Raw genomic sequence first — 461373 nt, 5'->3', positions numbered from 1 at the left:
CGTCGCGGTCCTCGGTGAGCAGCAGCACGAGCTGGTTGTCGTGGGCCGTCAGCTCCTTGCTGATGCCGCGCAGCTGACGGGCGAAGAAGGGGTCGGCGAAGACGCGGGTCTCCGGTTCGGCCACGATGACGGCGACGGCGTCGTGCCGTTTCGTCACCAGGCTGCGGGCGGCCTGGTTGGGCACGTACCCGAGTTCGTCCACGGCTCGTCTGACCCTCTCGGCCAGGGGTTCCCTGACCCCGTCGGCGCCGTTGACCACGCGGGAGACGGTGGCCCGCGAGACCCCGGCCCGCGCGGCCACGGCCTCCAGGGTGGGGCGCGGCACTGTCTCGGTCACGTCGGGGCTCCTCACCTGCGGCTGCGGGACAGGATAGCCCCGCACCCGCGGGGGCGAGAGCGCTCTCCGATCACTCGGCCCGGTCCGCCGGGCCGTCCGCCGGACCTCGGAATCCGCCCGTGCCGGGCGCGGGCCCCTCCGGGGACCGCCGGACGACCGCGCGAAGCCCCCGGCCGCCGCCCCGCGCCGTACGCACGGCTCCCCGGCGCGTCGTCCGCCGAGAACCACTCCGCCGTGCCCGGAAGGGGCCGCACGCGGAACGACCCGTCCTCGGCGTCGGCGCCGGGTGAGCCCCTCCCCGTTCGCGAGCCGTGCGCAGGCCGTCAGTGCGCGTGTTCCTCCGCTCCCCCGGAGTCCGCGCCGTGGTGGTGCTCGTGCGGGTCGTACCCCGGGATCGTGCCGTCCGGTTTCTTCACCAGGAACAGGCCCACCATGCCCATGTCGGAGTGGCTCTGGACGTGGCAGTGGTACATCCAGGCACCCGCGCCGACGCCCTCCCCCGCGATCACCTGGAAGCCGAAGGAGTCCGCCGGGCCGCAGATCTTGTTGTCGATGACCTGGCTCGGGTCGTCGGGACCGGTGAGCATGCCGGTGCGGTTGTCGGCCCAGCGGTGACCGTGCATGTGGAAGGTGTGGTAGAACTCGCCGTGCGTGATCATGACGAATTCGACGCGGTCGCCCACGGTCGCCTCGAAGTCCGGGCCGGTGTGCGCCGGCCGGTTGTTGATCGTCATGTCGTTGAAGACGATCGTGTGGGTCGCGTCGGGCAGCACGTCGCCCTTGCGGCGCACGACCACCGGGCCGTACAGGCCGTTGCGGATGCCGCCCGTGCCGTGTTCCGTGCCGACCACGTGGTCGTGGTAGTGCCAGTAGCCGGCGCTGCCCGCCCGCCAGGTGCCGTCCTTCCGCCGGCCCGGGGCGTGGGTGCGCCAGGTGTAGGTGCGGGTGCCGCCCGGCTCGACGTCGCTCTTGTTCTGCTTGGTGCCGTCGCTGGAGATCTCGTAGTCCAGGCCGTGGACGTGCAGGCTCACGGGTACGTCCATGGTGTTCTCGAACTCGACGTGCAGCGTGTCGCCCTCGTTGAGCTCGATGAGGGGACCGGGGATCGAGGCCTTGCCCTTCTCCAGGCCGTAGCCCATCCGCCCGCCGTCCAGTCTCTCGGCGTACAGCTTGATCCGCTTCACCTCGCCCCCGGCGGGCGCGGTCTTCGCCGGTCCGCCCGCGCCCACGGCCTCGGGAGCGAGGGACAACGATGTCGCGGCGGCCGCGCCGCCCAGCAGCACCCGCCGGTTGAAGCCGCGTCTGTCCATGCCGGACTCCCCACGTAGCTGTCATGAACCTGTGGAACCGTACCGGCCGCTTTCTTGTTTATCCACACTCAGGACAAAGTTTGTTTCATTGCGGCCATAGGTATTGGCGTGTGGCGCAAAGAGGTCTAGCTTCCTTGACGCTGTTGCCGCGACCGAGGAGGGGTGGGTGACCACATGCGGTTGACATCGCATCAAGGTCCCATGCACTTACGAGGGTTGATCACGAGAGGCCCGAGAACGGCCGGTGCGGGACGGCGGGCCTGGGCGGCCACCGTCACCGCCGGGATCGTCGCCGCCGGACTGATGTCGGGCCCGGCCGCCAGTGCGCGCCCGGCGCCGGATCCGTCCCTGACAACGATGTCCATCAAGTCGCCCCCGGGCGGCGCGAACGTGCGCGTGCTGCTGTTCCACGGCTCGGCGGCGGGCGGCGAGGAGTCGCCGCTGGTGAACGCGGGGATCGAGGCGATCGAGAAGATCGGCCTGTCCGGCCCGGCGGACCAGCGGTTCAAGGTCACCGCCACCGACGACGCCTCGGTCTTCACCGACGACAAGAGGCTGGGGCGCTTCAACACGATCGTGTTCCTGACCGGCGGCGGGGACGTCCTCGACCCGGACCAGGAGGCGGGTCTGGAGGCGTACATGGAGGCCGGCGGCGGTTTCGTCGGCCTCCACGACGCGGCCCGCGCGGAGCCGTACTCGGACTGGTTCACCGGTCTGATCGGCGCACGCCCGGCCGCTTCGAGTCCCGAGGGGGTGCAGCGGGCCACCGTCGAGGTGGGCGACCGGCGGCACCCGGCGACCAGGAGCCTGCCCCTGCAGTGGAAGCGGCCCGACAAGTGGCTGAACTGGGTGAAGAACCCGTCCGGCGAGGTGCACACGGTCGCCAGGGTGCGCGAGTCGACGTACGCGCCCGGTGCGGGCGCCAACGGCTGGGACCACCCGGTGAGCTGGTGCCGCGACTACGACGGCGGCCGGTCCTTCTACACCGGCATGGGCGGCACGGTGTCGTCGTACGACGAGACCGACTTCCGCGACCACCTGCGCGGCGCCCTGCTGTGGACCACCCGGCTCGTGCGGGCCGACTGCAAGGCCACGATCACCGGCAACTACGAGGCGAAGCGCCTCACCCGGCCCAACCAGCCGGGCCGCAACGACCAGATCGGCGAGCCGCACGGCCTGGTCACCGCCCCCGACGGCCGCGTCTTCTACATCGGCCGGGGCGGCGCCGACGCCTCACGGCCGGTGGTCACCGACTGGAACGACCCGGACATCGGCAAGGGCGAGGGCGAGATCCACGTCTACGACCCGAGGACCGGGAAGGTCACCCTCGCCGGGACGCTCACCGTCTTCGGCAACAAGGGCGGCGGCGACGAGCTGCAGAAGGTCGAGGAGGGGCTGCTCGGCATCGAGCTGGACCCGGAGTTCCAGGAGAACGGCTGGGTGTACCTGCACTACACGCCGCACTCCGGGATCGACCGGGACACGCACATGGCCGAGCGGCGGGTCTCCCGCTTCACGTTCGACCACGCCACCGGCAGGCTGGACCCCGGCAGCGAGAAGGTGCTGCTGAAGTGGCCGGTTCAGATCCACAGCTGCTGCCACGCGGGCGGCGGGATGGCCTGGGACTCCGAGGGCAACCTGTACATCGCCACCGGTGACAACAACTCCAGCGGCTTCAGCGGCGGTTACTCGGGCAACAACCCCGAGCCGAACTTCAAGGGCGTCTCCTTCGCGGACGCGCGCCGCACGGCCGGCAACACCAACAACCTCAACGGCAAGATCCTGCGCATCCACCCGGAGCCGGACGGGACGTACACCCTCCCCGAGGGCAATCTGTTCACCGGGAAGGAGACCGCCGAGGGCGGCGGGAAGACGCGCGGCGAGATCTACGTGATGGGCGTGCGCAACCCGGCGCGCATCTTCGTCGACAAGTCGACCGACATCCTCTACGCGGGCTGGGTCGGCCCGGACGCCGGCCAGCCGTCGACGACCTGGGGTCCGGCGAAGTACGACACGTTCGCCGTGATCACCAAGGCGTCCAACCGGGGCTGGCCGTACTGCATGGGCAACAAGCAGCCCTACCGGGACCGCAACCTTCCCGACCCGTCCAAGCCGCTCGGCTGGTACGACTGCGACCACCCGAAGAACGAGTCGCCGAACAACGACGGCCTGGTCAACCTGCCGCCGGTGACAGGCAACAACATCTGGTACTCGCCGCAGGGCGGCGGCCCGGACTTCCCCCGGGACGCGAACGGCGTCCCGTCGTACAAGGCGGAGGAGACCTCCTACCGGCTGCCCTGGCTCAAGGGCGGCGGCCAGGCCGCGATGAACGGGCCGGTCTACCGCTACGACGAGGCGAGCACGAGTGGCACCAAGTGGCCGGCCTACTGGGACGGCAAGTGGTTCGTCGGCGACTTCTACGACGCCGACCAGCCGCGCAACGCGGTGGTGATGGACCCGAAGACGCAGGGAGACGGCGGTCTGCCGGTGCACTCGGAGTCGCTGAAGAAGATCGTGCCGGTCGGCAACGACGGCATCAAGAACCTGATGGACTGGAAGTTCGGTCCGGACGGGGCGCTGTACGTCCTCGACTACGGCCGCGGCTTCTTCACCTCCGACTCCAAGTCCGCGCTCTGGCGGGTCACCTACACGGGCGGCGGCCCGACCCCGGCCGCCGGCCAGCTGGCGAGGGAGGCCGGATGAGACCAGTGACACGACGGCGAAGGGTGTGGGCGGCCCTGCTGGCCGCCCTGCTGACGATGCTCGGCCTGCAGACGGCCTCCACGGCCGGCGCGTCCGGGGCCCCGGACGCCGGGGCGGCCCAGCAGGTGCTGACCTGGACCGCGGGGAACGACATCGACAGGTACCTGTCGGCGCCGGCGACGGCGGTGGCGGGCCCGGCGACGATCGTCTTCGAGAACAGCGCGGCCACCGGCAACACCACCGGCATGCCGCACACGCTGACGTTCGTGACCTCCGACCCGGAGTTCAACGACGACGTCCAGCTGAACATCCTGGCCAACCCGAACGACGCCCAGGGCGGCAAGCACACCGCCGAGGTGACCCTCACCCCGGGCCGCTACCTCTACCACTGCACCATCCCCGGCCACGGCCAGATGCAGGGCATCCTGACGGTGACCGAGGGCACGGGTGAGGACACCACCGCGCCCGAGGCGACGGCGGAGGTGACCGGCACGCGGAACGCCGAGGGCGCGTACGTGGGTTCGGCGAGCGTCGGCATCGAGGCCACCGACGAGGGCTCGGGCGTCGACCGGATCGAGTACGCGATCGGCGCCGACGGCGCCTGGCAGCCCTACACCGCCCCGGTCGTCGTCGACCAGGTCGGCACGCACACGGTGCGCTACCGCGCCCTGGACAAGGCGGGCAACGTCTCGGCGGAGAAGAGCGTCGGGTTCACGGTCGTCGCCCGGCCGTCGGACGACACCACGCCGCCGGAGACCTCGGCGACGGTGGACGGCGAGAAGAACGACGACGGTGCCTACGTCGACATGGCGACGGTCACCGTCACCGCGTCCGACACCGGTTCCGGCGTCAACACCATCGAGTACGCGATCGGCGCCGGCGGTGCCTGGCAGGCGTACACCGGCCCGGTGATGGTGCACCAGGCCGGCACGCACACCGTGCGCTACCGCGCCACCGACAAGGCGGGCAACGCGGCGGCGGAGAAGAGCGTCGGGTTCACGGTCGTCGCCGCTCCCCCGCAGGACACCACCCCGCCGGCGACCGGCGTGACCGTGGAGGGCACCAGGAACTCCGACGGCGCCTACGTCGGTGACGCCACGGTGACCATCAGCGCGGACGACGGACACGCAGGCTCCGGTGTCGCGGCCGTCGAGTACTCGCTCGACGGCGGGCCGTACCTGGCCTACACCCGGCCGGTGGTCGTCGACCGGGCCGGCAGGCACACCGTGGCCTACCGGGCGAGCGACAAGGCCGGCAACACCTCCCAGCCGCTCACGGTGAGCTTCACGGTCGTGGCGGACGGCGGGGTGCCCGCGCCGAACTGCCCGGAGTACGACGAGCGGCTGACGGTGATCGTCGGCACGGTCGACTCGGGCGTGCCGAACCGGGTCACCGGCAACCGGTGCCGGATCGGTGAGCTGATCGAGGACGAGAAGGAGTGGACCTCGCAGGCGCTGTTCCTGAAGCACGTGACGAGCGTCCTGGACGAGCTCCGGGAGGAAGGGGTCGTCGACAAGCGGGAGTACCGGGCCATCAACAGGGCGGCCCGCCAGTCCGGCATCGGCAGGCCCGGCCAGACCGAGGGCTACCGCAAGATCCTCGACGGCAGCGAGGAGTCGTTCGCCGAGTGGGAGCAGGTGGGCGGCGGTTCGTTCGCGCTGAACCCGGACGGCTCGATCACCTCCGGCACCACCCGGGGCGGGCTCGGCATGCTGTGGTTCCCCGAGCGCAAGTACGGCGACTTCTCGCTGAGGCTCCAGTGGCGGGACGACGCCCCGGGCACCGGAAACGCCAACTCCGGTGTGTTCGTGCGGTTCCCGCAGGTCCACGACCACCCGGAGGAGTCGCGGCCGGAGTGGGTCGCCATCAAGTACGGGCACGAGGTGCAGGTGTTCGACTCGCCCGCCGGCGACATGTACAAGACGGGCTCCGTCTACGGCTTCGACCGGGTCGGCCTGGCCGGCGCGGGCGTGACGCAGAAGGGCACCTGGAACGACTACGAGATCCGCGTGGTGGACCAGCACTACTCGGTCTACCGCAACGGCGTGCTGATCAACGAGTTCGACAACACCGGCGGCCAGGACTTCACCCCGCCGCGCTCGGACGACCCGGGCACGGACGGGCGGCGGTTCGCCTCCGGCTACATCGGACTGCAGGTGCACGGCACGACGGACGTGGTCTCGTACCGGGACGTCCGGATCAAGGAGCTGCCCTGACGCGGCTCCGGCACCGCCCCGGCACGGCGGTGACCGGGAAGCCGCCGGCTCCGGCTTCCTGACCCGGCTCGGCCGCACCCGCCCCGGCTCCCCCGGCGTCGCCGGGCGCCCGGGCGGGTGCGGCAGGCCGTCCGCGCCGGACCGGCGGAGGCGTCAGGCGCGGGTCACGGCTGCATGAGCACCTTGACCGCGCCGTCCTGCTTGCGCTGGAACATGTCGTAGGCGTGCGGCGCCTCGGACAGCGGCAGGCGGTGCGTGGCGAAGTCGTCGACGCCGAGGGGATCCTCGTCGGTGAGGTACGGGATGATCTCGTCGCTCCAGCGGCGGACGTTCGCCTGCCCCATGCGCATCTGGATCTGCTTGTCGAACAGGGTGAGCATCGGCATCGGGTCGGCCATGCCGCCGTAGACGCCGACGAGCGAGAGGGTGCCGCCGCGCCGCACCAGGTCGATCGCGGTGTAGAGGGCGGCGAGCCGGTCGACGCTGAAGCGTTCCGCCATCGGGCCGCTCAGTTTGCGGGGCAGCACCGACGAGACGTTCTGCACCATGCGGGCCGCCGCGCTGCCGTGCGCCTCGGTGCCGACGGCGTCGATCACGGCGTCGGGGCCGCGGCCGTCGGTCTGGTCGCGGATCGCGGCGACCAGTTCCTTCTCGTCGTCGAAGGAGCGCAGGTCGAAGGTCTCCACGCCCCGCTCACGGGCCCGGCGCAGCCGCTCGGGGACCAGGTCCACGCCGAAGACCCGCCCGGCGCCCCGTACCTGGGCGACCCGGCAGGCCATGTCGCCGATGGGGCCGAGGCCGAGCACGGCGATGCTGCCGCCCTGCGGGATCCCGGCGTAGGCGACCGCCTGCCAGGCGGTGGGCAGCACGTCGGAGAGGTAGACGAACCGGTCGTCGGGCGGCCCCTGGGGGAGCTTGATGGGGCCGTACTGCGCCTGCGGGACCCGCAGGTACTCGGCCTGGGCGCCCGGCACCGCGCCGTACAGCCGGGTGTAGCCGAACAGGGCCGCGCCCATGCCCTCGGCGCCGACCTGTGTGGTCTCGCACTGTGTCTGCAGTCCGGTCAGGCACATCCAGCAGTTGCCGCAGGCGATCTGGAACGGCACCACGACCCGGTCGCCGGCCTGGAGGTCCGGCACCCCGGCACCGACCTCCTCGACGATGCCCATCGGCTCGTGGCCGAGGATGTCGCCGGGGGTCATGAACGGGGTGAGCACCTCGTACAGGTGCAGGTCGGATCCGCACAGTCCGGTGGAGGTGATGCGGATGATCGCGTCCGTCGGCTCCTCGATCCGTGGGTCGGGCACGTTCTCCACCCGCACGTCCCGCTTGCCCTGCCAGGTCACAGCCCTCATTGCCGCCCGCTCCCTCCGTCGTGGCCGGTGTGTCGCTGATGCGGTGGGGCCCCGGGTACCCGAGCGGCCCGGACCGAACCGCGCCGCTGCGCCGATCGGCGCAATCACCGCGCGGCACCGCCGCTGACCGGGTATGGCCACCGACGATCGGAAAAGCGCACAATCAAGACAGCCGAGGACACGAGGCGGGCACGGTGGCGACGGTGGGCACGGGACGAGGAGCGCGCACGCGGCGCGGCACGGCGGCGAGGGCACTGTCGGCCGTCCTGATGGCGGCCGGTCTGGCGGCCGGCTGCACGGCGTCCGGCGGCTCGACCGACGACGGACGCGGGTCGACGGCGCCGTCCTCGCGGGATCCGCGGCCGAACGGGGCGGACGGCCCCTCCGTGCTCGCGGTGAAGATCGACAACGTTCCCGCCGCCCGGCCCCACACGGGCGTGGACGCCGCGGACGTGGTGTACGTCGAGCAGGTCGAGGGCGGGCTGAGCCGGCTGATGGCAGTGTACGCCACCCGGCTTCCCGAATCCGTCGGGCCGGTGCGCAGCGCCCGGGAGTCCGACCTGGAGCTGCTGCGCCAGTTCGGCCGGCCGGTCCTGGCCTTCTCCGGGGCGCAGAGCAGGCTCCTGCCGCTGATCGACCGGGCGCCGCTGGAGGGGGTGACGCCCGAGTCGTCGTCCGGCGCCTTCCGCCGGGGCACGGACCGCTCCGCCCCGCACGACCTGTACCTGCGGCCGGAGCGGCTCATGGACGACCCGCCCGGCCGGGCCGCCCTGACCACCGGCTTCCGCTTCGGCCCGCCGCCCGCGGGCGGCGAACCGGAGGACGCGCTCACGGTGCGCTACCCGGCGGCCCGCTTCACCTTCACCTGGTCGGACGCCGACGGCCGCTGGCCGGTCTCGTTGGACGGCGTCCCCGCGACCACCACGGAGGGCGACCGGCTGGCACCCGCGACCGTGGTCGTGCAGTACGTGACCGTGCGCCCCTCCGACTACGGGGACTTCCTCGGCAACAACACCCCGTACACCGAGACGGTGGGCTCCGGGGAGGCCACCGTGCTGCGCGACGGCCGCGCGTACGAGGCGAACTGGAGCCGCCCGACCGCCGAGGACGGCACCTCGTTCACCACCGAGGACGGCGAGCGGATGGACTTCGCGCGCGGTCAGGTGTGGGTGGTGTACGCGCAGGCCGCCTGATGGCCGCGGGTCACCGTGACGGCACGGGTCCGGCGTCCGCCGCCAGTTCGGCCAGCGCGCGTCGCGTCAGGCCGTCCGCGCCGCAGGAACGCGCCAGCGCGAGGCCCCGCTCGAGATCGGTCCGGGAGCGGGCGAGGACGCCGTACTCGACGCGGGCCGCGGCGTGTTCGTACTGGCAGGGCGACGACTCCAGGTACCTGACCGCCTGGGCGGCGAGGCGGACCGCGCGCTGGCCGGTCTCCAGGGCGGCGGCGACGCGCAGGGCCTCTCCTATGGCGGTGTCCGTGCCGAAGCGCTCGGCCTGCCGGCGGACGTCGACGGCGAGCCGGGCGGCGCGGGCGGGGTCCTCGCCGGCGAGGGCACGGGCGAGGTCCACGGCCCAGGAGACGTGCACCGGGTTGTGGTGGCCGCGGGCGTCCGCCGCCTTCTGAGCCGCCTCCAGTTCGTTGACGCCCTCCTCGGTGCGGCCGACGGCGAGCAGCAGCCGGCCGCGCACGGAGCGCAGGTCGGGCAGCACGACGGTGGACGGGTAGGGCGGTGCGAAACCGTACCGTTCGGCCGCCGCCCAGGCCTCCTCGACGTGGCCGCGGGCGAGCAGGGTGTCGACGAGGTTGCAGGTCACCGTCCAGTGCAGGGGCAGTCCGCGGCCGACGCGCTCGGCGAGGTCCAGGGACTCGCGCAGCGACTGCTCCGCGGCCTCCAGCCGGCCCCGTCTGCGGTGGCAGAGACCCACGTAGGCCTGGGCCAGGGCGAGGTGGCCGCCGCTCCAGCCGGCGGTCTCGTAGGCGCGCAGGGCCTCGTTGCACAGGCTTTCGGCGCGGTCGAGGCGGTCGGTGTAGGCGTAGGAGCTGGTCAGCATCAGCAGCAGTTCGACGCCCCACTCGGAGTCGGTCCAGCCGAGGCCGGGGGCGAGGCGGCCGTTGACGAGGGCGCGGTCGCAGAGTTCGACGACCACCTCGGCGTTCTCGCCGCGCATCATGGCGTCGAAGGCGCGCAGGATCAGCAGCGCGCGTTCGGAGTTGTCCCGGCCGGTGCAGGTGGCGGCGAGTTCGGCCAGCCGCTCGGAGCGGCCCGGGGAGAGGGCCTCGCCGGCGTGGATGCCCTCCCACATGAACTGCACGGCCCGCAGCCGCAGATGGGCGGGGCCGGTGCCGAGCCGGGCGGCCTCCGCCTCGACGGTGCGGACGGCCTCCTCCATCTGGTCGTTGTGCAGGAGCGCCTGGGACAGCCGGACCACGGCGTCCACCCGCTTCTCGCCGTCGAGGCCGGGCATGCCGAGCGCGGCCCGCAGATGGCCGATGGTCCGGGCGGGCGCGGTGAGGAAGGTGGCGCAGCCCAGTTCGTAGAGCACGTGCGCGTGGACCTCGGGGCGGGGCGGTTCCTCCAGGGCGCGTTCGAGGCAGCGGCGGGCGGCGTCCGGGGCGCCGACGGCGAGGTGTTCCCGGGCGGCCTCGCGCAGTTGCCAGACGAGTTCCTCGTCGTCGTCCGGGTGCACTTCGAGGAGGTGGCGGGCCGCCGCCGCGGCGCAGGGCGTCGGGGATGGAGTTGTAGACGGCGGTGGCGATCAGCGGGTGGACGAACTCGAGGTCGGCGGGCCCGGTGCGGCCCGTGGCGGCCGGGTCGGGGACGGTGAGGATGCGGGCGCTGCGCAGGAGTTCGGCGCAGCGGACGGCGTCGTCGTGGTTCAGGGTGGCGAGCCGGGCCACCAGGTCGACGGTGATGTCGGAGCCGAGGATGGCGGCGGCCCAGGCGAACCGGGTGGCGTCTATGCCGAGTTGTTCCAGGCGGGCGACGAGGCCGCCGCCGCGGGCGGAGCGGTTCAGCTCGCGCAGTTCGCCGGCGTGGGCCTCGACGGGTTCGAGTTCGCTGTCCTGGACCTTGGCGAGCAGTTCGACGGTCTCGTAGGGGTTGCCGCCGGTGACGGCCCACACCTCGCGGCAGAACGCGGCGTCGGCGTGCTCGCCCAGCGTGGCGCGGGTGAGTCCGGCCGTGGCGGCCGGGGTGAGGGCGCTCAGGGTGGTGACGGGGCGGTCGGCCGCGGCGGCGACGGCGTCCAGGTGGCGGGCGCTCGCTCCGGAGACGTCGCCGGGCCGGCGGGCGACCACGACGAGGACGGACAGGTCCGCCAGGCGCTCGGCGAACCCGGCGAGCCAGTGCAGGGTCTCCTGGTCGGCCCAGTGGGCGTCGTCGATCAGCAGCACCAGCGGCCAGTCCCGGCGGGCCAGCCGGCGCACGGCGGCGGTCAGTCCCTCGCACACGCCCTGCGGGTCGGCGTGCCGGGTGCCGGGCTCCGCTATGCCGAGGGCGGGGCCGGCGATGTCGTACCAGTCTCCGAGGTACTCGCGCGCCTCCTCCGGCAGCATCGACACGAGGGCGGGCTGGAGGAGTTGGCGGACGACGTTGAAGGGGACGGAGCGCAGGGTCTCGCCGCCGCGGGCGGACCACACGGTGCAGCCGCGCTGTTCGGCGATGCGCCGGGTCTCGGCCAGCAACGAGGTCTTGCCGAGACCCGCCTCGCCGCGGAGCACCAGCAGGCTGCCGGGCGAGGAGCGGTCCGCACACAGGGTGTCGACCGCCCGTGCGAGGGCGGCGACTTCCTCGTCGCGCTCCCACAGGGAAGCCGAGGCCGCGGCCGTGGGCCGTACCTCCGTCATCCCGCTACCTCCCCAGTCGCCCGAACGACGTACAGACCTCGAGCGTAGTCCTCCGGCCGCCCGGGCGGTGGCCGGTCGGGGCAGCTGTTGCCGTGACGGGTGACACCGGGGGCGGGGGGTCGACGCGCTCCGCCCTCCCACCTGGGGTGCCGACGGTCAACACCCGGCGGGGTTCCGGTGAACGACGAGCGCGGGGCGGGCGCGGGCGCACGGCGGTGGTGCGACCGGCGCGCCGGGGCGAGGGTGTCCCGCCGGACGCTCCGCACGGCCCTCGGGGCACAGGACGGACCTCTCTCATCCGGCTTTCACCGTCGCCTCATACGGTGGGGGCATGACGCAGGTGACTCCTCCCGGGTGGTACCCCGACCCCGGGCAGCAGAATGACGGGCCGCCCACCGAGCGCTGGTGGGACGGCGGGGCCTGGACGGACCAGGTCCGTCCGGCGGGACCGGCCGCCGGCTGGGGTCCCCCGGCGGCGGGCGGCGCGGCCGGGCAGGGGTACCCGGCCCGTCCGGCGTACCCGGTGCATCCCGCGCAGACGCCGTCCGGCCGGGGGCGCGGGGTGCGGATCGGGATAGCCGTGGCCGCGGCCGTCGCCGTGCTGGCGAGCATCGGGGTCGGCGTGTACGCGTTGACCGACGACGGCGGGGGCGGCAGCTCCGCGGCCTCTCGGGGACCGGACACGGAGGACGGCGGGCCGGGCGGTGGCGGTGAGAGCCCGGGGCCGGACTCGTCCGGACCGCCGCGGGTGGAGAGCGGGTCGGTGACCGACGGGCTGAGCGGGATCAGCCTGCCCGTCCCGGACGGCTGGTACGGCCAGGAGCTCCAGGGAGGTGCCGCGGTGACGTCGGAGGACGCGTACGACTGCCCCGGCGACACCTCCAAGACCTGCACCAAGGGCGGGGCGTACTCGGCCCCGGCCCTGGCCCTGGGCACGCGCGGCTCCACCGCCGAGGAGGTCGCCAAGGCGGACATCTCCGCGAACGCCGAGGAGTCCTACGGCGGCGACTCCTACGGGGGGATCACCTCGCACGAGGTGCTCGCGTCCGAGGCGGTGACCGTGGCCGGACAGAAGGGCTACCTGGTGCGCTGGAAGGCGGTCACCGGCAAGGGCGCCGACGGGTACGTCCAGTCGCTGGCCTTCCCCTCCCCCGCGCGGCCGCAGCAGATCGTCGTGGTCCGCTTCGGCGTGGACACCGATCAGACGCAGTCCGTCATCGAGGAGATCACCGAGGGCATCGAGGCGGCGTCGGGCGGCGGCAACGGGCAGGACGTCTGACCCGGGACCCGCGGCGGCCGGGTGGGGCTCCCCTCCGCTCAAGGGGAACCCCACCCGGCCGGGGGGTGCGCGCCGCCCCCGTCCCCACGGTGCGGCGCGGTCGGGCCGCCGTCCGGTCATCCCGGGGACGGCGGACCGGGTCTCATCGCAGGCCGAGTGCCGGCAGCACGGCGGCCTCCACGAACCGGAGCAGGTAGTCCGGGTCGGCGTCGTTCCCCTCCAGGATGGGGCGGACCCGCAGCACGCCGAAGAGCTGGGCCGGGATGTACTCCAGCGCCGGGTTGCCGGCCGCGACCTCCCCGCGCTCGACCCCGCGCCGGACGATCTCCCGCAGCGCGGCGATCTCCGGCTCGACCAGCGCCTCGCGCAGCGCCCGTGCCAGTTCCCGGTCCTGGAGGACCGCGTGCCCGAGCGCCTGGAGCAGCGTGGTGTCCTTCGCCGACCACTCTCCCGCGCACCGCGCGGCCTCGCGCAGGTCCCCGGCGAGCGTGCCGGTGTCGATGCCGGCGAACCGTGCCCGCCGGCTGGCGCGGAGGGCGGCGGCGACGAACTGCGGCTTGGTCCGCCACTGCCGGTAGAGCGTGGACTTGCTGCACCGCGTGCTGGCGGCGATCCCGTCCATGGTGACGGCGTCGTAGCCGCACTCGCGGATCTGGTGCAGCACGGCGTCGAAGAACTCCTGCTCACGCTCGGGCGTGATCTTGGAGCGGCGCGAGGTGCCGACCGGCTCGGGTCGGTCCGCGGCCTGCGACGTCATCGGCTCGGCTCCCTTGCCCTTCGTCCTCTTGCCCGGTGAGCGCGCCCGGGGCGCGCACTCCAGTGTGTCCCATGCCAATCGATACGCCAGTGTACCGGTACGGGAACGTATCGGTACACTGACGTATCGGTACGGACTCGTATCGATGAGAGTCGGTACCCGCACGCGCCGACGGAGCCGGACGGTCCACGAACCGGCGGCTCCGCCGGCACCACGACAGCACCACCGCCAGCGAAAGGGCCGGGGGATGAATGCCCGCGAGGAGCCTGAACCGGCGGGGCCCGACGCATCGGCGCGCCCGCCACTCGTCCGCGAACTCCTGCTCGTGGCGGGATTCTTCCTCGTCTACAAGCTGGGCCGGCGGCTGGCGGCCGGCCACACCGGCGAGGCCTACCGCAACGGCCACGACGTGTGGGACCTGGAGCGCGCGCTCCACCTGCCCGGCGAGGGCTCCGTGCAGTCCCTGCTGCTGCACGGCGACGGGCTCGCGCACCTGGCGAACACCTACTACGCGGCCGTCCACTTCCCGGCCACCGCGGCCTTCCTGATCTGGCTCTATCTGCGCCGCCCGGCCCACTACGTCTGGGCGCGCCGGATCCTGGCGGCGGTCACCGCCGCCGCGCTGGTGCTGCACCTGGTGTTCCCCCTCGCCCCGCCGCGGCTGCTCACCGCCACCGGCCTGGTGGACACCGCGCGGGTGTACGGGCCGTCGGTGTACGGCCCGCCGCGGACCGACGGGCTGTCGAACCAGTTCGCGGCGATGCCCTCGCTGCACTTCGGATGGGCGCTGATGGTGGCGGTCGGCCTGATCGCCGTCGCCCGCGCGCGGTGGCGGTGGCTGTGGCTGCTCCATCCGCTGCTGACGCTGCTGGTGATCGTCGGGACGGCGAACCACTTCTGGCTGGACGCGCTCGTGGCGACGGCGCTGCTGGGCCTCGCGCTCGCGGTGCTGCGCCCGCCGGGGCGCACGACGGCGGCGCCGGCGACCGGAGCGGGACGCGTGCGGGCCCCGCGGACACCGGCGGAGGACCGGGCGCTCACGGGGACGGGCCGATGAGCGCCGTCCTCGTGGCCGTCCTGCTGTCCCTCGTCTCCGCCGTCGCCTACGCCGCCGCCGCGGTGGTCCAGGAACGGCTCGCCTCCCGGGCCTCCGGCACCGGCACGCCGCGGCTGCCGGCCGGCGGCGCCTGGTGGTGGGCGGTCGCGCTGAACGCCTCGGCCGCGCTGCTGCACGTGGTGGCGCTCAAGTACGGCCCGCTCACCGTGGTCCAGCCGCTCGGCGCGCTCACCCTGGTCGCGGCGGTGCCGATGGGGGCGCGGATCGCGGGGCGAGCGGTGAGCGCGGTGGAGTGGCGGGGGACGGCGCTCACCCTCGCCGGTCTGGCGGTGGTGCTGGTCACGGCGTCCGGGCCGGCGCCCGACGACGTGCTGAGCGTGTCCGAGGCGCTGGTCGTCGCGGGCGGCGCGGCTCTTGTGATCGGGATGCTGGCGTGGCCGCCTTCGCGGCCCGGCCTGCGGCACGCGATCGCGTCGGGCATCGCCTCCGGGGTGGCCTCGGCGCTCACCCAGACCGTGACGGTCGCGGTGACGGACCGGTCCGGTCCGCTGCTCGGCGTCCGGGTGGTCGCGGTGGCGCTGCTGGTGGCCGCCTTCGCGGCCGGCGGACTGCTCCTGTCGCAGACCGCCTACCGGGGCGGCCTCGGCGCCCCGCTCGCGGTGGTGACCCTGGCGAACCCGGTGGCGGCCGCGGTGATAGGCCTCTGCCTGCTCGGCGAGCGGCTCCGGGGCGGCCCGGTGGGCGTCCTGCCGGCGCTGGCCGGCGCGGCGCTCGCGTCCTGGGGCGTGCTCCTCCTGACCCGGGCGGCCTCCCACCGCGCGGGAGCACCCGCGGTCCCGAAGGCCCCGCCGGAGCCGTTCGGCCCGGTGAGCCCGGCCGGCCCGGTGGTGCCGGCCGCCCGAGGGCACCGGGCCGCGGAGGTGGCACGTCCGCAGGGACGTGTCACCTCCGCGAGCCCGTGACCCGGGCGCGTGGACCCGCCCACGGCGGCGCCCACGCCGCCGGCACCGTGCCGGAGGGCGGTCAGTCCGTCCTGATCGCCGGGTCGCTGACGCCCGGCCGGCCGTTCTCGACGTGCCCCGCGAAGCGGCGCAGGTACGCCGGGTCGGCCGGGGAGGTGACCGTCAGGTCGTACCAGCGGTGGCTCGTGCGCAGGTCGACGGTGCGGTGCACGGTGGCGCCGGGGCGGACGGCGACGGTCGCGGGGCGGCCGGTGTAGCCGTCGGCCAGCCGCAACCGGGCCGTACCGGACCCCTTATTGACGAACGTCAGCCGGACGTCGTCACCGGTGTGGCGGGCGGTGACCTCGCAGCCGGCGGACCCGTTCGCCCCCCGGAAGACACGGAGGAACCCGTTCGGGCCGTGCACGGTCAGGTCGTACGAGCCGCCGGAGTGGGCCGAGTTCCAGGTGTCCGAGATCTCCTTGCCGGCCTCGGTGGTGTAGGTCCAGGGGCCGTCGGCGCGGTTGCCGGACGTGACCAGGAAGGCGGCGCCCGCCCTGGCTCCGGAGGCGAAGGTCAGCGTGAACTTCCCGGCCGCCGGGTCGACGGAACCGTCCACCGCCGGGGCGTACTTCAGCGGACGGGCCGGGCGCAGCCCCCGCTCCTGCCGGGGCAGGCTGGGGTCGGCCGGGGGCGTGGGCCGGTAGTCGGGGTGACGGTCCCGGTCCTGCGGCTCGTAGGCGTCGGTGTCCGGCAGCCGGGCCGGCCGGCTGTCCTTGCGGGAGAAGTCGAAGGCGGAGGTCAGGTCGCCGCAGATCGCCCGCCGCCACGGCGAGATGTTCGGCTCGCGCACTCCGAACCGGCTCTCCATGAACCGGACGATCGAGGTGTGGTCGAACGTCTCGGAGCAGACGTAACCGCCCTTGCTCCACGGCGAGACGACCAGCATCGGCACGCGCGGGCCCAGCCCGTAGAAGCCCTCCCGGTGGGTGGCGCTGCCCTTGAAGACGTCCAGCGAGACGTCGACGGTGGACCGGCCCCGCGCGGCGGACTTCGGCGGCAGCGGCGGCACCACGTGGTCGAAGAAGCCGTCGTTCTCGTCGTACGTGATGAACAGGGCGGTCCTCGCCCAGACGGCCGGGTTGGAGGTGAGCGCGTCCAGGACCTGGGAGATGTACCAGGCGCCGTAGTTGGACGGCCAGTTGGAGTGCTCGGAGAAGGCCTCGGGGGCGGCGATCCAGGAGATCTGCGGCAGCCGGCCGGCCTTGACGTCGGCGCGGAGCCGGTCGAAGTAGCCGTCGCCGTTCTTGACGTCGGTGCCGGTGCGCGCCTTGTCGTACCAGGGGTCACCGGGCTCGGCGTTGCGGTACTTGTTGAAGTACAGCAGGGAGTTGTCACCGTAGTTGCCGCGGTAGGCGTCCTCGATCCAGCCCCAGTGGCCGGCCGCGTCCAGGCCGTCGCCGATGTCCTGGTAGATCCTCCAGGAGATCCCGGCCTCCTCCAGGCGCTCGGGGTACGTCGTCCAGTCGTAGCCGAGCTCGTCGTTGCCGAGGACCGGGCCGCCGCCCCTGCCGTCGTTGCCCGTGTGACCCGACCACATGTAGTAGCGGTTGGGGTCGGTGGAGCCGATGAAGGAGCAGTGGTAGGCGTCGCAGACGGTGAAGGCGTCGGCGAGCGCGTAGTGGAAGGGGATGTCCTCACGGGTCAGGTACGCCATGGTGGTGGTGCCCTTGGCGGGCAGCCAGCGGTCGTACTTGCCGTTGTGGTAGGCCTCCTGGCCGTCGGGCCAGCCGTGCGGCAGCCCCTCCAGGAACTGCATGCCGAGGTCGTCGGCCTCCGGGCGGAAGGGCAGCACCTCCGTGCCGTCGCCCTTGGTCTGGTGCCAGACCGACCTGCCGCCGTCCAGGGTCACCGGGTGCGGGTCGCCGAAGCCCCGGACGCCGCGCAGCCTGCCGAAGTAGTGGTCGAAAGAACGGTTCTCCTGCATCAGGACGACGATGTGCTCGACGTCCTCGATCGTCCCCGAGCGGTGGTTCGCCGGGAGCGCGGCGGCCCGCTCGATGCTCGCGGACAGCGCGCTGAACGCCGTGGTGGCGCCCGCGAGTTGGAGGAAACGGCGCCGGTTGACTTCGGGCATGGCGTGAGGAGCCTCTCGGAGGTGCCGGATGATGACGGAACGCGCGCGAGAGGAGTGTTCCAGGGGCGGCGAACGTCAGGGAAGGGTGCAGTGGCGCCGGCGTGAAGGTCGTCGGTACGTGAGGTGCGGCCCGCACCCGCCCGGTCACCGGGGCACGGCTCACCCCGACAGGTCCCGTGGCGCAGGGCCGCTTCGAGGGGACCTGTTCGGCGGAGGGACCGGCGGGCAGGGCGGCCGGGGCGGCCCTCGCGCTCGCCCACCGCGGCCTCCCGGTCAGCCGGACTGCCGCACCGGTTCCGGTGCCTCCGTTCGCGCGTGTGCCGCCCAGTCCACGATCCGTACCGCCGCGCCGGCGGCCTCCTCGCCCCGGCAGTGGGCGTGGTGCCTGCGGGCGATGCCGTCCAGGTCGAGGTGGGAGCCGAAGGAGGGGCGCGCCGCCAGCCGTCGTGCGTAGGCCCACAGACGGGGGTGGTCGGTGATCCGGTGCACCGCGGCGGCATCCAGGTGGTGGCGGTGCACGGTGTCCAGCTGCACCAGTGTCACCCACACCTGCACGTCCGCGAGGGTGAGTTCGTCACCCAGTACGTACTCCCGCGAGGCGAGCCGCAGCTCCAGCAGGTCCAGCGCACCCAGCAGGGCGGCCAGCGCGGTGTCACGTGCCGCCGAGTCACCACCGGGCTGCCCGGCGCGCTGGGCGGCTGCGGTGATGCCCTCCTCGCAGAGCCGCCCGACGGCGGCGATCGGTCCCCCGGCGCCGCGCGGGTGGAGGCAGGGACCACGGCCGGCGAACCGCCGGGCGAGGTCCCGCAGGATGTCGGGGGCATGGGTGCTCACGATCCGTCCGCTCCAGCCGTCGCTGAGCACCGGCGCCACGGCCGGTCCGGGGGTCCGGTGCGAACTCGCCTCGTACAGCGGGCGCAGCGCCCGGTACCCACCGCCGGGTGCGTCGGGCACGGCGGGCAGCAGCGTCACCGGCAGGGTGTCGCCGAGGCCGAGCAGGTCGTGCGTCACGGCGATCTGCAGACAGCGCGGACAGGACGGCGCGAGGTGGAGCCGGTAGCGGTGCGGCACGGCGTAGTAGCCGCTGCGCGCGTCACCGCCGATCCTGCTCCGGAAGGACGGCACGGCTGTCGGGGACGGGGCGGACATGCGTCTCCCTGGGGTGCTCGGGCACGGGCGTACGGGCATGCGGAGCCGCCGGCACACGGCGGCTCCGGCGCGGCCGGGATCGGGATGCGGTATCTGCGCGGGAGGGTCAGGCGCGACCGGAGGCCGGGCCGCCGTCGCGCGGGGAACTCGCCGCACTGCACACGCGCACGAGATCGATGTGGCGGCGGGACGTCAGCAGGGGCAGCTGCCGGACGGCGACGCGGACGTCGTCGTCTCCGGGGTCCGGCTCGGCACGGCCCATGATTCCCTACCAGTTCACTAGGATTCCCGTAGTGGAGTGTCAGGCCGTGCCCGAGCTGCGTCAAGAGGGCCGTCCGACCGGCGCCGGGACGTCTCACCACGTGAGAGGATCCCTGCCCCTCCGGTGCGGCCGGGCCATGCGGGCGGCGAGCCGCGCGCGGACCGGGCGCGCCGGCTCGCCGGCCTCCTGCGTCACCGGCTCCCCACCGGGGTCTTGCGGCCCGCGGCACTTTCCACGCGGGCCGCGGCCGTGACCGCCGCGCCCACGGCGGTCCGCCGCGGCCCCGGGTCGAGCACGGGCCGCGGCGCCTCGTGAACGACTGCGTGGCCCCACCGGGTCCGGCGCCCGGCTGTCGCCGGCGCTCGAGGCGTTCGAGCGGATGCGCGTCGCCGTCGCGGAGGCCCCGGCCGCCGCGGGCCCGGACCCGGGCGCGGACGTCAGGGCCCGTGCCGCGCGGGCGCCGTGATCGCGTCCCGCCGTGACGCCGGTCCTACCGCGCGGCCAGGAGACGTCCCGCGTTCCGCAGGACGTACCGGGCGACGTTCTCGCCGAGTGCGATCCCGGCCTCGTCGGCCGAGCGGGTGTGGATGCCGGAGAAGACCCGGGCGTCGACGTTCTCGTCCGAGAGTCGCTTCCACGTGGTGTACGTCCTGGTCACTCCGGGGGCGGTCGGGCTGGTCAGGTCGAACGGGGCGGTAGGCGGCCCCACGAGCGCCGACAACACGGTCTCCGCCGCGCCCGAGTAGGTGTTGTGACCGCTCGGGTAGTCCGGATGCGCGGGGGTGGTGTGCAGTGGTGTCCAGTCCGGGTCGGGGTCGATGGCGCCGGTGCGGATCGCCGTCACGGGGCGCCAGCGCTCGTAGGCGTACTTGGTGTCGGAGGTCGCGATCTGCGTGTCCACCAGCGCCACGTGGAAGAGCGCGACCAGGCGCGCCTGCCCGGCGACTCCCCGGTCGGTGCGCGAGAGCGCCACGCGCAGCGGCTCGGTGTAGAGGGTGAGGGAGGAGCCGAGCCAGAAGGCGGCGGTCTCGGTCTGGTGGGCGCTGCGCACCGTGCTGTCCGCGGCACCGTACGCCCGCACCTCCTCGAGGTCGGCGGCGTAGCGCCTGGAGTCCAGGGCGGGCGGCGGGCCGAGCCGGAACTGGCTCTGCGTCGTGAGCACGAACGGCTCGGCGAGGCGGTTGCCGTACTGCGCCGCGGGGGCGTAGGCGGGTGGTGTCGGCTGCCACACGCCGGGCGCCGCCGGGCGTACCGGAGCGGGCGCGTTGACGGAGGCGGGGTCGAGGCCGTCGCCTTCCCTCGATTCGAGGACGAGGTCCGCCTGTCGCTCCCCTGCCACGACGCCGCGCTCCTCCGCGGGGCCGTCGGGGATCGCGTCGAGGGTCTCCTCGTACGTCGCGTCGAGCTGCTCGGTACGGCTCGGTGCCAGCGCCACCAGTGCGCGGTGCACGGCCGCCGCGAGCGCCGCCTCCTGGTAGGCGCCGCGCTCCACACCCGCCGGCACGCCGCGGGTGGCCCGGGCCGCTGCCAGCCAGCTGACGGCCCAGATACGGTTGTTGGTGATCTGGGTGGGCGCCCCGGCGGCCGCGACGGTCTCGGCCGTCACGTCGTACCAGGTGAGCGCCGTGGTGGTGCGGTCGGCCGCGGTGGCCCGGGGTACGGCGACGGACGCGGTCAGCAGCGCCGTCGCGCCCAGGGCGACCAGGGTGGGGCGGGTTCTGAACGGACTCATACGTTCTCCTTCGGTTCCGGCGGGGTCGGTGAGGGCGGCGCGGAACGGGCCGCGCGCACGCGGGACCGGCACCGCCCGGCCGGTGAAGAGGCCGAAGCCGCCGAGCGGCCAGGGCAGCATGTTGTCGGAGCCGCCGGTGCTCCGTGGGTCACCACACCGGGCGCGGCGGAAAGCGGCGGGGGAAATCGAGGCGGCCGGGACCGGGACGGGGCCGAGGGTGCCCGGGGGGTGTCAGGCACGGGCGGACTCCGGGGTGAGCGGTGGCGCCGGGAGTACGGGTCCCCATGCGAACGGCGGGTCCGGGATCTCGCGGCGCAGCACCGGGGCGACTTCGGACTGGAACAGCTCGAGGGAGTCCCGGTGCCGGGCCTGCGTCAGCCCTCCCGCGTCGGCGTGCACGTGGAGCACGGTGTGCCCGAGCCGTTCGTGGTAGCGGCGCACCTTCTCGATGACCTGCTGCGGGCTGCCGATCAGAGCGGAGCCGCGTTCCACGAAGTCCTCCAGGGTCTCGAAGACCACGGGGAGGCCCGCCTGCCTGGAGAAGGCCAGACCGGCGTCGAAGACCGGCCGGTACGCGGCCAGTGCCTCCTGGGATGTCGGTGCCACGCAGATGCCCGCCGTGCCGGCCCCGACCGCGATGCCGGCCGGGTCGTGGCCGTAGTGCTCCCAGCGTTCGCGGTAGTGGCGGATCAGCTCGGCGTACGGCTCGACGGGATGGGTGACGTTCGCGGAGAACAGCGGGTCGCCGTGGCGGGCGGCCAGGTCGACCGACTCCTTGCTGGTGGCGCTGCCGTGCCACACCCGGACGGGCTGCTGGTACGGCCGCGGCCACACCTCCGCGTCCGTCAGCGGCGGCCGGAAACGGGTCGCCGCGGTCACCTTGTCCTGCCTCCAGAGCCTCCGGAACACCTCGTAGTGCTCGGCGTTGCGCTCCCACTGCTCCTCGGGCGTGACGTGGAACAGTTCGCGCTGGGCGGTGCCGTTGCCCTTGCCGATGATCAGGTCCAGCCGGCCCCCGGAGAGGTGGTCGAGGGTGGCGTAGTCCTCGTAGGCGCGCACCGGGTCGAGCAGGCTCAGGGTCGTCACCGCGGTGAAGAGGCGGATGCGTGTCGTCAGCGCGGCCACGTGGCTCAGCACCACGGTCGGCGCGGAGGAGAGGAACGGCCGTTCGTGCCGCTCCCCCACGCCGAAGCCGTCGAAGCCCAGTTCCTCGGCGAGCAGGGCGCTGTCGACGACCTCGCGGAAGCGCTCACGGGTCGGCTTGCGCACGCCGGTGACCGGGTCCGGGTGGTGCGCGATCAGCGTGACGGCGAGGAACTTCACGACGCCGCCCGCTCGCTGCGCGGGCCGTCCGGACGCGCCAGGCCGAGGTGGTCGCGCAGGGTCGTGCCCTCGTACTCCGTGCGGAAGACGCCCCGCTCCTGCAGCAGCGGGACGACCTTGTCGGCGAACTCGTCCAGGCCGCCCGGGGTGAGGTGCGGGACGAGGATGAAGCCGTCGCAGGCGTCGGCCTGGACCAGGTCGTCGACCGCCTTCGCGACGGTGGCCGGGGAGCCGACGAAGTTCTGCCGGTTGCCGGTGTTGATGACCAGGTCGCGGATGGACCACTTGTTGGCGGCGGCCAGCTCCCGCCACTCGCGGGCGGTCGCCAGTGGGTCCCGGTACATGCGCACCTGGGCGCGGCCCTTGGAGAGGTGGTCGTCGCCGACATGCGGGTCGATGTCGGGCAGCGGCCCGTCGGGGTCGTACGCCGACAGGTCCCGGTTCCAGACGAACTCCAGGTGCCGGAGGGCGGTGGCCCCGCTGACCTGCCGGCGGCGCACCTCGCGGGCGAGTTCCTCGGCCTCGGCGTCGGTGTCGGCGAGGGCGAAGGTCGCGGCGGGCAGGACGAGCAGCTGGTCGGGGCGGCGGCCGTACTTGGCCAGGCGGGACTTCACGTCGGTGCAGAAGGCCCGGCCCGCCTCGAGGGTGCCGTGCCGGCTGAAGACGGCGTCCGCCTCGGCGGCGGCGAACTCGCGGCCCTCGTCGGAGTCGCCGGCCTGGAAGACGACCGGGCGGCCCTGCGGGGAGCGCGGGACGTTGAACCGGCCGTGGATGTCGAAGTGCCGGCCCGTGTGCGCGAAGGCGCCGGCCTGGGCGTCCCGCAGGAAGGTGCCGGTCTCCTGGTCGGCGAGGATCTCGTCGCCGCGCCAGGAGTCGAAGAGTTCGTTCGCCGTCGCGAGGAACTCCTTGGCGCGGGAGTAGCGCTCCTCCTGCGGCAGGAAGCCGCCGCGGCGGAAGTTCTCGCCGGTGAAGGCGTCCCAGGAGGTGACGACGTTCCAGGCGGAGCGGCCGCCGGAGAGGTGGTCGAGGCTGGCGAACTGCCGGGCCACCTCGTAGGGCTCGTTGAAGGTGGAGTTGATGGTGCCGGCCAGGCCCAGGTGCTCGGTGACGGCGGCGAGCGCGGCGAGGACGGTGAAGGTGTCGGGGCGGCCGACGACGTCCAGGTCGTAGATCCTCCCGCCCTGTTCGCGCAGCCGCAGCCCCTCGGCGAGGAACAGGAAGTCGAACCTGGCGCGTTCGGCGGTCCGCGCGAAGTGCACGAAGGAGCTGAACTCGATGTGGCTGCCGGCCCGCGGGTCGCTCCACACGGTGGTGTTGTTGACGCCGGGGAAGTGGGCGGCCAGGTGGACCTGCTTCAGCGGCTTGCTCATGGTCGTGGCGTCCCTCGGCTCAGGCGGTGGCGGCGGCGAAGCGGTTGGCGGGGCGGGGCAGGCCCAGCAGGCCGCGCAGGGAGCCGGCCTCGTAGGCGCGGCGGAAGACGCCCCGGCGCCGGAGTTCGGGGACCAGCCCCCGGGTGATCGCCGGGAGGTCGTGTCCGGCGACGGCGGGACGCAGCCGGAAGCCGGTGAGACCGGCGCCGTGCCACTCCACGAGCAGGTCGGCCAGTCGGGACGGTGTCCCGGTGAAGACCGGGGCGTCACTCGTGTACGGCTGTCCCGCGAGCGCGTCGAGCCGTTCCCTGCGTGCCGTCGCGGTGGCCGGGTCCTCGTCGAGGAAGACCACCAGGTCGCCGAAGACGTGCAGGGGTTCGGCGGCTCGCCCCGCCGCTTCCTGCTCGGCGCGGATCCGGGCCACGACGGCGCGGGCCTCGTCGGCGTCGTGCGGGGTGACGTAACCGATGTCGGCGGCGCGGGCCACGAGCCGGTACGGGAGGGTGTCGTGGGCGAGGGCGGTGACGAGCGGCTGGCCCTGCGGCGGGCGGGGCGTGACGGAGGGGCCCTTGACGCTGAAGTGCCTGCCCTCGAAGTCGATGTGGTGCAGCTTGCCGCGGTCGATGAAGCGGCCGGTGGCGGCGTCGCGGATCTCGGCGTCGTCCTCCCAGCTGTCCCAGAGACGGCGCACGACCTCCACGTAATCGGCGGCTTCGTCGAACAGGTCGGTCACCGCCTGCCGGGCCGCCGGGCTGTCGTGGGCGTCGATGCGCGGGACGGTGCGGCGGCCGAAGTGCGCGGCCTCGTTCGGGCGCGCGGTGATCTGCACGCGCAGGCCCGCGCGGCCGGTGCTGACGTGGTCAAGGGTGGCGATCGCCTTGGAGATGTGGAACGGCTCGGTGTGGGTGGCGACCACCGTCGGCACCAGACCTATGTGCCGGGTCAGCGGCGCGACGCGGGAGGCGACGAGGACGGCGTCGAGACGGCCGCGTACCTGGTCGGTGCGGTCGTCCGGGTCCAGGAAGCGGGAGGACTGCGGGCCGAGTCCGTCCTCGACGGTGACGAAGTCGAGCAGGCCGCGCTCCGCCTCGGTGACGAGGTCGGTCCAGTAGGCGGCGGTGAACAGGTCCCGGGGGCGGGCCACCGGCTCGCGCCAGGAGGCCGGGTGCCAGCCGGTGCCGTCGAGGGCGACGGCGAGGTGCAGGTGACCGGGGGGAGTCGAGAACACGAGGGATGCCTTCCTGGAGGTCCGTCCGTGCGGATCGCCGGCTCGTCCGGGGCGTGGGCGCGGCGGCGGTGAGCCGACGGGTCGGGAACGACGGAGCGCGCCGGCCACGCGCTGCGGATCGGTGTGCGGCCGGGAGCGGGGGCGGACGGGGCGGCGCGGGTTCGGGGTGCGGGGGGCCTCGGCATCGCCTCGAGGGTCGAAGGCGGTCCGGGACGGTCGCACCTCGCGGGTGCGGGTTCGGGTCCGGTGGGGGCGCGGAGCCGTGCTCCTCCGCGCCCCCGGCCGGCTACCGGCCGGTCCTGGGCAGTCCGGGCGGGTTGATCTCGGACTTGGTCACGGCCTCGTCGGACAGGCCCCAGCGCTCCAGCACCTTCGCGTACGTGCCGTTCTCGATCACGTGGTTGAGCGCGTCGGCGAGCGGTTCGACCAGTCCGCTGTCCTTCTTGGTGGTGGCCGCGATGAGGCCCTGGAGGGTGGAGCCGGCGCCGGAGTACGTGCCGACGACCTCCGTCTTCCCGGTGGTGGCCGCGTGGTAGGCGGCGGTGGGGTTGGGGCCGAGGTAGAGGTCGATCCGGCCGGACTGGAGAGCGAGGTAGGTGTCGCTGTCGTTCTGGTAGTACTTGATGTCCACCGGCTTCCGGCCGGCCTTCTCGTTCTCCTTGCTCCATTCGATGAGCAGCTTCTCCTGGTTGGTTCCGCTGCTCACGGCGACGGTCCTGCCCGCCACGTCCTCGGGGCCGGTGACCTTCAGCCCGCTGCCCTTCTTCGCCTCGAAGCCCAGGTTGTCCTCGCGGTAGGTGGCGAAGTCGTACTTCTCCTTGCGTTCCTCGGTGACGGTGATGTTGCTGAAGCCGACGTCGTACTTGGCGCTGTCGAGACCGACGAAGATGTTCTCCCAGGAGACCGTGTTGATGTGCGGCTCGAGGCCGAGCACGTCGGCGACCAGGAAGGCGATGTCGGGCTCGACGCCGATGACGGTCCTGTTGTCGGTGGCGTGGAAGGTCAGCGGCGCCGCGGAGCCGGAGGAGTCGACGATCTCCAGGGTGCCTCTCTCCCGGATCGCCTTCGGGACCTTGGCCGCGATGGAGTCGACCTCGGCGGTGGTGACGCGGTCCTGGTCCGGGCTCAGGTTGATCTTCGTCCTGCCGCCCGACGCGGCCGCGACCTCGGTCGTGCCGCCGTCGGAGGGGTTGCCGCACGCGGCGAGGGCGAGGGCCGCGGTGAGTCCGAGTGCGGCGGTGGCGCGGCGGGTGGTCGAGGTGGACACAGTGGTGCTCCTTGCGTCGGAGGGCGGGGAGGGGGTCCGGCCGGATGCCGGGTTCAGAGGACCTTGGAGAGGAAGGCGCGGGTGCGCTCGTGCCGCGGGGCGTCCAGGACGGCCGCGGGCGGACCCTGCTCCACGACGACGCCGCCGTCCATGAACACCACGGTGTCGGCGACCTCGCGGGCGAAGCCGATCTCGTGGGTGACGACGATCATGGTGGTGCCGGTGCGGGCCAGGTCCTTGATGACGTCGAGGACCTCGCCGACCAGTTCCGGGTCGAGCGCCGAGGTGGGCTCGTCGAAGAGCAGCACCTTCGGTTCGAGGGCGAGCGCGCGGGCGATGGCCACGCGCTGCTGCTGGCCGCCCGAGAGCTGCCGCGGGTAGGCGTCGGCCTTGTCGGCGAGACCGACACGGCCGAGAAGCCGGCGGGCGGTCTCCTGCGCCTGGCCGCGCGGGCGGCGCAGTGCGGAGACGGGCGCCTCGACCAGGTTCTCCAGCACGGTCAGGTGGGGGAAGAGGTTGAAGTTCTGGAAGACGAACCCGATGTGGGTGCGCTGCTTCAGGACGTCCTTCTCCTTCAGCTCGTGCAGCCTGCTTCCGGAGCGGCGGTAGCCGATGAGTTCGCCGTCGATGCTGACCCAGCCGCGGTCGACCTTCTCCAGGTGGTTGATGGTGCGCAGCAGCGTGGACTTGCCGGAGCCGGACGGACCCAGGACGACGGTGACCTCGCCGGCGCGGACCCGGAGGTCGACGCCGCGCAGCACCTCCAGCGGGCCGAAACTCTTGTGGACGCCGTGGACGTCCACCATCACCTCACTCATCGGCTGTCTCCCAAGGGTCCGGGGGTCTTCAGGGCGGCGACGGGGCGGTGGCGCCGGGCCGCCTCCGCGCGCAGGGTGCGCACGAGGCGCCGGGCGCGCTGGAGGGGGGTGGGCGGCGGCGTGCGGTCGGCGCCGCGGGCGTAGCGGCGTTCGACGTAGTACTGGGCGACCGACAGCAGGGAGGTCAGCACCACGTACCAGGCGGTGGCGACCAGCAGCAGCGGGATCACCCGGCCGTTGCGGCCGTAGATCACCTGCACCTGGTAGAACAGCTCGCCGATGGACATCACGTAGACCACCGAGGTGCCCTTGAGCAGGCCGATGATCTCGTTGCCGGCGGTGGGCAGGATGGCGCGCATGGCCTGCGGCAGCACGATCCTGCGGATCTGCCGCAGACGGGGGATGCCCAGCGCCGCGGCGGCCTCCAGCTGTCCGTGGTCGACGGCGATGACGCCCCCTCGGACGATCTCGGCCGCGTACGCGGCCTGGTGGAGCGTCAGCCCGATGATCGCGGCGCCGATGGTGCCGATGAGGCTGTTGCTGTCGACGGACCAGAACACCGGCCCGAAGGGGATGCCGACTCCCAGTTCCTCGTACAGGGCGCTCAGGTTGAACCAGAACACCAGCTGGACGATCATCGGGACGGACCGGAAGATCCAGACGTAGGTCCAGGCGACGGTCTGCAGCACCGGGCTGCGCGACAGCCGCATGAAGGCGAGCACGGTGCCCAGGAGGAAGCCGAGGACGGTGGCGTAGGCGGTGAGCTGGAGGGTCACCCACACCGCCTGGACGATCGTCTCGGACAGGACGTAGGAGCGGAAGACGCCCCACTCCCAGACCGGGTTGGTGGCCAGGCCGTGCACGAACTGGGCGCCCAGCACGATCACGGCTGCGGCGGCCGTCCAGCGGGCGTAGTGGCGGGCGGGGACGACCTCGAGGGAGGCCGGGCCGTCGGGGGCGGGCGGGGCGCCGGGGCGGGTGCCCGCGGAGGCCGCGCCGGGCGGTGCGGCGTCGGTGGTGGATGCCATCGTGATGTTCCTGCTCAGCTCTCGGGTGCTCGGGCGGGTCTCATGTGTGCTCGCGCGGGTTGATGCGCGACGTCTCGATCGCCGAGGCGCTGGTGCCCCACTTCCTGAGGATCCGGGCGTAGGTGCCGTCCTCGATCAGCTCGTTGACGGCGGCCTGGAAGGCCTTGGTGAGCGGGGAGCCCTTCTTGAAGGCGAAGCCGACGTCGAGGCGGTGGTACTCGCCGAGGAAGGTGGTCCGGGACGCGGGCTGGGCCGCCTGGTGGCGCAGCCCGTTGATGGTCGACATGATCACGTCGATACGGCCCTGCTGGAGCGCGGTGAGGGTCGCCGCGTTCTCCGAGTAGACCTTCACGTCGTACGGCTTCCTGCCCGCCTCGGCGCACACGCCCTTCTGCGCGGTGAGGGTCGCCTCGAAGGTGGTGCCGGCGCCGGTGCCGATGGTCAGGCCGCACAGCCGGGTGAGGTCGGTGACCTTCGTGGTGAGGGTGGTGTCGCCCTTCCTCACCGCGAAACCCTGGCCGTCGTTGATGTAGGTGACGAAGTCGATGGTCTTCAGGCGCTCGGTGGTGACGCCGAAGTTGCCGGTGCCGACGTCGTACTTGCCGCTGCCGAGGGCGGGCAGGATCGTCTCGAAGGACGCGTCCTGCCGCTCCAGCCGGACGCCGAGGACCTTGGCCACCGCGTCGGCGAGGTCGATGTCCTGGCCCGCGGGGGCCTTGTCCGCGCCGTTCGGGTAGTACGCCCCGGGCGGGAACCCGATGGAGCTTCCGACGCGCAGCGTGCCCGCCTCGCGGACGTCGGCCGGCAGCAGGGCGGCGACGGAGTCCACCTTCCGTACGGCGGCGACCGGGTCGTCGGTCGGCGCGGGGGAGCCCTGGGCGCCCACCGCCGCCGTGCCGTCGGTGTCACCGGAGCCGCAGGCGGTCAGCGCCAGCGGCAGCAGCGCGAGGAGGGCGGCGCCGCGCAGGCGCCTTCTGATTCCGGGCGGATTCACAGGTCGGTGGCCTTTCCGGTGGACGTCGTGACGGCGAGGTGCTTCTCGAACGGCAGCGGGCCGATGGACTCCGGGTCGGCCTGCGTGTCGAACAGCGGGGTGTACCCGGTGGCCAGGTACAGGCCGCGGGCTTCCGGCTGGCGGGGACCGGTGGTCAGGTGGATCCGCCGGTAGCCGCGGATGCTCGCCTCGCGCTCCAGCTCGGCGACCACGCGTCGCGCGAGGCCGCGCCGCCGGTGCGCGGAGTGCGTCCAGATCCGTTTCAGCTCGGCCGTGGTCGCGTCGTAGCGGCGGAAGGCACCGCCCGCGACGGGTTCGCCGCGCTCCAGCAGCAGCAGGAGCAGGCCGCCGTACCGCGGGGTGAACTCCTCGTCGGGGTAGCGGGAGATCTCGGCGTGTGCGTCCTTGCCGTAGCGCGTGGAGTACTCGTGGCCGAGTTCGCGGAGCAGGGGTCTCACACGCGGGTCGGACACCGGTACGTGAACGACCGTCAGATCCGTTTTCCTGCCCGGCGCTTGAGCCGCGGACGTCATTCGCCCACCGCCGCGAGGCTGCGCGTACCGCGTGCCAGGCGTTCGGCGTCGCGCCTGGCGACCTCCTCGCGGACGATCGGGATCACGTGGCGGCCGAAGTCGACGGCGTCGTCCAGCAGGTCGTAGCCGCGGGCGGAGAGGATGTCGACGCCGAGGTCGTAGTAGTCGAGGAGCGCCCGGGCCACCGTCTCCGGGGTGCCGACCAGGGCGTTGGAGTTGCCCGCGCCGCCGGTGGCGGCGGCGGTCGGGGTCCACAGGGCGCGGTCGTAGCGCTCGCCCGCCTCGGCGATGGCGATCAGCCGCTGGGAACCGGTGTTCTCCGGAGCGCCGCTGCGGTGGTGCCGTACGAGCCCCGCCTCGCGCCGTTCCCGGATGGCGCCGAGGGTGCGGTGGGCCTTCTCCCAGGCCAGTTCCTCGGTCGGGGCGATGATCGGGCGGAAGGCGACCTGGATGCGGGGCACGTCGGTGCGGCCCGCGGCCTTCGCGGCGGCCTTCACGTTCTCGATCTGCTCGGCGGTCCTGGCCAGGGGCTCGCCCCACAGGCAGTAGATGTCGGCCTCGGCGCCGCCGGCCTCGTACGCGGCGGGGGACGAGCCGCCGAACGACACCTGCGGGCGGGGCTGTTGGACCGGGAAGACGTCGCTGACGAAGTCGTGGAAGCGGTAGTGCTCGCCCTCGTGGTCGAAGGGCTCGTGGGTGGTCCAGATCTTCTTGACGATCCGGATGTACTCGCGGGTGCGGGCGTAGCGCTCGTCCTTGGGGAGGGTGTCGCCCTCGCGGGCCTGCTCGTGGTCGTTGCCGCCGGTGATGAAGTGCACGGTCAGCCGGCCCTCGCTGATCCGGTCGAGGGTGGCGAAGGTCTTCGCGGCGAAGGTGGGGTACGAGACGTTGGGCCGGTGGGCGAGCAGGATCTGCAGGCGGTCCAGCCTGCTCGCGACGTACGCGGCGGCCGGCGCGGGGTCCGGCGACCCGGAACCGTAGGCGAACAGCACCCGGTCCCAGCCGTGGTCCTCGTGGGCCCGGGCGAGACGGAGCGTGTACTCCTTGTCGAAGGCGGCGCCGGAGCGGGGCGTGGTTTCGGAGCCGTCGTTGGTGGCGGCGATGCCGAGGAACTCCACGGGCATGGGTGATGGCCTTTCAGGGAATGCGGCGGCACGCGGACACGGATCGACGGCCGTGCTCGCGAACGGTGCGGTGACAGGCGAGGTGTGGTGACGGACCGTCAGATCGACGGTCCGGTACAGGCGTGACGACGCCGGGCGTCGGGGGAAACAGCGGTGCGGCAGCGCGCGCAAGGGGAGGGTTCGGCCCGCGACGGGGTCACCGAAGGAGGGAAGGGCCGGTCAGACGGCCCGCTGCCGAGTCAGGCGCAACACGCCGCGGACCACACCCGACCGAAGTCGATGTGGTCGCGCGAGACCAAGCGCTGCTGGGCATCCATGCGGACCATTGAGCAGGACATCCCGCGTCCCGTCAAGCAGCGCCCGGATGCCGGACCGTCTTCTCCGGGCCTCCTCCGCGTTGTTGACACATCCACGCCGTGGGCACATACGATCGACGACGGAACGGCTCCGCCCGCGCGGCAGCCCCTCCGGCCGCGTTGAGGGACGCGGCGCACGTGACGACGCCCCACCCCGGCCGCACCGCCCCGCGCAGCGCCTGTGCCGCTGCGCTCCCCGCGGGTGCCACCGGATGGTCACCCACGCCTGCGATTCCCTCCCCCGGAGAGCCTCCCGATGGTCATGCCTTCCGACGTCACGTCCGCCCCCGCCGGGAAACTCCCGGAGCGCGCGGACACCACCGACCCCGACCTGCCGCGGATCGTGCCGCGCCGGCACATCGGCCGCTGGGCCACCGCTGCCGCCGCACTGCTGGTGTTCGCGATGGTGCTCAACTCCGTCGTCCACAACCGGGCTTTCCGGTGGGACGTGGTGGGGCGCCACTTCACCACCGCCGCCGTCCTCGACGGGCTGCTGCTCACCCTGTGGCTGACCGGTGCGGTGATGGTGCTCGGTTTCCTGCTCGGCACCGTGCTGGCGGTGATGCGGCTGTCGGGCAATCCGGTGCTGCGCACGCTGAGCTGGGGCTACGTGTGGATCTTCCGGTCCACACCGCTGCTGGTGCAGCTGCTGTTCTGGTTCAACATCGGCGCCCTGTACCCGGCACTCGGGCTCGGCGTCCCGTTCGGACCGGAGTTCGTCACCGTCGAGACGGTCAACCTGCTCGGCCCCACCCTCACCGCCGTCATCGGCCTGACCCTGCACGAGAGTGCCTACGCCGCCGAGGTGGTGCGCGGCGGCATCCTCTCCGTCGACCCCGGTCAGACCGAGGCGGCCCAGGCGCTCGGCCTGAGCGGACGCCGCACCCTGCGCCGCGTCGTCATCCCGCAGGCGATGCGCTCCATCGTGCCGACCGCCGGGAACATGCTGATCGGCACCCTCAAGGGCACCAGCATCGTCAGCGTGCTGGCCGTGCACGACCTGCTGTACTCGGTGCAGCTGATCTACAACCAGACCTACCAGGTCATTCCGTTGCTGATGGTCGCCACGCTCTGGTACGTCGCGGTCACCAGCGTGCTCAGCGCGGGTCAGTACTACGTCGAGCGGTACTACGCCCGCGGCGACTCCCGCACGCTCCCGCCCACCCCGCTGCAGCGGCTGCGCGGCCGGCTCTCCGCCGCACGCACCCGGCTGAGCGCGGCGACGGCCCCCGACGCCCGCCCCGCGACCGGCGGTGACCGGTGAGCGGCACCCCCTCCACGGCCGTCCTGGTCGTCGTCGGTGCGGGCCCGCGGGCCACCGGCCTGCTGGAGCGCATGGCGGCCAACGCCCCCGAACTGTGGGACGACGCCCACCGGTTGCACATCCACCTGGTGGACCCGCACCCGCCCGGCCCGGGCCGGGTCTGGCGGCACGAGCAGTCACCGCTGCTGCGGATGAACTCCATGGCCGAGGACGTCACCATGTTCACCGACGAGTCCGCCACGATCGAGGGCCCGGTGCGGCCGGGTCCTTCCCTGGCCGAGTGGGCCGCCCAGTTCTCCGGCCGGGGCCCGCGCCACGCGCCGTTCGCCGAGCCCGCCGACCCCCGCGTACTCGCCGAACTGCGCACCCTGAGCGGGACCGACTTCCCCACCCGCCGCGCCCAGAGCGCCTACCTGGACTGGGTGTTCCGCCGGGTGCTGGCCGAACTGCCGCCCTCCGTCACCGTCGAGTGGCACCGCGCCACCGCGACCGCCGTCACCGGCCCCCCGGACGGTCCGCAGCGGGTGCACCTGGCCGGCCGCCCCACCCCGCTCACCGCCGACCTGGTGGTCCTCGCCCAGGGGCACATCGGCTCCACCCCCGCCGCCGAGCACCGCGACCACGCCGCGTTCGCCCGCCGCCACGGCCGCTTCCACCTCCCGCCCGAGTTCTCCGCCGACGCCGACCTGTCCGGGCTGCGCCCCGGCGAACAGGTCGTCGTGCGCGGCTTCGGGCTGGCCTTCATCGACCTGATGGTGCTGCTCACCGAGGGTCGCGGCGGCACGTACCGCACCGAGGCCGACGGCACGCTCACCTACCTCCCGTCCGGCCGTGAGCCCGTCCTGCACGTCGGGTCGCGGCGCGGGGTGCCGTACCACTCCAAGACCCGCTACCGGCTCCGGGGTCCCCGGCCCGCCCTGCCGCGCCACTTCGGGCCCGAAGCGGTCGACGCCCTGCTCGCCGGGGCCCGCCCGCTGGACCTGCGCCGCGACGTGTGGCCGCTGATGGCCAAGGAGATCGGATTCGGCCACTACCACGAGCTGTTCCACGCGCACCCCGACCGCACGGCCCTGGCCTGGTCCGACTTCGCCGCCGCCTACGACCGCCTCGACTGGTACTCGGACGACATGGCCGCCCTCGTCACCGAGGCCGTGCCCGACCCGGCGGACCGACTGGACCTCGAGGCCCTCGACCGCCCGCTGGACGGCCTGTCCTTCCCCACACCGGACGCCTTCCGGGACCACCTGCTCGACCACATCGCCCAGGACGTCGCCCGCCGCGAGGACCCGGGGTTCAGCGCCGACCTCGGCGCGTTCCTCGCCCTGCTCTCCGTCTACGGCCAGCTGCCCCGCCTCGTCGCCTCCGGTCGTCTCACCGCCCGCTCCGTCGCCGACGACCTCGACGGCTGGTGGCACGGCTTCTTCAGCTTCCTCGCCTCCGGCCCGCCCGGCTTCCGTCTGCGCCAGCTCCTCGCGCTGTCACGGGCCGGCGTCGTCCGCTTCGTCGGCGCCGGCATCCGGATCGGCACCGACGAAGCCACGGGCACGTTCACCGCGACCAGCCCCACCGTCCCCCGCCGCACCGTCCACGCCACGGCCCTGATCGAGGCGTACCTGCCCGGTCCTTCCCTGGCCCGCACCGAGGACCCGCTCCTGCGCGGCCTGTACCGGGAGGGCGCGCTCGCCGAGGAGGTCATCGCCGACCCCGCCCACACCCACCGCTCCGGTCTCCTGACCGTCTCCCCCGCCGACGGCCACCTCGTCGACCCCGCCCTGGGCGGCCCCCACCCCCGCCGCATCGCCCTCGGCGCCCCCACCAACAGCCGGGCCGTCGCCGCCTTCGCCCGCCCGCGCACCGACGCCCCGGCCTTCCGCCAGAACGACGCGGTGGCCCGCGGGCTCCTGCGCGCCCTGAGCGCCGTCGGGACCGGGACGGCGACGCCTCCCGGGGACGGGCGGCCTCTCAGAGTGTAAGAACTTCCCTACTTTTCCTATCGAATTACTAGGGAAACCTTGACTGTGTACAGCAGAAATGCGCAGCATGATGAACATGTCCCCCGGGAAGCAACGACTCGTTCGCCGCCGGCATGTCGACTTCGGTCACGTCGCCGGCGCCGCCCGCCGTCAGGCGTGAGCCGTGAGGCACACGGCCCGCGCGTTCGCCCGTGTCGCTCCGCCCTCCCTTCCCGGGCGGTCGGGCGGATCCGCCCACCGCGCCTGACGGACCGACACCCTCCCGAGGGACACCCCCCATGACCACGGCACTTGCGGCCCGGGCCGCTCCGAACGACCGGTCACGTCCCGGCGCGCCCCGCCTTCACCCGGCGGGCGGCGCCGCACGCCACGCCGCCGGGGCGGACGGACCCGGACCCGTCCGGCTGGCGCCGGAGGTGCCGGCACGTTTCGTTCCGCCTCCCCGCCACCCGCGTCCACACGAGCGGCCGGCGGCCGCCGTCCGGGGCCACGACCACGTCGGCGACGGCCGCACCGCGGACGTCCCCCTCGCCCGCCCGCACCGCGGACCGGGCGAGGCCCACCGGCACCCGATCGCCACCGTTCGGCGCACGGGCCGCACGGACGCGCCCGACCAGGAGAGCCCCGACGCCGCACTCCGCGGCCGACCTCGAGGAGACCACTTCCATGGGCCTTGCCACCGCGCCGTCCCACCCCACCTCGCCGCCCGACCGCACCGGACCCGGCCGCGCGCACTGGCTGCGCGTGGCCCGCGAGGCGGGGGACGACCTGGCCACGGACGCGGTGGCCAGGGAGCAGGCGGGCAAGGCCCCGGCCGACGAGGTGTCCCGGTTGCGCGAGGCGGGACTGCTGACGCTCCTGGTGCCGGCCGGATCCGGGGGAGGCGGCGCGGACTGGCCCACGGCCTACGCCGTCGTCCGGGAGATCGCCACGGCCGACGGCGCGATCGGGCAACTGCTCGGCTGTCACTACTTCCTGTCGTGGAGCGCCCGGTTCTTCGCCGGGCCCGCCCTCGCCGCACGGACCGAGGAGCGGTCCGCGGCCGAGGAGTGGTGCTGGGGTGGCGGTTTCGCCCTCCGGGAGCCCCCTCTGAGGCTGGCCAGGACCTCCCGCGGCCTGGTGCTCGACGGCCGGCAGAGCTACACCACCGGGGTCCTGGTCGCCGACCGCCTCGCCGTGCGCGCCGTGCGGGAGGACACGGGTGAACCCCTCGCCGTCGTGGTGGACCCCACCCGTCGCGGCGTCCGGATCGACGACGACGCCGACACCTTCGGCCAACGGCTCGCGGGCGGCGGCAGCGTGGAGTTCGACGACGTACCGGTCGCCGACGACGACGTGCTCGGCTCCCTGTCCGCGGACGAGGACTTCCTGTCGCCCCGGGCCGCCCTGGCGTTGCCGTTCGGGCACCTCGTCTCCGTCCAGCTCCTCCTCGGCATGGCCGAGGGAGCGCTCGCCGAAGCCCGTGAGTACAGCAGGGCGGGCCACGCCCCCTGGCACCCCGCCCGGCCGGCCGGCACTCCCCGCGACCCGCAGCTGCTGACCGCCTACGGGGAACTCACCGTCCTCACCCGCTCCGCGTCCGCACTCGCCGATCAGGCGACGGAAGCCGTGCAGGGCGCGCTGGCGCTCGGCGAGGACCTCACCTACGACGAGTACGCGGACGCCTCCGCCCTCGTGGCCATGGCCGAAGCCGCCGCCTCCCGAGCCGCGCAGGAGTCCACCACCCGCGCCCTCGACATCATCGGTCCCCGCTCCACCTCCACACGGCTGGGCCTGGACCGCTTCTGGCGCAACGCCCGGACCCACACCCTGTACGAGCCCGTCGCCCACCGGCTCCGCGACGTCGGGGACTACTTCCTCAACGGCGCCCACCCCCCGTTCGTCCTGCCCGCCTGACCCGGAGGCGGTGACGCCCGGGAACCGATTCCGCGGCATCCCCGCACCCGTGACCTGCGCCGCGGCGGATGCCGGCCGGAGCCGTACGGGATAATGGACGCATGCGGATCTCAGCCAGGGCGGACTACGCGGTACGTGCCGCGCTGCAACTCGCCGCGTCACGGGACGACGGGCCGCTGAAGGCCGAGGCCATCGCCGACGCCCAGGACATCCCGCACAAGTTCCTCGAGAGCATCCTGAACGACATGCGCCGGGGCGGTCTCGTGCTCAGCCAGCGCGGCGGCAACGGCGGCTACCGGCTGGCCAAGCCCGCCGGGTCCATCAGCATCGCCGACGTCATCCGCACCGTGGACGGGCCGCTGGTCTCGGTGCGCGGGGTCCGCCCGCCGGACCTGTCCTACACCGGCCCCGCCGAGTCGCTGCTCCCCCTGTGGATCGCGCTGCGGTCCAACGTGCGCGAGATCCTCGAGGGCGTGTCGCTCGCCGATGTCGCGTCGGCCCGGCTGCCCGCCGACGTGGTCGCGCTGACCGACGCCCCGAAGGCCTGGGTGAACCCCTGACCCACCGGGCCGTCGGCCGACGATCCCGCAGAGCGAGATAGCCGCGTCCGCGATATGAACACCCCCTTGGGGCGGGCGCCGCCTTCTGCCACGATCCCTACCAACCAGCTAGGAAAACTAGGGATCCGTGGGGGGGCCATGGGAACGCTCGACCGCGCAGACCTGTCATTCCCCCTGCTGACCTCGCGCCGCCACATCGACCTCGGCCGCACGTCCAGCGCCATCTGTCGGCCCGCCTGAGACCGTCCGCGGAACATCCTCCGGCCGGCGGCGCCACTCGCCCGCCGCCCCTTCCCGCACACCTCCGCTCCCGGACCCGCGCCGGCGCTCCGGCCGCCGAGGGCCTTCGCGCGGAGTGCCGGCGCGGGTCCGCGGGCTTTCGCCCCGCGCCTTCCCCACCTCCTTGACCTGCTTGACCAGCTCTTCACCTGAGAGGACACCTCCGTGTCTGCCGCAAGACCGCTCACCACCCTGCGCGCCCTCGCCGCCCTGGCGGCGCTCCCCCTCCTGCTCACCGCCTGCGGCTACGGATCCGACGCCGCCGAGGACGACAAGCGGACCGAGGTCGCGGCGGACGCCGAGAAGCTCTCCGCCGAAGAGGTGAGGATCGGCTACTTCCCCAACCTCACGCACGCCACCGCCCTGGTGGGCGTCCAGGAGGGCCTGTTCCAGAAGGAGCTCGGCGGCACCAGGATCAAGACCTCGACGTTCAACGCCGGCCCCTCCGAGATCGAGGCGCTCAACGCCGGGTCCATCGACATCGGCTGGATCGGCCCCTCCCCCGCCATCAACGGCTACGCCAAGTCGAACGGCAGGAACCTGCGCATCATCGGCGGTTCCGCCTCCGGCGGCGTGAAGCTCGTCGTCAACCCGGACAAGATCAAGACCCTGGACGACGTCAAGGGCAAGCGGATCGCCACGCCGCAGCACGGCAACACCCAGGACGTCGCGTTCCTCAACTGGATCGCGGACCGGGGCTGGAAGGTCGACGCCCAGAGCGGCGCGGGCGACGTCTCCGTCGTCCGCACCGACAACAAGGTCACCCCGGACGCCTACGCGTCCGGCTCCATCGACGGCGCCTGGGTGCCCGAGCCGACGGCGTCCAAGCTGGTCACCGAAGGCGCGAAGGTGCTCCTCGACGAGGCCGACCTGTGGCCCGACAAGAAGTTCGTGATCACGAACATCATCGTGTCGCAGAGCTTCCTGAAGGAACACCCCGACGTCGTCGAGGCCGTGCTGCGCGGTTCGGTGAAGACCAACGAGTGGATCAACGCCAACCCGGAGAAGGCGAAGGCGTCCGCCAACGCGGCGCTGGAGGAACTGTCGGGCAAGGCGCTGCCCGCCGACGTCATCGACCCGGCCTGGAAGTCCGTCACCTTCCTCGACGACCCGCTGGCCGCCACCCTCGACACCGAGGCCGAGCACGCGGTGAAGGCCGGCCTGCTGGAGCGGCCCGACCTGACGGGCATCTACGACCTCACCCTGCTCAACAAGGTCCTCAAGGCCGAGGGCAAGGAAGAGGTCGACGACGCCGGTCTCGGAGCCGAGTGACGGCACCCGGATCCGAAGCCCCCGGAGGGTGACGGCCGTGGCCGCCGCGATCGCCGGGACGGCCGGGGACGCCACGGCGGTGACGCACGCCGCCCGTGCCGAGCACGCCCCGGAGTCCTTCCTCGCGCCGGGCACGCCCGGTGTCGCACCCGGCGAGTCCGTCACCCCTCCGGGGCCCCCGGCCGCGGTGGTCCCGCCCTGCTCGACCCGGCCGCCGGGCGGGACCGGCCGGGCACCCGCGCGGCACCGCGCTCCGCCGAGCCGCGGACCCCTGTGTACGAGCGGGTCCGGACGGCGGAGCGCGGGACGGCCGCGGCCGGCCGGTCAGCCGTCTTCGTCACCGGTCAGCCCCGCGCCAGGAGGCCGTCGGTCCTGCCGGAGGCGTCCTCCAGGAGCCGGTCGATGTCCGCGTCCCCCTCGGTGGGGGCGACGGAGCCGACCGTCCCCCGGTCGAAGGCGCCGTCCCGCAGCCGCTCCGGCGCGGCGTGCGCCGTTCAGTCGGCGGCCGGGACCACCCTGAGGTGGGAGGCGGCGCGGCGGACCCCGCGGTTCCGCGCGGGGGCCCGGCGCGCTTCGCGCAGGACCAGGGTCAGCCGGGTGCAGTCCATGCCCTGGAGGGTCCTGGTGGTCTCCGCGACGATGCGGCAGTCGGTGGCGCCCCAGCGCGGGTCGGGGTGCAGCAGCGGCCGTACGGCGCCGTCGTGTTCGGCGGCCTGCTCCCCGACGGCCCTCAGCCAGTGCGGCAGACCGTGCCGGTAGGCGACCTCCATGATCGGGTCCTGGGCGATGTCACGGCGGATGGCCTGCAGCCCGTGGTCGTGCCCGTGGCGTTCGACGGACTTGGCGAAGTGGGCCAGCATCGGCAGGCACCAGCTGGACTCGTGGTCGCCGAGGACCGCGGCGGCGTCCGGGTGGAAGAGGACGAACCGGAGGAAGTTGTCGGCGGGCTGGGCCGTCGGATGCGGTCCGACCTCTCGAAAAAGTGTCCGGAAAGCACTGTTGGTCAGCAGCACGTCCCAGCGGTGGTCGACCACCAGGGAGGGAAAGGGGACGGCTTCGAGGAGCGCGGCGTAGTCCGCCAGGTAGGCCTGGGCCTCGGGAGTCTCGGGGACGGGCCGCGGTGCCGGCCGCTGCCCTCCTGCCTGATAAGTCATCGGGAGGTCACCCCTCTTGCCTGTGCGGCCCTGACGCGGCGCCCCGATCCTGCTGCCCCGACGCGAGGCGTGTCAACTATCGTGGCATTTCATGCCGGTTGACGGCTGAAATTGGCCACAGTTGTGGCGAGACCTGGATGTGAGTTCGAAGCACCGGCTAGTCTCCGTGAAGTTCACGGCAACCGCTTGTGAGAAGCCTGTGAGAGACGTAGGAGATCTGTCGGTGACGGGTGGCTTCGAGGGTCCGGGCACCGCGCCGACGACCGCGCTGCCGGCCGTCGTCGCCCGCGTCACCGCACTCGCCGACCGGCTCGGCGTGCCGCACGCCGAGGTCTTCGACGTCGGCCGGCTGTCCGCCGCCTCCGGTGTCCCGGAACCCGTGGTCAGGGCGCTGCTGAGCGGCCGGCCCGCGGGCGAGCCCGATGTGCAGGCCCGGTTCGTGCAGCGGCTGGACCTGCTGCGCCGCACCCGTCTGAAGCCGAACGGCCGCAGGTACACGCAGCAGGAGATCGCCGACGGCGCGGGCATGTCCCGGCAGCAGGCCGGCGCCCTGATCAACGGCGACCGGCGCCCCACCATGGAGCACTGCGACGCCATCCAGCGGTTCTTCCGGGTGCACGCCGGTTTCCTCACCGCCGAGGACCCCGAAGCGCTCGCGAGCGTGCTCCAGCACACCGAGCAGGAACTGCTGCAGAAGCTCGCGGACCGCGAGCGGAGGGCGGCCGCGGCGGCCGACGACCCGCTGGAGCGGCTGCTGCAGGACCACGGGGTGCGCGGGATCGCGTGGCGGGCCGCGCAGCTGCCCACCGACCAGCACCGCGACAAGGTCGCGGAGTGGCTGGACATGCTCCTGGAGAACGTCCAGCGGCCCGAGTCGTGACCGGGGGAGAACTGTGGGCATCGGTAGGGAAATGCGCCGCCTGTGCGGTGAGTTGGTGGCGGAGCTGACGCTTCCCGTCCCGGCGCGGCCCGCCGATCTGTACGCCGCCCTGTGCGACGCGATGAGCAGGCGCCGCGGCCGGCCCGTGCAGTTCCGTACGGCCGCGTTCCCACCGGGGACCGCGAGCGGGTTGTGGCTCGACATGGCGGACCGGGACCTCGTCGTGGTCGAGGAACGTACGGCACCCGACCACCAGCTGGTGATCCTGGGCCACGAGCTGTGGCACATGAAGGCCGGGCACTGCGGCCGTCACGTCCGGGGCGCCGAGGTCGCGACGCGCTTACTCGGCGAGGACACCGACGAGGAGGCGCTGCGGGCGACCGTCCTGAGGGTCGCCGCGCGCACCCGCTTCGACCTCGCCGACGAGAAGGAGGCCGAGGCCTTCGGCCTGCTGCTCGCCAGCAAGTGCCGGACGTGGCTCGCCGGTTCGTCGCTGCGGGGACCGGTGCAGCGCGACCACCTGGCGGGCCGGATCGAGGCGTCGCTGGGCTACCTGGGGCCCCAGGGCTGAGGAGGCGGCGCCCGCGGTCAGGGCAGGCGGGCGCGCGGTGATCCCGTGCTCCGGCGCGCGAGCCCCCTCTCCCCCGCTCCCTTTCGCCGTCCGTCTCCGCCGGCCGGGCGAACCGGCGTGCGGCGGAACCCGACTGTCAGTGGTGGACGGCAAGCTGGGGGGTGCGTCCCCTCGGTGCGGGGCGCGGACCCACGACCACGAGACGGGGAGAAGCGAGCGATGCCCACCGCCGTACTGACCGACCGCGAGCGCACCGCCGTCCAGGCCTATCTGCGGCTGCTGCACACGGTGCGCGCCGCCTTCGACGCGCGGTCCGGCCCGCCGGAGGCCCCGAGGCCCCCGCTCGTGCCGCCCTCCGTCCTCGCCGAGGCGGAGACCGCCCTGGCCCGGGCGGGGCTGACCGGCAACGAGGAGGAGTTCTTCCGCATGGTGCGGGACTGGTGCCCCGAGCCGTGACCGCACCGGGCCGCGCCCCGGCGCGCCCGCCGTCGGCGCGACCCGGTGCGGGGCGCGGGGTGCGGTCAGCCGTGCGGTACCGCGACCGCCGTCGTGACCAGTCCCCCCGCGGTGGTCCAGCGGCCGTCGAAGTGGCCGAGGCGGCGGTCGCCCACCCGGGGGCCGGGGACGAGGAGCGTGGCCCGGAAGCCGCCGCGCGTCCGCTCGCCGGGGTCGCCGAAGAACTCGATGTCGGCCTCCAGGAAGTCCAGCCACTTCCCGGTGAGCGGGAACCACGCCTTGTAGACGGACTCCTTGGCGCTGAACAGCAGCCGGTCCCAGTGCACCGCGGGCCGCTCCGCGGACAGCCGCCCGATCCGCGCCGCCTCCCCCGGCAGGGACACGGCGTCCAGGACGCCCTCGGGCAGCGGACCGTGCACCTCGGCGTCGATGCCGAGGGAGGCCAGGTCGGCGGCGCGGACGAGGGCGGCGGCGCAGTAGCCCTCGCAGTGGGTCATGCTGCCGGTCAGCCCGTCCGGCCAGATCGGAGCCCCCCGCTCGCCGTTGAGCACGGGCCGCGCGGACACGCCCAGCTTCTCCATGGCCCGGCGGGCGCAGGAGCGTACGGCGGTGAACTCCCGGCGGCGCTTGGCCACCGCCCGCTCCACCAGCGCCTCCTCCTCCGGGTAGAGCGGGGCGTCGGTGCCCTCGTCGCCGTAGGCCTCCACCGCGACCACCGTCTGCGGCAGCAGTTCCTCGATCATCGGTCGCCGTCCTCCCTGGGCACGATCCGGCGCAGCCTGCCCGGCGGTCGGTCCCGCTTGCGCCACTCGCGGGGGTAGCCCACCGAGACCTCCTCGAAGCGGACGTCGTCCTGCCATGTGGTCCGCGGGATGTGGAGGTGGCCGTAGACCATGGTGTGGACGTTGAACCTGCGGTGCCAGTCGTCGGTCAGCGTGGTGCCGCACCACATGGCGAACTCGGGGTACCACAGGACGTCCGTGGGGTGCCGGTGCAGCGGATAGTGGTTGACGAGGACGAGGGGGAGGTCGTCCGGCAGTTCGGCGAGCCGGCGTTCGGTCTCGGCGACCCGGGCCCGGCACCAGGCCTCCCGGCTCGGGTACGGATCGGGGTGCAGCAGGTGCTCGTCGGTGCAGACGACGCCGGTGCCGTGCGCGTACTCCAGTCCCTCGTCCTTGGTGGCGCACCCGGCCGGCAGGAACGAGTAGTCGTACAGCAGGAACAGCGGCACGACGGCCACCGGGCCGCCGGGGCCGTCCCAGACCGGGTAGGGGTCCTCGGGCGTGGTCACCCCCAGCTCGCGGCACTGCTCGACGAGGTGCTCGTAGCGGGCGACGCCGCGCAGGGTGACGGTGTCGCTCGGGTGGGTCCACAGCTCGTGGTTGCCGGGCACCCAGACGACCCGGGCGAACCGGCCGGAGAGGGTCTTGAGGGCCCAGCGGACGTCCTCCACGGTCTCCGCCACGTCACCGGCCACGAGCAGCCAGTCCCCGTCCGACTCGGGCCGCATCCGTTCCACCAGGGCACGGTTCTCGTCGTAGCCGATGTGCAGGTCGCTGATGGCCCACAGTTGTCCGCCGCCACCGGTCCCAGCCGTCATCCGTCGCCCCCTCAGCGATCACGATCGGCACCACGAGACCACATCCGTGCCGCCGGAACAAGGGCGAACCGCCGTCGCGCGCGCCGCCGGCCGGGGCCGTCCGGGGGATGCGTGCCGCCGCGGCGGCGCCCGCGCCCCGTGGCGGGCGCGTGGCGCGGGACCGCCCGCCGAAGCCGTATGATCTGCCCGACACCACCGCCATGACATGCCCTTCGCACAGGGCGGTTCGGTGACCCTCCATACGTCCTGCCCGGGCAACGGGCCGCCGAGCCCTGCCCGCGAACCCCGAAAGGCGGCCTGCATGGTCTCTTGCGTACGCGTCTGGCTCAACCGCACGTACGCGGAGAACGTGTTCTTCATGGATCAGCTGAGGAGAAATCCCAGCGACCGGGCCGTAGAGATCCACGCCACCCACGGCGACCCCGACTCGCCCGTGCTGGCCGCCGCCGACACCGCCGAACTGGAGCCCGAGGGCCTGTCCCCGGCGGCGTACGTCGAGTACGCGCTCGCCCAGTGCGAGCGGCGCGGCATCGACGTGTTCGTGCCCCGGCTGCACCAGTCGGCGATCGTCGCGCACCGCGCCGAGTTCGAGGCGGCCGGTACGGCGCTGCTGGCACCGCCGCCCGAGGCGGTGGCGGTCTTCCGGGACAAGGTGATCGCCTACGAGGCGGTCCAGGCGATCGGGGTGCCCGTGCCGCCGTGGTGGCGGGTCCGGTCCGCCGAGGAACTCCTCGCGGCCGTCGAGGAGTTGGAGGAGCAAGGACACCGGGCCTGTCTCAAGCCGGCGTCCGGCGCGGGAGGAGTGGGCTTCCGCGTGATCACGCGGGAGCCCTTCTCGCTCACCCAGCTGAGCGGCTTCCCGAGCCCGTACGTGCCGCTCGACCTGGTGCTGGAGGCGGTGCGGCGGGCCGACCAGCCGGTGGACTGGCTGGTGATGCCGCGTCTGGAGCAGCCCGAGGTGTCGGTGGACTGCCTCACCGGGCCCGACAACCGGATCCGGCTGGCGGTCGGCCGCACCAAGGACGGCCGCCGCAGGGGCTTCACGCTGCACGAGCGGTGGCTGGAGCCGGCCCGGCGGATCGCGGAGGGCTTCGGCCTGCACCACCTGTCCAACATCCAGTTCCGGATGCTCGGCGAGCGGCCCGTGCTCATGGACGTCAACACCCGGCCGGCGGGCGGTCTGCACCAGCTGTCGCTGTGCGGGGTGAACGCCCCGTGGGCCGCGGTGCGGCTGGCGCTCGGGGACGACCCGGGCGAGATGACGCCGCCGTTCCTGGGCCAGGACTACACGGTGGTGTCCGGACCGCGTCCGCTGCGCCCCGCGTCGTTGTCGCAGCGGCGCGCCGGCGCGGACGCCCCGGGGGCCGGCGCGGACGCCCTGGACGCCGTACCGGCTCCGGCGGCGCCCGTGGAGCCGAGGACGGCGGCCGCTCCGGGCCGGCTGAGCGCCTCCGCCGCGGACACGGCGGCCGGGGCACCCGCCTGAGGCCGTCGTCCCGCGGGCGGGGACCGGTCCCGCGCGGCGGCGCGACGGGCCACCGCTCCGGTACGGGCCCCGGCACGCTCACCGTGCCGGGGCCGGATTTTTTTCCGGGGAATTTCTCCGTGGGGTGTATCAGGCGCCGGGTCGCGTGCTCTTAACGGTGTAGGGCGACGGGGGAATCCGCCCGGGGGGACGGGGGAAGCACGGGGGAACGGGGGGCTCGGGTCGGTCGGCCGCTGTCACGGGGGGCGACCGGCCGGCCCGAAGCGGGTGCGTTCTCCCGCCGGATCCTTCCGTCCGGGTCAGGTGAGGTACGCGAGGCCGGGGTGGACGGCGGTGTAGCCGTCGAGGAGCCGGCGGGCCACGTTCACGGAGTCGACGAGCGGGTGCAGCGCGAACGCCTTGAGCGCCGTCGCGCGGGAACCGGACTCGGCGGCGGCGAGCACCTCGCGTTCGACCGCCTTGACGGCGCACACCAGGCCGGCGGCGTGGCCGGGCAGCGGGCCGGCGGGGACGGGGTGCGCGCCGCCGGCGTCCACACGGCAGGGGACCTCGACGACGGCCTCCTCGTCCAGCGGCGCGAGGGCGCCGCGGTTGCGGACGTTGAGGATCAGGGTGGTGCGTTCGTCACGGGCGATGGCCCGCATCAGGGCGAGGGCCACCTTCTCGTAGCCGCCGGACAGGTCGTCCTCCTCGCGGTCCCCGGCGCCGGCGGTTTCGCGGTTCTCGGCCATGTAGGTGGCCTCGCGTTCGGCGCGGGCGCGGTTCCAGAGTTCCAGGGCGGAGACGTCGGGGTCGCGCGTCCCGGCGTAGAACCGGGCCTGCTGGTCGAGCAGGAAGGCGCCCCGGGTCCGCCCGGCCCGCCGGGCGGAGCGGACGGCCTCGCGGTGGAAGTAGTAGTAGTGCAGGTACTCGTTGGGGATCGCGCCGAGGGACCGCAGCCAGTCGGCGCCGAAGAGCCTGCCCTCCTCGAAGGAACCGAGCAGTCCGGGGTCGGCGAGCAGGCGCGGGAGTTCGTCGCGGCCGGCGACCCGCACCGCGCGCACCCAGCCGAGGTGGTTGAGGCCGGCGTAGTCGATCCACGCCTCGTCGGGGTCCACGCCGAGCACCCGGACGATGCGGCGGCCGAGGCCCACCGGTGAGTCGCAGATGCCGATGACGCGGTCGCCGAGGTGGCGGGACATGGCCTCGGTGACCAGGCCGGCGGGGTTGGTGAAGTTGATGACCCAGGCGTCGGGGGCGAGGCGGGCCACCCGCCGGGCGACGTCGACGGCGACGGGCACGGTGCGCAGACCGTAGGCGATGCCGCCCGCGCCGACGGTCTCCTGGCCGAGGACCCCCTCGGCGAGCGCGACCCGTTCGTCGTGCGCCCGGCCCTCCAGGCCGCCGACGCGGATGGCGGAGAAGACGAAGTCGGCACCGCGCAGCGCCTCGTCGAGGTCCGTGGTGACGGTGACCTCGGGGGCACCGGGCACTGCGGCGGCCTGCTCGGCCAGGACACGGGCGATCGCACGCAGCCGGCCGTCGTCCGGGTCGTGCAGCACGACCCGGGTCACCCGCCCCTCGGCACGGTCCCCGAGCAGCGCCCCGTACACCAGCGGCACGCGGAATCCCCCGCCGCCCAGAATCGTCAGCCTCACCTCTGCACCCTTCCGTGGCACCGCCCGGTCACCGGCCCGGACCGGGGTGCTGTCGACCGGCACCCCGACGACCTTACTCGCGGCACCCGGCGCACCGGCTCGTCCCCGGCGCCCGGCGCGGGCCCGCTCGCCTCCTCCACCCCGTACACGGTCACCGGGCCGGCCACGCCGCGGCCGCCGACCGAAGCGCGGCGCCCGGTGTCACGGTGAGTGACCGACGGGTCACGCCGGACGCACCGGCCCGGAGTGCGGACCGGGCGGGCCGCTCATCCCCGCAAGGCCCGTACGCCCCCGGCGCGGCGCCCGCCTCCGTGGCCGAACGGGACGCCGTGCGCGGCGCCGGGCCCCCGACGGGTGCCGCGCACGTCGTCCGCCGCGGCGCGCTTGCACCCATTCGTGTCATTCATGAGGTGAACCCTCCCCGCCCGTAAGGACTTTCTCGGCTACACCTCTTGACGGCGCAGGGGCCTCAGAGCACATTGGCGTCACTCTGAGAGCGCTCTCACGAAGCGCGTCCGCGCTCTCGACGTACTCCCCGCACCGACCATCCGTACCCGAGAGGCATCCCCACATGAGCGACACCTCCGGCATGCCCCGCACCTCCCGCAGACCCCGCCCCGTGAGGCGGGCGCTGCTCGCCGTCGTGACCACGCTCGGTCTCGCGGCGGCCGCCGCGACCGCCGCCGTCCCGTCCGCGAGCGCTTCCGCGCCGCCTCCCCCGTCGGGCTGGACCCAGGTCTTCGCCGACGATTTCAACGGCCCGGCGGGCAGCGGCGTCAACACCTCCAACTGGCAGTACGCGACGGGCAAGGGATACCCGGGCGGCCCCGCCAACTGGGGCACCGGCGAGATCGAGACCATGACGTCCAGCACGGACAACGTCTCGCTCGACGGCAACGGCAACCTCCGCATCACCCCGCGCCGCGACGCCTCCGGCAACTGGACCTCCGGCCGCATCGAGACCAACCGCACCGACTTCCAGCCCCCGGCGGGCGGCAAGCTGCGCGTCGAGGGCCGTATCCAGGTGCCGAACGTCACCGGTGCCGCCGCCAAGGGCTACTGGCCGGCGTTCTGGATGCTGGGCTCGCCCTACCGGGGCAACTACTGGAACTGGCCCGCCGTCGGTGAGCTGGACATCATGGAGAACACGCAGGGCAACAACACCGTGTTCGCCACGATGCACTGCGGCACCTCGCCGGGCGGCCCGTGCAACGAGACCAGCGGCATCGGCGGTTCGACCACCTGCCAGGGCACGACGTGCCAGGCCGGCTTCCACACCTACCGCATGGAGTGGGACCGCTCGACGAGCGTGGAGGAGATCCGCTTCTACCTGGACGGCAACAACTTCCACACCGTGCGGGAGAACCAGGTCGACGCCACCACCTGGTCGAACGCCACGGACCACGGCTACTTCATCATCCTCAACGTGGCGATGGGCGGCGGCTTCCCCGACGCGTTCGGCGGCGGCCCGGACGCCGGCACCCAGCCCGGCCACTCGATGCTGGTCGACTACGTGCAGGTGCTGACCTCCGGTGGCGGCGGCACCACTCCCCCGCCGACCGGCAACCGCGACGCCTACGGCACCATCCAGGCCGAGTCCTACGACGCCCAGTCCGGCACGATGACGGAGACCACGTCGGACTCGGGCGGCGGGCAGAACGTGGGCGCGCTGGCCAACGGTGACTGGCTGCAGTTCAAGGGCGTCAACTTCGGCTCGACCGCGGCCCGGCAGTTCTCCGCGCGGGTGGCGAGCGGCGCGGCCTCCGGCGTCAGCGGCCTGGTCGAGGTGCGCCTGGACAGCCGGAGCAACGCGCCGATCGGCAGCTTCGCGGTGGGCAACACGGGCGGCTGGCAGTCGTGGCGGACCGTCCCGGCGAACATCAGCTCCGTCACGGGCACCCACGACGTCTACCTGACCTTCACCAGCGGCCAGCCGGCGGACTTCGTGAACGTCAACTGGTTCACCTTCGGCCACTGAGCACCTCCCGCACCGGCCCTCCCCGGCCGGGCAAGGGGCTCCACGCACGCGTGGAGCCCCTTTCGCGTGCCCGGGGGCGGCGGCGGACACCGCGCGGGCGAGGTGAGGGGCATGATCAGCACGGTTCCGCGGTACTCGCCGCTGCGCGAGGAGCGGTGGCGACCGGAGCCCGTCGGGGCGGCCCGCACTCCGGCCGGCACCGGGGACGCTCCGTGCGCCCGTCCGGCCCCGCGCGGCCGGCGCTCACCCGTCCGGGTGTACCGGCGCACGGGGTGCCGCCGCCGGCCGTGCGGGCCCGCGTTGCGGTCGGAGCCGGAGGGGGACCGACGTGGTACCGGTTCACAGGTGACGCGGGAAAGCGTCGTCTCCGCCGAACGGATCACGAAGGAATTCCTCACCTCCGCGCACGGTTGACGTGACCGCGAGAAAGAAGATGATCATAGTGACCGAAGCAACCGCGAGCGCGGGAGCAGGGCAGCGGCCGCCCGGCGAGGCCGTGCGGACGACGACCACCTCGGGCGTCCGTGCCGCCGACGGCGTCCCGCGGCCCCCGCACGAGGTGACCGGCGGCCGGGACGGCCGGGTCCTCCCGCAGGCCGGTCCGAGGCTCGCCCGCGCCACCGCGGCCCCCTCCCCCGCCGATGGCGGGACCGGCGAACGGCTGAATCCGGCGTACGAGGAAACCCGGTCCGTGACGGAGCCGGCCGTGCCCGGCGCCGTGGCCACGGTGCCCGAGGCCGCGCCGTACGCCACCGCCGCCCGCGGGACGCTCCGGAGCGCCGCCGTCACCGGCGGTGACGTCCGGTCCCGCACCGCCCCGGCCGCCGTGCGGCGGCTCGGGCCCCCGTACGACGAGGCGGTGCGGCCACAGGCGGACGAGGGCGCCGCGCGGTCCGGGGACGCCCGGCGGGACCCGCTCGGAGCGGTGACGAAGTCCCTCGACGACATGGGAGTTGACGCGGAATGACCGACGAGACGACCGGACCGCGGACGGACGCCGCGGTGACCGGGGAACAGCGGGCGCCCCGGGCCGACGCGGCCCTGCGCGCCCCCGCGGCCGGCTGGGCCAACCCCCTGCGCGACCCCCGTGACCGCCGTCTGCCCCGGATCGCGGGCCCCTCCGGGCTCGTCATCTTCGGGGTGACCGGCGACCTGTCCCGCAGGAAGCTGATGCCGGCCGTGTACGACCTCGCCAACCGGGGACTGCTGCCGCCCGGCTTCTCGCTGGTCGGTTTCGCCCGGCGGGACTGGGAGAACCAGGACTTCGCCCAGGTGGTCCACGACGCGGTCGAGGAGCACGCCCGCACCCCCTTCCGCGAGGAGGTCTGGCAGCAGCTCGCCGAGGGGATGCGGTTCATCCCGGGCGACTTCGACGACGACTCGGCCTTCAAGCAACTGCGCTCCGCCATCGACGAGTTGGATGCGTCCCGGGGCACCAGCGGCAACTACGCCTTCTACCTCTCCGTACCGCCGAGGTTCTTCCCGAAGGTCGTGCAGCAGTTGAAGCGGCACGGGCTGGCCGACGCTCCCGGGGGATCGTGGCGCCGCGCCGTGATCGAGAAGCCGTTCGGGCACGACCTGCGGTCGGCCGAGGAGCTGAACGCGATCGTCCACGAGGTGTTCGCCCCGGACCAGGTGTTCCGGATCGACCACTACCTGGGCAAGGAGACCGTCCAGAACATCCTGGCGCTGCGCTTCGCCAACCAGATGTTCGAGCCGGTCTGGAACCGGTCCTTCGTCGACCACGTGCAGATCACCATGGCCGAGGACATCGGCATCGGCGGCCGCGCGGGCTACTACGACGGCATCGGCGCCGCCCGCGACGTCATCCAGAACCACCTGCTCCAGCTGCTCGCGCTCACCGCGATGGAGGAACCCTCCTCCTTCGACGCGTCCTCGCTGCTCACCGAGAAGCTGAAGGTGCTCCGGGCGGTGAGGCTGCCGAAGGACCTGGGCCGGGACACCGTGCGCGCGCAGTACACGGGCGCCTGGCAGGGCGGCGCGAAGGTGCGCGGCTACCTGGAGGAGGACGGCATCGACCCGGCCTCCACCACCGACACCTACGCGGCGATCAAGCTGGGCATCGACAACCGCCGCTGGGCGGGCGTCCCCTTCTACCTGCGCACCGGCAAGCGGCTGGGCCGCCGGGTCACCGAGATCGCGGTGGTCTTCCAGCGCGCCCCGCACTCGCCCTTCGACACCACGGCCACCGAGGAGCTGGGCTCCAACGCCGTCGTGATCCGCGTCCAGCCGGACGAGGGCGTCACGGTGCGCTTCGGTTCCAAGGTGCCGGGCACGTCGATGGAGATCCGGGACGTGTCGATGGACTTCGCCTACGGCGAGTCGTTCACCGAGTCCAGCCCGGAGGCGTACGAGCGGCTGATCCTGGACGTCCTGCTGGGGGACGCCAACCTGTTCCCCCGTCATCAGGAAGTGGAGGAGTCCTGGAGGATTCTCGACCCGATCGAGGAGTACTGGGCGTCGCACGGCAGGCCGGCGCAGTACGCCTCGGGCAGCTGGGGACCCGCGGAGGCCGACGAGATGCTCGAGCGAGACGGACGGAGCTGGCGCAGGCCATGAAGATCGATCTGACCGACACCACGGCAAGCAAGATCAACAAGGCGCTGGTGCAGGGCCGCCGTGCCATCGGCACCCCGGCCGTCGGCATGGTCCTGACGATGGTGATCGTCACGGACGAGGAGAACGCCTACGACTCGATCAAGGCGGCCGAGGAGGCCTCGCACGAGCACCCCTCACGCACCCTGGTCGTCATCAAGCGGCACGCCCGCACCCCGCGCGAGCGCACCCACCCCCGGCTGGACGCGGAGGTCCGCGTCGGTTCGGAGGCGGGCACCGGCGAGACGGTGGTGCTGCGGACCTACGGCGAGGTGTCCGAGCACGCCGACTCGGTGGTGCTGCCGCTGCTGCTGCCGGACGCCCCGGTGGTGGTGTGGTGGCCGGCGGACGCGCCCGAGAACCCGGCGAAGGACCCGCTGGGCGCGCTGGCCCAGCGCCGGATCACCGACCTGTACGCGGTCGAGAACCCCCTGGACGTCCTGGAGGCGCGGGTGCGCTCCTACGCGCCGGGCGACACCGACCTCGCCTGGACCCGGCTGACGCCCTGGCGCTCCCTGCTGGCGGCCGCCCTGGACCAGGCCCCGCCGGCGGTGACCTCGGCGGCCGTGGAGGCCGAGGCCGGCAATCCGGCCGCGGAGCTGCTGGCGCGCTGGCTGGAGGCACGGCTGCGGATCACCGTGGACCGGGTGGTGACCGACGGGCCGCTGGTCACGGCGGTCCGTCTCGGCACCGCGGACGGCGAGCTCGTCATCGACCGTCCCGAGGGTCCGCTGGCCACGCTGTCCCTGCCGGGCCAGCCGCCGCGCCGGATGGCGCTGAAGGTCCGTGCCACCTCCGAACTCATCGCCGAGGAGCTCCGGCGCCTCGACGCGGACGAAATGTACGCCGTCGCCCTGCGCGGCGAGGCCACCGAGGAGGTCCCCGCCCATGTCTGACGCCCCCGAGCCGACCCGGCTCCCCCAGTGGGCCGCCCTGGAGAACCACCGCGCGGACACACTGCCGCGGCCCGACCTGCGCGAGCTGTTCGCCGCCGACCCCTCCCGCGCGGAGCGGTACGTGGTGCGCGTGGGCGATCTGCGCATCGACTACTCCAAGCACCTGGTCACCGACGAGACGCTCGCCCTGCTGCGGGAGCTGGCCGAGGCCACCGGCGTGTTCGGGCTGCGCGACGCCATGTTCCGCGGGGAGAGGATCAACACCACCGAGGACCGGGCCGTGCTGCACACCGCGCTGCGCGCCCCGCGGGACGCGGTGATCGAGGTCGACGGCGAGAACGTCGTCCCGGCCGTGCACGCGGTGCTCGACAGGATGGCCGACTTCGCCGGGCGGGTCCGCTCCGGTGAGTGGACCGGGCACACCGGCAGGCCGATCCGCAACGTCGTCAACATCGGCATCGGCGGCTCCGACCTGGGCCCGGCGATGGCCTACGAGGCGCTGCGGGCGTACACCGACCGCTCGCTGACGTTCCGGTTCGTGTCCAACGTGGACGGCGCCGACCTGCACGAGGCGGTGCGCGACCTGGACCCGGCCGAGACGCTGTTCGTCGTCGCGTCCAAGACCTTCACCACCATCGAGACGGTCACCAACGCCACCTCGGCGCGCTCGTGGCTGCTGGCCGGCCTGGGGGGCGACGAGAAGGCGGTCGCCCGGCACTTCGTGGCCCTGTCGACCAACGCGGACAAGGTCGCCGAGTTCGGCATCGACACGGCGAACATGTTCGAGTTCTGGGACTGGGTCGGCGGGCGCTACTCCTACGACTCGGCGATCGGCCTGTCGCTGATGATCGCCATCGGCCCGGACCGCTTCCGGGAGATGCTCGACGGGTTCCGCCTGGTCGACGAGCACTTCCGCACCGCGCCCGCCGAGGCCAACGCGCCGCTGCTGCTGGGCCTGCTGGGCGTCTGGTACAACAACTTCCTCGGCGCCCAGTCGCACGCGGTGCTGCCGTACTCGCACTACCTGTCGAAGTTCACCGCCTACCTCCAGCAGCTCGACATGGAGTCCAACGGCAAGTCGGTGGACCGCCGGGGCCGCCCCGTCACCTGGCAGACGGGACCCGTGGTGTGGGGCACCCCGGGCACCAACGGGCAGCACGCCTACTACCAGTTGATCCACCAGGGCACGAAGCTGATCCCGGCGGACTTCATCGGCTTCGCCCGGCCGGTCGCCGAGCTGAGCGGTGAACTCCAGGCCCAGCACGACCTGTTGATGGCCAACTTCTTCGCCCAGACCCAGGCCCTCGCCTTCGGCAAGACCGCCGAGGAGGTACGGGCGGAGGGCGTGCCCGAGGAGCAGGTGCCGCACCGCACCTTCGAGGGAAACCACCCCACCACGACGATCCTGGCCACCGAACTGACCCCGTCGGTCCTCGGCCAGCTGATCGCGCTGTACGAGCACAAGGTGTTCGTGCAGGGCGCCGTCTGGGACATCGACTCCTTCGACCAGTGGGGCGTGGAACTGGGCAAGGTGCTCGCCAAGCGCGTCGAGCCCGCCCTCACCGAGGGCGCCGACGTGCCCGGCCTCGACCCCTCCACGGCCGCGCTGGTGGCCGCCTACCGCGAACTGAAGGAAGTGAACTGACATGCAGATCGGTCTCGTCGGCCTGGGCAAGATGGGCGGCAACATGCGCGAGCGCATCCGCAACGCCGGCCACACCGTCGTCGGGTACGACACCGACCCCGAACGCTCCGACGTCAGCCACCTGTCCGACCTCGTCGACCGGCTCGACAGGCCCCGGGCGATCTGGGTGATGGTCCCCGCCGGCAGCGTCACCCAGCAGGTCATCGACCAGCTGGCGAGCCTGCTCAAGCCCGGCGACCTCGTCGTCGACGGCGGCAACTCCCGCTGGACGGACGACGAGAAGCACGCCAGGGAGCTGGGCGCCCGGGGCATCGGCTTCGTCGACGCGGGCGTCTCGGGCGGCGTGTGGGGCCTGAAGAACGGCTACGCCCTCATGGTCGGCGGCGACGAGGAGCACGTGGACCGGCTGAAGCCGGTCTTCGACGCGCTCAAGCCGGAGGGCCCCTACGGCTTCGTCCACGCGGGCAGGGTCGGCGCCGGGCACTTCGCCAAGATGGTCCACAACGGCATCGAGTACGCCATGATGCAGGCCTACGCCGAGGGCTGGGAGCTGCTGGAGAAGGTCGACTCGGTGGACAACGTCCGCGAGGTGTTCCGCTCCTGGCAGGAGGGCACCGTCATCCGCTCCTGGCTGCTCGACCTCGCGGTGAACGCCCTCGACGAGGACGAGCACCTGGACCGGCTGCGCGGCTACGCCGAGGACTCGGGCGAGGGCCGCTGGACCGTGGAGGCCGCCATCGACAACGCCGTGCCGCTGCCGGCGATCACCGCCTCCCTCTTCGCGCGGTTCGCCTCCCGTCAGGAGGACTCGCCGCAGATGAAGATGATCGCGGCGCTGCGCAACCAGTTCGGCGGCCACGCCGTCGAGTCGGCGAAGAAGGCGTGAGGGACGTGGGGGACCTGCTGCTCGCCCGCCACGGCGAGACGGAGTGGAGCAGGTCGGGCCGGCACACCGGCCGGACCGATCTGCCGCTCACCCCGCACGGCGAGGAACAGGCCAAGTCCCTGGCCCCGCTGCTGGCGGGCAGGACCTTCGCGCTGGTCCTCACCAGCCCGCTGGTGCGCGCCCGGCGCACCGCCGAACTCGCGGGCCTGTCCGGGGCGGTGACGGACGCGGACCTGCAGGAGTGGGACTACGGCGCCTACGAGGGCGTCACCACCGCCGACATCCGCCGCAGCCGGCCCGGCTGGGACCTGTGGACCGACGGCGTACCGCCCGGTCCGGACCTCCCCGGCGAGTCGCCGGAGCGGGTGGGCGAGCGCGCCGACCGGGTGCTGGCCCGGGTGGCCGGGGCGCTCGAGGAGGGCGACGTGATGCTGGTGGCCCACGGCCACCTGCTCCGCGTGCTGACGGCCCGCCGCCTGGGGCTGCCGCCTGCCGAGGGACGCCTGTTCCGTCTGGAGACGGGCACGCTGAACCGGCTGTCGCTGGAACACGGCAGGCCCGTGATCGCGGAGTGGAACACCCGGCCGTGAGCGGCGGGCGGCGCCGGCCCCCCGTACGGCCGGCCGCCTCCGCGCGGCCGGAGCCGTCAGCCGCCGGCCGGCATCCGTACCCCGTGCTGCGCGGCCAGCCGCACCGGCGCGTTGCGGGCGCCGTAGCCGCGGTGGCCGCCGTCGCGCTGGAGGAGTTCGAAGAAGACGCGGCCGACGGTGCGGGTGTAGCAGTGCCGCAGGACGCCGTGCTCGTCGCGGTCGTAGAGGATGCCCAGCTCGCGGTAGGTCTCCAGCTCGCCGTCGGCGAACTCGTACCGGGCGGCGAGGTCGTCGTAGTAGTTCGCCGGGATCGGCAGCAGGTGGCCGCCGGCGTCGCGGAAGCCGCGGGCCGCGGCGACCACGTCGTCGGTGGCGAGCGCGATGTGCTGGGCGTGCACGGTGTCGTCCGTGGGTGCGGCCCCGACGGTGAGGGCGATGCGGACGCTGCCGTCGGCGTTGCTCACCGCGCGGCTGCGGAGCAGTCCGTAGGGGTCGGCGAGGTCCACGCTGTCCTCGGCGCGCAGCCCGAGCACGCTGCGGTGGAAGAGCGCCGCCTCGTCGAAGTGGTGCCAGGGCTGGGTCAGCGCGACGTGGTCGATGCGGCGGACGGACGGGGCGGCCGGCGCGTGCGCGACGTCCTCGAAGTCGGACCGCCAGCCGCCCGGCCGGGTGGAGCAGAAGAACAGCTCCGTGCCGTCGGGTGCGGCGACCGCGTCGAGCGGGGCGTCCCCGGGGGCACGGCGGCGCGGCAGCACGGGCGCCAGCAGGGCCTCGGCCCGGCGGGCGGCGCCGGCCGGATCGGGTGACTCCAGCCCGACGGCGGCGAGGCGGGTGCCGTCACGGCGTACGGCCGCCCCGGTGTTGACGAGGATCCGGGCCTCGCCCTGCTGCCACAGGTCGACGGGTTTGCCGCGGTGCCGGGCGGTGCGGGCGAAGCCGAGCGCGTCGAGCAGTCCCGCGAGGGGCGCCGCGTCCGGCGCGACGAGTTCGGCGAACGCGAACCCCGTGGGGACGACGGCGGGGGGCGGTTCGGCCGCTCCCACCGCCTCCTGGAGCACCAGCAGGGAACGGCGGGCGTCCACGGCGGTCGGGCCGGCCTCGGCCTGCCGGAAGACGTCGTTGAAGACCTCGAGGGAGAGCGGTCCGTCGTAGCCGGTGCGCAGCACGTGCCGGACCAGCCCGGCGACGTCGAAACCGCCCTGGCCGGGGAAGCAGCGGTGATGGCGGCTCCACTGCAGCACGTCCATCGCGAGCAGCGGGGCGTCGGCGAGCTGGAGGAAGAAGATCTTCTCGCCGGGGATGCCCTCGATGCCCCGCGGGTCGGAACCGCGGGACAGGATGTGGAAGCTGTCCAGGCAGGTGCCGAGCGCGGGATGGCCGGCCGCCTCGACGATGCGCCAGGCGTGGTCGTACGTGCTGACGTGCCGGCCCCAGGCGAGCGCCTCGTAGGCCACCCGGACGCCGCAGTCGCGGGCGAGGTCGGCGAGGTCCGCCAGCTGCTCGGCGGCGAGGGCGTCGTCGTCGACGGCGAGCGGGTCGACGCTGGAGCAGACGAGGACGGTGTCGGCGCCGAGCCTGCGCATCAGCTCGAACTTGTGCCGGGCGCGGCGCAGGTTGCGGGCGAACACGTCCGCGGGCACGGCCTCGACGTCCCGCAGCGGCTGGTAGAGGTCGACGGTCAGGCCGAGATCGGCGCAGCGGGCGCGGATCTCCTCCGGGGTGAGGGGGGAGGCCAGCAGGTCGTTCTCGAAGATCTCCACCCCGTCGAAGCCGGCGCGGGCGGCGGCCGTGAGCTTCTCGGTGAGGGAGCCGCTGAGCGAGACGGTGGCGATGGACGTGCGCACGTCGGTACCTCTGCTTCCGTGACGTTGCGGGTTCTGGGACTACCGGGGTGCTCCGACGGCACCGCCGGTCAGCTCGGTGAGGTCCGCGAGCATCCGGGCGGCGTCGGGGTCCCGCCCGGTGAACAGCCGGAACGCGTCCGCCGCCTGGAACGCGGCCATCCCGCCGCCGTCGAGGACGGGGCAGCCGGCCGCGCGGGCGGTGCGCAGCAGGTCGGTCTCCAGGGGGCGGTAGACCACCTCGGCGACCCACAGCCCCGGGTGCAGCAGCTCCGCCGGCAGGGGCAGCCCGGGGTGGGCGGCCATGCCGGTGGGGGTGGCGTGCACGAGTCCGCCGCCGCCGACGGCGGCGGCGAGGAGCTCCGGCAGCCGGTCCGGGGGTGCGGCGGCGGCGCGGTCCGGTCCGAAGGTCCGGTTCAGGCCCTCGGCGAGTTCGGCGGCCCGTTCGGGCAGCGCGTCCACGACGGTGACCCGTTCGGCGCCCAGGGTGAGCACGGCGTGCGCGACGGCCGCGCCGGCGCCTCCCGCGCCGAGCTGCACCACCCGCTCCAGCGGCGCGTCGGGCAGACCGCGGGCGAAGGAGGCGGCGAAACCGGTGACGTCCGTGTTGTGGCCGACGGCGCGGCCGTCCTCGAAGACCACCGTGTTGACCGCGCCCAGCGCCTCCGCCCGCGGATCGAGGGCGTCCAGGTGCTCGACGACGAGCCGCTTGCACGGGTGGGTGATGTTGAGCCCGTCGAAGCCGAGGAGCCGGGCCGCGTCCAGCAGTTCGCCCACCGCCTCGGGCGGTACGCCGATCGTGTCGAGGTCGAGGAGCCGGTACAGACAGCGCAGGCCCTGGCGGTCGGCCTCCCGCTCGTGCAGCGCGGGGCTGAGCGACGGGCCGATGCCGGAGCCGATCAGCCCGACGAGATACGAGTCCTTGGGCACCGCTGACCTCCAGAGACGACCAGTAATGTACGAACCAGTACGTTAGCTATATCAGCGGCGGAGAGCTCAGGGGAAGACCCGGCGGCCGCGCGGCGGCCTGCTTCTACAATCACCGGCACCGGCCCCTCGCCCGAAGGAAGTCCATGACCAGCGTCGAAGAACCGGCACGGCCCGGCGAGCGCATCCGTGACGCCGCCCGCACCAGGGCCGAGATCCTCGACGTGGCGACCCAGGAGTTCGCCCGGGCCGGCTTCGACGGGGCCCGCGTCGACGAGATCGCCGCCCGCACCCGCACCACGAAGCGGATGATCTACTACTACTTCGGCAGCAAGGAGCAGTTGTTCACGGCCGTCCTCGAGCGTGCGTACGGCGTGATCCGCGAGGCCGAGCAGCAGCTGGACGTCGACCACCTGGACCCGGTGGCCGCCATCCGGCGGCTGGCCGAGCTGACCTTCGACCACCACGAGCGGCACCCCGACTTCATCCGCCTGGTGAGCATCGAGAACATCCACGGCGCCGAGCACATCGCGGCCTCGGAGGAACTGGCCCGCATGGGGTCGCCCGCGCTGGCCGTGATCCGCCGGATCCTGACCGCCGGGCAGGAGTCGGGCCTGTTCACGGCGGACGTCGACGCCGTCGACCTGCACGCGATGATCAGCGCTTTCTGCTTCTTCCGGGTGTCCAACCGGCACACCTTCGGCGCGCTGTTCGGCCGCGACCTCGTGGCCCCGGCCCAGCGCGAGCACTACCGGGCGATGCTGGGCGACATGGTGATCGCCTACCTGACGGCCGAGCGGTCGGCGGACTGACTTCGCACGACGCGACCCCTTGACACCGCGAACGGTCGGGCGCAGCATCCCTACCCAGCCGCGACTAACTACCCAGTGGGTTAATTAGCGCACCGGCACTTCTCCCCTCCGCTCGCCCTCCACGTACCGTGGAGCCCCCTCGAAGGAGCACGCCGTGTCCGTCCCCGCCCCGCCCCGCGACGCCTCCCCGCCCGGACAGCCGAAGAAGGCCGCGACGGCCGCCTGGATCGGCAGCGCACTGGAGTACTACGACTTCTTCATCTACGGCAGCGCGGCCGCGCTGATCTTCCCCGAGGTCTTCTTCGACGAGTCCGACCCGGCGACGGCGACCCTGCTGTCGCTGGCCACCTTCGGGGTGGCGTACGCGGCCCGGCCGCTCGGCGCGCTCTTCCTCGGCCACATCGGCGACCGGCTCGGCCGCAAGAAGATCATGGTCTTCACGCTGATGCTGATGGGCCTGTCGACGTTCCTCATCGGCTGTCTGCCCACCCGCGACCAGGTCGGCACGCTCGCCCCGGTCCTGCTGGTGCTGTGCCGCGTGCTGCAGGGCGTCTCGGCGGCCGGCGAACAGGCCAGCGCGAACTCGATGACCCTGGAACACGCGCCGCCCCACCGGCGCGGCTTCTTCACCAGCTTCACCCTCAGCGGCACCCAGGGCGGGCAGCTGCTGGCCACCCTGGTCTTCATCCCGGTGGCCGCGCTGCCCGAGGAGCACCTGCTGTCCTGGGGCTGGCGGGTGCCGTTCTGGCTGAGCGTCGCGGTCGCCGTGGTGGGCTACGTCATCCGCCGCAAGCTCGACGAGACGCCGGCCTTCGCACAGCAGACCGCGACCGAGGGGGTCGTGAAGCTGCCGCTGGTGGTCCTGGTGCGCGAGCACTGGGCGGACGTCCTGCGGGTGGTCGCCGGTGCGCTGATCGCGTCCGTCAGCACGATCTTCACCGTGTGGGCGCTGGCCTACGCGACCAGTGACACCGTCGGCATGTCGCGCTCGTCGATGCTGTGGGTGGGCGCGCTGGCCAACGTCGTCGCGCTGGCCGCGATCCCGCTGTGGGCCGCGCTCTCCGACCGTGTCGGGCGGCGCCCGGTCTTCCTGATCGGCGCGGTCGGCAGCGCGGTGACGATGTTCCTCTACCTGTGGGCGATCTCCACCGGCAACTACGCGCTGACCCTGCTCCTCGGCGTCCTCGCCTTCGGTGTCGTCTACAGCGCGGCGAACGGTGTGTGGCCGTCCTTCTACGGCGAGATGTTCCCGACCCGGGTCCGGCTCTCGGGAGTGGCGATCGGCACCCAGATCGGCTTCGCGGTGGCCGGCTTCGCCGTCACCTTCGCCGCACGGATCGCCGGCCCGGACGGCGACGACTGGTCCGCGGTGGCCCTGTTCACGGCGGCCCTGTGCGTCCCGCCGGTGATCGCCGCGCTCTCGGCCCGCGAGACCCACCGGGTCCCGGCCGAGCGGCTCGGCACGCGCGCGGTGCGGGAGGACGCCGCGCAGCCGGAGAAGGTGACGGCCTGACCCGTGTGCGCCCCGCCCCGGAGGCCGTGCCGCCTCCGGGGCCCCGGCCCGCCGCCCCGCCCGTCCGCCGCGCCGGACCTACGACCCGCCGCGCCGCGGGATCCCGTACACCCGCTCCACCCGCAGCCGCAGCACCAGCCGCCGGTCGCGGACCATCGCGGCGCGGTAGTCGTCCCAGTCGGGGTGCTCGCCGTTGACGTCGCGGTACAGCCGGACGAGTTCCTCCACCGTCTGGTCGTACGGCTCCTCGGCGACCGCCGTAAGCTCGGCAGTGCCCTCGGCGACCGCGTAGGCCCACCGGTCGGAGGTGGTGACGTGATAGGACACCCGCGGGTCCCGCCGGGCGTTGCGGGTCTTGGCCCGGCCGTCCGTGACCGAGACCCGGACGACCCGCTCGTCCGGGTCGTACGCGTGGTTGACGTTCGACAGCTGGGGCCGCCCGTCGCGCTTCAGCGTGACGAGCACTCCGCTGTTCCCCTCGGAGAGCAGCGAGAGCAGTGCGTTCTGCTCGGCGTCCTGAGTCATACCCCGGTCAACGGCCCGCGCGGCCCCGGCGTTCCCGCCGGCGCCCGGCGGGGTATGCCGGACTCACCTCGATGATCGGGAGCGGAGGAGAAGGATGGCACTGCTGCGGCAAGAGGTCGGCCCGGAGGAGGCCGGGCTGGACGCCGGCGCGCTGGAGCGCCTGGACCGGCATTTCGCGCGCCGGGTCGACGAGGGGCGGCTGCCCGGCTTCCTCGTGGCCGTCGCGCGGGGCGGACGCGTCGCGCACCTGACGGCGTACGGGGCGCGGGACGTCGCGGCCGGGCTGCCGGTGGAGAGCGACACGCTGTGGCGGATCTACTCCATGACCAAGCCGGTGACGTCCGTGGGCGCGCTGACGCTGGTGGAGGAGGACCGGCTGTCACTGGACGACCCGGTCGGGCGCCATCTGCCGGCCTTCGCCGAGCCCCGGGTGTACGAGGGCGGTTCCGGTGACGACGTGCTGACCCGGCCGGCCGACGGGCCCCTGCTCGTGCGGCACCTGATGACCCACACCGCCGGGCTGACGTTCGGCTTCTACCACGCCCACCCCGTCGACGCGCTGTACCGGGCGGCCGGGCTGGAGTCGTCGGTGGTGCCGGGGGCCTCCCTCGCCGAGACCGTCGACCTGTACGCGCGTCTTCCGCTGCAGTTCGACCCGGGGACGCAGTGGAACTACTCGGTGGCCTCCAACGTGCTGGGGCGGATCATCGAGGTGGTGTCCGGGCAGCCGCTGGACGCCTTCCTCGCCGAGCGGGTCTTCCGGCCGCTGGGGATGACGGACGCCGGGTTCGAGGTCGCCGACGAGCAGGCGGGGCGGCTCGCGGAGATGTACGGGGAGGCGGAGGGCGGGGGCATCGAGCCCATCGCCGGGCTGCCGCTGCGGGGCCGGCCGCGGTTCCTGTCCGGCAGCGGGGGGATGGTGGCCTCCGCCCACGACATGCACCGGTTCACGGAGATGCTGCGCCGGCGCGGCGAGCTCGACGGGGTGCGGCTGCTCACCCCCGGGACCGTGGACCTGATGACCCGCAACCACCTCCCCGGCGGCGCCGATCTGCGCGCCTTCGGCAGCCGCCCCGCGCACGACGATCCCGGCAACGACGGCGTCGGCTTCGGGCTCGGCGTCTCCGTCGTCGTCGACCCGTCCCGCACCCAGACCCCGTCCGGCCCCGGCACGTACGGCTGGAGCGGAGTGGCCACCACCACCTTCTGGGTCGACCCGGGCCGCGACCTGACCGTGCAGTTCTACACGCAGGTGCGGCCCAGGTCCTCCAACCCGGTGTTCCGGGAACTGAGGCGGCTGGTGCACGACGCCGTGGCCGGCTGAACGCGGACGCGGCTCACGGCGCCGGTCACGACCAGTGCGCCACCGCGTCGAGGTGGGGCAGGTGGTGGTCGAGGCGTTCCCGCTTGGTGCGCAGGTAGGTGATGTTGTTCTCGCACGGCGGTATCAGCAGCGGCACCTGCTCGGCGACCTGGACGCCGTGCCGGACCAGCGCCTCCCGTTTGCGCGGGTTGTTGGACATCAGCCGCACCGACCGCACGCCCAGGTCCTGGAGCATCCCGGCGGCGACGGCGTAGTCGCGGGCGTCCACCGGCAGGCCGAGGGCGAGGTTCGCCTCGACGGTGTCCAGGCCCTCCGCCTGGAGGGCCATCGCCCGCAGCTTGGCGAGCAGGCCGATGCCGCGGCCCTCGTGCCCCCTCAAGTAGACGACCACGCCCGCCCCTTCGGCGACGACCGCGCGCAGCGCCGACGCCAGCTGGTCGCCGCACTCGCAGTGCCGGGAACCGAAGGCGTCGCCCGTCAGGCACTCCGAGTGCAGCCGGGTGAGGACACCGTCCGTGCCGATGTCGCCGTACACCAGGGCCACTTGCTCGTCACCGCGGTCGTGGTCCAGGTAGCCGACCGCCTGGAATTTCCCGTACACGGTGGGCAGCGGCGCATTCACGACGCGTTCCACACCGGTCCGCTGCGGGGACTTCTTGCCGAGTACGCCTACTTTTTCTGTCATGATTCTCGAGTTCCTCAGCTCTGAGCAGAGACGAAAGGCCGTGACGATATGGGTGGTTCGCAAAAACGGTCGGCGGCGCACGGCCCGGGGTACGGTCTGTTGCCGGCGGACACCACGGAGGATGTACGGACGCGGGGCGCCGGAGTCTCACGGCAGGTCGCGGTTCTTCCCGTCGGGAGTTTCGAGCAGCACGGTCCCTTCCTGCCGCTGGCGACCGACACGCTGGTCGCCTGTGCCGTCGCGCGGGAGATCGCCGACGCGTACCCGGTGCACCTCCTCCCTCCGGTGACGGTCTCCTGCTCGCACGAGCACGCGGCCTGGCCGGGGACCGTCTCCCTCTCCTCCGTGACCCTCCACGCGGTGATACGGGACATCGCCGACTCGCTGCGCCGGTCGGGCGTGGACGCCCTGGTGCTGGTCAACGGGCACGGCGGGAACTACGTACTCGGCAACGTCGTCCAGGAGTCCTCCGCGCGCGGCGAGCGGATGGCGCTCTTCCCGGCCCCGGAGGACTGGGAGACGGCGCGGCGACGGGCCGGTGTCGCCACCTCGTTGCTCACCGACATGCACGCGGGGGAAATCGAGACCTCCATCCTTCTGCACACTCATCCCGAATTGCTCCGGCCCGGTTATGAGACCTCCGATTCCGTCGCGGACGACCGGCGTCATCTGCTCACCCTGGGCATGTCCGCCTATACCGATTCCGGTGTCATCGGCCGTCCCTCACTGGGTTCGGCGGAAAAGGGCGAGGAACTGCTGGCGAGCCTGACGGATTCCTTCGGCGCGTATTTCTCCCTGCTGACCTCGGAGGGCGCTGCGGCGGGTACGTCCGGCGCGACGGGCGCGGCGGACCGCGGGTAGGCGCCCTCCCGCGCGCCGGGTGACGCGGTGGTCCGGGACCCGGCGCGCAGCCCCGCGTACCAGCGGGCGACGAGCACGGCGACCCCGGGCAGGCTCGCCACGAGGCTGAGCACCCCGTAGACCACCGCGACGGCCAGGCCCCGGCCGGCGCCGAGCCCGGCGGCGCCGAACGCCCAGGCGGTGACGCCCTCCCGGGGGCCCCAGCCGCCGACGTTCAGCGGCAGCCCCATGGCGAGCAGCGCCAGCACGGCGAGCGGCAGCAGCTCGGTCACGGAGGCCCCGGCCCCGACGACACGGGCGGCGAGCACGAACATCGCGACGTAGCCGGCCAGCACGACGAGGGAGGAGACGAGGACCCCGGGCGCGTTGCGCCGGGACAGCAGTCCCTCGCGCGCCTCGGCGAGCGCCCCGCGCAACGCCCGCCGCCGGCGCGACGGCGTCCGGTTCATGCGCAGGGCGAGCGCGACGGCGCAGGCGCCCAGCGCGGCGAGACCGGCGAGCGGGGCGGCGTGCCGGACCTCGTCCCGTACCGGGGACGGCGCGGTCAGCAGCACCACGGTCCCGGCCGCGCACAGCGCGAGCTGCCCGGCGGTCCGCTCCAGGACCACCGCCCGCACCCCGCGCCCCAGGTCACCGGTGCTCCGCCCGTGCCGCACCGCCCGGTGGACGTCGCCGAGGACGCCTCCGGGCAGGGCCGCGTTGAGGAACAGGGCCCGGTAGTAGTCGGCGACGGCCGGTCCGAGCGGCAGCCGGATCCTCAGGCCCCGGGCCACCAGCGCCCAGCGCCAGGCGCTGAAGACCGTGGTCACCAGTCCGATCCCGAGCGCCGCGAGCAGCGTCGGCCCGTCGATGCGGCGCAGTCCGTCCAGGAAGGCGCCGGTGCCCAGACGCCACAGCAGGACCACGAGGACGGCGGCACCGGCGAGGGTGCACAGGCGGGTGCGCACGGTGCGGGTGGTGAGACGGGCGAGGAACCCGCGGGACGCGGCCGCGCCCCGTGCGGCCGGTACGGGCGCCCCCACCACGGGGACCCGGGCCGTCCGCGCGCTCACGCGGCCCCGTCCACCGGCCGGCACAGGGCGAGCAGGTCGCCGTGGTGGACGACGACCCGCAACTCCCCCGCCGCACACGCCGACAGACGCTCGGTCAGGTAGCGCTCGGCGCGCTCCGCCAGTTCGGGCCGTTCCTCGACCGCCGCGCCGACCCAGCCCCGCAGCCACTGCTCGGTCAGCGCGGCCTGCCCGGGACCGAGCCGCCAGGGACTGGGGCTCAGCCGCACCGTCGCGCCGTGCTCGCCGAACACCTCCGCCGCCACCGTGACCGCGTCCGGTCCGAGCAGGCCGCCCCGGCGCTGGTGGGCGTTGAACGCCTCGGTGATCTCCCGGTCCATCGGGTGCGGCGCGGTCAGTTCGACGCGCCCGGTGACGGACAGCGTGAGCAGGGCCGGGCAGCCGGCTCCGGCGCAGGCGGCGGCGAGGGCCTCGACCTCCTCGCGGGTGAGGACGTCGAGCAGCGCGGACGCCGTCACCAGGGAGGCGCCGGCCAGCGCGTCCGGGGTGAGCCGGGCGACGTCGCCGCGCCGGGTCTCGACGGTGACGCGGCTGCCGTCGGCGGCGGAGCGCGGGGAGGCGGCGGCGGCGAAGTGCAGCAGGTAGGGGTCGCGGTCGTGCAGGATCCAGTGCTGGGCGCCGTCCAGGTGGGGCGCGAGCCAGCGGCCCATCGAGCCGGTGCCGCAGCCGATGTCGTGGACGACGAGTCCGCCGCCCCGCCGCGGCAGGTCGGCGAGCCGGACGCGCAGCGGGTCGAGCAGGTCGTGCGCGCGGGCGTCGGCATCGGCGGGCTCGCGCAGCTGGAGCCACTCGGGCGCGTACCGGGGCGGTTCCCCGGCCCCGTCGCCGTCACCTTCGCCGTCACTGGTCCCGTCACCGGTCCCGCGCAGGCGCAGGGTGGCCCGCTCCCCGGGGCGGGGCGCGGGGCCGGCGCCGGGGATGACGGAGGGCCGGGCGGTGCTCGTGGACTCCCCGGTGTTCCCTCGCCGGCCGGCCGCGGCCTCCGCGACGTCCCGGGGGCCGGGCGGGGCCGGGATCGCGCCGCCGTGCCGAGTGGTGGTCGCCGGTTCGGTCATGCCGCCCTCCGGGGTTCGGTCGGGAGCCGGCGCAGTACCGCCGCCAGGCTCTGCGCGGTGCTCGCCCAGCCGCCGAGCGCGGCACGCCGGCCGCGGGCGGCGGCCTTCAGCCGGCGCCGCACGTCGGCCTCGCCGAACCAGCCGCGCAGTTCGGCGGCGATGGCCGCGGGGTCCTCCGGCGGGACGAGGATGCCGGGCACCGAGCCGTCGGGCGCCCGGCCGACCGCCTCGGGCAGCCCGCCGACGTCGGTGGCCAGCACCGGGATGCCGCGCGCCAGCGCCTCGGTGACCGCCATGCCGTACGTCTCCGCGTACGACGTGAGGACCATCAGGTCGGCGGCGGCGTAGGCGGCGTCGAGTGCGGCGCCGGACCGCGGTCCGGTCAGTTCGAGCCGGTCCTCGAGGCCGTGCTCACGGATCAGGGACCGCAGACGGGCGACGTAGTCGGGGTCCTGGGTGATCCCGCCGACGAGCGCGCAGCTCCACGGCAGGTCGGCCACCGCCGCCAGCGCCTCCACCAGCCGGTGCTGTCCCTTGCGCGGCGTCACGGCGGCCACGCACAGAAGACGTGAGACGCCGTCGGTGCCGGGCGCCAGGGGCGCGATGTCGGCGCCGGGGGCGGCGACGTGGACGCGGTCGGGGGCGAGGCCGTGGTGGGAGACGAGGCGGCGCACCGCCCAGTCGCTGGTGGCGATCACGGCGGGCACCGCGCGCAGCACCGCGCGCTCGCGGGCGTCCAGGTCGGCGGCGACGGCCGGGTCGAGCCCGGTCTCGTCGCCGAGCGGGAGGTGGACGAGGACGGCCGTCCGCAGCCGCTGCGCCTCGGGGACGACGATCTCGGGAACCCCGCAGGCGACCAGCCCGTCGAGCAGGACGACGGCGCCGTCCGGCAGTTCGCGCAGGGTGCGGGCGAGCGCCGTGCGGGCGGCGGCGCCGGGCCGGGGCCAGTCACCGGCCACGGCGTGCCGGTCGACCTGCCAGCCGAAGCCGGGCAGGTCCAGGCACGCCCGCCGGTCGTAGGCGTTGCCGCCGCTCGGCGCGGCCGGGTCGTCGACACCGCCCGGCATCACGAAGTGCACCGTGCGCAGGGACATGGGGATGATCCCGTCGTTCCTCGGGAAGGACGCCTGCCGGGGGACGTAGTCCAGGCGTGCGGCCCCGGCCCGGTCGATGGTCGTGTCGGTCACAGCGCACGCTCGTAACTCGCCCAGGCGATGTGCGACTCGTGCAGCGTGACGGCGATGTGGGCGATGCCCTTGGCGCCCTCGCCCAGCGCCCCCTTGTGGACGCGTTCGGCGAGGCGGTCGGCGATGACCTTGGCCAGGTACTCCGTGGAGGTGTTGACCCCCGAGAAGTCGGGTTCGTTGTCGAGGTTGCGGTAGTTCAGCTCGCCGACGACGGCCCCGAGTTCCCGTGTGGCCAGCCCTATGTCGACGACGATGTTGTCCTCGTCCAGCTGTTCGCGCCGGAACGTGGCGTCCACGAGGAACGTGGCCCCGTGCAGGCGCTGGGCCGGTCCGAAGACCTCGCCGCGGAAGCTGTGGGCGATCATGATGTGATCGCGGACGGTGATGCTGAACAACGGACGACCCTCCAGGTGCGGCGCGTCTGCTCCCCGGCCGATCTCCGCCGGGGATGCCGTGTAGTACGGCCGGCCGCCTTCCCGCGTTCAGTCCTCGCTCCGCCTTTTCTCAGGTCAGGCGCGCCTGTTTTCCCGCGGCACCGTCATGCGGTGTCGTAGCGCACGCGGTGGCACAGCGCCGGGATCTCGCCGGAGGCGAGCCGGGGCATGACGTCGGGCAGTTCGTCGAAGGCGGACTCACCGGTGACGAGGGCGTCGAACGCGGGGTCGGCGAGCAGGTCGAGGGCGAGGGCGAGCCGGTCGGCGTAGCTGCGGTTCGCGCGGGCCGGGGAGACGGTGCCGACCTGGCTGCCGCGGACGGTCAGCCGCCGGGAGTGGAAGGCCTCACCCAGCGGGAGGCTCACCTTGCGGTCGCCGTACCAGCTCAGTTCGACGACCGTGCCCTCGGCACGGAGCAGTTCGAGCGCCCGGCCCAGCCCCTGCTCGGTGGCGCTGGCGTGGACGACCAGGTCGCAGTCGCCGAGGGCGTCCCCGGGGAGGGCGAAGCCGGCGCCGAGCGCCTCGGCGGTCCTCGCCCGCGCCGGGTCGGCGTCGACGAGCTGGACGCGTACGCCGGGGAAGCGCGCCAGCAGCGCGGCCACCGAGCAGCCGACCATGCCGCCGCCGACCACGGCGATCCGGTCGCCGACCAGCGGTGCCGCGTCCCACAGGGCGTTGACGGCGGTCTCCACGGTGCCGGCCAGCACGGCCCGTCCGGCGGGCACCCCGTCGGGCACGGGCGTGACGGCGCCCGCCGGGACGACGTAGCGGGTCTGATGCGGGTAGAGGCAGAAGACCGTCCGGCCGGTGAGCTCCTCGGGTCCCTCCTCCACCACCCCCACGTTGAGGTAGCCGTACTTCACGGGCCCCGGGAAGTCGCCCTCCTGGAACGGCGCCCGCATGGCCGCGTACTGGCTCTCCGGCACCCCGCCGCGGAAGACGAGCGTCTCCGTGCCGCGGCTCACCCCGGAGCACAGCGAGCGCACCAGCACCTCCCCCTCGCCGGCAGCCGGCAGGGCGACCTCGCGGATCTCCCCCCGCCCGGGCGAGTCGAGCCAGAACGCACGGGCGGTGCGATTCATCGAAGTCCTCCTGAACGGTCGGGAAGCGGCCCGCGTACCGAGTGGTGCACAGGCCGCGCACAAGGTAGCGGCGCTGATCGACTCTGTCACACGGCCGGAGGATGCTCGGTGGCCCTGAACAACAGTCACGACGCGAGGCTCGTACAGCAGGAGACCGCCGTGGGGGCGGGCGTGCAGATCCTGTTGCTGGCCCTGATCGGTACGGCGGTCGGCATGGGCCCGGCGGGCTGGCTGACCGGCCTCGCGTTCGCCGCCGCCACCTGGGCGGTGCTCTCCCGGGCCCTGCACCGGTCCCGGCCGCGCTCCTTCGGCGCGGCCAACCGGGTCACCCTCGGCCGGGCCACCCTGGTCGGCGGGGTGACCGCGCTGGTCGCCGACTCCTTCCAGGACTCGCCGCCCGTCTCCCTCCTCGTCGGCCTGACCGCCGTGGCACTGGTCCTCGACGGCGTGGACGGGAAGGTGGCGCGCAGGACCGGTACGTCGACCCCGCTGGGCGCCCGCTTCGACATGGAGGTGGACGCCTTCCTGATCCTGGTGCTGAGCGTGTACGTGTCGACGGCGCTGGGGCCGTGGGTGCTGCTGATCGGCTCGATGCGGTACGTCTTCGTCGCGGCGGCGCGCGTGTGGCCCTGGCTGACGGCGCCGCTCCCGCCGAGCACGGCCCGCAAGACGGTGGCCGCGCTGCAGGGGGTGCTGTTGCTGCTGGCGGGCGCGGACCTGCTGCCGCACGGGGCCAACGTCGGTGTGGTGGCGCTGGCGCTGGGGCTGCTGGTGTGGTCGTTCGGACGCGACGTGCTGTGGCTGTGGCGGACGTCGCGGGTGCGGGTGCCGGCTCCCGCCGCCGAGGTGCGGGAACTGGTCGCCGGGTGACACGGGGCGAGGCGCGGGGCGGGTGGGAGGCGATGCGCGGGGCGGGGTGAGCGGGGCGCGAGGTGCTCACGGGCGCCTCCCCGGGAGCAGCACCGCCGCCACCGCGGCCGGCACCAGCCACGGCACCGCCGGCGGCAGCCCCGCGTGCAGCAGCGCCCCGGTCGCCGAGCTGCCGAGCTGCCGAGCAGGACGATCAGGCCGGGGACCGAGGACAGCGCCCCGGTGCAGAGGCCGGGCCGGCCCTCCTGGGCGAGGTCGGGCACCCAGGCGCGGGCCACGGGCACGACGAGCATCTGGCCGGGGGTGAGCAGGACGACGCATCCGGCCGCGGGCACCACTCCGGCGGCCCCCGACCACCCGGCGGGACGCGCCGCCGCCACGACGGCGGAACCGGCCGCGGCCAGCAGCAGCCCGGCCGCCACTGCAGCTACGCACTTGCAATCCATACGCATCAACCCTTCCGAGTCGATCGGGCGGATGAAGATCAGCCGACACGGGCGGAGGAGTTTGACACCTCCCTATGCCGCACCCTAGAACCTACTCACATGACATTCATTTTCAAAAAGGAGGGGTGCCGGTGAGAATCGCCTTCGTCGGCAAGGGCGGCAGCGGCAAGACGACCCTGTCCGCCCTGTTCGCCCGCCACCTGGCGCGCGACGGCGCTCCGGTCCTCGCCGTCGACGGGGACATCAACCAGCACCTGGCGCAGGCGCTCGCCCCCGGTGAGGACACCCCCGCGACGCCCCCTCCCCTGGGCCCCCGTCTGCACGACATCAAGTCCTTTCTGCGCGGCACCAACCCCCGCATCGCCTCTCCCGAGTCCATGATCAAGACCACTCCGCCCGGCCGCGGTTCACGCCTGCTGCGCCTCCTCGGCGACGACGAACTGCACACGCGGCACGTCTCCCGGGCCGGCGGGGTCCCGCTGATGGTCACCGGCGAGTTCGAGGAGAGCGACCTGGGAGTGGCCTGCTACCACTCCAAGCTGGGCGCGGTGGAGCTGTACCTGGGCCATCTGGTCGACGGCCCCGGCGAATACGTGGTGGTCGACATGACCGCGGGCGCCGACGCCTTCGCCTCCGGCCTGTTCACCCGCTTCGACATGACCTTCCTGGTGGCCGAACCCACCCGCAAGGGCGTGTCGGTCTACCGCCAGTACCGTGACCACGCACGCGAGTTCGGCATCCGCATCGCGGTCGTCGGCAACAAGGTGACGGGCGAGGACGACCTGCTCTTCCTCAAGGAACAGGTGGGGGACGACCTGCTGACCCACCTGGTGCACTCGGACTGGGTGCGCGCGGCGGAGCAGGGCCGGTCCGAACCGGACGGCCTGGACTCCCTGGAGCCGCAGAACCGGCACGCGCTGAACCTCCTGCGCGAGGCCGTCGACGCCCACCCCAGGGACTGGGACCGCCTGCACCGCCACGCCGTCGAGTTCCACCTGCGCAACGCCCGCGCGTGGGCGGACGAGCGCACGGGCGAGGACCTGGCGGCCCAGGTGGACCCGGACTTCGTGCCGGGCCCGGCGGCACTGTCCTGACGCATCACCTCCTCATCGACCCCCACCCCCCCCAAAAAGAACGGACCCCTTCATGTCCCTCGACGTCTCCCCGAAGCTCCTCACCGAGGCCGAGCACGGCGACATCCGCGAGGAGGACTTCGTGGACACCGTCCGCACGTCCCTGCCGTACGCCTACGACCTGATCGCCTCCCTCGCCGCCGAACTGCGGGACGGCGACGCCGACTTCACCGACAACCGGACTCCTCCGCCCTCGGAGGGGGAACGGGGGCAGCTGCTGCGCGCCCTCGCCAGCGACGCGATCCGCGGCAGTCTGGAGCGCCACTTCGGCGTGGCCCTGGCCTTCCAGAACTGCCACCGGGTGGCGGCGTTCCGTCCGGAGGCGAGGGGTGGAAAGACGCACGGGCGGTTCACCTCGGTGCGGGCACAGGTGCTGAACCAGTCACCGGAGTTCAGGGACTGCTGACCCCCCGGCGACCACCGGCGGCCCCGCCACCCCGCCGCGTCGCCCCCGCCTCGTCACCCCACCGGCTACTCGACGCCCGCCGCGTCGAGCAGCCGGGCCACGTCCTTGCGCCCGTAACCGAGCAGGCGGGCCCGGTGGGCCGCCGTCAGCACCAGGTGCGCGACGGTCTGCGCCGCGTACCCGTTCTTGTCGTCGGCGTCGAACCACTCCCCCGGCTTCTCGACACCCAGGCCGTTCATCACCAGCCCGTGCTCGCGGCGGACCTCCGCGACGGTGCCGGCGACCGCGTCCAGGAGGGTCCTCCCCGGGCGCTCGCACTCCAGGGCGAAGCACCCCCGGTCGACCGGCACGCACCCCTCCGGCGGACGCGCCCGCAGCCCCGCGTACCGCTCGTCCCCGAACCCGGCGGCCCGGAACTCGTCGTGCACCAGCGAGAACCGGTGGAAGCCGGGCGGCACCGGAGGCGGTGGCGGCGTGTACTCCCACCCCGCGTCCTCGTACAGCAGCCTCTTCACCTCCTCTTCGTCGGTGTGCGTCACCGTGAACCCGGTGACGTCGTTGCGGCCGGTCGTCGTGCCGTCGGGGTTGCGGTGGAAAAGCAGGCTCATGACGCGCTCCGTCGTCCGTGTTCGCAGTGAAACGGGATGCCCCCGTCACCGGATCGAACGGACCGCCGTCCCCGCACGTGCCCGCATCGCACAGCATCACCCGATCGCGTGACACCACGCGCCGGCGGCACCGTCCGCCGGCCCGGCATCACCACCGCGACGGACCCCCGTTCCACCGGGGGCGGTTGTCAGGGGTGGGCGTTATTCTCACAAAGCGCTTGTGACACATGTGTCTTACGACCACGGGGGGTGTCCATGCACGACCGCGACCAGAGCTTTCCTCAGAACTGCCCGGGCGGTCACCCGGGCATGTCGACCGAGGCGGGGATCGACGTCCAGCGACAACTGGAGTCCCTGATCCAGGACTTTCGGACCAGCGATCCCCCGATGCCGGTCATCGTGCTGCACGCCGAGGACCCCGCCGACGACGACCGCGTCACCGAACTCGTCGACGAGCTGCGCGAAGGACAGCAGCGTCACGGCACGCGCCTGGCCGTCGCCCCGACCGAGCCGCAGCCGGGGGACTCGGATCCCACGGCCCGGGCCGCGCGGCTCCTGCGCGATCTCGGCGACTCCAGGAAGTGGGGCGACCGGTCCGCCGCCTACCGGCCCTACACCTTCCCCCGCCTGGGCCTCGTGCGCGCCCTCCAGGAGGCCACCGACGATCCGGAGATGCGCGAGCACTGGCCGACCGCCCCCGCCGGCACCCCGGACGGGAACGCCCAGCGGGAGCAGGCCCAGACGCACCTGCTGCGCATCCTGGCCCGGCAGCGCTGGCGTCCCCGCAGACCCTCGCGCCGGCACCGGCGGATGCTGCTCACCGACGTGCAGCAGTTCCTCCCCATGGGCGTCCTGGGCGCCTTCACCGCGCTGCTCACCCGCCCCGAGTGGTACATCGCCGTTCTGGCGGGCATAGGGCTGATGATCCTGCTCGCCGTCCTGAACCACGTCCCCGGACGCGCTCCCCTCTTCCTGTGGCTGCGCAGGGAGAGCCGGTGGTTCCTGACCACGACGTTCCTCCAGTCCGCCGCCCGTCGCCAGTCGACCAGCGTGCGGCTGCTGCGGCCCGTCCGCTCCTGGAGGGCCATAGCGGCCCGCGCCTACGACGTGGCCGAGGCCATGCGGGAGGGCGGCCCGTTCCCCCTCCAGCTGTACGTGCTGGCGCTCTTCGAGGACCTGCGGGACAACCACCGGCGCGGCAGCTGGGACCTGCGGGGGTTCAAGCGGACGCGTCCGCCGGTGCTGTTCCTGCGCCGGATAGGCCGGGAGAACGGCGGCATCGAACTGATCAGGGCGGTCAGCGACGTCCGCAGCCGGCGCAGCGAACTCGACCCGCTGCTGATCGTGGCGGGCGTGGCGGCGGACGACGCGGCCCTGCTCGACCGGGACGCGGACGGCAATCCGCCGGCCGGCCGGCCGCAGCCCCGGCCCCAGCCCTCGCGCCTCCAGCAGCGGCTGCGGCACTGGTACGACGAATGGGCCGGGAACCTCCGGGCCGACCAGTCGCCGAGCAGGACGAACGCCCTGCCCTGGGTGCTCAGGGTCCCGCTGCCCCGCGGGGAGCTGGTGCAGCTGCGGCAGACGGACTGGCGGTGCGTCAGGGCCAGGCACCGGCCGCCCCTGGCCCGCGTGGTGTGGTCGGCGTACAGCCTGCTCCTCGTCCTCGCCCTCGCCGTCACCGCGGGCGTCGTCCACTCCCGCGAGCTGCACCGGACGTACTGTTCGGCGGGCCTGCTCACCGCCGATCGCGACACCGAACGGCGCCCCGCGCCCGGCGGGGGCACGGAGTGCGTCGGGATAGCCACCGGAGACGTCCGGTTCGGCGCGCACCTCCGGGACGGGGCCGACGGGGAGAGCAGGAGGCTGCGCGAGCTGGAGAAGCTGGTGCGCGCCGAGAACGCCGAGGTGCTGCGCGACCATCCCGACGCCCACGTCACGGTGGTGTACGCGGGCCCGCTGAGCTCCTCCACGGTGGACCCCTCGCTGGTCAAGGGGGCCGAGGAACTGGCCGGCGTGTACCTCGCCCAGCGCGTCGTCAACGAGAACTACACGGTGAAACTGCGCGTGCTGCTCGCCAACGGCGGCGCGGACATGGGGCACCAGCGCGTCACGGCCGACGCGATCGCCGAGTACGCCGACCGCGACCCGACCGTCGTCGGCGTCGTCGGCTTCGGCCGTGACCTGCAGAGCAGCCCCGACGTCACACGCCGGCTCCACGCGGTGGGACTGCCCATCGTCTCCGGCACCAACTCGGCGACCTACCTGCCGAAGGAGTTCTCCAACTGGTTCAGCCTCGCGGCTCCCGACGAACACCAGGCGAACGCGCTCGGTCTCGTCGCCCGGCAGCTGCGCACCCGGGACAGGGCCCCGCGCGCCCTGGTGCTGGCCCGCGACACCGAGGAGTCGCAGGACCGTTACACCAGCGAACAGGCCCTCTACGGCGGGGAGATGCTGCAGCGGGAGGGCTTCCGGCTGCTGCCCCCGCAGCGCTACCGGGTGGCGAACGGCAAGCCCGAACTGCGGCTGCACGCGGAGAGCATCTGCCGGGGGGAGAGCGTCCCCTCGGTGATCTACTTCGCCGGACGGGTCGAGGACATCGGCCCGCTGATGACCCAGCTGAGCACCGAGCCGGGATGCGCGAACCGGGAGATCTCCATCCTCACGGGCGACGACCTGAGCAAGGCCAGGTTCTCCGGCACGGGCGGCCGCGACGGCGTTGCCCCGCGGATCACGCTGTACCACGCGGCCCTGGCGGAGCTGAGACGGGCCGCGTCCGGGACCGCCTTCTACGAGGACGCCGCCAAGCACCTCCCCTGGCTGGAGGACGGGAAGGCCACGTACGACGCCGCCGACTTCGCCAGCGGGCAGACGGCCCTCTCCCACGACGCCACGCGTGCGCTGTACTGGGCGGCCAGCCTCGGGGACGTGCGCCAGAGCCGCGCGGCCACCTGGGTCAACCTCAGAAGCGTCAAGCTCGACGGCATGGCCACCGGGACGATCGACTTCACCGACGCGCCCCTGTACGGCGAACGGCACGGCCACAGCATCGTCCTCAAGCGGGTCCGGAGAACCCCGGAAGGCGTCTCGGAGGCGGAGGTGCTGTGCAGCAGAACGGCCGGCAGCACCGAGCCGCTCGACGTGAAGGAGTGCTCGATCGGGTGAGCGGCGACCGGGACGGGGCCTCCGGTCGCCCGTCCCGGAGAAGCACGAGGACGGCCGCGGGGCACAGGACCGCCCGCGCCCGGCGAGGGCGGGTCCGGGACGAGGGCGTGCGAGGGTCGCCCGCATGACCGAGAAGCAGTGCGCCGGTCTCCTGGCCGGTCTGGACGAGGCGGACCGGGCCCGGCTGGAGCACGCCTACGGCAGCGCCGCGGACGTCCCCGGACGGCTGAGGGACCTGTGCGGCGACGACGAGACCGTCCGCGGCAAGGCCCTGAGCGGGCTGTTCACGAGCATCTTCCACCAGGGCAGCCGCTACGAGGCCTCGCCCCACGCCGTGCCCTTCCTGGCCCGCATCGCGGTGGCGGGTCCGCGGCCGGTCCGGGTGGACGTGCTGTGGCTGCTGACCCGCCTGGCGGTGGACTGGCACGACGAGTACGACCTGCCCCGCGGGATCGACACCGCGGCCTGGCGCGCGGTCGCCGCCGAGCACACCCCGGAGAACCTCCTGCCCTGGTACGACGAGCAGCTGGCCGTCGAGCGGGACGAGGAGCGGTGCCGCCGGCTGGAGGAGATGCGGGAGTACTGCGCGGCCGGGAAGCCCGTCGACGCGCGGGAGGGCGCCCTGCGCTCCTACGACGCGGTCCGGGCCGCCGGCACGGCGGTTGTTACGCTCCCCGGGTGAGGATTCCGGGACCCGAAGAGATCCGTGCGCTGCACGAGAAGTACGCGCCCACCGCCGAGGCGTTCGCGCTCGTCCACACGCACTGCGAGATCGTCTGGAGCATCGCCGAGCAGCTCATGTCGGCCGCGCGCCTCGACGTCGACGCCGAACTGGTCCGGGCCGGCTGCCTCCTCCACGACATCGGCGTCTACCGCCTCTACGGGGACGACGGACGGCTGGACCACGGGAACTACATCCGGCACGGGCTGCTCGGCCAGCAGATCCTCGAAGAGGAGGGCTTCCCCGAGGTCCTGTGCCGGTTCTGCTCCCACCACACCGGAGTGGGGGTCACGAAGGACGACGTCCTGCGCCAGGGCCTCCCGCTGCCTCCCGCCGACTACCTGGCGGTGACGGAGGAGGAGAGGCTGGTGATGTACGCGGACAAGTTCCACAGCAAGTCCCGGCCGTCGGCGTTCCTCTCCCCCGACGAGTACGCCGCCCACGTCCGCCGCTTCGGGGAGGAGAAGGTGACGGCCTTCCAGGCGCTGCGCGCGGAGTTCGGCGACCCCGACCTCACCCGGCCGGTGCCGGAGGGCGGTGTGTCCGTCCGCCCGTGACCGTCGCCGGGCACCGACCGCGGCGGGGACGGAACTTCCGCCGCTGCGGCCGGAGAGGACCGGTGCCGACCGGGGAGGCCGGTGCCGACCGGAGTCAGGTCAGGTCAGGTTCTTCCGCAGGACGTCCCATTCGGTGGAGCACAGCCCGCAGTCCGGCCCGACGAACTCGGCCCGGGCCGCGGGGTCGTCCTTGAGCTGCCACTTCAGCCAGTTCACGCCGACCCGCCCGAACTCGCCGCCGTTCGGCTCCGCGTAGGTGCCGTAGTGCCCGACGTCCAGGTTGCCCATGAAGGCGGGCAGCCCGGCGGGGAGCCGGTCCCAGTCGTCCATGGCGTTCCCGTACGCGATGTCCTCCGGCCCGCCGGCGAAGTAGGCGATCGGCGCGTGCAGGTCGGGCAGTTGCGTCCACTTGTCGAGCAGGCTCATCAGGCCGCTGTTCCACATGACGGTCGTGTCGATGCGCGGGTCGCCGGCCACCTCCATGGTCTCCGGTCCGCCGCACGACTGGCCCATCACCGCGACTTCGGACGTGTCGGTCTTCCCCTTGAACTTGCTGTACGGATCGCTGTTCTCCGCGACGGCCCAGTCGACCGCGTCGGTCAGCATGTCCGAGGAGGTCCGGCCCGAACCACCGGGTTCCCCGTTGGCGACGACCAGGAAGCCGTGGGAGGCGAACTCGGTGAGGATGTTCTCGAACCACGTGCCGTCCGCGCGGCACGCCCCGCTGCCCCAGGCCACGACCGGCAGTTCCTCGTCCGTGGGCAGGGTGTCGGGCCGGTAGACGGTGTGGTCGGGCAGGTCGGACACGGTCTCGTGGCCGGCCGGGTGGGGCCCGTCCCGCCCGCTGCCGCGGCGACCGTGCCCGTGCGGTCCGCGGTGTCCGTCGGGGCCGCTGCCGCCGGTGGGACCGGGGCGAGGAGCACGCCGGCGAGCAGCCCCGCCGCCGCGCCGACGACACGGCGCATCGATCGTCTCGTTCCCATGACACCTCCTGGGTGGGGGTTCCCGTCGCTCCAGCAAGCCAGGGACGGGATCCGGGCGGTGTCACCGGCGGGGCCGGAAGACCGGCGAAAGTACCGATGGCGACGCGTCGGGCTGCGGTCGGTTCCGGTCACGGCACGCGGCGCGCGGGTTCGTGACGGGGCCGCGGTTCACGCGTAGTGGCCGGGGATCACCTCGGTCGCCGACTCGAGGACCTTCTCCACCCGCAGGACCGCACTGCGCACGGCTCCCGACTCCGCGACCAGCACGTCGGGGACGTGGGACTCGTGGAAGCGGAGGTACCCGACGGTGCCCTCGGTCGTCGTGCGCGCGCCGAGCCACAGCACCATCCGGCGCAGGTCGTCGAACTCGTCGGGATGAGCCTCCTGCCGCACGGTCAGCGCCCACTCCGGACCGTCGGAGCACAGTTCCCCGACCAGCGCGCCCCCGATCCGCAGCGCCGGCCCCCGGTCCCTCCAGAGGGGGTACTCGTACCCGTCGTCCTGCCGGCCGCCCTCCTCCCCCAGGTGCCAGCGGAGCAGGGCGAGGTCCCGGGGCGGGAGCGAGCCCGGCAGGTCGAGCGTGAGCTGGAGTTCGTAGATGTCGGCCATGATCAGAAGGCTACGAGTCCCCGTGCAGGTGTTCTTCACGGCGGTCCGGGGAGGACACCGAACACGGCGAGGACCCCGCCCCGTCACGCCCGTCGGTCTACTGTGACGGCATGACGACGAAGTCTCTTCCCCACCTCACTCCGACCGGCACCCGCTGGTGCGGCCGCGCCAAGAAGGTCGGAACCGGATCGTTCTTCGCCCCCGGCCACGACAAGGTGGCGGAGGCGGCACTGCTCGCGGTCGAATACGGTTCCTCCGTCGCCCAGTTGCCGCACGGGCACGGGTACGGCCCCGGGCACTCGGTGAGCACGCGTGCCGTGTCCGAGGGCGTGCGGCGGAAGTGCTCCGCGTGCGACTACGTCGGCGCACCGGCGAGCATCGCCCACCACACGAAGAAGGCGCACGCCGTCCCCGTCGGCGAGCAGGCGCGGGGAGCGGAGCGTTGACCGAACCCGCCTCCGGCCGGCGCGCCGGCCTCGAGAAGGCCGTGCGCACGTACGGCGGCTGCCGGGACACCTCACGCGGCCTGCGCGCCCTGCGCGACGCCGGGCACGATCCGCAGGAGAAGCACACCCGCCGGATCCTGCGCGACCTCGCGGACGAGGGCCTGCTGGTGAAGGTGGAGGACCGGCCCGTCAGCTACCGCCGTGCAGGGGCGGACCAATAGGAGAAACGCCCTCTGCGCATCGCGTCGGATCCGGCAGGTGGACACCAGGCGGGCAGTGGTTGTGCGGTAGGGGCGGTGGTGTGTAATGAAGCTGGTGGGATGCACATGGTGTGTCAGGGGGGAGCCTGATGGAAGGGCTTGAGCCGACCGATCCGCAGCAGGTGAGCCGGTACCGGATCTCCGCGCTGTTGGGCACCGGCGGGATGGGACGGGTCTTCCTGGGGCGTTCGCCCAGCGGGCGTCTGGTCGCGGTGAAGGTCGTACGGCCGGAGTTGGCCGAGGACCCCGGCTTCCGCCGCAGGTTCGCCCGGGAGGTGGCGGCGGCCCGGAAGGTCACCGGCTTCTTCACGGCCGCCGTGGTCGACGCCGACCCCGACGGATCACCCCCGTGGCTGGCCACCGCGTACGTGCCCGGCATGGCCCTGGACCAAGCCGTCGCGGCGCACGGCCCGTGGCCGACCGAGTCGGTGCGCGCGCTGGGTGCGGGCCTGGCAGAAGCCCTTGAGGCCATTCACGCGGCCGGTCTGGTCCACCGGGACCTGAAGCCCTCCAACGTGCTCATCGCTCCCGACGGACCCCGGGTCGTCGACTTCGGAATCTCCGTGGCGACCGAGTCCACCTCGCTCACCCGTGCCGGAACGATCCTGGGCACCCCCGGCTTCATGGCTCCCGAACAGCTCACCGGCGGCTCCGTCACACCGGCCACCGATGTGTTCGCGTTCGGCGCGGTGCTGACGTACGTGGCCACCGGTACCGGCCCCTTCGGCACCGGCTCGGCACAGTCGCTCAACTTCCGTATCGCGTACGAGGAGCCGCGTCTCGACCAGCTCCCCGGACCGGGCCTGGAGATCATCGCCCACTGTCTGGCCAAGGAGCCCGCCGACCGCCCTTCGGTGAACGAACTCATCGGGGAACTCGCCCAGCTGGCAGACCCGAGCGGTTACACACCCACCGAGGTCGTCACCGAGGCCGCCGTCTGGCTGCCCGACCAGGTAGCCCGCGCCCTGCCCGCCACCGTCGGCGCACCCGCCGCACCGGCGCCCCGCACGCCGAAGCCCGATGTCGCGCCCCCAGCCTCCCCGCCGGCCCCGCCGGCCCGATCCAGACGCGGGGCTGCCCCGTCGATCTCCGACCGTCCCACGACGGTCGGCCCCGCCACCACCCCTGCCCAAGCCACCCGCTCCACGCCGGGCGCGGCGGCACGGCCCGAGCCGTCCACCCGACCGGCAACAGCCACGAAGGCCGCAGGCACACGCCCCCGCCCCGCACGGGCCGCGCAGGCACCCGTCGTGACCGCACCGCCCTCGGCGCTCCGGCGCGCTCTGCCCTTCTGGGTAGCCGGAGCGGCCCTGGTGCTCTCCCTGTTCCTGCCCTTCTACTGGGGTACGACCGTCCTGACGAGCCTGTTCGTCCCCTATTGGATGTTCTCGGAGGCGTGGGTGCTCGGCGGCGCATGGCCGTTCGCCCTGGTCGCCGTGTTCGCCGGGGGCACCTGTGCCGCGGTGTTGCTCGCACTGCGCCGCTCGCCCTGGGGACCCGTACCGCGGCGGATCCGGCTCCTGCACCTTCTGAGCACCACGCTCACCACCGCGCTGTTCGCCTTCTGGGTGGGCATCCAGCTCGCCGACTCCAGCGGCCTCTCCTACTTCGGCTCGGGCGCGTGGTTCCTCGCCCTGGGATGCGCGGCGCTGATCCGCAGCGCATTCCGGCTGCGGGTCCCGAAGCGCGTTCCCACGTCCTGACGCCGTCGTCGCGGAACACCGCCCGGTCGCGTGTCCTGCACACCGGGTGGACGTGGCAGTTTCTTCGAGGGTTCCCGCGGTTTACCCGGTCCGGGAAGGGGTCGGTCGAAGCAGCACGACATGCCCCGGGCGAGCGGTGGCCGAGCGGGTGGAAACCGCCCGGCCGCCTTGCGGACTGGTTCCTCAGCCCTTTCCCCGTGGTGCTACGCAGGTCCGTGGAGTGAAGACCCACCTGTTCTTGGTGTGGGTGGCCCCGAGAACTCGTCCGTTCTCCCGCAACCACGGGTAGCGGCTCTGCAGTTCGACGTAGTTGTCGTTGGTGACGACGACCGCACCTGACTCATCGGCGATGGCCACGACCAAGGCGTCGCCCTTCCCCTCCGTACCGGCCGGCGGCTGGAGGATGTCTCCCTTGCTGAGCGCGGCGGTCACGGCAGCTCTCTCCTCCTCGGCGACTTTGTGCCTGAAGGTGGCATCCACGACGACATGGATGTCCGCTCGGGGATATTTGGCTGCCAACGCTTCTCGGGCACCGAGGAGTTGGGTGAAACTCGGTCGGTCCTCCTCCTCGTAGACGCCGGGACGGACGGGCGAGTGCCCGATCCACGCCAGGTTGGAACCGTCGACCACAAGGGTGTGCACTTCTTCGCCCCGGCCGGAGTCACCCGCACCGGAATGGGACGGAACGGGCCGATCCTGCGGGTCGGAGCGGTTGGCGGGCAGGATGTGCGACGACGCGGGGTTCACCGTGAGCAGGTCGTCGAGCTCCTTGCGCACCTCCGGGGTCGGCCCACCGGAACCGAAGCTTTTCACCTCCTCGTCGACGACGACTTCACCCGTGTGCTCCAAGGTGGCCTTCACGTGCAGCAGGCCGTCGGAGTCGTACGTGTACTCCAGGTCGAACCTGGATTCCTCGCGCACGCGCGGTGTCGGGTACTCGAGGGTCAGTTCGGTGAGCTGAACGTTGTCGGAGTCGGCCAGTTCCTTGTCCGGGTCGCCCTCCCAGATCTCCACCGTGAGCTTGCGCTCGTAGTCGCGGGTGGGCGTGTAGCTCTTCCGCTCGCTCCAGGGCAACGGCGAGTTCCTGGGGATGATCTCGCTGAACTGCCGACGCCCGTCGGGCTTCTTGGTCACGGTCCCCAGTGCGTGGCTGTTGGCCACCTGGATGACGCCGGGCGCCTCCTTCGCCAGGACGGCCGCGGCGATGGCCGCGCCCCGTGCCACGGCGGTCATCGGATCGCACAGGTGGGTCGGGACGGGTTCCGTCTGCAGGGCCTCCGCGACCGCCGCACGGACGCTCGGGATCTGGCTGGTGCCGCCGATCATGAGGACGTCGTCGACGTCGAGCGGGGCCATGTGCAGATCCCGGAGGCACTCCTCCACCGGGGCGAGGGCACGGTCGACGAGGTCCGTGATCGCCTCCTCCAGTTCCCCCTGGAAGATCTCCACCTCCCTGTCGTCCGGCGTACGGATCTTCACGGAGGGCTGGGAGGACAGCAGGATCTTGCTGCGCTCGACGTCGAGCCGGAACTGACGCTCCTGCGCCGGCGTCCATGCGCGCCGTGCCGGCGCCCTCTCCAGAACCAGTCCGCGCAACCGCCGGTCGATCTCGAGACCGCCGAGCTCCGTGACGCCCCGCGAGGCGCGCTCCTCGAAGAACCCGTCCACGTAGTCGAGGACGGTGACGTCGATGGTCCCTCCGCCCCAGTCGAACACGAGGATCTGCATGTCCTCGCGCATGTCGTGCGCGTACGACATGGCGGCGGCCGTCGGCTCGTTGAGGAGCGCCTGGACGTCGATACCGGCGAAACGGGCCGCGGCGCGCGTCCGGTACCGGGCAGCACCGGTGGCGTTCGCGGGCACCGTGATCACGGCCCGGTCGATCTCGGTGAGGTTGTGCCGCGCACCGTCCTTCATGGCGGTGAAGACACCGGCCGCCACGGTGGTGGCCGCGAAGCGGCGGTCCTGCACGTTGACGTACTCGTCGCTCTTGAGGAGACGCTTGCACGCCTCGGCGGCCTCCTCGGAGCGCAGTTTCGCCTCCCATCCGAAGAGGGGACCGCTGCGCAGCGAACTCATCCCGACCACCGAGGGGAAGAGCAGGTCGAAACCGGGACGGCGCCAGTCGGCGTCGAGGTGGTGCGCGTCGAGCGGCAGCACCTCCACGTCGTCGCCCTGCCACTGGGCCACCACGGAGTTGGTGGTGCCGAAGTCGATTCCGGTGGCGGTCACGGCTTCTCCTCCGTCGTCGTGGCGTCCTGGACACCGGTTTCACCGTCAGCCCGCTGACCCGGGACGAACACGCGGCGCAGCTGGCCGGAGAGGATCAGCTTTCCGGTGGCCTGGTCCACGTAGGCCGGACGAACGACCTCGAAGCCGTCGCCCTCGCCCTCGACCACCACGAAGTGCTCCCGCTCGTCGCTCGACTCGACGACGCGAACCCCGGAGTCGACCAGCGATGTCCGGATGGCGCGGCGCAGACTCATCGCGGACGTTCCGGCCTCCCAACCGGTGACGTCCGTTTCGACCAGCCGTGCCACGTACTGTTCCCGTGTCCTGAACGCCTCGAGAACGGCCTGGCGCAGTGCCGAAGTCACTTCGGCGCTGCTGGGGCGGTGTGCGTCCGGTACCTGTTCCAGCAGTTCCCGGGCCCTCTCGGTGAACTGCGCCAGCAGTTCCGCCGGGTTGAGCAGTTGTTCGGGCCGGTACGTACGGAGTTCCATCTCCGCTTTCCAGGCCCGGGCCTCCCTCCTTGCTTTGAGGCCGGTGGGCTTCTTGGGCGCCATGCTGCTCATGTCGTCGTCCTGTGCTGGTGATCCGGGCGCCGGGGCGCGTTGAGGAGGGTGGGGAGGAGGTCGGCGACCGCTCGGCGGCGAATGGCTTCCGCGTCGCCGGGGTCGTGAGAGGCCGTCTGCCGGGGCATCGGCTCGACCGGTGGTACCAGGGTGGCGGGCGGGTCGTCGGGAAACGCGAACACCGATGCGTCCAGCGGCAGGACGAAGAAGTCCGACCAGTCTTCACGCTGTTCGGCCTGTTGGATGCGGCGCATGGCCCGGTTGAGCCGGGCCGCTTCCTCGCGGTCGTCGGCGAATTCGCGCCGAAGGTCCCGGTACCGCTGTTTCCAGACGGCCGACTGGTTGGGCAGGCCGAGTTCCAGGTACGGGTTGGAGGGATGCGGCCGGTCGTTGCGCGGCATGGCCTGCCGTCGTGTGACGAGGGCCAGGTTGGACTCCGCTGCCGGCTGGAGGGGGAGGACACGGGTCAGGGCGGTGAGCGCACTGTCCAGGTCCTCGTCCAGGAGCGCCAGGTAGGCGGACATGTTGCGCGCCTCGGCGTTCTGCAGTGGGTCCCCGCCTGCGTGTTCCAGGAACTTGTTCACCTGGGCCCTGGCCCTCTTGAAGTCGCCTGCGCAGATGGAGTCGTAGGCATGGCGCAGCGCCGCCAGGGCGTGGAAGGCACTGCGCCGGGGCTGGACGGCGGCCTTCGGCTCCCACAGAGCCGACATGAGCCGCCACAGCCCGCGGTCGGCCAGCACATCCGGCTCCCAGTTTCCGGTGAGGGCCCCGTCCTTGACATGGCGCAGCTTCAGCACGAGGGTGCGCGGGAGGGCGTACTCGAGTTCCTTGAGGACGGTCGTATCGCCCTCCGCGGCCCGCTGGAGCAGGTCGTAGAGGTCTCCTTCCTCACCCTCCTCGTACTCTCCGTCGAGGAACCGCTGCCGTTGCAGGAACTGCTGCCACCCGAGCGCCTCGGCGGTGTCCCGGTCCGCCAGTTCGGGCGCGAGCCGGGCCTTCAGGTAGTCCCGTTCTCGCCGGTCCGAGCGCAGCCTCCAGGGCTCGTCGTCCCGGGTGATCAGCTCGGCGTCGATCAGGTCGTCGACGACCCCGAGGGGCGCCCAGGGCAGGGCCCGGGTGCGCAGGTTGCGCGGCAGTGCGGTGAGTTCGTCGTAGCGGAGGGCGTACTGCAGGGCGAAGGCCCCCGAGACGTCCTCGGACACCGAGGGGCGGGTCTCCCGCGGCAGCACGGTGGGCGCGGAGCCCATGAGGTGCTCGAGCCGCACCTGACCGTGCGGTGTCAGCCAGGGCAGCCCGCACTCGTGGATCAGGGTCATGGCCGCCACCGTGTCACCGGCCGCACGGTTCTCCAGGACGGCGCGGACGGCGGAGGGCAACTGCGCGACCGGGTCGCCCTCAAGGCACTGGCGCAGTGTGCCCAGTGCCCATTCGGGCTCTTCTCCCGCACCGGAGGGAGTCCGGGCGAGGTCGGTCAGAAACCGTTCCACGCGTTGCACCGCGTCCGCGCCGAACACACCGGCCCTGCGCCATCTGCGCAGGGCGAACCCGTCCGGGCCGGTCGTCCCCGGGGCGGCGGTGTCCGGCCGGGTGCGCCGTGCGCGGCGCCGCTCACGCCATGCCTCGACCATCTCCGACCGGGACATCGAGGCGTCCAGCTCAGGGCCGGTGTCCGGCCGTTCCTCATGTGTCATCTGTTCTCACATCACTTGCCCGGGACGTTTCGCCCCTCGACGGACACGAGTCCGCCGTCCGGTACTTCCCCGCTTCTCGACCGGCGTCGCCACCGGCGTCACGACACGGCGTACTCGTCCGGCGACGTGTGCCGGATGTGCCGTGCGCCGGGTCCGGCCCACGCGTCACCGTCCCGCCAGGCCAGGTCCACGCTGAATGCACGGTCGCAGGCGCCGACGGCCCACGGCTCGGCCGGTGGCTCCCGGAGCACGACGACCAGGTACTCGGCGGGCTCCTGGGGGTGCAGGCTGGAGGCCTCCAGCAGGTGCAGGGCCGCCTCGCGGATCCGCCCGTACGTCGGCGCGCCGTCGGCCAGCACCTCGAAGAGGGCGGTGCCGTCTGGCCCGTGGATCCACGCGTCGACGTGCGCGGTGTCCCCCACGTCCTCGAAGCCCTCGTAGAGGTCGGCCAGCAGCCTGTGCCGCAGGCTCTCGTGCACACGGTCGGCCCGAGCCGATCGTTCGCGCTCCGCGACCATGTCGGCCAGGCCGGGATCACCGCTCGGCGCCGTGACGCCGCTCGCGGCCTCTTCCCTGATGCCGGTCGTCGGCATGTCCTCCCCTTCACGTGCGGGATCGTCGGCTTCCCGTGCCTCGAATCCCCGGTAGATCTCGCTCCCGGCTCTGCGGACCGTCGTCAGTACCCGGCCGTCAGACCGCAGCCACCACTGGTGGCGCTCGCCCTCGACGACCAGGCGGTTCCCCACCCGCTCGATCCGGCCCGTCGAGAGGTCTGCCGCGAGTTCTTCCCGGAGCCTTCGCATGAACGCGTCATCCGGCAAGTGTCCGGACGGGGAGAGCCGCTCGAAGGTGATGCAGGCGCCCTGAGTGGCGTGGAGTTCGTCCGGGTTCACCGCGCGCACGGCGGCGTCGTCGGCCAGGGCCGCGCCCGGCTCGGCCTCCGGAGGTGTGAGAGCCGATCGCCGCTCCCCCCGCGCCTGCTGTCCCACTCGCGAGGGGACTCCTGCGGCCACCTGCGCGTAGCTGCGTTCCGGGTGACCCGTGACGTACGCCTTCACGGCTCGCGCGTCGGCGTCGAGTACGAGGCGGTAGCCCTCCAGGTCCAGGAGCCACCCGTCCGGGGAACGGAAGTGGCGGCCTCCGGCCAGGAACGGGGCGAGCATCGCGTGGAGTTCCACGGCCGCCTCACCGAGACTGCCCCGGTGCCGGACCACGAAGGCGCCGCACGCGGCCGAGGTGATGCGGATGTCGGCGATCTGTTCGGGTGTGAGTTCGAGCCGTGTCTCCGTCACCTCGTCCCTGGGCACGCCGAGGTAGTCGCTCCGGCCGAGGGGCGCGGGCTCCGCCGTGCGGAACCCTCCGCATCCCGGCTGCCGGCACCATCCGTCCGCCTGCCGTGTCTCGTTGGCGCACCGTGTGCCGTCCGACCGGTACCGGGTGCACAGGCCGGACGTCCCCTGCGGGCTCTTCCTCCTGCTGACCTGCGCCAGGAACTGCTTGGGGGTGGGCACGGGGTTCACCGGCCCGCCGATCCACCGGGGCAGGGGCCGCCGGTGCACCACCGTCAGGGACTGGGTGCACCGGGTGAGGGCCACGTACAGGCGACGGGGTCCGGCCGGGTCGTCCGCGACGATCGCCGCCGGTTCGGCCACGACGACGTGGTCGAACTCGAGTCCCTTGGCTTCCTCGGCGGTGAGCACCGAGACCGACTCCTGCTCGGAGACGGCGGCGGCCACGGTCTCCTTCCACGAAGCCGTGTCGGGGACGATCACCACGGTGGTCCGGTCCCGGTCCGCGCCGTTCGGGCCCGTCGCGAGGGTCAGCGCGCGCTCGACGGCACGCTGTGCCGGGTCGTCGCCCCGCACGACGTCCACCTCGGTGCCCGTCCGCCGTACGGAGTCGGGGACCCCGACCCCTGGTGCGCAGTGCGCGCCGAGGGGCCGCACGTAGTCCATGACCTCACCGGGCACGCGGAATCCGGTCAGCAGTTCCGTCACGCGCCAGCCGTCCCTGCCGGTGAGCGTCGTGCCGAGCTCCTCCCAGTCCTGGTAGGGGAAGGGGCCGGTCGCCTGGGCGAGGTCTCCCAGGATGGTCATGGATCCGCCGGGGCAGCGGCGCGACAGCGAGCGCGCCTGCATCGGCGTGAGGTCCTGCGCCTCGTCCACGACGACATGGCCGTAGGTCCGCTCGGGGCGCCCGGACAGCAGGTACTCCAGCTCGTCCAGGCAGACCAGGTCCTCGAGGCTGTGCTCCCCGGTCGTCCGGGCACGGGGGTGGCCGTCCTCCTGGGCCACGAGGGCCGCCTGCTCCGCGGGAGTCAGGATCCCCTCGGCCGCCGCGGCCAGGGCCGCGCCGCCGGAGAGGAGCCGGCGCAGCACGTCGCGGGCCGAGAGCTCGGGGGCGACGCGGCGCAGCAGCCGGGTGACGGGACGCAGCTGCCGTATCTCCGCGAAGTAGTCGGTGTCGGCCGGTCCCGGGAGCAAGCCGACGTAGGCCTGGGTGAGGTGGTGCACGAGCCGCTGGACACAGCGTTCCCGGCGCACGCGGTAGGGACTGTCGCCGGCGAGGGCGTCCGCCGCGACGGCCGCGATCTCCGCGACGGGCACGACGACTTCCCGGCGGCGGAGTTCGAAGACGAACTCCGGACCGCCGACGAGTGCTTCGAGGCGTTCGGCCGCCGTGGTGGTGTGGTGGTCGACGGCGCGCTGCAGGACGCGGGCCATCCGCGCGTCGGACTTCACGACGGCGACCTCGTGCCGGTCACGGCGGGCCCTCCCGCCCGACCACAGCGCGGGCAGTTCGAGCATGGTCACGCCCCTGCTGCCCAGCTCGACCAGGGCCCTGCCCGCGTAGTCCAGGAACCCGCGGCTCGGTCCGACCACCAGGATGTCGTCCGGTGTCACGTGCCGGTTGTCGAGCAGCCAGCTCACGCGGTGCATGCCCACGGCGGTCTTTCCGGTGCCCGGGCCGCCCTGGACGACCAGCACGCCCCGGGGCTGCTCCGAGACGAGTCGGAGCTGGTCCCGCTGGATCGTCTCGACGATGTCGTGCATGGCGCCGTCGCGCGCCCGGTCCAGCTCGTCGAGCAGCGGGTCGTTCCACTCCGGCCCCTCGGCCTCTTCGGCCTCCCCGGGACCGTGGACCTGCCCGCCGTGTTCGGTGGTCCCGCCCTCGGCGCCCGACTCCGCGGTCCGCTCCCGCTCCCCCCGCGCGGTCGGGGACGACGGGCTCGCACCGTCCGTCCCGTGCAGGTCGAAGTACCGCTGGACGACCCGTTCGTCGCAGACGATCCGGCGCAGCAGGCGCACGTCTCCCGGTTCCTGCTCGCTGGTGAGCCTCCACTTGATCGCGGCGGGGGCGTTCCAGGAGATGACGGCGGGGTTGTGCTCCTCGTCGAACACGGCTCGCCGTCCGATGTACACCGTCTCGCGGCCGGTCCCCTCGTCGACGTCGGCCCGCATGAACACGAGGGCGTTGCGACCGAGGTCGAGGCGGTCCAGTTCGCGCTGCCACGTCCGGTTGACGTCGATCGCGTCCTTGCCGCTGGCGGCGGCGGCCACTCCTTTGAGCCGCTCGGCCTCACGCCGTGTGCGTTCCAGGCAGCGGTAGGCGTGGTCGACCGCCCGCTGTTCCACAGCAAGCACATCGACCCGTCGTGCGCGCTTCGGCATGCCGTCCGTTCTGCCTTTCTCCCACCGCTGTGCTCCGCCGGTTCCGGAACAGACATCGGACGTCGGCTCATACTTCGACTTCGCCGAACCCCGTCTGGTTGTTGTGATGCTCGTCACCTCGTGGAACGCCGGGGCTCAGTCGGCCCTCTTCCACTCTTCGCACCGATCGACCCTGAAGCGCTCGCCGCCGTTGACCGCCACCCACCCCTCCCCGTCGGGGTTGCCGCGGGCGATGGTCGATCCGAGCTCACCGCCGCCGCTCCTGCTCCTCTCCCAGCAGCGGCCTCACTCGTCTCGGGCCCGACCGTCGGCCCGGCGACATGTAGGCACCGGCGGGCGGACGGCGATGGACGCGACGGCCTCCTCACGGAAGCCAGCGACTCCCTTCCGGAAGCATCAACAGAGAAGCATGACCATGGAAGCATCGTCAACGGATTGACAACCCCGATGGGCACGGTAGGTTGTTGACCGTTCGCCCCAAGAGACCCAGGACCCCCGCCGTGCTCTATGGGGCGATGCCCCTTTCGCCCTTCGCGTCCCCGTCCCTGATCCCATCCACTACCGTGTCTCCGGGCGCGCATCGCGGCCGGTCGGGCGCCCGCCATGATCGAATGTCGAGGACACACGTGCAGATCACGCCCCTGAACCCCGAGGACCCGCCCTCGATGGGCGACTTCGAACTGCTCGGCCGGATCGGCCAGGGCGGCATGGGCCAGGTCTACCTGGGGGAGTCGCCCGGCGGTGAGCCGGCCGCGGTGAAGGTGATCAAGCCGTCGGTGGTGGACTCCGAGTCCCGTCGCCGGTTCGCGCAGGAGATCGAGGTGCTCAAGACCATCTGGGGTCCGCGCCTCGCGGCGTTCCTCGGGGCCGACGCGGAGGCGGAGCAGCCGTGGCTGGCCACCGAGTACGTGGACGGCCCGGACCTCGCCCGCCACGTGGAGACGCACGGGCCGCTGCCGTCCGTCCTCGTCGCCGCTCTCGGTGCGGTCCTCGCCGAGGCGCTGTCGGCCGTGCACACGCAGGGTCTGCTGCACCGCGACCTCAAGCCGGCCAACGTCCTGCTCGGCCCGAACGGTCCGAAGATCATCGACTTCGGTCTGGCCGCCTTCACCGAGGCGAGCGTCTCCCTCACCGCTCCCCACCAGGTCGTCGGCACCCCGGTCTGCATGGCTCCCGAGCAGGCGGCCGGGGTGCGGCCGCTGACGGCGGCCGTGGACGTGTACGCGCTGGGCGCGCTGCTGCTCTTCGCCGCGACGGGTCACTACCCGCACGAGGCGGCCACCCCGTACATGGTGTTCCACCTGGTCACCAGTTCCGACACGGCGCCGGACCTGTCGGGTGCGCCCGGCGAGCTGGTGCCGCTGCTGACCGCCATGCTCGCCCACGACGCCGGGGACCGGCCCCCGCTGACCGACGTGGTGCGCCGGTGCCGCTCGGTGATCGAGGCCCAGGGCATGAGGATCGCCCAGGCGCGCCGCAGGCTCACCGCGCACACCGCGGGCCAGCGGAACGGGGCGGCGTCCGCCGTCGCTCCCCCCACCCTCCCCTGGCCCGCCCCCGTGAGCGACACCCCGGGCACCGAGATCACCCCGGCCGACCTGGACGCGCCGGCCCCGTCCGATCCCCCGGCGCCGGCCCCCACCGTGGCCGAGACCGTCCCCGGTCCCGCCGACCCGGCGGTGCGGGACTCCCCCGCCCCCGCGCCTCCCGCCCGGCCGGACCCCGCCGAGCCCTCCGACGCTGCCCGACGCGAGCAGCCGGGGCCGGGCCGGCCGCCCACGGCGTCCCGGCGGCCCGGGGAGGGAACGCGCACGCCGCGCCACTCCGTGCAGGCCCGCAGGACGGCGGAGCGCCTGCGCGCCGCGTACGCGGCGAAGGCCCCCTTCTGAGACCCGGACCCGGCCCGGCCCCACCGGGCCGCACGGCCCCTCCCCCCGCCCCGCGTCCCGGCGGCGCCCCGTCGGCCGCCCGGAACGGGACACACCCAGCAGCCCACCGACACGAGAGCCCAGGAGGCACCCGCGTGACCGCCGACTTGAGCACCGCCCCCGCGACGAGCGGCGAGGACGCCCTCTTCCCGCCGGGCGCCCAGGTCCTCGTACGGGACGAGGTGTGGCTGGTGCGCAACGCGACGCGGACCGAGCACGACGGGGTCCGGGTCGAGGCGGTGGGCGCGTCGGACTTCGTGCGCGACCAGGAGGCGGTGTTCTTCACCGCCCTGGACCGGGTCGAGCTGCTCGACCCCCGGCGGACCCGGCTGGTGCGGGACGACTCGCCGAACTTCCGCCGCTCGCGCCTGTTCCTGGAGGCGGTGCTGCGCAAGACGCCGCTGCCGCAGGCCGAGCGGGGCCTGGCGCTCGCGGACTCCTTCCTCCTGGACCCCCTCCCCTACCAGCAGCGTCCCGCGCAGCTCGCCCTGTCGGGCCGCAACCTGCGCCCCCGGATGCTCATCGCGGACGTCGTCGGCCTCGGCAAGACCCTGGAGATCGGCCTCACCCTCGCCGAGCTGATCCGCCGCGGCCGGGGCGAGCGCATCCTGGTCGTCACCCCGCAGCACGTGCTGGAGCAGTTCCAGCACGAGCTGTGGACGCGGTTCGCGATCCCGCTGGTGCGCCTGGACTCGGTGGGCATCGAGCGGATCCAGCGGGAGATCCCCGCGGGCCGCAACCCGTTCACCTACTTCAAGCGGGTCATCGTCTCCATCGACACCCTGAAGAACACCGACCAGTACAAGCACCACCTGGAGCGGATCACCTGGGACGCGGTCGTCATCGACGAGTCGCACAACCTCATCAACAAGGGGTCCCTGCGCAACCAGCTCGCCCGCACCCTGGCCCCGCACACGGACGCCCTGCTGCTGGCCTCCGCGACCCCGCACAACGGTGACGCCCGCTCCTTCGCCGAGCTGATCTCCCTGCTCGACCCGGCCGCGATCCGCGACCCGGAGCACTACCGCGCCGACGACATCAAGCACCTGTTCATCCGGCGCACCAAGGTCAGCCCCGAGGTGCGGGAGCAGATGAAGGGCCAGTGGGCGGACCGCGGCCCCTCCCGCTCGATCCGGGTGGCGGCCACGCCCGCCGAGGAGAGGATCTTCGAGGAGCTGGCCGCGGTCTGGCTGCCGTCCGACGGCTCGAAGTCGGTCAGCGACGTCCCCCTGTTCCCGTACACGCTGCTGAAGTCCTTCCTCTCCTCCCACGCGGCGCTGAAGGCCACGGTCAGCACGCGCATCAAGACGTTGGAGAAGAAGGACGACCCGGAGGCGACGGCCGCCGAGCGCGCGGCCCTGCACCGGCTGCTCGAGCTGGCGTCGGACATGACGGAGGCGGACTCCGGCAAGTTCGGGGCGCTGGTGGAGCAGTTGCGGGAGATCGGGGTCGGGCCGAAGTCCGACACCCGGGTGGTGGTGTTCTCCGAGCGGGTGCAGACCCTGGAGTGGCTGGCGCGGACCGTGCCGGCCGCCCTCGGCTTCAAGGGGAAGGCCGCCGAGCAGGCGGCCCGGGTCATGCACGGCGGCCTGTCCGACGAGCAGCAGATGCAGTGCGTGGAGGACTTCGGCCTCGCGGACACGCCCGTGCGGATCCTGTTCACCGGCGACGTCGCCTCCGAGGGCGTCAACCTGCACCGCCAGTGCCACCAGCTCGTCCACTACGACGTGCCCTGGTCGCTGATCCGCATCGAGCAGCGCAACGGCCGCATCGACCGCTACGGGCAGCCCCACCGGCCGCAGTTCCGGGCGCTGATCCTCACCAGCTCCGTCGACGGCGCCAAGGACGACACGCTCGTCTCGGAACGCCTGCTGGAGCGGGAGGCCCAGGCGCACCGGGCGCTGGGCACGGCGGAGGCGGTGTCCGGCCTGTACCGGGCGGAGGCCGAGGAGAAGTCCCTCATCCAGGACCTGCTGCGGGGCCGCACCGTGGACGAGTCCCTGGACACCGACCGCACCTCCGGCACCGGCGACGGCGTCGGCGTGGACGACTTCCTCGCCGACTTCTTCGGCGCCGTGAACGACGAACCGGAGGAGGACGCCGCCGACGGCGACGCGAGTGGCGGCGGGGCGGTGCCCCGGGCGGACGTGCCCCGGCTGTTCGGCTCCGCCCGCGAGTTCCTCGACGAGGCGCTGCGCGAGGTCTACCCGGACGCCCACGCCCGCCTGGACCTGTCCGTCGACCCCGAGCAGGGCCTGCTCTCCTTCGTCCCGCCCTCCGACCTGGTCCACCGCCTCAAGGCGCTGCCCCCGGACTACGTCCGCGAGCAGGGCCTGCGCGACCGTCTGAAGGTCACCTTCAACCGGCGGCTCGCCGACAGCAGCCTGGCGCGCGCCCGCGCCTCGGCGACGTCGAGCTGGCCCGACATCTCCCTGCTGACCGACCTGCACCCGGTCATGGAGTGGCTCACCGACAAGGTCCTGGTCCGCCTGGACCGCCAGGAGGCGCCGGTGCTGACCGCCGACGTGCAGCGGCCCACGTACCTGGTGCAGGGCATCTACTCCAACGCGCTCGGCCGCCCGACCGTCGTCAAGTGGATGGCGGTCACCGAGGACGGCGAGGTCGACGACGACATGGTGGCGGTGCTGCGCCGCGCCCAGGTCGGTCCGACGATGGCGAACCCGGGCCTCGCCCACGACACGGCCGGCCTCGCCGAGGCGATCCCCGCCGTCCTGGACACCGCGGAGGCGTTCCTGGAGCTCCGCCGCGAGGCGTGGGACGAACCGCTGCGGACGCCCATCGAGGAGTACAAGGCCCGTCTGGGCGCGTGGGAGCAGCCGACGCTGACCGGCGGCGCCTCACCCACCCACACCCGCGAACGCCTCGCCTCCCTCGCGGACTCCCTCCTCACCACCGGCCGCCCGATGCTGCGCCTGCTCGCCGTGCTGGCGCCCACCACGACCCACGCCGCCTGACCGCACCCCCGCAGAGGTTCTCGAAGATGACGTACGACAGCCTGGTCAACCGTGGCGACTACTTCTCCGCGCACTACCTCGCCGAGGTCCTCCCCAAGGACCTCAAGTCCGGCCTGCTCGCCGAGTGGAAACAGCGCGAGGAGGACGCCGCCGGCACCGAGCGGCCCGAGGGCGCCCTGCCGGTCACCCCGCGCGCGGGCCTGCGGGCGCTGCGCCGCCCCTACTTCGCGGCCCGCTCCTACTTCACGATGGACGAGGAACGGGCGGCGACCGGCGACGACGCCGTGACGTACGACGCGCCCGGGTGGCGCGACCGCGTCCGCGCGCTCAACGCGCAGGTGCTGCACGCCCTCGGCTTCGACGCCAAGCCGGGCACGCTCACCGTCGTGCGCGCCGACCAGTCCCACGAGGTGACCGTCGCGCACGCGGAGAAGGACCTCGTCGCCCTGGACTGCGGCTGGTCCGCCGAGCCGGACGACGCCCTGGACCCCGACGGCGCCGGACGCCTCCTGGACGAGCTGCGCCTGGACGGCCAGCACACCGTCACCACCGGTTCCAAGCTGGCCTCCTTCCTGTTCGCCTGCGAGGACGCCCCGCGCTACGTGCTGCTGCTGGTCGGCGGCGTCGTCGTGCTCGCCGACCGGGCCGCCTGGGGCGAGGGCCGCTACCTGGCGGTGTCGCTGGACCGGGTGCTGGAGCGCAACGACACCAAGGCGGGCGGCGAGATCGACACGGTGGCCGCCCTGTTCGGCGCCGACTCGCTGCGCACCCCGGAGGAGGGCGGCGAGAACCCCCTCGCCACGCTCCTCGACAAGTCGACCAAGCACGCGGTGGGCGTCTCCGGCGAGCTGCGCGACGGCCTGCGGCTGAGCGTGGAGCTGATCGCCAACGAGGTCCTGGACCGCATCCGCGAGGCCGGCGTCCGCCCGGAGCAGGTCAAGGAACTCCCCGAGCTGGGCCGCCAGCTGACCCGCGAGTCGCTGCGCTACCTGTACCGGATCCTGTTCCTCCTGTACGCCGAGGCCCGCCCCGAACTGGGCATCCTGCCCTCGGACTACCCCGAGTACCAGCAGGGCTACGGCCTCGGCCGCCTCGGCGAACTGATCGCCGAACGCGACCTGGTCGACGAGAAGTCCCGCAAGGGCTTCTACCTCTACGAGTCCCTGGACCTGCTGTTCCGCAAGGTGCAGGAGGGCCACCGCCCGCGCCGCACCCACGGCGCGGACGCGGAGGCCGCCGACGCCGTGGGCGCGAAGACGTCGGAGGACGTCGGCCTGCGCTTCGAGCCGCTGCACTCCAAGCTGTTCGAGCCGGACGCGATCGAGCTGATCGGCCGGGGCGTCGTCCCCGACCCGCGCGTCGACACCGACGCCGAGGCCGCCGGCGGCGACTGCGAGGGCGGGGAGCGGTTCCTGGACACCCGGCTGCGCAACGAGACGCTGTACCGGGTGCTGCGCCTGCTGATGCTCACCCGCGGCAAGAAGCGCGAGCGCGGCGGCTTCATCTCCTACGCCCAGCTCGGCATCAACCAGCTCGGCGCGGTGTACGAGGGCCTGATGTCGTACTCGGGCTTCGTCGCGGGCGAGGAGCTGTACGAGGTCGCCAAAAACGGCGACCCCAAGGACGGCTCCTGGCTCGTCCCGGCGACCAAGGCCGATGAGTACCCCGACAGCGTGTTCGTCCGGCACAGGGACGAGGACACCGGCGAGGAGCGGCGCGTGCGGTACGCGCCGGGCGCGTTCGTGTACCGCCTGTCGGGGCGTGACCGACAGACGTCGGCCTCCTACTACACCCCGGAGTCGCTGACCCGGGTGACGGTCCAGCTCGCCCTGCAGCACCGCCTGGACCAGGACGACACCGTCACCGAGGCGCGCGAACTCCTGGAGTGGAAGATCTGCGAGCCGGCGCTCGGCTCGGGCGCGTTCCTCAACGAGGCGATCAACCAGGTCGCCGCCGAGTACCTGCGACGGCGCCAGGACGAACTCGGCACCGCCATCGACACCGAGAAGTACGCGGTCGAGCTCCAGAAGGCCAAGGCGTACATCGCCCTGCACAACTCCTACGGCGTCGACCTCAACGACACCGCCGTGGAACTGGCGGAGGTGTCGCTGTGGCTCAACACGATGCATCCGGGGATGGAAGCACCGTGGTTCGGACTGCACCTGCGGCGCGGCAACTCCCTCATCGGCGGCCGGCGTGAGGTCTACCCGGCGGAGAAGCTGAAGAAGGGCGGCTGGCTGGGCACCACCCCGGAACGCTTCCCGCTGTCGGAGGCGCTGGCGGGCACCCCGCTGCCGGAGGGCGCGGTGCACCACTTCCTGCTCCCGGCGAAGGAGTGGGGCGCGGTCGCGGCCGAGAAGGAGGCCAAGGCGCTGGCCCCAGCGGAGGCGAAGGCGCTGGCCGCCTGGCGGAAGGCGATCACCAAGTCGCCCAACGCCACGCAGACCAAGCGGTTGCAGGGTCTCGCGCGGCGGGCGGAGTACCTGTGGGGGCTGGTCGTGCGCCGGCTGGAGATCTCCGAGCGGGAGATCTCGCGGCGGATCGACGTGTGGGGCGCGGAGGACGGCTGGCTGCGCTCGCCCGAGGTCGCGGTGCCGAGGGAGAAGGTCAAGGCCGACCTGGAGGCGGTCGACACCCCGTACTGGCGCCTGAAGACGCTGATGGACGCGTGGTGCGCGCTGTGGTTCTGGCCGGTGCAGAGCGCTGCGCTGCTGGACGGCACGCACGCGTCGTACGCGCGGGCGGCGGAGGTCGCCTCGCAGTCGGCGGGGTGGACCGTGACGGCGGCTCCGGTCCCGGCCCAGTCGGGTGCGCCCGCGCGGGAGACGTACGAGTCGGAGGACCTGTTCGGTGACGTCCAGGTCGTCGAGGTCAAGTCCAAGGCCGCGCGGGGCGGCAGCCGCAAGGAGCAGATCCGGGGCGAGCGCCGCCCGGTGATCCCGCTGGCCTCGCTGGACGACTGGCTGGACTTCGCCGAGTCGCTGCTCGGCACGCAGGACGTGGCCGCGGACTCGCTGGTGGCCCAGTTCGACACGCTGGACGCACTGGAGCGGTACGAGGACGAGCTGCCCGAGTGGATGGGCATGGAGCGGTTCACCTCGCTGGAGTCGCGGTATCCGTGGGCGGCGGTCGCAAGGGACGTGGCTGAGCGGCAGGGGTTCTTCCACTGGGAGTTGGAGTTCGGGCAGGTCTTCGGTGTGCGGGGCGGCTTTGATCTACAGGTTGGGAATCCGCCTTGGGTGCGGCCGCGGTGGCAGGAAGACCAGATTTTGGCGGAACTGGACCCGTGGTTCATGTTGGCGCATAAACCTAGTGCGGAGGAATGGCGCCTCCGCAAAGAAGAAGCACTGGGGAGGCGTACGCAAGCCTTCTTCATCGGCGAGTTGGCCACTCATGCTGGAGCCGTTGCCGTGCTAGGTAGCCCAGCCACATATCCACTCCTACTCGGCACACAAGGCGATTTGTACCGGGCGTTCATGGCGCAGGTATGGCAGCACATCGCACCGCGCGGCAGCGCGGGCATGATCCATCCGGACACGCACTTTGGTGGCGTACGCGAAGGTGTTATTCGAGCTGCCGCGTACCGACACCTCCGGGTTCATGCTCACTTTGTAAATTCATCTAACTGGGCTTTTGACGACCTGAACCGGTCAGCAGAATTCGGCATGCACATCTACGGGACACCACAGGATCCTAACTTCCTTCATGTTAGCGAGCTACGCGGGGCCGAAGTCCTGACCAATTCATTGACGCACGACGGACGAGGCGCGGCGCCTGGTATCAAGCACAATGGATCGTGGGACATAAGGCCGCACCGGGAGCGCGTGGTCCATGTGAACACTGCTCTTCTCACCAGTTGGCAAGCCCTAAGGGCTTCAGCAGGTGAAGTGACGCAGACTCCTTTGCTATACCCAGTCCTCGTTGGCGAACAAGGAGCAATCGAGGCGCTGGCTAGCTACGGAAGCACTCTGGCCGACTACAGACCGATGATTACGAGAGGGTATGACGAAGCAAACGCAAAGAAGGAAGGGCTGATCCGCTGGGGTAACCAGACCGTCCCAGAACTAGCAGACGTCATCATCCAAGGGCCCCATTTCGCGTCGGCCCTTCCATTCTCCAAAGAGCCGCGAATTCCATGTCGGAGCAACAGGGACTGGGATTTGCTTGCACCTACACAACTTCCCGAGAAGTATGCCCCTGTAACCAATTATGTACGGGCTACCGACGAGGATAGATTCTTCGCAGCCCAAGACTCCTGGCTTGGAAAGCCATTCACCAGTTTCTTCAGGCTAGCTTGGCGGGCTATGATCCCCTTCGATAGTAGCCGTTGCTTGCACGCCGCTCTTATTCCTCCTGGCCCTGCACACGTCCATACCGTGCACTCGACGGCCCTGACAGACCAGCGTCTCACCGCTCTTAACGCAGGATTTTGGGCCTCGCTGCCCCTCGACTACGTACTACGCATCATTGGCCGCCCGATTCTCCAGGTCGCCGAGGCTCTAAAAATGCCAGCCCCCACGCCAAATCACCCTCTCGCCCCCTCTCTACTCCTACGTACCCTCCGCTTGAATGCCCTCACCGCTCATTACGCTCCTATCTGGGAAGACCTATTCGACCCTCAATGGGCGGGCTATGAGGATTGGGCCAACCCCCAATGGCCCCGCATCAAGCCCTTGGCCGCCAATCTCAACTCGACTTGGGAGTACTCAACCCCGCTTCGCACGGAGTACGAGCGCCGCGCCGCGCTTGTCGAACTGGACGCCCTCGTTGCCGTCTGGCTCGGCATCACCGCCGACCAGCTCGCCGCAATTTTCAAGTCGCGCTACCCGCAGCTGTACGACTACGAGTCTGCGACCTACTTCGACGCCAACGGACGCAAGATTGCCGCAGACTTCAACACCTACGGCCACGGCCAGACCAAGCAGGACTACATCGACCTCATGGCCCACTTGGAAAACCCGGAGACCACTCCGCCTCCGGCTGGCTATACCGCTCCCTTCTATAAGGCTGACCGTGAGGCCGAGATGCGCGCTGCGCACGCCCACTTCCAAGCTCGCTTGGACCAGGAGATCGCCGCTGGCCGCTGGACTCCGCCTGGGAGCCGCAAGGCGTGAGTGCCGCTTCTCATAGCGAAGGTGGGCGCTTCCCCTGGGGAAGCGCCCACCTCGCGAGCCGTCGTATGTTTCCGTTCAACCGGCTATGGATGGTCGACTCATGACGGCAACAAGCTCACATCGCCGCAAGCAACGCTGACCACGCCGTCAAGCCGACCTGCAGCACAGGCCCACCCTGCGCTACCTGCTTCGAGTCACGCACGTGAACAGCGGTAACCTCCACAGCAACCTCAACGCACTCGCCGCCCGCGCCGCTGCTGTAGCTACTCGTAAGCCAGCACAGTTCCGAGCGGGGCTGGAGGCTCGCGTCTTCCGTGTTCATAGGTCTCCCAACAGCTTCTGAACGAAGGCCAGTGACTCCGAGGGCGTAAGGCCCTGGGCTCGCAGGATGCCGTACCGCTCTTCGAACCCCCGGACCACCGGCCGCTCACTGTAGAGGTGGCTGTGCTCGTTCACCTCCACATAGGCGATCCTCTGCGCCTTGCTCGTCTCCATCAAGGTGAACGGTCCACCCATCCCGGCATGTTGACGCCGGTCAGTCGGCATGACCTGAATCTCGACGTTGCGCTGCTGGCCGTAGAGGAGGATCTGCTCCAACTGGGCTCGCATCACCGCGCTCCCTCCCAGCGGCCGACGCAGCGTGCTCTCCTCGATGACGAAGCTGATCGTCGGCATGGGCCTGCGTGAGAACAACTCCTGGCGGGCCAACCGGGCGGCTACGCGCTGATTCACGGTCTCCTCGTCCAGCAGGGGGCGCCACATCTCGAACACGACCCGCGCATACTCCTCGACCTGCAACAACCCCGGCACGGCCTGGTTGGCATACACATGCAGCTCAACCGCCTCCGCCTCCATCTTCGCCGCATCCCGGAAGAACGCCGGGTACCGCGCCCGCGCCACCTCCTCCTTCATCACCGTCAGCAGGCCGCCGGCCTCCAGCACCGCGTCCGCCCGCTCGATGAACTCCGACCTGGGAATGCGCCGCCCCAGCTCCACCGACGTCACCATGTCCTCGCCGTACCCGAGCTTCGCGCCCAACTCCGCCCGCGTCAGCCCCCTGCTCGTCCGCAGCAACCGCACCTGCTGCCCGAAGCACCGCAGGATGCCCGTCTCACCCTCACTACCCTGAGCCGTCACCGGTGACCACCTCACCCACCCGCACAGTGGCGCCCACCCCTCGACCCACCGCAGGCACCACACCCATCCGTCACTAACGGATCACCCTAGAGACACGCACCGTAGCTTTCGCGCCGCTTCGGCCTGCTTCCCCCGTACCGGGGACGAGCCCTCACCCTCCCCTGAGACGTCGTTCCCGTCGCTGCTGATGGTCCCCGCCAAGGGCCGCCCGGCATCCGTCGGTCGCAGGTGGGACGAGCCTGCACGGCTCGGCTGACGCGGAGGCCCGCACGCGTCCTCAGCCGACCTCCCGCACGCGTGCGGCGGTCCGCTCGGCGAGCTCGCGGACGCCCTTGGCGGCGTTGTCCGAGAGCTCGCCGAGTACGGCGTCGGCGGCGGTGAGGAGGGCGCGGGCCTCCTCGGGGCGGCCCGCGTCGGCCAGGGCGAGGGTGAGCCGGTAGTGCTCCTCGGCGATGAAGCAGCCGAGGTTGATCCGCCGCCAGTGGCGCAGCGAGTCGTCGCCCGGGGTGGCCAGGGCCTCGCGCACGGCGGCCAGGCTGTCCACCGCCTGCGGCAGCCGGCCCGCCTTCCGCTCCAGGCGGGCGAGGGTGCGTCGGGCCGAGGCCCGGTCCCATGCCGTCTCCTGGAGGGCGGCGTACAGGCGTTGGGCCCGCAGCGCCTGGGGGAGGTCGCCGAGTTCCTCGAAGTCCCGGGCGAGCCCGCTCAGCGGAGCCGTGGCCAGGGTGTGGGGCGCCCCGGGGCGGCGGAGTCTGCTCTGGTCCATGACGATGCCGTCGAGTTCGCGGATCAGCGTCACCCGCGCGAGCTCCGTCATCCCCTGGTCCCGCGCCAGGTCGGTCCAGGTGGAGACCGGCTCGTCCGACGGGTCCGTCCCGAACACCGACGCGTCGAGCTCCCGCGCCCACCGTCGCAGCTCGTCCGCGCTCGCCCCCGGTTCCGGCACACCGCCCAGGCCGCACGCCGTGTCGAAGTCCGTCTCCCGGACCTCGAGCAGCAGCGGCAGATCCCCGGTGTCCCCGTGCAGCCCCACCAGCACGGCCGCGAGCCGCAGTTCGTCCGTCATCGAGGACCGTGTCTCGTGCCGCAGCAGGTGCCGCAGCAGGTGCCGCAGCAGCTCCAGGTCGCCCTCGGCACGGTCGAACTGCGCGGCCCGCAGGGTGATCCGGCGCCGGACCGGGTCCTCGGCGACTTCGCGCCATGCCGTGCGGTCGCCCTCCCGTAGGCGGGCGAGATCGGCGCGGCCCGCCGCGAGCACCGTCTCCCACAGCGGGGGACCGTCCGGGCCCAGCCGGTCGTAGGCGCACCCCTCGTCCGCGTTGAGCAGGACGAAGTCCGGCTCGGTGCGCAGCAGCGCGGCACGCAGTCTGCCCACCAGCTCGACCGGGGAGCGTTCCGGGAAGCCCAGCGCCGCACGGAGTTCGGCCCGCTCCTCGTCGATCCCGTAGTACTCGCTGATCTCGTCCTCGGTCTCCGCGACGCACGCCAGGATCTTCTCCTCGCCGTCCTCCGGCGACAGGTGTGTGTAGTCGCGCCAGCCGGGCAGGCCGATCACGAGCTCCAGGGCCTCGTCGACACTGGAGCCGATGATCCCCGCGGTGCCCTCCGAGTCGGCGTAGAGCACCGAGCCGTCCGCGCACACGAAGTACGTGCCGCCGGTGTCGTCCCCGGCCACCGTCTCCAGCGGCCCGCCCGAGGCGAGGCGGACCTCCTCGACATGGCCGTGGGCGGCGCGGTCGAGGTCGAAGCCGAAGGGGAAGGCGGCCAGGTCGGTCAGGCGGCGGTCCTGCCGCAGCAGCCGTAGCGCGTGATCGGTCATGTCGCGGAAAGTAACACTGTCCGGGGCCGGTACCGCCTTCACGGCCAGGGCGGCCGGCGCGCGCAGGGCGCGGCCTCGGACGCCGGCCCATGGGCCGGCCTGGACGATTCCGGCGTAGGCCTGCGGGTCGGGGTGTTCGGTCGGCGCCTTCCACCGACGCAGGGCGTCCATGGCGCCGTACGGCCAGGAAGCCTCGTCCTGGTCGGCGAGAGGGTCGTCATCCGTCGCAGCAGGAGATCCTGGCGCACCAGGATTCCGGTTCCGTCCTGCGGTTCATGTCCGGTCAGGCGAGGGGCATGCGCTCGCCCGCGCCCCGGGAGCGGGGATGACCCTGCTCGCAAGCCGGCCAGGCGGCGTACTCGGACGCGACCGCACCCTCGGTACAGGACCCGAGCCGGACAGTCGAGCGCTCCTGACGCCTCACCAACTCGGTGCGGACCCAGGCACCTTGCCCGATGACGGGAGTGGTTGACTTGCTGCCGGTTCCCGTGCCGGGATCGCCCGCCCGTAGACCGAAGGAAGCCGTTTCGATGACCGCGTCCGCTCCCCTGCCGCCCCCTCCCTCCCACCCGCCGACCCCCGCCACCGGTCGTCGCGCTCCCTCCCGGTGGATCGTGCCGTGCGTGGCGGCCGTCGTCGCCGCCGGTGCGGGCATGGGCATCGGCTGGCTCCTGTGGTCCGGCCCGGACAGCGCGGCGTCCGGGACCGGCGTCAACAACGCTGCAGCCGATGCGGTGGGTGCCTGCCAAGCGTGGAAGCGTGTTCCGTCGCTCGGTTCGATATACGACAACGACGACAAGGACGACAGGATGGCCCACTACGAGCGCGCCGTCGGTGCTGCCACTCTGGCCCAGTCCGCTGCCCGGCTGGACAACCGCTACGACGCTCTCGGCAAGGCCTTCCAGAACGTCAGCGTGCGCCTGCAGACCTACGACATGAGGGGCGCCGAAGCGGAGGCGGCCCACGAGAAGGTGACCACCCTCTGCGCCGAGCTGGACGACTGAGAACCGAACGTCACCCGCCCACCCCGCCGGTGGCGAACCGGCTGCGCTTCCGGGTTCCTCGACGTCGACGGCGTCCTCGTCGTAGCCGACCGCACCGGTGGTCGGGGCAGCCCTTCCCGGGCGGCCGCGGACCGGGGCCGGCGCAACCTCGGAATCCGTCCGCCCGGGGATTCCGGAACGCCGGTGGGCGGACGGCGTCGCGGGGGAGGATGGCCGGCATGACGGCTGAAGGCTCCTCCATCGACTCCACCAGGCCCAGCATCGCCCGCGTCTACGACTACCTGCTCGGCGGCAAGGACAACTACGCCGTGGACCGGGAGGTCGGCGACGTGTTCTTGCGGGACCTCCCCGGTTCGGTGGCCATCGCCTTCGCCAACCGCGCGGCCCTGACGCGGGCGATCGCGCAGATCGTGACGACCACCGGCGTGCGGCAGTTCGTCGACCTGGGCAGCGGTCTGCCGACCGCCGACAACGTCCACCAGGTCGCGCAGCGGCACGCCCCGGAGTCCCGGATCGTGTACGTCGACCACGACCCCCAGGTGCTGGTCCACGGTTGCGCGCTGCTGGAGCAGAACGACCGGACCCGGGTCGTCCGGGCCGACGTCCGCGATCCCGAGGGCGTCCGCACCCACCCGGACACCCTGGAACTGATCGACTTCGACCGCCCCGTCGCCGTCATCTTCAGCGCCGTCCTCCACCACGTCAACGACGAGGAGGATCCGGCCGGGATCGTCCGCCACTGGCGCGACCACGTGCCCTCCGGGAGCCACTTCTTCGTCAGCCACTTCCGTTCCGGCGACAACCCGGAGACCGCGGAGGCCGAGCGGGTCCTCCAGCAGACCTTCGGCCGCGGCCGGTGGCGCACCGACGAGGAGATCGCCTCCCTGCTGGACGGCCTGGAGATCCTCGACCCCGGGATCGTCCCCGCGCCCCTGTGGCGTCCCGACACGGGCGCCAACCCGTGGAGCGCCGGCGGCGCGGAACGGGAGCTCAGCGTCTGGGAGCGTCTCATCGTCGCCGGGCTGGCCCGGAAGGCGTAGTGGCCCCCGGCGAGCGACGGTCCATGAGGGCTGGACCCGGGTGGGGCCGACAGGGGCGGGACAAGGGAGCCGGGCTCTCGACGGCACCAAAAGGGTTAATATCGCCTGAGTCTCGGCGGGGGGAGCGTTGTGGCAGGCACATCCGATGATCATTCCGCTGCCAAGGTGTGGGCACTGATCGGCGGAATCGCATCCGTGCTGTCGATCCTGGCCTGGCTGGGGGTGAGCAACGCGGCGGAGCTGAAGGACCTGTTGGCCGGCTCTCCCCCGCCCAGTTCCAGCCCGACCCCGTACACGCCCTCGCCGACCGTCCGCACCCCCGATGACCCTGGCACCAGTAAGGGGAGCACTGCCGAGTCCGCCACCGGGCCGTCGACACCCTCTCCGGACCCCACCGAAGAGGCGTTCGAAGCCATCTCGGCCGGCGACTGCCTGGCGGTCTACGACACGGGCCGCGGGGGCACCGCCGGCATCGACTGGAGCGTCGATGTTCCGCCGGACCCCGTGTCCTGCGCCGGCGAGCAGGCGCAGGTCCAGGTGACCGCCACCGACACGGACTGCCCCACCGGCTATGGGAAGTCGTACTGGAGTTACCACTCCTCCACCACCGGCGACACCACGAAGCTCTGCCTCAGCCGTATCTACCACACCAACTATTGCCTGCTCGGGCAGCAGTCCGGCGACTCGATCTCCCTCGGCCTGATGACGGCCGTGGCCTGCCGGCGCGAGCCGGTACCCGTCCCGTACAACCAGATCATGCACATCACCGGCGTCTACCGCGCCCCGGCGGGCGCCGACGCGAACAACTGCCGTCGGGTGACAGGCGACCAGACGCGCTACTGGGCCGCCCTGGTGGACGACGGCGCCACGCTGCTGTGCACCACGATCTACCAGGGCGGCTGATTGACAGCTCAGCGCCCCCCAGCCACCCGAGTACGCTCGTGAGAGGGCTGGTTCGGACCCGCCCGCGTCGTCGTGACGGCCGTCGGGCCCGGCCCGCCGAAACGGGCGGCGTTGTCACCCGAAAGCCCTCACCCCGGCATCCGGTGGGCAGCACGTGCTGGATCGACGGTGTCCGGCGCCCCAACCGTCCCGAAGTACCGTTCGGCCTGGCGAGCCGACTTGCCTGCGACCGAGTGCTGACCACCCTCTGCGCCGAGTGGGACGACCCAAAGCCGGACGCCGCGTCCCGCCGCGGGCGCCCGGCCGTCGCCCCCGGCTCGCTCCGGGGGCACGCACCCCGGCCCTCCCGTCAGTCCGGGCTCTTCCCCCGTACCGCGCACGGACGTCCCGCCCTTCCGCGTACAGCACTCCCCCGTACACGTCCCCACGCCACGGACCCCTCCCCGTCCGCCCGTTCAGGGGATGTCCCCGACCGTGCACCGGCCCTCCCGCGACGACAGCGGCGGCACGATCCGGCCGGGCGGCGCTGGCCTCGGTGCTCGGCAACGCGCTCGGCGGCTACGCCCTCGTCGTCGCCATGGCGTTCGGGGTGGGGAACGTGGTGGCGAGGTCGGCCCTCGCCTCCAGCGTGATCAAGATCGCCGGGGCCGCTTACCCGGGTCTTCCTCGGTGTCCAGGCGATCCGGCACAGCCGCACGCCTCCCCGGAGCCCGGCGCCGCGCGGGCCGTCGCCCGCGGAACGCTCCGGCAGACGTGGGAGGGGTTCACCGTCGGGGTGACGAATCCCAAGAGCATCGTCTTCCTGACGGCCGTGCTCCCGCAGTTCGTCGACCGGGACGCGGGTCACGTCGTCGGGCAGATCCTGCTCCTGGGGCTGGCCGGGGCACTGCTCCAGCTGGCGTCCGACAGCGTCCGGGGGCTGACGGCCTCCGCCGCGCGGTCCTGGTTCGGCCGTTCCCCACGCCGGATGTCGCTCGCGGGCGGCGCCGGCGGCATGACCATGATCGGACTCGGAGTCACGGTCGCCGCCACCGGCCGGGCGGACTAGGTGTGTCGACCACGAGCGTTGTCGACAGGGGGCGGGAACGCCCTCCGCCGCGATCATGGTCGGGGTGGTTCCGTGCTGGTGCGAGCCGAACCGCGCGCATCACCTCACCCACCGCGAGAGGCCGCGACCACCGGTCGGCGGCCTCTCGCCCGTACTCACCCGTTCCCTGTCGAGTACAGCGTGGTAACCGCCGGAGGACGCGGGCGTGTGCAGGGGCACCGGGGAGTCGCAGCAGCCGCCTTCCGGCGCTTCCGGTCCCGGACGGGGCGGCTCGACTTCAGCGGCTCACCGATCCCCGGTGAGCGGTCGGCGAACGCGGTGTTCGCGGAGCGGTCCGCTCACTGTGGCCCGGCTGGTGTGCGGTCAGCCGGTGGAGACGGCCTCGGCGGGGTCCGTCTCGTCCGCGACCGCGGAGGGTGTGTCCTCGGGACCGCAGAGGACGGTGTGCGAGGCGGGCCGTCATCCGCTCGGAGATGACCGTCTCGTCCAACAGAGGGCGCCGCGCGTCGAACACCGCCCGCGCGTACTCCTCCGTCTGCAACAACCCCGGCACAGCCTGATCGGCATACACATGCAGCTCAACCGCCTCCTCCTCCAACTTCGCCGCGTCCCGGAAGAAGGCGGGGTACCGCGCCCTGGCCACCTCCCCCTTCATCACCGTCAGCAGACCGCCGACCTCCAGCACCGCGTCCGCCCACGCGCGTACAGCCCCCGCCTGTACACCTGCGCCCCGTGTCCCAACACGGCGCCGGTCGCGTGACGAAACGTTAGAGTTGCGCCTCTAGGGGAGGACGTCGAGTGGCCGTTGTGCCGCTCGCCGAAGCAACGCGCGGAGACGGCAGCCGGGGCCCGCGCCCCGCGGCTCGGCCGACCGCGGAACAGTCTGGGGGGAACGCGCCGTGACAGAAGCGCCGACGCACGCTGCCGACACCGACACGGACGGAGCCGACGACACCGCCGACCGGAAGGTCGTCGAGCAGGAGCAGGCCGAGATCAAGGACTTCGTCAAGGGTCTGAGCGCGGACGACATCAAGTCGGGCAACTGGTTCACCAAGCTCGCCGCTCATGCCATGAACGCATACACCGAGAAGGTCGACTGGCAATACTTCCAGGACCGGTACGCGGGTGTGCCCGCGGACGCCATCGTCGATCAGCGGATCAAAATGGCGGCCCGGTATGCCGCGCTCGAAGGCGGTCTCTCCGCCGGGGCATACACGGCGACCGTCGCCGCCACCATCGGCAGCCTCGGGGGTGCCTCACCGGCGACCGTCCCCGCGGCCGCGGCGACCATGATGGTCGACGTCGCGTTCATCACCCAGCTCCAGCTCCGCCTGGCCTACGACATCTCCGTGCTCTACCGGGTCCCGCTCGACGTGCACGACCCCGAGGACCTGTGGAAGCTCATCCGCGTGGCCTTCACCATCAAGAGCGGGGAAGCGGCCAACAAGACCGTGGTCAAAGCGGTCCCAGCCCTGGTGCGACCGTTGGTCAAGCGGTTCTACTCGAATTCGGTGCTCACCGCAGGAAAGGCGCTCCCCGTCGTCGGGAAGCACCTCCTGCAGCGCAACGTCATCAAGATCGGCATTCCCCTGGTCGGCGTCCCCCTCGCCGTCCTGCTGAACCGCTACACGACCCTGCTCGCCGGCCGGCACGCGCGGGCCGTCTTCCGGAACGAGGCGCGGGTGATCGAACTCGCCGAGGGACTGAGCGAGCGCAGCCGGCACCCGCAGTTGATGCTGTGGGTCGCATGGCTCGTCATCAGGGCGAACCCCAAGATCGCGGACGACGAGGCGCTGCTGATGCGGCACCTGGTGAGGCTGGTCCGGGAGCGGCACGAGGTGGTCGACGAGCAGCTCGCGCACGTCGTCGACATCGACCCTGCCGAGGTGTGGAGGCGCGTGGACGCCGAGCCGGGCGATCTCGGCGACGTGCTCGACGCGGCGGAGCGCGTGGCCACCGTGGACGGTGACGTCGACTCCCGTGAGAAGGCAGTCCTCACGGAGCTTCGAGAGCGGTGCCGCCGGGGCTGACGCCGTCGTGCGGCGCGGCTCGCACGCCACTCCCCCGCCGTGGCTCGGCGGCTGTGTACAGCGCACGGCCGTACAGGCGTCGTCGCTGGTGACACGCCCGACGCAGCCGCAACGCTGGCCCCATGCACACGACGCTTTTCCCTCTCCCCGGCCCCACGGGAACCAGTGAGTTCGCGATGTCGTTCACCTCGACCCCACGGGGCGCCCGGCTGGCGCGGCTGTTCGTCGCGCGCTGCCTGGACGCCTGGGGCCACCCCTACGCCAGCGAGGTCAACGAGACACTGACGCTGATCACCGCCGAGCTGAGCGCGAACGCCGTGCGGCACGGGCGTGTCCCCGGCCGGGACTTCCACGTGCGGTTGGCCGCCCAGGAGAGCGGCGAATTGCGGCTGGAGGTCTCCGACGCCCGCGGCGAGCGCCGGCCCGCCGTCGTCCCTCCCGCGGACCCCGACACCGAATCCGGCCGCGGGCTGCTCCTCGTCGCCGCCCTGGCCGACGACTGGGGCGTCACGGACCGCCGTGGCGGCCCGGGCAAGACCGTCTGGGCGTCGCTCAAGGCGGGCCGGCGCCCGGCGGAGGCGACCGTGGCGGATCGATGAACCGATGTCAGCCGTGGCGGATACGCTGAGCCACGATCGTCCACGGATGGTAGATCACCGTCCGTCCATGGACGCACGACATGACGGAGGAGGCGCGATGCCCGTTCACCGGGACGTCCGCGAGCAGCGCTCGCGCAGGAGCGCGTACCTCGCATCGCCACCGTCCACGCCGGCGTTTCCGCCGTACCGTGCATCGACTCGATAGGTTGCCCATGCCCGGCCGTCTGCTAGAACTCCACGTCGAGAACTTCCGCAGCCTGCGCGACGTGACCGTGCCGCTCGGTCCGCTCACGGTGTTAGTGGGCCCGAACGGCGCGGGCAAGTCGAACGTGCTGAAGGTGTTCGACTTCCTCGCCGACATCATCCGCACCGACCTCCAGCCGGCGCTGGACTCGCGCCGCGGATTCGACGAGGTGGCCTTCTGGGGCGGGAGCAGGCCGCCGACCTCGATGCGCATCCATCTGAAAGCCACCTGGACCAGCAACGCCTCGCTCAACGCACCGGACGAGTACAACCTCGTCATCCGGCGCCGCTCCCTGCCGTCGAACCGGGACGGCAGGGGGACGCGGTACACCCTGTCCCGTGAGGAGAGCTTCGCGTTCAAACGCAAGCAGGGACGCGGTCGGCGCATCACCATCGCCGGCGAGGAAGCTCGCGTCGTCGACGAACGGGCGGGACAGACGAAGGACAGCGGCAGCTTCGGTATCCGCAGGCTCAGCAGCGGTCTGTCCACGCTGCCCCGCCTCGGTCCCGCCGACGGCGGCGACGAGGTGACGCGGGTCGCGGACCGGCTGTCGTCGTTCCGGGTCTTCGACGTCGACGTGGCGGCCGCCCGCCAACCGACCCGGCTGCGCGGGGCGGACTTCGACACGCTCTCGCCCCACGCCGAGAACCTGGCCGGGTTCTTGATCCATCTCAGCGGCCGTGAGGAGATCTGGGACGATTTAGTCACCGACGCCCGGACCGTTCTGCCGCAGTTGGAGAACATCGAGTTCGAGGAGGTCGGCGGCTCCACGGACCAGTTGACCGTCGTCCTGCGTGAACGCGGCCTGCGCCGGCTCACGCCGCTCGCCGACGCCTCGTACGGAACGGTACGGCTGCTCGGACTGCTCGCCCTGCTGTACGACCCGAACCCCCCGGCGTTCACCTGTATCGAGGAGATCGACCACGGGCTGCACCCGCAGGCGCTCGAACTCGTCGTGCAGCGGCTGCGCGAAGCCGCAGAGCGGACGCAGTTCATCGTGGCCACCCACTCCCCCGCGCTCGTCAACCGGCTGCGGCCGGAAGAGTTCGTGGTGTGCGACCGCGACGACGACGGTGCGTCGATCATTCCCGCGCTGACCGTGGACGAGGTGAAGGCCATCGTCGAGGAATCCGGCGAACAGCCCCTCGGGGAGCTGTGGTTCTCGGGTGTCCTCGGTGGCGACCTCACCGGAGGTGAACTGTGACCCCGGGCGGGCGACACGGCAGCGGGCGGACGTCCAAGGGTCAGGGGCGGGGCGTCATCGTGCTGGCCGGTGAGGACCAGAACGACTGCCAGATCCTCGCCGAGCTGATACGGGCGCACCGGCCCGATCTGAGCGAGACCGCCAAGCTTGTCCGCATCAACGACCCGGTGCGGCTGCGCAGGAAATCCGGCGCGGAGCTGGCCGCCGCCGTGAAGACCCTGGCCGGGAAGGCGCGTGCGAAGGCCCTCCGGGAGCGCGCGGAGTTGCTCGGCTTCGTCGTCCACGAGGACCTGGACGGGTACGCGGATGCCGGCTACAACCGGATCCGCAAGGCGCTCGCCGACGAACTGACCCGCCAGTGTCCGGAGTTCCGCACGGCTCTCGCGCTCGCCGCCTGGGAGAGCGAGAGCTGGTTGCTGCTGTTCCCGGACGCCTTCCCTCATGTGCGTCCGCGCTGGAAGGTGCCCGCGCGACTCCTGGACAAGGACACCGGGCGCATCAGGGACGCCAAGCAGGAACTCAAGCACGGGCTCGGCCTGCCGGTGTTCCGGGAGAGCGACGGCCCGGCCGTGGCACGCGAGGCGCACGCCCGGCGGCTGATCCCCTCCCCACGCGGCAGCAACCGCTCGTACGCGGACTTCGTCGAGGACCTCACGGGCTGGGCCTGACCGCCGGTCGTGGAAGTCCGGGCGTGCGGTGCCGCGCGCCTCGCGTCAGTCGTCCTCAACCTGGACCAGCACGACGAAGCAGTGACCGTGACTGTCGGTGAGGAAGGTGTCCGTGGTGACCTAGGTGACACCACTCACGCCGACGTCGTCCCGCTCGGACCACCAGCACGCCCGGGATCCGAGTGCGGTCCCCACGCGCCGGGTCACGGCGTCGGCCCCGTCGCGGCCCCCGTACGCGCACGACGGCCACAGCAGACCCACCGGGCACGTTCCCCATCGGCACGGTGGCGTCCGGGGCGGCCGACGACACGAGCGACGCCTCGGCCCGCCCGACGGGCACCGGGTCCGAGCCGTACCGGTGCCCGTGCTCCTCGTGCGGCCTCCTCCGCCGGGCTCGAGTGAGACTCAAAGGCATGACGGATCCCAGGCTCGGCAACGGCTCGTTGCGTTCAATGCATTGACACGTGCATTACATGGGCTTTACGTTCCGGCCATCTGAGAGCGCTCTCAGAACCTCCCCCTGTCACGACTTGAGGTGACACATGCCATCCCCACGCACCAGACCGGCAACCGTTCTGCTGCTGGCCTCAGCTCTCGCCGCCGTCGGCCTGGGCCCGGCCGCCGCACCGGCGGCCGCCGCCACCGTTCCCGTAGGCTCCGGCAGTTACTCCGACGCCCGGCCCCCCGGCACGTCGGGTCCCACCACCCACACGGGAACGCCGGTCACGCCCAAGGTGACCGCCGCCGCCAGGAACCGGCCCGTGCCCACCAACGACTGGTGGTCCTCCCTCGCCTTCCAGCGCTACGGCGACAACCCGTACTCGACCCCCATGTACGGACACCCCCTCACCTACCAGGCCACAGCCGGCGGGCTCGACGTCGGCTACCCGACGACCCCCACGATCACCGGTGACGGCCGCCAGTACGAGTACGCCCACAAGCGCGACCTCACCATCGGCCTGACGGGCCTCAACTCCCCCGACACCAGGGCCGACGACTGGTCCGACTGGACGGTCACCCCCTACTGGTCCGACGGCGCCCGCACCCTGCGCACGACCATCGGTCACGGCTCCCCCTTCGTGTACGCCAAGGGCTCCGGCGGCAACGCCCAGATCACCACCGCCGGCGCGCCCACGGTCTTCGCCGACCAGGGCAACGTCCTCGGCATCACCGTCGCCGGGCACCACTACGCCCTCTTCGCGCCGACCGGCAGCGACTGGAACGTCGCCGGATCCACCGTCACCGCGGGTCTCGGCTCCAAGGACTACTTCTCCGTCGCCGTGCTGCCCTCCACCGGCGCGCTGGCGACGTTCAAGAAGTACGCCTACAGCTTCGTCACCGGCTCCAAGGTCACCTGGAGCTACACCGGGGGCACCGTCAGGGCCACCTACACGCTCACCACCGAGGCGAAGGAAGGCACCGAGCGCGGCACGCTCCAGGCCCTCTACCGCCACCAGTGGCTGAACACCACGGACCCCCTGACCTCCTACACCTACGTCTCACCGCGCGGCACCATGAAGGTCCGCGAGTCGGCCTCCTTCACCACGAGCCAGAAGGCAGCGGCGGTGCTGCCCGCGCTGCCCAAGTCGAACGGCGTGGACGCCGCCCGGCTGCGCGGATACCTGAACGACGTCGTGAACGCCGCCGACCCCTTCTCCGGAGCCACCGACACCTACTGGACCGGCAAGGCCCTCGGCCGTCTCGCCCAGCTCGTCCCGGTGGCCGACCAGACCGGTGAGACCGCCGTCCGCGACCGGATGCTCGGCCTGATGAAGGCCAAGCTTCAGGACTGGTTCACGGCGGGAGGCGCCAACGAGTTCAGCTACGACAAGGACTGGAAGACGCTCACCGGCTACCCCGCCTCCTACGGCAGCGACACCGAACTGAACGACCACCACTTCCACTACGGCTACTACGTCTACGCGGCGGCGATCATCGCGCAGTACGACCCGGCATGGGCCGCCGACTCCGCCTGGGGCGGCATGGTCGAGACCCTCGTACGGGACACCGCCAACCCCAGCCGCACCGACACCGCCTTCCCCTTCCTGCGCGGCTTCGACGTCTACGCGGGTCACGGCTGGGCCTCCGGTCACCAGGGCTTCGCCGCCGGCAACAACCAGGAGTCCTCCTCCGAGTCCACCAACCTCAGCGCGGCCCTCGTCCTGTGGGGCTCCGCGACCGGCGACACCTCGCTGCGCGACCTCGGCACCTTCCTGCTGACCACCGAGTCGGAGTCGATCGCCCAGTACTGGTTCGACGCCGACGAGCAGGTCTTCCCCTCCTCGTTCGGCCACGACGCGGTCGGCATGGTGTGGGGCAGCGGCGCCGCCCACTCCACCTGGTGGACCGCCAACCCCGAGGAGATCCACGGCATCAACGTCCTGCCCGTCACCGGCGGATCGCTCCACCTCGGCGGTGAGAAGGCCGCGATCCGGCGCAACCTCGCCGAGATGGAGCGGGAGAACGGCGGTCCGGCCGTCGAATGGCGCGACATCCTCTGGGAGTTCCAGTCCTTCGCCGACCCGGGTGCGGCCAAGGCGAAGTGGGACGCGGGACACGCCGGCTACACCCCGGAGGAGGGGGAGTCGAAGGCGCACACCTACCACTGGATCGACACCCTCGACACCCTCGGCGCGCCCGACGCCACCGTGACCGGTGACATCCCCACCTCCGCCGTCTTCACCAAGGGGACGACCCGGACCTACGCGGCCCACAACCATGGAGCCACGGCCCGTACCGTGACCTTCTCCGACGGCAAGACCCTCTCCGTGCCGGCCCGTTCCACCGCGACCGGCACCGGGACCGGATCCACGGACCCCGCTCCCGACCCGGAGCCGCCGACCGGCAACACCTTCCAACTGCGCAGCGGCGGCGCCCTGACCACGGCGACCGGCGGAACGGCGGGCAGCGACACCATCGCCTCCGCCGGCGGCACCAACCGCGACGGCACCCCGTACCAGCCCCTCGTCTACGAGGTGCGCGGCGTGAACGGCACGCTCACCCCGGGCGCGCAGACCGCCTTCCGGCTCCAGGTGGACGCGGGCGGCACGGTCGGGCTGGGCCAGCAGACCCGGATCAGCTACGACTTCACCGGTGACGGCAGCTTCGACCGGACCGAGACGTACCACTACTTCGCGACCGACCCGGTCACCGGATGGGAGGAGTACACGCAGGCACGCGGTCTCAAGGCGTCCACGGGCACACCGGGCGATCTGCACGGCGGCACCGTACGCCTCGAGGTGTGGAGCGCCATCGGCAACGGCACCTCGAAACTCCAGACGGGCACGGACAAGTCCGTCCTGGTGATCCCCTACAGCTGAACCGGCGGCGGGCATCGGCGTCCGGCCGATGCCCGCCGCACCGGCACGGCCGGCACCCGCGTCCCGCGCGACCGGATCGGTCCGGGATTCGACCGAGCGGGTACCGTTGTCCGAGGTGGGCGTTATTTTTGACGCTGATCGTCACGGTGCCTTCGCCGGCTGTCACGGCGCGGCGCACCCGGCGGTCACGGTAACCGTCCTGCCCGAAAGGTCCTCGTGAAGCCCACCCTGGCCGCCGCGCAGCTCCGCGGCAGTCTGACGCAGTACCTCACGACGACGTACGCGCTGGCCGACGAGGACACGCGGCTCGCGCTGGAGCGGTTCCTCGGGGACCCGGACACGGGCATCTTCCGGGGGCCGTACCTGCGGATCAGGACGCCGTTCCACCCCGCCGACGACGGGTGGCGATCCGCGCTGGAGTGGCAGCCGGCGTTCACGCCGTGGCGGCACCAGGCGAAGGCGTGGCAGCGGCTGAGCACGTACGACGGGCCCGCCGAGCCGACGCTCGTGACGACCGGCACCGGGTCCGGCAAGACCGAGTCGTTCCTGATCCCCGTGCTCGACCACTGCCGGCGGCAGAAGGCGCTGGGCCGGCGCGGGGTGAAGGCCGTGCTGCTGTACCCGATGAACGCGCTCGCCACCGACCAGGCCGGCCGCATCGGGGACTACCTGGCGCAGCCGGAACTGGCACAGGTGACGGCGGGCCTCTACATCGGCGACAAGCCGGACACGGACTTCCGGCGGGTGATGACGCGGCGCGAGGAGATGCGCCAGTCGCCCCCGGACGTGCTGATCACCAACTACAAGATGCTGGACCTGCTGCTGCAGCGGGCCGAGGACCGGCCGCTGTGGGAGGGCGCGGACCCGGCGTACGTGGTGCTGGACGAGTTCCACACCTACGACGGCGCGCAGGGCACGGACGTGGCGATGCTGCTGCGGCGGCTGGCGTCCGCCGTGGGCGCCCCGAAGCCGGAGCGGCCGCTCGGTTCGATCTGCCCGGTGGCGACCTCGGCGACCCTCGGCGAGGGCGGGGGCGACACCGACGGCATCCTCACCGTCGCCGAGCAGGTGTTCGGCGTGCCGTTCGGTCCGGACGCGGTGATCGGCGAGGAGCGGCTGAGCGCCGACGACTTCGTCGGCGACATCGACTACGAGCTGCCCGAGCCGCCCGGCCCCAAGGAGGTCATCGAGGTCTCCGGCGGACCGGGCGTGGAGTCCGACCCGGACCGGCTCGACCTGGACGGGCTCGCCGAGCGGCTGCTGGGACGGCGTGGCCTGGACGCCTTCCAGATCGGGCGGCTGCTGAAGAAGCACGACTTCACCCACGGGGTGCTCGCGCTGCTGAACGGCGAGCCGCTCGACGAGTGGGGGCTGCGGGACCGCATGGCCCGCTTCGGGTACGCGTGGGCGCGCACCGCGCGGGAGAACCCGCGGCTCGCGCTGGAGGCGCTGTCGCGGTTCGTGGCGCTGCTGTCGTCCGCGCGGGACCCCCAGTCCGACGAGCGCCGGCCGCGCCCGCTGCTGCACATCGAGGCGCACCTGTGGGTGCGGCCGGTGGGGCGGGTGCTGAGCGGGGTGAGCGGCCGGCCGGAGTTCCGCTGGTACGAGGACGAGCGGACCCTCGCGCGGCGCTCCGCGCTCACCGCGGCGTCCGCGTCCGAGGAGTCGTCCGACGACGACGCCTGGCCGGCGGACTCGCGGCGGCCCGAGGCGCTGCCCGGTTCGGACACCGTGCAGCGGCCGGCCCAGGCCCACCTGCCCGCGGTCTACTGCCGCGTCTGCGGCCGCTCGGGGTGGGCGGCGCTGTCCCCGGAGGCCGATCCGCGGAAGCTGGAGACCGGCCCGCCGAAGATCTGGCAGGCCGCCGTGGGCCGGGACAAGAGGCGGCTGCGGTACTTCATCGCGGCGACGCCGGCCGAGGCGCGGGACGCCCTCGCGGCGCTCACCGGCGCCGCGCCCAAGCAGGCCGGCGGCGTCGACCCGCAGTCCGTGGTGGTGCTGGACGGGGCGCAGGGCACCTACCGCATGCCCGTCGCCGAGGACGCCGAAGGGCTGCAGGACGCCTGGTTCGCGCGGGCCGTCCTGGACAAGAAGACCGCCGACCAGGCCGCCAAGGACGACACCTGCCCGGCGTGCGGCACCGACAACGGCATCCGGTTCCTCGGCACCGCGCTCGCCGCGCTGGCCTCCGCCGCGGTCACCCAGCTGTTCACCGGCGGCCAGGAGATCGCGCTGGCGCCGGAGGAGCGCAAGACGCTGCTGTTCAACGACTCCACCCAGGACGCGGCGCACCGCGCCGGGTACGTCGCCAACGCCTCGTACAAGTTCTCGCTGCGCTCGCTGCTCGCGCACCGGCTGGACGACTCCGGGACGCCGCTCCCGCTCAACGACCTCATCGGCGACGTCCTGGACTCCGTGGACGACCCGCAGACGCTGGCCGCGGTCGTCCCGCCGGACCTGCACGACGAACCGGGCGTGGACCGGCTGCTGTCGGGACGCGGCACCGGGGACGCGCGGACCTGGAAGCTCATCGGGGAACGCCTCGCGTTCGCGGCCGTCATGGAGTTCGGGCTGCGCTCCCGGCTCGGTCGCACCCTGGAGCTGACCCGGACCACGGCCGCGGAGGTGGTGGTCGCCGACCCGGACCGGATCGTCGCGCTCGCCCGCGACCTGCACCTCGCCCTGCCCGGGCAGCTGGGCCTCGAGGGCGGGCTGCCCACGCCCGAGCGGTACCTGGCGTACGTGCGGGGGCTGCTGGAGCGGCTGCGGCTGCGCGGCGGCGTGCGGCACCGGTGGCTGGACACCTGGATCAGGGAAGCGGGCGTCAACCAGTACCTGATCTCCGGCCGGCGGCCGGAGGGGATGCCCGCCTTCCCCGAGGGGCGGGTGGCGCCGCCGAGGTTCCTGCTCGACCGGCCCAAGGAGAAGACGAAGTTCGACACGGTCACCGGCAAGAACAACTGGTACCAGGACTGGACCCGGCGCTGCCTCGGCCTGGACGCGGCGCAGGCGACCGAGTACCTGCGCCGGCTGCTGCCGGTCCTCGCGGACGAGGGCGTGCTGTCGGTGCGCACCGCCAAGGACCGCGCCACCCGCGTGTACGGGCTGCAGCCGGGCCACGTCCACGTGCGGCTGCTGACCGACGACCTGGTCAACAAGGCGTTCGTGTCCTGCGAGGAGTGCGGCTGGCAGCAGGTGGTGCCGCCCGAGCGGCGCACCCGCTGGTACGGGCACCCCTGCCCGCGCTGGCGCTGCACCGGCATCCTCACCCCGCCGCAGCACGGCACGTCCCCGACCGGGGCGGGCAGCGGCGGCTTCGGCGGAAAGCTGGAGCGGGACTACCGGGCCGACTACTACCGCCGCCTGTACCTGACCGGCGGCACCTACCGGGTCGTCACGGCCGAGCACACCGGCATGCTGACCCGGCCCGAACGCGAGCGCGTGGAGCGGACGTTCCGGCAGGGCGCCCACTACACCGACCCCAACGTGCTGTCCTGCACGCCCACCCTGGAACTGGGCATCGACATCGGCGACCTGTCCGCGGTGCTGCTCGGCTCGCTGCCGGGCGGCCCGGCGAACTACGTGCAGCGCGCCGGCCGCGCCGGCCGCCGGACCGGCAACGCGCTGGTGGTCGCCTTCGGCGGGCGCCGGGCCCGCGACCGGTACTACCTGGACGACCCGACCGAGATGATCGCCGGCGACATCGTGCCGCCGGGCTGCTACCTGTCGGCCGTCGAGATCCTGCGCCGCCAGTACACGGCGCATCTGCTGGACCGGGCGGCACGCGGCGAGCTGACCACGGCGGACGGCGAGCCGCTCATGCCGGTGCCGCGCCTGTCGTCGGCGCTGTTCGGCACCACCGGCTGGTGCCAGGACCTGTCGGACGCGGCGCTCACCCACGGGGCGCGGCTGGTGGAGGAGTTCCTGGCGCTGTTCCCACAGGCGTCCGGCGGCCCGGACGACGACCGGGGGGTGTCCGCGCACGCCGCGGACGAGCTGCGCGCCTACGCCACCGGCGGCATCGCGCGCACCCTGCAGGAGGCCGAGGAGGAATGGACGGCGCGCCGCGAGGAGCTGCGCCGCCGCATCGCGGCCATCGACACCGCCGTGGACGGGCTGCTCGCCGAGGACCGGGAGCAGGGCGCCGAGCGGCGCGAGCTGCTCGCGGAACGGCGCGCCACGGGCGAACTGCTGCGCCAGCTGAGCCAGACCAGCGCGCACGGCGCCCTCGTCGAGCTCGGTCTGCTGCCCAACTACAGCCTCACCGACACCACGACCTCGCTGGAGGCCACGCTCTACTGGAAGGAGGCCGCCGGGGACGACGAGGGAGCGGACGCCCCGGAGGGCGACGACGACCGCCGCGAGTGGGCGTACCGCAGCGAGACCCGCGATTACGAGCGGTCCCGCAAACTGGCCCTGACCGAACTCGCGCCCGGCAACAGCTTCTACGTCAACGGCTACCGGCACGTCGTGCGCGCCCTGGACATCGGCAGCCCCGAGCGGCGCGCCTGGGCGGTGTGGCGGCTGTGCCCGGCCTGCGGGTACGCGCGCACCCACGGCGACCCGAAGAACGACACCTCACCGTGCCCGCGGTGCGGCTCGCGGGAGATAGCCGACGCGGGCTGCGTGCACCACGTGCTCGAGCCCCGGCGCGTGATGTCCCGGGACAAGCGGGACGACGCCCGGGTGCGGGACGACCGCGACGAGCGGGACCGCAAGCGGTACGCGGTCCTCACCACCGTCGACATCGATCCGGAGCACCTGGCGTCCGGCTCGTGGCGGCACGACACCGCGGTCTTCGGTGCCGACTTCACCCGCCGGGCCGTCGTGCGCACCCTGAACCTGGGGGTCGACCGCCAGGACGGCAGCAGCACGGTCCCGCTGGCCGGGGACGACGTGCGCCTGAACCCCTTCTACGTGTGCACCGGTTGCGGCGGGGCGACGGCCGACGGGCGGCCGGTCGTCGACCAGTCGCAACACGCGCTCACCGCGTCCCTCGCCCAGTCCACGCGGGCCAGCGCCCACCACCAGCTGTGGTGCCCGCGCCGGCGGCTGCGCGGCAGCGGGGAGGAGCAGGGCGCCGGCCTGGACGTGCCGCTGCTGCTGGCGCACGAGTTGACGACGGAGGCCGTCCGCATCCTGCTGCCGGCGTCCGTGGCGCGGGCCAAGGAGCGGCTCGCCTCGTTCACCGCCGCGCTGTTCGCGGGCATAGCCGCCCGCTACGGTGGCGACCCCGACCACATCGACATCACCTCCGCGTCCATGCCCGACGGCGAGGACCGCGACTGGCCGCGCCGGTTCCTCGTGGTGTACGACCGGCTGCCCGGCGGCACCGGCTACCTGCACCGCCTGGCGACCTCGGACGGCTTCCGCGAGGTCCTGCTGAAGGCCCGCGAGGTCATCGAGAACTGCGACTGCCTGCGGAAGGGGTTCGACGGCTGCCACCGCTGCCTGCTGCGCCGCGTGCCGCCGGCCGACTACGACAAGGTCAGCCGCAACGAGGTCCGGCAGATGCTGGACGAGCTGCTCGGCGCGGACGGCGAGCGCTGGCGCACCTCGCCCGTCGCCACCACCCGGCACATCCCGATGCACCGGCAGGCCGAGAGCGACCTCGAGGTCCTGTTCGTCGACACGCTGCGCGAGTGGGCCGCCCTGCCGGAGAGCCGTGCCAGCGGCGACGCCTACATCACGCCCGCCGGCACCCACGCGCTCGACCTGCGGCTGACCGCCGCCGACGGGACCACGCTGAGCTGGCGGGTGTCGCAGCAGCGCGTCCTCGACGGCACCCGCCCCGACGTCCTCTTCGAGCGCGTCGACGCGCCCGGCCCGCGCGTGGCGGTCTACCTGGACGGTTACGAGTTCCACGCCGGCCGGGAGCACAACCGGGTCGGCGACGACGCCGACAAGCGCACGCGGCTGCGCGCGGAGGGACTCAGGGTCTTCCAGCTCACCTACGCCGACGTGAGGGAGTGGCAGCGCCGCGTCCGGGACACCGGCCACGCGGGCGCGGGACCGGCCGACCCGGTGTGGGAGCCCTACGGGGACAAGGCCTGCGGCAAGGCCCGCGACTACTACGCCCAGGTACGGGGCGGTCTGCCCGGTGAGCTCGCGGAGACGGTGTGGGTGAACCCGGCCGTGCAGCTCGTGGAGTACCTGCGCCGGCCGGACGCCACGCTCTGGCAGTGGCGGGCGGAGGCCGCCCTGGCGGGCTTCATGGGCGCCCGGGCCCGCCCCGTCGCGCTGGCGCCGAACGTGCTCGGCGAGCAGATCACGGCGGCGCTGCGCGGTGGAACGCCCGCGGGGCCGCGCGGCCCGGTGCAGCTGTTCGTGGTCACCGACGGCTCGGGGCTGCCGCTGGTGTGCGCCGCGGACGGCCGGGCGAGGCCCCCCGCGTGGACCGGCATCGCCCTCCTCGACGACGCGCCCGGCGTCCACGCCCGGGAGGGGGAGCACAAGCGCCGCTGGCGGGCCTGGCTGTACTGGTCCAACCTGCTGCAGTTCCTGGACGCCGGTGGCGGTGATGCCGTCCAGCTCACGACCGGCCGCCTCGACGCCTTCCCCGTCGAGACCCTGGCGGTCACGGGCGGCGGCGGTGTCCTGGAGAGCCTCCGCACCCCGCTCGCCACCACTGCGACGACCGCCACGACGACCTCCGCCGGCACGCCCGCGCCGGCCGGGACCTCCGCCGCGCCTTCGCCGCAGGCCCCGCCCGCCGCGGTCGCCGTTCCGCCCGCCCGGGACGCGGCGTGGGACCGGGTCATCGAGTACCTCGACCCGGACGAGCCCGGTCTGCTCGCGCTCGCCGAGGTCCTCGCCGCGCGCGGCGTCCCGGCCGCCGAGGACGGCTACGAACTCGACGAGAACGGCTGGCTGGCCGAGCTGGCCTGGCCCGCCGCACGCGTCGGCGTCGTCCTCGCCCCGCGCCCGCCGGAGGGCGAGGACGAGGATCCGGAGGCCGCCGACCGCGACCGCGCGTTCGCCGCGGCCGGCTGGGAGGTGCGGCCCGCCGCCGACTGGACCCCGGACGACCTCGCGGACCGCCTCGGCGGCGCACAACCATCCGGCGACCGGAAGGGTCGTAACCAGCCAGACGGCACCACCACGGAGAACGGGGAGAACGCACAACCGTGACAGGCAAGAACGCGACTCTGCGCCTGCTCGACAAGGCGGACAAGGAGATCCTCAAGCTCCCCCGTCCGGTCAAGGGCGCGATCTACGACTTCCAGCACAAGTTCAAGACCAACCCCGACTCCGCCGGCCTGCGCCTCAAGCAGCTCCAGGGACACGACAAGCTGTACTCGGCACGCGTCAACGACGAGTACCGCGCACTGCTGCTGCGCCTGGCCGACGACGACTGGCTGATCGTCTCGGTCAAGCACCGCAAGGACGTGTACGCACACCTGGACCGGCTCGCGTACTCGGTCAACCGCGTCACCGGCGGCATCGAGTACGTGGACCTGCAGGTCGTGCAGGAAGAGGTGCTCAGTCCCGCGGCCCCGCGGAGCGTCGCACCCACCGGGCCCGTCATGCCCACCGAACCCGTCGAGCCCGCCCCTCCCGTGGAGTCGACCGCTCCGGAGCCGCTGTTCGCACGGTGGTCGGAACAGCAGCTCACCGACCTGGGCGTGGCGTCGTCCCTGGTCCCGGTCGTCGCCGCGCTGACCACCGAGGACCAGCTCCTCGGACTGGTCGAGCACGCGCCCCAGCTCACCGGCGAGGTGCTGCTGGCGCTGTACGACGGCAAGGCGTACGACGACGTCCTGGAGCAGGTCACCGCTCCCGTCGCGGCGCCGGAACCCGTCGACACCGAGGACTTCCGGGCCGCCGCCGAGCGTCCCGCCACCATCGTCACCACGACCGACGACGCGCTGCGCGAGGCGTTGGAGGGCGAGGACTTCGGGCGCTGGAAGGTGTTCCTGCACCCCACCCAGGCCAAGCTGGTCGCCCGGGACTACAGCGGTCCGGCGCGCGTGGGCGGCGGGCCCGGCACCGGCAAGACGATCGTGGCGCTGCACCGGGTCAAGCACCTGGTCGAGCGGCTCCCGGCCGGCCGGACCAAGCCGGTCCTGCTGACCACGTACAACAAGAACCTCGCGGCGGACCTGCGGTCCCGGCTGCTCGCGCTCGGCGGCGAGGCACTGCTGTCGCGCGTCGAGATCAGCCACGTCGACCAGCTCGCGCTGCGCACCGTCCGGGAAGCGGAGCCCGGCAACCGCAAGCGGATCGTCGACGAGGCGCAGGCGGTCCGCGAATGGCGCTCGCTCCTGGACGAACTCGGCGAGGACGGCTGGGACGCGGAGTTCCTGAACGACGAGTGGACGCAGGTGATCCTCGGCCAGGCCGTCACCTCCCGCACGGACTACTTCCGGGCGCGCCGCGCCGGACGCGGGGGCACGGTCACCCGTGCCCAGCGCGCCGAGATCTGGCAGCTCACCGAGCGGTTCACCCAGCGTCTGGACCGGCTCGGGATCCAGACCTGGGACCAGATCGCGGAACGCGCGGCGCAGTTGGAGGCGGAACGCGCCCGGCGCATCCAGGCCATCGACCGACAGCGGGAGGAGGCGGGCGGTCTGGACAACATCCACGTGGCCGACGGCTCGGGGGGCTGGCTGCGCTACCGGTACCGGCACATCGTCGTCGACGAAGCCCAGGACCTGCGGCCCGCGCACTGGAAGATGCTGCGCGCCATGACCGCCCCGGACCGCAACGACCTCTTCCTGGTCGGCGACACCCACCAGCGCATCTACAAGAACCAGGTGACCCTCGGCAGCCTCGGCATCAACATCCGGGGCCGGTCGTCGAAGCTGTCGCTGAGCTACCGCACCACCCGGCAGATCCTGCGCTCCGCGCTGAACGTGCTCGGCGAGGAGACGTACGACGACCTCGACGGCAGCACCGAGACGCTGGCCGGGTACCGGTCCGTGCTCAGCGGCGCCGTCCCTGACCTGCACCGGCTGGACGACTGGGAGGGCGAGCGTGAGGCGATCGCCGCGCTGATCGAGTCCTGGGGCCAGGTGCCGCACGAGCAGATCGCCATCGCCGTGCCGACCAACCACATGGCGCGCGAGGTCGGGGACACGTTGGCCCGGCGCGGTATCCGGGCGCTGGAGATCGGCCCGGACGGGCCCCTCGGTGACAGCGGCGTCCACATCGGCACGATGTTCCGGTTCAAGGGGCTCGAGTACCAGCACATGATCATCGCGGGGGTGTCCGACGGGCTGGTGCCGCGCGCGGACGTCCAGCGGCGGCGGACCACGGACCCGGCGCGCCACCGGGCAGAGATGCAGCGCGCCCGGTCCCTGCTCTTCGTGGCGGCCACGCGGGCCCGGGACAGCCTGGACATCTTCTGGCACGGGGAACCCAGCCCGTTCCTCAGGGAACTGATCGAGGTCCGGCCGCCGGTCGCGGCCTGACCGGCCCCGATCGTGCCGCGGTCCGCTTCGGCTAGCGCGGCACGACCGGCCCCTGGGGCACGAGGAACGGCCGCCGGGGATCCTCCGGCGGCGTCCTGCGGGTCGCGAGTGCCGGATCGGGGGCCGGCAGGTGCGGGGCGAGGGCCGCGTACACCTCCGCCGCACCGCCGGGACGGTCCTCGGGACGTTTGGCCAGCAGCGCGTGCAGCAGGTCTTGGAGCGCGGTCGGGGCGTCGACGCCGTGGTCGGCCAGTCGCGGCGGGGGCGCGGTGAGGTGCCGGGTCACCAGCTCGGCGATGCCCTCGCCGGGGAAGGGAGGGTGGCCGGTGAGCATGTGGTACAGCAGGCACCCCACCGCGTACAGGTCGCTGCGGCCGTCCAACGGCTTGTCACCGGCCAGGAGTTCGGGTGAGGCGTAGGACACGTTGCCGAGCGTCTCCCCCGTCATGGTGAGCTGGGGGTCGGTGTTCGAGAGGACCTTCACGAGGCCGAAGTCGAGGATCTTCACCAGACCGCTGGTGCGGACCATGACGTTCTGGGGTTTGAGGTCGCGGTGCACGAGGCCGGCCGCGTGCGCGGCGGACAGCCCCGAGCACAGCTGCGCGGCCACGGAGACCGCGGCGGGCAGGGGCAGGCGCCCGTCGTCGGCGCCGTCGACCACGTTGTCGAGGGTCGTCCCGTCGACGAGCTGCATCACCAGGCAGCAGACGTCCTCGGTGACGGCCGCGTCGTAGACGGTGGTGATGTTGGCGTGGTCCAGGCGAGCGGCGGCCTTGGCCTCCCTCTCGAAGCGTGCCAGGGCGGTGGGACGCCATTCGGGCAGGGCCAGGAGGTCCGCGGCGATGGTCTTGACCGCGACGGGACGCTCCAGATACACGTCCGTCCCCTGCCAGACGTGCCCCATCGCCCCTCTGCCCAGGATCCGGTCCAGCCGGTACCTGTTGCGCAGGACCTTGCCCGCGGCGAACTGCTCCACGTTCTCTTCCCTCGGTGAGCCCCAGTGACCTGTCGGTGCGGGGACCACCCGGCCGGAGGTCCGGCGCCGACGGCCCGCGCAGGAGAAGTCAACCAGCCTCCCTCCCGGACACGCCGGGGAGATCACCCCCGGGCCGCGGAACCACACGGGACGCACAGAGGCGGCGTCGGGCATTCCACACCGAGGCGGTGGGCCGTCCGCTACCGGATGCTCTGCAGGAGTTGGCCCGTGGCGCTGACGGTCCAGAACGTCCATCCGTTGCGGTTCGGGTTGACGTGCGGATTGAGGGCCCGCACCACGGCTACTGCCGCCCCGCTGGGAGTCTCGTACTCGCCGCGGCCAGGACCGGAGGGGATCGTCACGGTGCGGGACGAAGGGTCGTAGTAGGCAGGGGTACGTCGGCCTTCGTAGATCGCGTGGATTTCGACGCCCTGCTCCGTGCGAAGTTTTTGGACTTCCGCTCCGACGAGCGTAGGCGCGGCCGGATCCTCCACGATCAGCTCCTCGTCGGCGGGCAGCTCGTCGGTGTCCCGGTGGGCGGCCTGCGCGTCGTAGCGGGGAAGACCCAACAGCTCGTTGAGGACGTTGGCCAGCAAACCCCTGCGCGCGGCGAGGAAGTCGGGGAACCGGTCCAGGGACCGCAGCTCCGGATCGTCGGGAATCCACTGTTCGGCCAGGCGCTCCGGCGCGATCCCCGCCATGTACTCGACGGGCAGCCTGGAGGAGATCATCCTGTTCGTCTGGCCGGTGACGAAGGCCAGGTTGGCGAGGCTGTTCCACTCCTCCTTCGCGTACGTCCCCTGAACCCGGGCGCGCGGGAACACGTGGTGGAACTCGATCTTGGCACCGCTGTTCATCGGCTGGTCGCTGATGGCGATGTTGGTCGCCCAGTCCCGCGCCGTGCCCCGCAGCGCGGCAACGTAGAGCAGCTTGAAGAAGGGATGCGTGGAGTACTTCTGCTCCAGGTCCCTCGGGTGGAGGGCACTGTCCCGGGACCGGGTGCCGGAGGCCCGGCGGATGAGCTCGGCGAACAGGCCCTCCCTCTCACGCGTTCTGATCAGCCTGGCCTCCGCATCGAGCTTGCCCTCGACCTGCAGCGAATAGTGGCTGAACGCCATCGCCGTGTACACCCAGCGGCGCAGCAGCTGGGCCTCTCCCGGACGCAGCTTGCCGTCCCGGTGGTGCAGCAGCAGGGCGGGCACGATGGTGACGTTCGGCGACGAGAGGACCTCGGACCGGGTGATCGAGCACTCTCCCTTCAGGAAGTCGATGGCGAAGCGCAAGGCCCTTTCCGTGGCATGCCAGGCCTCCTTCAGCGCGGCCTCGTCCACGTTCGCCCCGATGAGCTTGATGTGATGGGCGCCGGTTCCCGCGAGGAGGCTCATGAGGCGCAGGACAGCTTCCCTGTTCAGGGCGAAGTTGCTGTCCTGCAGTTCCTGGTGGAAGGCGTCCATGGTGTCCAGGCCCTCGGCCCAGCGGGCCGCGATGGCGCTGTAGACGAGGTCGCCCTTGGACAGCCTGCGGCCGCCCTTGTTCAACCGGGCGAAGAGTTCGGCGACCTCCTCGTAGTCGTCGGACTCGTAGGTGATGACGGCGATCTCCTGCCTGCGGATCTCGTGCACCTTCTGCAGACGCTGCATCCACGCGCCGAAGTGCGGGTCGGAGTACTCGACTCCCGCCGCGTTGAGCACCTCGTGGTACTGCACGTTCTCCTGCAACAAGGTGGAGACGCGGAACAGGAGCGGGTCCTTGCCCTGGATCGCGCTCGGGTTGACGAACTGCTCGGTGCGCACGTCGAAGCGCAGGTCGATGAGCCGGCCGTCGGCCTTCGACTCCGGCCGGTACACCCAGGCGAGGGAGGTCAAGCGCTGCTGCCCGTCCAACAGGTAGAGGGGCTGGTGCGCCGACTTGTCGGCCTGGACGACGGCGGCCGTCTTGAAGGGGACGGTCAGATTGGTCTTCCACAGCAGCAGGGCACCGACGGGGTAGCCCCGGTAGAGGGAATCGAAGAGATCGCGTACGTCGGGTCTCATCCAGACGAAGTCGCGCTGGATGGAGGGAATGACAACCCTGCCCTGCAACAGGTCCTCGATCTGAGAAACGATCTTTTCGTTTGCCAGCCCCATGCTGCCCCCACCTTGCGGGTGATCCGCTGCACACACGATATCCACCGCCGAACCAAACGACGGCTTGATCGACCAGATACGGTCCGGTCCTCACGAGGACGGACTCCGGCTTCCGGATGCGCGCGCACTCCTCATACGCTCAGGAGACGATCCGCACCGGCTCATGTTCCTCACCGGCGCACAACCATGCGCATCGGGTCCCGGTTACACAAAGACTCCTTCTGAAAGGCACCTTCCACTTACAGCGTGTTGTGACTTCCGGTCGGCGGTCGACGTCGACTGCGTCGCAACGGTCCGGCAATGCGCCGGAGCCGGGGAACCTGGGATTACACTCCCGGTCCCCCTGCCGTTGACGCAGATCGGCGGCCGGCCGGACGGTTCGGGAACCGAGACCCGCTTCCACGCGCTCGTCACGGACCTGTCGAGCGCACCGGTCGAGTTGGTCGCCGAGAACGGCGAACTGGTGTGGCAGCGACGCACCACCTTGTGGAGGCTGAGGCTGCCCGCCGAGACCACGTCGGCCGCCCGGTCCGGTGCCGAAGCGGACTGCCCGCTGCGCTTCCCGGGCCAGTACGCCGACGCGCAGACTGGTCGGTACCACAACCACCACCGCTACTGCGCCCCCGGGACCGGCCACTACACGCCCCCTCCGGCCCGCTCGGTCTCGGCCCCGCACCCAACGACACGGCCCACCTCCCCAACCCCTACCGCTGGGTCTGTACCGCGACTCCGGGAACGGCAGCTACGCGGGGGATCCGGACGCCCCCGAGACGAAGCACAACCGCAAGAGCGAACACCCTGCGAGCTACCGGGGTCGACCCGTGACGAGATGGCCAAGAACCGGGCCCCTCAGGGAGCGCAGCAAGGACAGCGACCGGGCGGTTTGCAACGGCTTCCACAACGACCCCGACAACACGGAGGCCACGGGCAAGGGCCGGGACTCGAGCGGAGACGCCATTCTGGAGGCCCGCTACGACCAGGAGACAGGTCCGGACTGCTCCTGCGTCTGACCCCGCCCGGCTCGCACCGGGACTTTCCCGATCACTCCGGAAGGACCCATGGATCTGCAGATCACCCTCGCGGGTTTTCCCGATGCGGCGCTCGGTGAGGTCGCCGAAGCGATGCTGAAGCTCGGATAGAGGGACATGGCGGATGCCGCGCGGGTCCGGCCTCGGGGCACAGGGATGCGGCCCTGGTATCCGGGGAACTTCGGGGCCCGGACACCGGGTGCCGCCCATCGGGTGCCGCCGTGGCAGGTGACGTCAGCACGCCCGCGGACCAAGGCGAGGCGTATCGACGGGTGGTGTCGGTGACTCCACGCGCTCCCGCGGTGGCGAAGGGCGCCCACGGTGAGCTGCGGGGCTGCGGATAGCGTCGCGGGCATGGTGACGACGGGGAAGCGACGGGTCCTGTACCGGCAGGGCAGCGGATTCCGGCGGATGACGGCGAAGGGGGCTGGTCTTCGGGGCTCTGTCTCTGCTGGATGGCGGGCTGATCCGTTCGTGGGGCGACGCTCTGGCCTGGCCGATGTTCGGGATCCTGCTGTGGGTGCCGGTCGGGATCGGTGTCGTCTGGTACCCGAAGAGGGACCAACGCGTCGCGCTGACGGCGCGTGAACCGCGGGTGCGGCGGAAGCGGTTCCCGATGGAGAAGGTGGACCTGCTGCACGTGGCGCGGCTGTGACTGGAAGGGCGGTCGACCGCAGACGACCAGCCGGTGCTGGAATGGACACGGCACGACCGGGTGGTGCGGGTGCCGCTGCGGGACGGCCGAGCGTTCGGCGTGGAGTTCCGCGACCCGGCCGCGTTCGCCGAGGTCTTCGGCGCCTTCGCGGTCGCGGCGTGCGGCGGGTCCGACATCGTCCGCGCGAGGGCCGCAGCGGAGACCCACCCGGATCCGGTTCCGATGCGGCCCCGCCCCGCCGGCGACGTGGGCTCCCGGCTGGACGTCCTGGACCTCTTCGGCTGACAGGCGGAAACGCCGGCAAGGGGCAGCGCTCCGTCAGGGACGCGGGGAACTGTCACAGGGCCGGCGTTCTCGACCGGCTCCCTCAGGGGGCGTTTCACACAGGCGCCTCCTGCTGCCTGCCGGACTTGCCTGCACCCCCGGAACTCCCAACGAAATGATTTTCGAGGTGGTTGGGGCACTCCGGAACCGCTGATCCGGGGGTGCGGTGCGGCTCGGCCGGAGCCGTGGGAAGCCGACGACGGGCTGTGGCGGTGCGCGGTGCGCCGAGAAGAACGGCCGCACCACCGCCGCGGCCCTGCGCCCCGGGCCGGACGGTGCCCTGAGAGGCCCGTACCGGCGTGCCCCGAACTGCGTCACCGGAACCGGTGGAAGATAAATACGTCGACAGCGCCCCTCGGTACTCGGCAGAGTGGCCGCCCGTGACGAGCAGTGAACTGTGGACCCGCGCGACCGCTGACCGCTACGACGCCGAGGAGACCGAGATGTCCTCGGCTGCCGTTCTCGGGCCGACTCTCGACTTCCTCGCCGAGCTCGCCGGAGACGGCCGGGCACTGGAGTTCGCCATCGGAACCGGACGGGTGGGCGTCCCGCTCCGGGAACGCGGCGTTCCGGTGGTGGGCATCGAACTGTCCGAGCACATGGCAGCGGTCCTGCGGCGCAAGGTCGACGAGAGCACGCTTCCGGTGGCCATCGGGGACATGGCCACCACCGTGGTCCCCGGCGAGTTCACCCTGGTCTATCTCGTCTACAACACCATCACGAACCTGCTCACGCAGGACGAGCAGGTCGAGTGCTTCCGCAACGCCGCACGCCATCTGGAGCCCGGCGGCCGATTCGTCATCGAGCTGGGCGTGCCGCCGCTGCGGTTCCTGCCGCCCGGCCAGGTCGCGGTGCCGTTCGACGTCTCCGAGCGGCATCTCGGCTTCGACACCTTCGACCTGGTGGAGCAGATCCTCGTCTCGCACCACTTCACCCGCGACGGCGACGACGGCCGCTACCGTCGCGGCAACTCCCGGCACCGGTACGCCTGGCCGGCAGAGCTCGACCTGATGGCCCGGATCGCCGGGCTCGAGCTGGAACGTCGCGTCGCGGACTGGGACGGGGCGCCGTTCACCCAGGACTCCGCGAAGCACATCTCCGTGTGGCGCAAGCCGGCCTGAGGGCCGCCCCCGGGCTGCCGATGTGAGCCGTGCTCGTGCGGAAGGGCACGGAACCGGCGAAGCCCCTCGTCGTCGGCGTGCCGAGTGAGATCACCACACCGACGACGAGAGGCGAGGGACGCAGAGGCGTGCCTCCGTGCGTCACCAGATGCGGAAGGAGACCGCCCGGTCGTTCATGTCGTCTCCCACGTACTGGACGCCCCCCACGTACTCCCTCGAGGTGCCGTAGCAGTTACCAGCCGTGTACAGGCGGACAGTGGCGGAACCGAATATCGAGGAGACGCGTTTCTGCCACTCCGGGGGCAGGTTGTAGCACGTCCCGCCCGACCCCGACCGCTCCAGGCCGGCACCCCTGTGACCGGAGTGCTCGTAGAACGTGGTGATGCTGCTCGCGCCGGACTCACCGGCCTGCGCGGGCACGATTCCCCCGAGCCCCGTGAACGTGAGGGCGGCGGCTCCGGACAGGATGGTCGAACGCACTCTCATAAAAGGGAATCCTTTCGTTCCACGCGACATGGCGCGCGCCTGGGCGTGCAGACCCGCAGCAGAGAACTCACGCGTTCCTGCCGGTGCTCAACCGGCACGACCGCTGTCGCTTGCACCGCCGCGGCGGGTGGTCGATCGCAATCGATCCTGCTGGACCGCGTCGCGTCGGGCAATCTTTTCGATGTGTCCCGAAAAGGGTTGCCTGTCCGGAGCCCGCGGGGTAAAGGGAACCGCACCACGACCTCCGGCCGGCAGGCGGTGCGGGCACCGGCCCCGGTCAACCGCGCCTTCGTCGGGCGACGCTCCGGCAACGCCGTCGCACCGGAAACCCCGTCCGGCCCGGCGAGCCGGTGCACCACCCGGACGACGGAAGTCGGCCCGGACGCGACCGGTCGTCGCGGCACCGGCTTCCCGGGTCGACGGCGGACGTTCGTTCAGGGCTTCAGGGGGCGCCCTCGACAAACCGGGGAAACCGCTGACACTCTCCCGCCATGCCTCTCGCACCTCGTGTTCCGCGCCGCGTCCTCGCCGGCGCCACCGTCGCCCTCCTCGCGGCCGCGGTCGGCTGCGCCCCGCAGCCCGAGGCCGACGCGCCCGCCGGGTCCTCCGGTCCGACCAGCTCCTCGTGCGCCGAGGGCGAACTCCCCACGAAGACCTCCGGCGAGCTGACGATCGCCACCGACCAGCCCGCCTACGAACCCTGGTTCAAGGACGACGACCCGTCCAGCGGCGAGGGCTTCGAGTCGGCCGTCGCGTACGCCGTGGCGGAGAGGCTCGGGTACGGCGAGGACGCCGTGGTCTGGCAGAGCGTGCCGTTCAACAAGGCCTTCGCCCCGGGTGAGAAGACCTTCGACTTCGACATCAACCAGGTCTCCGTCAGCGACGAGCGCAGGAAGGCCGTGGACTTCTCGTCCGGCTACTACGACGTGCGCCAGGCCGTCGTCGCGCTGAAGGACTCCGAGGCCGCGAAGGCGACCGGCGTCGCGGACCTCAAGGGCCTCAAGCTGGGCGCCCAGGTGGGCACGACGAGCCTCGCCGCCATCGAGGACGTCGTGCGGCCGACCCGGGACGCCGCCGTCTACGGCAAGAACGACCAGGCCAAGTCCGCGCTGCGGAACGGCCAGGTCGACGCGATCGTGGTCGACCTGCCGACCGCGTTCTACATCACCTCCGCCGAGGTGACCGACGCCGAGATCGTCGGCCAGCTCGAGAACCGGGGCGGCGCCCCGGAGCAGTTCGGCCTGGTGCTGGACAAGGGCAGCGCGCTCACCCCCTGCGTGACGGACGCCGTGGACGCGCTCCGCGAGGACGGCACCCTGGCGAGGCTCGAGCAGCGGTGGCTGGCCGACGCGGTCGACGTCCCGGTGCTCAAGTGACCGTCGTCGAGGGCGGGTCCGGCCGCGACGGCGCGGACGACGGGAAGGACGAGGACGGCGGGGGCGGCGCGGCCGGCTCGCCCGGCACGGCGGACCCGTACGTCCCGTCGCCGCGCCGGCTGGAGCGCGAGCGGTACCGGCGGGCCCGGGCCCGTCGCGCCACGGCGGTCGCCGCGCTGTCGACCCTGGTCACCGGGGCCGCCCTCTACCTGCTCGTCGTCAGCGCGCCCGGCTGGCCGCGCACCAGGGAGACGTTCTTCGACCCGGAGTACGCGCGCGAGGCGTTCCCCAAGGTCCTGGAGGGCCTCTGGCTGAACCTGCGGCTGCTGCTGGTGTGCGGCGCCGCCGTGCTGGTCCTCGGCATGCTCATCGCCGTGGCCCGCACCCTGCGCGGCCCGGTGTTCTTCCCGCTGCGGGTGCTGGCCGCGGCGTACACGGACTTCTTCCGCGGGCTGCCGCTGATCATCAACCTGATGATCGTGGTGCTGGGCGTCCCGGCGCTGCGGCTCCAGGGCGTCACGGTCGATCCGGTGCTCCTCGGCGGCACGGCGCTGACGCTGACGTACTCGGCGTACGTCGCCGAGGTGTTCCGCGCCGGCATCGAGTCGGTGCACCCCTCGCAGCGCGCCGCGGCCCGCTCCCTGGGCCTGACCAACCGCCAGGCGCTGCGGTTCGTGGTGCTGCCGCAGGCGGTGCGCCGCCAGGTGCCGCCGCTGCTGAACGACCTGGTGTCCCTGCAGAAGGACACCGGTCTGGTGTCGATCGGCGGCGCGGTCGACGCCGTGCGCGCGGCGGACATCGTCGCGGGCCGCAGCCTCAACTACACGCCGTACATCGTGGCCGGGCTGGTGTTCGTCGTCCTGACCATCCCGATGACCCGCCTCACGGACTGGGTGACGGCCCGGACGGAGCGCCGGCGGGCGCAAGGAGGAACGACGTGAGCGACGACGTGCCGGTGCTGCGGATGGAGTCCGTCCGCAAGACCTTCGGCGGTTCGGTCGTCCTGCGGGACGTCGACCTGGAGGTCGCCCCGCACACGGTGACCGCGCTGATCGGCGCCTCCGGCTCCGGCAAGTCGACGCTGCTGCGGTGCGCCGGACTCCTGGAGGACGTCGACGACGGAGTGATCCGGCTGGACGGCGAGGAGATCACCGACCCGCGCGCCGACCAGGACGCGGTGCGGCGCCGGATCGGCGTGGTCTTCCAGGCGTACAACCTGTTCCCGCACATGACGGTGCTGGAGAACATCACCCTCGCCCCGCGCCGGGTGCACCGCGTCCCCCGCGCCCGGGCCGAGCAGCGGGCCCGGGAACTGCTGGAACGGCTCGGGCTGGGCGCGAGGGCGGGCGAGTACCCGGACCGGCTCAGCGGCGGCCAGCAGCAGCGGGTGGCGATCGCGCGCGCCCTCGCGGTGCGGCCCCGGCTGCTGCTGCTCGACGAGATCACCGCGGCCCTCGACCCGGAGCTGGTCGGCGAGGTGCTGGACGTCGTGCGCGGCCTCAAGGGCGACGGCATGACCATGGTGCTGGCCACGCACGAGATGGGCTTCGCCCGCGAGGTCGCCGACCAGGTCTGCTTCCTGGACGGGGGCGTGGTGCTGGAGCGCGGCACCGCCGAGCAGGTCTTCGGCGACCCGCGGCAGGACCGCACACGGCGCTTCCTGCGGCGGATCGTGGAGGCGGGCCGCCTGTGAGGGGCCGAGGCGGGCCTGAGCTAGGCAGTTTCGTTTGGATCACCGGGCGGACCAGAGGAAGATTCCGGCGATGTGGAGTCCGGCGAGGTAGACGATGGCGGTCTTTTCGTAGCGGGTGGCGATGCCGCGCCACTGCTTGAGGCGGTTGATGCACCGCTCCACGGTGTTGCGCTGCTTGTAGGTCTCGCGGTCGAAGGCCGGTGGCCTGCCGCCGCGGCTGCCCCGACGTAGCCGGTGTCTGCGCTGGTCGGCGGGGACGGGGATTACTGCCCGGATGTCGCGCCTGCGCAAGTGCTCGCGGATCGCGCGGGAGGAGTACGCCTTGTCGGCCAGGACCACGTCCGGCCTGGTGCGGGGCCGTCCTCGCCGACGGGGAACGCGCAGGCGGGCCATGACGTCGGTGAATGCGGGTGCGTCACCGGCCTGGCCTGCGGTGAGGACGAACGTCAGCGGCCGGCAGCGGTCGTCGGCCGCGAGGTGGATCTTCGTGGTCAGTCCGCCACGGGACCGGCCGATGGCATGGTCGGCCGGCTCGCCGGCCGGGACCCCTTTTTGCGGGCCCCGGCAGCGTGCTGGTGGGCTCGCACGATCGTGGAGTCGACGGAGACGGCCCAGTTGAGGTCCTCGTCCGCGTCGGCCTGGGCCACCAGGGCGGTGAACACCCGCTCCCAGGTGCCGTCGACAGCCCACATCCGCAGCCGGTTGTAGACCCCTCGCCAGTTGCCGTACTTCTCCGGCAGGTGAACCCACTGCGTGCCGGTCTGGAACTTGCAGGCGATCGCGTCGATCACCTCACGACGGTCCCGCCAGCGTCCACCCCGCTTCGGCGTCCGGTCCGGGAGCAACGGCTCGATCCGCGCCCACTGCGCATCAGTCAACGGCACACCCGGACCAACGACCAACTGATCCAAACGAAACTGCCTAGGTGCTGGACCCCCGGATCGTCGCCGGTCCGGTCAGAGCCCCGCCCGCGCCAGCAGCACCACAAGCGCCTCCGGCTTCACCGTCTGCACCGACCGCACCTGCCCGAGCCCCAGTTCGTCGCGGCCCACGGGATCCCGGTACAGCGCCTTCGTCGCCTCGGGGAGCAGAGTCGCGCCGACCAGGTACGGGACACCGGGGTCGTCCAGGTTCTCCCAGGGCTCCTCGTCGACCTCGGCCACCGCGGCGACCGCCGACTCCGGGTGGGTGAAGAAGAACCAGAGACGGTCACCCTGTTTCATGCGGTTGCGGCGACCGAGCCAGAGTTCGAGACCGGGATCCTCCTCCGCCAGCCGATGCATCGTCTCCTTGTCGGACGGTTCCCCGTCCAGTGTGTCCTTGTTCGGGTTGAGGATGTAGATCCAGTCCACCACGGTTCCCCCTCGGTCGGCACACGCAACCCGTCACCGGACCACACATGCACGTCATGCACCGCTCACACAGCGATCGCCACGCCATATGGTGCCAAGTCACTCCGGTATCCGCAGCCTCCGGTTCCCGACAACTCGCACTTCGTGTCCGGCATGATGGCCACCATGCACGGTGGGATGGATGTGTGGGCGGCGGTCGCCGCCTTCGACCGGGGCACGGTGACCGAGGACGAGGCGCGGGCCGACGCGGAGCGCGAGCAGGTTCTCGCCCAGTTCCCTCTGGAGGACTGGCCGGCACTCCCCTGGAACGCTACGCCCTCGGAGTGGACGTGCCCGCTGCACAAGCACCGGGAACGGGGTACTGCCGCCTGATGGAGTTCGCAACACCGTGCCTCGGGAGCATCAGGGGCGGCAGCGCCGCCAAGCACATCATGTACCGCCACAACTCCGGCGAATGGCGGATGGCGGCTCCCCTGCGGGGCAGGGAACCGCAGGAGGCGTGGGCACGCCTGCGAACGCAGTTCCTCCAGGCCTTCGAGGCGGTGGACCGCCAGGACTTCGACGCGCTGGACGGACTCGACCTGCTGCGCTTCGGCCCGGCCCTCGTGACGAAGTCCCTGGCCGTCTACTTCCCCGGTCACTTCCTGCCCGTCTACTCGGCCGAGCACCTGCGACACTTCCTCCTCCTGCTGGGCGGCACGGCCGAGGCGGACTCCCCCGCCTGGCGCAGCAACCGCCGACTGCTCGAACTGATCCACTCACGGCCGGAGTTCGACGGCTGGAGCGGACAGCAGGTGATGCGCTTCCTCTACCGGCACCACGACCCCCGGTCCAAACGACGCACCATCTGGAAGATCGCCCCCGGCGAGCGGGGAAGCCGCTGGGACGAGTGCCGTGAGGGCCGGTTCATCTGCGTGGGCTGGGACGCGTTGGGAGACCTGGGCCAGTACCAGAACGACACCGAGCTCAGGGCAGCGCTCGACCGGCACTGGCCCGGGAGGAACGGCGGCAGTCTGACGCTCGCCCGGCGGCTGCTGGCCTTCCGGGACCTGGAGGCGGGCGACCGGATCGTCGCGAACCGGGGAACAAACGAGGTCCTCGCCACGGGCACGGTCACCGACAGCTACCGGTTCGTCCCCGATCGCGCCGAGTTCCAGCATGTCGTGCCGGTGGAGTGGGACACCTCTCACGCGCGGAGGCTGGACAGGCCCCATCACGGCTGGCGGTCCACCTTCGCCAAGGTCGACCCTGCTCTGTTCGCCAAGTTCACCGCGCCCCGGGCCGACGCGCTCGCCGGCCCGGGCGAGGAACGACGGGGTGATACCGCGACCGCCTTGCCCGACGACGTGCAGGCCGTCCTGGACGCGTTGGAGCGCAAGGGGCAAGTGATCCTGCACGGGCCGCCCGGAACGGGCAAGACACGGCTCGCGCTCGGCGCGGCCCTCGCCCTGACCGGCCGCACTGACGCCCTCGGTACCGAGCCGCGCGAGCGCGCCGAGGCCCAGGCCGAGATGCTGCGCGGCGGCAGTGTCCGCTTCGTCACCTTCCATCCGTCGTACGGCTACGAGGACTTCGTCGAGGGCTTCAAACCGGACCTGGACGCCACCGGCCCCGGGCTCACCCTCGCTCTCAAGGACGGCCTGTTCCATGACCTGTGCCGCCGGGCCGTCGACTGCCCCGACCAGCCGTTCCTGCTGGTCATCGACGAGATCAACCGCGGCGACCTGCCCCGCGTCCTCGGCGAGCTGATCACCCTCCTCGAGCTCGACAAACGAGGTCTGCCGGTCACCCTGCCCGTCAGCGGACGCAGCTTCCACGTGCCGTCCAACGTCAGGATCATCGGCACGATGAACACCGCCGACCGCAGCGTCAGCCACCTCGACGCGGCGGTCCGTCGCCGCTTCGCCTTCCTGCCGGTCGACCCCGATCCGGACGCCGTTTCGGGAACGATCGGCCCTCTCGACCTGGCGGCCTTCTTCGAGGCCCTCAACACCCGGATCGCCCGCCACCTCGACGCCGACCACCAGATCGGGCACGCCTACCTGTTGCGCGACGACGAGCCGATCGCCACGGAGGACGACCTGGCGGCCGCCTTCCACCACGAGGTCGTCCCCCTCCTGGAGGACTACTGTCTCGGTCGGACCGATCTGCTGCGGCGCGTCCTGGGCGATCTGGTCGACGCCGACACCGGACGCCCCCTGCAGATGTCCCCGCAGGACCTCGCCGACGCGCTGACGACCGAGTTCACCGGCGGCGGCTCCGGCACCGATGTCTGACCGCCCGGTCATCCGGCTCGCCGAGTACCAGAGCGTCCCGCTGGCCAAGGACCGGCTCACTCCACGGGACGTGGACCGGTTGCACGCCCTGCAGGCCCACGGCTGCGTGACCCTGATCGCGGATCACTCCGGTTGGCGGCTCAGGGCCGAGTCGACCGTCGGAGTCCTGGTGCTCGACCGCCTGCGGCTGGTCATCGAGCCGAAGTTCGCCGTTCCGGGTGAGCGGCTGATGAGCTGGCTCGGCTACGCCCTGCACGCGCCCCGCCCGCTGCGGTCCCCCACCCGGCGCTGGACCACCGAGCCGGACGGCTACGCGGAGCTCGTCGCGGCCGCGCTGCTGGAGCAGTGCGAGCACCTCGTGCACGACGGCCTGCGACGCGACTACATCCGCCGTGAGACCCTCGAACCGGTACTTCGGGGGCGTCTCGACGTGGCAGCCCAGGCCCTGCGCCGTTACGGGCAGCTGGACCGGTTGCACGTGCGCACGTTCGACCGGGAGACCGACATCTGGGACAACCTCGTCCTGGGAACCGCGCTGCGAACCGCGCTGCGGCTGGTGACCCATCCTGAGCTCGCCCGCAACCTGCACGATGCCGCCGCGGCCTTTCCCGCGGCCGCCTCCCCCACTGCTGCGCTCGACGCTCTGGACCGCATCCACTACACCAGACTCAACGCGCGCTACCGCGCCGCCCACATCTGGGCCCGCCTCGTCCTGCGCGGCGGTGGCGTGAGCGATCTCCTCACCGACCGGGGCACGGCGGCCGACGGACTGCTCCTGCGCATGCCCGCCCTCTGGGAAGCCGTCGTCCGGCGCCTCATGGCCGAGGTCGCCGCCCGGCACGGCGGCCGGATCCTTCCCGGAAACGGCGGTACCGGAATCACCGTCCGCGGGGATCTGGGCAACGCCTCCGCCTTCCGGCCCGACGTCCTGTTCGAACTCCCGGGCCGGAACGGCTCCACCCGCTCGCCGCTGCCCGTGGACGCCAAGTACAAGCGCTACGACCGCCACGGCGTCAGCGCCGAGGATGTCCACCAACTGTTCACCTACGGTGTCGGCTACAGCTCTTGCACCACGGCGAGAGCCGTCATCGTGCATCCGCAGCCCGGTGTCCGCGCCCACCGCCTGCTGGAAGTCAACGGCCCGCAGGGCACGCTCGCCATGCTCCACGTCATCGGCATCGACACCGACGCGCATCCCGAGCAGGCGGTCGCGTGGATCGGGGACACGCTCCTCTGAGCCGACCGCCGACCGACAGGCGCATCTCGGCGGTTCTCCGTCGTCCTCCTTTCAACGTGCGTAACCGGTCAGCACATCGAACACCTCTCCACGCGTACACATTTTCGAATCAATCGATCCTTCCTAATGTGTTGACGATGCTCACAAGTAAAAGTAATCCTCATTACGCAAACAAGGTGCCCGCCGTTCTCAGGCACACCTCATCTCGCACCACCGTGGAAGGGACAGTTGTGACCGACCCGTCGCAGGCCTCCGCCGACTCGCCCGCCGACCCCTCGACCTCCGTGCGTGGGCTTCTCCTCGACCGACTCGACGGTTCGAACCTCACTCCAGAGGCACGGTCCCTGCTGCGTGAACTGCTGCCGGACGAGCGGGTCCGGAGCGGTGAAGGGCGAGCGAGTCCGGTGCAGCTGCGGTCCATCACCGCGGCCGGCTGGCGGGGCATCGGTCCACGGACCACCCTCGAACTGCCGCCCGGCCCCGGCCTGGTCGTCGTCGCGGGACCCAACGGCTCGGGCAAGTCGAGCTTCGCCGAGGCTGCCGAGACCGCGCTCACCGGGCGCAATTCCCGCTGGGAGGGACGGCGGGCCGGTGACTGGCAGAAGGGCTGGCGCAACCTGCACAGCCCCGACGTCACGCCCGAGGTCGGAGTCGAACTGGCCGTCGGCGAGCGCGGCGAGGCCGTCACCGTACGGCGGACCTGGTTCGGGGCCAAGGTCGACGAGGCCCGGACCGAGGTCGAAGCGGCGGACAGCTCGGAACGGAGCCTGGACGAGGTCGTCGATTCCGAGGCGTTGGAGCTCGCCCGGCCCTTCCTGCCGTACAGCGAACTCGGATCGATGATCAACGGTACGCTCGGCGGGCTGCACGACGCCTTCTTCAAGCTCCTCGGGCTCGAACTGCTCGCCGAGTTCGACGGCCGGGTCAAGGACGCGGTGAGCGAGTGCGAGCAGACGATCAAGCGGGCGGACGCGCTCACCTCGCAGCTCCGTGACACGTTGGCCGCACTCGACGACCCCAGGGCCGGCGAAGCCGTGCAGGCCCTGTCGGGCACCCGGCCCGACCTCGGCCGGGTGCGGGCCCTGCTGGGCAGCCGTACCCCGGCCGCCGAGGCCGAACTGGCCCGGCTCCGGCAGCGGGCGAGCCTGGCCGGTCCGGATCTCACCGAGGTCGGCGGAGCCGTGGCCCGGTTGCGGAAGGCCGCCGAGGAGGCCGAGGAGGCCCGGTTCAGCAGTGCCGAGGAGGCTCGACGTCTGGCCCGGCTGCTGGAAGCGGCCATCGAGCACCAGCGGCGCTCCGGAAGCACGGACTGCCCGGTCTGCGGCGCGGGGAACCGGCTCGACCGGGTGTGGGCGGAGCAGGCTCGGACCGAAGTGGAACGGCTCCGGGCCGAGGCCGCCGACGCGCAGGCCACCCGGCACGACGTGGCAGTGGCGGTACGGGCCGTCCACGACCTCGTACAGCCGGTCCCGGTGTGGCTGCGCGGTGAGACGTCCCCTCTCGCCGCGGTGTGGCAGGAGTGGGCGCAGTGCCGGGACGTCGCACACCCCCGCGAGCTGGCGGACCGCGTCGAGCGTGCCGCGGCCGCCCTGGACGATACCTGCCGACAGGTACGGGAGGAGGCCTCCCGGCACCTCACCGAGCACGACGGTGCCTGGCAGCCGGTGGCCACGCGGCTCGCCGAGTGGTTGGGCGCGGCGGAGTCCGCGGAAGGGGCGCGGGAGCGGCGCAAGCACGCACGGAAGGCCCGCAGCTGGCTGCGGCCGATCATCGACGAGCTGCGCGACGAGCGACTGCGCCCCTTCGCGCAGCGGTCGCAAGAGGTGTGGCAGAAGCTGTGCGAGCACAGCAGCGTCACGCTCGGTTCCGTCACCCTCGCCGGCACCCCCGGTCGCGGCAAGGTCGAACTGGGCGTCTGTGTGGACGACATGGACGCCCCCGCCTACAGCGTGATGAGTCAGGGCGAGCTGCACTCGCTGGCCCTGTCACTCTTCCTCCCGCGTGCCACACACGCGGCCAGCCCGTTCGGGTTCCTCGTCATCGACGACCCCGTGCAGTCGATGGACCCGGAGAAGGTCGAAGGGCTGGCGCGGGTTCTCGACGCCTGCGCCCGTGACCGGCAGGTGATCGTCTTCACCCACGACACCCGGCTCCAGCAGGCCGTCGTCCACCTCGGCATCAAGGCGACCGTGCTGCGGGTCACCCGTCAGCCCGACTCGGTGGTGGGCCTGGAGGTTCTGACCGACCCTGTGGAGCAGGCGCTCAAGGAGGCGCGGGACATCTCCCTGGACCCGAACCTTCCGCGTGACGTGGCCGATCACGTGCTGCCCGCCATGTGCCGGGTGGCGGTGGAGGCGGCCTGTCTGGAGACCGCGCGGCGCCGACTGCGTGACGAGCGGGAACTCGGTCTGCGGGACGTCGAGGAGCGCGTCGCCTCCCTGGACCGCACCAAGACGTACGTGTCCCTCGCGCTGCTCGGGGACGAGCGGCAGCACGCCCGCGAGGCCGTCGAACGGATCTGTGCGGGTGGTTGGGCCCTGGTCGAAGCCTTCAACTCCGGTGCGCACGAGTCCCTTCCGACGGTGGAGGACCGCAAGGGACTGGTACGCCGGACCGAGGCGCTGGCGGCCGCCATCCGGCGCAGCGGCGAATCCGGCAGCGTCGGGGGTGTCCGGTGAACGTGTCCCCGCAGGCCCTCGTGACCGCTGCCCACCGCCTCCTGCTGCCCGGACCAGGCACCGTACACACCCTGGCACCCGGTCTGCGCGCCCGCGCCGCCGCCGTGTTGCTCTGGATGGCACTCGACGAAGCACTGGACGCGTACTGGCGGCGGATCACCCCGTCGATGACACGGGTCGGCAAGCACCGCCTGCTGTGCCTGGGCTGGTACGCGGGCCACGAGACGGCCCGCCGCTGCCACACCACCTGGTCCGCCCTCAGTGCGGCCTGCCACTACCGCCCCTGCGAACTGACTCCGGCCCCGGCGCAGATCCGCACCCGTCTGCGGGAGGTCGCCGACCTGCTGACGGCGCTCGGCGCCGCGGAGGACTGAGCGGTCGCGCCGTACACCCCGCACATCTCCGGACACGAGGATTCACCTTGGACACCCGCCGATACCGCATGGTCGTCACCAGCGGACTGGACTACGTCGCGACCGGCGCACAGGTCGACGACCGGCTGCGCCAATGGCTCAAGGACCCCCCGAAGAGCTATGACGCCGACGCCTTCACCGAGGGCCGCAATGAGATAGCCCGCGGCGTCACCCTCGACCACGACTCCGCCACCGGCACTTCGGGGGCGTACGGCCGCTGGCGGTTGCGCGAGGCGCTGCCCGGCGGAACCTGGCAGACCACGCTGGTGATCCGCCAGGCCGGAGACGGCCCGACCAGGGTCCAGCTGGACGTGGAACACCTGCCGGACGACCCCGAGGCCGTGCCCGTACCGGCCAAGACGCCCCGGCTCGCGCGCGGTCTCCTCGAGGTCCTCGACGCACGCGACGGCCTCGCCGACGTCACGGCCGAGCCCCAGGTGGTCGAGGCGGAGGACGTCGACGCCGTCATAGACGAGCTGTGCGACGAGACGCGGCGCCTGCCGGTCGTCGTGGCCAGCACACCGTACGGGGCCGACTTCGACGCCTGGCTGGAGGGCACCGTGGACCCGCTGGTCCGGCCCCTGGCGGGTCTGGCGATCCTCTACGTGCTCACCCCGGAGGCGGAGGCCCGCTTCAACCACGCGCTGGAGTACCACCGGGTCTACGGCGGCGGGGTGCGCACCTACCTCCCGGGAGTCGACCCGGCCTGGCCCGCCGACGGGCAGCGACACCGGGTGATGTCCCGCAGGCTGATCACCGACCGCCCGTCCCAGGCCCGCAGGATCATCGCCCAGCTGCCCCAGCGGCTGGCCGCCCGTGCTCCCCTGCCCGCCGAGCTCGACTCCGTGCCGGTCATGCGGACCCGCGCACTGGGTGACTCCGCCGCGCCCGAACTGGAACGGCTGCGCGTCGAGAACGAGACCCTCCACGAGATCCTGGAGGAGGCGGGGCGGGAGCAGCGTGTACGGGCCGACGAGATCCGCGACCTCAAGTACGAGCTGCGGAAGGCCGAGGACAACGAGACCCTGCTGATCGCCGAGTACGACGAGCAGTACCGGGAACTGCACGCGGTCCGGGCGCAGTTGCAGACGCTGCGCAAGCAGATGGTGGAACTGGGTGCCGCCGCGGCCGCGTACGCCCCGCTCACCGCGCCAGAGGGCGAACCGGACTCCTTCGAGGAGCTCCTGCAGCGCCTCGACGCCCTGCCCCGCCTGCACTTCACCGGCTCCCGCAAGGTGACGCTCGACCTCGACGCGCAGGCGTACGGCTCGTCCTGGGTGCGCATGACCTGGGACGCGCTGCTGGCGCTCGGAGACTTCGCCCAGGCGGCAGCCGCCGGGCGGGTCGGCCGGGACTTCAAGCAGTGGTGTGCCGACGCGCCGGGCGGGGTCCGCACGATCTCACCCCGGAAGATCGTGCGGGACGAGTCCAAGTCGGTGAAGGGCAACTCGAGCTGGCGCCGGCAGCGTACGTTTCCCGTGCCGGAACACGTCGACCCGGCACGAAAGGTGTTCATGGGCGCGCACGTACGCGTCGGCGGCGGCAACACGATCGCACCGCGGCTGCACTACTTCGACGGGGCGTGCAGCGAGTACGGCATCTACATCGGATACATCGGACCCCATCTGTCCAACACGTTGACGTGACAAGCCACTGACGGCCGGGAGGCGTTCAGAGAGTCAGCTGCGGGTCGGCCCTCCCCTCGGCGAAGGCCCGCCCACCGATGTCGGCGAGGCGTCCGTCGGCGACTCCCTGCCAGTAGCCGGTGCCCTTGAACTTCGTGGGACGCGCCTTTCCCAACCTCGGGTAACGCTCGTTGAGCCGTGCCTCGACAACGGCCGACCGGTCGGCGAGGACGAGTTCGACGCTCCGTCCGGCCTTGCCCTCTCCACCGATCACGGGCTCCTGGTCCGCAGCCTCGCTCGCCGCCCGCTGAGCGGCGCCGATGCGCGCGGTCACCTCCCGGATGAAACCGAGCATCCAGGAACGCTTGTAGGCGCGGGCGTCCTCTCCCACCGGTCGGTGCCGCCTGTCGGCCTGCTCCGCACCGGCGAGCATCTGCAACCGCAGGCTGGCGAACAGCACTTCGCTCGCCTGGATGTCCGACTCGTATCCGAAGATGTGCAGGCGGCGCCGGTTGTCCCTGGTGTCGATGAGCACGCTCTGGCAGCGCATCTCCTGTGCGATGCGGACGAGCAGCCGCCGCACCTCCCTGGCGTACGGAGGATGCACGTCGATCATTCTGTCGACGGGTCGGGCCGGTTCACCGATGTCGTCGAGCTTGGCCCGTTCGATCCCGTACTTGGCCATGAGTTCCATGGCCTTGTCCAGGAAGGCACGGCTCTCCTCCTCCGTCGCTCCCGGGTCCTCCGCCTTGCGCAACAACGCCTTGACCTTGGTGAGCAGTTCCGGAGACATGGCACCGCGGGTGGCCCCGCCACCAGAGGCGGTGGCACCGGCACCGGAGGAACCGGAGTCGGAAGCGCCCGGACGAGGGGTGTCCGCCTCCGGCTCTCCCCACTCTTCCCCGTCCTCGCCCGATCCGGTGATCAGGTCGGCCAGGTCCTCGGGGTCGGGAGCGAGTTCGGCCAGCGAAGCGAGAGCCCACCGCCGCCAGGCGTCCGCGTCGTCCTTGCGGACTTGTGCGCGGACCGTGCGAAGACGACCGATGCCGCCGTCGGCCCTGGGGACCAGGAACTCCAGGCGTGCGTGGCCGAGCTGTGCCACGGCGAGCAGTGCGCACAGGCCGGCGGCGTCGTCCGGCTCGCAGCGGACGACGACACCGGGATCCGGGTACCAGTCGGTCTCTTCCTCGGTCTGGCCCCACGTCTCGTCGTCCCACAGGTCGAAGCCTGTGCTCGGCTCCTCCTCGCCGGTCCGTACGCGGACGACAGATGTCGAAGGTCGCCCTGAATAGGCCAGGGCAGCCGCTCTCTCCTGCCGGGAGGCGACGATGTGGTACCAGACGGGCGTGGTGCCGACCATGCCCTGCCACGTCGTCTCGTTCCGCTCGTGGCGTTCCCGTGCTTTCCGGGCGATGTCACGGCCCAGGTCGTCGTCCTGCCAGGCGTCCTCGTCCGGCTGCTCCTGCCAGTCGAGGAACGCCTCCAGGTAGTCGGTCGCCGTGCGTCGGGCGCCGGGCCTGCTGTCGTTCAGCAGGGCTCGCTCGCAGACCGAAAGGGCGTCGATCGCGGGTTGGAGGACGAGCGACATGTAACGCTTGACCGTCTCGGAGAATTCGGTGAGAAACGCCCGCGTGGCCTCGGAGCCGGTCTTCTGGTGCTCGCGCCGCCATGCCTCCGCCTGCTCGACGCGGGCCTGCTGCTCGGCCAGCCATCTGAGATGCCCTGCGCCTTGGAGATGCTCCTCGCGCAGAAGCACGGCGTCTTCGACCGCGGCAACCGTACGGGGCTCTCGAAGGACCGCCTGTGCCAGGAGCCTGAGCGGCTCCGGTTCGCGGGCGAAGAAATCCGCGGGGGCGACGAGGGTGCGGCCGTGGCGGCGAGGAGCCCACTCCGGCCGGTCGATGTCGCCGTTCCAGGGAACGTCCGCGGACCAGCGCGCCCGCCACTCGGCGAAGTCCCGCTCGGGGTCACCCGTTCGCTGCTGGTGGCGTCGCCACCACCACAGGAGCATCTCCTCCCAGCCTTCGGCGTTCCAGGCCCACAGGGCGGACTCGCCACCGCACGCGGTCAGCGATCGGACTGCGCGGACGTCCGCCACCAGGTCGTGCCGGTACCCACCGGGTATCAGCCGCTCCAACCAGCCGACGGTCTCGGCCACCGGCTGTGCCCGCGCCTCGTCCGCTGCCATCCTCACGACGGTCACGGCCGCTGCCGTGCACCGGTCGCCGAGGTCGGTGGGCAGCAGCTCGTACAGGTCCGGGGCGGTGTCCCTCATGACGATGGCGAGATCTTGAACCCTGTCCTGGAGCCATTGGAAGCGTGCTCGCCGGAACTCCTCGGCCACCGGGCCGTCCCGTCTGTCGTCCGTCACGTGTCCCCCTCCGGCGTGCTCCGCCACTGGCGGATCATCCTAGGCAGCAAGGCAGGGACGACCGAAGCAAGGGTGTCCGTGCCTGCCAGTACGCTGCAGACGGAATCGAGCAGCAGGCGCGAGGGGGTCCCATGGCCGACGAGTATCCGGAGTTCCGGCTCCGGCTGCCCAACGGTGACGGCATCGACCGGGCACGCGGGGTGCTCCTGGACGAGACGGGAACCAACGGCAGCCGGAAGTTCCTCGTTCGGGCCGGCTCTCCGGCGCGGGATCATGTGATGCCCTCGCTGGGCAAGCATTTCAAGGCGCCGACCAAACGCCGTGAGGAGCTCCGGGCGCAAGGCGTGCTGGTGCCGTCGGCGCGCTGGCCGGGCTGGCTGGAGCTGACCGAGGACGTGGTGTTCGGTTCCCCCTCCTTCGCCGCCGTCGTGCTGGTCGGGGCGCCGCGCAACGGGTGGGAGGAGTGGCGGACCGAGGACGACAGGCCCCTGTCCGACTTCATGTCCGGAGTGTGGGCGGGCCCCAACCGGTCCTGGCTCGTGCGTGGTTCCAACGTCACCGGTCTGGACCTGGTCCAGCGCCTTTGGCTGCCCGAGGGGCGCGTCACCCTCGCCGCCTCCCGGCTGCGGCAGGGCGTTCGGCGGGGCGTCAGCAAGGACGAGCTGCGCACGCTGGTCCAGGAGGACTACGAGTCGACCGCCACGTACAGCCAGCGGCAGCAGCTCGTCGAGGACCTTCACGCCTTCCTGTCGCGCATGAAGCCCGGCGACACCGTGTGCACCATCTCCGGCGGCCGACTGTACGTGGGCGAGATCACCGGTGAGGCCGAGCAGACGGAGTCCGAGGACCGCCGGTCCAACCTGCGCCGCCCCGTGGAGTGGCAGCCGACCGGTTTCCCCTACGACGACCTGCCCGAGGAGCTCCAGCAGAAGCTGTCCGTCCAGCACGACGTCGTCGACCTCTCCGCCGTCCAGGCCCACGTCGAGGGGCTTGGTCTCACCGACCAGGAACTGGCCGAGGAGGCGGGGGTGACGGAGCGGGACCCGAGCGTGGAGATCCCCGCGCTCGCCGCCCGCCGCGAACTGGAGCTTCCCGAGCCCACGGACGATCTGGCCGACGAGTTGCTCGTGCACGACACCGAGTGGCTGCGTGAGGTGCGTGATCTGCTCTGGGACGAACGGCAGCTCGTGCTCTACGGTCCGCCGGGCACCGGCAAGACCTACCTCGCCCTCAGGCTTGCCGAATTCCTGGGCGGCGGTCCCGAGCAGGTGAAGCTCGTGCAGTTCCACCCGTCCTACTCCTACGAGGACTTCTTCGAGGGCTTCCGGCCGCAGGAGGACGTCGAGACGCGGCAGGTCGCCTTCCGGCTCACCGCCGGTCCCCTGCGCGAACTCGCCGATCTCGCCTCCCGCGAGGGCAACCGGCACATCCCGCACTTCCTGATCATCGACGAGATCAACCGGGCCAACCTCGCGAAGGTCTTCGGTGAGCTGTACTTCCTGCTGGAGTACCGCAACAAGTCGGTGCGGCTGACGTACTCCGGCGACGACTTCGCGCTGCCGCCGAACCTGTTCGTGATCGGGACGATGAACACCGCCGACCGGTCCATCGCCCTCGTGGACGCGGCGATGCGCCGGCGCTTCGCCTTCGTCGAGCTGTCACCGCGCACCGAGCCGACGAGCGGTCTGCTGCGCCGGTGGCTGGAGCGGGAGGGCAGGGACTCGGAGCCGGCGGATCTGCTCGACGCGCTCAACGCGCGGATCGGTGATCCGGACTTCCGCATCGGGCCCTCGTACCTGATGAAGAAGGGCGTGTACCGGGAGGGCGGTCTGGAACGGACCTGGCGGACGAAGATCCTGCCGCTGCTGGAGGAGCACCACTACGGCGAGGGCGTGGACGTCGAGGAGCGGTACGGGCTGGCGGCACTGCGGGAGTCGCTGGGGTGACGTCGGTCGTCGAGCTCGTCGAGCATGCGCCGGCGGTCGGCGTCGCGCTGCCCGATGCCGTGGGTCGGGCGCTCGCCGCGCTGCGGATCGTGGACGCGGTGCCGGACCCGTACTCCCCCGGCCGTTGGTCTCTGCGGGCGGGGAGCAGGGTCGGGGCCGTCACGCTCACGGCGCCGGGACACGATGATCCGCTCACGCTCCGTATCGTGCCCAAGGTGCCGATCGCCCGTCTCTTCTTCCTGCTCGGCTACAGCCTCGATCCCGCCGGTGCCTGGCGGGACGGCGAGGTCGACGTGTCCGAGCACCGGGACGTGCTTCCCGCGCTCGCCCATGCCGTGGAGCGGCAGGTGGACCGGGCCCTGCGGCAGGGACTGTTGCAGGGCTACCGGGTGACGGACGAGACCTCGCTGGTCGTACGGGGCCGGATCCGGGAGGCCGATCAGATACGGCGCCGGTTCGGGGCGACGCTGCCGGTGGAGGTGACGTACGACGCTTTCACGACGGACATCGCGGAGAACCGGATCCTGCGGGCGGCCGTCGAGCGGGTGCTGCGGCTGCCCGGCGTGCCGCGAGAGGTGCGCCGACGGCTGTTGCACCAGCGGGCGCGGCTGGCGGACGTCCCGGTGCTCGTGCGCGGCCGGCCCCTGCCCGAGTGGCGGCCGAGCCGCCTCAACGCCCGGTACCACCACGCCCTGCACCTGGCACGGGCCGTGCTGGAGGACGCCTCCCCGGAGCACGGGCCCGGTGGGCTGCGCATCGAGGGGTTCCTGTTCGACATGAACAAGCTCTTCGAGGACTTCGTGACCGTCGCCCTGGGGGAGTCGTTGCGCGGTTCCGGGTACGTCGCGCGGTTCCAGGATCCGCTGCACCTGGACGAGGCGCGGATGATCCGCATGAAGCCGGACCTCGTCCTCCACGGGCCGGACCGCGTGCCGTGCGCGGTGGCCGACGCCAAGTACAAGGTGGAGAGACCGGGCGGCTACCCGGACGCCGACCTGTACCAGATGCTCGCCTACTGCACCGCCCTCGGGCTGGGCGAGGGGCACCTGGTGTACGCGAAGGGCAACGCCGACCACGCCGCTCACCGGGTGCGGCACGCGGGCATCGTCCTCCATCAGCACGCCCTGGATCTCGATCAGGATCCGGTGGAGCTGCTCGCCGACGTCGCGGAGGTGGCCGCCCGACTGGTGAAGACGCCGCGCGTATGATCAGCCTGCAGTGACCGTCCGGGGCGGGGAGAGCACGTCGTGCCGCAGCTGGCGTTCGCCAACAGTTTCTGGGAGAGCTACGGCCTCCTGGAAAAGCCCGTGCGAGCCGGCGTGCGCAAGGCGATGCAGAAGTTCCAGCAGCTCACCGTTCCCGAGCTGCAGGCGGACAAGGGCCTGCACCTGGAGTCCGTCGAGAAGGCCCGCGACCCACGGATGCGGACCATCCGCATCAACGACTTCCGGCGCGGTGTGGTTCTCGCGCCCGACGACGGCAGTGACGTGTTCCTGCTGGTGAACGTCGTCCGGCACGACGACGCCTACACCTGGGCCGCCAAGCGGCTGTACACGACGAACTCCGCGACCAGGGCGCTCGAGGTACGCAACGTGGTCGCACTCGAGCAGCTGACACCGCAGTGGGAGAAGGCCGCTGCCGGCTCCCTGCTGTGCGTGGCGTGCACGAGGGCGCGGGAGGCGCTCGCGGTGTCGTGGAGCGGGACGGCCAGTCCGTTCCTGCCCCGGTGAGTCGGAGCACCGTCGGTCCCGATGACCCCGGGGCGCCGCGCGTCGCGTCCGGTCAGTCGGTGGGCTTCAGGGCGCCGTTGCTGAGTCCGTCCCGCGCCAGTGCGGCGATCTGCCTGCTGAGCTCGGCCACCCTCCGCGTCCGCTCCTCGAACTCCCTCAGCGCGTGGAACGCGGCCCCGTAGCGGCGCTGTGCGGTGATGTCCATCTGGGGGATGCGGGCGCCCTTGCCGTCGAAGCGGAAGGTGCCGCTGGCGCTGGTGGAACGGCGGCTGTTGGCGGCGCTGTGCAGGAAGCCCCGGAGGAAGTCCGTGTCGAGCTGATCGCTGACCGAGACCGGCTCCGGGTCCGCCTGCCGGACCAGTCCGGCCCGGATCAGGTCGGCGACGCTGACGCTGGCCCCGTCCAGGACACCGGATCCCTCGCCGGCGACCAGGTGCGGCAGCAGTTCGCCCAGACGCCGCACCTGCTCGGCCAGCTCCCGGCGCAGTGCGTCGTACTCGGTGACGTAGTCGCGGTGGGACTCCTCGACGTGGCGGCCCGGGGTGAGGTCCACCAGATCGTCCAGCAGATCGATCTGGGCGACCTCGGTGACCTGCTCGGGCCTCGGCTCCAGCGGGTCGTCCGGGTCGTTGGCCGTCAGGTCGATCATGCGCACCGTGGTGGCGGCGTCGTCCGGTGTCCGCGGCCGCCGCAGCTGCCACACGTGCACGGGGAGGGCGTGCGCGGCGGCCGTGCCCGGGGGCAGGGCGGTGACCTGGGTCAGGATGCCGCGGCGGACGAGTTCGGCGCGGATGCGGCGGCCGGCCTTGCGGTAGGCCACCGAGGCGGGCATGACCATGATGACCCGGCCGCCGGGCGCGGTGTGCGCGTAGGCGTGCTGCAGCCAGGCGAGCTCTCCTTCGGCGCGGGAGGGTGTGCCCAGTTCCCAGCGCGGGTCGAGGAGCAGGTCCTCCCGCCCCCAGTCGGTGTCGCTGACCGGCGGGTCGCAGACGACGAGGTCGGCCTTGAGGTCCGGCCACTGGTCGGCGCGCAGGGAGTCGCCCTGCCTGACCTCGATGTGGGCCGGTTCCGCGAGCGCGGCCCGCCACCGCGCGAACCGTGCGCTGCGGGCGTCCGCTTCCTGGCCGTGCCGCCTGGTGCCCCGTTCGGGGCCGACGGCGAGGAGGAGGGTGCCGATCCCGCAGGCCGGGTCGAACAGCACCGCGTCGGCCGCCACGTCACCGGCTTGGTGCCGGACGGCGCGGACCACGCGGGGCGAGGTCACCTGATCGGATCCGGCTCGCCGCACGGACTCCGTGAACCTCTCGGCGAGGCCGTTCACCGCCTCGGCGGGGGAACGTTCCTCCGCCATGCGGCGGGCCAGGCGGACCGCCTGGTCGGGCAGCGCGGACGGCTTCTCGTCCTCCGGGGCGGCGAGGGTCTGCGCGATGTCCGCGAGCCCGCCGAGGATGTCGTCGCCGTAGACCCCGCGCAGCACCTGCCACAGGTGGACCTCGTCGGTGACGTCCTGTCCCTTGTGCTGCTTGTCCAGCCATGCCTGTACCTCGGCCAGATCGAACAGGGGGCTGTTGGCCCCGCCCCCGACCGGCGCCGGGAAGTCGTCGTACCGCCGCCTCCAGTTCGACACGGCGGCACGGGTGACGCCCGCGATACGGGCGATCTCGGAACCGGTTACCAACGGGTTCGTCGGAGTGGCCGGAGTCTGTGGCATACCGCCCACCGTACACAGCGCGGCGTCGGGCATCAATAAGGGGTGGCCGTTGACGTCGTCAACGAAGAACGGAGGTTCCGGGCGTCCGGGCTCCCTCGGCGCCGCACGGCACGCACCGCAGCGGCACCCCCGCCCGGCCCGGCGCGGAGGATGCGACCGGTGGGAGAGCCCGGCGATCCGCCGCCGTACGGGACCAGCCCGTCAGGCACCCGCTCCCGGCCGCCGCACGGTGCGTTCGGCCTTGTCCAGCCAGTCGGTGTACCAGCGGGCGAAGGTGACCGGCCTGCCCTCGGGGTCGAGGAGGGGCTCGAGGTCGGCGTCGTCCGCCCGGGGGTCGGACCAGACCGTGCCGCGGTGAGGGCCGCTGATGACCAGCCACTCCCGCAGGGCACAGCCCAAGTGGCAGATCACGACGGCGCCGGCGGTGCGGGCGGGGGCGAACAGGACGGCGTCCCATCGCTCGTCCCACGCCTCGACGGCGTCGTCGAAGTCCTCGATCTCGTCGAAGTCCTCCTCCTCGGGGCGCTCGGCCAGCAGCGCGTCGAGGAGTCCGGGGTCGGGCCCCTTCTCGGGGAACGGCTCGGCCAGCGCCGAGAGGTCCGCCAGGTCGGCGCCGTCACCCTCCCAGCGCCAGCGGCCCCGCACGCGCCGCACCGGGAAGACACCGTGGGCGGGTCCCGCGCCGCCCGCGCCGACCTGTGTGAGGAACGTCCGGTACTCCTCGGGCAGCCTCACACCCAACTGGGTCTCCAGTTCGGCGAGTTCCTCCTCGACGAGCGGATCCTCCAAGGTCCAGCGGTGCCCGGGCGCCCCGAACACCTCACTGCTCGCCGGCAGCGCGGCCAGCGACGTGACGCGCTCCCGCACCCCTGTCCACTTCCGGTCAACCATGCGCAGACCCTATGCGCCCCCACTGACACGACGGGCCGCGCCCGTCCGAGGGCCCTCCGGAGCACGTCGAGGTGCCGGGCGGCGAACTCGTCGCCGACGGGAGCGACCTCGCGTCCTTGGGGCCGCCCCCGTCGGGCGCACACCCCCGGCCGGCCAGTCCGGCGCCGCCCGTGAGGACGCGCGCGGTCGGCCGGGACGACGCCTCACTGTTCCGTCAGACCGGCAGAGCCCCGGGCGGGTGGCCGTGCTCCCGGCCGCACGCGGTCAGGGCGAGCACTCCGTGGCCGGTGACCGCCGTCCGGGGTCCGGGGGAACCGGGATCGACCGACAGCCGGGCGGCGATGTCGACGGCGTAGCAGGTGTCGGGGATGTCGAGTTCTTCCTTCACCTCGCGGTACCTGGCCTGGAACGCTTCGCCGTCCGACAGCTCCACCCCGTCGAAGGCGTCGTCGGGGAAGCCGTCCTGGTGCGGCAGCAGGTAACCGGACTCGGCCGGGTGCCCCGGCCGGCCCTCGTCCCCTTCGCCGCCGTCCTCCTCGGCGTCGAACGCGTCGTAGAAGCGCACCACTTCACCGCCCTCGGCGATGCACCAGGCGGTCCAGTCGTCCCCGCAGCTCATCCCGTACCACTGGGCCGCCCCGAACCGGTCGCCGAGCGCGGCGCAGCGCTCCCGCACCACATCCGCCGTGATCTCGTCGCGGGAGTCGTCGTCCTCGGCGTCCTCGATGCGGTGGGTGTCCTGGGAGGACTGGCCGAAGACCAGCGTCCAGCCGTCGAGCACCGGGCTGACGAACACCCGGGCGCAGGTCTCGTGTTCGCGACGCGTCCGCCAGTTGTGGTGGTCGTGGTTCCAGGCGGCCGCACCGGTCCGCAGGGTGACCGGCTCGGGGGCGCCCAGGTCGAAGGCGTCCAGCACCTGCTGCGTGTCGGCGCACGGCACCGCGTACCAGGACCCGCACAGGTGCATGCCCTCCGGCACCTCCGTGCGCTGCTTGATCCGGGTCAGCCGGCGCACCGCGTCCAGGTCCGTGGAGTCCAGTGCGGCCGGGCCGCCGACGGCGGCGAGCGCCTCCAGCGCGCCGGCCCGCAACCGCCGCCCGCGCGCCGGCGTCCGGCGCACCCGGCGCAGGACGGGAACCGCTGCGGAACCGATGGCCTCGAAGGCCCACACGGCCCGCTGCCGCACCCCCCGGTCGGGGTCGCCCAACGACGGCAGCAGCCGGTCGGCGAACCGCAGCGCCGCCTCCTTCCGGCACCGGAAGGCGAAGAGGGCGTCCTCGCGGACCTTGGGGTGCGGATGGGCCAGGAGCGGCACGAAGACCGCCGGGTCCTCGACGCGCAGGCGCCCCAGTGCCCACCCGGCCCTGCGGGCCACCTCGGGCGAGGAGGCCGAGGCGACGGCCGCGGCCAGCGGGGCGAGCGCGGGCTCGCCGATCCGGCACAGCACGTCCGCGGGAACGGCCCAGTCGACGGGCGACCGCTCGTCGCAGAGCACCTCCACGACCGGCGCCACCGCCTCGGCGCCCCGTGCCACGAGGGCGTCGCGGGCCGTCCTGGTCTCCTCCCAGGAGCCGGTGAGCTCTTCCAGCAACAGTTCTCTGTCCACGGCGGCACCGTAACCACGGCCGCTGACATCGGCGGGGGCGGTTCGCCGCCCCCGCGTGGGAGGCCGTCGCCGGCCGCCGACGGAACCGGGTTCGGCCGTCGGCACCCCGGGCATCGAGCAGCATGGCGGGGAGGCGTGCGGTCCGCGTTCCCGGTGCGCCCGGCCACGGGTCCCCGATCGCGGCTCAGGTGTAGGGGAACTCCTCGGACGCCACCTCGACGACCTCGTCCACCCGCAGGAAGGCGCAGCTCACGGTTCCCGACCGGGCGATCAGCATGTCGGGCACGTGCGACTCGTAGAAGCGGAGGTACCCGATGGGGCCCGAGGTCGTCGTCCTCGCGCCGAGCCACTGCACGATCCTGCGCAGATCGTGGAACCCGTCGGGATGCGCCTCCTGACGAACGGTCAGCGACCACCCTCCGTGGACCGGGCTCAGCTCCGCCACCTGAAGGCCCCCGATGCGCGGCGCCGGCCCCCGGCCGTCCCACAGGGGGTACTCGTAGCCCTCGTCCTGCCGACCGCCTTCCTCCGCCAAGTGCCACCGCAGCAGGTCGAGTTCGCGGGGCGAGAGGGAGTCCGGCAGGTCGAGCGTGAGCTGGAGTTCGTAGGTGTCGGCCATGATCGAAGGCTACGCGCTCAGTCCGGTGCCGTCCGGTGCGGGTACTCGTGCCAGGTCCGCCTGTGACGGCCCTGCCCGGCGCCGGACCCGCTCCTGGCGGAGCCCTGCCACCGCAGGGGGCGCGGGCCGCGAGGTGCCGGGCTCGGACGCGGAACAAACCGATCGCTCCCACGTCGACGTTCCCGTAAGGTGCGCGGGTCGTCGTGGCGGAGAACGGTTCGGAAGGCGGTTCGGAACGTGGCACCCGGGGCAGTGACGCGGGAGCGGTTGGCGGGTGCGGCGCGGGCCGCGCTGGGCGGCGGGCGGCGGCTGGAGGCGGTCGAGCGGGTCGCGGGCGGCAGCAGGAAGGGCGTGTACCGCCTGGTGATGGACGACGCGACGACGGTGATCGCCTACCTGTGGGAGGAGTCGGAGAACCACTGGCCGGCGGCCGAGGGCGACGACGACCTCACCGACCCGCTCTCGCCCGGCCACGGGCTCGACCTGTTCGAGGCCGCCCACGCACGGCTGGACGCGCTCGGCGTCCGTGTCCCGGCGATCCGTCTCGTCGACCGCGAAGGCGCCCACGGCCCGGCCGGTCTCGCGGTCGTCGAGGACCTCCCGGGCGAGAACCTGGAACGGCTGCTCGCCCGCGACCCGGAGGCGGCCGCCCCGGTCGTGGCCCGGCTCGGGGAGGCGCTCGAGGCGATGCGGGGCCATCGGACGTCCGCGTACGGCAAGGTGGCCCTGGTCGACGGAGGAGGCGTGTCGCGCGGGACGTCGTGCGAGGGGGTCGTCCTGGACCGTGCGCTGCGGGACCTCGCCGAGGCGGCGTCGCGCGACGCGCGGATCGCGCGAGTCCGCGACCGGCTGGAGGAGCGGCTGCTGGGTCTGGCGGCGACGGTACGACCGCGCGCGCAGTATGCGGTCGTGCACGGCGAACTGGGGCCCGACCACGTGCTGGTGGACGCGGCCGGGAACCCGGTGGTGATCGACGTCGAGGGCTCGATGTACTTCGACGTCGAGTGGGAGCACGTCTTCCTGCGGATCCGCCTGCACGACGCCTACCGGTCGCTGGGGGTGGACGGACTGGACGAGGACCGGCTCGCGCTCTACACGCTCGCGCAGCGTCTCTCGCTGACGGCAGGCCCGCTGCGGCTGCTCGACGGGGGCTTCCCCGACCGGGCGTCCATGGCGGGCATCGCCGAGCACAACCTGAGGAAGGCGCTGGAGCTGCTCCGCGCGTGAACGCCCTCGGTACGACCGGGACGGACTCCGACGGCGACGGACCCCGACGGCGCTGCCGCGGGCCGCGGCGGACGACGGGTGACCGGTGGCGGCGGACGACGGGCGGTTGGTGCCGGCGGACGGCGGACGATCGGTGCCGGCACCGGCGTCGGCGTGCCGGTCCACCGCCGGGGCGCTGACCAGTCCCCCTTTGCCCCGGCGGCGTTGTCAGTGGGCGCCGATAGGTTCGATCACGTTCCGCCGGGGTGGCGTGAACGCCCCCTTTCGCATGCATGGGAGATGGTGCGTTGTCGGTCTGGGAGAAGTCGAGCACGGCGCGGGTGGTGCCGTCCGCGCGGCCGCGGAAGCTCGCCAAGGTGCCGTTCGTGGAGCTGGCCGACGGGCGCCTGCAGGGTGTGGTGTCCAGTGGGTCGGACATCGGGCGCGTGTACGTGTCGTCGGTCGAGGCGGGGTCGTACGCGTTCGCGTGCAGCACCAACAACAACCGTCCGTGCGGCGGGGCGCGCGGGATGTTCTGCAACCACATACGCGCCCTCGTCGGTGAGGCCGTGCTGCAGTACGGCGCCGGGCGGGTGGCCCGGTACCTGAAGGTCGAGGTCGACGCCGAGGAGCCCGACGCGCACTCCGTCACCGCGGCCATGACCGCCACGCACCCCGCGCAGGCCGGCAGTTCGGCCGCGGCGCAGGTGTTCAGCCGGTTCCTGCGGCACCTGGCCTATCTCGAACTGGCTCCGGCCACCGCTCCGTTGCCCGAGATGCAGTGGTTCCCCACGACGAGGGCGGTGGCCTGATGCGTGCCGATCTGCTGACCGACGCCGTCGACGGGCTCGACGAGGCCCTCGCCGCCGTGGACGGCTTCGACGAGGCGCTCGTCGGCGGGCTGCTCCGCCCGCAGCCCGGTCAGGCCGGCGCCCTGGCCGGGCTCGCCGACGCCGTCGCCGGGTCGCCGCTGGCCTCGCGGGTCGCCGAGGCGGCCGAGAAGGCGGCCGCCGGGGCCGCCGGTGAGGACCACTTCGTCGCGCTCGCCGCCGCCCGCACCGCGCTGCTCGGTTCCGTGCACGACGCGCTCGTCGTCCGTGTCGAGGAGGCCGTCGGCCGGCCCCGGGCCGAGGAGAGCGGCGCCGCACCGGCCGGCGGCGGGGGGCACGCGGCGAATCTGCTCGCCGCCGCCCGCAGCTGGCTGTGCGACCTCGCGCGGGCCGGCTGGCGGGGCATCGACCACGAACTCGTGAGCGGGGCCGCGCCCGTCGTCTCCGCGATGCTGCCCGATCCGGCGCTGCGCCGCCCGGCCACGCTGCTCGACGGCTTCGCCGCCGAACTCGCCGCGTCCTGCCCGGGGGCGACCCTGGAGCGGGTTCCGGTGCGCCGGTGGGCCGACCTGTGGTCGCGCGCCCTGCTGCTGACGCTGCCCGGTGCGGCCGCCGCCCCCGCCGTGGCCGAGGCGAGCGGCCGGCTGCTGCCGCTCGGTGTCGACGTCCAGGAGCACGCCACCGCCGTACAGGCGCAGGTGCACGCGGTGTTCGAGCCCGCGGACGGCGGCACGCCCCGGCTGGTGCGGGCCTCGGTGTCCGCGCCGAAGCCCGACACGGTCGTCGGGGCGGGGCTGTGGCAGCTGCTGCGGCCGCACATGTCGCTGCTGGCCGCCGTGAGCGAGGGCCGCGCCGTGGAGCTGGACGCCATGCCCCTCACCGCCGAGGGCGACCTGGTGTGGGACGACGCCCGTGCCCGTGCGGGCGAGCCCGCCGAGGTGTTCACCACCGCCCGGGTGGCGCTGCCGGCCGCGGCCGCCTTCCCGACCTCGCCCCTGGACCGGCACCCGGCCCGGATCGCGGTGCCCGTCCTGCTCGAGGGGTACGCCGTGGAGACCGGGGACGAGGAGGACGGCGGCACGGTCGCCCTCCAGGTCGCCGGGCGGCGTCTCGCCGTCGACACCGACCGGGTGCCGGCCGCCGGTCCGCTCACCCCGGAGGCCGTCGCCTCGTCGGGGGCGTGCGTGGGGCTGCTGCGGTGGGACGCCGGGGAGTTCCTGCTCCAGCCGCTCGCCGTGGAGCGCACCGTGCGCAAGAAGGCCGTCGCCGTCCACGCCGGGGCCTGGGCCGGGGGCACGACCGACAAGGCCGGGGTGCGGGCCGAGAAGGCCGCCACCGACGCCGTCACCGTGCTGCGCGAGCGTGCGGGAAGGCTGCTGCGGAAATGACCGAGCCCACCACGGGACAGGACGTCGCGCCCGATCCGTACGACAACCGGCGGCAGGTCCTCTACTGGCGCCTGCTGGCCCGCCTCTTCGACCCCGAGGAGCAGGCCACCCTGGAATCGGCCAGTCTCGCCGTGGTCGAGGACATCGGCCTGCCGCCGGCGCTGCTGGACCCGGGGGCGTCCGTCGACTCCGTCGTGCAGCGGCACCCGGAGCTGGCCGCCGAGTTCGAGGGGCTGATGACGCCCGGGCCGGACGAGGACGGTGTGCGCGACCGGGCCGCCGAGGTGCGGCGCGCGGCGCTCGCGTCGAAGGTGCTGCTGAACGTCTTCGCCTCCCGCCCCGGCACCGTCACCGCCGAGCAGCTGGCCCGCTGGCAGTCCGACGCGGGCTGGCTGGAGCGGGCGCTGGGCTGCCGGCCCGGTGAGCTGCGCGGCGGTCGCGGCGGGGCTCACCGGGCGGGGGCCGGAGGGGGCGTCAGCCCGACCGGCACCGGCGTCGGCGGGCCCACGCCCGACCTCAGCCGGCTCATCCCCGGGATCGGCCCGGAACTCGGCTCCATCGAGGCCGGTCTCGTCAAGCGCATGCACCTGCGCGAGGTGCTGGCCGATCCGCAGCTGGCGTCCCGGCTGACCCCGAGCATGTCCCTGATCGAGCAGCTGCTGCGCGACAAGAACAACCTCTCCGGTGTGGCCCTGGCCAACGCCAAGGCGCTGATCCGCCGTTACGTCGACGAGGTCACCGAAGTGCTGCGCACCCAGGTGGAGAAGGCCACGGTCGGCGAACTCGACCGGTCCGTCCCGCCCAAGCGCGTCTTCCGCAACCTCGACCTCGACCGCACCATCTGGAAGAACCTCACCAACTGGGACCCGGAGGAGGAGCGGCTCTACGTCGACCGCCTCTACTACCGGCACACCAGCCGCAAGACGACGCCCCAGCGGCTGATCGTGGTCGTGGACCAGTCGGGTTCCATGGTCGACTCGATGGTCAACTGCACCATCCTGGCGTCGATCTTCGCCGGGCTGCCGAAGGTGGACGTCCACCTGATCGCCTACGACACGCAGGCGCTGGACCTCACGCCCTGGGCGCACGACCCGTTCGAGACGCTGCTGCGCACCAAGCTCGGCGGCGGCACCGACGGCACCGTCGCCATGGCGCTCGCCCAGCCGAAGATCGCCGAGCCGCGCAACACCGTCGTGGTGTGGATCTCCGACTTCTACGAATGGCGGACCCACGAGCTGTTCGAGAGCATGGCCGCCGTCCACCGCTCGGGGGCGAAGTTCATCCCGGTGGGGTCGGTGACCAGCTCCGGCCGCGGCAGCGTCAACCCGTGGTTCCGGGAGAAGTTCAAGGACCTCGGCACGCCGGTGATCTCCGGCCACATCAAGAAGCTCGTGCACGAGCTCAAGACGTTTCTCACCTGATCACCGGACGCGCGTCCCGGCACCCGTCCCCCCTCCCCGCACGTCCCCTTCGTGATCACCGTACGGAAAGGCTTTCCCCTCATGTCCGACCTGCTGCGCGCCCCCGCCGAGATCAAGTACGCCGAGGAGCTCGACTGGCTGGAGTCGATCGACGACAACCCCAAGCCGTTCTCGTGGCGCCTGTCGCCGAAGATGGTCCGCCTGTTCATCTGCGGCTCCGAGCGCTCCGACGGCCTGGACCGGGAGGTCTCGCAGAAGTGGTTCGGCGACCGCAGCTTCGTGGAGCGCTCGATCGTCACGCTCGCCTCCGACCGCGGTCTGCTGCTCATCGGTGACCCCGGCACGGGCAAGAGCTGGCTGGCCGAGCTGCTGTCCGCCGCGATCTGCCGCAACTCCACGCTGGTGGTGCAGGGCACGGCCGGCACCACCGAGGACCACATCAAGTACTCCTGGAACGTGTCCATGGTCATCGCCAAGGGCCAGTCGCGGGAGTCGATGATCCCCTCGCCGATCATGACCGCGATGGAGGCCGGCTCCATCGGCCGCTTCGAGGAGCTGACCCGCTCCACGAGCGACGTCCAGGACGCGTTGATCTCCATCCTCTCCGAGAAGTACATCTCCGTCCCCGAGCTGGAGAGCGACAACATCGTCTTCGCCAAGCCCGGCTTCTCGGTCATCGCCACGGCCAACAGCCGCGACCGGGGCGTCAACGACCTGTCCTCCGCGCTCAAGCGCCGCTTCAACTTCGTCCGCATCCCGGTGGTGACGAACAAGAGGAGCGAGGCGGAGATCGTCCGCTTCCGCACCGAGGAACTGCTGCGCCGGCACTCGATCGACCTGGACGTGCCGCCGACGCTGCTGGACGTGCTGCTGCAGAGCTTCGCGGACCTGCGCGCGTCCGCCGCGGCGGCCGGCAGCGACGACGAGAAGCTGGAGTCCGCGCTGTCGACGGCCGAGCAGATCGGCGTGCTGGAGGACGCCGTCCTGCACAGCAACTTCTTCGGCGAGCGCACCCTCACCGCCCGCACCCTCGCCTCCTCGCTCGTCGGCTCCCTCACCCGCCGCGAGCCCGAGGACCTGGCCATCCTCAACAAGTACCTGCACGGCGTCGTCGAGCCGCGCAGCAAGGAGGAGGGCGGCTCCTGGCCCGAGTTCCTCGAGGGCGGCCGTGACGCGATCGCCACCCTGTCGTGAGCGTCATGGACGAGACGAACGGGACGGACACGACGAGCGCGTCCGCGCAGAGCACGTTCGCCGCGCTGCGCGGGCAACTGCAGGAGGCCGCGGCCACGTTCGCGGGCGGGCCCGACGCCCTGGAGGGCATCCTCCTCGGCATGGTCGACGACGTCGACCGGGCGGTGCGCGAGCCGCTGGAGATCTTCCCCGTCTGCCACCACTCCCCCGCCTCGGCGCTCGCCATGGCCCGCCGGCTGCGCGAGAAGCAGCCCAAGGTCGTCTACCTGGAGCTGTGCGAGGACATGGCGCCGCTCCTGACCGAGCTGCGCAACTGCCGGCTGCCGGTGGCGGTGCAGGCGTTCGCCGGGAACGTCGACGGCTTCCCGGCCGAGTGGGCGCCGCTGTCGGTCGTCGCGCCGATCACCGAGGCGTCCGCCGAGTACCAGGCCATCGCGTACGCGCTCGACACCCCGGGCGTCGAACTGGTCCTGGTCGACCGGTCGTCGGACCACGTCTTCCAGTGGGACGCCCGGGGCGGGCGGACGGCGGAGGGCGCCGGCGGCGGCCCCGGCACGCCTCCGGCCGAAGCGCCCGAGGCGGAGGCCGCGCTGCACGGTGAGGCCGTCGGCGTCGAGATCGGCGACCTGCGGCCGCGCTTCGCCGAGCTGGAGGAGCACCTGCTGCGCCACGGCAGGGTGCGGCACTGGTCGGAGTGGTGGCACCAGTACGTCGAGGTGCCGCTCGGCGACAGCGACCACGCCACCTACCGCCAGGTCATGTTCCTGATCGGCAGCCTGTTCCGGCGGCTCGCCCCCGGCGACGGCGCCCGGCTCCGGGTGGACGAGGACCGCGAGCGGTACATGTGGACCCGGATGCGCGAGCACCTGGCGGCGACCGGCACGGACCCGGAGGACTGCCTGTACGTCTGCGGCGCGTTCCACGCCGCCAGCCGCGTCGAGGAGTTCGGGGTGCACGGCGGCACCGGCACCTTCACGATCTCCCCGCGCACCGCCACCAACTGGCAGTACGGGCTGATCCCGTCCAGCCACGCGGCGATCGAGGCGCAGTTCGGCCTCGCCTCGGGCTCGGTGTCGATCGCCTCGACCGAGTGGGCGAAGTCGCTCAGGCGCACGGGTGTGCAGCCGTACCGGCTGGAGGGACAGGCGGGAGCGAAGAAGTCCACGGCGAAGGGGCCCCGGGGCCGGCAGGTGGCGGTCCCCGCGCAGGAGCCGCCGGCCGCCGACCGGCTCTCCGGCTTCCTGCGCCGGCCGCCCGTCCTCGACGGCCTGGACGAGGCCGAACTGCTCGGCTGGTCGGTGGACATCGTGCGCGCCGCCCGGCGCAACGGCTACCTGGCCTCCACCGCCGACGCCATCGCGGTCTTCGAGACGTCGATCCTGCTCGCGGGGATGCGGGACCGGGCCAAGCCGACGCCGTACGACTTCCAGGACGCTGCGGTCACCTGCATCGAGAAGGACAGGGTGCCCGGGCGGCGGGACGTGGGGCGCCTCGTCGAGATCATGATGGGCGGGGACCGGATCGGCCAGGTGGGCTACGAGGCGCTGCCGCCGCTCGCCCGCGACGTGTACGACCGGCTCGCACCGCTGGGGCTGAAGCTCCAGCAGCGCGGCGTGCAGCGTGCCCTGCTGGACATGGCCTCCCGGCCGGAACTGCGGGCGTGCTCCGACGTCCTGTGGATGCTGCGGCGTCTGATGCCGCACGGCGTGGCACGGCCGATCATGGGTGAGCGGCGGCTCGGCGAGCGGTCGATCCAGGAGTCGTGGGACCTGGCGATCGGCACCCACCAGCGGGCCCTGATCGAGCTGGGCTACGAGGGCGTCAGCCTCGAGCAGGTCCTGGAGCAGCGGCTGCGGCGTGAGGCGTACGGTCCGCAGGCGACCGCGGCGACCGTGCTGGCGGCGGTCGAGGACGCGACCCTCTACCTGGGCAGCCGCCGCCTCGCCGACGAGCTCGGCACGCACGCGCTGAAGGTGCTCGCCGCCGAGCGCAGTGTCGACGGCGCGCCGGAGGTGCTGCGCCGGGTGCGGAGGCTGCTGGCGTACTACCGCACCAGCGAGCCGGTGCTGCCGCAGTGGATCGAGTCCTTCGCCAAGACCGGTTACGCCCACTACTGCACCCTGCTGCCGACGGCGTTCCGGGACGAGGACGCCACGGTGGGGCAGGTCGCGGCGATGCTCGGCTTCCTGTTCTCCATGGAGAGCCTCGCGCTGTCGCTGGGCTGCGACCGGACCCAGCTGGAGCTCGCGGTCGCCCAGTCGCACCCCGAGGACCCGCCGAAGACGGCGCTGCTGTGGGCGGCGCAGGTGCAGCTCGGCACCCTGTCCCGGACCGAGCTGCGGGCCCGGTGCGGCGCACTGCTGGACAACCCGCTGGTGGTGCCCGCCTATCCGCACTACCTCAGCGGCTTCGTGCACGCGCTGGAGCCGGTGCCGGGGCTGGCGGACGTGGTGGTGGAGGCGGTGTCGAACGCGTTCGGCCGGCTGCCGGACGCGGTGCTGCTGCCGTGGCTCCCGCTCCTGATCACCACCCTGCGCTCCGGCGCGGCGGACCTCGCCCCGCTGCTGATCCGCGAGGCCGCACGCATCTTCCCGGGCCGGCTGGAGGCCCTGGACGCGTGGGTGCCGCCGTGGCGGGCACCGCGGCAGGATCCGTTCACCGCCCGCCGGGCGAAGCCCGCCGCCCCCGCTCGCCGGGGCGCCGCGGTCCTCGCGGCCCATCCGGCGGCGTGCGACGCGGTGGCGGGGCTGCTGGGCTGCACCGGGGGATGGACACGGTCCGAGTCCGACGCCCCGGCCCGGTCGGGCGTGGGGCTGCTGGCCGCGCACCCCGCGACGTGCGACGCGGTCGCGGACGTGCTGGGCTGCGAAGAGGAGTGGACGACGGCCGGTCCCTCCCCGTCGGGCGCCGCGCTCACGACGCGCCATCCGGCGACGTCGGAGGCCCTGAAGTCACTGCTCGCGCGCGCATGACGGCGTCGGCCGGGGCCCGGATCCCCGGGTCCCGGCCTCGCCTCCTCGTCCGCTGCTCGCAGGTCACGGCGGTTGTTCCCGGTTCGCCGGACGGCCCCTCAGCCGTAGCAGGCCGGCAGGGGCTCCAGACCCTCCGGCAGCCCGTACCTGAGGACCGCCGTGTACGCCTCCGCGATGTCGCAGCCCTGCTCGGACCACGGAAAGGCGAACAGGCTCCAGCACGCGAAGACGGCAACGAGCGTCCGGCTCGTCTTCTTTGACGTGTGCAGATTGTTCCGTCACGCGCAGCGGAACATGCCGTGCCGCTGATCACGGACCAGATCCACGCCCACGACCCGCTGCGGACGTTCAGCCTCGGCGGCCGTCCTTCCACCCCCGCTCGGCGTCGCCCTCCACCACGCGATCCCACCGACGAGATCCGCACCCGGCCCGCACACCCGGAACCGGGTACCCCGGATCATGCGGGCCGGCGGCGGCACAGGGAAATCAGCCCTCGACGCACCGGGGAGATCACCCGTGCGGAAGGAGGGACGGCGAACCGGGGACCGTCCTGCTGCTCGGCGTCACGTACGCGCACGACTCCGGGAGCGTGCGCGGCCCCCGCGCAGTCGTCGCCCCCGGACCCGCCGTGGCCGCTCTTGAACCGGTCCAGCTCGCCGGCGGTGCCCACAGCGCTCCTCGCGTCCTCTGCGACAACTCCACCGAGTCCGCCGGGGACAGGGCCCGCGAGCGCATCACGGCACAGCGCGTCCGCATCACCCTCACAGCTTCCCGGCCGGAGGCCGGCTGCCCGGTCCTCTGCCCGTCCGAGTACCGAGCCATTGGCGCCCCGGGGTCTCCAGAAGCCGCACGGGGCCGTCCGTGCCCGCCTGGTGCGGCTGCCGCAGCGGCCCGGTCTGCAGCTCCACGTTCCACGGCTCCGCGCGGGCGAGGAGGGCGACGCCGGGGAGCAGCCGGAACCGGACAGCGGGGAAAGCGCCATGACGCCGATCATCCGAGGTCACGCGAGAGGGCGGACATGGTGGGTGTCTTGCAGCAACCCGGCTCCTGGGCAGTCGAGTTCCCGGCCGGACGCGCGTGCGTCCGGGCGCACCGTGCGGGCTCGTCCTCCACACCGCCCCCGTGGCCCCGTCGGTACGGCTGCGGCCGGTGGACCACGGCCGGCGCCCTGCTCGCCGTGTGCGGTCCGGACCAGGCCGTCGCGGCCGCCGTCCAGGGCTGCGGCCGTGGCCGGGCCCCTCGCCGACGTCCGGGACGCCCTCCCTGAGACCTGACCCTCCATCCGGGATCATCCGGTCGACAGGGGGCACAAGTCATGCCGGACCCGGAGGCACTCCCGCCGGACCGTGAAGGACACGGCGGGAAAAGCGGAACCCGACGCGGCAGGTAATCACATCCGCGGCGTTTGAAAGCGGCCCGACGGTAAACACGGTGAACTAACAGAAACTTTATACGACGAGGTAGGAGACCTGTTATGGGCATCATCGCTTGGATCCTCATCGGCCTGCTCGCGGGCTTCATCGCCAAGGCCCTGATGCCGGGCAAGGACCCCGGCGGCGTCATCATCACCATGCTCATCGGCATCGCGGGCGGCCTCCTCGGCGGCTGGCTCGGCAAGGTGATCTTCGGCGTCGACTCCATCGACGGCTTCTTCGACCTGTCCACCTGGATCGCCGCCATCGTCGGCTCCGTCATCCTCCTCATGCTCTACCGCCTGATCACCGGCAACCGCCACACCCACCGCCACGCCTGATCCGGCACCCGCACCGCACGGAGCGGCTCCTCGTCCCCCGCGACGAGGAGCCGCTCCTCTTTTCTGGCCCCGGAGTCCGGCCGGCCGGCGGAGGCCGCGGCGGGCGTGTCCGTCATGCCGCCCCCGGTGCCCATGACGGCGGGGGAGGCGACCGGGCGCCAGTACGGGGCGTCGGAGCCGGCCTGGACGGCGAAGGCGAGGAAGCCCGCGACGGCGACCAGGACGCCGGGCACGACGACCGCGCGCGGCGCCACGCGGTCCGGGATCCGGCCGGAGGTCCGCGTCACCGTCGGGGCGGAGGAATTGATGAGCCGTCAGCAGGCCGGCCCGTGTGGCGGACGGACCGGAACGGGCGGGAGGACACGGCCGCCCGCAACACGGGAACGCACCCCCGTCACGGGTCAACACCCGTCCGGACCGGTTCCGCTGTCCAGTCCGTGGAACCGGCGTCTCGACCGTCACCTGCGATGTGTATAGTCCCGCCCCATGGAATCCGGCGTCGAGCTCGTCAAGCGCGCGCACATCGACCTGCTCAGGGTCGCCGCAGCGCTCTGTAGCTGATCCCGCACGCCCCTCAGGGCCTTTCCTCCCTCGTTCTCCCGGTTTCGCGCACTCCCGGCACGCCCGGTGTGGTTCAACGTTGCATCCGCACCGCGGCCGTCGACCACCCGTGACCGCCGGAGCCTCCCCCGCTCCGCCCCCTCCGCTCCGAATCCCGTAATCCGGGAACCCTCTTGGAGACCTCATGACCGTGCGCCTGCACTGGTTCCTGCCCACCACCGGCGACGACCGCGACGTGGTCGGCGTGACCGCCCGCGACTCCCTCCAGTCCCGCGCCACCACCCGCCCGCCCACCCTCGACTACCTCACCCAGGTCGCCCGCGCCGCCGAGTCCGCCGGGTTCGAGGCGGTGCTGACCCCGACCGGCAGCGACTGCGAGGACTCCTGGCTGACCACGGCCGCGCTGATCCCGCAGACCGGCCGGCTGAAGTTCCTGGTCGCCTTCCGCCCCGGCGTCATCGCGCCCCCGCTCGCCGCCCAGATGACCGCCACCTATCAACGGCTGTCCGGTGGGCGCCTGTTGCTCAACGTCGTCACCGGATCGGACGCCGACGAGCAGCGCTCCTACGGTGACTTCCTCGCCCACGACGAGCGCTACGCCCGCACCGGCGAGTTCCTCCACCTGCTGCACACCGCCTGGAGCGGGGAGGCGTACGACTTCGAGGGTGACCACTACAAGGTCGCGGGCGGACGCCTGCGCAGGCCGCCGCTGGCCCGGCCCCCGGTCTTCTTCGGCGGCTCCTCCGAGGCCGCCCTGCCGGTCGCCGCCCGGTACGCCGACACCTACCTCACCTGGGGCGAGCCCCCGGCCGCCGTCGCGCGGAAGATCGCCCGAGTGCGCGATCTCGCCGCCGCGGAAGGCCGCGAACTGTCCTACGGCATCCGGCTGCACGTCATCAGCCGGGACACCGCGGCCGGGGCGTGGGCGGAGGCCGACCGCATCCTGGACGCCCTCGACCCGGCCGCGATCCGGGCCGCCCACGAGCGCTTCAGTCGCTCGGAGTCGGCGGGGCAGCGGGCGATGGCCGCGCTGAGCGGCGGACGCACCGACCGCCTGGAGATCCATCCCAACCTGTGGGCCGGCTTCGGCCTGGTCCGCCCCGGCGCGGGCACCGCGCTCGTCGGCAGCCACGAGCAGGTCGCCGAGCGGATCGAGGAGTACGCCGCCCTCGGCATCGAGCACTTCGTCCTCTCCGGGCAGCCGCACCTGGAGGAGGCCATCAGGTTCGGCGAGTGCGTCCGGCCCCTGCTGACCCGCGAACCCGCCCTCGTCTGACGCACGTCGGCACCCCCTCCCCGAGACAAGGACTCCCCCATGACCAGTTCCCTCGACAGAAGGTCCGCCCTCCGCCTGTTCGGCGCCGCGGGCCTCGGCCTGGGCCTCGCCGCCTGCGCCGGACCCGGCGGCGGCTCCGCCTCCACCGCGGGCAGCGCCTCCCCCTCCGGCCTCGCCACCTCCGGGGCCGTGAGGGGCACCGTCTCCTTCGCGCACTGGCGGGCCGAGGACAAGGCCGTGCTCGCCGACCTGATCAAGGCGTTCGTGAAGGAGCACCCCGGCGCGGGCGTCGAACAGGACATCGCCCCGTCCGCCGACTACCAGTCCACCGCCCTGCGGCGCATCCGGGGCTCGAGGACCGGTGACGTGTTCACCGCCTTCCGGGGCGCGCAGTTCGAGCAGATCGTCAAGGCGGGGGTGTACGCGCCGCTGACCGGCACCGGCGTCGTCGACAGGTACCAGCGGAACCTCATAGGCCCCGGAGCCCAGGACGGCACCCAGTACGGCCTGCCCTACCAGCTCGTCTTCAACATGCCGCTCGCCAACACCGACGCCCTCGACAAGGCCGGTCACACCCGCGCGCCCGGGGACTGGGACGGCTTCCTCCAGCTCCTGGACGACCTGAAGGCCAAGGGCTACACCCCGCTCGCCTGGCCGGGCGGTGACGCGGCCAACTCGGGCCAGCTGCTCAACGTGATGGTGATGAACAACGCGCCGGGCGACGACGCCTTCAGCCGGATCGAGTCCGGTGACGCCAAGGTCACCGACGACTGGTTCCTCACCACGCTGGAGCAGTACGCCGCCCTGCGGCCCTACGTCCAGGAGCGCGCCACCGGTTCCTCCACCGACGCCGTCACCCGGCTGTTCGCCGAGGGCAGGGCGGGCCTGCTGGCCACCGGCTCCTTCCAGATGGCGGGCGTGCGCGCGCTCGGCGCGAAGTTCCCCTTCGACCTGGTCGCCCCCATCACCACCACCGCCGCGGCGGCGAGGTACGAGGGCGTCTTCAACACCACCTTCGTCCTCGGCGTCAACAGCGCCTCGAAGGTGCAGCCCGCCGCCTACGCCTTCCTGGAGTTCCTCAGCGACCCGGAGAACGCCGGCGCCTACGCCGACGGCACCGGGCAGCACGTCACCGTCGAGGGCGTGGAGTACGCCAACGCCGACCTCAAGGCCCTCGCCCCCTGGCTGACCAGGAGGACGCTGCTCGCCCCGCGCTTCCAGTTCCTCGACCTCGACATCCGCACGGCCGTGGAGAACGCGACCGTGGCGGTCGTCGGGGGGAAGAAGCCCGAGCAGGCGGCCGAGGAGGCCCAGCGTGTCATCGACCAGAAGCGGTCGTAGGCGGCGCACGGCGCGGGCGCTGTGGCTCTTCCCGGTGCCCGCCCTCGCCCTCCACCTGTTCCTCTTCGCCTACCCGGTCGTCCAGGCGGTGCAGTACGCGCTGACCGACTGGGACGGCTACAGCGCCGCCTACGACAACGTCGGCCTGCGCAACTTCGCCGAACTCGCCACCGACGACGACACGTTCGCGAACGCCGCCGGGAACAACCTGAAGCTGACCCTCACCGTCGTCCTCGCCCAGACCGCCCTGGCCCTGCTGCTGGCTCTCTGGCTGGTCCGCACCACGCGGGCGTCGACGCTGCTGCGGGCCGTCTTCTTCCTGCCGACGGTCCTGTCGTCGGTCTCGGTCGCCTTCGTGTGGCGGTTCGTCTACGACCCCGACGGCGGCCTGCTCAACTCCGCGCTGCGCGCGGTCGGGCTGGACTCCCTGCAGTCGGTCTACCTGGGCGACCCGGACACGGCCGTCTTCTGGCTGGCGCTGACCCAGGTGTGGTTCCACGCCGGGCAGATGATGGTGGTCTTCATCGCCGGGCTCCAGGCGATACCGAAGGAGCTGTACGAGGCGGCCGAACTGGACGGCGCCGGTCGCCTCACCCGGTTCCGGTACGTGACGTGGCCGCTCGTCGCCCCGGCCACCGGCATCGTCGTCGCGTACACCACCGTGCAGTCGTTCAAGGCGTTCGACCTCGTCCTCGGTCTGGCGGGCAATCCGCCGGGTCCCGCCCTCGACATCCTGTCCACCCGCGTCTACACGACGTTCTCCAACAACCAGTTCGGCTACGCCGCCGCCCAGTCGCTGGTGTTCATGGTGCTCATCGCGCTGCTCACCTGGGTGCAGCGGCGGGCGATCGGAAGGGCCACCCGATGACCAGGACCGCCAGGACCCTCCGCCCGGTCGCGCTGCTGGCGGGCGCCGCCGTCGTCCTGCCGCTGCTGGTGGTGGTGTTCGGCGCCTTCAAGACGCTGCCGCAGCTGTTCGACGCGCCGCTGGCCCCGCCGTCGTCGCCGACCCTGGACAACTACCGGCGGGCGGTGCAGGAGGGCGGCCTCGGTTCCGCGTTCGCCAACAGCGCCGTCGTCACGGCGGGCGCGGTGACGCTGACCCTGGTGGTGGCGAGCCTGGCCGCGTTCTTCTGCGCCCGTGTGCCCGGTCGGGCGGGCTGGGCCGTCTTCGGCGTCCTGGTCGCCGGGCTCGCGGTCCCCGCGCAGGCGGCGATCGTCCCGCAGTACGTCCTCTTCGACCGCCTCGGGCTGACCGACAGCCTGCTCGGCCTGGTCCTCGTCGACACGGTGACGACCCTGCCGACGGCCGTGTTCGTCCTGGGCGGTTTCCTGCGCACCGTCCCGGAGGAGCTGTACGAGGCGGCCGAGCTGGACGGCGCCTCGCCGTTGCGGGCGTTCCGCTCGATCGCCCTGCCGCTGATCCGCCCCGCCCTCGCCACCACCGGCATCTTCCTGTTCGTGATGGACTGGAACGACCTGCTCCACCCCCTGCTGTTCATCCGCTCCCAGGAGCACCGCACCCTGCCGCTGGCGCTGCTCGACTTCCAGGGGGAGTTCCTCACCCAGTACCCCCTGCTGTTCGCCGGCGTCGTCATCGCCTCGGCCCCCGTGGTCGTCGTCTACGTCCTGCTGCAGCGCCACTTCGTGGCGGGCCTGACGACGGGGGCGGTACGGGGATAGGGGGCGGAGGGCCGGCCGCCCCGGGGGCGCGTACCGCGGCCGGGCGGTGTCAGCCGCTCTCCCGCACCACCAGCCGGTGCCCCGCGCGCAGCACCCGCGGCCGGGGCTCGCGGGCACCGTCGACGCCCTCCAGCAGGGCGGTGACCGCGAGCCGGGCCAGCTCCTGCTTGTCCGGGGCCACGGTGGTCAGCGGCGGCGCCGTGTAGCGGGCCGCCTCGATGTCGTCGAAGCCGACGACCGCGAGGTCGCCGGGCACCGAAAGACCGCGCCCGCGTACCGCGTGCAGCACTCCCTCCGCCAGCGTGTCGGCGAAGCAGAACACCGCGTCGGGCGGCTCGGACCGGTCGAGCAGCGCGTGCGCGGCGGCGGCGCCGTCGGCCCGGTGGTAGGCGGCGACGGGCGGGGCGAGCGTCTCGTCGTAGGCGAGGCCCGCCGCCGCGAGGGCCTGGCGGTGCCCGGTCAGCCGGGTGGCCGAGGTGGCGGCGTGCGGTGCGGTCTGCCGCCCGACCACCGCGATCCGGCGCCGCCCCCGGGCCAGCAGGTGGGCGGTCGCCTCCCGGGCCGCACCGGTGTTGTCGACGGTTATGTGGGGGCAGGGCAGGTCGTGGACGCGTTCGCCGAGCAGCACCAGCGGCGTGGGGTCCGGGGCGCGGGCGGCGGCCCGGTCGTCGAGCGCGAGCGGACTGAGGATGACCCCGTCGACGAGCGGGTCCGTGCGGCCCAGCGCGATCTCCAGCTCCGCCTCCGGACGGCCGCCGGTCACCTCCACGAGCAGCGTGCAGCCGTGGGCCGCCGCCTCCCGCAGCAGGTGCCCGGTCAGTTCCGCCCAGTACGGCATGGTCAGTTCGGGCACGGCCAGCAGCAGCACCCCGCTGCGGCCGGTGCGCAGCCGCCGGGCGGCCGTGTTGGGCCGGTAGCCCAGTTCCTCCACCGCGCGCAGCACCCGCTCCCGCGTCGCCTCCGAGAAGCGGCCGGTGCCCCGGACCACGTTGGAGACGGTCCGCATGGACACCCCGGCCCGCTCCGCCACCTCCCTGAGCCCTGTCACCGCGCGCATCGCGTCAGGTTAGAGCCGGGGAGGGCGGGCGGGAACCCGGGGGTGGGCCGGCGGGGGGGCACTGTCACGAGCCGTTCACGCGCCGGGCGCGGTCCACGGGTGCCGCGCCGCCGGAGCGGTCTCGCCCCTCATGACGACCGAGTGTCGACTTCCATTGGCTTGTGATCGTTTCATTTCGTTCTTGTGGCAGAACGGTCCGAAGCGGCGGGGGGTGAGGCAGGGTGAGCGCGGGTGATCCCCCCATCCCCTCGCACCTTCCCTCCCCCCGGAGTCGACCTCCGCCCGCACGAAGGAGCACCGACCGTGCACTCCACGCACCGCCGAAGAACCGGGGCGACCGTCGCGGCCGCCCTGCTGGCGGGCCTGCTCGCCTCACCCGCCGCCGACACCGCCACCGCGGCCGCGACCCCCCGCCGGGTGGTGGAGGACCTCGACCGGGGCCTGGTCGCCGTCCCCTCCGGCGGAGGAACCTTCCTCAGCTGGCGCCTGCTCGGCACCGAGTACGCGCGCAGGGGCGACCGCATCGCCTTCAACGTGTACAAGAACGGGCGCCGGCTGAACCACACGCCGATCACCCGCTCGACGACCTACCGGGACGACACCCGGGGCGAGGGCGCCTACACCGTCCGGGCCGTCGTCGACGGCCGGGAGCGCCGGGCGAGCCGCGCCGCGTTCGAACTCCCCGTCGGCCACGCCGAGATCCCGCTCGCCGCCGCCGACGGCTACACCGTCCGGCACGCCTGGCCGGGCGACCTCGACGGTGACGGGCGGTACGAACTCGTCGTCAGCCGGCTGTCCGCCGACCGCTCCGGCACCGACCTGCTGGAGGCGTACGCGCTCACCGGCGAACGACTGTGGCGCGTCGACCTCGGGCCGGGCTCGCTCGCCCAGGTGCCCGGCAACGGCGCCAACGATCCGGCCCCCGCCGCCATCAGCGGCTCGACGGCCGTCGGCGGTTACCGCAACGACGACAACGTCACCGTGTACGACCTCGACGGCGACGGCCGCGCCGAGGTGCTGCTGCACACCGCCGACGGCACCACCTTCGCCGACGGCTCCCGGGTCCACGCCGCTTCGCCCGCCGACCAGTTCGTCTCCGTCGTCGACGGGGCGACCGGCGCCGAACGCACCCGGCAGCCGGTGCCCGACGACTTCACCGCCGACGGCCCCTCCGGCGGCCACTTCGGCATCGCGTACCTCGACGGCGAACGCCCCAGCCTGGTCACCAAGCTGGTCACCCGTGTCGGCGCCCGGCGCGGCACGTTCCGCACGCTGTTCCAGACCTGGGACTTCGACGGCACCGACCTCACCCGCCGCTGGAAGTACGTGGTGCCCACCGACCGCGGCGCGAGCAGCTTCCACCAGATCCGCACCGTCGACCTCGACGGGGACGGCCGGGACGAGATCGCCGACGGCAACTACGTCGTCGACGACGACGGCAGCCTCCGCTACGTCGTCGACGGCGCCGGACACGGCGACCGCTTCGACATCGCCGACCTCGACCCCGCCCGGCCCGGCCTGGAGGGCTTCGCCGTCCAGCAGTCCGAACTGGGCGTCGTGTCGAACTTCCCCTGGTACTACTACGACGCCGCCACCGGCGAGCGCCTCACGACCGGCGCGCACCCGGCGGACCCGGCGAGCGAAACCGACCTGGACGTCGGCCGCGGCAACGCCGCCGACATCGACCCGGGGCACCCCGGCTACGAGTACTGGACCTCCACCGCCGACGTCACCCGGCCCGGCGCGGGCGTCTTCAACGTCCGCGACGGCAGGATCGCCACGACCGCCCCCAGCGTCAACTTTCGCATCTGGTGGGACGGCGACAAGGCCGCCGAGCTCCTCGACTTCACGCACGTCGAGAAGTGGACTCCCGCGACCGGGACCAGCGCCACGCTCTTCGACCCACCCGGTGTCGTCTCCGGCGCCCGCAACGCGACCCCGTTCCACGGCGACCTGATCGGCGACTGGCGCGAGGAAATCCTCGCCGAGACGGCCGATCACACGGCCCTGCGGCTGTACACCACCACCGAGCCGACCTCGACCCGCCTCTACACCCTCGCGCACAACCCGGCCCACCGCCTCGGCTGGACCGTGCGCGGCTACCTCCAGTCCACCTACACCGACTACTACCTCGGCACGGAGACCCGCCGCGTCCCGAGGCCCGCTGTCACCACACCCCGAGGAGCCGTGTCCCGTGACCACCACCCGTAGAGCCTTCGCCGCCCTCGCGGCGGGAGCCGCCCTGACCGCCGTCGCCCCGGCCGGCGCACAGGCGTCCCCCGCCCGCCGCGGCCGCGGACGTCTCCTCGCCCGCGACGACTTCCGCCACGGACTGCGCCGGTGGGCCGTCGAACTCCAGGACGGCGGCACCGTCACCGCCTCCCGCGGCATCCTGGAGATCGACGTGCCGAGCGGTGCGACCGTCTGGTTCAGGCAGCGCCTGGAGGGGCCGTACGTCCTGGAGTACACCGCCACGCCGGTCGCCGAGGGCGGTGCCAACGACCGCGTCTCGGACCTCAACAACTTCTGGAACGCCACCGACGTCCGCTCCCCGCACGACCTCTTCGCCACCCGCCGCGGCGGCGCCCTGGCCGAGTACGACCACCTGCGGACGTACTACGTCGGCTACGGCGCCAACACCAACACCACGACCCGGCTGCGCCGTTACGTCGGCGAGGCGGGCGTGCGCCCGCTGATCCACGACTACACCGAGCCGCTGCTCGTCCCCAACGAGCCGCACCACGTCCGGATCGTCTCCGACGGCTCCACCGTCCGATGGTGGAACAACGGCCGTCTCGTCTTCGACCACCGGGACCCGGAGCCGTACACGGCCGGGCACTTCGCCTTCCGGACCACCTGGAGCCGCTTCCGGATCAGCGACTTCCGGGTGTGGCGCGCGCAGTCCCCCGGGCGCTGACCGGGAGGAGGCCGCCGGCACGGGCCGGGTGGGACCTGCCGCCCGGTGAGGCCGGCCCCACCGGGCGGCAGGTCCGCTACCCCTTCTGCTCCACCCGCACCCAGTCCACCTCCGCCCGCACTCCCCCGGCCGCGATCCGGTCCACGCTGGACTGCGGCAGACCCCAGTAGGGGGCCGTGACCTTGTTCCAGCCGGCCGGGTAGGCGCCGCCCAGCGCCAGGTTGAGGATCACGTACTGGCGGTGGTCGTAGACCCACTGGCCGCGCGTCGACTCCAGCTTGTTGCGGGTGGTCTCCTGGACCAGGCGGTCGTCGACGTGGAAGCGCATGCCCGTCGGGGTCCACTCGACCGCGTACGTGTGCCACTGGTCGGCGCGGCCGCCGTTCGGGTAGGTCTGGCGGGCGCCGATGTTGCCGTCGGCCGAGTAGCCGGGGCCGTGCAGGGCGGTGCTGGTCCAGTCCGCGTAGCCGACGTTCTCCATGATGTCGGTCTCGCCGGAGGACGGCCACCCGACCGACGGGTCGTCCACGTCGCTGCCGAGCAGCCAGAACGCGGGCCAGAAGCCGTCGCCCACCGGGAGCCTCATGCGTGCGCTGACCCGGCCGTACGTGAAGTCGAACCTGGTGTGGGTGTCGATGCGGCCGGAGGTGAAGTCGTACGTGCCGCCGCCTGCCCGGGTGCAGCCCTTGCAGTGCTTGGCCTCCAGGACCAGGTTGCCGTTCTCCTGGCGGATGTTGTCGGTGGAGTCCACGTAGGCCTGGGACTCGCCGTTGACCGGGCCCATCTCCGTGCCGGTGCGGACCACGCGCCACTTGGAGCGGTCGAGGGACGGGGTCGTGAAGTCGTCGAAGAACGTGGTGCGGTAGGTGCCCGGCTGGTCGCCCGGCAGTGCCGGGTAGGCCGCCGCCGCGCTGCCGCCGGTGCCCCAGACCTGGAACTCGTAGAGCGAGTAGCCGAACTGGGCGGTGGACGGGGCCGGGTTGTGGAAGGAGCGGCGTTCCTTGCCGAGCATGCGGACGTAGCGGCCGGTGACGGGCTGGGGCAGGCGGATCGAGTCGTGCAGGCCGACGGCCTCCCCGGGGGACTTGACGTCGGCGCGGCGGGCGGCGACCTCGGAGGCCGAGGGGCGGTACACCGTGCGCCAGGTGCGGTTGTCGTCCGACACCTGGAGTTCGTAGTCGACCGCGTACGCCGCCTCCCAGTAGAGGTCGACCGTGTCGACCGTCGAGCGGGCGCCGAGGTCGACCGAGATCCAGCGGTCGGCGTTCCAGTCGCTGGACCAGCGGGTCCGGTCGGCCTTGAGGTCGGCCGGCCGGCCGCCGTCGGTGACGAACGCCGGTGAGTTGCCCGCGTGCTGGTGGTAGTTCGCGTAGGCGGGGTGGTTCAGGGCCAGGTTGGTGCGGGTCGTGGAGGCCGGGGCCGGTTCGCCGCCGTAGACCTTGAAGGAGTAGAGGGAGTAGCCCCAGGGTGTGGCGCGTTCCACGCCGCGCATGCGGACGTAGCGGGCCGTGACCTCCTGGGGGTACGTGTGTGCCGTGACCGATCCCCCGGTGCCCGCGGTCTCCGTGTAGAACGGGGTCCAGTCCGTGCCGTTCCTCGAGGCCTCGAGGACGTAGCGCTTGCCGTAGGCCGCCTCCCAGTCGAGGACGACCCGGTCGACGCGGATGGTGGAGCCGAGGTCCACGCGGATCCAGGCGTCGTCCGCGAAGTCGCTGGACCAGCGGGTGGCGCCGTTGCCGTCGAAGGCGCGGGCGGGTGCCGTGTCCGCGTTCTCGCTGCCGGAGGCGGCGACGCCGGCGGGGTCGGCGGCGTACGCGGCCGCCGCGCGGTCGGTGTCCCAGGCGGCCGCCACCGCGGCCGTCCTTGGAGCCGGTGCGGCGAAGGCCGGGCCCGCGGACAGTACCGCGGCCGTGGTGAGGGCGGTCAGGAGGATGCGGGGGGTACGGGATGGCATACGGCTCTCCTCGGGGAGGTGGGGGCGCCGATCCCCGTCATGGATGATGAATGTCGCGCTCATGACATACAGGTGGGGGTGGCCCCGGTGGGCGCGGGTCGTCCTCCCGCGCCCACCGGGGACGGCGGGGGTCAGGCCGCGCGGCGGATCCGCTCCCCGTGCCCGCGGATGATGTCCGCGTACCGGTGACCGGTCCCCTTGATGGTGCGGACCTGGGTGGCGTAGTCGACGTGGACGAGGCCGAAGCGCTTGTCGTAGCCGTACGCCCACTCGAAGTTGTCCAGCAGCGACCAGGCGAAGTAGCCGGCCAGCGGGGCGCCCCTGCGGGCGGCGGAGGCGCAGGCGGCCAGGTGCCGCTCCAGGTAGTCCTGGCGCTCGGGGTCGTCGATCGTGCCGTCGGGGCGGACCACGTCCGGGAAGGCGGAGCCGTTCTCGGTGACGTAGAGCTCGCGCGCGCCGTACTCGTTCGTCAGGCGCAGCAGCAGGGTCTCGATGCCGCTCGCGTCGATCTCCCAGTCCATGCCGGTGCGCGGCACGCCCTCGCGGCGGACGAACGCGGCGAACGGCGCGGGTCCGTCCGGGTCTGCGGCGACGACCTGCGGGAAGTAGTAGTTCAGGCCCAGCCAGTCGAGCGGGGCGGCGATGGTCGACAGGTCGCCCGGCTTCTCCGGGAGTTCGACGCCGTAGACCTCGCGCATGTCGGCCGGGAAGCCGCGGCCGTGGACGGGGTCCAGCCACCAGCGGTTGGTGTGGCCGTCCATGCGGACGGCGGCCGCCCGGTCCTCGGGGCTGTCGCTCGCGGCGTGGATCGTGGAGAGGTTGTTGACGATGCCCACCCGGGCGTCCGGGGCCGCCGCACGGATGGCGCGCGCCGCGAGGCCGTGGCCCAGCAGCAGGTGGTAGGACGCCCGGACGGCTGCCGTCAGGTCCGTCCAGCCCGGGGCCATCTTGCCTTCCAGGTGGCCGATCCAGGCCGAGCACAGGGGTTCGTTGAGCGTGGCCCAGTGGTGCACGCGGTCACCCAGGCGCTCCGCGACCACCGAGGCGTACGCCGCGAAGTGCTCGGCGGTGTCGCGTTCCGGCCAGCCGCCGCGGTCCTGGAGAACCTGGGGCAGGTCCCAGTGGTAGAGGGTGACCGACGGGGTGATGCCGGCCTGGAGCAGGCCGTCGGTCAGCCGGTCGTAGAAGTCCAGGCCCTTCGCGTTCACCGGGCCGTCGCCGCCCGGCACGACGCGCGGCCAGGCGATGGACAGGCGGTAGGCGTTCGTGCCCAGGCGGCGCATCAGGTCGATGTCCTCGCGCCAGCGGTGGTAGTGGTCGCAGGCGACGTCGCCGTGGTCCCCGTTGTCGGTCTTGCCGGGGGTGTGCGAGAAGGTGTCCCAGATCGACGGCGAACGGCCGTCCTCCGCCACGGCTCCCTCGATCTGGTACGCCGAGGTGGCCGTGCCCCACAGGAAGTCGTCGGGGAGGGCGGCGTAGTCGATGGTCACGGAAGTCCCTTCGGGTTCGGGGGAACCGGTCACTTGACGGCTCCTGCCGTCAGGCCGGCGACGAGGTAGCGCTGCAGGAGCAGGAAACCGGCGACCACGGGGACGCTCACCACGAGCGAGGCGGCCATGATCTGGTTCCAGTACACGTCGTTGAGGGTGGAGTAGCCCTGGAGGCCCACGGCCAGGGTGCGGGTGGTGTCGTTGGTCATCACCGAGGCGAACAGGACCTCGCCCCAGGCGGTCATGAAGGCGTAGACGGCCACCGCCACGATGCCGGGGACCGCGGCCGGCACCACGACCCGGAACAGCGCGCCGAGCGGGCCGCAGCCGTCCACCATCGCCGCTTCGTCCAGGTCCCGCGGGACCGAGTCGAAGTAGCCGATCAGCATCCAGATGGAGAACGGGAGCGAGAAGGTCAGGTACGTCAGGATCAGGCCGCCGCGCGAGCCGAACAGGGCGATGCCCGTGGCGTTGCCGATGTTGACGTAGATCAGGAAGAGGGGGAGCAGGAAGAGGATGCCGGGGAACATCTGCGTGGAGAGCACGGTCACCGTGAAGACGCGCTTGCCGCGGAAGGTGTAGCGGCTGACGGCGTAGGCCGAGAAGACCGCGATCACCACCGAGCAGACGGTCGCCGCGCCCGCCACGATCAGCGAGTTCACGAAGTAGCGCCCCAGCGGGACCGTGGACCAGATGTCGATGTACGGGCGGACCGTCAGCTCGGTCGGCAGCCAGCGGAACTTGCCCGTGACGTCCGCGAGCGGCTTCAGCGAGCTGGAGACCATGACGTAGACCGGGACCAGCACGAAACCGGTGAGCAGGGTCAGGAAGATCCGCCGGGACCACAGGAACGAGCGGGGCGGGGCCATCGGGGAGGCCGCCGGCTTCCTCGCCGCGGGGGCCGTTGTCGTCGGGGAGCTAGGCATGCGGGGCCCTCCGTCCGCGCGAGGTGAGCACGAGGTACGCGCCCGTCACGACGAGCAGGAAGAGCAGCAGCAGGACCGACATCGCGGAACCGGTGCCGAAGTTCCAGGTGACGAAGGACGCCTGGTAGATGTGGACCGAGATGAGGTCCGCGGCCTCGGGGGCGGTCTTGCCGAAGAGGACGTACGGGGTGTTGAAGTCGTTGAACGTCCACAGGAACAGGACGAGGACCAGCACCTGGTTGACGGGGCGGAGCGAGGGCAGGGTGATGCGGCGGATCTGCTGGAGCATTCCGGCGCCGTCGAGGGCGGCGGCCTCGTACAGCTCGCGGGGGATGTTCTGCAGGCCGGCCATCACGATGAGGAAGGCGAACGGCCAGCCCTTCCACACCGACACCGTCAGCAGGGCGACGAAGCTGTTGTCGCCGATCAGCCAGAAGGACGGCTTGTCGGTGAGGCCGAGCTGGTCGTGCAGGACGTGGTTCACCAGGCCGTTGTCGTGCTGGAACATGAACACCCAGGTGATGACGGCCGTGTAGACCGGCAGGGCGTACGGGACCAGGAACAGGGCGCGCAGCAGGCCGCGGCCGCGGAAGGTGTCCTGCAGGCAGATCGCGGCGGCCGTGCCGATGAGCCAGCACAGGCCGACCGACAGCAGGGTGAAGGCGATCGTGACGAGGAAGGAGTGGAGCAGGGCCTCGCCGACGGGGGCGTCGAAGTCCACCGACACCTTGTAGTTGTCCAGGGCGGCCCAGGGGGCGGTGCCCCAGTCGCGGATGTAGAACTGGGTGAGCTCCTTGAAGCTCATCACGATGCCGATCACCATCGGCACCAGGTGGACCAGGAGTTCGAGGAGCAGGGCGGGCAGGAGGAGCAGGTAGGGCAGTCCGATGCGGCGGATCCGCCCGGGGCGGCGGCGGGGGCCGCGCGCCGCACCGGGGGAGCTCTTCCGCACGGCGGCCTCTGCTGCGGGTGCGGTGGCGGTCATGGCGGTGTCGGGACTCACTTCTTGGGCATCTGCTGCTGCGCCTTGGTGAGCGCGGCCTTCACCGAGGCGGTGGTCACCGCGCGTCCGGCGGCGGCGTCGGCGAACAGTTCCTTGACGGCCGTGCCCACTGCGGTCTCGAACTGGGACTCGTCGGGCACCTGCGGCAGGGCGACGGCGCTCTTGGCGAGGGTGTCCTTCAGGACGGCGTCGGCCGGTGAGTCGAAGGCCGCGTCCTGCTGGGCGGCCTTGACCGGCGGGATGGAGCTGTAGGCGGTGTTGAGGATCTTCTGCTCGGCGTCGCTGGTCATGAACTTCACGAACTTCGTGGCGCCGTCGAGGTTGTCGCTGTTCTTGAAGACGGCGAGGTTGATGCCCGCGACCATCGAGTTGACCTGCTTGCCGGCGCCGGGGGTGCCGGACTGCACGGGCACCGGGGCGATGCCGTAGGCGTCCTCGCTCATGCCCTGGGACTCGAGGTTGGCGGAGGCGGACTGCCACAGCAGCATGCCGGTCCTGCCCTTGGCGAAGTCGCTCACCGACTGGTTCTGGGCGTACTCGGCGTTGCCCGGGGCGATGATCTTGTCCTTGGCCATGAGGTCGACGTACTGCTTGACCGCGGCGACCACGCCGTCGTTGGTGAAGTCGGCCTCGCCGTCGGCGGTGAAGAAGTCGGCGCCGTGCTGCTTGGCGAAGACGAAGGCGTGGTGGATGTTCTCGGAGGGGTTGGAGCCCTCCACACCGATCCCCCACTTGCCGTCCTTGGAGAGCTTCTTGCCGGCGGCGACCAGCTCGTCCCAGGTGGCCGGCGGTCCGTCGATGCCGGCGTCGGCGAACATCTGCTTGTTGTAGTAGAGGGCGTACGCCATCGAGTACAGCGGGACGGCGGCCGGGTCCTGGCCCTCGACGCCGGTGGAGCCGAGCGCGGATTCGACGAAGCGGTCCTTGCCGCCGATCCTGTCGAAGTTCTTCGCGTCCCAGGGCAGCAGCGCGCCGGTCGCCTGGAGCGAGGCGGACCAGGTGTTGCCGATGTTCAGCACGTCCGGTCCCTGGCCGGAGGTGGTCGCGGTGAGGATCCGGTTGAGCAGGTCGGACCAGGGGACGACCTCCAGCTTGACCTTGATGCCGGTCTGCTTCTCGAACTTGTCCAGCTCGGGCTGGAGCACCTTCTTGTCGATCTCGATGCTCGCGCCCTGGTTGGACGCCCAGTAGGTGAGCTCCTCGGGCGAGTCGTTGGACCCGCCGCCGGTGCTCGATCCGCCTCCGCAGGCCGAGGCGGCGAGTGCGAGAGACAGGATGACGGCGCCTGTGGCCGCGGCTCGGATGCTGCGCATGGCTCCTGGTGTCCCTTTCCGGGAATGCCGACTGCCTCCGGGAAGACCCGAGGACAGTTCCTCATGGCTTAATTTAGGACGTGAGTTAAACCTTCGGACGGGACCACGTCAAGGGTTTGGACGGGCTCACCCAACTCTCGCCGCACCTCTTGACTCATCTGTTCCAGGGATGAACCATTCAGCGGCGAGAGAGCGCTCCCAACTCCCCCACACCGTTCACTTCCTGAACCAGGAGAGCCGCCCCATGACGTCCGACTCCCCGTCGACTCCGCAGTCCGCCCCCGGTCGCCGTACCGTGCTCGGTGCCGCCGCGGCCGTTCCCGTGCTGGCCGGCCTGCCCGGCACGGCGTCCGCCGCGCCGGCCGCGCGCAAGAAGCCCCGGCGGCTGAAGGGCGGTGGCGACCTCGGCCCCAACGTGATCGTCTTCGACCCGTCCACGCCGGGCATCCAGGCCAAGCTGGACGAGGTGTTCGCCCGGCAGGAGTCGGCGCAGTTCGGCACCGGCCGCCACCAGTTCCTCTTCAAGCCGGGCGCCTACCACGGGCTCAACGCGCGGATCGGCTTCTACACGTCCGTCTCCGGCCTCGGCCTCTCCCCCGACGACACCACCCTCCACGGCGACGTGACGGTCGACGCCGGCTGGTTCGACGGCAACGCCACGCAGAACTTCTGGCGTTCGGCGGAGAACCTGGCCCTCGTCCCGGTCTCCGGCACCAACCGCTGGGCGGTCGCCCAGGCGGCCCCCTTCCGCCGGATGCACGTGCGCGGCGGCCTCGATCTCGCTCCCTCCGGCTACGGCTGGGCGAGCGGCGGCTACATCGCCGACAGCCGGATCGACGGCACGGTCGGCCCGTACTCGCAGCAGCAGTGGTACACCCGGGACAGCTCGGTCGGCGGCTGGACCAACGCGGTGTGGAACATGGTCTTCTCCGGCGTCGAGGGCGCCCCCGCGCAGAGCTTCCCGAACCCGCCGTACACCACGCTGGACACGACGCCCCTGTCCCGCGAGAAGCCCTTCCTCCACCTCGACGGCGACCGGTACCGCGTCTTCCTGCCCGCGCTGCGGACCGGCGCGCGCGGCGTCACCTGGGGCAACGGCACCCCGCGCGGCACCTCACTGCCGCTGGACCGCTTCTACGTCGCCAGGCCCGGCGACTCGGCGGCCACCCTCAACCAGGCGCTCGACCAGGGCCTGAACCTGCTGCTCACGCCCGGCATCTACCACGTCGACCAGCCGGTCCGGGTGAACCGGCCGAACACGGTCGTCCTGGGTCTCGGCTACGCCACCCTCATCCCCGACAACGGCGTCACCGCCCTGAAGGTCGCCGACGTCGACGGCGTACGGCTGGCCGGCTTCCTGGTCGACGCCGGGCCGGTCAACTCCCCGGTGCTGCTGGAGGTCGGGCCGGCCGGCGCCTCCCGGGACCACTCCGCCAACCCCGTCACCGTCCAGGACGTCTTCATCCGGATCGGCGGGGCCGGGCCCGGCAGGGCGACCACCAGCATGGTGATCAACGCCCGGCACACCATCGTCGACCACACCTGGGTCTGGCGCGCCGACCACGGCGAGGGGGTGGGCTGGGAGACCAACCGCTGCGACTACGGTGTCGTGGTCAACGGCCACGACGTCCTCGCGACCGGCCTGTTCGTCGAGCACTTCAACAAGTACGACGTGCAGTGGAACGGCGAGCGCGGGCGCACCGTCTTCTTCCAGAACGAGAAGGCGTACGACGCCCCGAACCAGGCCGCCGTCCAGAACGGTCCGCTGAAGGGCTACGCCGCGTACAAGGTCGGCGACCACGTCACCGCCCACGAGGGCTGGGGCATGGGCAGTTACTGCTACTACAACGTCGACCCGACGATCGTCCAGCACCACGGCTTCGCCGCCCCGAACCGGCCCGGTGTGCGCTTCCACCACCTGCTGGTCGTCTCGCTGAGCGGACACGGGCAGTACGAGTGCGTCATCAACGACACCGGAGCGCCGACCTCGGGCACGAACACCGTGCCGTCGACGGTGGTGTCCTACCCCTGATCCCGGCCCGCCGGGGCACGTCCCGACCGACGCCGACGGTCGGGCGCGCCCCGTGCGGCGCCGGTGGCGGCCCCTCCCACTGAGTCGGGAGGGGCCGTCGTGCCGGTCACCGCACTACCGCACTACCGCGCGGGCGCCGCGGCCGGTGCCGGCGCGTGGCCGGCCGGCCGGGTGGTGAAGGTGCCGCGGCCCTGGGTGCGGCTGCGCAGCCGGGTCGCGTAGCCGAACAGCTCGGCCAGCGGCACGGTGGCGGTGACGACCGTCGCGCCCGCCCGGGTGACCGATCCGGTCACCCGGCCGCGGCGCGCGGCCAGATCGCCGAGCACCCCGCCCACCGCGTCCTCGGGCACGGTGACCGTGACCTCCACGACCGGTTCCAGCAGGACCATCGCGCAGGCGCGCAGCGCGTCCCGCAGACCGGACCGGCCGGCGGTGCGGAAGGCGGTGTCCGAGGAGTCCTTCACATGGGTCGAGCCGTCGGTGAGGGTGACCCGCAGACCCGTCACCGGATGCCCGCCCAGCGGCCCCTCGGCCAGGGCGTCCCGGCAGCCGGCCTCGACCGCGCGGACGTACTCCTGCGGCACCCGCCCGCCGGTGACCACCGAGCGGAACGCGAAACCGGCCTCCGGCGTGTCCAGCGGCTCGACGTCGAGCACGACATGGGCGAACTGCCCTGCCCCGCCGTCCTGTTTGACGTGCCGGAACACGAACCCGGACACCCCGCGTCCGACGGTCTCCCGGTGGCTGACCCGGGGGCGGCCGACGTTGACGCCGAGCCCGTGCTCACGCCGGATCTTCTCCACCGCGACCTCCAGGTGCAGCTCCCCCATGCCGGACAGCACCGTCTGGCCGGTCTCCGGGTCGGTGCGCACGACCAGTGACGGGTCCTCCTCGGCGAGCCGCCCGAGCACCGACGCCAGACGCCCGGTGTCGGTGCCCCGGAGCGCCTCGACCGCCACGGAGACGACGGGCTCGGCGACGCCCGGAGGCTCCAGGACCAGCGGGGCGTCCGGCGCGCACAGGGTGGAACCGGCGCGGGCGGACTTCAGTCCGACCACGGCGACGATGTCCCCGGCGACCGCCCGGTCCACGGGTGCGTGCCGGTCGGCCTGCACCCGCAGGATCCGTCCGATCCGCTCGGTGCGGCGCGCGGTCGCGTCCCACACGGTGTCTCCCTTCTCCATCGTCCCCGCGTACAGGCGCAGGTAGGTCAGCCGCCCGGTGGCGGTGGCGTTCACCTTGAACGCGAGGGCGGCCAGCGGTGCCGCCGGGTCGGCGGCCCGCTCCCGTTCCCGGCCGTCGCCGTCCGTCGCGCGCACCGGCGGCACGTCGAGCGGTGACGGCAGGTAGGCGAGGACCGCGTCCAGCAGCGGTTCGACGCCGCGGTTGCGGTAGGCGGAGCCGCACAGCACGACCACGGCGTCACCGCCGAGGGTCAGGTCCCGCAGGGCGGACACGAGCGTCCCGGTGCCGAGCGAGCCGGTGTCGCAGAACTCCTCCAGCGCGCCCGGGTGCAGCTCGGCGACGGCCTCCTCCAGCAGCCGGCGCCGCCGGTGGGCCTCGGCGCGCAGTTCCTCCGGCACCGGGGCCTCGCCGGCGGCCTCGCCGTCGCCGTTCCAGGTCAGCGCCCGCATCCGCAGCAGGTCGACGACGCCGGTGAAGGCGTCCTCCGCGCCGATCGGCAACTGGACCGCGAGGGGCGCGGGGTGCAGCCGCTCCCGGATCGACGCGACGGCCGCGTCCAGGTCGGCGCCCGCGCGGTCCATCTTGTTGACGAACGCGATCCGCGGCACGCCGTGCCGGTCCGCCTGCCGCCACACCGACTCGCTCTGCGGTTCCACGCCGGCGACCGCGTCGAACACGGCGACCGCGCCGTCGAGGACGCGCAGCGAGCGCTCCACCTCGTCGGCGAAGTCGACGTGGCCCGGGGTGTCGATGAGGTTGACGCGGTGTCCCTCCCAGACGCAGCTGACGGCGGCGGCGAAGATGGTGATGCCCCGGTCGCGCTCCTGCGGGTCGAAGTCGGTGACGGTGGTGCCGTCGTGGACCTCCCCGCGCTTGTGCGTGGTGCCGGTCGCGTACAGGATCCGCTCGGTGACGGTGGTCTTGCCGGCGTCGACGTGGGCGAGGATGCCGAGGTTGCGGACGGTGGCGAGGGGGTCGGCGTTCATCGGGGTGCGCATGGCACACGGCCTTTCGGATGTTCCGGAAAAGGGCGGCGCGATTTCCCCGGCGCACGACGGCGCACGCCCTCGACGAACGGGGGGTGCGGGGGTCAGACGTGCGTCACGGGCCTCCGGTGCCGGCCGCGCAGCGGGCACCGGACGGCCGGGGACACCAGGATCACCACGGACCGACGGGACCGGGAACGGGGAGCGGCGGCAACGGTGCGGTCACGCACGGCCGGTCTCCCCTCACTGGTCACGAACGCACCACCCGACGAAGGGCGGCGCCTGCCCGGTGAGTGTAGGGACGGAGGGAAGGGCCGGGCCACGCAATATGCGCGTCTCAGATCTTGGTACAACGTTCCTGATTGATGAGATGTCTGAGATCGTTGTACGGCCCACACTGTTCGCGCGGCCCTCCCCGAGGACGCGTGGCGCCGTGCGGGCCGTCGGCGCACGCCACCGGCGACCGTTCCCCCCTGGAAAGACCGTGAAATGCCCGCACCAACCAGCAGTCCGGCCCCGGCCCCCGTCAACTCGCGGTCCCGCGTCCTCATCGCGAGCCTCATCGGCACGACGATCGAGTTCTACGACTTCTACATCTACGCGACCGCCGCCGTCCTGGTCTTCCCCACGCTCTTCTTCCCGAGCAGCGACCCGACCACGGCGCTGCTGTCGTCCTTCGCGGTGTTCGGTGCCGCGATGGTCGCCCGCCCGATCGGCGCCGTCGTCTTCGGACACCTCGGCGACCGGCTCGGCCGCAAGGGCACGCTGGTGGCCTCGCTCCTCACCATGGGCATCGCCACCTTCCTCATCGGCGTGCTGCCCACCTACGAGCAGGCCGGCTGGATCGCCACCGCTCTGCTGGTGCTGATGCGGCTCGCGCAGGGCTTCGCGCTCGGCGGCGAGTGGAGCGGCGCCGCCCTGGTCGCCACCGAGAACGCCCCGAGCGACAAGCGCGCGCTGTACGGCACCTTCCCGCAGCTGGGCGCCCCGCTCGGCTTCATCATCGGCAACGGCCTCTTCCTGATCATCGGCGCACTGCTGCCGTCCACGGCGGGTGCCGACCCGTCGCAGCCCTCGGAGGCCTTCCTGAGCTGGGGCTGGCGCGTGCCGTTCCTGTTCTCCGCCGTGATGGTGGCGATCGGCCTGTGGGTGCGCATGCGCCTGGTCGAGTCGACGGTCTTCTCCAGGACCCGCGAGGCCGGGCTGGTGCGGAAGCTGCCGCTGGCCACCGTCTTCCGCAGCCACTGGAAGCAGCTGGTCCTCGGCACCTTCTTCATGCTGGCGACGTACGTGCTCTTCTACCTGATGACCACGTTCTCGCTGAGCTACGGCCGTACGCCCGAGGACGCCGCCGTGCCGGGCCTCGGGTACAGCTACACCACCTTCGTGCTGATGATGATCTTCGGCGTGCTGTTCTTCGCCGTGTTCACCCTGGTCTCCGGCCCGCTCGCCGACAAGTACGGCCGGCGCAGCACGCTGATCCTGGTCACCGCCGGGATCCTGGTCTTCGGGCTGGCGTGGGCGCCGCTGACCGGCATGGGCACGCTCGGCGTGGTGCTGTGGCTGGTGCTCGGCTTCACCCTGATGGGCATGACCTTCGGCCCGATGGGCGCGCTGCTGCCGGAGCTCTTCCCGACGAGCGTGCGCTACACGGGCTCCGGCATCTCGTACAACGTCAGCTCCATCCTCGGCGCGGCCGTCGCCCCGTTCATAGCGGTGGCCCTGTGGGAGGCCGGTGACGGTTCCCCGTGGCTGGTCGGGGTCTACCTCTCCGCGATGGCACTGCTGACCCTGGTCGCGCTGCTGATCGGCAAGGAGACCAAGGACGTCGCGCTCGACGCGGGCGAGGTCCCCACCGCCCCCGCCCGGGACGAGGACCGCGCCGCCACCACGGCCTCCTGAACCGTCCGGGCGCCCCGCCGCGGCCCCCTGCGCCCCGTACACGGGCACGGGGGGCCGCGGTGTCTCGGCCCGCACACGGCGGTGCCTCATGTGCAGAACCGCGGCCCGGCACGCGTTGTCAGTGCCCCTCCATAAAGTGATGCCATCATCTGGACGGGCCGGACGGCGACCGGTGAGTCGCCGTCAGAAAGCCGTGTCTCCGCAGAGCGCTGCTGTGGTCCGGGGGAACGATCAGAGGGGGTTGGCACGTTGGGCGCCACGGTGAAGGACCGGCTCAAGAAGCACTTCGTGAACCACGTCGCTCTCGTCATCGACAAGTCCGGCTCGATGCGGGGGCACTCGGAGCAGCTCATCCGGGTGGTGGACGAGTTCGTGAAGGGGCTGAAGGAGGAGTCCGACCGGCTCGGCCACGAGACCCGGATCAGCCTCTACGCCTTCGACCACCTGGTCGAGAACCTGGTGTGGGACATGGACGTCAAGCACCTGCCGTCCATGCGGGGCCTGTACACCGTGGAGAACGGCGCGACGGCGCTGATCCAGGCGTCGGTGAAGGCGCTCGACGACCTCGGCCACATATGGGAGGAGTACGGCGAGCACAGCTTCCTCCAGGTCGTCGTCACCGACGGCGAGGAGAACGCCTCCGGTGCCGACCGGACGGGCGCGCGCCACGACCGCCTTCCCGACGGCCGCGCCGTCCTGGACGAGTGGCTGAGCAGGATCGCGGACAAGATGAACAACCTGCCGGACCACTGGACCTCGGCCATCATGGTGCCGAACTCCCTGGCCAAGCGCACCGCCCAGCAGTACGGCTTCCCGACGGGCAACATCTCGATCTGGGACGCGGACTCGGCCCAGGGCGTCGAGGAGGCGATCGGCGCCGTCAAGACGGCCGCCACGAAGTTCCTGCGGGACCGCGAGCAGGGCGTGCGCGGCACCAGGAACCTCTTCGCGATGGGGCAGGACCTGAGCACGGCCGACGTGAAGTCCAGCCTCCAGGCCCTGGACGCCGGCAAGTACGTGCTGATCCCCGTGGACCAGCAGACGTCGATCCGCGATTTCGTCACCAGCGCCGGGCACCCGTACAAGACCGGCTGCGCCTTCTACGAGCTGTCCAAGCGCGAGAAGATCCAGGCCGGCAAGAAGATCGCCGTGGCGGAGAAGGACCCCGCCACCGGCCGGATGACCGGGAAGGTGTTCACCGGCCCCGCCGCCCGGCAGCTCCTGGGCCTGCCGGCGACGGAGGTCACGGTGACACCGGGGAGCAATGCGGCCTACACCGTGTTCGTCCAGTCGACCTCGGTCAACAGGAAGCTGGTTCCGGGGACGAAGCTGCTCGTCCTGCTGTAGCGGGGGTGCCGGCGCCCCGCCCATGATCCGGAATCGGCGAGCACACCCTCAGGAGGTCTTCCCGTGCCCTCGCTCCATGACGCCGCCACCTGGCGGCCCCTGCTGCGCCTCCTGTGCGCCGCCCACGCGGAGACGCTCTCCGCGCCCGGCGGGCACGTGGCGGGACAGATCGGTCCCGGGGCGTGGAGTGTTCCGCTGCCGCACCGGCCGCCGCGGCCGGGGCGTGCCTCACCGGTCTCCGACCACCAGGAGGAGCTCGACGCGGTGGGCCTGGTCGCCGAGGCGCTCAAGGAGGACGGGAGCGACGGTGTCTCCTTCGTCGTCGAGGCCTCCTCCGCCCCCGGTGGTGTCCGGCTGCACCTGATCGAACCGGGCTCCTCCGTGGAGCCGGGTATCGCGACCGCGCACCCCGGCACGCTCCTCCTCGCGGACGGGGCGCTGCCCGAGCCGGTGCGCCGCCTGCCCGATCCGGTGCCGGACGCGGTGCCGGCTCCGTCCGCGGACGTGGAACTGCTGCAGCGCACTCTTCGCGAACGGCTCCCGGACGCGGTGGGCGCCTCCGAGGAGGAGATCGCAGCGGCCGAGGCGCGCCTGGGCGTGCCGTTGCCGCCCGAGCTGAGGGCCCTGTACCAGGTCGTCCGGGGCCGGTACGAGGACTGGGACGACTTCCGGGACCCGTACGACACCATCGGCTGTGAACTGTTCCCCCTCGGCAAGGTGTACGTCGCCGACGCGGCGTCCCGGAAGGTGCTGTGGCGGTTCGGCGCCATGGAGGCGGTCGAGACGGGACCCGAGGACGCCGTGCAGCAGCTTGTCGGCTCGCCGGGCTGGATCGTCTTCGGTGACGACGGCGGCGGGGACCGCATGGCCGTCGATCTCCTGCCGGGTCCGGACGGGCACGTCGGACAGGTGATCGTCATCGGTCACGAGGGGAACATCGGTGCCGGGCTGGTCGCCGACTCCCTCACCGACATGGTCGTCCACCGTCACTTCGACGGCCGGCCGGTCCCGAGGGCCGAACGGCCCCCGCTCGTCGCCCACGTCAACCGCGCCTCCCTCCCCGGCATCGAGGCAGCCGCCCACCCCGCCCTGGAGGTCCTCAGCATCGGGGCGTGGGAGAAGGAGCCCCTCAGCCTCGCCCCCGTCTTCGGCCTGCCGCGCCTGCGGACCCTCTGTGCGCATGCCGGTACCCTCGCCGATCCGTGTGAGATCTCCCGGCTCCCCCACCTCGAGTACCTGGAGCTCCCGCCCGCGGAGTGGCGTGTCCTGCTCGACTCGGGGGCCGTGCCCACCGGGCTCCTCGCCGCGGGCATCGAGGCCCACCGGCAGCGGGACAACCCGTTGCGGACCATCGCCCTCGCCAACGAGATCCTCGCCCTGTACGGCCGGCCGCCGATCGCCTGCATCACGGTGCCTGAGGGAGCGGCCCGCACCGGGAGCCGGAGCCCGTCCCCGGACTCCTGAGGGGAACGGGGCGGCAGGTACGGCCCGGGACCTACAGGATCTCGACGGCGCCCGGCGGGACCGGGCCCTCACCCGCGTAGGAGCCGCCGCGTGGTGCGGACGGGGCGTCGTCCTCCGCGACGGTCAGTGTGGGCCAGGGGGCTGCCAGGGTCGCGTCGTCCAGGGTGAGGCCGAGGTGGTCGAGGACGAGGGCGACCACGGGAGCCATTCCGGAGCCCTCGCCCTCGGCCAGGGCTTCCTGAACCCTGTCCCACCAAGGACCGGGATGCTCGGACGGGGGTTGTTCCAGGTCGGGTTCGAAGTTCTCCAGGCACCGGCCGTCGCGCCAGTGCTGGAAGACGGCAAGGCCCTCGGTGGACAGGACGCCGTAGGTCTCGGTGCCGCGGGACAGCGCGGAGAGGAGTTCGGGCCACGAGCCGATGACGCCGTCCTCCTCGACGCAGAACGTCCAGTCGCCGAGCCTCCCGGACCGCAGGAGCGACACCGCTCCGGCGGCGAACTGCCCCGTGGGCAGGTCGGACGCGGCGTCCGCGTCGAGCAGGCGGGAACGGGCCGGGTCGGCGCCGTAGCGGGTGAACACCTCGGCGGGGTCCAGCCCCCGGGTGAAGGTGACGCACATCTGGTCGCCCGCCCAGTCGAGCGCGTCCGCTGCCATGTTCTGCTCCCGTCCCGTCCATCGGCTCCGCCTGCCGGATCGTGCCTGCCGGGCCCCGGTCCGTCAAACGAACGGTGCGACCGGGGTGGTGGGGTCACCGTCGGGCGGCCGGGAGCCGGCCGAAGAAGGACGAGAAGACGGGTGAGCCGCTCACGGAGAAGGAGAGCGTCACGTTCGTGGGGAACCCCGGGAACGTCGCGCAGCGACCGCGGAACGCGGAACCCGGCGCCGAGACGGCGCTCCGCGCATCCCTGGGGACCACCATCGGCCGCCGAAACGCCGCGAGGACCGCGACCGTCAGGTCGAGGTCCTCGAAAGCGTGTCGTCCAGCTGTGTGTCCGAGGGGGGACTTGAACCCCCACGCCCGATAAAGGGCACTAGCACCTCAAGCTAGCGCGTCTGCCATTCCGCCACCCGGACCAGGTGTCTGCCGCCTTGCCGGGGTGTTCCCCGCGGCGACAGGGACAACCATACCAAGGTTTCGCAGCGCCTTTCACCTGCGTTTCCGTCCCTCGGGCGACGGTCCGGCGCCCGGGTTCTCAGGGAACCCGGAGCCGCACCGCGTGCGACCGCGCGGTCACTCGCGGTGCGCGAGCGGTGGTCCGTCCGGCTCCTCACGGAGTGAGCCGGCGCTCCGGGGAGGCGGGCGGCCGCTCCCCCGCCGGTCCCCGGGCCCGCGGGCCGGGCGGCCCCTCCCGCGGGGTGCGGGAGGAGCCGCCCGGTCCGTGTTCCCGGTCAGCGGCGCCGCTTGCGCAGGGCCGCCATGTTGTCGTAGCCGATCTTGGCCTCCCGCAGCGACTGCCCGGGGTCGGTGGCGCTCGGGGCGTTGTCGTCCTCGATCATCGGGTTGTGGTAGTTCCGCTGCCCGACCCGTGAGAAGAACGCCGTGTAGTCGATGACGCCGGTTCCGAAGGGCACCATCTCGTAGCCCATGCCGTTGGTCGTGCTGACGACGCCGTCCTTGGCGTGGAACAGCGGGTAGCGCTCGTTGTTGCGGGCGACCAGGCCGGCCGGGTCGAAGACGTCCCTGCGGGTGGAGCCGTCGTGGGCGGTGTACGTGTGGAACTTGTACTGGGCGACGTGGGCCCAGAAGACGTCCATCTCCAGCCAGACGAGCCGGGGGTCGGTGACCTTCAGGAAGTACTCCAGCTTCCGGATGCCGGAGCTGCGGGTCGGCCGGCCCTGGTCGTCCAGCGGGCCGCCGTCGAGCAGGAAGCCGTAGGCGCCGTCGTGGTTGTGGGTGTAGAGCTTGATGCCCTCGCGGCGGGCGATCTCGCCGAGGGCGTTCCACTTGTCGGCGGCCACGTCCCAGTCGGCGCGGTGGGAGCTGCCGGTGGGGTCGCCGCCGGTGCCCATGTGGTCCATGCCGATGATGTTGGCGATCTCGAGGTGCTTCTTGAAGGTGTCCAGGTCCGCGGTGGTCAGCGGCCAGGACGGCGGGATGAAGCCGTGGTTGCCCTGGGCGCGCAGGCCGTACTCGTCGAGCCAGGAGCGCAGCAGCCTGGCGCCCTCGACGGTTTCCAGGTCGGCGCCGCCGGGGGCGTTGGCGTGCTGGCGGTAGCCGGCGAACTCCACCTGGCGGTAGCCGTGGCGGGCCAGCTGCCTGAACACCTCGCGGAAGCCGGAGGGCAGGTCGGTGGAGAGGGGGTCGCGGCCGACCGCGTCCCGGACGGTGTAGAGGATGATGCCGCGCTTGTGCGGCGGGACGAGGACCTGCCCGCCGTGCCCGTGACCGTGGTCTCTGCCGCGGTCCCGGGCCAGGGCGGGGGAAGCGCCGAAGACGGGGGCCGCGACGGCCCCGGCCGCCACGGCGGTGCAGGTGCTGAGGAAGCGGCGGCGGTCCACGCCGAGGGTGCGGCGCAGCCCTTCGTCCGGGGCGGCGGAGGCGGTGGCGGCCTCGGTGCGGGAGGGGTCGGAGTACAGGGTCACGGGTGCCTGCCTTCTCGGTCGTGGCCGGTTCCGGTGCCGCCGGGACCGGCCGTTGCCAGTGCCGTGTGGTTCACTCCCGGTAGTCGGATCTCGGGAGCCGTGCCCGCTGGTGCGTCAGCCGAGTCCGGCGAGCCGGAGCAGGAGCTGTTTGACGTCGGTGGCCGCGACGCGGTCACCGACGGCGCGGGGGGTGGAGCAGATGAGGAGCGGACCGTCGTCGTCGCTCGCGGGGAGCCGGCCGTGGCTGCCGCGAACAGGTGACGGGTCGAGGGGGACGACCGCCATGCGGTAGCGCATGCCGAGCTTCTTGCGGGCCAGCGCGGTGGCCGCCTTGACCTTGACGTACGGGTCGAGGGGATCCATGAAGAGTTCGACCGGGTCGTAGCCGGGTTTGCGGTGGATCTCCACGAGCTGGGCGAAGTCGGGGGCGCGGGCGTCGTCGAGCCAGTAGTAGTACGTGAACCAGGCGTCGGGTTCGGCGACGGCGACCAGTTCGCCGGCGCGCGGGTGGTCGAGCCCGTTCGCCTTCTTGCCCTCGTCGTCGAGGATCTCGTCGATGCCCGGCAGGCCCTCCAGCGCCTCGCGGGTGGCGTCCAGGTCCTCGGGGCGGCGGACGTAGACGTGGGCGACCTGGTGGTCGGCGACCGCGAAGGCGCGGGAGGCCATCGGGTCGAGGTACTCCATGCCGTCCTGGGTGTGGACCTCGAGCAGGCCGGCGCGGCGCAGGGCGCGGTTGATGTCGACGGGGCGGCTGACGCGGGTGATGCCGTACTCGGACAGGGCGACGACGGTGCGGCCCTCGGCGCGGGCGTCGTCCAGGAGCGGGGCCAGGGCGGCGTCGAGGTCGGCGGCCGCCCTCAGGGAGCGGGGGTCGTCGGGGCCGTAGCGCTGCAGGTCGTAGTCGAGGTGCGGGAGGTAGCACAGGGTCAGGTCGGGGTGGCGGGTGCGCATGATGTGGCGGGTGGCGTCGATGATCCACTTGCTGGAGACGAGGTCCGCGCCGGGGCCCCAGAAGTGGAAGAGGGGGAAGGTGCCGAACTTCTCGGTGAGTTCGTCGTGCAGGGCGGGCGGGCGGGTGTAGCAGTCGGGTTCCTTGCGGCCGTCGGCGTAGTAGACCGGGCGGGGGGTGACGGTGTAGTCGGTGTCGGCGCCCATGGCGTACCACCAGCAGATGTTGGCGACGGTGTAGCCGGGGTGGGCGCGGCGGGCGGCGTCCCAGAGCTTGTCGCCGGCGACGAGCCCGTTGTGCTGGCGCCACAGCAGGACGTCGCCGAGTTCGCGGAAGTACCAGCCGTTGCCGACGATGCCGTGCTCCGAGGGCGTGGTGCCGGTCAGGAAGGTGGACTGCGCGGCGCAGGTGACGGCCGGCAGCACGGTGCCCAGCGGCGCGCGGGAGCCGGACCGGCCGAGGGCCCTGAGGCGGGGCATGTGGTCGAGCAGGCGGGGGGTGAGGCCCACGACGTCCAGGACCAGAAGGGGGACGGGGCGCTTGTCGCTCATGGCAGTTCCTTCAGACCGAGGTCGGTGAGCAGGTCGCGGGCGAGGGCGAGTTCGGCGGCGATGCCGTCGGCGAGCTGGGCGCGGCTGCGGGGGCGCAGCTCGGGCGGGAGGGCCTGCCAGGTGTAGGTCTCGACCTCCAGGTGGCGGGTGAGCGGGTGCGGGCCGCCGACGAGCCGGGTCAGGGCCGCCTTGAGGACGGACAGGGTGGAGGTGAGGGGCGCGGCGGGGGCCGCGTGCAGGGGGACGTGGAAGTGGGCGCGCCAGGGCGCCGTGCCGGGCAGCGCGTCGCCGGCCAGGGCCTCGCCGAGGTCGTCGGTGCCGCGCAGGCCGGCGGCGGTGAGGGTGCGGGTCTGGTGCAGGAAGCGGGGTTCCGCGAAGGCGGCCAGGGCCTCGCGGACCTCGGGAAGGTGGGGCTGCTCGGCGTGCAGGGCGGCGGAGAGCTGGGACTTGACCACGGGGACGCCGGCCCGGGTCAGGTCGTCCAGGGCGGTGTGCGGGTCTTCGAAGGAGGTGGCGAGGTGGCAGGTGTCGACACAGATGCCGATGCGGTCGTGGGCGATCTCGGTGAGCGGGGCGATGGCGTCGCGGGTGGTCTCGACGACGCAGCCGGGCTCCGGTTCCAGGGCGACGCGGACGGAGCGTCCGGTCAGCTCCTGGAGCGCGTCGAGGCGTTCGGCGAGGGTGCGCAGGGCCGCGCGGGCCGTCCCGGCGCGCTGCTCGTCGTGGGCGGTGCGCCAGGCGAGCGGGAGGGTGGAGATGCTGCCCTCGGTGACGTCGTCGGGGAGCAGTCCGGCGAGGACGCGTGCGAGGTCGGTGGTGTGCGCGAGGCGTTCGGTGTCGGCCCAGTCGGGCTTGTAGACGCGGTACTTGACCTCCTCGGCGCCGAACCCCTCGTAGGGGAAGCCGTTGAGGGTGACGACCTCCAGGCCGCGCCGGTCCAGCTCGGTCCGAAGTCCCCGCAGCGCCGCCGGGTCGGTGACCAGGGCACGGGCGGCGTCCCTGGCGAGCCACAGGCCGATGCCGAGCCGGTCGCGGCCGAGGCGGCGGCGGACGGGCTCGCAGTGGTCACGGAGCTGGCCGAGGACGCCGTCGAGGCTCTCGGCGGGGTGGACGTTGGTGCAGTAGGCGAGGTGGACGGTGGAGCCGTCGGGGTGCCGGAAACGCATCCGCTGCTCCCCTCATTCCCCGCCGCGCAGGATGGAGTTGCCCTCGTGCAGGTCCTGCGGTTGCGGGACGTCGAGGTCGAGGCGGCCGCTGAGGGAGTAGAAGGCGACCGGGTTGCGCCACAGCACGAGGTCCACCGTGTCCTCGCCGAGGCCGGCGGCGAGCATGGCGTCGGCGACCTTGCGGGTCTTCAGCGGGTCGCTCCTGCCCCAGTCGGCGGCCGAGTTGACCAGCACCCGCTGCGGGCCGAACTCCTGGAGCACCGCCACCATGCGCGCCTCGTCCATCTTGGTGTCGGGGTAGACGGAGAAGCCCAGCCAGCAGCCGCTGTCCCGGGCCGCGGCGACGGTCGTCTCGTTGAGGTGGTCCAGCAGCACGTGCTCCACCGGCAGGTCCGACTCGCGCACCACGTCCAGGGTGCGGCGCAGCCCGGCCAGCTTGTCGCGGTGCGGGGTGTGCACCAGCGCGGGCAGGCCGTGGTCGGCGGCGAGCTGCAGCTGGGCGGCCAGCGCGGCGTCCTCGGCCGGGGTCATGGAGTCGTAGCCGATCTCCCCGACCGCCACCACGCCGTCCTTGACCAGGTAGCGGGGCAGCTCCTCCAGGACCGGCGTGCAGCGCGGGTCGTTGGCCTCCTTGGGGTTGAGGGCGAGCGTGCAGTGGTGGGCGATGCCGTACTGGGCGGCGCGGAAGGGCTCCCAGCCCAGCAGGGCGTCGAAGTAGTCCAGGAAGGAGGCCACCGAGGTGCGGGGCTGGCCGAGCCAGAAGGAGGGCTCCACCACCGCCCGCACCCCCGCGGCGTGCATCGCCTCGTAGTCGTCGGTGGTCCGCGACGTCATGTGGATGTGCGGGTCGAAGATGCGCATCAGGACTCCTTGCCGTGGGGGTGGTCCGTGCCGTGCGGCGGGTTCGCGGTGGCGGACCCGGTCAGGGCCAGGACGCGGTACAGGTCCTCCGGGACGGCGCGGCCGGCGGCGGTGCGCTCCTCGGCGTAGTCGCCGAGCATGCGGGCGAGCTCGCCGTCGCCCCGGGCCCGCCGGTCCAGGTCCGCCACGTGGTCGAGGCCGACGCCGGTGAACAGGCACTTGAGCACCGCGTGCCGCCAGGCGTGGGCGTCCAGGTGCCGGGCGGCGTACGGGCCGACGGCGGCGGCGAGCAGACGGGTGTCGTTGGTGCGCAGGGCGTCCTCGACGAGCGGGAGGGCGTCGGGGCCGGGCACGAGGTGCGGCAGGGCGTGCAGGACCGCGCGGCGTTCGTCGGCGGTGCCCTGGTGGTAGACCCGGGTCAGGGCGTCGGCGTCGGCGTGGGCCGCGTGCAGGATGAGGACGCGGGCGGCGTCGGCGTGGGCGGGACCGCAGCGGCGGCCGGCCTCGGCGAGGCGCAGCTCCCAGACGGAGATGGGCCCGTGGGCGCCGGGGTGGGCGGCGGCCTCGTCGAGGGCCTGGTCGAGCCAGGCACGGGCGGCTCCGCCCAGGCGTTCGGCGAGGTGGCGGTGCAGCTGGGCGGGCGGGGCGAGGGCGGGGGCGGTGTCTTCACCGGGGGTCGCCCGGCTGCCGGTGGTGCCTGTCTCCGGGGTGGCCGGGGCGGCATGGGGGCGGTTCACGGGGTGCTGCTCCCTTCGGGGGTGGCGGAGGGATCGCCGTGCGGGGGGACGGAGGGGGTGGCGGTCGCCGCGGACCGGGCGGCTCGGCGGAGGAACGGGAGGGAGTGGGCGGCGAAGTGGGGGCCGGCGTGGGAGTGGCGGGGCAGTTCGACCACGGTCAGGCCCCGGTAGCCGGTGGCGGCCAGGGCCGCGAGGACGGGCGGGAAGTCGATCTCGCCGTCGCCGAAGGGGAGGTGTTCGTGGACGCCGCGGCGCATGTCCTCGATCTGCACGTGGCGCAGCCAGGGGGCGGCCTGGCGCACGCAGTCGGCGGGCGGGTCCGGTTCGAGGCACTGGCAGTGGCCGATGTCCAGGGTGAGGCCGAGGGGCTCGGGGTCGCCGAGCGTGCGGCGCAGGTGGTGGAAGTCGGCGAGGGTGGCGAGCAGGTGGCCGGGTTCGGGTTCGACCGCGAGCGGGACGCCGGCGGTGGCGGCGGCGTCCAGGACGGGGGTGAGGGTCTCGGCGAGGCGCTTCCAGGCGGTGTCCGCGTCGGTGCCGGCCGGCGGGACGCCGCTGAAGCAGTGCACGGCGTGCGCGCCGAGGTCGGCGGCGACGCGGACGGCCCGGACGAGCAGGTCGACGCGGCGGGCGCGGTCGTCGGGGTCGGGGTCCAGCAGGGACGGGCCGTGCTTGCGGCGCGGGTCGAGCACGTAGCGGGCCCCGGTCTCCACGGTGACGCCCAGGCCGAGCGCCTCCAGCCGGCGCGCGACCCGGGCGCTGCGGGCGGCCAGGCCGGGGGCGAGCGGGTCGAGGTGCATGTGGTCGAGGGTCAGGCCGACGCCGTCGTAGCCGAGGTCGGCGAGCAGGGCGAGCGCGTCGTCCAGGCGCAGGTCGGTCAGCCCGTTGGTGCCGTAACCGAAGCGGAAAGGGGGCGGGAAGGCGCCGTCCGGGTCCGGCTGCGGGCCCGCGTCCGCGGCCGTGGCCCCGTCGGGCTCTCGATTCGGGTTCCGGTTCACGTGATGCTCACCTTCCTCATGCCGGCCCTCCTCGCGACCATCCGGCCGACCGGGGCCAGGGCGGCGACCAGCAGGGACGTGGCGGCCGCCCCGGAACGGGCGGCGAGCGCGGCCTGGAGCGGGATCGTGGCCCGGATGCCGCCGCCGACGGCCCGCTGGGTGAGCGGGGGCGAGGGGTTGAGCGCGGCGTGGAAGTAGGGGCGGGCGGCCGTGGCGGCGTAGGCGGCGCCCAGGGCGGTGGCGAGGGCGCCGGTGGCCCGGTGCGGGGGTTCCGCCGGGCCGGGACCCGGCAGGCCGGGGGCGGCTGCTGCCCGCCGGCCTGCCGGGAGTCGGGTGCGGCGGTGGGTGACCAGCCGGGTGAGTGCCCCCGTCGTCACCAGGGCCGCCAGCGGGACCAGGGCCGAACCGCCGCCGGTCTCCCGGCGGGACACGGCCGTGACCGCGAGGGTGTGGGTGCCCAGCAGCGCGGCGGAGGGCAGCGCGGCGCGGGTGCCGCCGCCGGTGGCCGCCGCGCCCAGGAGCAGGTCGAGGCCGCGGGCGGCCGCCATGGCCGCGGGACCGGCGAACGTGTGCTTCAGCCTCAGGTCGTAGGCCCAGACGGTCGCCGCCAGGGGGGCGGCCACCGCCAGGGCGGGTCGTCCCGCGCCGGCGGCGAGCACCAGACCGGCGCCGGTGAGGCCGCAGGCCGCGGTGAGGGCGGCGGCCGGTCGGATGCGGCCGGACGGAAGCGGGCGGTGCGGGCGCTCCACGGCGTCCTCGGCGCGGTCCGCCCAGTCGTTCAGGGCCATGCCGGCCTCGTACAGGCACAGCGAGGACCCGATGGCGAGCAGGGTGCGGGGCCCGGGGCGCGCGCCGGCCGCCGCCGCGCCGGCCAGGGCGTCACCGGGGACGGTGAACAGTGCGGGCAGGCGCAGCAGCTCGGCCCAGGCGCCCGCGCGACCGGGGCGGGGACGGGGTGCGACGCCGCCGGGGGCCGGGGCGGCGTCCTCGGGGGCCGGGCCGGCCGGCGCCGTCGCCCCGGCCGGCGCCGTCGTGTCCTGCGCCGTGGCGGCCGGGCGGCTCACCGCTGCGCCCCGTGACCGTCGGCGTCGTCCCGCAGCCGCTCGGCGAAGCGTTTCAGCTCCGCGTACTGCTCGGCCAGTGACGACGGGCCGTCCCCGACCGGGTCCTTGAAGTAGAAGCCCAGCTCGCCCAGCGGACCGGACAGGCCCCGCTCCTGGGCGCGGGCGACCAGCCGGGCCAGGTCGAGGACGAGCGGCGCGGCCAGCGCCGAGTCGCAGCCCTGCCAGATGGTCTGCAGGATCATGCGGGAGCCGAGGAAGCCCTCGAAGGCGATGTGGTCCCAGGCGGTCTTCCAGTCGCCGAGCGCGGGCACGTCGTCGATGTGGACCTCGCCCTGGGGTACGGCACCGAGGGTGTCGGCGAGGACGCGTTCCTTCCCGGCGTTCTTGGCGGCGGCGGCCGCGGGGTCGGCGAGGGCGGCGCCGTCGCCTCCGCCCAGGAGGTTGGTGCCGGACCAGGCGCGCACGGCGAGGGCGCGCTGCAGGAACATCGGGCCGAGCACGGAGCGCAGCAGGGTCTGTCCGGTCTTGCCGTCGCGGCCCGCGTGGGGGACGGAGGCCGTCGCGGCCTCGCCGGCCAGCGCCGGGTGGTGCAGGCCGGTGGAGGGGGTGAAGTTGACGTAGGGGCAGCCGGCGCGCAGGGCGGCCGCCGCGTAGAGGGAGCTGGGCGGCAGTGCGCCGTCGGTGGGAGCGGGTTCGGTGGAGGCGACGTTCACCACGACGGCGCCCGCGAGTCCCCGGCGGCGCACGAAGTCGCGGATGTCGGTGGCGAACACGTCGATCCAGTCCTCGTCGGTGCGGGCGGGGCCGCCGTCCGCGTCACCGGGCAGCGGGCCGCCGGGCCGGATCTCCCGGTCGGCGGCGACGAGTTCGGCGTGCACGGCGGACGGCAGGCCGTGCGGCAGGACGCCGTCGGCGGCGAGGTGCTCGGCGCGTTTGGGCAGCGGGCAGTCGACGGTGTCGTGGCCCCGAAGACGAGGGACGACAGCGCCGGCAGGCCGCACGAGGTGAAGGGCGGGGTCTCGGTGACCATGCCGGTCGGCGGACGGAGCCCGGCGGTGACGGCGGCGCAGCCCGCGATCGCGGTCGTGGCCACGGATCCGCGCGCCCCGATGAGCCAGACGCCGAAGCGCGGGGCCGAGGAGGGGGTGGGGAGGGACGGTTCGGCGGACATGGGCAGCCTCCTTGTCGTACGCGAACCGGGTGCGAGCGCCGGAAGCGGGGTGCCGGGCGCGGGGCCCGGGGAGACGGCGGGCGGAGGTCCGGCGTCCTCCGCCCGCCGCCGTTCTGGTCGCCCCTAGGAGGGCAGTTCCTTCAGCTGGATGTTGCGGAAGGAGACCTGGTCGTCGGCGCCGTGGTTCTGCAGGCCGATGTAGCCGTCGGTCAGGCTCCGCTCGGGGTCCTGGTTGGTGAAGTCGTTGATCTTGACTCCGTTGAGGAACACCTGGAGGCGTTCGCCCTGGACCTTGATCTCGTAGGAGTTCCACTGGCCGGGCGGCCGCAGGACCTGGTCACGGGCCTTGGTGTTCGCCGACTGGAACGAGTAGACGGAGCCCGTGGTGCGGTCGGGCGCGTCCGTGGCGTCGATCTGGATCTCGTAGCCCTTGTTCACCGCGGACCAGGGGTCGTCGGAGGCGGGGAAGCCCACGAAGACACCGGAGTTGTCGTCGCCCTGCATCTTCCAGTCGAGCTTGAGCGAGTACGACGTCAGTTCCTTGGCCTGGTACCACAGCAGGCCCATGCCGCCCTCGGACTCCATCACGCCGTCCCTGACGACGAACTTGCCGGGGCCGGCCTGCTTCCAGCCATCCAGGGTCCGGCCGTTGAAGATGTCCCGGTGGCCCTTGGCCGGCTTGCAGTCCGCCTTGACCTGGCCGGTGGCGTACTGCAGACCGCCGAGCAGGTGGGCGCGGAAGGCCTCCTCCGCGTAGGACTCCTTGGTGTGACCGCCGCCGGTGTAGAAGGAGCGGCCGCCGCCGTAGCTCTGGCACCAGGCGATCGGGTGGTCGCCCTTCATGGTGCCGCCCTGGTAGGTGGTCTCGTCGAGGGTGGCGAGGACCTTGGCCTGCTCACGCGGGTTGGTGCGGTAGTTGTACCACTCGTCGGTGCGCTCCCAGGCGTCGTCCAGGTGCGCGGTGGACGGGTGGTCGTGGTCGTGGACGCGCACGGTGGCCTTCTGGATGGCCGGGTGCGAGTCGAAGTAGGCGCCGACGAGGCCGCCGTAGAACTCCCAGTCGTACTCGGTGTCGGCGGCGGCGTGGATGCCCATGTAGCCGCCGCCGTTCTCGACGTAGTCCTCGAACGCCTTCTGCTGGTCGGCGTCGAGGACGTCACCGGTGGTGGACAGGAAGACCACCGCGTCGTACTTGGCGAGGTTGGCCGTGGTGAACTGCCTCGCCTCCTCGGTCGCCGTGACCGAGATGCCGGCCGGGGCGCCCAGCTCCTTCAGCGCGGCGACGCCCTCCGGGATGGAGTCGTGCCGGAAGCCCGCCGTCCTGGAGAAGACCAGGACCTTCTTGCCGGCCTTGAACGGCTCGGTGGAGAACTCGAAGTCGTCCACGTCGTAGAGCGCGCCGTCGCCGCCCCGGAAGACCAGGTAGATCTCCGTGGTGCGCTTCGGCAGCGACCGCAGCGGCACGTCGACGTCCTGGAACGTCTCCCAGCCGCCGGTCGGCGGGATGTACGCCGAGCCGTGCAGCGGACCGTCGGGCGAGCCGGTGCGCAGCTCGACGAAGCCGCCCGCGCCGCCGGAGGAGGCCCGCACGGTCATCTTCTTCTGCCCGGCGAACCGGTAGGGGCCGAAGGAGATCCAGTCGCCGTCGTCGATGTCGCCGACGGTCTTGCCGCCGTGGGCGGCGGACTTGTCGTAGGTCCGCACGCCCGACTGGGCGGTGAAGTGCTCGGCCTGGCGGTGCAGCGGCTGGAGCACGGTGCGGGCGGTGCCGGTCAGGGCCTCCTGGCCGTTCGCCCCGCCGTCGGTGTAGCTCGCTCCGACGACGCCGTAGATGTTGGCGTTGGGGTCGTGGCCGCCGTCCCCGGCGGGCGGCTCGAGGGTGCCCTCACAGCCCGTCTCGCTGGTCAGCTCGTGGGCGTGGGAGTCGTGGCCGAGGCTGTAGACGACCTTGACCTTGGAGCAGTCGACGGTCTCCTCGGGGTCGGTGACGGTCACCTTGAACGGGACGGGCTCGCCGAAGGCGGCCAGGCTGCCGTTGCCCGGGACCTCGATCTTCACCCTGGGCTCGGTGTTGCCGACCACGATCCGGGTGCTGGCGTTGCCGGTGTTGCCCTCGGGGTCCTTCGCGGTGAAGGTCGCGGTGTAGGTGCCGGCCTTCTTGTACCGGTGGGTGGGGGTGAGTCCCTCGCCCTTGGTGCCGTCGCCGAAGTCCCAGCTGTAGGTGAGGTCCGGGGAGTCGGCGTCCTTGGCCGTGGCCGTGAACCTGACCTTCAGGCCGGCCGCGCCGGAGGTCCTGTCGGCGCTCACCTCGGCGATCGGGGAGAAGCCGTCCTCCGCGTTCTCGATCCGGTACAGCGCGGAGTTCTCGTCGCCCTGGAACCAGGAGACGCCGTAGTCCAGGACGTAGAGCGCGCCGTCGGGCCCGAACTCCATGTCCATGATCTGGGTGCCGGTCCACGGGAAGTCGTTGATCTTCGCGACCGTGCCGTCCTCGGCCTGCTCGATCCGCTTGATCCAGCGGCGGCCGAACTCGCCCGCGAAGAAGTCGCCGTCGTACGCCTCGGGGAACTTCACCGAGGACTCGAGCTCGGGGTCGTAGCGGTAGACCGGGCCGGCCATCGGGGACTCGGAGCCGCTGCCGAACTCGGGCACGGAACCGCCGTCGTACGGGATCCAGGCGGGCTGGGCGGGCGGCAGGTCGACGAGGCCGGTGTTGTGCGGCGAGGTGTTCTTCGGGGCGTCGCAGTCGAACTTCCCGCCGGAGGCACCGGAGGCGAAGTCGTAGTCGACGTAGGCGTCGTTGTCGCCGGTGCAGAACGGCCAGCCGAAGTTGGCGGCCTCGGTGACCTTGGCGAACTCGACCTGTCCCGCCGGGCCCCGGTCCGGGTCGGCGGCGCCGGCGTCGGGGCCGTAGTCGCCGACGTAGACGACGCCGGTCTTGTCGTCGACGCTCATCCGGAAGGGGTTGCGGAAGCCCATGGCGTAGATCTCGGGGCGGGTCTTCTCGGTGCCCGGGGCGAAGAGGTTGCCCTCCGGGATCGTGTACGAGCCGTCCTCGGCGACCTTGATGCGCAGGATCTTGCCGCGCAGGTCGTTGGTGTTGCCGGAGCTGCGGCGGGCGTCGAAGGCCGGGTTGCGGTTCGGCCGCTCGTCGATCGGCGTGAAGCCGTCGGAGGCGAAGGGGTTGGTGTCGTCGCCGGTGGAGAGGTAGAGGTTGCCCTCGGCGTCGAAGTCGATGTCGCCGCCGACGTGGCAGCAGGTGCCGCGGGAGGCCGCGACGTCCAGGACCTTCTTCTCGCTGGCCAGGTCCAGCGTGCCGTTGGGGTTGAGGACGAAGCGGGAGAGGCGGTTGACGCCGTCGAACTTCGCGAAGTCCTCGGCGGTGCCGGTCTCCGGGGCGTCGCCCGCGGGGGTGTCGAGCGGCGGGGCGTAGTAGAGGTAGATCGCCCGGTTGTTCTCGAAGTCCGGGTCGACGCCGACGCCCTGCAGGCCCTCCTCGTCATGGCTGTAGACGTCGAGCTTGCCGGCGACCTTGGTGACGCCGCCCTGGTCGGTGAGGCGCAGCGTGCCGTCGCGCGAGGTGTGCAGGACGCTGCGGTCCGGGAGCACGGCGAGCGACATCGGCTCGCCCGTCTCCGGTTCGCCCTTGGCGAGCGGCACCTGCTGGAACTGCCCCTCGGCGGCCGCCGGTCCGTCGTGTTCCGGGTGGCCGGGGTGGGCGCCGGCGACGGTCGCCGGGGTGCCCACGGCCAGCATCAGGCCGGTGAACAGGGCGAGGGTGGTGCGGAGTCCGGGACGCCTCGCGGTGGTGGTGCTTCTGAGTCTGCTTCTGTGCACGAAGTCCCTCCGGGAACGGGATGGCCGTACGGAACGGGTGCGTGGAGGTGCGGTGCGGGCGCCGGGGTGCGCCGTCACCCCGGAGACGTGTGTGTCCTGAACACTTCAAGGACGGTAACCGCGTTCCCTCGAGGCGGACACCCCTTGACCCAGGACTGGTCGAACTTTTTCCCATCTCAGGACAAAGTGGCGTCCGGGCAGGTCGGACCGGGGACCGGCGGATGTTCCGGTCCCCGTTCCGGCCCGCCGCCGGGCGCGCGGATCAGCTGTTGAACGCGGCGTCGAAGGACGCGCTGGGCGGGTCGAAGTCGAAGGCCTTCAGGCGGGTCAGCGCCTCGGGAGCGCCCTGGAGCCGGTCCATGCCGGCGTCCTCCCACTCCACGGAGACCGGACCGTCGTACCCGATCGACCGCAGCATCCGGAACACGTCCTCCCAGGGAACGTCACCGTGCCCGGCGGAGACGAAGTCCCAGCCGCGCCGCGGATCGCCCCAGGGCAGATGCGAGCCGAGACGGCCGTTGCGCCCGTCCAGCCGCCGCCGGGCCTCCTTGCAGTCCACGTGGTAGATCCGGTCCCGGAAGTCGTAGAGGAACCCCACCGGGTCCAGGTCCTGCCACACGAAGTGCGAGGGATCGAAGTTGAGCCCGAAGGCCGGCCGGCGGCCGACCGCCTCCAGGGCCCGCACGGTCGTCCAGTAGTCGTAGGCGATCTCACTGGGATGCACCTCGTGCGCGAACCGCACGCCCTGCGCGTCGAACACGTCCAGGATCGGGTTCCACCGCTCGGCGAAGTCCTCGTAACCCCGCTCGATCATCGACTCGGGCGCCGGCGGGAACATCGCCACCAGGTGCCAGATCGACGAACCGGTGAAACCGACGACCGTGTCCACACCGAAGGCGGCCGCGGCACGCGCGGTGTCCCCGATCTCGGCCGCGGCGCGCCGCCGTACGCCCTCGGGCTCGCCGTCGCCCCAGATCCGGGCGGGCAGGATGGCCCGGTGGCGCTCGTCGATGATGGCGTCGCACACGGCCTGGCCGACCAGGTGGTTGGAGACCGCCCAGCACTTCAGGCCGTACTTGTCGAGGAGCCGGTGGCGGGACGCGAGGTAGGAGGGGTCGGCCAGGGCCTTGTCGACCTCGAAGTGGTCCCCCCAGCAGGCGAGTTCCAGCCCGTCGTAGCCGAAGTCGCGGGCCAGGTGGCAGACCTCCTCCAGCGGCAGGTCGGCCCACTGACCGGTGAACAGCGTGAAGTTGCGCGGCATCCGTTCTCAGCCCTCCTTCAGGCGGCGATCGGCGTGTAGACGGAGTTCTTCCCGGCACTCTCCTCCACCGCGGCCAGCACCCGCTGCACCTGCAGCCCGTCGGCGAAGGAAGGCTCGGGCGTGCGCCCCTCGGCGACCGCGTGCACCAGATCACGGGCCTGGTGCACGAAGGTGTGCTCGTAACCGAGACCGTGGCCCGGCGGCCACCAGGCGTCCAGGTAGGGGTGCTCGGGTTCGGTGACGAGGATGCGGCGGAAGCCGGCGTGCGCCCCGGGCTCCGTGCCGTCGTGGTACGACAGCTCGTTGAGCCGCTCCAGGTCGAAGGCCAGCGAACCGCGCTCGCCGTTGAGTTCGATGCGCAGGGCGTTCTTGCGTCCGGTGGCGTAGCGGGTGGCCTCGAAGGAGGCGAGGGCGCCGGAGGCGAAGCGGCCGGTGAACAGGGCGGCGTCGTCCACGGTGACCTGCCCGGTGCCGGCGGCCGAGACGGCGGCCAGGCCGCTGCTGGGCGCGGTGGGCAGCGGCCGCTCCCGTACGAAGGTCTCGGTGAGCGCGGAGACGCCCGCCAGCCGCTCGCCGGCCAGGTACTGCGCGAGGTCGACGATGTGCGCCCCGAGGTCGCCGAGCGAGCCGGAGCCGGCGTGCTCGCGGCGCAGCCGCCAGGTCAGCGGGAACTCCGGGTCCACCAGCCAGTCCTGCAGGTACGCCACGCGCACGTGCCGCAGCCTGCCGATCCTGCCCTCGGCCACCATCCGCCGGGCCAGCGCGGTCGCGGGGACCCGGCGGTAGTTGAAGCCGACCATCGCCAGCCGGCCGCGCCCGTGTGCCTCTTCGGCGGCACGGGCCATCGCCTCGGCCTCGGCGACGTTGTTGGCCAGCGGCTTCTCGCACAGCACGTGCTTGCCCGCGGCGAGGGCGGCCAGCGCTATCTCGGCGTGGCTGTCACCGGGGGTGCAGATGTCGACGAGGTCGACGTCGTCCCGTTCGACCAGGGCGCGCCAGTCGGTCTCGGTGGCCGCCCAGCCGTGCCGGTCGGCCGCCGCGCGCACGGCGTCGGCGTTCCGGCCGCAGATCACGGCCAGTTCGGGGCTCAGCGGCAGGTCGAAGACGCGGCCCGCGGTGCGCCAGCCCTGGGAGTGGGCGGCGCCCATGAAGGCGTAGCCGACCATGCCGACGCGCAACGGCGGCTTCCCCGTGTCTGCCCCTTCTGGCTGCTGCGGCTGTGCCATACGGATGTCCTCCTCGTCGTCGTGGCGGGTGGGGGGTGGGCCCCGCCCGGTGGGCTGGTCAGGCCCGTGGGGCGGGGCTCCTCACTTGAAGCCGGTGGACATGTACTGGTCCACGTTCTCCTTGTCGACGACGGCCGAGTACAGCGTGATCGACGCCGGGATCTCGAACTCGGCGAGACCGCCGACGCCCTTGCCCTGGCCCAGCGCCCGGGCGAGGTCGATCGCGGAGGCGGCCATCGTCGGCGGGTACAGGACGGTCGCCTTCAGGACGCCGTTGTCGGCCTTGATGGCGTCCATCGCGGACTTGGCGCCCGCGCCGCCGACCATCAGGAAGTCGTCGCGCCCGGCCTGCTCGATGGCGCGCAGCGCGCCCACGCCCTGGTCGTCGTCGTGGTTCCACAGCGCGTCGAACTTCGACTGCGCCTGGAGCAGCTGGGCCATCTTGGCCTGACCGGACTCGACCGTGAAGTCGGCCGCCTGACGGGCCACCTTCCTGATGTTGGGATAGTTCTTCAGCGCGTCGTCGAAGCCCTGGGTGCGCTGCTTGGTGAGCTCCAGGTTGTCCAGCCCGGCCAGTTCCACGACCCGGGCGTCCGGCCTGTCCTTGAGCTTCTCCCCGATGTAGTGGCCGGCGTTCAGCCCCATGCCGTAGTTGTCGCCGCCGATCCAGCAGCGGTACGCCTGCGGGGTGTTGAAGATCCGGTCCAGGTTGACCACCGGGATGCCGGCGCGCATCGCCTTCAGCCCGACCTGGGTGAGCGCCTTGCCGTCGGCCGGCAGCACCACCAGCACGTCGACCTTCTTGTTGATCAGGGTCTCGATCTGGCCGATCTGCTGGGCGGTGTCGTTGGAACCCTCGGTGATCTCCAGCGTGACGTCGGAGTACTTCTCCGCGCGCTGCTTGGCGTTCTGGTTGATGGCGTTGAGCCAGCCGTGGTCGGCCTGCGGCCCGGCGAAACCGATCGTGACCGGCTTGCCCGGCTTGTCGTCGGCGGCGGGCTGGTCGTTCGCGGCCGGCTCGTCGTCGGACTCGTTGCTCGTGCAGCCGGTGAGGAAGGCACCGGCGGACACGGCGGCGGCTCCGAAGAGGAGCCCTCTGCGGCTCGCGAAAGGCGTGGGCTGTGGCATGGCGGTGAACCCTTTCCTCAGGTCGTGCTCGCGGTACGGCGCTGGACCAGCACGGCGGCGACGATGATCGCGCCCTTGGCGATCTGCTGGACGTCGCTCTGCAGGTTGTTCAGGGCGAAGATGTTGGTGATCGTGGTGAAGACCAGGACACCGAGGACGGAGCCGACGATGGTGCCCCGGCCGCCGGTGAGCAGGGTGCCGCCGATGATCGCGGCGGCGATGGCGTCGAGTTCGTAGAGGTTGCCGTTGGTGTTCTGGCCGGAGCCGGACAGCACGATCAGCAGGAACGCGGCGATGCCGCAGCACAGCCCGGACAGCAGGTAGAGGTAGAGCCGCTGGCGGCGGACGTCGATGCCGGCGAGCCGGGCGGCCTCCGCGTTGCCGCCGACCGCGACGGTGCGGCGGCCGAAGGTGGTCCGGTTGAGCACCAGCCAGCCGATGACGGTGACCGCGGCGAACACCAGCACCAGCGGCGGGACGCCGAGCACGTAGGCGTCGCGTTCGCCGAGGTCGAGGACGCCGTCGACGGTCACGATCTGCGTCCGCCCGTCGGTGATCTGCAGGGCCAGGCCCCGGGCCGAGGCGAGCATGGCGAGCGTGGCGATGAACGGCACCATCCCGCCGTAGGCGATCAGCACCCCGTTGACCAGGCCGCACCCCACTCCGACGAGGACGGCGGTGAACAGGATGCCGCCGAAGCCGTACTCCTGGGTGGCGACCGTGGTCGCCCACACCGAGGCGAGGGCGACGATCGCGCCGACCGACAGGTCGATGCCGCCGGAGATGATGACGAACGTCATGCCGACGGTGACGACACCGATCACGGAGGCCTGGGTGAGGACGAGCTGCAGGTTGCGGGTGTCGAGGAACTCGTCCGGTTTGGTGACGCCGCCGATGAGGATCAGTACGGCGAGTACGCCGAGCAGCGACCACGTGCGGACGTCGGCGCGGAACAGCACGGCGCGCCAGGCGGGTGTTTCGCCGGCCGACGGCACCTTGGGGGTGCTGTCCCGCGGCGGGGAGACGGGCTGCGTCATGACGCCGGGCTTCCTTCCATGACCAGGTCGAGTACACGGTGTTCGTCGAGTTCGCGGGCGGGCGCCGTGTGGACGACCCGGCCCTCGCGCAGCACCAGGACGCGGTCGGCGAGGCCGAGCACCTCGGGCACCTCGCTGGAGACCAGCAGCACGGCGAGGCCTTCGTCCGCCAGCCGGCGGACGACCGCGTACAGTTCGGCGCGGGCGCCCACGTCGACGCCGCGCGTGGGTTCGTCGAGGAGCAGGACCCGGCAGCCGCGCAGCAGCCAGCGCGCGAGCACGGCCTTCTGCTGGTTGCCGCCGGACAGCGTGCGCACGGGCACGTCCGGGTTGTCGGGCCGCAGGGACAGTTCGCGGGTCGCCGCGCGCGCCGCCCCCAGTTCGGCACCGCGGTCGATCCAGCCGCCCCGCGAGAAGCGGGACAGGGAGGAGACCGACACGTTGCGGGTGACGGACTCCAGCATCAGCAGCGCCTGCGCCTTGCGCTCCTCGGGGGCGAGGCCGATCCCGGCGCTGACGGCCGCCCGCACGCTGCCCGGCTTGAGGGGCCGCCCGTCGACGAGGACGCGACCGGTGTCGGGCCTGCGGGCGCCGTAGACCGTCTCCAGGATCTCGGAGCGTCCGGAGCCGACGAGCCCCGCGAGCCCGACGATCTCGCCGGGGCGCACCTGGAGGTCGAGGGGGGCGAACTCGCCGTGCCGGGACAGCCCTTCGACGGTGAGCACCGGTTCGGCCCCGGGCGCGGAGGCGGGCCGCTCCGGGAAGACGTACTCCACGTTGCGTCCCGTCATCAGCGCGACGACCTCGCGGGTGGGCGTCGACTTCGCGGGCAGCCCGCCGGCCACGGCCCGGCCGTCCTTCAGCACCGTCACCCGGTCGCCGATGCGCCGGATCTCCTCCAGCCGGTGCGAGATGTAGACGACGGCCACTCCGTCGGCGGTGAGGTCGGCGACGATGCGGAAGAGGTTGTCGACCTCGTCCGGGTCGAGGGCGGCGGACGGCTCGTCCATCACGATGAGCCGTACGTCGTGGGACAGCGCCCGCGCCATCGACACGATCTGCTGCTGCGCCGCCGACAGCTCCCCGACCAGGCGGGCCGGGTCGATCTCCGGGTGCCCGAGCCGCTCGAGCAGCTCCGCGGTCGCGGTACGGGCGGCCTTCCCCCGTACGACGAAGCCGGCGGCCGTGGGTTCGTGGCCGAGGTGGACGTTCTCGGCGACCGACAGGTGCTCCACCAGGTCGAGTTCCTGGTAGATGGTGGCGATGCCCAGGCGCATGGCGGCGATCGGCGAGCGGAGCGTGACGGCCTCCCCGCGCCAGCGGATGGTGCCCGTGTCGGGCTGGTGGGCGCCGGCCAGCACCTTGATCAGGGTGGACTTCCCGGCACCGTTCTGGCCGAGCAGGCAGTGCACCTCACCGGCCTGGACGTCGAGGTCGACGCCGTCCAGGGCCCGGACTCCGGGGAACGACTTGGTGATGCCGGACATGCTGAGCAGCGGTGGTTCTGGTGCCATGCGGATTCCCCTCGGCGGGCGTGCGGCCGGTTCAGGGCACGGTCGGGCCAACGTTGTCAGGGCAGGGCGGAGCAGCGGGGTGGTGCCGGTGGGACGTGCGGTGGTGGTGCGGTGCGGTGGGTCCTACGCGGGTGAGAACAGGTGGTCGCTGATGAGCCGGGCCGCGCCGATGACGCCGGCGGTGGGGCCCAGTTCGCCCAGGACGATGGGCAGGTTGCCGGTCGCCAGGGGCAGTGACTGGCGGTAGACCTGGGTGCGGATCGCGGCGAGCAGGGTGTGGCCGAGGCCGGTCACCCCGCCGCCGATCACCACCAGGCCGGGGTTGAAGAAGCTGACCAGGCCGGCGATGACCTGGCCGGTGCGGTTGCCGCCCTCGCGGATCAGGTCGAGGGCGCTCGCGTCCCCCGCGGCGGCCGCCGCGGCGACGTCGACGGCGCTGAGCGTGCCGTTGGTCTCCAGGCGGCTCGCGAGTTCGGCGGAGAGCCCCTGCTGGGCGGCCTCCATGGCGTCCCGGGCGAGGGCCGCGCCGGAGAAGTGCGCCTCCAGGCAGCCCCGGTTGCCGCAGGCGCACGGGCGGCCGTCGGGCACGGCCTGGATGTGCCCGATGTCGCCCGCGCTGCCCGTCGTCCCGCGGTAGACCTCACCGCCGACGACGATGCCGCAGCCGATGCCGGTGCCGATCTTGACGCAGAGGAAGTCGGCGACGGTGCGGGCGACGCCCGCGTGCTGCTCCCCCATCGCCATCAGGTTCACGTCGTTGTCGACCATGACCGGGCAGCCGAGGTCCTGGCTGAGCGCCTCCCGCACGGGGAAGCCGTCCCAGCCCGGCATGATCGGCGGGGCCACCGGGACGCCCTCGGGGAAGCGGACCGGACCGGGGACGCCGATGCCGGCGCCGTCGAACCCCTCCGCGAGCCCCGAGGCCCTCAGCTTGGCGGCCATGGCCAGTACCTGTTCGAAGACCGCGACCGGCCCCTCGCGGACGTACATGGGCTGGTTGATGTGTCCGAGGATCTCCAGCTCGGCGTTGGTGACGGCGACGTCGACCGAGGTCGCGCCGATGTCGACGCCGAGGAGACGCAGGCGCGGGTTGAGCCGGATGTTGTGGGACCGCCGGCCGCCGCGCGAGGCGGCGAGTCCGTCGGCCACGACGAGTTCCGTCTCCAGCAGCCGGTCCACCTCCACGGCCAGCTTCGACCGCGAGAGGTCGACCTGGTCGCCCAGCTGGGCACGGGAGTTGGGACCGCCGTCGCGCAGCAGCCGGAGCAGGCGGGCCTGGTGGGCGTTCGCGGGTCGCGCCGTCATACGTCTCACGAGCCCCTCCCCGCCTCAATCGGCCTGTGCGTGCCGGATCCCGGCCACGTCGTGGCGTGCTTTCGGAGGGAAAGTAGCAGCGGCTGCCCGGGGTGGGAAGAAGTCGCGCAGGAATTGCCCCCGACTTTTTCCACTCGCAGGACAAAGAAGTCCCGGAGCGTCCGGATCCTCCGGCGCGGCGACCGGCCGTGCGCACGGCCGGGCCCCCCGGCGCCGCGGGGCTAGGACTTCGTCCGCGCGTGGTACGAACGCCGGGTGTGCTCGGTGTGTTCGCGCATGAGCCGGGTGGCCAGCTGCTCGTCGTGGTCCGCGATGGCGGCGATCAGGTCACGGTGCTCGACCCAGGACTGTCCGCCGCGCTGCCGGGCGATCGGCGTGTAGTACCAGCGCACGCGCCGGTCGACCCGGGCGGCGAGCTCGGCGAGCACCGCGTTGCCGGCCAGCTCCATGACCGTGGCGTGGAAGCGGGCGTTGAGGGCGACGGCGGCGTCCACGTCGTCGGAGGCGACGGCTTCGAGACCCTGCGCCAGGATCTCCTCCAGGGCCTCGACGCCCGCGCCGTCCGCGTTGAGCGCGGCGAGCCGGGCGGCCTCGGCCTCCAGCAGCGTGCGGACGGTGAGCAGCTGGTCGGCCTCCTCCTCCGTCGGCTCGTGCACGAACGCGCCCTGCGCCGGGCGCAGGTCCACCCAGCCCTCGGTGTTGAGCCGCTGCAGCGCCTCGCGCACCGGCTGGCGGGAGACCCCGAGGTGGCCGGCGAGTTCGCTCTCGACCAGGTGTTGGCCGGGCTGGAGGGCGCGGGTGGTGATGAGTTCGAGCAGCGCCTCGTAGACGCGGTCGCGCAGCGGGCCGGGCCGTTCGAGCCTGGGCACCGCCCCCTGGGGCAGTCCTGTCGACAACATCGCGGTCCCTCCTCGGCAGAACCGTGCACCGCCGCAGCGCCGGTAGTGATTGTCTTTCGTCTACAGTCTACGGCGCGCACGTGCCAGGGGGCGGGGAGTCGGCCTCGTCACACCCGCGCGGGGAGCGCTCAGGGACAGCGGACGACCTGTCCCGCGTACGACAGGTTCCCGCCGAAGCCGAACAGCAGCACGGGATCGCCGGTCGACACCGAACCCCGCTCGACCAGCTTGGAGAAGGCGAGCGGGATGCTCGCGGCCGAGGTGTTGCCGGACTCGGTGACGTCACGGGCGACGACGGCGTGGACCGCGCCGATCCTGAGCGCGAGGGGCTCGATGATCCGCAGGTTGGCCTGGTGCAGCACGACCGCGGCGAGTTCCTCGGGGGCCACTCCCGCCTTCTCGCAGGCCCGGCGGGCGATGGACGGCAGCCGGGTGGTCGCCCAGCGGTAGACGCTCTGCCCCTCCTGCGCGAACCGCGGCGGCGTCCCCTCGATCCGCACCGCGTTCCCCATCTCGGGCACCGATCCCCACAGCACGGGCCCGATCCCGGGTTCCCCGGCGGCCTCCACCACCGCGGCCCCCGCGCCGTCACCGACGAGGACGCAGGTGGAGCGGTCGGTCCAGTCGGCCACGTCGGACATCTTGTCGGCGCCGATCACCAGGGCGCGGCCCGCGGCGCCGGCCCGCACGGCGTGGTCGGCGGTGGCCAGCGCGTGGGTGAACCCGGCGCAGACCACGTTGAGGTCCATCACCGCCGGCCCGGGCATGCCGAGGCGCGCGGCGACCCGGGCGGCCATGTTGGGCGAGCGGTCGATCGCGGTGGAGGTGGCGACCACCACCAGGTCGATGTCGGCGGGGGCGCGGCCGGCCGCCGCCAGGGCCTTGGCGGCGGCGTGCGCGGCCAGTTCGTCGACCGGCTCGTCGGGGCCGGCGATGTGACGGGTGCGGATGCCCACCCGGCTCGTGATCCACTCGTCGCTGGTGTCGACCATGCCCGCCAGGTCCTCGTTGGTGAGCACCCTGGCGGGCTGGTAGTGGCCGACGGCGGCGATGCGCGAGCCGATCATGAATGGGCCCCCTCTGGTCCGGTTGCGGGATGCACCAGTCTGATCAGTGACTCACGGGTACGAGGGCAGGTGAAGCGACAGGAAACGGGTGCCGGGCTTGTCGGCTTCGGTCAGGCCCCGCACCCGGCCGCCCGGCGCGCCGCGGTCACCCGGTGAACAACTGCGTCGCCTTCCGCACGAGCTCGTAGAGGCCGTAGGCGAGCGGCACCCCCACCCACAGCCAGGCGAGGGCGATCAGCCCGCGGCGGCCGGGGCTAGGCGGACTCTGGCTGCTGTCGCCGGTCATCGGCGGCCTCCTTCACCGTGTCGGGTTCCGGGACGTGGTGGCGGGGATGGACGGGGCGGACGAGCTCGTTGGCGACGAAGCCGACGACCAGCAGTCCGATCATGATCAGCAGCGACAGCCCGTACAGCGACGAGCCGTGCCGGCCCGCCTCCTCCTGCCGGTCGGCCACCCAGTTCACGATCAGCGGTCCGAGCACGCCGGCCGTGGACCAGGCGGTGAGCAGCCGCCCGTGGATCGCGCCGACCTGGTAGGCGCCGAACAGGTCCTTCAGATACGCCGGGACCGTCGCGAAGCCGCCGCCGTAGAAGGAGAGGATCACCAGCGCGCACAGCACGAACAGCGGTTTGGAGGAGTCGCCGAACAGGGCGATGAGCGCGTACATCAGTGCGCCGGCGCCCAGGTAGAGGCGGTAGACGTTCTTCCGGCCGATCAGGTCGGAGGTGGACGACCAGCCGATGCGGCCCGCCATGTTCGCCGCCGACAGCAGCGCGACGAAGCCGGCCGCGGCCGTCGCCGACACCGGGGCGGAGGTGTCCGCGAAGAAGTCGGTGATCATCGGCGCGGCCTTCTCCAGGATGCCGATGCCGGCGGTGACGTTCATGCAGAGCACGATCCACAGCAGCCAGAACTGCGGGGTGCGCACGGCGCCGCGGGCCGAGACCTGCGGTCCGGTGAGGACGGCGGGGCCGCCGGCCACCGGCCGCTCGGTGCGCGGCACCCGTACGAGCACCACGCCGAGCAGCATGAACACCGCGTAGGTCAGCCCGTGCACGAGGAAGGCGAGCGCGATGCCGTCGCCGTCGGTGCCGAAGGACTCGAGCATCCGCGCCGACCAGGGCGAGGCGATCAGCGCGCCGCCGCCGAAGCCCATGATGGCGATGCCGGTGGCCATGCCGGGCCGGTCCGGGAACCACTTGATGAGCGTCGACACCGGCGAGATGTACCCGATGCCGAGGCCGATGCCGCCGACGAAGCCGTAGCCGAGGACGATCAGCCAGTACTGCCCGGTGGCCGCGCCGAGGGCGGAGAGCAGGAAGCCGGAGGAGAAGCAGACCAGGGCGACGGTCATCGCCCAGCGCGGGCCGTTGCGTTCGACGAGGGTGCCGCCGAAGGCGGCGGACAGGCCGAGCATGACGATGCCGAGCTGGAAGGGCAGCGCGCTCTGGGTGCCGCTGAGGCCGAGCGCGGACTCCAGCGGCGGCTTGAACACGCTCCACGCGTAGGCCTGGCCGATGGAGAGGTGAACGGAGAGGGCGGCGGGCGGAACCAGCCAGCGGCTCCACCCGGGGGGTGCGACGGGGGGACTCATGATCCCGGACGGTAGGAAACGCGGCCGGAGTTGAGAAGGCGTCAGGTCGACCGTATGCGGTGAACGGTACGCGGAGGGCGACGAACGGTCGCGCGCACCCTTGTCGCACCCATCTCCATACTGTAGACAATATTTCGTCGACATCGTCCGGCGCCCCGCGCTCCGGCGCCGACAGCCACCTCCGCGGTATCCCTCGAACCGAACGGAGCGTTCCCGTGAAAGTCGCAGTCCTCGGCGCCGGGGCCATCGGCGCCTACGTCGGCGCCGCGCTCCACCGCGCGGGTGCCGACGTGCACCTCATCGCCCGTGGACCGCACCTGGCGGCCATGAGGCGGCACGGCGTGCGGGTGCACAGCCCACGCGGCGACTTCACCGCACACCCCCGCGCGACCGACGACCCGGCCGAGGTCGGCCCGGTCGACCACGTCTTCCTGGGCCTGAAGGCCCACGCGTACGCGGCGTGCGGGCCGCTGATCGCCCCCCTGCTGCACGACACCACGGCGGTCGTCGCCGCCCAGAACGGCATTCCCTGGTGGTACTTCCACCGGCACGGCGGTCCCTGGGACGGCCACCGCATCGAGAGCGTGGACCCGGGCGGCGCGGTCAGTGCGGTGCTCGCGCCCGAACGGGCCGTCGGCTGCGTCGTCTACGCGGCCACCGAGCTGGAGGGCCCGGGCGTCGTCCGGCATCTGGAGGGCACCCGGTTCTCCGTCGGCGAGCCCGACCGCAGCGTCTCGGCGCGCTGCCTGGAGTTCGGCGCGGCCATGCGGGCCGGCGGCCTGAAGTGCCCGGTCGAGCCGGACCTGCGCAACGACATCTGGCTGAAGCTGCTCGGCAACATCTCCTTCAACCCGATCAGCGCCCTGGCCCGCGCCACCATGCGGCAGATGTGCGCGCACGGCGGCACCCGCCGGGTGATCGAGACGATGATGGCCGAGACCCTGGCGGTCGCCGAGGCCCTCGGCTGCGAGGTCGGCGTCTCCATCGAGCGCCGGCTCGCGGGCGCCGAGAAGGTCGGCGACCACCGCACCTCCACGCTCCAGGACCTGGAGCGCGGCAAACCGCTGGAACTCGACGTGCTGCTCGCCGCGGTCGTCGAGCTCGCGGAGACCACCGGCGTGGAGGTGCCCACCCTGCGCACCGTGCACGCCATCTCGGACCTGCTCGCGCTGAGGAGCGCCGCATGAGGAAGCGTCGGCCGAAGACCTACACCCGGCTCACCCACCCCCTGGTCAGGGACTCCCGCGACGAGCCGCTGAGGCGGGCGACCTGGGAGGAGGCCCTGGACCGGGCCGCCCGCGGACTCGGCGCCGCGCGCGGCGCGTTCGGGATGTTCTCCTGCGCCCGCGCGACCAACGAGATGAACTACGTGGCGCAGAAGTTCGCCCGGGTCGTCATGGGCACCAACAACGTCGACTCCTGCAACCGCACCTGCCACGCCCCGTCCGTGGCCGGTCTGTCGGCCGCGTTCGGCTCCGGCGGCGGGACGTCGTCGTACGAGGAGATCGAGCACACGGACGTCATCGTGATGTGGGGCTCCAACGCCCGCTTCGCGCACCCGATCTTCTTCCAGCACGTGCTGAGGGGCATCCGGGGCGGCGCCCGGATGTACGCGGTCGACCCGCGCCGGACGTCCACCGCCGAGTGGGCGGAGAGCTGGCTCGGGCTGAACGTCGGCACCGACATCCCGATGGCGCACGCGATCGGCCGCGAGATCATCCACGCGGGCCTGGTCAACGAGGCGTTCGTCCGGCGGGCGACCACCGGGTTCGAGGAGTACGCGGCGCTCGTCGAGCCGTGGACGCTGTCCCTCGCCGAGAAGGTGACCGGCGTACCGGCCGCCGCCATCAGGGAGCTGGCGCACGCCTACGCCCGCGCCGAGCGCGCCCAGCTGTGCTGGACCCTCGGCATCACCGAGCACCACAACGGCACCGACAACGTCCGCGCCCTGATCAACCTCTCCCTGCTCACCGGGCACGTCGGCCGCTACGGCTCCGGCCTGCAGCCCCTGCGCGGCCAGAACAACGTGCAGGGCGGCGGCGACATGGGCGCGATCCCCAACCGCCTGCCCGGCTTCCAGGACATCCTCGACGCGGAGGTCCGGCTGAAGTTCGAGTCCGCCTGGAACACCGTCATCCAGCCCCGCTACGGGCTGAACCTGACGGAGATGTTCGAGGCCATGGAGGACGGTTCGCTGCGGGCCGTCTACTGCATCGGCGAGAACCCGGCCCAGTCGGAGGCGGACAGCGAACAGGCCGTACGGCGGCTGCGGCGACTGGACTTCCTCGTCGTGCAGGACATCTTCCTCACGAGGACCGCCGAGCTCGCGGACGTGGTCCTGCCCGCGACCGCCGGCTGGGCGGAGACCGAGGGCACCACCACCAACAGCGAGCGGCGGGTGCAGCGCGTCCGCAGGGCGGTCGCCCCGCCCGGCGAGGCGCGCGAGGACATCGACATCATCTGCGACCTCGCCGCCCGTCTGGGCCACGGCTGGAAGTACGCCGACGCCGAGACCGTCTGGAACGAGCTGCGCTCGGTCTCGCCGGACCACTACGGGATGACGTACGAGCGCCTGGAGGAGCACCAGGGCATCCAGTGGCCGTGCCCGAGCACCGGCGCGCTCGAACCGACCTATCTGCACGGCCGGCTGTGGGAGAGGGACCCGGTGCGGCGGGGCAGGCCCGCGCCGTTCGGGATCGTGCGGCACGATCCGCCGGTCGACCTCACCGACGAGCAGTACCCGATCCGGCTCACCACCGGGCGGCGGCTCGACTCCTACAACACCGGCGTGCAGAGCGGTGGTTACTCCTCCCCGCTGCGCCGCGGCGAGCACGTCGAGCTGTGTCCGGAGGACGCCGAGCGGTACGGGGTCGTGGTGGGCGAGGAGGTGCGGGTGACCTCCCGCCGCGGGTCCGTGCTGGCGCCGGTGTGGATCGACACCGCGCTGCGGCCGGGGCTCGCGTTCATGACGTTCCACTTTCCCGACGAGGTGGACACCAACCGGCTGACGATCGAGGCGAACTGCCCGATCGCGGGGACGGCGGAGTTCAAGGCGTCGGCGATCCGGATCGAGAAGCTCCCGGCTGCGAGCCCTGCGACCCCTGTGAGGTGACGTCAAGTGGACCTGCGCTTCGGTGACGGCGAACCGACGGACGAGGAGCGGGCGGCGATCGACGCGCTGCTCGGCCCTCCCCGGTCCTCCTGGGAGGGCGCCGCCCGCGACGGGACGGAGGCCGCCGACCTGAGGTGGGCCCGTGGCGGACGGGAGGCCCGGGACCGCCGCGACCTGCTGCTGCCGGGGCTGCACGCCGTCAACGACCGGATCGGCTGGATCAGCGAGGGCGCCCTCGGCTACCTGTGCCGCCGGCTCACGGTGCCGCCGGCGGAGGCCTACGGGGTGGCCACGTTCTACGCGATGTTCTCGGTCCGGCCGCGTCCGGCGACCGTGCTCCACGTCTGCACGGACCTGGCGTGCGCGGCGGCCGGGGCGGACGGGCTGTGCGCCGGCGTCGAGTCGCGGCTCGGTCCCGGCAGCGGGGTGTCCGTCGAGCGCAGCCCCTGCCTGGGCCTGTGCGAACGCGCTCCCGCGACGCTGGCGATCAGGGCCGGGGACCCCGTGCGGACGGCCGTGTCGGCCCCGGCGACCGTGGAGGCGGCCGTGCGCGCGGCGGGCGCGCCGGACGCCGCGCCCGAGGAGCCGCCGGCGGTGACGGCGGTGCCGCAGGCGGGTGACCCGTCGCTGACCCTGCTGGGCCGGGTCGGCGTGGTCGATCCCGCGTCGCTGGACGACTACCGCGCCCACGGGGGTTACACGGCGCTGCGCCGGGCCTTCGAGCTGGGGCCCGCCGGAGTGATCCGCGAGGTCACCGACTCGGGCCTGGTCGGGCGGGGCGGCGCCGCCTTCCCCACCGGCCGCAAGTGGCAGGCCACCGCGTCCCGGCCGGACCACCCGCACTACCTGGTGTGCAACGCCGACGAGTCCGAGCCCGGCACCTTCAAGGACCGGGTGATCATGGAGGGTGACCCGTACGCGCTGGTGGAGGCGATGACGATCGCGGCGTACGCGATCGGCGCGCACACCGGGTACGTCTATCTGCGCGGTGAGTACCCGAGGGCGACGCACCGCCTGCGGCACGCCGTCGACCAGGCACGCGCCCGCGGTCTGCTGGGCGACGACGTCCTCGGTCAGGGCTACGCCTTCGACATCGAGATCCGGCGCGGCGCCGGCGCCTACATCTGCGGCGAGGAGACCGCGCTGTTCAACTCCATCGAGGGCTACCGGGGCGAGCCCCGCTCCAAGCCCCCCTTCCCGGTGGAGAAGGGCCTGTTCGGCAGGCCGACGGTGGAGAACAACGTCGAGACGCTGGTCAACGTGCTGCCGATCCTGACCGGGGGCGCCCCGGCGTACGCGGCCGTCGGCACCGGGCGGTCCACCGGGCCGAAACTGTTCTGCGTCTCGGGCGCTGTGGAGCGGCCCGGGGTCTACGAGCTGCCGTTCGGCGCGACGCTCGGCGAGCTGCTGGAGCCGGCCGGGGTGCGGGAGGGGCTGCGGGCGGTCCTGCTCGGCGGGGCGGCCGGCGGGTTCGTGCGCGCCGACGAGCTGGACATCCCGCTCACCTTCGAGGGCACGCGCGAGGCGGGCACGACGCTCGGCTCGGGGGTCGTGATGGCCTTCGACGACACGGTGCCGCTGCCCCGCCTGCTGCTGCGCATCGCCCGGTTCTTCCGGGACGAGTCGTGCGGGCAGTGCGTGCCCTGCCGGGTGGGGACCGTGCGCCAGGAGGAGGCGCTGCACCGGATCGTCGAGCGCACCGGCGCCGACGCCGCCGGTGACGTCGCCCTGCTGCGCGAGGTCGGCCGCGCGATGCGGGACGCCTCGATCTGCGGTCTGGGACAGACCGCGTGGAACGCCGTGGAATCCGCCATCGACCGTCTGGGGGCGTACGAATGACCGTGACACCGCTGGGGATCCCCCGCCGTCTGCTGGAGTTCACCCTCGACGGCGAGCCGGCCCGGGTTCCCGAGGGGGCGACGGTCCTGGACGCCTGCCGGGCCGCCGGGAGGGACGTCCCGACGCTGTGCGAGGGCGACACGCTGACGCCGAAGAGCGCCTGCCGGGTCTGCGTGGTGGAGGTGGAGGGCTCGCGCACCCTGGTCCCCGCCTGCTCGCGCCGGGCCGAACCGGGCATGGAGGTGCGCACCGGCACCGAGCGGGTCCGGCACAGCCGGAAGGTCGTCCTCGAGCTGCTCGCGTCCTGCGTCGACCTGTCGACCACCCCCCGGGTCTCCGGCTGGGTCAAGGAGTACGGGGCGAAGCCGGACCGGTTCGGCCCGGACGCGGCCCGCCTCGACGAGGAACCGAGGGTCGACAACGACCTGTACGTCCGCGACTACGGCAAGTGCATCCTCTGCTACAAGTGCGTGGACGCCTGCGGCGAGCAGTGGCAGAACACCTTCGCGATCTCGGTCGCGGGGCGCGGCTTCGACGCCCGCATCGCCGTGGAGCACGACGCGCCGCTGACCGACTCGGCGTGCGTGTACTGCGGGAACTGCATCGAGGTGTGCCCGACGGGCGCGCTGTCGTTCAAGTCGGAGTTCGACATGCGGGCGGCGGGTACGTGGGACGAGTCGAGGCAGACGGAGACGACGACCGTGTGCGCGTACTGCGGCGTGGGATGCAACCTCACCCTGCACATGCAGGACAATGAGATCGTGAAGGTCACCTCGCCGCACGACAACCCGGTGACCCACGGCAACCTGTGCATCAAGGGGCGCTTCGGCTACCAGCACGTACAGAACCGGGACTGATCGGGACTGGGGACATGGGACGAGTCACGGAACGACGCAAGGTGATCCGCATCCGGGACGGAGTGGTGTCCGGCCGTCCGGACACGCTCGTCGCCGAGGAGCCCCTGGAGATCCGGCTGAACGGCAGACCGCTGGCGATCACCATGCGCACGCCGGGCGACGACTTCGCGCTGGCGGCCGGGTTCCTGGTGAGCGAGGGGGTCCTGGCCACCGCGTCCGACCTGCAGAACATCGTCTACTGCGCCGGGGCGACGGCCGACGGGTCCAACACCTACAACGTGGTGGACGTGAAGACCGCGCCCGGCGTGGTGGTCCCGGACATCACGCTCGAACGCAACGTCTACACCACCTCGTCCTGCGGCCTGTGCGGCAAGGCGAGCCTGGACGCGGTGCGCACCACGGCCCGCCACCCCCTCGCCGACACTCCCCCGCTGCGCCTGACCCCGGAGCTGCTGGCGGGCCTGCCCGACCGGCTGCGCGCGGCCCAGCGGGTCTTCGACCGCACCGGCGGCCTGCACGCGGCGGCGCTGTTCGACGAGGAGGGCGGGCTGCTGGACGTGCGGGAGGACGTGGGCCGGCACAACGCGGTGGACAAGGTCGTCGGCCGTGCCCTGCAGGGCGGCGGGCTCCCGCTGTCCCGGACGGTCCTGCTGGTCTCCGGCCGGGCCTCCTTCGAGCTGGCGCAGAAGGCGGTGATGGCCGGCATCCCGGTCCTGGCGGCGGTCTCCGCCCCGTCCTCGCTGGCCGTGGACCTGGCCGCGGAGACGGGCCTGACGCTGGTGGGCTTCCTGCGGGGCAGTTCCATGAACGTGTACGCGGGTGAGGACCGCATCGCCCTGCGGACCGCGGCCGCCCGGGGCTGACCGGTCTCCCGCGACACGGCGGCGGGGCCCCGGCCGGCGGGGAGCGCCCCCTGCGCCGCGGGGCCCCGCCTCGGGGCCGGCGGACCGGTGGCCGCACCGGCGCCTCCGGCCCGCACCGGCGCCCCGATCCGCACCGGTCCCCTCCGGGCCGTGGCAGGGCCCCCGGCCGTACCGGGCCGCGAGCCGCCGACGCCCCATGGACCGGAGCCACTTCGGCCACTAACGTCGCGGAGCGTGCCCGACGACGCAGCACGAGCACGACAGCGCACGGGGACCGGGATCGCCCTGGTGCTGACCCTGGTCCTCGGGGCCCTGCTGGTCACCGGTCTGCCGCGGGACGGCGACCGGCGGCCGGACGGCGGCGCCTGCGCACCGCGCACCGTCGCCTCCTGGTCCGCCGACTCCGCCCTCACCTCCGAGTTCGCCCGCTACGGCGACGACGACGCCCGCGGCGACGACTGGACCGGCGGCGACGGCACCCACTCGGTTCGGCTGCCCGACGGCCGGCTGCTGTGGCTGTTCTCCGACACCTACCTGGGCCGTGTGCACCGTCCGCCCAACCCGGCCGGCGAGTCCCACGCGTGGCGGGACGCCACCGCCCCGCTGGTGCGCAACTCGGCGGTGCTGATGCGCGGCGGCCGCCTGGAGCGCACCCTGCCCGCCCCGCTCTTCCCCGACCCCGCCCCGAACCGGTGGCGCTGGCCGGTGGCCGCCCGGGTCGAGCCGCGCTCCCCCGGCTCCGCCGAGCAGGTCGTGAGGGTCCTGCTGTGGGTGCGCACCGCCGGGCGGTCCCCGTGGATCTACGGCGTGCCCACCGCCACCGAGGTCGCCACGCTCTCGCTGCCCGACCTGCGCCCGGAGTCGGTGGTGACGGTGCTCGACCAGCAGCGCGTCGCCGACCCGTCGCGGCGGGTGCTGTTCGGCACGACCCTCGTCGAGGAGGACGGCTGGACGTACGTCTTCGGCGGCGACGACGGCCGCCCCGCCTCCCGCCCGGCCTCGCACGCCCACGTGGCGCGCGTCCCGGAGGGCGGGCTGGCGGACCCGGCGGCCTGGGAGTACTGGAACGGTTCGGCGTGGCAGACCCGGACCCGCCCGCGCCCGGTGCTCGGCGACGGGCGGCGCACGGGCGTGGGCAGCGCGTTCTCCGTGGTGCGGACGGACGGGACGTACGTGCTGTTCACTATGGCCGCGGGCGCCGAGGGGCTGACCACGGTGGCGGCGTACTGGGCCTGCTCCCCGACCGGACCGTGGCACGGGCCGACGGAGGAGTTCCGCCCCGCGCTGCCGCAGGGCGGGACCGCCGCCTACAACCCGCAGGCGCACCCGGAGCTGAGCGACGGCGGGCGGCTGGTGCTCAGCTACGACGTGAACTGGCTGGAGACGGCCGGGGCCGCGGTGATGCTCAGCCGGAACGTGTCCCTGTACCGACCTCGGTTCGTGACGGTCCGGCTCGGTCCGCCGCGCTGACCTCGACGGGGTCGTGGGAGCGGCGCCTGGCGATCACCGCGCACACCATCAGCTGCATCTGGTGGAAGAGCATCAGCGGCAGCACGGCCAGCGAGGCCTGCGTCCCGAACAGCACGCTCGCCATGGGCAGCCCGGCGGCCAGCGACTTCTTCGAGCCGGCGAACTGGATCGCGATCCGGTCCTCCCTGCCGAACCTCAGCGCCTTGGCGCCGTACCAGGTCAGCAGCAGCATCACGGCGAGCAGCACGGCCTCGACGACGAGCAGCCCGCCGAGCCGGGCCGGACTCACCCGGCCCCAGATGCCCTGGACCATGCCCTGGCTGAACGCGGTGTAGACGACGAGCAGGATCGAACCCCGGTCGACCAGCCCCAGCACCCTGCGACGGCGGGCGACGAAGGACCCGATCCAGCGGCGCAGCAGCTGCCCGGCGACGAACGGCACCAGCAGCTGGAGCACGATCCTGAGCACCGAGTCGGCGGAGAACCCGCCCGCGGCGCCGCCGAGCAGGGTCGCCGCGAGCAGCGGGGTGACGACGATGCCGGCCAGCGAGGAGAAGGAGCCGGCGCAGATCGCGGCGGGCACGTTGCCGCGGGCGATCGAGGTGAAGGCGATCGACGACTGGATGGTGGAGGGGACCAGGGTGAGGAAGAGCAGGCCCTGGTACAGCGGGTCGGCCAGGAGCACCGGGACGAGTCCGCGGGCGGCCAGGCCCAGCACCGGGAAGACGACGAACGTGCAGGCCAGGACGGTGACGTGGAGGCGCCAGTGCTTCAGGCCGTCCAGGGCCTCACGGGTGGACAGCCGGGCGCCGTAGAGGAAGAACAGCAGGGCGATCGCGGCCGTGGAGGCGCCCGAGGCGACGTCCGCGCCCGTACCGCGGGCCGGGAGCAGCGCGGCGAGGCCCACCGTCCCGAGCAGGAGCAGGATGTACGGGTCGATCGGCATCCAGGCCGGCCATCGCAGGCGTGTCACGGTGCTCCACTTGCTCGGTCGTGCGGGCGGTGCGCCCACGGACGCGCACCGGGACGCGCTCGGCGTCCCCGGGCCGCGCGGGGACGAGGCGTCCCCTCTCCATCCTGCTCCCTCCCGTCGTGATCGGGAATCCGGTACACCGCTCTGACTGTCATCACGGTCCGCGATGACCGCGGTAGCCTGCCGGGATGTACGACCCGACGCAGCTGCGGACGTTCCTGTCCGTGGCGCAGACGCTGAGCTTCACCCAGGCGGCGCGGCGGCTCGGGCTGCGGCAGTCGACCGTCAGCCAGCACGTGCGGCGGCTGGAGGACGCGACCGGGCGGCAGCTGTTCACCCGGGACACGCACTCGGTGGAGCTGACCGAGGACGGCGAGGCGATGCTCGGCTTCGCGCGGCGGATCCTGGCCGCGCACGAGCAGGCGACGCAGTTCTTCACCGGCACCCGGCTGCGCGGGCGGCTGCGGTTCGGCGCGTCGGAGGACTTCGTGCTGACCCGGCTGCCGGAGATCCTCGAGCGGTTCCGGCACGAGCACCCGGAGGTCGACCTGGAGCTGACGGTCGAGCTGTCGGGCACGCTGCACGAGCAGCTCGCCGCGGGAAGGCTGGACCTGGTGCTGGCCAAGCGGCGACCGGAGGACCCGCGCGCCGATCCGCACCGGCTGGTCTGGCACGACGAGCTGGTGTGGATCGGCGCGCCGGGGCTGCGCCCGGACCCGGACCGCCCGGTGCCGCTGATCGTCTACCCGCCGCCGGGCATCACCCGGGCCCTGGCGCTGCGGGCGCTGGAGCGGCAGGGCAGGCAGTGGCGCGTCGTGTGCACCAGCGGCAGCCTCAACGGCCTGCTCGCGGCGGCCCGCGCCGGGCTGGGGGTGATGGTGCACGCGCGCGGGCTGATCCCCCCGGGGCTGGTGCGGGTGCCGGAGCGGGCGGGCCTGCCGGAGCCGGGCGAGGTGGACTTCGTGGTGGCGCACGGCCGGCACCGCCCCTCCGCGCGGGGGGCGGCCGACGCCCTGACGGCGGCGATCCTGGCGGGCGGCGACCGGCTGCACCGCAGCGGGCGGTGACGTTTTCGTCCGCGCGCACGCTGGGGTGGGTGGGACCCGGTGGCGCGCCCCAAGGGACGGTCATGGGGCCGTACAGATTCCGTGGAGATTACGGCGCCGAAACTTACTCCACCGTCAGCTTTCTGTCCGGCCCTTCCCCATGTGCGCGCATTTTCCCCCGCTGACCAGCGCGGACGAGAGCCCTGCCCGGTTTTCGGACCCCCTCCCGCACCCCGGCCCGGTGGGGTAGCTTTCACGGCGCTGTGCGGGACGTCACTCTCCCGGACCGGCCCGGGCCGGTCCGGCCGGTCCCGCCGGTCCGAGCCAGTCCGAGCGCCGAGGAGCGGGAACGGGGAGCGGGATTGCGCGAGATCACCAGCCCTCCGCTCGCGTCGGCGCCCGCGGCCGGCGGTCTGGCCGACGTGGTCTTCCGGTACGCCGAGGAGGACCCCTCGTACGTCGCGCTGGGCCGCAAGGACGCCACCGGCCGGTGGCGGGACGTGACCAGCGCGGAGTTCCGCGACGAGGTGCTCGCCCTCGCCAAGGGCCTGCTCGCGGGCGGGGTCCGCTTCGGCGACCGGGTCGCGATCATGTCCCGTACCCGCTACGAGTGGACGCTCTTCGACTTCGCGCTGTGGGCGATCGGCGCGCAGGTCGTGCCCGTGTACCCCACGTCCTCCGCCGAGCAGTGCTCCTGGATGCTGCACGACGCCGGGGTGACGGCCGCCGTCGTGGAGCACGAGGACCACGCGATGACGATCGCCACCGTCATCGACCGGCTGCCCCGGATGCGCCGGCTGTGGCAGCTCGACGCGGGCGCGGTGCAGGAGCTGTACGACGCGGGCGCGCACCTCGACGACGAGGTGGTGCACCGGCACCGGCGGGCGGTCACCCCCGAATCGGTGGCGACGGTCATCTACACCTCGGGCACCACGGGCCGCCCCAAGGGCTGCGTCCTGACGCACGGCAACTTCATGCACGAGGCGGACACCGTCGTCGCGCGCTGGGAGCCGGTGTTCCGCTCCGGGAAGAGCGACCGGGCGGCGACGTTGCTGTTCCTGCCGCTCGCGCACGTCTTCGGGCGGATGGTGCAGGTCGCCGGGATCCGCGGCAGGGTGAAGTTCGGCCACCAGCCGCAGCTGAACGCGGCGGCCCTGATGCCCGATCTGGCCGCGTTCCGGCCGACGTTCATCCTGGCCGTGCCGTACATCTTCGAGAAGGTGTTCGACGCGGCGCGGCGCAAGGCGGAGCGGGAGGGCCGTTCGGGGCCGTTCGAGAAGGCCGTCGAGGTGGCCGTCGCGTACGCGGACGCCGTCGAGACGAAGGCCTGGGGCACCGGCCCCGGCCCGTCCGCGGCCCTGCGGATGCAGCACCAGTTCTTCGACAAGCTCGTCTACTCCAAGATCCGCGCCGCGATGGGCGGCCGGATCCGGCACGCCATGTCGGGCGGCTCGGCGATGGACCGCCGGCTCGGGCTGTTCTTCGCGGGCGCCGGCGTCCACGTCTACGAGGGGTACGGCCTCACGGAGTCGACGGCGGCCGCCACCGTCAACCCGCCCGAGCGCACCCGTTACGGCACGGTCGGCCGGCCGATCCCCGGGGTCACCGTGCGCATCGCGCAGGACGGGGAGATCTGGCTGCGGGGCGACACCGTCTTCCAGGGCTACCTCAACGACCCCGGGGCGACCGGGGAGACCCTGCACGACGGCTGGCTGGCCACCGGCGACCTCGGCTCCCTGGACGAGGACGGTTACCTGACCATCACCGGCCGCAAGAAGGAGATCCTGGTCACCTCGAGCGGCAAGAGCGTCTCGCCGGGGCCGCTGGAGGAGCGGGTGCGGGACCATCCGCTGGTCAGCCAGTGCATCGTCGTCGGCAACGACCGCCCGTACGTCGCCGCCCTGGTCACGCTGGACCCGGAGGCGGTCGAGCACTGGCTGACCGTGCGCCGCAAGCCGGGGCTGTCACCGGCCGAGCTGGTGCGGGACCCGGACCTGGAGGCGGAGGTGCGGCGTGCGGTGGTCGCGGCCAACACCCTCGTCTCGCAGGCCGAGTCGATCCGCACCTTCCGGATCCTGGCGCAGCCGTTCACCGAGGAGCACGGGCTGCTCACGCCGTCGCTGAAGCTGAAGCGGAAGGCGATCGAGAAGGCGTACGAGGAAGAGGTCGAGGCGCTCTACCGCGTGTGAATTCTCCCGTCAGGAATGCATCACGGGCCGTGATCGTTGACGATGGGAGTACCACCTGACCACAACCGAAGGATCGAGAGCTCGTGAGCAAGGTCCCCCCGATCATCCTGAACAACGGTGTCGAGATGCCCCAGCTGGGCTTCGGCGTCTGGCAGGTGCCGGACGACGAGGCCGAGACGGCCGTCGCGACGGCGCTGGAGGTCGGCTACCGCAGCATCGACACCGCGGCGATCTACGGCAACGAGGAGGGCACCGGCAGGGCCGTCGCGCGGTCGGGCGTCCCCCGCGAGGAGCTCTTCGTCACCACCAAGCTCTGGAACAGCGACCAGGGGTACGACGCGACGCTGCGCGCCTTCGACGCCTCCGTGTCGAAGCTGGGCCTGGACTACGTGGACCTGTACCTCATCCACTGGCCGACGCCGGAGCGCGGCCTGTACGTCGACACGTACAAGGCGTTCGAGAAGCTGCACGCCGACGGCCGGATCCGCGCGATCGGCGTGTCCAACTTCCTCCCCGAGCACCTGGAGCGGCTGATCGGCGAGACGTCGGTGATCCCGGCCGTGAACCAGATCGAGCTGCACCCGCACCTGCAGCAGCAGGCCGCGCGCGAGTACCACGCGCAGCAGGGCATCGCCACCGAGGCCTGGTCGCCGCTGGGCCAGGGCAAGGGCCTGCTGGAGGTCCCGGCGATCGTGGCCATCGCGCGCAAGCACGGCCGCACCCCGGCCCAGATCGTCCTGCGCTGGCACATCCAGCTGGGCAACGTCGTCATCCCGAAGTCGGTGACGCCGTCCCGGATCAAGGAGAACATCGACGTCTTCGGCTTCAGCCTGGACGACGAGGACCTCGCGGCGATCAGCGCCCTGAACGAGGACCGGCGGCTGGGTCCGGACCCGGCGGCGTTCAACGGGGCCTGACACCCCGCCGCCGGCGGCCTCCCCGAGCCCTCCGGGGACGGGGAGGCCGCCGGACGTCCGCGGGGAGCCGATCAGTTGGGCTGGCCGACGGGCCGCACCACCACGGTGTTGACGTCCACGCCGGCCGGCTGCCCCAGGGCCCACACGACCGAGTCGGCGATCTGGTCCGCGGTGAGCAGGTGACCGGGCGGGAGGCTGCCGTAGGAGTCCCAGAACGGCGTCCTTGTCCGGCCGGGCGCGATCAGCGTCACGCCCACGCCCCACTCGGTGACCTGCCGCCGGGTGTTCTCGGCGAGCCCGGTCACCGCCCACTTGGTCGCCCCGTAGATGTTGCCGGGGCCCGGTACGAACCCGGCGACGCTCCCCACCAGCACGATCCGCCCCCGGGTCTCCTTCAGGGCGTCGATCGAGGCCCTGATCAGCAGGGCGGGACCGAGGACGTTGGTCAGCACCATCTCGGTCCACCCGGCGGGGTCGCCCTCGGCGACCGAATCGTGGGTGGCGAAACCGGCGTTGGCGACGACGGTGTCCAGCCGGCCGAACTCCGCCAGCACGGTGTCGACCGCCGACCGTACGTCGTCGTACACAGCCGCGTTCCCGGTGAGCGTCAGCAGCCCTGCGGGTTCGCCGAGTTCCTTCGCGAAGCCGCGCAGCCGCCCGGTGCCGCGCCCGGTGACGGCCACCCGCTGCCCCGCGCCCAGCAACCGCCGCGCGACGGCGGCGCCGATACCGCTGCCTCCACCGGTGACGAGCGCGACCGGAGAGTCGGTCATGGTTACCCCCTGGTGTCGTTGTCCGCCGGGGAGTCCATCACCTGGAGGGCTCTCGAAGTCAAGGGCGTGGTCACACGGGCCGCACCGCCGCGTGGACCGTGTGGGCCGCCAGGACGAACACGTCCGGGCGGTGGTGCAGGCCCGCCTCGTCGTCGGGGTCGAGGAGGCGGTCGAGGGTGGCGCGGTCCTCGGCGTCCAGGCGCTCGGCCATGGCCTCGCGGATGCGTCCCAGGGTGGCGGCCACGTAGGCGCGGGCGCGGTCCGTGGCCGGTGCGGGGAGGTCGAGGAGGAAGGTGCGCGAGCGGGTGTGGTGCAGACCGGCCGAGGCCAGCAGGGCCGGCCAGTCCTCGGTGTGCGCGACGGAGCCCGGCAGGTCGGCGCGCATCCGGGCGAACCACTCCTCCTCCACCGCGTCGATGCGCGCCTGGAGTCCGGGCCGGCCGAAACCGATGTCGCGGGGCAGGAACCGGGCGGGCAGACCGCCCTCCATCACGGCGAGCGTGCCGCCGGGCGCGAGCCGCCGGGCGAGGGCGGCGAGCGCCGCCTTCTGGTCGCCGAGGTGGTGCACGCTGCGGCTGGCCCACAGCAGGTCGGCCGGGTAGTCCAACGCGTCGAGCACCTCGGGCAGTTCACCGGCGAGGGTGCCGAAGCGGTCGGCGACGCCCTGGCGGGCGGCCCGGGCCGCGGCCCGCTCCAGCAGCGGTCCGGAGCCGTCGACGGCCACGATCCGCGCGCCCGGGAAGGTCTCGGCGAACAGGCAGGAGATGACGCCGGGCCCGCTGCCCGCGTCGACGACGAGTCCGGGTCCGGTCACCTCCTTCGCCAGCCAGCTCAGGGCCCGCTCGTACAGGGGGGTGAAGAGCTCCGCCTGGGATTCGAGGAGGGGGCCATCTCGGCCCAGTCGATGTCGGCGTGGTCGTGGTGGCCGTGGTCGTGGTGGCCGTGGTCGTGACCGTGGTCGTGGTGGTGGTGCGCCATGGTGGACAGCCTCTCCGCTCGGGTGCCGCCAGGGTGCTCCGGCGCACCGGACGGGAGCAAGCGGTGTTGCCGCTCCCGCAAAACGTGCCTCGCGGGAGCGGCGGAACCGCCGGAGGGGCGTGTGCGGCCCCGCCGGGGACGGGCCCGGCGGGACCGTCCCCGGCGGTTCACAGCGGCCGGCCGGTCAGGACAGCGGCGGGTACGCGTTCTTCATCAGCTCCTGGAACTGGGCGGAGAACCAGTGCCCGGAGATCGGGGCGTCGGGCAGGGCGCCCGACATGTTGTTGTCGTTGCGCGGGTTGCCCGTGTACGTCGGGTCGCACATCCGGTCGAAGCCCTTGCCCTCGTCGTTGTCGATGGCCTTGCTCGCCCCGTCGGACTCGCCCGGGGGCTTCATCCACACGTAGGCGTCGATCCCGGGCTCCGGCGAGGCCTTCGGCCGCTCGCCGAGTCCCGCGCCCTTCTGGTTGCACCAGTTGCCCGTGTTGAACCGGCGGTCGTAGCGGCCGCCGTCGACGTAGGTGTCCACGCTGGTCGTGGCGCCGGGCCCGGTGGGCCGGGCGGTGCCGCCCCAGCCGTTGCGGGAGGTGTCGATCAGCATGCCGATCTTCGAGTCGAAGCCGAGCGAGACCAGCTTCTGGCGCAGGGCCTGGGCGTACGACAGCTCGTCGACGTAACGGTTCCAGCTGACCCACTTGGACTCGCGCACCGACTTGCCGGCCACGGTCTGGTCGACCGAGAAGTGGTCCTCCTTCAGCGCGCTGTAGTTGGCGGTGTTGGCGATGAAGCCGTGCACGTCGGCGACGGTGGCGCCCTCGGCGGTGGCGGCCTGCTTGAACATCTCCGCGGAGGCGCCGAAGTTGTCGTCCCAGCCGAGCCAGCCGTGGTGTCCGGCGTCCACGTAGTTGTAGACGTTGGGCACGTCACCGAGCTTGTTCAGGGCGTAGCCGACGCCCTTGACGTAGTTGCCGTTGGCCTTCATCACGTCGCAGTTCGGCGTGGCGGTGGGCCGCGGGGAGACGTTGGTGACCAGGTTCGGCAGGGAGTCGATCTCGACCGTGGTGACGATCCGCAGCGAGGCGTACTTGGGGTCGGCGAGGATGGCCTTGATCGGGTCGATGTACTGCGTCTTGTACTTGTCGATCTCCGTCGGGCCGAGTTCGCCGTTGGAGGCGAGCGCGGCGCAGTCGCGGCCGGGCAGGTTGTAGATGACCAGCTGGACGACGAGCTCGCCGGAGCCCTTCTGCCGCAGGGCCTCGTCGAGGTGGTCGCGCAGGCCCATGCCGCCGTTGACGCCGTTGATGGCGGCGGTGCGGTCCAGCCAGACGCCGGTGGGCTGGTTGGCGATGCGGCTGCCGCCCGGCTCGGCGGCGGCCTTGGCGGACCACTCGGGGTTCACGTACACCTTGGCGCCGCTGTAGGGGTTGTCGACCCGGTTGCCCGTGGGCGGCGGGTCGGTCGGGTCCGGCGGGTCGGTCGGTCCGCCGGAGTCGACGTTGCAGGTCACGCCGTCGAGGGTGAAGGTGGCCGGGATCGCGTTGGTGCCGCTGTAGGAGCCCTGGAAGCCGAAGGTGGCCGAACCTCCGGTGGCCAGCGTGCCGTTGTAGGACTCGTTGGCGGCGGTGACGTCGGCGCCGGACTGGGTGACCTTGGCGTTCCAGCCGCTGGTGACCTTCTGGTTGCCGGCGTACGACCACTTCACCGCCCACGACGACTTGGCGGCGCCGTTGTTGGTGACCGTCACGGACGCGGTGAAGCCGGTGGACCACTGGTTCTGCACCTTGTAGTCGACGGTGCAGGGGACGGCGGCCGCGCCGACGTCGCCGGGGATGGCGGCGAACGCCGTCCCGGTGGCGCCGGCGACCAGCGCCATGGCGGCGAGGAGCGCGGTTCTGGTGCGACTCATGAGTGCGGGTGTCCTATCCGTAGGGGGCTGTCCTTCGAGGGCGTGCGCGGGGGCCGCGCGGCCCGGTGCCGTACGGGGTGGGAGTGCCGTCGTGACCCGGTCCAGGACGGGCCCGTGGTGCCGCCGGGGGTGTTCTCGGGCAGCACGGACGACGAGGGGTCCCACGAAGGTGCGCCGGCCCCGCGCCCGGGGTGCGGGTGGTGCCGTCGAGCCGGATCGCCGCCGTCCCGGTGCCGCCGCCCGCGGAGGGGGGCGTGGCGGAGCGCTCCGCCGTGCACGGGAATGGCTAAAAGTACTGAACGCGGGGGGTGGCGCATGAGCGACTCCTTGCAGTGCGAAGCGCGCCGTGACGGACGCGCCGACTGGTGGAACCGCTCCCACTGGTGTTCATGAAGCTAGCGCCAAGTGACGGCGAAGAACAGAGGGTTGTCAACTTTCCCCGCGTCTCGCCGCGTCGAATCTTTTCGACTCTCCACAAACCTTGACCGCCCCCGACCCCGTCCCCACTATGGGAGCGCTCCCACTGGTTCAAGCCTTGACATCTCCGAGTCGCAGGAGGAACCAGCACCATGCATCCCCCACCCAGGAGACGCAGAGGCGTCCGGCGGTTGTGGACGGCCGCCGCGGCGGCTCTCGCGCTCCCGCTGACGATGCTCTCCTCAGGTTCAACTCCCGCTCAGGCGGCGGCCGTCCAGTGCAGCGTCGACTACCGGACCAACGACTGGGGCTCCGGCTTCACCGCGGAACTGACGCTCACCAACCGCGGCACGGACGTCATCGACGGCTGGACGCTGACGTACGACTACGCGGGCAGCCAGAAGCTCGTGAACGGCTGGAACGGCAGCTGGTCGCAGTCCGGGAAGACCGTGACCGTGAAGAACGCCGGGTACAACGCCCGGATCGCCGCCGGCGGCGCCGTCACGACCGGCGCCCAGTTCTCCTACAGCGGATCCAACGCCGCGCCCACGTCCTTCGCGATCAACGGCACCACCTGCGTCGGCGCCCACCAGCCGCCGATCACCGTGCTGACCAGCCCCGAGGCCGGCGCCGTCTACACCCAGGGGGAGACCGTCCCGCTCGCGGCGACCGCGGCGGCGGCCGACAACGCCACGATCACCAAGGTCGAGTTCTACGACGACACCGAACTGCTGGGCACGGACAGCAGCGCCCCGTTCACCCTGTCGGTCGCCGGTTTGACCGTGGGCAGTCATTCGCTGGTGGCGAAGGCCCACGACAGCATGGGCGCCTCCGCGAGTTCGACCCCGGTCGGCATCACGGTCGCCTCGGGCCCCACCGTGGTGGCCACACCGTCCCAACTGGGCGTCCGGCAGGGCGAGTCGGGCACGTACGAGGTGAAGCTGTCGAAGCAGCCGAGCGCGAACGTGACCGTCACGACGGCCCGCGCGAGCGGCAACTCGGGGCTGTCGGTCACCGGTGGCGCCTCGCTCACCTTCACCCCGTCGAACTGGAACACCGCGCAGAAGGTGACCATCGGCGCCGACTCCTCCGGCACCGGCTCGGCGGTCTTCGAGTCGACGGCGCCGGGGCACGGCAAGGCCGCGGTCACGGTGACGCAGCTGGGTGCGCAGAAGGCGTACGACGCGCGCTTCCTGGAGCTGTACGGGAAGATCACCGACCCGGCGAACGGCTACTTCTCGCCCGAGGGCATCCCGTACCACTCGGTCGAGACGCTGATCGTCGAGGCGCCGGACCACGGCCACGAGACCACCTCGGAGGCGTACAGCTACCTGCTGTGGCTCCAGGCCATGTACGGCAAGGTGACCGGTGACTGGTCCAAGTTCAACGGGGCCTGGGAGATCATGGAGAAGTACATGATCCCGAACCGCGCCGACCAGCCGACCAACTCCTTCTACAACGCCTCGAAGCCGGCGACGTACGCGCCCGAGTACGACACCCCGAACGAGTACCCGTCCGCGCTCGACACGGGCGTCCCGGTCGGCCCCGACCCGATCGCGGCCGAGCTGAGGTCCGCCTACGGCACGGACGACGTCTACGGCATGCACTGGATCCAGGACGTCGACAACGTCTACGGCTACGGCAACTCGCCCGGCAAGTGCGAGGCGGGTCCGGCGGACACCGGACCGTCGTACATCAACACCTTCCAGCGCGGCCCGCAGGAGTCGGTGTGGGAGACCGTCCCGCAGCCCACCTGCGACGCCTTCAAGTACGGCGGGAAGAACGGCTACCTGGACCTGTTCACCAAGGACGCGTCCTACGCCAGGCAGTGGAAGTTCACCAACGCCCCGGACGCCGACGCGCGCGCCGTGCAGGCCGCGTACTGGGCGGACAAGTGGGCCAAGGAGCAGGGCAAGGGCTCCGAGGTCTCCGCGACCGTCACCAAGGCCGCGAAGATGGGTGACTACCTGCGCTACGCCATGTTCGACAAGTACTTCAAGAAGATCGGCAACTGCACCAGCCCGTCCTGCCCGGCCGGCACCGGCAAGGACGCCTCGCACTACCTGCTGTCCTGGTACTACGCCTGGGGCGGCGCCACCGACTCCTCGGCGGGCTGGGCCTGGCGCATCGGTTCCAGCCACGCGCACGGCGGCTACCAGAACCCTCTCGCCGCGTACGCGCTGAGCAACTACGCGCCGCTGAAGCCGAAGTCGGCGACGGGCGCGGACGACTGGGCCAAGTCGATGCAGCGGCAGCTGGAGTTCTACCGCTGGCTGCAGTCCGACGAGGGCGCCATCGCGGGCGGCGCGACCAACAGCTGGGCGGGCCGGTACACGACCCCGCCGGCCGGCACGCCGACCTTCTACGGCATGCACTACGACGAGAAGCCGGTCTACCACGACCCGCCGTCCAACCAGTGGTTCGGCTTCCAGGCGTGGTCGATGGAGCGGGTCGCCGAGCTGTACCAGCAGACCGGCAACGCGCTCGCCAAGTCGGTCCTCGACAAGTGGGTGGACTGGGCCCTGTCCGAGACCACGGTCAACCCGGACGGCACCTTCCGGATCCCGTCGACGCTGCGCTGGTCGGGCAAGCCCGACACGTGGAACGCCACGGCCCCCGGTGCCAACAGCGGCCTGCACGTCACCGTCGTCGACTACACCAACGACGTCGGCGTGGCGGCCGCGTACGCCAAGACCCTGACGTACTACGCCGACCGCTCCGGTGACACCGAGGCCGCGGCCACCGCGAAGAAGCTCCTCGACGGCATGTGGAACAACCACCAGGACGACCTGGGCATCGCCGTCCCGGAGACCCGCGCCGACTACAACCGCTTCGACGACCCGGTGTACGTCCCGAACGGCTGGACCGGCACCATGCCCAACGGCGACGTGATCAACTCCTCGTCGACGTTCGACTCGATCCGCTCCTTCTACCAGGACGACCCGGCCTGGTCGAAGATCGAGTCCTACCTGGCGGGCGGCGCCGCGCCCACCTTCACGTACCACCGGTTCTGGGCCCAGGCGGACATCGCCACGGCCATGGGCTCGTACGCGGAGCTTCTCGAATAGTCCCCGCCGGCGCTCCGCGTACCGGCCCCGGCACCTGACGCCGGGGCCACCCGGCCGGGCGGCCCCCCGGGCCCTGCCGCCGGACTCCCGTCCGCCGCACGACACCATGCACGCACTCTCGCCGCACCGGGCCCCGACCCGAGTACCTCCAAGTACGGGTTCGGGGCCCGGCACACCGAGAGGACGCTCCCCCGAGCTCTCGACTTCGCTCGAGCAGGGGGACCCCCATGGCGCCGCGCGGCCCGCCCTCCGGGCGGACGACGGGAGTCCGACGGCAGGACCCACGCACGGGGGGCCGCCCGGCCCTCGCACGCTTTCCGCCCCTCCCCCCACCCCGAGGAAGGAACGCACCGTGCGAAGAACCCGCATCCTCACGGCCGTGCTCGCCCTGGCGGCCGGCCGCGAGGGCGGCCCGCCCGCCCTCGCGGCCGGCGACGGCCCGGAACCGGCCGCGGCCACCCCCCTCGCCGCCGACACCTTCACCTGGAAGAACGCCCGCGTCGACGGCGGCGGGTTCGTCCCCGGCATCGTCTTCAACCGCAGCGAGAAGAACCTGGCCTACGCCCGCACCGACATCGGCGGCGCCTACCGCTGGCAGGAGGCGACGAAGACCTGGACCCCGCTGCTGGACTCGGTGGGCTGGGACGACTGGGGGCACACCGGCGTGGTGAGCCTCGCCTCCGACCCGGTCGACCCGGACCGGGTGTACGCGGCGGTCGGCACGTACACCAACGACTGGGACCCGGGCAACGGCGCGGTGCTGCGCTCCGCCGACCGGGGCGCGACCTGGCGGAAGGCCGGCCTGCCGTTCAAGCTGGGCGGCAACATGCCGGGCCGGGGCATGGGGGAACGCCTGGCGGTCGACCCGAACCGCAACAGCGTGCTGTACCTGGGCGCGCCCAGCGGGAAGGGGCTGTGGCGGTCGACGGACTCGGGGGCGAGCTGGTCGCGGGTCGCGAACTTCCCCAACCCCGGGAACTACGCCCAGGATCCGAGCGACACGTCCGGGTACGCCAGTGACAACCAGGGGATCGTCTGGGTCACCTTCGACGAGTCGACGGGCAGCGCCGGCACGGCGACGAGGACGGTCTACGCCGGTGTCGCCGACAAGGACAACGCCGTGTACCGGTCGACGGACGCGGGCGCCACCTGGCAGCGGCTGCCCGGCCAGCCGACGGGGTACCTCGCCCACAAGGGCGTCCTCGACGCCGGGAACGGCCACCTCTACCTCGCCTACAGCGACACCGGCGGCCCCTACGACGGCGGCAGGGGCCGGCTGTACCGGTACGCGACGGCGACCGGCACCTGGACCGACATCAGCCCCGTCGCCGGGGCCGACACGTACTACGGCTTCAGCGGACTGACGGTGGACCGGCAGGACCCGGGCACGGTGATGGCCACCGCCTACAGCTCCTGGTGGCCGGACACCCAGATCTTCCGCTCCACGGACAGCGGCGCGACCTGGACGAAGGCGTGGGACTACACGTCGTACCCGAACCGCGAGAACCGCTACACGATGGACGTCTCGTCCGTGCCGTGGCTCACCTGGGGCGCCAGCCCCTCCCCGCCCGAACAGACCCCGAAGCTCGGCTGGATGACCGAGGCGCTGGAGATCGACCCCTTCGACTCGGACCGCATGATGTACGGCACCGGCGCGACGGTCCACGGCACCGAGGACCTCACGAACTGGGACACCGGCTCGCGGTTCACCATCACGCCGATGGTGCGCGGTCTGGAGGAGACGGCCGTCAACGACCTCGCCTCTCCCCCGTCGGGCGCGCCGCTGCTCAGCGCGCTCGGCGACGTCGGCGGCTTCCGGCACACGGATCTCACCGAGGTGCCGTCGATGATGTTCACCCAGCCCGGCTTCACGTCGACGACGAGCCTGGACTTCGCCGAGTCGAACCCGGACACGGTGGTCCGGTCCGGCGCCCTGGACTCCGGCCCGCACATCGCGTTCTCCACCGACAACGGCGCCCACTGGTTCGCGGGCACCGACCCCTCGGGAGTCAGCGGGGGCGGGACGGTCGCGGCGGCGGCCGACGGCAGCCGGTTCGTGTGGAGCCCGCAGGGCACCGGCGTGCACCACACGACCGGGTTCGGCACGTCCTGGTCGAAGTCGGCCGGCATCCCGGACGGGGCGGTCGTGGAGTCCGACCGGGTGGACCCGAAGACCTTCTACGGCTTCAAGTCCGGCAGGTTCTACGTCAGCACGGACGGCGGGGCGACGTTCAGGGAGTCGGCCGCGACCGGACTGCCCGGCGGTGACAGCGTGCGGTTCAAGGCGCTGCCGGGCGCGAAGGGCGACGTCTGGCTGGCGGGCGGATCGAGCGACGGGGCGTACGGCCTGTGGCACTCCACGGACGCCGGGGCGACCTTCACCAGGCTGCCGAACGTCGAGGAGGCCGACACCGTCGGCTTCGGCAAGGCGGCGCCCGGATCCTCGTACCAGACCCTCTACACCAGCGCGCAGATCGACGGTGTGCGCGGCATCTTCCGCTCCACGGACCGGGGCGAGAGCTGGACCCGCGTCAACGACGACGCCCACCAGTGGGGCTGGACCGGCGCGGCGATCACCGGTGACCCGCGGGTGTACGGCCGGGTCTACGTGGCGACCAACGGCCGCGGCGTCGTCTACGGCGACACCTCGGACACCGGCGGCGGCACGGACCCGGATCCGGACCCGCAGCCCTCGGGCGCCTGCGCGGTGACGTACACGGTCGCCAACCAGTGGTCCGGCGGCTTCCAGGCCGAGGTACGGGTGACCAACACGGGGTCGAGCGCCTGGAACGGCTGGACGCTGAACTGGTCCTTCGCGGACGGGCAGAGGATCTCCCAGCTCTGGAACGCCGCCCACACGCAGTCGGGTCCGGCGGTCACGGTGCGCAACACCGACTGGAACGGCACCGTGGCGGCGGGCGCGTCGGTCGGCTTCGGCTTCACCGCGGCCGGATCGGCGGCGAACACCGAACCGGCCGCCTTCAGGCTGGGCGAGCGGACCTGCACGGTGCGCTGAGGGGACCGCCGGCGGGGGGACGACGACCGGCCCCCCGCCGGCGACAGCGGGGGAGCCACGGTGCACGGGCGGATCGTCTTCCTGAACGGCACGTCCAGTCCGGGGGGATCGAGCATCGCGAAGGAACTGCCGAACGTCCTGGACGAGCCCTGCTTCCCCCTGCCCGTGGATTCCTTCCACGCGATGCGGTCGCGCCGGGGGATCGACGCGGACCTGCTTCCCGACGTGCTGCACCGCACGTGGAGGGGGTTCCACCGGGCGGTCGCCGGCGTGGCCGCGGCGGGGAACAACGCGGTGGTGGACCACGTGCCGAGCGAGGAGTGGCGCCTGCTGGACGACGGTGCGGGCGCCCTCATCACGGACGGCCGGCTCACCGGGGCCGTGGCGCGCGTCCCCCTCGCCCGCCCGTACCGGGTACGGGCGGGCGAGGGGGACGAGGCCGCCGGACAGGCGCTGACGTGCCGTCCGCTCAGGGGGTGAACACCGCCGGTCGCGGTGGCGTGGGCATGCCGTCGCCGAGGAAGAAGCCGGTGTGCGGGGGCTGGTTGTAGCCGGTGTTCTGCCAGGCCAGGGACGTGCGGTAGAGGGTGTCGTGGAGGAGGGTGGTGATCCTGCGGTCCGTGGCGTGCGGGGTGGAGTAGATGCGCAGCGCCTTGTTGTCACCGGTGCGCCAGACGACCTCCTCGCGCCAGTCGCCGAGGATGTCGCCGGACAGGACGGGCGTGGACTTGGTGCCGTTGTTGGACGCGACGCCGGAGCCGGTCAGCAGGCGGGTGTCGGAGGACGTGCCGTACTTGTCGACGCGGGTGCCGTCGAGGAGTTCGCGCACGGGGTCGCCGTCCCACCAGGCGAGGAAGTTGGCGGAGGACGGCTCGCGGCCCTTGGTGGCGCCGCCCTCGTCGCGGACGGAGCTGTCGGACGAGGACCACATCTCCGGGCCGGAGTTGCCCGGCCAGATGTCCGCGGCGACGCCCCGGCCGTTGTCGCAGCAGGCGGCGAGCTTCCAGCGGACCGTGCCGTTCGCGGGATCGATGTAGAGGGCGGCGGGCCGGCTCGTGGACTCGGAGACCTTGTAGTACTCCAGGCCGGGGGTCGCCGGGTCGAGGTCGCCGAGGTGCTGGGCGTCGCCGTGGCCGGTCCTCGTGGTCCACAGGGCGTTGCCGTTGTCGTCGACGGCCATCGAGCCGTAGACGATCTCGTCCCGGCCGTCCTTGTCGACGTCCCCGACGGAGAGGCTGTGGGAGCCCTGGCCGTCGTAGCCCCTGCCGCTGTTGGCGGAGGAGTTGGTGTCGAAGGTCCAGCGGCGGGTGAAGGAGCCGTTCCGCCAGTCCCAGGCCGCGATCACCGTGCGGGTGTAGTAGCCGCGGGCCGTGATCAGGGAGGGGCGGGCGCCGTCCAGGTAGGCGGTGCCGGCCAGGAAGCGGTCGACGCGGTTGCCGTAGGAGTCGCCCCAGGAGGAGACGGAGCCGCGGGCCGGGACGTAGTCGACGGTGCCCATCGCCTTGCCGGTCCGCCCGTCGAACATGGTCAGGTACTCGGGGCCGGACAGGACGTAGCCGCCGGAGTTGCGGTGGTCGGCGGAGGAGCTGCCGATGACGGCGCCGGTGCCGTCCCGGGTGCCGTCGGCGGTCTTCATGGCGACCTCGGCCCTGCCGTCGCCGTCGTAGTCGTACGCCTGGAACTGGGTGTAGTGGGCGCCGGAGCGGATGTTGCGGCCGAGGTCGATGCGCCACAGCCGGGTGCCGTCGAGTCTGAGGCCGTCGACGACGGTGTTGCCGGTGTGTCCGGACTGGGAGTTGTCCTTGGCGTTGGTCGGCTGCCACTTCAGCACGAAGTCCAGGGCGCCGTCGCCGTCCAGGTCGGCGACCGAGGCGTCGTCGGCCTCGTAGGTGTAGGCGACGCCGTCGGGGGTGGTGCCGCCGGCGGGCGGGGACAGGGGCACGTCCCTGTAGCCGGCGCGGAACTGGACGGCGTGCACGGAGTCGGCCTGCTCGACGCCGTTCACGACCGCGCGGACCGTGTAGTCGGCCGAGTCGGGCGCACCGGAGTGGAAGTAGTTGGTGGAGCCGGTGACGGGCGAGGAGTTGACCTTGGTGCCGGCCCGGTAGACGTTGAAGGAGACGTCGTCCGGGTCGGTGCCCAGCCAGCGCCAGCCGACCAGGTTGCCGCTGCCGGTGTGGACGCTGACGACGCCCCGGTCGAGCTTCTCGACCTGCCGCGCGGTGGCGGCCTCGGCGGGCTCGCCGGACAGTGCCGTCGGACCGGCGCCGGCCAGCGTCGCCGCGGCGAGCGCCGCGGGGAGGAGGACACGGCGTCTGCGGTGCCTGCGGGGGTGCTTCACGGGGCGGACCTCCTGGGAGGACGAATGGGTTCCGCCTCTCGGTCGCCGCCGGCGCGCTCCGGGTTGCCGCTACAGCGGCTTCCGGAAGGCCCTGAGGGTGAACACCGGGTCGGGGCGCGGCCGGTCCTGGTCGGGGAGCCCGGCCAGCCGGGTGGCGAAGCGCTCGGCGATCGGTTCGCCGGGGGGCAGGGTGACGAACCAGCCGCGGCGCAGGTCGGCGATGGTGCGGCGGGGGCTGCGGCCCTGCCCGTGCCCCCGGAAGCGGGCCCGCCCGGCCGGGAGCAGGCCGTGCTCGGCGGCACGGGCCTCGACGTCGGCGGCGGCGTCGGGCACCGGGCTGTGCGGGCGGGCGGCGAGGACGGCGTCGATGTCGCTGCCGACGTTGTGGGAGGCGCCCTTGTCGACGGTGGTGACGTAGACCCCGCCGGGCCGCAGGACGCGGGCGCACTCGCCGACGGCGGCCCGCACGTCCTCGGGGCCGGGCAGGAGGTGCAGCAGCCACACGCTGACCACGGCGTCGAACCGGGCGTCGGCGAACGGCAGCCGGCGGATGTCGGCGCGGACCACGGCGCCGGGCAGGCGGGCGGCGGCCCTGCGGGTCATCGACGGGGCGAGGTCGGCGCCGGTCACCCGCAGGCCGTCGCGGGCGGCGGCGAACCGCCGGGTCACGATGCCGGTGCCGCAGGCCACGTCCAGCAGGTCCCGCGCCTGCTCCGGTATCAGGCCCAGCACGGCCGCCGCGGCCGCGGCGGCGCGTGGCTCACCGCCGCGCAGGGCGTCGTAGTCCGCCGCTTCCTTGTCGTAGTCCAGCACGCGCCTCAGTGTGCCCCGTGTCCGGGGGCGAGGTCCTCCACCCTGCGGGCGAGTTCGACGTCCTTCTCGGTGACGGCGCCGCCCGCGCTGTGGGTGTTCACGGACAGCGACACGGTGTCGTAGCCGAGGGTGAGGTCGGAGTGGTGGTCGAGCTCCTCCTGCACCTGGGCGATGTGGACGACCATCGCCGTCGCCGCGGAGTGCGACCCCAGCCGGTAGGAGCGGGTGAGGCGGTCCCCGTCGAGCGACCAGCCCGGCAGTTCGGCCAGCCGGTCCTCGATCTCCTTCTGCGACAGCGGTTCGACGGGCATGGGGCGCACTCCTTCACCGGTCCGGTCCCCTCGTCGCTCCCGCACGGGGGCTCGCCTCCCAGGCTGCCACAGAAGGGCGCCGGACACCTGGTCAGGAGCGTGCGGCTCCCCGGGACGGCCGTTTCTCGACTACGGTCCCGGTATGACCACTGCACCGTCCGGTACCGCCCCCGTCACCGAAGGGGTGGGCCCGCTGCTGCGGGCCTGGCGGGAGCAACGGCGGATCAGCCAGCTGGAGCTGGCCCTGCGCGCCGACTCCTCCGCCCGGCACATCAGCTTCATCGAGACCGGCCGTTCCCGGCCCAGCGAGGAGATGGTGCTGCGGCTGGCCGAGCACCTGGAGGTCCCGGTGCGGGAGCGCAACGCGCTGCTGCTGGCGGCGGGTTACGCGCCCCGGTTCCCGCAGACCCCGCTGGACGACCCGGCGCTGGAGGTGCTGCGGGACGGCATCGAGCGGCTGATCGGGGGGTTCGAGCCGTATCCGGCGCTGGTGGTCGACGCGATGTACGACGTCGTGGCGGCCAACCGGGGCGTCATGATGCTGTTCGACGGGGTGCCCGAGTCGCTGCTGGAGCCGCCGCTGAACGCGGTGCGGCTCACGCTGCACCCGCAGGGGCTGGCGCCGCGCATCCTGAACCTGCGGGAGTGGCGCGGGCATCTGCTGGAGCAGATGCGGCGGCAGATCGCGCTGCACCGCTCCGAGCCGCTGCGGGCGCTGTACGAGGAGGTGGCGGCGTTCCCGGTGCCGGACACCGGCGAGGGGGCCGGGGAGGAACCGGCGGAGCCGGTGGCGTACTTCGCGCTGCCGATGCTGATCGAGCACGGGGGGCGGACGCTGTCGTTCGTGTCGTCGATCTCCACGTTCAACACGCCCATGGACGTGACCGTCGCCGAGCTGGCCGTGGAGACGCTCCTCCCGGCGGACCCGGCGACGGCCAAGTACCTTCAGTCCTGGCTGAGCTGACGTGCCCTCAGCGCCATGTGCTGGAGCAGGGCGAAGCCGGCCACGGTCAGGGCCTGCAGGACCGTCCAGACCGCGCCCGCCGTGGTCGGGGTGAGCCAGAGCGCGAGGGCGGCCAGACTCACCGCCGTCCAGGCGAGGTTGGCCTCGACGACGATCCGCACGCCGAGGGCCGGCGGGTGCGGCCGGGCGGCCACCAGGCCCACGGCGGCCGCGTAGACCGCGAGGAACGCGCCGAGCCCGAGGAGCAGGCCGGAGCCGGCGCCCAGGAAGCGTCCGAGCGGGCCGGAGAGGGCGAGGTAGGCGAGCGCGTTGGCGCCGGTCACCGCGGCGTCGAGGGCCAGGAAGCGGCGCAGCGCGGCTTGCGGCTCCGTGGTCCGGGCGAGCGCGGTGAGCTGGGTCGCGGACATGACGCATCATCCTCCGGCGGATCGGGTGCGGTGGCTGGGTGCGGGTTCCGGGCCGGAGTGCGCCGGCCCGGAACCCGGTGCCCCCACGATCGCCCGGGGGACGGGGCCCGGTCGATTACCCACGGGGTAATGCCGCAGGGACCGGGCGGGCGGGGACGGGAGGAGGAAGTGATTGTTCCGCAACACGTGAGAGTGTGGGAGGAACATGACAGACTGATCGCAGGCTTGGGCGCGTTGGGGAGGCGTGGCGTGAGTGAGCGGCGGGCCGCACCCACGGTGGGCCAGGTGGTGCTGGGAAGGCGGTTGCAGGAGCTGCGGGAGGCGGCGGGCCTCGGGCGTGAGGAGGCCGCCCGGATCCTGCGGGTGGCGCCCGCGACCGTCCGGCGGATGGAGACCGCCGAGGTCGCGCTGAAGATCCCGTACGTCCAGATCCTGCTGACCGCGTACGGGGTGCCCGGAAGCGAGGCGGCGGCGTTCGTGGAGCTCGTGGAGGAGGCGAACCGGCCGGGCTGGTGGCAGCGGTACCACGACGTGCTGCCGGAGTGGTTCAGCCTGTACGTGAGTCTGGAGGGGGCCGCCCGGATCATCCGGTCCTACGAGCCGCACTTCGTGCCGGGGCTGCTGCAGACCGAGGAGTACGCGCGGGCCGTCCTGGAGGCCGGGACGATCGGGACCGCCGGGCCCGCGGCGGTCGAGCGGCACGTGTCGCTGCGCATGGAGCGCCAGCGGCTCCTGGAGCGCCGGGACCCGCCCCACCTCTGGGTGATCATGGAGGAGACGGTGCTGCGGCGCCCGGTGAGCGTCGACGGCCGGGTGATGCGCGACCAGCTCGACAAGCTCCTGGAGTGGTCCGCCCGGGACCGGATCACGCTCCAGGTCGCCGAGTTCGCCGACGGTCCGCATCCGGGGACGTACGCGCCGTTCTCGCTGTTCCGGTTCGCCGAGCCGGAGCTGCCGGACATGGTGTTCACCGAGTACCTGACGGGCGCGCTGTACCTGGACTCCCGCAAGGAGGTCTCGGTGCACCTGGAGGTCCTGGACCACATGACGGCGCGGGCCGCCTCGACCCAGCGCACGGAGAAGCTGCTGCGGGAGTGGCGGGAGAGGTACTGAGCGAGCGGGTCCCGCGGCGGCCGCACGGAGCAACCCGTGCGCCGGGTGCGGCGTCTTCGGTACGGCACCGCACGTCCCGCGCCGGGTACGGCGGGCCTTCGCACCACGCGAGTACAGCGAGCCCGAGTACAGCGAGCCTTCGCACCCACGAGGAGAAGACAGCGCATGACCGGATCCGACGCCGCGCACGCCCCCGTCGACACCAGCCGCCCGCACCCGGCCCGCGTCTACGACTGGTGGCTCGGCGGCAAGGACAACTACCCGGTGGACGAGGAGCTGGCGCGGAAGATCCTCGCGGCGGACGACACGGCGGTGCGCGGGGCGCGCGCCAACCGCCGGTTCATGCACCGGGCCGTGCGCACCGTCGCCGAGGCCGGGATCCGCCAGTTCCTGGACATCGGCACGGGCATCCCCACGGAGCCCAATCTGCACCAGGTGGCGCAGGGCGTCGCGCCCGAGGCGCGCGTGGTGTACGCGGACAACGACCCGATCGTGCTGCGGCACGCCGAGGCGCTGCTGCACGGCACCGTCGAGGGCTCCACGGAGTACGTGCACGCCGACGTGCGGGACGTGGACACGCTGCTGCGCCGGGCCGGCGAGTCGCTGGACCTGGACCGGCCGGTGGCGCTGTCGCTGGTCGCGCTGACCCACTACCTGGACGACGACCCCGACGGCGACAACGTGTACGGCCTGCTGGAGCGGTACGTCGCCGCCCTCGCGCCGGGCAGCCACCTGATCCTGTCCCAGGTCACCCCGGACCTGAACCCGGCGGCCGTCGGGCAGGCGGCGAACCTCTTCCGGCGCGGCGGCACGCCCTTCCACCCGCGCCCGCTGGCCGCGTTCTCCCGTTTCTTCGACGGGCTGGAGCTGCTGGGACCGGGGGTGATCCCGGTGCACGGGTGGCGTCCGGGGGCGGAGGACGTGGCGGCCCAGGCGGAGGGCATCGTGCCGGTCTACGCGGGCGTCGCCCGCAAGCCGTGACCCGGCGCCCCTCCCCGGGCCGCCCCGGGGGGACGGACCGCTCCCCCGGCCGCCGTCCCGCGGGGGCCGGGGAGCGACCTCCCGGCCGCACCGCCCGGGCGCCGGGGGGCGCCGCCCCGCGCCCGGGCCCCGGTGCGGGGCGGTCAGGCCGCGCCGTCGCGGCGCTCCCCGGAGTCCTTGTCGTCGTCGACGATCTCCGCGTCGACGACCCCTTCCTCCTCCTGCGGTGAGGTGTGCTGCGCGGTGCTCCCCGTCGGGTTCTGCCCGGCCCGCTCGTACATCGCCTGGCCCATCCGCTGGCTGACCGTGGCGAGTTTCTCGACGCCTGTGCGCAGGTCGGCCGTGTCGGGGGACTGCTGCTCCAGCAGCCGCTTCAGCTCGGTGACCGCCGAGTCGACCTCGGACCTGGTGTCGCCGGGGACCCGGTCGCCGTTCTCCCGCAGGAACTTCTCGGTCTGGTAGACGAGCTGCTCGGCCTGGTTGCGGGTCTCGGCCGCCTCGCGGCGCCTGCGGTCCTCCTCGGCGTACTGCTCGGCCTCGCGCATCATGCGGTCGATGTCGTCCTTGGGCAGCGCCGAGCCGCCGGTGACGGTCATCTTCTGCTCGCGGCCGGTGGCGAGGTCCTTGGCGGAGACGTGCATGATCCCGTTGGCGTCGATGTCGAAGGCCACCTCGATCTGCGGGACGCCGCGCGGGGCGGGCGGCAGACCGGTGAGGTCGAAGACGCCGAGCTTCTTGTTGTAGGCGGCGATCTCGCGTTCGCCCTGGTAGACCTGGATGCCGACCGAGGGCTGGTTGTCGGCGGCGGTGGTGAAGATCTCCGAACGCCGGGTCGGAATGGTCGTGTTGCGTTCGATCAGCTTGGTCATGATGCCGCCCTTGGTCTCGATGCCGAGGGACAGCGGGGTGACGTCGAGCAGCAGGACGTCCTTCACGTCACCACGGATGACGCCCGCCTGCAGCGCCGCGCCGACGGCGACGACCTCGTCGGGGTTGACGCCCTTGTGCGGGTCCTTGCCGGTGAGTTCGCGGACCAGTTCGGTGACGGCGGGCATCCGGGTGGAGCCGCCGACGAGGATGACGTGGTCGACGGCGGAGAGCTTCACGCCGGCGTCCTTGACGGCCTGGTGGAAGGGCTTCTTGCAGCGCTCCAGCAGGTCCTCGGTGAGCTCCTGGAACTGGGCGCGGGTGAGCTTCTCGTCGAGGTGCAGGGGGCCCTCGGCGGAAGCGGTGATGTAGGGCAGGTTGACGGTGGTCTCGGAGGACGAGGACAGCTCGATCTTGGCCTTCTCTGCGGCCTCCCGCAGCCGCTGCACCGCCATCCTGTCCTGCGCCAGGTCGATGCCGTACTGCCCCTTGAAGCGCTTGGTGAGGTACTCGACGACGCGCTGGTCCCAGTCGTCGCCGCCGAGGTGGGTGTCGCCGTTGGTCGCCTTCACCTCGATGACGCCCTCACCCATCTCCAGGAGCGACACGTCGAAGGTGCCGCCGCCCAGGTCGAAGACGAGGACGGTCTGGTCGTTCTCCTTGTCCAGGCCGTAGGCGAGGGCGGCGGCCGTGGGCTCGTTGATGATCCTCAGGACGTTCAGTCCGGCGATCTCCCCGGCCTCCTTGGTCGCCTGCCGCTGGGTGTCGTCGAAGTACGCCGGCACGGTGATCACCGCGTCGGTGACGTCCTCGCCGAGGTAGGACTCCGCGTCCCGCTTCAGCTTCTGCAGCACCCGCGCGGACAGTTCCTGCGCCCGGTAGCGGGTGCCGTCCACCGACCCCTGATCCGGGAAGCGCCACTGCGCGTCGCCCATGTGGCGCTTGACCGAGCGGGCGGTGCGGTCGACGTTCGTCACCGCCTGCCGCTTGGCCACCTCGCCGACCAGCACCTCGCCGTTCTTGGCGAAGGCCACGACCGAGGGGGTGGTCCGCGCGCCCTCCGCGTTGGCGACGACGGTGGGCTCACCGCCCTCCAGCACGGCCACCACCGAGTTCGTGGTCCCCAGGTCGATTCCGACCGCACGTCCCATCGCCGTCCCCTTCCGCCGTTCCGCCGGGGCACCTCTCCGGACTTCCAGCACAAAACTTGAGCGGCCCGTTGTCAATAGCTTGAGTGGGTCCTTGTCAACCGGCCGGCCGGCGGAAGCGGCGGGTGCGGACGGGCGCGGTGGAAGAGGCGGCGCGCAGTTCCACGGCGCGCCGCGGGCGGTCGGTGACCAGCACGTCCACCCGCGGGTCGGTGAGGAACGCGCGCAGCGCCGTGTCCTCGTTGACCGTCCACACCATGGTGAACAGCCCGTTGCGGGCCGCCTCGCGCAGCACCGTGGCACGGGCCAGGCGCTGGTGCACGGCGACCCCGTGGGCCCCGCAGGCGCGGACGCGGCGCATCGGCAGCAGCTCGCTCAGCCGGGTGGACACCAGCCGGCCGCGGCCGACGTCCTTGCCGTCCCGGCCGAGGGACAGCGCGGTGCGCACCCGGGGGAAGGCGCGGGTGACGGCCGCGAGGGACCGGTCCTCCAGCGTGGTGACCACGAAGCCGTCCTCGCCGAGCAGGGCGGTCGCGCGGTCGACCAGCTCCTTCTCGTGGCCCGTCTCCTTCAGGTCCAGGTGCCCGACGAGCTTCCCGGCGACCAGCGCCATGACGTCGTCCACGACGGGCACGGGATAGCCGGCGCGCTCGTCCAGTTCGGCGTGGGTGAGCGTGGACAGCAGGGGCCCGGTGCGGCGCACCCGGGCGTCGTGGTGGACGACGAAGACGCCGTCCGCGGTGCGCCGGACGTCGAACTCGGCGTACTCGGCGCCGGACGCGAGCGCGTCCTCGTACGCCTCACGGGTGGCCGGGGCGGCGCGTTCGGAGCCCCCCTGGTGGGCGGAGACGGCGGGGCGTGGCGTCATGGTGGTCGGCTCCCGGAGGGGGACGTGCCGCGGGCCGCCCCGGCCGGGGCGGCCCGCGGTGGTTCGACGCGGCGAGCGGGTCAGGCGAGCTTCGCCGTCAGGGTGATGTTCGTGCCCTTCAGCGCCTGGCTGACCGGGCAGTTGACCTTGGCGTCCTCGGCGGCGGCGACGAAGCCGGCCTCGTCCAGGCCGGGCACGGCGCCCTCGACGGTGAGGTGGATGCCGGTGATGCCCTCACCGGGCACGAAGGTGACGTCGGCGGAGGTCGTCAGACGGGTCGGCGGGGTGCCGGCCTTGTCGAGGCCGTTGGAGAGGGCCATCGAGAAGCAGCTGGAGTGCGCGGCGGCGATCAGCTCCTCCGGGCTGGTCTTCCCGTTGGCCTCCTCGGCGCGCGACGCCCAGGTGACCGGCTGCTCGCCGATGCTGCCGGAGGAGTCGAAGGTGACGACCCCGCTGCCCTTGAACAGGTTGCCTTCCCAAACGGTGTGTGCGGAGCGCGTGGCTGCCATGACGCATCCTTTCGAAAATGTCCGGCCCTGTGTCCGGCTGTGCTCGGTCCGGGAGCCCGGGCCACCGGGCTCCCGGCTCCATCCGATCACACTACGGCTCAACTCACCCGGAAGACGGGCCCCCTCGCGGTGAACGGCAGCCGCGCGCCCCGCGGGAGGAGGTAGGCGTGCTCGCGCCGGACCCGCAGCACGTCGCACCGGCCGTCGGTGATGACGAGGACCGGCGCGGTGGGCGGGAAGTCGTCCGCGCGCTGCAGCAGGTCGACGCCGGGCTGCAGGACGGTGCCGCCCCGGCCGTGCACCCGCACGCTCCCCCAGAGCCCAAAAGGCCTGGGAGGTGCCCCCACGGCGATCCCGGTGACCGGCAGGTAGCCGGCGTCGTGCGGCGCCGCGTCGCAGAACACCACGCGGGCGGCCGGCACGTCGCGGGCCTCGGCGTAGGAGGCGATGGCGCCGAGGGCCTTGCCGAGCAGGACCCGGTCCATGGAACCGGAGGTGTCCAGGACGACGCCGAAGGTGCAGCGCGCCGTCTCCTCGGGCGGGAAGTACCGCCCGGCGCGGGGGATGTCCGGGGTGGACGCCTGGCGGCGCGAGGGGCGGGCGTAGGAGCGCACCGGCTCGGGGCGGGGCACGAACTCGTCGAACCAGCGGGCGAGCCGCGCGTCCCAGGGCAGCGGCGGGTGGCTGAGCGCGCGGATCTCCTCGACCAGTCCGCCGGGCAGGAAGCCGCGCTCCTGCCGCTCGTGCAGGTCCAGGCCCTGGGCGAGGCCGCGGCGGTAGAAACCGTCGAGGTCGACGTGGTCGCGGGGCGGGCCGAGCGGACCGCCGAGGACGTCGCCGACGCCCTTGCCGCGCGGGGTGGCCAGGCGCCGCATGCGCCTGAGGTCGCCGGCGATCCGGTCGTGGACCTCCTCGGCGGACAGCCCGGCGAGCTCCCTGTCGTACAGCAGGCCCTCGGGCATGGTGCCGACCTGCATCTCGACGAGCCAGCCGTTGACGACGTAGTCGCAGGCGACGTTGAACAGGTAGGGGTCGCGGGCGCCGCAGCGGTCGCCGTGGCGCAGGGCGGCGTGCAGCATCTCGTGGGCGAGGACGAACCGCCATTCCTCGTCGTCGAACTGCCGCAGCGGGTTGACGTAGATCTCGCCCGCCCCGGCGTCGACGGCGGCGACGGAGATGCCGTGGGCGCGGGCGAGTTCGGCGTCGGCGACGAGGGTGATGCCGGCCGCGATGCCGCCGAGCAGGGGGTAGGAGGAGACGAACCAGCCGAGCGCCCGCTCCCAGGGACGCCGTGGGACCCTCTTGCCGTCCAGGCTGTCGAGGCGGCCGCCCGCCATGTCCATCGCGGCGGACACGGTGCGGGTGAGCGCGGTGGCGAACGCCAGCTGGTGGTCCGGCGGCTGCCCGTACCAGCCGTACCACTCCTGGAGGAACAGGTCCGCCTCGCCGCCCGCCGTGCCGCAGCGCTCGTACACGGCCGGGACCCCGTCCCGTCGCCAGCGCGCGGCGAGCTGCTCCTCGTCCCCGTCGGGGTAGGCGGCGGGCAGGTGGTCGGGCGTCCTGCCGACGGGGAAGCCGAGCAGGAAGCGGTTGACGACCACGCAGCGGGCGGCGAGCTCGCAGCGGTCCGGCTGCTCGCGCGTGCCCTTGGCGGCCGGGACATGGCCGAAGCCGAGGTGGAGGACGGCGTGGGCGAGGGCCCACGCCCAGGTGTCCGGGTCGGCCGTGCGGTCCGGGTGGGCGTGCAGGACGGCCTCGGAGTCCACGCGGACCAGCCCCTCCCGGGGGGCGAGCTCGCAGTTCTCCCGGCGGCAGACGTCGAAGTCGACGGCGGCCAGCGCGGGGTTGGCCCGCACCAGGCGGAGCCCGGCGTCGAACGCCTCCCCCGCGAGGTCCCGCTTCTTCCGCCCCTTCGTCCGGGGCCGGGTCATCGCCGCGCCTCCACCAGCCGGGGCATGTCGCGGGCCGCCTCGACCAGGAACCAGGACGGCAGGACCGGGTTGCCGTCGGCGTCGGAGGCGATGACGCTCTGGGCCACCTCGACGGAGATCTCGGCGAGCTGCACCAGCAGCGACTTGGCGCGGTACGCGGTCTGGCGGCCGTTCGCCGACATGTGCTCCCTGCTCGCCGGCAGTTCCTTGACCAGCCGGCCACGGAAGGACTCGGCGAGGTAGTACAGCAGGTCGCGGTCCTCCGGCCGGTGCGGCCAGCGGGCTTCGCCCTTGATGACGGCGTCGATCCCGAAGCGGCTGCGCACGATCTTGACGTAGCCGCAGAAGGCGGTGGCGTGCGCGGGGGTGAGCGTGCCGTGGGCGAGGACCCTCAGGGTGTCCTCGTCGAGGTCGCGGCCGAAGGAGTGCAGCGCGTCGGAGAGCATGTGCCAGGAGCGGGGGGTGGAGAACGGCTCCTCGGTCTTCGGCGGCTTGGACCACAGGTGGTCGGGCCGGTCGGTGAGGTGGTCGGTGATCCAGGGGTGGATGCCGTTGTCCGCCGCCCAGACCAGCCAGTCCTTCGGCGAGGCCTCCAGGTGGACGTGGGTGAGGCGGTTGACCAGCGCGGAGGCGAGGGGGCGGGCGAGCGCGTTGTCGGTGGCGCGGTTGCCGGCGCCGATGACGACGGAGCCCTCGGGCAGCTCGTAGTCGCCGATGCGGCGGTCCAGGATCAGCGAGTAGAACGCCTTCTGCACGTCCGGGGTGGCCGCGTTGAGCTCGTCCAGGAACAGGCAGTACGGCTCGTCGCGGGCGATCGCCTCCGGCGGGCAGAACACCGAGCGGCCGTCACGGATCTGCGGCACGCCGATGAGGTCCTCGGGGGCGAGCTGGGTGCCCAGCAGACTCACGCACTCCAGCCCCAGGGACTGGGCGAACTCCCTCACCAGGGAGGACTTCCCGATGCCGGGTGCGCCCCAGAGGAAGACCGGCCGCACGGTCGCGAGACCGAGCAGCAGCTCCGGGACGCGGGCGGGGGTGACGGTGACGGCTGCCTGCACGCAGCGGCTCCTGGGGGTCCGGGAAGGGGGGCGGGACGCGCGGCGGTGCGGCGTCCGGTACGGACAGTCTGGGCCGCGGCGATCACGCGCGCAGCCGAATTTCCGGCACCCCGGGGGCGAACGGCGCCCGCCGGGGCACCGGGGAGGGCTCAGGCCGCGCGTTCCCGGCGCGGTTCCTCGGGCCGGCGCGCGTCCCCCGACTCCTTCAGCCAGCGCCGCAGTACGTGGTGGACCTGCTCGGCGCCGGCGAGTTCCGCTCCGTCGGGGACCGGTGGGGACAGCGCGAGCGGGGACAGCAGGAACGGGCGGGACTGGGCGCCGCCGAGACCGCCGTGGGAACCGATCTGCTCCTCGAAGGCGAGGACCTCGCCGTCGGCCGGGTCGTGGAAGGAGTTGACCATGATGTCGGCGGTGTGCGGGAAGGTGTGGGTGCGGCGCACGACGTCCGCGGCGCCGGGGCCGAAGGCCGCGAGCGGCCCCGGGTCGTCGTCCAGCTCCGCCAGCGGGATCTGCGCTCCGTACGCGCCGAGCACGACCCCGCCGTGGACCTCGCTGCGCACCAGCAGGAAGCCGATGCCGGGGTGGTTGGCGAGGGTCGGCAGCAGCGCGGGGTGGCGGGCGTCGATCTCCTCCTTGGTCATCCGGTGCGGCACGTCCGGGAAGGAGACCAGGCCGAGGTTGCCGGAGGCGAGCACGACGGGCTCCGAGCCGCGGGTGGGCCGGTAGTGCTCGGCCCCCTCCTCGACCGGCCGGCGCAGCGCCGCCCGGACGGCCGCGCGGGCCTCCGCGCCGCTGTGGGTGCGGCGCGCCCTGCGCGGCACGGGCAGTCCGCAGCCGGCCCGCACCAGGTCGCCGAGGGTGAGGCCGTAGCGGGCGCGGAAGGTCTCACCGGGGCTCTGCCCGTGGTCGGACAGGACGACGATCCGGTACGGGCGCGGGGCGTGCTCGGCGACCTTCTCGATCAGGGCGAGGGCGCGGTCGAGGCGCTGGAGGACCTTCTCGGCGTCCCTGCTCGACGGTCCGGAGTGGTGGGCCACCTCGTCGTAGGCGACCAGGTCGGCGTAGACGGCGGTGCGGCCGGCGAGCAGGTCGCCCATGACGGCGGCGACGACGACGTCCCGCTCGACGACCGTGGCGAACGCCCGGACGAACGGGTACAGCCCGCCGCGGGAGACGCGCGGGCGCTGCTTCGCGAGCCGGGCCCGGGTGGACTGGCCTATCTCGCGGCCGACCTCGGCGACGAAGGACAGGGCGGTGCGCACGGCGTTGGCGGGGTCGGAGAAGTACGCGAAGTAGCCCGCGCGGGAGCGGGCCCCCGGGCCGCGGCGGCGGGTGGCGATGGACAGCACCAGGGCCTGCTCGTCGGCGCCGCCGCCGAAGAGGTTGCCGCGGCTGGCGCCGTCCTCGGCGAGCAGGCCGGCGTGCCCGGAGTGCTCGATGGCGCGGGCCTGGAGTTCGGCGGCGCTGGTGGGGCGGTTGCAGACCATCACCTCGCGGCGGGCCTTCTCGTACCAGCGGAAGGCGGGCACGTCGTGGTTGCTGCCGTGCAGGATGCCGAGCTGGCTGGCGCCGGTCTGGCTGGACCAGTCGGTGCGCCAGGGGATGAGCCGGTGGGTGGGCCGGTCGCCGGTGCCGGTGCCGAGCCAGCGGGCGACGGTGGGCATCAGGTCCTTGCCGACGGCGTCCAGCAGGACGTCGTGGCCGACGCCGTCGAGTTGCAGGAAGACGGTGCCGGGCGTGTCCGGGCAGGGCGGGTCGGTGCGGCGCCGGCGGTCGGCCAGGCGGTAGAGGCGGCGGCGGTAGGCGTCGTCGTCGCGTACGGCGAGGGCGGCGCCGGTGGCGGAGGCGACGGCGGACATCACGGCGGCCACCACCACCGCCGTCTCCGGGGCGGCGTCGCCGCGTTCGACGGGGTTCAGGCGCAGGGCCAGCCACAGCAGCGCGCCGTTGAGGAAGAACACCAGCAGGCCGAGGACGAGCGCCGGTACGAGCAGCAGCAGCCGCACCAGCAGCGGCCAGACGAGGGCGGACAGCAGGCCGAAGGCGCCGGCGCCGAGCACGGCGGTGACCGCGATGTCGGTGGCGCTGTCGCCGTCGGCCGAGCGCAGCCGGAAGTCCGGCAGGATCCCGGCGAGCAGCAGCATGGTGAGCGTGGAGACCACCCACACGGCGATGCTCCGCCCGATCTGACTGGCGATCCGCCGCCACCGCCCGCCACCCACCACGCCCAGCACACCTCACGTTCCGGCCCTAGCCCTCGTCCACCCTGTCACAACGGCCGGAAGGGGTGCTTCGTCCCCGGTCGCCCGGGCCGCCGGCGGCTCAGCGGCCGTCGTAGCCGGCGGTCGGCAGGGACAGCCGGCGGTGCACACGGGCCTTCATCGCCGCGTCGTACGACGGTTCGGCGCGGCCCACCGTCTCCACGCGCACCCCGCGCCGCGCGCACTCCGCGGTGAACTCCTCGACGGAGGACAGGGCGCGCTCCAGGACCCGCCGGCTGGGCGCCACGAACACGTCGGCGCCGGGCCGTACGCCCTCCCACAGGGCGCCGTGGTCGGGGCGCAGTCCCCGCACGAGCAGTTCCCGGGCCACCACGTAGCCGCGTTCGGCGGCCCAGCGGGCGCACATGGCGTGCTGGCTGCGGGAGTCCACCAGGAAGGGATCGGCGTCCAGTTCCTCCAGCGGCGTCAGACTCGCGATCGCCGTCACCCGGACCGGCCCCATGACGCCCCCTCATCTCCGGTCTTCGCCGCCGACCCTACTCCTGCACGTAGGCTTCGGGGAGTCGCGCGAAGGAGGCGGAGGAGTGCCGGTGGAGGTCACCTGGTGGGGTCACGCCACGTGCACGGTCGAGGACTCGCACACCCGCGTGCTCACCGACCCCCTGTTCGCCCGCCGGCTCGCGCACCTGCGGCGCCGGCGCGGCGCGGTGCCGCCGGCCGAGGCCCGGCACGCGGACGTGGCCCTGGTCTCCCACCTGCACGCCGACCATCTGCACGTGCCCTCGCTCGCGCGGCTCGCCCCGGGCACGCGCCTGCTCGTGCCCCGGGGCGCACGACGTGCCGTACCGGGGCTGCGCCGGCTCACTCATCTCGACGTGAGCGAGGTGGCGCCGGGCGACGTGACGACGGTCGGCTCCCTGGTCGTACGCGCCGTCCCCGCGCGGCACGACGGGCGGCGGCTGCCGGTCGGGCCGCACCGCTCCCCCGCCCTCGGCTACGTCCTGGAGGGCGAGGCGCGCACCTACTTCGCCGGGGACACCGGACTGTTCGACGCGATGGCCAAGGAGGTCGGGCCGGTCGACGTGGCGCTGCTCCCGGTGGGCGGCTGGGGACCCCACCTCGGCGAGGGGCACCTGGACGCGGGGCGCGCGGCCGAGGCGCTGGCCCGGCTGGGGGCGCGCAGCGCGGTGCCGGTGCACTACGGCACGTACTGGCCGATCGGGATGGACGCCGTGCGTCCGCACGAGTTCCACGCGCCGGGCGACGAGTTCGTGCGGCTGGCCGCCGTGCGGGCGCCCGGGGTGGCGGTGCACCGGCTCGGGCACGGGGAGAGCGTGCGTCCGGAGGTCGCGCGGTGATCCTGTCCACCGCCCCGGTCGGGGCGGCCGGGGCGCACCTGTCCGCGGCGGCCGTACCGGCGACCGTCCCGGTGACCGTGGTGTCGGACTCCACCCAGCAGGCGGTCGGGTATCCGTCGCTGTTCCTGCTGGTGCTGATCGGGGCGCTGGTGCCGGTGGTGCCGACGGGGGCGCTGGTCAGCTCGGCGGCCGTGGTGGCCCTCCACCGGGCGGCGCCGATCTCGCTGGCGCTGGTGTTCGTGACGGCGTCGCTGGCCGCGTTCCTCGGGGACGTGGCGCTGTACTGGCTGGGGCGGCGCGGGATGAAGTCGAGGAACGGCTCCCGCTGGCTGGAGGCGATCCGGGCGCGCGCGCCGGAGGACCGGCTGGCGCAGGCGCAGCAGAAGCTCGCCGACCACGGGGTGGCGGTGCTGGTGCTGTCCCGGCTGATGCCGGCCGGGCGGCTGCCGGTGATGCTGGCCTGCCTGGTCGCGAAGTGGCCGATGCGCCGCTTCGTCCGCGGCAATCTGCCGGCCTGCCTGGCCTGGGCGGTGACGTACCAGCTGATCGGCGTCCTGGGCGGCTCGCTGTTCGACGAGCCGTGGGAGGGCGTGGTCGCGGCGATCGTGCTGACCGTGCTGATCAGCGCGGTGCCGGGGGTGTGGCGGCGGCTGCGGGGGGCGGCGGGGCGGTAGCGCGCCGCCGCGGTCGCCGAGGGGTCGCGTCCCCGTCACCGAAGGATCCGGGACCCGCCCACCGGGAGGTCCCACAGGCGCTCGCGGGGCAGTCCCGCCTTCTCCCAGGCGGCGCGGACGCGGGTGAGGGGCTCCAGGACCGGTTCCGCGGAGAGGACGAAGGTCGCCCAGTGCATGGGGGCCATGTGGCGCGCGCCCAGGTCCTGTGCGGCGTACACCGCCTCCTCGGGGTCGCAGTGGACGTCCCTGAGCCACCAGCGGGGGTCGTAGGCGCCGATGGGCAGCAGGGCGAGGTCGATGCCGGGGTAGCGGCGGCCGATCCGGGAGAACCAGTGGCCGTAGCCGGTGTCGCCGGCGAAGTACACGCGCCGCCCGTCGCGGTCGGTGAGCACCCAGCCGCCCCACAGGGAGCGGCAGGTGTCGGTGAGGGTGCGCTTGGACCAGTGGTGGGCCGGCACGAAGTCGAAGCGGACTCCGTCCAGTTCGGCCGCCTCCCACCAGTCCAGCTCGGTGACGCGGGTGAACCTGCGGCGGTGGAACCAGCGGGCGAGCCCGGCCGGTACGAACACCGGGGTGTCGCGCGGGAGCCGGCGCAGGGTGGGGGCGTCGAGGTGGTCGTAGTGGTTGTGGCTGATGACGACCGCGTCGACGCGCGGCAGTTCCTCCCAGGCGACGCCGACGGGGGTGAGGCGGGCCGGGGTGCCGAGGATCCGGCGGGACCAGACCGGGTCGGTGAGCACGGTCAGGCCGCCGATCCGCACGACCCAGCTGGCGTGTCCCGCCCAGGTGACGGCGACCGTGCGGGCGTCGACGCGGGGCAGCGGACCGGGGGCGTACGGCAGCCCGGGGGCGTCGGCGAGGCCCTCGGGGCCCGGCCGTACGGCGCCCTCGCGGGCGAAGCGGGCCAGGGCCTTCAGCCCGGGCAGCGGGGCGGTCAGCCGGTCGTGGAAGGTGCGCGGCCACACCCGGCGTTCGGCGAGCGGACGGGGTTCGGCCAGCGGGGGGCAGGGGGGCGCGGGAGGGGAGAGGACGGCCGGGTCGCGGTCGTCGGCTTCCGGAGCGGTCGTGCCGGCGGCCGCGCCCGCCGCCGGTCTGCCGGCCGCGCCGGTGGCCGGTCCCCCGGTCGTGTTCGCGGTCGGTCTCCCGGTGGTGCTCGCGGTCGACTCGGACTGCTGCGTCATCGAGGAGGCTCCCATCGCTGAACGTCGTCGCGGAGATCGTCGAAGACCGACTTCAGGTGGATCAACGCACGGTGCACGTGCGGCAGTTCCAGCGGCTCGGGGGCGAGGAGGCATTCCGCGCGCCGTTCGGCGGTGTCACCGAGCAGGGGCGCGGTGGACAGCCGCACGCGGGGGGCCTCGAGGTCGTCGCCGAACCGGTGGCCGCCCGGCGCGGGCATGCCGAGCCGGTCGGTGAGGAAGTCCTCGAGCTCCTGGGCGTCGTCGACGCCGTGCGCGGCGAGCGCGGGGGCCAGGGGGGTGAGGTCGACGTACAGGTGCCGTCCGCACTGCGGGGGCCGGGCCACGGCCCCGGCGGCGACGACGGCGTGGTGGGCGGCGGCGGCCGCGCGCGCGTGCAGGCGCACGGCGGCGGCGACGCGCGTGGCGACCGGTTCCGGCTCGGACAGCGCGTACCCCGCCGCGGCGGCCACGGGGGCGGCCACGCGCGCGTCGAGGGCGGTGAGCACGTCCAGCACGCGCGCGTGGAGGGCGTTCCCCTCCTCGCCCGCCGGGAAGCGGGCGACGGCGGCCGGCCAGCCCGGCGGGAGCAGGGCGCCCGCCAGGTCGGTGACGACGGTGACCCGCTCGGGCAGCATCTCGGCGGGACTGAGCAGCACCGTGTCGTGCGGGTCGTGCAGGGTGTCCCGCCAGGTCTCGTCACTGACCAGGTGCAGCCCCTGGCCGACGGCGGCCTCGAGGGTCTCGTGCAGCAGCTCGGGCGGGGCGACGGTGGCGGTGGGGTCGTCGGCGACGGAGAGCACCAGCAGGCGCGGGTCGCCGCCCTCGGCGCGGACCCGGCGCACGGTCTCCAGCAGGGCGTACGGGTCGGGTACGCCGCCGCTCTCGGCCGGGGTCGGCACGTGGAAGGCGGGTCTGCCGAGCAGACGGGCGTAGGGGGCCCACCAGGCGGCACAGGGCCTGGGCACCAGCACGTCACCGCCGACGGCGGCGGTCAGGGCCACCAGCAGGGCGGGCGCCCCTGGGGCGACGGCCACCCGGTCGGGGGCGGCGGGCAGGCCGCGCCGGTCGCCGTAGCCGCAGGCGGCGTCCAGCAGGGCGGGGCCGCCGCCCACCGGTTCGGCGCCGGCCCGGGACGCCGCCGCGGCGAGGACGGCGGACAGCTCGGGCAGGACGGGAAGCCCGTCCTCGGGGACCGGCGGCCCGAAGCGGACGGGGCCGTGGCCTTCCGGGTCCGTCCGCCGCATCCGTACCTCCGCGCAGTCCGTGGTGCCCTGATGCCGTGTGCCGGTGCCCGCTCGTGCCCTCGGCGTGTGAGTACCCAGCGCACCGCCGGACATGGCCGCCGGGCCGGGTCGTGCAGCTCACAGCATGGGCGGCGGCGCCCGGGGGAAGGGGCGGTACGGACGTCAGCCGCCCGTGCGGGCGCTCCGGCCGCGGTACAGCCGGTGCGCGGCGGCGGCGAACGCCCCCGCGATCAGCAGCCCGCCGGCGGCCAGGGCGGGCACGGAGTCGGTGAAGGCCCCTCCCCCGCCGGCGTGGACGCCCCGCTGCACGGCCGCACCCGCGCAGCGGGCGTCCTCCTCCCGCGGTCCGGTGTCCCCCGGCGCGTCGTCCCCGGCCCCGGCCTCGTCCGGCTCGGTCTCCTCGAACGCGGTGCCTCCGGGTTCGGTCCCTTCGAACCCGGTCCCCCCGGGTTCGGTCACCCCAAGCCCGGTCTCCTCGAATCCGGTCACCCCGGGCCCGGTCCCCTCGAACCCGTTCCCTCCGGGCCCGGTCTCCTCGAACCCGGTCACCCCGGGCTCGGCCTCCTCGAACCCGGGCCCCCCGGGCTCGCTTTCCCCGGGTTCGGTCCCCTCGGGTTCGGTCTCCTCGGACCCGGTCCCCCCGGGCCGGCTGCCCGCGGTCCCGAAGGTGTCCGGTCCGGTTCCCTCCGAAGCGAAGGCGTCCCCCTCCGCGCCCTGGGGTGCGAAGGCGTCCGGCTCGGTGCCGCCCGGCACCGTGTCCTCCGGTAGCGAGGCGTGCGGCACGGAGCCGTCCGGGCCGGAGGCGTCCGGGCCGGAGGCGTCCGGGCCGGAGGCGTCCGGGCCGGAGGCGTCCGGGCCGGAGGCGTCCGGGCCGGAGGCGTCCGGGCCGGAGGCGTCCGGGCCGGAGGTGTCCGGCACGAAGCCCTGTGACTCACGCTCCTCCCACCGGTACCCCTCCGGTTCCGGGCACGGCGAGGAGGAGGAGGCGGCGGCGCCCGGGCCGGACCGGGAGAAGGTCCCCGGGGCGACGGTCCCCCCGGCGGCTCCGCCGCCCGGGCCGGCCTCCGCGGACGCGACCGGCGCGAGCACGCCGAGGACGGTGCCGGTGACGGCGGCGAGGGACAGGGCACGGGCGGTGCGGCGCATGGTGCGGGCTCCTTCGGGCGACGGCGGGGGCACGGCGATCGCGCCCGACGGCCGCGCGGGTGTGACCCACGTCGGCGGGGCACGGGGGTGGCGCCCCACAGCCATCACAGCCCGCCGGCCGCCGCACCGCTCGCGGCCGGGCACCATTCGCGGGACGGGCACGCCCGAGCGGGTGAAGGACCCCGCCGGACCGCGCCCCGCGTCCCGCTCGGCCGCTCCCTACCCGCCGTCGTCCTGCATGACCTGCTCCCGGACCCGGCCGCAGCAGCGGCTGATCAGGCGGGAGACGTGCATCTGGGAGATGCCCAGCTCCTCGGCGATGCTGCTCTGCGTCATGTCGCCGAAGAACCGCATGTAGAGGATGGTCCGCTCCCGTTCGGGCAGCGCGGCCAGGCGCTCCTTGACGGCCTCGCGGTCGACCACCGTGTCCAGCGCCGGATCGGGCCCGCCGAGGGCGTCGCCGAGCGAGTAGCCGTCGTCGCTGCCGGGCAGTTCGGCGTCCAGGGACAGCGCGGTGAAGCTCTCCAGCGCCTCCTGTCCCGTGCGGACGTCCTCCTCGCTCAGGTCGGTGTGCTCGGCGATCTCGGCGACGGTCGGCCGGCGGCCGGAGATGGTCTGGGACAGGTCCTGCGAGGCGAACCGGACACGGTTGCGCAGGTCCTGCACCCGGCGCGGCACGTGCAGGGTCCACATGTGGTCGCGGAAGTGCCGCTTGATCTCCCCGGTGATGGTGGGCACGGCGTAGCTCTCGAAGGCGTTGCCGAGCCCGGGGTCGTACCGGTCGACGGCCTTGACCAGGCCGAGTGCGGCGACCTGGCGCAGGTCCTCGAAGCTCTCGCCGCGGCTGCGGAACCGTCCGGCGAGACGGTCGGCCATGGGCAGCCACGCCTCGACGATCTCGTCGCGGAGCGTGTCGCGCTCCGCGCCCGGGGGCAGTGCGGCCAGCCTGCGGAAGGCGTCCGCGGTGTCGGGGGCGTCGTCGTGCGGGTGGTGCTTCGCGCTCGCTCGGGTCGGCATGGTGCGTCGCAACTCCCTCGGAGTGCTCGGGGACGGACGGTCACCGTGGAGAGCGCACCTGCGTTCGGGACAGGGGTCCCGGAGTGGTGCCACTACCCACGGGCGTGCCTGCTGTCCGAAGCACTGAGGGTGCGCCTGCCCGCACTCTCCGCCCGCAAACCCCCCGGCGCGGGCTTTCCGCCGGCGCCCCTGGCCGGCCCGTCCGGCCGCCGCGTCCCCTGCCCGCCTCGACCGCCCGGCGCGTCCCCGCACCCGGTCGGGCCGGTGTTCGCCACGGGGGCCGGGTGAAGCGCCGCAGGTCGCGGACGAGGTGAAGCGCCGCAGGTCGCAGGCGGGGGAAGCGCCGCAAGTCGCAGGCGGGGCGAGGAAGGCCCTAGGACCGCGCGGCGCGGTCTGCTTCTCCGTTCCTGACCGGGCGCGTGTGGATCTTGGCCATGCATGCCGGGAGGGCGGCGCCGTCGTCGTGGTTGCGGGCCCGGTAGGCGCTCGGGCTCTCCCCGACGAGCTCGGTGAAGCGCGAGCTGAACGACCCCAGGGACGTGCAGCCGACCGCGACGCAGACCTCGGTCACCGTGAGGTCGCCGCACCGCAGCAGCGCCTTGGCCCGCTCGATGCGGCGGGTCATCAGGTAGCTGTAGGGCGTCTCGCCGAAGGCGGCGCGGAAGCTCCGGGAGAAGTGGCCCGGCGACATCAGGGCGTCGCGCGCCAGTGCCGGGACGTCCAGCGGCTCGGCGTAGTCGCGGTCCATCCGGTCGCGGGCCCGCCGCAGGCGTACCAGGTCGTCGAGGTCCGGCCGTCTCATCCCGTCAGTCTCCCACGGGGCCCGCGCCCGGGGGACGCCCGCGCCCGGACGGATCAGGAATCGAGAAGCGCGGATCACCGGGCGGCGGCTAGCGTGACCGCGACGGAACGCCCGGCGAAGACGGTTCCACTCGGGACGGATGGGGAGACGATGAGCAAGGCCACGAGGACGGACGCGCAGTCACCCGCGCCGCACGCTGCCGACAGTCACGATCTGATCCGCGTGGTCGGCGCGCGCGAGAACAATCTCAAGGACGTCAGCATCGAGATACCGAAGCGCAGGCTGACCGTGTTCACCGGCGTGTCCGGCTCGGGCAAGAGCTCGCTGGTGTTCGACACGATCGCCGCGGAGTCGCAGCGGCTGATCAACGAGACCTACAGCGCCTTCCTGCAGGGCTTCATGCCGACACTGGCGCGCCCCGAGGTCGACGTGCTCGACGGGCTGACCACCGCGATCACCGTGGACCAGCAGCGGATGGGCTCCGACCCCCGCTCCACGGTCGGCACCGCCACCGACGTCAACGCGATGCTGCGCATCCTCTTCAGCCGGCTCGGGAAGCCGCACATCGGTCCGCCCGCCGCGTACTCCTTCAACGTGGCCTCGGTGAGCGCGAGCGGCGGGTTCACGGTCGACCGCGGTGCCGACAGGACCAGGACCGAGAAGGTGTCCTTCAGCCGCACCGGCGGCATGTGCACGCGCTGCGAAGGCCGGGGCACGGTCTCCGACATCGACCTCACCCAGCTCTACGACGCCTCCAAGTCGCTCTCCGAGGACCCGTTCACCATCCCCACCTACACCGGGGGCGGCTGGGTGGTGCGGATCATCGCCGAGTCGGGCTTCTTCGATCCGGACAAGCCGATCCGCGAGTACACCGAGAAGGAGCGGTACGACTTCCTGTACCGCGAGCCGACCAAGGTGAAGGTCAACGGCGTCAACCTCACCTACGAGGGGCTGATCCCGAAGATCCAGAAGTCGTTCCTCTCCAAGGACCGGGAGTCGATGCAGCCGCACATCCGGGCGTTCGTGGACCGGGCGGTGACCTTCACCGAGTGCCCCGACTGCGACGGGACCCGGCTCAGCGAGCTGGCCCGCTCGTCGCGGATCGGCGAGCTCAGTATCGCCGACGCCTGTGCGATGGAGATCCGCGACCTGGCCGAGTGGGTCCGCGGCCTCGACGAGCCCTCGGTCGCCCCGCTGCTCACCGCGCTGCAGCACTCCCTCGGCTCGTTCGTGGAGATCGGCCTCGGCTACCTCTCGCTCGACCGGGCCTCGGGGACGCTCTCCGGCGGCGAGGCGCAGCGCATCAAGATGATCCGCCACCTCGGTTCCCCGCTCACCGACGTCACCTACGTCTTCGACGAGCCCACGGTCGGTCTGCACCCGCACGACATCCAGCGGATGAACGGCCTGCTGCTGCGGCTGCGGGACAAGGGCAACACCGTGCTCGTGGTGGAGCACAAGCCGGAGACGATCGCCATCGCCGACCACGTCGTCGACCTCGGCCCGGGCGCCGGCACGGCGGGCGGCACCGTCTGCTTCGAGGGCACCGTCGAGGGGCTGCGGGCCAGTGACACCGTCACCGGCCGCCACCTCGACGACCGGGCGGTGCTCAAGGAGACGGTGCGCACACCCACCGGGGCGCTCCGGATCCGCGGTGCGACGGCGAACAACCTGCGCGACGTGGACGTCGACATCCCGCTCGGCGTGCTCTGCGTCGTCACCGGCGTCGCCGGCTCCGGCAAGAGCTCGCTCGTCCACGGCTCCATCCCCGCCTCGGAGGGGGTGGTGTCGGTGGACCAGACGCCGATCCGCGGCTCGCGCCGGAGCAACCCGGCGACGTACACCGGGCTGCTCGACGCCGTCCGCAAGGCGTTCGCCAAGGCCAACGGCGTGAAGCCGGCGCTGTTCAGCGCCAACTCCGAGGGCGCCTGCCCCACCTGCAACGGCGCCGGTGTCGTCTACACCGACCTGGGGATGATGGCCGGCACCGCCACCACCTGCGAGGAGTGCGAGGGGAAGCGGTTCCAGGCGTCCGTGCTGGAGTACACCCTCGGCGGCAAGGACATCAGCGAGGTGCTGGCGATGCCGGTGACCGAGGCCGAGGAGTTCTTCGGCTCCGGCGAGGCACGCACCCCGGCCGCCCACAGGATCCTCGGCCGGCTCGCCGACGTCGGGCTCGGCTACCTCACCCTCGGCCAGCCGCTCACCACCCTGTCCGGCGGCGAGCGGCAGCGGCTCAAGCTGGCCACCCACATGGGCGACAAGGGCGGCGTGTACGTCCTCGACGAGCCGACCACCGGCCTCCACCTCGCCGACGTCGAGCAGCTCCTCGGCCTGCTCGACCGGCTCGTCGACTCCGGCAGGACGGTCATCGTGATCGAGCACCACCAGGCGGTCATGGCGCACGCCGACTGGATCATCGACCTCGGTCCCGGCGCCGGCCACGACGGCGGCCGGATCGTCTTCGAGGGCACCCCCGCCGACCTCGTCGCCGCCCGCTCCACCCTCACCGGCGAGCACCTCGCCCAGTACGTCGGCGCCTGAGGCGGGGCGCTCCACGTCCCGCGGACGGACCGGTCCACAGGAGCCCGGGGATCCGGGGATCCGGGGATCCGGGGATCCGGGGATCCGGGGATCCGGGGATCCGGGGATCCGGGGATCCGGGGATCCGGGGATCCGGGGATCCGGGGATCCGGGTGCGGTGGCCGCGGATCACTCCGCGGCCACCGGCTCGGGCATGATGACCGGATAGATGCCGTGTACATCATCCTGCTCGGCATCCCGTGACCCACGTGCCCGAGGAGAGACGTCCGTTGAACCCCCGCACCCCGGCCCCCGGCAGCTACTACGAGCGCATCGACGAGCACCGTTTCAAGCCGACGGCCCACGCGGGCGGTGCCTGGCACCAGGACGAGCAGCACTTCAGCCCGCTCGGCGGGCTCGTCGTCCACGCCCTCGACCGCCACCTGGCCGAACGCGCCGACGAGGGTCTCCTGCTGTCCCGGATCAGCTATGACATCCTGGGGCGGCTCGCGCTCGACGAGTGCGAGATCCTGGTGGAGACCGTCCGCCCCGGCCGCACCATCGAGCTGCTGGAGGCCGTCGTGCGGACGGCCGGCCGCCCGGTGGTCCGCGCCCGGGCGTGGCTGCTCGCCGCCCTCGACACGTCCGCCGTCGCGGGCGGCGCCGGGGAGCGGCTGCCCCGTCCCGAGACCCTCGCGCCGTGGGCGATGTCCGAGCAGTGGCCCGGCGGCTACATCGCCTCGCTGGACGTCCGCCCGGTCGGGCCGCCCGCGCCCGGCCGCACGACCGCGTGGGTCTCCACCCGTCTCGCTCTGGTCGCCGGCGAGGCGAGCAGCCCGCTCGCCTCGTACCTGGCCCTCGTGGACACGGCCAACGGCATCGCGGTGCGCCGGCCGCCCACCGAGTGGATGTTCCCGAACGTGGACCTCACCGTCCACCTGCACCGCCGGCCCGGGGGCGGCTGGACGGGCCTGGACACCACCGTCGCCTTCGGCCCCACCGGCCAGGGCCTCACCAGCACCGTCCTGCACGACCTCGACGGCCCGGTGGGAACCGCCCAGCAGATCCTCACGGTCCGTCCGCAGCCGGGACGCCGCTGAGCCGGCCCCGATCAGACCGTCGGCGTGCGGCCGGCGGGATCGCCGGCGTCGGGCCGCCGGGACGGCAGCACCACTTCCTCGTAGCGGCCCAGCACCAGGACCACACCGAGCATGAGCAGGGGGAGGAGCACAGCGAACACCACCATGGCCTGACCTTTCAGGAGCCATGTGGGGGGCGGACGACCCGGGTCACCCGCCGGCGGGCGGTCAAACCGGGGCGGCGCCGATCCGCCGCCCGAACCCCGTGTCGGTGTCCGCTGGCCGGGTACGCGGTGCGGACCCCGAAGGTCTGGAGGGAGACATGCAGCGAGGCAGTGACCGGCTGAGCGTCCACCGTGACGACGAGATGAAGCACGAACTGCAGGGCCTGCTCAGGTCCGGGCACCCCACCCGCACCGAGGAGTGGCACGACCCGGAGCCGTTCGCCGACGACGACCCGGCGGTCGTGTACGGTCCGGTGACGCCGGGCCGCGGACCGACGTCGCTGGAGTCGTTGCGACTGGAACTGGCCCGGATCCTGGGCCGCGGGGCGTTCCCCGCGGGTCCGCGCGAACTGATGCGCACACTGAACCGGCGGTACGCGCCCGACGCGCTCGTCGAGGCGCTGGAGCGGCTGCCTCAGCAGGCCCGCTACAACAACGTGCAGGAGCTGGCCGAGGCGCTGACCCGGTCCCCGGAGACGGAGAACGCCTAGTCGGCCCGTCCGGGGCGCCGCGGCCGGCCCGCCCCGGGCCGGCCGCGGCGCCCCTGCGGCCGGGGAGCGGAGGGAAGGCCTCAGTCATGGCCGAGTTCGTCAAGGACGTGATGACTCCGGGCGTGGTCGCCGTGCGTCCGGACGCCTCGCTCGTCGAGGCGGCGCAGCTGATGCGCACCCAGAACATCGGCGACGTGGTGGTGGCCGACGGGCAGCGGGTGGTCGGTGTGCTCACCGACCGCGACATCGTGATCCGGTCGGTCGCGGAGGGCGCGGACCCGCTCGGCGTGAGCGCCGGGTCGGTGTGCAGCCCGGATCCGTTGACGCTCGCCCCGGACGATCCGGTGTCCTCGGCCGTCGCGCTGATGCGTGAGCACGCCGTACGCCGGATCCCGGTCGTCGAGAACGGTCTGCCCGTCGGGCTGGTGAGCCTCGGCGATCTGGCCCGGGCACGGGATCCGGAGTCGGCGCTGGCCGACATCAGCCGCGCGGAGCCGGACGAGAACAACTGAACGAAAGGACGTGGGACCCTCATGCGAATCGCGTTTCTGACCGCGCCCGAGGGCGTCGAGCAGGTCGAGCTGACCGAGCCGTGGCAGGCGGCCGTGGACGCCGGTCACGAACCCGTGCTCGTCTCGACGCGGTCGGGCGAGATCCAGGCGTTCGACCACCTCGACAAGGCGGACACCTTCCCCGTGCAGGAGGTCGTCGGCGAGACGTCGGCCGACACCTTCGGCGGGCTGGTGCTGCCGGGCGGGGTGGCCAACCCGGACTTCCTGCGCATGGACGAGAAGGCCGTGGCGTTCGTGCGGGACTTCTTCGAGCAGGGCCGTCCGGTCGCCGCGATCTGTCACGCCCCCTGGACCCTCGTCGAGGCGGACGTGGTCCGGGGCCGGGTGCTGACCAGCTGGCCGAGCCTGCGGACCGACCTGCGCAACGCCGGCGCGACGTGGGTCGACGAGCAGGTGAAGATCTGCGACCACGGGCCCAACAAGCTGGTCACCAGCCGCAAGCCGGACGACCTCAAGGCGTTCTGCGAGGCGTACCTGGAGGTGTTCGGGTCGGAAGGGGACTGAGGAGGTCCGGGCGGGCGGATCCGCCCGCCCGCTTCCGGGGCCCGCCTTCGCGCGGGCCCCTCTCGCGCGTCCGGACGGGTCCGGTCACGCGTCCCGTCCGGGCGGGCGCATGACCGGGCGAGGGTGCGGGCGCGTCCGGTCGTGCCCCGCGGGGGCGCCTGCGCACATCGGCGGGCGGGAGGGCACGCCGGCCGTCCGGGTGCGTCCGGGCAGTCGGAGCCGGGCGCGTTCAGGTGCCCGGGGTCGTGGGGGTCGCCGTGTCCGCGCCACCGCGTTCCCGGGCCCCTTCACGGGTGCGGCCGGCGGCCACCGGGCGGCGCGGGTTGCGGCGCAGGTACTCGCCCTCCAGCTGCGCCATCCGCTCGTTGTGGGCCCGCAGCGCGTCGTTGGAGCCGTACAGCAGCGTGTCGTGACGCGTGCGGTGGATGGTCTCCAGCTCCTTCATGAGCTGCTGGTCGTCCAGGCGGTTCGGCTCGACTCCGGTCATCGTGGTGCCCCGCTCGTCGTGTGCGTTCATGCGGTACGGGTACCCGCCCGGTCCGCACAAGCACTACCGAACGGCAACCGGGAGGGAGCCATGGAACTCGCTTTCCTGCATCCACTCTACGAACGTCCCGGCCCCTGGGCCTCCGTCTACGTCGACACCTCCCGGCACACGGAGAACACCCCCCACGAGCGGCATCTGACGGCCCGGGCGATGGCCCAGGAGCTGGCCGACCAGGGCGCGGACGAGGCCACCTGCGACGCGGTGCGCCGCGCGCTCGAGGAGCTGCGGCACTCCTCCGAACCGCACGGCCGCGCCCTGTTCGCCCAGGGCGGCGAGGTGGTCCTCGACCCGCCGCTGGCCCGGCCCCCGCAGACCGACTGGGCGCAGTGGGCGCCGCTGCCCAGGGTCGCGCCGCTGCTGGAGCTGGCCGGTGAGGACCCCGTGTGCGTGGTGGCCTACGTCGACCGCAAGGGTGCGGACTTCGAGCTGCGCAGCGCGCTCGGCCGGGACGACGCCGGCGGTGTCACCGGGCGTCAGTGGCCGGTGCACCGGACCAGTTCCGTCGACTGGTCGGAGCGCCACTTCCAGCTGCGGGTGGAGAACACCTGGGAGCACAACGCCGCGGAGATCGCCGACGCGCTCGCCGTGTGCCAGGAGGAGACCGGGGCCGACCTGCTGATCCTCGTCGGTGACAACCGCGAGCAGCGGGCCGTGCACGAGCGGCTCCCGCAGCGGTTGCACGACCTGGTGGTCGAGGCCTCGCGCGGCGCCGGCAGCAGGCTGCTCGACGAGGACGTGGAGCGGGCCAGGGCGGAGCACGTCCGCGCCCGGGCCGCGGCGGAGCTGGAGCGGTTCCTGGCCGCCCGCACCCCCGACGACGAGGGCCGCGCGGGCGCGGTGGAGGGTGTGCCGGCGCTGGTGGAGGCGGCGCGCGAGCACCGGATCGACGAGCTGCTGATCCGGCCGGACGGGCCGGACGCGCACCGCGAGGTGTGGATCGGGGAGGACCCGGACCAGCTGGCGGTGCGGCGCACCGATCTGAAGATCCTCGGTGAGCAGCAGTCGTGGTCGGCCCGCGCGGACGACGCGCTGATCCGTTCGGCGGTCGCTACGGACGCGGCCGCGCTGTCGGTGACGGCGGCGGCGCCCGAGGCGCCGGAGGACGCACCGGTGGGCGGGCTGGGGGCGCTGCTGCGCTGGAAGTGAGCCGCGTCGGCCCGCGGGGAAGCCTCCCGGTGCGGGGCACCGGGGGCTTTCGCCCGTCGGGACCGCCCGGCCGGCCGCGGCGGTCTACCGCGCCCGTTCCACCCGGCGTTCGTCCCACACCGGTTCCGGGGTCTCCCTGACCCTGCCGTCGGCGCCGAAGACCAGGAAGCGGTCGAAGGAGCGGGCGAACCAGCGGTCGTGCGTCACCGCGAGGACCGTGCCCTCGAACGCCTCCAGGCCCTCCTGCAGCGCCTCCGCGGACTCCAGGTCGAGGTTGTCCGTCGGCTCGTCGAGCAGCAGGGCCGTGACGCCCCGGAGTTCCAGCAGCAGGATCTGGAAGCGGGCCTGCTGGCCGCCGGACAGCCGCTCGAAGGTCTGCTCGGCCTGACCGGTCAGCTCGTAGCGGCGCAGCCGGGACATGGCGGCGCCCCGGTCCTGGGCGTGCTCCTTCCACAGGATGTCCAGGAGCGTGCGGCCCTCCAGCTCGGGGTGCGCGTGCGTCTGCGCGAAGTGTCCGGGGACGACGCGCGCGCCGAGGCGCCACTCGCCCGCGTGGGCCACGTCCTCGCCGGCGAGCAGGCGCAGGAAGTGCGACTTGCCGGAGCCGTTGGAGCCGAGCACGGCGACCCGCTCGCCGTAGAACACCTCCAGGTCGAAGGGTCTCATCAGGCCGGTGAGTTCGAGCCGCTCGCAGGTGAGCGCGCGCACCCCGGTGCGGCCGCCCTTCAGCCGCATCGTGATGTTCTGCTCGCGCGGCGGCTCCGGCGGGGGCCCCGCCTCCTCGAACCTGCGCAGCCGGGTCTGGGCGGCCCGGTAGCGGGAGGCCATGTCGTCGCTGTTCGACGCGGCCTGCCGCAGGTCCAGGACCAGCTTCTTCAGCTGGGCGTGCCTCTCGTCCCAGCGTCTGCGCAGTTCCTCGAAGCGGGCGAAGCGTTCGCGGCGGGCGTCGTGGTAGGTGGCGAAGCCGCCGCCGTGCACCCAGGCGTCGGCGCCCGCGGGACCGGGCTCGAGGGAGACGATGCGCCGGGCGGCACGGGCGAGGAGTTCGCGGTCGTGGGAGACGAACAGCACGGTCTTGCGGGTCTGGGCGAGCCGCTCCTCCAGCCAGCGCTTGCCGGGCACGTCGAGGTAGTTGTCGGGCTCGTCGAGGAGGAGGACCTGGTCGGTGCCGCGCAGCAGTGCCTCGAGGACCAGGCGCTTCTGCTCGCCGCCGGAGAGGGTGCGCACCTGGCGCCACTGCGCCTTCTCGTACGGGACGCCCAGCGCGGCCGTGGTGCACATGTCCCACAGCGTCTCCGCCTCGTAGCCGCGGGCCTCGGCCCAGTCGGCGAGGGCCTGCGCGTAGCGGAGCTGGGCGGCCTCGTCGTCGACCGTCATGAGGGCGTGCTCGGCCTCGTCGACGGCGCGGGCCGCCTCCCGGACACGGGGCGTGGCCACGGAGACGAGGAGGTCGCGCACGGTCGTCCCGTCCCGTACGGAGCCGACGAACTGGCGCATGACGCCGAGGCCGCCGGTGACGGTGACGGACCCGCCGTGCGGCTTCAGTTCGCCGGCGAGGAGGCGGAGCAGGGTGGTCTTGCCCGCGCCGTTCGGGCCGACCAGGGCCATGACGGCCCCTTCCCCCACCCGGAAGGACACATCGCCCAGGAGCGTCCTCCCGTCGGGGAGGTGGTACTCCAGGTGTGCGGCTTCCAAGTGACCCATGGCAGCCGATTGTGCGGACCGTCGATGCAGGTCGCAAACGGTTTTCCGGCCCCCTCCCGGCCGCCGCCGCCCTCCTCCCGCACGGTCGTTGACCAACATGTGGAACGCGGGTCTCATCATTCGGCCGCATTGCGTACGGTGAAGGTCATCTCTACGAGGAGAGAAGGGGTGGGTTCACCATGCCGGAAGCGCGGGAGACCGCCGTCTACACGCACGGGCACCACGAGTCGGTGCTGCGGTCGCACACCTGGCGGACCGCCGCCAACTCGGCGGCGTACCTTCTGGGGGCGCTGAAGCCCCGCATGCGGATCCTGGACATCGGGTGCGGGCCCGGCACCATCACCGCCGACCTGGCCGGACTCGTCCCCGACGGGCACGTCACCGGTCTCGACCGGGAGCCGGAGGTCCTGGAGCGGGCCCGGGCGGTGGCCGGCGAGCGGGGGCTGACGAACGTCGACTTCGCGGTGGGCGACGTGCACGCGCTGGACTTCCCGGACGACACGTTCTGCGTGGTCCACGCCCACCAGGTGCTGCAGCACGTGGGCGATCCGGTGCGGGCGCTGCGGGAGATGAGGCGGGTGACGAGACCGGGCGGGTTCGTCGCCGTCCGGGACTCCGACTACGCGGCGATGACCTGGTACCCCCTGTCATCCGGCCTGGACGACTGGCTGGAGCTGTACCGGCGGGTGGCCCGGGCCAACGGCGGCGAGCCGGACGCCGGGCGGCGGCTGAAGTCCTGGGCGCTCGCGGCGGGGCTCACGGACGTCACCGCGTCCTCGGCGACCTGGACCTTCTCGACCCCCGGGGAGCGGGCCTGGTGGAGCGGCCTGTGGGCGGACCGCACCGTGGCGTCGGCCTACGCCGGACGGGCCGTCGAGGGGGGCCACGCCACCCGGGAGGAACTGCGGGCGGTGGCCGGGGCCTGGCGGGAGTGGGGCGCGCGGGACGACGGCTGGTTCAGCGTGCTGCACGGGGAGATCCTCTGCCGCAAGGAATCCTGAACCACGTTTTCCGGGCCGTCGGAAGGCCGGGAGGCCGGCCCCGTGGTTCCCGTTCTGCCCGTTCCGCTCCTGGCCCTGGTCCTTTCCGGTGCCGGATGCGCGGTGGAGGCGCTCCGGTGGTGGGGTGAGGGGAGTTCCCCGGGACTCAGTCCCGGGGAAGCAGCGGTCCGAGCGGCCCGAGGTCCAGATTGAGGTCCTCGGGGCGCAGTCCGTAGCGGTCACGCAGCTCCGCCATCCGGTCCTCGAGCAGCATCAGCGTGAGGCCGACCCGTTCCTCCTGCTCCTCGGTCAGGTCCCCCTCGTCGAACCGGCGCAGCGCCTGGCGCTCCATGAGCTGGCGCAGCAGTTCGACGACCGTGAGCACCAGCTTGACCAGGTCCCGCTCGACCGTGTCCGGCTCCAGGTCGAGCCGCCGGCGCCGACTGCCGTGCGGCTCGACCTGCGACTCGACCCGGGGCTCGGCCTGCGGGGCGACCCGGGGTTCGGCCTGCGGCTCGGCCTGCGACGGGGCCTGCGGGGCGACCTGCGACGCGGCGTGCCGGTCGTCCTGGTGGGCCGTCAACGCAACTCCTCGAAGGGGGAGGGAACCTGCGCGTTCACCGAGCTGATGAGCGCGTTGAGATCGATGCGGACCAGATCGACGTCCGCGATGCGCAGCGTGATGTCACCCGTGATGACGACCCCGCCGGCCAGGAGCCGGTCGAGCAGGTCCACCAGGGCTATCTCACGGCGTTCGACGACGGTCACGGCTCCTCCCCCGAGGGTGCCGTTTCCTCCCCGGCGAAGGAATAGGCGGCCCAGGGGCCGGTGAGTTCGACGCGTATTCCGGGGACTCCGTCCTTGGTCCGGTCCACTTTTTCCACGAATTCCTCGGATTCGGCACGCGGCACGAGATAGGCCGCATTGAGCACGTTCCGCCCGGAGGCGCCGGAGAGCGCGGGATTCTGCGGCGCGTGCAGCCGGGAGTCCTCGGCGCACTCGGAGAGCGTCTCGTGCAGCCGGGTCGCGAAACTCTCGGCCTTCTGCCACATCTCCTCGTGCGATTTCGTCCGCGTGCTCCGCTGCCGCAGGTAGTCCCGGCCGGACGCCGGCTTCCGCTTCGGCTCGGCGGTCTCCGACTCCGGTTCCGGCTCGAGGTAGACCTTGACGCCCCACTCCACCCGCCCCGCCAGCCGGTCCAGGGTCCGCAGGAAGCTCTCCTCGCGCGCCTCCATCATCGTCCGTACGCCGCTGTCGTCCCGGAACACGGTGCCGAGCCGCAGCGGCAGCGGGGTGGTGACGGTGGTGAGCGCGTCGATCACGCCCTGGTGGGCACGGGCGACCGCGGTCAGCCAGTCGAGGTCCTCCAGATGCGCGCGGAGCGGTTCCTCGGCGAAGTCCGCCTCCGGCACGTGGCTGACCACGGCCACCAGGCCGTGGTGGGGCAGCAGCCGGGGCGGATCGCCGCCCACCCCCGTCAGCTGCGCCTGGAGCGGCGTGCCGAAGGGACGGCAGACGGCGTAGACGTACCGCAGTCCGGTCACGGTGCCTCCTCCTGCACGCGGCGGGTCTCCAGTTCCTCCAGCCGGGCCAGCCGCTCACGCAGTTCGGCGTTCTCCTTGGCCAGTTCGTCCCGACGGGCGCGCGAGGACAGCGCGGGGTCGGACTCCCACCAGTCGATCCCCATCTCCTTCGCCTTGTCGACGGAGGCGACGATGAGCCGCAGCTTGATCGTGAGCAGTTCGATGTCGAGCAGGTTGATGCGGATGTCGCCCGCGATGACGACGCCCTTGTCGAGCACCCGTTCCAGGATGTCGGCGAGGTTGGCGCCGCCGCCCTGGCCGTAGGGCTCGGGCAACCGGCTGGGCGTCGTCATCGGCGGCTCCCGCTCTCCGGGGACTCGTCGTCGTACGCGTCGTCGGCCTCGTCACCCTCGTCGTACGCGTCGGCCTCCTCGCCCTCGTCGTACGCGTCCTCGTCCTCGTCCTCGGCCTCCGCGCCGGGCTCGGACTCGTCCTCGTACTCCTCCTCGTCCTCCTCCGCGCCCTCGTCCTCGTAGGAGTCCTCGGCCGGCTCCTCGCCGGTGCCCTCCTCCGCTTCCTCGGATTCCTCGGATTCCTCGGCTTCTTCGGGCTCTTCGGCTTCCTCGGACGCCTCGGGCTCCGTGTCCTCCTCGCTCGCCTCCTCGGGCTCCGTGCCCTCGTCCTCCTCCTCGGCGAGGGCGTCCTCGTGGCTGCGGACCACCTCGCCGTCGCGGATCTCGCCGCGCCAGCTGTCCTCGGCCTCGCCCTTCAGGGTGATGAAGCGGGCGAAGTTCTTCAGGTCGAGCCGGGCCCGGCGGCCCTGGGCGCGCCAGATGTTGCCGGTCTTCTCGAAGAAACCCGTGGGGTAGTACTCGATGACCAGCAGGACCCGGGTCAGGTTGTCGGCGAGACGGTGGAAGGAGACGACGCCCTTGGTCGTGCCCTTGGCGCCCTCGGAGGACCAGGCGATCCGGTCGTCGGGGACCTGCTCGGTGGTCTTCGCCTTCCAGCTGCGGTTGGACCAGAAGACCTTCAGCTGCCAGTCCGAGGTGGTGTCGTCGGACTTGCCGGCGCTCTTGACGCCCTTGGCGAAGGTGCTGAAGTCCTGGTACTGGGTCCACTGGTCGTAGGCCGTGCGCAGCGGGACCCCGACGTCGATGTGCTCGATGATGACGGTGGGCTTCTTGCCCGCGGAGCGCTTGCGCTTGGCCTTGCCCCCGCCCACCCCCTTCAGCGCGCCCACCACGCTGTCCTTGGCACGGGAGGCGCCGAGCTCGACGGCGGTGCGCAGGGGGCTCTTGCCCTCGGCGAGCTTCCGGCCGCCCTCGAGGGCGAGCTTGGCGAAGCCCGGGCTGTTGCCCTCGGCGATGTCGTTGAGCTTGTTCGTGGTCTCGCCGAGCTTGCGGCCGACGCCGGTCAGCAGGCGGGTGGCCTGGGCCGCGAGGTAGTCCTGCAGCTCGGCCTTGAGCCGGTCGGCGGCCTCGCTGTGGGCCACGTCGGCGAGCGGACTCCCCTTCCCGCGCGCGCCGTCACGCGCGGCGGAGGTGGCCGATCCGAGTGTCTCGGTCATCCCTCACCGCCTCCCTTCCGAGTGCGGGAGCGGGCGCCCCGGGACGCGGCGGCGGTCTTCCCGGCGGCCGTCTTCCCGGCGGCCGTCTTCCTGGCCGCGGCCTTCTTCGCCGGGGCGGCCTTCTTCCCGGGCACCTTCCCCGCGGCCTTCTTGGCGGCCTCCGCCGGGGCCTTCCCGGCCGGGGCCTTCTTCGCCGGCGGTTCCTCGTCGTCCCGCGGTTCGCGCTCCTCCTCCTCGGCGTCCTCGTCGGCGCGCTCCGGCCGGGCCGCACCCGTCAGCCGGTCGCGCACGTCGGCGGTGCGGCCGTGCAGACGGTCGGCGAAGGCGTCGAGCTGCCGCTCGACCAGGGCGCCGGAGGCCGCCTTGCCGACGCCGCGCAGGTCACCGCGCAGCTGGTCGCCGAGCTCCTTGAACTGCGGGTTGTCCCGCAGCTGCTGGGAGACCAGGTCGGCGACCATCCGCGGGCTGAGGTTGAGCTTCTTCCCGGCCACCAGGCCGCCGACGGCGAGCGCCGCCTTCAGCTTCTTGGTGCGACCGAGAAGGTATCCGGCCCCGATCGCGAGGCCCAGTCCCGTTCGATTCACTGTCGTGCCGTCCCATCCCCTGTACCCGCGCCCGTGCGCGTTGCCGTCTCCAGCCGGTCGAGGAGTTCGTCCTCCTGCCGGTCGAACTCCTCCTCGGTGATCTCTCCGGCCTCCAGTTGCTCCTCGAGCCGTGCCAGTTCGGCACGGATGGTGGCGGGGTCGTAGTAGATGCGCTCCGCCTCCTGGATCACCTGCCTGATGGCCCAGGCGCTGCCGCGCGCCGGGGCGAACGGCAGCAGCAGCACCTCCGAGATCAGGCCCATGTCGTCACCCCGCTCCGGTGTCCGCCCCACCGGCCGTGGCGCCCGCCGGCTCGGCCGGACCGGGCTCGACGAAGCTGTACGGGGGCAGCGGACCGTTCAGGCGCACCTCCAGGTGGGGCATGTCCTTGCGGACCTGCTCCACGGCCGCCAGGAAGTCCTCCGCCGCGTCGCGCTTGACCAGGTAGGACACATTGGCGAGCCAGCCCGTGGACTCGGGTCCCACGCTCACGGCATCGGCGGCCGGTGCCAGCGCGCGCTCCAGCGCGGCGCCGTCCTCGGCCTCCCTGTCCTTGACCGCGGCGGCCACCATCTCACCGAGCCGGATCTTGTCGTCGTAGCTGCCGCCGCCCGACTGCCGGTTGGCCTCCGCGAGGGCCCGGATCTCCGGGTTGCCGGCCATGACGTGGTGCAGGACGGCCTCCTCGACGTGGTTGGCCTTGACGTTGTACTCGACCCGGCCGTCCAGCGCCCGCAGCCGCTCCTGGTAGTGCTCGGCGCGCTCGGCGAGGACGCCGGTGACGGTCTCGTCGTCCGGGGCGACGCTGCCGAAGCGCATGGGCAGCACACAGCCGGCCGCACCGGCCTCGCTGAGCACGTTCTGGTGGGCGAGCAGTTCCCTGCGCTTGGGCCGCAGATCCTCGGGGGCGTCGCTGACGACGGCCGCCAGCTCTCCCTCCCGCAGGATGCGCACCGGGCGCGGCGGGTCGCCGACACCTCCCATCCCCTCGGGGAGCGACGGGTGGGAAACCGCCGTGATGCCGTAGACGTACGTGCTCACTCCTCCTCCTTCCGGCGGACGGACGTGCTCTTGCGAGCACGCGGACGGGACTCGGTCTCGCGCTCGGAACCGCCCTCACGCGCCTGCCTGAACGCGTCGGAGATGGTTTCGGCGGCACCCGAGAGGGCTCCCTTGGACTTGCCGCGGGCGCCGGACTCGGTCACCTCGCCGACGATCTCGGGCAGACCCGGGCTCTTGCGGGGCCCGGCCTCGAGGTCGAGGCGGTTGCACGCCTCGGCGAAGCGCAGATAGGTGTCGACGCTGGCGACGACGACCCGGACATCGATCTTGAGGATCTCGATGCCGACCAGGGACACGCGCACGAATGCGTCGATGACGAGCCCCCTGTCCAGAACAAGCTCAAGGACGTCGTAGAGGCCGCTGCTGCCGCCTCCGCCTCCGGTCTGCTGTGCCGGTACGACTGTCATGCCGGCGATTCCTCCTTGTCTGTGGGTGTGGGTCCGGCCGGGCGGCCTAGCGGCCGCCGGGCCTGCGCGCGTCGGCCCGCCCCCGCTCATAGCGGCGGACACGCCGGTAACCGGTGAGCTCGCCGTCGAGATCCAGCTCCACCTGGTAACTCGCCATCAGGCTCATCGTGTCCGGGACGCGCTCGAGTTCGAGCACCTCGACCTCCAGCGCCCAGCCCTCCTCCGTCTGCTCGAAGGACGACACGGACTCGGCCTCCATGCCGGTGAGCTCCGCGAGCTGTGCGCGCGCCTGGCGCAGCACCTGCATCGGGCCCGGTCGTTTGGTGCTCGTGGTCTTCTCCTCGGCCTCCTCGGCCTTCGGATTTCGGCGGGACTCGGGAGATTCCTGGGTTTTCTGTGAACCGTGTGACTCTTCAGAGTTTTTTGTGTTCGACATGGCCACCTCCCCCTCCGTGTGGCCGCAAGTCTGTTCGTCAAACCTCCACAGGCTCACCCGATCGGCGGACTCCGCTCATCGCCCGGCCGGTTGCGGTGCCGCCCGGTCGCGCAGCGCCCGCAGCCGGCGGCGCGCGGGCCCCAGGGAGCGGCCCCGGTGCGGCGGTCCGGCCCACGGGTCGGTGCGCGCCTGCTCGACGGCGTCGGCGACGGTCCAGCGGCGGGCGTGCAGGTCCGGGTCGTCCAGCTGGTCCCAGGAGACGGGGACGGCGACGGGGGCGCCGGGCAGGGCGCGGACGGTGTAGGGGACGACCGCGGTCTGCGCGTAGGCGTTGCGCTGCACGTCGAGGTAGAGCCGGTCGCCGCGGTCCTTCTTGCGGGCGGCGGTGGTGAGCCGGTCGGGGTGGGCGGCGGCGAGGGTGTCGGCGACCTCGCGGGCGAAGGCGCGCACGTCGTCGAAGTCGTGGTCGCCGTTCAGCGGCACGATCACGTGCAGGCCGCGGGAGCCGGTGGTCATCAGCGCCGAGGGCAGGTTCAGCTCGTCGAGCAGCTCCCCCAGCAGCCGCGCCGCCTCCCGCACCGCCGCGAAGTCGTCACCCGGGGGGTCGAGGTCGAACACCAGCCGGTCGGGCCGGCCGACGTCGTCGGCGCGGGACAGCCAGCGGTGCAGGGTGATGCTCGCCTGGTCGACGAGGTACAGGAGGGTGGCGGTGTCGTCGCACACCGCGTGCCGGACGGTGCCGCCCTCCTTGGCGACCTCGACGCGGGTGATCCACTCCGGATAGCTGTCCGGCGTGTTCTTCTGCATGAAGGTGGGACCGTCGATGCCGTCCGGGCGCCGGTCCAGCATCAGCGGGCGGCCCCTCAGGTGCGGCAGCATGAACGGGGCGACGGCCCGGTGGTAGTCGACCAGGTCGCCCTTGGTGTACTCCCCGGCGTCCCCGCCGCCGGGGAAGAGCACCTTGTCCGGCCGGTGGATCTCCACCGTGCGACGGCCGGCCCGGACCGTCCGCGCACCGTCGCCGGTCACGGCACGATCGCCTCCTCCACCAGCAGCCGGCCGGCCGCCGCGATCGACTCGGCGTCGATGCCGGCGGCGTGCAGCTGCTCGTCCGGGGAGGCCGAACCCGGCATGTTCCGCACGGCGAGCCGCACCAGCCGCGGTACGGGGCGCCCGTCGGCGAAGGCGTCGAGGACCGCGTCGCCGAGGCCGCCCTCGGGGTGGTGGTCCTCCACGGTCACCAGGCACCCGGTCTCCTCGGCGGCCGTGCGCAGGGTCTCCCGGTCGACGGGCTTGACCGAGTACAGGTCGATGACCCGTGCGGCGATGCCCTGCTCCGCCAGGGCGTCCGCGGCGGCCAGCGCCTCGGGCACGGTGACGCCCGCCGCGACGAGGGTGAGCCGGTCGCGGTCGGAGGAGCGCAGCACCTTGCTGCCGCCGACGGGGAACTCCTCGTCGGGCCCGTAGATCACCGCGCTCTCGCCGCGCGAGGTGCGCAGGTAGCGGATGCCGTCGAGGTCGGCCATCCGGGCGACCAGCCGCGCGGTCTGGTTGGCGTCGCACGGGTACAGCACGGTCGAGCCGTGCACCGCCCGCATCATCGCCAGGTCCTCCAGGCCCATCTGGCTGGGCCCGTCCTGGCCGATCGCGACACCCGCGTGCGAGCCGACGAGGCTGAGGCGGGAGCCGCTGATCGACGCCATGCGGATGAAGTCGTGGGCGCGGGTCAGGAAGGCCGCGAAGGTGGAGGCGTAGGGCACCCAGCCGCGCGCGGCCATGCCGACCGCCGCGGCGACCATCTGCTGCTCGGCGATGTAGCACTCGAAGTAGCGCTCCGGGTGCTCCTTGGCGAAGAACTCCGCGCGCGTGGAGTCGCCGACCTCCCCGTCGAGGGCGACGACGTCGCCGCGCGCGGTGCCGAGGGCGGCGAGCGCCTCGCCGAAGGCGTTCCGGGTGGCCACCTCCTCGCCCTTGTCCCAGCGGGGGAGTTCGAGGGAGGCGGTGCTCCCGGCGGACGGCGCCCCCGCCGCGGGCGTGCCGGAGCCGGACGGGACCCGCACCCGGATCCGCAGGTCCCGCGGCCCGCCGAGTTCGGCGATCGCGTCCTCGGCCTCCGGCAGCGGCTTGCCGTGCAGGCCCTCGCGGTCCTGGACGGCCTCGACGCCCTTGCCCTTGAGCGTGCGGGCGAGGATCGCGGTGGGCTGGCCCCTGGTGGACAGGGCCTCCCCGTAGGCGCGGTCGACGGCGTCCACGTCGTGGCCGTCCACCTCCACGGTGTGCCAGCCGAAGGCCTGGAAGCGGCGGGCGTAGGCGTCGAGGTCGTGGCCGTGCCGGGTGGGGCCGCGCTGGCCGAGCCGGTTGACGTCCACGATCGCCGTGAGGTTGTCCAGGTGCTCGTACGCGGCCTGCTCGGCCGCCTCCCAGACCGACCCCTCGGCCAGCTCGCTGTCGCCGCACAGCACCCACACCCGGTAGTCGGCGCGCTCCAGCCGCATCCCGGCCAGCGCGATGCCGACGCCGACCGGGAGCCCCTGGCCGAGCGAACCGGTGGCCGTCTCGATCCACGGCAGCCGCCGGGGCGTGGGGTGCCCCTCGAGGCGGCTGCCGTGCTCACGGAAGGTGAGCAGCTCCTCGTCGTCGATGGCGCCGACCGCCTTGTAGACCGCGTACATCAGGGGCGAGGCGTGCCCCTTGGAGAGGACGAAGCGGTCGTTGCCCGGGTGGTCGGGCCGGTCGAAGTCGTAGCGGAAGTGGCGGGCGAACAGCACGGCCGTCAGGTCCGCCGCCGACATCGAGGACGTGGGGTGCCCGGAGCCCGCGGCGGCCGCGGCGCGGACGCTGTCCACGCGCAGCTGCTGTGCGAGCTCGACGAGTTCACCGGTGTTCATGAGTCTCCTTCGACAGGGTCGGCAGGGGTGTCGGTGCGCTTGACGGGGCCCGGAGCGGCGCCGGAGCCCGGGGGCGGCTGATCGGCGGGCGGCGCGGGAACGGGCTGGTTCCGCGCGGGCCGGTCCTTCGCCGGTTCACCGCCGGGCCGGCTCCCCGCGGGCTCGCCGCCGGGCCGGTCCCGGTTCTTCGCGGGCCCGGCGCCGGACGCCTCCGCGCCCCCCTGTTCCCGCCCCGGTCCGCCCGGTACCCGCGCCAGTTCCGGGGACGCCGTGTCCAGGGGCACCGACCACGACCGTACGAGCCCCAACTGCACCGCCTGGCGCGGCAGTACGGCGTCCAGGAGCCAGTCGGCGGCGACCCGCACCCGGTTGCCCGGCATCGCCGCGAGGTGGTAGCCGCGGGTGACCGCCCCCGCGGCCGGCCCGGTCAGGTGCACGCCGAGCGGGTTGGCGGCGGCCTTGACGCCGCCCAGGTCCACCACGAACCCCATGTCCTTGTGGCGGTAGGCGCGCCGCTCGCCGTCGCCGAACGACGCGGCGACGTTGTGCGCGCAGACCTTGCCCTGCCGCCAGGCGTGCTGCGCCGTCATCGGGGTGTACGCCCCGGGCTTCTCCAGGTCGGGCACCGCGGCCGCGTCGCCGCAGGCGAACACCTCCGGCCGGCCCGGCACCCGCAGGTGCGGGTCGACGAGCAGCCGGCCGCGTTCCATGGGCAGTCCCAGGGACTCGACGAGCGGGTCGGGCCGCACGCCGACGCACCACACCAGCGTGCGGGTCTCGACGAACTCGCCGTCGGTCAGCAGCACTCCGTCGTGCGTGGCCTCCTTCACGGAGGTGCCCATGCGCACGTCCACGCCCCGTTCGCGCAGCACCTTGTCGGCGGTGCGCGAGAGCCGTTCGTCCAGTTCGGGCAGGACCCGGTCGGCGACGTCCAGCAGCAGCCAGCGCGGCCGCATGCCCGTGCGCATGGGGTGCCTGCTCACCTGCGCGTCGGTGAACAGCTGCCCGTGCGCGGCGACTTCGGTGCCGGTGTAGCCGGCGCCGACCACCACGAAGGTGCAGCGGGCGGCACAGCTCTTCGGGTCGTCGGAGGAGGCCGCGAGCTCCACCTGCCGGGTCACGTGGTCGCGCAGGTACAGCGCCTCGGGCAGGCCGCGGAAGCCGTGCGCGTGCTCGGCGACGCCGGGGATGGGCAGCAGCTTGTTGACGCTGCCGGCCGCGAGCACCAGCCGGTCGTAGGCGAGGGTGCCGCCCCCGCCCTCGGGGCTCGTGTAGTGCACGGTCCGCCCGTCGAGGTCGATGCGGTCGGCCTCTCCCAGCACCAGCCGCACGTGCGGCAGCGTGCCGGACAGGGAGATCGTGACGCGGCGCGGCTCCAGGATGCCGGCGGCGACCTGGGGCAGCAGGGGCAGGTACAGGAAGTAGTCGGTCGGGTTCAGCAGGACGATCTCGGCCCGGCCCCGGGCCAGCCGGGACAGGGCCCGGGCCGTGCGGTACCCGGCGAAGCCGGCACCGACGATCACTATGCGGGGTCGACTCACGGTTCGCCTCCGGCGCTGTCGCGTACCTCGGGAGACTTCCGCGTCCCCCCGGCCGGGGGCGCCAAACGTCCGCCGGTTGCCGCCCGGCCCCCCGGGTACCCGGGTCCGGACCCGGACCTCCCACGTCCCGGAGGCGCCCCCCATGCCCGAGTACGGCTGCTTCCTCCCGTGCGAGCAGTACGGCCCCGCCGAGCTGGTCGAGCAGGCGCGGACGGCCGAGCAGGCCGGGTTCCGGAGTCCGTGGATCTCGGACCACTCCCACCCGTGGAGCGACGGACAGGGGCAGAGTCCCTTCGTGCGGTCGGTGATCGGCGCGCTGTCCGAGGCGGTGTCCCTGCCGGTGGAGACGGCGGTGACCTGCCCGACCGCGCACGTACGGCTGGAGGTGCTGGAGGAGGCCATCCAGGTGATGCGCCGGCTGTTCACGGGCGAGGAGGCCGACCACCACGGCACGCACTGCACGGTGGAGAACGCCCGGCTCCGCACCCTGCCGGACGAGCCCGTGCCGATCGGCATCCCCGGTTCCGGCCCGGCGGCGACCAAGCTCGCGGCCCGGGTCGGCGACGGCTACGTCACGACGATGCCGGACGCCTCGGTGGCGGAGCAGTACCTCCCCCACGGCCCGAGGGGCGTGGGGGCACCCCCCACGGGCGGGGGCGGCGGCAATCCGGTGAGCGGCGGCACCGAGGTCTGCCACGGCACCGACCGGGAGGAGTGCGTGCGCACCGTGCACCGCCAGGAGGAAGGGCCGACGACGAGGCGGAGGAGCGGCTGACGATGGAACTGCACCGACCCGGCGTCTCCGTGTACACGGTGCCGACCGACGCCCCGGAGGCGGACTCCACGCTGGCCTGGGAGGCCACGACGGTGGTGATCGCCGAGGTGTCGGCGGGCGGCGCGACCGGCACCGGCTGGACGTACGGCCCGCCCGCGGTCGGCGACTTCCTCGAGGGGCACCTCGCCCCGCTGGTGGAGGGCCGGAGCGCGCTGGACATCCCGGCCGCGCACGACGCGATGTGCCGCTCGGTCCGCGACATCGGACGCCCGGGCATCGCGTCCTGCGCGATCTCGGCGCTGGACATCGCCCTGTGGGACCTCAAGGCGCGCCTGCTGGAGCTTCCCCTGGTGCGGCTGCTGGGGGCGCGCAGGGAGCGGGTGCCGGTGTACGGCAGCGGCGGGTTCACGACGTACCACGACACGCACATGGCCGCGCAGCTCAACGGCTGGGTGCACGGGCAGCACATCCCGCGCGTGAAGATCAAGGTCGGTGAGGGCTGGGGCCGGGAGGTGGTGCGCGATCTGCACCGGGTGCGGACCGCCCGGCACGTCATCGGCGAACACGCCGAGCTCTACGTCGACGCCGACGGGGCCTACACCCGCAAGCAGGCGGTGCGGGTCGGCCGCGTCCTGGCCGAGCACGGGGTGGGCTGGTTCGAGGAGCCGGTGTCCTCGGACGACCTGACCGGGCTGCGGCTGGTCCGCGACGCGGTGGTGAGCGATGTGACCGCCGGGGAGTACGGGTTCGACCTGCCGTACTTCGCGCGCATGATCACGGCCGGGGCGGTGGACTGCCTCCTGGTGGACGCGACGCGCTGCGGCGGTGTGACCGGGTTCCTGCGCGCGGCGGCCCTGGCCGAGGCCCACGGTCTGGAGGTCTCCGCGCACTGCGCCCCGCACGCCCACGCGGCGGTCGCGGCGGCCGTCCCGAACCTGCGGCACATCGAGTGGTTCCACGACCACGTCCGCGTCGAGGACATGCTCTTCGACGGCGCACTGGACCCCGCGGGCGGCACGGTCACGCCCGCCCGGGGCCTCGGTCACGGTCTGACGCTGCGCGCGCAGGACGTGACGGAGTACCGGGTGGGCTAGGCCCCGTCCGGTGCACCGGACGGGCGGGGCGGGTCAGCCGGCGGGCGGCCGACGACGGGCGCGGCGGCCGCTCCGCCCCGGTCACGGGGCGTCACGCCCGCGGCGCTCCGGGGCCCTCACCGCCGTCACCGGCGCCGGCGTCCGGCCGTCGCGGCGGTGCGGCGCCCGTGGCGGGCGGGAAGGACGGCATCGGCGGAACCGGGGCCGCGGTGGCACCGGGGGCCGCGTGCCGCTGTCCGGGGACGGCGGCCGGCCCCGGGGCGGGCCGGGGGGCCGAGGGCCGGGCGGCGCCGCGCAGGGCGTGGGCGAGGGCGCCCAGGAGGACTGCCGTGATCAGCGCGGCGGCCCAGTCCGGCAGGACCAGGGCGAGCGCGAGCCCCACGGCCAGGGCGACGGCCGCGCCCGCGTACAGGGCCACGGCGCCGGACGCGGCGTACAGCGCGGCCTTGCGCCGCTGCTTGCGGGTCTGTTCGCGCAGTTCGTCGCGGACGGTCTCGCGCGCCACCTGGGCCAACTCGTCGACCAGGTGCTTGTCCAGATGCTCCAAGTGCTCCAAGCGCTGCATGGCCGCCGGGTACCCGGGGGCCGGGACGCGTAACGCCGCCGGGGGCGGGGTGTGGAGACCGTCCGGGAGCGGTCCCCGGCCCGGTCCGCCCCAACTAGGCTCGTGTCCATGGAGATTCTGGGTGCCACACTGCGCGTCTGCGTCGACGACATCGAGACCGCCATCCCCTTCTACGAGCGTCTGGCGGGCGGCCGGGCCCTGCGGTTCGAGCGGGGCGGCGTCCAGGTGGCCGCGGTGGGCTGCTTCCTGCTGATGAGCGGCCCCGCGGCCGAACTGGAGGTGCTGCGCCGGGTCGCGGCGACCATCGCGGTGCAGGACGTGGAGGAGACCCGCCGGGTGCTCGCGGAGATGGGCGCCGACATCATCGCGGGCCCGGTCCCCACGCCGGTGGGCCGCAACCTCATCGCGCGCCACCCCGACGGGGCGGTCTACGAGTACGCGGACCGCCGCGCCTGACGGCCGCTCAGGGCGCGGGCCGCATGCGGAAGTCGTAGCGCCGCGGCAGCGGTTCGCCGGTGAGCCCGTTCCACAGCCGCCCGACGGCCTCGTCCCCCTCCCGCAGGTCGGCGACCTCGAAGCCCGCGTCGAACACGGCGCGGGCCTCCTCGCGCCGTCCCTCGGCGAGCAGCAGCCCCGCCTCGACCAGCCGGAACCGTCCGCGCGCCCGGGTCCCGGGGTCCAGCCGCGTCCACACGGACCGCGCGTCCGCCGTGCGTCCCGCGGCGAGCAGCGCCTCGATCGCCTCCCGCCCGAGCGCGGCGGTGGCGGCGGTCCAGGAGCCGTCCTCGTCGCCGGCCTCGCGGCGCTCCCGGCACAGCTCGTCGAAGGCCCGCGCGTAGCGCTCCGCGGCCCGCTCGGGGTGGCGGGCCTCCTGGTCGGCGACCGCGAGGCAGCGCAGCACCGGCCACGCCGACGGGGCGTGCCGCAGCCCCCGCTCCCAGCTGCGCACCGCCTGCGCGAGGTCACCGGCGTGCCACTGGGCGACGCCGAGGTGGTACTCGGTGAGCGCGGCGAGACGGGAGTCCCCCCGCCCGGAGGGCGGGGTCGCGGGCGCCGTCTCGAGCATGTCCCGCCAGTGCGGGGCGACCAGCGTCCCGCCCGGCGGCCGGCCGTCCGCCGGTTCGGGGAGGGATCCGGCGCGCAGCAGGTGCAGCCAGGGCTCCTGCTCCTCGCCCAGGGTGGCCTCGTCGAAGGGCGTGCCGGGCAGTTTCCAGCCGGCCCGCAGCACCTCCAGCGCGCCCCAGCCGGAACCGGTGGCGAGCCTCTCGCCTGGTTCGGTGTCGGCGTACGGCCGCCAGGCGGCGTGCGCGGCGTCGACGCCGGCGCGGGGCAGGACCGCCTCGAGCCGGTCCTCCGCCTCGCGCAGCACGCCGGTCCACTCCCCGTCCGGCCGTGCGTCGAGGGGGCCGTACGCCTCCAGCCAGGACACCTCGCTCCCGGCCTCGAGGCGGACGTGTTCCAGCTGGGTGCGGGCGAGCCCGGCCTGGATCTCGCAGTAGCCGCCGGTGCCGGGCTCGGTGAGCCACTCCTGCCAGCGCCGCCCTCCGGGTCCCCTCCCCCACACGAACAGCTTCCGGCCGCGCAGCGCGTCGGTCGAGGTCTGCACGAGACCGTGGCCGTCGGCGTCCAGGGCGGCGATCCACCGCCTGCGCCGCTCGGGCAGCTCGTAGAAGTAGTCGGCCGCGTAGGTGCTGTGGGGTGGGTAGGTGCGGTCGACGCCGTCGTGCACCGGGACGGGCACCCGGCGCAGCCGGCGCCCGTAGCCGAAGTGCCAGGCCTCCTCGGCGGGGGCGAGGACGCGGCGGTCCTCGGGGACGGCGGTGTTGGACCACCAGTACGTCGGCACCGGCTTCTCGTGCGGATTGCGGATCCGGACCCCGGCGTACAGGAAGTCCGAGCCCTCCGGGAGCCACAGGTCGACCTGGAAGGGCAGGTCGCGCAGCCGCTCCCACTCCCACAGGCGGAGCATCTCCCCGCCGTCGGGGGCGGGGACGCGGGCGGCGTGCACGGGTGAGCAGGACAGGGTGGTGTGGCCGGTGGCGCCGATGTTCCACTCGATGCCGCCGGAGAACCAGGCGCCGTTGAGGGCGAAGTTGGCGGGCTGGAACACCGGGTTGCGGTAGAGGAGTTCACGGCCGGTGGGCTTGTGGACGAGGGAGCCGACGCGGCCGCCGAGGGCGGGCAGCACGGTGGCGCGCAGCCGGTCGTTCTCGATCACGAGGGCGTCGACCGGGCGCGGCTCGCGCCGGCGGTCGTAGCCGTCGCGGACGCGGACGGGCAGCAGGCTGCGCAGGGGTGCGCAGCCGATCTGCCGGGCCATGTCGCGCGGCAGGTCCTGCCTGTCGCGGTCCTCGATGCGGTGCACCTCGTCGAGGGGCCGCAGCGGGGGCAGCGGGTTGTCGGGGCCCAGGTGTGCGGCGGGCAGCGTCAGTACCTCACGTCGGATCGTCGTCACGATCTCCATGGAAGCCGCCGCGGGCCCGCCTGAACAGGGGCGCCACGGGCCGGGTTTGCGCAGGGGCGGACACCGCGGTGCCGGCGGGGGCCCGGGGGGCGGTCAGCCGGAGGCCGTCATCTCGCTGGTGATCGCCCAGCGTTCGTGGTCGCGCCAGGCCCCGTCGATGAAGAGCATGTCCGGCGAGAAGCCCTCCAGGCGGAAGCCGCAGGCACGGGCCAGGGCGATGGACGCCGCGTTGCCGGGCTGCACGTTGATCTCCAGCCGGTGCAGCCGCATCGGACCGAAGGCGTGGCGCACGACGAGGTCCAGCCCCTCGCGCATCAGACCGCGCCCCGCCGCGTGCGCGAAGGCCCCGTAGCCCAGCGCCCCGCACCGGAAGCCGCCCCCGACGATGTTGTTGATGTTGATGAACCCGGCGAGGGCGCCGTCCGCCGCCTTCTCGCAGACCAGGAACCCCGCCTTGGTGGGATCCTCGATCAGCCGCCCCGCGTACGCGGCGTACGTCTCGGCGCTGTCCGGCGGGAAGAGCCAGGGGTGGTGCAGGGCCTTGCTCTCCCGCACGCGGGCGGTGAACTCGGCGCCGTCCGCCTGGGTGAAGTGGCGTATGCCCACGCGGGGACCTTCGGCGAGGTAACGGGAAGCGGTGTGCGACACCCTGCCACCCTACGACGGACCCCCGGGGCCCCGCGCGGGCCGCTCAGACCAGCGCCGGCTCGTCCAGCGTCAGGGTCCCCGCGTCCGCGTCGAGTTCCGCCGCGACGCCGAAGGGCACGGTGAGCGCGTCGTCGCAGTGCCCGAACCCGAACTGCTCGGCCACCGGTACGCCGAGACCGCCGAGCCGGTCGGCTAGCAGCGCCCGCACCCCGTCGTACGGCTCGCACCGCGCCCAGGAGCCGAGCAGCAGCCCCGCGACCCCGTCCAGCCAGCCGGCCCGCAGCAGCTGGGTGAGGCAGCGGTCCAGCCGGTACGTCTCCTCCCCCACGTCCTCCAGGCACAGCAGCCCGCCGCGCGCGGAGCCCCTGGCGTGCGGGGTCCCGAGGTCGGCGGCGAGCAGGGAGAGGCAGCCCCCGAGCGTGACGCCGCGCGCCCGCCCGGGGACGAGCGCGGTCCCGTCGGAGCGGACGGTGCGGACGGTCTCGGGGGCGAGGAGGGTGGCCCTGAGGTGGTCCTGCGCCCGCGCGTTCTTGGTGAAGTCGACGCCCGCGGCCATCGGGCCGTGCAGCGTGACCAGGCCGAGCCGGACCGCGAACGCCTCGTGCAGCGCGGTGATGTCGCTGAAGCCGACGAACACCTTCGGCCCGGCCGCCCGCATCGCGCTCCAGTCGAGCAGGTCCACCATGCGCTGCACGCCGTAGCCGCCGCGGGCGCAGATCACCGCGTCGACGGCCGGGTCGCACCAGGCGGACTGCAGGTCGGCGGCCCGGTCGGCGTCGGCGCCCGCCAGGTAGCCGAACGCGCCGTGCCGGTCCAGGACATGGGGCGCCACCACCGGGTCGAGGCCCCAGCCGCGCAGCACGTCGAGCCCGGCCCGGAGCCGCTCCTCGGGCACCGGGCCGCTGGGCGCGACGACGGCCACCCGGGCGCCGGGGGCCAGCCGGGCCGGCCGTCGCAGCGGTTCCACCCGGCTCACCCCGCGAGCTCCAGGGTCGGGATGCCGGCCACCTTCAGCCCGAACACCTGGGCGTACAGGGAGAGTTCCGCCTCGAGGGCGCGCACCATGGTCTCCGCGCGGCGGAATCCGTGCCCCTCCCCCTCGAAGGTGAGGTAGGCGTGCGGTACCCGCCGGCCCGCCAGCCGGGCCAGGAACCGCTCGCACTGCACGGGCGGGCAGATCACGTCGTCCAGGCCCTGGAGCAGCACGAACGGCACGGTGAGCCGGTCGGCGTGGGCGCCGGGCGAGCGCTCCTCGTACCGCGCGGGGACCTCCGCGCGCGGGCCGATCAGGCTCTCCAGGTACTGGGACTCGAAGTCGTGGGTCTCCCCGGTGCCCCAGCCGGTGAGGTCGAGCACCGGGTAGATGACGGTGCCGCAGGCGTAGACGTCGGTCGTGGCGAGGGAGGCGGCCGTGGTCCAGCCGCCGGCGCTGCCGCCCCGGATGGCGAGCCGCTCGCGGTCGGCGGTGCCCTCGTCGGCGAGGGCCAGCGCGACGGCGGCGCAGTCCTCGACGTCGACCACGCCCCACTGCTCGCGCAGCCGGTTGCGGTACGCGCGCCCGTACCCGGTCGAGCCGCCGTAGTTGACCTCGACCACGCCGATGCCGCGCGAGGTGAAGTAGGCGATCTCCAGGTCGAGCACGAGCGGCACCCGGCTGGTGGGACCGCCGTGCGCCCAGACCACGTACGGAGGCCGTTCGTCCGCGGGACCGGCGCATCCGGGGTGGTGCGGCGGGTACACGTGGGCGTGGATCTCGCGGCCGTCCGGCCCGGTGAACGTGCGGCTGTGCGGCTCGGGGTAGTACGCGGGGTCCACGGCGTCCTCGTGCGCGGAGCCGATCACCCGGGCCCGGCCCGTCCTGGTGTCCAGCTCCACCACCTCGTGGGCGCTGCGCGGGCCGGCCCCGACGGCGACGACCCGCTCGCCGTGCGCCGCGAGGGTGGGCGCGAACTCGGTCCAGGGTCCGGCGGCGTCGACGACCTCGCCGGTCTCGGGGTCGAGCACGCCGAGGGCGGCGGCGCCCCGGCCGTGCACGACGGCGATCAGGCCGCCGTCCAGCGGGGCGAACCAGCGCGATCCCAGCTTCCACAGCGGCCCGCCGAACTCCTCCTCGCGCGGGCAGACCGCCTCCCCGTCCCGGTAGAGGTTCCACCAGCCGGTGCGGTCGCTCGCGTACAGCAGCCGGCCGTCGTGGGTCCAGTCGGCCTGGGCGACGGACTCCTCCGGTCCGCCGGCGACCGTCCGGGCGCCCCGGAGGGTGCCGTCGGGGGCGACGTCGGCGACGAGCAGTTCGGTGCCGTCCCACGGCATGCGCGGGTGGTCCCAGGCGATCCAGGCGGCGCGCCGTCCGTCCGGCGACGGGCGCGGCCCGGTGACGAACCGGTGCCGGCCGTCGCTCAGTTCGCGCACGGCGCCACGGTCCTCGGCGGCGGAGCCGTCCAGCGGCACGGCGGCCAGGACGCGGCGCACGTCACTGGGGCCGTCCCCGGTGAACTCCTCCAGCACGCACCACACCTCGCCGCGCTCCGGCAGCAGCACCGGCTCGGCCCAGCGCAGCCCCTGCCCGACCGGGGAGACCGGGGTGAGCGGGCGCGGCTCGCCGCCCGGCTCGTACCGGTACAGGCGCTGGTCGGCGAAGTTCGCGAACACCACGAGCGGGCCGTCGTCCCGCACGGTCCCGGCCCAGGGGCGGCCGCCGTACTCGATGACCCGGCTGCGCACGTTCCACGGCGCGGGCAGCACCGTCTCCTCGGTGCCGTCGGCGTGCCGGCGCACCAGTGTGCGCCGGCCGCCCTCGGCGGGCCGGGGCTCGGTCCACCACACCTCGTCCCCGACGAAGCCCGCGTACTCCGGGGCGCCGTCGTGCGCCGCGGCCGTGGCCGCGTCGATGGGCGAGGGCCACTCGCCGTACGCCAGGATCCGCACCGTCTCCCCCACCGCTCAGGCCGTCCGCAGGAACCGGTCGAGGACGCGGACACCGAAGTGGAGCGCCTCGACCGGGACGCGCTCGTCCACCCCGTGGAACAGGGCCTGGTAGTCGAGGCCCTCCGGCAGCTTCAGCGGCGCGAACCCGTAGCCGGTGATGCCGAGCCGCGAGAACTGCTTGGCGTCGGTGCCGCCGGACATGCAGTACGGCACCACGTGCCCCTCGGGCGCGAACTCCTCGACCGCGGCCCGCATCCGGGCGAACGTGGGCGAGTCCACCGGCGCCTGGAGGGCCACCTCGCGGTGCTTGAACTCCCAGTCGACGTCCGGCCCGGTGAGCCGGTCCATGGTGGCGCGGAACTCGTCCTCGACGCCGGACAGGTACCGGCCGTCGACGTACGCCACGGCCTCCCCGGGAATCACGTTGATCTTGTAGCCGGCGTCCAGCATGGTCGGGTTGGCGCTGTTGCGGACGGTGGCCTCGACGAGCTTCCCGGCCGTGCCGAGCTTGTCGAGCAGCGCGTCCACGTCGGTCAGGTCCGTCTCGATGCCGTACACGGCGGCGAGTTCGGTGAGGGCGGCCCGCACCGTCGGGGTGAGCCGCAGCGGCCACTCGTGCTCGCCGATGCGGGTGATCGCCGCGGCGAGGCGGGTCACCGCGTTCTCCCGGTTGACCTTGGACCCGTGCCCGGCCCGGCCGCGCGCGGTGAGCTTCAGCCAGGCCGTGCCGCGCTCGCCGGCCGCGATCGGGTACAGCTGCCGCCCGTCGCCGTCGTGGAAGGTGAACGCGCCCGACTCGCTGACGCCCTCGGTGCAGCCCTCGAAGAGGTGGGCGTGCCGGTCGGCGAGGAAGCCGGAGCCGTCCTCGGCGCTGTCCTCCTCGTCGGCGGTGAAGGCGATCACCAGGTCGCGCCGGGGCCGCACGCCGTTGCGCGCCCAGTCCCGCACCACGGCCAGGATCATCGCGTCCATGTTCTTCATGTCGACCGCTCCGCGGCCCCAGACGACCCCGTCGCGCACCTCGCCGGAGAACGGGTGCACGCTCCAGTCGGCGGCCTCGGCCGGCACCACGTCCAGATGGCCGTGGACGAGCAGCGCGTCGGCCGACGGGTCGGTGCCCTCCAGACGCGCCACGACGTTGGTCCGGCCGGGGGTGCGTTCGAGGAGCACCGGTTCCAGTCCCGCCCCGGCGAGCCGCTCTGCGGCGTACTCGGCGGCGGGCCGCTCCCGGCAGTCGCCCCCGCCCCGGTTGGTGGTGTCGATCCGGATCAGGTCGGACGTGAACGCCACGACCTCGTCCAGGGCCCGCCCGTCAGCCATACTGCTCCTCCACCGCGGCCGAGGCGATCGTGGTGACCGCTTTGAAGGTGCGGATCCCCTCGTACATGGTCGCGCTGGTGTACGCGACCTTCCGCTCACCGGTCCGGGCCACGCCCGGCACGACGGTCGCGGCCATCGCCAGGTGCTCGGCGTCGAACTCCACCGCGACGGTGAACGGTCCGCCCTCGACCGGTTCCCGGCGCACCGCCAGCGCGGCCGCCTCCTTGGCCGCCGCGCGGATGTCGGCGGCCGTCCGGGCGGGGGTGCGGCACACGGCCGCGTACCGCGACACGTGGTCCTTGACGGCGACCTTCAGCGCCTCGGGCGCGTAACCGAGCGCGTCCTCGCACGCCACGTCGTCGCCGGTGACCAGCACCACCGGCACCCCGTACTCGGCGACCACGTGCGCGTTGAGCAGCCCCTCGCTGGCCCGTACGTCGTTGACCCACACCCCGGTGATGGAGTTGGCGAGGAAGGTGTGCGCGAGGACGCCCTCCATGCCGGCGCCCGCGTGGTAGCCGACGAACGCGATGCCGTCGACGTCGCCGTGCTGCACGCCCTCGACCATGGACAGCGACTTGTGCCGCCCGGTGAGCATCCGGGCCCGCTCGTCCAGCCGCTCCAGCAGCAGGTTGCGCATGGTCCAGTGGGCCTCGTTGATCAGCACCTCGTCGGCGCCGCCGTCGAAGAAGCCCTGCACGGCCGCGTTGACGTCCGAGGTGAACATCGACCGGCACCGCTCCCACTGGGGAGTCCCCGGCAGCACGTCGGCCGGCCAGGTGACGCCGGTGGCGCCCTCCATGTCGGCGCTGATGAGGATCTTCATGCGGCACACGCTACGTGGTCCGGCCGAATCCCTGCCAGCCCGGGGACGACTCCCACTGGTCCAGACCAGTAGCGGCCCGGCCCCGCGACGCACCGGACGGGCGGCGGCCCGGCCCCGGCCGCGCCCGGACGGCCCCTCAGTCCTCGTGCCCCAGTTGGAGGTCACGTTCCGTGCGGCCCCCGCCGGCGACCTGGAGCACGGTGGCGACCGGGGGGTAACCGGCGGCGATGACGGTGTACTCGCCGGAGGCGAGGTCGACGAACCGGAAGGTCCCGTCGGGTCCGGTGGTGAGGGTGTCGACCACGTTGCCCGCCGCGTCCAGCAGGGTCACGCGCGCCTCCTCGACGGGGCGTCCGCCGCCGGCCCGCACCGTGCCGCGCAGCACCGCGCCGCCGGCGAGTTCGACGTCCTGGCGGGTCTCGCGGGCCGCCTGGACGGTGACGGGGAGGGCGGCCGGGCGGAAGGCGGGCGCGCTCGCGGCGAGGGTGTACTCGCCGGCCACCAGCTCGGTGATGACGTAGCCGCCCTCCCGGCCGCTGCGGGTGCTGGCGACGACCTCCCCGTGGACGTTGGTGAGCGTGACGGCGGCGTCCCGCACCGGGGTGCCGTCGGCGGTGAGGACGCTGCCGGCGAGGCGGCCCGCGCCGCCGAGGACGACGTCGAGCTCGACGGGCCGCTCGCCGACGGTCACGGAGACCGCCTGCGGCTGGTGGCCGCCCGCCGCGGCGATCAGGACGTACGCCCCGGGGCCGGGCGTGGCCAGCGCGTACCGCCCGTCCTCGCCGCTGGCGCCCCGCCCGGTCTGCTGCCCGGCGACGTCGATGAGGGTGAGTGCCGCGCGCGGTACGGCGGTCCCGTCGGGGTGCTGCACGGTGCCGCAGACGGGCACGCCGCCCGCGTACGGCGCGCGGGGCGAGGCGGGGGTCCCCCCGCCCGGGGAGTGGGGGCGGGCCTGTGGCACGTGCGCGGTGAGGCGGGGGGCTTCCTGTGCCGGGTCGGCGGTGGGGGCGTGGTGGGACACCAGTGGTTTCTCCTTGAGGAAGAAGGCGATGAGCAGGCCGAGGACGAGCACCGGCACCAGGTGGAGGAAGAGGCGCGGCATGGCGTCGGCGTACGCCCGGATGTAGGCGTCGCGCAGCTCGGGCGGCAGCGCGTGCACGAGTTGCGGGGTGATCGATGCGACGTCCGGCGCGGCGCCCGCGTGTGCGGGCAGGTGTTCGTCGAGCGCGTCGGTGAGCCGGCCGGCGAAGAGGGCGCCGAAGACGGCGGCGCCGACGCTGCCGCCGATCTGCCGGAAGTAGTTGTGGGCGCTGGTGGCGGTGCCGAGGTCGGAAGGGCGCACGGAGTTCTGCACGGCGAGGATCAGCACCGGCATCACCATGCCGATGCCGGTGCCGAGCACCGCCGTCCAGATGCCGTAGTGCAGCCGCGGCGTGCCGGTCTCGAGGCGGGACAGCAGCCACATGCCGACGACGGAGAGGGCGGAGCCGATGACGGGGTGGAGGCGGTAGCGGCCGGTGCGGCTGATGAGCTGCCCGGAGACGATCGAGGCGCCGACGATGCCGGCCGTCATGGGCAGCATCAGCAGCCCCGACTCGGTGGCGGTGGCCCCGTCGACCATCTGCAGGTACGTCGGCAGGTAGCCGGCCACGCCGAACAGTGCGACGCCGGTCACCAGGCCCACCAGACCGGTGACGTTGAAGACGGAGTCCCTGAACAGCCTGAGCGGGATGAGGGGTTCGGCGGCGAAACGCTCGACGACCAGGAAGAGGAGGCCGGCCGCCGCGGCGCCCGCGCCGAGGCCGAGGACGACGCGGGAGTCCCACGCGTACTCGGTGCCGCCCCAACTGGTCAGCAGCACCAGGCAGGTGGAGGCGGCGGCCAGCAGCAGGCAGCCGAGGACGTCGAGACGGGGCCGCGCGGCCGGCTTCGGGAGCTCGAGCGCCACGGCGACGACGGCCAGCGTGACGATCCCGAAGGGCACGTTGACGTAGAAGCACCAGCGCCAGGAGAGGTGGTCGGTGAAGTAGCCGCCGAGCAGCGGTCCGGTGACCGACGCGAGGCCGAAGGCGGCGCCGATCAGTCCCATGAAGCGGCCGCGCTCCCGTGCCGGCACGATGTCCGCGATGATCGCCTGGACGCCGATCATCAGGCCGCCCGCGCCGACGCCCTGCACCGCGCGGTAGGCGATCAGCTGGTCCATGGTCGACGCGCGGCCGGCCAGCGCGGAGCCGACGACGAAGACGACGATCGCGAACTGGAAGACGCCCTTGCGGCCGAACAGGTCGCCGAGCTTGCCGTAGACCGGCAGGCCGATCGTGGCGGTGAGCAGGTAGGCGGTGATCGCCCAGGACATCCTGTCCAGCCCGTGCAGCTCACCGACGATCTCCGGGAGCGCGGTGGCGACGATCATCTGCTCCAGGGCGGCGAGCAGCAGCGCCAGCATCAGCGCGAAGAAGACCCACCGCACGCGGCGCGGACTCGGCCCCGGTCCCGTGACCGGTTCCGGGGCCGGTGGCGGCCCCCCGGCCGACGGCGCCGTGTCCGCCGCGGCCGGTTCGTCCTGCGCCAGAGTGATCCCGCCCACGTGCCGCTCCCCTCGTCGCACTGCGCACAGTTCCCGCGCGAAAGCGACAACTACGAGCAAGTGCGACGAGTTACGGGACCCGGAAAGGTCAAGAAGAGATCACTCGAACCGGTGAGAGGCCAACTCCCGCCTGTTCCTTGGCGTTTCGCACGCCCTACTTCTCGACCTCGGCGGCCAGACTGGCCAGCACCGCGTCGTGGATGCGGGCGAGGCCCTTGGGTGCGAAGGTCCTCTCGAAGAAGCCGCCGATGCCGCCGGCGCCCTGCCAGGTGGTGGTCACGACGACCCGGGACCGGCCCTCGCCGGCCGGGGTGACCCGCCAGGTGGTGACCATGGAGGAGTTGCGGTCCTTCTCGACCAGTTCGCCGTCGCTCGGCTCGGTGACCTCCAGGAGGCAGTCGCGGACGCGCTTGCTGGTGGCCTGGAGCTTCCAGTGGACGAGGGTGCCCTCGCCGTCGCCGCCCTCGCGGACCTCGTACTCGCTGTACTGCTCGGGCAGCAGCCTCCCGCGCGTGCCGCTGTAGTCGGCGAGGGCGTCGAACACCGTTTCCGCGTCCGCCGCGACGATCCGCTCCGTAGTGGCCTCGACCTGCGCCATCGCTTTCCTCCAGGGCATGGGTTCTCGGGGTCGGGGCAAGCCAACCACCCCCCGCCCGGCCGCCCAAATCGGGGGTCCGTTTGTGATCGGAAGGGTGACCGAACATGTCGCTCGCACGATCAGAGGAACACTTGTTCTATTCTGTGGCCCAGTGCTACCGAGGAGGCGTCATGCGCTGGGAGAACCTCGCCACGGGCTCCGAACACAGCCGGGCCGACGCCGCGCTGTTCGGCGCGGAGGCGGTGACCACCCGCACCTTCGACACGCCGGAGTTCCGCGGAATCACCTTCCACGAGATCCGGGCCCGCTCGGTCCTCAACCGGGTGCCCGGGGCCTCCCGCATGCCGTTCGAGTGGACGGTCAACCCCTACCGGGGCTGCACGCACGCGTGCGTCTACTGCTTCGCCAGGAAGACGCACAGCTATCTGGACCTCGACACCGGCCTCGGCTTCGACAGCCAGATCGTGGTCAAGGTGAACGCCCCCGAGCTGCTGCGCCGTCAGCTCGCCTCCCGCAACTGGCGGGGCGAGCACATAGCGATGGGCACGAACGTCGACTGCTACCAGCGCGCGGAGGGCCGCTACCGGCTGATGCCGGGCATCCTGGCCGCCCTGCGCGACCGGGCGAACCCCTTCTCGCTCCTCACCAAGGGCACGCTGGTCCTGCGCGACCTGGAGCTGCTGAAACAGGCCGCCGAGGTCACCGACGTCGGCGTCTCGGTCTCCGTGGGCTTCACCGACGAGCGGCTGTGGCGCACGGTCGAACCGGGCACGCCCGCGCCGGAGCGCCGGCTGGAGGTGGTCCGGACGCTCGCCGCGCACGGCATCGGCTGCGGGGTCCTGATGGCCCCGGTGATCCCGTTCCTGAGCGACGGGCCGGACCAACTGCGGGCCACCGTACGGGCGATCGCCGCCGCCGGCGCCACCTCCGTCACCCCTCTGGTGCTGCACCTGCGGCCCGGCGCCCGCGAGTGGTTCCTGTCCTGGCTCGGGCGGCACCACCCGCACCTGGTGAACCGCTATGCGCGGCTGTACGCGGACGGCGCCTACGCCCCGAAGTGGTACCAGCGCCGGATCACCCGCCAGGTGCACGACCTGGCCCGGGAGTACGGCATCGGCCCCGCGCACGCGGGGATGCCGCGACGGACCGGGACGCCCGGCCCGGTCGAGGCCCCGGTGTCCGGGCCGGTCCAACTCACGCTCACCTAGGAGCGTTCGAGCGCATCCGGCGGCGCAATCGGGTCAAGAACCGCTCGAACGCGTTCGTCCGGTGCCCTCTCCCGGGACGATGCGGCGTGGACCGTGCGTCACGCGGTCCGCAGCCCCTCGGTCCCGGGAGGACTCCATGAGAAGACGCGCAGCCGTGCTGTGCGGTGCCGCCGTCGTCATGGCCGCGGGTCTCACGGCCGTGCCCGCCGAGGCCGGCGCACCGCGGGCCGCGGACACCGCGCACACGGCGGACACCCCGCGCGCCGCGGAACCCGCGTGGCGGAAGTGCCCCACCAAGGGCTACCCGACCCTGCAGTGCGCGTCCGTCGAGGTGCCGCTCGACCACGCCGACCCCGGCGGGCGGAAGATCACGCTCGCGCTGTCCCGCGTTCCGCACACCGCGAAGAAGTACCAGGGCCCCCTGCTGGTGAACCCGGGCGGCCCCGGCGGCAGCGGCCTGACGCTCGCCGGGTTCGTCGCCGCCTCGCTCCCCGCGGAGGTGGCCGCCCAGTACGACGTCATCGGCTTCGACCCGCGCGGGGCGGGGGCGAGCAGGCCCGCGCTGGACTGCCGGCCGGCCCACTTCGCCCCGGTGCGCCCCGACCCGGTGCCGGCCACGCCCGCGGTGGAGCGGGCCAACCTCGCGCGTGCGAAGTCCTTCGCCGAGTCCTGCGGCAGGAAGCACCCGGACCTGCTGCCGTACATCGACACCGTCAGCGCGGCGCGCGACCTGGACGTGGTCCGGCGGGCCCTGGGCGCGAAGAGGATCAACTACTTCGGTTACTCCTACGGCACCTATCTGGGCGCCGTCTACGCCAAGCTGTTCCCGGAGCGGGTGCGGCGCCTGGTGCTGGACTCGGTGGTCGACCCCACCGAGGTGTGGTACGACGCCAACCTGAACCAGGACCGCGCCTTCAACGACCGCCACCGTGCGTTCATGGCCTGGGTCGCGCGGCACGACGCGCGGTACCGGCTCGGCACCGACCCGGAGAAGGTCGAGGCCGAGTGGTACGCGATGCGCGCGGCCCTGAAGGAGAAGCCGGCCGGCGGCACGGTGGGCGCCGCCGAACTGGAGGACACCTACCTTCCCGGCGGCTACTACAACGGCTACTGGCCCTATCTCGCGGAGGCGTTCGCGGCGTACGCGAACGACGGGGACACCGAGCCGCTGATCGAGGCGTACGAGAACTTCGGCGCCACCGACGCCTCCGGCGACAACGGCTACAGCATCTACACCGCCGTGGAGTGCCGGGACGCCCTCTGGCCGCGCGACTGGGAGCAGTGGCGCAAGGACAACTGGGAGGCGTACGAGCGGGCGCCGTTCATGACCTGGAACAACGCCTGGTACAACGCGCCGTGCGCGTTCTGGCCGACCGGGTCCCTGCGGCCGGTGCGCGTCGTCAACGGCGGACTGCCGCCGGCGCTGCTGTTCCAGGCGACGCACGACGCGGCGACCCCGTACCGGGGCGCCGTCGCGGTCCACCACCTGCTGGCGCGCTCGCGCCTGGTGGTCGAGCAGGGCGGCGGCAACCACGGCGTCACGCTGAGCGGGAACGACTGCCTGGACAGGCATCTGGCGGCCTATCTGAGGGACGGGACCGTGCCGCGCGGCGGTCGCGGCGAGGCCGACGCGTCGTGCGCGGCGCTGCCCGACCCGAAGCCGCTGACGTCGAGGGCGGTACCGGCGACCGCACGCGGCGCGACGCTGCACGGCCTGCTCGGCTTCCGCGGCTGAGCGACCGGGCGGTCACCGGGGGCGGCCCCGTCGGACCCGTGGTCCACCATGGGGTCATGAGCGAACCGATCAGGATCCCCGCCCCCGCCGGGGTGTTCCCCGCGTCCCAGTACACCCACGTCGTCACGGGCGCGGGCCGCGTGGTCGCCGTCTCCGGCCAGCTCCCGCTGGACGAGGAGGGCAGGCTGGTCGGCGAGGGCGATCCCGAAGCCCAGGCCCGCCAGGTCTTCGAGAATCTGAGGCGCTGTCTGGCCGCCGCCGGGGCGGCCTTCGACGACGTCGTGAAACTCACTTTCTTCGTCACGGACATGGCGCACATGCCCGCCATCCGCGCGGCCCGCGCCGCGCACATCCCCGACGACCGGCTGCCCGCCGCGTCCGCCGTCCAGGTCGCGGCCCTGGTCCGCCCCGAGTTCCTGATGGAGATCGAGGCGTTCGCGGTCGTCCCCGGATAATCCCGGGCCGCCGCGGCCGCGGTCGCCTAGGGTCCCGCCATGGACAGCGACCGTCCCGACATCCGGGCCATGACCGCGGACGACTGCGACCGCGTGGCCGAGATCCGCGTGCGCGGCTGGCAGCACGCCTACCGCGGGCTCGTCCCGCAGCCGTACCTCGACGGCCTCGACGTGGCGGCGGACGCCGAACGCCACCGCGCACGCCTCCTGCACGGCGACGGCAGCGTGGTGAACCTGGTCGCCGGCACCGCCGGCGGCGGGCTCGCCGGCTGGGCGGCCTTCGGCCCGTACCGGGACGGCGACACCCGCACCGGGGACGCCGAGCTGTACGCCCTGTACCTGCGGCCCGAGTCCATCGGGCGCGGCGTGGGCAGGGCGCTGCTCACGGAGGCGGTCCGCCGCTGCTGCGCCGACGGCCGCGCCCGCATGTACCTGTGGGTCCTGAAGGGCAACACCCGCGCCCGCCGCTTCTACGAGCGGGCCGGCTTCGCCGCGGACGGCGGCGAGGAGCCCTTCGAGGTGGGCGGGGTGGCCGTGCCCGAGGTGCGGTACGCGAAGGACCTCCCCGCCCCGCCGGACTGACGGCGCTACCGCTGTCCCGGGATCCGCCCCCCGGAGGATCTGCGGCGGGGGATCCGCGCCAGCGCGCGCACCGCCGCCTCGGCCAGCGCCGGGTGGGCCAGGGCCCGGTCCAGCACCGGTCCGGCGCGGGCGTCGCCGAGTTCGCCCAGGCCCTCCACGCAGGCGAGCGCCACCCGCCGGTACGGGTCGTGCGGGTGCAGGCGCCGCTCCAGCGTGGTGATCAGGGCGGGCACGGCCTCGGGGGCGCGGAGCCGGACCAGGAGGCGCACCGGGTGCAGCGCGTAGGCGACGCGCAGTTCGTTGGTGGCGAGGGCGGCGGCCGCCCGGGCGGTGCGCGGGTCGCCGAGGTGGGCGAGGGCGTGCGCGGCGGAGGCGCAGCGCGGCGGGTCACGGTGGTTGAGGAGGAGCACCAGGGTCTCGAAGGCCCGCCGGTCACCCGCGAGTCCCAGCCGGAACGCGGCCAGTTCCCGGGCCCACAGCGGCTGTCCGGGTTCGGTGAGGACGGCGGCCAGGGTGTCGAGGTCGTCCGTGGCCACGAGACGGTCGTACGCCGCCGATCCGCCCGCCTCGGCCCGTAAGCGCTCCGTGATCGATCGCGACTCTTCGTCCATGTCCCAGAGATTAGGGGTGCGGTGGGCCGCTCGGGACCTACATCACAAAGCCGGGGGCTGGCGCGCTCGTTACCCGCGAGTTAAGCTCAGACGAGCGAGTCACCCACTCGCGACCCTCCTCACGGCGGTCTGGTGACGCGGCCGCCGTCGGGGGCACCTCCCACGCCTTCGAGGCAGTGGGGGGAGGCAGTCGGTTCGGTACCCCGTGTACCGCAGTACGGCTCGGCCTCGGGACAGGGCCGGTCGGATCCGCCGTCGTACCAGGGCGTGTGCACGCCCTCCCCCGCTCCCGGTCGTCCGGGCGGGGGCCCGGCCGACGGCACCGGGCGTGTGCGCTCGCTGCCCGGCAACACCCGCACTCCCTCCGCACGCACCCGGTGCGCCCTTCGGCGCACCCGGGCGTGTTTCCCGTCGTCACCCTCATTCCTGGAGTCCCGCGATGGCCACTCCCCTGTCCCCCACCCCTCCGTCCCCGCTGCGGACCGTCGCCGTCGTCGGCCTCGGCACGATGGGCACCGGCATCGCCGAGGTCCTGGCCAAGGCCGGCCGCGAGGTCCTCGGCATCGACGTCAGCGAGGCCCAGGCCGCGAAGTGCGTCGCCGCGCTGGAGGCCTCGACCGCCCGTGCCGTGGAGCGCGGGCGCCTGACCGAGCAGGAGCGCGCGGACGCCCTCGCCCGCGTGAGCACCTCCACCGACCTCACCGCGGCGGCCGGCGCCGACCTGGTGATCGAGGTGGCGCCGGAGTCGTACGAGACCAAGCAGCAGATCCTCCGCGAACTCGACCGCATCGTGCGGCCGGAGACCATCCTGGCGACCGGCACCAACGCCCTGTCCGTCACCCGGCTCGCCGCCGACTCGGCCCACCCCGAGCGGGTGCTGGGCATGCACTTCTTCAACCCCGCCCCGGCGATGAGGCTGGTGGAGATCGTCTCCTCCGTGCTGACCGCCCCGGCGGCCGTCACCGCGGTCACCGACCTCGCCCTGGAACTCGGCAAGGAGCCGGTCGCGGTCGGCGACCGGCCCGGATTCGTCGCGGACGGGCTGCTGTTCGGCTACCTCAACCAGGCCGCCGCGATGTACGAGGCGCACTACGCCTCCCGCGAGGACATCGACGCCGCGATGCGGCTCGGCTGCGGGCTCCCCATGGGCCCGCTGGCACTGCTCGACCTGATCGGCGTCGACACCGCGCGCACGGTGCTGGAGGCCATGTACGCCGAGTCCCGGGACCGGCTGCACGCCCCCGCCCCGATCCTCAAGCAGCTCAGCGAGGCGGGCCTGACGGGCCGCAAGGCCGGGCGCGGCTTCTACACGTACGAGGCGCCGGGCAGCGCCGTCGTCGTGCGGGACGCGCTGACCCCGCCGGAGGGCGGTTCCCCCGTCGCCGGCCGTCCGGTGCGCTCGGTGGGCGTCGCGGGCTCCGGCACGATGGCCTCCGGCATCGCCGAGGTCTTCGCCAAGGCCGGTTACGAGGTGGTCCTGGCCGCCCGCAGCGAGGAGAAGGCACAGGCGGCCAGGGCGCGCGTCGGCAAGTCCCTGGCGCGCTCCGTCGACAAGGGCCGGATGACCGCCGAGGCCGCCGCGAGGACCCTGGAGCTGATCCGGCCGACGGGCACCTACGACGACTTCGCCGACGTCGACCTCGCCCTCGAGGCGATCGCCGAGGACCTGGAGGTCAAGCGGCAGCTGTTCGCGACGCTGGACAAGGTCTGCAAGCCGGGTGCGGTGCTCGCCACCACCACCTCCTCCCTCCCGGTCGTCGCCTGTGCCCGCGCCACCTCGCGCCCGCAGGACGTGATCGGCATGCACTTCTTCAACCCGGCGCCGGCCATGAAGCTGGTCGAGGTCGTGCGCACGGTGCTGACCGCCGACGACGTGCACGCGACGGTGCGCGAGGTCTGCGGGAAGATCCGCAAGCACGCCGTGGACTGCGGCGACCGGGCCGGCTTCATCGTGAACGCGCTGCTGTTCCCGTACCTCAACAACGCGATCAAGATGGTGCAGGAGCACTACGCGTCCCTGGACGACATCGACGCCGCGATGAAGCTGGGCGGCGGCTACCCGATGGGTCCCTTCGAGCTGCTGGACGTCGTCGGGCTGGACGTCTCGCTCGCCATCGAGAAGGTCCTGCACCGCGAGTTCCGCGACCCGGGTCTCGCCCCGGCGCCGCTGCTGGAGCACCTGGTGGCCGCGGGCTGCCTCGGCCGCAAGACCGGCCGCGGCTTCCGCGAATATGCCAAGCGCTGAGCGGCGCTCCGGCGACCGGTTCCAGGACGGCGCCCAGTGGGGCGGGCTGCTCGACCCCGACCGGCTCCCGCCGTCCGCCCGCACCGGGCCTCCCCCGTCCCCCGGGGACGGGGGAACCCCCGGTCATGCGCACCGAGCTGCGCACATGCAGTACGTTCGGGGCATGTCCCAGCCCGCCAAGTCCGTACGTACACCCGCCACGACCGAGCCGCCGGAGAGCTCCGCAGGCTCCCGCGCCGCCGCCCAGCGGCTGAAGATGCGCCGGGAACTGGCGGCCGCCGCGATGGAGCTGTTCGCGACCAAGGGGTACGAGGCGACCACCGTCGACGAGATCGCGGCCGCCGCCGGGGTCGCCCGCCGCACCTTCTTCCGCCACTTCCGGTCCAAGGAAGAGGCGATCTTCCCCGACCACGACGACACCCTGGTCCGCGCGGAGGCGGTGCTCAACGCCGCGCCCGCCCACGAGCATCCGCTCGACACGGTGTGCCGCGGCATCAAGGAGGTCATGAAGATGTACGCGGCGCGGCCGGAGATCTCGGTCGCCCGCTACAAGCTGACGCGCGAGGTGCCCACCCTGCGCGAGGCGGAGATCGCGTCGGTGGCGCGCTACGAGCGCCTCTTCACCCGCTACCTGCTCGGCCACTTCGACGAGCACGCGCACGACGACGACGCCAACGACGACCCGCTGCTGGCGGAGGTCGCCGCGTCCGCCGTGGTCACCGCCCACAACCACGTGCTGCGGCGCTGGCTGAGGGCCGGCGGCCAGGGGGACGTGGAGACCCAGCTCGACCACGCCTTCGCGATCGTCCGCAAGACCTTCGGGAGCGGCATCATGGCGGGCCGCCGCACCGCCGCCCCGCAGCCGCCCGCGGCCTCGGTGCCGGCGTACGGCGAGGTGCTGGTCACCGTGGCCCGCACCGACGCCCCGCTGGACGAGGTGATGCGGACCATCGAGCAGGCGCTGAAGGAGCGCTGAGCGCGCCACCGGCACCGTGCCCCCGGGCACCCCACCGCTGTGACGACGGCCACCCCACCGGGTGGCCGTTTTGGCATGTCGGAGGCCCTTTTCGACCTCCTTGCGGACCCGGTTCGATCGATCATCGCTCATCTGTTACGTAAAGATTTCATCTGAGAGCAATTTCTGGCACCGAGTGCCTTGCCGGATGACACGGGGTGCCATACGTTGAAGGAGTCCGGGCGGCTGTCCCGGCGGGCTCACTGGCCCGTACGTCCGGACGCCTGCGTCACAGGCAACCTCCCGCGCCACAAAGCGCCGCCGAAGCACCACCACCGCCGAACCGACGGCACCCCCTCACCCACCCTCAGCAGCACCGACGCAACCCTCAGCGCCCCTCCCTCAGGGCGCTCACCGCCGGAGGCAATACCGTGACCGTGAAGGACATCCTGGCCGCGATCCAGTCGCCCGACTCCACGTCGGAGGACTTCGCCGCCCTGCCGCTGCCCGAGTCGTACCGCGCGATCACCGTGCACAAGGACGAGACGGAGATGTTCGCCGGGCTCGCCACGCGCGACAAGGACCCCCGCAAGTCGATCCACCTCGACGACGTGCCGCTGCCCGAACTCGGCCCGGGCGAGGCCCTGGTGGCCGTCATGGCCTCCTCGGTCAACTACAACTCGGTGTGGACCTCGATCTTCGAGCCGCTGTCCACCTTCGGGTTCCTCGAGCGCTACGGCCGCACCAGCGAGCTGGCCAAGCGCCACGACCTGCCGTACCACATCATCGGCTCCGACCTCGCGGGCGTCGTGCTGCGCACCGGCCCCGGCGTCAACTCCTGGCGGCCCGGGGACGAGGTCGTCGCCCACTGCCTCTCCGTCGAGCTGGAGTCCAGCGACGGCCACAACGACACGATGCTCGACCCCGAGCAGCGCATCTGGGGCTTCGAGACCAACTTCGGCGGCCTCGCCGAGATCGCCCTGGTGAAGTCCAACCAGCTGATGCCGAAGCCGGACCACCTCAGCTGGGAGGAGGCCGCCGCACCGGGCCTGGTCAACTCCACCGCGTACCGGCAGCTGGTCTCCCGCAACGGCGCCGGCATGAAGCAGGGCGACAACGTGCTCATCTGGGGCGCGAGCGGCGGACTCGGCTCCTACGCCACCCAGTTCGCGCTGGCCGGCGGCGCCAACCCGATCTGCGTCGTCTCCAGCGAGCAGAAGGCGGACATCTGCCGGTCGATGGGCGCCGAGGCGATCATCGACCGCAGCGCCGAGGGCTACAGGTTCTGGAAGGACGAGAACACCCAGGACCCGAAGGAGTGGAAGCGCTTCGGCAAGCGCATCCGCGAACTCACCGGCGGCGAGGACATCGACATCGTCTTCGAGCACCCCGGCCGGGAGACCTTCGGCGCCTCCGTCTACGTCACCCGCAAGGGCGGCACCATCACCACCTGCGCCTCGACCTCGGGCTACATGCACCAGTACGACAACCGCTACCTGTGGATGTCGCTGAAGCGCATCATCGGCTCGCACTTCGCCAACTACCGCGAGGCCTGGGAGGCCAACCGGCTGATCGCGAAGGGCAAGATCCACCCGACCCTGTCGAAGGTGTACTCCCTGGAGGACACCGGCCAGGCCGCCTACGACGTGCACCGCAACCTGCACCAGGGCAAGGTCGGCGTGCTGTGCATGGCGCCCGAGGAGGGCCTGGGCGTGCGCGACCACGAGAAGCGCGCCAAGCACATCGACGCCATCAACCGCTTCCGGAACGTCTGAGGGCCGGCAGATGACAGAGCGCCAGAAGGACCGTCCGTGGCTCATGCGGACCTACGCCGGTCACTCGACCGCCGAGGCGTCCAACGAGCTGTACCGGCGCAACCTCGCCAAGGGCCAGACCGGGCTGTCGGTCGCGTTCGACCTGCCGACCCAGACCGGGTACGACTCCGACCACGTCCTCGCCCGCGGCGAGGTCGGCCGGGTCGGGGTGCCGGTGGCCCACCTCGGTGACATGCGCCGGCTGTTCCAGGACATCCCCCTGGAGCAGATGAACACCTCGATGACGATCAACGCCACCGCCATGTGGCTGCTGGCGCTCTACCAGGTCGTCGCCGAGGAGCAGGGCGCGGACATCACCAAGCTCCAGGGGACGACCCAGAACGACATCGTGAAGGAGTACCTGTCCCGGGGGACCCATGTCTTCCCGCCGGGGCCGTCGCTCCGCCTCACGACGGACATGATCGCGTACACGGTCTCCCACCTCCCGAAGTGGAACCCGATCAACATCTGCAGCTACCACCTGCAGGAGGCCGGGGCCACACCGGTGCAGGAGATCGCGTACGCGATGTCCACCGCCGTCGCCGTCCTCGACGCCGTCCGCGACTCGGGCCAGGTGCCGCAGGAGCGCATGGGCGACGTGGTCGGCCGGATCTCCTTCTTCGTGAACGCGGGCGTGCGCTTCATCGAGGAGATGTGCAAGATGCGGGCGTTCGGCCGCATCTGGGACCACGTCACCCGCGAGCGGTACGGCATCGAGAACCCCAAGCACCGCCGCTTCCGCTACGGCGTCCAGGTCAACTCCCTCGGCCTGACCGAGGCGCAGCCGGAGAACAACGTCCAGCGGATCGTCCTCGAGATGCTGGCCGTGACCCTCTCCAAGGACGCCCGCGCGCGTGCCGTGCAGCTGCCGGCCTGGAACGAGGCCCTGGGCCTGCCCCGCCCGTGGGACCAGCAGTGGTCGCTGCGCATCCAGCAGGTGCTCGCCTACGAGAGCGACCTGCTGGAGTACGACGACATCTTCGAGGGCTCGAAGGTGATCGAGGCGAAGGTGGAGCAGCTGGTCCGGGACTCGCTCGCGGAGATGGAGCGGATCCAGGAGATGGGCGGCGCGATGGCCGCCGTCGAGTCCGGCTACCTCAAGTCGCAGCTGGTCTCCTCGCACGCCGAGCGCCGGGCGCGGATCGAGTCCGGCCAGGAGAAGATCGTCGGCGTCAACATCTTCGAGGGCACCGAGCCCAACCCCCTCACCGCCGACCTGGACACCGCGATCCAGACGGTCGACCCGGCGGTCGAGGCCCGCGTCGTCGAGGCGCTCCGGAACTGGCGCGACACCCGCTACCAGCCGCCCTTCAACCACCCGCGCCCCTGCAAGGCGCTGGAGAGGCTGAAGGAGGCCGCGCGCGGCACCGACAACCTCATGGAGGCCACCCTGGAGTGCGCCCGCGCCGGCGTCACCACCGGCGAGTGGGCCGGGGCGCTGCGCGAGGTGTTCGGCGAGTTCCGGGCACCGACCGGTGTCTCCTCCGCCCCGGTGGCGGTGGCCGCCGAGGAGGGCTCGGCCCTGTCCGAGGTGCGCCGCAAGGTGGACCTGACGGCCAGGGACCTGGGCGTGGGCAAGCTGCGCTTCCTGGTCGGCAAGCCGGGCCTGGACGGCCACTCCAACGGCGCCGAGCAGATCGCCGTACGGGCCCGCGACGCCGGGTTCGAGGTGGTCTACCAGGGCATCCGGCTCACCCCGGAGCAGATCGTGGACGCCGCGCTGGCGGAGGACGTGCACGCGGTGGGCCTGTCCATCCTCTCCGGCTCGCACGCCCAGCTGGTGCCGGACGTACTCGAACGGCTCCGTGTGGCCGGTGCCACAGATATACCGGTGATCGCCGGTGGCATCATCCCGAACGGTGACGCCGAGGAGCTGCGGGCCGCCGGAGTGGCCGCGGTCTTCACCCCGAAGGACTTCGACATCACCGGGATCATCGGCCGCATCGTCGACGAGATCCGCAACGCGAACAAGCTCGACCCCCTGGAGGTCCCCGCATGACGGTCAACCGCCTTCGCCCCCGGCGTTCCTGCCTGGCGGTACCGGGCTCGAACCCGCGCTTCCTGGAGAAGGCCCAGGGCCTCCCGGCGGACCAGGTCTTCCTGGACCTGGAGGACGCCTGCGCCCCGCTCGCCAAGCCCGAGGCGCGGCACACCATCGTGAAGTTCCTCAACGAGGGCGACTGGACCGGCAAGACCCGCGTCGTGCGCGTCAACGACTGGACGACGGAGTGGACGTACCGCGATGTCGTCACCGTCGTCGAGGGCGCCGGCCAGAACCTCGACTGCATCATGCTGCCGAAGGTCCAGGACGCCCGGCAGGTCGTCGCCCTGGACCTGCTGCTGACGCAGATCGAGAAGACCATGGGCTTCGAGGTCGGCAGGATCGGCATCGAGGCGCAGATCGAGAACGCGCAGGGTCTGAACAACGTCAACGAGATCGCCCAGGCCTCCCAGCGCCTGGAGACGATCATCTTCGGCCCGGCCGACTTCATGGCGTCCATCAACATGAAGTCGCTGGTGGTCGGCGAGCAGCCGCCCGGCTACCCGGCGGACGCCTACCACTACATCCTGATGAAGATCCTGATGGCCGCCCGCGCCAACGACCTCCAGGCCATCGACGGCCCCTACCTGCAGATCCGCAACGTCGACGGCTACCGCGAGGTCGCCCGGCGCGCCGCGGCGCTCGGCTTCGACGGCAAGTGGGTGCTGCACCCGGGCCAGGTCGAGGCGTCCAACGAGATCTTCTCGCCGTCGCAGGAGGACTACGACCACGCCGAGCTGATCCTGGACGCGTACGCGTACTACACGTCCGAGGCGGGCGGCAAGAAGGGCTCCGCGATGCTCGGCGACGAGATGATCGACGAGGCCAGCCGCAAGATGGCCCTGGTCGTCGCGGGCAAGGGACGCGCCGCCGGCATGCGGCGCACCAGCACGTTCGAGATCCCGGAGGCGTGACGGCCATGCAGTTCGGACGCACCTACGAGGAGTTCGAGGTCGGGGCGACGTACAAGCACTGGCCGGGCAAGACGGTCACCGAGTACGACGACCACCTCTTCTGTCTCCTCACCATGAACCACCACCCGCTCCACATGGACACCAACTACGCCGAGAAGACGACGGACTTCGGCAAGAACGTGGTGGTCGGGAACTACGTCTACTCCCTGCTGCTCGGCATGAGCGTGCCGGACATCTCCGGCAAGGCGATCGCCAACCTGGAGATCGAGTCGCTGAGGCACGTGGCCCCGACCTTCCACGGCGACACCATCTACGGCCAGACGACCGTCCTCGACAAGTGGCCGTCGAAGTCGAAGAGCGACCGCGGCATCGTCCACGTCGAGACCAAGGGCTACAAGCAGGACGGCACCCTGGTCTGCGTCTTCCGCCGCAAGGTGATGGTGCCGACCGAGACCTACATCAAGGAGCGCGGCGGCGAGCAGCCCGGCCGCCCGGAGCTGAAGCAGCAGGAGAAGTAGAGATGAGCCGCCTCGCCCAGACCCACGGCCTCACGGACGTCCAGCAGGAGATCCTGTCCACCGTCCGGGACTTCGTGGACAAGGAGATCATCCCGGTCGCGACCGAGCTGGAGCACCGCGACGAGTACCCGCAAGCGATCGTCGACGGCCTGAAGGAACTCGGCCTGTTCGGCCTGATGATCCCCGAGGAGTACGGGGGTCTGGGCGAGTCGCTCCTCACCTACGCGCTCTGCGTGGAGGAGATCGCCCGCGGGTGGATGTCGGTGTCCGGCATCATCAACACCCACTTCATTGTGGCGTACATGCTCAAGCAGCACGGCACCCAGGAGCAGAAGGACCACTTCCTGCCGAGGATGGCGGCCGGCGACATCCGCGGCGCGTTCTCGATGTCGGAGCCGGGCCTGGGCTCCGATGTGTCGGCCATCACGTCGAAGGCGGTGAAGGACGGCGACGAGTACGTCCTGACCGGCCAGAAGATGTGGCTCACGAACGGCGGAACGTCGTCGCTGGTGGCCGTTCTGGTGCGAAGTGACGAGGGTCACTCCCCTTCGGAAACGGCCACGGCGCCGCACAGGTCGATGACCACCTTCCTGGTGGAGAAGGAGCCCGGCTTCGGCGAGGTGCGCCCCGGCCTCACCATCCCGGGCAAGATCGACAAGATGGGCTACAAGGGCGTCGACACCACCGAGCTCATCATGGACGGCCTGCGCGTTTCCGCTGATCGGGTGCTCGGCGGGGTCACCGGACGAGGTTTTTACCAAATGATGGACGGTGTCGAGGTCGGCCGCGTCAACGTGGCGGCGCGTGGCTGCGGCGTCGCTCAGCGTGCCTTCGAGCTCGGCGTCCGGTACGCCCAGCAGCGTCACACTTTCGGCAAGCCGATCGCCCAGCACCAGGCCATCCAGTTCAAGCTGGCGGAGATGGCTACCAAGGTGGAGGCCGCGCATGCGATGATGGTGAACGCAGCGCGCAAAAAGGACTCCGGCGAACGAAACGACCTTGAAGCAGGGATGGCGAAGTACCTCGCCTCCGAATACTGCAAGGAGGTCGTGGAGGACGCCTTCCGGATCCACGGCGGCTACGGCTTCTCCAAGGAGTACGAGATCGAGCGCCTCTACCGTGAGGCCCCGATGCTGCTGATCGGTGAAGGCACCGCCGAGATCCAGAAAATGATCATCGGCCGGCGGCTGCTCGAAGAGTATCGATTCCAGGGCTGATTGCCCGGATACGGGGTGTTTTCTTGGAGAAGAGGATCACACCCCGTATGCACTCTTCGGCCGTCGACTCGGTTGCCTGGCTTACCCAGTTGCGGCCGGAAGCCGCTACGATCGCCGGAAAGCCGCCGTCCCCCGTCACTGCGCGGCATCATCCGCTACGAAGGTCATCCATGCCCCACAGCCAAACCTCTGCACCTCGCGACAGCCTCGCCGGCGTACGCCTCGCGCGCGGAGCATCGCCGTGGCTTCTGCCGACCGTCGCCACCGCAGCCGTCAGCCTTCTGCGCGCCCGCCGCTCGGGTGCCGCCAAGGCCGTCGCCGTCCCCGCCACCGCCCTGGCGGCGGGGATGCTGTGGTTCTTCCGCGACCCCGAGCGCGAGATCGCCCAGGGCCGGGTCATCTCGCCCGCCGACGGTGTGGTGCAGAGCATCATGCCGTGGAAGGACGGCCGTACCCGCGTCGCGATCTTCATGAGCCCGCTCAACGTCCACGTGAACCGGGCCCCGCTGTCCGGCACGGTGACGTCGGTCGAGCACATCCCCGGTGGTTTCGTTCCCGCCTTCAACAAGGAGAGCGAGAACAACGAGCGCGTCGTCTGGCACTTCGACACCGAGCTCGGCGACATCGAGATGATCCAGATCGCCGGTGCGGTGGCCCGCCGCATCGTCCCCTACGTGCCGCAGGGCACCAAGGTCGAGCAGGGCGAGCGCATCGGTCTCATCCGGTTCGGCTCCCGCGTCGACCTCTACCTGCCCGAGGGCGTGGAGGTGGCCGTCGAGGTCGGCCAGAAGACCGTGGCTGGGGTGACTCGCATTGACCGTGATTGATCCCGACACACAGGCGGGCTGGGTGCCCGAGGCCGACGAGGCGGACGACGAGGAGGAGATGCCCCTCTCGCTCCGCCTGTCGATAGCGGACACCCTCACCCTCGGCAACGCCACCTGCGGCTTCATGGCGGTGTACTTCACCACCACCGGCATCCTGATCCCGCACCTCACGGGCAGCCAGGAGACCGGCATGGCCCGCCACAGCGCGGCCACCGCGGTCATCCTGATGCTGTGCGCGGCGGTCTTCGACCTGTTCGACGGCCTGGTGGCGCGCAAGCTGCGCTCCTCCCCCATGGGCGCCGAGCTGGACAACCTCTCGGACCTGATCAGCTTCGGCCTGGCACCGGCGTACTTCGTCCTCGTCTACGGCATGGTCGCGGACGACGCGCACCAGAGAGTGGCCGCGGTCGGGGCGATCGTGGTGCTGCTGGCGGTGGTGCTGAGGCTGGCGAGGTTCTCCTGCGTCACGGTGAAGGACGGCACCTTCCAGGGCATGCCGTCGCCGTTCGGCGCGCTGACCGTCGTCTCGATCGTGCTGCTGGAGCTGCCGTTCGTGGCGACGCTGCTGGCGATCCTGGGCACCGCCTGGCTGATGGTGAGCCGGGTGGAGTACCCCAAGCCGCGGGGCCGCCTCGCGGTGGCGATGCTCACCTGGATCGTGCTCAGCATGGGCATGCTGGCGGCCTGGGCGTTCGACGCCCCCAGCGGGCAGCTGCTGCTGCAGACCGGTTGCGCGCTGCAGCTGGTGATGGGCGCGGTCATCCCGCTGTTCGCGACGGCGCGGCGGGTGAACAACTTCCGCGACAACCGGCGGGAGGCGCGGGCGGCGCAGCTGCCGTAGCGGTGCTCGAGCGGGTGGAAGGGTCCCGGACCTCGTCGGTCCGGGACCCTTCGCCTTTTCCGTGCCCGGCGCGGGCACGGGCCCGGCCGGCCCGTGCCGGCGCCGGGCCCGTTCCGGGCCGTCCCCGGAGGGTCCGGAAGGGCAGGGGCGGCGGGGCGGGAACCGCCCGGGCCTCAGCTCAGGAAGTCGCGGGCGATCCGCTCCGCCGTGCGCTCCAGGACCGGCCCCGCGTCCGCGATGCACTTCGCCACGTCCGGCTCGATGTCCGTCAGCGCGTAGGCCCGCCGGATCCCCGCCCGGCCCAGTTCCTCCGGCGGCAGGGCGAGCCGCCCGCACACCGCGACGACCTCCTTGCCCGCCGCCCGGGCGGCGGCGGCCACGCCCGCCGGCGCCTTGCCGTGCAGGGTCTGCCGGTCCAGGGACCCCTCGCCGGTGATGACGAGATCGGCCCGCTCGAGCGCGGGCGCGAAGCCGAGCACGTCCAGCATGACCTCGATCCCGGGCCGGAAACCGGCCCCGAGCAGCAGCGCGCCGTAACCGATGCCGCCCGCCGCGCCCGCGCCCGGCGAGGCGGCGTACTCGGCGGCCCTCGGCCCCACCGCCCCCTCCAGCACCTCCGCGAAGTGCGCGAGGGCCGCGTCCAGCCGCTCCACGTCCTCGGGGGAGGCGCCCTTCTGCGGGCCGTAGACCGCCGGAGCGCCCTTCGGGCCGGTCAGCGGGTTGTCGACGTCGCTCGCGAGGACCAGCTCGACCTCGCCGAGGCGCGGGTCGAGACCGGACAGGTCGGCCGAGGCCAGCTCGGCGAGCCCACCGCCGCCCGGCGCCACCGGCTCGCCGTCGGCCCGCAGGAAGCGGGCGCCCAGCGCCGACAGCATGCCCGCGCCGCCGTCGGTGGTGGCGCTGCCGCCGACCCCGAAGACCAGGGTGCGCGCCCCCGCGTCCAGCGCGGCCCGCAGCAGTTCGCCGGAGCCGTACGTGGACGCCGTGAGCGGCGCGAGGACGCCCTCCGGCAGCCGCTGCAACCCGCTGGCCTCCGCCATCTCCACGACGGCGGTGTCACCGCGCAGCGCGTACGCCGCCGTCACCTCGTCGCCGAGCGGACCCGCGACCCGTGCCTCCCGCCGTTCGAACCCGGCCGCGACCGCCGCGGCCACGGTGCCGTCACCGCCGTCGGCCACGGGCAGCGCCTCGACCACCAGGTCCGGCACGATCCGGCGCAGCCCGGCCGTCACCCGGTCGGCGACCTCCACCGCCGTCAGCGATCCCTTGAACTTGTCCGCGGCGACGAGCACCCGCCGTGCCGGCTGCGCCGTACGAGTGCCGTTTCCTGCAGCGTCCGCCACTTGCATTCCCCTCGTTCTCCGGGCCTCGCGCGTGTCAAGGCCAGTCGCGCCGCTGTGACCCTAACCGGCGGGCGCCGCCGCCGTCATGCCCCGCCCAGCCCGTGGAACGGCCGTGCGCCCGGCGCGGGGACGCGCGGCCGCGCCGGGATTCGGGTAGACCGGATCCATGACCGCTGTGGGCACGGAGTCGCGACTGGCCGACCGCATCCTCGGGGGCTGGATCGGCCGGATCGCGGGCAACATGCTCGGCAAGCCGGTGGAGCAGGGCGAGGTGTGGACGCGCGAGCGCATCGACCGCTATCTGCGGCGGGCGGACGCCCTGCCCCTCACCGACTACCTCCCCGAGCCGCTGAGCGAGAGCGAGGGCCTCGAGCTGCGCCCCGAGTGGCGCGCCTGCGTCCGGGGCCGCATCCGCGGCAGCTGCCGCGACGACGACATCGACTACGCGATCCTCGGCCTGGACCTGCTGGAGACCCACGGCTTCGGCTTCAGCACCGAGCAGGTGGGCGACCTGTGGCTGCTGCGGCTGCCGTACCTGCAGACCTTCACGGCGGAGCGGGCGGCGTACCGGAACCTCGCGAACGGTCTCAGGCCGCCGCTCACGGCCACCTACGACAACCCCTACCAGGAGTGGATCGGCGCCCTGATCCGGGCCGACATCCACGGCTGGACCTCGCCGGGCGCCCCGGGCCGCGCCGCCTCGCTGGCCCGCAGGGACGCGGTGCTGTCGCACACGGGGAACGGCGTGTACGGCGCGATGTGGGCGGCCGCGCTGGTCTCGGCGGCGTTCACGGCGCCCACGGTGCGGCACGCGGTGGACGAGGCGCTGACGGTGATCCCGGCGAGCAGCCGCCTGGCCCGCACCGTACGCCGGGTCGCCTCCCTGCACGACAGCGGGCTGGCCTGGGAGGACACGCTCACGACCCTCACGGAGGAGACCGCGGGCCTCGGCTGGATCCACACGGTCCCGAACGCCGCCGTGCTCACCGCCGGGCTGCTGTACGGCGACGGCGACTTCACCCGAACCATCGCCCTGACCGTGCGCGGCGGCCTGGACACCGACTCCAACGGGGCGACGGCGGGCTCGGTGGCGGGCGTGCTGTGCGGCGCCCCGGCCGTCCCGGGACAGTGGAAGGACCCCCTGGAGGACACGGTGCGCAGCGCGGTCTTCGGCTTCGACGGGATACGGATCAGCGAGCTGGCGGAGCGCACCCTGAGGCTGGCGCGGACGCGGACCTGACCCGGCCCGGCCCCGCGGCCGGGCGCCGGGGAGGCGGGTCCTGCGCCGCTGACGCGTCCGGCGTGCCACCGGCGCGTGCGCCCTCGGTGCCGGTCACGGGACGGCGCGTGCCGCCGTGCGCCCCGCGGGCCGGCCGCCGTCCCCCGCGGCGGTGCCCGGCGCCGCCGTTACCCTCCCCTCATGACCACCACCCAGGACAACCAGGACTTCGCCGCCTACCTCGCCTCTCTCCCCCGGGTCCTCGCCGGGGCCGCCGTGCTCTTCCGGGACGCCCAGGGGCGGGTGCTGCTCGTCGAGCCGAACTACCGGGAGGGGTGGGCGCTGCCCGGCGGCACGGTCGAGTCGGACGACGGGGAGAGCCCGCGCGAGGGGGCGCGGCGCGAGACGGCCGAGGAGATCGGGCTGGACCGGGAGCCGGGCCGGCTGCTGGCCGTGGACTGGGTGCGGGGCCCGGGGCGGCCGCCGCTGGTGGCGTACCTGTACGACGGCGGGGTGCTCGGCGAGGACGACCTCGGGGCGATCCGGCTGCAGGAGTCGGAGCTGCTGTCCTGGCGGCTGGTGCCGCGCGAGGAGCTGACCGGGTACCTCCGGGGCTCCCTGGGCCGCCGGGTGTCGGCCGCGCTGGACGTCCTCGCCGACGGCTCGGGCACCGCGGAGCTGGAGGACGGGCACCGGGTGCACTGACCCGGCGCCCCGGGTCCGGGCCGGTCCCGGCCGATATCCGCTCGCCGGACCGGTGTCCGGCGGCCTACCCTCGGCCGCATGAGCAAGCCCCTCGTCGCCCTCCTCAGCGGCGCCGGTGTCAGCACGGACTCCGGCATCCCGGACTACCGCGGGCCGAACGGACTGTGGCGCCGCGATCCCGGGGCCGAGAAGCTCGTGACGTACGAGTACTACATGGGCGACCCGGAGATCCGCCGCCGCTCCTGGCGGATGAGGCGGGGGAACCAGGCCCTGCGGGCGGAGCCGAACGCCGCGCACCGGGCCGTGGCCGAGCTGGAGCGGTCCGGGGTGCCGGTGCGGGTGATCACGCAGAACGTGGACGGGCTGCACCAGCTCGCCGGGATGCCGGCCCGCAAGGTGCTCGAACTGCACGGCACGGCACGCGAGGTGGTGTGCACGAGGTGCCACGCCCGCAGTCCGATGGAGGACGCCCTCGCCCGCGTCGAGGCCGGCGAGGAGGACCCGCCGTGCCGGGACTGCGGCGGCGTCCTCAAGGCGGCGACGGTGATGTTCGGCGAGCGGCTGGACCCCGTGGTGCTCGGCGAGGCGCTGGCCGTCAGCAAGGCCTGCACCGTCTTCGTCGCCGTCGGCACCAGCCTCCAGGTCCACCCCGCCGCCGGGCTCGCGGGCGTCGCCGCCGACCACGGCGCCCGGCTGATCATCGTCAACGCCGAGCCGACACCGTACGACGACCGCGCCGACGAGGTCGTCCGCGAGCCGATCGGCACGGCCCTGCCCGGACTGCTGCGCCGGATCGCCGGCTCGGGCCGCTAGAACAGGGCCGTCCCCCGTTCGAAGTCCAGCAGGCGCCGCTTGCGGTCCAGGCCGCCGCCGTAGCCGGTGAGGCCGCCGGTCGCGCCGACGACGCGGTGGCAGGGGACGATGATGCCGATCGGGTTGCGGCCGTTGGCGAGGCCGACCGCGCGGGAGGCCCTGGGATTGCCGAGGGCGTCGGCGAGCCGGCCGTAGGAGCGGGTCTCGCCGTAGGGGATGCGGGTCAGCGCGTCCCAGACGCGGCGCTGGAACGGGGTGCCGTGCAGGCGCAGCTCGAGGGTGAACTCCTTCAGCTCGCCCGCGAAGTACGCCGCCAGCTGTTCCTCCGCCTCCGCGAAGGGCGTGCCGTCCCGGTCGCCGAAGGTCTCCTGCGGGGGGCGGTGGCGCTGGTCGGTCATGTAGAGGCCGCACAGGACGCCGTCGTCGGCGACGAGCGTCAGCGGGCCGTAGGGGCTGTCGGTCACGGTGTGCTGTCTCATCGGCTGCGGCTCTCCGTCTCTCCCACGGGTGTCCTCACACCGGCAGGAAGTTGATCGGGTGGCTGTCCGTCGCCCACAGGTACTGGACCGCGTACGCCCGCCAGGGCCGCCAGGCCGCGGCGCGGGCGGTGAGCGCGGCCGGGGTGGACGGCAGGCCCAGTTCCCGGGCGGCGCGGCGGATGCCGAGGTCGGTGGGGAGGAAGGCGTCGGGATCGCCCAGGGCGCGCATGGCGATGACGTCGGCCGTCCAGGGGCCGAAGCCGGGCAGGGCGAGGAGCCGCTCGCGGGTCTGCGGCCAGTCGCTCTCCATGCCCAGGTGGAGCTCTCCCTCGGCCAGCCGGCGGACCAGGGTGGTGAAGGTCGTGCGGCGGGTGCGGGGCATGGCCAGGGTCTCGGGGTCCACGGCGGCCAGTGCCCCGGGGGACGGGAAGAGGTGGGTGAGTCCGCCCTCGGGGTCGTCCACGGACTCGCCGTGCGCGGTGACCAGGCGGGCCGCGTGGGTGCGGGCGGCGGCCGTGGAGACCTGCTGGCCCAGGACGGCCCGTACGGCGAACTCCTCCTCGTCGACCGTGCGCGGGACGCGGCGGCCGGGTGCCTTGTCGACCAGGGGCGCGAGCACCGGGTCCGCGCGCAGCTGGTCGTCGACCGCGACCGGGTCCGCGTCCAGGTCGAGCAGGCGGCGGCAGCGGCTGATGGCGACGGGCAGGTCGCGCAGGTCGCTGAGGGTGAGGCGGCAGGCGATGTGGTCGGGCCGCGGGGCGAGGGCCACGATGCCGTGGCCGTAGGGCAGCCGCAGGGTGCGCCGGTAGGCGCCGTCCCGCCACTCCTCCACCCCGGGCACGGCGGTCGCGGCGAGGTGGCCGAAGAGGTTGTCGGGGTTGAGCGGTGCGCGGAACGGCAGGCGGAGCGACAGCGCGCCGGGGGTGCGGTGGGGGTTCTTCGGTGCCCGGGCGCGCAGGTCGCTCGGGGAGAGGGCGAAGACCTCGCGCACCGTGTCGTTGAAGGTGCGGATGGAGGAGAAGCCGGCCGCGAAGGCGATCTGGGCCATGGGGAGCGCCGTCGTCTCGATGAGCAGCCGCGCGGTCTGGGCGCGCTGGGCGCGGGCGAGCGCGAGGGGGCCCGCGCCCAGCTCGGCGAGCAGCTGGCGTTCGATCTGCCGGGTGCTGTAGCCGAGCCGGGCGGCGAGGCCGGGTACGCCCTCGCGGTCCACCACCCCGTCGGCGATCAGCCGCATGGCGCGGGCCACGAGGTCGGCGCGGTGGTTCCACTCCGGTGAGCCGGGGCTGGTGTCGGGCCTGCACCGCTTGCAGGCCCGGAACCCGGCCTGCTGGCAGGCCGCCGCGCTCGGGTGGAAGACCATGTTCTCCGGCTTCGGCGGCACCACCGGGCAGCTGGGCCGGCAGTAGACGCCGGTGGTCAGGACGGCGGTGAAGAACCAGCCGTCGAACCGCGCGTCCTTGGACTGCACGGCGCGCACGCAGCGCTCCGTGTCGGTGTGCATCCCCTTCTGCATGCCTCAAGGATCGGGGACGGGACGCCGCCGGTCTGGCAGTAATCCGACATCGACCTCATGTGTCCTGCGGTTGTCCGGATCGCCATGCCGACTCGCGCAGCAGCCGCAGTCCGTTCAGGCCGACCAGCACCGTCGAGCCCTCGTGGCCGGCGACGCCGAGCGGGAGCGGGAGGTGGCCGAGGAGGTCCCACAGGACGAGGCCGGTGATGGCCGTGCCCGCGATGACGAGGTTCTGCAGCACCAGCCGGCGGGCGGTGCGGGACAGCCGCACCACCGCGGGGACGGCCGTGAGCTCGTCGCGCACGACGACCGCGTCCGCCGTCTCCAGGGCCAGGTCGGAGCCCGCGCGGCCCATGGCGACGCCGGTGTGGGCGGCGGCGAGGGCGGGCGCGTCGTTGACGCCGTCGCCGACGAACAGCACCTTGCGGCCGGTCGCCTGGAGGTCCCGTACGGCGTTCACCTTGTCCTCGGGCAGGAGGCCGGCGCGGACGTCGGTGAGGCCGGTCGCGCCGGCCACGCGGGCGGCGGCGTGCGCGTTGTCGCCGGTGAGGAGGACGGGCGCGGTGCCGGTGAGGGACGTCAGGGCAGCGGCGGCGGCCGGGGCGTCGTGACGGAGCCGGTCGGTCAGGGCGAGGGTGCCCACGGGGGCGCCGTCGCGGGTGACGCGGACGACCGTCTCGCCGTCCGCCGCCTCCGCCGTCTGCGCGCGTCCGACGGTCACCGTCCGTTCCGCGACCGTGGCGGTGATGCCCCGGCCGGGCGCGGCGGTGAAGTCCGTGACCGGGGCGAGGGACAGGCCGCGGGCGTGGGCCGCGGCCACCACGGCCCGGGCCAGCGGGTGCTCGCTGGGGTGCTCGGCCGCGGCGGCCAGGGCGAGGAGGGCGTCCTCGTCGAGGCCGGAGCCGGGCAGCGGGCGCACGGCCGTCACCTCGGGGGTGCCTTCGGTGAGGGTGCCGGTCTTGTCGAGGGCCGCCGTGTCGATCTCCCCGAGGCGTTCCATCGCGACGGCCGACTTGACCAGGACGCCGTGCCGGCCGGCGTTGGCGATGGCGGAGAGCAGGGGCGGCATGGTGGCGAGGACGACGGCGCACGGCGAGGCGACGATCATGAAGGTCATCGCCCGCAGCAGGGCGTCGGTGAGGTTCTCGCCGAAGGCGAGCGGCACGCCGAACACCGCGAGGGTGGCGGCGACCACGCCGACCGCGTACCGCTGTTCGATCTTCTCGATGAAGAGCTGGGTCGGCGCCTTGGTGCGGGAGGCCTCCTCGACCAGGGCCACGATGCGGGCGATCACCGAGTCGGCCGGGTCGCGCTCGACCCGCACGCGCAGGGCGCCGGTGCCGTTGAGGGTGCCGGCGAAGACCTCGTCGCCGGGACGCTTGACGACCGGCAGCGACTCGCCGGTGATGGTGGCCTGGTCGGCCTCGCTGACGCCGTCCCGGACCGTGCCGTCGGCGCCGATGCGCTCGCCCGGACGGACCAGCAGGACGTCGCCGACGGCGAGTTCGGCGGTGGGCACGGTCTCCTCGCCGCCGTCGGTCAGCCGGGTCGCGGTGGTGGGCGCGAGGTCGAGCAGGCCGCGCACGGAGTCCGCGGTGCGGGCGGTGGCCAGGGCCTCCAGCGCGCCGGAGGTCGCGAAGATGACGATGAGCAGGGCTCCGTCGAGCACCTGGCCGATCGCGGCGGCGCCCAGCGCGGCGACGATCATCAGCAGGTCGACGTCGAGGGTCCTCGCGCGCAGTGCGCGCAGTCCCTCGAGGGCCGGTTCCCAGCCGCCGGACACGTAGGCGACGGCGTACAGGACGCCGCCGGCCCAGGGCGGCGCGCCGCCGAGATCCGCGGCGAGCCCGGCCAGGAAGGCCACGAGCGCGGTGAGCGCCCACCGCGCTTCGGGCAGGGCGAGGACACGGGTGCGGCGGCGCGCCGGGGGAACGCCGGCGGACGCCGTGGACGAGGGGGTGAGAGTCACGGACACCCGGCCACCATACAGGAACACATGAAGAGTCATTCATTCGTTCATGTGTGATGAGTAGGATGTCCGCATGGGTCATGGAGCCGTCACCGCCGCACAGGACGACGCCGAGCGCGTGCGCCTGGACGCGGACAACGTCGCGAAGGTCGCCACCACGCTCCAGGCCCTGTCCACGCCCTCACGCCTGCTGATCCTCGCCCGGCTGCGCGAGGGCCCGCTGCCCGCGACGGAGCTGGCGGCCGAGGTGGGCATGGAGCAGTCGGCCTGCTCGCACCAGCTGCGCCTGCTGCGCAACCTGGGCCTGGTGGTGGGCGAACGACGCGGCCGCTCGGTCGTGTACGCGCTCCACGACCACCACGTCGCCGAACTGCTCGACCAGGCCGTGTACCACGTGGAGCACCTGCGGCTGGGGATCAGTGACGCCGCCGGGTGAGGCCCGGCGGCGCCGCCGGCGGACCGCTTTCGTTCACTCCCCCGCGGTGGGCCGGCGGGAGAGCGCCGTCGCCTCGGCCACGTCGGTGAGCGGGCGCAGCCGGTAGGTGTAGGCGTAGTCGCGGTCGGCGAAGAGCTTGAACTCGTCGTGGGTGTGCGCGCCCCAGCTGTTGTCGCCGCCGACGCCCATCTGCCGGTGGCTGACCCGCAGGACGACCGCGTCCCGCGGGGTCAGCTGGTAGTCGTGCCGGGCCCCGGCCGACAGGTCCTCCGGGGTGAAGTGCGAGGCGTTGATCTCCAGGAGGGGTTCGCCCGACACCAGCAGGCCGCGCCCGCCGCCGTCGGTCAGGGCGGCCCAGCGGACGTCGGTCCTGTTGCCGTTCTCCTGCGGCCGGATGTAGGGCGTCCGCTGGCCGGCCACGGTCGAGGCGTAACGGCCCACGTCGGTGCCGGTGTTGCGGTCCCAGTGGTTCTCCTCGGGGCCGCGGCCGTAGTAGTGCAGGCGGTCCAGGCGGCGCGGCAGGAACAGCAGCGTGCCGACCTCCGGGATGTACGGCAGGTTCGCGGCGCCCGGGTGCAGGGTGTTGTCGACCTTGATCTCGCCGTTGCCGAACACCGTGTAGGTGGTGGTGTACGCCGACTCCACCGTGGTGGGCAGGGTGCCGCCGACCTCGATCTCGACGGCCCGGTCCCCGAGGGCCCGCACGGTGACGTCCGTGACCTCCCGCCGGGCGCCCGCGTCGCGCCAGGTCTGGTTGCGGACGTGCTGGCCGTTGCCCCTGTCGTTGTCGGTGGGCGCCCGCCAGAAGTTGGGCACGGGACCGGAGGTGATCAGGCGGGTGCCGCCCGCCTCGTAGGAGGTGAGGGTGCCGCTGCGTCTGTCGACGGTGACCGAGAAGCCCTCGCCGGTGATCCTGACGTCCTCCTCGCGGTCCTCGTGGCGCAGGGCCGGGACGCTCCGCAGGGGTACGGGGGTCACGGCGGGGCTCCCGGCGTCGAGCGGGAGCTGCTGCCGGGCCACCTCGAAGCCGGCCTCGGCCCACTGCGTGGACTCCTTGGTGGTGAAGGAGAGCTGCAGGAAGTACTCCGTGCCCGGGGCCGGGTCCCCCGGCAGGCGTACGGGCAGGGTGATGTCCTTCCCGGACAGCGGCGCCACGTCGAGCTGGTCCCGGGTCAGCCTTCCGCGCCGTACGACCTCGCCGTCGGCGACGAGTTCCCACCGGCCGTCGAACTCGTGGAGGTGGGTGAACAGGTACTCGTTGGTGAGGGTGACGGCACCGGGGCCGCCGCCGGGGGTGCGGGCCGCGCCGATCGCCTGGTGGACGCGCTTGACCTCGGCGGCCTTGCCGGTGTGCCCGCGGTCGGCGGTGACGACGCCGTCCGCGACGAAGGCGCCGTCGTTGGGGTTGTCGCCCCAGTCGCCGCCGTAGGCGGGGAACCTCCTGTCCGCGGACCGCTTCCTCTCCACCCCGGCGGTGGCGGCGTCGAACCAGAACCGCACGCCGTCGTCACCGGGCCCCCGGTCGTCCGAGGCCAGTTCGGCGGCGGTGAGGGCGCGGGCGTGGACGCGGGCCCGGCGGACGGTGCCGCTGAACTCCCGGGTCTGCGCGTCGGCGTCGGTGGCGAGCGCGAGGGGCGCGGTGTTGCTGCTCGGCCGCCGGGTGGTGGTCCGGGTGGCCCTCACCGCACCGTCGACGTACAGGGTCAGGGTGCCGGCGTCCGCGTCGAAGACGCCCGCGACGTGGTGCTCGCGGCCGGTCCAGTCGTCCGGCAGCGCCCAGCTCGCGGTGATCCACTGACCGCCGGAGTGGATGAAGAACTCCAGGTTCCCGCCGGTCTGCTTGAGCGCGTACTGGGTGTCGCCCTTGGTGAGGATCGGCTGGTGGTAGCCCGTCACGTCCGGGGTGACCCAGGCCTCCAGGGTCAGGGAACCGGTGAGGTCGAGGCTGTCGTGGCGGGCGAAGACCGTGCCGCCGGTGAGGCCCCTGCCGGGGTCGAAGCCGCCGCCGGGGGCGAGGATCTCGCCGCGCAGCCCGGCCGGCCCGGACTCGGTCAGCAGGATGCGGGCCGGCACGGGCCAGTACAGGGACTGGTCGGCGAAGTCCCAGATCCAGCCGCCCTGGAGGACGTCGTGGCGGCGGACGACGTCCCAGTACTTCTTGAAGTTGCCGTTGGAGTTCCCCATGGCGTGGGAGTACTCGATCATGACGTACGGCCGGGTGTCGGCGGTGTCCCTCGCCCGCTGCTCGACGCGGGCCGGACTCTCGTACATCTCCGAGCGGATGTCGCTGGTCCCCGGCCGGTCGTCGCCCTCGTACTGGATGACGCGGGTGGGGTCGCAGGAGCGGATCCAGTCGTGCATGGCGCGGAAGGCGGTGCCGCCGCCGGCCTCGTTGCCGAGCGACCAGATGACCACCGAGGCGTGGTTCTTGTCGCGGTGGACCATGTTCTGGGCCCGGGCGACGCAGGCCTCGGTCCACTCCGGGTGGTCGCCCGGGTACTCGGAACGGATGCCGTGCGTCTCGAGGTTGGTCTCGTCGACGAGGTAGAGGCCGTACTCGTCGGCGAGTTCGTACCACAGCGGGTTGTTCGGGTAGTGCGAGGTGCGGACGCTGTTCATGTTCAGCCGCTTGATGAGGGTGATGTCCTCGACCAGGTCCTCGCGGGTGAGGGCGGTGCCGCGGGCCGGGTGCATCTCGTGGCGGTTGGTGCCGCGGAACGAGACGGGCTTGCCGTTGATGCGCATCAGCCCGTCCTTCAGCGCGAACTCGCGGAAGCCGACGCGGTGGGACAGGGTCTCGATCACCTCGCCCGCCGGGTCGCGGAGCCTGAGGACGGCCGTGTAGAGGTTCGGGTGCTCGGCCGACCACAGCCCGGGCCCCGGTACGGCCTTCGAGGCCCGCACGGTGACGTCCGCACCGGCGTCGGCCGTGCCGAGGTCGGCGGTCTGCCGGAGCGGGCGGGACCAGACGGCGTGGCCGCGGGCGTCGTAGAGCTGGGTCTCGACGGTGTACCGCCCGGTGCCGGCGCCGCCGTACGCCCGCACGCTCGCGGTGACCGCCAGCTCGGCGTCCGTGTACGTGTCGTCCAGCGGGGTGTCCAGCTTGAAGTCGCGCAGGTGCACGTCGGGGGTGGAGTAGAGGTAAACCGAGCGGAAGATGCCGCTCAGCCGGATCATGTCCTGGTCCTCCAGCCAGTCGCCGTCGGAGTAGCGGTACACCTCCACGGCGATCTGGTTGGTGCCGGGCTTCAGGTGCTCGGTGATGTCGTACTCGGAGGGCGTGAAGGAGTCCTCGTCGTAGCCGACCAGTTCGCCGTTGATCCACACGTAGTGGGCGGACTTGACGCCCTCGAAGTGCAGGAAGGTGCGGCGGCCCCGCCAGTGGCGCGGGACCGTGAAGGTGCGCCGGTACTGGCCGACCGGGTTGTACCGGGTCGGGGCGGCGGGCGGCTGCGGCTCCTCGCCGCGGCCGTTGGGACCCCAGTACGGGTAGGTGATGTTCAGGTAGATCGGGAAGTCGTGGCCGTGCAGCTGCCACACGGACGGGACCGGGATCGTGTCCCAGCCGCTGTCGTCCAGGTCGGTGCGGTGGAAGTCGGCGTCCCGGTCGTCGGGGCGGTCGGCGTGGGCGAACTTCCAGGTGCCGTCGAGGCTCCGCCGGTAGGGCGAGCGGGTGCGGTCGCCGGCGAGGGCCTGTCTCACGTCCGCGTACGGCATGAGCGTGGTGTGCGGCGGCTGGGTGCCGAGCCGGAAGACTCCGAAGTCGTTCCACTCCGGGGCCCCGCCGGCCGCCGGCCGCCGGCCGCCCGCGTGCGCCGCGGCGGGCGGTGCGGACAGGGCGAGGGCGCCGAGCACGGCGGCGCCGGACTCCAGGAGGCGGCGGCGGCTGACGACCGGCCGCCCCGGCTGGGGGGACCGGCCGGCGGGAGACACGTGCGGGTGCGGCATGACCGTGGCCTTCCTCGGTACGACAGGGCACTGCACGGACTGAGGGCACGTCGGACTCCCCTCGACGCGCCGCCGGGCGGAAGGCGTTGCGGCAGGGAGAGATCACAACTGTTGGTGACGGAGCAACTACCGAGCCAGCCACACCCTAGGACTCGAACACAATCGAAGCAATGATGCCGTCGGGGTTTGTGCGGTCCTGGTGGTCCGGCCGGGACCCCGGCGCATCCGCCGTCCGGAGTGATCGGGACACGTCACGAAGGCGTCCCCGGCCCCCTCCGCCCTGCCGGCCCGGGGCACGTGTCCGCCGGGCGAGGGCGGGCACCGCTCCCCCGGGGCACGCGCGCGCGGCGCCGCGGGGAGGTCAGTGGACGTGCTCGGCGAACGCCGTGTACGCACGCTCGTCGAAGAGGACGAAGGTGACCTCCTCGACCGCCGTCCCGGTGGCCCGGACGGTCTCGACGGCGATGCGGGCCGCGTCCTCCACCGGCCAGCGGTAGACACCCGTGGAGATGGCGGGGAACGCGACGGTGCGGGCGCCGAGCTCGTCGGCGACGCGCAGGGACTCGCGGTAGCAGGAGGCGAGGAGGTGGGAGCGGTCCTCGCTGTCGCTGAACACCGGGCCCACGGTGTGGATGACCCAGCGGGCGTCGAGGTCACCGGCCGTGGTGGCGACGGCCTGCCCCGTGGGCAGCCCTCGGCCGTAGCGCGAGGCGCGCAGCCTGCGGCAGTCCTCGAGGATGGCCGGGCCGCCGCGGCGGTGGATCGCGCCGTCGACACCGCCTCCGCCGAGCAGGGACGAGTTCGCCGCGTTGACGATCGCGTCGGCGCTCCGGCGGGTGATGTCGCCCTGGACGAGGGTGACGGTGGTGGTCATGTCTGTCGCAGCCTCCTCCAGACGGCCTTCGCCGCGTTGTGTCCCGACATGCCGTGCACTCCGGGGCCCGGCGGGGTGGCCGACGAGCAGATGAAGACCGCCGGGTGCGGGGTGGCGTACGGGAACAGGGACGGTCTGGGGCGCAGCAGGAGCTGGAGGCCGGAGGCCGCGCCGGTGGCGATGTCGCCGCCGACGTAGTTGGCGTTGCGGGCGGCGAGTTCCGGCGGTCCCGCGGTGGCGCGGGCCAGGACGCGGTCGCGGAACCCGGGGGCGTAGCGCTCCAGCTGGCGCTCGACGGCGTCGGTGAGGTCGCCGGTCCAGCCGTGGGGGACGTGGCCGTAGGCCCAGAAGACGTGCTTGCCCGCCGGTGCCCGGGTGGGGTCGGCGACACCGGGCTGCACGGTGATGAGGAACGGCGGGTCGGGGGCCCGGCCCTCCCGGGACGCGGCGCGCAGGGCGGCGCCGATCTCGCCGCTGTCCGCGCCGATCTGCACGGTCCCGGCGACGCGGGCCTCGGGCGCGGTCCACGGCACCGGGCCGTCCAGCGCGTAGTCGATCTTGAAGACGCCGGGGCCGTACCGGTAACGCGCGTAGTGGCCGCCGAAGCCGGCGATGCGGGCCAGCGCGGTGGGCGAGGTGTCGAAGACGTAGGAGCGGGCGGGCGGCAGGTCGTCGAGGCGCTTGACCTCGTAGTCGGTGTGGACGCTGCCGCCGAGGTCCTTCAGGTACGCGGCGAGGGCGTCGGAGAGGGCCTGGGAGCCGCCGCGGACGACGGGCCAGCCGCGGGCGTGCGCGGCGAGGGCGAAGACGAGGCCGACGGCGCCGGTGGCGAGGCCGCCGAGAGGGGCCATCACGTGGCCGACGAGACCCGCGAACAGGGTCCTGGCCCTCTCGTCGCGGAAGCGGCGCATGAGCCAGGTCGACGGCGGCAGGCCGACCAGGCCGAAGCGGGCGAGGGTGACCGGGTCGCGGGGCAGCGCGGTCAGCGGCAGGGACATGAAGTCGCGGACCAGGGTGTCCCACTTGGGCAGGAAGGGCTCGACGAGGCGGCGGTACGGGCCCGCGTCGCGCGGGCCGAAGGAGGCGGCCGTCTCGCCGACCGACCGGGACAGCACGGCCGCCGTGCCGTCCGGGAAGGGGTGCGCCATGGGGAGCTGCGCGTGCAGCCACTCCAGGCCGTAGCGCTCCAGCGGGAGGGCCCGGAACGCGGGCGAGTTGATGCCGAGGGGGTGCGCGGCGGAGCACGGGTCGTGCCGGAAGCCGGGCAGGGTGAGCTCCTCGGTGCGGGCGCCGCCGCCCACGGTGCCCCTGGCCTCGAACAGGGCCACCGAGAAGCCGCGCCGGGCCAGCTCCACGGCAGCGGTCAGTCCGTTCGGCCCCGCACCCACCACGACCGCATCGAGCATCGACGGCACCTTCGGACTCCTTCGTCAGCCGACGGCCACTGGGGATCAGGATATGCCGGGGCGCCGACGGCCCCCGGCCTCGGGTAGCGTCCGGGGCGTGACGCGGTGGCTGCGGTTCCCGGTGCTCGAGGAGGGCGCCCGGTACTGGTACGAGCCCGACGACGAGGGGCGGGCGCGGCGCCAGGTCGTGTTCGAGCGCTCCCTGCCGGTACCGCGGGCCGGACATCCGCCCGCCGAGGTGGCCGGTTCCCCGGACGGCGGGGCCTCGGTCGCCGCCTCCCGTGCCGGCCTCGCGCTCGTGCGGGAGAGGTTCGGCGCGCGGGGAGTGCGGTTCCGCGAGACCGTGTACGGCGTGCTCACGGACGGCCGGGTCCGCGTGCCCGGGGACGCCGAGGACGTCGGCGAGGCCGCGCTCGCGCGGGCGTGGGACTCGGCGAGACGGCAGCGCCGCTTCACGCGTCACCGCACCGGCCCGCTGCCGGAGGGCACGGTCGTCACCGGCACGGTCACCGCCCTGCCGTGGGGTCCCGGACGCACCGGTCCGGTGGTGGACGCCGGCAGGCCCGGCCGGGGGTTCGTGGACCTCGGCGGGCTGCCCCCGCGGACGGAGGACTGGCCGCCGGTCGGTACGGTGACCGAGTTCGAGGTCGTCGCCCTCCGCATCGACACCTCCGGCGGCCGTGCCGATCTGGAGGTCAGGCTCCGTCCGACAGCAACCCCGCCACCCGGTGGGCCGTGGCCGCGTCGCGGGCCGCGGTGAAGGGGAGGGTGTTGCCTCCCGTGATGCGGAAGGGTTCGCCCGCGCGGGTCAGGTGGGTGCCGCCCGCCTCCTCGACGAGGAGCAGGCCGGCCGCGTGGTCCCAGGCGGCCTCCCAGGAGAAGGCCGTCGCGTCGGACTCGCCGCGGGCCACGGCCAGGTACTCCAGTCCGGCCGAGCCGCAGGAGCGGGGTGCCACGCCCTCGGTCCACAGGCCGAGCAGGGCGCGCTTCTGCTCGTCCGTGGTGTAGTCCGGGTGGGAGGTGGCCACGCGCAGGTCGCGGCCGGGTTCCGGGGAGCCCGCGTGGAGCCGTTCGCCGTCGAGGTACGCGCCCTTGCCCCGGACGGCCGTGGCGAGTTGGTCGCGGGCGGGGGCGAAGGTCCAGGAGGCGTACAGGACTCCGCGCCGGACGAGGGCGACCAGGGTGCAGAAGCCGGAGTCGCCGTGCACGAACTGCCGGGTGCCGTCGACGGGGTCGACGATCCACACCGGCGCCTCGCCCCGGATCGCCTCGTACGACGCCGGGTTGGCGTGCACGGCCTCCTCGCCCACCACGACCGAGCCGGGCAGCAGGGCGGCGAGCGCCTCCGTGAGGTACAGCTCCGCCTTGCGGTCGGCGTCGGTCACCAGGTCGTGCGGGCCTGCCTTCAGTTCCACCTCGTGTTCGGCGAGCCGGCGCCAGCGCGGCATGATCTCCTGCGCGGCGGCCTTGCGGACGGACTCCTCCACGTCGTGGGCGTGCCGGGCGAGAAACTCGTCGATGGTTTCGCTGTCCTTGATCATGCCCCCATGACACCACGCTCCGCTGACGTTCCCCACCGGCCCGGTGTACTCCGGGTGGAACCGGCGTGAAGACGGGGCGCCGGACCGGAGGTGTGCGGGGTCAGCGGCCCACCGCGTAGCCCTGCATGCCGCGCGGGTTCGCCGCCGCCGAGAGGACGCCCGTCCGCGGGTCCCGGGCGACCGCGCACAGCCGGCCCTCCGACCAGGCGTCGCCGACCGTCACGTCGTGGCCGCGGCGCCGCAGCCCCTCCACCACCGCGGGGTCCGTGCGGGCCTCGACGGTGACGCTGCCGGGGCGCATGCCGCGCGGGTAGAAGGAGCCGGGGAAGCTGTCGTTGTGCCAGTTCGGTGCGTCGATCGCGCCCTGGAGGTCGAGGCCGCCGCGCACCCGCCCGCGCAGCGCGACCGCGAGGAAGAAGTGCAGTTGCCACTGGTCCTGCTGGTCGCCGCCCGGCGTGCCGAACGCCATCACCGGCACCCCGTCGCGCAGCGCGAGGGACGGCGTGAGGGTCGTCCGGGGGCGGCGGCCCGGGGTGAGCGTGTTCGGCAGGCCGTCCTCCAGCCAGGTCATCTGGAGCCGGGTGCCCAGCGGAAAGCCCAGCTCGGGGACGACGGGGTTGGACTGGAGCCAGCCGCCGCTGGGCGTGGCCGCGATCATGTTGCCCCAGCGGTCCACGACGTCCAGGTGGCAGGTGTCGCCGCGGGTGGAGCCGTCCCCGGCGACCTCGGGTTCGCCCGGCACGGGGGACGTCGGCAGCTTGGCGACCGTCGGCTCGCCGGCGCCCACCGGACTGGGGCCGGGCGCGCCGGTGGCCGCCCGGCGCGCGTGGGCGCTCAGCCGCGGGACGCGGCCGCCGGGGCTGCCGGGCCGCAGGTCGTGGGAGGCGCGGGGGCCGATCCTGGTCCGCCGTTCGGCGTTGTACTCCGCCGACAGCAGGTCGTCGAGCGGCACTTCGGCCGCGTCGCCGTACCAGGCCTCGCGGTCGGCCATGGCGAGCTTGCAGCCCTCGACCAGCAGGTGGACGTAGTCGGCGGAGCCGTAGGGAGGCAACTCCGGTGGGAGCAGGGCGAGTTGCTGGAGCAGGACCGGGCCCTGGCTCCAGGGGCCCGCCTTGCACACGGTCCAGTCGCCGAAGTCGTACGTCACCGGGGCCTCGTAGGCCGCGGACCAGCCGGCCAGGTCGGCGGCGGTCAGCGTGCCGGTGTGGTGCTCGCCGCTGGTGTCCAGGGTGGGGCGGGCGGCCTGCCGGACCAGGGCCTCGGCGATGAACCCGGTGCGCCACACCTCCCGCGCGGCGTCGATCTGCGCCTCCCTGTCCCCCGCCCCGGCGGTCTCGGCCAGCAGCCGCTTCCAGGTGGCGGCGAGGGCGGGGTTGCGGAAGAGCTCGCCGGGGCGCGGCGCCCGGCCGCCGGGCAGGTACACCTCGGCCGAGGAGGTCCACTCCGTCTCGAACAGCTCCCGCACCGTCTCCACGGTCGCGCTGACGTTCTCCACGGGCGCGTGCCCGTGCTCGGCGTAGCCGACGGCGTACTTCAGGACGTCGGCGAGGGACCTGGTGCCGTGGTCGCGCAGCAGGAGCATCCAGGCGTCGAAGGCGCCGGGGACGGCTGCGGCGAGCGGTCCGGTGCCGGGGACCAGGCCGAGGCCGAGTCCCCGGTAGTGGGCGGCGCTCGCCCCGGCGGGCGCGACGCCCTGCCCGCACAGCACCCGTACCCCGCCGCCGGCCGGGGCCAGGAGGATCGGCACCTCTCCGGCCGGGCCGTTGAGGTGCGGCTCGACGACGTGCAGCACGAAGGCGCCGGCCACGGCCGCGTCATAGGCGTTGCCGCCGTCCTCCAGCACGGCCATCGCCGACTGCGAGGCCAGCCAGTGGGTGGAGGACACCATGCCGAAGGTGCCGCTCAGGGTGGGGCGCGTCGTGAACTGCATGTCTGCCCTCGGTGTTCGTGTACGCCGGTCGGCCGGTCCGACAACGGCACCGACGCTACCCCGTCCGGCCGAGCCCGGTGGACACCCGGTCGGGTGCCGGAACCCCCTGACGCACGGGCGCCCTGCACGGAGCCTGCCGGGAAGTCCCCCTGCGGGGTGCCGGTGCCGTCGGAATCGACGTGGGTGCCGGGGTCCTGCCGCCGGAAGGCGGTGACGACGCCGCTCACGGAGGCCTCGTGACGGTGGCTTCCGTACGCGGCGGGACCGGGCCGGGGCCGGCGGAGTGCCGGCGAGGCCGGACCCGGAGTGCCCGGCGACATCACCGTGGCCGGGTACGACGGCATCGAGTTCGCCGCCCCCGCCGTCGTGCCCCTCACTTCGGTGCGCCGGCCGGCCACCGCGACGGGCGGACGGGCCGGCCGCCACCTCGTCGAGGACACGGCCGGCGGCTCCCCCCGCGGACACGCGGGTGCGCACGACCCGGGACGATGACGCCCTCCCGCCGCCCCGCTGCCCACCGGTGGCACGATCCATGTACCGGATGCCTTCGATCCAGCCGGTGGATGGTTCCGCGCTCCTGCGGCCGTGCGCGGTTCACGCCTCCGTCACGCCGGCCATGCGGCTGCCGACCCGGGCGGCGGTCTCCCGCAGCCAGATGTGGGCCGCGTCGTGGGTGTGCACCGGGTGCCACCACAGCGCCTCCCGCAGGGGTACCGCCTCGTAGGGGGGCTCGACCACCCGTACGGCGGCGAGCGGCGCGAGGAGCCGGGCGAGGCGGGCCTGGATCAGGGCGATGCGCCGGGTGCCGGCGACCAGCAGCGGCATGAGCTGGAAGCTGTCGACGGAGACCTCGACGCGGGGCTCGACGCCCAGCATGCCGAGCTGCCGGACGGCCGGGGCGTCGTAGGTGCGCTGGTAGGTGACCCAGGGCAGCCGGGCCAGGTCCTCCCGGGTCAGCCGGTCGTCGACGCTCGGGTGGTCCTCGGCGACGAGGAAGACCCACCGGTCCTGGTAGAGGTCGGTGGCGGGGAAGTCGCTGACCACGCCGTGCGGCATGAGCAGGCCGTCGGTGGTGCTCAGCAGGGTGTCCGTGGCGTCCACCACGGTGGTCGGCGTCTGGGCGAACCGCAGCCGGATGCCGGGGGCCTCCTGGTGCACGACCCGGGCGAGTTCGGCGCCGAAGACGGCGACCGCGTAGTCGGACGCCACGAGCCTGAACTCACGGCTCTCCTTGGCCGGGTCGAAGCTCGCCTGGCTGGCGAAGAGGCGTTCCAGCAGGTCGTACGCGGTGGACACGCGGTCGAGGAGGACCTGTCCGAGGGCGGTGAGTTCGTAGTGGCCGCCGACACGGGCCAGCAGGTCGTCGTCGAAGTGCCTGCGCAGGCGCGAGAGCGCCGCGCTCATCGCCGGCTGGCTCAGACCGACGCGCTGCCCGGCGCGGGTCACGTTGCGCTCCTCCAGCAGGGCGCGCAGGGCGACGACGAGGTTGAGGTCGAGGCGACTGAGATTCACGGCGGTTTCCCTGGCTGTCGGGCGACGACCTGCGGAAATTCACCCGACGGATGATCACCATCCATGGAATTGATTTCCGTGATCGCTGGCGGCGGGTCCAGATTAGTGCCACCGCAGTCAGGAGGACATGTCCGTGAAACCTGAAGCCGCGTCCGCCCTCTTCGCCGGACCCTTCGCCCTCGCCACCCTCTCCGCCCCCGAGGGGGCCGCCTTCCCCGCTCTCGTCACCCCCGACGCCCAGGTGATCGACCTTCGACCGGCCCTGGGCGACGCCGACTTGACCATGCGGGGAGTCCTGGACGACTGGGACGCGGTGCTGCCGCGGCTGGCGGCGCTGGCCGGTGACGGCGCTCCGCGGCGCGGGCCGCTGGCGGAGTTCCGGGTGCACGCGCCGGTCGAGCCGCGCCAGGTGTTCCAGTCCGGCGCCAACTACCGCCGGCACGTCATCGATCTGCACGTCGCGCACCGGGCCCCGGGCGATGACCGGCCGGAGGAGGAGCGGCGCGCGGAGGCGGCGGAGATCATGGACCGGCGGGCGGCGGAGGACCTGCCGTACGTGTTCGTCGGCCTGCCGAGCGCGATCACCGGACCGTACGACGACGTCGTGCTGCCCGCCTGGGCCGAGAAGCCCGACTGGGAACTGGAGCTGGCGGCGGTGATCGGCCGCCCGGCCCACCGGGTGTCCGTCGAGCAGGCCCCGGACCACATCGCCGGCTACACCATCGCCAACGACCTGACCGACCGCGCCACCGTCTTCCGCCGGGACATGCCGCAGATCGGCACCGACTGGCTGCGCAGCAAGAACGCCCCCGGGTTCACGCCGCTCGGCCCGTGGATCGTGCCCGCCGCCTCGGTCCCGGACACCGGCGACCTGCGGCTGACGCTGAGGCTGAACGGCGAGACCATGCAGGACGAGTCCACCGAGGACATGGTCTTCGACGTGGCGCGGATGGTGTCCTACGCCTCGCAGACCGCCCGTCTCCTGCCCGGCGACCTGGTGCTGACCGGTTCCCCGGCCGGCAACGGCATGCACTGGGGCCGGCTGCTGCGCGACGGCGACGTCATGGACGCCTCCATCACCGGGCTCGGCGCCCAGCGCACCCGTTGCGTGGCGGAGGCGGCCCGGTGATCCCGGACCGCACCGACCCCGAGGGCTCGATCGCCCGCGCCGCGAAGGCGTGCTCCAACTGGGGCCGTTGGGGCGAGGACGACGTGCTCGGCACCCTCAACTTCCTCGACGAGGCCAAGCGCCGCGAGGGCGCCGCGCTCGTCCGGCGGGGCGTCAGCTTCTCCCTGTCCCAGCGCTTCGACATCAACGGCCCGCAGAAGGGCTGGCGACGGCGCACCAACCCGGTGCACACCATGCTCGACACCGGTACCGACGCCGCGCTGGGCAACCAGGGGCTGCCGCACGGCATCGGCGGCGCCGACGACGTGATCGCGATGCCGTTGCAGTGCTCCACGCAGTGGGACGGGCTCGGACACATCTTCGACCACGGCAGGGCGTGGAACGGCCGCCGGGCCGAGAAGGTCGTCACCTCCGACGGCGACCTGGTCACCGGCGTCGAGCACATGGCCCCGCACGTCGCCGGACGCGGTGTGCTCCTGGACGTCGGACGGGTCCTCGGCGAGGGCGGGGGCACCTCCCGCTCGGGCGAAGCCGGGAGCGGGGGAGAACTGCCGGACGGTTTCGCGATCACGGAGGAGCACCTCACGGCGACCGCCGAGGCGCACGGCGTGCGGGTGGGGCGCGGTGACATCCTGCTCGTCCGCACCGGCCGGCTCACCCGGGCGCGCCGCGACGGCTGGGGCGAGTACGCCGGAGGACCCGCCCCCGGACTGTCGTTCACCACGGCCGGCTGGCTGCACCGCACCGAGATCGCCGCGATCGCCACCGACACCTGGGGCTTCGAGGTCCGGCCCAACGAGTTCGAGCACGCCTTCCAGCCCCTGCACCAGGTCGCCATCCCCCACATCGGCCTGCTGATCGGCGAGATGTGGGACCTGGACGCGCTCGCCGAGGACTGCGCGAACGACGGCCGGTACGCGTTCTGGCTCACCGCCGCGCCCCTGCCGATCACCGGCGCGGTCGGCTCCCCCGTCAACCCGATCGCCGTCAAGTAACCACCGGAACAAGGGAGTTCCTCCATGAGCACAGCCCGTACGGTCCTGGTGATCGGCGGTGGCGCGGCCGGCAACGCCGCGACGGTCCTGCTGCGCCGCGCCGGACTCGCGGTGGACCTGGCCGAAGCCAAGGACGACTGGAACGCCACCGCGGGCTCCGGCATCACCCTCCAGGGCAACGCCCTGCGCGTCCTGCGCGAACTGGGCGTCTGGGAGCAGGTGGAGGCATCCGGTTTCGGCTTCGGCTCGGTCGGCATCACCGCTCCCGACGGCACCGTCCTGCACGTCCAGGACGACCTGCGCACCGGCGGCGACGACCTGCCCGCCGCCGTCGGCATGCAGCGCCCCCGGCTCCAGCGGATCCTGATCGACGCCGTGCGCGCCAGCGGTGCCACCGTCCGTCTCGGCACCACCGCCGAGATCCTGGACCAGGACGCCGACGGGGTCCGCGTCCGGCTCTCCGACGGCACCGAGCACCGCTACGACCTGGTGGTCGCCGCCGACGGCCTCGGCTCCGCCACCCGCGCCGCGATCGGCATCACCGACAGGCCCGAGCCGACCGGCATGGCCATCTGGCGCGTCGCGGCCCCGCGCCCGGCGGGCGTGACCCGCACCGACCTCGCCTACGGCGGCCCGGCGTACATCGCCGGCTACTGCCCCACCAGCGCGACCACGCTGTACGCGTACGTCGTCGAGGCCAACCGCGACCGCGCCGGGATACCGCCCGCGTCCCACGCCGACGAGATGCGCCGCCTCACCCGGCACTACGGCGGCTTCTGGCCGGAGATCACCGCGCACATCACCGACCCGGCGAAGGTCAACTACACCTGGTTCGACCGGATGCTGGTCGAGGGGTCCTGGCACCGCGGCCGGGTCGTGCTGATCGGCGACGCCGCGCACTGCTGCCCGCCCACCCTCGCCCAGGGCGCGGCCCTGTCCCTGGAGGACGCGTGGGTGCTCACGCAGATGCTGACCGCCGCGGACACCTGGGACGACGCGCTCCTCCGGGCCTATCACGAGCGGCGGATCTCCCGCGTGCGGCCGGTCGTGGAGGCGTCCGTCCGGATCGGGCAGTGGCAGCTCGACGGGGTGCGCGACGCCGACGTGCCCGGGCTGATGGCCCGCACCATGACCATGCTCCGGGAGCTGCCGTGACCGCGCCGGAGCCCCGGACGGCCACTCCCACCGTCGACGTCCACGCGCACGTCCTGCTTCCCGAGATCGAGGCGCTGGTCGAGGAGCGGCCCGAACGGGCCGAGGCGCGCGCGCTGGACGCCCGCCGCAACGGCCCCGCCGCCCTCGCGGTCAGCGGCCCCATGGTGCGCGAGCGCGCCCCCCGGATGACCGACCCGGCCGTGCGGCTGGCCGCGATGGACGCCCAGGGCGTGGACGTCCAGCTGGTCAGCCCCTCACCCTCGCACTACCACTACTGGGCCGGCGAGGAGACGGCCGAGAAGGTGTACCGGCTGGCCAACGAGGCGACCGCCGCGCACTGTTCGGCCGCACCCGGCCGACTGCGCGGACTGGGCCTGGTCCCGCTCCAGCACCCGGCGCTCGCGGTCGACGCGCTCGACCACGCCCTCGCGCGGGGGCTGCTCGGCGTGGAGATCTCCAGCCACGCCCCCGGCCGCGAACTCTCCGACCCGGCCTACGAACCCTTCTGGGCGCGGGCCGAGGAGACCGGCGCACTGCTCTTCCTGCATCCCTTCGGCTGCACGCTCGACGAGCGGCTGGACCGCTGGTACCTGTCCAACACGGTCGGGCAGCCCACCGAGAACGCCGTCGCCCTCTCCCACCTGATCTTCTCCGGGGTCCTGGACCGGCACCCCGGGCTCAAGCTGATCGCCGCGCACGGCGGCGGCTACCTGCCCACCCACATCGGCCGCTCCGACCACGCCTGGTCCGCCCGCTCCGACGCGGGCGCCGGCTGCGCCCACCCGCCCAGCAGCTACCTGAAGCGCCTGTACTTCGACTCCCTCGTCCACGACCCGCACGTCCTGCGGGAGCTGGTCCGGGTCGCCGGCCCCGGCCGGGTCCTGCTCGGCTCCGACTTCCCCTTCGACATGGGCACCGAGGACCCCGTCGGCGCACTGCGCGCCGCCCGCCTGCCCGACGCCGACTTCCACGCCGTACGGGGCGGCAACGCCGCCGCCCTCCTGAGGAAGGACTGACACCATGCGCCTGCTCACCCACCTGCGGCACGTCGACCTCGCCGTGCCCGACTACGACAAGCAACTCGACTTCTACGCCGGCGTCTGGGGCCTGACCAAGGTCGCCGAGGACTCCGGCATCTCCTTCCTCGCCGCCGAGGGCTCCCCGAGCAGTACGTCGTGCGGCTGCGCAAGGCCGACGAGAAGCGCCTCGACCTGGTCTCCTACGGCGCCGCCTCGCGCGAGGACGTCGACACCCTCGCCGAGCGACTGCTCGCGGGCGGCGTGCGGCTGATATCCCGGCCGGGCAGGGTCGACACCCCCGGCGGCGGCTACGGCTTCCGCTTCTTCGACGTGGACGGCCGCACCATCGAGGTCTCCGCCGACGTCGAGGTGAGGCAGCACCGCAGGATCGAGGAGAAGGAGGCCATCCCGGTCAAGCTGAGCCACGTCGTCCTCAACTCGCCCGACCTGAACCGCACCCGCGAGTGGTACGAGCGCCACCTCGGCTTCCGCCTCTCCGACACCCTCAGCTCGCCCCACATGGGCGAGGTCATGCACTTCATGCGGATCTCCACCCAGCACCACTCGATGGCGCTGGCCAAGGGCCCGCACACCTCCCTGCACCACGTCTCCTTCGAGATGCGCGGCCTCGACGAGTACATGCGCGGCTCCGGTCGCGTCATCCGGGCGGGCTTCCGGAAGATCTGGGGCCCGGGACGGCACATGGCCGGCGACAACACCTTCACCTACTTCCTCGACCCGCACGGCAACACCGTCGAGTACACCACCGAGCTGGAGTGCCTGGACGAGGACACCTGGCACCCCCACGTCTACGACTTCTCCCGGCCCGAGGTCACCGACCAGTGGGGCACCGCCAACCCCATGAACGAACTCGTCGCCAAGGAGTCCTTCAACGACCCCGACCGCGGCGTCTTCGTCGCCCCTCCGGTCTGAACCGCCCCGCCGGCTCCGGGACGCGGCAGTACGGCCCCGTCCGGGCGGCCGGCCGCCGGGACCGCGCCGCCGTGGGCCACGGCCTCGTCCGCGTCCCCTCTGTCCTGATCGCACTCCGCTGGAGCCGCACCATGCGTTTCGCCGCTTACGAACACCGAGGCCGCCGCCGGGTGGCGGTCGTGGAGGGGGACGGCGTCCTCCTCCCCCTGCCCGGTGTCACCTCGCTCACCGCGCTGATCCAGGAGACCGGCGGGCTCCCGGGACTGCTCGCCGCCGGCTCGGCGGCCCTCGGCGTGCCCCCCGGCCCGCACGTCTCCCGGGTCCGGCTGCTGCCCCCGCTCCGGCCCGCCTCGGTGCGGGACTTCGTGACCTTCGAGGAGCACGTGGAGGGGGTGCGCCGGTCCGTGGAGGGCACCGGCGGCGTCCCCGAGCAGTGGTACGCGGCCCCGACGTTCTACTTCACCAACCCGCACGCGGTCCACGGCCACCGCGACGGCATACCGGTCCCGCCCGGGTCGGCCGTGCTGGACTTCGAGCTGGAGGTGGGTGCCGTGATCGGCCGGGAGGGCCGGGACCTCACCCCCGGGCAGGCCCGCGACCACATCGTCGGCTACACCGTCTTCAACGACTGGTCCGCGCGCGACCTGCAGTCCGCCGAGATGAAGGTGGGCCTCGGCCCCTGCAAGGGCAAGGACACCGCCACCACCCTCGGCCCGTACCTGGTCACCGCCGACGAGCTGGAGCCGCACCGGGACGCCGACGGCTTCCTGCGCCTCGCCATGACCGCCGAGGTCAACGGGCAGGTCGTCGGCGAGGACCTGCTGTCCCACATGAGCTGGACCTTCGAGGAGATGACCGCCTACGCCTCCCGCGGCACCCGCGTCGTGCCCGGTGACGTCCTCGGCTCGGGCACCTGCGGCAACGGCGGCTGCCTCGCCGAGCTGTGGGGCCGGCGCGGCGAGCGGACCCCGCCGCCGCTGAAGCCCGGCGACACCGTCACCCTCACCGTCGAGGGCCTCGGCACCCTCACCAACACCGTCGTCCCCGGTGTCGAGCCCGTCCCGCTGCCGGCCGGCCGGCGCCGGTCCCGGGAGCGGCCGTGAGCGACCCGCGTCCCGGGAGGCTGCTCGGCAAGGTCGTCGTGGTCACCGGCGCGGCGCGCGGCCAGGGCGCCGCCGAGGCCGGTGCGCTCGCTCGCGAGGGCGCGCACGTCATCGCCACCGACGTGACCGGGGCGCCCGGCTGCCGGCGCCTCGACGTGACCAGCGGGCAGGACTGGGCCAAACTGGCGGCCGAGCTGCGGGAGTCGTACGGGCGGGTGCACGGCCTGGTCAACAACGCCGGCATCACCTGGCGGGCCCGCCTGGACGAGGTACGCCCCGAGGACATGGCCCGCGTCCACGCCGTCAACGTCACCGGTCCGCTCCTCGGCATCCAGCACCTCGCGCCGCTCATGCCGCCCGGCTCCTCCGTCGTCAACGTCGGCTCCTCGGCGGCCCTGACCGCCCACTACCCGGTCGCCTACACCGCCAGCAAGTGGGCGCTGCGCGGCCTGTCGAGGACCGCCGCCCTGGAGCTGGGCCCGCGCGGCATCCGCGTCAACACGATCCACCCCGGCTACATCGAGACCGGGATGACCGCCTCCGCCGCGCCCGCCTTCCGCGAGGCCACCATCCGCGAGACGCCGCTCGGGCGCACCGGAACCGTCGGCGAGGTGGCGCCGCTGGTGGTGTTCCTGCTGTCCGACGACGCGTCGTTCGTCACCGGCGCCGACATCCCGGTCGACGGCGGGCTGACCGCGCACGGCGGCGTCAAGTCCGTCTCCGACGCGCTGCGCGAGGGGACGCCGTGAAACGGCCGGCGGGCAAGGGGGCGCCGGCCTCGGGGACGGCGCGCGGCCGGGGCCGGACCGCCGCGCTGCGGTTCGCCGCCGGGGACGCACTCGTGGCCGGCGGCGGCCTCCTGCCCGAGGAGCCCGAGGAGGCCGCCGGCCGTTCGGCCGTGAGGGGAGGGCGGGCTACCGGTCGGCGCCGGCACCCTCACGGCCCGGTGCGGTTCCGGTGCCCTCGGCGGCGCGCCGGCGGGCGTCCTCGTCGGTGCGGGCGTCGTAGCTGATGAGCTTCGGCAGCGCGGCGGCGAGCAGGGCCACCGCCGCGACGCACGCGAGTCCGCCCGTCCAGATCGCGGGGCGGACGCCGGTCCAGCCGGCCATCGCCCCGGCGCGGACCTGACCCAGCTGCGGGCCGACGCTGTAGGAGAGGACCTCGATGCCGGCGAGCCGGCCGCGCAGCCGGTCCGGGACGGTCTGGTTCCAGATGGTGGAGCGGCCCAGTCCGCTCACCATGTCCCCCGCTCCCGCCAGCCCGAGGCACAGCAGCACCAGCCAGACGTTCGACGTCCAGCCGGCCGCCGCCATCGCCAGGCCCCAGCCGGCCGCGCCGAACACCACCAGCAGGCCGTGCCGCCGCGTCCGGGACACCCAGCCGCTGGTCAGGCTGACCAGCAGCGACCCGACGGAGCCCGCCGCGTACATCAGGCCCAGCGACCAGTCGGCGTCGAGCTCGTCGGCGAGGAAGGGGAAGACGGTGTTGGGGAAGGCGAAGAACATCGCCGCCAGGTCGACCGCGTAGGTGCCCAGCAGCACCGGCCGGGACCAGGCGTACCGGGCCCCCTCCGCGATGCCGCGCAGCGACGGCCTGGCCGCCTGCTCGACCGGCGGCACCGGCGCCAGCCGGCGGCACATCAGGACCGACACCGTGAAGCTCGCCACCGTGACGGCGTACGCGGTGCCGTTGCCCGCGTACGCGACGACGAGGCCCGCCAGCGCGGGTCCGGCGATCGCGCCGGTCTGCCAGCGCAGCGAGTTCAGCGCGGCCGCGGCGGCGAGCTGGTCGTGCGGGACGATCCGGGCCAGCAGCGAGTCCAGGGCGGGGCGCTGGAGTCCGGCGAGTGCCGCGACACCGGCCGCGACCACGTACAGCGGCCACAGCATGGGGCTGGGCAGCAGCGCGTTCAGCAGCAGGACGGCGGCCAGCAGTCCCAGTCCCGCCTCGGTCAGCACGATGACCTTGCGCCGGTCCACGGCGTCGGCGAGCGCCCCGCCGTACAGGCCGAAGACCATCAGCGGCACCAGTTCGACGGCGCCCATCGCGCCCACCGCGAGCGGTGAGCCGGTCAGTTCCTTGATCTGCAGCGGCAGCGCGATCAGCGCCATCACGCTGCCGACGTGGGTGACGACGCCCTGCGTCCAGAGCAGGCGGAAGTCGCGGGAGGAGCGCCAGGGCGAGAGGTCGGGGAGCACGGCGGCGAGTCTGGCGTGCATGGTCAGCGGCTCCCGGCCGACTCCGCCGCGGGGGCGGCTTCCGTGTCCCCGGTCGTCGCGTGGTGGCGTCCGATCGGCAGGACGAGGGGCTTGCCCGAGACCGGGTCCTCGATGACGCGGCTGTCCATGCCGTAGACGGCCCGGACCGTGTCCTCGGTCATCACCTCCTGGGGCGTTCCGGCGGCGTGCAGCCGTCCGCCGGCCAGGGCGACGAGCCGGTCCGCGTAGCGGGCGGCCAGGTTGAGGTCGTGCAGGACCATGACGATCGTGGTGCCGCGGGTCCGGTTCAGGTCGGTCAGCAGGTCGAGGACCTCGATCTGGTGGCTGATGTCGAGGAACGTGGTGGGCTCGTCGAGCAGCAGCAGGTCGGTCTGCTGGGCCAGCGCCATCGCGATCCACACGCGCTGGCGCTGGCCGCCGGAGAGTTCGTCGACCGCCCGGTCCGCCAGTTCCGTCGTGCGGGTGGCCTCCAGCGCGGCGGCGACCGCGGCGTCGTCCTGGGCCGTCCAGCGGGAGAAGGCCCGCTGGTGGGGGTGGCGGCCCCGGCCGACCAGGTCGAGGACGGTGATGCCCTCGGGGGTGACCGGTGACTGCGGCAACAGGCCGAGGGTGCGGGCGAGTTCCTTGGCCGGGGTGCGGTGGACCTCCTTGCCGTCCAGGACGACCCGGCCGGTGCGCGGGACGAGCAGCCGGGACATCGAGCGCAGCAGCGTCGACTTGCCGCAGGCGTTGGCGCCGACGATGACCGTGATGCGCCCGGCCGCGAGGGTCAGGTCCAGGCCCTGGATGACGGCGCGGTCGCCGTAGCCGAGCGCGAGGTCCTCGGTGGCGAGGGTGTGGGACGCGGTCACAGTGAGCCTCCGGCCCGGTTGGTGCGGACGATCAGGTAGACGAGGTAGGGGGCGCCGAGGACGCCGGTGACGACGCCCACGGGGTAGCGGGTGCCGAAGGCGTACTGGCCGGTGAAGTCGGCGACCAGGACGAGCAGGGAGCCGACCAGGCCGGCCGGCACCAGCAGGGAGCCGCCGGTTCCGGTGAGCCGGGCGGCGATCGGCCCGGAGAGGAACGCGACGAAGGCGATCGGTCCGGCCGCCGCCGTGGCGAACGCGATCAGCCCGACGGCGGCGACGATCACGGTGACGCGGGTGCGTTCGACGCGGACGCCGAGCGCGGAGGCCGTGTCGTCGCCCAGGCTCAGCGCGCTCAGGTTGCGGCCCTGGAACAGCAGCACCGGGCCGAGCGCCAGCACGGCCAGGACGGTGGGCACGGTCTCCTCCCAGGTGGTGCCGTTGAGGCTGCCGGTGAGCCAGCGCATCGCCGCCTGGAGGTCCCACTCGCCGGCCCGGGACAGGACGTAGGAGGTGACGCTGTCGAGCAGGGCGGCGATGCCGATGCCGATCAGGACGAGCCGGGTGCCGGCGACCCCGTCGCGGAACGCGAGGACGTACACCAGCAGCGCCACCCCGAGCGCGGCGGCGATCGCCAGCGCGGACACCTGGGTCTCGCTCAGCGAGAAGGTGACGATGGCGATGGCCGCAGCCGCGCTCGCCCCCGCGCTGATGCCGATGACGTCGGGGCTGGCGAGCGGGTTGCGGAGCATCGTCTGGAAGGCGACGCCGGCCATGCCGAAGCTGAACCCGGCGGTCAGGGCCAGCACCGCGCGCGGCAGCCGCAGCGTGCCGACGGTGAAGGAGGCGCCCGGCACCTGCTCGCCCGTGATCACGCGCAGCACGTCGGAGGCCGGGTAGAAGGTGTGCCCGGCCATGAGCGTGGTGGCGAACGCGGCGACGACGAGGACCAGCAGGGCGCAGACGATCAGCCGTCGCCGGTACGCGCGGCGGACCCGCGTGCGGGTGACCGTGCGCAGTGCGGTCGGGGCGGTGACGACGGGGGCGCTCACAGTGACCTGACCTTCTGCCGGCGGACGATGTGGATGAAGAAGGGGGCGCCGACGAACGCGGTCACGATGCCCACCTCGATCTCGGACGGCCGGGCCACGACCCGCCCCAGCACGTCGGCGACCGTCAGCAGGACGGCGCCGCTCAGCGCGGAGAACGGCAGCAGCCAGCGGTGGTCCACGCCCACCAACAGCCGGCAGGCGTGCGGTACGACGAGCCCGACGAAGGCGATCGGGCCGGCGACGGCGGTGGACGCGCCGCACAGCACGACCGCGCCGAGCGCGGCGACGGCCCGCACGAGGGCCACCCGCTCGCCGAGTCCGGCGGCCAGCTCGTCTCCCAGGGCGAGGGAGTTGAGGGCGCGGGCGGAGGCCAGGCAGACGACGAAGCCGACGGCGAGGAACGGCAGGACGCTGCCGAGCTGCGCGTGGGTGGCGCCGCCGACTCCGCCGATCTGCCACAGCCGGAAGGTGTCGGAGACGTCGTTGCGCGGCAGGACGACGGCGCTGACCAGTGAGGCGAGCGCGGCCGAGATGGCGGCACCGGCGAGGGCCAGCTTCAGCGGGGTGGCGCCGCCCCGGCCCAGCGAGCCGACGGCGTACACGAACCCCGCGGTCACGGCCGCTCCGGTCATCGCCGCCCAGATGTATCCGGACACCGACGCCAGGCCGAAGTGGGCGATGCCGGTGACCACGGCGAGCGAGGCGCCCATGTTGACGCCGAGGATGCCGGGGTCGGCCAGCGGGTTGCGGGTGACGCCCTGCATGACCGCGCCGGACAGGCCCAGGGCGGCGCCCACGGTGACGGCGAGGAGGGTGCGCGGTACGCGGTTGGCGACCGCCGCCTCCTCCAGGGTGGCCTCCGCTCCGCCGAGCGCCGCCCAGACGTCGGCCCAGGCGACGTCGCGGGAGCCGAAGGCGAGGGAGGCCGTCATGGCGGCGAGCAGGACCGCGGCGACGACGAGGAGCCAGGTGACGCGCACGCGCGCCGGACGCCGCAGCGGGGCGGTGTCCGGCGCGGGCGGGGTCTCGGTGACGGTCACGCTGCCTTGTCCGCGGCCTCGGCGAGCGCCTTCACGTAGTCCTCCAGGACGTACGGGATGGACAGCGGGGTCGGGTTGGCGGCGGTGGCCAGCGGGGTGCTGCCGGGCAGCAGGTAGACGGAGTCCCGCTTCACGGCGGCCAGCTTGGAGGTGAGCGGGTCCTTCTGGAGGGCCTTCAGCAGCTCGCCCTTGTCGTCCCCGTAGCCGGTGATGATGTCGACGTCGTCGAAGTCGTCGATGTGCTCGGCGCTCTTGGTGAGGACGAACTTCTTCGTCGACCCGGACGGTCCGGAGACGCTGGCGGGGATCTTCAGGCCGAGGTCGGTGAAGAACTGCGTGCGGGTGTCGTGGGTGGTGTAGAAGCCGACCTGGCTGACGTTCTTGGACGACACGTGCGTCATGAACATCGCTGTCTTCCCCTTGAGCTGGGGGTACTTCGCGGCGGTCTTCTCGATCCGCCCCTCGAGGTCGGCGATCAGTTCGTCGCCCTCGTCGGCCAGTCCGATGGCCTTGCTGTTGAGGCGGATGATGTCGCGCCACGGGGTCGCCCAGGCGGCCTCGGGGTAGGCGACCACGGGGGCGATCCGGCTGAGGGTCTCGTAGTCCTGCTCCGTCAGTCCGGAGTACGAGGCGAGGATGACGTCGGGCCTGGTGTCGGCGACGGCCTCGAAGTCGATGCCGTCGGTCTCGTCGAACAGCACCGGGGTCTTGGCGTTCAGTTCCTCGAGCCGCTTCTCGACCCAGGGCAGCACGCCGTCGCCGTCGTCGTCGCCGAAGTCGGCCCTGGCCATGCCGACGGGGACGACGCCGAGGGCGAGCGGCACCTCGTCGTTGGCCCAGTTCACGGTGGCGACGCGCCGGGGCTTGGAGGGGATCTCGGTGGTCCCGAGCGCGTGCTTGATCGTCACGGGGAACCGGCCGGCGCCGTCGGCGCCGGCGGGACCGCTGTCGTCCGTGTCTCCGGATCCGCCGCCGCAGGCGGTGAGTCCGGACAGGAGGGCCGCCGCGAGGGCGAGCGCACGGAGGCGTGGGGTTCTCATCGACCCGGTTTCACTTTCGGTCGGGGGTGCCGGGACTCGCACGTCCGGACCGCGGACTGTGGGTCGTGGAGCAGGGCACCGGACTTGCTACGGCAAGTTAGGTAAGGCTTGCCTGCACAGAGTATGGAGCGAAGGCGCGCTGATCAATCGAGCCTTTTCGACAGCCCTTGTAGCGATCGGGACACGCGGGCGGGTGGCTCCGCCGCAGGGGAGGCGTCCGCCCCGGCGTTCTCAGCGCGCCCGGAACCTGCCGGGCGTCATGCCGGTCGTCCGCCGGAAGGCCGCGCCGAAGGCGCTCGCCGAGCGGTAGCCGACCGCGTCGGCCACCACGTCGACCTCGTGTCCGAGGGAGAGGAGCTGCACGGCGTGCTGGGCCCGGACCGAGGCGACCCAGCGGGCGAAACTCGTGCCCGTCTCGGCGCGGAAGGCGCGGGTCAGCGTGCGCGCGCTGCAACCGAGGGCGGCGGCCCAGCCGGCCAGCGTCCGCTGGTCGGCGGGGTCGGCCCGCACCCCGTCCACGATCGGCCGCAGCAACGGGGACGTGGGCAGCTGCACCAGCAGCGCCCGGGGCGACGGCCGCAGGACGTCGAACACCATCGCCTCGGTCACGGCCCGGGAGCGCGGCGGCAGCTCCGCCTCCTCGAGCCGCTCCAGGAGCAGCCGGAGCAGCGGGGTGATCTCCACGGCCACCGGCACGTCGGGCAGCGCCGACTCCGTGCCGTGCCGGAAGAAGTGGGCGCGGTAGGAGGTGCCCGCGACCGCGGAGGCGGAGTGCAGCTGCCCGGCCGGCATCCACAGTCCCAGCGTCGGTGTGATGCACCACACCTGGGAGCCGACCACGGCGGTGGACGTGCCGTGCTCGTTCCAGAGGAGTTCGTGCCACGGGTGCGAGTGCTCGTTCCACGCGGTGTCGGCGTCGACGACCTCCTCGTACCCCTGGATCACGAAGGGCACGTCCACCTCGCCGGCGGCGAGCGCCGGCAGGTCCCTGGTGACACGCATGCGCCCAGGCTAACCGGAGCCGGATCTTCACAGTCGCGCGTCCCGCCCCGGGGCGGCGCCGGAGGACCGGACCGGCGCCGGAGGGAGGCGGATCCTCCCGGCCGCCGGGTCGAGCGGTCCGCTGCCGACCGCGGCGTCCGGCGCCGGCGGAGCACCGATCCCCCGGCGGCCTCCACCGCCCTCCGGACGTGGACCCTCACCCGCCGGCCCCGACGACCGGGCCGCCTGTCCGGGCGGGCCCCGACGGGCTCAGGGCGCCAGCCAGGCGAGCGCGGCCGCGGTGACGCCGGTGTCCAGGGTGGGCTGGAGCACGGGGGCGAAGCGAGGGCTGTGGTTGACCGGGACGTCCTGGGCGACGGTGCCCCTCCTCAGGGCGTCCTCGTACAGGACGGGGTCGGTGCCGCCGATGCACCAGTAGGTGTACGGGACGCCGAACGCCGCGGGGATCTCGCTCATGTCCTCGCTCGCCGTCTGCAGGTCGGCCGTGTGCACGCCCCGGCCGAAGCAGGCGGCGAAGGCACGGGTCACCGTGTCGGTGGCGTCCTGGTCGTTGACGGTGGGCGGGAAGGAAGACAGGTGCTCGAACTCCGGTTCGCGGGGCGCGCCGGCGGCCCGCGCCTCCGCCCGCACCATCCGCTCGATCGCCGCGAGCACCTGCTCGCGGACGGCCGGGTCGTAGGTGCGCACGTTCAGCTCGAGCACCGCGCGGTCGGGGATGACGTTCGGCCCCGTTCCGGACCGGATGCTGCCGACGGTGAGCACCGCCGGAGTGGTGGCCGACAGCTCGCGGGAGACCACCGTCTGCAGGCGGACGACGCACAGGGCCGCCATGACCACCGGGTCGACGGCCGCCTGCGGCGCCGAACCGTGGGCGCCGCGTCCGTGCAGGGTGACGCGCAGGCTGTCGGCGGCCGACAGGAAGGAACCGGCCCGGGTGCCGACGTAGCCGGCCGGACAGGGCAGGACGTGCTGCGCCAGGACGACGTCGGGGCGGGGCACCCTGTCGGTCAGACCGTCCTCGATCATGGCCCGGGCGCCGTTCCCGTTCTCCTCCGAGGGCTGGAGGAGAACCACGACGGTGCCCCGCCAGACCTCGGGCGCCCGGGCCATGAGCCGGGCGGAGCCGACCAGCGCGGCCACGTGGACGTCGTGGCCGCAGGCGTGCGCGACCGGCTGCTCGACGCCGTCGGCGCCGACGGCGGTGGCCGTGGAGGCGTACGGCAGCCCGGTCTCCTCCTTCACGGGGAGCGCGTCCATGTCCGCGCGGAGCATCACGGTCGGGCCGCTCCCCCGCGTGAGCACACCGACGACGCCGGTGCCGCCGATGCCCTCGGTCACGGCGTAGCCGGCCGCGCGCAGGGCCTCCGCCGCCTTCCCCGCCGTGCGGTGCTCCCGCAGTCCGAGCTCGGGGTGGGCGTGGAGGTCCCGGTAGAGGGCCTCCACGCCGGGCCGGACGCCGTCCAGACCGGCGAGGACGGTCGTGACACTGTTCATGGCGCTCAGCCACCCTCCGGCACGTGCTGCGGGGACACACCACCATCATGGTGTCCGCCCCCGGCGCACCGCGCCCGGGCCACCGCGCCGTGACGACGGGCCCGGCGTCCGTCGGTCAGGACGTGAGGCCGGCCGCGAACGCCCGGGTCAGTGCCGTCGGTGCCGTGATGGCGGTGCCCACGACGACGCTGTGCGCGCCCACCGCCAGCGCCTCGGCGGCCTGCTCCGGGGTCGCGATCCGGCCCTCGGCGATCACCGGGACGGAGACCGCCGCGGCGAGGTCGGCGACCAGGGCCAGGTCCGGGGCGCTCCGGCGGGGGGATCCCGGCACGTACCCGGAGAGGGTCGTCCCCACGAAGTCGGCTCCCCGCGCGGCGGCCTCACGGCCCTCGTCGAAGGTCGACACGTCGGCCATGACCAGGGCGCCCGCCGCGTGGACGGCCTCGACGAGCTGTGCGAAGGTGCTGCCGTCGGGGCGCGGACGCGCGGTGGCGTCGGCCGCGACGACCGCGGCCCCCGCCTCCACCAGGGCGAGCGCGTGGCGCACGGTCGGGGTGATGAGGACGCCGCCGCCGCCGTCCTTCCACAGGCCGATCACCGGGAGGTCGACGGCCGCGACGGTGGCCGCGACGACCTCCGGGTCGTTGACCCGCACGGCCGCCGCGCCGCCGGCCCGCGCCGCGAGGGTCATGCGGACCAGGGTGCCGGTGTGGCGCATCGGGTCGCCGGGCGGGGCCTGGCAGGACACGATCAGCCGGCCCTTGAGGGTGTCGGCCAGGGGCAGGGTCATCGGGGGGCTCCGGTGGTGTGGGGGTGGTGCAGGGGCAGTGTGCGGGGCAGGGCGGCGGCGCCCAGGACCGCGGCGTCGGGGCCGCCGCGGGGCGGGACGGGACGCAGCTCCCGCAGCGGGGGCATGAGTTCGGCGGTGAAGGCCGCCTCCAGGGCGTCCGTGTACAGCGCGCCGATGCGCGGCACCCCGCCGCCGACGACGACCCGGTCGGCCCCCAGCGTGTTGGCGAGGCCGCCCAGGGCGCGGCCGACGGCCCCGGCTCCGAGGACGACGGCCGCGGTGGCGTGCGGGTCGCCTTCGGCCGCGCGGGCGGCCACGGTCTCCAGGCGGTCGGCCGGGACCCCGCTCGTCCGCGTGTAGTGGGCGGTGATGGCGGGGCCCGCCGCGATCGCCTCCAGGTGGCCGGTGGCGCCGCAGGTGCAGGGCAGTCCGTCGGCCTCGGGGCTCGGCAGGTGGCCGAGGTGCCCGGCGACGCCGGCCGCGCCGTGCAGCATGCGCCCGGCCGCGGCGACGGCGCCGCCCACGCCGGTGCCGACGGCCGCGTAGATCAGCGTCGTCCCGCCGTCGTGCGCGGCGCCCCTCCCGTCCGCGGCTCCGCCGGCGCGGCCGGCCTCTCGCCCGCGCGGGCCGGACAGTTCCGTGGTGGCGGCGGCGCGTACGTCGTTGTCGCAGGCCACCGGGAGTCCGGTGCGGGCGGCGAGACCGGCGGCCAGGGCGGTGCCGGCCCAGCCGCGGAGGGTGCCGGTGGCGCTGGTGACGGTTCCGGTGACGGGGTCGATCACTCCGGCGGCGGCGACGCCGAGCGCCGTGGCCTGCGGCGTCCGGACCGCCCGGGCGGCCTCGGCCAGCGAGTCGAGCACCGCCTCGGCGCCCTCGGTCGCCGGGGTGGGCAGGGAGTGCCGGGCCAGGACGGTGCCGTCGCCCGCGACCAGGGCGGCGGCGATCTTCGTGCCGCCCAGGTCGAGGCCGATCACCGGCGCGTGCGGGTGCGGTGCCGTCATCGGACCGGGAGCAGTCCGGCGCCGCGCAGCCGCTCCTCGACGAGGGCGATCGACGCGTCGTTCAGCTGGATCTGCGGGGCGGCGGTGGTGCCCCCGGCGAACACCCCGAGCAGGCGCAGCGCGTGCTTGAAGGCGCCCATGGCGGAGGAGTTGCGGCCCATGTCGGCCTCGGGGCCGGCGTCGACCATGCCGAACAGCTCGACGAGCCGCTCCTGCTCCTCGACGGCACGGCCGAGGTCGCCGCCGCGCACGGCGTCGTAGAGGCGCACGTACCCGGCGGGGTCCACGTTGCCCAGGCCCGGCACGACACCGTCGGCGCCGGCCAGCAGGGCCGCGTCCACGGTGAGCTCGGAGCCGGTGAGGATGCTGAAGGAGGGGGCCGGGCCGGCGGCGCGGCCGTGGCGTCCGCCGAGCCCGACGATGAGCTTGCGCAGGGAGCCCTCGTCGCCGCTGCTGTCCTTGAGGCCGGCCAGCGTGCCGTCCACCGCGAGTTCGCGCAGCAGGGCGACGGAGAGCTTGCTGTGCACGCAGACCGGCAGGTCGTAGGCGTACAGCGGCAGGTCGACGCGGGAGCGCAGGGTGCGGAAGTGGTGGGCGATCTCGACGGGGTGGGTCCGGGCGTAGAAGGGCGCGGTCGCCACCAGGGCGTCGGCGCCGGCCGCGCGGGCGGCCTGGGCGTGGGTGATCACACGGGGCGTGGTCATGTCGATGACGCCGGCGAGCACGGGCACGCGGCCCGCGACGGCCTCGACGACCGTCTCCAGGGCGACCGCCCGCTGCCGGTCGGTGAGGAAGGCGACCTCGCTGCTGGAGCCGAGGGCGAACAGACCGTGCACGCCCCCGCTCACGAGGTGCTCGACGTGCCGGGTGAGCGAGGCGGTGTCGACCTCGCCCGAGGCGTCCAGGGGGGTGCAGACGGGCGGCACGACGCCGCGCAGGGGCTGGGACGAGGACATGGGAGGGGCTCCTGGGTCGTGCGGTGAGGCGCGGGTGGTACGGGAGGGAGGGGGCCGCCCGCGCAAGGCGTCGCGCGGGCGGCCCGGGTCGGACTAGGGAGCGGTGACGGTCAGCGTGCCGTCGCCGTAGGACCGCTGCCGGCCGCGCACCAGGTAGGTGGCGGTCGTCTGCACGGCGCCCGCGGTGGCGTCCGCCGGGACGGTGACGGGGATCTTCATGTTCGCGCCCTGGCCGGGCTTGAGCACGGGCACGGTGACGGCCGGGGCGCTCCAGCCGGACGGCAGCTTCAGGGAGACCGGACTGGCGGGCAGGTCCTTGTCGTTCTGGTTGACGACGCGGACGGTGACGTCGGTGGTCCTTCCGGCGGGCAGGGAGGCGGGCGGGGTGACGGTGACGGGCGCGCACACCCCGCCGAGCCACTGCAGGTCGAAGGAGGAGTAGGTGATGTGCCGGTAGTCGGCACGCTCCCACAGCACGCCCACCCGGGGGTTGGAGCCGGTGCCGTCGGTGAGCGGGGTGAGCGTGGAGTAGGCGGCCGGACCGGTCTCGGCGGTCTTGCGGATCGGCCAGTTCTGCCCGTTGTCGCAGGAGAGCCGGATGGTGAGGTTGCTGCGGCTGTTGGTGGTCGCCGTGTTGCTGAACATCAGCCAGGAGGCGCGCGGGTGCGAGGCGTCCACACCCGGCGCGAAGCGGATGACGGAGCCGTTGTTGGCGGGGTCGGGCAGTTCCTTGTCCTGCTGGAGCGGGGTGTAGGTGACGCCGCCGTCGGAGGAGTGGGCGACCGTGCGGTAGGGCGCGGAGCGGTTGTTGAGCATGACGCGGCCGTCCGACAGCTCGACGGTCTTGTTCTCGTCGCCGCCGGGGCCGACCGGGGTGCCCGTCTTCCAGGTGGCGCCGTGGTCGTCGCTGTAGGCGCTGACGGCGTAGTTGGCGCCGTTGTCGCGGATGGCGTACTGCTGGATGAGGCGGCCCTTGTAGGTGCCGTGGCGCAGCTGGATGCCCTCGCCGGAGGCCGCGAACATGCCGGCCCAGGCCGGGTTCTTGATCTCGGCGGTGATCCGCTCGTGCTTCCAGGTGAGGCCGTCGTCGTCGGAGTAGCTGTAGTCGGCCTGCAGGACGTTCGGGTCGCTCTCGTCGTTGCCGGTCGCGGAGCCGAAGAAGCCCTGGTTCACGGAGGCGGCGTAGAAGACGAAGATGCGGCCGGTCTCGCGGTCGACCAGGAGGCTGGGGTCGCCGAAGCCCTTGGGCGCGGCCTCCTTGCGCACGACCTGCTGGGCCTGCCAGGTGACGCCGCCGTCGGTGCTGCGCCGCAGGACGACGCCGAGGTTGCCGGGCAGGTCGGCGAGGGTGGGGCGGGCGTCGTAGGCGGCGAGCAGGGTGCCCTTGGTGGTCCGGGTCAGCGCCGGGATCCGGTAGTAGGGGGACCCGGTGCCGGCGGTGGCGATGTCCTGCGAGGTGAGGGTGCCGGGAGCGGGGGCCTGCTGCTCGGCGGTGTGCGCGGCGGGCGTGCCGGCGGCCAGCAGGGCCAGGGCGGCGACCGCGGTGGTGGTGGCCGGGGTGACTCTGCGCTGCATGGACGGGCCTCTTCTCGGGTGAGGGGTCAGGCGAGCCGGGGGTCGTGCAGGGTGGAGGGATCGGGTGCGTCCAGGAACGGGGATGAGGCGAACAGCTCCCGGACCCGGGCGAGTTGCTCGCGGCGGTGGTGGCCGCCGCCGCCCTCGTGGCCGTTGAACTCGTAGACGCGCAGGTCCTTGGGGCCGCCGTAGCGGTGGTAGGCGGCGAAGCAGGTGGAGGGCGGGCAGACCTCGTCCATCATGGCGATGGAGAAGAGCGAGGGGGCCGTGGCGCGGGAGGCCAGCAGGGCGGCGTCGACGTAGGAGAGCGTGGTGAGGACGGTCTCGGCGCGGTCGCGGTGCAGGCTCAGGTACTCCGCGATCTCGGTGTAGGGCGGCGCGCCGGCGATCAGTGCCCCGCGCCGGATGTCGCACAGGAACGGGGTGTCGGGCATGACGCCCGCCAGGCCCGGGACGAGTCCGGCCACCGCGAGCGAGATGCCGCCGCCCTGGCTGTGCCCGGTCACGACGATCCGGTCCGGGTCGACGGCCGGGTGCTCGCGGGCGGCCTCGACGAAGCGCACGGCGTCGGTGAACACGCGCCGGTAGTAGTGGTCGTGGGGGCTGTCCACGCCGCGGGTCAGGAAGCCGGGGACGTCGCCGTTCAGGCGGACCGTGTCGGGGGTGTCGCCGCCGGCCGTGGACCAGCCCTGGCCCCGCGTGTCCATGATGAAGTGGGCGTGGCCGGCGTTCGCCCAGAGCACCTGCTCGTGCGGCAGGCCGCGTCCGCGTCCGTAGCCGAGGAACTCCACCACGCAGCCGAGCGGGCCGCCGGCCCCGGCGGGCAGGTGCAGCCAGCCCCGGACGGGCTCACCGGCGAAACCGGGCACGGTCACGTCGTAGGTCCTCACCTGGGTCAGGCCGGTGTCCACGGGGGTGAAGCGGGGGGTCCCGCCGGCCGCTCGGGCCGTCCGCAGGGTCTGGTCCCAGAACGCGTCGAGGTCGGCGGGTTCGTCGAGGTCGGGCCGGAGCGCGAGGCACTCGGCGAGGGTGAGGTCCGTCAGTGGCATGGAGAGGGCCCCGGTGGGTGAGGCGTGCGCGCGGCGCAGCGCGGGGGAACGGGAGGGGATCTCCCCCGGAGAGCGGACGGGGGTGTCCCTTGTCAGCAGACGTCTGATGTCTGTTGTCCTGGGACCTTAAGGACCCCGAAGACGGCCGTCAAGTACCCGCCCCGCCGGCCCGCCCGGTTCCCACGGAGGCGGGACGCCCCCGTACGGCACGGTGGGGGCGGCCCCGGCACGGGGCCGCCCCCACCACCGCGGGGAGCGGGTCAGCGGCGGGCGCGGGCCTCCGCGATGCGCCGGCGCACCGGTGCGTAGTGGTCGGTCAGCGCGGCCGCGAACTCCACGGGGTCCCGGTCCCGCACGGCGTCCACGATGCGCTGGTGGCTGGCGATGGTGGCCGCCTCGTGTTCGCGGGTGAAGACGTCGAGGTGCGGCGCGACGATGACGTAGACGTCCCAGAACGCCGTGGACAGCTGCCCGATGAGGTCGTTGCCGAGGGGGGCGAGGAGCAGGGTGTGGAACGCGCGGTCGGTCTCGACGAAGCCGTGCCCCTCCCCGGCGCCGGCCTTGCGCATCTCGTCGACGAGCGCCGCCAGGCGGTCGATCTGCTCGTCACCGAGGGACCGCACGAGCCGTTCCGCCATGCCGCGCTCGAACAGCTCGCGCACCTCGATGAGGTCGGACATCACCTGGAAGTCGTCGTCGGGGCTGAGCAGGCCGCGGAAGGCCAGGCTCTCCACCAGGGCGGACAGGCTCAGCCGGCCGACATAGGTGCCGTGCCCGTGCCGCACCTCGACGATGTCGAGCGCGGTGAGGATCCTGATCGCCTCGCGCACGCTGGAGCGGCTCGCGCCGAGCGCCTCGCACAGGGCGGGCTCGGTGGGCAGCGGGTCCCCCGGGCGCAGCTGGTTGTGCAGGATGTAGGACTTGATGCCGTCCACGACCTCCTGTCGCAACGGTTGTCGTGCCGCTTTGGGCTCCGGCGCCGCACGCCGGATCGCCCCTTGTCCCACCGCCACCTCTTGACCCCTCTCCTTCGCCGGGCTACGTTCCCACGCTATCAAGCATCAGACATCAGACGTCTGATGCATTCCCGATGACATGCGTTCGCGCCCGCCCCTTCCCCGATTCACCCACCATGTCTCCCCGCCAGGAGGAACCCTTGTCCGCGCGCAGTGCAGCCGGCGTCGACCGCCGCACCTTCATGAGATACACCAGTGCCGTCGGTGCGGCGACCGCGATCACCGCGGGCCTGTCCGCCTGCGGCGGCCCCGGCAGCACCGGGAACGAGTCCGGCGGTTCCGGCAGCGGCACCGACACCATCGAAGCCGGCCTCTCCTACCCCCTCTCCACGGGCTTCGACCCGATGATCACCTCCGGCGCCACCCCGTACGCCGCCAACATGCACATCTTCGAGGGCCTGGTGGACCTCGACCCGGCCACCCTCGTCGCCCGGCCGGCGCTGGCCACCCGGATGCCCGAGAAGATCAACGCGACCACCTACCGGGCCACCCTGCGCAAGGGTGCCACCTTCCACGACGGCTCGGCGGTCACCGCGGACGACGTGGTGTTCAGCTTCGAGCGCGTCCTCGACCCGGAGAACGCCTCGCTGATGGCGCAGTTCGTGCCCTTCATCGACCGGGTGAAGGCGATCGACGGGGCGACGGTCGAGTTCAAGCTGAAGCACCCCTTCGCGCTCTTCCCCTCGCGCATGTCCGTGGTGCGCATCGTGCCGGAGAAGATCGCCGGCGCCGACGCCAAGGCCTTCGACGCCGAGCCCGTGGGCTCCGGACCGTACCGCTTCGTCTCGGCGGTCCGCGAGGACAAGATCGTGATGGAGGCCTACGACAAGTACAACGGGCCGCACCCGGCCAGGGCCGGGAAGATGGTCTGGCACCTGATGTCCGACCCGTCGGCCCGGGTCAGCGCGCTCAAGTCCGGCCGCGTCCAGGCCATCGAGGACGTGCCCTACATCGACGTCGACGGCATCACCGGCAAGGACAGGGTGGAGTCCGTCCAGTCCTTCGGCCTGCTCTTCCTGATGTTCAACACCAAGGACAAGCGCTTCGCGGACAAGCGGGTGCGCCAGGCCCTGCACTACGCGCTGGACACCGAGAAGATCATCTCCACCGCGCTGCTGGGCAACGCCGAGCCGGCCACCGGATACGTGCCGGCCACCCACCCGGACTACCACGAGGCCGCCACCGTCTACGGCCACGACCCGGCCAGGGCCAGGAAGCTGCTGGCCGAGGCGGGCGCGGGCAAGCTCTCCTTCACCCTGCTGCTCACGGACACCGGCTGGGTCAAGGACATCGCGCCGCTGATCAAGGAGAGCTGGGCGGCGATCGGCGTCGAGGCCGACCTGAGCATCGCCCAGTCCCCCGCCCAGTACGCCAAGGTCGACAAGGGCGACTTCGCGGCGCTGGCCGCGCCGGGCGACCCGTCCGTCTTCGGCAACGACGCCGACCTGCTGCTGCGCTGGTTCTACTACGGCTTCTGGCCGGAGAAGCGGTACGGCTGGACCGGCTCCGCCGCCTACCGGAGGACCAGGTCCCTGCTGGACAAGGCCGCTTCGGAGGCCGACGCCGAGCGCCGCAAGGAGCTGTGGGCCGAGGTCACCGACCTGGTCGCCGACGAGGCGGCCCTGTACCCGATCCTCCACCGCAAGCTGCCCACCGCCTGGCGCGAGGGAGCGCTGAAGGGCTTCAAGCCGCTGCCCACCACCGGTCTGTCCTTCGTGGACGTCGGCCCCGCCTGAGCCCGAACGCCCGTCGACGGGCCGCCGCGGCTGCCGGCCTGGGCAGCAGCGGCGGCCGGCCCCAATCCCTAGGAACCTCACGATGGTTGCATTCCTCCGGCTCGCGCTGCGCCGCGTCGCGATGATGCCGGTGATGGTGCTCGGCATCGCCCTGCTGGTCTTCGTGGTGCTGCAGTTCTCACCGGCCGACCCCGCGTACAACGCGCTCGGCGACAGCGCGAGTCCCGAGGCCCGTGCCGCGTTCGCCGAGGCGCACGGTCTCAACGACCCGCTGCCGGTGCGGTACTTCGCCTTCCTGACCGATCTGGTGCAGGGGGACCTCGGCGTCACCGTGCCGCCCAGCCAGCCCGTCGCCGACCGGATCGCCACCGCGTTCCCGCTGACCCTGCAGCTGACGCTGCTCGGCCTCACGCTGGCCATCGTGCTGGCCCTGGTCTTCGGCGTCACCAGCGCCGTCCACCGCGACCGCTGGCCCGACCAGGCCTTCCGAGTGCTGTCGATGATCGGCATCGCCCTGCCCTCGTTCTGGATCGGTGTCCTGCTCATCCAGCAGTTCGCGCTGAACACGCCGCTCTTCCCGACCGGCGGCTACGTCAACCCGGCCGACTCCTTCAGCGGCTGGCTCAGGAGCCTCACGCTGCCCGCCGTCGCCCTCGCCCTGCCGGTCGCCTCCTCGCTGGCCCGCCTGATCCGCACCTCGATGGTCGCCGAGCTCGACCGCGACTACGTGCGCACCGCCCGCGGCAGCGGCCTGCCGCCGTTCCTGATCATCCGGTCGGTGCTGCGCAACTCCCTGATCACCCCGCTGACCGTGCTCGGCGTCAAGGTCGGCTACATGCTCAGCGGCGCCGTCGTCATCGAGGCGATCTTCGACCTGCCCGGCATGGGCAAGCTGATCCTCGAGGGTGTCACCGGCGGTGACGTCGGGCTGGTCCAGGGCACCGTGCTCACCATCGCGGTCGCCTTCCTCGTGGTCAACGTCGTCGTCGACCTGCTCTACCTGCTCGTCAACCCGCGCATCAGGACGGTGTGATGTTCGCCCCGCGCTCCCTCGCCGAACGGCTCCGGCCGGGCACCCGCCTGCGCCGCCTGCCCGTGCCCTCCCGCATCGCCCTCGGGATCCTCCTCGTCGTCGTCCTCGGCGCGGTCTTCGCCCCGCTGCTCACCCAGGACCCGCTCGCCACCGGCACCCCCGCCCGGCCCCCGGGCGCCGACCACTGGTTCGGCACCGACCGGGCCGGCCGCGACGTGTTCGCCCGGGTCGTGCACGGTGCGCGCTACTCCCTCGTCATCGGCCTCGGCGCGACCCTGCTCGCGCTGGCCGTCGGCTCGGCCCTGGGCGCCCTGGCGGCCACCTCGCGCAAGCTCGCCGACGAGTCGGTGATGCGCACGCTCGACGTCGTGATGTCGTTCCCGCCGATCGCCCTGGCCGCCGTGCTGGTCGCCGTGTTCGGGCCCAGCGTCCCGGTCATCATCTTCACCATCGCCTTCGTCTACTCGCCCTCGCTCGCCCGTGTCGTGCGGGCCAACGTGCTGGAGCAGTACGGCGAGGACTACGTCGCCGCCGAACAGGTCATCGGCGCCCGCCGCGGCCACATCGTCGCCCGGCACGTCGCCGTCAACTGCGCCGCGCCGGTCCTGGTGTTCGCGACCGTCATGGTGGCCGACTCGATCATCTTCGAGGCGAGCCTGTCCTTCATCGGCGCCGGTGTGCAGGACCCCGACCCCAGCTGGGGCAGCGTCCTGGCCTACGGCCGGCAGCTCCTGCTCTCGGGCGGCTGGTGGGCGACCCTCTTCCCCGGCCTGTGCCTGCTGATCACGGTGCTCGCGCTGAACGTCCTGTCCGAGGGCATGACGGACGCCGCCGCGGCTCCGGACAAGGCCCGCACCGGTGGCGGCGACTCCGACGAGAGGACCGCCGCCGCCGAGCCGGCCGCCGGCCGGGCCGAGGCGGACGCCGCGCTCGCCGAGCTCGCCGCCCGGATCGAGGCGACGGAGCCCGCCGTCAGGCCGCTGCCCGACGGCGCCCCCGACCTGCTCGTCGTACGCGACCTGTCGATCCGCTTCCCCGACCGCTACGGCGACATCCGCGTCGTCGACGGCATCTCCTTCACCGTCCGCGAGGGCGAGACCCTCGGACTGGTCGGCGAGTCCGGCTGCGGCAAGTCGATCACCAGCCTCGCGATCATGGGCCTGCTGGCCCGCAACGCCGAGGCCGAGGGCGAGATCCTCTACCGGGGCCGCGACCTGCTGAAGCTGTCGCCGAAGGAACGCCGGGCGCTCATGGGCCCCCAGATCGCGATGGTCTACCAGGACGCCATGTCGTCCCTGAACCCGTCGGTGCTGATCGGCACCCAGCTCAAGCGGCTCACCTCGCGCGGCGGCACCCGCACGCCGGCCGAACTGCTCGAACTGGTCGGCCTGGCCCCCGAGCGCACCCTGCGCAGCTACCCCCACGAGCTGTCCGGCGGGCAGCGCCAGCGCGTCCTGATCGCCATGGCGCTCTCCCGCAGCCCGCGGCTGCTGATCGCCGACGAGCCGACGACCGCGCTCGACGTCACCGTGCAGGCCCAGGTCGTCGAACTGCTGGTCAGGCTGCGCGACGAGCTCGGCTTCGCGATGGTCCTGGTCTCGCACGACCTCGCCCTGGTCGGCGACCTCGCCCACCGGGTCGCGGTGATGTACGCGGGCCAGGTCGCCGAGGCCGGCGACACCCGCTCCCTGCTGACGGACCCGGCGCACCACTACAGCCGCGGGCTGCTCGGCTCCGTCGTCTCCCTGGAGGCGGGCGCGGACCGGCTGCACCAGATCCGCGGCGTGGTGCCCGCGCCCAAGTCGTTCGGCCCCGGCTGCCGGTTCGCCTCCCGCTGCGCCGCCGCCACCGAGCTGTGCGCCACCACCCCACCGCCCGCCACCGACCGCGACGGCGCGCGGGACCACCTGTTCGCCTGCCACCACCCGGCGCCCGCGCACCCGGCGGCCAGGTCGCTGGAGGATGCCCGATGACCGCCCCGGAGGACACCACGATGGACCCGCTCGTCCGCCTCGACCGCATCCACGTACGGCACAAGGCGCGCAGCGGCGGCCTCCTGCGCCGGGACGCCGTGCACGCCCTCACCGACGCCTCCCTGGACGTCCGGCGCGGCGAGATCCTCGGCCTGGTCGGCGAGTCGGGCTGCGGCAAGTCCACCCTGGCCCGCGTGGTCACCGGACTGCAGCGGCCGACGGAGGGCGACGTCCGCTTCAAGGGCCAGGACCTGTGGCGGATGTCCGCCGCGGAACGCCGTACCCGCTTCGGCGCCTCCGTCGGCGTGGTCTTCCAGGACCCCTCCACCGCGCTCAACCCGCGGCTGCCGGTCCGCCGGATCCTGCGCGACCCGCTGGACGTGCACGACCGCGGCACGAAGGCCGAGCGCGAGCAGCGCGTCGAGGAGCTGCTGGACCTGGTCGGCCTGCCCGGCCACACCCTGCGGGCGCTGCCCGGCCAACTCTCCGGCGGCCAGCGCCAGCGCGTGGCCATCGCCCGCGCGCTGGCACTGGAGCCGGAGCTGATCGTCGCCGACGAGCCCACCAGCGCCCTGGACGTGTCGGTGCGCGCCCAGATCCTCAACCTCCTGGTGGATCTGCGCACCCGTCTCGGCCTCGCCATGGTGTTCATCTCGCACGACGTGCAGACCGTGCGCCACCTGGCCGACCGCGTCGCCGTGCTGTACCTCGGCCGCATCCTCGAGGAGGGCCCGGCCGCACGGGTCACCGGCGACTCCCGGCACCCGTACACCGAGGCGCTGCTCTCGGCCACGCCCAGCCTGCTGGAACGGCCCGAGCGCATCGTGCTGCACGGCCCGGTGCCCTCGGCGACGAACCCGCCCTCCGGCTGCCCGTTCCGCACCCGCTGCTGGAAGGCGGACGACGCGTGCGCCACCGCGTTCCCGGCCGCCTCCGACGGCCCGGACGGCCACCGCTGGCACTGCGTGCACCCGCAGGGCGGGACCGCCGCGGCGTCCCTGCCCGAAGGCGCCGCGCACGGCGCGTGACGGCCACCGGGCGGTGCGCCGCTCCGGCGCACCGCCCGGTGAGCGGGTCGTCGCCCTCCCCCGGTCTCCGGGCGGCCGCCCGGATCGCGGGCGCCCGGCGGCGTTCGACCGGGGCGGAAGGGGAACCCGGGGCGGGAGAAGTACGGAGGGAGCCTGAGATGGCGGACGACGACTTCTACACACGTGACCGCCCGGACGACCCGGCACTCCCGGAGGACCGCCCCCGGGGCGGAGGCCCGGAGGACACGTCGGCCCGGGGCGGGATCCTGCGGGGAAAGCCCATATGGGTCATCATCGCGCTCGTCGCCCTTGTGGTGATCTTCCTGGCGCTCTTCATGCCCTGAGCCGCCGGGACGGGCCGTGACGGCCGGTGCGGACCGCGACCGGCCGGGGTCCCGCACGTCCCGGCACGGCCGGGAACACCGCGGCCGCCTCCGCTGTTGACGCACAGCGGTACAGCGAAAGGCGGAGCCGTGCACGGTGAGTACAAGGTTCCCGGCGGCAAGCTGGTCGTCGTGGACGTGGACGTGGAGGACGGCGTGCTGCGCCGCGCGCGCGTGGCGGGCGACTTCTTCCTCGAACCGGACGAGGCGCTGGACGCCGTGAACCACGCCCTGGACGGCGCCCCCGCCGACACCGACGCGGCCGGGCTCGCCGCGCGGATCGACGCGGCCCTCCCCGAGGGGACCGTGATGTACGGGCTGACCTCGGAGGGCGTCGGCATCGCGGTGCGCCGGGCGCTCGCGCACGCCACCGACTGGACCGACTACGACTGGCAGCTGGTCCACGAGGGTCCGCAGGCCCCGGCGCTGCACATGGCGCTGGACGAGGTGCTCACCGCCGAGGTCGCCGCGGGGCGCCGCCCGCCGACGCTCAGGGTGTGGGAGTGGGGCGCCCCCGCGGTGATCATCGGCAGCTTCCAGTCCCTGCGCAACGAGGTCGACCCCGAGGGCGCGAGGCGGCACGGCATCGAGGTCGTGCGCCGGATCTCCGGCGGCGGGGCGATGTTCGTGGAGCCCGGCAACACGATCACGTACTCGCTGTCGGTGCCGGAGGCGCTGGTGCAGGGGCTGTCCTTCCAGGACAGCTACGCCTACCTCGACGACTGGGTCCTCGGCGCGCTCGGCGACATGGGCATCGGTGCCTGGTACCAGCCGCTGAACGACATCGCCACCGACCAGGGCAAGATCGCGGGCGCCGCCCAGAAGCGGATCGTGGGCCCGGACGGCGGCCCCGGCGCCGTGCTGCACCACGTGACCATGGCCTACGACATCGACGCCGGCAAGATGACCGAGGTGCTGCGCATCGGGCGGGAGAAGCTGTCCGACAAGGGCACGAAGAGCGCGAAGAAGCGGGTGGACCCGCTGCGCCGGCAGACCGGTCTGCCGCGCGAGGCCGTCATCGAGCGGATGATCGACTCGTTCCGCCTCCGGTACGGGCTCGCCGACGGCAAGGTGACGGACGAGGAGCTGGCCCGCGCGCAGGAGCTGGCCCGGACGAAGTTCTCCTCGCCGCGGTGGACGGCCCGCGTGCCCTGACCGACGCGCCTTTCCCTCCCCGCGCATCGCCGCGCCGCACCCGCCCGGCGACCGACCGCACGGCAGAACGGCGGCACGGACCGGGTCCAGGCGGTGCGGCCGGACCCGCGCCGCAGCCTTTCGGTGAGGGCCGGGCCCTTCGCCCCGGTCCGGGCGGACTACGTTCCCGGGTCCGGCCCGGCCCCACGTCGACGCGGCACGAGGGAGGGCCGGACGGCCGCGCGCGGGTGTCCGCCGGAGCTGACAGACCGTCGGAGCTGACGAGCCGCCGGAGCTGACAGGCCGTCGGCGTCGCCGCGACGGGGCAGGAGAGGCGTGCCGTATCGTCTCCGTGGCACATCGAATGAGTGTTTGATGAGGAAGACGTGAATACAGAGAGCAACATACGCCTGCTGGTCGACACGTTGACGACGCAGCGCGACGAGTTCCTCGTCCAGTGGACCCGGACCGTGGGCGAGGAACTGCGCGGCAGACTGAGCGTGGCCGAGCTCGGGCGGGAGCTGGGCGAGCTGTACGACGCCGTCCTCGACGCCATGGCCGCCGGATCGCTGGACAGCCGCCGGGAGGAGTTCGGCGAGGTGCGCAGCCTGCTGATCGAGCTGTCCCGCAACCGCGCCCGGCAGGGCTTCAGCCCCACCGAGACCGCCCGCAGCGTCTTCGCCCTCAAGGAGGTGCTGGAGCCCTCCCTCACGGGCGACACGGACAGCGCCCGGGCCTACCTCCAGTTCGCCCATCTGCTGGACGGCCTCGGCCTGCTGACCTCCGAAGCCTATCTGCGCACCCGTGAGGAGATCATCTCCTCCCAGGCCGAGCAGCTCCTCGAACTGTCGACGCCCGTGGTCAAGCTGTGGGACGGCGTCGTGGGCGTCCCCCTGGTGGGCACCCTCGACTCGGCCCGCACCCAGGTCGTCATGGAGAAGCTGCTGCAGACCCTCGTCGACACCGACTCCACGCACGCCATCATCGACATCACCGGCGTCCCGACCGTGGACACCCAGGTCGCGCAGCACCTGCTGAAGACGGTGGTCGCCGCGCGCATGATGGGTGCCCAGTGCATCGTCTCGGGCATCCGGCCGCAGATCGCCCAGACCATCGTGGCGCTCGGCATCGAGTTCGGTGACATTCCCACCAACTCCTCGCTGTCGGACGCGCTGCGCCAGGCACTGAAGGAGATCGCGCTGGACGCCGAGGACGACGTGCGGGGTCTCCTGTGACCGACCGCGTTCCCGTCCTCAAGATCGGCGAGGTCCTCCTGGTCTCCATCCAGACCGACCTGGACGACCAGATGGTCCTCGACCTCCAGGAGGACCTGTCCCAACGCATCGTCACCACCGGCGCCAAGGGCGTCGTGATCGACATCTCCGCCCTGGAGATCGTCGACTCCTTCGTCGGGCGGATGCTGGCCAACAACGCCGCCGTCTCGCGCCTCCTCGGCGCCGAGACCATCGTCGTGGGCATGCGGCCCGCGGTCGCGATGACCCTGGTCGAGCTCGGGCTGTCCATGAACGGCGTGCGCACGGCCCTCAACCTGGAGCGCGGGCTCAAGCTGCTACGGCGCATCGCCGCGGGCCGCGCATGAAGGACTACGCGGCCGCGAGCACCTCGACCGAGACCGCGTCGGTCGCCACCAGCGGCGACGTGGTCAGCATGCGGCAGATGGTGCGCACCCTCGCGCAACGGTGCGGCCTGTCGCTGGTGCACCAGACGAAGCTCGTCACGGCCGCCAGCGAGCTCGGGCGGAACATGCTGGTGTACGGCGGAGGAGGCGTCGTTCGCGTGGCCCCGGTCGTCGACGTGGGCCGCTGCGGCGTCTTCGTGGAGTTCCGGGACAAGGGTCCTGGCATAGCGGACATCGAGCTGGCGCTGACCGACGGCTGGACGTCGGGCAACGGCATGGGACTCGGCCTCAGCGGCGCCAAGCGGCTCGTGGACGATTTCGACCTCGAGTCCGGGCCGTCCGGTACGACCGTGCGCATTGTGAAGTGGGGCAGGTGAACGACGACCTCGTCGTCGAGGCCGGCGACGTGCACTGGCTGCGCGCGGACGTGGCGCTGGCCGCCGCCGCCCGCCGCCAGGCCGCGCAGCTCGCCCGCGGCCTCTGCTTCTCCGAGGACCGGGTGGCACGTGTCGAGCTGTGCGTGACGGAGATGGCGACCAACCTCCTCAAACACGCGCACGACGGCTCGCTGGCCCTGCGGGTGGTGCGCACCGACGGCCGTGCCGCCGTGGAGTGCCTGTCCCTGGACAACGGGCCCGGCATCGACGACCTGCACCGGGCCCTGCTCGACGGCACGTCGACCGCCGGCAGCCTGGGCATCGGCATGGGCGCCATCGGCCGGCTCGCCGACGTCAGCGGCGTCCACTCCCTGCACGGCCGGGGCACGGTGGTCCAGGCGCGCTTCTGGACCGACGGGCAGGTGCCGGCTCCGCGTCCGGTGGAGGCCGGCGGTCTGACCCGCCCGATCAGCGGCGAGCGGATGTGCGGCGACACCTGGAGCGTGCGCACCGCGAACGGTCACGGCCCCGACGCCCTGCTGCTGATGATGTGCGACGGGCTCGGACACGGCCCCCTGGCGGCCAGGGCCGCCGAGCGGGCCGGCAGCGCCTTCCGCGAAAGCACCCGGACGAGTCCGGCCGACGTCCTGCAGGACGTCCACCAGAACCTGCGCGGCACCCGCGGCGCGGCCGTCGCGATCGCCCTGGTCGACGTCGCCGCCCGGCGCGTCCGCCTGAGCGGGGTCGGCAACGTCACGGCGCTGGTCGCCACCGCGGACACCCGGCACGGTCTGCTGTCCATGCCCGGCATCGTCGGGGTGCAGATGCCCAGGCCGCGCACCTTCGAGGCGGCCTTCCCGCCGGGAGCGGCCCTGGTCATGCACACCGACGGCCTCAGCGGCCGGTGGAAGCCCGCGGACTTCCCGGGACTGTTCGCCCAGGCCCCGGTCGTGGCCGCCGCGCAGATCCTCAACCAGGCCGCGGTCCGCAGGGACGACGCCGGGGTCGTCGTCGCCGCGTACAGGCAGCGATGACCGCCGGGGCACCCGTCCACGAATTGGCCACCCTCCTCCTCATGGAGGAGGGGGACGTGGTCACGCTGCGCCGGTGCACCCAGACCGCCTGCCGCGCGGTGGGCCTGACGGGCAGTTCCCTGGTCCGGCTGACCACCGTGGTGAGCGAGGCCGGTGAGCACCTGAAGGGCGCCTCGGACCTGACCGCGCAGCTGTGCCTCGAGGAACGGGACGGGCTGCGCCTGGCCGTGCGCTTCGACTGGCGGGAGGCCCACCGGCCGCCGTCGACCCTGCTGACCGCCGCCTCCCGCCTGCTCGACGGCAGCTCCCTGGAGCTCTCGGACGGGGACGGCCGCCACCGGCTCGTGCTCGCCCAGCGCATCCCCGCGCCGACGGCGTCCGCCGCCGAGCTGGCCGGCGAGGTGCGCGGTTCGCTGGTCGGCGCCGACACCGCGGCCGACCTGATCGAGGCCCTGCGCACGCAGAACCGTCACCTGCTGGCCGCGCTGGAGGAGTCCCAGCGCCAGCAGGAGGAGCTCCAACGGCTCAACGCGGAGCTGGAGGAGACCAACGCCGGCGTCCTCGCGCTCTACTCCGAGCTGGCGAGCGAGCTGGAGGAGACCAACAGCGGGGTCGTCGCCCTCTACGCGGAGCTGGAGGACAAGACCCGCCAGCTCGAACTGGCCGACGAGTACAAGACCCGCTTCTGGGCCAACGTCAGCCACGAGCTGCGGTCGCCGGTGAACTCCGTCATCGCCCTCGCCCGGCTGCTGCTGGACACGGCGGCGGACCCGCTCTCCGACGAGCAGCGCCAGCAGGTGGCCATGGTGCACGCGTCCGGCAGCACGCTGCTGACCCTCGTCGACGAACTCCTCGACGTCGCCAAGGCCGAGTCCGGCCGTCTGGAGCCGCACCTCGCCGAGGTGGACCTGCGCTCGCTGCTGCACCAGTTGCGCGGCATGCTGCAGAGCACGGCGCAGCCCGGGGTCGACCTGCGCATCCCGGACCCGGCGTCGCACGGCACGCTCGTCACCGACGAGGTCATGCTGACCAGGGTCCTGCGGAACGTGCTGTCGAACGCGCTGAAGTTCACGGCCGACGGCTCGGTGGTACTGGACGTCGCCGAGGAGGAGCGCGAGGACGGCGTCCACGCCGTCTTCCGGGTCGAGGACACCGGCGTCGGCATCCCGACCCATGAAATCGAGCGTGTGTTCGAGGAGTTCTACCAGGTGCGCGGGCCGCATCAGCGGGGGCGGCCCGGCACCGGCCTCGGGCTGCCGTACGCCCGCAAGCTGACGGAACTCCTGGGCGGCACCCTGAGGCTGGACAGCGAGGTGGGGCTCGGCACCCGGGTGGTCATCGAGATCCCCGCCCGTCCCAGCCGGCCGGCGGCCCGGGGGAAGCAGGCCACGGCCGTCCGCGGCCCGGTGCGCTCCGTCCTGGTGGTCGACGACGACGAGGCCTTCCTGACCGGTTTCCGGGCCGTGCTGAAGGGCCTGGTGGAGACGGTCACCACGGTCACGGACAGCGCCGAGGCCGTCGCGGCCGTCGAGCGCGGGCGGCCCGACGTGGTCTTCCTGGACCTCAACATGCCCGGCCCGGACGGCTACGAGGTCCGGCGGCTGCTGGCCCGCGAACCGGCGACGGCCGACGTGCCCGTGATCGTCCTGACCGCGCTCGAACCCGCCCTCGTCGACCGGACGCGCCTCGCGGGCACCCACGCCGTGCTGAACAAGTCACGCCTGACCGCCGCGGCCCTCGCAGACGCCCTGGAGCGGCTGCCGGCCGGGCCGCCCGCGGCGCAGGAACCCCTTCCCGCCCAGCCGAAGTCGTCCACGGCCAAGGAACACCCATGACCCTTCCCCTCGACGCGGAGAACCGTCCGGCACACATCCTGGTGGTGGACGACATCCCCACCAATCGCTACGTCCTCGCCACCGCCCTGCGCCGGGCCGGGCACGAGGTCACCGAGGCCGAGGACGGCACCCGCGCGCTCGAACTGCTCGACGGGCCGGGCCCGCTGCCGGAGCTCGCCGTCGTCGACGTCCGGCTGCCCGACATGACCGGCTTCGAGGTCTGCGAGCGCATCAAGGGCAACCCCGCCACGGCCGCGGTCCCGGTGATCAACATCTCCGCCTCCGCCATCACCGTCGACGACCGGGCGCAGGGGCTCTACCGCGGGGCCGACGCGTATCTGGTCGAACCCATCGCCCCCGACGAACTGCTCGCGACGGTCACCGCCAACCTGCGCTACGCCCGGGCCCGCCGCCGCGCGGAACTCCTCGCGGACCGCCTGAGCCTGCTCAACCGCACCACGCTGGCGCTGTACAGCGCCGCCGACGCGCAGGAGCTGGTCAGGGTGGCGGCCGAGGGGGCGGCGGCCGTCTTCCGCTGCGAGGCGGCGGCCTTCCTCACCGCGCCGGAGGGCGGCGCGCTGGTCGCCCACACCTGGCACGACCGGGACACCTCCACGCCGTGCGACGGGCCGCGGGTGCACACCGTCCCCGGCTGGTCGCACCGCGGTGACACCCCCGCCCGGGCGCGGCCGGGGCAGGCGGCCGCAGGCGACCTGCCCTGCCTGCCGCCGGACCTGAAGGACCCGGAGGGACGGCGCACCGCGCTCGGCCGCGCCAAGCCCGACCGCCCGCCCGTCGCCGTCCTCACCCCGGCGGACGCGGTCGTCACGCCGGACGACGAGCAACTGCTCGACCAGCTCGTCCAGGCCAGCGCGCTGGCCCTGGAGGCGCTGCGCAGCTACAGCGAGGAGCACGCGCTCGCGCTCACCCTGCAGCGCAGCTTCCTGCCCGAGAGCCTCCCGGAGACCGGGCACGCGGAGCTGGCGGTGCGCTACCTGCCCGCCGGCGAACACACCGAGATCGGCGGTGACTTCTACGAGGCGATCGACACGCCGGACGGCCTGGTCGTGGCGGTGGGCGACGTCGCCGGCCACTCCCTGGACGCGGCCGTGGTGATGGGCCAGGTCCGGCACGCGCTGCGCGCCTACGCGGTGGAGGGGCACCCGCCCGAGGCGATCCTCGAACGGCTCGACCGCCTGCTGACCTCCGTCGAACCCGGCGTCACGGTGACGTTGTGCATCATCCTGATCGAGTCCGGCTCCGACGCCATCCGCGTCGCGAACGCCGGGCATCTGCCGCCGCTGCTGCGCAGCCCGGACGGCACGACCGCCTACCTCTACGAGCACGGACCGCTGCTCGGCCTCGGCCTGCCCCACCCGGCGGCCCACAGAGTCGCCGTGACGCCCGGTTCGCTGCTCCTGCTGGTCACGGACGGGCTGATCGAGCGCCGCCACGTCCACCTCCAGGACTCACTGGACGTCCTCGCCTCCGTGGTCGGCAAGACGTCCAGTGACCCCGAGGAGGCCTGCGCCCAGCTGCTGGAGTGGCTGCCGCCGGACGGCAGCGACGACGTGGCCCTCCTGGCGGTACGGCTGAACGGCACGCGGGCCGACCGGCCGGCTCCCGGACCGGGCGGCCGGCGAGCCGCCCCTGGGGGCGGCCGGGCGTGAAGTGCCCCGCGCACGGGCGGTCGACGACGATGCCGGGACGGCCGATGGACAGGCCCGGGGCCGGGGAGACCGGGACGGTGCGCGGCAGTGTCGTCCCGTGTCCGTCGCGCGGCAGGACCGCTGCCGACAGGGCGATCCGCCCGCCCGCCGGACGCACACGGCCGCACCGCTCGCGGACGGCGAGGACCGGCTCGGCCAGGTGCCGGTGCTGACGGACGATTTCGTTCACCCGCGCTCCCCCGTGCGCGTACGCCGTGCCGCCGCTCGACGGAGACCGGGACGTCCGCGCGCGGTCGCCGCGGCGGACCGTGCGCGGGGGGCCGCGGCGCGCGCCGCCGCAGGTGCCGCTCCCGCTCCCCCGGCGGTGACGTACCGCTGGCCGGTGCGGGCCGGGCGCAGGTGCAACCGCAGGACCGGACCGGGCACGCAACGCCTTTCGTCGTCCTCCGGCACCTGACCGCGCGTCACGTACGCCCGCCCTGCCGCATCACCGTCCCGCCCGGAACCCTCCCGCCCGGCGCGGGCCGTGGGCCGTCCCGCGGGCAAGTCGCCCTTGTCCCGCCGAAACGCGCCAAACGAAACCGCCCGGCGGTACGCCGCCGTCACCGCCCGCCTACGGAGCGAGTTGACCCTTCCGCACCACACCGATGCGTGTGACACTGGCGTCCCGTCCGCAGTGCGGACTCCCTCCGCACCGTCCCCCACGAGAAGTGCGCCGTGCGTTCCTTGCCTCTGCCGCTCGCCCTGACCGCACGCCTGTCCCCGGTGGTCGTCCTCGCCGCGGCGGGCTGGGCGTTGTCCTCCGGCCCGTCGGCCGCACCGCAGGCCGCCGGGAACGAGTCCGCGGACAGGACGGAGAACCGGTCCGCCTCCGCCCCGTCGGCGACGCAGGCGGCGAAGACGTACACCGCCGCGCCCGCACCGTGCACCGCGCTGGCGGAGAAGACCGTCAAGACCCTCGTGCCGGGCGCCAAGACGGCCGGCAAGGAGATACCGTCCACGGACGCCGAGCTGCGCCGCACCTGCTCCTGGAACGCGCTCGAGGGCTACGAGTACCGCTGGCTCGACGTGTCCTTCGAGGTGCTGGAGTCGGACGAGGCGGCGGAGCGGTCGTACGGGGGACGCCTGGCGGAGAAGAGCGGCGGGGGCCCGGTGCCCGGGCTCGGCGACGCCGCGTACTCCGTCGTGAACCTCGCCACCGAGGACAAGCAGCAGACCCGGGAGGGCGTGGTGGTGGCCCGCTCCTCCAACGCGCTGGTGGTCGTGACGTACAACGGCAGCGACTTCGAGTCGAAGAAGGCGCCCGGCACGGACGAGATCAACAAGGGGGCCATCAAGGCCGCCAAGGAGGCGGTGGCGGCCCTGGAGGACGGGCAGGGCTGACCCCCTCGCTCCCGGGGCGCGTCGGGCGGACCGCCCGCCCCGGCCCCGGCCCGCGGTCCCGATCGCCCCGGCGTCCCCCGGCGCGCTCCTGGGCCTCCGGCACCGGTCCCGGTCTCCCACACCGGTCCGGAATTCACGATCCGGTGACATCTGTCACACGTGTCCGCGATCTACGCAGACCGCTTAGTAGAACCCGCTCCGACGACATAAGGGATTTGTCCGTCTTGCCGCGAACGTGGAGCGGGCCGCGGCGGGCGGGGCCGGGCGGGGAGCCGGGGGACGCGCTTCTTTCGCCGTGCGAAGGCTTCTGACGGGACGGCAGACACCCCGGGAGGATCTTCGAGAGCAGGTCGGCACGCTCTTGCGCTCATCGCAAGACCCCCGCAGACCTACGAAGCAAAGTAGTGCAAAGGCCCTTTGCGCCCGCTGTCGGACCGTCCGAAGAATGACCAGCCTCCGGACAGCAGGGGTGAGGTCACGCATGGGAAAGCATCGCCATCAGCACCAGTACCGGCGGACGGTCGTCGCGACAGTCGCCATGGGGGTCATAGGGATACCCTCCGTCGCCATGGCCTGCGCCGACTGGCCCGGTGACGGGCAGCCGCAGGACCGGGCCGCCACCGCCTCGGCCGCGGCCGAGGACAAGTGGGACGGTGCCGACTGGTACAGCCAGTGGAGCAGCCGGCAGCACGACGAGCCCCCGGCGGCACCGTCGGGCACGCCGACCGCCACCGCGAGCGCTTCGCAGAGCGGAGCGCCGAAGCACGGCGGCACCGATCCGTCGCACGAGCCGAAGCCGCACCAGCCGAAGAAGACGGCCTCCGGGGCACCCGCCTCCAAGCCCACCACCGCGGCCCCGAAGCCCACCGCCACCGCTCCGAAGCCCACCGCCACCGCTCCGAAGCCCACGGCCACCGCTCCGAAGCCCACGACGGCGGCCCCCAAGCCCACCACCGCCGCCCCGAAGCCCACCACCGCGGCCCCGAAGCCCGCCGCGACGGGCGGGGCCACGTCCTCCGGGGCCGTCGCCAAGGTCGTGGAACTCGTCAACGCCGAGCGCGGGAAGGCCGGTTGCTCGCCGGTGAAGGTGAACACCGCCCTGACCGAGGCCGCGCAGAACCACAGCGAGGACATGGCGGCGAGCGGCACCATGTCGCACACCGGCTCGGACGGGTCCTCGCCCGCCGACCGCATCACACGCGCCGGCTACAGCTGGAGCACCTACGGCGAGAACGTCGCCCACGGCTACTCCACTCCCGAGCAGGTGATGGCCGGCTGGATGGCCAGCCCCGGGCACAAGAAGAACATCCTCAACTGCTCGTTCAAGGAGATCGGTGTCGGTCTGGCGCAGCCCGGCTCCTACTGGACCCAGGACTTCGGCACGGCCCGGTAGCCCCCGGTACGCTCACGCGCGCCGGTGGCCCGCCATCAGCGCGCCGTACACGACCAGCGACGCCGCCAGACCCACCGCCCAGCCGTAGTCCGCGAGGGGCTTCAGGAAGGGGATCAGCCCGTCCTCGGGGAAGGGACCCTTCCCCGGGGCCGAGTGGGAGCCGCCCACCGCGAGCACCCCGCCGGCCAGGAAGGCGGCGACGGCGCGCAGGTTCCAGCCGGACGTGTACCAGTACCGTCCGGCCGGCGTGTACAGGGCGGGCAGGTCCAGGACGGTGCGGCGCACGAGCCAGTAGTCGGCGATGAGGATCCCGGCGACGGTGCCCAGCAGCCCTCCGACCAGGCCGAGCCAGGTGAAGATGTACAGCTCGGGCGTCTCGGTGAGCTTCCACGGCATGATCAGCACGCCGACGACACCGGTGATCAGCGCGCCGGTGCGGAAGCTGATCAGCCGCGGCGCCAGGTTCGCCAGGTCGTACGCCGGTGAGACCACGTTCGCCGCGATGTTCACCGAGATGGTGGCGACCAGCACCGTCACCAGGGCGAAGAGCAGTCCGAAGACGTTGTCGGTCCTGGCGGCCAGTGCGACGGGGTCCCACACCGGGGCCCCGTACACCGCCTGGCTGCCGGAGGTGACGAACACGGACAGCAGCGCGAACAGCGTCATGGTGGTGGGCAGTCCGAGCGTCTGGCCCCGGACCTGGGCGCGCTGGCCCGCGCCGAAGCGGGTGAAGTCGGGGATGTTCAGGCTCAGGGTCGACCAGAACGCGATCATGCCCATGAGGGCCGGGAAGAACACCGGCCAGAAGTCGGCGCCCCAGCCGAGCCGCGAGGGCTGGTCGAGCAGCGGCCCGAGACCGCCGGCCTCGTTCGCGATCCAGGCCAGCAGCACCAGCGCGCCGACGATGACGAACGGCGCGGCCCAGTTCTCGAACCGGCGCAGTGTCTCCATGCCCCGGTGGATGATGGCGAGTTCGAGGGCCCAGAACAGCACGAAGCAGACCCACAGCGTCCAGGGCTGCCCCCCGATCTCCGACGCCTCCGCCCAGCCGCCGAACACCTTGCCGAGCAGGACGAAGATCCCCTGGCCGCCGATCCAGGTCTGGATGCCGAACCAGGCGCAGGCCACCCCGGCCCGGATCATCGCCGGCAGGTTGGCGCCGCGCAGCCCGAACGAGGCACGGGCCAGCACCGGGAACGGGATGCCGTACTTGGGGCCGGCGTGACCGGTCAGCAGCATCGGCGCGAGCACGATGACGTTGGCGAGCGCGATGGTGAACACGGCCTGCCTCCAGTCCATGCCCAGGGCGACGAGACCGGAGGCGAGCAGCCAGGAGGGGATGTTGTGCGCCATCCCCACCCACAGGGCCGCGAAGCTGTACGTCGTCCAGCGGCGGCGGGCCAGCGGCACGGGCAGCAGGTCGTCGTTGACGAAGCGGTGGTCGGTGAGGGTGACGCCCGGCGGGAGCTCGACGCGTCCCGCCGGGTCGGGTATGGGGCTGCCGGGTGGCACGGGCGGGGTGGGCGGGACGGTCGCGGTCATGGGCGTGCCCTTCGGCGGAGGTACCGGTCAGCGGCTGAGTGCCGGGATGATCTCCGCGCCGTACGCGTCGATCGTCGTCTCCTGCGCGTCGTGCATGTCGTACACGGCGAACTGGTCCACGCCCAGCTCGCGCAGCGTCTTCAGCTTCTCGATGTGCGCCTCGGCCGGGCCGAGCAGGCAGAACCGGTCGACGATCCCGTCGGGGACGAAGTCCGCGGACGGGTTGCCGGCCCGCCCGTGGTGGCTGTAGTCGTAGCCGTGCCGTTCCTTGATGTACGACGTCAGCGCCTCGGGGACCAGGTCCGAGTGCTCGCCGTAGCGGGCGACCAGGTCCGCGACGTGGTTGCCGACCATGCCGCCGAACCAGCGGCACTGCTCGCGGGCGTGCGCCAGGTCGTCGCCGACGTACGCCGGGGCGGCGACGCAGACGGTGACGGAGGCGGGGTCGCGCCCCGCCTCGGCGGCCGCGTCGCGCACGGCCTTCACCATCCACTCGGTCAGGTACGGGTCGGCGAGCTGGAGGATGAAGCCGTCGGCCTTCCGCCCGGCGAGGGCGAGCGCCTTCGGCCCGTACGCCGCCATCCAGACGGGCAGCTTCCCGTCCCGCACCCACGGGATCCGCAGCGGCTGCCCGTCGACCTCGGCCTCGCGCCCCTCGGCGAGGTCGCGGATCACGTCGATCGCCTCGCCCAGGCGGGCCAGCGTGTTGGGCCTGCGGCCGGCGACGCGCATCGCGGAGTCGCCCCGGCCGATGCCGCAGACGGTGCGGTTGCCGAACATGTCGTTGAGGGTGGCGAAGGTGGAGGCGGTGACCTCCCAGGTGCGGGTGCCCGGGTTGGTGACCATCGGGCCGACCCTCAGTTTCGTGGTGTTGGCCAGGATCTGGCTGTAGATCACGAACGGTTCCTGCCACAGCACGGCGGAGTCGAAGGTCCAGCCGTGGGTGAAGCCGCTCCGCTCGGCGCGCTTCATCAGGCTGACGACCCGCGAGGCCGGCGGGTCGGTCTGCAGAACGAGTCCGAAGTCCATGCGCACCGCTCCTAGGTGAGGTACTGGCAGGTGGAACGCGGGAGGTAGGCGCCGTGCCCGGCGCGCCCGGTGTACTCCCGCTCGGTGATGACGGGTTCGCCGCGCGAGAGGACGGTCTCGACCCGGCCGGTGACCCGCTTGCCCTCGTAGGCCGAGTAGTCGACGTTCATGTGGTGGGTCCCGGCGGACATGACCTGCTCGGCGTGCGGGTCGTAGATCACGACGTCGGCGTCGGCGCCCGGCGCGATCGTGCCCTTCTTCGGGTAGAGGCCGAACATGCGGGCCGGGGTCGCGCAGGCGATCTCGATCCAGCGGCGGCGGGAGATGTGCCCGTCGAGGACGGCCTGGTGCAGCAGGTCCATGCGGTTCTCGACGCCCGGCAGACCGTTGGGGATCTTCGAGAAGTCGCCCCGGCCCAGCTCCTTCTGTCCGGTGAAGCAGAAGGGGCAGTGGTCGGTGGAGACCACCTGGAGGTCGTTGGTGCGCAGCCCCTTCCACAGGTGCGCCTGGTGTTCGCGCGGCCTCAGCGGGGTGCTGCACACGTACTTGGCGCCCTCGAAGTCCGGCTCGGCGAGGTTGTCGGTGGACAGGAACAGGTACTGCGGGCAGGTCTCGCCGAAGACGTTCAGGCCCTCGTCCCGGGCCCGGATCAGCTCGGCGACGGCTTCCGTGGCGGAGACGTGCACGACGTACAGCGGGGCGCCCGCGACCTGGGCGAGCCGGATGGCGCGGTGGGTGGCCTCGGCCTCCAGCAGGGCCTTGCGGACCTCGCCGTGGTACCGGGGGCCGGTCTCGCCCCGGGCCAGCGCCTGTTCGACGAGCACGTCGATGGCGATGCCGTTCTCGGCGTGCATCATGATCAGCCCGCCGTTCCCGGCGGAGCGCTGCATGGCGCGCAGGATCTGGCCGTCGTCGGAGTAGAAGACCCCCGGGTAGGCCATGAACTGCTTGAAGCTGGTCACCCCCTCCTCGATCAGGAGGTCCATCTCCTTCAGCGTCTCCGGGTTCACGTCGGAGACGATCATGTGGAAGCCGTAGTCGACGGCGCAGGTGCCCTCGGCCTTGGCGTGCCAGGCGTCCAGGCCCTCGCGCAGGGAGCGGCCGACGCTCTGCACGGCGAAGTCGACGATGGTGGTGGTGCCTCCCCAGGCGGCGGCCCGGGTGCCCGTCTCGAAGGTGTCCGAGGCGAAGGTGCCGCCGAAGGGCAGCTCCATGTGGGTGTGGGCGTCGACCCCGCCCGGGATGACGTACTTCCCGGTGGCGTCGAGGGTCCGCTCGGCGGTGAGGGCCCCGGCGGCCGGGGTGCCGGAGGCGGCGAGGGCGGCGATGCGGCCGTCCTCGATCAGGACGTCGGCGTGGATCTCGTCGGAGGCGGTGATGACGAGGCCGCCACGGATGACGGTACGGCTGCTCATGGTGCTCCCTCTCCTCGCGTGCTCGGTGCTGTCAGGGGGCGGTCAGCGGTCCGTAGGCTCCCGGGGCGCGGTCGCGGTAGAACTGCCAGCGGTCGCGGACCTCGCGCAGCTTGGCCAGGTCCAGGTCGCGGACGACGAGTTCGCTCTCCTTGTCGCTCGCCGGCTCGCCGACGAACCGGGCCTCGGGGTCGACGAAGTAGCTGGTGCCGTAGAAGTCGTTGTCGCCGAGCTCCTCGACGCCGACCCGGTTGATCGCGCCGACGAAGTACTCGTTGGCGACGGCCGCCGCCGGCTGCTCCAGCTGCCAGAGGTAGCCGGAGAGGCCGCGGGAGGTGGCCGACGGGTTGAAGACGATCTCGGCGCCGGCGAGTCCCAGCGCCCGCCAGCCCTCCGGGAAGTGGCGGTCGTAGCAGATGTAGACGCCGATCCGGCCGGCCCTGGTGTCGAAGACGGGCCAGCCGCCGTTGCCGGGCCGGAAGTAGAACTTCTCCCAGAACCCCTTCACCTGGGGGATGTGCGTCTTGCGGTACTTGCCGAGGTAGGAGCCGTCGGCGTCGATCACCGCGGCCGTGTTGTAGAGGACCCCGGGCTGCTCCTCCTCGTACACCGGCAGCACCAGGACGATGCCCAGCTCCTCGGCGAGCGCCTGGAAGCGCCGCACGACCGGACCGTCCGGGACGCGTTCGGCGTAGGCGTAGAACGCCGGGTCCTGCACCTGGCAGAAGTACGGTCCGTAGAACAGCTCCTGGAAGCACAGCACCTGGGCGCCCTGGGCGGCCGCGTCGCGGGCGGCCCGCTCGTGGACCTGGATCATCGACTCCTTGTCGCCGGTCCAGGCGGTCTGGAAGACGGCGGCACGGATCACTGGGCTCATCGGGACCTCCGGTCGCTCGGTGTCCGGCGAGCCTAGGAAGCGGACGCGCCCGCTTTGAGTGGCACCGTGTCACGTCTGCGGGGGCGCCGCGTGCCACCGTGTCACCTTGGAACGAGCCCATGTTTAACCGCCATTGTCACAGGTGGTCCGTCGTTTCACTGCTGTTGCGCGTCGTGCGCGAGGAGCGCGATGTGCACCGAGGCGGCCTGTTCGAAGTCGTCGAGGTCCACGCCGAGTCGGGCCTGTATCGCCTCCAGGCGGCGGTACAGCGCGGGCCGGGAGACGTGGTGCAGCTGCGCGGTGCGGGACTTGTTGCGGCCGGTGGCGAGGTAGGTCCGCAGCACGGACAGCAGGTCGTCGTCCGGCCCGCGCAGCAGCCCGTCCAGCTCCCGCTCCGCGAAGGACTGCACCCGGGGGTCGTCCCGCAGCAGCCGGATCAGTCCGCGCAGATGGACGTCCCGGAGGCGGACCACGGCCGGCAGGTCCAGCGCGGCGGCGGAGCCGGCGACGGCGTCCACCACGTGCCGGGCCTCGCGCAGCCCGGCGGGCACGTCGTCGAACGCGGTGCGCGCGTCGGCCGCCGCCACCACGACCGGGTCCGCCCCCGGCTCGGCGCGCAGCCGGGCCGCGAAGTGCGCGGTGAGCGCCTCGGCGTCCTGGTCCCGGGCGAGGCTGAGCAGCACGGCGGTCACCGCGTCGGCCAGCTCGGCGACGACGCCGGGCAGCCCCAGCAGGCGCAGCACGCGATCGAGCCGGTGCGCCTCCCGGCCGTGCACGACGAGGGGGACGAAGGTGCGCCGGTTGACCGGCAGCCCGGCCGCGCGGGCCCGGGGCAGCAGCCGCCGGGCCGGTACGGTCCCGCCGACCAGGTCGGTCAGCAGGCCCTGCGCGGACTGCTCCTCCCAGGAGCGGGCGGCGTCGCCGCCGAGCATGCGGTGCAGGACGAGGGCCTCGGCGGCGCGGTCGGCGAGCAGCCGTCCGGTGGCCCTGTCGCCGCGGTAGCCGCACAGCACGATCCGGCCCCAGTGCTCCCCGCGCCCGCCCAGTTCGGCGCGGATCCAGCCGTCGCCCCCGGTGCCGCCGGCCTGGCGGGCGATGCGCTCCCAGTCGCGCAGCACGTCGTCCACGGCCGGCCGCTCCCCCGCCGTGCCGAGGACGCGGTGGGCGAGGTTGGTGACGACGACGGGGCAGCCGCTGTGCCGGGTGACCTCGTCGAGCAGGCGCTGCAGCGGGGCGCCCGCGGTGATCAGCGCGGTGAGTTCGCCGCGCACGGCCTCGGAGAGGCTGACGGCGGCGAACTTCCGCCGCACCAGGAGGGACTGGACCTCCTCGGTCAACTGGGCGAAGGGGGAGGGCCGGTGGAGCACCACCAGGGGCAGTCCGCAGCGCTCGGCCATGCGCCGCATCGCCTCCGGCGGGGACGGGAAGGCGCGGCCCAGTCCGAGGACCACGGCGGCGGCCTCCGCGCGGTGCAGGGAGCGGACGTACTCGGCCTGCTTGTCCTCGTCGCCGGCGAGCAGCACCCCGGTGGTCAGCACCATCTCGCCGCCGCTGAGCATCACCCCGACGTCGGCCGCCTCCGCGACGTGCACCCAGCGCACCGGCCGGTCCAGCCGGTCGGCGCCGGCCACCACCTCGGGCTCACCGGCGAGCACCCGCTCCAGCGCGAGGACCTGCCGGACCGACAGCGCCGGTGTCGACGGCTCCCAGGTGGTCATGGCGGTGTCCCTCCGGTCGGTGTGCCGCTACCGGATGCTCCTCAGAGCCCGCTCGAGGATCGCGGCGCCCTCCTCGGCCTCCGCGACGTTCAGGGTGAGCGGCGGGGCGATGCGCAGGGCGCTGGTGTCGTGTCCGCCGCCCTTGCCGACGAGCAGCCCGCCCGCGCGGGCCTCCTCCAGCACGGCGGACACGGCCGCGTGATCCGCCTCGTCGGTGCCGGGCCTCGTCAGCTCGATGCCGATCATCAGCCCGCGTCCGCGCACCTCGCGCACGGCCGGGACGTGGGCGGCGACGGCGCGCAGCCGCTCGATGAGCAGGCCGCCGACCCGGCGGGCGTTGCCCTGGAGGTCGTGTTCCAGGAGGTAGTTGAGGTTGGCCAGGCCCGCCGCCATGGTGATCTGGGTGCCGCCGAAGGTGGAGATGCTGTTGGCGTCCAGGCAGTTCATGATCTCGGCGCGGGCGACGACGCCGCCGATGGACATGCCGTTGCCGATGCCCTTGGCGAAGGTCAGCATGTCGGGCGGGCCGCCGCGGCCGTGCGCCTGCCAGCCCCAGAAGTGCTCGCCGGTGCGGCCCCAGCCGGTCTGCACCTCGTCGGAGATCCACAGCACGCCGTGCTCGTGCAGCACCTCGCGGAAGGCCGCGTACAGGCCGTCGGGAGGCGAGGTGAAGCCGCCGACGCCCTGGATCGGCTCGGCGATCAGCGCGGCGGGCGGGCGGGTGTGGCCGAGGAGGTCCTTCAGGTCGTCCACGCAGGCCGCGACGAAGTCGTAGTCGTCGAGGGCGGCGAACGGCCCCCGGGTGCGCACTCCGCCGTGGACGTACAGCGTCTGGAGCGGGGAGAGCGCGGTCGGGGACCAGCCGCGGTTGCCGGTGACGCCGACGGCGCTGAAGGAGCGGCCGTGGTAGCTGTTGCGCATGGCCAGGACGGTGTTGCTGCGCCGGTGGGTGGTGGCGAGCAGCAGGGCGGTGTCGTTGGCCTCGGTGCCGGAGGTGGTGAAGAAGACCCGGGCGTCCGGGATGCCGCTCAACTGGGCGATGCGTTCGGCGAGTTCAACCATCGGCCGGTTGAGGTAGAGGGTGGAGGAGTGGATGATCCGCCCGGCCTGTTCGCTCACCGCTTTGGTGACCTCGGGCAGGGCGTGGGCGGTCGCCGTGGTGAGGATGCCGCCGAAGAAGTCGAGGTAGCGGTTGCCCTCGGAGTCCCAGACGTGGCGGCCCTCGCCGTGGGTGATCTCGATGGGCTCCTCGTAGTAGAGGGCGAGCCAGTCGGGGAGCACCGAGCGGTGGCGGCCCAGCAGGTCGTCGGTCACGGCCGTACCAGCCCTTCGTAGGCGTCGGGGCGGCGGTCGCGGTAGAAGGCCCACGTCTGCCGCACCTCTTCGATGAGGTCGAAGTCCAGGTCGCGGACCAGGAGTTCCTCCTTGGTGTCGCTGGCGACGTCACCGACGAACTGTCCGCGCGGGTCGACGAAGTACGAGGTCCCGTAGAAGTCGTTGTCCCCGTACTCCTCCACGCCCACGCGGTTGATCGCGGCGACGAAGTACTCGTTGGCGACGGCCGCCGCCGGCTGCTCCAGCCGCCACAGGTGGGACGACAGGCCGCGGTGCGTGGCGGACGGGTTGTACACCAGCTGGGCCCCGTTGATCCCGAGCTGCCGCCAGCCCTCCGGGAAGTGGCGGTCGTAGCAGATGTAGACGCCGACCTTGCCGACGGCGGTGTCGAAGACCGGCCAGCCCAGGTTGCCGGGCCGGAAGTAGAACTTCTCCCAGAATCCCTTGACCTGCGGGATGTGGTGCTTGCGGTACTTGCCGAGGACGGTGCCGTCGGCGTCGATCACGGCGGCGGTGTTGTAGTAGTAGCCCGACTGCTCGATCTCGAACACCGGCACCACGATCACCATGCCGGTCTCGCGGGCCAGCTCCCGCATCCGGCGGGTGGTCGGGCCGTCGGGGACGGGCTCGGCCCAGCGGTAGTGCTCGGCGTCCTGGACCTGGCAGAAGTAGGGGGAGTTGAAGACTTCCTGGAACCCGATGATCCGCGCGCCCCGCCGGGCCGCCTCGCGGGCGTGCTCCTCGTGCTTCGCCAGCATGGACTCGGTGTCGCCGGTCCAGGTGGCCTGGACCAGAGCGGCACGTACGACGTTGGCCATGAGCTGCTCCTTCGACGCGACGTCAGCGCCTCTACGCCCGTAGAAACGGTCGTAGAGGGACGAACGTAAGCCTCTCGGGCGGGCTTGCCAAGACCATCGTCGTCGAGGCCGTGGAGTCGATCACGTTTCACACTCCGGTGGGTGAGCTCCGGGGCGGGCGGGAGGGCGCCCGGCCCGGCCCGTTCAGACGGCGGACCCCGCGACGCGCAGGGCGTGCAGCACGTCCCGGTGCCGCTCCTCCGAGACGTCCCGGGCGGCGGCGAGGAGCAGGGGGACGAGCCGCCGCGGGTCGGCGGCGGCCGTGCGGGCCGCCTCCTGCGGGGTGCGCACGCGGACACAGGCGCCGAGCAGCGCGCGCACCTCGCGGTGCCGCTCCTCGAGGGCCAGCGCGAGCACCGCCCGCCCGATCTCGTCGGCCGGCCGGACCACGCCCTGCCGCAGGATCTGCTCCCCGTCCGCCGCCCGGCCCGCCGCGGTGAGCGCGTCGGCCGCGGCGACCAGCCGCCCGGCGGGCAGCGAGGCGGCCTCCCACAGCAGGGTCGCCCAGTCGGCGCCGAGACCGGCCCGCTCCAGCCCGGCCGCGAGCAGCGGGAGGCGGGCGGCGGGCCAGTGCGCGGCGTCGATCAGCAGGGCGTGCGCCTCCCCGCCGCGCCCCTCGCCGCGCAGCCGCGCGAGCGCCTCCACGACACGGTCGACCTCGCGCCGGTCGCCCGCGTCCACGGGTGGTCCGCCGCGCGCCTCCGCCCGCCGGCCCACCTCTTCGGCGGCCCCGGCGAACCGGGCTCCGCGCGGGGTGCGGCGCGGGCCGGGGGCGGGCGCGGGAAGGGTCGGGGCGTCCGCCGGGGAGGCGACGACGGGGGCGGCGGCCTGCTCGTCGGCCATCCCGGCGAAGCGGGCACCGCCGCGGCGGCGCCTGCGCGAAGCGGGAGCAGGAGTGGGAGTGGGAGCGGGAGCCGTGGCGGGCCGTTCGGCGGCACCGTCCGGGAGCGCCGGCACGACGCGCTGCCGCGGCGTTCCCGCACCGTCCCCGTCGCCGCCGGGCCCGGCCGGACCCGCGCCGTCGCGCGACGGCCCGCCGGGGGCGCCGCCCGGCGCCGTGCCCTCCCGCGGACGCGTGTGCGGCGCCCCGCCGGACGGGCGGTGGGCGGGGTCCGTGTCCCCCGTCCGCCCGTCCAGGGCGGCCAGTCGCGCCCGGAGTTCCGCGCAGCGCGCGGTGGCGCGTTCGTGGTCGTCCCGGGCCCAGGCGAGGTCGGCGCGCAGGGCGTCGGCCTGCTCGCGGGTGGCGGCCGAGGCGAGCGCCCGGCCCAGTTCCGTCCACCGCTGCGCCGCGTGCCTCTGCTCGCGGAGCATGACGTCCAGGCGGGCGCCGACGGCGTCCCGGGCGCCGGGACGGGCGTCGTGTGCGGCGAGGGCCGCGGCCCGCAGGACACGGGCCCGCCGGGCCTCGGCCTCGGCGGCCGGGGGGCCGTGCGCGACGGCCAGGTCCTGGAGCAGGGACTCCACCACGTCCCAGGGCGGCGGCTCACGCCCGTCGAGGCAGGCCCGCATGCCCTCGGGATCCCGGTGCCAGAACACCGCGCACCAGCCGCCGGACTGATCCAGGCGTGCCAGCAGACCCCGCAGGTAGTTCGTGAACTCCCGTATCCCGTCCGGGAGTCGCTCCGCCGCCATAGCCAACTCCCGCCAGAACTGGAGCACTCCGCCCCGTAGGTAACACCAGTCGTGTTACGGCGGCGCTACGGAGAGTTTTCCGGCAGGAAGTGGGGGACGCGCCGGCGCCCCGGCGTCCGGGCGGGCATCGCGGAGGTGACGCCGGGGCCGGTCGCGCGGGCGGGCCCGGCCGGGCCCGCACGACTGCGCGGGGCGAAGCGGAAGGCGCGTGGTGCGCGTCGGCGGGTCATGGATGCGCCCCGGCGGCTCCCTCCCGCCGGCCGTGGAGCACCCGGTGCCGCCGGCCGGGGGTTACGGGCCGGGGCGCACGTGGGAACGTTTCTCCGCGCGGAGGTGCGAGCGGACGCCGTTCGCCCGGTCGACGGCGCGGGACGGAACCGGACCCGCGGTCGGCCGAAATCGTCCGCCATTAACTCATGATCATATTTTTCTGCATCCTCTTGCCAGACCGCGCGGTTCTGCCGCTAGCTGGGTGCCGCACCGCTCCTCGCCCCGGCTCCCGATGGGCAGGGGCACGCCCGACGGCCCGCCGGAGACGGCGACGCCGCCGGCGAGGGGAGCGGACCGCGCACCAGCACGCGAGGAGAGTCATGAAGAAGGCCTACGAAGCGCCGACGCTCGTCCGTCTCGGTACGTTCCGGAAGGAGACCGGACTCCTGGGCAAGAGCGGCAACGACCGGCTCATCCTGAGCAAGAACTGACGGGCGACGGCACCGACCCGACGTCATGACACCACTGCACGCATGTGCGGGGACGGGCCCCGGCGACGCGCACTTCGCGGTCTTCACCGACAGCGAGGACGCGGCCGCCGTGGCCCGCTCCTTCGCCCGGCCCGGCTGCCGGATCGTGAACCATCCGTCGGGCCGGCCCTGGCTGGTCGGCCACTGGCACGACGACGAGGCCGTCACGGCACGGGCCGGCGACACCGCCCTGGCCGTCATCGGCTGCTGCCCCGTGGAGGCGGACGAACTGCGGCGCAGGGCGGCGCGGTTGCGCGACCTCGCCGGGACCGACGCGCTGGCCCGCTCCCTCACCGGCAGCTTCCACCTGGTGGCCGCCCTCGACGGGCGGATCCGGGTGCAGGGCACCGCCTCCGGCCTGCGGCTCGTCTTCCACGCCGAGATCGCCGGCACCAGGGTGGCCGCCACCCGGGCCGACGTGCTCGCCGACGCCCTCGGGCTCGACCCCGATCCCGGGGAGCTGGCCGTCCGGCTGCTGTGGCCGGCCCCCCATCCGCTGTACGAGACGTCCCTGTGGCCGGCGGTCACCGCCGTACCCCCGCAGGACGCCGTGGTCGTCGCCTCGGACGGGCGCACCGCCCGGCACACCCGCTGGTGGACGCCGCCGGAGCCCGTCGTGCCGCTGGCCGTGGCGGCCGGCCCGGTCCGCGAGGCGCTCCAGGAGGCCGTCGACGCACGGACCCGGCGGGGCGGCGTGGTCAGCTGCGACCTGTCCGGCGGGCTGGACTCCACGTCCGTCTGCTTCCTCGCCGACCGCTCCCCCGCGCGCGTGGTGGCGGGCACCTGGCCCGGCCGCGACCCCGCGGACACCGACCTGTACTGGGCCGAGCAGGCGGCGCGGCACCTGCCGGACGTCGAGCACGTCGTCTGGGACGCCGACGCCTCGCCGCTGGTCTACGACGGCCTGCTCGACATCGACGACGTCCTGGACGAACCCACCATCGGCGTGATGGACCGCGCCCGGGCCCTGCACCACCTGCCGGGGCTCGCCGCGCGCGGCAGCCGCGTGCATCTGACCGGCATCGGCGGCGACCACGTGGCCTGGTGCTCCGAGGCGTACTACCACCGGCTGCTGCGCACCCGTCCGCTGCACGCCCTGCGGCAGCTGCGCGGGTTCCGGGCCCTGTGGCGGTGGCCGCTCGGCGGCACGGTCCGCGCCCTGGCCGACACGCGTCCGTACGGGACGTGGCTCGCCGACGCGGCCGGCCGGCTGCGGGAGCCGGCGGCCCCGTCCTCCGTCTCCACGGGACTCGGCTGGGGCACGGCCCCCCGCCTGTTCGGCTGGGTGAGCGCGGACGCCGAACGGCTGGCGCGGCGGGCGCTGCTCGACGCCGCCGCGACGGCCACGCCCCTGCATCCCGACCGGGGGATGCACGCGGACCTGGAGCAGATCCGCTCGACCACGCGCGTCATCCGGCAGTGGGACCACATGGCGGCCCGCACCGGCCTGCCGATGGCCTCCCCTTTCTTCGACGACCGGGTCGTCGAGGCGTTCCTCGCGGTGCGCCCGGCCGAGCGCGTCACGCCGTTCCGGTACAAGCCGGTGCTGACCGCGGCGATGAGCGGGGTGGTTCCCGAGCCGTGCCTGCGCAGGACGACCAAGGCCACCGCCTCCATGGACGCCTCCAACGGACTGCGCGAGAACCGCGCCGACCTGCTGGCGCTGTGGGAGGACTCCCGGCTGGAACGGCTGGGCCTGGTGGACGGGGCCGAGCTGCGCCGCCTCGCCCGGCGGCCGGCCTCCCCCGGGCTGTCCGACGCCGTCCTCTACTCGACGATCGCCGCCGAGGTGTGGCTGCGCGGGCTGTCCCGCAGCCGCGGCGGCGCCCGTGTCCCGTAGCCCTCCGCGGCCGCGGGGTCCCGCCCCGCGGCACAGAAAGGCGATGCCATGCCCCTGCGTTTCGACGCACACGTCTCCACGGCCGAGACCGACTACGGCACCGTGCTCCTGGACGAACGGGCCGGGACCTACTGGGAGCTGAACCCCACCGCCACCCTGGTGGTGCGGACCCTGCTGGACGGCGGCGAGGCCGCCGACGCGGCCGCCGCCCTGGTCCGCGAGTTCGACATCGAGCGGGCGCAGGCGCTGCGGGACGTCGAGGCACTCGTCGGCGACCTGCGCGAGGCGGGGCTGGCCTCATGACGACGCCCAGCGCGCTGGAACGCCCCGCCGGGGTGCCGCCGGGGCGGCGCCTGGCGGCCCGCCTGGTCCTGCTGCCCGCCGTCGCGCTCGCCCTGCTGCCGCCCCGGCGCATCCGCGCCGTGCTCCGTGTGCTGCGGCGCGGCGCGGCGCCCGCCACCGCCGCCCAGGCGCAGGCCGCGCGCGACGCCCTGTGCGCCGTCAGCCTGCACTGCACCGGGCCGAAGGGGTGCCTGCCGCGCTCCCTGGGGGCCGCGCTGCTGTGCCGGCTGCGGGGGACGTGGCCGACCTGGTGCGCCGGGGTCCGCGTCGTCCCGCCCTTCACCGCGCACGCCTGGATCGAGGCGGAGGGCCACCCCGTCGGCGAAGGGGTGCCGGACGGCTACTTCGCCCGGCTGGTCCGCGTCGAGCCGCCGGCCCGGTGACCGCCGGCCCTCCGGCCGGGGCCGGGGACGGGCCACCCGGGCGGCGGTGGTCGCCCACCGCCTGTCCACGGTGCGGCCCGCCGGCCCCGTCGTCGTCCCGGGCCGGCGGCGCACCGCCGGCCCGGGGCGGCACGGGGAACCGCCGGCCACCGGCCCCCTCCACCGCGAGCCGGCCCGGAGCCGGACGCCGTGGCCGTGCCCGGTCGCCTTCCTGGACATGCCCGCCGAAACGGAACGTGTCATCGTGGCATGAGCGGGCCCGGACCGGGTTACCCGGCCCCGGCACGTCCACCAGCGAAGGAACGGATGACGATGACGAGTGGCTTCATCGGCCCGGAGGGTGACCCTTTCGCAGAATTCCTCGCGCGCTTCTTCGGCGGACCGCGCCCCCGTCAGATCGACATCGGCAGGCTGCTCAGCCAGCCCGCCCGGGAGCTGGTACGCGGCGCCGCCCAGTACGCCGCCGAGCACGGCAGCCGGGACCTGGACACCCAGCACCTGCTGCGCGCCGCCCTCTCCGCCGAGCCGACCCGGAGTCTGCTCAGCCGGGCGGGCGCGGACCCCGACTCCCTGGCGTCGCAGATCGACGACCGTTCGGGGCCGGTCCAGTACGGGCCCGGTGACGCCCCGCCGCCGACCTCGCTGTCCCTGACCCCCGCCGTCAAGCGGGCCCTGCTGGACGCGCACGAACTGGCCCGGGCGAGCGGTGCCGGCTACATCGGCCCGGAGCACGTGCTCAGCGCCCTGGCCAACAACCCCGACTCGGCCGCCGGGCACATCCTGGGCGCGGCCCGGTTCGCCCCCTCCGGCCCGCAGGAGGCGCCGGAGGCCCCGCCGGCCCGCGCCGAACGGCCGCGCCCCGCGACGGGCACGCCGACCCTGGACAAGTACGGCCGCGACCTCACCGAGCTGGCCCGCGAGGGCCGCATCGACCCGGTGATCGGCCGGGACCAGGAGATCGAGCAGACCGTCGAGGTGCTCTCCCGGCGCGGCAAGAACAACCCGGTGCTGATCGGTGACGCGGGCGTCGGCAAGACCGCCGTCGTGGAGGGCCTGGCCCAGCGGATCGCCGAGGGGGACGTGCCCGACGTGCTCCTGGGACGGCGCGTGGTCTCCCTGGACCTCACGGGCGTCGTCGCCGGAACCCGCTACCGGGGCGACTTCGAGGAGCGGATGAACAACATCGTCGAGGAGATCCGCTCCCACTCCGACCGGCTGATCATCTTCATCGACGAGCTGCACACCGTCGTCGGCGCCGGGGGCGGCGGCGAGGGCGGTTCGCTGGACGCCGGCAACATCCTCAAGCCGGCCCTGGCGCGCGGCGAACTGCACGTGGTGGGCGCGACCACGCTGGGCGAGTACCGCCGGATCGAGAAGGACGCGGCGCTGGCCCGCCGCTTCCAGCCGATCATGGTGCCGGAGCCGACCCCCGCGGACGCGATCGAGATCCTGCGCGGCCTGCAGGACCGGTACGAGGCCCACCACCAGGTCCGCTACACCGACGAGGCGCTGGTGGCGGCCGTGGAGCTGTCCGACCGCTACCTGAGCGACCGCCGTCTGCCGGACAAGGCCATCGACCTCATCGACCAGGCCGGGGCCCGGGTACGGCTGCGGGCCCGCACCAAGGGCACCGACGTACGGGCCATGGAGCGCGAGGTCGAGCAGCTGACCTGCGACAAGGACCAGGCGGTCGCCGACGAGCAGTACGAGCGGGCCACCCAGCTGCGGGACCGCATCGGCGAGCTGAAGCTGCGGATCGCGGACGCCGGCGGCGACGGCGAGGTCGACGAGGGACAGAGCCTGTGGGTGGACGCCGAGGCGATCGCCGAGGTGGTGTCCCGGCAGACCGGCATCCCGGTCAGCCGCCTCACCGAGGAGGAGAAGGACCGGCTGCTGAACCTGGAGCGGCACCTGCACCAGCGGGTCGTCGGCCAGGACGAGGCGGTGCGCGTCGTCTCGGACGCGGTGATGCGCTCCCGCGCGGGTCTCGCCAGCCCCGACCGGCCGATCGGCAGCTTCCTGTTCCTCGGGCCGACGGGCGTCGGCAAGACGGAGCTGGCGCGGGCGCTCGCCGAGGCGCTGTTCGGCAGCGAGGACCGCATGGTGCGCCTCGACATGAGCGAGTACCAGGAGCGGCACACCGTCAGCCGGCTGGTCGGCGCCCCGCCCGGCTACGTGGGGCACGAGGAGGCCGGTCAGCTGACCGAGGTGGTGCGCCGGCACCCGTACTCGCTGCTCCTCCTCGACGAGGTGGAGAAGGCGCACCCGGACGTCTTCAACATCCTGCTCCAGGTCCTCGACGACGGCCGGCTGACCGACTCCCAGGGCCGGACGGTGGACTTCACCAACACCGTCATCGTGATGACCAGCAACCTCGGCTCCGAGGTGATCACCCGGCGCGGAGCGACCCTGGGCTTCGCGGCGGGCGGCACGGGCGCGGACGAGGAGGCGCGGCGCGAACAGGTCCTGCGGCCGCTGCGGGAGCACTTCCGGCCCGAGTTCCTCAACCGGATCGACGAGGTCGTGGTCTTCCGCCAGCTGACCGCCCAGGAGCTGCGGCAGATCACCGACCTGCTGCTGGAGGGCACCCGGCGCGGGCTCAAGGGCCAGGGGATCGCGGTGGAGTTCACCGACGCGGCCGTGGACTGGCTGGCCGAGCGCGGCCACCAGCCCGAGTACGGCGCCCGGCCGTTGCGCCGCACCATCCAGCGGGAGGTCGACAACGAGCTCTCCCGGCTGCTCCTGGACGGCCGCGTCAAGGAGGGCGGCCGGGTGACGGTGGACGCGCAGGACGGCAGGCTCCTCTTCCGCACCCAGGAGACACCGTCCGCCGAGCTGTGAGCGGGTGAGCGAGGACGGGCGCCCCCGGCGTGTTCGCCGGGGGCGCCCGTGTGTCTGTCCGCCGGGACGCCTACCGCGCCGGGCGCACGACCATCGCCGAGCCGCCGCCCCTGCGCACCTTCTCCGCCGCCGCGAGCCACTTGCCGCCCGGCAGGCGCTGGACGCCCGTGGTCGCGCCGATCTCCGGGTTCTCCCGGAAGGAGTGCCCGACGGCTTCCAGCTCCTGCCGCACCTCGCTGTCGTACAGGCCGGGTTCGAGGTCCGTCAGCGCCGTGTTGCGCTGGCTGGCGCGGGGCGCGGCGATCGCGTCGACCAGGGGCAGTCCGCGGTCGAGGAAGCCGGTGAGGGTCTGCAGCACGGTGGTGATGATGGTGGACCCGCCCGGTGAGCCGAGGGCCACCACCGGCCGGTCGTGCCGGTCGAGCACGATCGTCGGGGACATCGAGGACCGGGGCCGCTTGCCGGGGCCCGGCAGGTTCGGGTCGTGCACGGCGGGGTCGGCCGGGGCGAAGGAGAAGTCGGTCAGCTCGTTGTTGAGCAGGAACCCGCGGCCGGGCACGGTGATCCCGCTGCCGCCGGTCTGCTCGATGGTGAGGGTGTAGGCGACGACGTTGCCCCACCGGTCGGCGGTGGTGAGGTGCGTGGTGCTCTCGCCCTCGTACGTCGTCGGGGCGGCCCTGCCGCCGCTCGCGCAGGGCCGCGGGTCGCGCGGGTCGCCGGGGGCGAGCGGGCTGGTGAGGACGGCGTCGTCCCCGATGAGGCACTCGCGGGAGTCGGCGAACCGCTGGGAGAGCAGTTCCTTCGTCGGTACGTCCTCGAAGGCGGGGTCGCCGACCCAGCGGCCGCGGTCCGCGAACGCGATGCGGCTCGCCTCGATGAAGCGGTGCAGGTACCGGACGTCGCTCACCTTCGACAGGTCGGTCCGCTCCAGGATGTTGAGGGCCTCGCCGACCGTGGTGCCGCCGGAGGAGGAGGGCGCCATGGAGTAGACGTCCAGGCCGCGGTACGAGGTCCTGGTGGGCGCCTGCGACCTGGTGCGGTAGGCGGCGAGGTCCCGGGCGGACAGGTCGCCGGGGCGGGCGTTCCAGTCCGAACCGGGGTCCACCGGCGGCTTGTTGACCGTGTCGACGACGTCCCGGCCGATGTCGCCCCGGTACAGCGCGCCGACGCCCTTACGGCGCAGCTCGGCGTAGGTGCGGGCGAGGTCGGGGTTCTTGAAGGTGGAGCCGACGGCCGGGAGTTCGCCGCCCGGCAGGAACAGCTCGGCGGTGTCGGGGAAGTGGCGGAAGCGGGTCTCGTTGGCGGCGGTCTGCGCGCGGAAGGTCTCGTCGACGGTGAAGCCGTCGCGGGCGAGCCGCTCGGCGGGTTCCAGGACCGTCCCGAGTTTCCTGCTGCCCCACGCGTCGAGCGCCCGCTGCCAGGTCGCGGGGGTGCCCGGGGTGCCGACGGCGAGACCGCTGCTGACGGCTTCGGCGAAGGGGATCGGCGCGCCGTCCTCCAGGAACAGGCCGGAGTCGGCGGTCAGCGGGGCGGTCTCGCGGCCGTCGATGGTGTGCACGGTGCGGGAGCGGGCGTCGTAGTGGACGAAGTAGCCGCCTCCGCCGATGCCGGCCGAGTAGGGCTCGGTGACACCGAGCGCGGCGGCGGTGGCGACGGCCGCGTCGACGGCGTTGCCTCCCTTGCGCAGGACCTCGATCCCGGCGGCGGAGGCGTCGGCGTCGACGCTGGAGACCGCGCCGCCGTGTCCGACGGCGACCGGGACCTTGGGGGCGCGGTCACCGGGCGTGCCGTGCTGGGTGGGGGGTGCCGCCGCCCCCACCGAGACCAGGGCGGCACAGACCGCCGGGACCACCAGTTTCCGAGCGACGGGACGACGCATCCGCACCTCCGGTGACAGGCCGTCCGCGCAGCCTAGTTCAGCCGGCGCGGTCCCGTCAGGAACCTTGCGGGGCGTGCCGCCGCGGATCCTCGGGCGTGCGTGCGGACCTCGTGTCGAACACGGGTTTGTGTGAGCCCGCTACCATGCGCGCCCATGACTGACGACGTGCGCAACATCGTTCTGGGTGTGGTGGCCGCCGGCATCAGCGCCGCGCTGGGCTGGATCGCCCGTACCTACCTCTGGAAGCGGAAGCTCCGGCGCAAGCAGGCGTTCTTCGGCCTGCCGGAGAACGCCGAGTCGCTGCTCGTCGTCAACCGCGATCCCGCCGCGACGGAGCCCGCGGTGCACCGCTTCGACGTGTTCGCGCTGCTGGAGCTGTCCGCGCTGATCAAGGACTGCGGGGCGCACGTCCAGGTGGTGACGCAGGACGCGGCGCACCAGGGGTTCGGCGAGCGGACCGAGTTCTGCGTGGGCGGCCCGGGGTCGAACCGGCGGATGGCGGCCCACATGGCGGCGATGCTGCCGGGCGTGCGGGTCAACGTCGACCCGGAACCGGGCCCGGACCGGGGCGCCTTCCAGATCGGCACCGAGCGCTACCGCATGGACCCCGGCGTCACCGAGTACGTCCTGCTGGCCCGGCTGACCGCCGGTGACCGGCGCGACACCCGGCCGGTGTTCCTGTTCTGCGGTCAGCGCGCGATCACCAACCAGGCCGCCACCCGCTACCTCGCCCGCAACCACGAGCGGCTGGCCCGCAAGCACGGCTCCGGCTCCTTCGTCCTGCTGCTGAAGGTGGTCAACTCCCAGGCGTACGGCCCCGATGTGGTCGAACTGGTCGCGGACGTGACCCGGGCCGCGCAGACCCCGCTGCCGGCCGCCGCTCCCCGCACGTCGCACCGGGCGTCCTGAGGGACGCCGTGCGCTCCGCCTCGACACAACCCGTCCGGCGCGCAGCTGACCTTCTCCTCGCCGGCGGACGACTCGTCGTACGTGTCGGTTCCGCCGCCCGAGCAGTGATCTCCGGCTGCCGCCGGACGGGACTGGCCGATGTGAACCGCCGCTCCCCGCGGGCCGGGGGCGGTGGGTCCCTCCCGGCGGCGGCGTCCCCGCCCCTGTGGCGAAGCCCCCTCCCCCACCGGGACGGAGGGAACATCCTAGTCGAGGTCCGGGCGGACGGACCCGCGGACCTCGAACCGCTCCGGCGGGACGTGCTGCGGCACGGTCCCGTGCGCGCGGAGGTCGCTGTCCCGCAGGACGCGCGGGTTCCCGAAGTACTGGTTGACGTCACGCGGTTCGATCAGCGGATCGACGGCCATACCCACCCTCTGCCTGCCTCGGGACGTGCGGTGGCTGCCGCACCGTATCCGGGCAAGATCGCCGGGACGGCGCGACACGCATTCCCCGGCCATTAGCCTTATTTACGCCTCCGCGCCTTCCCGCCCCCACGCCCCCACGCCCTTGTGCCTTCGGCACGGCGTGCCTTCGCGTCTTCGCCCCGGACCGCCGGCCGGGGTCCGGGTGTCTCACACCTCCGCGACCTCGGCGTACAGCTGCGACAGCTCGGGCACGCCGTGGGCGGCCCACGCGTGTCCGGAGTCCACGACGTCGAACTCCCGGCCGGAGGCGAGCCGTACGACGGGCTGTCCGTCGGACCGGATCTCCCAGGCGGCCCCCGGCACGGTGCGCACGATGACGGTGCCCAGGTACAGCCCGGCGTCGTTGCCCAGCCAGGTCAGGGTCTCCTCGTCGTCCCGCCAGCCCGGCACCAGTTGGTCCAGCGCCTCCAACGAGGCCGGGGAGTCGTCCAGTCGGACACCCGCCCGGAAGGCCTGGGAGCGCAGCAGTTCACACTCCGCGAGGAGGTCCGCGATGCCCTCGGGGCCGGGAAACCCGATCTTCCGGCGCCGGTTGCCCAGGAAAGGGATGTTCATACCTCCAGCCTGTCATTCGTGCCGTTCTCCGCACCACAGGCGCGCGGGACCGGACGGGCCGGCGGGGAGGCGCGGCCGGCCGCCGCGGGCCGGAGGTCACACGTCCAGGTCCACCACGACCGGCGCGTGGTCCGAGGCGCCCTTGCCCTTGCGCTCCTCGCGGTCGACGTAGGAGTCCGTGACCGCCTTGGCGAACGAGGCGTTGCCGTACACCAGGTCGATGCGCATGCCGCGGTTCTTCGGGAAGGCGAGCTGGCGGTAGTCCCAGTACGTGAACGGGTGGTCGTACTTGAGCGGGCGCGGGACGACGTCGGACAGGCCGGTCTCGCGCAGCGAGGCGAGGGCGGCGCGCTCGGCGGGGGTGACGTGGGTGGAGCCCTCGAAGACGGCCCGGTCGAAGACGTCGTCGTCGGTCGGGGCCACGTTGTAGTCGCCCATGACCGCGAACGGGCGGCTGCCCGCCGCGTCACCGGCCACGGCCGCCTTCAGGGCCTCGAACCACTGGAGCTTGTACGCGTAGTGGGGGTGGTCCACCTCACGGCCGTTGGGCACGTAGACCGACCAGACGCGGACCGGGCCGCAGGTCGCGGAGACGGCGCGCGGCTCGACGGCGCCGTCGTAGCCGGGGTCGCCGGGCAGGCCCTTGACGACGTCCTCCAGGCCGACGCGGGAGAGCACCGCCACGCCGTTCCACCGGCCGGTGGCGTTCACCGCCGACTCGTAACCCAGCTCGCGCAGCTCCTCCACCGGGAACTTCTCCTCGGCGACCTTGGCCTCCTGGAGGCACAGCACGTCCGTGCCGCTGCTCTCCAGCCAGGCCAGGAGCCTCGGCAGGCGGGCGGTGATCGAGTTCACGTTCCAGGTCGCGATGCGCATGTCCCACAACCTACCCGGCCCCTGTGACAACCCGCGGCAGCCGCCCGCCGGCTCACACGTCGGCCGACGCCCCCGGTGCGAGCCGCAGGTGCTCGGAGCCGCCGAGCGCGCCGATCTGGCGGTCGTAGATCGGGCGGGCGAGGTCGGTGAGCAGGGCGTCGTGGATGTCGTAGGCGCGCCGCGGCGCGACTTCGCGGACGTAGTCGATGACCTCCGAGATCTTGTTCCAGGGGGCCATGACGGGCAGCATCAGCGTCTCGACCGGGTGGTCGGGGACGGTGAGCGCGTCCCCGGGGTGGAAGAGCTTCCCGCCGTCGACCAGGTAGCCGACGTTGGTGACGCGCGGGATGTCCGGGTGGATCACCGCGTGCAGTTCGCCGTGCACCTGGACGTCGAAGCCCGCGGCGGTGAAGGTGTCGCCGTGGCCGACGGTGTGCACCCGGCCCGGGAACGCCGCCGAGATCCGCTCCGCGACCGATCTCAGGGTCCAGACCTCGGCGGCCGGGTCGGCCTCCAGGGCGGCGCGCAGCCGGCCCTCGTCGAAGTGGTCGGGGTGCTCGTGCGTGACCAGGACGGCCTCCGCGCCGAGGGCTGCGTCCTCCTCGCTGAACCCGCCGGGGTCGAGGACGAGGGTGCGGCCGTCCTTCTCCAGGCGGACGCAGGAGTGCGACTTCTTCGTGAGCTTCATGGATCCATCCTGTGCTTCGTGGGGCCGTCCCGCCCCGGTGCCCGTCGCCGTGCGGCGCGCCGGGGCGCCCGGGGTCACTCCTGGGGCGTGGTCTCCTCGCGGACGACCTGCTGGGCCACCCGGAACGCCCTGTTCGCCGCCGGGACGCCGCAGTACACGGCCGCCTGGAGCAGCACCTCCTTGATCTCGTCCGGGGTGAGGCCGTTGCGCAGGGCGGCCCGGGTGTGGGAGGCGAGGTCCTCCAGGTGCCCGCCGGCGACCAGGGCGGTGAGGGTGACGCAGCTGCGGGTGCGCCGGTCGAGTCCGGGCCGGTCCCAGACCTCGCCCCAGGCGTAGCGGGTGACGAACTCCTGGAAGTCGCCCGAGAACGCGTCGGCCTGCGCCAGCACCCCGTCCACGTGCGCGTCCCCCAGCACCTCCCGGCGGACCTTGATCCCGGCGTCGTACGGGTCGGGCCTGCCCTGCGCCTGCGGCCCCGCGACGGGCGGGGCGATCTCGGCGACGGGAACGGGCTGCGGCGGGGCGGCGGCCAGGACCGGTCCGGCCGCCGTCGCGGGCAGCGCGGTCTGGCCGGTGGCGGTCTCGAACGCCGGCTGCCAGGCGGTGGAGAAGTGCCTCACCAGCAGGTCGGTGACGGCCGCGGGCTGCTCCACCGGCACCAGGTGGGAGGCGCCCGGCACGACGGCGAGCCGGGCGTCCGGGATCCCGGCGACCAGGGTGCGCGCCTCGGCGGGGCCGGTGACCTGGTCCTCGGAGCCGACCAGCACCAGGGTCGGCACGCCGACGCTGCCGATCTCCGCGCGCACGTCGAAGGAGGCGAGCGCCTCGCAGGCGGCGATGTAGCAGCCGGGGTCGGTGGTGCGCACCATCTGCACGGCCCACTCGGTGATCGCGGGCTGGGCGGCGGCGAACCCTCCGGTGAACCACCGGTCCGGCGCGGAGCGGGCGATGGGGTCGAGTCCGTTGGTGCGCACGACGACCCCGCGCTGGCGGAACTCGTCCGCCGTGCCGAACCGGGGCGAGGCGGCGATCAGCGCGAGGGAGGCGAGGCGCTCGGGATGGCGCAGGGCCAGCTCGATGCCGACGGCGCCGCCGAGCGCGCAGCCCGCGTAGCCGAAACGCTGCACGCCGAGGCCCTCGAGGGTGGCGAGCAGCCGCGCGGTGAGGTCGGCGACCGAACCCGCGGGGTACGCGGGGGCGCCTCCGTGTCCCGGCAGATCGAACCGGAACACGCGCCACTGCTGGGTCAGCTCGGGGACCTGCCGGTCCCACATGTGCCAGGTCGTGCCGAGCGACGGCCCGAGGATGAGGACGGGTGCGTCTTCCGGGCCGTCGAAGCGGTACTGGAGGGCAGGGGTGTTCGTCTCGCTCACCGCTCCACGCTAACGGGCGGAACGGTGCGTTCCGCCACGGGGCCCGGATCCTCACACCCGACACACCGTCAGGAACCGGCCACCGGCCGCCCGGTGCGGCCCGCCGCCGGGATTCACCGGACGGGTGAGCGGGGAACCCTCACACCGCCTTCACCCGGGCCCCACACCGCTCGGCCGGCTCCGCGGGGTGCGCGTGCCGCCCGTCGGCGGCGAGGCCGGGGCCCCGGTGTCACCCGGACGCGGTGCCCCGCCCCGCCCGTGTCCCCGCCGGCCCCGCGCGCCGAGGGGCCGGCGGGGACCGTCACCGGGGAGGGCGGGGGTCACCGGCCCTCGCGCGGCCCGCCCGGCGGGGTGCCGCGCCGGTGCCGGTCACGTGGACCACCCGACGGCCTCCCGGGTGCTCGGCCGGGACGCGCCCATGCCCTCGATGTCGCGCTCGGCGGCGTCCAGCAGTTCCTTGGCGAGCGCGGTCATGGCCCGGCCGGCCGCCAGTTCGTCGCCGATCCCGGGCACGTTCATGTCCGCGGGATGACAGTGTGCGGTCCCCTGGCCGGTGAGCTCCGTGGTGCCGGTGTCCAGCACCACGCGCGCCTTGGTCGTCCCCTCGTCGTCCTCGAAGAGGTGGAGTCGAACCTTCCATTCCACCGTGTGCATCATCGCTGCCCTCCTCGTCCCGGGCCGGGCGGCGGCCCGCCCTCGCCGGGTCCCGTCCGTCGGCGCGGGATCCCTCACCGGCCGGCCGTCGCACTCCACCATTCTGTCCGCGCGGCCCGGGCACGGCGCGTCGGCCGGGCTCACGGACGCGCGGGGGCGGCCGCGCCCCGCCCCCGGAGCCGGCGGGAGGCGGCTCCCTCCCCTGTCGTGGGGGTACGGGAGGGGGAAGCCCGGCCCGGCGGGTGCGGCGGAGCCGGGTCCGTGCGTCCTCCGCGGTTCGCCGGGAGGAGGGGGGCCGCGGTGCACGGCCGGGGGCCGCTCGACCCGGCGCGGCGAGGCGCGGCGTCACGTCGCGCTTCCTCGCCGGCCTCGCGCTGCCCGCGCGGCGCCGCGTGCACCTGCCGGGGGAACGGGCGCCGTCCCGTGGCGCTCCGGCCGAAGCCTTTCGAACCGATTCCGGTCGGACAGTCGTTCCCCGGCGCAAGCATCCGATCATTAAGGGACACCCGGGAAACACGCCCCTCTCGCACCGATGCCGCCTGCCTACGGTGCCACCACCGGGCCGGGCGGGAACCGCCGCCCCATCGAGGCCGGTGCGTTCGACGAGACGACTGGAGAGGGAAACATTCATGGCGAGTGTGGAAGTGTCGCTGAAGGAGATCATGACCGCCGTCGAGGGGGCCCTCGGAGCGGCCGTCGTCGACTACTCCAGCGGCATGGCCCTGGGGACGCTCGGCGGGGGCAAGGACCTGGACCTCACCATCGCGGCGGCCGGCAACACGGACGTGATCCGGAACAAGGTGCGCACCATGGAGATGCTGGGCCTGTCGGGCCGGATCGAGGACATCCTCATCACGCTCGGGACCCAGTACCACCTCATGCGGCTGGTCACCGGCCGGAGCGGCAGCGGCCTGTTCCTGTACCTGGTGCTCGACAAGTCCCGTTCGAACCTGGCGATGGCCCGGCACCAACTCAAGCGGATCGAAGACCAGTTGGAAGTGTGAACGCCCCGGGATCCAGGTCGACGCACGCCCGTGATGTGAAGATTTCTTCAAGTCACCACATCAACATGATCCCAATCCGTGGGTGCGCGCCACACCGAGCGAGAAGGATCGGACCCGAAGGACACACCGTGCGGCGGCGCCCGGGCCGGGGAGCCGCCGCACCCCGGAGAACATCCCCGATGCGGCAGGGAGCGCACACCCATGCAAGTTCCCCTCTACCAGGCCAAGGCGGAGTTCTTCCGCATGCTGGGGCACCCCGTGCGCATCAGGGTCCTGGAACTGCTGCAGCACGGGCCCGTGCCGGTGCGGGACCTGCTCGCCGACATCGACATCGAACCGTCCAGCCTCTCGCAGCAGCTGGCCGTGCTCAGGAGGGCCGGCATCGTCGTCTCGGTCCGGGAGGGCTCCACCGTCCGGTACGCCCTCGCCGGTGGCGACGTCGCCGAACTGCTCCGCGCGGCCCGCCGGATCCTCACCGAGCTGCTGGCCGGGCAGAGTGAGCTCCTGGCCGAACTCCGGCAGTCGGACGCACCCGTGGCGTCGGTCCCCAGGAGCGGGCGCGGCTGAGCGAGCGCGGGGAGACCGGCGGGACCGCGCCGGGGAGGGCCCTCGCGCGGCCGGCGCGGACCCACCGGCGGATCCGCGTGCCCGCCGCCCGGCGCCCCGCGGGGGCCGCCGGGCGGCGCGTCGGCCGGACCCTCACGGATCGCCCGGTGCGTCGAGACCGGTCAGCGCGCCGACGGGGTCCGGGTCGGGGGTGCCGCGGGGCCACCAGTCCTCCTGGCCCGGCTCGGACTCGTAGGCGTACCACAGGTGGTCGCGGCCGAGGCGGAGCTGGACGTGGCCCCGGGGGTGGGTGAGGCGGTTGCGCCGGGGACGGAAGGCCGGGAGGTCGGCGGCGAGGAGGAGCGGGCGGGCACGGTCGAAGCGGCCGGCCGGCGGGTCCCACGGCTCCTCCAGGACGGCGAGGCCCGTCGGGCCGCCCTGGCGCCAGGCGGCGACCGCGCGCGCCAGCTCGGCGGGGGTGCGTCCGGCGGCGGTGGCGAGGGCGGAGTACAGCGCGCGCGTGGCCGCGGTCAGGCCGGAGCCGGGGCGGGCGGCGGCGAGCCGCACCGCGTCCTGCCACAGGGTGAGCCCGCCGACCGGGTCACGGCCGGTGGTGAGCAGGGCGTGGGCGCGGGCGGCCGCGTCGGTGGCCAGCTGGTCCAGCGCGAACGGGTCCGGGCCGCCGGGGGACGCGGGGTACACCGGGGGCTGCTCGGGGTGCGCGGGCGCGGGCAGCGGGGCCGGGAGCGGCGGGAGGGCGCGCGGGGCGAGGGCGTCGACGGCCCGTACGCCGGGCAGGGGCTCCGGCTCCTTCTCCCGGGCGGCGCGGGCCGCGCGGGCGGCGCTCAGCCGGGACAGGGCGTCGATCACCTCGCGCTCGCCGCGTCCGCGCAGCAGGAGCAGCACGAACGGGTCGGCGTCGAGCAGCCGGGCGGTCTGGTAGCAGAGCGCGGCGGCGTGCTTGCAGGGGTGGCCGGAGTCCGGGCAGCTGCAGTGCGGGTCGAGGTCGCCGGGGACGGGCAGCAGGGGGACCCCGCAGTCGGCGAGGGACTGGGGCATCTCCTTGTCCAGCAGTGCCGCGATGTGGCCGGGCCGGTCGGCGGCGGCGTCCAGGAACCGCTCCCAGTCGGCGTCCCGGAACGTCCGCAGCCGCACCTGCACGCGGTACGGCCGCGGCCGGCTGCCCCGCACGTACGCGAGGACGAGCCCCGGGGTGACGGTGATCGCGTCGACGTGGCCCTGCTCGGCGTACCCGCGCCCGCGCGCCAGCCGTGCGGCGTCCAGCGCGCCCTCCTCGAGCGCGGTGACCCACGCGTTGCCCCACCAGGTCTCGGCGAAGCCCCCGCCGTCCGAGGCGCGGGGCGGGAAGGCGGGGAAGGTGCGGCGCAGGTCGCCGTCGCGCGCGGGGACGGCCATGGAGCGGGGGACGGCGTGCGGCGCGGCGTGGGGGACGGGGGACGTCGGCGGTGCGGTGCCGGGTCCGGTGTCCCGCCGGGTCCCGGGCGGGCCGGGGACGCCGGGGGGCGGAGTGCTCCGGTGGGCGCGGGGGCCGGCGTCGGGTGCCCGCTCCGGCTCGTCCGGCGGGGCGGGCATGCGGAAGGCGTCGGTGAGCGCCTCGCGCACCTCGCGCGCCCGGACGTCGGCGGCACGGTCGCCGCGGGTGGTGCGCGGCACCCGGGGGGCGGGGTGCGGGGTGCGCCGTGGGCGGGGCTCGACCCGCCCCTCCCGGTCGCCGGCCTCCGTGCGGACGCGCAGGGCCTCCTCGCGGGCGGAGCGCAGTGCCTCCCGGGCGATGTCCCCGGGGCGCTGTGCGGGGCGGTCCGCGGCCCTCTCGGCTCCGGGTCCGGCAGCGGCCGGCGCGCCGTCGGGCAGCTCGCCGGGCGGTGCGTCGTCGGCTGCCGGGGAGGCGGTCGTCGGGGAGACGGCTGCCGGGGAGGCGCCGGTGTCCTGCTCCGCGGGCGTGTCGGCGTTCTCCCCGCCCGGGTCGCCGAGGTCACCGGCCGCGGGGGCCGCGGCGCGCCGGGCCCGCACCGCGCGGCGCAGCGCCTCGCGGGCCGCGTCGCCCGGGCGCTGCTCCCGCTGCGCCGGCCGCTCGGGCCGCCGGGCGGCCGGGTCGGGGGCGGTCCGCCGGTCGGGGGTGCCGGGGGACGCGGGTTCGCGGCCCGCCCGCTCCCGCGCCGCGCGCAGGGCCTCGCGGGCCTCGTCGGACGGGCGGGGCGTCATGCCGGCCTCCGCAGGGACACCAGGTCGGACAGCTCGCGGTCGGACAGCTCCGTGAGGGCCGACTCGCCGGAGCCGAGGATCGCGTCGGCGAGGGCGCGCTTGGACTGGAGCATCTCGGCGATGCGGTCCTCGACGGTGCCCTCGGTGATGAGGCGGTGGACCTGGACGGGCTGGGTCTGGCCGATGCGGTAGGCGCGGTCGGTGGCCTGCTCCTCGACCGCCGGGTTCCACCAGCGGTCGAAGTGGACGACGTGGCCCGCGCGGGTGAGGTTCAGCCCGGTGCCGGCGGCCTTGAGCGACAGCACCAGGACGGGGGTCGCCCCGCTCTGGAAGCGGTCCACCATGCGCTCCCGCTCCGGCACCGGCGTACCGCCGTGGAGGAGGTCGACCGGGACCGCGCGCTCGGTCAGGTGCGCGGTGATCAGGCGGGCCATCCCGACGTACTGCGTGAACACGAGGGCCGAGCCGTCCTCGGCGAGCAGGGTGTCCAGCAGCTCGTCCAGCAGGGCGAGTTTGCCCGAGCGGGCGGCGAGCCGGCCGTCCCCGGCCCGCGCGTGCTCCTCCTTCAGGTACAGCGCCGGGTGGTCGCAGATCTGCTTGAGCGAGGTCAGCAGTTTCAGCACCAGGCCGCGGCGGCCCATGCCCCGCGCGGTCTCGATGGCGTGCATCGACTCGCGCACCACCGCCTCGTACAGCGCGGCCTGTTCACGGGTGAGCGGCACGGGGTGGTCCGTCTCGGTCTTGGGCGGAAGTTCGGGGACGATGCCGGGGTCGGACTTCCTGCGCCGCAGGAGGAAGTGGCGCACCAGGCGGGCGAGGCGTTCGACCGCCTCCTCGTCCTCGCCGGTCTCCACCGCGCGCGCGTGCCGGGCGCGGAAGGACTTCAGGGGGCCGAGGAGTCCCGGGGTCGTCCAGTCGAGCAGGGCCCACAGTTCGGAGAGGTTGTTCTCGACGGGGGTGCCGGTCAGCGCCACGCGCGCGGGCGTCCCGATGGTGCGCAGCGCCTTCGCCGTGGCCGAGTGGGGGTTCTTGACGTGCTGGGCCTCGTCGGCGACGACCATGCCCCAGGTCCGCGCGGCCAGCGTCGGCGCGGCGGAGCGCATGGTGCCGTAGGTGGTGAGGACGAAGCCGCCGTCCAGGTCGTCCAGGGTGCGGTCGGGGCCGTGGAAGCGGCGGACGGGGACGCCGGGGGCGAACCGGGTGATCTCCCGCTGCCAGTTGCCGAGCAGCGAGGCCGGGCAGACCACCAGGGTCGGTTCGGTACGGGCCCGTTTCAGGTGCAGGGCGATGACGGTGACGGTCTTGCCGAGGCCCATGTCGTCCGCGAGGCAGCCGCCGAGGCCGAGGGAGGTCATGAGGTCGAGCCAGGCCAGGCCCCGCAGCTGGTAGTCGCGCAGGGTGGCGGCCAGGCCGGGCGGCTGTTCGGCGGGGCCCACGCCGGCGGTCAGGCGGTCGCGGAGGACGGCCAGGGCACCGGTCGGCACCGCCTCGACCGTCTCGCCGTCGACCTCCGCACGGCCGGTGAGGGCGACGGACAGCGCGTCGACCGGGTCGAGCAGCCCCAGGTCGCGCTTGCGGGCCTTGCGGACGAGGGCGGGGTCGACCAGCACCCACCGGTCGCGCAGCCGGACGACCGGGCGGTGCGCCTCGGCCAGGGCGTCCATCTCGGCCTCGGTGAGCGGGTCGCCGCCGAGGGCGAGCCGCCAGCCGAACCGCAGCAGGTCCCCGCTCTCGAAGAAGCCGGTGCCGTCGGTCGCCGAGCCGGGGGCCGGGCGGACCACCGCCGTGGCGGTCAGGTCCTGGGCGAGGTCCCGGGGCCAGTGCACCGCGACGCCGGCCGCGGCGAGCCGGCCGGCCGCCACCCCGAGCAGGTCGTTCAGCTCGTCCTCGGACAGCGCCAGCACGTCGGGCACGTCCTGGTCGCGGAGCCGGTCCAGCGGCGGCCAGACGCGGGCCGCGCGGCGGACGGCGAGGGCGGCGTCCACCCGCGCGCGGGGACCGAAGGCGCCGTCCGCCTCGCCCGCCCACAGGGCGGCCGCGTCGGTCACCAGCGTGGGGTCGGCGAGGCTGTGCACCTGGACGATCGCCGCGCCCGCGCCGCGCGCGCCCGCCCCGTCGCCGTCCGCGCCGGCTCCCGGGCCGCCGCCGTCGAAGAGGTCGTGGGCGGACAGGTCGAGGCGGAGGGAGATCCGCACCCCGGCGTCCATCCCGGCGGCGACCTCGGCGGCCCAGTCCCGGGCGCCGGGCAGCCGCTGGGCCCCCCGGGCGGCGAACGGCGCTCCGGAGGCGTACGGCGCGGCCGGGGTGCGGGGCAGGGTGTCGGCGACCGCGTCCAGGAAGGCGCGCACCAGCGCTTCGGGCTGCGGCAGCCGGAGCGGGCCGGGCCCGGGCAGCGGGACGGCGTGGCCCTCGTACGGCAGGGCGGCGGCCACGGCGCGCAGGTGCGCCACGTCGTCCGGTTCGAGCGGGCCGGCGCGCCAGGCGTCGTGGCCGGCGGCGGTCAGGCCGGGCAGCAGCCGGCCGCGCGCCGTGAGCCGCAGTGCGTGCAGGGCGGCGGCGCCCCAGCAGGCGGTGGCGGGGTGGGCCGCGGGGTCGTGGCGGGCGCGGACCAGCAGGGGCAGTGCCTCGTCGAGGGGGAGCGAGAGGGCCGGGGTCGTCCGCCGGCGCACCCCGGCGCCGTGCGGGCGGACGACGGTGAGCTCGGTGCGCCGCGCGGGGGCCGCCGCGGTGTCCCCCGTCCCTGCGTGCCCCGCGTCGACGGCTCCGCCCTCGGGGTCCCAGAAGGCGATCCGGCCGTCGCGCGGGAGGGGGGCGGGCAGGAAGACGGCGGCGAGGCGGACGGGAACCTCCGGCCCGTCCGCGCGTGCCCCGGCCGTCCGCCGCCCGGCCACCGCGGTCCCCTCGCCCATGCGCCCCGTCACCTCCCGCCCGCGTGTCCGATCAGTCGTCCTCGACTCTACGGGCGGGGTCCGACAATCGGGCCCGGCGGCCTCCTGCGCGCCCGCCGGGGCCGGGGCGGCGCGGGATCAGGGCACCGTCCGGGAGACGACGTACACCCGGGGGTAGCCCGGCTTGTGGTGGTTGACGACGACGTCGTGGGTGGGTGCCGGGTTCTTCTGCTCGTGGACGAGGCCCGACCAGGTGCCGGGGCCGTCGAAGGTCCAGCCGGTGACGTGCCGGTCGCGCGCGCCGATGGTGAGGTCGTCCCGCTTCAGGTCGTCCGGCCGCACGCCCATGCTGGTGAGGAAGGCGTTCAGGCCCGCGTCGGTGGTCTCGAACTCGACGTAGAGGCGGCTGGTCTTCCAGTTGTTGGTCTCGTAGTACGCGACCCACCAGGCGGGGTGCGGGACGGGCACCTGGTAGATGCGGCGCTGCAGCTTCGACGGCCAGCCCTCGGTCAGGCCGGTCGCGGAGTACTTGGCCTCCTTGTCCTTGCCGCTGGCCCGGCTCTGGTTCGCGGAGATCACCAGATAGCCGGCCGGGATGCCGATGAGCAGCACGATGATCAGCAGGGTGAGGGCCCTGCGGCGGATCACGTGCCGGCGGTCCTCGGCCGGGCGGGACCCCTCCGTGCCCCCCGTCCGCTGGGGGAACTCACCCGTCACAGCGACTCCCGGATGGTGCGGCGGACCTCCGCGTACCGCTCGTAGCGCTCGTGGCGCTCGACCCGGCGGCGCTTGGCCCGGCGGAAGCGGCGGGCGACCAGGCGGGCGAGGTCGGCGGCGCCGACCATGCCGGCCTCGGGGCCGAGCTGGGCGCGGACGATGCGGGCCTCGGGGCGGTAGCCGCGGCCGGTGAGGTGGCGCTTGAAGGCGTCCCGCGCGGGGCCGATCAGCAGGTCGTCGGCGGCCGAGACGCCGCCGCCGATGACGAAGCAGGACGGGTCGAGGGCGGCGGCCAGGTTGGCGATGCCGACGCCGAGCCACTGCCCGATGTCCTGGAGCAGCTCGATGCACATGGCGTCGCCCTCGCGGGCCAGCTCGGTGATCATCGGGCCGCTGATGTCGGCGATGTTGCCCTTGACGTGCTCGATGATCCCGAAGGCGACCGGCGAGTCGGCGGCGGCCAGCTCGCGCGCCTCGCGGACCAGGGCGTTGCCGGAGCTGTACTGCTCCCAGCAGCCGCGGTTGCCGCAGGGGCAGCGGTGGCCGCCGGGGACGACCTGCATGTGGCCGAACTCGCCGGCGACGCCGTACCTGCCGCGCTTGACCTGCCCGTCCTCCAGGATCGCGCCGCCGATGCCGGTGCCCAGGGTGATCATGACGAGGTGGTCCTCGCCGCGTCCGGCGCCGAAGCGCCACTCGGCCCAGGCGGCGGTGTTGGCGTCGTTGTCGACCAGCACGGGCACGGACAGCCGCCCGGAGAGGCGGTCGCGCAGCGGCTCGTTGCGCCAGGACAGGTGGGGGGCGAACAGCACGCGGTTGCGGTCGGCGTCGACCCAGCCGGCCGCGCCGATGCCGACCGCGTGCACGTCGTGCCGGTCGGACAGGTCCAGCACCAGCTCGACGATGGTGTCCTCGACGACCTTGGGGCTCTTGGACTTGTCCGGGGTCTCCGCGCGGAGTTTCTCCAGGATGTTGCCGTCGGCGTCCACGACGCCCGCCATGACCTTGGTGCCGCCGATGTCGATGCCCACCGTCGGGACGCGGGGCGCCGTCAGGTGGGAGCGGCGCTCCCGCGTGCCGACGGTTCTGAGGACCGGGGCCCGGCGGGAGCCGATGGGGGCGGTGAAGTCGCGGTAGGTGCTCATCGTGTGCGATTGTGCCGCACGGCTCCGCCGGGTGCCGAACAGGCCGGGCTCGGGGCGGCACCGTCCGGTGCCGGGCGTGCCGGGCCGGTCGCGCCCGGGCGGCGGGGCGGCGCATCGGCACGGCCCCGCGCCCCGGGGCCTGTCGTTCGAATCGTGCCGCGGACGCGGGGCCCGGCACGGCGAGGTCACGTCACCGCCGATGCCCCGCGGCCTGATCCGGACGACGGCCCTGGCGGGCACGTCGCAGTTCGTGGCGCAGGCCGTCGAGCTCGTCGCCGCCGGCCATCTGCCTCGTCAGCTCGTCCAGGGTGATCTCGTCCCGCTCGTGGTTCCCCACCGCCGTGCCCCGCTTCAGCAGGACGAACCTGTCGCCCACCAGGTACGCGTGGTGCGGGTTGTGGGTGATGAGGACGACGCCCAGGCCCCTGTCCCGTGCCGCCGCCACGTACTTCAGGACCACACCGGACTGCTTCACGCCCAGGGCCGCCGTCGGCTCGTCCAGCACCAGCACCTTGGCGCCGAAGTACACCGCGCGCGCGATCGCCACGCACTGCCGTTCGCCGCCGGAGAGGGTGCCGATCGGCTGGTCGACGTCGCGCAGGTCGATGCCCATCCGGAGGAGTTCGGCGCGGGCGGTGCGGCGCATGAGGTCGACGTCCATCCGCTTGAAGGGGCCGACGCCCCTGCGCGGCTCGGAGCCGAGGAAGAAGTTCCGCCAGACCGGCATGAGCGGGACGACGGCCAGGTCCTGGTGGACGGTGGCGATGCCGCGGTCCAGGGCCTCGCGCGGGGAGGACAGGCGCGTGGTCTCGCCGTCCAGGGCCAGTGTGCCGCCGTCGTGCCGGTGCAGCCCCGCGATGATCTTGATCAGGGTGGACTTGCCGGCGCCGTTGTCGCCCAGCACGCAGGTGACCTCACCGGCGTGCACCCGCAGGGAGACCCCTTCGAGGGCGCGCACGTTGCCGTAGTGCTTGCTGACGCCGGACAGCTCCACCAGCGGCGTGCGGTGTGCGGTCCCGGTCATTTCACGGCCTCCGCGCGGCGGCGCACCCAGGTGTTGAGCAGGGTCGCGAGGAGCAGCATCCCGCCGAGGAAGAACTTGAACCAGTCCGGGTTCCACTCGGCGAAGACGATGCCCTTGCTGGTCATGCCGAACAGCAGCGCGCCGACCGCCGAGCCGACGGCGCTGCCGTGGCCGCCGGTGATCAGGCAGCCGCCGATGACGGCCGCGATGATGTAGACCAGCTCGTTGCCGACGCCCTCGCCGGACTGGACGACGTCGTAGCTGAAGAGCAGGTGCTGGCCGCAGATCCAGGCGCCGAGGGCCACGCCCATGTAGAGGCCGGTCCTGGTCCGGGCCACGGGGACGCCCACGGCGCGGGCCGCCCGCTCGTTGCCGCCGACCGCGAGGATCCAGTTGCCCGCGCGGGTGCGCAGCAGGATCCAGCTGCCGAGGGCGACCAGCGCGAGCCACCACACGACGGTGATCTTGACGGGGACGCCGCCGACGGTGAGGGTCGACGCGAACAGGGCCCGTGCGCTGTCGAAGCCCTCCATGTCGGCGATCGTCCTGGTGGAGACGGTGCCGCTGACGAGCTTGGTGAAGCCGAGGTTGATGCCGGTCAGCATCAGGAAGGTGCCGAGCGTGATGATGAAGCTCGGCAGCCGGGTGCGGGCCAGCATGATGCCGTTGAAGGCGCCGACGGCGAGCGTGACCAGCAGGGACACCCCGACGCCGACCCAGACGTTGGCGGTCATCTGGTAGCTGAACATCGACGAGAGCAGCGCCGACGAGGTGACCAGGACGCCGGCCGACAGGTCGAACTCGCCGCCGATCATCAGCAGCGCCACCGGGACGGCCATGATGCCGATCGTGGAGGACGCGTACAGCACGGTGCCGAGGCTGGAGGCGCGCAGGAAGCCGTCGGCGGCGAGGGCGAAGCAGCAGAAGACGGCGATCGCGCCGACGATCGAGCCGAGCTCGGGGCGGCTCAGCAGCCGCCGGAGCGGGGGCGAGGCGCGCAGAAACCTTTCATCAGAAACGTCGGGAGTCGTCGTGCTCATCGGGTGCCCCGCTTCGTGTACGCCTCGAGCGCGGCCGCGTCGGCCCCGGTGATGATCTGCGGACCGGTGAGCACCGGGCGGCCGCCGCCCAGGACGTCGGCGTTGTAGCGGTACAGCCACAGCAGGTCGACCGCCTCGTAGCCCTGCAGGTAGGGCTGCTGGTCGACGGCGAAGCCGAGGCTGCCGTCCTTGAGGCCGGCGGCGACCTTGGCGTTGAGGTCGAAGGTGTCGATCTCGGCGTCGCTGCCCGCGCCCTCCCGGGCCTTCACCGCGGTGTCGGCGTAGGGCGCGCCCAGCGTGACGACGGCGTCCACGTCGGGGTCGGACTGGAGCCGGGCCTCGATCGCCGACTGGACGTCGGGCATGCTCGTGCCGTTGACGTGGAGCCGGACCAGCGTGCCGTCGAAGGTCTTCGCCACGCCGTCGCAGCGCTGCTCGTGGCCGACGTTGCCCTGCTCGTGCAGGACGCACAGGGCCTTCTTCCGGCCCCGTTCGTCCAGCTCCTCGCCGACGGCCTCACCGGCGATCGTCTCGTCCTGGCCGATGTGGGCGAGCGCGCCGAACTCCCGGGACTCGGCCGAACCGGAGTTCACGGTGACCACCGGGATGCCGGCCTCGCGGGCCCGGGCGAGGACCGCCCTCATCGCGTCCGGCTTGGCGAGGGTGACGATGATCCCGTCCACCTTCTTGTCGATCGCCGCGTCCACGAGCTGTGCCTGCTGCTGGGCCTCGTCGTCGTGGGAGTACAGGAAGCGGACGTTGTCCTTCACCGCGGCCTGCTCCGCCCCGTTCTGGACGATGTCCCAGAAGGTGTCGCCGTCCCCCGCGTGCGTGATCATCGCGAAGGTCCAGCGGGGGGTGTCCACCGCCGCCCTGCCCTGGGCGGCCGCGGCCGCCCGGGCGTCCTCCGCCCGTTTGCCGCCGGTACTGCTGCATCCGGCGAGCGAGAGGCTCAGCGCCCCCGCCACCGCGACGCCCACCCAGGTCCAAAACCGTGCCACGAGGCCGTGCCCTTCTTGCTGTGTTCCGCCGTGCGTGGGACCGATGACCGCACCGGCCCCAAACGCCCCATTCTGGAACACGGACCTCAGAGGCCACCGCCCGGGGAGCGGGAACCGGTCACATTGTCCGGACATTGCGACGAAGGGCGGCGTCCGCCGCTTCCCGTCACCCCGCGCCGCGCCGCGGCCGTCAGGAGCGGACGAGCAGCTGGAACTCGAAGGAGTAGCGGGAGGGCCGGTAGGTGTGGGTGCCGAACTCCACCGCACGGCCGGTGTCGTCGAAGGTCACGCGCTGCATGGTGAGCAGCGGGGCGCCGGTCTGCTCGCCGAGGCGCTCGGCCTCGTCGGCGGTGGCGGCCCGGGCCCCGATGGTCTGGCGGGCGCTGTGCAGGGTGATCCCGGCGGCCCGCATCAGCCGGTACAGGCCGGTGGCCTCCAGCTGTCCGGTCTCCAGGTCGAGCAGGCCGGGCGGCAGGTAGTTGCACAGGTACGCCATCGGCTCCCCGTGCGCGAGCCGCAGCCGCTCGATCCGGTGCACCTCGCCGCCCTCGGCCACCCCGAGGGCGGCCGCGACCTCGCCGGGCGCGGCGACGACGGTGTTGACCAGGACCTTCGTGGCCGGACGCTGGCCCGCCGCCTCCAGGTCGTCGTAGAGGCTGCTGAGCTCCAGGGGGCGCTTGACCTGGCTGTGCACCACCTGGGTACCGACTCCGCGGCGGCGCACGAGGAGGCCCTTGTCGACGAGGGACTGGATGGCCTGGCGGACGGTCGGCCGGGACAGACCGAGCCGCGCGGCGAGCTCGATCTCGTTGCCCAGCAGGCTGCCGGGGGTCAGCGTGCCGTGCTCGATAGCGGCCTCCAGCTGCTGGGACAGCTGGAAGTACAACGGCACGGGGGAGCTGCGGTCCACGCTCAGCTCCAGCTGCACGGTCGGGTCCACTTCTGGTTTCGGCACGGCCCGAGCGTAGCTCCGTGCGCTGTTGACGGGAAGTTGTGTAGTCCGGTTGTCCGGACATGCGCATTGACAGGAGAGGGCGCGGACCGCACTTTGTTTCCATGCGCATCGGGGTCATCGGTACGGGCCGCATCGGCACCCTTCACGCCCGCACGCTCAGCAGGCACCGCGACGTCGGCTCGCTGATCCTCACGGACGCGGAGCCGGCTCGGGCCCGGGCGCTCGCGCACCGGCTCGGCGAGACGGCGGCACCCGGGATGGACGAGATCTTCGCCTGGGGAGTGGACGCCGTGGTGATCACGACGTCCACGTCCGCGCACGCCGAACTGATCGGCCGGGCGGCACGCGCGGGGCTGCCCGTGTTCTGCGAGAAGCCCGTCGCCCTGGACCTCGCGGGCACGTTGCAGGCGATCAGGGAGGTCGAGGCCGCCGGAACCGTCCTGCAGATGGGGTTCCAGCGCCGCTTCGACGCCGGTTACACGGGCGCGCGCGAGGCGGTGCGCTCGGGCCGGCTCGGTCGGCTGCACACCGTACGGGCGACGACCGGCGAGACGGAGCCGCCGCCGGCCGGGTACCTGGCGCAGTCCGGCGGGCTGTACCGGGACACCCTGATCCACGACTTCGACATCCTGCGCTGGGTGACCGGCCGGGAGGTCGTGGACGTCTACGCCGCCGGGTCCGACGCGGGGCCCGCGGTGTTCCGGGAGGCGGGCGACGTCGACACCGGCGCGGTGCTCCTCACCCTCGACGACGGCACGCTCGCCACGGTCACCGCGACCCGCCTGAGCGGCGCGGGCTACGACGTGCGCATGGAGCTCGCCGGGGAGCGGGACCAGATCGCCGTCGGCCTGGACGACCGCACGCCGATCGCGTCCACCGAGCCGACCGGGCCGCCGCCCGCGGACAAGCCGTGGACCGGGTTCCCGGAGCGGTTCGGGCCCGCGTACGAGGCGGAGCTGATCGCGTTCGTCGAGGTGGTGCGGGGCGAGCGGGCCAACCCCTGCGACGGGCGCGAGGCCCTGCGGGCGCTGCGGATCGCGGAGGCGTGCGAGCTGTCCCGGCGGGAGCGCAGACCGGTCCGGCCGGCGGAGCTCGCGGGCGGGGCGGACGCGGCGTTCGACTGACGGGCCCGCCGGGCCGGGGCCGCGTCGTCGGGGCGCCCGGCCGTGACGAGGCCGGGCCCGGGGGACGCGGTCGTGGAGAGCGGGGCGCCTTCGGTGGGCGAACGGCGGCGGACGGGGGCGGGCCGGGCACGCCCGCGCGGCGCTATCGCCCCCCGGCGTCCTCCAGGAGCCCGGCGTCGTGGGCGAGCAGGGCGATCTGCACGCGGTTGTTGAGCCCGAGCTTGGCCAGGATCCGGGAGACGTGGGTCTTGACCGTGGCCACGCTCATGAAGAGCCGCGCGGCGATCTCCGCGTTGGCCAGGCCCCGGCCGACCGCGACGGCGACCTCGCGTTCACGGTCGTTGAGGGCGGTGATCCGCTCACGCGCGCGCGTACGCCGCGTGTCGGCGGCGGTGCCGGCCGCGTGGGCCATCAACTGGCGGGTGACGGCGGGCGACAGGACGGGGTCGCCGGCCGCGACCCGGCGCACCGCGGCGAGGATCTCGGCGGGCGGTGTGTCCTTGAGGACGAATCCGGCGGCGCCCGCGCGCAGCGCCCGCAGCACCTGCTCGTCGGCGTGGAAGGTGGTGAGCACCACCACCTGCGGGGCGTCCTCGCGCCGGCGCAGCGCCTCGGTGGCGGCGAGCCCGTCCACCGTCGGCATCCGGATGTCCATGAGGACGACGTCCGGGCGGGTGCGGTCGACGAGCGCCTCGACCTCGCCGCCGTCGGCGGCCTCACCGACGATCTCGATGTCGTCGGCACCGCCCATCATGAAGGACAGCCCGGCCCGCACCAGGGGGTCGTCGTCGACGAGGAGCAGTCTGATCGCGGTCATGGTGTGCATGTCATCACGGTGGGGCGGGTCGTGAACACACCGAGCGGCCGCTCCGCCGGGCGCCGCCCGGCGGACGCCTCCCGCCGGCGCGTCCGGCGCTCCCGGCCCACGGCTCACCGCCGGTCCCCGGTCCCGGCCCCCGCCCGCCCCCAGGGCAGCCGTGCCCGCACCTCGAACCCGCCGTCGGACGTGGGCCCGTGGTCCAGGGTGCCGCCCGCCAGGGTGGCCCGTTCGGTGAGGCCGATCAGGCCCTGCCCGGCGCCGGGCACGGGCGGTGCGTTCCCCCCGGACGGGGGATTGCGCACGGTCACGGTGAGGCCCTCCCCCGGCCCGCCGGTGACCGACACGGTGACCTCCGCGCCGGGGGCGTGCTTGCGGGCGTTGGTCAGGCCCTCCTGGACGATCCGGTAGGCGGTGCGGCCGACCGAGGCGGGGACGGCGGCCGGGTCGGTGACCCGCTGCTCCAGGGTGACCCGCGCACCGGCCCGCCGGGACTCGGCGACCAGGGTGCGGAGCGCCGCGAGCGTCGGCTGCGGCCGGCCGCCGGCGTCGTCGGACTCGCCGGCCCGCAGCACACCGATGATCTCCCGCAGGTCCTGCAGTGCCCCGTGCGCGCTCTCCCGGATGACGCCCGCCGCCCGCGCGATCTCCTCGCGGGGCGCGTCGGGCCGGAACTCCAGGGCGCCCGCGTGCACGCTCAGCAGCGTCAGCCGGTGCGCGAGCACGTCGTGCATCTCGCGGGCGATGGCCTCGCGCGCGAGCCGCTGCGCCCGCTCGGCCCGCAGCAGCGCCTCCGTCTCCGCGCGCCGGGCCCGGTCCCTGAGGCTCAGCACGAGCTGCCGCTTGGACCGTACGAACATGTCCCAGCCGACGACCGCGACCATCAGCACCTCGAAGAGGACGAGCGAGGCGAGGTACGGCAGGTCGGGATCGGGGCGCCACCAGAAGTAGAGCGGGACGAGCACCACGTGGGCGCCGCCCACCCACGCCACGTACCGGAAGGGGCGGTGCACGGCGAGCGTGAACAGGGCGATGACGGCGACGCCGCCGGAGGTCTCCGAGACGAAGCTGACCGGGACCATGACCGCGGCCAGCCCGAGCGGCCACCGCCGGCGCAGCCAGATCGCGGCGCAGGACAGCGCGCCGAGTGCCTGGTCGGCGAGGGCCAGGGACCTCGGGACGGAGGAGCTGCCGGCGAGCGTCTCGGCACCCGCCAGGCCCACGAGGACGGCCAGCAGGAAACAGGAGAAGTCGACGGCCCAGTCGCGCGCGGTGCGCCGGGGCCGGCGCCCGGAACGGGCCCCGTCGGGGTCGAGTTCGTGGATGAGGGCGGACGGGAAGAACCATCTGCGGCCCGTGAACACCGGGACGGTCTGCGCCGCCTTGTCACCAGTCACGGTCGGCAAATCTACGCAGGGGGCACCCGTGCCGCCGCGGCGCGGACGAAATCACCCACCTACGTCGCACCGGCGCAGACTTCCGTCGCGCCGGACGGCACGGACCGTGGTCTTCCGTCGGAGCGGTCCGGCCTCCCGGCCGGTACCGGCCGGGAGGTCCGCGGGGCAAAAGTGGACGGCATGAAGCAGTTGCTGGGATTCCTGGGTTTCATCGCGGTGGTGCAGGGCGTGGCGGGCCTGGTGACCGAGTTCTCCGGCTGGCACTGGGGTCTGGTGCAGCGGATCGGTCTCCTCGACGGCTACGAGGTCTACGCGAGCGTCTCCCTGCTCGTGCTGGGCGTCGCGCTGTTCGCCGCCGCGGAGAGCCGGGGGGCCGGCTGACCGCGGGCCGGGCCCCGTCCGGGCGGCGTCCGCCGGCCGGTTCGCCGTCAGGGGTTCTCCGGCAGCTCGTACGAGCCGTACTCGGGGCGGCCCGCCAGGTCGTAGGACTGGATGGAGACGCCCGCGGCCGTGATCTGCCCGCCGGTGTGCCGGAACGCCGTCGGCATCGAGCCCTCCGGGAACAGGCGGCGCCCGGCGCCGAGGACGACCGGGAAGGTCAGCAGGTGGAGGGTGTCCACGAGGTCGAGCGCGAACAGGGACCGCGCGAGGGCGCCGCTGCCGTGCACCTGGAGTTCGCCGTCGGTGCGCTCCTTGAGGGCGGTGACCTCCTTGGCGAGGTCGCCGCCGACCACGGTGGTGCCGGCCCACCCGGGGTCGGTGAGGGTGCCGGAGACGACGTACTTCGGCAGGGCGTTCAGCCTGCCGGCGATCGGGTCGGCCGGGTCGGTCACCTTCGGCCAGTAGGAGGCGAAGATGTCGTACGTGCGGCGGCCGAGGAGGAAGGCGCCCACCCGGGAGAAGACCCCGTCGACGAAGCGGCCGAAGTCCTCGTCCCCGTACGGGACGCTCCAGCCTCCCTGCTCGAAGCCGTCCCTGGTGTCCTCCTGGGGGCCGCCGGGGGCCTGGTAGACGCCGTCGAGGGTGACGAAGGTGGTGACGACGAGCTTGCCCATGGCGGGTTCCTGCCTTTCGCTGAACGGGGGTGTGACGTCATCAGCTCAGACCCCGGCGGGGCCCGCAACTCATCGCTCGCGCGCCGGTTCGAGGTCCATTGGCCGCCGGCGCCCCGGGAGCGGGGGTGCCGGGACGGCCCCGTGACGTCGCACAACCCTGAGGAGGCCCTGCTCGGCAGGGCGGCCCTGGCGACCGGCGCAGGCCGCGGCACCGGCGCGGCGCGCGGGGGCGGTGCCGGGTATCGCGGCGGGGGCGGGCACCGCGGGGATGGCCGCCGTGCGGGGGTGGGCGCGCTGTCACGCCCGCCCCCTCCGGCGCCCCACGGGGTTTTCCGCGGGTCAGCCGCCCAGTTCCTGGTGGCGGGCCGCCAGGGCGGCCGCCCCCTGCTCGGTCAGGGAGCCGAACAGGCGCAGCCGGGAGATGCCGCCGTCGGGGAAGATGTCCACGCGCGCGTGCGTGCCGACCGCCGGTTCGGGCAGGACGAAGCGGTGGTCGGTGTCGGGCTGGAGGCGGGTGCGGGGCAGGATCTCCCGCCACTCGCCGTCGTCGCCGTCCTTCACCGAAACCGACGCCCAGCCCGCGCTGTTGCCCTTCAGGTAGGCGGTGTCGATCTCCAGGGCGCGGATCTGCGCCCGGGCGGTCAGCGCGTAGCGGATCCAGTCGTGGCCCCGGTCGCGGCGGCGCCGGGTCTCCCAGCCGTCGTCCATCTTGCGGGAGCGGCCGGGCCGGATGGTGTTGGTGGCCGGTGAGTAGAAGAGGTTCGAGGCGTCCTCGACCCGGCCGCCGTTCTCCAGGGCGACGACGTCGAAGGTGCCCAGCGCCGCCAGCCACGCCGGGTCCGGGACGACCTCGCCGTACACGCGCAGGCGGGCGATGCCGCCGTCGGGGTGCTGGTTGAGGCGCAGGTGGGTGAAGCGCTGTTCGGCCGCCACGGCGAAGCCGTTGGCGGCGTGGCCGCCCACCGGGGTGCGGGGGACGAGGGTCGTCCACTTCACGTCGTCCGAGAGCAGTTCCCCGGGGGACGGGGAGCCCGGCACCGAGGTGCCCTCGACGGACACGGCCTGCGGGTGGTTGCCGCGGAAGTGGGCGGTGTCCACGACGACGCCGCGGACGACTCCGGGCGCGCCGAGCCGGATCAGTGCCCAGTCGTGGTCCTCGGCGGCCGGCCAGGGGTGCTCGGCGGAGGTGCCGCGCCGGCGGCGGGTCTCCCAGCCGTCCATGACCTTGCCCTTGTTCCCGAAGTGCTCGGGGTCGAACTCGGCGCGCTCCGGCAGCAGCAGGTTCTCGCGCTGGGCGAAGAACTCGTCGTTGGCGGCGACGACACCGGCGCCGAGCCGGCGGTCGGCGAGGTCGGCGAGGTGGGTGAAGGGGAAGTCGGCGGTGCGGTAGTCGGCGTACGGGTCACCGCCGCCGTAGGGGTTCGCGTCGCCGGTGAAGCGCGGGGTCGCCGTCACGGTGATCTGGGCCTGCCTTTCGGGTCCGGGGTCAGTGGGAGCGGGTGAGCAGTTGGCCCTTCGGTTCGGTGAACTCGCCGCCGGAGACGATGCGCCGGCCGCGCAGCCAGGTGGACTTCACGACGCCGTACAGGGTCCTGCCCGCGTACGCCGTCACGGGGTTGCGGTGCTGGAGGGCCGCGGGGTCGACGGTGAAGGTCTCGTCGGGGGCGAGGACGGCGAAGTCGGCGTCGCGGCCGGGTGCGATGGCGCCCTTGCGCGCCTCGAGCCCGACGAGCTCGGCCGTGCGCGCCGACATCCAGCGCACGACGTCCTCCAGGCCGTGGCCGCGCCTGCGGGCCTCGGTCCAGACGGCGGGCAGGCTCAGCTGGAGGCCGGATATGCCGCCCCAGGCGGTCGAGAAGTCGTCCGTCTTGAGGTCGGCGGTGGACGGGGAGTGGTCGGTGACGACGCAGTCGACGGTGCCGTCCGCCAGGGCCTGCCAGAGCAGGTCCTGGTTGGCGGCCTCGCGGATGGGCGGGCAGCACTTGAACTCGCTGGCGCCGTCCGGGACTTCCTCCGCGGTGAGGGTCAGGTAGTGGGGGCAGGTCTCGACCGTGACGCGCACGCCGTCCGCCTTGGCCGCGGCGATCAGGGGCAGTGCGTCGCCGGAGGAGAGGTGCAGCACGTGCACCCGCGCGCCCAGCCGTCGCGCCTGGTCGACGAGGTGGGCGATGGCGGTGTCCTCGGCGTCCCGCGGGCGGGAGGCGAGGAAGTCGGCGTACTTCGGGCCGGCGTGCCGCGGGGCGGCGGCGAGGTGGCGGGGGTCCTCGGCGTGCACGATCAGCAGGCCGTCGAAGGCGGCGATCTCGGCCAGGGAGCGGGCGAGTTGCTCCTGGTCGAGGTGGGGGAACTCGTCCACGCCGGAGGGCGACAGGAACGCCTTGAAGCCGAAGACGCCGGCCTCGTGCAGCGGGCGCAGGTCCTCGACGTTGTCCGGCAGCGCGCCGCCCCAGAAGCCGACGTCGACGTGCGCCTTGTCGGCGGCGACCCGCCGCTTGGTGCGCAGGTGGCCGACCGTGGTGGTGGGCGGCAGGGAGTTGAGCGGCATGTCGACGAGCGTGGTGATGCCGCCGGCCGCCGCGGCGCGCGTGGCGGTCCAGAAGCCCTCCCACTCCGTGCGGCCGGGGTCGTTGACGTGCACGTGGGTGTCGACCAGGCCCGGCAGCAGGACGTCGTCGCCGAGGTCCGTCAGCCGTGCGGTCCCGGGGACGGGCGCGTCGTACGGCAGGACGGCCGTGATCGTGCCGCCGGCGACCGCGACGGACGCGGCACGTGTTCCCTCGGGGGTGATGACACGCGTCGAGCGCAGCACCAGTTCGGCGTCGGACACCCGGATCCTCCTGACCTTCCGTCGGCCTGGACGTGACGTCCACCTGCAAAATTCAACGTTCTGTTGAAGGAGTCTTCCCCTCCGGCCCCGCCCCGTCAAGGGCGCGCCTCCCGTAGCGGCGCACCGGCGGGCGCGTTCTGGACGATTCCACTAAGTGGAAATACAATTTCGACAAGCAGAACGTAGTGACGTACAAGCGGGCGGTCAACCGGCCGCCGGGTAGGCTTCTGCCCTTCCCGCCAGCCCCGAAAGGAACGCGCCGTGCCGACGTCCAGCGCCAGCACCACCGACTCCGCCCGGTCAGCCGCCAGTGGCGGTGTGCAGTCCCTCGAGCGCGCCTTCGACCTGCTCGAACGGATGGCGGACGCGGGCGGCGAGGTCGGCCTGAGCGAGCTGTCCGCGAGCAGCGGCCTGCCGCTGCCGACCATCCACCGCCTGATGCGCACGCTCGTGGCCTGCGGCTACGTGCGCCAGCAGGCCAACCGCCGGTACGCGCTCGGTCCGCGCCTGATCCGGCTCGGCGAGTCCGCCTCCCGGCTGCTGGGCACCTGGGCCCGCCCGTACCTGGCCCGCCTGGTGGAGGAGACCGGCGAGACGGCGAACATGGCGCTGCTCGACGGGGACGAGATCGTGTACGTGGCGCAGGTGCCGTCCAAGCACTCGATGCGGATGTTCACCGAGGTCGGCCGCCGCGTCCTGCCGCACTCCACCGGCGTGGGCAAGGCCCTGCTGGCCGGCTTCCCGCCGGAGGAGGTCCGGGCGCTGCTGGCCCGGACCGGCATGCCGGCCGCGACGGACAGGACCATCACCACCCCGGAGGGCTTCCTCGCGGCGCTGGAGGACGTGCGCCGCCGGGGTTACGCCGTCGACGACAACGAGCAGGAGATCGGCGTCCGCTGCCTCGCGGTGCCCGTGCCGGACTCCCCCACGGCGGCGGCGATCTCCATCTCCGGTCCCGCGGGGCGGGTCACGGACGCCGCGACGGAGCGGATCGTGCCGGTGCTCCAGCAGGTCGCGGCGGAGCTCTCCGAGGTGCTCACCGCGTCGGGCGCCGGCCCGACCTCCTGACCTTCCGCACCGGCGACGGACCTCCGGCCCCGGTGGACGCCGTCGGCGCGTCCGGCGGGCCGGGGCCCCCGGGGGCGCCGCTCCCCGGGGAAGTGGCGCACTCCGCGGCCGGCGCGCCCGGGCCGCCGGCACCGGCCCGCGGGCCCGGGTCCACCGGACGAACCGGCCGACGGCGTGCCGGTGAGCCGGACTCCCGGGCGCGCCGTCCGCCCGGGAACCCGCCGGAACCCGGGGGTCCCACCGCTCCGGGGCGTGCGCGGGTGCGCGTCAGCCCCGCGGCGGCTCCCCGAACAGCTCGACCGCGTCCCGCACCTCCCGCACGCCGTGCCCCAGCGCGCTCACCGAGCCGATCGCGCCCGCGATCAGTAACAGCGACCGGCGCAGCCGGGGCACCTCGAGGCTGCCGCCGGCGGCCAGGGAGTCCAGCGCGGCCAGTTCCTCCTCCGCGATGCCCCGGTCCGGGAACTCCACGGGATACGCGGCGAGTTGCCGGCGCAGCCGGGACACGGCGGAGCGCAGCCCCGTCACCCGTGGGTCCACGTGACCGTCGGGCGTCCGCCTCTGTTCCACGCTCCGCACCACAGTCCTCCCCCTGGTACGTCGTTGTGCGTCTCCCCGCCCGGCCCCCAGCACACCCCGCCGGTCGGTGCGCGCCAGTAAACGCCACCCCGGCACCCTCGCGCCAGTCCGCTGCGTCATCGGCCTGCTCCGCAGCGTGACATTCCGGCCGGGGCGACCGTCCCTCCGCGGCGCCCCGCCGTCCGCCGGCCGGTGCGGTATGCAGGACGCATGACGACACCTCACACGGACCGCGACACCCCCGCCGTGGCGGGACTGCTGCTGGCCGCGGGCGGCGGACGGCGCCTCGGCGGACGGCCGAAGGCACTGCTCGTCCACCGGGGGCGGCCGCTCGTGGAGCATGCGGTGCGGGCGCTGCGCGCGGGCGGCTGCACGCGCGTGCACGTGGTCCTCGGCGCGCGGGCGGACGAGGTGCGCGCCCGCGCCGCGCTGCCGGGCTGCGTGCTCGTCGACAACCCGGAGTGGGAGCGGGGCATGGGCACCTCCCTGCGGGCCGGGCTGGACTCGCTGGCCGGCACCGGCGCGCGCGCCGCGCTGGTCTCGCTGGTCGACCAGCCGGGGATCGGGCGGGAGGCCGTCGCCCGGGTCCTCGGCGCCTACGCCTCCCCGGAGTCGCTGGTCTCGGCCGCCTACGACGGCGTGCGCGGCCACCCCGTCCTGTTCGGGGCCGCGCACTGGGCCGGGATCGCCGCGACTGCGACCGGTGACCGGGGGGCACGCACCTACCTGAGGGAGCACGCGGAGCGCGTCGCGCTCGTCGAGTGCGGGGACGTGGCCGAGGCGTACGACATCGACACCGAGGCGGATCTGGCGCGCCTCGAACGAAGCTTCGACGACGGCGGGTGAGGTGGTGAGGGACAAGGCGGCGAAGGGCGGGGCGACGGCGGGTGACCGGGGCGGCACCGGGCGCCGCCTTCCCTCGACCCGGAGAATCTCGACATCAACAAAACATTGAACTTCCACTATGAGAAAACTACTATCCACTGCTCAGAAGCGCCCGGTCCTCGTGCGGGCGTCCGCCGCCGTACCCGGGTCGACCGGCACCCGGTGCCATGCACGCCGAAGGAAGTGACAGCTGATGTCCGCACCAGCGCCGTCCCCGCTGGCCATCGTCGACGCCGAACCCCTGCCCCGGCAGGACGAGGTCCTCACCGGCGCGGCACTCGCCTTCGTGGCCGAGCTGCACCGCCGGTTCACGCCCCGGCGTGACGAGCTCCTCGCCCGCCGCGCCGAGCGCCGCGCCGAGATCGCCCGCACCTCCACCCTCGACTTCCTCCCGGAGACGGCCGCCGTCCGCGCGGACGACTCCTGGCGGGTGGCCCCGGCACCGCCCGCCCTGGAGGACCGCCGCGTCGAGATCACCGGCCCCACCGACCGCAGGATGACCGTCAACGCCCTCAACTCGGGCGCGAAGGTCTGGCTCGCGGACTTCGAGGACGCCTCGGCGCCCACCTGGGAGAACGTGGTCCTCGGCCAGCTGAACCTGATCGACGCCTACACGCGGAACATCGACTTCACCGACCCGGCGTCCGGCAAGTCCTACGCCCTGCGCCCGGCCGGGGAACTGGCGACGGTCGTCATGCGCCCGCGCGGCTGGCACCTGAACGAGCGTCACCTCACGGACCCGGACGGCACCCCGGTGCCCGGCGCCCTCGTCGACTTCGGCCTGTACTTCTTCCACAACGCCGAGCGACTGGTCGACCTCGGCAAGGGACCGTACTTCTACCTGCCGAAGACCGAGTCCCACCTGGAGGCCCGCCTCTGGAACGAGGTGTTCGTCTTCGCGCAGGACTACATGGGCGTCGCGCAGGGCACGATCCGCGCCACCGTCCTCATCGAGACGATCACGGCCGCGTACGAGATGGAGGAGATCCTCTACGAACTGCGCGACCACGCCTCCGGGCTGAACGCCGGCCGCTGGGACTACCTCTTCTCCATCGTCAAGAACTTCCGCGACGGCGGGGCGAAGTTCGTCCTGCCGGACCGCAACGCGGTCACCATGACCGCCCCGTTCATGCGCGCGTACACCGAACTCCTCGTGCGCACCTGCCACAGGCGCGGCGCGCACGCGATCGGCGGCATGGCGGCGTTCATCCCGTCCCGCCGGGACCCGGAGGTCAACAAGGTGGCCTTCGAGAAGGTCCGCGCCGACAAGGACCGCGAGGCGAACGACGGCTTCGACGGCTCCTGGGTCGCCCACCCGGACCTGGTCCCGATCGCCATGGAGTCCTTCGACCGGGTGCTCGGCGACAGGCCGCACCAGAAGGACCGGCTGCGCGAGGACGTCGACGTCCGCGCGGAGGACCTCATCGCCATCGACTCCCTGGACGCCAGGCCGACGTACGCGGGCCTGGTCAACGCCGTGCAGGTCGGCATCCGCTACATCGAGGCCTGGCTGCGCGGGCTCGGTGCGGTGGCCATCTTCAACCTGATGGAGGACGCGGCCACCGCCGAGATCTCCCGCTCCCAGATCTGGCAGTGGATCAACGCCGGCGTCGTCCTCGACAACGGCGAGCGGGTCACCGCCGAACTGGCCCGCGGGGTCGCCGCCGAGGAGCTGGCGAACATCCGCGCCGAGATCGGCGACGAGGCGTTCACGGCCGGCAACTGGCAGCAGGCGCACGACCTGCTGCTGAAGGTCTCCCTCGACGAGGACTACGCCGACTTCCTGACCCTGCCGGCGTACGAGCAGCTCAAGGGCTGAGCCCCTCCGTGTCCGGGTGGTCCGGGGACTCCCCCCGGGCCACCCGGCCGCGCACCGGGCACGGCCGTCAGCCCAGGTGCGCCGACCAGTCCTGTTCCGCCGCCGGCTTGCCGTGCAGGTCCGGCACCCGCTTGAGCCAGTCGGGACGGCCCTGCTGCGTCCGCGCCGCGCGCCGGGCGTTCTCCTCGGCGAGCTCCCGGGCGCTCGGGAAGTCGGTGGGCAGCCAGTCCCCGGACGCCCGCACGCGCGCGTGGAGGTACGTCACGTACGCCTCACGGGCCTCGTCCGGCGTGGCGAAGCCCGGCTCGTCGGCCAGCCAGGCGTCGGGCACCTCCGCGAGGATCGACCGCAGCAGTTCCCCGGTCACCCGGGGGGCGAGTTCGGCGTCGGCGGTGCGGACGTCGGGGCCGTAGCGGCCGAGGGCGTGGTGGCGGAAGTCGTACGCCTTGCGCGGGTCGGCGCCGCCCCAGCGGTGGTGGAAGACGAGCGCGGCCCCGTGGTCGATCAGCCACAGACGCGGGGGCGCGATGCCGAACGTCGGCCAGACCATCAGGTTGGAGCTGTGGACGGTGCGGTCCACGTTGACGGTCAGCGCGTCCAGCCAGACGATCCTGCCCGCCTCCAGCGGGTCGACGGGGAACGCCTGCGCGACCTCGGGGGTGAGGTCGCGGGCGCCCGGCAGGTAGTCCATGCCGAGGTTGACCCCGGCGCTGGAGGCGTGCAGGTCCCGCACCTCCTGGTGCGGCTCGCTCCCGGCGACCGCCGGATCGAAGTGCACCAGGACCAGCTCGGGGAAGCGCAGGCCCAGGGCGCGGGCCAGCTCGCCGACGATCACCTCGGCGACCAGCGCCTTGTGGCCCTGCGCGGAGCCGGTGAACTTCACGACGTAGGTGCCCAGGTCGTCGGCCTCGAAGACGCCGGGGACGGACCCGCCGGACCGCAGGGGCGTGATGTAGCGGGTCGCACTGACCTCTCTCAGCATGTTCCAAGGCCCCACAAGTCGTATGCCTTATGTTCCATGACCAGCTCCGAGGTGACACATCCGCGGAAATCTCTCCGCCCGACCCGGGGAGTGTCCGGGGAATCCCGTTCGGCATGCGCGCCACCCTCTCTCCCGGCGGTCCGCCGGGAGCGGCGCCCCTCGCTCCCGGCCTCCGGCTCCCGGCATGAAGTGAGCATAGTAACCGAGCGTGACAACCGGGGAGAAGCTTCCGGATCCGCGCCCGGCGCCCGTGCCGGACGGGCGCTTCGCTCAGCGCTTGAGCGGCACGCGGCAGGCTTGCCCCGTGCAGGGCCCGCCCGCGCTGCCGGAGCCCGGCCCGGCGCCCCGTGCGCCCCGGCCGCCGGGCACCGGGCCGCACCCTTCGACCCCGGGTTCAAGGAGAGAGACCGTCGTGCGAATCGCCGTGACCGGCTCGATAGCCACCGACCATCTGATGTCCTTCCCCGGTCGGTTCACCGACCAGCTGATCGCCGACCACCTGGACCAGGTGTCCCTGTCCTTCCTCGTCGACCGTCTCGACGTACACCGCGGCGGTGTCGCCGCCAACATCGCCTTCGGACTGGGACGTCTGGGACTCACCCCCCACCTGATCGGCGCCGCGGGCCTCGATTTCGCCGAGTACGGGACCTGGCTGCGCGCCGCCGGGGTGAACACGGACGCCGTCAGGATCAGCGAGACCCTGCACACCGCCCGGTTCGTGTGCACGACGGACGAGGCGCAGAACCAGATCGCCACCTTCTACGCCGGCGCCATGGCGGACGCCGGAAAGATCGACCTCGCCGCGGTGGCGGCCCGCTGCGGCGGATTCGACCTCGTGCACGTCGGCGCCGACGCCCCGGAGGCGATGCTGCGCCACACCGAGACCGCACGGCGCGCCGGCATCCGCCTCGCCGCCGATCCCTCACAGCAACTGGCCCGGCTGGACGAAACCCAGGCCCGCCGCCTGGTGGACCGCGCGCACCTGCTGTTCACCAACGAGTACGAGGCCGCCCTGCTGCGGGAACGCACCGGCTGGAGCGAACGGGAGATCCTGCTCCGCGTCGGCACGTGGATCATCACCCGGGGCGCGGAGGGCGTCTCCCTGTCGCGGTGCGGGCAGCCCCGTCTCGACGTGTCCGCCGTCCCCACCGAGAAGATCGTCGATCCGACCGGCGTGGGCGACGCGTTCCGTTCCGGATTCCTCGCCGGCCTGAGCTGGGACTGGCCCGAGGAGCGCGCGGCCCAGCTGGGCTGCGCGCTGGCCTCGGTCGTCCTGGAGACGGTCGGCACACAGGAGTACAAGCTGCTCGCCGCGGACCTGATCGACCGTGTCGAGCGCGCCTACGGGCACGACACGGCCCGCGAGATCGAGCCGCGACTGGCGGGACTGGCATGAGCGGGCTGCGTGAGGCGCTCGCCACCCGTGTGGTGGTCGCCGACGGGGCGATGGGCACGATGCTCCAGGCCCAGGACCCCACGCTCGAGGACTTCCAGAATCTCGAGGGCTGCAACGAGATCCTGAACGTGACCCGCCCGGACATCGTCCGCTCCGTGCACGCCGCGTACTTCGACGCGGGCGTGGACTGCGTGGAGACCAACACCTTCGGCGCGAACCTCTCCGCCCTCGGCGAGTACGACATCGCCCACCGGATCGGCGAGCTGTCCGAGGCCGGTGCCCGCATCGCGCGCGAGACGGCCGACGACTACGCGCGGCGCACCGGACAGCAGCGCTGGGTGCTGGGTTCGATGGGGCCCGGTACCAAGCTGCCCACTTTGGGGCACATCACGTTCGCCGCGATCCGGGACGCCTATCAGCAGAACGCGGAGGGTCTGCTGGCGGGGGGTGCGGACGCGCTGCTGGTGGAGACCACGCAGGACCTGCTGCAGACCAAGGCCTCGGTCGTCGCCGCCCGGCGGGCGATGGAGGCGGCGGGCTGCGAGGTGCCGCTGATCGTCTCGGTGACGGTGGAGACGACCGGCACGATGCTGCTGGGCTCGGAGATCGGTGCGGCGCTGACCGCGCTGGAGCCGCTCGGCATCGACATGATCGGCCTGAACTGTGCGACCGGTCCGGCCGAGATGAGCGAGCACCTGCGCTATCTGGCCCGCCATGCGCGGGTGCCGCTGTCGTGCATGCCCAACGCCGGGCTGCCGGAGCTCACCCGGGACGGTGCGCGCTATCCGCTGAGCGCGCCGGAGCTGGCGGACGCGCAGGAGGCGTTCGTCCGCGACTACGGGCTGTCGCTGGTGGGCGGCTGCTGCGGCACCACGCCCGAGCACCTGCGGCGGCTGGTGGAGCGGGTGCGGGGGATGGCGCCGAGCGAGCGTGATCCGCGGCCGGAGCCGGGCGCCGCCTCCCTCTACCAGAGCGTGCCGTTCCGGCAGGACACCTCGTATCTGGCGATCGGTGAGCGCACCAACGCCAACGGGTCGAGGAAGTTCCGTGAGGCGATGCTGGCGGGCCGCTGGGACGACTGTGTGGAGATGGCCCGGGAGCAGATCCGTGAGGGCGCGCACATGCTGGACCTGTGCGTGGACTACGTGGGCCGGGACGGCGTGGCGGACATGGCGGAGCTGGCCGGCCGGTTCGCGACCGCCTCCACGCTGCCGGTGGTGCTGGACTCCACCGAGGTCGAGGTGATCCGGGCCGGGCTGGAGCGGCTGGGCGGCCGGGCGGTGATCAACTCGGTGAACTACGAGGACGGCGACGGCCCCGACTCCCGCTTCGCGCGTGTCACGCGGCTGGCCCGCGAGCACGGGGCGGCGCTGATCGCGCTGACCATCGACGAGGAGGGCCAGGCCCGCACCGCCGAGAAGAAGGTGGAGATCGCCGAACGGCTCATCGACGACCTCACCGGCAACTGGGGCGTCCGTGAGGAGGACATCCTCATCGACTGCCTGACCTTCACCATCTGCACCGGGCAGGAGGAGTCCCGCAAGGACGGCGTCGCCACCATCGAGGCGATCCGCGAGCTCAAGCGCCGCCACCCGGCCGTGCAGACCACGCTGGGGCTGTCGAACATCTCCTTCGGCCTGAACCCGGCCGCCCGCATCCTGCTCAACTCCGTCTTCCTCGACGAGTGCGTCAAGGCCGGCCTGGACTCGGCGATCGTGCACGCGAGCAAGATCCTGCCCATCGCCCGCTTCGACGAGGAGCAGGTGAACACCGCCCTGGATCTGATCTACGACCGGCGGCGTGAGGGCTACGACCCGCTGCAGAAACTGATGGCGCTGTTCGAGGGGGCCACCGCCAAGTCGCTGAAGGCCGGCAGGGCCGAGGAGCTGGCCGCGCTGCCGCTGGAGGAACGCCTCAAGCGGCGGATCATCGACGGCGAGCGCAACGGCCTGGAGGCCGACCTGGACGAGGCGCTGCGGACCCGCAAGGCGCTGGACATCGTCAACGACACCCTGCTGGACGGCATGAAGGTGGTCGGGGAGCTGTTCGGGTCGGGGCAGATGCAGCTGCCGTTCGTGCTGCAGTCCGCGGAGGTGATGAAGGCCGCGGTGGCGCATCTGGAGCCGCACATGGACAAGACCGACGACGAGGGCAAGGGCACCATCGTGCTGGCCACGGTGCGCGGCGACGTGCACGACATCGGCAAGAACCTGGTCGACATCATCCTGTCCAACAACGGCTACACCGTCGTCAACCTCGGCATCAAGCAGCCCGTCTCCGCGATCCTGGACGCCGCCGCCGAGCACAAGGCCGACGTGATCGGCATGTCCGGGCTGCTGGTGAAGTCCACCGTGATCATGAAGGAGAACCTGGAGGAGCTCAACGCCCGCGGCCTGGCCGCCGACTACCCGGTCATCCTCGGCGGCGCCGCCCTGACCCGGGCGTATGTCGAGCAGGACCTGCACGAGATCTACCAGGGCGAGGTCCGCTACGCCCGCGACGCCTTCGAGGGGCTGCGCCTGATGGACGCCCTGATCGGCGTCAAGCGCGGCGTGCCCGGCGCGAAGCTGCCCGAGCTGAGGCAGCGCCGGGTGCGGGCCGCCGCGGTGGAGGTGGAGGAGCGGCCGCAGGAGGGGCACGTCCGCTCCGACGTGGCCACCGACAACCCGGTGCCCGCGCCGCCGTTCTGGGGCACCCGGGTGGTCAGGGGCATCCAGCTCAGGGAGTACGCGTCCTGGCTGGACGAGGACGCCCTGTTCAAGGGCCAGTGGGGCCTGAAGCAGGCCCGCACCGGCGAGGGACCCAGCTACCGGGAACTGGTGGAGAGCGAGGGCCGGCCCCGGCTGCGCGGCCTGCTGGAGCGGCTGCAGACGCAGAACCTGCTGGAGGCGGCCGTGGTCTACGGCTACTTCCCGTGCGTGTCCAAGGACGACGACCTGATCATCCTGGACGAGCGGGGCAACGAACGCACCCGCTTCACCTTCCCCCGCCAGCGCCGCGGCCGCCGGCTGTGCCTGGCCGACTTCTTCCGCCCCGAGGAATCCGGCCAGACGGACGTGGTCGGCCTGCAGGTGGTCACCGTCGGCTCCCGCATCGGCGAGGAGACCGCCCGGATGTTCCAGGCCAACGCCTACCGCGACTACCTCGAACTGCACGGCCTGTCCGTCCAGCTCGCCGAGGCCCTCGCCGAGTACTGGCACGCCCGCGTGCGCGCCGAACTCGGCTTCGCCGGCGAGGACCCCACCGCCATGCCGGACATGTTCGCCCTCAAATACCGCGGCGCCCGCTTCTCCCTGGGCTACGGCGCCTGCCCCGACCTGGAGGACCGCGCCAAGATCGCCGACCTCCTCCAGCCCGAACGCATCGGCGTCCACCTGTCCGAGGAGTTCCAGCTCCACCCCGAACAGTCCACCGACGCCATCGTCGTCCACCACCCCGAAGCCAAGTACTTCAACACGGGAGGCCGTTCATGAGTTCCCTGCGCGGCGCGCTGTCGAGCGGCGTTCCGTCGTTCTCGTTCGAGTTCTTCCCGCCCAAGACCGACAAGGGCGACCGCACCCTGTGGGACACCGTCCGCCGTGTCGAGCCCCTCTCCCCCACCTTCGTGTCCGTCACCTACGGCGCGGGCGGCTCCTCGCGCGAGCGCACCGTCGAGGTCACCCGGCGCATCGGCGCCGAGACCACCCTGCGGCCCGTCGCCCACCTGACCGCCGTCGGGCACTCGGTGGCCGAACTGCGGCACATCATCGGTCAGTACGCCGACGCGGGGATCAAGGACGTCCTGGTTCTGCGCGGCGACCCGCCCGGTGATCCGAACGGTCCCTGGACGCCGCACCCGGACGGTTTCACGTACGCCTACGAGCTGGTCGAACTCGTCCGTTCCCTGGGGGATTTCACCATCGGCGTGGCCGCTTTTCCCGAGATGCACCCGCGCTCGCCGGACTGGGACAGCGACATCCGGCACTTCGTCGCCAAGTGCCGTGCGGGCGCCGACTACGCCATCACCCAGATGTTCTTCCACGTCGAGGACTACCTGCGGCTGCGCGACAGGGTGGACGCCGCGGGCTGTGACGTGCCGATCATCCCGGAGATCATGCCGGCCACCGACGTGCGGCAGATCCGCCGTTTCGCCGAACTGTCCCACGCGGCGTTCCCGGAGGACCTGGCGCACCGCCTCGAGGCGGTGCGCGACGATCCCGCCGCCGGTCACCGGATCGGCGTCGAGCACGCCACCGCCATGGCCGGACGTCTGCTGGACGAGGGTGCACCGGGCCTGCACTACATCACGCTGAACAGGTCCACGGCGGCGGTGGACATCCACCGCGACGTGCTCGGTTCGAGGAGCTTCCGTGTGAGCTGAGTCCACCGTGGGGAACGGCGCGGCGCACCGGTCCGCGGGCGCCCGACGGCACAGCGGCCGTCGGGCGCCCGGCGCGGCCGTCCTTCTCCCGTGCGGCGGGCGGTCAGGACGCCGCCCCGCCGCGGCCGGCGGGATCCGCCGGCCGCGGCGGGGTCTTCGGCGGTCGCCGGCAGGCTCCCGGCGCCGTCTCCTACGCGGGGTGCCCGAACCAGCACCCCAGCGCCCCGGCCAGGGCGTCCGCGTCCCCGCCGCCTCCCGGGGCCGACCAGGCGACGTACCCGTCGGGCCGCACCAGCAGGGCGTCCGCGCCGATCGGCTCGGCCGCCGTCGCGGTCACCACGTTCACCCTGGGCCGCCAGGGCTCCACGGTCTCGCGGAGGTCCTCGGAGTCGGTCAGGAGCAACAGCAACGGCCTGGCGTCGTGCAGGAGCTCGGCGAGGCTGGTGACCGAGTCCCCGGTCTTCAGGCGCACGTCGGGGGCGAAGCGGCCGGCGAGCGGGTCGCCGGGGTCGCCGGTGTCGTAGCGGACGTCGACGCCGCTGATCATGCCTCCGAGGTACTGGTTGACGTCGTCGAAGTGCATCATCCGGGCGAACAGGGTGCGCAGCGCGTCCATGCGGGGGTCGGGGTCCATCAGGGCGACCTGGGCGCGCACGTTCTCCAGGACCGCCTCGGCGACGGGCGCGCGTTCGGTCTCGTACGTGTCGAGCAGTCCGGGCGGCGCCCAGCCGTGCACCTCCGCGGCGAGCTTCCAGCCCAGGTTGACGGCGTCCTGCAGGCCGAGGTTGACGCCCTGGCCGCCGGCCGGGAAGTGGACGTGCGCCGCGTCGCCGGCGAGCAGGATCCTGCCGGCACGGTAGCGCTCGGCCTGGAGGGCGGCGTCGCTGAAGCGGGTGAGCCAGCTCGGCGAGTCCATGGGCACCGGGCGGCCCGCGATCCGCTCCACCTCCGCCCGGAACTCGTCCAGCGTCACGGGCGCCTGCCGGTCGGGGTGCGGGCCCCGGAAGTCGTACGTGCACACCCGGCTGCGTCCGAACGGGTTGAGCCACACCAGGGTCCAGCCCCGCGGGTTGCGCTGCCAGCCCTGCGGCGCGCGGGCCGGGTCCAGCAGGCGGACCTCTCCGATCAGGGCGCCGACGCGGGCGGGTGTGCCGGAGAACGGGATGCCGGCCAGCTTGCGGACGGCGCTGCGGGCACCGTCCGCACCGACCACCCAGGAGGCGCGCAGCGTGTGCGTGGCGCCCCGGGAGTCGCGCGCGGTCAGGCGCACGGCGTCCGGTTCCTCCTCGAGGCCGACGAGCTCGCGGTCGCGCCGTATCCGCGCGCCCAGCCGTTCGGCGTCGGCCGCGAACACCTCCTGTGCCCACGCCTGCGGGCTGCCCACCATCACGGGGCCCTCGTCGACGACCCGGCTCAGGTCGAGGTCGAACATGCCGGAGAAGTGGAACGGCACGGGGCCCCGCCCGACCGGCGGGGCCGGGGGGCCGGGCTGCACGGCCTTCAGCAGTCCGCGCCGGTGCAGCGTCTGGGCGGTGCGGGCGTGCAGCGTCCCCGCCTTCGACTCCCCGGTCGGTGCGGGGAGCTTCTCCAGGACGGTGACCTGCACGCCCAGCAGGGCCAGCTCACGGGCGAGCAGCATGCCGACCGGGCCGCCGCCGACGACGGCGACCTGGGTGTCCACGGCGGGGCTGTGCGGCATCGGGGCTCCTGCGGTCGTCTCGGCGCTCGTGGCGGTGGTCGTAACCCGTACGCCAGGAGGAACACCGGCCCGCACCGCCGGGTTGCGCCGGCTCAGCTGCCCGGCAGTCGCACCGACTGCCGGTGCCGGAAGACGTTCCCCGGGTCGTACGTCTGCTTGACCCGCTGCAGACGCCGGTAGTTGCCCTTGTAGTACAGGTCGTGCCAGGGCGTGTCCGAGCGGTTGTGCTCCGGGGAGCTCAGGTCGGCGTCGGGATAGTTGACGTAGCAGCCGTCGGTCACCTCGTTGGGGACCGGGACGCCGCCGGTGTCGGCGTACATGTCGGCGTAGAACTCGCGCAGCCAGCGCACGCAGTCCTTCTCGTCGGCGGGGTCGTCCCACCAGATCATCCAGGCCAGCTTGTACGCGGCGTCCCGGTGGGCGCTGGCCGTGGCGTCCTGGGCGACGGCCGACACCTGACCCGCGAACGAGCTGAGCATGACCGAGCCCGTGGGGTTGCCGACGTCCTCGCGGGTCAGGTGGCGGTACAGGGCGGACAGCTGGCGCTCGGGGAAGCCCGCCTTCATGTACGCCGACTTGAAGTCGCTCTTCTGGGTCGGGTCGTTGGTGGTGGGGTTCGCCGTGCCCAGGTAGCGGGCCGCCTGCAGCCACGGGAGGCGGCGCGGGGTGACCAGGTCCGGCAGCGCGGTCAGCTCGCCCATCCGCGTGGTGACCGGTCCCCGGGTGGCGTTGACGCCCTCGCTGACCTCCGTGAGGAACTCGTCGTGCAGCCGCGCGGCACCGGGCACGCTCGCGTCGACGTGGGTGATCAGGCCCACGGCCCCGTTCGAGACGTGGTTGAGGGAGAGCATGCTGCACACGGCGGTGGCCGGGTCGTCGGGGGCGGCGTGCCGGACGTGCCAGTCCGCGTAGTTGCGGACCAGGCGGGCGAAGGACCGCTCGTCCAGCTCGGACCAGTTCCAGGACACGGCGCTGACCAGGACCTCGGGCGGCGGGGCCGGCAGCAGCCGGGCCGGGTCGGTGCCGCTCGCGCCGGGACTGCGGAACCAGTAGCGGGTCACGATGCCGAAGTTGCCGCCGCCCCCGCCCGTGTGGGCCCACCACAGCTCCCGGTGGGGGTCGTCGTCCTCGCGGGTGGCGACGACGGTGCGCACCTTGCCGTCGGCGCCCGCCACGACGACCTCGACCGCGTACAGGTGGTCCACCACGAGGCCGAGCCGGCGGCACAGCAGGCCCCAGCCGCCGCCGCTGACGTGGCCGCCCGCCCCGACCTGGAAGCACATGCCGGCCGGCACGATGACGCCCCAGGTGCGGTACAGGCGTTCGTAGACGTCGAGGAGCTGGGCGCCCGGCTGCACCACGAAGGCGTTCATCGACGAGTCGAAGTCCACGTCCCGCATCGCCGACATGTCGACGACCACCTGGACGTCGGGGGTGAAGACGAAGTCCTCCCAGCAGTGTCCGCCGCTGCGCACGGTGATCCGCTTGCCGGCCCGGACCGCCTGCCGGACGGCGGTCGCGACCTGGGCGGTCGAGCGGACCACGTGGACCGCCTCGGGCCGGCCGACGTAGCGCTGGTTCCAGCCCCGGACCAGGTCCGGGTAGCGCGCGTCGCCCGGGGTGACGGTCACCAGCTCGTCCGGCGCGGCCGCTGCCCGGGGCGCGGGCAGCAGCATCCCGCCGCCCAGTGCGGCACCTGCCGCGAGCACACCCCGTCTGCCCACTCGTCCCGTACCGTGCGTCATTTCGTTTCCCTCCCGCTCTCCCGTGTGGATCACACGCGATGCGGTGACGCTAGGCATCCGGCCGCCGCCCCGGCACTCCGTATCTTGCGGCGATCCCGGGCCCCCGGCACCTGGCTCGATTCTTCAGCGGCCGCTGCGACAGTTCAGCCCGGGACCCCCTGCGGAATCCCACCCGAACTCTGTGACCAGGAACGAGGAGGGGTGTCATGTCGAGCATGCCGCTCACCGGTAAATCGGTGCGCCTCGCACGATTGTCCCGGCCGGGGGACGGCCGGTTCCTGTTCGTACCGCTGGACCACTCCGTGTCCGACGGGCCCGTCGCGACCGCCGCCGGATTCGGCGACCTGGTCCGCTCCATCGCGCACGGCGGCGCCGACGGCGTCGTCGTCCACAAGGGCAGGGCCCGCATGATCACACCGGAGCTGCTCACGCGGTGCTCCCTCGTGGTGCACCTGAGCGCGAGCACCGCCCACGGACCCGACAGCAACGCCAAGGTGCTGGTGGGCGACGTGGAGGAGGCGGTCCGGCTGGGCGCGGACGCGGTCAGCGTGCACGTGAACATCGGCTCCGACACCGAGGCGGACCAGCTCGCCGACCTCGGCGCGGTGGCCTCGGCCTGCGACCGCTTCGGCATGCCGCTCATGGCCATGATCTATCCGCGTGGTCCCCGTGTGACCGACCCGACCGACCCGACGCTCGTCGCCCACGTGGTGAACATCGCCGCGGACCTGGGCGTCGACATCGTCAAGACGGTGCTCGCCGACCCTCCCGAGCGCATGGCGGAGGTGATCGCCTCCTCCCCGCTGCCGGTGGTGGTGGCGGGCGGCGGGTCCACCGACCGGAGCCTGTTCGAGTTCGCGGTCACCGCCGTGGACATGGGCTGTGCCGGACTCGCCGTCGGCCGACGGGTGTTCACCAGCCCGTCGCCCGAGAAGGCGGTCCGGGAACTGGCCTCAATCATTCACCGACGCGAGCTCGCGTCCGAGCCCGCGTCGCAGACCGAGATGGCAGGTGTGTTGTGAAGTTTGCCTGGATCGACCTCCGTACCGTGCCCGCCGAGCAGCGCGAGGCGGTCGTCGACGCCGCGATCCACGCGCGGGTCGACGGCGTCGTCGACAGCGACCCGGAGCGCCTCGCCCTCCTGCCGAACACGGTGAAGCGCGTCCTCGCCCCGGGCGCGCCCGTCCCCGGCGAGACCCCCGAGGGTCTGATCGTGCTGCGCGAGGTCTCCGACGTGGACGGCCTCGGCGTCCTGGAGGCCCGGCACCGCGACGGCGAGAAGACCACGGCCGCCTGGGTGAACGTCGTCGACGACCCCACCCTCAAGATCGCCTGCGAGGCCGCCCGTGAACTCCCTTACACCGTGGTGGAGTTCAAGGACCCGACGAAGATCCCGCTGGAGATCGTGATCGCCGCGGCGGACGCCTCGCCGGGGCAGCTGATCTGCCAGGCCGCCGACATCGAAGAGGCGCAGATCATCGTCGACGTGCTGGAGAAGGGCTCCGAGGGCGTCCTGATCGCCCCGCGCTCCGCCAACGACGTCTTCGCGCTCATGGAGATGCTGCGGGTGAAGACCCCGGACCTGCAGCTGCAGACGCTCACCGTCGAGTCGATCGAGCACCTCGGTCTCGGCGACCGGGTCTGCATCGACACCTGCACGCACTTCGAGAAGGACGAGGGCATGCTGGTCGGCTCGTACGCGCACGGCTTCGTGCTGTGCGTGAGCGAGACCCACCCGCTGCCGTACATGCCGACCCGTCCGTTCCGCATCAACGCGGGCGCGCTGCACAGCTACGTGTTCGGAGCGGACAACCGCACCAACTACCTCAGCGAGCTGAAGGCCGGCAGCCCGGTGCTCGCCGTCGGCGCCGACGGCCGCACCCGTCGCATCGTGGTGGGCCGCATCAAGCTGGAGTCCCGCCCGCTGCTCGGCATCAAGGCGTTCTCGCCGGAGGGCGTCGAGGTCAGCCTGATCGTGCAGGACGACTGGCACGTCCGGGTGCTCGGCCCGGGTGCGGCCGTGCTGAACGTGACGGAGTTGAAGAAGGGCGACCAGCTGCTCGGTCACGTGGCCACCGACAAGCGCCACGTGGGCTGGCCGGTCGGCGAGTTCTGCGTCGAGAAGTAGGCGGAGGCGACCGGGGCCGCCCTCGCCGCGGCCCCGGCGCCGCGGCGAGGGGTCCGGTGGAGGCGATGACGCAACGGTCCTGGTGGGGTGCCGAGCTGCTCGGCCGCCACGCCGACGACGAGGTGTGGGCGCGGGCCGGCGACCACGAGGTGACGTTCGGCCGGCTCCGGCACGAGACGGCCTGGCTGGCCGACGTGCTGCAGAAGTACGGCATCGGGCCGCGCAGTACGGTCGCCCTGCGCGGCAGCGCGAGTTTCACACAGGTGTGGGCGCTGTTCGCCCTGTGGTCGCTCGGCGCCCAGGTGGCGCTGGTGGAGGCACGGCCCGGCCGGCGGGCGGGGGAGGTGCCCCCGATCCGGAGACGGTGCAGTTCTCGGTGTCCCTCGGCGAGGGCCGGGAACGGCCCCACGACTTCGTCGACGAGTGCGAGGTGCTGGTGCGCCGCCACGCCGGCGGCCGCCCGCGCGCGAGCGGTCACTGCCTCGTGCAGTTCTCCTCGGGGACCACCGGGCGCCCCAAGGCGGTCGGCCGGACCCCCGAGTCGCTGCTGGAGGAACTGGACCGGCTCGCATCCCTGGGGGACATGCCGCGGCACGGCGAACGAGTGGCCGTGCTGGAGCCCGTCACGCACTCGTTCGGGCTGATCGGCGGCGTGCTGCACGCCCTCGCGGCGGGCGCGACCGTGCTGATGCCGGTCGCCCGCACGGCGGCGGCGACGGTGCGGGCGGCGGCCGACGCGCACGTGGTGCTGGGCAATCCCCGGCATTTCCGCTGGCTGGTGCGGGCCGAGCCCGGACGGATGCCGTGGCTGCGGCTGGCCGTGTCGAGCGGTGACACGCTGCCGCCCGAGACGCCCGCGGTGTTCCGCGGCCGTCACGGCGTGCGCGTCGGTCAGGCCTACGGCACGACCGAGACCGGCATCATCGCGGCCGACCTCACCGGCCGCTTCGGCCCGCCCCACGTCGGCCCGCCCGTCCCCGGCGTCCGCACCCGTGTGGTCGGCGGAGTCCTGGAGGTGCACGTCCCCACGTCCCCGTACCTGTACGAGGACACGCCCTGGGACGGCGGCTGGATGTCCACGCGCGACCTGGTCACGTGTGATCCCGGCACCGGGGCCCTGCGGCTGCGCGGCAGGGTCCAGGGCGTCGGGGACACCTCGGTCGACCTGCTGCGCATCGAGTCGGTGCTGCGGGCCCACCGGCACATCACGGACGCGGTGGTCCTCGGGGTCGGCCCGATCGAGGCGCACGTGGCGAGCAGCGTGGAACTGGACGGCGGCGAACTGCACTCCTGGTGCCGCCGGTTCCTCGGCGGGGCGCCCGCGCCGGACCGCTACCACCTGCTGCGGGAACTGCCCCGCACGGCCAACGGCAAGGCCGTGCGCGACCGCAGCGTCCTGCGCCGTCACACGGCGCGCCCGCTCGAGGCTCTGACGAACGAGAGGCACGGAGCATGACGGTGACGACGGCCGCCCCGGCGGCATACGCCTGCGACGAGGCACGGTGGCAGGCCGTGCACGACCGGGACGTCCGCGCGGACGGCCACTTCTGCTACGTGGTCACCACGACGGGCGTGTACAGCCGCCCGTCGTGCACGGTGAAGCTGGCCCGCCGCGAGAACGTCCGGTTCTTCCCCACCCCGGAGCAGGCCCGTGCCGAGGGGTACCGGCCGTGCCGCCGCTGCTACCCCGACGACTCCGGCCGGCACGCCGTGGCGGTCCGGGCCGTCGCCAGGGCCTGCCGGATCATGGACGAGGCGTCCCTGCCGCCGAGCCTGGACGAACTGGCCCGCAAGGTCGGCTACAGCCGCTTCCACTTCCACCGCATGTTCAAGTCGTTCACCGGGATCACGCCGCACGCCTACCTGGCGGCGGCGCGCGCCCGCCGGGTGCGCGAGGCCCTGCCGCGGTCCGGGACGATCGCGGACGCCGTGTACAGCTCGGGCTTCAACTCCGGCGGTCACTTCTACGCGGCCGCCACGGAGATCCTCGGCATGACTCCGAAGGCGTACCGCGCGGGCGGCGACGGGGCGGTGATCCGGTACACGGTGGCGGGCTCGTCGCTGGGGCCGGTGCTCGTCGCGGTGACGGACAAGGGCGTGTGCGGGGTCCTGACGGGGGACGAGGCGCCGGCCCTGCTGCACCAGCTGCACGGCATGTTCCGGCAGGCTCTGCTGGTGCGCGCGGACGGGGAGTTCGCCGCGGCCGTCGCCGCGGCCGTGCGGGAGGCGGAGCCCCCGCAGCTGGGCCGTGAACTGCCCCTGCGGGTCCGGCGGGTGGCGCTCGCCGTGCGGGTGCGGCGGGCGGTGCCGGCGGTCTGCGCCCCGCACGGGTAGTCCGGGGCGCCCCGCCGTTCAGCCCTTGGTGTCCGGCTCCCCCGCGAGGACGGCCGGCTGCCGCCCGGGCGCCGGCGGACGCAGCCGTCCCGAGGCCCAGGTCGCGGGCAGTGCCGCCGCGCACACCAGCAGTCCGGTGAGCACCGCGTCCGCGGCGCCGCCGCGGGACACGGCCGCGCCGCCCGCGACCGCGCCGATCGCGATGCCCGCGTTGACCGCGGACGCGGGCAGCGTCGCCGCGAGGTCGCGTCCGGGTCCGGCCAGCAGCCCGACCCGGTACTGCAGCGAGGGGACGAGACCGAACCCGACCACGCCCCACACCACGAGGGCGAGGGCCACCAGGGTCCGGGAGGCGCCGGCGACGTGCAGGATCACCAGGGCCGCGACCAGGGCGGCGTTCGCCCCGACGAGCGCGCGTGCCGCGTCCCGGTCCGCGGCCCGGCCGCCCACGAACGTACCGAGGGCCGTCGCGGCTCCGTAGGCGAACAGGAAGACGCTCAGCCACGTGCCGGAGACCTCCGTGACCTCCTCCAGGAACGGCGTGATGTAGGTGAACGCCGCGAACTGGCCGCCCATGAGCAGGAATCCGACGCCGAGCACCGCCAGGACCCGGGGCGCCAGCGCGTGCCGGGACTGCGCCCACAGGCCGCTCGTCCCCGGGCCGCCGACCGGCGGGACGCACACCGCCGTCGCCAGCAGCGCCAGCGCGCCGAGGACCACGACGGCCGTGAACGCCGCACGCCAGCCCAGGTGCTGGGCCGCGAGGGTGCCCAGCGGGACGCCGAGCGCGGTGGAGACGGCGACACCGCCGAAGACCACGGAGATCGCGCGCCCGGTCCGCTCGGGCGGCACCAGGGCGGCCGCCACCGTGAACGCCGTGCCGAGGAACAGGCCCTGCAGCGCTCCGGTGACCGCCCGCGCCGCGATCAGCGTGCCGAAGCCCGGGGCGAGGGCGGCGAGCAGGTTGCCCGCGACGTAGCCGGCCAGGGACGTCCACAGCAGTGTGCGGCGCCGGATCCGGAGGGTGAGCGCCGTCAGGAGCGGACCGCCGACGCAGATGCCCAGCGCGTAGGCGGTGACCAGGGTGCCCGCCGTGTCCACCGACACGGCGAGGTCGCGGGCGACGAGGTTCAGCAGGCCGACGACGACCAGCTCGGCGCTGCCCATGACGAAGGTGCCGAGGAAGAGGGCGGCGAGGGCCGGGCCCGGTCGCCGCCGTACCGAAGGGGGGACGGTGGTCATGTCAGCGCCAGAAGTTCTTCCTGGCGTCGCGCAGCCCCTGGAAGGAGTCGAGGTCGGGGACCGTCCAGCCGTCGAGGTCGTACTCCCGGAGGCACTGTTCGGCGAATCCCTTGTACGCGTCGAGCTGGCCGGTCTCCGTCTGGGTCATGAAGATGTCGCTGCGCACCGCCTCGTGGTTGCCGGAGTAGTTGCGCTCGTACAGCTCGTGCCGGCCGCCGAACTCGGTGCCGATCGCGTCCCACAGCAGCTTCATCAGCTTGACCCGGCTGACGGAGTCGTAGCCGTTGGAACCGCGCACGTACTTGTCGAGGTAGGGGCGCACGTCGGGGTTCTTGAAGTCCTCGGCGCTGGAGTTGACGTAGATGAGGCCGCTGGCGACGTCCTGCTCGATGATCTCCTTGATGCGCGGGTAGCCGATGGTCATGAACCAGCGGTAGGCCATGCCGTACTCCAGGCGCGGCAGCAGGGCGCCGTCCTTCCACTCCTCGGGGTTGCGGGCGGCCGCGTCGGTCAGGGCCCAGAACATGTTGCGCCAGGCGAGCACCTCGCCGATCCGGGACTGGATGCCGCGGAAGTCCTTGGTGCCGGTCATCTCGACGGCCTTGGCCAGCAGCCCCGCGATGAAGTCGATCTTCACGGCGAGACGGATGCAGCCGTGGAAGGTCAGGCGCGGGATGAAGCCGGACTTCGGGGCGAACCCGTTGACCTGGTCCACGTCGCCGTAGAGGAAGACGTTCTCCCAGGGGATGAGCACCTTGTCGAGGACGAAGATGGTGTCGTTCTCGTCCAGGCGCGAGGAGAGCGGGTAGTCGAAGGGGCTGCCCATGACGGCGGCCGTCGCGGCGTAGGAGGGCCGGCAGATCAGCTTCAGGCCGGGCGCGCCCATCGGGATGGTCGCGACGAGCGCGAACTCCTTCTCCTTCAGGGGCAGTCCGTAGTGCGAGATGAAGTTGTAGTGCGTGATGGCCGAGCCGGTGGCCACGACCTTGGCGCCGCTGACCACGAGGCCGGCGTCGGTCTCCTTCTCCACGTGCACGAAGACGTCCTTGACCTCTTCGGACGGCCGGTGCCGGTCGACCGGCGGGTGGATGATCGCGTGGTTCCAGAACAGCACCTTCTCCTGGGACTCGCGGTACCAGCGACGCGCGTTGTCCTCGAACGGCGCGTAGTAGGCGGAGTTGGCGCCGAGCGTGCCGAGGAAGGCGGCCTTGTAGTCCGGGCTGCGGCCCATCCAGCCGTAGGTGAGCCGGGCCCACTCGGCGATCGCCTCGCGGTCCTCGACGACGTCCTGGACGCTGCGCGGAGTGCGGAAGAACTTGTGGGTGTAGCCGTCGCTCCCGGTGTCGGTGCGGGTGGTCAGCACCTCGCGGCGGGCCGGATCGTGCAGGGCGTCGTACAGGCGCGCCGTCATGCGGGCCGAGTTGGCGAACGCCGGGTGCCTGGTGACGTCGTCGACGCGCTCGCCGTAGATGTAGACCTCGCGGTCGTCGCGCAGGCTCTCCAGGTACTCGTCGCCGGTCAGGGGGCGGGTGGTGCGGGGAGCCGGTGCGGAGGCGGGGGCCTCGCCCTGCTGCAGCGTCATGGTGTGTCCTTGTCCGGTCGTGACGGTCAGTGACCCAGCGGGGAGTAAAGCGCCGCGGCTCCCGGCGACCACGCGCCGTCCGCCGGTCCGTCGAGCGTCCCGGTCCACGCGTGGTGGCCGGGAGCGGTGTCCAGGACCCGGAAGGCCCCGCCGTGGAAGACCAGCGGCTCCGCGTCCCGCGTGGTGAAGTCCCGCACCCGGCCGACGTGCAGCACGTGGTCGCCGCCGTCGTACGCGGCCCAGGGCACGCAGTCGAGGTGGGCGGCGCAACCGGTCAGGCTCGGGGTCGCCGCGTCGGGCTCCCAGGACACGGGGGTGTCCGCGGGCAGCGGCCGGCCCGCGAAGTGCAGGGCCAGGTCACGCTGGTGCGCGGCGAGGATGTCCACGCCGAACGACGGCGCGCCCGTGAGCAGGCCGCACATCCGGCTGCGGCGGTCCAGGGACACCATGACGAGCGGGGGTTCGAGGGAGACGGAGGTGAACGAGCCCACCGTGGCGCCGTGGACGCCGTGCTCGTGCTCGACGGTGACCACGGTGACACCCGTGGCGAACCGGCCGAGGCAGTCACGAAAACGGCGTTCTCTGTCGCCCATCGGTACCCCTCGAAAAATACGAGCCCTCGAATTCGGCACTTTCTCACGGCCATGGTGCCAACCGCCGCTGAAGGATCGGTCGAGAAGATCGGCGCGTATTTCTGCGCAATATCCAGGAGAGCGGAAGTGATTGACACCGGTGAGCGCGGACGCCTGTAATTCCTTCTCGGATTCGAGTACCCGACACGAGGTGGCCACCATGAGACTCCAGGTCGAGTTGACCGACGCACTCCAGGACTACGTCGCCGATGTCTCGCTGCGCGAGCCCGACCTGCTGCGCGAGCTGCGCAAGGAGACCTCGCGGCTCCCGCTGCACCTGATGCAGATCTCACCGGAGCAGGGCCAGTTCATGCGGACCCTGCTGAAGGCCACCGGGGCCCGGCGTGCCCTCGAGGTCGGCGTGTTCACCGGCTACAGCCTGCTGTCGACCGCGCTCGCGCTGCCCGACGACGGCCGGGTGGTGGGGCTGGACATCAACGAGGAGTGGGGCGCCATGGCGCTCGACTACTGCAAGCGGGCCGGCGTGGCCGACAAGGTCGACCTGCGCATCGGCGACGCCCGCGCCTCGCTCGAGCGCCTGCTCAAGGAGGAGGACGCCGCCGGCACGTTCGACTTCGTCTTCATCGACGCCGACAAGGAGAACTACACGGCGTACTACGAGTACGCGCTCCAGCTGCTGCGTCCCGGCGGCCTGGTCGTCGTCGACAACGTGCTGTGGCACGGCGCCCTGCTCGACGAGTCCGCCCAGGACTCCGAGACGCAGGCGCTGCGCGCCTTCAACCCGCGGCTGCACCACGACGACCGGGTGGAGCTGAGCCTGATCCCCTACGCGGACGGGCTGACGTTCGCCGTCAAGCGCTGAGGTCCGCGCCGCCGTACGGGCGAAGGCCGCCCCGGGAAGTCCGGGGCGGCCTTCGCGCGCGTCAGGGCAGGCGGACGGACTGGGCGTGGCGGAAGAAGTCCTTCGGGTCGTACTTCTTCTTCACGCGCTGCAGGCGCGGGTAGTTGTCCTTGTAGTACAGCGCGTGCCACGGCGTCGACGAGGTGTTGTACTTCGGGTCGTTCAGGTCGTTGTCCGGGTAGTTGACGTAGCAGCCGTCAGTGACGCCGTTGGGGACGGGCACACCACCGGTGTCGGCGTAGACCTCCGCGTAGCACTCCCGGTTCCAGGCGATGTAGGCGGAGTCCTCGGCCTCGTCGTTCCACAGGGACATCCACATCATCTTGAAGAACGACTCGCGGTGCGGATAACCGGTGGCCTCCGGGGCGACCCGGTTGACCTCGCCGCCGTACGAGCTGAGGGTGATCGAGGCGCCGGGCAGGGTGACGTCGGTGCGCGTGAGGTGTTTGTACAGGGCGGCCAGCTGGCGGGCGGGGAAGGCCGCCCGCATGTAGGAGGACTTGTACTCCTGCCGGAAGGTGGGGTCGGTGAGGTTGGTGTTGGTGGTGCCGAGGTAGCGGGTGGCCTCCAGCCACGGCAGTCTGCGGGGCTCGGCGTACTCGGCCATCGGACCGAACTCGCCGAACTGGCGGGTGACCGCCCCCGTCCGGACGTCGACGCCCTCGCCGATCGCGGCGAGGTAGTCGTCGAGCAGCCGGCGGGCGCCGGGCACGGTGGCGTCGACCTGGGTGACCATGGCGATCTGGCCGCTGGACCTGTGGGTCAGGACGAGGAAGCTGGCCAGGGCGAGTTCGGGGGCGCCCGGTGCGCTGTGCGCGGTGAACCAGCGCGCGTAGTTCTGCACCAGCCGCGAGAACCTCTCCTCGGTCATGCTCTCCCACGGCCAGGACAGCGCCGACAGGTACACCTCACGGGGCGGCTTGGGCAGCAGCTTCTTCGGGTCGGTGCCGGTGGCGCCGGGCGTGCGGAACCAGTAGCGCGTGACGACGCCGAAGTTGCCGCCCCCTCCGCCCGCGTGGGCCCACCACAGTTCCCGGTTGGGGTCGTCCTTGTCACTGGTCGCGACGACCGTGCGCACCTTGCCGTCGGCGCCGACCACGACCACCTCGACGGCGTACAGGTAGTCGATGATCAGGCCGAGCTGGCGGCACAGCAGGCCCCAGCCGCCGCCGCTGACGTGGCCGCCGGCCGCGACGGAGTAGCAGATCCCGCCGGGCACGGTGACGCCGTACACCTGGTACAGCAGGTTGTAGACGTCCAGGAGCTGGGCGCCCGTCTCGACGGCGAAGGCGCGCCGCCCCGCGTCGTAGTACACCCTGTTGAGCTGCGACAGGTCGAGGACCACCTGGACCTCGGGGTTGAAGACGAAGTCCTCCAGGCAGTGGCCGCCGGAGCGCACGGTCAGCCGCTTCCCGGCGGTGACGGCCGCCTGGACCACACCCGCCACCTGAGAGACCTCGTCCACGAGGTGGACCGCCTCGGGGCTGCCGACGTAACGGCGGTTCACGCCGTGCACGAGCTCCCCGTACTGCGCGTCCGCCGACGTCACGGTGACCGGACCGAATCCGGTGGTCGCGGCCTCCCCCGCGGCGGCCGCCGCCTCCGGGCCGAGGGCGCTGCCGAGGGCGGCCGTGCCGCCCAGCGCCGCGGCCGTGGTGAAAAACCGTCTGCGGGCTATCCCGTTCTTGCTGTGCACCTTGCGTCTCCCGTTCTCGCCATTCTCTCCGCACGTCTTCACGCGCTTTCCTGCGCCGCGACAGTACGAATGAGCCATGGCGGAAACACTCCGGATCTTGCGGTCGAATCCCGGAACGGCGCCTTCTGGGATACGACCGCAAGATGGGGAGTGTCGGACCGGCCAACGATCGCCACCATCGAAATCCAGGCTGAATTCACCATGGCGGAAGGAGGCGGCCGGTGACGGTCAGCGTCGGTGAGGTGTACGAGAACCCGCGGTGCAGGGAGCGGGTGGTGATCAGGACGCCGTCCTCGCACACGGGCGGGGAGCGCACCGTGATGGACGTGTACTCCGAGCCCGGCGGAGCGGTGTCGGGCGAGCATCTGCACCCGGTGAGCGAGGAGCGCTTCACGCTGGTGCGCGGCAAGGTCGCCTTCCTGATCGGCGGGCGCCAGGTGACCCTCGACAAGCCCGGGCAGAGCGTGCTCATCCAGCCGGGCATCAGGCACCGCTGGTGGAACTGCAGCGGCGAGCAGGCCTTCCACATATGCGAGGTGCGCAAGAACAGCGACCGCTTCGAGCAGCTGGTGCTGCGTCAGCTCTTCGGTCTCGCGCAGGACGGCAAGACCACGCCCGAGGGCATGCCCAAGCTGCTCCAGCAGGCGGTGACCACGCTGGAGTTCGGTGACGTCGTGCGGTTCACCTCGCCCCCGTGGGCGCTGCAGCGCGCCCTGTTCACCGTGCTCGCCCCGATCGCCCGGCTGCTGGGACACAAGGGCTGCGACCCCGAGTACATGGACCGCAAGCCGTCCGAGATCGCGGAGCTGGAGGAGCTCCCGGAGGAGGTCATGCGCTGGCACCGCTGACGCCGCGGCCCCGGGGACATCGCCTGCAACACCTTCGCGCCCGGCGGTGTTCCCCTTGCTGAGAGCACATCGCACTGCGCTCCTCCCCCTCCCGCGGGGCGGGGCCGACCATCGAGAAGGAACCCCATGGATCTGCAGCTTTCCGGCCGCGTCGCCGTTGTGACCGGCGCCTCCAAGGGCATCGGCCTGGCCATCGTCCGCACGCTCCTCGAAGAGGGCGCCAAGGTCGTGGCCACGTCGCGCAAGAGCACCCCGGAGCTGGACGCGCTGGCCGGCCCGAACCTCGTGCACGTCCCTGCCGACTTCATGGACGAGGACGCGCCCGCGCAGGTCGTGTCCCGCGCCGTGGAGCAGTTCGGCGGGCTCGACATCCTCGTGAACAACGCCGGCGGCCCGCCGCCCGGTGTGACCCTGCCGCGCGGCTCGTTCCTGCACGCCTCCGACGAGGAGTGGCGGGCCATGTTCGAGTTCAACCTGTTCTCGGCCGTGCGCGCCATCCGCGCCGCGATTCCGCACCTGCTGGAGCGCGGCGGCGGCTCGATCGTGAACATCTCCTCCGGCAACGCCCGCCAGCCCTCGCCGATCAACGTCGACTACGGCGCCGCGAAGGCCGCCCTGAGCAACATCACCAAGGTGCTCTCGGGCGAGTTCGCCCCGCAGGGCATCCGCGTGAACACGGTCTCCCCCGGTGTCGTGCGCACCCCGTGGTGGACGGACGAGGGCGGCGTCGCCGACATGATCGCCTCGCAGGCCGGCACCGACAAGGACAGCGTCATCAACAGCGTGGTCCCGGAGATGCTGAACCTGGCCACGGGCCGCTTCGTCGAGCCGCAGGAGGTGGCCGACGCGGTCGTGCTGCTCGCGTCGCCGCGCTCCGGCAGCACCACCGGCGCCGAGTTCGTCGTGGACGGCGGGCTCCTCAAGGAGCTCTGAGCAGCCCCGCGCGGGGGGCCGGCGCGCCCGGCCCTCCCCGCTCCGCCCGGCCGCCGCACGGCGGCCGGGCCGCACGACCGGGCCCGGCCGCCACGGCCGGGTGACCGGGCCGGCGCGGCTTCCGGCCGCCCCGGTGGAGTCTCCCGTACCTCCGCGCCCCCGGGCCCCGTGAGCATCTCCGGGGCCGGCCGTGCCGCCCGCGGCGGCACCGCCCCCTCCCGCGGCTCTCCGCCGCGCCGCGCCGTCACGGGCGCCTCCCCGCTCCGGGCCGTCGCCCGCTTCTCCTTCTTCGGCTTCGCCACGCCGTGCCGTCCCTCGGGCCCAGGACCCTGTTTCCCGCCCGGCCCGCTCCAGCGTCCGGTTGGCACCGTTGGCGTCAACCACCGGGAAACACCGTGGCCCTGCCCTCCTCCACCCGTTCACAAAACGGCGCGGCGTCCCTGCCCGACCGCCGGCTCCTCGCCCTGACCGTCCTCGCGCCCCTCCTCGCCAACGCCGACGCGGGCATCGTGACGCTCGCCCTCACCGACATCCGGCGCGACCTGTCGATGTCGCTCAGCAGCGTGCAGTGGGTGACCAATGCGTACGTGCTGCTGGTGAGCGGGCTCCAGCTGCTGGGAGGCCGGCTCGCCGACCTGGCCGGGGCCCGCCGTCTGTTCCTGCACGCCATGACCGCGTTCGCCCTGGCCTCGGCCGCGTGCGGGGCCGCGCCCAGCGGCCCGCTCCTCGTCCTGGCGCGCGCCGGGCAGGGGCTGGCGGCCGCCGTGCTCGTGCCCGCCGCGATGTCGCTGCTGGTGACCGCGGTCGCACCGCACCAGCGCGCCAGGGCCCTGGCGCTGTGGGCGGGTGCCGGCGGCGTCGGCTCGGTGGCCGGCGTGCTGTTCGGCGGTCTCGTGGTCAGCGGCCTGGACTGGCGGTGGGCCTTCTACCTCAACGTGCCGGTGATCGCCGCGGCGCTGGCGCTGGCCCGCCGCACCCCGCTGCCCGACCCGCCCCGGCCCGGCGGCGTCCGCCTCGACCTGGTCGGGGCCGCGGCCCTGACGGGCGCCCTGCTCGCCCTCGTGTACGCCCTGGTGCGCACGGCCGAACACGGCACGGACCGGGACACGGTGTGGTCCGCGTCCGCCGCGCTGGCACTGGGAGCCGTTCTCGCGTACCGGCAGCGCACGTGCCCGTCCCCGCTGCTGCCCCCCGCCCTGGTCCGTGACCGGGGCCTGGTGTCCGGTGCGGCCGGCGTCGTGCTCGTGTCGACGGCCGTGGCGCCCGTCGTCTTCCTCGGCGGCATGCAGTTGCGCGAGGCCCACGGCTACGGTGCGCTGGCCGCCGGCTTCGCCCTGCTGCCGCTGGTCGGGGGTGTCTTCCTCGTGGGCCGGCCCTGCAGCGCGCTGCTCACCCGGCACGGCGCCCGCCTGCCCTGCGCACTGGGCTGTCTGCTGCTGGGCGCCGGCCTGTGGACGCTGGCCGCCCGCTCGCACGTCCCGGAATACGCCACGGGCATGCTGCCGGGTCTGCTCCTCGCCGGGGCGGGACTGCCGCTGATCTGGATGTCGTGCGAGATCGTGGCACTGGCCCGGTTCGACGGACCGGGCGCGGGGCTGGCGGCGGGCGTCGTGCAGTGCGCGGGACAGCTCGGCACCGCCCTGGGCACGGTGCTCGCGGTGGCGGTGTGCGGTCGCGGCACCGGGGTGTCCGAGGGAGCGGGGCAGGCGTTCGCCGCGGCGGCCCTGCTGATGGTGCCGGCGCTGGCGGGCGCCCTGTTCGGGCTGCCGGACCGACGCCGGCCCGGTGCGGCCCCTCTCCCGCAGGCCGCGCCGAGGTCAGATCCTTACCAGTCCGCCGCTTCTGACGGAACCGCGCGAGGACGCGGCGGGGCGCTCGGCCAGCAGGTCGAGCGACAGCCGACCGCGCACGCTTGAGCTGGAGGGGGGCTCCAGCCGCGGGTGCCCGGAGAGGATGTGGGCGTGCAGGTGCTGCAGTCGCTCCGAGGGCCTGGTGTCGAGCTCCTCGCGCAGCCGGGCGCGCAGCCGGTGGTAGGCCATCAGCGCGTCGGCCTGCCGGCCCGACCGGTACAGGGCGAGCATGAGGTGCTCGACGAGGCCCTCGTGTGTTCCGTAGCGGTGCACCAGGGACGTGAGCTCCCCGAGGACCTCGTGGTGCCGTCCCAGGTGCAGCTCGGCGCGCAAACGCTGGTGGACGACGTCGAGCCGGTCGCGTTCGACGACCTCGATGGCGGCCCGCAGCCACGGCCCCGTGGGCACGTCGACCAGCATCGGCCCGGTCCACATCATCTCGGCGGCGCGCAACTGCTCGACGGCCTCCGCGTACTCGCCGGCCTCCAGGGTCGCGCGCGCGGCCCGCACCTGCTGCTCGTAACGGTCCAGGTCCAGCTCACCGCTGCCCAGCTTGAGCTGGTACCCCTGCTCGTGCGTCTGCAGCCGGCCGGGTTTCCGGCCCGGCCCCCGCCGGGCTCCGTCCAGGGCGCGGCGCAGCTGCATGACGTACGTGTGCACCGCCGCGACCGCGCTCGACGGCGGCCGGTACTCCCAGATCTCCTCGAGTATCTGCGTCACGGACACGACGTGGTTCGCGTTGAGCGCCAGGAGCGACAGCAATTGCCGCTGCTTCGGCGCGGTCGGTGTTTTGTGGCACTCCCCGTCACATATACTCAGAGGACCGAGGACGCGAAATTCCATATGACTCCCCCATCGTCGTCCGGGCATCGGTCGGCGGAAGGTCATCCCGTTGGAATGCCCGGTGAAACGGCGCGATCCACGCGCATTCTACCGTCGCTCGAGTCTCTCAATCCCAAAACCGCGCGCTGAATTGGTAATTCACCGCGGGCCGGCAGTCAGTCGTCGTCGGCACGGGTGTCCCCGTCCGTCCCGTGCCGCGCCCCGGTGATCCGCGCGAGCAGCGCCGCCGGGGCGCCGGGCTCCCGGTCGGCCCGCCAGGCGACGTGCTGGTCGGGACGGATCAGCACCAGGTCCCGTTCGTACAGTTCGCGTGCGAGCGGATCGTCGAGCGTGACCGTGCGCAGGGGCACGCCCCGGGCGCGGGCCGCGGCCTCGATCCCTCCCGTGTGCGGCGGACGCGGGCCGAGCCGCAGCAGCGTGAACCCGACGCCGAACCGGTCGAACAGCGAGCTGCCGTACGCGCGCCGGTCGTCGAGCCAGAGGTGAGGGGCGCGGCCGCCCGGCACGGCCGAGGGCGTGTACGCGGCGAAGGAGTCGGGTACCGGTCCGGACCCGTCCTCGGCCACGATCGGCGAGCCGTCGTAGCGGGCGCCCAGCTGCACGCCGAGCGTCTCCATGGTCCGCAGCCCGTACTCGGCGAGTTCCGCCCCGGCCTTGGCCCGGGCGGCCTCACCGGCCGCGGAGTCCTCCTCCAGGCAGGCGGGCCGGTCGATGGCGCCGAGCCCCTGGCCGAGGGTTCTGGCCGCCGCGGTGTTGCGCAGGGCGATCGGCCGGCGCTCGATGCCGTAGCTGTCCAGCAGCGCGCGGCCCGCCCATCCCTGAACGGCCGCCGCGAGCTTCCAGGCGAGGTTGGCGGCGTCGTCCACACCGGTGTTCATGCCGAAGCCGCCGTTGGGCGTGAACAGGTGCGCGGCGTCACCCGCGAGCCGGATGCGGCCCGTGCCGAACGACTCCGCGACCAGCGCCGCGCCCGCGGTCCACGGCCGGTGGCTGAGCACCTCCACCGGAAGGGGTTCCCCCGCCGCCCGCCGCACCAGCCGCACCAGGTCGGCGTCCGTCGCCGTGTCGGGATCGACGGAACTGGTGAGCAGGAAGAACTCGTCCACGCCGTTGAGGGCGATCAGGTTCAGCGCGAGGTCGGCGTTGACGACCCAGTTGCTCCAGGCGCTCCGGCCGCGCAGGAGGTCCCGGTACAGCGTGGGCACGCGCAGGTGGGCGGCGACGGAGCGGCGGCCGAGCACGTCCTGGTCGAGGGTGCCCTCCCCCTCGTACCGGATGCCGAGGTGACGCCGGACCAGGCTGTGCCCGCCGTCGCAGCCGGCCACGAAGTCCGCCCTGAAGGTGCGTCGGGCGCCCTCGCCCTCGGCCACGACGTCGACGTGCCGCGCGTCCTCCCGCAGGGCGGTGACCGTCCAGCCGAAGCGCAGGGTGATCCGCGGCCGGGTGCGGGCGTGGTCGAGCAGCAGCCGCTCGACGTACATCTGGTTCGCCCGGTGCATCGGCTCGGGGTCTGGTCCGTGCGGTCGGCCGCGGCCCGGCGGCGCAGCACCTCGCCGGTGCCCGGCCAGGGCAGCAGGGCCAGCTCGTGCGCGTTGTAGCGGGTGAAGAAGGAGATGCCGGCCGAGTGGTCGGCGGGCAGCCCGAGCCCGCGGATCCGCTCGGCCAGGCCCAGTCTGCGGTAGTGCTCCATGGTCCGCGCGTTGTGGGTGCTGCCGCGCGGCTGTTCGGGCACGGTCCTCCGGGAGTCGAACACGACGCAGGGCACACCGTGCCGGTCCAGGAGGAGGGCGAGCATCAGCCCGACCGGACCGCCTCCGACAACGGCGACCGGGGTGGTCAGCGGGTCGTCCATCCGACGCGGCCTCCAGCCTTCTCTCGATCGAACAGGCGCGATCGTCGCAACCCGCGCTGAAGAACGAAGCAAGATCGACGATCGGGAGGGTTTTCCATCGGCTCTTTAGCAGCCGGTTGGAGACTTCCCGGGAACCTTTCCCGAACCGCTGGGGTATCAGGGCCGCGATGTCTCACCGGTGACCGAAGAATTCGGCGCATCACTGCGGAGTGTGAGGTATTCCTATGTTCCTGTTCGGCACACACAGGTCCGTCGCGCAGCGTCTGCGTCTCTATGCCGACCGGGATTTGGGGGCGGGAAACTTCTTCTGGCACGCCTGGCGCGTCGCCCGCCGGCGGGACCGTCCGCTCCTGTTCCACCCCGACGTCTCCTCCCCCTCGTGGGCGACGGACGAGCCGAAGGGGATGTCGCTGGACGACATCCGCATCGCCGTGATCCGCCACGCCCACTGGTACCGCGGCCGCGGCGTGCGGCCCGGGGCGCACGTGGGCGTGCACACCCGCAACGGGCTGCTCGGCCTGATCCACCACATCGCCATCACGTCGCTCGGTGCGGCCGCCGTGCACTGCAACCCGAAGATGGCCCCGGCGACGGCCGCCGAGTACTTCCTGCGCACCCGCACCACGGTGCTGGTGGGCGACGCCGACCTCCTCAAGGGCCTCGCGGACGCCTGGGAGTCGAACTCCCCCGGGCGTCCCGTGCCCGAGGTCGCGGACATCGCCGAGCTCGACGCCACCGCTCCCCTGCCGCCCCGCCGGATGCCCGATTTCCCGCACCGGCACGCCGACGACGACCTGATCATGATCTCGCACTCGTCGGGCACCACCGGGCGGCCCAAGGCCCCGGTGTTCCACCACGGTTCGTTCTTCGCGGGCAAGCGCGAGCGGCTGTGGACCTTCCCCTCGCTGCGCTCCGACCGGCTGCTGACGGCGCTGCCGCACAGCCACTCGGCGGGCATCAGCTACCTGAGCATGGCGCTCCTGCTCGGCATCCCGACGCTGATCCTGGACGACGCCGACGGCGAGCGCGTGGCCCGGGCGATCAACCTGTTCCACCCCACCACCGTGCTGGGCTTCCCCCTCACCCTCGCCGAGATCCGCACCGAGGAGATCCGTCCCGAGGCCGCCCGGCACATCCACACCTGGCACGGCATGGGCGACGCCTCCCACGAGCGGCACATCCGCCCGCTGATCGCCCTCGGCCGGCGCACCGAGCGGGGGAAGGTGCTGAACGGCTCGCGCTACCTCGACGGACTCGGGTCGTCGGAGATGGGCATGGTGCTGTTCAAGCAGGTCTACACGCCCGAGACGACCCGGTACGCGCGCCACATAGGGGCCCCCGCCAAGGTGGTGCGCAAGGCGGCGGTGCTCGACGAGGAGGGCCGTGAACTGCCCGACGGGCAGGCCGGACGGCTCGGGGTGCAGACCCCGAGCGTGACCGCCGGCTACCTGGACGACCCGCACCTGACCGAGGAGTCCACGGTCAACGGGTACTTCCTCACCGGCGACATCATGCGCCGCGACAGCGACGGCACCTGGTACCACCTCGACCGCACCCCCGATGTGATCTCCACCGCCGACGGACCGGTCCACAGCCTCCCGGTGGAGGAGGTGGTCCTGCTCGCGACGCAGGCCCTGGACACGGCGGTCGTGGCGGTCGACGACCCCCGCTCCCCCGGCCGCTCCCGTCCCCTGGCGGTCGTCCTGTTCGCCGACGACGCCGAGCGCGACCCGGCCCGGCTGCTCGAGACGTGCAACACGGCGCTGGTCCGCGAGGGCCTCGCACCGCTCAGCGGCCTGCTGCTGGCCGCCGACCGCTCCGAACTCCCGGTCGGTGTCACGGGGAAGGTCCTCAAGCGCCTGCTGCGCGAGCGCCACCGCACCGCCCTGTCCCGCACCGGCGATCCCTCGCTCGCCGTGTCCGCTCCCACACGGAAGGCCTGATCATGCCCGGTACCGAGACCACGGCGGCACGTCGGGTGGTGGACCTGATCACCGGTACCTGGCGGGCGCAGGCCCTCTACGCGGCGGCCCGCCTGTCACTGCCGGACCACATCGCCGCCGGACACGGCACGGTCCCCGCGCTCGCCGAACGGACCGGCGCGAGCGAGGACGGCCTCGCCCGGCTGCTGCGCCTGCTCGCGGCGCTCGGCGTGTTCACCGGCGACGAGGAGGAGGGCTACGGGCTCACCGAGGTCGGCGCGCTCCTCGTCGGCGACGGCGAGCAGTCCATGCGCGACATGGTGCTGCTGTACGGGGAGGAGTTCCACCGCGCCTGGGGCTCGGTGGTGCCCGCGGTCCGGACCGGGACCTCCGGCTTCGAGCACGCCTTCGGCACCTCGCTGCACGCCTACCTGCGCGACGAGCCCGACGCGGGGCCGCGGTTCCTGCGCGCCATGAACGCCGGCAACGTGTTCTTCCCCGAGGCCGCGGCGGCCTTCGACTTCACGCGGGCGCGCACCGTGGTCGACGTGGCCGGCGGCAGCGGCCTGCTGCTGTCGGCCGTGCTGCAGGCCCACCCCCATCTGACGGGCACCGTCTTCGACCTGCCGCACATGCTGCCGGTGGCCGAGCGGCACCTGGGCGCCACCGTCGACGCCCACCGCTACGAGACGGCCGCGGGTGACGTCTTCGACAAGGTCCCCGCCGGTCACGACGTGTACCTGCTGTCCCGGGTGCTGCAGGACTGGGACGACGAGCGGTGCGTGACGCTCCTCGCCAACATCCGTGAGGCGATGCCGGACACGGGACGGCTGCTCGTCCTGGAACGGGTCGTCGCCACCGACGGCAGCGCGCCCGTGCTGCCCCTGCTGTGGGACCTGCACCTGCTGATGGCCGCGGGCGGCCGCGAACGCACCCTCGACGGGTACCGCTCCGTCCTGCGGGCCGCGGGCCTGCGCCTGGAAAGCGTCCGTTCCCTCGCCCTGGAGACGAGTCTGCTGGTCGCCGCACCGGTGTGAGGGCACGCCCCTCCTTCCCGGCCCTCCCCCCGATACCCATGGAGTATGCATATGCCCAGCGGTGACCTCGCCCTGTGTCTCGTCGGCGCGGGACCCCGCGGTCTGTCGGTGCTGGAGCGGCTGTGCGCCAACGAGCGCGCCGCGCCCGGGCACCGTACGGTCACCGTGCACGTCGTCGACCCCTACCGGCCCGGAGCGGGGCGGGTGTGGCGCACCGGGCAGTCGCGCCGGCTGCTGATGAACACGGTCGCCTCGCAGGTCACCGTGTTCACCGACGCCAGCGTGGAGATGGACGGCCCCGTCGAGCCGGGCCCGAGCCTGTACGAGTGGGCGCGCTCGCTCGGCGACGGGCCCGGCGGGGTGACGGTCTACGACGAGGCCGTGCTCGCCGAGGCGCGCCGCCTGGGCCCGGACGACTACCCCTCCCGCGCCTTCTACGGCCGTTACCTGGAGGACGTCTACGCCCGAGTGGTGTCCGGTGCCCCGCCGCACGTGCGGATACGGGTGCACCAGGCACGGGCGGTCGCCCTGCAGGAGCGCCCCGGTGACGGCGCGCAGCGGATCGTCATGTCCGACGGGGAGACCCTCGACGGTCTCGACGCGGTCGTCCTCGCGCAGGGCCACGTGCCGGCCGGCGTACCGGCCGCCCAGGAGGAACTGTCACGGCGGGCGAGGGCCCACGGGCTGCTGCACGTCCTGCCGGCCAATCCGGCCGACCTCGACCTGTCGGACGTGCGGTCCGGCGAGACGGTGCTGCTGCGCGGGCTCGGCCTGAACTTCTTCGACCACATGGCGCTGCTCACGGTGGGCCGCGGCGGCCGCTTCGACCGCGTCGGCGGGCGTCTCGTCTACCGCCCCTCCGGCCGGGAGCCACGCATCGTCGCGGGCTCCCGGCGCGGCGTCCCCTACCACGCGCGCGGCGCCAACGAGAAGGGCGCGCACGGCCGTCACGAGCCCCGCCTCCTGACCGAGGAAGTGGGCGCGGCCCTGCGCGAGCGCGCGGTGGACGGCGAGCGCGTGTACTTCGGGACCGACCTGTGGCCGCTGATCACCCGGGAGGTGGAGAGCGTCTACTACGGGGCGCTGCTGGCCGCCCGCGGCCGGGCGGCCGAGCGCGAGGGGTTCGTCCGGCGGTACGTCGCGCTGTCCGCGGACCCCGCCCGCACGGACGAGTTGCTCGACGCGTACGGCATCGCGCCGGACGAACGGTGGGACTGGGAGCGGATCCTCCGGCCGTACGGCGACCGGAGGTTCGCCGACCGCGCGGAGTTCCGCCGCTGGCTCCTGGAGCACCTGCGCGAGGACGTGCGCGAGGCGCTGGCGGGCAACGTGAACGGCCCGCTGAAGGCGGCCCTGGACGTACTGCGCGACCTGCGCAACGAGATACGGATCGCCATCGACCACGGCGGCCTGGACGGGAACTCGTACCGGGACGAGGTGGAGGGCTGGTACACCCCGCTCAACGCCTTCCTGTCGATCGGCCCGCCGGTCTCGCGCATCGAGGAGATGATCGCGCTGCTCGAGGCGGGTGTCCTCGACCTGGTCGGTCCGGGCATGCGGGTGCGCATCGACCCTGCGGCGGGGGCGTTCGTCGCCGAGTCGGACCGCGTGGGGGGACCCTCCCCGCACGCCCGGGTGCTGGTCGAGGCGCGTCTGCCGGAACCGGACCTGCGCCGGACCGCGGACCCGCTGCTGCGCGACCTGTTGTCCACCGGGCAGTGCCGGCCGTTCCGCATCCCCGGCGCGTGCGGCACGAGTTACGAGACGGGCGGGCTGGAGGTCACCGAGCGTCCGTACCACCTGGTCGACGCGTACGGCCGCAGCCATCCGAGGCGCTTCGCGTACGGGGTGCCGACGGAGGCCGTGCACTGGGTGACCGCGGCCGGCATAAGGCCCGGGGTGAACTCGGTGACCCTGGGCGACTCCGACGCCATCGCGCGGGCGGTGCTGGCCCTCTCCCCCGCCTCCCCCGGCACGTCCCCGCGGCGTTCCGGCAGGACCCTGACGCAGGCACCGGCATGACGGCGCACGCGGCGGGGCTGGACTCCGGGCTGCTCTCCCCCGTGCGGGCGGGCACCCCGGTGGAGCGGGAGGTCTCCGACGAAGCCTGGCTGCAGGCGATGCTGGACGCCGAGGCGGCGCTGGCGCGCGCCCAGGCCCGGCTCGGCACGCTGCCCGCGGGGGCCGCCGAGGCGATCACCCGGGCCGCCCGGGCGGAACGGCTCGACCTGCGCGCTCTCGCCGTCACCGCGCGGGAGAGCGCCAACCCGGTGGTCGGCCTGGTCCGCGCCTTGACCGCGGTCGTCGCCGAGGACGCCCCGGACGCCGCCGAGTACGTGCACCGCGGCTCGACCAGCCAGGACGTCCTCGACACCGGCGCCATGCTGGTCTGCGACCGGGCGCTGAACCTGGTGCACGCCGATCTGCTGCGCACCGCGGCGGCGCTGGACCGGCTGGCGGCGCGGCACCGGGACACGCTGATGGCCGGGCGGACCCTGACCCTGCACGCCGTTCCGACCACGTTCGGGCTCAAGGCGGCGGGCTGGGGGCTGCTGGTACGGGAGGCGGCCGGCCGCGTCGGCCGCCTGCTCGGGGGCGGGCTGCCCGTCTCGCTCGGCGGCGCGGCGGGCACCCTGGCCGGATACCTGCAGTACGCGACGGCGGACGGCGCGCCGGCCCCGGATCCGGCGGCGTACGCGGCCGCGCTGTCCGAGGCGTTCGCGCGGGAGACCGGGCTGGCCACGGCCCCGCTGCCCTGGCACGCGCTGCGCTCCCCCGTCGCCGACGTCGCCGCGGCCCTGGCCTTCACCGCGGGGGCCCTGGGAAAGATCGCCGTGGACGTGCAGTCGCTGGGCCGCACCGAGGTCGGTGAGGTCACCGAGCCGCCCGTGGCCGGGCGCGGGGCCTCCTCGGCCATGCCGCACAAGCGCAACCCGGTGCTGGCCACCCTGATCCGCTCCGCCTCGCTCCAAGTGCCCGCCATGGCCGGCGCGTTGACGCAGTGCCTGGTGACCGAGGACGAGCGCTCGGGCGGTGTCTGGCACGCCGAGTGGCTGCTGCTGCGCGAGTGCCTGCGGCTGACGGGCGGCGCCTCGCACACCGCCGCCGAGCTGTCCGAGGGACTCGTCGTCCACGCGGAGCGCATGCGGGCCAACGCGGCCGCGACCGGCGATCTGATGTCCTCCGAGCGGGTCGCCGCGGTCCTGGCCCCGAAGGTCGGCAGGGCCACCGCCAAACGCCTGCTGTCCGAGGCGGCCGCCGCGGCGACGCGCACCGGACGGCCCCTGGCCGAGACCCTCGCCGAGCAGCCCCAGGTCGCTCCGCTGCTGGACGCCGGTGAACTGACGGAGCTGCTCGACCCCGCCACGTACACCGGCGCGGCCGCCTCCCTGGTGGACCGCGCCCTGGAACGTCCCCCCACGAACTGACCCACGCCCTGTCGTCCCGCACTCCAGGAGCTCTCATGTCCACCCGGCTCTTCACCTCGGAATCCGTGACCGAAGGTCATCCCGACAAGATCGCCGACCGGATCAGCGACACGATCCTCGACGCACTCCTCGCCCAGGACCCCGCGGCACGCGTCGCGGTGGAGACCCTGATCACCACCGGCCAGGTCCACGTCGCCGGCGAGGTCACCACCTCCGCCTACGCCGACATCCCCGCCCTCGTCCGCGAGGCCGTCCTGGAGATCGGCTACGACTCCTCCACCAAGGGGTTCGACGGCGCCTCCTGCGGCGTGTCCGTCTCCCTCGGCGCCCAGTCCCCCGACATCGCCCAGGGGGTCGACACCGCTTACGAGAAGCGGGTCGACGGCGCCTCCGCGGCGGACGAGGAGAGCGAGCTGGCCCTGCAGGGCGCGGGCGACCAGGGGCTGATGTTCGGCTACGCCTGCGACGAGACGCCCAGCCTCATGCCGCTGCCCATCCACCTGGCCCACCGCCTCTCGCGGCGCTTGTCCGAGGTGCGGCGGAACGGGACCGTGCCCTACCTGCGCCCCGACGGCAAGACCCAGGTCACCATCGAGTACCTGGGCAGCAGGCCGAGGCGGCTGGACACCGTCGTCGTCTCCTCCCAGCACGCGAGCGACATCGATCTGGACTCCCTGCTCACCCCCGACCTCCGCGAACACGTCGTCGAGCACGTCCTGGACGAGCTGGCCGCGGAAGGCGTCAAGCTGGAGACCGAGGGCTACCGCCTGCTGGTCAACCCCACCGGCCGCTTCGAGATCGGCGGCCCGATGGGGGACGCCGGCCTGACCGGACGCAAGATCATCATCGACACCTACGGCGGCTACGCCCGCCACGGCGGCGGCGCCTTCTCCGGCAAGGACCCCTCCAAGGTCGACCGCTCCGCCGCCTACGCCATGCGCTGGGTCGCCAAGAACGTCGTCGCCGCGGGCCTGGCCACCCGGTGCGAGGTCCAGGTCGCCTACGCCATCGGCAAGGCCGAGCCCGTCGGTCTCTTCATCGAGACCTTCGGCACCGCCACCGTCCCGCAGACCGCCATCGAGAAGGCCGTGACGGAGGTGTTCGACCTCCGCCCGGCCGCGATCATCCGCGACCTGGACCTGCTGCGCCCCATCTACGCCCAGACGGCCGCGTACGGCCACTTCGGACGCGAGCTCCCCGACTTCACCTGGGAGAGGACCGACCGCGTCGACGCGCTGCGCCGGGCCGCCAGGCGGTAACCGTCCGTCCGCACGCGGCCCCGGCCCCTCGTGGTCCGGGGCCGCGTCATCGTCTCCTCCGGGCCGTGCCCCCTGGGAGTTGATATCCATGCGTATAGCCGTGACCGGCGCCATCGCGACCGACCATGTGCTGACCGTCGCGGGTCGGCTCACCGACGGCACGGCAGGAGGCCGCGGCGCCGCCGCGGTGCGTGCCGAGACCCTGCGCGTGCGCCGCGGCGGAGCGGGCGCCAACATCGCCGTGGGCCTGGGGCGTCTCGCCCTGCGCCCGCTCCTCGCGGGGGCGGTCGGCCGGGACTTCGCCGACTACGGCCGCTCCCTGCTGTCGTACGGCGTGGACCTCGAACTCGTCCGGGTGAGCGAGGAACTGGACACGGCGCGGACGGTGGAGATCAGGGACGCCGAGGACGGCCGGCTCAGGCTGTCGTACGACGGCGCCCAGACGGAGTCCCGGCACATCACCCTGCTGCCGGCCGCGCGTCGCATCGGCGGTCTCGGCCTCGTGGTGGTCGCGGCGGGGGACGTCGAGGCCATGGTGCGGCACACCGAGGAGTGCAGGCGGCTCGGCATCCCCTTCGCGGCCGATCCGGGCGACCGGCTGCCCCACCTCACCGGCCACCAGGCCCGCAGGCTCGTCGACGGGGCCCGGTACGCGTTCACGGACGAGTTCGACGTGCCGCTGCTCCAGGAACTCACCGGGTGGGGCGAGGCCGAACTGCTCGGCCGGGTCGGCACCTGGATCGTCACGCGCGGACCGCGCGGGGTGACCGTCGCGCGGCGCGGGCGTCCCGGCGCCCACGTCGAGGCGGTGCACGCGGCGCAGGAGGGCGATCCGTCCGGAACCTCCGAGGCGTTCCGCGCGGGTTTCCTGGCGGGCGCCGCCTGGGGGTGGCACGACGTGCGCGGGGCCCAGCTCGGATGCGCGCTGGCCGCGGCCGCGCTCGAGTCGCCCGACGCCCAGGCCTACCCGCTCGTGCGGGAGAGGCTGACGGTCCGCATCCGCTGCGCCTACGGCCCGGACGCCGCCGATCAAATAGCCGCCCAATTACCTCCCGGGAATACCCCGTAAAAAGAACCAGCCGGCCGACTTAATTCATTTCCGATCATCCTCGAGCTTGACGAGCAAATAATTCCTATTTACTCTCGAGCGAAATGAGTTGCCTGCTCAGAAGTGTTGCCTGATGACTGAGATGGGAATTCTTCATGAACTCAGGTGTTCTCGGCCCCCTCTTACTGTCGGACGCTGAGACGAGCCTCGTACCGAGCGCACCGAAACCACGCCAGCTCCTCGCGTTCCTGATGCTCAACGCGCCCCAGATGGTGCGGGTCGGGGACTGCATCACCGAGTTGTGGGGCTCGGCTCCCCCCAGGAGCGCGATGTCCACCCTGCAGACCTACGTGCTCCACATACGGCAGGCCCTGCGGGGCCCCCGCGTCGACCACAGCCGTCTGCTCGTGACGCGGAACCAGGGGTACCAGCTCACCCTCGAGACGACCGACTACGACCGCTTCCGGTTCACCGAGCTGACCGAGCGGGGCCGCGCGGCGACCGCTGCCGGGGATCACCGCGCGGCATCGGAACTGTTCACCCTGGCCCTCGCGCAGTGGCGCGGGCCCGCGCTGTCCGACGTCCGTACGGGGCCCCTGAGCTCACCGCACCTGGCGGAGCTGACGGAGACCCGGCAAGGGGTCCTGGAACAGCGCATAGAGGCAGATCTGGCCCTCGGCAGGCATCGCGAGCTGGTGGACGAGCTGAGTGATCTGACCGCCCGCCACCCGACCCACGAGAACGTGCACGCCCAGTTGATGGTGGCGCTGTACCGCTCCGGCGAGCGGAAGCGCGCCGGTGACGTCTTCCACGCGCTGCGCCAGGCGCTCGGCGACTCCCTGGGGATCGAGCCCGCCCCGCGCACGCAGCGCCTGTACCAGGCGGTCCTGGCCGGCAGCTCGGCGCTGGACGCCCCGGTCGCCTGCGGATGACCGCTCCCTCCCCTCCGTCTGCAACCCCCTGCCCCGGGACGGTGTTTGTTTCAGTGATGGACGACAAGGCCGAGCAGCTGACCGATCTCCTGGCAGTGGACCTCGAGGCCGGCTTCACCGAGCTGGTCCGGGTGCACGCCGGGGCGGTCCACGCGTTCCTGTACCGGGTCTCCGGCTCCTTCACCGAGGCGGACGACCTGGGCCAGGACACGTTTCTGCGCGCCTACACCGCTCTGCAGGGGTACGCCGCCGCACGGCGCCGTGAACTGCGTCCACGCGCGTGGCTGATGACCATCGCCTCGAACGTGTGGCGCAATCACGTCCGTACGCGTACACGGCGTCCGGTCACCGCCGGGCCGCCCGTGGAGGAGACCCTGGACGCCTGGCCGGACCGCACCCCCGGTCCGGAGGAGCGCGCGGCGACCGCGGAGGACCGGGCACGCCTGGTCACGGCGTTGTCGGCCTTACCCGAGCGCCATCGCATACCGGTCGTGCTCCACCATGTGATCGGGATGAGCTACGCCGAGGTGGCCGAGGTGCAGGGCTGCGCCGTCGGCACGGCCAAGGCGCAGGTGTCCCGTGGACTCGGCCACCTGCGGCGACTACTCGAACCGGAGCCGACGGCCCTGGAGGAGGTGACGATGTGAACGAAAGCGACGGCGACGCGCTCGCACGGCGTCTGCCGGATCTCGCACCGGGTGCACCGGAGGACTTCGCGCTGCGCGTGCTGCGCCGCGCGGGCGTCTCCGAGGACCACTACGACACGTACGTGCGCCTCGACACCGCCGCGGGCGGGCTGTTCGTGGCCGCGAGCCCGCAGGCCGTGACCGGCGCCTGCCTGGACTCGGCGGGTCTGACCGGCACGGGTTTCGAGGAGCTGCACCGTGCGCGCACCGGCCGCTCGGCGATCGCGGGAGGCAGGCCGCTGCCGGGGCTCGTCCCCGCGCTGCGCACCGGCCGGGCCCGTCGGCTGCCGATCGACCTGTCCGGCGTGCCGCGGGAACAGCGCGCGGTCCTGGAGGCCGTACGGACCATCCCCGCCGGGCAGCTGCGGCCGATCGGCTGGGTCGCCCGCGAGGCCGGCGCCACGGCTCCGGGGGTCCTGCGCGCGCTGGCGGCCAATCCCGTCGCCGTCCTGATCCCGTGCCACCGGGTCACCCACGACAGCGGGGCGCCCTGCGACGCCGCGTACCTGCCGGAGACGGGCGAGGCCCTGCGCCGGGCGGAGAACATCGACACGCGACGGGTGGCGGAGCTGGCCCGGGCGGGCACGGTGTTCCTCGGCAGCGACACCACGCTCATCTACTGCCATCCGACCTGCGCCCACGCCCGCCGCATCACCCCCGGGCACCGGGTGCCCTTCCGCACCGCGCGGGACGCCCACGAGGCGGGTTACCGCGCCTGCAAGAGCTGCCGGCCCGTCACCGTCTGACCCGGCGCACCACAGAGAGGTCCCCTGATGCCAACCCCGCCCACCGCGGCACTCGCCCCGCACCGCACCCCGCTGGGCCCGCTGACCCTCGCGGCCACCGACGACGCGCTGGTGCTGTGCGCCTTCGACGAGCGCGAGCAGGCGCAGGCACGGGTCGCGCGCGGTGGCCTCACCGCCGTGGGCGCCGACGCCGCCACCCCCGCGCAGCGGCGGATCCTCGAGGAGGCGGGGCGCCAGCTGGACGCGTATCTCGACGGCCGCAGCCGTGCGTTCACCGTGCCGCTGGACCTGCGCCTGGCCACGCCCTTCAGCCGCACGACCGTGGAGCGGCTGGACGGGCTCCTCCCGTACGGGTCGACGGCCACCTACGCCGAGCTGGCCGCCGCCCTCGGCCGGCCGCGGGCCGCGCGCGCCGTGGGCACCGCGCTCGGCGCGAACCCGCTGTGCGTGGTGCTGCCCTGCCACCGTGTCGTCGGCTCGGGCGGCCGCCTGGTCGGGTACGCCGGCGGCGTCGCGGCCAAGCGGTTCCTGCTCGATCTCGAATCCGGCCGCACCACGGCGGCCGCCCTTTGAACCGGCGGGCGTCGGAGCACATCCCCCGCCTCCGGCGCCCGTCCCCGTCCACGACCGCGGAGCCCACGCTGACCAGCTACGAAGCACCCCACCTGCCGGGCATCGAGGAGGGCCGCGCCCCCGGTGCGCCCGACGCCGGCACCGACGACACGATCGACCTGCCCGCCGTGGACTCACTGGACTGGTCCGCGCTGACCGCGGCGCTGGACGCCGAGGGCGTCGCCGTCACCCCGCCGCTGCTGTCGCCGCGCGCGTGCGAGGAGGTCCGCGCGCTGTTCGACCGGGACGACGTGTTCCGCAGCACGGTCGACATGGGCCGCCACCGCTTCGGCAGCGGTCGCTACCGCTATTTCGCCGCTCCCCTGCCCCCGGTGGTGCTCGCCCTGCGCAGGCGGCTGTACCCGCCACTGGCCCGGATCGCCAACCAGTGGGCGGAGCGCCTGGACGGGCCCCGGTTCCCCGGGACCCACGAGGAGCTGGCGGCGGCGTGCGCCGCCGCCGGGCAGCTGCGGCCCACGCCTCTGCTGCTGCGGTACGGCGCGGGCGACTACAACTGTCTGCACCAGGACGTCTACGGGGAGCTGACGTTCCCGCTGCAGGTGGCGGTGATGCTGGACCGCCCCGACGTCGACTTCACCGGCGGTGAGAGCGTCTTCGTCGAGCAGCGTCCACGCGCCCAGTCCCGTCCGGTCGTGAAGCGGCCGGCCCAGGGGCAGGGCCTGATCTTCGCGGTGCACGGCCGTCCGGTCCCGTCGGCGCGGGGGTGGAGCCGCGTCGTGCTGCGCCACGGGGTGAGCGCGGTGCACGAGGGCCGGCGGCACGTCCTCGGCGTGATCTTCCACGACGCCCCGTGACGCGGGGGCCGGCGCCGGGCGGTCGGTCCGCGCCCGGCGCCGGCCGGCTCACCCCGTCTGCCGCGCGTACCAGGCCCGGCATCCGGCGAGCTGCTGCTCGAACTCGGGCCCGGGCTCCTCGCCGGTCCGCTCCCACAGCTTCCGGCCGTCGTACCAGTGGTCCTGGGTGAGCAGGGCGTACTGGTGGTCGGAGAGCGCGGGCAGGGCGCGCGCCAGGCGGGCGCGGTGTTCGGCCGGGGAGATGCCGCCCGGCGGCAGCGGCAGCCCGAGCACGCGGTGCAGGGCGAGCAGCAGCCGGCTCAGCGGCAGCGGACACGGGTCGGCCGCGTGGTAGACCTCGGGACCCTCCGCGGTCCCGGGGCCGCGGACCAGCGCCGCCACGCAGCGCGCCAGGTCCCCTACGGAGATCAGTGAGGTGAGCGGCATCGCCTCCGCGGGCCAGTCCGGGACGCTCCTCAGCATCCGGGCGACGGTCGGGACGACCCAGCGGTCGCCCTCCCCGTAGACCAGGTGCGGCCGCACCACGATGCCGCCCGCGTCGAGGACGGCGTGCTCGGCGCGCAGCCGGGACTCGCTCGCCGGCGACCCGGGGCGTGGTGCGATCTCGCCCTCGGCCGCTCCGCGGTGGGGGCCGGTCCCGTAGACGGAGGCGGTGCTGACGTAGACGACGCGCTCGACCCCGGCGCGCCGGGCCTCGTCGAGCAGGGCCAGGGTGCCGAAGTGGTTGACCGCCCGGCAGCGGCCGGGATCGCGTCCCACGTAGGAGACGGCGTGCACCAGCGTCGTGACGTCCTCGCACACCCCGCGCAACGACTCGGGGCGGGTGAGATCGGCGCCGACGTGCCGCACCGTGCCGGGGCGCGGAGCGGCCGGCGCACCGCGGGAGGAGAGGACCCGCAGGCCCGGAGCGCCGGACGGCCCGGTGCGGGACCGCAGTGCGCGCACCACGGCGCCGCCGATGAAGCCGGTGCCTCCCGCCACGAGGACGGTGCCCGTCGCGGGCGCGGGGGAGGGGGCCGGTGCGGCCATGGGCCGCTCACTCCCCCGCCGCGGTGAGTATCCCGATCCGGCAGGCACCGGCCTCGCTCCCGTCCTGGTGGAAACGGACGGTGAGGGTGTGCCGTCCCCCGTCGCCGCGCTCCGGCTCGTCCGTGGAGACGAGGCAGGGCGTGTGGAACTCGACGTAGCGCCTGAACCGCGCCTCGCAGGCGACCAGCAGGCCCCGGGGGGCGCCCAGCGCCAGCAGGCCCGCCTGCCGTGCCGCCTCCATGAGCACCATGCCGGGGACGTGGTCCACCGGGTGGTCGAAGAGCACCGGGTGCTCGGCGTTGATCCGCAGGGGATGGACACCGGCGTCGACGGAGGCGCCCAGCACGACGTCGAACGCGCAGTCCCTGCCCACGAGCCGGGGATCGACCGGCTCGGCCGTGGCCTGCGGCGGGCGGGCCTCGGCCCGGTCGCCGCGCAGCCGCCGGTAGACCGCCGGCGAGGCGCACTTGCCCCTCAGCCGGCCGCTGCCGAGCCGCTTGCCGTCGCGATGGGCGACGACGTCGTAGGCGTAGGAACTGACCGTCCCGGCACGGCGTGTGACGTCACCGAGGCGCATGGCGAGGACCACGTGGGCGGGGCGGGCCGGCCGGGAGAGGCGCATCCCCTCCTCGGTGACCTCGAACGCGGTGGACTCGGTGAGGAAGCTGAACCCCATCGGAACGTCGAGGGCCTTGTGGGCGAGCAGCAGGCACGCCTGCCGAATCGTTTCAGCGAACAGCATCGGGTCGTGCCAGCGGCCGTCGACCGAGCCGTAGTAGCTGTGCCCCCGGGACCACTGCGCACCGACGTGGTACACGCCGTGACCGGGCTGCCATCCGGTCAGCAGCACCTCGGACACCGCGACCCGGTGGACGAGGCTGCGCGGGACGGTCTGCTCGAACAGCCCGGGACCACGCTGCCGCACTGCTTCAGAATGCGGACGGTCGGCTTGCAGAAGTGCACTCATCTTGACTCCCTGGAATGGAAGTGAACTGAAGAACGCGCTCTGAGCAGGACAAACACGGGATGGAAAGCACCGGGACGCACCGCGATCCCCGAGGGAGAATACTAGTCGACTGGTATTCTTTTGGTGGAGAGAACAGAATCGGGCGCATGAGGGATCGTGCTGATCACCGGAGGGGCGGAAGGCCGCCGTCCGCGCCCCCGGCGGGACGGAGAACGACTGTGGCGACGGGAACCAGAACTCGGCAGGAGCGTGCGGAGGCGACGCGGCAGGCGATCCTGGACGGCGCGGCGACCGCGTTCGACGCGGCGGGATTCGGCAGCACCAGCCTGACCGACATCGCCAACCACTCCGGTGTCACCAAGGGGGCCCTGTACTTCCACTTCCAGTCCAAGGAGGCCCTGGCCCAGGAGCTGATGACGGCGCAGTTCGACCTGGTGCCCTACGACGCCGACGCCGAACTCCCCGGCATGCAGCGGGCCATCGACCTCACGCACCGAATGGCCCACGGTCTGCGCTCCAGTGTCCGGGTGAGGGCCGGCATCCGGCTCGTCATCGAGGTCGGCTCGTTCACGGAACCCGACCCGACCCCCTACAACACGTGGATCGACTCCGTCCGCGACATGCTGACGCACGCCCAGGGCGCCGGGGACGTCAAGCCCGGGGTGAACATCGGCGATCTGGCGACGTACATCGTGGGGGCGTTCGCGGGCGTGCAGATCACCTCGCAGGTGCGCACCGGCCGGGAGGACCTCCACGACCGGGTCGCGGACATGTGGACGTGGCTGCTGCCCGGGGTCGTCCCGGCCCGGCGCCTCGCCCGGTTCGAACCCGCGGGGTCCGAGGGGCTGTGGGCCGCGATCAACGGCGACGGGACCACCGGCTGAGGCACCGGTCGTGCCGTTCGGCGGTGCCCCCCGCCCGGGGCCGTCACCGGACGGCACGACCGGCCAGGTCCCCCGGGGCCGTCACAGCCGGGATCCGCCCGAGGCGTCGATGCACTGGCCGGTGACCCACCGCGACGACTCGGAGGCCAGGAAGGCCACGATGTCGGCCACGTCCGACGGTTGTCCCAGCCGGTTGAAGACGGACCATGACGCCAGGTCCGCCGCCGCTTCCCCGGTGCGCCGCTTCCCCGCGTTCATGTCGGTCTCGACGAATCCGGGCCGGACGGAGTTCACCGTGATGGCGCGCGCCCCGACCTCCTTGGCCAGCGCCAGAGTGAAGGTGTCGACCGCGCCCTTGCTCATGGAGTAGACGAGGGACTCGGGGTAGGCGATGCGGGTCGCCGCCGACGAGATGTTGATGATGCGGCCCCCGTCCCGCATGCGCTTCAGCGCCTGCTGCGTCAGGAACACCAGGGACTTGGTGTTCACTCCGAAGATCCGGTCGAAGAGTTCGGGCGTCACCTCGTCGATGCGGGCGCTCCCGCTGACACCCGCGTTGTTGACGAGTACGTCCAGGCCCGGGTCCATGCCGTGCCGTGCCACTCCGGCGTCGAACCGGTCGTAGAGCGTCTCCACTCCGTCCGGCGCGCCCAGTTCCGCGCGGATCCCGAAGGCCCGCCCGCCGCTGTCGCGGATCGCCCCGAGGGTTTCGCCGGCCGCGCTCTCGTTCTCACGGAAGTGCACCGCCACCAGAGCGCCCTCCTGCGCCAGCTTCTGTGCGACGCCCCGCCCTATCCCCCTGCTCGCGCCCGTGACCAGCGCGATCTTCCCTGCCAACGAGCCCATGTCCCTCTCCCCCTCGAGACCTGCCGGGTTCCCGTCATCGAAACGTGCGGCGCCCGCCCGCGGCTCAAGGCATGCCCGCGGGGGCCGTGGTCCTGAGGCGCCGGAGACCGTCCGGCGACACCATGAGCGGAAGCATCAATTCCCACAGATGTCCCAGCCACTTGTCGCCCTCATCGGCCGACGCGCCCATCCACGCCAGGATCTCGACGCCGGAGACCGCCGCGGTGACCAGGGTGCGTGCGGACACGTCGGCGATGCCGGCGGCCAGTTCGCCGTTCTTGCGCGCCTCGTCGAGCACCTGCCACAGCCGCCCCAGCCACAGCGGGTAGAAGTCCATGGGGGTCGGGCTCCCGGCCGTCCGCTCCCGCGTGATCCGCACCCCGGCCCTGACGAAGGGGTCCTCACGCAGCATCCGGTTCAGCGCGTGCGTGGCGTTCACGACGATCTGCAGACAGGACTGCTCGGTGCCGGACATGTCCTCGATCATCGTCTCCAGGATGTCCTGGCCCCGCGTCTGCACGGCGGCCGCGAGATCGTCCTTGGTCGCGAAGTGGAAGAACAGCGCCCCCTTCGTGACACCGGCCGCGCGGCTCACATCGCCGAGCGTCGCCTTGACGAAGCCGCGGAGCGCGAACTGCTCGGCTGCCGAGACGACCAACTTCTCCAACGTGCGTTCGGAACGCTCCTGCTTCGCCATCGTCGTGCTCCCCCCCACCCCTTCGGGAACGGGCCGGCGGGACGCGCCGGCCCGCACACCCCGTGCGGCCTGTGACAGCGGTCCCGGCCGGGTCATGTCGGCGCGGCTCCCCCGCTCGCGACGCCAGATTAGAAACCGGTCGAACGGTATGTCAACAAAAACCGGTCGACCAGTATCTTTCGTGGCCGCCGCTTCCCCGCCGGTGGTCGAAGGGTGTCTCACGGGGAACGTCGTGGTGAACGCCGCCGGGCACGGGTCCGCCGCCCGCCCGGAGGACGTCCGGGCGGGCGGCGCCGTGCCGTTCGTCAGACGACCGCGGTGGTCGCGGGCGCCTCTTCCGCCTCGTCCAGCCACCGGGTCAGCGAGGTGCGGGCGCGGGCGACGCGCGAGCGCACCGTGCCGACCGGGCAGTCGCTGACGGCGGCGGCCTCCGCGTAGGGGAGGCCCAGCATCTGGGTCAGCACGAACGCCTCGCGCCGGTCGGCGGGGAGCGTGTCCAGCAGTTCGAGGAGGGCGACGCCCTCCTCGAAACCGGGCAGGTCCCGCGGCTGTGCGCGTTCGGCGGCCGTCTCCCAGTCCTCCCCGTCGGACAGGCGGGGGCGGGAGGAGCCGTGGCGGATGCTGTCGGCCACCGTGCGCCGGGCGATCGCGAGCAGCCAGGTGCGGGCCGAGGAACGGCCCTCGAAACGGTGCAGACTGCCCAGGGCCCGCATGAAGGTGTCCTGGGCGAGGTCGTCGGCGCTCTGCGGGTCGGCGCCGAGGAACGTCACGTAGTGGCGGACGTCCCGGTGCAGGGCGCGCACGAAGCGTTCGACGGCCTCGGCGTCTCCGCCGCGGGCCGCGAGGGCCCAGGCGGTTATCGACTCCTCCCCCGGCCGTTTCGGCGGGGTGAGCAGGGCGGCAGTGGTCACCTGTGTGTCCTTCGGGGAGTTCCGTGAACCGGCCGTCCGGGCAGGTGCGTGCGACGTGGCGGCGCGGCGCCGCGGGCACGGCACGCCGGTGCCGGTGAGGGAGGGGGCGGCCGGGCACGGCGGTGCGCGGCCGGTGCCCGAGGCGGGGCCGACGGCTCGTCGGCGCGCGGTGGCCTCGGGAAGCCGGCTGTCGTCAGGCGACAGCGACCCCCGCGGGCGGACCCCGGGACGTGAGGGAGTGGGTGAGCAGCAGCCCGCGCGGCTTCCGGTCCGCACGGGACCGGCGCGGGTGCAGGCGCCGGCGGTCCGGCACCACGGGCGCGGACGGCAGCGGGCGCAGGGGGGCGACGAGCCAGGCGGCCAGGGCCCGCAGGACGCGGAAGGCGGCGCGTTCGCCGTGCGCGAGCCACAGGCCGCTCAGCAGCGCGGCCAGCAGGTGGGCGGCGAGCATGCCGGCCGGGGACATGCCTCCCGCGCCGTGGTCCGTCGGGGCCGCCGCGCCCAGGGACGCCATGGCCGCCAGGTGGTCGGCGGCCAAGGAGTGCGCGACCTCCGCGCCGTGGCCCGGGACGTGCGCGGCGCCCGCGCCGTGCCCCGAGGACGGCGCGGACGCCGTGACGGTCCCGTGGCCGCCGGCGGGCGGGCGGCACAGCAGGTGGCCCAGCCACCGCCGGGCGAGGGACCCGCCGGCGGACCGCTGGGGGCGGACGAGCGCCTGGGCGAACGAGAAGGACGCGTGCAGGGCCGCCTGGGCGGCCACCGTGGCGCAGACGACCGGCACCGGCCCGCGCTCCCGGCCGGCGAGCCGCCACGCCGGGACCGCCGTCGCTCCCCCGCCGGCGGCCAGGGCCCACCAGGGCACCGGGGTCCCCGACATCACGACGTGCCCCAGGGCGGCGAGCAGCACGCAGAGGGCCGCGAACACCGCGGCCCGTGACGTGCGAGAACACCACCCAGCAGTCATGGCGGCCTCATCCTCGCATCCAGCTCTCACGCGTCACCGGAAGGTACGGACATGGTCCCGGCGTCCGACTCACCCCGGCCACTGTGATGCGCATCACATTTCACGCCGGGTGTTCGGCTCCCCGCCGGGGGCGCCGACGGGCACGGTCACGCCCGTGGGGCCATGCTCGAACGGCGGGGCACGGACGGCAGGACACGAAGGCGACGCCGGAGCGAACGCGTGGAGGGACGATCGTGGGCACGGACGGACAGCGGAACGCGGAGCGGCTGCACTGCCTGGTCACCGGAGCGTCCGGGTACATCGGCGGTCGCCTGGTGCCGGAACTGCTGGAGGCCGGCCACCGGGTCCGCTGCCTGGCCCGCTCCCCGGGCAAACTGCGCGACCACCCCTGGGCGGGGGACGCCGAGACGGTGGGCGGGGACGTCACGGACGCCGAGTCGGTCGCCGCGGCCATGCGCGGCGTCGACGTCGCGTACTACCTGGTGCACGCCCTCGGGACCGGATCCGGGTTCGAGGACACCGACCGCCGCGCGGCCCGGACCTTCGCCGAACAGGCGCACGCCGCCGGCGTGCGCCGGATCGTCTACCTCGGCGGGCTCACCCCCAGGGACGTGCCCGAACACTCCCTCTCCCCCCACCTGCGCTCCCGGGCCGAGGTCGGGCGCATCTTCCTCGACGCCCCCGTGCCCGCCACCGTGCTGCGCGCCGCGGTCGTCATCGGCTCGGGATCCGCCTCGTTCGAGATGCTGCGCTACCTCACCGAGCGGCTGCCGGTGATGGTCACCCCCCGGTGGGTGCACACCCGTACGCAGCCCATCGGGGTCGGTGACGTGCTGCGCTACCTCGTCGGCTCGGCCGCCATGCCGGCCGACGTCGACCGGGCGTTCGACATCGGCGGGCCGGAGGTCCTGACCTAC

At 73.2% G+C, this 461373-nt stretch carries 370 protein-coding genes, 1 tRNA gene and 12 pseudogenes (2 of these 383 running past the window's edge); 187 read left to right on the top strand and 196 right to left on the bottom strand.

Annotated features, from left to right (window positions below):
• Window positions 1-337, bottom strand: partial view of a LacI family DNA-binding transcriptional regulator gene (locus tag GL259_RS32675; protein ID WP_159536867.1) — the start only. 704 nt of this gene lie to the left of the window's left edge; only the first 337 of its 1041 coding nucleotides appear in the window; its start codon is at window positions 335-337; the stop codon falls past the left edge of the window.
• 323 nt (window positions 338-660) lie between these two features.
• Complete coding sequence (locus GL259_RS32670; protein ID WP_159536866.1) at window positions 661-1647, bottom strand: multicopper oxidase domain-containing protein; 987 nt, start codon at window positions 1645-1647, stop codon at window positions 661-663.
• 201 nt (window positions 1648-1848) lie between these two features.
• On the opposite strand from GL259_RS32670, the gene GL259_RS32665 reads away from it, so the two are divergent.
• Together GL259_RS32665 and GL259_RS32660 are read left to right on the top strand one after the other, a co-directional pair.
• A complete protein-coding gene (locus GL259_RS32665) occupies window positions 1849-4350 on the top strand; it encodes a ThuA domain-containing protein (RefSeq protein WP_159536865.1) in 2502 nt (833 codons plus the stop codon).
• Window positions 4347-6566 carry a family 16 glycoside hydrolase gene (locus GL259_RS32660; RefSeq protein ID WP_208026545.1) on the top strand — a complete coding sequence of 740 codons (2220 nt, stop codon included), beginning with the start codon at window positions 4347-4349 and terminating at the stop codon, window positions 6564-6566. Before GL259_RS32665 ends, GL259_RS32660 begins: the two co-directional genes overlap by 4 nt.
• 164 nt (window positions 6567-6730) lie before the next feature.
• On the opposite strand, the gene GL259_RS32655 is transcribed toward GL259_RS32660, so the two are convergent.
• A complete protein-coding gene (locus tag GL259_RS32655) occupies window positions 6731-7921 on the bottom strand; it encodes a zinc-dependent alcohol dehydrogenase (RefSeq protein WP_159536864.1) in 1191 nt (396 codons plus the stop codon).
• Window positions 7922-8115: 194 nt separating this feature from the next.
• On the opposite strand from GL259_RS32655, the gene GL259_RS32650 reads away from it, so the two are divergent.
• Entirely contained in the window at window positions 8116-9114 is a 999-nt protein-coding gene (locus GL259_RS32650) for a DUF3048 domain-containing protein (protein WP_243762454.1), read from the top strand.
• A 10-nt stretch (window positions 9115-9124) separates the two neighbouring features.
• On the opposite strand, the pseudogene GL259_RS32645 reads toward GL259_RS32650, so the two are convergent.
• Window positions 9125-11768: pseudogene (locus tag GL259_RS32645) on the bottom strand (AAA family ATPase).
• A gap of 331 nt (window positions 11769-12099) precedes the next feature.
• On the opposite strand from GL259_RS32645, the gene GL259_RS32640 reads away from it, so the two are divergent.
• A complete protein-coding gene (locus GL259_RS32640; RefSeq protein ID WP_159536863.1) occupies window positions 12100-13047 on the top strand; it encodes a DUF2510 domain-containing protein in 948 nt (315 codons plus the stop codon).
• 142 nt (window positions 13048-13189) lie between these two features.
• Here GL259_RS32640 and GL259_RS32635 read toward each other — a convergent pair whose 3' ends face one another.
• Entirely contained in the window at window positions 13190-13804 is a 615-nt protein-coding gene (locus GL259_RS32635) for a TetR/AcrR family transcriptional regulator (protein WP_159536862.1), read from the bottom strand.
• Window positions 13805-14051: 247 nt separating this feature from the next.
• Between GL259_RS32635 and GL259_RS32630 the strand changes: the two genes are divergently transcribed.
• On the top strand, window positions 14052-14861 hold the full coding sequence (locus tag GL259_RS32630) for a phosphatase PAP2 family protein (RefSeq protein WP_159536861.1): 810 nt from the start codon (window positions 14052-14054) through the stop codon (window positions 14859-14861).
• Window positions 14858-15823, top strand: coding sequence for a hypothetical protein (locus tag GL259_RS32625; protein WP_243762453.1), 966 nt, complete (start codon window positions 14858-14860; stop codon window positions 15821-15823). The genes GL259_RS32630 and GL259_RS32625 overlap by 4 nt, the downstream gene beginning before the upstream one ends.
• Before the next feature lie 61 nt (window positions 15824-15884).
• Here the strand turns inward: GL259_RS32625 and GL259_RS32620 are convergent, their stop codons facing one another.
• The 13 genes from GL259_RS32620 to GL259_RS32565 all read right to left on the bottom strand — a co-directional run bounded on the left by GL259_RS32620 (window position 15885) and on the right by GL259_RS32565 (window position 30767).
• Complete coding sequence (locus GL259_RS32620) at window positions 15885-17939, bottom strand: phospholipase C, phosphocholine-specific (RefSeq protein WP_159536860.1); 2055 nt, start codon at window positions 17937-17939, stop codon at window positions 15885-15887.
• A 273-nt stretch (window positions 17940-18212) separates the two neighbouring features.
• Complete coding sequence (locus tag GL259_RS32615; protein WP_159536859.1) at window positions 18213-19088, bottom strand: glutathione S-transferase C-terminal domain-containing protein; 876 nt, start codon at window positions 19086-19088, stop codon at window positions 18213-18215.
• Between the two features lie 106 nt (window positions 19089-19194).
• Window positions 19195-19350: a hypothetical protein gene (locus GL259_RS37810; RefSeq protein WP_166461585.1), complete on the bottom strand. Its 156-nt coding sequence runs from the start codon at window positions 19348-19350 to the stop codon at window positions 19195-19197.
• A gap of 490 nt (window positions 19351-19840) precedes the next feature.
• Window positions 19841-21082, bottom strand: coding sequence for a vanadium-dependent haloperoxidase (locus GL259_RS32610; RefSeq protein ID WP_159536858.1), 1242 nt, complete (start codon window positions 21080-21082; stop codon window positions 19841-19843).
• 231 nt (window positions 21083-21313) lie between these two features.
• Window positions 21314-22405, bottom strand: a complete 1092-nt coding sequence (locus GL259_RS32605) for an LLM class flavin-dependent oxidoreductase (RefSeq protein WP_159536857.1) — start codon at window positions 22403-22405, stop codon at window positions 21314-21316.
• A complete protein-coding gene (locus GL259_RS32600) occupies window positions 22402-23775 on the bottom strand; it encodes an NtaA/DmoA family FMN-dependent monooxygenase (RefSeq protein WP_159536856.1) in 1374 nt (457 codons plus the stop codon). Before GL259_RS32600 ends, GL259_RS32605 begins: the two co-directional genes overlap by 4 nt.
• A 19-nt stretch (window positions 23776-23794) precedes the next feature.
• Window positions 23795-25003, bottom strand: a complete 1209-nt coding sequence (locus GL259_RS32595) for an LLM class flavin-dependent oxidoreductase (RefSeq protein ID WP_159536855.1) — start codon at window positions 25001-25003, stop codon at window positions 23795-23797.
• A gap of 286 nt (window positions 25004-25289) precedes the next feature.
• Entirely contained in the window at window positions 25290-26270 is a 981-nt protein-coding gene (locus GL259_RS32590; RefSeq protein WP_159536854.1) for an ABC transporter substrate-binding protein, read from the bottom strand.
• Window positions 26271-26323: 53 nt separating this feature from the next.
• Window positions 26324-27088, bottom strand: coding sequence for an amino acid ABC transporter ATP-binding protein (locus GL259_RS32585; protein ID WP_159536853.1), 765 nt, complete (start codon window positions 27086-27088; stop codon window positions 26324-26326).
• Entirely contained in the window at window positions 27085-28116 is a 1032-nt protein-coding gene (locus GL259_RS32580; RefSeq protein WP_159536852.1) for an amino acid ABC transporter permease, read from the bottom strand. Before GL259_RS32580 ends, GL259_RS32585 begins: the two co-directional genes overlap by 4 nt.
• A 40-nt stretch (window positions 28117-28156) precedes the next feature.
• Entirely contained in the window at window positions 28157-29110 is a 954-nt protein-coding gene (locus GL259_RS32575) for an ABC transporter substrate-binding protein (protein WP_159536851.1), read from the bottom strand.
• A complete protein-coding gene (locus GL259_RS32570; protein ID WP_159536850.1) occupies window positions 29107-29643 on the bottom strand; it encodes a GNAT family N-acetyltransferase in 537 nt (178 codons plus the stop codon). Before GL259_RS32570 ends, GL259_RS32575 begins: the two co-directional genes overlap by 4 nt.
• Window positions 29640-30767 carry an LLM class flavin-dependent oxidoreductase gene (locus tag GL259_RS32565; RefSeq protein WP_159536849.1) on the bottom strand — a complete coding sequence of 376 codons (1128 nt, stop codon included), beginning with the start codon at window positions 30765-30767 and terminating at the stop codon, window positions 29640-29642. The genes GL259_RS32570 and GL259_RS32565 overlap by 4 nt, the downstream gene beginning before the upstream one ends.
• Window positions 30768-31385: 618 nt before the next feature.
• On the opposite strand from GL259_RS32565, the gene GL259_RS32560 reads away from it, so the two are divergent.
• From GL259_RS32560 to GL259_RS32540, 6 genes are all read left to right on the top strand, one after another.
• On the top strand, window positions 31386-32387 hold the full coding sequence (locus GL259_RS32560; RefSeq protein ID WP_243762452.1) for an amino acid ABC transporter permease: 1002 nt from the start codon (window positions 31386-31388) through the stop codon (window positions 32385-32387).
• Window positions 32384-34360 (top strand): FAD/NAD(P)-binding protein, encoded by a 1977-nt coding sequence (locus GL259_RS32555; protein WP_159536847.1) that lies wholly within the window; start codon window positions 32384-32386, stop codon window positions 34358-34360. Before GL259_RS32560 ends, GL259_RS32555 begins: the two co-directional genes overlap by 4 nt.
• Window positions 34361-35026: 666 nt before the next feature.
• The gene (locus GL259_RS32550; RefSeq protein WP_159536846.1) at window positions 35027-36256 is read left to right on the top strand and encodes an acyl-CoA dehydrogenase family protein; all 1230 of its coding nucleotides are present in this window, start codon (window positions 35027-35029) and stop codon (window positions 36254-36256) included.
• Between the two features lie 101 nt (window positions 36257-36357).
• Window positions 36358-36816, top strand: a complete 459-nt coding sequence (locus GL259_RS32545; protein WP_159536845.1) for an Rrf2 family transcriptional regulator — start codon at window positions 36358-36360, stop codon at window positions 36814-36816.
• Between the two features lie 54 nt (window positions 36817-36870).
• Window positions 36871-37056, top strand: a complete 186-nt coding sequence (locus GL259_RS39580) for a putative leader peptide (protein ID WP_347814633.1) — start codon at window positions 36871-36873, stop codon at window positions 37054-37056.
• Window positions 37057-37260: 204 nt separating this feature from the next.
• Window positions 37261-38367 (top strand): aliphatic sulfonate ABC transporter substrate-binding protein, encoded by a 1107-nt coding sequence (locus GL259_RS32540; RefSeq protein WP_159536844.1) that lies wholly within the window; start codon window positions 37261-37263, stop codon window positions 38365-38367.
• Window positions 38368-38861: 494 nt separating this feature from the next.
• Here GL259_RS32540 and GL259_RS32535 read toward each other — a convergent pair whose 3' ends face one another.
• The gene (locus GL259_RS32535) at window positions 38862-39521 is read right to left on the bottom strand and encodes a hypothetical protein (protein ID WP_166461584.1); all 660 of its coding nucleotides are present in this window, start codon (window positions 39519-39521) and stop codon (window positions 38862-38864) included.
• Between the two features lie 223 nt (window positions 39522-39744).
• Between GL259_RS32535 and GL259_RS32530 the strand changes: the two genes are divergently transcribed.
• From GL259_RS32530 to GL259_RS32520, 3 genes are all read left to right on the top strand, one after another.
• Window positions 39745-40401 carry a helix-turn-helix transcriptional regulator gene (locus GL259_RS32530; protein ID WP_159536843.1) on the top strand — a complete coding sequence of 219 codons (657 nt, stop codon included), beginning with the start codon at window positions 39745-39747 and terminating at the stop codon, window positions 40399-40401.
• A gap of 31 nt (window positions 40402-40432) precedes the next feature.
• The gene (locus tag GL259_RS32525) at window positions 40433-40972 is read left to right on the top strand and encodes a toxin-antitoxin system, toxin component (protein ID WP_159539167.1); all 540 of its coding nucleotides are present in this window, start codon (window positions 40433-40435) and stop codon (window positions 40970-40972) included.
• Between the two features lie 219 nt (window positions 40973-41191).
• Window positions 41192-41428, top strand: a complete 237-nt coding sequence (locus tag GL259_RS32520) for a hypothetical protein (protein WP_159536842.1) — start codon at window positions 41192-41194, stop codon at window positions 41426-41428.
• Between the two features lie 65 nt (window positions 41429-41493).
• Here GL259_RS32520 and GL259_RS32515 read toward each other — a convergent pair whose 3' ends face one another.
• Together GL259_RS32515 and GL259_RS32510 are read right to left on the bottom strand one after the other, a co-directional pair.
• A complete protein-coding gene (locus tag GL259_RS32515) occupies window positions 41494-42171 on the bottom strand; it encodes a 4'-phosphopantetheinyl transferase superfamily protein (RefSeq protein ID WP_159536841.1) in 678 nt (225 codons plus the stop codon).
• Complete coding sequence (locus tag GL259_RS32510) at window positions 42168-43028, bottom strand: metallophosphoesterase (protein ID WP_159536840.1); 861 nt, start codon at window positions 43026-43028, stop codon at window positions 42168-42170. Before GL259_RS32510 ends, GL259_RS32515 begins: the two co-directional genes overlap by 4 nt.
• A gap of 301 nt (window positions 43029-43329) precedes the next feature.
• Between GL259_RS32510 and GL259_RS32505 the strand changes: the two genes are divergently transcribed.
• Window positions 43330-44514, top strand: a complete 1185-nt coding sequence (locus GL259_RS32505) for an ATP-grasp domain-containing protein (protein ID WP_159536839.1) — start codon at window positions 43330-43332, stop codon at window positions 44512-44514.
• 299 nt (window positions 44515-44813) lie between these two features.
• Here the strand turns inward: GL259_RS32505 and GL259_RS32500 are convergent, their stop codons facing one another.
• Window positions 44814-46151, bottom strand: coding sequence for a 6-phospho-beta-glucosidase (locus GL259_RS32500; RefSeq protein WP_159536838.1), 1338 nt, complete (start codon window positions 46149-46151; stop codon window positions 44814-44816).
• A 571-nt stretch (window positions 46152-46722) separates the two neighbouring features.
• On the opposite strand from GL259_RS32500, the gene GL259_RS32495 reads away from it, so the two are divergent.
• The 7 genes from GL259_RS32495 (at window position 46723) to GL259_RS32460 (ending at window position 54762) form a co-directional block, all read left to right on the top strand.
• Entirely contained in the window at window positions 46723-48129 is a 1407-nt protein-coding gene (locus GL259_RS32495; RefSeq protein WP_159536837.1) for a glycoside hydrolase family 16 protein, read from the top strand.
• Between the two features lie 433 nt (window positions 48130-48562).
• Window positions 48563-49096: a hypothetical protein gene (locus GL259_RS32485; protein ID WP_159536835.1), complete on the top strand. Its 534-nt coding sequence runs from the start codon at window positions 48563-48565 to the stop codon at window positions 49094-49096.
• Window positions 49093-50709 (top strand): glucose-6-phosphate dehydrogenase, encoded by a 1617-nt coding sequence (gene zwf / locus GL259_RS32480; protein ID WP_159536834.1) that lies wholly within the window; start codon window positions 49093-49095, stop codon window positions 50707-50709. The genes GL259_RS32485 and zwf overlap by 4 nt, the downstream gene beginning before the upstream one ends.
• On the top strand, window positions 50706-51641 hold the full coding sequence (gene opcA, locus GL259_RS32475) for a glucose-6-phosphate dehydrogenase assembly protein OpcA (RefSeq protein ID WP_159536833.1): 936 nt from the start codon (window positions 50706-50708) through the stop codon (window positions 51639-51641). Before zwf ends, opcA begins: the two co-directional genes overlap by 4 nt.
• Window positions 51634-53286: a glucose-6-phosphate isomerase gene (pgi, locus tag GL259_RS32470; RefSeq protein ID WP_159536832.1), complete on the top strand. Its 1653-nt coding sequence runs from the start codon at window positions 51634-51636 to the stop codon at window positions 53284-53286. Before opcA ends, pgi begins: the two co-directional genes overlap by 8 nt.
• Before the next feature lies 1 nt (window position 53287).
• The gene (gene gnd / locus GL259_RS32465; protein ID WP_159536831.1) at window positions 53288-54172 is read left to right on the top strand and encodes a phosphogluconate dehydrogenase (NAD(+)-dependent, decarboxylating); all 885 of its coding nucleotides are present in this window, start codon (window positions 53288-53290) and stop codon (window positions 54170-54172) included.
• A 5-nt stretch (window positions 54173-54177) separates the two neighbouring features.
• Window positions 54178-54762: a histidine phosphatase family protein gene (locus tag GL259_RS32460; RefSeq protein ID WP_159539166.1), complete on the top strand. Its 585-nt coding sequence runs from the start codon at window positions 54178-54180 to the stop codon at window positions 54760-54762.
• Between the two features lie 56 nt (window positions 54763-54818).
• Here GL259_RS32460 and GL259_RS32455 read toward each other — a convergent pair whose 3' ends face one another.
• Both GL259_RS32455 and GL259_RS32450 read right to left on the bottom strand, forming a co-directional pair.
• Entirely contained in the window at window positions 54819-56606 is a 1788-nt protein-coding gene (locus tag GL259_RS32455; protein ID WP_159536830.1) for a sugar phosphate isomerase/epimerase and 4-hydroxyphenylpyruvate domain-containing protein, read from the bottom strand.
• Window positions 56607-56645: 39 nt separating this feature from the next.
• The gene (locus GL259_RS32450; protein WP_159536829.1) at window positions 56646-57533 is read right to left on the bottom strand and encodes a shikimate dehydrogenase; all 888 of its coding nucleotides are present in this window, start codon (window positions 57531-57533) and stop codon (window positions 56646-56648) included.
• Between the two features lie 143 nt (window positions 57534-57676).
• On the opposite strand from GL259_RS32450, the gene GL259_RS32445 reads away from it, so the two are divergent.
• Window positions 57677-58342 (top strand): TetR family transcriptional regulator, encoded by a 666-nt coding sequence (locus GL259_RS32445; protein ID WP_159536828.1) that lies wholly within the window; start codon window positions 57677-57679, stop codon window positions 58340-58342.
• Between the two features lie 154 nt (window positions 58343-58496).
• Complete coding sequence (locus tag GL259_RS32440) at window positions 58497-59855, top strand: MFS transporter (RefSeq protein WP_159536827.1); 1359 nt, start codon at window positions 58497-58499, stop codon at window positions 59853-59855.
• A gap of 78 nt (window positions 59856-59933) precedes the next feature.
• Here the strand turns inward: GL259_RS32440 and GL259_RS32435 are convergent, their stop codons facing one another.
• Window positions 59934-60380 (bottom strand): PPOX class F420-dependent oxidoreductase, encoded by a 447-nt coding sequence (locus tag GL259_RS32435; RefSeq protein WP_159536826.1) that lies wholly within the window; start codon window positions 60378-60380, stop codon window positions 59934-59936.
• Window positions 60381-60474: 94 nt separating this feature from the next.
• On the opposite strand from GL259_RS32435, the gene GL259_RS32430 reads away from it, so the two are divergent.
• Window positions 60475-61704 carry a serine hydrolase domain-containing protein gene (locus GL259_RS32430; protein WP_159536825.1) on the top strand — a complete coding sequence of 410 codons (1230 nt, stop codon included), beginning with the start codon at window positions 60475-60477 and terminating at the stop codon, window positions 61702-61704.
• A gap of 25 nt (window positions 61705-61729) precedes the next feature.
• On the opposite strand, the gene ribA is transcribed toward GL259_RS32430, so the two are convergent.
• Window positions 61730-62389: a GTP cyclohydrolase II gene (ribA, locus tag GL259_RS32425; RefSeq protein WP_159536824.1), complete on the bottom strand. Its 660-nt coding sequence runs from the start codon at window positions 62387-62389 to the stop codon at window positions 61730-61732.
• Between the two features lie 48 nt (window positions 62390-62437).
• On the opposite strand from ribA, the gene GL259_RS32420 reads away from it, so the two are divergent.
• On the top strand, window positions 62438-63250 hold the full coding sequence (locus GL259_RS32420; RefSeq protein ID WP_159536823.1) for a creatininase family protein: 813 nt from the start codon (window positions 62438-62440) through the stop codon (window positions 63248-63250).
• 143 nt (window positions 63251-63393) lie between these two features.
• On the opposite strand, the pseudogene GL259_RS39575 reads toward GL259_RS32420, so the two are convergent.
• The 5 genes and pseudogenes from GL259_RS39575 to GL259_RS32395 form a co-directional block, all read right to left on the bottom strand.
• Window positions 63394-64155 (bottom strand): annotated as a pseudogene (locus tag GL259_RS39575) (lysylphosphatidylglycerol synthase transmembrane domain-containing protein); the annotation flags it as partial.
• Window positions 64156-64298: 143 nt separating this feature from the next.
• Window positions 64299-65375 carry a methyltransferase domain-containing protein gene (locus tag GL259_RS32410; protein WP_159536821.1) on the bottom strand — a complete coding sequence of 359 codons (1077 nt, stop codon included), beginning with the start codon at window positions 65373-65375 and terminating at the stop codon, window positions 64299-64301.
• Window positions 65372-66562 carry a glycosyltransferase family 4 protein gene (locus GL259_RS32405; protein WP_159536820.1) on the bottom strand — a complete coding sequence of 397 codons (1191 nt, stop codon included), beginning with the start codon at window positions 66560-66562 and terminating at the stop codon, window positions 65372-65374. The genes GL259_RS32410 and GL259_RS32405 overlap by 4 nt, the downstream gene beginning before the upstream one ends.
• Window positions 66559-66957: a 6-carboxytetrahydropterin synthase gene (locus GL259_RS32400; protein WP_159536819.1), complete on the bottom strand. Its 399-nt coding sequence runs from the start codon at window positions 66955-66957 to the stop codon at window positions 66559-66561. Before GL259_RS32400 ends, GL259_RS32405 begins: the two co-directional genes overlap by 4 nt.
• Window positions 66958-67100: 143 nt before the next feature.
• Window positions 67101-68078, bottom strand: a complete 978-nt coding sequence (locus GL259_RS32395; RefSeq protein ID WP_159536818.1) for a zinc-binding alcohol dehydrogenase — start codon at window positions 68076-68078, stop codon at window positions 67101-67103.
• Window positions 68079-68186: 108 nt separating this feature from the next.
• On the opposite strand from GL259_RS32395, the gene GL259_RS32390 reads away from it, so the two are divergent.
• On the top strand, window positions 68187-68948 hold the full coding sequence (locus GL259_RS32390; protein ID WP_159536817.1) for a CDP-alcohol phosphatidyltransferase family protein: 762 nt from the start codon (window positions 68187-68189) through the stop codon (window positions 68946-68948).
• Window positions 68949-69014: 66 nt separating this feature from the next.
• Here the strand turns inward: GL259_RS32390 and GL259_RS39080 are convergent.
• Window positions 69015-69373: pseudogene (locus GL259_RS39080) on the bottom strand (MFS transporter); the annotation flags it as partial.
• A 152-nt stretch (window positions 69374-69525) separates the two neighbouring features.
• On the opposite strand from GL259_RS39080, the gene GL259_RS32385 reads away from it, so the two are divergent.
• On the top strand, window positions 69526-70488 hold the full coding sequence (locus GL259_RS32385; protein ID WP_159536816.1) for an ATP-binding protein: 963 nt from the start codon (window positions 69526-69528) through the stop codon (window positions 70486-70488).
• A gap of 52 nt (window positions 70489-70540) precedes the next feature.
• A complete protein-coding gene (locus tag GL259_RS32380; RefSeq protein ID WP_159536815.1) occupies window positions 70541-70933 on the top strand; it encodes an SCO5389 family protein in 393 nt (130 codons plus the stop codon).
• A gap of 65 nt (window positions 70934-70998) precedes the next feature.
• Here GL259_RS32380 and GL259_RS32375 read toward each other — a convergent pair whose 3' ends face one another.
• On the bottom strand, window positions 70999-71541 hold the full coding sequence (locus GL259_RS32375) for a hypothetical protein (protein ID WP_159536814.1): 543 nt from the start codon (window positions 71539-71541) through the stop codon (window positions 70999-71001).
• Window positions 71542-71850: 309 nt separating this feature from the next.
• On the opposite strand from GL259_RS32375, the gene GL259_RS32370 reads away from it, so the two are divergent.
• The 3 genes from GL259_RS32370 to GL259_RS32360 all read left to right on the top strand — a co-directional run bounded on the left by GL259_RS32370 (window position 71851) and on the right by GL259_RS32360 (window position 75981).
• The gene (locus GL259_RS32370) at window positions 71851-74703 is read left to right on the top strand and encodes an ABC transporter substrate-binding protein (RefSeq protein ID WP_159536813.1); all 2853 of its coding nucleotides are present in this window, start codon (window positions 71851-71853) and stop codon (window positions 74701-74703) included.
• 124 nt (window positions 74704-74827) lie between these two features.
• The gene (locus GL259_RS39570; RefSeq protein ID WP_159536812.1) at window positions 74828-75385 is read left to right on the top strand and encodes a hypothetical protein; all 558 of its coding nucleotides are present in this window, start codon (window positions 74828-74830) and stop codon (window positions 75383-75385) included.
• On the top strand, window positions 75382-75981 hold the full coding sequence (locus GL259_RS32360; RefSeq protein WP_159536811.1) for an HD domain-containing protein: 600 nt from the start codon (window positions 75382-75384) through the stop codon (window positions 75979-75981). Before GL259_RS39570 ends, GL259_RS32360 begins: the two co-directional genes overlap by 4 nt.
• Before the next feature lie 99 nt (window positions 75982-76080).
• Here GL259_RS32360 and GL259_RS32355 read toward each other — a convergent pair whose 3' ends face one another.
• Together GL259_RS32355 and GL259_RS32350 are read right to left on the bottom strand one after the other, a co-directional pair.
• Window positions 76081-76788 carry a hypothetical protein gene (locus tag GL259_RS32355; protein ID WP_208026544.1) on the bottom strand — a complete coding sequence of 236 codons (708 nt, stop codon included), beginning with the start codon at window positions 76786-76788 and terminating at the stop codon, window positions 76081-76083.
• Window positions 76789-77132: 344 nt separating this feature from the next.
• Window positions 77133-77573, bottom strand: coding sequence for a hypothetical protein (locus tag GL259_RS32350; protein WP_159536810.1), 441 nt, complete (start codon window positions 77571-77573; stop codon window positions 77133-77135).
• A gap of 110 nt (window positions 77574-77683) precedes the next feature.
• On the opposite strand from GL259_RS32350, the gene GL259_RS32345 reads away from it, so the two are divergent.
• The 3 genes from GL259_RS32345 (at window position 77684) to GL259_RS32335 (ending at window position 79982) form a co-directional block, all read left to right on the top strand.
• Window positions 77684-78019, top strand: a complete 336-nt coding sequence (locus GL259_RS32345) for a hypothetical protein (RefSeq protein WP_243762451.1) — start codon at window positions 77684-77686, stop codon at window positions 78017-78019.
• The gene (locus GL259_RS32340; protein WP_243762450.1) at window positions 78016-78240 is read left to right on the top strand and encodes a hypothetical protein; all 225 of its coding nucleotides are present in this window, start codon (window positions 78016-78018) and stop codon (window positions 78238-78240) included. Before GL259_RS32345 ends, GL259_RS32340 begins: the two co-directional genes overlap by 4 nt.
• Window positions 78241-78368: 128 nt before the next feature.
• Window positions 78369-79982 carry a serine/threonine-protein kinase gene (locus GL259_RS32335; RefSeq protein WP_159536809.1) on the top strand — a complete coding sequence of 538 codons (1614 nt, stop codon included), beginning with the start codon at window positions 78369-78371 and terminating at the stop codon, window positions 79980-79982.
• A gap of 183 nt (window positions 79983-80165) precedes the next feature.
• On the opposite strand, the gene GL259_RS32330 is transcribed toward GL259_RS32335, so the two are convergent.
• The 4 genes from GL259_RS32330 to GL259_RS32315 all read right to left on the bottom strand — a co-directional run bounded on the left by GL259_RS32330 (window position 80166) and on the right by GL259_RS32315 (window position 88139).
• Window positions 80166-82214 (bottom strand): Hsp70 family protein, encoded by a 2049-nt coding sequence (locus GL259_RS32330; protein WP_159536808.1) that lies wholly within the window; start codon window positions 82212-82214, stop codon window positions 80166-80168.
• Window positions 82211-82777, bottom strand: a complete 567-nt coding sequence (locus GL259_RS32325) for a hypothetical protein (RefSeq protein ID WP_159536807.1) — start codon at window positions 82775-82777, stop codon at window positions 82211-82213. Before GL259_RS32325 ends, GL259_RS32330 begins: the two co-directional genes overlap by 4 nt.
• Complete coding sequence (locus tag GL259_RS32320; protein WP_159536806.1) at window positions 82774-84468, bottom strand: hypothetical protein; 1695 nt, start codon at window positions 84466-84468, stop codon at window positions 82774-82776. The genes GL259_RS32325 and GL259_RS32320 overlap by 4 nt, the downstream gene beginning before the upstream one ends.
• 98 nt (window positions 84469-84566) lie before the next feature.
• Window positions 84567-88139, bottom strand: coding sequence for a UvrD-helicase domain-containing protein (locus GL259_RS32315; protein ID WP_159536805.1), 3573 nt, complete (start codon window positions 88137-88139; stop codon window positions 84567-84569).
• 626 nt (window positions 88140-88765) lie between these two features.
• On the opposite strand from GL259_RS32315, the gene GL259_RS32310 reads away from it, so the two are divergent.
• The 3 genes from GL259_RS32310 to GL259_RS32300 all read left to right on the top strand — a co-directional run bounded on the left by GL259_RS32310 (window position 88766) and on the right by GL259_RS32300 (window position 98156).
• The gene (locus tag GL259_RS32310; RefSeq protein WP_159536804.1) at window positions 88766-90028 is read left to right on the top strand and encodes a serine/threonine-protein kinase; all 1263 of its coding nucleotides are present in this window, start codon (window positions 88766-88768) and stop codon (window positions 90026-90028) included.
• Between the two features lie 134 nt (window positions 90029-90162).
• A complete protein-coding gene (locus GL259_RS32305; protein ID WP_159536803.1) occupies window positions 90163-93042 on the top strand; it encodes a DEAD/DEAH box helicase in 2880 nt (959 codons plus the stop codon).
• Window positions 93043-93068: 26 nt separating this feature from the next.
• Window positions 93069-98156, top strand: coding sequence for a class I SAM-dependent DNA methyltransferase (locus GL259_RS32300; protein ID WP_159536802.1), 5088 nt, complete (start codon window positions 93069-93071; stop codon window positions 98154-98156).
• 115 nt (window positions 98157-98271) lie between these two features.
• On the opposite strand, the gene GL259_RS32295 is transcribed toward GL259_RS32300, so the two are convergent.
• From GL259_RS32295 to GL259_RS32285, 3 genes are all read right to left on the bottom strand, one after another.
• The gene (locus GL259_RS32295) at window positions 98272-98478 is read right to left on the bottom strand and encodes a DUF397 domain-containing protein (protein WP_159536801.1); all 207 of its coding nucleotides are present in this window, start codon (window positions 98476-98478) and stop codon (window positions 98272-98274) included.
• Window positions 98475-99293, bottom strand: coding sequence for a helix-turn-helix transcriptional regulator (locus GL259_RS32290; protein ID WP_159536800.1), 819 nt, complete (start codon window positions 99291-99293; stop codon window positions 98475-98477). The genes GL259_RS32295 and GL259_RS32290 overlap by 4 nt, the downstream gene beginning before the upstream one ends.
• A 277-nt stretch (window positions 99294-99570) precedes the next feature.
• On the bottom strand, window positions 99571-101109 hold the full coding sequence (locus GL259_RS32285) for a hypothetical protein (protein WP_159536799.1): 1539 nt from the start codon (window positions 101107-101109) through the stop codon (window positions 99571-99573).
• Window positions 101110-101639: 530 nt separating this feature from the next.
• On the opposite strand from GL259_RS32285, the gene GL259_RS32280 reads away from it, so the two are divergent.
• The 4 genes from GL259_RS32280 to GL259_RS39395 all read left to right on the top strand — a co-directional run bounded on the left by GL259_RS32280 (window position 101640) and on the right by GL259_RS39395 (window position 105104).
• Window positions 101640-102113 (top strand): hypothetical protein, encoded by a 474-nt coding sequence (locus GL259_RS32280; protein ID WP_159536798.1) that lies wholly within the window; start codon window positions 101640-101642, stop codon window positions 102111-102113.
• Window positions 102114-102322: 209 nt separating this feature from the next.
• Window positions 102323-103153, top strand: coding sequence for an SAM-dependent methyltransferase (locus GL259_RS32275; RefSeq protein WP_159536797.1), 831 nt, complete (start codon window positions 102323-102325; stop codon window positions 103151-103153).
• Between the two features lie 165 nt (window positions 103154-103318).
• A complete protein-coding gene (locus tag GL259_RS32270) occupies window positions 103319-104056 on the top strand; it encodes a hypothetical protein (RefSeq protein ID WP_159536796.1) in 738 nt (245 codons plus the stop codon).
• Window positions 104057-104210: 154 nt separating this feature from the next.
• Entirely contained in the window at window positions 104211-105104 is an 894-nt protein-coding gene (locus tag GL259_RS39395; protein ID WP_347814632.1) for a LysE family translocator, read from the top strand.
• Window positions 105105-105537: 433 nt separating this feature from the next.
• Here the strand turns inward: GL259_RS39395 and GL259_RS39070 are convergent.
• A pseudogene (locus tag GL259_RS39070) lies at window positions 105538-105798 on the bottom strand (Scr1 family TA system antitoxin-like transcriptional regulator); the annotation flags it as partial.
• Window positions 105799-106003: 205 nt separating this feature from the next.
• On the opposite strand from GL259_RS39070, the gene GL259_RS39065 reads away from it, so the two are divergent.
• The 7 genes from GL259_RS39065 (at window position 106004) to GL259_RS32230 (ending at window position 122582) form a co-directional block, all read left to right on the top strand.
• The gene (locus tag GL259_RS39065) at window positions 106004-107134 is read left to right on the top strand and encodes a hypothetical protein (protein WP_243762447.1); all 1131 of its coding nucleotides are present in this window, start codon (window positions 106004-106006) and stop codon (window positions 107132-107134) included.
• 122 nt (window positions 107135-107256) lie between these two features.
• Complete coding sequence (locus GL259_RS32255) at window positions 107257-107733, top strand: ATP-binding protein (RefSeq protein WP_243762446.1); 477 nt, start codon at window positions 107257-107259, stop codon at window positions 107731-107733.
• 212 nt (window positions 107734-107945) lie between these two features.
• Window positions 107946-109181 (top strand): AAA family ATPase, encoded by a 1236-nt coding sequence (locus GL259_RS32250; RefSeq protein ID WP_159536794.1) that lies wholly within the window; start codon window positions 107946-107948, stop codon window positions 109179-109181.
• A complete protein-coding gene (locus GL259_RS32245) occupies window positions 109178-109849 on the top strand; it encodes a hypothetical protein (protein ID WP_243762445.1) in 672 nt (223 codons plus the stop codon). Before GL259_RS32250 ends, GL259_RS32245 begins: the two co-directional genes overlap by 4 nt.
• Before the next feature lie 542 nt (window positions 109850-110391).
• On the top strand, window positions 110392-113169 hold the full coding sequence (locus GL259_RS32240) for a glycosyl hydrolase (RefSeq protein WP_159536793.1): 2778 nt from the start codon (window positions 110392-110394) through the stop codon (window positions 113167-113169).
• 216 nt (window positions 113170-113385) lie between these two features.
• Window positions 113386-120300 carry a DEAD/DEAH box helicase gene (locus GL259_RS32235; protein ID WP_159536792.1) on the top strand — a complete coding sequence of 2305 codons (6915 nt, stop codon included), beginning with the start codon at window positions 113386-113388 and terminating at the stop codon, window positions 120298-120300.
• Window positions 120297-122582 (top strand): UvrD-helicase domain-containing protein, encoded by a 2286-nt coding sequence (locus tag GL259_RS32230; protein WP_159536791.1) that lies wholly within the window; start codon window positions 120297-120299, stop codon window positions 122580-122582. Before GL259_RS32235 ends, GL259_RS32230 begins: the two co-directional genes overlap by 4 nt.
• A gap of 31 nt (window positions 122583-122613) precedes the next feature.
• Here the strand turns inward: GL259_RS32230 and GL259_RS32225 are convergent, their stop codons facing one another.
• A complete protein-coding gene (locus GL259_RS32225; protein ID WP_159536790.1) occupies window positions 122614-123558 on the bottom strand; it encodes a serine/threonine-protein kinase in 945 nt (314 codons plus the stop codon).
• Window positions 123559-123758: 200 nt separating this feature from the next.
• Entirely contained in the window at window positions 123759-125684 is a 1926-nt protein-coding gene (locus GL259_RS32220) for a DUF262 domain-containing protein (protein ID WP_159536789.1), read from the bottom strand.
• Window positions 125685-126505: 821 nt separating this feature from the next.
• On the opposite strand from GL259_RS32220, the gene GL259_RS32215 reads away from it, so the two are divergent.
• The 4 genes from GL259_RS32215 to GL259_RS32205 all read left to right on the top strand — a co-directional run bounded on the left by GL259_RS32215 (window position 126506) and on the right by GL259_RS32205 (window position 128812).
• A complete protein-coding gene (locus GL259_RS32215; RefSeq protein ID WP_159536788.1) occupies window positions 126506-126694 on the top strand; it encodes a hypothetical protein in 189 nt (62 codons plus the stop codon).
• Between the two features lie 517 nt (window positions 126695-127211).
• Window positions 127212-127367 (top strand): hypothetical protein, encoded by a 156-nt coding sequence (locus tag GL259_RS39060; RefSeq protein WP_243762444.1) that lies wholly within the window; start codon window positions 127212-127214, stop codon window positions 127365-127367.
• A 33-nt stretch (window positions 127368-127400) separates the two neighbouring features.
• Window positions 127401-127652 (top strand): hypothetical protein, encoded by a 252-nt coding sequence (locus tag GL259_RS39055; RefSeq protein WP_243762443.1) that lies wholly within the window; start codon window positions 127401-127403, stop codon window positions 127650-127652.
• A gap of 419 nt (window positions 127653-128071) precedes the next feature.
• On the top strand, window positions 128072-128812 hold the full coding sequence (locus GL259_RS32205; protein WP_159536787.1) for a class I SAM-dependent methyltransferase: 741 nt from the start codon (window positions 128072-128074) through the stop codon (window positions 128810-128812).
• A 141-nt stretch (window positions 128813-128953) separates the two neighbouring features.
• Here the strand turns inward: GL259_RS32205 and GL259_RS32200 are convergent, their stop codons facing one another.
• Window positions 128954-129298, bottom strand: coding sequence for a hypothetical protein (locus GL259_RS32200; RefSeq protein WP_159536786.1), 345 nt, complete (start codon window positions 129296-129298; stop codon window positions 128954-128956).
• 491 nt (window positions 129299-129789) lie between these two features.
• On the opposite strand from GL259_RS32200, the gene GL259_RS32195 reads away from it, so the two are divergent.
• The 3 genes from GL259_RS32195 to GL259_RS32185 are packed head-to-tail and all read left to right on the top strand — an operon-like array spanning window position 129790 to window position 132367.
• Window positions 129790-130674 carry an ABC transporter substrate-binding protein gene (locus GL259_RS32195; protein WP_159536785.1) on the top strand — a complete coding sequence of 295 codons (885 nt, stop codon included), beginning with the start codon at window positions 129790-129792 and terminating at the stop codon, window positions 130672-130674.
• Window positions 130671-131615 (top strand): amino acid ABC transporter permease, encoded by a 945-nt coding sequence (locus GL259_RS32190; protein ID WP_159536784.1) that lies wholly within the window; start codon window positions 130671-130673, stop codon window positions 131613-131615. Before GL259_RS32195 ends, GL259_RS32190 begins: the two co-directional genes overlap by 4 nt.
• A gap of 23 nt (window positions 131616-131638) precedes the next feature.
• On the top strand, window positions 131639-132367 hold the full coding sequence (locus GL259_RS32185) for an amino acid ABC transporter ATP-binding protein (RefSeq protein ID WP_159539159.1): 729 nt from the start codon (window positions 131639-131641) through the stop codon (window positions 132365-132367).
• Window positions 132368-132406: 39 nt separating this feature from the next.
• Here the strand turns inward: GL259_RS32185 and GL259_RS32180 are convergent.
• Window positions 132407-133269 (bottom strand): annotated as a pseudogene (locus tag GL259_RS32180) (IS5 family transposase).
• 54 nt (window positions 133270-133323) lie between these two features.
• Window positions 133324-133722, bottom strand: coding sequence for a hypothetical protein (locus GL259_RS32175; protein WP_159536783.1), 399 nt, complete (start codon window positions 133720-133722; stop codon window positions 133324-133326).
• 162 nt (window positions 133723-133884) lie between these two features.
• On the opposite strand from GL259_RS32175, the gene GL259_RS39050 reads away from it, so the two are divergent.
• The 6 genes from GL259_RS39050 to GL259_RS32150 all read left to right on the top strand — a co-directional run bounded on the left by GL259_RS39050 (window position 133885) and on the right by GL259_RS32150 (window position 141969).
• Window positions 133885-134091: a hypothetical protein gene (locus GL259_RS39050; protein WP_243762442.1), complete on the top strand. Its 207-nt coding sequence runs from the start codon at window positions 133885-133887 to the stop codon at window positions 134089-134091.
• Window positions 134091-135995: an AAA family ATPase gene (locus GL259_RS32170; protein ID WP_243762441.1), complete on the top strand. Its 1905-nt coding sequence runs from the start codon at window positions 134091-134093 to the stop codon at window positions 135993-135995. The genes GL259_RS39050 and GL259_RS32170 overlap by 1 nt, the downstream gene beginning before the upstream one ends.
• The gene (locus GL259_RS32165) at window positions 135988-137232 is read left to right on the top strand and encodes a PE-PGRS family protein (RefSeq protein WP_159536782.1); all 1245 of its coding nucleotides are present in this window, start codon (window positions 135988-135990) and stop codon (window positions 137230-137232) included. The genes GL259_RS32170 and GL259_RS32165 overlap by 8 nt, the downstream gene beginning before the upstream one ends.
• 230 nt (window positions 137233-137462) lie before the next feature.
• Complete coding sequence (locus GL259_RS32160) at window positions 137463-139910, top strand: ATP-binding protein (protein ID WP_243762440.1); 2448 nt, start codon at window positions 137463-137465, stop codon at window positions 139908-139910.
• On the top strand, window positions 139907-140284 hold the full coding sequence (locus GL259_RS32155) for a hypothetical protein (RefSeq protein WP_159536780.1): 378 nt from the start codon (window positions 139907-139909) through the stop codon (window positions 140282-140284). Before GL259_RS32160 ends, GL259_RS32155 begins: the two co-directional genes overlap by 4 nt.
• A gap of 47 nt (window positions 140285-140331) precedes the next feature.
• Window positions 140332-141969 (top strand): hypothetical protein, encoded by a 1638-nt coding sequence (locus GL259_RS32150; protein ID WP_159536779.1) that lies wholly within the window; start codon window positions 140332-140334, stop codon window positions 141967-141969.
• A gap of 25 nt (window positions 141970-141994) precedes the next feature.
• On the opposite strand, the gene GL259_RS32145 is transcribed toward GL259_RS32150, so the two are convergent.
• Window positions 141995-144319 (bottom strand): DUF2786 domain-containing protein, encoded by a 2325-nt coding sequence (locus tag GL259_RS32145; RefSeq protein ID WP_159536778.1) that lies wholly within the window; start codon window positions 144317-144319, stop codon window positions 141995-141997.
• A 131-nt stretch (window positions 144320-144450) separates the two neighbouring features.
• Between GL259_RS32145 and GL259_RS32140 the strand changes: the two genes are divergently transcribed.
• The 3 genes and pseudogenes from GL259_RS32140 to GL259_RS32130 all read left to right on the top strand — a co-directional run.
• Complete coding sequence (locus GL259_RS32140) at window positions 144451-146265, top strand: DUF4357 domain-containing protein (RefSeq protein WP_159536777.1); 1815 nt, start codon at window positions 144451-144453, stop codon at window positions 146263-146265.
• Window positions 146262-147473: a restriction endonuclease gene (locus GL259_RS32135; protein WP_159536776.1), complete on the top strand. Its 1212-nt coding sequence runs from the start codon at window positions 146262-146264 to the stop codon at window positions 147471-147473. The genes GL259_RS32140 and GL259_RS32135 overlap by 4 nt, the downstream gene beginning before the upstream one ends.
• A 39-nt stretch (window positions 147474-147512) precedes the next feature.
• Window positions 147513-147905, top strand: a pseudogene (locus GL259_RS32130) (DNA helicase UvrD); the annotation flags it as partial.
• Between the two features lie 142 nt (window positions 147906-148047).
• Here the strand turns inward: GL259_RS32130 and GL259_RS32125 are convergent.
• From GL259_RS32125 to GL259_RS32110, 4 genes are all read right to left on the bottom strand, one after another.
• The gene (locus GL259_RS32125; RefSeq protein WP_243762439.1) at window positions 148048-149706 is read right to left on the bottom strand and encodes an N-6 DNA methylase; all 1659 of its coding nucleotides are present in this window, start codon (window positions 149704-149706) and stop codon (window positions 148048-148050) included.
• Window positions 149707-149907: 201 nt separating this feature from the next.
• The gene (locus tag GL259_RS32120; RefSeq protein ID WP_159536774.1) at window positions 149908-150597 is read right to left on the bottom strand and encodes an SMI1/KNR4 family protein; all 690 of its coding nucleotides are present in this window, start codon (window positions 150595-150597) and stop codon (window positions 149908-149910) included.
• Window positions 150598-150811: 214 nt separating this feature from the next.
• Complete coding sequence (locus GL259_RS32115) at window positions 150812-152203, bottom strand: HEAT repeat domain-containing protein (protein WP_159536773.1); 1392 nt, start codon at window positions 152201-152203, stop codon at window positions 150812-150814.
• A gap of 184 nt (window positions 152204-152387) precedes the next feature.
• Window positions 152388-152822, bottom strand: a complete 435-nt coding sequence (locus tag GL259_RS32110) for a hypothetical protein (protein ID WP_159536772.1) — start codon at window positions 152820-152822, stop codon at window positions 152388-152390.
• A gap of 252 nt (window positions 152823-153074) precedes the next feature.
• On the opposite strand from GL259_RS32110, the gene GL259_RS32105 reads away from it, so the two are divergent.
• From GL259_RS32105 to GL259_RS32070, 7 genes are all read left to right on the top strand, one after another.
• Window positions 153075-154049, top strand: a complete 975-nt coding sequence (locus tag GL259_RS32105) for a phosphotransferase (protein WP_159539158.1) — start codon at window positions 153075-153077, stop codon at window positions 154047-154049.
• A gap of 272 nt (window positions 154050-154321) precedes the next feature.
• The gene (locus tag GL259_RS32100; RefSeq protein WP_159536771.1) at window positions 154322-154840 is read left to right on the top strand and encodes a hypothetical protein; all 519 of its coding nucleotides are present in this window, start codon (window positions 154322-154324) and stop codon (window positions 154838-154840) included.
• Window positions 154840-156246 carry a hypothetical protein gene (locus GL259_RS32095; RefSeq protein WP_159536770.1) on the top strand — a complete coding sequence of 469 codons (1407 nt, stop codon included), beginning with the start codon at window positions 154840-154842 and terminating at the stop codon, window positions 156244-156246. Before GL259_RS32100 ends, GL259_RS32095 begins: the two co-directional genes overlap by 1 nt.
• Window positions 156243-157667 carry a VWA domain-containing protein gene (locus tag GL259_RS32090; RefSeq protein WP_159536769.1) on the top strand — a complete coding sequence of 475 codons (1425 nt, stop codon included), beginning with the start codon at window positions 156243-156245 and terminating at the stop codon, window positions 157665-157667. The genes GL259_RS32095 and GL259_RS32090 overlap by 4 nt, the downstream gene beginning before the upstream one ends.
• Before the next feature lie 81 nt (window positions 157668-157748).
• On the top strand, window positions 157749-158861 hold the full coding sequence (locus tag GL259_RS32085; protein WP_159536768.1) for an AAA family ATPase: 1113 nt from the start codon (window positions 157749-157751) through the stop codon (window positions 158859-158861).
• Between the two features lie 5 nt (window positions 158862-158866).
• The gene (locus tag GL259_RS32080; protein ID WP_159536767.1) at window positions 158867-161833 is read left to right on the top strand and encodes a DUF5682 family protein; all 2967 of its coding nucleotides are present in this window, start codon (window positions 158867-158869) and stop codon (window positions 161831-161833) included.
• Window positions 161834-163307: 1474 nt separating this feature from the next.
• The gene (locus tag GL259_RS32070) at window positions 163308-163586 is read left to right on the top strand and encodes a GlsB/YeaQ/YmgE family stress response membrane protein (protein ID WP_159536765.1); all 279 of its coding nucleotides are present in this window, start codon (window positions 163308-163310) and stop codon (window positions 163584-163586) included.
• Here the strand turns inward: GL259_RS32070 and GL259_RS32065 are convergent.
• Entirely contained in the window at window positions 163541-163873 is a 333-nt protein-coding gene (locus GL259_RS32065) for a hypothetical protein (RefSeq protein WP_159536764.1), read from the bottom strand. The two genes, GL259_RS32070 and GL259_RS32065, sit on opposite strands and share 46 nt — an antisense overlap.
• A 458-nt stretch (window positions 163874-164331) precedes the next feature.
• On the opposite strand from GL259_RS32065, the gene GL259_RS32060 reads away from it, so the two are divergent.
• Genes GL259_RS32060 through GL259_RS32045 form a run of 4 tightly spaced genes read left to right on the top strand, consistent with a single transcriptional unit; the run spans window position 164332 to window position 168447 of the window.
• Complete coding sequence (locus GL259_RS32060) at window positions 164332-165423, top strand: LLM class flavin-dependent oxidoreductase (protein WP_159536763.1); 1092 nt, start codon at window positions 164332-164334, stop codon at window positions 165421-165423.
• Between the two features lie 39 nt (window positions 165424-165462).
• Window positions 165463-166764: an extracellular solute-binding protein gene (locus GL259_RS32055; RefSeq protein WP_159536762.1), complete on the top strand. Its 1302-nt coding sequence runs from the start codon at window positions 165463-165465 to the stop codon at window positions 166762-166764.
• The gene (locus GL259_RS32050) at window positions 166739-167632 is read left to right on the top strand and encodes a sugar ABC transporter permease (protein WP_243762437.1); all 894 of its coding nucleotides are present in this window, start codon (window positions 166739-166741) and stop codon (window positions 167630-167632) included. Before GL259_RS32055 ends, GL259_RS32050 begins: the two co-directional genes overlap by 26 nt.
• Window positions 167629-168447 (top strand): carbohydrate ABC transporter permease, encoded by an 819-nt coding sequence (locus tag GL259_RS32045; protein ID WP_159536761.1) that lies wholly within the window; start codon window positions 167629-167631, stop codon window positions 168445-168447. Before GL259_RS32050 ends, GL259_RS32045 begins: the two co-directional genes overlap by 4 nt.
• Before the next feature lie 49 nt (window positions 168448-168496).
• Here the strand turns inward: GL259_RS32045 and GL259_RS32040 are convergent, their stop codons facing one another.
• Entirely contained in the window at window positions 168497-169504 is a 1008-nt protein-coding gene (locus GL259_RS32040; protein WP_159536760.1) for a LacI family DNA-binding transcriptional regulator, read from the bottom strand.
• A 303-nt stretch (window positions 169505-169807) separates the two neighbouring features.
• Here GL259_RS32040 and GL259_RS32035 point away from each other — a divergent pair, with 303 nt between their 5' ends.
• Window positions 169808-171715 carry a hypothetical protein gene (locus GL259_RS32035; RefSeq protein WP_159536759.1) on the top strand — a complete coding sequence of 636 codons (1908 nt, stop codon included), beginning with the start codon at window positions 169808-169810 and terminating at the stop codon, window positions 171713-171715.
• On the top strand, window positions 171699-172421 hold the full coding sequence (locus GL259_RS32030) for a DUF6250 domain-containing protein (protein WP_159536758.1): 723 nt from the start codon (window positions 171699-171701) through the stop codon (window positions 172419-172421). Before GL259_RS32035 ends, GL259_RS32030 begins: the two co-directional genes overlap by 17 nt.
• A 76-nt stretch (window positions 172422-172497) precedes the next feature.
• On the opposite strand, the gene GL259_RS32025 is transcribed toward GL259_RS32030, so the two are convergent.
• The 5 genes from GL259_RS32025 to GL259_RS32005 all read right to left on the bottom strand — a co-directional run bounded on the left by GL259_RS32025 (window position 172498) and on the right by GL259_RS32005 (window position 179107).
• Window positions 172498-174375, bottom strand: coding sequence for a discoidin domain-containing protein (locus GL259_RS32025; protein WP_159536757.1), 1878 nt, complete (start codon window positions 174373-174375; stop codon window positions 172498-172500).
• A gap of 131 nt (window positions 174376-174506) precedes the next feature.
• Entirely contained in the window at window positions 174507-175865 is a 1359-nt protein-coding gene (locus GL259_RS32020; protein WP_208026543.1) for a GH1 family beta-glucosidase, read from the bottom strand.
• A 29-nt stretch (window positions 175866-175894) separates the two neighbouring features.
• Window positions 175895-176734, bottom strand: coding sequence for a carbohydrate ABC transporter permease (locus tag GL259_RS32015; RefSeq protein WP_159539155.1), 840 nt, complete (start codon window positions 176732-176734; stop codon window positions 175895-175897).
• Between the two features lie 49 nt (window positions 176735-176783).
• Window positions 176784-177776 carry a sugar ABC transporter permease gene (locus tag GL259_RS32010; RefSeq protein ID WP_159539156.1) on the bottom strand — a complete coding sequence of 331 codons (993 nt, stop codon included), beginning with the start codon at window positions 177774-177776 and terminating at the stop codon, window positions 176784-176786.
• Between the two features lie 14 nt (window positions 177777-177790).
• Window positions 177791-179107, bottom strand: coding sequence for a sugar ABC transporter substrate-binding protein (locus GL259_RS32005; RefSeq protein ID WP_159536755.1), 1317 nt, complete (start codon window positions 179105-179107; stop codon window positions 177791-177793).
• Window positions 179108-179351: 244 nt separating this feature from the next.
• Here GL259_RS32005 and GL259_RS32000 point away from each other — a divergent pair, with 244 nt between their 5' ends.
• Window positions 179352-181139 (top strand): coagulation factor 5/8 type domain-containing protein, encoded by a 1788-nt coding sequence (locus GL259_RS32000; protein ID WP_159536754.1) that lies wholly within the window; start codon window positions 179352-179354, stop codon window positions 181137-181139.
• 122 nt (window positions 181140-181261) lie between these two features.
• On the opposite strand, the gene fusA is transcribed toward GL259_RS32000, so the two are convergent.
• Window positions 181262-183322, bottom strand: coding sequence for an elongation factor G (gene fusA, locus GL259_RS31995; protein WP_208026542.1), 2061 nt, complete (start codon window positions 183320-183322; stop codon window positions 181262-181264).
• Window positions 183323-183799: 477 nt separating this feature from the next.
• Between fusA and GL259_RS31990 the strand changes: the two genes are divergently transcribed.
• The 3 genes from GL259_RS31990 (at window position 183800) to GL259_RS31980 (ending at window position 188023) form a co-directional block, all read left to right on the top strand.
• Complete coding sequence (locus tag GL259_RS31990; RefSeq protein WP_159536753.1) at window positions 183800-185212, top strand: MFS transporter; 1413 nt, start codon at window positions 183800-183802, stop codon at window positions 185210-185212.
• Between the two features lie 249 nt (window positions 185213-185461).
• On the top strand, window positions 185462-186559 hold the full coding sequence (locus GL259_RS31985; protein ID WP_159536752.1) for a VWA domain-containing protein: 1098 nt from the start codon (window positions 185462-185464) through the stop codon (window positions 186557-186559).
• A 63-nt stretch (window positions 186560-186622) separates the two neighbouring features.
• Window positions 186623-188023, top strand: coding sequence for an SMI1/KNR4 family protein (locus GL259_RS31980; RefSeq protein ID WP_159536751.1), 1401 nt, complete (start codon window positions 186623-186625; stop codon window positions 188021-188023).
• A 31-nt stretch (window positions 188024-188054) separates the two neighbouring features.
• On the opposite strand, the gene GL259_RS31975 is transcribed toward GL259_RS31980, so the two are convergent.
• From GL259_RS31975 to GL259_RS31880, 21 genes and pseudogenes are all read right to left on the bottom strand, one after another.
• Entirely contained in the window at window positions 188055-188678 is a 624-nt protein-coding gene (locus GL259_RS31975; protein ID WP_159536750.1) for a DUF6461 domain-containing protein, read from the bottom strand.
• 335 nt (window positions 188679-189013) lie between these two features.
• Window positions 189014-189098, bottom strand: a tRNA-Leu gene (locus GL259_RS31970).
• 315 nt (window positions 189099-189413) lie between these two features.
• A complete protein-coding gene (locus GL259_RS31965; RefSeq protein WP_159536749.1) occupies window positions 189414-190607 on the bottom strand; it encodes a sugar phosphate isomerase/epimerase family protein in 1194 nt (397 codons plus the stop codon).
• A 114-nt stretch (window positions 190608-190721) separates the two neighbouring features.
• Entirely contained in the window at window positions 190722-192107 is a 1386-nt protein-coding gene (locus GL259_RS31960) for a nucleotide pyrophosphatase/phosphodiesterase family protein (protein WP_159536748.1), read from the bottom strand.
• Window positions 192104-193273 carry a metabolite traffic protein EboE gene (gene eboE, locus GL259_RS31955; protein ID WP_159536747.1) on the bottom strand — a complete coding sequence of 390 codons (1170 nt, stop codon included), beginning with the start codon at window positions 193271-193273 and terminating at the stop codon, window positions 192104-192106. Before eboE ends, GL259_RS31960 begins: the two co-directional genes overlap by 4 nt.
• A gap of 12 nt (window positions 193274-193285) precedes the next feature.
• Window positions 193286-194134: a TatD family hydrolase gene (locus GL259_RS31950; protein WP_159536746.1), complete on the bottom strand. Its 849-nt coding sequence runs from the start codon at window positions 194132-194134 to the stop codon at window positions 193286-193288.
• On the bottom strand, window positions 194134-194871 hold the full coding sequence (locus tag GL259_RS31945) for an EboA domain-containing protein (RefSeq protein WP_159536745.1): 738 nt from the start codon (window positions 194869-194871) through the stop codon (window positions 194134-194136). The genes GL259_RS31950 and GL259_RS31945 overlap by 1 nt, the downstream gene beginning before the upstream one ends.
• On the bottom strand, window positions 194868-195749 hold the full coding sequence (locus GL259_RS31940) for a sugar phosphate isomerase/epimerase family protein (protein WP_159539153.1): 882 nt from the start codon (window positions 195747-195749) through the stop codon (window positions 194868-194870). The genes GL259_RS31945 and GL259_RS31940 overlap by 4 nt, the downstream gene beginning before the upstream one ends.
• A gap of 113 nt (window positions 195750-195862) precedes the next feature.
• Window positions 195863-196783 (bottom strand): SCO3242 family prenyltransferase, encoded by a 921-nt coding sequence (locus tag GL259_RS31935; RefSeq protein WP_243762611.1) that lies wholly within the window; start codon window positions 196781-196783, stop codon window positions 195863-195865.
• A 143-nt stretch (window positions 196784-196926) separates the two neighbouring features.
• A pseudogene (locus GL259_RS31930) lies at window positions 196927-198101 on the bottom strand (inositol-3-phosphate synthase).
• 123 nt (window positions 198102-198224) lie between these two features.
• The gene (locus GL259_RS31925) at window positions 198225-201938 is read right to left on the bottom strand and encodes a ThuA domain-containing protein (protein ID WP_159536743.1); all 3714 of its coding nucleotides are present in this window, start codon (window positions 201936-201938) and stop codon (window positions 198225-198227) included.
• A gap of 262 nt (window positions 201939-202200) precedes the next feature.
• The gene (locus GL259_RS31920; RefSeq protein WP_159536742.1) at window positions 202201-203199 is read right to left on the bottom strand and encodes a sugar phosphate isomerase/epimerase family protein; all 999 of its coding nucleotides are present in this window, start codon (window positions 203197-203199) and stop codon (window positions 202201-202203) included.
• Between the two features lie 17 nt (window positions 203200-203216).
• Window positions 203217-204425, bottom strand: coding sequence for a Gfo/Idh/MocA family oxidoreductase (locus GL259_RS31915; RefSeq protein WP_166461583.1), 1209 nt, complete (start codon window positions 204423-204425; stop codon window positions 203217-203219).
• A gap of 81 nt (window positions 204426-204506) precedes the next feature.
• Complete coding sequence (locus GL259_RS31910) at window positions 204507-205553, bottom strand: substrate-binding domain-containing protein (protein ID WP_159536741.1); 1047 nt, start codon at window positions 205551-205553, stop codon at window positions 204507-204509.
• Between the two features lie 17 nt (window positions 205554-205570).
• On the bottom strand, window positions 205571-206590 hold the full coding sequence (locus tag GL259_RS31905) for an ABC transporter permease (RefSeq protein WP_159536740.1): 1020 nt from the start codon (window positions 206588-206590) through the stop codon (window positions 205571-205573).
• Window positions 206587-208104, bottom strand: coding sequence for a sugar ABC transporter ATP-binding protein (locus tag GL259_RS31900; RefSeq protein ID WP_159536739.1), 1518 nt, complete (start codon window positions 208102-208104; stop codon window positions 206587-206589). The genes GL259_RS31905 and GL259_RS31900 overlap by 4 nt, the downstream gene beginning before the upstream one ends.
• Window positions 208105-208227: 123 nt before the next feature.
• The gene (locus tag GL259_RS31895) at window positions 208228-209409 is read right to left on the bottom strand and encodes an ROK family protein (RefSeq protein WP_159539151.1); all 1182 of its coding nucleotides are present in this window, start codon (window positions 209407-209409) and stop codon (window positions 208228-208230) included.
• Window positions 209410-209639: 230 nt separating this feature from the next.
• Window positions 209640-210317: a GntR family transcriptional regulator gene (locus GL259_RS31890; RefSeq protein ID WP_159536738.1), complete on the bottom strand. Its 678-nt coding sequence runs from the start codon at window positions 210315-210317 to the stop codon at window positions 209640-209642.
• A 128-nt stretch (window positions 210318-210445) separates the two neighbouring features.
• A complete protein-coding gene (locus GL259_RS31885) occupies window positions 210446-211384 on the bottom strand; it encodes a beta-ketoacyl-ACP synthase III (protein ID WP_159536737.1) in 939 nt (312 codons plus the stop codon).
• A gap of 145 nt (window positions 211385-211529) precedes the next feature.
• Window positions 211530-211670: a hypothetical protein gene (locus tag GL259_RS37800; protein WP_166461582.1), complete on the bottom strand. Its 141-nt coding sequence runs from the start codon at window positions 211668-211670 to the stop codon at window positions 211530-211532.
• Complete coding sequence (locus GL259_RS31880) at window positions 211639-212979, bottom strand: OFA family MFS transporter (protein WP_159536736.1); 1341 nt, start codon at window positions 212977-212979, stop codon at window positions 211639-211641. Before GL259_RS31880 ends, GL259_RS37800 begins: the two co-directional genes overlap by 32 nt.
• Window positions 212980-213194: 215 nt before the next feature.
• Here GL259_RS31880 and GL259_RS31875 point away from each other — a divergent pair, with 215 nt between their 5' ends.
• The 6 genes from GL259_RS31875 (at window position 213195) to GL259_RS31850 (ending at window position 221120) form a co-directional block, all read left to right on the top strand.
• Window positions 213195-214166: a 2-dehydropantoate 2-reductase gene (locus GL259_RS31875; protein WP_159536735.1), complete on the top strand. Its 972-nt coding sequence runs from the start codon at window positions 213195-213197 to the stop codon at window positions 214164-214166.
• Window positions 214163-216091, top strand: a complete 1929-nt coding sequence (locus tag GL259_RS31870) for a molybdopterin-dependent oxidoreductase (protein ID WP_159536734.1) — start codon at window positions 214163-214165, stop codon at window positions 216089-216091. The genes GL259_RS31875 and GL259_RS31870 overlap by 4 nt, the downstream gene beginning before the upstream one ends.
• A gap of 6 nt (window positions 216092-216097) precedes the next feature.
• A complete protein-coding gene (locus GL259_RS31865) occupies window positions 216098-217930 on the top strand; it encodes an NAD(P)H-dependent oxidoreductase subunit E (RefSeq protein ID WP_159536733.1) in 1833 nt (610 codons plus the stop codon).
• A complete protein-coding gene (locus GL259_RS31860) occupies window positions 217927-218787 on the top strand; it encodes a 2Fe-2S iron-sulfur cluster-binding protein (RefSeq protein ID WP_159536732.1) in 861 nt (286 codons plus the stop codon). The genes GL259_RS31865 and GL259_RS31860 overlap by 4 nt, the downstream gene beginning before the upstream one ends.
• A gap of 14 nt (window positions 218788-218801) precedes the next feature.
• Window positions 218802-219650 carry a formate dehydrogenase accessory sulfurtransferase FdhD gene (gene fdhD, locus GL259_RS31855; RefSeq protein ID WP_159536731.1) on the top strand — a complete coding sequence of 283 codons (849 nt, stop codon included), beginning with the start codon at window positions 218802-218804 and terminating at the stop codon, window positions 219648-219650.
• A 234-nt stretch (window positions 219651-219884) separates the two neighbouring features.
• Entirely contained in the window at window positions 219885-221120 is a 1236-nt protein-coding gene (locus GL259_RS31850; RefSeq protein WP_159536730.1) for a DUF4185 domain-containing protein, read from the top strand.
• Here GL259_RS31850 and GL259_RS31845 read toward each other — a convergent pair.
• Entirely contained in the window at window positions 221056-222066 is a 1011-nt protein-coding gene (locus GL259_RS31845) for a bile acid:sodium symporter family protein (protein WP_208026643.1), read from the bottom strand. The two genes, GL259_RS31850 and GL259_RS31845, sit on opposite strands and share 65 nt — an antisense overlap.
• Before the next feature lie 215 nt (window positions 222067-222281).
• Here GL259_RS31845 and GL259_RS31840 point away from each other — a divergent pair, with 215 nt between their 5' ends.
• From GL259_RS31840 to GL259_RS31830, 3 genes are all read left to right on the top strand, one after another.
• Entirely contained in the window at window positions 222282-223160 is an 879-nt protein-coding gene (locus tag GL259_RS31840) for a LysR substrate-binding domain-containing protein (protein ID WP_159536728.1), read from the top strand.
• Between the two features lie 341 nt (window positions 223161-223501).
• A complete protein-coding gene (locus tag GL259_RS31835; protein WP_159536727.1) occupies window positions 223502-225328 on the top strand; it encodes an AMP-dependent synthetase/ligase in 1827 nt (608 codons plus the stop codon).
• A gap of 125 nt (window positions 225329-225453) precedes the next feature.
• Complete coding sequence (locus GL259_RS31830; protein WP_159539150.1) at window positions 225454-226245, top strand: aldo/keto reductase; 792 nt, start codon at window positions 225454-225456, stop codon at window positions 226243-226245.
• A 71-nt stretch (window positions 226246-226316) separates the two neighbouring features.
• On the opposite strand, the gene GL259_RS31825 is transcribed toward GL259_RS31830, so the two are convergent.
• From GL259_RS31825 to GL259_RS31815, 3 genes and pseudogenes are all read right to left on the bottom strand, one after another.
• A complete protein-coding gene (locus tag GL259_RS31825) occupies window positions 226317-227018 on the bottom strand; it encodes an SDR family NAD(P)-dependent oxidoreductase (RefSeq protein ID WP_159536726.1) in 702 nt (233 codons plus the stop codon).
• A 70-nt stretch (window positions 227019-227088) separates the two neighbouring features.
• Window positions 227089-227996 (bottom strand): annotated as a pseudogene (locus GL259_RS31820) (class I SAM-dependent methyltransferase).
• A gap of 184 nt (window positions 227997-228180) precedes the next feature.
• Window positions 228181-229902, bottom strand: coding sequence for a glycoside hydrolase family 6 protein (locus tag GL259_RS31815; protein ID WP_159536725.1), 1722 nt, complete (start codon window positions 229900-229902; stop codon window positions 228181-228183).
• A 569-nt stretch (window positions 229903-230471) separates the two neighbouring features.
• Here GL259_RS31815 and GL259_RS31810 point away from each other — a divergent pair.
• From GL259_RS31810 to GL259_RS31800, 3 genes are all read left to right on the top strand, one after another.
• Entirely contained in the window at window positions 230472-233387 is a 2916-nt protein-coding gene (locus GL259_RS31810) for a glycoside hydrolase family 48 protein (RefSeq protein WP_159536724.1), read from the top strand.
• Window positions 233388-233739: 352 nt separating this feature from the next.
• Window positions 233740-236403: a cellulose binding domain-containing protein gene (locus tag GL259_RS31805; protein ID WP_159536723.1), complete on the top strand. Its 2664-nt coding sequence runs from the start codon at window positions 233740-233742 to the stop codon at window positions 236401-236403.
• 60 nt (window positions 236404-236463) lie between these two features.
• Window positions 236464-236883: a chloramphenicol phosphotransferase gene (locus tag GL259_RS31800; protein WP_159536722.1), complete on the top strand. Its 420-nt coding sequence runs from the start codon at window positions 236464-236466 to the stop codon at window positions 236881-236883.
• Here GL259_RS31800 and GL259_RS31795 read toward each other — a convergent pair.
• The 3 genes from GL259_RS31795 to GL259_RS31785 form a co-directional block, all read right to left on the bottom strand.
• On the bottom strand, window positions 236873-238744 hold the full coding sequence (locus GL259_RS31795) for a rhamnogalacturonan lyase (RefSeq protein WP_159536721.1): 1872 nt from the start codon (window positions 238742-238744) through the stop codon (window positions 236873-236875). The two genes, GL259_RS31800 and GL259_RS31795, sit on opposite strands and share 11 nt — an antisense overlap.
• Before the next feature lie 69 nt (window positions 238745-238813).
• Window positions 238814-239557, bottom strand: a complete 744-nt coding sequence (locus GL259_RS31790) for a class I SAM-dependent methyltransferase (protein ID WP_159536720.1) — start codon at window positions 239555-239557, stop codon at window positions 238814-238816.
• Window positions 239558-239562: 5 nt separating this feature from the next.
• Window positions 239563-239868 (bottom strand): 4a-hydroxytetrahydrobiopterin dehydratase, encoded by a 306-nt coding sequence (locus tag GL259_RS31785; RefSeq protein WP_159536719.1) that lies wholly within the window; start codon window positions 239866-239868, stop codon window positions 239563-239565.
• A gap of 142 nt (window positions 239869-240010) precedes the next feature.
• On the opposite strand from GL259_RS31785, the gene GL259_RS31780 reads away from it, so the two are divergent.
• The gene (locus GL259_RS31780; protein WP_159536718.1) at window positions 240011-240832 is read left to right on the top strand and encodes a helix-turn-helix transcriptional regulator; all 822 of its coding nucleotides are present in this window, start codon (window positions 240011-240013) and stop codon (window positions 240830-240832) included.
• Here GL259_RS31780 and GL259_RS31775 read toward each other — a convergent pair.
• Complete coding sequence (locus GL259_RS31775) at window positions 240814-241239, bottom strand: hypothetical protein (RefSeq protein ID WP_159536717.1); 426 nt, start codon at window positions 241237-241239, stop codon at window positions 240814-240816. The two genes, GL259_RS31780 and GL259_RS31775, sit on opposite strands and share 19 nt — an antisense overlap.
• Before the next feature lie 249 nt (window positions 241240-241488).
• On the opposite strand from GL259_RS31775, the gene GL259_RS31770 reads away from it, so the two are divergent.
• Window positions 241489-242352 carry a helix-turn-helix transcriptional regulator gene (locus tag GL259_RS31770; protein ID WP_159536716.1) on the top strand — a complete coding sequence of 288 codons (864 nt, stop codon included), beginning with the start codon at window positions 241489-241491 and terminating at the stop codon, window positions 242350-242352.
• A 165-nt stretch (window positions 242353-242517) separates the two neighbouring features.
• Entirely contained in the window at window positions 242518-243333 is an 816-nt protein-coding gene (locus GL259_RS31765; protein WP_159536715.1) for an SAM-dependent methyltransferase, read from the top strand.
• Between the two features lie 143 nt (window positions 243334-243476).
• Here the strand turns inward: GL259_RS31765 and dnaK are convergent, their stop codons facing one another.
• The 7 genes from dnaK to GL259_RS31730 form a co-directional block, all read right to left on the bottom strand.
• Window positions 243477-245351, bottom strand: a complete 1875-nt coding sequence (gene dnaK / locus GL259_RS31760; RefSeq protein WP_159536714.1) for a molecular chaperone DnaK — start codon at window positions 245349-245351, stop codon at window positions 243477-243479.
• 94 nt (window positions 245352-245445) lie between these two features.
• Window positions 245446-246216 (bottom strand): glycerophosphodiester phosphodiesterase family protein, encoded by a 771-nt coding sequence (locus tag GL259_RS31755; RefSeq protein ID WP_159536713.1) that lies wholly within the window; start codon window positions 246214-246216, stop codon window positions 245446-245448.
• Between the two features lie 80 nt (window positions 246217-246296).
• Window positions 246297-246725 carry an OsmC family protein gene (locus tag GL259_RS31750; protein WP_159536712.1) on the bottom strand — a complete coding sequence of 143 codons (429 nt, stop codon included), beginning with the start codon at window positions 246723-246725 and terminating at the stop codon, window positions 246297-246299.
• 98 nt (window positions 246726-246823) lie between these two features.
• The gene (locus tag GL259_RS31745; protein WP_159536711.1) at window positions 246824-248656 is read right to left on the bottom strand and encodes a hypothetical protein; all 1833 of its coding nucleotides are present in this window, start codon (window positions 248654-248656) and stop codon (window positions 246824-246826) included.
• On the bottom strand, window positions 248653-249714 hold the full coding sequence (locus GL259_RS31740; RefSeq protein WP_159536710.1) for a MoxR family ATPase: 1062 nt from the start codon (window positions 249712-249714) through the stop codon (window positions 248653-248655). The genes GL259_RS31745 and GL259_RS31740 overlap by 4 nt, the downstream gene beginning before the upstream one ends.
• A 149-nt stretch (window positions 249715-249863) precedes the next feature.
• Window positions 249864-251936: a phage holin family protein gene (locus GL259_RS31735; RefSeq protein WP_279578655.1), complete on the bottom strand. Its 2073-nt coding sequence runs from the start codon at window positions 251934-251936 to the stop codon at window positions 249864-249866.
• A 100-nt stretch (window positions 251937-252036) separates the two neighbouring features.
• Window positions 252037-252438, bottom strand: coding sequence for a hypothetical protein (locus tag GL259_RS31730; protein ID WP_159536709.1), 402 nt, complete (start codon window positions 252436-252438; stop codon window positions 252037-252039).
• 82 nt (window positions 252439-252520) lie between these two features.
• Between GL259_RS31730 and GL259_RS31725 the strand changes: the two genes are divergently transcribed.
• Window positions 252521-253294: an MBL fold metallo-hydrolase gene (locus tag GL259_RS31725; protein WP_159536708.1), complete on the top strand. Its 774-nt coding sequence runs from the start codon at window positions 252521-252523 to the stop codon at window positions 253292-253294.
• A 38-nt stretch (window positions 253295-253332) separates the two neighbouring features.
• Entirely contained in the window at window positions 253333-253968 is a 636-nt protein-coding gene (locus GL259_RS31720) for a VTT domain-containing protein (RefSeq protein WP_159539148.1), read from the top strand.
• Window positions 253969-254003: 35 nt separating this feature from the next.
• Here the strand turns inward: GL259_RS31720 and GL259_RS31715 are convergent, their stop codons facing one another.
• The 5 genes from GL259_RS31715 to GL259_RS31695 form a co-directional block, all read right to left on the bottom strand.
• Window positions 254004-255149: an MBL fold metallo-hydrolase gene (locus tag GL259_RS31715; protein WP_159536707.1), complete on the bottom strand. Its 1146-nt coding sequence runs from the start codon at window positions 255147-255149 to the stop codon at window positions 254004-254006.
• Window positions 255146-256393: an aminotransferase class I/II-fold pyridoxal phosphate-dependent enzyme gene (locus GL259_RS31710; protein ID WP_159536706.1), complete on the bottom strand. Its 1248-nt coding sequence runs from the start codon at window positions 256391-256393 to the stop codon at window positions 255146-255148. Before GL259_RS31710 ends, GL259_RS31715 begins: the two co-directional genes overlap by 4 nt.
• A 162-nt stretch (window positions 256394-256555) precedes the next feature.
• Window positions 256556-257539, bottom strand: a complete 984-nt coding sequence (locus GL259_RS39390) for a hypothetical protein (RefSeq protein WP_159536705.1) — start codon at window positions 257537-257539, stop codon at window positions 256556-256558.
• Window positions 257540-257758: 219 nt separating this feature from the next.
• A complete protein-coding gene (locus tag GL259_RS31700; RefSeq protein WP_159536704.1) occupies window positions 257759-258556 on the bottom strand; it encodes an RNA polymerase sigma factor SigF in 798 nt (265 codons plus the stop codon).
• Between the two features lie 373 nt (window positions 258557-258929).
• Window positions 258930-259358 carry a helix-turn-helix transcriptional regulator gene (locus GL259_RS31695; protein ID WP_159536703.1) on the bottom strand — a complete coding sequence of 143 codons (429 nt, stop codon included), beginning with the start codon at window positions 259356-259358 and terminating at the stop codon, window positions 258930-258932.
• 150 nt (window positions 259359-259508) lie between these two features.
• Between GL259_RS31695 and GL259_RS31690 the strand changes: the two genes are divergently transcribed.
• Together GL259_RS31690 and GL259_RS31685 are read left to right on the top strand one after the other, a co-directional pair.
• Window positions 259509-261902 carry an excinuclease ABC subunit UvrA gene (locus tag GL259_RS31690; protein ID WP_159536702.1) on the top strand — a complete coding sequence of 798 codons (2394 nt, stop codon included), beginning with the start codon at window positions 259509-259511 and terminating at the stop codon, window positions 261900-261902.
• Window positions 261903-262171: 269 nt separating this feature from the next.
• A complete protein-coding gene (locus tag GL259_RS31685; protein ID WP_159536701.1) occupies window positions 262172-262981 on the top strand; it encodes a thioesterase family protein in 810 nt (269 codons plus the stop codon).
• An 11-nt stretch (window positions 262982-262992) separates the two neighbouring features.
• Here GL259_RS31685 and GL259_RS39385 read toward each other — a convergent pair whose 3' ends face one another.
• Complete coding sequence (locus tag GL259_RS39385) at window positions 262993-263127, bottom strand: hypothetical protein (protein WP_279578639.1); 135 nt, start codon at window positions 263125-263127, stop codon at window positions 262993-262995.
• Between the two features lie 155 nt (window positions 263128-263282).
• On the opposite strand from GL259_RS39385, the gene GL259_RS31680 reads away from it, so the two are divergent.
• The 3 genes from GL259_RS31680 (at window position 263283) to GL259_RS31670 (ending at window position 264751) form a co-directional block, all read left to right on the top strand.
• The gene (locus tag GL259_RS31680) at window positions 263283-263675 is read left to right on the top strand and encodes a DUF2795 domain-containing protein (RefSeq protein WP_159536700.1); all 393 of its coding nucleotides are present in this window, start codon (window positions 263283-263285) and stop codon (window positions 263673-263675) included.
• An 86-nt stretch (window positions 263676-263761) separates the two neighbouring features.
• Complete coding sequence (locus GL259_RS31675) at window positions 263762-264187, top strand: CBS domain-containing protein (protein WP_159536699.1); 426 nt, start codon at window positions 263762-263764, stop codon at window positions 264185-264187.
• A gap of 21 nt (window positions 264188-264208) precedes the next feature.
• A complete protein-coding gene (locus GL259_RS31670; RefSeq protein WP_159536698.1) occupies window positions 264209-264751 on the top strand; it encodes a type 1 glutamine amidotransferase domain-containing protein in 543 nt (180 codons plus the stop codon).
• Between the two features lie 229 nt (window positions 264752-264980).
• Here the strand turns inward: GL259_RS31670 and GL259_RS31665 are convergent, their stop codons facing one another.
• The gene (locus tag GL259_RS31665; RefSeq protein WP_159536697.1) at window positions 264981-265268 is read right to left on the bottom strand and encodes a DUF6158 family protein; all 288 of its coding nucleotides are present in this window, start codon (window positions 265266-265268) and stop codon (window positions 264981-264983) included.
• Window positions 265269-265328: 60 nt separating this feature from the next.
• On the opposite strand from GL259_RS31665, the gene GL259_RS31660 reads away from it, so the two are divergent.
• Window positions 265329-266444, top strand: coding sequence for a Vms1/Ankzf1 family peptidyl-tRNA hydrolase (locus GL259_RS31660; protein WP_159536696.1), 1116 nt, complete (start codon window positions 265329-265331; stop codon window positions 266442-266444).
• Window positions 266445-266528: 84 nt separating this feature from the next.
• On the opposite strand, the gene GL259_RS31655 is transcribed toward GL259_RS31660, so the two are convergent.
• Window positions 266529-268148: an ATP-binding cassette domain-containing protein gene (locus tag GL259_RS31655; RefSeq protein WP_159536695.1), complete on the bottom strand. Its 1620-nt coding sequence runs from the start codon at window positions 268146-268148 to the stop codon at window positions 266529-266531.
• A 179-nt stretch (window positions 268149-268327) separates the two neighbouring features.
• Here GL259_RS31655 and GL259_RS31650 point away from each other — a divergent pair, with 179 nt between their 5' ends.
• Window positions 268328-269149 carry a class I SAM-dependent methyltransferase gene (locus tag GL259_RS31650; protein ID WP_159536694.1) on the top strand — a complete coding sequence of 274 codons (822 nt, stop codon included), beginning with the start codon at window positions 268328-268330 and terminating at the stop codon, window positions 269147-269149.
• Window positions 269150-269294: 145 nt separating this feature from the next.
• Here the strand turns inward: GL259_RS31650 and GL259_RS39565 are convergent, their stop codons facing one another.
• From GL259_RS39565 to GL259_RS31585, 13 genes are all read right to left on the bottom strand, one after another.
• Window positions 269295-269552 (bottom strand): gas vesicle protein K, encoded by a 258-nt coding sequence (locus GL259_RS39565; protein ID WP_159539147.1) that lies wholly within the window; start codon window positions 269550-269552, stop codon window positions 269295-269297.
• A 155-nt stretch (window positions 269553-269707) separates the two neighbouring features.
• A complete protein-coding gene (locus GL259_RS31640; RefSeq protein ID WP_159536693.1) occupies window positions 269708-269896 on the bottom strand; it encodes a gas vesicle protein in 189 nt (62 codons plus the stop codon).
• On the bottom strand, window positions 269893-270672 hold the full coding sequence (locus GL259_RS31635; RefSeq protein WP_159536692.1) for a GvpL/GvpF family gas vesicle protein: 780 nt from the start codon (window positions 270670-270672) through the stop codon (window positions 269893-269895). Before GL259_RS31635 ends, GL259_RS31640 begins: the two co-directional genes overlap by 4 nt.
• Window positions 270669-271004, bottom strand: coding sequence for a gas vesicle protein (locus GL259_RS31630; protein WP_159536691.1), 336 nt, complete (start codon window positions 271002-271004; stop codon window positions 270669-270671). Before GL259_RS31630 ends, GL259_RS31635 begins: the two co-directional genes overlap by 4 nt.
• Entirely contained in the window at window positions 271001-272221 is a 1221-nt protein-coding gene (locus tag GL259_RS31625; protein ID WP_159536690.1) for an SRPBCC family protein, read from the bottom strand. Before GL259_RS31625 ends, GL259_RS31630 begins: the two co-directional genes overlap by 4 nt.
• Window positions 272218-272805 (bottom strand): DNA primase, encoded by a 588-nt coding sequence (locus GL259_RS31620; RefSeq protein ID WP_159536689.1) that lies wholly within the window; start codon window positions 272803-272805, stop codon window positions 272218-272220. Before GL259_RS31620 ends, GL259_RS31625 begins: the two co-directional genes overlap by 4 nt.
• Window positions 272802-273068, bottom strand: coding sequence for a gas vesicle protein GvpG (locus tag GL259_RS31615; RefSeq protein ID WP_159536688.1), 267 nt, complete (start codon window positions 273066-273068; stop codon window positions 272802-272804). Before GL259_RS31615 ends, GL259_RS31620 begins: the two co-directional genes overlap by 4 nt.
• Window positions 273069-273072: 4 nt before the next feature.
• Window positions 273073-273846 carry a GvpL/GvpF family gas vesicle protein gene (locus tag GL259_RS31610; RefSeq protein ID WP_159536687.1) on the bottom strand — a complete coding sequence of 258 codons (774 nt, stop codon included), beginning with the start codon at window positions 273844-273846 and terminating at the stop codon, window positions 273073-273075.
• The gene (locus GL259_RS31605; protein WP_159536686.1) at window positions 273843-274274 is read right to left on the bottom strand and encodes a gas vesicle structural protein GvpA; all 432 of its coding nucleotides are present in this window, start codon (window positions 274272-274274) and stop codon (window positions 273843-273845) included. Before GL259_RS31605 ends, GL259_RS31610 begins: the two co-directional genes overlap by 4 nt.
• A 46-nt stretch (window positions 274275-274320) precedes the next feature.
• Window positions 274321-274710, bottom strand: coding sequence for a gas vesicle protein (locus GL259_RS31600; protein ID WP_159539146.1), 390 nt, complete (start codon window positions 274708-274710; stop codon window positions 274321-274323).
• Window positions 274711-274785: 75 nt separating this feature from the next.
• Window positions 274786-275739: a non-homologous end-joining DNA ligase gene (gene ligD, locus GL259_RS31595; RefSeq protein WP_159536685.1), complete on the bottom strand. Its 954-nt coding sequence runs from the start codon at window positions 275737-275739 to the stop codon at window positions 274786-274788.
• Entirely contained in the window at window positions 275736-277598 is a 1863-nt protein-coding gene (locus GL259_RS31590) for a transketolase (protein ID WP_159536684.1), read from the bottom strand. Before GL259_RS31590 ends, ligD begins: the two co-directional genes overlap by 4 nt.
• Complete coding sequence (locus GL259_RS31585; RefSeq protein ID WP_159536683.1) at window positions 277595-279139, bottom strand: NAD(P)/FAD-dependent oxidoreductase; 1545 nt, start codon at window positions 279137-279139, stop codon at window positions 277595-277597. The genes GL259_RS31590 and GL259_RS31585 overlap by 4 nt, the downstream gene beginning before the upstream one ends.
• 142 nt (window positions 279140-279281) lie before the next feature.
• Here GL259_RS31585 and GL259_RS31580 point away from each other — a divergent pair.
• Window positions 279282-279875: pseudogene (locus GL259_RS31580) on the top strand (LLM class flavin-dependent oxidoreductase); the annotation flags it as partial.
• Between the two features lie 41 nt (window positions 279876-279916).
• Complete coding sequence (locus GL259_RS31575; RefSeq protein ID WP_159536682.1) at window positions 279917-281008, top strand: enolase C-terminal domain-like protein; 1092 nt, start codon at window positions 279917-279919, stop codon at window positions 281006-281008.
• Between the two features lie 91 nt (window positions 281009-281099).
• On the opposite strand, the gene GL259_RS31570 is transcribed toward GL259_RS31575, so the two are convergent.
• Complete coding sequence (locus GL259_RS31570) at window positions 281100-281573, bottom strand: phage holin family protein (protein ID WP_159536681.1); 474 nt, start codon at window positions 281571-281573, stop codon at window positions 281100-281102.
• Between the two features lie 108 nt (window positions 281574-281681).
• On the opposite strand from GL259_RS31570, the gene GL259_RS31565 reads away from it, so the two are divergent.
• Complete coding sequence (locus GL259_RS31565) at window positions 281682-282029, top strand: VOC family protein (protein ID WP_159536680.1); 348 nt, start codon at window positions 281682-281684, stop codon at window positions 282027-282029.
• 7 nt (window positions 282030-282036) lie between these two features.
• Here GL259_RS31565 and GL259_RS31560 read toward each other — a convergent pair whose 3' ends face one another.
• The 8 genes from GL259_RS31560 to GL259_RS31525 all read right to left on the bottom strand — a co-directional run bounded on the left by GL259_RS31560 (window position 282037) and on the right by GL259_RS31525 (window position 292941).
• The gene (locus GL259_RS31560) at window positions 282037-284037 is read right to left on the bottom strand and encodes a DUF5107 domain-containing protein (protein WP_159536679.1); all 2001 of its coding nucleotides are present in this window, start codon (window positions 284035-284037) and stop codon (window positions 282037-282039) included.
• A gap of 93 nt (window positions 284038-284130) precedes the next feature.
• Window positions 284131-284685, bottom strand: a complete 555-nt coding sequence (locus GL259_RS31555; protein ID WP_159536678.1) for a GNAT family protein — start codon at window positions 284683-284685, stop codon at window positions 284131-284133.
• Between the two features lie 43 nt (window positions 284686-284728).
• Window positions 284729-285661 carry an LD-carboxypeptidase gene (locus tag GL259_RS31550; protein ID WP_166461581.1) on the bottom strand — a complete coding sequence of 311 codons (933 nt, stop codon included), beginning with the start codon at window positions 285659-285661 and terminating at the stop codon, window positions 284729-284731.
• Window positions 285658-287622, bottom strand: a complete 1965-nt coding sequence (locus GL259_RS31545) for a prolyl oligopeptidase family serine peptidase (RefSeq protein WP_159536676.1) — start codon at window positions 287620-287622, stop codon at window positions 285658-285660. The genes GL259_RS31550 and GL259_RS31545 overlap by 4 nt, the downstream gene beginning before the upstream one ends.
• A 3-nt stretch (window positions 287623-287625) precedes the next feature.
• Entirely contained in the window at window positions 287626-288930 is a 1305-nt protein-coding gene (locus GL259_RS31540; RefSeq protein ID WP_159536675.1) for a M20/M25/M40 family metallo-hydrolase, read from the bottom strand.
• Complete coding sequence (locus GL259_RS31535; RefSeq protein WP_159536674.1) at window positions 288923-289756, bottom strand: M55 family metallopeptidase; 834 nt, start codon at window positions 289754-289756, stop codon at window positions 288923-288925. The genes GL259_RS31540 and GL259_RS31535 overlap by 8 nt, the downstream gene beginning before the upstream one ends.
• Before the next feature lie 136 nt (window positions 289757-289892).
• The gene (locus GL259_RS31530; RefSeq protein ID WP_159536673.1) at window positions 289893-292343 is read right to left on the bottom strand and encodes an MFS transporter; all 2451 of its coding nucleotides are present in this window, start codon (window positions 292341-292343) and stop codon (window positions 289893-289895) included.
• 154 nt (window positions 292344-292497) lie between these two features.
• A complete protein-coding gene (locus GL259_RS31525) occupies window positions 292498-292941 on the bottom strand; it encodes an SRPBCC family protein (RefSeq protein ID WP_159536672.1) in 444 nt (147 codons plus the stop codon).
• A gap of 170 nt (window positions 292942-293111) precedes the next feature.
• Between GL259_RS31525 and GL259_RS31520 the strand changes: the two genes are divergently transcribed.
• The 4 genes from GL259_RS31520 to GL259_RS31505 all read left to right on the top strand — a co-directional run bounded on the left by GL259_RS31520 (window position 293112) and on the right by GL259_RS31505 (window position 296921).
• A complete protein-coding gene (locus tag GL259_RS31520) occupies window positions 293112-294149 on the top strand; it encodes an Rv2578c family radical SAM protein (RefSeq protein ID WP_159536671.1) in 1038 nt (345 codons plus the stop codon).
• A 136-nt stretch (window positions 294150-294285) separates the two neighbouring features.
• On the top strand, window positions 294286-295884 hold the full coding sequence (locus tag GL259_RS31515) for an alpha/beta hydrolase (RefSeq protein WP_159536670.1): 1599 nt from the start codon (window positions 294286-294288) through the stop codon (window positions 295882-295884).
• A 56-nt stretch (window positions 295885-295940) separates the two neighbouring features.
• Complete coding sequence (locus tag GL259_RS31510) at window positions 295941-296339, top strand: RidA family protein (RefSeq protein ID WP_159536669.1); 399 nt, start codon at window positions 295941-295943, stop codon at window positions 296337-296339.
• A 39-nt stretch (window positions 296340-296378) separates the two neighbouring features.
• On the top strand, window positions 296379-296921 hold the full coding sequence (locus tag GL259_RS31505) for a GNAT family N-acetyltransferase (RefSeq protein WP_243762434.1): 543 nt from the start codon (window positions 296379-296381) through the stop codon (window positions 296919-296921).
• A gap of 5 nt (window positions 296922-296926) precedes the next feature.
• Here the strand turns inward: GL259_RS31505 and GL259_RS31500 are convergent, their stop codons facing one another.
• Entirely contained in the window at window positions 296927-297532 is a 606-nt protein-coding gene (locus tag GL259_RS31500) for an adenylosuccinate lyase (protein ID WP_159536668.1), read from the bottom strand.
• A 439-nt stretch (window positions 297533-297971) separates the two neighbouring features.
• Between GL259_RS31500 and GL259_RS31495 the strand changes: the two genes are divergently transcribed.
• The 9 genes from GL259_RS31495 (at window position 297972) to pssA (ending at window position 308904) form a co-directional block, all read left to right on the top strand.
• On the top strand, window positions 297972-299777 hold the full coding sequence (locus tag GL259_RS31495) for a 3-hydroxyacyl-CoA dehydrogenase (protein ID WP_159536667.1): 1806 nt from the start codon (window positions 297972-297974) through the stop codon (window positions 299775-299777).
• A gap of 163 nt (window positions 299778-299940) precedes the next feature.
• On the top strand, window positions 299941-300753 hold the full coding sequence (locus GL259_RS31490; protein WP_159536666.1) for a TetR family transcriptional regulator: 813 nt from the start codon (window positions 299941-299943) through the stop codon (window positions 300751-300753).
• A gap of 416 nt (window positions 300754-301169) precedes the next feature.
• Window positions 301170-302507, top strand: a complete 1338-nt coding sequence (ccrA, locus tag GL259_RS31485) for a crotonyl-CoA carboxylase/reductase (RefSeq protein ID WP_208026642.1) — start codon at window positions 301170-301172, stop codon at window positions 302505-302507.
• A 10-nt stretch (window positions 302508-302517) separates the two neighbouring features.
• Window positions 302518-304545: a protein meaA gene (locus tag GL259_RS31480; RefSeq protein WP_159536664.1), complete on the top strand. Its 2028-nt coding sequence runs from the start codon at window positions 302518-302520 to the stop codon at window positions 304543-304545.
• Window positions 304542-305501 (top strand): CoA ester lyase, encoded by a 960-nt coding sequence (locus tag GL259_RS31475; RefSeq protein ID WP_159536663.1) that lies wholly within the window; start codon window positions 304542-304544, stop codon window positions 305499-305501. Before GL259_RS31480 ends, GL259_RS31475 begins: the two co-directional genes overlap by 4 nt.
• A 5-nt stretch (window positions 305502-305506) precedes the next feature.
• Window positions 305507-306019 carry a MaoC family dehydratase gene (locus tag GL259_RS31470; protein ID WP_159536662.1) on the top strand — a complete coding sequence of 171 codons (513 nt, stop codon included), beginning with the start codon at window positions 305507-305509 and terminating at the stop codon, window positions 306017-306019.
• Window positions 306020-306021: 2 nt separating this feature from the next.
• Window positions 306022-307236: an acyl-CoA dehydrogenase family protein gene (locus tag GL259_RS31465; protein ID WP_159536661.1), complete on the top strand. Its 1215-nt coding sequence runs from the start codon at window positions 306022-306024 to the stop codon at window positions 307234-307236.
• Window positions 307237-307406: 170 nt separating this feature from the next.
• Window positions 307407-308063, top strand: coding sequence for a phosphatidylserine decarboxylase (locus GL259_RS31460; RefSeq protein WP_159536660.1), 657 nt, complete (start codon window positions 307407-307409; stop codon window positions 308061-308063).
• Between the two features lie 22 nt (window positions 308064-308085).
• A complete protein-coding gene (pssA, locus tag GL259_RS31455) occupies window positions 308086-308904 on the top strand; it encodes a CDP-diacylglycerol--serine O-phosphatidyltransferase (RefSeq protein ID WP_159539144.1) in 819 nt (272 codons plus the stop codon).
• Window positions 308905-309077: 173 nt separating this feature from the next.
• Here pssA and GL259_RS31450 read toward each other — a convergent pair whose 3' ends face one another.
• Window positions 309078-310253 (bottom strand): glycerate kinase, encoded by a 1176-nt coding sequence (locus GL259_RS31450; RefSeq protein ID WP_159536659.1) that lies wholly within the window; start codon window positions 310251-310253, stop codon window positions 309078-309080.
• A 160-nt stretch (window positions 310254-310413) separates the two neighbouring features.
• On the opposite strand from GL259_RS31450, the gene GL259_RS31445 reads away from it, so the two are divergent.
• From GL259_RS31445 to GL259_RS31435, 3 genes are all read left to right on the top strand, one after another.
• Window positions 310414-311487 carry an ADP-ribosylglycohydrolase family protein gene (locus tag GL259_RS31445; RefSeq protein ID WP_159536658.1) on the top strand — a complete coding sequence of 358 codons (1074 nt, stop codon included), beginning with the start codon at window positions 310414-310416 and terminating at the stop codon, window positions 311485-311487.
• Between the two features lie 180 nt (window positions 311488-311667).
• On the top strand, window positions 311668-312171 hold the full coding sequence (locus GL259_RS31440) for an NUDIX hydrolase (RefSeq protein WP_159536657.1): 504 nt from the start codon (window positions 311668-311670) through the stop codon (window positions 312169-312171).
• A 78-nt stretch (window positions 312172-312249) separates the two neighbouring features.
• Window positions 312250-312984, top strand: coding sequence for a Sir2 family NAD-dependent protein deacetylase (locus GL259_RS31435; protein WP_159536656.1), 735 nt, complete (start codon window positions 312250-312252; stop codon window positions 312982-312984).
• Here the strand turns inward: GL259_RS31435 and GL259_RS31430 are convergent.
• The 3 genes from GL259_RS31430 to GL259_RS31420 all read right to left on the bottom strand — a co-directional run bounded on the left by GL259_RS31430 (window position 312981) and on the right by GL259_RS31420 (window position 316984).
• Complete coding sequence (locus tag GL259_RS31430) at window positions 312981-313463, bottom strand: methylated-DNA--[protein]-cysteine S-methyltransferase (RefSeq protein ID WP_159536655.1); 483 nt, start codon at window positions 313461-313463, stop codon at window positions 312981-312983. The two genes, GL259_RS31435 and GL259_RS31430, sit on opposite strands and share 4 nt — an antisense overlap.
• 34 nt (window positions 313464-313497) lie before the next feature.
• On the bottom strand, window positions 313498-314964 hold the full coding sequence (locus tag GL259_RS31425) for an AlkA N-terminal domain-containing protein (protein WP_159539143.1): 1467 nt from the start codon (window positions 314962-314964) through the stop codon (window positions 313498-313500).
• A 67-nt stretch (window positions 314965-315031) separates the two neighbouring features.
• Entirely contained in the window at window positions 315032-316984 is a 1953-nt protein-coding gene (locus GL259_RS31420; RefSeq protein WP_243762433.1) for a heavy metal translocating P-type ATPase, read from the bottom strand.
• A 34-nt stretch (window positions 316985-317018) separates the two neighbouring features.
• Here GL259_RS31420 and GL259_RS31415 point away from each other — a divergent pair, with 34 nt between their 5' ends.
• Window positions 317019-317381 (top strand): metalloregulator ArsR/SmtB family transcription factor, encoded by a 363-nt coding sequence (locus GL259_RS31415; protein WP_159536653.1) that lies wholly within the window; start codon window positions 317019-317021, stop codon window positions 317379-317381.
• Between the two features lie 33 nt (window positions 317382-317414).
• Here the strand turns inward: GL259_RS31415 and GL259_RS31410 are convergent, their stop codons facing one another.
• The 3 genes from GL259_RS31410 to GL259_RS31400 form a co-directional block, all read right to left on the bottom strand.
• Window positions 317415-321329 (bottom strand): glycoside hydrolase family 2 TIM barrel-domain containing protein, encoded by a 3915-nt coding sequence (locus GL259_RS31410; protein ID WP_159536652.1) that lies wholly within the window; start codon window positions 321327-321329, stop codon window positions 317415-317417.
• Between the two features lie 361 nt (window positions 321330-321690).
• A complete protein-coding gene (locus GL259_RS31405) occupies window positions 321691-322203 on the bottom strand; it encodes an O-acetyl-ADP-ribose deacetylase (RefSeq protein WP_159536651.1) in 513 nt (170 codons plus the stop codon).
• Window positions 322200-323609, bottom strand: coding sequence for an NAD(P)/FAD-dependent oxidoreductase (locus GL259_RS31400; protein WP_159536650.1), 1410 nt, complete (start codon window positions 323607-323609; stop codon window positions 322200-322202). The genes GL259_RS31405 and GL259_RS31400 overlap by 4 nt, the downstream gene beginning before the upstream one ends.
• A gap of 97 nt (window positions 323610-323706) precedes the next feature.
• Here GL259_RS31400 and GL259_RS31395 point away from each other — a divergent pair, with 97 nt between their 5' ends.
• Window positions 323707-324369, top strand: a complete 663-nt coding sequence (locus GL259_RS31395) for a hypothetical protein (protein WP_159536649.1) — start codon at window positions 323707-323709, stop codon at window positions 324367-324369.
• Here GL259_RS31395 and GL259_RS31390 read toward each other — a convergent pair.
• On the bottom strand, window positions 324305-325150 hold the full coding sequence (locus GL259_RS31390) for an inositol monophosphatase family protein (RefSeq protein ID WP_159536648.1): 846 nt from the start codon (window positions 325148-325150) through the stop codon (window positions 324305-324307). The two genes, GL259_RS31395 and GL259_RS31390, sit on opposite strands and share 65 nt — an antisense overlap.
• Before the next feature lie 100 nt (window positions 325151-325250).
• The gene (locus tag GL259_RS31385) at window positions 325251-327080 is read right to left on the bottom strand and encodes a gamma-glutamyltransferase (RefSeq protein WP_159536647.1); all 1830 of its coding nucleotides are present in this window, start codon (window positions 327078-327080) and stop codon (window positions 325251-325253) included.
• 294 nt (window positions 327081-327374) lie between these two features.
• Between GL259_RS31385 and GL259_RS39025 the strand changes: the two are divergent.
• Window positions 327375-327521: pseudogene (locus GL259_RS39025) on the top strand (substrate-binding domain-containing protein); the annotation flags it as partial.
• 153 nt (window positions 327522-327674) lie between these two features.
• On the opposite strand, the gene GL259_RS31375 reads toward GL259_RS39025, so the two are convergent.
• Window positions 327675-328592 (bottom strand): LysR family transcriptional regulator, encoded by a 918-nt coding sequence (locus tag GL259_RS31375; RefSeq protein WP_159536645.1) that lies wholly within the window; start codon window positions 328590-328592, stop codon window positions 327675-327677.
• Window positions 328593-328719: 127 nt separating this feature from the next.
• On the opposite strand from GL259_RS31375, the gene GL259_RS31370 reads away from it, so the two are divergent.
• The 7 genes and pseudogenes from GL259_RS31370 to GL259_RS31340 all read left to right on the top strand — a co-directional run bounded on the left by GL259_RS31370 (window position 328720) and on the right by GL259_RS31340 (window position 335675).
• Window positions 328720-329721 (top strand): fumarylacetoacetate hydrolase family protein, encoded by a 1002-nt coding sequence (locus tag GL259_RS31370; protein WP_159536644.1) that lies wholly within the window; start codon window positions 328720-328722, stop codon window positions 329719-329721.
• A complete protein-coding gene (locus tag GL259_RS31365; RefSeq protein ID WP_159536643.1) occupies window positions 329718-330716 on the top strand; it encodes a cyclase family protein in 999 nt (332 codons plus the stop codon). The genes GL259_RS31370 and GL259_RS31365 overlap by 4 nt, the downstream gene beginning before the upstream one ends.
• Before the next feature lie 24 nt (window positions 330717-330740).
• Window positions 330741-331871 (top strand): FAD-dependent oxidoreductase, encoded by a 1131-nt coding sequence (locus tag GL259_RS31360; protein ID WP_159536642.1) that lies wholly within the window; start codon window positions 330741-330743, stop codon window positions 331869-331871.
• Window positions 331868-332887, top strand: coding sequence for an amidohydrolase family protein (locus tag GL259_RS31355; RefSeq protein WP_159536641.1), 1020 nt, complete (start codon window positions 331868-331870; stop codon window positions 332885-332887). The genes GL259_RS31360 and GL259_RS31355 overlap by 4 nt, the downstream gene beginning before the upstream one ends.
• 4 nt (window positions 332888-332891) lie before the next feature.
• Window positions 332892-333823 (top strand): annotated as a pseudogene (locus tag GL259_RS31350) (VOC family protein).
• 131 nt (window positions 333824-333954) lie between these two features.
• Entirely contained in the window at window positions 333955-334926 is a 972-nt protein-coding gene (locus GL259_RS31345; protein ID WP_159536640.1) for a fumarylacetoacetate hydrolase family protein, read from the top strand.
• Window positions 334923-335675 (top strand): SDR family oxidoreductase, encoded by a 753-nt coding sequence (locus GL259_RS31340; protein ID WP_159536639.1) that lies wholly within the window; start codon window positions 334923-334925, stop codon window positions 335673-335675. Before GL259_RS31345 ends, GL259_RS31340 begins: the two co-directional genes overlap by 4 nt.
• A gap of 165 nt (window positions 335676-335840) precedes the next feature.
• Here the strand turns inward: GL259_RS31340 and GL259_RS31335 are convergent, their stop codons facing one another.
• From GL259_RS31335 to GL259_RS31275, 13 genes are all read right to left on the bottom strand, one after another.
• Window positions 335841-337145 (bottom strand): MFS transporter, encoded by a 1305-nt coding sequence (locus tag GL259_RS31335; protein WP_159536638.1) that lies wholly within the window; start codon window positions 337143-337145, stop codon window positions 335841-335843.
• 2 nt (window positions 337146-337147) lie between these two features.
• The gene (locus tag GL259_RS31330; protein ID WP_159536637.1) at window positions 337148-337996 is read right to left on the bottom strand and encodes an ABC transporter ATP-binding protein; all 849 of its coding nucleotides are present in this window, start codon (window positions 337994-337996) and stop codon (window positions 337148-337150) included.
• Window positions 337993-339045 carry an iron chelate uptake ABC transporter family permease subunit gene (locus GL259_RS31325; RefSeq protein ID WP_159536636.1) on the bottom strand — a complete coding sequence of 351 codons (1053 nt, stop codon included), beginning with the start codon at window positions 339043-339045 and terminating at the stop codon, window positions 337993-337995. The genes GL259_RS31330 and GL259_RS31325 overlap by 4 nt, the downstream gene beginning before the upstream one ends.
• Window positions 339042-340085: an iron ABC transporter permease gene (locus GL259_RS31320; protein WP_208026541.1), complete on the bottom strand. Its 1044-nt coding sequence runs from the start codon at window positions 340083-340085 to the stop codon at window positions 339042-339044. The genes GL259_RS31325 and GL259_RS31320 overlap by 4 nt, the downstream gene beginning before the upstream one ends.
• On the bottom strand, window positions 340082-341125 hold the full coding sequence (locus GL259_RS31315; protein ID WP_159536635.1) for an iron-siderophore ABC transporter substrate-binding protein: 1044 nt from the start codon (window positions 341123-341125) through the stop codon (window positions 340082-340084). Before GL259_RS31315 ends, GL259_RS31320 begins: the two co-directional genes overlap by 4 nt.
• A gap of 231 nt (window positions 341126-341356) precedes the next feature.
• Window positions 341357-342127: an AraC family transcriptional regulator gene (locus tag GL259_RS31310; protein ID WP_159536634.1), complete on the bottom strand. Its 771-nt coding sequence runs from the start codon at window positions 342125-342127 to the stop codon at window positions 341357-341359.
• A gap of 249 nt (window positions 342128-342376) precedes the next feature.
• Window positions 342377-343621 carry an amidohydrolase gene (locus GL259_RS31305; RefSeq protein ID WP_159536633.1) on the bottom strand — a complete coding sequence of 415 codons (1245 nt, stop codon included), beginning with the start codon at window positions 343619-343621 and terminating at the stop codon, window positions 342377-342379.
• Between the two features lie 115 nt (window positions 343622-343736).
• A complete protein-coding gene (locus GL259_RS31300; RefSeq protein ID WP_159536632.1) occupies window positions 343737-344411 on the bottom strand; it encodes a putative N-acetylmannosamine-6-phosphate 2-epimerase in 675 nt (224 codons plus the stop codon).
• Window positions 344408-345412 (bottom strand): ROK family protein, encoded by a 1005-nt coding sequence (locus GL259_RS31295; protein ID WP_159536631.1) that lies wholly within the window; start codon window positions 345410-345412, stop codon window positions 344408-344410. The genes GL259_RS31300 and GL259_RS31295 overlap by 4 nt, the downstream gene beginning before the upstream one ends.
• Window positions 345409-346368, bottom strand: a complete 960-nt coding sequence (locus GL259_RS31290; RefSeq protein WP_159536630.1) for a dihydrodipicolinate synthase family protein — start codon at window positions 346366-346368, stop codon at window positions 345409-345411. The genes GL259_RS31295 and GL259_RS31290 overlap by 4 nt, the downstream gene beginning before the upstream one ends.
• Before the next feature lie 93 nt (window positions 346369-346461).
• Window positions 346462-347943 carry a sialidase family protein gene (locus GL259_RS31285; protein ID WP_159536629.1) on the bottom strand — a complete coding sequence of 494 codons (1482 nt, stop codon included), beginning with the start codon at window positions 347941-347943 and terminating at the stop codon, window positions 346462-346464.
• A 26-nt stretch (window positions 347944-347969) separates the two neighbouring features.
• Window positions 347970-348992, bottom strand: a complete 1023-nt coding sequence (locus GL259_RS31280; protein ID WP_159536628.1) for an alpha/beta fold hydrolase — start codon at window positions 348990-348992, stop codon at window positions 347970-347972.
• 260 nt (window positions 348993-349252) lie between these two features.
• The gene (locus GL259_RS31275; protein ID WP_208026641.1) at window positions 349253-349984 is read right to left on the bottom strand and encodes a FadR/GntR family transcriptional regulator; all 732 of its coding nucleotides are present in this window, start codon (window positions 349982-349984) and stop codon (window positions 349253-349255) included.
• A gap of 140 nt (window positions 349985-350124) precedes the next feature.
• Between GL259_RS31275 and GL259_RS31270 the strand changes: the two genes are divergently transcribed.
• The 14 genes from GL259_RS31270 (at window position 350125) to GL259_RS31205 (ending at window position 366626) form a co-directional block, all read left to right on the top strand.
• Window positions 350125-351744 carry an ABC transporter substrate-binding protein gene (locus GL259_RS31270; RefSeq protein ID WP_159536626.1) on the top strand — a complete coding sequence of 540 codons (1620 nt, stop codon included), beginning with the start codon at window positions 350125-350127 and terminating at the stop codon, window positions 351742-351744.
• An 82-nt stretch (window positions 351745-351826) separates the two neighbouring features.
• The gene (locus GL259_RS31265) at window positions 351827-352777 is read left to right on the top strand and encodes an ABC transporter permease (RefSeq protein WP_159536625.1); all 951 of its coding nucleotides are present in this window, start codon (window positions 351827-351829) and stop codon (window positions 352775-352777) included.
• The gene (locus tag GL259_RS31260) at window positions 352777-354750 is read left to right on the top strand and encodes a dipeptide/oligopeptide/nickel ABC transporter permease/ATP-binding protein (RefSeq protein WP_159536624.1); all 1974 of its coding nucleotides are present in this window, start codon (window positions 352777-352779) and stop codon (window positions 354748-354750) included. The genes GL259_RS31265 and GL259_RS31260 overlap by 1 nt, the downstream gene beginning before the upstream one ends.
• Window positions 354747-355778 (top strand): ABC transporter ATP-binding protein, encoded by a 1032-nt coding sequence (locus GL259_RS31255; protein ID WP_159536623.1) that lies wholly within the window; start codon window positions 354747-354749, stop codon window positions 355776-355778. The genes GL259_RS31260 and GL259_RS31255 overlap by 4 nt, the downstream gene beginning before the upstream one ends.
• Before the next feature lie 158 nt (window positions 355779-355936).
• Complete coding sequence (locus tag GL259_RS31250) at window positions 355937-356122, top strand: hypothetical protein (protein WP_159536622.1); 186 nt, start codon at window positions 355937-355939, stop codon at window positions 356120-356122.
• 129 nt (window positions 356123-356251) lie between these two features.
• Window positions 356252-357316, top strand: a complete 1065-nt coding sequence (locus tag GL259_RS31245) for a biotin/lipoate A/B protein ligase family protein (protein WP_159536621.1) — start codon at window positions 356252-356254, stop codon at window positions 357314-357316.
• Between the two features lie 365 nt (window positions 357317-357681).
• Window positions 357682-358530 (top strand): STAS domain-containing protein, encoded by an 849-nt coding sequence (locus tag GL259_RS31240; RefSeq protein WP_159536620.1) that lies wholly within the window; start codon window positions 357682-357684, stop codon window positions 358528-358530.
• On the top strand, window positions 358527-358895 hold the full coding sequence (locus GL259_RS31235; RefSeq protein ID WP_159536619.1) for an STAS domain-containing protein: 369 nt from the start codon (window positions 358527-358529) through the stop codon (window positions 358893-358895). Before GL259_RS31240 ends, GL259_RS31235 begins: the two co-directional genes overlap by 4 nt.
• A complete protein-coding gene (locus tag GL259_RS31230) occupies window positions 358892-359311 on the top strand; it encodes an ATP-binding protein (RefSeq protein ID WP_159536618.1) in 420 nt (139 codons plus the stop codon). The genes GL259_RS31235 and GL259_RS31230 overlap by 4 nt, the downstream gene beginning before the upstream one ends.
• Window positions 359308-360345: an ATP-binding protein gene (locus GL259_RS31225; protein ID WP_159536617.1), complete on the top strand. Its 1038-nt coding sequence runs from the start codon at window positions 359308-359310 to the stop codon at window positions 360343-360345. Before GL259_RS31230 ends, GL259_RS31225 begins: the two co-directional genes overlap by 4 nt.
• A 41-nt stretch (window positions 360346-360386) precedes the next feature.
• Window positions 360387-362180, top strand: a complete 1794-nt coding sequence (locus GL259_RS31220) for an ATP-binding protein (RefSeq protein ID WP_243762432.1) — start codon at window positions 360387-360389, stop codon at window positions 362178-362180.
• Complete coding sequence (locus GL259_RS31215) at window positions 362177-363850, top strand: fused response regulator/phosphatase (RefSeq protein WP_159536615.1); 1674 nt, start codon at window positions 362177-362179, stop codon at window positions 363848-363850. Before GL259_RS31220 ends, GL259_RS31215 begins: the two co-directional genes overlap by 4 nt.
• 717 nt (window positions 363851-364567) lie before the next feature.
• Window positions 364568-365233, top strand: coding sequence for a hypothetical protein (locus GL259_RS31210; protein ID WP_159536614.1), 666 nt, complete (start codon window positions 364568-364570; stop codon window positions 365231-365233).
• Window positions 365234-365714: 481 nt separating this feature from the next.
• On the top strand, window positions 365715-366626 hold the full coding sequence (locus GL259_RS31205) for a CAP domain-containing protein (RefSeq protein WP_159536613.1): 912 nt from the start codon (window positions 365715-365717) through the stop codon (window positions 366624-366626).
• 12 nt (window positions 366627-366638) lie between these two features.
• Here the strand turns inward: GL259_RS31205 and GL259_RS31200 are convergent, their stop codons facing one another.
• The 8 genes from GL259_RS31200 to GL259_RS31165 form a co-directional block, all read right to left on the bottom strand.
• Window positions 366639-368168, bottom strand: coding sequence for an NCS1 family nucleobase:cation symporter-1 (locus tag GL259_RS31200; RefSeq protein ID WP_159536612.1), 1530 nt, complete (start codon window positions 368166-368168; stop codon window positions 366639-366641).
• Between the two features lie 27 nt (window positions 368169-368195).
• Window positions 368196-369197 carry a TIGR03842 family LLM class F420-dependent oxidoreductase gene (locus GL259_RS31195; protein ID WP_159536611.1) on the bottom strand — a complete coding sequence of 334 codons (1002 nt, stop codon included), beginning with the start codon at window positions 369195-369197 and terminating at the stop codon, window positions 368196-368198.
• An 11-nt stretch (window positions 369198-369208) separates the two neighbouring features.
• The gene (hydA, locus tag GL259_RS31190; RefSeq protein ID WP_159536610.1) at window positions 369209-370612 is read right to left on the bottom strand and encodes a dihydropyrimidinase; all 1404 of its coding nucleotides are present in this window, start codon (window positions 370610-370612) and stop codon (window positions 369209-369211) included.
• Window positions 370613-370643: 31 nt separating this feature from the next.
• Entirely contained in the window at window positions 370644-371486 is an 843-nt protein-coding gene (locus GL259_RS31185) for a nitrilase-related carbon-nitrogen hydrolase (protein ID WP_159536609.1), read from the bottom strand.
• Between the two features lie 155 nt (window positions 371487-371641).
• Entirely contained in the window at window positions 371642-373204 is a 1563-nt protein-coding gene (locus GL259_RS31180) for a PucR family transcriptional regulator (protein WP_159536608.1), read from the bottom strand.
• Window positions 373205-373231: 27 nt separating this feature from the next.
• A complete protein-coding gene (locus tag GL259_RS31175; RefSeq protein WP_159536607.1) occupies window positions 373232-374518 on the bottom strand; it encodes an aspartate aminotransferase family protein in 1287 nt (428 codons plus the stop codon).
• Window positions 374515-375357 (bottom strand): nitrilase-related carbon-nitrogen hydrolase, encoded by an 843-nt coding sequence (locus tag GL259_RS31170; RefSeq protein WP_159536606.1) that lies wholly within the window; start codon window positions 375355-375357, stop codon window positions 374515-374517. The genes GL259_RS31175 and GL259_RS31170 overlap by 4 nt, the downstream gene beginning before the upstream one ends.
• 183 nt (window positions 375358-375540) lie before the next feature.
• Entirely contained in the window at window positions 375541-377028 is a 1488-nt protein-coding gene (locus GL259_RS31165) for a hypothetical protein (protein ID WP_159536605.1), read from the bottom strand.
• A gap of 590 nt (window positions 377029-377618) precedes the next feature.
• Here GL259_RS31165 and GL259_RS31160 point away from each other — a divergent pair.
• The 5 genes from GL259_RS31160 to GL259_RS31140 all read left to right on the top strand — a co-directional run bounded on the left by GL259_RS31160 (window position 377619) and on the right by GL259_RS31140 (window position 383174).
• Complete coding sequence (locus GL259_RS31160) at window positions 377619-377729, top strand: keywimysin-related RiPP (RefSeq protein WP_159536604.1); 111 nt, start codon at window positions 377619-377621, stop codon at window positions 377727-377729.
• A gap of 25 nt (window positions 377730-377754) precedes the next feature.
• Complete coding sequence (locus tag GL259_RS31155) at window positions 377755-379608, top strand: lasso peptide isopeptide bond-forming cyclase (RefSeq protein ID WP_159536603.1); 1854 nt, start codon at window positions 377755-377757, stop codon at window positions 379606-379608.
• A 48-nt stretch (window positions 379609-379656) separates the two neighbouring features.
• Window positions 379657-379911 (top strand): lasso peptide biosynthesis PqqD family chaperone, encoded by a 255-nt coding sequence (locus tag GL259_RS31150; protein ID WP_159536602.1) that lies wholly within the window; start codon window positions 379657-379659, stop codon window positions 379909-379911.
• Window positions 379908-380333 carry a lasso peptide biosynthesis B2 protein gene (locus tag GL259_RS31145; protein WP_159536601.1) on the top strand — a complete coding sequence of 142 codons (426 nt, stop codon included), beginning with the start codon at window positions 379908-379910 and terminating at the stop codon, window positions 380331-380333. Before GL259_RS31150 ends, GL259_RS31145 begins: the two co-directional genes overlap by 4 nt.
• A gap of 312 nt (window positions 380334-380645) precedes the next feature.
• Window positions 380646-383174: an ATP-dependent Clp protease ATP-binding subunit gene (locus tag GL259_RS31140; protein WP_159539139.1), complete on the top strand. Its 2529-nt coding sequence runs from the start codon at window positions 380646-380648 to the stop codon at window positions 383172-383174.
• A 70-nt stretch (window positions 383175-383244) separates the two neighbouring features.
• Here GL259_RS31140 and ggt read toward each other — a convergent pair whose 3' ends face one another.
• Complete coding sequence (gene ggt / locus GL259_RS31135; protein WP_159536600.1) at window positions 383245-385053, bottom strand: gamma-glutamyltransferase; 1809 nt, start codon at window positions 385051-385053, stop codon at window positions 383245-383247.
• A gap of 153 nt (window positions 385054-385206) precedes the next feature.
• Between ggt and GL259_RS31130 the strand changes: the two genes are divergently transcribed.
• The gene (locus GL259_RS31130; RefSeq protein ID WP_159536599.1) at window positions 385207-385962 is read left to right on the top strand and encodes a hypothetical protein; all 756 of its coding nucleotides are present in this window, start codon (window positions 385207-385209) and stop codon (window positions 385960-385962) included.
• Between the two features lie 245 nt (window positions 385963-386207).
• Here the strand turns inward: GL259_RS31130 and GL259_RS38025 are convergent, their stop codons facing one another.
• The 6 genes from GL259_RS38025 to GL259_RS31100 form a co-directional block, all read right to left on the bottom strand.
• Window positions 386208-386369 carry a hypothetical protein gene (locus tag GL259_RS38025; protein ID WP_208026540.1) on the bottom strand — a complete coding sequence of 54 codons (162 nt, stop codon included), beginning with the start codon at window positions 386367-386369 and terminating at the stop codon, window positions 386208-386210.
• A 207-nt stretch (window positions 386370-386576) separates the two neighbouring features.
• Window positions 386577-386984, bottom strand: coding sequence for a DUF6278 family protein (locus GL259_RS31120; RefSeq protein ID WP_159536598.1), 408 nt, complete (start codon window positions 386982-386984; stop codon window positions 386577-386579).
• 96 nt (window positions 386985-387080) lie between these two features.
• A complete protein-coding gene (locus GL259_RS31115; RefSeq protein ID WP_159536597.1) occupies window positions 387081-387860 on the bottom strand; it encodes an exodeoxyribonuclease III in 780 nt (259 codons plus the stop codon).
• 52 nt (window positions 387861-387912) lie between these two features.
• Window positions 387913-388548 (bottom strand): MBL fold metallo-hydrolase, encoded by a 636-nt coding sequence (locus GL259_RS31110; RefSeq protein WP_159536596.1) that lies wholly within the window; start codon window positions 388546-388548, stop codon window positions 387913-387915.
• 74 nt (window positions 388549-388622) lie between these two features.
• On the bottom strand, window positions 388623-389921 hold the full coding sequence (locus tag GL259_RS31105; RefSeq protein ID WP_159536595.1) for an alpha/beta fold hydrolase: 1299 nt from the start codon (window positions 389919-389921) through the stop codon (window positions 388623-388625).
• Window positions 389922-390290: 369 nt separating this feature from the next.
• Window positions 390291-390578 (bottom strand): DUF1876 domain-containing protein, encoded by a 288-nt coding sequence (locus GL259_RS31100; protein WP_159536594.1) that lies wholly within the window; start codon window positions 390576-390578, stop codon window positions 390291-390293.
• A gap of 626 nt (window positions 390579-391204) precedes the next feature.
• Here GL259_RS31100 and GL259_RS31095 point away from each other — a divergent pair.
• Window positions 391205-391579 carry a hypothetical protein gene (locus GL259_RS31095; protein ID WP_159536593.1) on the top strand — a complete coding sequence of 125 codons (375 nt, stop codon included), beginning with the start codon at window positions 391205-391207 and terminating at the stop codon, window positions 391577-391579.
• 201 nt (window positions 391580-391780) lie between these two features.
• Window positions 391781-392146, top strand: a complete 366-nt coding sequence (locus GL259_RS31090) for a metalloregulator ArsR/SmtB family transcription factor (RefSeq protein WP_159536592.1) — start codon at window positions 391781-391783, stop codon at window positions 392144-392146.
• A gap of 132 nt (window positions 392147-392278) precedes the next feature.
• Here GL259_RS31090 and GL259_RS31085 read toward each other — a convergent pair whose 3' ends face one another.
• The 8 genes from GL259_RS31085 to GL259_RS31050 all read right to left on the bottom strand — a co-directional run bounded on the left by GL259_RS31085 (window position 392279) and on the right by GL259_RS31050 (window position 403091).
• Window positions 392279-394348 carry an SWIM zinc finger family protein gene (locus tag GL259_RS31085; RefSeq protein ID WP_159536591.1) on the bottom strand — a complete coding sequence of 690 codons (2070 nt, stop codon included), beginning with the start codon at window positions 394346-394348 and terminating at the stop codon, window positions 392279-392281.
• Entirely contained in the window at window positions 394345-397257 is a 2913-nt protein-coding gene (locus GL259_RS31080; protein WP_243762431.1) for a DEAD/DEAH box helicase, read from the bottom strand. The genes GL259_RS31085 and GL259_RS31080 overlap by 4 nt, the downstream gene beginning before the upstream one ends.
• A 117-nt stretch (window positions 397258-397374) precedes the next feature.
• Window positions 397375-397953, bottom strand: a complete 579-nt coding sequence (locus tag GL259_RS31075) for a sugar kinase (RefSeq protein WP_159536590.1) — start codon at window positions 397951-397953, stop codon at window positions 397375-397377.
• Window positions 397950-399098: an ROK family glucokinase gene (locus tag GL259_RS31070; protein WP_159536589.1), complete on the bottom strand. Its 1149-nt coding sequence runs from the start codon at window positions 399096-399098 to the stop codon at window positions 397950-397952. Before GL259_RS31070 ends, GL259_RS31075 begins: the two co-directional genes overlap by 4 nt.
• Before the next feature lie 190 nt (window positions 399099-399288).
• Window positions 399289-400122 (bottom strand): ATP-binding cassette domain-containing protein, encoded by an 834-nt coding sequence (locus GL259_RS31065; RefSeq protein WP_159536588.1) that lies wholly within the window; start codon window positions 400120-400122, stop codon window positions 399289-399291.
• A complete protein-coding gene (locus GL259_RS31060; RefSeq protein ID WP_159536587.1) occupies window positions 400119-401162 on the bottom strand; it encodes an ABC transporter permease in 1044 nt (347 codons plus the stop codon). Before GL259_RS31060 ends, GL259_RS31065 begins: the two co-directional genes overlap by 4 nt.
• Complete coding sequence (locus GL259_RS31055; RefSeq protein ID WP_159536586.1) at window positions 401159-402163, bottom strand: sugar ABC transporter substrate-binding protein; 1005 nt, start codon at window positions 402161-402163, stop codon at window positions 401159-401161. The genes GL259_RS31060 and GL259_RS31055 overlap by 4 nt, the downstream gene beginning before the upstream one ends.
• Before the next feature lie 190 nt (window positions 402164-402353).
• Window positions 402354-403091: a GntR family transcriptional regulator gene (locus GL259_RS31050; protein ID WP_208026640.1), complete on the bottom strand. Its 738-nt coding sequence runs from the start codon at window positions 403089-403091 to the stop codon at window positions 402354-402356.
• Between the two features lie 128 nt (window positions 403092-403219).
• On the opposite strand from GL259_RS31050, the gene GL259_RS31045 reads away from it, so the two are divergent.
• Window positions 403220-404242: a Gfo/Idh/MocA family oxidoreductase gene (locus GL259_RS31045; protein WP_159536585.1), complete on the top strand. Its 1023-nt coding sequence runs from the start codon at window positions 403220-403222 to the stop codon at window positions 404240-404242.
• Window positions 404243-404384: 142 nt separating this feature from the next.
• On the opposite strand, the gene GL259_RS31040 is transcribed toward GL259_RS31045, so the two are convergent.
• Both GL259_RS31040 and GL259_RS31035 read right to left on the bottom strand, forming a co-directional pair.
• A complete protein-coding gene (locus GL259_RS31040; protein WP_159539133.1) occupies window positions 404385-405059 on the bottom strand; it encodes a response regulator transcription factor in 675 nt (224 codons plus the stop codon).
• Window positions 405060-405172: 113 nt separating this feature from the next.
• Entirely contained in the window at window positions 405173-406456 is a 1284-nt protein-coding gene (locus tag GL259_RS31035; protein ID WP_159536584.1) for a histidine kinase, read from the bottom strand.
• A gap of 180 nt (window positions 406457-406636) precedes the next feature.
• Here GL259_RS31035 and GL259_RS31030 point away from each other — a divergent pair, with 180 nt between their 5' ends.
• The gene (locus GL259_RS31030) at window positions 406637-406837 is read left to right on the top strand and encodes a hypothetical protein (RefSeq protein ID WP_159536583.1); all 201 of its coding nucleotides are present in this window, start codon (window positions 406637-406639) and stop codon (window positions 406835-406837) included.
• Between the two features lie 47 nt (window positions 406838-406884).
• Here the strand turns inward: GL259_RS31030 and GL259_RS31025 are convergent, their stop codons facing one another.
• The 3 genes from GL259_RS31025 to allB all read right to left on the bottom strand — a co-directional run bounded on the left by GL259_RS31025 (window position 406885) and on the right by allB (window position 410338).
• On the bottom strand, window positions 406885-407511 hold the full coding sequence (locus GL259_RS31025; protein WP_159536582.1) for a dihydrofolate reductase family protein: 627 nt from the start codon (window positions 407509-407511) through the stop codon (window positions 406885-406887).
• A 339-nt stretch (window positions 407512-407850) separates the two neighbouring features.
• Complete coding sequence (alc, locus tag GL259_RS31020) at window positions 407851-408966, bottom strand: allantoicase (protein ID WP_159536581.1); 1116 nt, start codon at window positions 408964-408966, stop codon at window positions 407851-407853.
• Between the two features lie 31 nt (window positions 408967-408997).
• Window positions 408998-410338: an allantoinase AllB gene (gene allB / locus GL259_RS31015; protein ID WP_159536580.1), complete on the bottom strand. Its 1341-nt coding sequence runs from the start codon at window positions 410336-410338 to the stop codon at window positions 408998-409000.
• Between the two features lie 261 nt (window positions 410339-410599).
• On the opposite strand from allB, the gene GL259_RS31010 reads away from it, so the two are divergent.
• The gene (locus GL259_RS31010) at window positions 410600-411406 is read left to right on the top strand and encodes an IclR family transcriptional regulator (RefSeq protein WP_159536579.1); all 807 of its coding nucleotides are present in this window, start codon (window positions 410600-410602) and stop codon (window positions 411404-411406) included.
• A 267-nt stretch (window positions 411407-411673) separates the two neighbouring features.
• Here GL259_RS31010 and GL259_RS31005 read toward each other — a convergent pair whose 3' ends face one another.
• Window positions 411674-411976, bottom strand: coding sequence for a DUF5955 family protein (locus tag GL259_RS31005; protein WP_243762429.1), 303 nt, complete (start codon window positions 411974-411976; stop codon window positions 411674-411676).
• 219 nt (window positions 411977-412195) lie between these two features.
• Between GL259_RS31005 and GL259_RS31000 the strand changes: the two genes are divergently transcribed.
• Both GL259_RS31000 and aceB read left to right on the top strand, forming a co-directional pair.
• A complete protein-coding gene (locus tag GL259_RS31000) occupies window positions 412196-412831 on the top strand; it encodes a nucleotidyltransferase family protein (RefSeq protein ID WP_159536577.1) in 636 nt (211 codons plus the stop codon).
• Window positions 412832-413063: 232 nt separating this feature from the next.
• A complete protein-coding gene (aceB, locus tag GL259_RS30995) occupies window positions 413064-414689 on the top strand; it encodes a malate synthase A (protein WP_159536576.1) in 1626 nt (541 codons plus the stop codon).
• Between the two features lie 67 nt (window positions 414690-414756).
• Here the strand turns inward: aceB and GL259_RS30990 are convergent, their stop codons facing one another.
• Window positions 414757-415671, bottom strand: a complete 915-nt coding sequence (locus tag GL259_RS30990; protein ID WP_159536575.1) for a HipA family kinase — start codon at window positions 415669-415671, stop codon at window positions 414757-414759.
• A 412-nt stretch (window positions 415672-416083) separates the two neighbouring features.
• Between GL259_RS30990 and GL259_RS30985 the strand changes: the two genes are divergently transcribed.
• Genes GL259_RS30985 through metF form a run of 3 tightly spaced genes read left to right on the top strand, consistent with a single transcriptional unit; the run spans window position 416084 to window position 421427 of the window.
• Window positions 416084-417067, top strand: a complete 984-nt coding sequence (locus GL259_RS30985; RefSeq protein WP_159536574.1) for a carbohydrate kinase family protein — start codon at window positions 416084-416086, stop codon at window positions 417065-417067.
• The gene (gene metH / locus GL259_RS30980; RefSeq protein WP_159536573.1) at window positions 417064-420540 is read left to right on the top strand and encodes a methionine synthase; all 3477 of its coding nucleotides are present in this window, start codon (window positions 417064-417066) and stop codon (window positions 420538-420540) included. Before GL259_RS30985 ends, metH begins: the two co-directional genes overlap by 4 nt.
• The gene (gene metF, locus GL259_RS30975) at window positions 420537-421427 is read left to right on the top strand and encodes a methylenetetrahydrofolate reductase [NAD(P)H] (RefSeq protein WP_159536572.1); all 891 of its coding nucleotides are present in this window, start codon (window positions 420537-420539) and stop codon (window positions 421425-421427) included. Before metH ends, metF begins: the two co-directional genes overlap by 4 nt.
• Window positions 421428-421617: 190 nt before the next feature.
• Here the strand turns inward: metF and GL259_RS30970 are convergent, their stop codons facing one another.
• Together GL259_RS30970 and GL259_RS30965 are read right to left on the bottom strand one after the other, a co-directional pair.
• Window positions 421618-423201 (bottom strand): FAD-dependent monooxygenase, encoded by a 1584-nt coding sequence (locus GL259_RS30970; RefSeq protein WP_159536571.1) that lies wholly within the window; start codon window positions 423199-423201, stop codon window positions 421618-421620.
• 17 nt (window positions 423202-423218) lie between these two features.
• On the bottom strand, window positions 423219-424871 hold the full coding sequence (locus GL259_RS30965) for an FAD-binding oxidoreductase (protein ID WP_208026539.1): 1653 nt from the start codon (window positions 424869-424871) through the stop codon (window positions 423219-423221).
• Window positions 424872-425086: 215 nt separating this feature from the next.
• Between GL259_RS30965 and GL259_RS30960 the strand changes: the two genes are divergently transcribed.
• From GL259_RS30960 to GL259_RS30945, 4 genes are all read left to right on the top strand, one after another.
• Window positions 425087-425893, top strand: a complete 807-nt coding sequence (locus tag GL259_RS30960; protein WP_159539129.1) for a 2-amino-3,7-dideoxy-D-threo-hept-6-ulosonate synthase — start codon at window positions 425087-425089, stop codon at window positions 425891-425893.
• Window positions 425890-426999 (top strand): 3-dehydroquinate synthase II, encoded by a 1110-nt coding sequence (locus tag GL259_RS30955; RefSeq protein ID WP_159536570.1) that lies wholly within the window; start codon window positions 425890-425892, stop codon window positions 426997-426999. The genes GL259_RS30960 and GL259_RS30955 overlap by 4 nt, the downstream gene beginning before the upstream one ends.
• Before the next feature lie 364 nt (window positions 427000-427363).
• The gene (locus tag GL259_RS30950) at window positions 427364-428455 is read left to right on the top strand and encodes an AMP-binding protein (protein WP_243762428.1); all 1092 of its coding nucleotides are present in this window, start codon (window positions 427364-427366) and stop codon (window positions 428453-428455) included.
• Window positions 428452-429333 carry an Ada metal-binding domain-containing protein gene (locus GL259_RS30945; protein ID WP_159536569.1) on the top strand — a complete coding sequence of 294 codons (882 nt, stop codon included), beginning with the start codon at window positions 428452-428454 and terminating at the stop codon, window positions 429331-429333. The genes GL259_RS30950 and GL259_RS30945 overlap by 4 nt, the downstream gene beginning before the upstream one ends.
• Window positions 429334-429351: 18 nt before the next feature.
• Here the strand turns inward: GL259_RS30945 and GL259_RS30940 are convergent, their stop codons facing one another.
• From GL259_RS30940 to GL259_RS30930, 3 genes are read right to left on the bottom strand one after another with little or no spacing between them, the layout of a single operon-like run.
• Window positions 429352-430575, bottom strand: a complete 1224-nt coding sequence (locus GL259_RS30940; RefSeq protein WP_159536568.1) for an MFS transporter — start codon at window positions 430573-430575, stop codon at window positions 429352-429354.
• Between the two features lies 1 nt (window position 430576).
• Window positions 430577-432157, bottom strand: a complete 1581-nt coding sequence (locus tag GL259_RS30935) for a 4-hydroxyphenylacetate 3-hydroxylase N-terminal domain-containing protein (protein WP_159536567.1) — start codon at window positions 432155-432157, stop codon at window positions 430577-430579.
• Between the two features lie 26 nt (window positions 432158-432183).
• Window positions 432184-432750 carry a flavin reductase family protein gene (locus tag GL259_RS30930; RefSeq protein ID WP_159536566.1) on the bottom strand — a complete coding sequence of 189 codons (567 nt, stop codon included), beginning with the start codon at window positions 432748-432750 and terminating at the stop codon, window positions 432184-432186.
• 199 nt (window positions 432751-432949) lie between these two features.
• Between GL259_RS30930 and GL259_RS30925 the strand changes: the two genes are divergently transcribed.
• Window positions 432950-433612: a class I SAM-dependent methyltransferase gene (locus GL259_RS30925; RefSeq protein ID WP_159536565.1), complete on the top strand. Its 663-nt coding sequence runs from the start codon at window positions 432950-432952 to the stop codon at window positions 433610-433612.
• 61 nt (window positions 433613-433673) lie between these two features.
• Here GL259_RS30925 and GL259_RS30920 read toward each other — a convergent pair whose 3' ends face one another.
• On the bottom strand, window positions 433674-435347 hold the full coding sequence (locus tag GL259_RS30920; RefSeq protein WP_243762427.1) for an FAD-binding oxidoreductase: 1674 nt from the start codon (window positions 435345-435347) through the stop codon (window positions 433674-433676).
• Window positions 435348-435568: 221 nt separating this feature from the next.
• Between GL259_RS30920 and GL259_RS30915 the strand changes: the two genes are divergently transcribed.
• From GL259_RS30915 to GL259_RS30905, 3 genes are all read left to right on the top strand, one after another.
• Complete coding sequence (locus GL259_RS30915) at window positions 435569-436195, top strand: cupin domain-containing protein (RefSeq protein WP_159536563.1); 627 nt, start codon at window positions 435569-435571, stop codon at window positions 436193-436195.
• Window positions 436196-436321: 126 nt separating this feature from the next.
• Window positions 436322-437128, top strand: a complete 807-nt coding sequence (locus tag GL259_RS30910; protein ID WP_159536562.1) for an SDR family oxidoreductase — start codon at window positions 436322-436324, stop codon at window positions 437126-437128.
• Between the two features lie 395 nt (window positions 437129-437523).
• On the top strand, window positions 437524-439044 hold the full coding sequence (locus GL259_RS30905; RefSeq protein WP_159536561.1) for an MFS transporter: 1521 nt from the start codon (window positions 437524-437526) through the stop codon (window positions 439042-439044).
• Here GL259_RS30905 and GL259_RS30900 read toward each other — a convergent pair.
• The 3 genes and pseudogenes from GL259_RS30900 to GL259_RS39380 form a co-directional block, all read right to left on the bottom strand.
• Complete coding sequence (locus GL259_RS30900) at window positions 438946-439821, bottom strand: AfsR/SARP family transcriptional regulator (protein ID WP_243762426.1); 876 nt, start codon at window positions 439819-439821, stop codon at window positions 438946-438948. The genes GL259_RS30905 and GL259_RS30900 overlap by 99 nt on opposite strands.
• Window positions 439822-439976: 155 nt before the next feature.
• Window positions 439977-441320 (bottom strand): FAD-dependent monooxygenase, encoded by a 1344-nt coding sequence (locus tag GL259_RS30895; RefSeq protein WP_279578638.1) that lies wholly within the window; start codon window positions 441318-441320, stop codon window positions 439977-439979.
• Between the two features lie 170 nt (window positions 441321-441490).
• Window positions 441491-441616: pseudogene (locus GL259_RS39380) on the bottom strand (FAD-dependent monooxygenase); the annotation flags it as partial.
• A gap of 281 nt (window positions 441617-441897) precedes the next feature.
• Here GL259_RS39380 and GL259_RS30890 point away from each other — a divergent pair.
• The 11 genes from GL259_RS30890 (at window position 441898) to GL259_RS30840 (ending at window position 454158) form a co-directional block, all read left to right on the top strand.
• Window positions 441898-443616 (top strand): class I adenylate-forming enzyme family protein, encoded by a 1719-nt coding sequence (locus GL259_RS30890; protein ID WP_159536559.1) that lies wholly within the window; start codon window positions 441898-441900, stop codon window positions 443614-443616.
• 2 nt (window positions 443617-443618) lie between these two features.
• On the top strand, window positions 443619-444632 hold the full coding sequence (locus GL259_RS30885) for a methyltransferase (RefSeq protein ID WP_159536558.1): 1014 nt from the start codon (window positions 443619-443621) through the stop codon (window positions 444630-444632).
• 51 nt (window positions 444633-444683) lie between these two features.
• Window positions 444684-446654, top strand: a complete 1971-nt coding sequence (locus tag GL259_RS30880) for an FAD/NAD(P)-binding protein (RefSeq protein WP_159536557.1) — start codon at window positions 444684-444686, stop codon at window positions 446652-446654.
• Complete coding sequence (locus GL259_RS30875; protein WP_159536556.1) at window positions 446651-448060, top strand: lyase family protein; 1410 nt, start codon at window positions 446651-446653, stop codon at window positions 448058-448060. The genes GL259_RS30880 and GL259_RS30875 overlap by 4 nt, the downstream gene beginning before the upstream one ends.
• Before the next feature lie 35 nt (window positions 448061-448095).
• The gene (metK, locus tag GL259_RS30870; RefSeq protein ID WP_159536555.1) at window positions 448096-449319 is read left to right on the top strand and encodes a methionine adenosyltransferase; all 1224 of its coding nucleotides are present in this window, start codon (window positions 448096-448098) and stop codon (window positions 449317-449319) included.
• A gap of 88 nt (window positions 449320-449407) precedes the next feature.
• On the top strand, window positions 449408-450388 hold the full coding sequence (locus tag GL259_RS30865) for a PfkB family carbohydrate kinase (RefSeq protein WP_159536554.1): 981 nt from the start codon (window positions 449408-449410) through the stop codon (window positions 450386-450388).
• A gap of 134 nt (window positions 450389-450522) precedes the next feature.
• Window positions 450523-451299: an AfsR/SARP family transcriptional regulator gene (locus GL259_RS30860; RefSeq protein ID WP_159536553.1), complete on the top strand. Its 777-nt coding sequence runs from the start codon at window positions 450523-450525 to the stop codon at window positions 451297-451299.
• A 56-nt stretch (window positions 451300-451355) separates the two neighbouring features.
• Complete coding sequence (locus GL259_RS30855) at window positions 451356-451946, top strand: RNA polymerase sigma factor (RefSeq protein WP_159536552.1); 591 nt, start codon at window positions 451356-451358, stop codon at window positions 451944-451946.
• Window positions 451943-452731, top strand: coding sequence for an MGMT family protein (locus tag GL259_RS30850; RefSeq protein ID WP_159536551.1), 789 nt, complete (start codon window positions 451943-451945; stop codon window positions 452729-452731). The genes GL259_RS30855 and GL259_RS30850 overlap by 4 nt, the downstream gene beginning before the upstream one ends.
• A gap of 27 nt (window positions 452732-452758) precedes the next feature.
• On the top strand, window positions 452759-453304 hold the full coding sequence (locus tag GL259_RS30845) for a methylated-DNA--[protein]-cysteine S-methyltransferase (protein WP_159536550.1): 546 nt from the start codon (window positions 452759-452761) through the stop codon (window positions 453302-453304).
• On the top strand, window positions 453301-454158 hold the full coding sequence (locus tag GL259_RS30840) for a 2OG-Fe(II) oxygenase (protein WP_347814631.1): 858 nt from the start codon (window positions 453301-453303) through the stop codon (window positions 454156-454158). Before GL259_RS30845 ends, GL259_RS30840 begins: the two co-directional genes overlap by 4 nt.
• A gap of 48 nt (window positions 454159-454206) precedes the next feature.
• On the opposite strand, the gene GL259_RS30835 is transcribed toward GL259_RS30840, so the two are convergent.
• Together GL259_RS30835 and GL259_RS30830 are read right to left on the bottom strand one after the other, a co-directional pair.
• The gene (locus GL259_RS30835; RefSeq protein ID WP_159536549.1) at window positions 454207-455187 is read right to left on the bottom strand and encodes an NAD(P)-dependent oxidoreductase; all 981 of its coding nucleotides are present in this window, start codon (window positions 455185-455187) and stop codon (window positions 454207-454209) included.
• Window positions 455188-455194: 7 nt separating this feature from the next.
• Window positions 455195-456112 carry a ScbA/BarX family gamma-butyrolactone biosynthesis protein gene (locus GL259_RS30830; RefSeq protein ID WP_243762425.1) on the bottom strand — a complete coding sequence of 306 codons (918 nt, stop codon included), beginning with the start codon at window positions 456110-456112 and terminating at the stop codon, window positions 455195-455197.
• 260 nt (window positions 456113-456372) lie between these two features.
• Here GL259_RS30830 and GL259_RS30825 point away from each other — a divergent pair, with 260 nt between their 5' ends.
• Window positions 456373-457038 (top strand): ScbR family autoregulator-binding transcription factor, encoded by a 666-nt coding sequence (locus GL259_RS30825; protein WP_243762424.1) that lies wholly within the window; start codon window positions 456373-456375, stop codon window positions 457036-457038.
• An 81-nt stretch (window positions 457039-457119) separates the two neighbouring features.
• On the opposite strand, the gene GL259_RS30820 is transcribed toward GL259_RS30825, so the two are convergent.
• The 4 genes from GL259_RS30820 to GL259_RS30805 form a co-directional block, all read right to left on the bottom strand.
• A complete protein-coding gene (locus GL259_RS30820; RefSeq protein WP_159536546.1) occupies window positions 457120-457884 on the bottom strand; it encodes an SDR family oxidoreductase in 765 nt (254 codons plus the stop codon).
• Window positions 457885-457948: 64 nt separating this feature from the next.
• Window positions 457949-458581, bottom strand: a complete 633-nt coding sequence (locus GL259_RS30815; RefSeq protein WP_159536545.1) for a ScbR family autoregulator-binding transcription factor — start codon at window positions 458579-458581, stop codon at window positions 457949-457951.
• A 305-nt stretch (window positions 458582-458886) separates the two neighbouring features.
• Window positions 458887-459492, bottom strand: a complete 606-nt coding sequence (locus tag GL259_RS30810) for a sigma-70 family RNA polymerase sigma factor (RefSeq protein WP_159536544.1) — start codon at window positions 459490-459492, stop codon at window positions 458887-458889.
• Between the two features lie 193 nt (window positions 459493-459685).
• Window positions 459686-460417 (bottom strand): hypothetical protein, encoded by a 732-nt coding sequence (locus GL259_RS30805; RefSeq protein ID WP_347814630.1) that lies wholly within the window; start codon window positions 460415-460417, stop codon window positions 459686-459688.
• A 272-nt stretch (window positions 460418-460689) separates the two neighbouring features.
• On the opposite strand from GL259_RS30805, the gene GL259_RS30800 reads away from it, so the two are divergent.
• A protein-coding gene (locus GL259_RS30800; RefSeq protein ID WP_159536542.1) for an SDR family oxidoreductase crosses the window boundary here: on the top strand, window positions 460690-461373 show its beginning. It continues 885 nt past the right edge of the window; the window shows 684 of its 1569 coding nt (coding positions 1-684); it begins with the start codon at window positions 460690-460692; the stop codon falls past the right edge of the window.

The organism is Streptomyces sp. Tu 3180, assembly GCF_009852415.1.
GTDB lineage: Bacteria > Actinomycetota > Actinomycetes > Streptomycetales > Streptomycetaceae > Streptomyces.
Note: the sequence above shows the minus strand (reverse complement) of the source record. Positions and strands in the feature narration are given on the sequence as shown.

Coding starts and splice junctions, on each gene's coding strand:
- GL259_RS32545 (WP_159536845.1), top strand. CDS start 36,358: ATGCGGATCTCAGCCAGGGCGGACTACGCGGTACGTGCCGCGCTGCAA.
- GL259_RS39390 (WP_159536705.1), bottom strand. CDS start 257,539: ATGCGCCGCACCGCCCGTGCCCTGTCCCTCGCCGCCGTCACCGGCACC.
- GL259_RS31670 (WP_159536698.1), top strand. CDS start 264,209: ATGCGAATCGCGTTTCTGACCGCGCCCGAGGGCGTCGAGCAGGTCGAG.
- GL259_RS31810 (WP_159536724.1), top strand. CDS start 230,472: ATGCATCCCCCACCCAGGAGACGCAGAGGCGTCCGGCGGTTGTGGACG.
- GL259_RS30990 (WP_159536575.1), bottom strand. CDS start 415,671: ATGCTGAGAGAGGTCAGTGCGACCCGCTACATCACGCCCCTGCGGTCC.
- GL259_RS30940 (WP_159536568.1), bottom strand. CDS start 430,575: ATGACCACCGTCCCCCCTTCGGTACGGCGGCGACCGGGCCCGGCCCTC.
- GL259_RS31655 (WP_159536695.1), bottom strand. CDS start 268,148: ATGGGTCACTTGGAAGCCGCACACCTGGAGTACCACCTCCCCGACGGG.
- GL259_RS32375 (WP_159536814.1), bottom strand. CDS start 71,541: ATGAGCCTGCTTTTCCACCGCAACCCCGACGGCACGACGACCGGCCGC.
- GL259_RS31195 (WP_159536611.1), bottom strand. CDS start 369,197: ATGGACTTCGGACTCGTTCTGCAGACCGACCCGCCGGCCTCGCGGGTC.
- GL259_RS31110 (WP_159536596.1), bottom strand. CDS start 388,548: ATGAAGCTCACGAAGAAGTCGCACTCCTGCGTCCGCCTGGAGAAGGAC.
- GL259_RS30835 (WP_159536549.1), bottom strand. CDS start 455,187: ATGGCCGCACCGGCCCCCTCCCCCGCGCCCGCGACGGGCACCGTCCTC.
- GL259_RS32660 (WP_208026545.1), top strand. CDS start 4,347: ATGAGACCAGTGACACGACGGCGAAGGGTGTGGGCGGCCCTGCTGGCC.
- GL259_RS30865 (WP_159536554.1), top strand. CDS start 449,408: ATGCGTATAGCCGTGACCGGCGCCATCGCGACCGACCATGTGCTGACC.
- GL259_RS32200 (WP_159536786.1), bottom strand. CDS start 129,298: ATGAGAGTGCGTTCGACCATCCTGTCCGGAGCCGCCGCCCTCACGTTC.
- GL259_RS31565 (WP_159536680.1), top strand. CDS start 281,682: ATGGAGATTCTGGGTGCCACACTGCGCGTCTGCGTCGACGACATCGAG.
- GL259_RS32435 (WP_159536826.1), bottom strand. CDS start 60,380: ATGACTCAGGACGCCGAGCAGAACGCACTGCTCTCGCTGCTCTCCGAG.
- GL259_RS30880 (WP_159536557.1), top strand. CDS start 444,684: ATGCCCAGCGGTGACCTCGCCCTGTGTCTCGTCGGCGCGGGACCCCGC.
- GL259_RS31890 (WP_159536738.1), bottom strand. CDS start 210,317: ATGTTGTCGACAGGACTGCCCCAGGGGGCGGTGCCCAGGCTCGAACGG.
- GL259_RS31130 (WP_159536599.1), top strand. CDS start 385,207: ATGACTGACGACGTGCGCAACATCGTTCTGGGTGTGGTGGCCGCCGGC.
- GL259_RS31575 (WP_159536682.1), top strand. CDS start 279,917: ATGGAACTGCACCGACCCGGCGTCTCCGTGTACACGGTGCCGACCGAC.
- GL259_RS31090 (WP_159536592.1), top strand. CDS start 391,781: ATGCAAGTTCCCCTCTACCAGGCCAAGGCGGAGTTCTTCCGCATGCTG.
- GL259_RS30925 (WP_159536565.1), top strand. CDS start 432,950: ATGAGACTCCAGGTCGAGTTGACCGACGCACTCCAGGACTACGTCGCC.
- GL259_RS31200 (WP_159536612.1), bottom strand. CDS start 368,168: ATGACCGCGACCGTCCCGCCCACCCCGCCCGTGCCACCCGGCAGCCCC.
- GL259_RS31140 (WP_159539139.1), top strand. CDS start 380,646: ATGACGAGTGGCTTCATCGGCCCGGAGGGTGACCCTTTCGCAGAATTC.
- GL259_RS31305 (WP_159536633.1), bottom strand. CDS start 343,621: ATGAACAGTGTCACGACCGTCCTCGCCGGTCTGGACGGCGTCCGGCCC.
- GL259_RS31845 (WP_208026643.1), bottom strand. CDS start 222,066: ATGCCGATCGACCCGTACATCCTGCTCCTGCTCGGGACGGTGGGCCTC.
- aceB (WP_159536576.1), top strand. CDS start 413,064: ATGTCCGCACCAGCGCCGTCCCCGCTGGCCATCGTCGACGCCGAACCC.
- GL259_RS31605 (WP_159536686.1), bottom strand. CDS start 274,274: ATGACAGTCGTACCGGCACAGCAGACCGGAGGCGGAGGCGGCAGCAGC.
- GL259_RS31095 (WP_159536593.1), top strand. CDS start 391,205: ATGGCGAGTGTGGAAGTGTCGCTGAAGGAGATCATGACCGCCGTCGAG.
- GL259_RS32045 (WP_159536761.1), top strand. CDS start 167,629: ATGACCAGGACCGCCAGGACCCTCCGCCCGGTCGCGCTGCTGGCGGGC.
- GL259_RS30930 (WP_159536566.1), bottom strand. CDS start 432,750: ATGGGCGACAGAGAACGCCGTTTTCGTGACTGCCTCGGCCGGTTCGCC.
- GL259_RS32525 (WP_159539167.1), top strand. CDS start 40,433: ATGCGCCGCCTGTGCGGTGAGTTGGTGGCGGAGCTGACGCTTCCCGTC.
- GL259_RS31335 (WP_159536638.1), bottom strand. CDS start 337,145: ATGCACGCCAGACTCGCCGCCGTGCTCCCCGACCTCTCGCCCTGGCGC.
- GL259_RS31370 (WP_159536644.1), top strand. CDS start 328,720: ATGTCCGTGAAACCTGAAGCCGCGTCCGCCCTCTTCGCCGGACCCTTC.
- opcA (WP_159536833.1), top strand. CDS start 50,706: ATGAAGATCGATCTGACCGACACCACGGCAAGCAAGATCAACAAGGCG.
- GL259_RS31710 (WP_159536706.1), bottom strand. CDS start 256,393: ATGCGGCGGACGGACCCGGAAGGCCACGGCCCCGTCCGCTTCGGGCCG.
- GL259_RS31590 (WP_159536684.1), bottom strand. CDS start 277,598: ATGAACACCGGTGAACTCGTCGAGCTCGCACAGCAGCTGCGCGTGGAC.
- GL259_RS31160 (WP_159536604.1), top strand. CDS start 377,619: ATGAAGAAGGCCTACGAAGCGCCGACGCTCGTCCGTCTCGGTACGTTC.
- ribA (WP_159536824.1), bottom strand. CDS start 62,389: ATGACAGAAAAAGTAGGCGTACTCGGCAAGAAGTCCCCGCAGCGGACC.
- GL259_RS30855 (WP_159536552.1), top strand. CDS start 451,356: ATGGACGACAAGGCCGAGCAGCTGACCGATCTCCTGGCAGTGGACCTC.
- GL259_RS31475 (WP_159536663.1), top strand. CDS start 304,542: ATGACGGTCAACCGCCTTCGCCCCCGGCGTTCCTGCCTGGCGGTACCG.
- GL259_RS31085 (WP_159536591.1), bottom strand. CDS start 394,348: ATGACGCCCCGCCCGTCCGACGAGGCCCGCGAGGCCCTGCGCGCGGCG.
- GL259_RS31215 (WP_159536615.1), top strand. CDS start 362,177: ATGACCCTTCCCCTCGACGCGGAGAACCGTCCGGCACACATCCTGGTG.
- GL259_RS31570 (WP_159536681.1), bottom strand. CDS start 281,573: ATGCAGCGCTTGGAGCACTTGGAGCATCTGGACAAGCACCTGGTCGAC.
- GL259_RS32515 (WP_159536841.1), bottom strand. CDS start 42,171: ATGATCGAGGAACTGCTGCCGCAGACGGTGGTCGCGGTGGAGGCCTAC.
- GL259_RS32280 (WP_159536798.1), top strand. CDS start 101,640: ATGACCGCGTCCGCTCCCCTGCCGCCCCCTCCCTCCCACCCGCCGACC.
- GL259_RS32510 (WP_159536840.1), bottom strand. CDS start 43,028: ATGACGGCTGGGACCGGTGGCGGCGGACAACTGTGGGCCATCAGCGAC.
- fusA (WP_208026542.1), bottom strand. CDS start 183,322: ATGCGCACCCCGATGAACGCCGACCCCCTCGCCACCGTCCGCAACCTC.
- GL259_RS32370 (WP_159536813.1), top strand. CDS start 71,851: ATGTCGACCGAGGCGGGGATCGACGTCCAGCGACAACTGGAGTCCCTG.
- GL259_RS31695 (WP_159536703.1), bottom strand. CDS start 259,358: ATGAGACGGCCGGACCTCGACGACCTGGTACGCCTGCGGCGGGCCCGC.
- GL259_RS31460 (WP_159536660.1), top strand. CDS start 307,407: ATGCCCCACAGCCAAACCTCTGCACCTCGCGACAGCCTCGCCGGCGTA.
- GL259_RS31405 (WP_159536651.1), bottom strand. CDS start 322,203: ATGACCACCACCGTCACCCTCGTCCAGGGCGACATCACCCGCCGGAGC.
- GL259_RS32220 (WP_159536789.1), bottom strand. CDS start 125,684: ATGGGGCTGGCAAACGAAAAGATCGTTTCTCAGATCGAGGACCTGTTG.
- GL259_RS31990 (WP_159536753.1), top strand. CDS start 183,800: ATGCCCGCACCAACCAGCAGTCCGGCCCCGGCCCCCGTCAACTCGCGG.
- GL259_RS32495 (WP_159536837.1), top strand. CDS start 46,723: ATGAGCGACACCTCCGGCATGCCCCGCACCTCCCGCAGACCCCGCCCC.
- GL259_RS32620 (WP_159536860.1), bottom strand. CDS start 17,939: ATGCCCGAAGTCAACCGGCGCCGTTTCCTCCAACTCGCGGGCGCCACC.
- GL259_RS31285 (WP_159536629.1), bottom strand. CDS start 347,943: ATGCAGCGCAGAGTCACCCCGGCCACCACCACCGCGGTCGCCGCCCTG.
- GL259_RS31120 (WP_159536598.1), bottom strand. CDS start 386,984: ATGAACATCCCTTTCCTGGGCAACCGGCGCCGGAAGATCGGGTTTCCC.
- GL259_RS31145 (WP_159536601.1), top strand. CDS start 379,908: ATGACGACGCCCAGCGCGCTGGAACGCCCCGCCGGGGTGCCGCCGGGG.
- GL259_RS31025 (WP_159536582.1), bottom strand. CDS start 407,511: ATGGGCAAGCTCGTCGTCACCACCTTCGTCACCCTCGACGGCGTCTAC.
- GL259_RS31675 (WP_159536699.1), top strand. CDS start 263,762: ATGGCCGAGTTCGTCAAGGACGTGATGACTCCGGGCGTGGTCGCCGTG.
- GL259_RS31060 (WP_159536587.1), bottom strand. CDS start 401,162: ATGAGCACGACGACTCCCGACGTTTCTGATGAAAGGTTTCTGCGCGCC.
- GL259_RS39570 (WP_159536812.1), top strand. CDS start 74,828: ATGACCGAGAAGCAGTGCGCCGGTCTCCTGGCCGGTCTGGACGAGGCG.
- GL259_RS31165 (WP_159536605.1), bottom strand. CDS start 377,028: ATGGCGGCGGAGCGACTCCCGGACGGGATACGGGAGTTCACGAACTAC.
- GL259_RS31600 (WP_159539146.1), bottom strand. CDS start 274,710: ATGTCGAACACAAAAAACTCTGAAGAGTCACACGGTTCACAGAAAACC.
- GL259_RS32110 (WP_159536772.1), bottom strand. CDS start 152,822: ATGGCCGACACCTACGAACTCCAGCTCACGCTCGACCTGCCGGACTCC.
- GL259_RS31000 (WP_159536577.1), top strand. CDS start 412,196: ATGACGACACCTCACACGGACCGCGACACCCCCGCCGTGGCGGGACTG.
- GL259_RS31730 (WP_159536709.1), bottom strand. CDS start 252,438: ATGGGGCCGGTCCGGGTGACGGCGATCGCGAGTCTGACGCCGCTGGAG.
- GL259_RS30815 (WP_159536545.1), bottom strand. CDS start 458,581: ATGGCGAAGCAGGAGCGTTCCGAACGCACGTTGGAGAAGTTGGTCGTC.
- GL259_RS30935 (WP_159536567.1), bottom strand. CDS start 432,157: ATGACGCTGCAGCAGGGCGAGGCCCCCGCCTCCGCACCGGCTCCCCGC.
- GL259_RS30945 (WP_159536569.1), top strand. CDS start 428,452: ATGACGGTGACGACGGCCGCCCCGGCGGCATACGCCTGCGACGAGGCA.
- GL259_RS32185 (WP_159539159.1), top strand. CDS start 131,639: ATGGAGTCCGTCCGCAAGACCTTCGGCGGTTCGGTCGTCCTGCGGGAC.
- GL259_RS31295 (WP_159536631.1), bottom strand. CDS start 345,412: ATGACGGCACCGCACCCGCACGCGCCGGTGATCGGCCTCGACCTGGGC.
- GL259_RS32085 (WP_159536768.1), top strand. CDS start 157,749: ATGTCCGACCTGCTGCGCGCCCCCGCCGAGATCAAGTACGCCGAGGAG.
- GL259_RS32275 (WP_159536797.1), top strand. CDS start 102,323: ATGGCCGGCATGACGGCTGAAGGCTCCTCCATCGACTCCACCAGGCCC.
- GL259_RS32320 (WP_159536806.1), bottom strand. CDS start 84,468: ATGACACATGAGGAACGGCCGGACACCGGCCCTGAGCTGGACGCCTCG.
- GL259_RS32005 (WP_159536755.1), bottom strand. CDS start 179,107: ATGCGCAGCATCCGAGCCGCGGCCACAGGCGCCGTCATCCTGTCTCTC.
- GL259_RS37810 (WP_166461585.1), bottom strand. CDS start 19,350: ATGGGCCGTGCCGAGCCGGACCCCGGAGACGACGACGTCCGCGTCGCC.
- GL259_RS31535 (WP_159536674.1), bottom strand. CDS start 289,756: ATGAAGATCCTCATCAGCGCCGACATGGAGGGCGCCACCGGCGTCACC.
- GL259_RS31030 (WP_159536583.1), top strand. CDS start 406,637: ATGAAGCAGTTGCTGGGATTCCTGGGTTTCATCGCGGTGGTGCAGGGC.
- GL259_RS31840 (WP_159536728.1), top strand. CDS start 222,282: ATGTACGACCCGACGCAGCTGCGGACGTTCCTGTCCGTGGCGCAGACG.
- GL259_RS32420 (WP_159536823.1), top strand. CDS start 62,438: ATGGGTGGTTCGCAAAAACGGTCGGCGGCGCACGGCCCGGGGTACGGT.
- GL259_RS31440 (WP_159536657.1), top strand. CDS start 311,668: ATGACCACCACCCAGGACAACCAGGACTTCGCCGCCTACCTCGCCTCT.
- GL259_RS31300 (WP_159536632.1), bottom strand. CDS start 344,411: ATGACCCTGCCCCTGGCCGACACCCTCAAGGGCCGGCTGATCGTGTCC.
- GL259_RS32560 (WP_243762452.1), top strand. CDS start 31,386: ATGCCTTCCGACGTCACGTCCGCCCCCGCCGGGAAACTCCCGGAGCGC.
- GL259_RS39050 (WP_243762442.1), top strand. CDS start 133,885: ATGCACGGTGGGATGGATGTGTGGGCGGCGGTCGCCGCCTTCGACCGG.
- GL259_RS31150 (WP_159536602.1), top strand. CDS start 379,657: ATGCCCCTGCGTTTCGACGCACACGTCTCCACGGCCGAGACCGACTAC.
- GL259_RS31630 (WP_159536691.1), bottom strand. CDS start 271,004: ATGACGACGCCCAGCCGGTTGCCCGAGCCCTACGGCCAGGGCGGCGGC.
- GL259_RS32665 (WP_159536865.1), top strand. CDS start 1,849: ATGCACTTACGAGGGTTGATCACGAGAGGCCCGAGAACGGCCGGTGCG.
- GL259_RS30965 (WP_208026539.1), bottom strand. CDS start 424,871: ATGACGCACGGTACGGGACGAGTGGGCAGACGGGGTGTGCTCGCGGCA.
- GL259_RS31260 (WP_159536624.1), top strand. CDS start 352,777: ATGTTCGCCCCGCGCTCCCTCGCCGAACGGCTCCGGCCGGGCACCCGC.
- GL259_RS31660 (WP_159536696.1), top strand. CDS start 265,329: ATGGAACTCGCTTTCCTGCATCCACTCTACGAACGTCCCGGCCCCTGG.
- eboE (WP_159536747.1), bottom strand. CDS start 193,273: ATGCGTTTCCGGCACCCCGACGGCTCCACCGTCCACCTCGCCTACTGC.
- GL259_RS31385 (WP_159536647.1), bottom strand. CDS start 327,080: ATGCAGTTCACGACGCGCCCCACCCTGAGCGGCACCTTCGGCATGGTG.
- GL259_RS31525 (WP_159536672.1), bottom strand. CDS start 292,941: ATGGCGCAGGTCGAGGCCACTACGGAGCGGATCGTCGCGGCGGACGCG.
- GL259_RS32350 (WP_159536810.1), bottom strand. CDS start 77,573: ATGGCCGACATCTACGAACTCCAGCTCACGCTCGACCTGCCGGGCTCG.
- GL259_RS31920 (WP_159536742.1), bottom strand. CDS start 203,199: ATGCCGCGCAACTTCACGCTGTTCACCGGTCAGTGGGCCGACCTGCCG.
- GL259_RS31880 (WP_159536736.1), bottom strand. CDS start 212,979: ATGAGTCCCCCCGTCGCACCCCCCGGGTGGAGCCGCTGGCTGGTTCCG.
- GL259_RS32015 (WP_159539155.1), bottom strand. CDS start 176,734: ATGGCCCCGCCCCGCTCGTTCCTGTGGTCCCGGCGGATCTTCCTGACC.
- GL259_RS32255 (WP_243762446.1), top strand. CDS start 107,257: ATGCACACGACGCTTTTCCCTCTCCCCGGCCCCACGGGAACCAGTGAG.
- GL259_RS31510 (WP_159536669.1), top strand. CDS start 295,941: ATGAGCGAACCGATCAGGATCCCCGCCCCCGCCGGGGTGTTCCCCGCG.
- GL259_RS31950 (WP_159536746.1), bottom strand. CDS start 194,134: ATGCGCATCTTCGACCCGCACATCCACATGACGTCGCGGACCACCGAC.
- GL259_RS31045 (WP_159536585.1), top strand. CDS start 403,220: ATGCGCATCGGGGTCATCGGTACGGGCCGCATCGGCACCCTTCACGCC.
- GL259_RS31155 (WP_159536603.1), top strand. CDS start 377,755: ATGACACCACTGCACGCATGTGCGGGGACGGGCCCCGGCGACGCGCAC.
- GL259_RS31185 (WP_159536609.1), bottom strand. CDS start 371,486: ATGAGCCCAGTGATCCGTGCCGCCGTCTTCCAGACCGCCTGGACCGGC.
- GL259_RS32025 (WP_159536757.1), bottom strand. CDS start 174,375: ATGCCATCCCGTACCCCCCGCATCCTCCTGACCGCCCTCACCACGGCC.
- GL259_RS31255 (WP_159536623.1), top strand. CDS start 354,747: ATGACCGCCCCGGAGGACACCACGATGGACCCGCTCGTCCGCCTCGAC.
- GL259_RS32070 (WP_159536765.1), top strand. CDS start 163,308: ATGGGCATCATCGCTTGGATCCTCATCGGCCTGCTCGCGGGCTTCATC.
- GL259_RS32240 (WP_159536793.1), top strand. CDS start 110,392: ATGCCATCCCCACGCACCAGACCGGCAACCGTTCTGCTGCTGGCCTCA.
- GL259_RS32630 (WP_159536861.1), top strand. CDS start 14,052: ATGAATGCCCGCGAGGAGCCTGAACCGGCGGGGCCCGACGCATCGGCG.
- GL259_RS31765 (WP_159536715.1), top strand. CDS start 242,518: ATGACCGGATCCGACGCCGCGCACGCCCCCGTCGACACCAGCCGCCCG.
- GL259_RS31860 (WP_159536732.1), top strand. CDS start 217,927: ATGACCGTGACACCGCTGGGGATCCCCCGCCGTCTGCTGGAGTTCACC.
- GL259_RS32080 (WP_159536767.1), top strand. CDS start 158,867: ATGGACGAGACGAACGGGACGGACACGACGAGCGCGTCCGCGCAGAGC.
- GL259_RS31040 (WP_159539133.1), bottom strand. CDS start 405,059: ATGACCGCGATCAGACTGCTCCTCGTCGACGACGACCCCCTGGTGCGG.
- GL259_RS32165 (WP_159536782.1), top strand. CDS start 135,988: ATGTCTGACCGCCCGGTCATCCGGCTCGCCGAGTACCAGAGCGTCCCG.
- pgi (WP_159536832.1), top strand. CDS start 51,634: ATGTCTGACGCCCCCGAGCCGACCCGGCTCCCCCAGTGGGCCGCCCTG.
- GL259_RS32565 (WP_159536849.1), bottom strand. CDS start 30,767: ATGCCCGTGGAGTTCCTCGGCATCGCCGCCACCAACGACGGCTCCGAA.
- GL259_RS32380 (WP_159536815.1), top strand. CDS start 70,541: ATGTCCCTCGACGTCTCCCCGAAGCTCCTCACCGAGGCCGAGCACGGC.
- GL259_RS32315 (WP_159536805.1), bottom strand. CDS start 88,139: ATGCCGAAGCGCGCACGACGGGTCGATGTGCTTGCTGTGGAACAGCGG.
- GL259_RS30820 (WP_159536546.1), bottom strand. CDS start 457,884: ATGGGCTCGTTGGCAGGGAAGATCGCGCTGGTCACGGGCGCGAGCAGG.
- GL259_RS32250 (WP_159536794.1), top strand. CDS start 107,946: ATGCCCGGCCGTCTGCTAGAACTCCACGTCGAGAACTTCCGCAGCCTG.
- GL259_RS32285 (WP_159536799.1), bottom strand. CDS start 101,109: ATGACCGATCACGCGCTACGGCTGCTGCGGCAGGACCGCCGCCTGACC.
- GL259_RS32580 (WP_159536852.1), bottom strand. CDS start 28,116: ATGGCATCCACCACCGACGCCGCACCGCCCGGCGCGGCCTCCGCGGGC.
- GL259_RS31070 (WP_159536589.1), bottom strand. CDS start 399,098: ATGAGCACCTACCGCGACTTCACCGCCCCCATCGGCTCCCGCCGGGCC.
- GL259_RS30890 (WP_159536559.1), top strand. CDS start 441,898: ATGTTCCTGTTCGGCACACACAGGTCCGTCGCGCAGCGTCTGCGTCTC.
- GL259_RS32325 (WP_159536807.1), bottom strand. CDS start 82,777: ATGAGCAGCATGGCGCCCAAGAAGCCCACCGGCCTCAAAGCAAGGAGG.
- GL259_RS31690 (WP_159536702.1), top strand. CDS start 259,509: ATGAGCAAGGCCACGAGGACGGACGCGCAGTCACCCGCGCCGCACGCT.
- GL259_RS31825 (WP_159536726.1), bottom strand. CDS start 227,018: ATGACCGACTCTCCGGTCGCGCTCGTCACCGGTGGAGGCAGCGGTATC.
- GL259_RS31400 (WP_159536650.1), bottom strand. CDS start 323,609: ATGCTCGATGCGGTCGTGGTGGGTGCGGGGCCGAACGGACTGACCGCT.
- GL259_RS31500 (WP_159536668.1), bottom strand. CDS start 297,532: ATGGACGAAGAGTCGCGATCGATCACGGAGCGCTTACGGGCCGAGGCG.
- GL259_RS31115 (WP_159536597.1), bottom strand. CDS start 387,860: ATGCGCATCGCGACCTGGAACGTGAACTCGATCACCGCCCGCCTGCCG.
- GL259_RS31975 (WP_159536750.1), bottom strand. CDS start 188,678: ATGGCAGCGGACGCGCTCGACTGGGCGGGCGACCAGATGTGCGTCACC.
- ggt (WP_159536600.1), bottom strand. CDS start 385,053: ATGCGTCGTCCCGTCGCTCGGAAACTGGTGGTCCCGGCGGTCTGTGCC.
- GL259_RS32430 (WP_159536825.1), top strand. CDS start 60,475: ATGGCACTGCTGCGGCAAGAGGTCGGCCCGGAGGAGGCCGGGCTGGAC.
- GL259_RS30885 (WP_159536558.1), top strand. CDS start 443,619: ATGCCCGGTACCGAGACCACGGCGGCACGTCGGGTGGTGGACCTGATC.
- GL259_RS31265 (WP_159536625.1), top strand. CDS start 351,827: ATGGTTGCATTCCTCCGGCTCGCGCTGCGCCGCGTCGCGATGATGCCG.
- GL259_RS32585 (WP_159536853.1), bottom strand. CDS start 27,088: ATGAGTGAGGTGATGGTGGACGTCCACGGCGTCCACAAGAGTTTCGGC.
- GL259_RS31345 (WP_159536640.1), top strand. CDS start 333,955: ATGCGTTTCGCCGCTTACGAACACCGAGGCCGCCGCCGGGTGGCGGTC.
- GL259_RS30900 (WP_243762426.1), bottom strand. CDS start 439,821: ATGGAATTTCGCGTCCTCGGTCCTCTGAGTATATGTGACGGGGAGTGC.
- GL259_RS32670 (WP_159536866.1), bottom strand. CDS start 1,647: ATGGACAGACGCGGCTTCAACCGGCGGGTGCTGCTGGGCGGCGCGGCC.
- GL259_RS30860 (WP_159536553.1), top strand. CDS start 450,523: ATGAACTCAGGTGTTCTCGGCCCCCTCTTACTGTCGGACGCTGAGACG.
- fdhD (WP_159536731.1), top strand. CDS start 218,802: ATGGGACGAGTCACGGAACGACGCAAGGTGATCCGCATCCGGGACGGA.
- GL259_RS31445 (WP_159536658.1), top strand. CDS start 310,414: ATGACCGCTGTGGGCACGGAGTCGCGACTGGCCGACCGCATCCTCGGG.
- GL259_RS31480 (WP_159536664.1), top strand. CDS start 302,518: ATGACAGAGCGCCAGAAGGACCGTCCGTGGCTCATGCGGACCTACGCC.
- GL259_RS31750 (WP_159536712.1), bottom strand. CDS start 246,725: ATGGCAGCCACGCGCTCCGCACACACCGTTTGGGAAGGCAACCTGTTC.
- GL259_RS31830 (WP_159539150.1), top strand. CDS start 225,454: ATGCCCCAGCTGGGCTTCGGCGTCTGGCAGGTGCCGGACGACGAGGCC.
- GL259_RS30960 (WP_159539129.1), top strand. CDS start 425,087: ATGCCGCTCACCGGTAAATCGGTGCGCCTCGCACGATTGTCCCGGCCG.
- GL259_RS38025 (WP_208026540.1), bottom strand. CDS start 386,369: ATGGCCGTCGATCCGCTGATCGAACCGCGTGACGTCAACCAGTACTTC.
- GL259_RS32345 (WP_243762451.1), top strand. CDS start 77,684: ATGACGACGAAGTCTCTTCCCCACCTCACTCCGACCGGCACCCGCTGG.
- metK (WP_159536555.1), top strand. CDS start 448,096: ATGTCCACCCGGCTCTTCACCTCGGAATCCGTGACCGAAGGTCATCCC.
- GL259_RS31180 (WP_159536608.1), bottom strand. CDS start 373,204: ATGACCACCTGGGAGCCGTCGACACCGGCGCTGTCGGTCCGGCAGGTC.
- GL259_RS31490 (WP_159536666.1), top strand. CDS start 299,941: ATGTCCCAGCCCGCCAAGTCCGTACGTACACCCGCCACGACCGAGCCG.
- GL259_RS31425 (WP_159539143.1), bottom strand. CDS start 314,964: ATGCACACCGACACGGAGCGCTGCGTGCGCGCCGTGCAGTCCAAGGAC.
- GL259_RS32000 (WP_159536754.1), top strand. CDS start 179,352: ATGACGTCCGACTCCCCGTCGACTCCGCAGTCCGCCCCCGGTCGCCGT.
- GL259_RS31775 (WP_159536717.1), bottom strand. CDS start 241,239: ATGTCCGCGACCCAGCTCACCGCGCTCGCCCGGACCACGGAGCCGCAA.
- GL259_RS31450 (WP_159536659.1), bottom strand. CDS start 310,253: ATGCAAGTGGCGGACGCTGCAGGAAACGGCACTCGTACGGCGCAGCCG.
- GL259_RS31520 (WP_159536671.1), top strand. CDS start 293,112: ATGCGCTGGGAGAACCTCGCCACGGGCTCCGAACACAGCCGGGCCGAC.
- GL259_RS31780 (WP_159536718.1), top strand. CDS start 240,011: ATGACCACTGCACCGTCCGGTACCGCCCCCGTCACCGAAGGGGTGGGC.
- GL259_RS31280 (WP_159536628.1), bottom strand. CDS start 348,992: ATGCCACTGACGGACCTCACCCTCGCCGAGTGCCTCGCGCTCCGGCCC.
- GL259_RS32090 (WP_159536769.1), top strand. CDS start 156,243: ATGACCGAGCCCACCACGGGACAGGACGTCGCGCCCGATCCGTACGAC.
- GL259_RS31360 (WP_159536642.1), top strand. CDS start 330,741: ATGAGCACAGCCCGTACGGTCCTGGTGATCGGCGGTGGCGCGGCCGGC.
- GL259_RS31515 (WP_159536670.1), top strand. CDS start 294,286: ATGAGAAGACGCGCAGCCGTGCTGTGCGGTGCCGCCGTCGTCATGGCC.
- GL259_RS31910 (WP_159536741.1), bottom strand. CDS start 205,553: ATGCCACAGCCCACGCCTTTCGCGAGCCGCAGAGGGCTCCTCTTCGGA.
- GL259_RS31250 (WP_159536622.1), top strand. CDS start 355,937: ATGGCGGACGACGACTTCTACACACGTGACCGCCCGGACGACCCGGCA.
- GL259_RS31960 (WP_159536748.1), bottom strand. CDS start 192,107: ATGAGCGACAAGCGCCCCGTCCCCCTTCTGGTCCTGGACGTCGTGGGC.
- metH (WP_159536573.1), top strand. CDS start 417,064: ATGAGCGGGCTGCGTGAGGCGCTCGCCACCCGTGTGGTGGTCGCCGAC.
- GL259_RS32570 (WP_159536850.1), bottom strand. CDS start 29,643: ATGACGTCCGCGGCTCAAGCGCCGGGCAGGAAAACGGATCTGACGGTC.
- GL259_RS31495 (WP_159536667.1), top strand. CDS start 297,972: ATGGCCACTCCCCTGTCCCCCACCCCTCCGTCCCCGCTGCGGACCGTC.
- GL259_RS31615 (WP_159536688.1), bottom strand. CDS start 273,068: ATGGGCCTGATCTCGGAGGTGCTGCTGCTGCCGTTCGCCCCGGCGCGC.
- GL259_RS32615 (WP_159536859.1), bottom strand. CDS start 19,088: ATGTCCGCCCCGTCCCCGACAGCCGTGCCGTCCTTCCGGAGCAGGATC.
- GL259_RS32520 (WP_159536842.1), top strand. CDS start 41,192: ATGCCCACCGCCGTACTGACCGACCGCGAGCGCACCGCCGTCCAGGCC.
- GL259_RS31390 (WP_159536648.1), bottom strand. CDS start 325,150: ATGATCAAGGACAGCGAAACCATCGACGAGTTTCTCGCCCGGCACGCC.
- GL259_RS32010 (WP_159539156.1), bottom strand. CDS start 177,776: ATGACCGCCACCGCACCCGCAGCAGAGGCCGCCGTGCGGAAGAGCTCC.
- GL259_RS32635 (WP_159536862.1), bottom strand. CDS start 13,804: ATGACGTCGCAGGCCGCGGACCGACCCGAGCCGGTCGGCACCTCGCGC.
- GL259_RS31080 (WP_243762431.1), bottom strand. CDS start 397,257: ATGGGCGAGGGGACCGCGGTGGCCGGGCGGCGGACGGCCGGGGCACGC.
- GL259_RS30875 (WP_159536556.1), top strand. CDS start 446,651: ATGACGGCGCACGCGGCGGGGCTGGACTCCGGGCTGCTCTCCCCCGTG.
- GL259_RS32125 (WP_243762439.1), bottom strand. CDS start 149,706: ATGCCACAGACTCCGGCCACTCCGACGAACCCGTTGGTAACCGGTTCC.
- GL259_RS31700 (WP_159536704.1), bottom strand. CDS start 258,556: ATGCCGACCCGAGCGAGCGCGAAGCACCACCCGCACGACGACGCCCCC.
- GL259_RS32100 (WP_159536771.1), top strand. CDS start 154,322: ATGGGAGATGGTGCGTTGTCGGTCTGGGAGAAGTCGAGCACGGCGCGG.
- GL259_RS31785 (WP_159536719.1), bottom strand. CDS start 239,868: ATGCCCGTCGAACCGCTGTCGCAGAAGGAGATCGAGGACCGGCTGGCC.
- GL259_RS37800 (WP_166461582.1), bottom strand. CDS start 211,670: ATGACCGGCGACAGCAGCCAGAGTCCGCCTAGCCCCGGCCGCCGCGGG.
- GL259_RS31900 (WP_159536739.1), bottom strand. CDS start 208,104: ATGGCACCAGAACCACCGCTGCTCAGCATGTCCGGCATCACCAAGTCG.
- GL259_RS31310 (WP_159536634.1), bottom strand. CDS start 342,127: ATGCGTGTCACCAGGGACCTGCCGGCGCTCGCCGCCGGCGAGGTGGAC.
- GL259_RS31410 (WP_159536652.1), bottom strand. CDS start 321,329: ATGCCGCACCCGCACGTGTCTCCCGCCGGCCGGTCCCCCCAGCCGGGG.
- GL259_RS30845 (WP_159536550.1), top strand. CDS start 452,759: ATGCCAACCCCGCCCACCGCGGCACTCGCCCCGCACCGCACCCCGCTG.
- GL259_RS32335 (WP_159536809.1), top strand. CDS start 78,369: ATGGAAGGGCTTGAGCCGACCGATCCGCAGCAGGTGAGCCGGTACCGG.
- GL259_RS31220 (WP_243762432.1), top strand. CDS start 360,387: ATGGAGGAGGGGGACGTGGTCACGCTGCGCCGGTGCACCCAGACCGCC.
- GL259_RS31505 (WP_243762434.1), top strand. CDS start 296,379: ATGGACAGCGACCGTCCCGACATCCGGGCCATGACCGCGGACGACTGC.
- GL259_RS31430 (WP_159536655.1), bottom strand. CDS start 313,463: ATGAGACAGCACACCGTGACCGACAGCCCCTACGGCCCGCTGACGCTC.
- GL259_RS32395 (WP_159536818.1), bottom strand. CDS start 68,078: ATGAATCGCACCGCCCGTGCGTTCTGGCTCGACTCGCCCGGGCGGGGG.
- GL259_RS32505 (WP_159536839.1), top strand. CDS start 43,330: ATGGTCTCTTGCGTACGCGTCTGGCTCAACCGCACGTACGCGGAGAAC.
- GL259_RS31420 (WP_243762433.1), bottom strand. CDS start 316,984: ATGACTCTTCATGTGTTCCTGTATGGTGGCCGGGTGTCCGTGACTCTC.
- GL259_RS31230 (WP_159536618.1), top strand. CDS start 358,892: ATGAAGGACTACGCGGCCGCGAGCACCTCGACCGAGACCGCGTCGGTC.
- GL259_RS31650 (WP_159536694.1), top strand. CDS start 268,328: ATGCCGGAAGCGCGGGAGACCGCCGTCTACACGCACGGGCACCACGAG.
- GL259_RS32140 (WP_159536777.1), top strand. CDS start 144,451: ATGGCCGACGAGTATCCGGAGTTCCGGCTCCGGCTGCCCAACGGTGAC.
- GL259_RS32195 (WP_159536785.1), top strand. CDS start 129,790: ATGCCTCTCGCACCTCGTGTTCCGCGCCGCGTCCTCGCCGGCGCCACC.
- GL259_RS31625 (WP_159536690.1), bottom strand. CDS start 272,221: ATGACCGAGACACTCGGATCGGCCACCTCCGCCGCGCGTGACGGCGCG.
- GL259_RS31905 (WP_159536740.1), bottom strand. CDS start 206,590: ATGACGCAGCCCGTCTCCCCGCCGCGGGACAGCACCCCCAAGGTGCCG.
- GL259_RS32170 (WP_243762441.1), top strand. CDS start 134,091: ATGGAGTTCGCAACACCGTGCCTCGGGAGCATCAGGGGCGGCAGCGCC.
- GL259_RS32040 (WP_159536760.1), bottom strand. CDS start 169,504: ATGCGCGCGGTGACAGGGCTCAGGGAGGTGGCGGAGCGGGCCGGGGTG.
- GL259_RS31065 (WP_159536588.1), bottom strand. CDS start 400,122: ATGACCGGGACCGCACACCGCACGCCGCTGGTGGAGCTGTCCGGCGTC.
- GL259_RS32600 (WP_159536856.1), bottom strand. CDS start 23,775: ATGAGCAAGCCGCTGAAGCAGGTCCACCTGGCCGCCCACTTCCCCGGC.
- GL259_RS31290 (WP_159536630.1), bottom strand. CDS start 346,368: ATGTCCTCGTCCCAGCCCCTGCGCGGCGTCGTGCCGCCCGTCTGCACC.
- GL259_RS31540 (WP_159536675.1), bottom strand. CDS start 288,930: ATGGCTGACGGGCGGGCCCTGGACGAGGTCGTGGCGTTCACGTCCGAC.
- hydA (WP_159536610.1), bottom strand. CDS start 370,612: ATGAGCAGCCGTACCGTCATCCGTGGCGGCCTCGTCATCACCGCCTCC.
- GL259_RS31680 (WP_159536700.1), top strand. CDS start 263,283: ATGCAGCGAGGCAGTGACCGGCTGAGCGTCCACCGTGACGACGAGATG.
- GL259_RS31895 (WP_159539151.1), bottom strand. CDS start 209,409: ATGACGGCGCGACCCGCGAACGCCCACCAGGCCCGCCTGCTCCGGCTG.
- GL259_RS31870 (WP_159536734.1), top strand. CDS start 214,163: ATGAGGAAGCGTCGGCCGAAGACCTACACCCGGCTCACCCACCCCCTG.
- GL259_RS32410 (WP_159536821.1), bottom strand. CDS start 65,375: ATGACCGAACCGGCGACCACCACTCGGCACGGCGGCGCGATCCCGGCC.
- GL259_RS31470 (WP_159536662.1), top strand. CDS start 305,507: ATGCAGTTCGGACGCACCTACGAGGAGTTCGAGGTCGGGGCGACGTAC.
- GL259_RS32445 (WP_159536828.1), top strand. CDS start 57,677: ATGACCAGCGTCGAAGAACCGGCACGGCCCGGCGAGCGCATCCGTGAC.
- GL259_RS32535 (WP_166461584.1), bottom strand. CDS start 39,521: ATGACTTATCAGGCAGGAGGGCAGCGGCCGGCACCGCGGCCCGTCCCC.
- GL259_RS31100 (WP_159536594.1), bottom strand. CDS start 390,578: ATGATGCACACGGTGGAATGGAAGGTTCGACTCCACCTCTTCGAGGAC.
- GL259_RS32610 (WP_159536858.1), bottom strand. CDS start 21,082: ATGAGTCCGTTCAGAACCCGCCCCACCCTGGTCGCCCTGGGCGCGACG.
- metF (WP_159536572.1), top strand. CDS start 420,537: ATGAGTTCCCTGCGCGGCGCGCTGTCGAGCGGCGTTCCGTCGTTCTCG.
- GL259_RS32625 (WP_243762453.1), top strand. CDS start 14,858: ATGAGCGCCGTCCTCGTGGCCGTCCTGCTGTCCCTCGTCTCCGCCGTC.
- GL259_RS31170 (WP_159536606.1), bottom strand. CDS start 375,357: ATGGCCAACGTCGTACGTGCCGCTCTGGTCCAGGCCACCTGGACCGGC.
- GL259_RS32640 (WP_159536863.1), top strand. CDS start 12,100: ATGACGCAGGTGACTCCTCCCGGGTGGTACCCCGACCCCGGGCAGCAG.
- GL259_RS39060 (WP_243762444.1), top strand. CDS start 127,212: ATGTTCGGGATCCTGCTGTGGGTGCCGGTCGGGATCGGTGTCGTCTGG.
- GL259_RS32485 (WP_159536835.1), top strand. CDS start 48,563: ATGATCATAGTGACCGAAGCAACCGCGAGCGCGGGAGCAGGGCAGCGG.
- GL259_RS31885 (WP_159536737.1), bottom strand. CDS start 211,384: ATGATCGGCTCGCGCATCGCCGCCGTCGGCCACTACCAGCCCGCCAGG.
- gnd (WP_159536831.1), top strand. CDS start 53,288: ATGCAGATCGGTCTCGTCGGCCTGGGCAAGATGGGCGGCAACATGCGC.
- dnaK (WP_159536714.1), bottom strand. CDS start 245,351: ATGGGACGTGCGGTCGGAATCGACCTGGGGACCACGAACTCGGTGGTG.
- GL259_RS31465 (WP_159536661.1), top strand. CDS start 306,022: ATGAGCCGCCTCGCCCAGACCCACGGCCTCACGGACGTCCAGCAGGAG.
- GL259_RS32550 (WP_159536846.1), top strand. CDS start 35,027: ATGGGCCTTGCCACCGCGCCGTCCCACCCCACCTCGCCGCCCGACCGC.
- GL259_RS32295 (WP_159536801.1), bottom strand. CDS start 98,478: ATGAACACGGAAGACGCGAGCCTCCAGCCCCGCTCGGAACTGTGCTGG.
- GL259_RS39580 (WP_347814633.1), top strand. CDS start 36,871: ATGAACACCCCCTTGGGGCGGGCGCCGCCTTCTGCCACGATCCCTACC.
- GL259_RS31315 (WP_159536635.1), bottom strand. CDS start 341,125: ATGAGAACCCCACGCCTCCGTGCGCTCGCCCTCGCGGCGGCCCTCCTG.
- GL259_RS31915 (WP_166461583.1), bottom strand. CDS start 204,425: ATGGCACAGCCGCAGCAGCCAGAAGGGGCAGACACGGGGAAGCCGCCG.
- GL259_RS31270 (WP_159536626.1), top strand. CDS start 350,125: ATGTCTCCCCGCCAGGAGGAACCCTTGTCCGCGCGCAGTGCAGCCGGC.
- GL259_RS31715 (WP_159536707.1), bottom strand. CDS start 255,149: ATGACGCAGCAGTCCGAGTCGACCGCGAGCACCACCGGGAGACCGACC.
- GL259_RS32655 (WP_159536864.1), bottom strand. CDS start 7,921: ATGAGGGCTGTGACCTGGCAGGGCAAGCGGGACGTGCGGGTGGAGAAC.
- GL259_RS32060 (WP_159536763.1), top strand. CDS start 164,332: ATGACCGTGCGCCTGCACTGGTTCCTGCCCACCACCGGCGACGACCGC.
- GL259_RS32300 (WP_159536802.1), top strand. CDS start 93,069: ATGACGTACGACAGCCTGGTCAACCGTGGCGACTACTTCTCCGCGCAC.
- GL259_RS30910 (WP_159536562.1), top strand. CDS start 436,322: ATGGATCTGCAGCTTTCCGGCCGCGTCGCCGTTGTGACCGGCGCCTCC.
- GL259_RS31815 (WP_159536725.1), bottom strand. CDS start 229,902: ATGAGTCGCACCAGAACCGCGCTCCTCGCCGCCATGGCGCTGGTCGCC.
- GL259_RS31745 (WP_159536711.1), bottom strand. CDS start 248,656: ATGACCCGGCCCCGGACGAAGGGGCGGAAGAAGCGGGACCTCGCGGGG.
- GL259_RS31665 (WP_159536697.1), bottom strand. CDS start 265,268: ATGAACGCACACGACGAGCGGGGCACCACGATGACCGGAGTCGAGCCG.
- GL259_RS39385 (WP_279578639.1), bottom strand. CDS start 263,127: ATGGTGGTGTTCGCTGTGCTCCTCCCCCTGCTCATGCTCGGTGTGGTC.
- GL259_RS31205 (WP_159536613.1), top strand. CDS start 365,715: ATGGGAAAGCATCGCCATCAGCACCAGTACCGGCGGACGGTCGTCGCG.
- GL259_RS30895 (WP_279578638.1), bottom strand. CDS start 441,320: ATGCACCGGGCGAACCAGATGTACGTCGAGCGGCTGCTGCTCGACCAC.
- GL259_RS31560 (WP_159536679.1), bottom strand. CDS start 284,037: ATGGAGATCGTGACGACGATCCGACGTGAGGTACTGACGCTGCCCGCC.
- GL259_RS31435 (WP_159536656.1), top strand. CDS start 312,250: ATGAGCAAGCCCCTCGTCGCCCTCCTCAGCGGCGCCGGTGTCAGCACG.
- GL259_RS32095 (WP_159536770.1), top strand. CDS start 154,840: ATGCGTGCCGATCTGCTGACCGACGCCGTCGACGGGCTCGACGAGGCC.
- GL259_RS32055 (WP_159536762.1), top strand. CDS start 165,463: ATGACCAGTTCCCTCGACAGAAGGTCCGCCCTCCGCCTGTTCGGCGCC.
- GL259_RS32120 (WP_159536774.1), bottom strand. CDS start 150,597: ATGGTTGACCGGAAGTGGACAGGGGTGCGGGAGCGCGTCACGTCGCTG.
- GL259_RS31415 (WP_159536653.1), top strand. CDS start 317,019: ATGGGTCATGGAGCCGTCACCGCCGCACAGGACGACGCCGAGCGCGTG.
- GL259_RS31755 (WP_159536713.1), bottom strand. CDS start 246,216: ATGACGCCACGCCCCGCCGTCTCCGCCCACCAGGGGGGCTCCGAACGC.
- zwf (WP_159536834.1), top strand. CDS start 49,093: ATGACCGACGAGACGACCGGACCGCGGACGGACGCCGCGGTGACCGGG.